We start from the raw sequence: 459,123 nt of genomic DNA, 5'->3' as shown, positions 1-459,123 counted from the left end.
CGATGCGATCACCAATCGTCGCGAAGTGGACTGGGTGGTGATTCTGACTGATCGTGAAGCGTCCGAGCTACCTGCGGGTGTGCTGGAGCATCTCACCGGAAACCGGCTGTCAAACTTCGATCCGTTTCCGATGCTGCGCGATGCATTCGCAGCCTCCCAGCATGAGTTCCGGTTGCTTGATCTCGACACCCGTGCTGCCCGGGCGGTGCTCCGCGAGCTCGGTGACTCGGCCCCGCCGGCACCAGGTGGTGTACTCACCAACGAGCATGTCTTTGCCACACTGGCAAAACTCAAGTTCGATCTAGATCCTGTGGAGTTCACACCGCATCATGTAGCACTGTGGTCCCTCGACACATCGCGGACCAACCGATTCAGTGTATGGACACAGACCACCGAATCTGCACTGCTGCAACAGTTTTACGCGTGGATCTCTGCCCGGTTGGGAACACTCGGCCCACTCTTCACCACCGTGTGGCGAGGAAACGGGCCTGGACATATCGTCCCGCTCGGTCTGGTCGCTGCATTGCTGTCCGATTCGGCGAAAGCCGCCGCCTCATTTCCCGCAGCCACCGACGTGGTTGTCGAAGTACGTACTCGGTTGAAGTTGGAACTCGGCGACAACGTGTACTCCGAGCAGCAACTCGCAACGTGGGGCAACGTCGCCACGCTCGCGGTTACGGCCGCGGAAGACCCCACGGCCGTGCTGACGCGCGCTGAGACGTTCGTGGCAAAATTGCATGCTTCGTCCCTGGTTGCCCGGTCCGATGTCCTGTCGTCCGCTCTTGCGCCGCGCATAGCGCACTTCGCCGACGCACTCGCTGCGGCGATGGACAGCAATGATCTCGCCCCGGCTGAAAATGCCTGGGTCGATGTTCTTGCCCATCGCGACGCGCGAGCCGACACCCCCGACGCCCCTCGAGACGTCCAGGTCGGTGCGGCTGCGCTTCGACTGCTGCGTCGGCTCCGAGCACCCTGGCAGGGGTCGACCACCCTGGCCGGCTGGCTGGAGGAGCATCGGACCGACCTCTCCTGGGTCGATAGTGCCGTTAACAGTGCATTCGTCGGTGCCACCAACTCACAACTTGCCACCGTGGCACATCGACTCGTCACGGCAATTCGGGAAAAGCGCGCAGCACTCGATCGCAGTTTCGCCCGGATGCTTGCCTCAGCAGGTGCCCATCGCGAAAATGGAACAGGCACACCGCTATACATCGAAGACGTGCTCGACCAGATCGTCAAACCTCTGACTGCTCCTGCGTCGGGGCCGACCGGACTGGGTACCGGTGAGGCGAAAGCGTCACCCGTGCTTATCGTCATCGCTGATGGCATGGATGCCGCGACATCCCACGATGTGGTCGCTGATGCAATGCGCCGCCATCGACCACAGTGGCAGGATTGCCGCTTCGTCGGCGCCGAAGGACCACACACTGCCCTCGCCGCGCTACCGACAGTTACCAAATTTTCCCGCTGCTCATTGTTGACCGGCGCGCTCGCCGCAGGCACGCAGGATCGTGAGCGAACGGGATTCTCGGATTGGCTGCAGCACAACGGCCTACGCGGCACAGGACAAGTACTCTTCCACAAGTCTGATCTCGAGGCGGTTGCGCAAGGACACGCGCTGGCAGTCGACGTGCGTACAGCTGTGGAAGACACCGACGATCGGACGGTGGTCGCATGCGTACTCAATGACATCGACGATGCGCTCGATCGTTCCGATCCGATCGGGACATCCTGGACCACGTCAAGATTCAAGCGACTCGACGCGTTACTCGCCACGGCCGCCACAGTTGGCCGCACAGTGGTGCTACTGAGCGACCACGGGCACGTGGTCGAACGTCGAGAACAGTCAGGTACGCAACGCGGGCAGCAGATTTCTGCGCGGTACCGATCCGCCGACAATGTTGACGCCGCGTCGCTGCCTGCTGACGAGGTTCTTGTGGAGGGTCAGCGGGTCCTCACCGACGATCACCGCGCAGTACTCGCTGTCGATGAGCAGCTGCGGTACACCGGACTCAAGGCCGGCTACCACGGTGGCGCCACCCTGGCGGAGGCTGTCATCCCGATTTCGATTCTCGTGAATGGTCCAGTCTCGGCCGATGGGCTTGTGTCCAGACATCTCGGACTGGAGGCGGCACCGATCCCCCAGCCGTCCTGGTGGACTCCGACCCGCATCACGCCCGCACCCGTCACGCAGGTACCCGTGTCTCCACCGTCCGCGACGAAGAAGAAGCCAACGATCAAGCCTGCGCCACAAGTTGATGCATTGTTTGACGTCAGCGAGCCTCAGTCCGAAGCCGCCTCCCCGGCAGCTTCGCTGGCTGACGTGCATGATCAGGTTGCCGAGCTCTTGACCAGCGCGTTGTTCAAGGAACAGTTCAAACTGTATGGAAGGCGTATGTCTGCAGAAGCTATTGGAACGTTGCTTCGCGAGACGATCGCCGGGGGTGGCGTCTTAGCACTGCCCCGTGCAGGAGAAATTCTCGGCGCCAAGGCTTCCCGCGCCAACAACTCCGTGCAGGTCGCAGCCCAGATTCTCAACACCGATGGCGTCATTGTGCTCACCGTCAACGGTGGTGAGCTCACGCTCGAGGCGCCGCTGATGTTCGAGCAGTTCCAGGTGAGGGCATGAGTACCCTTTCGCCGGTCCGGCGCCGAGAGATTCTCACCGCCCTCCGGCAAGGCACCGTCCCCGCCGGAAATCTTGATGTGTTGGCAGTCGGTATTGATCGCTTTGCGCCGACAGTCGACGAAGAAATCGAAGCAGTCGCTGCGGGTGGTTCTGCGTTCAAGGCTGTTCGCGGTGAATATGGTTCGGGCAAAACGTTCTTCGCACGCTGGGTGCAGCAGCGCGCGATGCGTCGCGGATTGGCTGTTGCCGAGGTGCAGATCAGTGAGCTCGAAACTCCGCTACACAAGCTCGAAACCGTGTATCGACGAACCACCGAGTCGTTGCACACGGCAGCTTTCCCGCCCTCTGCGTTTCGGAACGTGATCGACACGTGGCTGTTCGGAATCGAGGAAGACGCGGCGGCGGCGGCGGGTGTCGATGAAGCCAGCACTGAACAAATCGAGGCGCTTCTCGAGCAACGCCTGACAGCAGTTGCATCTGCGACACCGGTGTATCCGATGGTGTTGCGGGCCTATCGCGCCGCCCTCGAACGCGAGGACGCCGCCACAGCGGATGCGCTGATCGCCTGGCTGGGTGGACAACCGCACGTCGGCGCAGCAGCCAAACGCGCTGCCGGGGTGCGTCAAGACGTCGACCACTTCCTCGCGATGGGCTTCTTACAAGGTCTGCTCGCCGTCCTCAAGGGCGCCCGGCACCCCGGCCTATTGCTCGTGATCGACGAGGTCGAAACCCTGCAACGCATGCGATCGGACAGCCGAGCCAAGGCACTCAACGCGCTGCGCCAATGGATCGATGAGCTCGACTCCGGCCGCTACCCAGGCCTGTACTTGGTGATCACCGGGACACCAGCGTTCTTCGATGGCCGCATGGGAATCCAATCGCTTCCACCACTTGCGCAACGTCTCCACACCGACTTCACCACAGACGCACGTTTCGACAACCCACGTGCCCCGCAGGTCCGACTCGCCGGATTCGATCTGGATCGCCTGGTAGAGGTAGGCGTCCGGGTACGGGACCTGTTTGCAGACGGCTCGCGATCACCCGAACGAATCCGCACCGTCGTCGACGATGCGTACATTCGTGACCTCGCATCTGCGGTAGCAGGAAAACTGGGTGGGCAGGTCGGAATCTCGCCGCGACTGTTCCTGAAAAAGTTGGTACTCGACGTGCTCGACCGAGTGGACCTGCATGACGAATTCGATCCGCGCCAACACTATTCGCTGACCGTGGACAAAAAGGAACTCACCGACGTCGAACGTGCCGCCGTATCGGCTGACGACATCGAGTTGTGAAATGGCGGGATTCGATCTGCTCGATCCGGTACTCCAGCACCATGTTGTGAACTCGCTCGGCTGGCCGGGATTGCGGCCGTTGCAGGAAGATGCCGCCGGACCGATCGTGGGTGGATCAGACGCGATCCTGCTCGCGCCGACGGCCGGCGGTAAGACCGAGGCAGCGATGTTCCCGCTGCTCACTCGAATGCAATCGGAACGCTGGACCGGCATTTCGGTGCTGTACATATGCCCGCTCAAGGCACTGCTCAATAATCTGCAACCTCGGCTGGCGGAATACGCAGCGTGGCTTGGGCGTGACGCCATGACGTGGCACGGTGATGTCGCCCAGTCGTTGCGCGGAAGGATCAAACGCGACCGACCGGACATCCTGTTGACCACACCAGAATCACTTGAATCGATGCTTGTGTCCGAAAGTGTCGATGCCGCTGAACTTCTCGGCGGAGTTCAAGCGGTGGTCGTGGATGAAGTCCACGCATTCGCTGGCGACGACCGTGGCTGGCATCTGCTTGCAGTACTTGCACGGCTTGAGTCTCTGCTAGGCCGTAAGCTCCAGCGGGTCGGCATGTCGGCCACAGTTGGCAATCCAGACGAACTACTGGGGTGGTTGCAGGGTGGAGCCAAGCGACCTGGTCTCGTCGTGTCCCCCGCTGTTGACGGCGCCATGGTGGTTCCGGACATCACGGTCGATTCCGTCGGTAGCACAGAGAACGCAGCGAAGATTATCGCGTCCCTCCATCTTGGAGAAAAGCGCTTGGTATTCGTCGACTCTCGACGGTTGGCAGAGGAACTCGGATCTCAGCTGCGCCAGCGCGGGGTCACCACGTTCATCTCCCATTCTTCGTTGTCTGCGGCCGAGCGCCGCGAATCTGAAGAAGCGTTCGCGGAAGCACGCGACTGCGTCATCGTCGCGACATCAACACTCGAACTCGGCATCGATGTCGGCGACCTCGACCGGGTGATCCAGATCAACGCACCTCGCACAGTGTCGTCATTTCTGCAGCGCCTCGGACGCACCGGCCGCCGCGCTGGTTCGACGCGGAACTGCCTCTTTCTCTGCCTGAGCGATGCCTCGACTCTTGAGGTGCTGGGTATGCTCCACTGCTGGTCGACCGGATGGGTGGAGCCCGTGACTCCGACGCCCGAACCGCGACATATCGCTGCCCAACAAATCCTCGCGGCCGCCCTGCAAACCCGACGAGTTCCGCTCACCGACTGGGAATCCACGTGGGGCTCGCTCCCCCTTTTCGGCGATGACTCCCAGCAGATCATGGACTTCCTCCTCGACGAGGGCTTCCTTGAGCACGACGCAGGTAGTGCCTTTATCGGCGCGGAGGCCGAAAGGCATTTCGGTAGAAGGCACTTCATGAACCTCCTCGCGGTCTTCACCGCCGCGCCCGAGTTCACCGTGTACGCAGGACGCAACGAGATCGGAGCCGTCGAAACGAGTGTGCTCACCGACGACGTCGAAGGCCCACGTGTATTGCTTCTAGCCGGCCGATCGTGGAAAGTCACTCACATCGATTGGAATCGCCGACATGTTTACGTGGAGGCGACCACGATCGGCGGACGAGCGAAGTGGATGTCCGTGCCTGATGGGGCTTCCTTTGAAATAGCCCGCGGTATCCGGGAAGTCCTGCTTGGGTCGAACCCGGCTGGCGTCACTTTGACCCGGCGGGCGGTCGCTACCTTGGACGACCTACGAGCAAGTAGGTCAGGGCAAGTAACCGATGGCGCCTTCGTCATTGAACGAGATGACCGCGGCGACTGGCGCTGGTGGACCTGGGCTGGTGCAAAGGCCAATCGGACTCTTGCTGCCTGGGCTCCGAAACTCGTACCCGCGCGCCAACGAATCGGCGTAGAGTCCCTTCGTTTGCACACGGATCTGTCGGTGGTCGAGATCAAGGACGAGCTCTCTGCCATCCGGACCCTGGACACACGCCCACTTCCTTCGATCGACACCCGCGCGTTGCGTGGACTGAAGTTCTCAGCTGCATTGCCGGAGTCACTCGCACGCCAGACGCTCGCAGCCCGCATGGCGGATCAAACTGGGGCCGCGACTGTTCTGGGTGAACTTGTTTCTTACCAGCTGTAGTCGAGCGGATTCGCGAACGACCAGAATGCCCGATCTCCCCCACACGCAGCGCGCAATAGGCGATAGTCGAAGGATCGCAAGGATGACATCAGGCAGACCGCATCTGGTCGCATCTCTAAGGGGTCGAAGTTGGAGCTAGACGAGGCCATCACCCAAGGACTACACCACTGTTCGGAAATCGAACTTAAATCCGTTGCGGCCATGCGCGAATCAGTGGTCACGCGCTTTCCCCTTGCTGATTGGCCGACTCTCGACCTGAATCGGTATGCGCTGGGCACTGCGTCCTCGAAGCAGAGCTTCAGCTACGCGCTCGAAACCGCGACGAAGCAGATCGGGAGCATCTCAGGCGGCAGCGCTTACAAGTTCGGCATTTTCTACCACAATGACGGTGACTGGAAGTTCCCGAAGAACTTCGCCACGCTCGATGAGGCATGGTCCAGCATCAGGTCGGACTTCGCAGCACTGTTCGACCTTGCTGCGGCTGGCGAGTGGGCCGAGGCAGCGACACTAAGCGTCACAGGCGTATGGCCAATGGTCGTGCTGAAGGCTCTGCACATCTACTTCCCCGACGAGATTTTGCCGGTCTTTGCGGAGTCCCGGCTGAGGCACTACGCCCGTGCGCTCGGTATCGAGCCCGATCAGTCTCCGATAGCACTCAACAGAGCTCTGAACGCGGCGCTGCAGACCTACCCGGATCTTTCAAGCGTCGACGGATTCCAGCGAATGATCCTTCTCGAGAGCTGGCAGCCGCCTTCTGCTAGAGGTCGCGGCAACCAGACAGAGTCGAGCGTCTACCTCAAAGTCGCCCCCGGTGAGCAGGCGTCTGCCTGGCAAGACTGCTTGGAGGGCGAGTACATCTGCATCGGCTGGGATGAGTTGGGCGACCTGTCCCTGTATGACACGTTCGACGAGTTCTCGAAGGCGTTCGCCCGCACCTACCCACAGAACACTGACCGCCAGAACCTTCTGGCGGCCAAGAACATTTGGAAGTTTCGGAACTTGAAGCCGGGCAACCACGTCGTTGCTAATCGGGGAACTACCGAGATCCTTGGCGTCGGAACTGTGCGTACAGACGGCTACCAATTTCTACCTGACCGTGATCAGTATCGACACACAGTCGCGGTCGACTGGGATACCACCCATGCCCGGAAGCTCGACCCGGGTTTCGGGGGCTGGCGCAGCACCTTTCAAACGCTCAACGCCAAAGACGTAGCACGCATCCTGGAGAACGATGGATCAGATCAGGCAGCGAAGAACATAGCCGCCGAACTACCTGACTATACCGATGCTGAGGAGGTCCGGTACTCACAGTGGGCCAAGGCGATTGAACGTAAGAAGCAGCTCATCCTCTACGGCCCGCCTGGGACCGGGAAGACCTACAGCGCTGTGCGATTCGCCCGATGGTATGGCGAACAGAACAGCGACGGGTCGACGCCTGGAACCGTTACGCCAGTGACTTTCCACGCCTCCTACACCTACGAAGAGTTCGTCGAGGGGTACCGGCCAATCGAGGACTCAAGCGATGCCGACGGACTTCGGCTTGCGCGCATTGACGGCATCTTCAAGATTGTTTGCGCGAACGCTGCCAAGTCGCCGGAGAAGACGTTCTTTTTGATCATCGATGAGATCAACCGCGCAAACCTGCCAAGAGTTTTCGGCGAACTGATGACAGTGATCGAAGCAGACAAACGTGGCACTCAGGTCTTGCTGCCAACGAGCCAAGAGCCGTTCTCAGTCCCCGAAAATCTGTTCATCATCGGCACAATGAACACAGCAGATCGTTCCATTCGTACCCTCGATGCTGCGCTGCGTCGCAGGTTTGCGTTCGAGGAGATACTCCCCGACTCGTCAGTGCTCGAAGGTCAAGCCTCCTATGGCTCAACCATTTTGGCGCTCGACCTCTTTCTCGATGAGCTCAACAAGAGGATCACCGAGTACGCCGGGCGCGATCGCCAAATTGGTCATGCCTACTTCATGCACCGCGGCGAGCCAATCAGCGACCCCATCGATTTCGCACAGGTCGTGCGCCTGGAGGTGATCCCTCTGCTGCAGGAACTGGTCTACGACGACTACGCCCAGCTCGCACAGTTTCTCGGGCAAACGCTCGTCGACGCTCCCGGTCAGCGGCTGGTACCGGTTGACGACGAACAGTTGGTGGATCTGCTAGCGGCCGAGTACGGGGTCGTTAACCCTCTATGAGGACGCTAACTGAGTACGAGAGCGATATTTTCGAGGCTACGCCCTCGCGCCAGCACGAAATGTCCGCTGCAGCAGACCGCTTAAAAAGCAAGGTCAAGCTGCGCTGGTTGGCTGCTGGCCGTGTCGAAGTTACCGCCACGCAGTGGGTTGGCTCCGTTGACGTCCCCGGGGTTGGGCCCTTGAGGGTCGTCCCAAAGCTCGCCGGTAGCGAACTCGACGTGCTCGCGATGATTGCAGTCGCAGAGGGAAACTCGCACGATGTACTCGACTCGCTCGAGAATCATCACTCGCCGGGCAAAGCCGATTCCCTCCCTGAGCTACTGGCCCGCTTCCTGACGGATGCTGCAAACGATGTGCATCGGCAGGGACTACTCGCCGGCTACAGATCGGCCCAGGACGATCTCCCCTACATGCGAGGCCGCCTCAACGTCCGGGAACAAGCCCTGCGAAAGTTCGGCGTGCTCGACACGCTCGCGTGCAACTACGAAGAGTTTGACACGGACATCCTCGAAAATAGGGTCACGGCAGCCGCTCTCGGTGTGGCCCGACGCCTCACGTCCAACGCCGAGGGACGGACGGCGACCGGCCGGGTGTACGAAGACTTCTTCGGGTCTGCCCCAACGCCGCCACCGAGTCCTGAAGTCGTGCGGCGCACGCTGCAATACGATCGGCATAACGAACGCTATCGAACTGCGCTGACCTGGTCATTGGCCGTGTTGGAAAATAGCTTCCTAGACAACATGTTCGACGTTGGACATGCACGGGCACAGGCGTTTCTGGTCGACATGAACTTGTTGTTTGAGCGTTTCGTCACGACGTTGGTTCAGCAGACTTTGCCTGGAGGCTTGGTGGCCGAACCTCAGGCTAAGGATTTGAGCGTATTCAAATCCGACAGTGGGAGTTTCGCAATACGTCCTGACATACTAATCTCTGATGGCCTTCGCTCGTGCGCGATAGACGCCAAGTACAAACGCTACGATGGCAATTCGCTCTCGCCGAACGATCTGTACCAGCTCACGACCTATGCTCAGGCGTACCCCGGCTGGGGTCCGGTCCCGCGCTCAATGCTGATCTACCCCAGCATGGGATCGGAAGCACCACGAACCATTCGGTTTGAACCCGGCGGTCGACGTCTTGCAGAGGTGCACGTGCACCCGATACCCATACGAGCAATCATCGCCGCGCTTTCGGGCGGCGACCAGACTCCGATGGAAGCCTTCAGGCAATCACTCCGGACGTGGCTCGCGATCGCTCCTGACGACGGCGCCTAAAGAGGCTAGTAACCCTCATGGCCAAGAAAGTCGATGCCGCTCAGATTTACACGGTACAGCTCGGACCCACCCATACGGCTCGATGCGTCGACGTGGAGACTTGGACCCCGTTCAAGAGTGATACGAAATCCGCCGTACATTCCGGGTACCCCAACCCAGAGGGATAGTTCCGCAATCTCGGTGAGAACACCCACTTGCGGATAGTGCAGCGGGAACTTCCGCCAACGCAACAGCTCTGCATTCAGAACAAAGTCGAGGCCGCGCTGAAGTTGTTCGATCGCTTCGCCACCAGGACTGTAAATCGGCTGCGGCGTCAGGATGCGCTCCAACGCGACGTGCCCTCGCTCGACAGCAACGTCTATCGGCCGCTTTCCATCACTGCTTTGGACAGTCCGCCATGCTCCGCGCTCAATCAGAGCACTGCACGCCTCCGCGTTCCCTGCCCAAGCAGCCTGATGCAAAGGCGTGAAGTTCGACTTACTCCCGAGCCTGGTCGAATTCACCCCTGCGTGAACGTCATAGGGCTCGACTGAATCGATCGCAACAATGAGATCCTTCCACCGCCCTCGGTATGCAAGGTCTGCGATTCGGTCACGATCCTTCGACGTAATGCCTTCGGCAGGATCACATACCGCGTTCCAATTAACTACTTGCGGAACGACGTCCTCGAGATTATCGTCGCCGCGGTCTGATTCCATTCACATCTCCTATCAGTCCACTCTCGGAAGGCGTCAACGTTCCAGCACTTTAAGCGGAAATCTCGTCAGCACCGGTGATCGCCTTGCGGATTTCTTCGACCTCGTCACTAAGACTCGGGGCGAGCTCTGCTTCTGCTGTCACGTTTTCAATGGCTTCCTGTGCTTGATCGACGATTTGCTGCCACTCGCCCAGCGCGACCCCAGTGGCGTCGGACTCGAGCTGATCATTCAACGCTCGCGCCTGCTCGCGTGCATGATTAGCCGTTGCACGCTTGGAACGCAGGTCGTCAATCAACCTAGCTATCTCTATCGCGACAGGAAGAATCATCTTGCCAACCTTCTCGATGTCACTCTGCGACCAGCTACGGGCGTTTCGGGGAGAGGTGGTCTTAAGTGCTGAGCGCTTCTGAATCAGACGGTCGACCTCGATCAAGTTCGATATGAGTTTCGGTCCCATCTTGGAGAGAATCGGCCCTAAGCGAGTGACGTCCGGGGCCTCTTGAGCCGCCTGCTTTCCGACGGCGGACGCGACCAACGCGTCGAGCCGCTGCCACGACGGCTCCGTGCGTCGACGGTCAGCTGACTTCTCGACGTCCTGGAGAAGGAGATCAACTGCCTGGCCAACCCGCTGATACCATTCGTCGAGCGAAGACTCAATCGCCGACACGATTTGCTCCTGCGTACTTTCTGGGTTCACTGATGCGAACCGAATTGCTTCCTGGATAGCACCTTTCAGACCAGCTCTAGCAGCGGAATCTGCGTCGGCCAGCGCAGTCATCCATTGATCCCTACGGCTTTCGACGTCACGCGCTGCCGCCGCGGCCACTTCAAATTCGGGCAGCTGACCACTAAGCTCGTCAGCTACCGAAGCCACCGCTTGGGCCCAGAAACGCTGTTCCGCGGCCGGTCGCAGAGGGCCCGCACCGTCCTGACCGACTCGCTCAATTGCCCCGAACAGGTCGTTCATCCCGTCCCACTCGCGGGAGTCATCCCAGATGTCGCGCTCCACGTCCCGGTCCGCTCCTGCAAACTGAAAAGGATCCTGGGCGACAACAAATACCGGCGTGTCGTCTGGTAGACCAAGCGATTCACGCAGCTCAGTCGTCTTCCGCTGTGCGAGTTCGTGATACCCGTCGAGATCGCTGTCTGGATCACGACCGGCTTCATCAAAACGCGAAATTGCGAACCATAGCCCGTCGGTCGGCCATCCGCTGTTGATGAGTTTACGAATTTGCTCGTGTTCACCCGTGGCGAGCTGTGGAGTTACCGTCACGATCGCTATATCCGTCAGTCCGATAGCTTCTTGCGCAAGCCGAGTATTGGTCTCCCCGCGAACGTCTTGGGCTCCAACTGCGAGACCAGGTGTGTCCCGAATGACGCAGCCCGCTAGCTCGACGCCACGCACTTCGAAGGTCTCGTGCCGCGCGCTGATGGTCAACCATTCCGGCACGTCGGCCCCTGCATCGACCAGCAGCCGGCGGATCAGGCTGCTCTTGCCGGTGTCGTACGAACCAAAGACCGTGACCACTGGCCTCGGTTCGGCATTGAACTCAGCCCACTGCGCTTCGAACTCTTTCGACAGAGGGCCACCGGGCACCTCATCAAGCCATTTTTTCGCTGCCTCGACGACTAAGCTGTTCACCGTGCACTCCGTTCATTGGCAAATAATTCGCTAGCCGCTTCCAGCAGCTTGGTCATCTGGTCGATCTGCGTAGTCGCGGCGCCCACGAGCGCCAGTAGGTCATGATTCTCTTTCTCGAGTGTGCGTCGATGCTCTGCGAGGACTCCGGAGCGCTCATGAAGGGCCGCAACTGGTCCGTCGTTGTCGGTGCCGAACAGTAGTTTCGATTCGGCAGTCTGGACGGCGTCATCTACGAACTTAATCGCACCACGTCGGGATTCTTCTCGGCCTTTTCCAGCCTTGTGGCCTTGATACATCGCGTGCGCGTCAGCGGCGGTGCCGATCGCAGCAAGGATGGGGCCAGCCTTCGCGACCTGCCTACTCGCTTTGACTGCGCCCCATGGCTTGAACTTGACGCCCAGGCTCTTACCTATGCCGTAGATCGTGTCGCGTTTACCAATCGCCTTGGCGATCTTTGCCGAGTGATGTGCGGACCCCGCCACAACCTTCGCAGCATTGACGCCTTCTGTCACACCGACAAATGCACCTTCGACACCCAGCACCGCGCCTTCTGCCAGTGCAACCGTTTTGAGTTGCCTTTCAATCGAGGAAGAGTGCTTTGCAAACCAACTATCGATGTCCTGCGCGACCCCTCGGTTGAACCGATCCAGCTCAGATGTCAGTTGGGGGTCGGCCAGCCAACCGGCCGTAAGTTCGCCGAGCTTCGCCATGTCATCCTTCCCTGCAGCGCGAATACTGATGCGCGCCCTGTCTGCATGGGGTTCCAAGATTCTGGTGAGCCGGTTGCGCATCGAAGTTTCCAGCAGTTCTGCGTCGCGCTCGCCGTTCGCAATCGCCTGTATAGCTGCCCCGACCTCCGCCGATTCGGTCTCGAAACCAGCCACCTCGAGCAGTAGCTCTTTTCTGCGCCGCAACAACGCGTTGCACACCTCATCGACAGTTGCGCGCGTCCTGCCTGCTTGCGACTGCTTTCTCGAGAAGGTGTCTAGGGTTCGCACGACTGGATCGACACCGTCCCAATCGCGGTTGCTGTCGAAGTCGCTTCGCGAGACGTCCAATCGGCCGCCAACCTCACCGAACGGGTCCCCCGCCAGAGCGTGGACCTCAGATTGGTCAACGAAAATTCCTCGCGAACCGAGCGCTGCGATTAGTTCGTCCGCTTTTCTGCGCCTCAGGAGTAGATAGTCCTCGGGCGACGAGGTCGGATCCACTCCAAGCTCATCAGACCTATTAATTAGATAGAGAATCCGACCGTCCTTAGCGACAGTTTCGCCCGTGCCCTTCACGATTCGCTCGAGTAGATCCATGTCTCCGATCAGTAGGTTGACATGGACCACCACTAAGACCAGTGCAGCGCCCGCGGCCGCCTCGAGTGCTTGCTGATCGTGGTCCGCCTTACCGCTCTGGAACCCGGGGGTATCGACGAGCCGGATGTGGTCAAGCTCGTAGGTGCTGACTGTGCTCGTCGCGACACTGCCCCGGACGTGCAAGCCGTCGGGGATTGATCCGCTCATTTCGACCAGCAGACGCTTGACCAGGCTCGACTTCCCGGCGCTGTAGTCGCCCAGGATTACCACTGACGGTTTGGGGTGCTCGTTTTGCGTCACCCGCGCAATTGCCTCTCCCAATTCGAGATCGTTAGCGGTCAGCTGTTCCGTAACGCTATGTAGCCAGTCCTCCACCGCGCTTTGAGAGGAAACCTGCCACACCCCGGCGAGCCACTCTCGCAGTTGGTCTCGCTCGGTTTCGCGTTGTGCCGCGAAGGTCGCACGATGTGCCGCATCCACCTCAGACTGTTGCGACGAACGTTCGTCGTTATGCTCGAACCAGTCCTCTCCAAGCCAGACGTCGGCTTCGGCACCCGACTTGACGCCCCGCGAACCAAGAACGCGTCTCGCTGCGCGGTCCAGGACGTCTTGGCTCGCGAACGAGTGCGTGATGGCGTTCGATTGATTCTGCAGAGCATCAACGAGGGTCGCCAACTCGGTTCTGCTTCGCCGGAGCGCGAGATCCTGTTTCAACAGCTCAACGAGAACAGGTGCTGCGAGGCTCCAGGTTTCAACTTCATTCTGGCGCCGCAGGTCCTGTTCGATCGACTCGAAGGTCTTCTGTACGGCCGACCTCGAATCACGTTGGATTGCGGCGCGCGCCGCCGCTCTTCCGTCCTCTCCACGTTTGGACAGTCGCCCGCCTACAAATTTGCTCGCCTGGGCGAACACGCCCAACCCGATGGCCGTCGACGTTCCGACCCACCCGACTGGATTCCAGATTGCCGCCACAGAAGGGACGACAATCACACCCGCCGCCGCGCTAGCCGCCAGCCCTGCACCCTGCAGTGCCATGCCTGCGCGCGAGCTCGTGCCGGATATGGCGTCGAACGCGACGCCATCGGTCTGTGTCTCAGCGACGACCGGTACCACCTCCGAGACGGCGAGCTCGATCTCGCGCTGAAGGAAGGCCGTCTTTGCTGCCCATATCTTGTCGACGGCGGTTTGCAGGTCAGATGGCGAGTAAACGGACTGAAAGTCCTCGTCAGTGAACTGTGTGTTCTCGTCGATCGCCTTATCGACGAGCTCGTCGGCCCGGCGCAGCGTGGCCTCTCGAACACTCGACAAGTGCGACTGCAGCAAGTGGTCGAAGTGGCGGCTGAGCGTTCCCGCGGAGGCCGCGCTGAACGGCTTGCCACGTCCATGTTCAACGAAAGTTATTAATCTGGCATCCGCCTTTAGATACCGGTCTCGAGATTCGCCCCCTGGGTACCCCAGAGTATCGAAGAATTGATCGATTCGGTTCTCCGTGAATTGAATCCTAGGGTCGATTTTCTGTCGGATCGAGTCGAGTCGCGCCGCCCGCGAGTCCAGTATTCCGCGCAGCCCCTCCCGCAACGACGTCTGACGCAGTTCTGCACCACCCTCCGCAATGGACGCTGCAATAAGGTTTTCCAGCACAGAGAAGTTCGACCACTCCGCGAGATATTCGACTCCGAACTGTTCGCGGTCCGAGTTGAAATTGCTGACGGCTGGACCTTTGAATGGTTCCTTCGCGCGAGCAAAGAGCGCCCGCCGGCTCTGAATAGCTACCACCGGCGTGCCACCCAAGTCGATCTTTGCCAGCTCCGTCCGGATGTTGTTGGCGTGTTCACCGACCGCGCGCGACAGGGAGCGACGCGCAGACTGACTGCTCACCTTGGCCGGGTGGCGCCACCTAAGATTGCGGACGTTGAGCACAGCGATCGCCGGCTTGCCGTAGGCCTGCACCCACTGGGCGACCTTGCCGAACTCGGAGGTCTGCTGGCTCTGGCTGTCGAAGCACAGAAGAACGACGTCCGCGATTTCCACGGCCTGGCGTGCGGTCTCCTCCAGTTCGGCACGCTTTTGAGTCCGCCCCCAGCCGTTGATCCCGGGGGTATCCCACAGTGAGCACCCTTGCCACTCGATCTCGGTGACGTCGGTCGTCCAGTCGCTATCGCCGGGTGAGACATATCTACCGTCGAGCTCACCGAAAGCAGAAAGCAGGGTGCTCTTTCCCGCACCGGTGCGGCCGAAGAAGGCAATGTTGAAGGTGGCCAGGCGCTCGCGTTGAGCATCTAGGTGGCCACGAACATCGGTTTCGAACTCCGCGGTGAACTGCGACAGATCCACGATGAGTTGGTCGCCCTGGCCCCTGTCAGCCGCCACAGCTGCCTGGAACTTCGCGAGTACCGCCTCTACGGAGCGTTCGAGTTGGCTGAGCTCTCGCTCTCCACTCCGAACAGCGTGGGCGACCGCATCCTGCAGCCCCCGGACGTTCTCATCCACGTCGAACCTCCTACATCGCGACTCTGCCAAGCGACCAAGCCGAGGGAAGTCTATGAGAACGGACCGACAGATGACCGTTCTATCGAAGGCGCCGTTGCGCTTACCGGGCCGAGTTCGTGTTCAGCAAATCCGTTACTCGCGAAAGAGATTGGTCTCGACAAGGCGTTTAGCTCCGATTACAGAGGCGAGCTGCCATGTGATTCATCTGTTCGTATTACATGCCGACGGTGCATGAACACTCTGGAGCCGCTAGCCACGGTCACAAGCGGATCGGCCCGACACGCGGCCAGACCGGGTCAGCACTCCGACCAGAACCTCCCAGATACGATCGACCAGTAATCCGCTTCGGCCCGACAGCATGCGTCTCTACGACAAGGCTCCACCCGTGCGGGAAGACTTTCATGCCTTCCTGGAGCCGTCTTGCCGTTGTACCGCAACTCTGTCGCTGGTGTTCGATCTCAGATCGAGTCCGGGAGTCTCGTACCCGTCTTGACCGAACAGTTCCGTTTCCAGATCGGCTACAACCCATCCCCTGCTGAGGTTCGCTCCTGGGATCGGAGCCTTGCAGTGTTGGCCGGCGACCTCGTCGATGCCGGTCTCGAAAAGGCAGAGCTTCTCGTTGAGTACCAGCTGCCGCTCACCAGCAAGCGCGCAGACGCGGTGGTGTGTGGAGTCCATCCCAAGACCGGCCTGCCGTCCTACGTTGTGGTCGAGCTCAAGCAGTGGAGCAGCGCATCGATTCTCGCGGGTACAGACGACGTCGTCCTGCTTGATGGCGCCGGCGAACGCCTACACCCGGTCGAGCAGGTCCGCCGCTACTGCACTCATCTGAGCGATTTCATCGCGACGCTCGGCGGAAGCACCGACCAACTTGCGGGTGTCGCATACCTGCACAACGCCACTGACGCTGATGTCCAGGACCTCTGGACGCTCCCTCAGTCCGACACCGGACGCTTGTTCACCGGGCAACGACGCGGAGAACTGCTCAAGTACTTCCAAAGCAAGCTTTCGACTGAGCCCGGTGCCGACGCCGCGGATCAGTTGCTCTCGTCAGCCGTTCGACCCAGTAAGCAACTTATGGCCCTGGCCGCTGACGAAGTTCAACGCCGCGAGCAATTCGTTCTCCTCGACGAGCAGCAAACCGCGTACTCGTTGGTGTTGCGCGCAGTTGACGAGTCGTACCGCTCGAACACTAAGGAAGTCATCATCGTTACGGGTGGCCCGGGTTCAGGAAAGTCTGTCATCGCGCTTAGCCTGCTCGGTGAGTTGTCCCGACGCGGCCGCACCGCCCTGCACGCGACCGGGTCTTCAGCGTTCACCATGACTCTGCGGCGGGTCGCAGGTGCTCGCGCACCACGGGTCAAGCAGATGTTCAAGTATTACAACCAGTTCATCGACGCCGAACCCAACGAGATCGACGTGCTCATCAACGACGAGGCTCACCGGGTCAAAGAGACGTCAACGAACCGCTATACGAAAGCGGCGCTGCGCACTGGACGACCACAGGTCGAAGAACTGATCGATGCGGCACGGGTGCCGGTGTTCCTACTCGACGAGTTCCAAGTGGTGCGGCCATCCGAGCGCGGCACCGTCTCGGACATCAGTGGCGCCGCCGAGCGCATGGGTTGCAAAGTCCGCATGGTTTCGCTCGACGGACAGTTTCGTTGCGGCGGTAGCCGTGCCTACGAGAATTGGGTCCTGCGACTGCTGGGCCTCAAGCCCGGCGGCCCGATCAAGTGGACCGGCGATGAGGCATTCGCAGTACGCGTTTCGGAGTCTCCATCACTCGTCGAACACCAGCTGCGATCTCTTCTCGATGAGGGCTACTCGGCGCGCATTGCAGCCGGATACTGCTGGACCTGGAGCGATCCGGTGAAGGGCGGCGGTCTCGTGGACGACGTCGTGATAGGCGACTGGAAACGCCCGTGGAACAACAAGAAGGCAACGTCGCACGACGGTGCACCTGGAACGCCCTACTGGGCGTCAGACCCTGCCGGCTTCGATCAGGTCGGGTGCGTCTATACCGCCCAGGGTTTCGAGTATGACTACGGCGGTGTCATTTTCGGACCAGATCTGGTGTGGCGTACCGACCATTGGGAGGCGCGTCCCGAGTACAACCACGACAACCAGGTCAAGCGTGGCAACCCAGAAGGATTCGACCGGGCTATCCGCAACACCTACAAGGTGCTTCTTACTCGAGGAATGCGCGGAATGACGGTTTATTCAACAGATTCCGAGACTCAAGCATTGCTTCAGTCGCTCGTTCCGTAAGGCCAAGCCGGAGAGTTGCCAATGCCTGCAGTATTGACCACCTACAACGCTGTCACGAACGATGCCCAGGCCAACCTACGGTGGGGAATCAGGAAAGGTCGATGGGGTCTTCCACGTCTGCCCATCAACTCGGATACCGGCACGAACTTCTCGTGGCACATCCTGGGCACCAAAGCGAAAGGTCTTCCGCACGGGCCACGCGCTCAACGGGACATCTGGGTCACAGGCAATATCGACCTGCATCTGTTCAAAGTCACTACGCCCCTGCAGAAGTACGACGAGCCATTCTGGCCGGACGAGGTGGCTGCAGGCAAGGTGATCTATCCGTATCGATTCGACATCGAGCTGGTATCGCAGGCAGCGCAGATCCCGACCGCCTTCGACGATCCGATTCCGGAGAGGTTGTCGAATGGGATCCGGGTGGGAGCCACCGGTGGGCCAAGCATAGTCAGTGTTTCCGAGACCCAGCTTGAGGACCTTCTCGCCTTTATGAGGCGCAACAACCAATAGTCCAGCGCTAGGCGCCGACCTCCTACGCTGTGCAGATTGGCCGCCGGAGTCCTCGTGACAATCGTTATTTCTTCTTGCCATTCCGCGTGAGAGCCGTCCATACGGCTGAGACCGTGGCTACTACGAAACCAGTCAAGATGAGGAACACGATTCCGATCCCTGCACCGATGTCAACGCCTTTCGAGAGCCAGAGAATCCCCAAGACCAGGCAAGTGACCACGGCAGCGGCGAGCAGCAATCCGAGCGAAACTTGAGCTATTTTTGCTGCAAAGTGGAGAACCGGTGTGACAAGTACCGACGTCAAGTGACCATCCTGGTCGAACGTGTACAGGCAGATTCGATGCGTCGCCGCGTATCTAACCGCCGCGAGCGAGTAGGCGCCGTATGTGGCGTGCACCCGAACCTTGTCCTTCATCCGCCCCAGCGTGTACACCTCATCATGGATTCGCTGGAGGTCTTCGACGCCGACCGTGCTCTGCGAAACAGTTCCCCGCCCGATGATCCGCTCGCCGTCGATATGAAAGGTCTGATCCAATTTTCCACGGCGTGTGCTGACGTCAGCGAACCCACGGTCCACGAAGCCGCATTTCAACCTGTCTATCACGTCTCGCCTGGTGATTCTCGGCTTCATCATCTCTCCGGTGGCAGCTTGGGGTTGGTAGGTCGGTAGCGAAATTACGCGATCGTGGTGGCACGCAATCGCCAGCAATAGCGAAGTCGCGCAGCGGACTGGCAGACCTGACTCGCGCGAGTCATCCTACTCCCGGAGAAGCTGCGCCAACTGGGTCGCGAGGTCCTCCCGCCCCAATGCTCGGTACGCCTTCGTGTACTTCGTGATCAGCTTGCGTTGCGTCGCCTCATCCAACAACCCCAATCGGGCTGGGTCGGTGTTGTCAGCGAGGTCTGCCAGCTTCACCTGCAGTGCCACAGGGTCTTTCGCAATAGCTTCGTAGTAGTCACCGTCCGGAACGTTACGACGTCGAGTGAGCAGCTCGACAGCTGCGATCACATTCGCAGGAATGCCGCGTTCCGCCAGGTCCTCCGGCGTCACATCCGAATCCTCGACGACATCATGCAGGAGCGCCGCAGCTACGGCGACGTCATCGCTCTGGTCCACCCGCCGTGCAACGGATCTCGGATGGTGGATGTACTCATTACCAAGCTTGTCAGTTTGGCCTGCGTGCGCCTCGACCGCTATGGCGTCCGCGATGGCGACGATGCCGGAACTCATGTCCTCATTCATGGTCAAACCCATCTCTGTTTTCCTTTCGTGATTGATTGACGATCCACCGGTCACGCGCCAGAACTGCGGCCTCCACTCGGTCACACAGATCTCGCAGTGGCACGTCCCGGTTGTCTTTGATGAGTGCGCCGAGCGCGCGGTATTTCCTCACACTCGGACCGAACCGCCGGTTCAGATAGTCCCCCTCGTCGGCGTAGATCGAATAGCCCAGCGGCACAACACCTGCTTCGCCGAACGTCAACAGACGCTCGGTCGCCCACCGACGCGGCCAGGTGTACACCTGGTCGATGTATGCCCGAAGGATCGGACGCAGCACCGACAACGTCTCCCCCAACCCCTCGTCGCTGTGTTGGTACGTCGACGCACCGCGACCGAGAACCAGCAAATACTGCACCGTCACCCAGTCCGCGTCCTCCGGACGAGCCGCCACCGAGCCCCGACCGAACAAGCAGGCACGAAGCGCCTGCAGCTGGTCGGCCGGCTCCATCATGCGAGCTCTAGCAGCCCGTGCAATCAGTCCGTCCTCCCGCTCTATCTGTGCGACCGCCTGCCGAGTCTTGGCTTCGCGATCGACTACTGCTTCCCGCGCGGACGTCCGGTAGCGCTCGATCAGCGCGATTTCCCGCGGACCGACATGTTCCTCCCGTGTTGAACCCGGTGGCGGCTCGGCGACGATCTCTCGACAGACCAGGTCTCTGCCACCCAGCTGAGTCACCGCCCGCAGCAAGTCGATCCGACGAAGCTGATCCGCGTCGAGTCGAGTGCGCAGCAACGTGATCCGACCTGTAGGCACATCCGGCCGCGACAGATACAGTGCCACTGATCCAGCCAAGTCTTCCGACGTCGCGTTCGCCGTCCACTTGCCCGGGATCTTCATCGCCGACTTGATCAACGCGTCGTCACGCCACAGGCAGTCCCACGCTTGCTGGTCAGTGAGTTCACGCCGACGCACGAGGTCACACCATGGCTGAAGCAACGGGCTGGCTGTACCGACCATCCATTCGATCACCGGTTTGGGCAATGTGGTTGTCGCTCTGCACAGTGCGTGCATCAACTCTTCCACGGGCACTCCTCACAAACAGAGATCGAGCGGTGTAGAGCCGCCCACACACTGTCAACGACCCCAGACCGCCACCATTGAGGCGGCGGCAATCTCAGTCGGTGGGCGGGAGAAGCTCGTCCGGGTAGCGGTATTCCATACCGAGGTCGTCGGTGGAGCGGGCACCGCCGTTGTCGCGAAACCAGGTGACGCAGACGTCGGCCAGGAGCTGCACGTCGCGACTGAAGATGTATCCGTCGGTGCAGTCGTCGAAGTTGTCGTTGTACAGCCAGGTGTTCAGTGGCAGCTTGTCGGAGGAAAAGTCCGCAATGAGCAAGTGCCCCAGCATCGACCGTGATCGCCGCAGCATCATCACTCCGTCTGCGAGCATCTGAATCTGGACGCACACAACATCGTCTTCGTCGTCCTTGCCGTCATAGTTGACGTACCCACTCGGACCCATCTCGACGATGAAACCGACCGGCTTGTCGACCAGTGACTCCGCGAGCCATGCCGCCATGTCGGACCACTCATGGATGTCCGATGTCTGGTCTGGCTCATCCATGGTGGGCCCCCTCTCGATGTGCTGTCTGCTGACAACATAGCGCCGGGTACCGACAGAATCGGCGACAAACTAGCCGCTACCTGAGTCGTGCGGCACTCAATCGAATGTCGAGACGGCGTACTTACCGGTTCACGCACAGGTCCGAGTCGCAGAAAGATGTCCGACCCCGTTGGCACACTCAATCCATGAGCACTCCCCCAGTCACGATCACCGTTCGCGGACATGCCAGGCGCCAGTGCGCCCCGAATCGATGCACCGTTCGTGTGCGTGTGAGTGCCGACGGGTCGAGCCGCGCAGCAGCTGCCGACCGTGCAGATACGGCTGTCAGGGAGGTAACCGACATCGTCACAACCCTGCACGATCGGCCGGCCAGTCCTGTTTCTCGGTGGACATTCGACCAGGTCCAGCACAGCAGGCACCGACCGTATGATCGAGACGGCAAGAAGCGTGCTTGGCAGTACTACTCGTCCGCCACGATCACCGTGACCTTCGTCGAATTCAAGGCAGTCGCGCCCTTCGTTGCGCAGGTTGCGGACGTCGAGTCAGTTACCGTCGGGCACCTGGACTGGTGGCTGACGCGGAAGGCGACGCTCAAACGCACTGCCCGCGTCCGCGATCAAGCGGTACTCGACGCGCTGGCAAAGGCCAAGGGCTACACAGCAAGTTTGGGCTACAACACCTTCCATGCGGTAGCCATCGCTGATCCCGGAATGCTGGGTATCGTGGCGGCCGAGCCCCACCACGAGAGAATTATGGCAGCGACACCCGCAGCAATGGGACTACCGGCCGACATGGGCGGCGAGGATCAACCTTCCCCGTCCCTACGGCCTGAGCGCATCAGTATCTCGGCGTCGGTCGAGGCTAGGTTCGAAGCCCTGATGCCTGACTAAACGCTCGGACAGAAGCACGCACCTCTGTGTGTGTTGTGGCGGTTTCGCGGCCCAGGTAGCGCGAGCCAAGGAGGCCACGACACACGTTGTCTCCTCTGTCTCACAACTTCTTTCGCAGCGCATAGGTAAGGTCGTCAGCTAGTCGGCGATCGACCAGGCAATCTTGGTCTTGCCGTTGACGCAATCTGGGAAGGCAACCACACCGCGGTACTTTCCGTCGATGCGATCGGAAGCTTGGTAGCCGGAGTCACTGCCGGGTTGCGTGTTGTATGTCCGTTCACATTCGATCAGAGTGTTCCCGCACGAGGTAGCGACGTTAAACGTCGGTTCCAGCGTTGCAACATCGACGTACTCGCCGACATGCCCGCGCCATTCGGCCGTCGGCATCAAGAACTCCACACCTGAACACGCACCCTGCAGCGCAACAGCTAATTCGTCGGTGATGACGTCGGACGCGTTCGAAGGGATGTCGATGCCAAATTGCTTCGTGATGTCCGCTGCCTGATCATCGCCCGGACAGAGGAGCCACCACACTGTTGCAACGAATGCCAGCAGAATGCAGGTAAGTAGAATCCCGAACTTTATCGTGTACCAACGCCAAACCGCACGGATCGCACGCACAAGCTCGCCGCTCATCGTGGGCACCCGACGGCAAAGGTCTCCGATGGTCCCGCGACGAAAAGGTTCCGAGACCACCGCCCGCGGAGCGGATCGCCCCCGCTCGGGAACTGCTCTGATGGTGAGCGAGCCGTGGTACGCCCGATGCAGTAGTCGCAGACACTGCTCTGGAACTGGAGTTCGATGTTCGGGCCCCAGTGCGGTCCGACATCCGACGATGCGACACACGTCGACCAAGCTGCAACACCAACTCTGGATCTACCCACACCATGCCCCCCGGCAGACGAAACAACTGTTCCCAACAGCCGATCCTAGTCGCAGTCGACCAACTGCCCTACGCGGTTGTCGTCAGCCGAACAAACTGAGAAATCTTCAGGTGGCCTGACGATGCCGTCCCCAACCGGACCGCGGTATACCCATCAGACAGTCCCTGGAGGTTAGTTCGAGGACAATTGCCGATCCTCCGAAACAGAGCAGATGCGCGCAGACACTCGACCGAAGGCTTTCTTCGACAACCACTCTCGGATATACGCGAAATGCCAGGCCGTCCGTCCCTACCGCGGACTACGCGCCAACCGCCGCGAAGGACCGGGGGCAGGTCGACTGCTCGCACAGTGCCGCCGCCACGCGCAATGCGGTTGTGGTGGGGCCTGTAAAGTTCACCCAATGGGGGAACTACTAGTACATCCGGCTGACTTACTTCACGCAGCGAAACAAGTTCGCACCTGGCACGACGACTGTGCGGCGGTGTTCGCGGACTCGTTGCAAGTAATCGGCGCGGCGACCGAACAGGGCTGGACTGGGAGCTCGAAAGAGTCGATGACCAGCCTGTCGGCTCGCTGGCAAGGTAAGCACCGCGCGTTGCTCAGCCAAGTTCTCATGCACTCCCAAGGGTTTTCGTCAGCAGCGCTTGAGTACACCGACACCGACGACGCTTCCAGCCATGCGATAGAGCTGGCAGCCACCAACACGTCGTCGCTAAATCTCTAAGACGCACTGTGGTCACCGTTACAGACATAGACCGCTGGAACTCCGAGCAAGTCAGAGAAGTCTTCCACCGAACCAAAAAGCAGATCGCTGCATGCGACACCATGGTCGCTCAGTTCACCAACTTGTCCGTCTTTGGCCAGTGGTCTGGGCAGACGGCCGAGGCGGCCAAGACGTCGATCAACGGGACAATTCTAGACTTCACCGACCACAAACAGGAGGCCGCGGCCATCGCAAACGCCGCGAAAGAGGCGGCCGACGATATCGACGCCGTCAAGCAGAAGCTCGCTGCCATCCGAGCGGATGCCGCAGCGCAGTCGTTGACCGTTTCACCGGATGGCCGTGTCGACGGGCCGCTTCCGGCGGGCTTCGATTCGTGGGACAGTGCGGCCCAATCCAAGTACTACGCCATCAAAGCTCAGCTGCAGGAACAGCTCGACGGCCTGTTGTTGTCCGCTGAGAACGTGGACAAGAATCTCGCGGCTGCGATCGACGGAGCCGACGGTGACTTACCCGTCAAGGATGTAGACCCACTAGACGGCACAAGTAGCATCGCGCGGAAGGCAAATCAGACGCAGGCGTTCCATGATCAGTTCGGACGCAACCCGGAGTCCGCCAACGATTGGCGAATGGCAGAGATGCTCGACACGAACACTTACGATCCAAAATACAAAGGGCTCGACTCTGCCGTTGTCGTAAAGACGATCGACAAGGTGCCAGGCGGCGGGCTGCAGCGGATCAACGCCTTCATACCGCGCGATAATGTGCACAACATCCCCCACCAGAACCGTGGTGATAACCGCGGGTTCGACCCCACGGCCGATGCCGAAGACAGCAGGGTCTCGATCTACGTTGATTACGACAACGGCGTTGTCGTGATGCGACAGAATCCCTCTGTCGAAACCCATTCCGGTGCAGTCAAAGTCGACACGCCTACCTTCGGCGTTGCTCAAGATGATGAGCGCGTTCAGGTCACGTTCGAGGCCTTGGACCCGTTTGCCCCATTTCATGATCAGAAGGTGGGCGACTACGGCGCCAGTACCTTAGGGGTGACTGTCCGTGGGACCTTGATCACCTCGCCGCTCGACGGTGCTCCCGAAGTTGAGGGTCAACTATCGAATTATCCTGCGTGGGAGGTGTACAACGACAGTCCTTCAGGGATTACCACGCCAATGTACGAATATATGCCTGACAGAACCGACCCCTGGGGCCCGCTGAGGCACCTGCCCGGCCACCACGAGGTGCCATAAGTCATGAGAAGGTTGTTGCGGCCCTTTTCTTTTGGTCTGTTTGTGCTATCAGTTCCGATTAGTTACGTCGCGTTTGTGTTCAGCCTCATCGTCCTGCTCATGCTCGTGGAGCGCACGTTCTTCGATTTATCTGACGGTATATTTTACTTCAGCATCTTGTACGGACTGGGCTGCTACCTCTGGATACCAGGAACTTGGTTGCTTCTGTCGATAGGAGGCCGGTTCCTCCAAAAGCGCAGGGCAGAAAGATCCAAAACTGCAAGGTAGCTAATAAGCTTCTGCTCGCCGAAATGTAAGAGCGAAGTAGCGACACCCCCACCCTGTCACAGGTGCCGGGTATAACAATCACATGATTTCCCAGACAGATTTTGACCACATAGCACCATGGAACGACTTCGCCGCCTGGGTGTTTTTAATCGCAGCCGTACACTTCCTACTGACCGGGCTAGCTAAGGCGACGGCCGAGTCTTCTGGCGACTTCACCAAGCGATTCGGGAAGACCCTCGAACCCGTATCCCTGATAGTAACCGGACTTACGGGCCTCTTCTTCTTCCATGCGTGGGTCGTTCAGTATCAAAATGGAGTGCACTATTTCCTGAAAGTGGCATTGGTCGGGCTGCTTGCGATTGCGATTGGCTTAGTCGCAACTGCGATTCAATTTTTCTCATCAGAGATTAGAGGGGAGCGCCAGACCGAGGCTATTACGGAACAGCAGCCACCCAACCCCATTGCGCTGTACTGCACTTGGATCGAGGTGCCGAAAGCTGGCACACCCACGCATCCGAGGTCTCGGATACCAGGTCACGGAGAAATGGTCCAGCGGAGTTAGTGGGGTAAAGGATCCCTTTCCGTACCGGCACCGTTGACCAGCACCCACTTGCCAATTATCGACACCCCAACCTTGGCCCAGTCGCCGCCACCGCCACCGACAACTCCCGCCAAAACACCGGGCGACTACCGTGTTCAAACCGGGCAGTCTCACGCCCAGTCACGCCACTTGTACGCCGCACACCGGACATGTACAGGGATAGCCGCAGGAGCAACCCTAGCCGATTGGTAACTGTTCGGTTACCATTAGACGCGTGAGCGTATTCGAGGCATTAGCCGACCCCGTGCGACGCAGCATCCTGCGCACCCTGGTCAGCGGCCCTTCACGTGTGGTCGATCTCTGTTCGAACCTTGCTGACTTCCAACCAATCTCACGGCCAGCGGTTAGTCGCCACTTGCGAGTGCTGTCGGAAGCAGGACTCGTCGTCGCCGAAGACAGAGGCCGTGAACGGCACTACCGCTTAGAACCACAGCCCATCGACGAAGTCCGGCGGTTCATTGACGAACTGACGCCCACAGGGGAAATCAAGCCGGGGCCAAGTGCCAGCGAGCGTCGTTTGCCGGTCCCCGAATCAGCCCTCGACGCTCTCGACACCGAGGTACGCCGCACCGTCAAGCAACGTCGCAGCACACCGCGTCAAGCCCGATCCACCACGAACGACGAGGAGACCGCATGACCATCACACCGACTGGTTCATTCACCCCCCGCGAAGAGGGCGACGCAGTGGCGTTCGTTCGCACCTTCCGTGCCCCGATAGACGACGTGTGGGCGGCTGTTACCGAATCCGACCGTCTCGCACGGTGGATCGGGTTCTTCACAGGCGACCCAGAACAGGGCTACGTCGAATTCACAATGAACGCCGAGGGCGACGATGTCACGCCCGCGCGCTACAACATCGAACGCTGCGAGCCACCACGAGTGCTGCGGGTGCGCACCACTGACGACTTCGGGACGTGGGATCTCATCGTCGAACTCACAGAGGCCGACGGGGTCACGACCCTGACGCTGAGTCAAATCATCGACGACCCAACAACAATCGAGAACACCGGGCCAGGCTGGGAGTACTACCTCGATCGTTTGGTCGCCGCATTGACCGGCGCGGACCCAAGTGCCATCGACTTCGACGACTACTACCCCGCCCAGCAGGAGTACTACCGAGGGATCCAGCGACAGGTGGCCAGCGAGAAATAGCACTCACGCCCGTATCGCCTGGCGGGGCGGACGTCAGGGCTCAAACCGCTCCCCCAACCACCCACCAATCTGAGCGGCCGCCAGACTTGCCCCGGTCGGTGCCCCCTCACGAATCGGGCCACCAAAGTGGGTTCCTTCCACCCGCAGGTGCGTCACGTCATCCGACCCCATGGCACCAACCATCTCAAGGGCATCATCCGGGAAACATGCTTGGTCCCCGGTCAATTCGACGAACATCGTCGGCACCTGCACCCCCGGCGCACAACGCACAAAGGCAGCATTGCTCGACAGCCCCGACCACGTCGACAACCAAGCATCCGCAGTAGACAGTCGGCCGAACCCGACCAATCCGTAGTTCGTCAGGTCAGGCCGACGACCGAACAACGAACCATACGGCCGGTCATTCGGACTCAGTGACGGGTCCACGAATCGGAGATCGGCGTCCGTTCGATACACCGTCATCAGCCGCGGGGCCAACGCTGCACGTCGATCCACCGGATCACCCGAAACTTTGAATCGTGCTCGCGCATCGGCACTCTCCGCAACGTGCGCCCGAGCGACAGCATCCAACCGCTCCACTCGCGGACGCTGCGCCGCCCGATACCGCTCGACGAACTCCGGCGCATACGACGACGCACCGGGCGCCTCCACAAAACCATTGGCCGGATCAAACGGATTCAGCACCGGGTCCACACTGAGCGGATCGTTCTCGTCAACCACCGACGGATCGATCAACCGCAGGAGCAACTCCCCCTGTCCAGGATGCGGTGCCATGAACAGCGCACCGTCGGGAACCGGCATCTCCGCCGATGCAAGGGCAACTGGCCGGCCTGCGGGCGTGCGCGTCAGCCGCTCACCAGGAGCCAGTCCTGCCTGTTGGTGATAGAACGCAAACAGCGTTCCACCCCCGGAGTGACCCAGCGACACCACCGAGTCAAAGCCCCTGTCCCGCAGAAACACCTGACCCGCCGCGACATCCAGCAGCGCCTGCTCGTGGATCAAGTTCAGATCGTTGTTCACCGACCGCGTGCCCTGCGTCCACACCGCAAACCCGCGGGCCAGCAGTTCAGGAACCAGCACGTGATGGGTCAGATCCTGACGCGGATGCATCAGCGCGACCACGGTCCGCGCCGACGGGACAGTCCGCAGCACCCCAGACACCTTCGCACCGTCAGACGTGGTCAGCTCATGCACCGACGTCACCGCGTTCGACGGTTGCTCCGCGGACTCGATGTATCGGCCTGCGCCTAACCGCTCGCCGGCATCAGCAACACTCACAGCGGTTCCACCTTCAAAGCGTCTTTGTCCCACTGGGTGATTCGTGACGCTCCTAGTCCGGCGACGCAGCTGTACCAGACCGCGTGGCGGCACCCGGTGGCTCGCCGGTCGACCACGATGGCCGAATCAGCCGACACCCGGTAGTACGGCCCTACGTGATCCACGGTGACATCGGGGTCCTCGCCCGCCACCGCAGCGACTGCCTTGTTCTCGGGCACATCCAAGATGAAGAACGTGGTCATCGGCCGGCCTCCACCACATCTAGCGCCGATTGCGCGTCCTGCTCCTCTTGCCACTGCGCTGCACGCTGAACGATCAGTTCGGCCTTGCGGGTCAGCAGCCCAGCCATGCTCGGATTCGGCGCAGACACAACGTCGATCAACGCGTCAATGGTCAGGTTCGCATCAAGATCTTCCTGCGGCGTCACCGGACGCATCGCTCGGGTGATCTCGATCATGTAGCCGTTGGGGTCATGGGTGTAGATCGACTCGATGGTCTCGTGCTGGATCTGCATCTCCACCGGCCAGTCACTGCCGTCGAGGCGCCGACGGTATTCGAGCAGGTCGTCCTCGTTGTCGACGTGAATGGCCAGGTGCCGCGACCGGATGAAGAAGATCGGAACATCCTCGGCGAAGCGCGAATACGAGTCGCCCTGTGGTCCCCCGTCGAACGGTTCGAGGCCAAAGTAGTAGAAGAACGCGAGCCGGTCGTCGTTGCCGATGTCGAAAAAGAAGTGGATGAAGTCGGGATGCTTGTCCGGACCCCAGCCAGCGGCACAAATCGAATGCACCACAGGGAAACCGAGCACGTCGCGGTAGAAGCGGACGGTGCCCGCCGGGTCGAATGTTGGGTACGCGACGTGGTCAACACCGCGCACCTTGTGGTCGAGGTCGCTCATGAATAGGTCCTTCGGTTGAGCTTGGGATGTCAGGCGGGAACGGATGCGACGTCTGCGCGCAGCAGACTGCCGGCGCCGTCGATGGCCACGGGCAGGCCGAGACCCCGCAGCAGGCTGTACGCGCCAGCGGTCGCAGCCGACAGCACGGGAATACCGAACTCACGCTCGGCGTCGTCGATCAGTGCAAGTGACGGCATCTGCACACAGCACGAGAGCACCACAGCGTCCACGTCGGTGAGGTCAAGTGACCGGGCGGCTTCCATCACGCGGTCGCCGGGAATGCAGCCGACCTCGGCGTTGTCAGCCACTTCAAGTGCGCGCCAGTCGACCACCGCGAAGTCCTCGGCCTCGAGGTATTCGACAACCTTCTCGGCCAGCGGCCGCAGGTACGGCGTCACGATGGCGATGCGCTTGGCATCGAGGGCACGCAAGCCCTCGACCAACGCTCCGGCACTCGACCGGATGATCGCCTCCGAACCCCCCGTCGCCAACTGCTCGGCAACGGCACCTTCCACCCGCTGGTGCTCCCCCGGTCCACCGACCATCAGCGCCACCAGGCAGGCGTAGAGGATCGCTTCGGGCGCGGCGTCGGCAATCTCCATCACGCACCGCTCACGCTGGGCATTCATGGCAGCGAGCTCCTCCGGAGACACCCGGTGCATCCGCATACGCGTCGAGTGAAACGAGAACTCCGAGGTGGGATGCCGCCGCAACAGGGCGGGCATCTCGGTTTCGACGGTGACGTTGGAGCTTGGCACCACCAGGCCGATTCGGTGAACGCTCATCTGGCCGTCCTTTCGAGTTCAGGCGCCGAAGACGACGCCATCGAACGTCGCGTTGACGTCTACGACAATTATTCGACGCAGATGACAATTCGTCAACCCGCAATCTCCACGGTCCTGAGCTGCACAAACCTCGAAGCACGCGGCACAATCGGTGAGGCGGCTCACATTTCCTGCTTGACAGCCGAGCAGCGGCGTCGAATACTCAACGTCGACGTAAATGAACGAACTGCGCGGCAACTTAAGGAGAACCTGGCCATGGCATACGTGATCGGAGTGGACGTCGGAGGGACGTTTACCGATGCCGTCCTCGATGACGGGAACGGCCTGCTGATCGGCGGCAAGTCGCCGTCGACGCCCCCGGACTACTCACAGGGGGTCATGGACGTCCTCGATGTGCTGGCGGAGCAATTGGGTCAGCCGCTCGACGAGATGCTGGCGAACACTCACCACATCGCGCACGGCACCACGTCGTCGCTCAATGCCTTGGTGATGGGCAACGTGCCCGACGTCGGGTTCCTGACCACCAAAGGCCACCGCGACTCGATCTACATCATGAACGTGGAAGGCCGGTATCTCGGCCGCTCCCCCGAGCAGCTGCAGAACGTGATGGCGCAGAGCAAGTCTCACGGACTTGTACACAAGCGCCACGCGCTCGAGGTCACCGAGCGGGTCGACCGCGACGGCCGCGTGGTGGTAGAGCTCGACGAAAACGAGGTACGCACCACTGTCAGAACCCTTCTCGACGACGGCATCACAGCCATCGCTGTGTCGCTCCTGTGGTCGTTCCGCAATCCCGCCCACGAACAACGCATCCGCGACATCGTCCACGAAATCGACCCCACCGTCTTCGTGTCTCTCTCCAGCGAAGTGAGTCCCCGCATTCGCGAGTTCGCCCGCAACGCAACAACAATCATGAGCACCCAGATCGGGCCCGGCCTGCGCGACTACCTCGGTGAACTCGAAGGCAAGCTGCGCGACCACAAGCTCGCCGGTCCCCTGCTGGTGATGCAGAGCAATGGTGGTGCGGTCGCCGCATCGGAAGCTCCCGGCAACGCGATCTCCACCGTGGGTTCGGTACTGACAGGAGGTGTTGTCGGGTCGGTGTCCCTCGGACGCCAGCTGGGACACAGCAACATCATCGCCACCGATGCCGGCGGCACCACGTTCCTCGTCGGCATGATCGTCGACGGCGAACCGGTCCGATCGTCCAGCACCATCATCAACCACCACCCCATCAACGTGCCGACGCTCGAAGTCCACGCGATCGGCGCCGGCGGCGGAGCGATTGCCTGGCTCGACGCCGGCGGCAACCTGCAAATCGGCCCGCACAGCGCGCAGGCCGTCCCCGGTCCGGCGTGTTACGGCCAGGGCGGCACCGAGCCCACCAACACCGATGCCAACCTGGTCCTGGGCATCCTGCCCGAACGCGGCCTGCTCGGCGGCCGTAAAGCGCTGGACCTCAACCTCGCTCGCGAAGCCATCCGCACCCGCATCGCTGAGCCACTCGGACTCTCGGTCGAAGAAGCCGCCGCAGCGATCTACGCGGTACAGAACGCTCAAACCGGAGATCTGCTGCGCAAGACAGTGGTGGAGGCGGGCCACGATCCCCGCAACTTCATCGTCTACGCCTTCGGCGGTTCCGGCCCAGCACACTGCGGGCTATACGCCCAGGAGATCGGGGTGTCGCAGGTGGTGGTCCCCCTCGGCCAGGTGGCCTCCGCATTCTCGGCCTACGGCCTGGCCTCCTCCGACATCGTTCTCGCCAGGGAACTCTCGGACCCAGCTGCGCTACCGCTCGACCCTGCGCGCGTGGAGCAGAACTTCAAGGTCTTGGAAGAGCAAGTCCGCGAACAGCTCGACCGGCAGGGCCTGACGTTCAAGTCGGTGGAGATCGAACGCGAGATCGACATGCGGTACGCCATGCAGCTGGCCGAGGTGGCCACACCGATTCCGTCGGGCTCGGTGACCTCTGCGGAAGTCGCGACCGCAGCAGAGACTTTCGAGAACCGGTACGCCGAGCTCTACGGCAAAGACAGCGGTTTCCGCGAGGCCGGGATACAGGCCATCACCTACCGGGTGCGCGGCACGGGTGTCCTCCCCTTCACCCCGGAGCTCCCTGAACTGGAGGTCGCCGACTCACCGGACGCGAGCGCGGCCCATCTCGGTGTCCGGAAGGTGTGCCTCGACGGCCGCCAGGGATACGTCGACACCGACATCTACGACTACGCCGGCCTGCGTGCCGGCCACGTTCTGCGCGGCCCCGCGGTCATCGAGGTACCCACCACCACTGTTGTTGTGCCGCATAACACCACGGGCGAGATCGATCGCCTCGGCAACCTCATCATCACGGTCGACCAGACCTAAAGCCACAGGAGCCCATTCATGACCGCACCGATCCCCGGCTCAGAAGTCTTCTCCAGCCGGCCGATAGATGTCGACGCCCTCGCCAGGTCGTTGCCCCCGTCACTCCCCGTCCACACCGTCACCCAGGAACAGATCGACCAGCTCGATCCGCTCACCTACGAGGTGATCCGGCACCGTCTGTGGTCGGTCACCGACGAGATGGGCGACGCCCTCAAGCGCATGTCCGGGTCGCCGATCGTCACCGACGCCAACGACTTCGACTTCGCCGTCAGCGACGAACTCGGACAAGAAGTGCAGGTGGGCCTCTACAACACGATGTTGGTCGGCGCCGTCGACCTCGCCATCTACTGGACCCTGCAGCACCGCTCCACCAACCCCGGCATCACCGAGGGTGACATGTTCCTCTGCAACGACCCGTGGGTGGGCGGCGGACTGCACCAGAGCGACGTCATGGTGTACCAACCGGTCTTCTACGACGGCATGCTGTTCGGCTGGACCAGTGCCATCTGCCACGAGCCCGACCTCGGTGGCTCGGGGCTCGGCTCGTTTGACCCCGCGGCCAAAGACGTGTTCTCCGAATCACTTCCGACGCCGCCGATCAAGGTGGTCCGGGACTTCCAGCTGCAACGCGACGTCGCCGACGTGTGGGTACGACGCTCCCGCGTACCCATGCTGGTGGGGCTGGACCTGCGCGCGAAGATCGGCGCGAACAGCGTCGGCCGTGAGCGGCTGCTCGCAGTCATCGAACAGTACGGCGCCGACACCGTCAAAGCGGTCATGAAGCGCATGATGGCCGGTGCCGAGAGTCGGCTGCGTGCCAAGCTGAGCGACCTACCCGACGGCACCTGGCACGCCACCGGCTACCAAGACCAGTCGAGCGTCGGCGACCGGGAGGTCCACAAGATCACCCTCGCCATGACCAAGCAGGACAACCACCTCTCCTTCGACTTCACCGGCACCGACCCGCAAACCGGCGTCATCAACTGCACGTACGCCGGCATGCGCGGCGGGGTGATGCTGGCCCTACTGCCGATCCTTGCGGGTGACATTCCCTGGTCTGCGGGCGGTTTGATGCGATGCTTCGATCTGATCGCCGAGGAGGGCACCATCAACAACGCCACCTTCCCGGCCGCGGTCAGTCGCGGTCCGATCGGGCCGGCGTGGCTGACGGGCAACCTGGTTGCCGAGTGTCTGGCGCAGATGCTCGACCGCCACATCGAACTCGGCAAGAACGTCATGGCGTCGTGCTGCGGCACCTGGGATACCGCGGTGGTCGCGGGCCTCGATGAACGCGGGGAACAACCCGTGCCCTTCCTGAACATCCTGATGGAGCCGATGAGCGGCGGCTACGGCGGACGGCCTGTGGCCGACGGCATGGACACCGGCGGATTGTTCTGCATCCCCATGGGCCGCATCCCCGACACCGAGATGACCGAGTTCCTCTACCCGCTGCTCACGTTGTGGCGCAAAGAAGAACCCGACTCCGGCGGCCCCGGCCGTCATCGTGGCGGCGTGAGCGCATCGCTGGCCGTGACCCCGTACGGCACCAGCCTGCCGATGGGATTGATCTTCGCCTCCGCCGGTAGAGCCGTCGCACAGAACTCCGGGCTGGCCGGAGGTCTGCCCGGCAACACGGGACTGGAGATCCTGGCGCGGAATTCCGGAATCACCGAGTTGCTGGCGAGCGGCGCCATCCCGGGCTCGCTCGATGATCTGGGTGCCAACAAGGAGATCGGAGCCTGCTACGCCGAGAGTTACCTCGCGCCGGGTGAGGTGCTGTACATGCACTGGCAGGGCGGTGGTGGCTACGGCGACCCCCTGCGCCGTGATCCCGAGTCGGTGGCGCTGGATGTCCGCAATGGCAAGGTGACGGTGCACGGCGCTGCAGTGGGTTACGGCGTGGTGGTGAAAGACGGTGAGCTGGATATCGATGCCACTGAACAACACCGTGCTGCACTGAAAGACGAGCGTCGCGAGCGTTCGGATGTGCCCACCGGGCAGGAGTCGACTCTTGACCTGACCCGGGCCAGGCGGCTCGACGACAACCTCGTGGAAGTGACCATCGGGGACGCCCGAGTGGTCGGATGCGCGCACTGTGGGCGACTTCTCGGCGACACCAAGACAGGCAAGCTGTCGCTGGCGCTGTACGAGGGCCCCTCTCACACCGCCGGACCGCAGGTCACATCGGATCCTGCCGAATACGTCGATACTGCAGTGGTTTTCCGGCAGCAGTGCTGCCCAGGATGCTGGACTGCGGTGTACTCGGGCATCGTGCCCGCAGACCATCCCGATCACGTGGCCGAACTGACCCAGCTCCTGCCGGCGGTGGCAGGCAAATGACGGTCGCCACGCCGACCGGCCGCTCCCGCTGGGGAGCACGGCTGGTCGACTATCCCGACGAGCGTGCAGAACGGTATCGGCGGTCAGGGTCGTGGACCGACCGGACCGTCGCCGATCGACTGCACGACACGGTGCAACGCCATCGCGACCGGGTCGCGGTGGTCACCGAGTCCGGGTCGCTCACCTACGGCGATTTGTGCCGACGCACTGACCAGATTGCCGCGGGGCTGGCCGACTTGGGTCTCCAACCGGGTGACCCGGTGCTTTTCCAGGCCACCAACCGCATCGAGACCGTCCTCGCCTGGTACGGGTGCCTCAAGGCCGGATTGGTGCCGGTGGCAACACTTGCCGCGCACCGGGGGCACGAGATCGGGCACATCAGCCGAGCCGTGGGCGCGGTCGCCCATGTGGTGGAGGTGGGTCTCTCGTTCGATCTGGTGTCGTTCGCACAAGAGCAAGCCGACGGGCATCCGACGATGCGGACGGTTCTGACGGTCGGCGCAACGGATGCCGCGCCAGGCGTGCACCGCATCGAGACCCTTGGCCAAGACGTTGTCGCCGACACCGCCCGAGAGCACGTGGAACGCATTCAGGCAGCTATCGATCCGCTTGACGTCTGCGCGTTCCAATTGTCCGGCGGCACAACCGGCGTCCCCAAGGTGATCCCCCGCCGCCACGTCGAATACTGGGACAATGCACGGCTCTACGCCGAGCGACTCGGCTGGACCGAGCAGACCCGGGTTGCACATCTGATCCCTTTGATCCACAACGCGGGCATCACGTGCGCATTGCATGCCGCACATGCGGTGGGAGCGTGCCTCGTTCTGGCCACCCCCGATGCGCCGAGCGCATTCCGGTTGATGGCCCGTGAACGCGCGACCGATGTGCTCATCGGGCACGGGCACTACCAAGCGGTGACAAGCGCAGCATTCGACGAACCACGACCGCATCTGCGAACTGTTGTGCTCTCCGGCGCAAAGCCGAGCCCCGAGCTGTTCGCGCGCGCCGACGGTGACGTGGACCAGCGGGCGGGCCAACTGTTCGGGATGTCCGAGGGCCTGTTCCTGGTGACACCCCTCGATGCACCCGCATCGGCCAGATCAACCACCGTTGGCACTCCCGTCGCCGAAGACGATGAGGTGCTGATTCTCGAGCCAGGGTCAGAGACTGTTCTCGCTGACGGCGAGGTAGGTGAATTGTGTTGTCGCGGGCCGTACACCATTCCTGGGTACTTCGACGCGCCCGACCACAACCGCTCTGCATTTACGCCCGACGGTTTCTACCGGACCGGTGATCTGGCCCGCGTCACGGTGATCGACGGGGTCCGTTACGTGTCGATCGAGGGGCGGATCAAAGACTTGATCAACCGTGGTGGCGAGAAGATCAACGCCGAGGAGATCGAGCTGCTGCTCGTCAAGCATCCTGGCATCGCCAATGCCGCGGTGGTCGCCATGCCCGACCCCCGGCTCGGCGAGAGAACATGTGCCTACCTTGTTGCCGCAGAGGGCGATGAGCTGTCGATGGCTGATGTGCAAAAACATCTGAACGCGCTGGGAGTGGCGAAGTTCAAGTGGCCCGAACGGCTCGAATGGCTGACAACCTTGCCGCAAACCAACGTGGGAAAGATCGACAAGAAGCAGCTGCGCGCCGATGTGGCGACCAAGCTCGGCGTGTCGGTCCCCGTGAACCAGTGAGGACTAATCGATGAAATTGCAGCGCGTCGCCGTGCTCGGCGGTGGCCCCGGCGGGCTCTACGCCGCCCGGCTCTTCAAGCGCAGTCACCCCGACGCCGAGGTGACCGTGTACGAACAAGGCTCCCCCGATACAACATTCGGGTTCGGCGTAGGACTCGCGTCGAGAACCCAGCGCAATCTCCGGGAAGCCGACCCGGCTTCGCTCGATGCGATCGTCGACGTTTCCCACGCGCACGAGATGTCGATGCGAATCGGTGATTCCGTGGCCCGGCTCTCGCACGGCGAACTGCTGGCCATCGCCCGCACGTCGCTGCTGGATGTGCTGCAGCGGCATGCGACCGAGGCAGGGGTGCGCCTGGAGTTCGGACAGCGACGTACTGTCGCGGACCTCGGCGCCGACCTGATCATTGCCGCGGACGGCGTGGGTAGTGCCACGCGTACCGAGATGTCGGATCGGTTTCGCCCGAACATCACCACCGGCAAGGGCTTGTACCTCTGGTGCGGGACAGATTTCGCGCTGCCGAGCGCCATCTTCACTCCGGTCACCACCGAACACGGCACCTTTGTTGCTCACGCGTACCCCTACGCACCCGATCGGAGCACGTTCCTCATCGAGACCGACGAAACCACTTGGCGCAACGCCGGTTTCGATGTGTCCACAGAGAATACCGGCCCTGCCGACAGCGACACCCAATCGCTGAAGTATCTCCAGGATGCCTTTGCCGGCACCCTCGGAGGCCATACCCTCATCGGCAACCGCACACGGTGGCTGAAGTTCCGGACGGTGACGTGCGAACGCTGGCACGCGGGCAATGTGGTGTTACTGGGCGATGCTGCACATACAGCGCACTATTCGATCGGGTCGGGCACCAAGCTGGCCATGGAAGATGCCATCGCCCTGAATCTGTCTGTGCGCGAAGCAAAATCGCTGGATGAGGCTCTGACGGCGTACGAGGCGGCGCGCCGACCTGGTGTCGAGCACCTGCAGACCATCGCTACCCGTAGCGAACTGTGGTGGGAGTCGTTCCCCACCCGCACCGACATGCCCGTCGACCAATTGATGGTGGCGTACATGACCCGCGCGGGAAAAGTCAGCCTGGATCGATTCGCGGAATCGGCTCCAGACGTGGCTCGACGCGGGCTCGCCGACTACGCGGGCGTGCCGTCGGACGAAGTTCCGGACAGCGGTGTCAGCGAGTGGGCGCTGTTGCAGCCCTTCGAACGAGATGGGCGCTTCGCCGACAGCCGGTTGGCCGACGCGTCGCTGCGGTCGGATCCCGACACCGCTGTGGTCATTGTCGACCTCGAATCAGCGTGGGGCGATCCGGCCGACGAACTGCTCGCCGGCCTGCATGGACGAGTTGTGTGGCTGACGGGTTCGTCGCATCGCAATGCTGTGCTCACCCGTCTCGACCTGGGCGAACGCGTGCGCAACACAGGGCGGATTGTGGTCGTGGAGGCCCCCGAGGCGTATCGCAGCGATCTGGCCGCGGGGTTGGCGAGTCAGCGGACGGACCTGGTGCACATCGTCGATGAGGCCGCGATCGACGGCGCCGTTGAGGACGTTCACGCGGCAACGGTGTGACGCACACTATTGTTCGCTCATGACCAAGTCGACGCCGGACGGGACACCGTCGACCGCGACCGGGAAGCCGGGCGTGCGCAGTAACTCGCGCCGGGAACTGGTGGAGCGCGAGATCATGGAGCAGGCCACCCGGCTCTTCGCCGAGAAGGGACTGGCCAGCACCACGTTGCAGGACATCGCTGACGCCACCGGCCTGACCCGTCCGGCGATGTACCACTACGTCAAGAACAAGGACGAGTTGTTCGCCCGTCTAGTCAGTGAGATCGCCGAGGAACCGGCGGTACTACTGCACGACATCAACCAACGCACCGACCTCGACCCGGCCGCCAAGATCCGCGAGATGGCGATGTCGATTGCTCTGCACCAGATGCAGACTCAAGACCGCTTCCGGTTGCTGATCCGTTCCGAGGCCGAGCTGCCGCCGGCGTTGGCCGAAACATATCGCCAGAGCCGTCGTCGGGTGTTGCGGGAGATGACCACTGCGATGAACGAGGGAATCGCAGCCGGGGTGTTCCGCGCGGCCGATCCCCGCGTTGCGGCACTCGGCATCATCGGAATGCTGAACTGGATCGCCTGGTGGCATCACCCCGGAGACACCGACGACGACCGCAACACCGCCCAGCAACTCGCGGACATGGCCGTCAGCTCCGTTCTCGAACCCGACGCCGATGAAACAGAACCCGGGCCTGATCGCATCATTGCGAGGATGCGGCAGAACTTGGACTATTTGGAACAGTCGCTGCGGGTTGAGGAGTGAGTCGATGCCGTCACAGCCTGCCGACAGGTGACTTCCTGCCCAGTTGTGACGGCTGAAGCCCGCAACCGGTCGGGCCGTCTTCGCGTCTAAGACGCTGGGTACACTCGACCCGCGGTGGGGACCGCGATCAAGTTGGCCGCGAGGGCGGTTGTGTAAACGGGGGGAACGATGACACCAAAACCGACAGGTCCGGCTCCGGCCCGCTCGGCAGCTGCGGAGACAATCGGCGGGTTGGGCCCTTCTCCCGTTGCTGAAGTATTCAGAAACGGGAAGCGAATCCATGTCGGGTAAACACCGGCTGATTTACGGGGCGTGCACATCGCTGCTCTCGGCGATAACGATTGCGTCGACAGGTGGATGTTCGCTGAATGGTCAAGAGCAGGAAGCTCAGGGTGCCATCAAGTCGGAAGCTGAAGCTCGAAAGGTGGTCACCGACAACGTACGGTCAGTCTTCCCGGGGCATACCGTCATTGCGCCGCAGCACGCAACTCTTACACCGTGCACCAACTTCGACGAGAACGCGATCGGCCTTGGTCCACCGTGGATCGTCAGCGCAACTGAGTATCTTCCACGTCCGGAACAGATCGCCGAGGCAGTCCGACGGGTAGGCACCCTTGTCGAGCGTGGGTACCGATTGCAGCCGAGAGGCCCGCTGCCGAGTTATCCCGAACAGCGCGTCTACAAGGATGACCGTGGCTACACCATCGGCATTTCGGCCTCGAAGCTCCCCGATCGCGTCGATTTCACCGTGTACTCAAAAAGTTCCTGCACGATCGACAAGCCTTGACGAGGTATCGCGTGTCGCAACGAATGCATGACGCTGTGTTCTTGACCGGTGCGCTGGTGATGGTGGGGTGTTCTCCGAACGAAGCGCCTGAAGATGGTCAGGGGGCAATCCGATCGGAGGCGGAAGCTCGACTGGTCGTGACTGAGAACGTTCGCGCAATGACCCCGTACGACATCAACATCACCCCCCAAAACGCGACCATGACCCCCTGTGGCGACAACTTCGATGTGGCGATCGGCGAGGGTCCACCTTGGAGTGTCGGCGCCTCAGGAAACTCCGACGGGCCCCATGAGATTTCGGGGGCGATCCGGCAGGTAGACGCCCTTGCAGAGTCTGGCTATCGACTGCAACCGACGGGTCCCCTTCCGACCCTGCCAGAACAGCGCGTCTACAAAGACGACCGCGGCTACACCATCGGCATATCGGCGTCTGAACTCTCCGACGGAATAGCTTTCGAAGTGTTCTCGAAGAGTCCATGCACGATCGACCAGCCCTGAGAGGACCACGATCCCACAACACGATACCGACTGCGGCCACGGCCTCGTGAATACAGCTTCACGGGTATCAAACTGGCGGAATGGTTTTCGATCCTGGCGGCAACAGCGGTACTGAAATGACAGAGAGGCCAATATGTTTCGGACCGATTGGGCGCGGTCACTGGCGGTGACGTCACCATCTTTGTCAAACACAGCAGTGACAAAACCCGGTCTTGGGCCGACGATCAATGCTGAGTAAAGATCACGCTCCCACTGCCGGTTTGGTCGTGTCACTGGTCGCAACCGCAGTCATGTCGATCGCGGCAGGATGCGCGCCTCCCAAGTCCGTCGACGAAAACTCCGAAACGGTTCGATCCGAAGCCGAGGCACGGAAGGTTGTAACGGACAATGTACGACTGATGGCGCCGTACGACATCAAAATCGCCCCTGGCAGTGCGAGTCTCACACCGTGTGGCAACTTCGACGAGAATGCTATCGGTGAGGGCCCTCCCTGGAGCGTGAGCGCATCCCGTCTTCTCAGCGGGCCGGAAGAAGTTTCGGCCGCCGTCCGTCGCGTCGATACACTCGCCGAGTCCGGCTATAGGCTCCTCCCGTCAGGTCCACTTCCGACGTAACCCGAGGAACGTGTCTACGAGGATGATCGTGGCTACTCCATCGGTATCTCAGCGACGAAGCTACAGTCGCGAGTTGAGTTCGACCTCTTCTCTGCGAGTCCCTGCACGATCGACTTGCCGTAGTTGAGTGCCACCTTCGCTAGCCCTACCGCCGAACCGACGCGGTCTTATCCGAATCGAGTGCTGTCGCAGGCGTGCTCCGCATGGAACCGTCTGCGCTGCCAATGCGTCGAAGCTGACGTCAGCAACTGGCGCGGTTACTGCAACGAAGTCGATGAGGAAGTTGCCATGGACAGAAAGTTCGGACCCCTAATCGCCGCCGACGTGATGGCGATCGAACCGTTTCTCGGCTCCGTTACCACGAAACTCACACCACCATGAGTCCTCTGGGCGTTAGCCCCAGCAACAGTTCGTCGCGTTCGTTCACGCCCATAGTGGCCTTAGCGACCGGCCTGGCCTTGAGCGTCCTGGTACGGATCGCGAACGAATGGGGCGACGAAGTCGTACTAGTCCTTTCAGCGTCTGTTTTATGCCTATTATTCTTGATCGCTGGCGGACTGAAGGCGGTTCGCGTCGCAGCTTCCAACTCCCTCGTCATAGCATGCTGGGCGGTTGCCCTTCCTGCATTCATCGCCTTTTGTTTCGCCGGGATATTCACGATCAGAGCACATTCGTGACGTCAACTGATCTCGTTTCGTTTCGCCGCGACGACCCCCTCACCAAATCACTCGGCATTGTCATCGGTGTGTTGATTTTGTTGGTCGGTATAGTGACCTACGGCGTCCTACTAATCCTCTTCGCCTTCACGTCATTTCTCTTGTTATCACGCCGGTGGGCCTCGTTTGGGTGGGCCATACTCAGTGGGACACTAGTCGGCGTCGGATTCGCCGCCGGCAGCCTAGCGATGAATGCAGTGTGGTGAATAGACCGCCAGGTATTCGGTTCAAAGGTCCTCATTTCCACCCGCGGTGGTTCTCCATGGCTAGTGACCATGAACTTCAAACGGAGGACGGCCGAGATGCCCAGCACAACTTCGGCGCGTACCGGATGCAAACGACGACCTACGTCAGGCTCTTTTTCATTAGCTATCGCTGTCGCGGCGTTTTGGGTGTCGACGATAATTGGTTGGCGAGTCGTTCAGAATCCCGCTACCACGGCCGCTCTCATGGAGGGTTCGGATGCTGGCACCATGCTGGCCCTTGCCACCGTGGCTGCGATTTGCTGCGCCATCGGCGCTGCCTCTGCCACAACGGCGTTCATCTTAGGACCCACACGAGTTCGATTCTGGACCCGTTTGACGACAGCGCTCTTCGGCGTCCCCAGCGGCGTCGTAGCCACTACCGCCATCACTATCTTGATCTGACGACACAATCTCGAAATGGACGGACCTACCTCTGACAACCGAGCGCCGAAGGGCGAACGCGCCTAGTCACCAGTCGTGGTTTCGGTCACCGAGGTTTACAGTCATCGAGGGAAGGCCTGCAGGCCAAGGTGTTAATCAAGTACGCGCGGGTTTCAAGGGCGTCGGCTACGCGATGACTTCCTTTCGCCGCATCACTCGTATTGGTTGTCTCCGTCAAATCGAATGCACGGCGAGACTGAGATCAGTTCGTACAACCGGCTGCCATCAGATGCAGTGTCAAGTCGAAGTGAGACGAAGAAGCCAACGTCGTTCTCGGCCCTCTTGTTTGCTGAAGAACTTCCCGGGATTTTCTGGATCAGCGCATAGCCCCGGCCTTCTAGCGCAGCGAACCCGCGATGGATCCGGTCGGTCTCGAGCGCGTCCGGCTCGGTGAGCGTCGTCTCCACACGCATGCTCCATGGGGGCCCAGTCGCGAGACTGTTCTTGCCAGTTGCGCACCCAGTCATGTTCGGTGGCGGGGACAGAGGCTCTTCGGGGAATGGATAGTCGGGGTCCCATTCCGGAAGCACTTCGTGCATGTTGACGTTGACGGTTCGCCAGGCTAGCTCCCGGGGAATCTCGCGAACCTCCGGTTCCGCGCCGTTGTAGTCATAGCACCCGCTGACAAGGCCAGCCAGCAGCAAACCTGCCAGCGAGACGCGCGGACCTTTTCGCGCCACAGTCACCTCCACCGCATTCGGCGAATGGCATAACCCATGGCCAACGCCCATACCGTCCGGGCGTCGGCGCCCTTCACGGCGGCCCCTGCTGCCCCGGAACACCGAGCGCCTTGATCACTTGTCAACCGTTTTCATGCGACCCACGAGGCGACATGGCGTCGTCATTGAGATCAGCGCGGCCTCACGGCTACCGAAAGTGAGCTGAGCACCATCGGCACCACTGAAACGGACGTCTCGATTCGCTGACACGTTCTGATGAACTGTAATTTTCGAGAGCCCGACTTCACCGGCGAGATCCCGGACGACCTCGAGACTTGCCGACCACTTGTCGTCAGGAATCGGTATTGACGAGACGAGCATTGTTGTCGACATCACAAAGCCATCGCTCTCGGCGAGCTTCCCTGGGCAACTCATCTTGCCAACACTCTGCCCCTCCTCCCATGTGACTCCAGGGAAGACATGTTTGACCGCTTCGGCGATCTGCCTAGTGAGGATCTCGAACTCGGCCGCCACCTGCTCCAGGGTCGCCAGTTGCTGCAGCCGCGCGTTCATCTCGCCTACACGGGCCTCAGACACAGCCGGGTCATCGCTCAACTCGCCTGCCTTCTTCGTCGCCGCACATCCTGGTAGCGCAAGCAGCAGTGCACACCACACCGACAAAACCCGAACGGTCATTCCCCAGCGCTTCACCAGTCCCCCTACGACCTCAGCTCGGTTCACTCTCGTTACCACCCCCGCTCACAGAAACCACACCTGGTTAGTTTGAAGCTCGCGCAAAGCCGACAACAGTGAGCGAACCCGTTGCGTCAGCTGCAGTCAGGACACCAGATGCCGGTAAGCAACAGTGAGCGCGGCATCAAGGGCGGCCAGCGCTCGCGCGCCTCGCCGTCGTTCGCCGCGCATTAGTGCGCCTCGTGGATCCGGCCAGCGTCGCAAAAGGCAACAGTCCGTTCGACTTACAGACCGAAGGCCGTCTGGCATTGGTCAGTTGTACTGATCGTCTCCTTCAAACGTGATGCAGGATGAGGACGAGACCAGCTCATACGACCGGGCGCCGTCTTGTTCGACGTCAACCCAGAGCTGCACTGCATAACCAGCGTCATTCTCGATCCACTTGTTCTCGGGATGAAGTTTTGTCGGATTGTCGAAATATGAATAGTTGCGAGCTTCTAGCGCAGCAAAACCCTTGCTGATTTCTTCAATTTCGACAGGGGTGGGCTCCAGCAAACTCTGAGCGACCCGCAAACTCCAGGGAGGCCCTGACGCCAGACTGTTCTTCCCGGTCGTGCACCCGGTCATGTTAGGCGGAGGCGACAATGGGTTCTCGGGGAACGGGTAATTGGGATCCCACGAGGGAACGACTTGATGAAGGTTACTGTTTATGACCCGCCATGCTTCGTCGCGTGGAATGTCGCGAGTTTGACCCTCAGCGTCGTTATCGCCATAGCATCCGGCCAGAAGGAGAATCGCAGCAACAGCCATTGAAACCACCGGACGGATTTTCATGATCACCACGGTAGCTGCAGTGGAACGTCAGGCAATGGTCCCGGCAGGTCGATATCTCCATCGAGCGGATCCAGGAGCGGCCCTAATGGCGTTACCCCCACCACTTCCTCAGCGACATCCCACGCCGGATCAGTCGGCCGATCGGGTTGACGTTCTACGTAGGGAGTCGGGTCACCACCGGTAACGACTTCGACCATGTTCCGAAAGCCTCCAGATTCACGATCATCCCAGTAACCACCGTGCCCACGTCCACCCTCCACGGGCCCTGGTAGGTATTCCCTGTTGTAACCGCTGTAGTCACCGGTGTCGAGCCGGGTTACGCCCGGCATGCTGTCCGGGTCGCCCCCGTGAGGACTCCCTGGCATCGACTGAATGTACTGAATCGGGTCACCTGGGGCAGTCAACGAGAACCGTTCGACATTGGGGTTGGCGTTCTGCCATTCTCCGTCGAAGACTCCAGTTCCCGCCGATGACGCGTAGATGACCCGGTCTGCGTTGAGGCCGAGCTGTTCCGCACTCCCGACCGCCGACCCGCCGTACGAGTGCCCGATGAATGTGGTTTTCGCGTCCGGTGCGTGCACAGCAATCTCAGCGTCGAGCTCCCGTCCGAAGCTCACCAAGCGAGGTGCCATGTCTCGGGCAAACTGAGGATCTGCGGCCGAACCTTCGATCGAGTCTGAAATACCTGGGATGCCGCCGGCGATGAAGCCACCCACTGCGCCGGGAAGGCCGAGCGGGCCGCCGGCCACCAGTGAAGGGATTGCGCCTGTCAGGCCGCCCTTACCTGCATCGACAAGTCCTTCGTGGCCCATACTTTGCGGTAGGTCACCGTCCATATAGACGAACACCGGGCCGTTCGTCTTGTGGGCCAGATTCCAGGCAGCGGACGTATTGGTGTTGCTACCGTTCAGATTTGACCCCGTTCCGGGTACGTACACAGTGGCGTTCTTGGTATCCGATGTGAGGCCTCCGATCATCTCGACATACCGGCCGTTCTCCGTGTTCTCGAAAGAGATGAGCTGTCGCTCGACCTTACGATCCTCGGCGGTGCGATCTGTCTTTTCTTTTCTGTCCGTGGTCTGTGCTGGATCGTTTTGTTGGCGAAGCAGCTCGCGAAGCATTTCGACCCGATTATTCCTGCCTGGTACATCGTTGCCGGCCTGAACCTCGTTGCTTATGGCGTTGCGAATGTTGATCTCGTTTGCAACTCCCCGTACCGCGAACGGAACACCATTCGTATTGCCCATGAAGACTGGGTCGGCCTGTACAAGTCGCCGGACATCCTGTTCGCTCATGCCAGCGAGGAACGCACGCCGCTCAGCTTCAGACATGTCGCGAAGTCTGGCGATCACCGCGTCACCGTCCATCCTGGTGCCGTCCGGCAGAACCACGTCGGGTTGGCCATTGACCATCGCGGCGAGATCACCCTGTAGCGCCTCGATTCGGGTTCCGTAGTCTTCGTCGAGCGTGTCAATCGTAGTCAACCCGCGCTGGATATGGCTCTCATAGTTGTCCGCGACTTCCTTCTTGGCCTTGTCGGGATGTGTGACCTCACCGGCGTCAGAGACGGCACAACCGTCGTGCAACGCGCCGTCGACTTGTCCGAGAACGAATGTGCGGGAATGCGCCAAATCGTGCGCGGCGTCTTTCGTCTCATCCGCGATCTGCTGCAGCACATTACGCACTTCGTTGGCGTGGTCTTGCTCCTCCTTGACCTTGTCTTGGGCGGCGAACCTGGTCTTGCCTGACCACTGTGTGTTGGCGTACATGGCGCGAACAACCGCGTCCACGGCCCCGTCGAGCGCAGTTGCGTTGTCCTGGGCCGTGGTGCCGGCATCGGTCAGCTCACCAGGATTCCAGCCGCGTAGCTGGGAGATTGTCGGACGCATCAGCGCGGCGTCAACCTGGTGAAGGAATCGGCAGTGGTGCGATCGTTCTCACTGGACGACACCGTGAAGGTTCGCAGACTCTCACCAAGCGTCGTCAGTCTGCCGCCGATCGACTCGGTTGCGTTGGTCGCGGCAACACTGCTCGCCACAACCGCAGCGAAGGTTCGTGATCCCGAGCCACTGGCACACGCCATGCCAGAGAAATCGAGACCGTTTACAACGACGCCCTGTTGCTGCCACGTGCTTGCGGTCGCCATGACCTCCGCCGGACTGATACTGAACGTCTCGCTGACATCGTTCGGAGCCACCCCTACCCCCAGACTTATCCGCGCCGAGCGCGTTTACTTACGCTCGGTCTTCACGAAATGCGGATGACCGAACGACTCCCCCGGTCGGAAATGGTACATCGCAGGCCTGACGGTCGCTCGCGGTGCAGTACGCCACTCGACGGGCCGCGTCGGACCCTCGGCAGCGCATCACGCCCCCACTCGCAACGTCAGTCACACCTCGCTCACAAAACCCGAGTTTGCTCGGTCCGTAGACCGAGCAAACCCGAGAACAGTGAGCAAATGCGTCGCGTCAGCGGACGGTCAGGACACCACGTGCCGGTCGGCAACAGCGAGCGCGGCATCGAGGATGGCCAGGCCCTCGCGCACCTCGTCGTCGCTCACCGTGCACGGCGGCACCGCGTGGATCCGGTTGAAGTTCGCAAAAGGCAACAGCCCGTTCGACTTACAGGCAGCGATCACCTCGTTCATGGCAGTGCTGGTACCGCCATACGGCGCCATCGGCTCACGCGTGACCGGGTTGGCCACCAACTCGATGGCCCAGAACACTCCGAGCCCTCGTACTTCGCCGACCGACGGGTGACGGGCAGCCAAGTCCCGCAGTCCCGGTCCGAGAACGTCGGTACCGATACGGGCAGCATTCTGGACGATCTTCTCGTCTTCCATCGCGTTGATGGTGGCGACCGCTGCCGCCGTGGCGAGCGGATGGCCGGAGTACGTCAGGCCGCCCGGGTACGGTCGGTCGGCGAAGGTCGCGGCGATGGCGTCGCTGATGGCAACCCCGCCGAGCGGGACATACCCGGAGTTCACGCCTTTGGCGAAGGTGATGAGATCCGGGATGACGTTGAAGTTGTCGATGGCGAACCACTGACCGGTCCGTCCGAACCCGGCCATCACCTCGTCGGCGATGTACATGATCCCGTAGCGGTCGCAGATCTCACGGACGCCCGCCAGATATCCCGGTGGCGGCACCATGATTCCAGCGGTCCCGGGCACCGACTCGAGGATGATCGCCGCTATCGAAGCGGGACCTTCCATGGCGATCAATCGGTCCAGATGCTCGAGCGCGCGGTCACACTCCTCCTGCTCATCAGCGGAGTGAAATGTGGAGCGATACAGGAACGGCCCGTCGAAATGGACTGTGCCACTGGTGCCGTAGTCGTTGGGCCAACGCCGGGGATCGCCGGTCAGATTGATCGCGGTGTCGGTACCGCCGTGGTAGGAGCGGTAGCGCGAGAGCACCTTGTATCGCCCGGTGTGCAGTCGCGCCATGCGCACCGCATGCTCCACCGCATCGGCACCACCGTTGGTGAAGAACACGCGGTTGAGGTCGCCGGGTGTTCGCTCGGCGATCAGCCGTGCAGCCTCGGACCGTGCCGAGTTGACGTGCTGTGGCGCGACGGTGCACAGCTTCGCCGCCTGTTCGGCAATCGCGGCAACAACTTTCGGATGCTGGTGTCCGATGTTGGTGTTGACCAGCTGCGAGGAGAAGTCGAGCAACCGGTTGCCTTTGCCATCCCAGATGAACGAGCCCTGCGCGGCGACAATTGTCATCGGGTCGATCTTGGCTTGCGCCGACCACGAATGGAACACGTGTGCGCGATCGAGTTCGTACGCACGTCGACCCTCGGCCAGTGCCGAATCGGTGTCCTGGCCACTGGGAAGAGTGGAAGCTACTGCAGTCATGGGAAACTCCGTGCGTCAGTTGTTCTGCGGGAAGCCTAGATTGATGCCGCCGTGGCTCGGGTCGAGCCAGCGTGTGGTGACCACCTTGGCGCGGGTGTAGAAGTGCACGCCTTCGGTGCCGTGGGCGTGAGTGTCGCCGAACAGCGAGTTCTTCCAGCCGCCGAAGCTGTAGTACGCGGTGGGCACCGGGATCGGAACATTGATGCCCACCATGCCGACCTCGATCTCGTTCTGGAACCGACGTGCCGCGCCACCATCATTGGTGAAGATGGCGGTGCCGTTGCCGAACGGCCCGGAGTTCACCAGATCGATGGCCTCGTCGTAGGTGTCCACACGAACAACGGACAGGACGGGGCCGAAGATCTCGTCGGTGTACACGCTCATGTCGGTGGTCACGTGGTCGATGAGCGTTGGGCCGAGCCAGAATCCGCCCTCGCCGCCGTCGGCCTGCACCTGGCGTCCGTCGACCACGATGGTGGCGCCGTCGGATTCACCTGCATCGACGTAGGAGGCAACCTTGTCGCGATGGGCCTTGGTGACCAGCGGCCCCATGTCGGTGCCGCGTGTGCCGTCGCCGATCTTCAGGCCCACGGTGCGCTCGGCGATCTTCGCCACGAGCTCATCGGCAATACCGCCGACGGCGACGAGCGCGGAGATGGCCATACACCGCTCCCCCGCCGAGCCGAAGCCGGCATTCACCATGGCGTCGGCCGCCAGATCGAGATCTGCATCAGGAAGAACGATGGCGTGGTTCTTGGCGCCGCCTAGCGCCTGCACACGCTTGCCGTGCGCTGTTGCCGTCGAATACACGTACTGCGCAATGGGAGTGGAGCCGACGAACGAAATGGCTTTGACCGCAGGATTGGTCAGCAATTCGTCGACCGCGACCTTGTCGCCCTGCAGCACGTTGAACACGCCCGCCGGCAGACCTGCCTCGGCCCACAGTTCCGCGAGCCACAACGCAGCCGACGGGTCCTTCTCACTCGGCTTGAGCACCACGGTGTTTCCCGCGGCGATGGCGATCGGGAAGAACCACATCGGGACCATGGCCGGGAAATTGAACGGGGAGATGATGCCGACCGGTCCGAGCGGCTGACGAAGCGAGGCGACATCAACCTTGGTCGAGGCGTTCTCGGTGATACCGCCCTTGAGCAGATGGGCGATGCCACAAGCGAACTCGACGACTTCCTGACCACGGCTGATCTCGCCGAGCGCATCACTGACCACCTTGCCGTGTTCGGCAGTGATGATCTCGGCCAGCTCGCCCTTACGGGCGTTCAACAACTCGCGGAAGGCGAACAGCACCGACGTGCGCTTGGCCAATGAAGTGTCTCGCCACTGCGGAAATGCCGCTCGCGCAGAATCGATCACCGCACGGGCGTCGTCGACATCCGCCAGCGCCACGTTCCCGGTGACCTCACCGGTCGCGGGATTGGTGACCGGAGCAGAGCGGTCGGCCGCGCCGGCGAAGGCTTGGCCCCCACTCCAATGGCCAATGGTCGACGCGGTGGTGGCAGGTTTGTCGGCAACGGTCTGCGTCACGGGGGTCCTATCGTCAAAGGGACTTCTCTGGTTCCAGCATCCACGCTGACCAGCCCCGGTAGGGCCGACAGTATGTATGTTGTGACCGCGATTGCCTTACACTGTGTCAATGCAGCCGACGGTCGCGGACATCCTCGCACTTCCAGTGGTGCAGGCCGGGCAGCCCGAACTGGTCTCCGACGGCTCCCTTGATGTGCCGGTCCGCTGGGTGCACGTCAGCGACCTCGCCGACCTGTCCGATCTGCTCGAGGGCGGCGAGCTGGTACTCACCACCGGCCGCGCGCTGACCGACACGCCCACGCGGGACACCTACCTCCACGGCCTGGCCGCGGCCGGCGCGGTCGGACTGATCATCGAGCTGGGCGTCCATATCGATGAGGTGCCGAGATCGGTCATCGAGGCCGGCCGCTCACTCGCCTTCCCTGTCATCGCGCTGCATCGACAGATCCGGTTCGTGCAGCTCACCGAGCAGGTGCACCGCACCATCGTCGCCGATCAGTACGGTGAACTGGAGTTCGCCCGCAGCGCTCACGAGACCTTCACCGATCTCAGCATGCGTCGTGCGACTGTGGACGAAATCGTCACGGCCGCAGCGCACATGCTCGGGTCACCGGTGGTACTCGAAGATCTGAACCGGCAGGTTGTCGCCTTCTCCGGCACCGAGCCCGCAACACTGTTGGCCGACTGGGACCGGCGATCCCGCCTGACCCCCGAGGTCGGCGCCCAGCGCGACGCCGACCCCGACGCTTGGCTGGCCCGGCCCGTGGGCGCGCATCCCCAGACCTGGGGCCGGTTGGTCGTGCCGCAGACGCACGATGCCGACAACCGGTCGGTTGTCATCGTCGAACGAGCCGCTCAGGCGATCGCCCTCAACCGGATGACCGAGCAAGACCGCAGCTCACTCGAACTACGTGCACAGGGTGGCTTGATAGACGACCTGCGGCACAACCGCATTCGCACCGAGGCAGAAGCAACCGCCAGGGCCTTCGCGCTGGGGCTTCGACGCAGCCGCGCCTACATCGCGATGACCATCCGACTCCGTGATGCCGGTGGCGCCGACCAGGTGCTGGTGCAACAACACCGAGCCCGCATCCTCGACTCGGTCACGCACACGATCAAGGTCACACGGCACACCGCACTCACCACGGCATCCGAGGGCGGGCGACGTATCGATGTCCTGCTCGCCCAACGGCACACCGCTTCAGCCACCCAACGTCTCGAACACATGACCAACGTGTGCGTCTCGATCCGGCAGACCATCATGCGGGTCGAAGGCGTGATGAGATGCGTGATCGGTGTCGGCCCCGAATCGACCCAGATCACCGATGCAGCAATAGGTTTCGACGAATCCGGTCACGTTGCCGACGTCGCGCTCGCCCTCCCCGACGACCGCCCGTTCCACCGATCATCCGACACCCGCCTTCGTGGACTGGTCGCCTTGATCCGCGACGATCCGCGCGTGCAAGCTTTTGCTGAAACGGAACTGCGGGGACTGCTCGAACACCGCGCCAAACACGGTGACGAACTGTTCGCGCTACTGCGTCGCTACCTCGACCTCGGCGGCAACAAAGCCGAACTCGCCAAATCGCTGAAGCTTTCGCGGCCTACCCTCTATGCGCGCCTGGACACGCTGTCGCGCCTACTCGGCGTCGACATCAACGACGCCGAGTCGCGCACGTCGCTCCACGCAGCACTGATGATCATCGACCCGTCGTGAGTGGTTCACCCGAGGAGATCCGGCAGTCCGTCGGACACCTTCATCGGGAACTCCGGCGCGCGCTTCTCAAGGAATGAGTTCACGCCCTCGCGAACGTCGTCGGAGGTACCGCGAACGAAGATCGCCTTCGACTCGGCGCGATGAGCGACCTCCGGGCTCTCCGCACCGAGCATCGCCCACATCAACTGACGAGTCAGCGCCACCGAGACGGGAGCGGTACCCGTGACCAGATTCGTCGCGACCTCGATGGCCCGGTCCAAGACTTGATCCACTGGCACCACCTCACGGACCAGCCCTCGTTCCAGCGCCTCTGCGGCCGAGACCATCTTGCCGCCCATCGCCCACTCCAAAGCTGTTGAGATACCCACGATGCGGGGCAGGAACCAGTTCGAACAGGCTTCGGGCACCAACCCGCGACGCACGAACACAAAGCCGAATTTGGCTGTCTCCGAGGCGATTCGAATGTCCGCCGGCAAACTCATCGTCACTCCGACACCGGCCGCCGGGCCGTTGATGGCCGCGACCACAGGCTTGGTGGACCGATAGATCCTCAGACTCACCCGGCCGCCCTCATCGGGCGGGGCCTCGCCGCTGCCGCCGTCGTCGAGAACAAAGGTGTCGCCCCCACCGCCGAGGTCGGCTCCGGCGCAGAACGCCCGTCCCCTGCCGGTGATGACCACTGCGCGAATCGAATCGTCGGCATCACATTGGTCGAACACGTCGATCATCTGACGATGCATCTCGCTGGTGAAGGCGTTGAGCCGATCCGGGCGGTTCAGCCAGACGAGCGCGATCTCACCCCGGCGCTCCAATTCGACAACGGGTTCCGACTTCGCCTCTGCCACAGCAGCTCCTCAGATCGCCTCACGACACGTCCCACTGCGAACAGACAATCATCAGACGAGGTGTGCGAGCGGACCGACCCGCCGGTGGCGGTCAGTCGAGAACGGTCGCCAGGTCGGCGAGGGTCTCGGCTGCGGAGTACTTCGGCTCCCAGCCGAGTACGTCACGCGCCTTCGACGTGTCCATCACCACCGATGTCTTGAGGATGTTGACCCACTCGGCATCTGACGGCTTGACGGGTAGACGGTTGATCACCTCGGCGACCACGGTGATCGACGCAGACGGGACCTTCACGGGCCGGGCGCCGAGGACACGACCGATGTCCGACAACGACACCGTGCCGGAACCGGCGATGTTGTAGGCGCCGGCCGGCGCGTCGGCGGTCGCGCACAGAGCGATGGCCCGGGCGACGTCGTCGTGATGGACGAGCTGCACCGGCACCCCGGTGTCCGGAAACGGGACCTTGGAACCGGGAATCGAGCCCGCTACCTTGCGGACGGGCTCGGGGATGTAGTTCCACGGCATCGCGTCGGCGAGGGCGGTGGCCTTCGGACCGGAGACGATGCACGGGCGGAGCATGAAGAGCTCGATCGACGAATCCTTGGTGATCTCCGCGATGACCTTCTCGACCTCGGCCTTCTGCTCGGAGTAGTAGTGCTCACGCGAACCGCGTGTGGGTACGTCCTCGGTCAGCGGCACAGGGTTGTCGGAGTGATAGCCGTACGCCGCGACCGACGAGGTGTAGACAATCCGCTTGGGGCGCTCGGCCGCGATGGTCGCCTCGAACACGTTGCGGGTGCCTGCGAGGTTGATGCGCTGCCCTTCGCTGCGCGAACCCAAGACGAGGAACGCCAGGTGCACCACCACGTCGGCGTCGCCGACCAGCGCATCAACTGCGTCGCGGTCGAGGATGTCACCCTGGCGATACTCGGTTTTGGTCCAGCCGTGCGATGACGGGTCGAACTCCCGCCGCGCCATCCCGAGGATCCGATCCACCCCTGGATCGGCCTCGAGCGCCGTGACTGCCGAGATCCCGATTTCCCCTGTCGGCCCTGTGACCGCAACTGTGAGTCCCATGGCCGGGGAGGTACCCCAACACCCGGCGAGCTATTCGTAGTCCGGCTAACGTCAGCTGCCGAGCACCGCTTCCAACTTCTCGCCCATCTTGTCGGCGAACGCGTGCGTGGCCTTCATCGGGCGCAGCATCACCGTGAACTCGTCGATCTCGTGGTCGGGGTTCTCGTGGATGAAGTCGCAACCGTGGACGTCGAGGCCGTCGACCTTCGCCTTGAACACCAGGCCGGTGTAGCCATCGAGCGGCGAGTCCAGCTCACGGATGTATTCGAAGTCCTCGAACGTCTCGAACGCGGTGCGCAAGATGGCGGCCACCGTCTCGCGCCCTTCGTACGGATGAAACGCCACCGGACTGTGAAAGGTGACCGATTCGGACAGCAGTGACTCGATGTCGTCGATGTTCTTCGCCTCGACTGCAGCACGGAATGCGTGCACAGGGAACCTCCTCGTCGTCGCCGTGCAACCACGCTAACGGCAGGTGCAGCCAGACGGGCAGGATTCGGCAAACGGGACAGGTTCACACCACAAGCGCTACGCAGCGGTCACAACAGCAACTTCTTCTGCACCTTGCCCATCGCATTGCGCGGCAGCGACTCGAGCACCCGAATCTCTCTGGGTCGCTTGTGGTTCGACAGCTCTGTCGCAACCAGGTCGATGAGGTCTTGCTCCACGATGCCCTCACCCACCACGCAGGCGACGATCCGCTGACCGAGGTCATCGTCCGGAACGCCGATCACCGCGGCCTCACGCACGCTCGGGTGCCCCAGCAGCACGGTCTCGATCTCCCCCGCGCCCACCCGGTAGCCGCCGGTTTTGATCAGGTCTGTGGATGACCGGCCGACGATTCGGTGCATGCCATCCGCATCGATCACCGCGACGTCGCCGGTGGCAAACCACCCGTCTTCCAACCAGGATTCTGCGGTGGCGTCGGGCCGGTTGAGGTATCCGGCGGCCACCATCGGCCCGCGAAGCTGCAGCGCGCCAATGCTTTCCCCGTCGTGCGGGACGTCTGCTCCCTCGTCGTCGCGCAGCCGCGTCTCGACGCCGGCCACCGGGGTGCCCACCCAGCCGGGTCGCCGCTCGCCGTCGGCACGAGTGCTCACGGTGATCAGTGTTTCGGTCATGCCATAGCGTTCGACGATCTCGTGGCCGGTGAGGTCTTCGATGGTGGTGAACACCGGGACCGGAAGCGGGGCACTCCCGGACACCAGGAGCCGGGCCGTTGCGAGCGCGCGCGCCGAGTCCTCGTCCGCGGCGATCCGAGCCCACACCGTCGGGACCCCGAAATACATCGATCCGTGTGCGGCCGCGTAGGCCTCGGGGGTCGGCTTCACGGTGTGCACCAGCGAACCGCCGACGCGGAGCGGACCGAGGGCACCCAGCACCAGGCCATGCACGTGAAAGAGCGGAAGACCATGGACCAGAACATCATCCGCGGTCCACGCCCAGGCATCGATGAGGGCGTCGAGCCCAGCCGCGATCGCACGGCGGGTCACCGGCACACCTTTGGGCAAGCCCGTTGTCCCCGATGTGTAGATGATCAGGGCCGTGGAGTCCGGGTGCGGCTCCGGATGGCTGTGCCACGACCGCGCGTACATCCGCACCGGAACCACCGGCAGACCCGGTTCAGCGGGCGCGGCCCCCAGCCACGCCTGCGCATCGGAGTCGGCGAGGATGTGCTCACGCTCGGCCGTGCCTGAGTCGGGCGGTACCGGGACCACAGCGACACCCGCGATGAGCGCACCGACGATCGCGACCACCGTCTGGGCGGTGGGTTCGGCGAGTACCGCGATGCGCCGGGCACCACGGATCCGTTCGGCGACCGACGTCGCGGCGCCGACGAGGTCACTGCGGGACAACACCACATCCCCCACGGTCACCACCGCAGGTTTGTCGGCGCCGTTGGCGAGGGCAGACTGATTCAGCGTCGGGAGGAGAACCACGGGTTTCACCTTGTCACATCGCTGGGCCGGCCCCAGTGGTCAGCCGCCGCCCAGCATCGACTCCGGACGGAACAGCTCGGGCACCGAACCGGCCGTCACCGATTGCGCCAGGGTCTCGCCCAACACGGGCGCGTGTTTGAAGAGATTGTGACCGGCCAGGACAAAGATGTGGTCGGCCTGCCAGATGGCAACGCCGTCATCGCCCCAGGGCAGAGTCGTGATCCAGCAACTGATGGGTCGCAACGGCTCCGGGTCCAAGCCGGGGAGGGCTCGCGCCACGTAGGCCGCGGCGCGATCGACGAGCTCGGCCAAGGAGTTCGGATCGGCCACACCGCCGGGCTCGTTGGTCTCCAATTCGCGAGCGATGCCCAATCCAAAAGCTGACCGATAGGGGTGCGCGGCCCCATAGACGCCGGCCTCTTCGAACACACCACTGCCGTCCTGCAGGTTCGGAAGCGCGGCCAGGCTGCCATCGCGCACCCGGAACGACGCCCGGGCATGCGCCGTGACCGTCACCGGCAGCGACAGTCCGATGCCGGCTGCCAACTGGACGGTGCCGCGGCCCGCGCACACCACCACGTCGCCGTGGACACTTACGTTCGAGCCGGCCCGCACTTCGACCCCTGCATCACCCAGCGGACGCACTGTCAGAACGTGGTCTGTGACAACCGGTGTGGCCAAGCTGTTCGCCAGTGCACCGATGGCGGCCTGGGTGCGGATGGCACCTGCACGCTCGTCGAACACGGCGGGGCCGTCATACGGCGCGAGAATTGGCATCAGCGAACGCAATTCGTCTCCGGACAGGTGCCGCACCGGGATGCCCGGACGCGACCGCAGTGTGTCGACCCGGCCGGCCGCGACCTCTCCGAGCGCGATCGACCCGTCTGCCGAGATGAGCTCGGTGCCGAGATCAGCGGACCAGCGGTCCCAGAGCGTCCGCGCCTCGACCGCAAGATCCACCATGCGTGGATCGTCATGCGCGTGCCGGAAAAGTCGTGATGCGCCAACCGATTGGCCGCCACCCGGCGGGCCGCTGTCGTACACGGTGACGGACAGACCGCTGCGCTGAAGTGCGTACGCGGTGGACAGGCCCACGATGCCCGCTCCGATGACAGCTACGTCTGAGGTCGAATGCACCTCGCCCACGATAGTGCCGAAGGTCCGGAGGAGTCAGCGTGCGGGCGACGCCGCCGCGAGTTCGACCAGGGAGTCGAGACCCGCCAGATCTGTGCCACCGCCTCGCTCCGATGCCGTACCCAGCAGCGCCTGCAATCTGGTGTTCAGGCGCGCGTCCACGCCGTGCAATCGGGCGAGCAGTGCGATCTCGCCGTTGAGGTGGTCCACCTCGTGCGAACCTGCTCCCCGCGCGAAACTCTGCCAGGTGGACTGTTGTCCCGCGACCACGTCGATGTCGGGGTCGAAGCTGGTCTGCTCGGGGTTGATGATGAGGTCGCGGGTGGCTCCGTACTCGATTCCAGCCGCGGTGAGCACCCGTCGCGCCTCCGCTTCGAGCGCCGACCCGATCTGGACCCGATCGGACTGGTCACCGGCCAGTACTTCGAGGCCGTTCTTCACGCTGTGGAGGATCTTGGTTGCCTTGATCTTGGTGATGTCAGCGGTCTCCGAGACATCGATGTTCACCGCCCGCAGATCTGCGGCGAACTCGCGAACGGCGTCCGCACCGATGCCGGTGGAGCGATACGGCTGACCCAGGTGCACGCCGCCCAGGCTGGGTTTGCCGCCCACTCTCACTTCGCCGACCTCGGTGTAGCGCGCGGCGATCAGGACCGTTGCACCGATGCTGTGCGCAAACCATCGCGCCACGGCTCGCTCGGCGTCGAGACCGTTCTGCAAGGTCACCACCGGCAGCGTCTCCGCGGCAGATCCGACCACCTCACCGGCCGGCGAGTGAACGGGCTTCCACGCCAGGGTTTCCGCGACGTCGCCCACGTGCTGGGTCTTGACGGCAAGCACCAGCACATCACCGGCGCGCAACTGCAGTTCGTCGATCGCGACGGCGTCGAGTCGAACACTTCGGATGCCCGCAGAGGTGCGGAAGGTCAGCGGGTTGCCGCGCAGATGGTCGAGGTTCGTGCCTCGGGCCACCACCACGACATCGGTGCGGTCACTCAAGGCGGCAGCGAAGCTGGCTCCGACTGCCCCGGCTCCGACGATCACGTATCTCGACATGAGCTGAAGCTACCGCCGGCCCGGCAGAACCAACAGGTGACAAGCGCTTTCGGATCAATCCGGTTCCATGTGGCCGACCGATCAGACATTGCGATCATCCGGAATTGGTGATCACACCGCTCGGGTGGACATGATGAAGCGTGACCTCCTTTGCCCTGTGGGAACAATCGCTCACCGGTACCGTCCGCACCGGCGCACAGATCCCGGACGAGTACCGCATCGACCGTTCGGGATTCACCCCGGTCGGCGCACCAGAAGTACTGGTGCAGGCAAAGACCGTCGACGATGTTCAACACGCGGTGACCTACGCGTCGGACACCGATTTGTGGGTGGTGATCCGGGGCGCTGGAACAGGTTTGGCCGGCGGCGCCAGTGCCGGGTCAGGCTCACTCGTCCTCGACGTGAGTGGCCTGAACCGCATCACCGACATCGCGCCCGCCGACGAACTCGCAGTGGTGGAACCGGGTGTCATCACGGCGGCATTGGACGCCGAAGCGGGCCGGTACGGATTGCGTTACGCGCCCGACCCGGCCAGCGCCTCGATCTCCACCATCGGTGGCAACATCGCCACCAACGCAGGTGGTCTCCGATGCGTCAAATACGGCGTGACCGGCGATTCGGTCCTGGGTCTGAGCGTTGTGCTGGCCGATGGCCGGTTGATCCACACCGGTCGTCGCACTGCCAAAGGTGTTGCAGGTCTGGACCTCACCAGTTTGTTCACCGGCTCGGAAGGAACTCTTGGGGTGATCGTGTCGGCGACGGTCCGCCTGCAGCCGAAGCCCACCGACACGGTCACCATCGCTGCATACTTCGACGATGTCGAGCAGGCGGCCGCGGCCACCACTGCAGTTCTGGCCGCGCGTGTTCGTCCCTCGATCATGGAACTGCTCGACGAGGCGTCGCTGCGGCAGAGCCGCGACTTCCTCGGTCTTCCCTCGGATGCCGCGGGCGCTTTTGTGGTGGCGCAGACCGATGGGTTCGGAGCTCACACCGAGGCGCGAATCGTGCAAGAAGTGTTCGGGCAGTTCAGCTCTCGGGTCAGCGTGGGCGACGATCCGCAGGTCTCCGATGAGTTGCTGGCGATTCGCCGAGCAGCGTTACCTGCGTTGGAACGCCACGGCCGAGCGCTCATCGAAGACATTGCGGTACCTCGTACCCGTATTGCCGACGCGATTCGGGCGGTCGCCGAGATCGCCACCCGCCACCGCACCGCCATCTACACGTTCGGCCACGCCGGCGACGGTAACCTGCACCCCATCATCGTGGTGGACCGCGATGACCCGGATGCGTATGACCGTGCTGTCGCCGCCGCCGACGAAATCTTCGGCACCGCACTGGCTTTGGGTGGAACGATCACCGGCGAACACGGCGTCGGTGTACTCAAACGGCGATGGCTCGAACGCGAGCTGGGGCCCGACGGTGTGGAACTACAACGGACCATCCGCAGGGCACTCGACCCGGCGGGGCTGTTCAACCCCGGCAAAACGGTCTGATCGCGCCGCGGGCGGTCCTGGTCGAACGCTCAGGCAGGCCCGGTGGCCACCGGATTGGTGGTGTCAGAACTCCACTGCGACCACGAGCCCGGGAACAGCGCCGCGTCGACGCCGGCGACCTTCAGCGCGACCAGGTCGACGGCCGCTGTGACTCCTGAGCCGCAGTAGACACCGACCGGCGCGGAACCATCGGCACCGGCGGAGGCGAACAGCTCACGCAATTGGTCTGCGTCACGGATGGTTCCGTCTTCACCAAGGGTCGCGGTGCTCGGCGCGTTCCCGGCGCCGGGGATGTGACCGGCGACCGGATCGACGGGTTCGACCTCTCCGCGGAACCGTTCGGGTGCGCGGGCGTCCACCAGAACACCCGAATCGGTGAACGTGGCAACTTCATCGGCGGTCAGGGTGGCCAGGGCCCCGCTGTAGAGATCGGTGTGCGCCAGCGTGACGTCGCCGGCGGCCGGTGACTCAGCACCCTTCGACAGCTCCTCGCCCGCGGCCACCCACGCACTCAATCCGCCGTCGAGGATGCGTACGCCTGTGATGCCGGCAGCGCTCAGTACCCACCACGCTCGGGCCGACCCGGCACGATTCCAATCGTCGTAGACCACCACTGGAACGCCGTCACGCAGACCCCACCGGCGAGCAGCCTTCTGCAAGTCGTCACCGCTGGGCAAGGGGTGGCGACCGCGGCCGGTCACGGAATGATCGGACAGCTCCGTCTCGAGGTCGACGTACACCGCGCCGGGGATGTGGCCTGTCTCGTAGTCGCCGCGGCCGTCCGGACGGTCGAGTCGCCAGCGCACGTCGAGCACTGTCACCGGGGCGTCACCGGCAATCAGCGACGCCAATTCGGTTGTGGTGATCAGCACTTCGTCACGCGAGGTCATCAGGCAACTCCTTGTAGGTGTGTTCCGCCGTCGCCGGCCTTGTCGGCAACCGTCCGGTAGTGCGCGGTGACCGCTTCGACGGCAGCCTGCTCCACATCGGTGTCGATGCCGCGCCGGGCGACGAGCCGGACGTCGATGTCGCCCATGTCCGGCAACGCTTCAACCTCCACGAGGCCTTCGGGAACCGGGCCCGAAAACGGTAGCAGGGCGATTCCGAGACCGGCACGCGCCGCGGCGAGAACCCCGTCGAGATTGCCGGACTCGGCACTGACCGTCACCGCGTAACCGAGGTCGTCGAGCTGAGCGAGCGCGCGGCGCCGCAGTCCGCACGGTTCCTCGAAGGCCACCAACGGGATCGAGCCCTCGACCTCGGTGATGTCCCATCCCGTCGCCGCCACCCACCGGAGCGCGAGCGCTCCGACTTCGGTGCCGATCGGCTCGGCGTTGCCGCCCAGCACCACGGCGAGATCGATCGCGCCCTTGCTGACCGATTCGGCCAGCGAGGTGGACCGCTCGATACGGAACTGCAACCAGACGTCCGGGTACGCGCCACGTAGCGCAGTCAGCAGTTCAGGCAGCAGACCATCCGCAGCGTGTTCGGTGGAACCGATGGTGAGCTTGTCCGGTACAGCCATCGAGAACCGTTGGAGCACCTCGTCTTGCGCCGCAAGCAACTTTCGGGCCTCCAGGACCAGGCGCTCCCCGGCTGCGGTGAACCGGGACCCGCGGCCGTCCTTGACCACCAGGGACTGCTTCAGTCGCTTCTCGAGCAGGCGGACGTGCTGGCTCACCGTCGGCTGACTCAGATGGAGAGAATCTGCCGCGCGCCGAAAGCCCCCGGTTTCGGCTATCGCGACAAGGGTGCGCAAATGCACCAAGTCCAACGGATCCGCCATCACACACTCACCTGTTCCCGCAAAGTCCTGGCCTGAGATATCTGGGTATGGACTACAGAATCCTCTATCGGCGACGACGATGCGTAGTTTGATTCGCAGCGCGTAAAACCCTGGCGCAACGGCCGGACTTAGGGCTATCTGATGGCATCGGCGAATGCTCTGACCTGCACAGATGAGATCAGTACAACCAATTGATTCCGATCGGCAATACGAATCGGAATCGGTGATCTCAACCCTGGTTCAGGGGCCCGAACGCCCCTAGCATCCATTTCCGAACCAGGCCCGGTCTTTCGGTCCTGCTCGCCACAGACACGTCAGGAAGGACCCCCCACATGACCGCCGATCCGTCCCAGGAGTCGTTGCCGGTGCCGGCCAGTGCCGCATCGAAGGTCGAGTTCATCAGCCTCACGCACCTGAACCCGTCCACCGAGCTCAACCCGATCCCGTCACGTGGCATCGACCTTCCGTTCTTCCGTCGCTACGTCCGGTCCCTCGAGGACGGTGGCTTCGACATGACGCTGCTGCCGTACGGGTCCAACACCGCCGACTCGTTCGTGATGGCCTCTGCCGTAGGCCAGCTCAGCGACACGATCAAACCGATCGTCGCCCTGCGCCCCAACACGGTGTTCCCCACGGTGGCCGCGCAGCAGCTGGCTACCCTCGACCAGCTGACCGAAGGTCGCGCGCTGGTCCACCTGATCTCCGGCGGCAACGACGCCGAGCAGGCCCGGCAGGGTGACTACCTCACCAAGGAGCAGCGCTACACCCGCACCGATGAGTTCGTCGACATCCTGCGGGACTCGTGGACCAAGACAGAACCGTTCTCCCACAGTGGAACCCACTACAAGTTCGACAACTTCGGTCCCGGCTTCGCCCCCTACGGCGCCCAGGTCCCGATCTCGATCGGCGGACAGTCCGACGCCGCGTTCGAGATCGGTGGACGCAAGGCCGACATCTTCAGCTTCTGGGGAGAACCGTTGGCGGACATCAAGAGCCAGATCGAGCGCGTACACCGCATCGCCGCCGAGTCCGGCCGCACGGACCGGCCGCGCATCTGGGTCACGTTCCGTCCCATCATCGACCGCACCGACGATCTCGCCTGGGCCAAGGCTCACGACTACGTCGACCGTATCGAGGCCAATTTCTCGAAGAACCCTGTGTACAAGGCCATCGCCGGCAACACCCCGCAGAACGTCGGATCGCAGCGCGCACTGGACTTCGCGAACCGTAAAGACATCTACGACCGAGCGCTGTGGACCCGGACCGCAGCCGCCGTCAACGGTGCAGGCGCGTCCACCGCTCTGGTCGGCAGCGCCGAGACAGTCGCCGCGGCCATCCTCGACTACATCGACCTGGGCGCCGATCTGGTCTCCATCCGTGGATACGACACCCTCAACGACGCCATCGACTACGGCCGTTACGTGGTGCCGCTGGTTCGTCAAGAACTCGCCCACCGCGAGGCCACCGGCAAGCGCGGCACCCTGCAGTCCGATCACCTCGGCGCCTTCGCGACGGCCGGACAGGCATGACCATCGCATCGGTGAGTTCGGTGACGTTGCCGGCACCGGACCTCTCACCGTCCGGCCTCAAGGCGCTGACCGCCGAAGTCGCCCTCACCGCTGAGCAATACGACCGAAGTGGAGATATCCCGATGGCCGGCCTGGCTGCCGCCCATCGGGGCGGTTACCTCACGGCCACCGTGGCAGCACGGTTCGGCGGTCCCGAGGCCGGACCGTTCGAGGTTGTGCAGATCCTCTCCGCGCTCGGTGAAGGCGACCTGTGGCACTCATCGCCGCCAACAACCTGGCGATCCACCAGATGCAGGCGGCCACGAACTCCTGGCCCGCCGACCTCTACGACGACCTGCTCCGGCAGTCGGTGCAGGGACCGGCCCCGGTCAACGTGATCCGCGCCGAACCCGAACTCGGTGCACCGGCGCGCGGCGGTCTGCCGAAGACCATCGCGCGGCGGACCGCGAACGGTTGGACCCTCACCGGCCGCAAGACCTTTGCCACCGGAGGGACGGCACTGGCGTACCACCTGGTCTGGGCGATCACCGATGAAGAGGAGCCGAGGGTCGGGCACGTGATCGTTCCCGCCGACTCCGCCGGGATCACTTGGCACCAGACCTGGGATCACCTGGGACTGCGCGCCTCCAACACCCATGACGTCAGCTACGCAGGTGTCGAGGTCGGCGAGGAGAACTTCCTCGAGATCCCGAAGACCGATGGCGTCTACCGCGACCCCGCAGTGGCCACCGGCCCAACGGGTTTCGGCCATCCCGCGCTGTACGTCGGAGTTGCGCGGGCGGCCCGTACGGCATTCGTGACATACGCCCGTGAACGCGTACCGACCGCGTTGGGCCGTCCCATTGCCGAGACCGAACGGATCCAGGCCATCGCCGGTGAGATCGACGCCCAGATAGTGCAGGCCGAAACCCTGCTCTACGGAACACTTCTGCGCGTCGCCGCCGACGATCCCGCCGTGGCTGCAGGTCTGTCATTGGTCAAGGTCCAGATCGCCCGGTCGGTGATCGCCGCGGTCCAGACCGCGGTCGCCGCACTCGGCAACGCGGCGCTCACCCGCCACAACCCACTGGAGCGACATTTGCGCGATGTGCTCTGTGTTCGCGTGCATCCGCCCCAGGAAGACACCGCTCTGCTGGCCGCCGGTCGCGCGCTCCTGCGCGGCTGATCCCGTTCGACCGCTTCATCAACTCATCCGAAAGAAGAACCACGACAATGCGTCAACACACCCGCACGAGATCCGGCCGCTGGAAGGTCGCAGGCGCACTCGCCCTGATGTCGACCCTGGTCGCGACCGCGTGCAGCTCCGGCGGAAACGCCGAATCCGGCCCCAGCGGCGACGCCGCCAATCCCGTCCGCGGCGGCACCCTCGACATCGCCTACTTCCCGGACAACCCCACCTTCACCTGTGTTGACCCGTTCCAGACCTATTGGATCGAGCACCGCTCAGTAATCCGCAACATCGCGGATTCGCTGACCGACCAGAACCCGGACACCGGCGAGATCGTGCCCTGGCTGGCCAGCAAGTGGGAAATCAGCCCGGACGGCCTCGACTACACCTTCACCCTGCGCGACGGCGTGACCTTCTCCGACGGAGCACCGCTGAACGCCGAGGCCGTCAAGGCCAACTTCGACGCCTTTGTTGCACTGGCAAAGTCGAGCGGCGGCACCGCCTTCGGCGCCAGCTACATTCTGGGCCTCGAGTCCACCACTGTAGTCAACCCCTCGACGGTGAAGTTCCACTTCACCCAGCCGAACTCGTCCTTCTTGCAGGCGACGTCCACCACAAACCTCGCCTTGATCTCGCCGGCGTCGTTCCAGATGACCCCGGAAGAGCGGTGCCTCGGCCAGTTCAGCGGTTCCGGTCTGTTCAAGCTCGACAACTACACCCCCGGCCAGGGCATCTCGCTCAGCCGGCGGGCCGGGTACACCTGGGGATCGAGCCTCAACAAGAACACCGGCGAGGCGTACCTCGATTCGGTCAAGTACAGCTACGTCGCCGAAGACAGCGTCCGCACCGGCAATCTGGTCAGCGGCGCCGTCGACATCACCTGGCCCCGCAACCCGTTGACCGTCGAAGATCAAGAACTGATCAAGAACTCCGGTGGCTACATCGAGTCGCGGTCACTGCCCGGCGTCTCGAACACGTTGTTCCCGAACGTCAGTGCCGGCAAGCCGTTGTCCGACCCGCAGGTCCGCGAGGCGCTCTACAAGGCGACCGACCTCAAGACCAACGCGGCCACGGTCTACGGCCCCGACTACCCCGTCGTCGAAGGCGCATTCGACCTCACCACACCGTTCTTCGAGTCACAGGCCGGCAAGCTGGGCTTCGATCCCGACGGCGCCGGCAAGCTGCTCGACGCCGCCGGCTGGACCAAGCCCGCCGGCAGTGAGTACCGGTCCAAGAACGGTCAGCAGCTGACCCTCACCCTGCCCGTCGTCGGACAGTTCGCGGCCGGTAACGAGCTCCTGCAGGATCAGTGGCGTCAGGTGGGCATCGACCTGCAGCTGAAGGTGGTCACTCAGGCCGAGTCGATCGGTCTTCTCAAGAGTGGTGGCTACGATCTGATCGGAAACTACTTCACCCGCGCCGATCCCGGTGCGCTGCAGTTCATCCTGGTCGAAGCGCTCGCCAACCAGAAGGCACTCGCCAAGAACGCGGCCTCCCCCGAGGTGGCGGCGCAGATCCAGCAGCTGTTCACGAAGGCCGTGCAGACCACCGACGAGGCCCAGACCAAACAGGCCTACGCCGATCTGCAGAACCTGCTGATCGATCAGGGTGTCAGCTTCCCGCTGTTCGAACGCCAACAGCTGGCCGGCGTCAGCAACAAGGTCAACGGCTTCCGGTTCACGTCTGAGAGCTTCTTGGCACTCAACGACGTGTTCCTTCAGCCGTAATCGACCACGCATCAACCGAGCTCGACCGGTTGGCCCCGGGTGAAGACCACCGGGGCCAACCGCCACAGGAAGGAACCGCAGCCATGCGCAGGTACATAGCAGGCCGAATCGCCCAGGCGGTTGTGGTGTTGTGGGCAGCATTCACGTTGACGTTCGTGATCCTCTACCTCCTGCCCAGCGATGCCGTCGGCATCCAGCTGGGCGCGGCCGGACTCGACCCAGACACCATGTCCCCGGAAGAGTTGCTGGCGGTCAAGTCCAAGTACGGACTCGACAAATCCATGGTCGACCAATACTTCTCACTGCTGAGCGGCGCCGTTCGCGGAGAATGGGGCCTGTCGATCTCCAAGCAGGCACCGGTTTCCGACCTGATCGCCGAACGCCTCGGCGGCACGCTGACCCTCAGTGTGCTGGCCGGGCTACTCGCAGTCATCGCCGGGACCGTCCTCGCGTACCTCGCCGCGTTCGTCCAGTTCAAGCCCGTCCGGATCCTGCTGGACCGCTTGCCCGCGTTCGGCGTTGCGGTTCCGTCCTTCCTGATCGCCCTGATCCTCATCCAGGTCTTCGCATTCAACCTCGGCTGGTTACCCTCGCAGGGATCGGGTGGTGCCGAGTACCTCATCCTGCCGGTGATCACGATGGCCATCCCCACCACGGCGGCGTTGGCGCAGGTGCTGACCCGGAGTTTCAACGAAACGCTGAGCGAGCAGTACATCGTGACCGCCAGGGCCAAGGGCCTGTCCCGCGGTGCCGTGCAGCGCAAGCATGCGTTCCGCAACGCCGCCCTGCCGGCGCTGACCATCTTCGGTCTGCTCGTCGGGGTGACGGTGACGAGCGCCATCGTGACCGAGACCGTGTTCAACCGCAACGGAATCGGCAAGCTGGCACAGGAAGCGGTTCTCGCCCAGGACATTCCGGTGGTACTCGCCATCGTGACGCTGGCTGCAGCCGCGTTTGTCCTGGTCAACCTGATCGTCGATCTCCTCTATCCGCTGCTCGATCCTCGCATCGCCCACACGACGAAAGTCCGCACGAAGACGAAGGTGAGCTGACATGACCGAGACGCTGAAAGACCGCATCGAGAATGGTCGAGCTCCGCTTCGCTCCGTCTCCGACACATCCAGCTCGAGTGCCAGTGCACTGGGGATCGATCTGCCGGTGGAGCGGCCTGTCGCGAAGCCCGACCGTTCGCTGACTATGCCGGGCGCAACCGAACCCGGAGGACGCTGGGGTCCGTTGCGGGAAACCACCGCGAAAGCTGTTCGGCGGCCTCTGTTTGTCCTGACCGTGCTGTTCATCGCGTTTGTCGGGGTGTCGGCGTTCTTCCCGTCCTGGTTCACTTCCTACGACCCCTACCGCACCGCCCCGGCCGACCGACTGTTGGCGCCGAGCACAACTCACCTGTTCGGTACCGACGAGATGGGCCGCGACCTGTGGACGCGGACACTGTACGGATCAACCTTGACGATCGAGGCAGCTCTGATCGCCCTGGCCATCGCAGTCGTGGCCGGGCTCACGCTCGGCGTGATCTCGGGGTTCTTCAGTGGCGTCACCGATTCGGTGATCATGCGGTTCGTCGATGTTCTGCTGGCCATTCCCGGTCTGCTGCTGGCCTTGGCGATCGTCACCGCGCTCGGCTTCGGCACCGTCCCCGTCGCCATCGCCGTGGGTATCGGCATCGTCCCCGGTTTCGCCCGGACGACCCGCGCCGAGGTGCTGCGGGTCAAGACCCTCCCCTACGTGGAGGCGGCCCGTGCGGGTGGCGCCTCATGGACGCGGGTCCTGTTGCGGCACATCTTGCCCAACTCGTGGGGTCCGGTCGCGGTCCTCGCAGTCCTGGACTTCGGTGTCGCGATCATCGCGATCGCTGCACTGAGCTTCCTCGGCTTCGGTGCCGCACCACCGCAGGCCGAGTGGGGCACCCTCGTCTCCACCGGACGCAACTTCCTTGTCACCGCCCCGTGGGTCTCGCTGATGCCTGGTCTGTTCATCGCGATCACAGTGCTTTCGCTCAACCACATCTCCAAGACCCTTCAGGAACTCGAACGATGACCACCAACCTCAGCAAGTCGGCATCTGATGCTCGCGTCCCGATCGTCGACATCCGTGGCCTGAACATCGGCTACCGACGGAACCGGCAGGTGACGCCCGCCGTCCACGACCTGGATCTGCGGGTGAATCCCGGCGAGGTGGTTGCGGTCGTCGGTGAGTCGGGTTCCGGCAAGACCACCACCGCGAACGCGATCATCGGGTTGTTGCCCGCCAACGGGCGAGTGACCTCTGGATCGATCAAGGTCGGCGGCGTGGAGATCGCCGGCGTCAAGGAGAAAGTGGTTCGGCGACTGCGGGGTTCGGTGGTCGGACTCATCCCGCAGGACCCGATGGTGGGACTGAATCCCACTCAGCGCATCGGGGTACAGGTCGCCGAAGCCGTAAAACTCCGTGGTGTCCGCGGAGCCGAGATCGGTGACGAGGTGATCGACGCTCTCACCAAAGCCGGCCTCGACGACCCCGCCGAGCGCATCCGCCGCTACCCACACGAACTCTCCGGCGGTCAACGTCAGCGCGTTCTGATCGCGATCGCGCTGGCGGGCAAACCCGACCTGATCATCGCCGACGAACCGACCAGCGCGCTCGACGTCACCGTGCAGGCCCGCATCCTCGACCACCTCGAGTCACTCGTGCGCGACACCGGCACCGCCCTGTTGATCATCACCCACGATCTGGCGGTCGCCGCGGACCGTGCCGACCGGGTGATCGTCATGCAGCACGGGCACATCGTCGAAGAGGGTTCGCCGGCAAGCATTCTCGTCGAGCCCGACAACTCGTACACCCGCCGGCTGATCGCCGCGGCACCCGCGCTCGCCCAGGGCGGCGTCATCACACCCCGTTTTGTGGTCGCTCCCGACCAGGTCGAGGTCGACAATCCCATCATCGAACTCGACTCGGTGACAAAGAGATTCGACGTCAGCGGGGGCAAGCCGTTCACTGCCCTCGACGGCATCTCCGTTCGCGTAGCCGCCGGCCGGACCCACGCCCTCGTCGGAGAGTCCGGATCGGGCAAGACCACCACTCTGCGAGTGGCCATGGGCTTGGAGAAGCCGACGTCAGGCCGGGTTCGCTTCGACGGCACCGACATCACCGATCTCTCCTGGCGTGAACTCCGACCGCTGCGCCGGCGATTCCAGCTGGTGCATCAGGATCCGTTCGCCTCACTCGATCCACGCTTCACTGTGCGCGACAGCATCATCGAGCCGCTGGTGTCGTTCCGGATCGGTGATCGCCGCTCCCGCCATCACAAGGCCGCAGAACTGCTCGACCAGGTGGGTCTGCCCCGCGACCATCTCGATCGGTTGCCGGTCGAGTTGTCGGGTGGGCAACGTCAACGTGTGGCCATCGCCCGATCCCTGGTGCTCGAACCGGAAGTGGTACTCCTCGACGAACCCGTATCGGCGCTCGACGTCTCGGTGCAGGAACAGATCCTCGAACTGCTCGCCGAACTGCAGGAGCGTCTCGGCCTGACCTATCTGTTCATCTCTCATGACCTCGCCGTGGTCGCTCAGGTGGCACATACCGTGTCCGTGTTCAACAAGGGCAAGATCGTCGAATCCGGTTCCGTTGCAGACGTATTCCAGCACCCGTCGAACCCGTACACCCAGCGCCTGCTCGACGCCATCCCGGGCAAACGCGCAGCCGCGCGCACCGCTTCGCTGACCCACTGATCAACCGAACGTCCACTCTCGCTGTACCGACCCGAACCGAAAGGCATCACGGTGACCACTTCCGCCACCACAACAGACCATTGGCTCGACCAGTGGCATCTCTGGCGCGCCGACCGCGACGTCGCCGCGACCGCACCGCACGGTCTGGCTTCGGTCACCGGCACGTACTGGCTCGATGATCAACCGCAGACCATCAATCCGCTTCCCGGCTCGTGGACCGCCGTCGACGGCACGGCCGTTGTCAGCCGTCTCGGCGAGGCCGATGCCTCCCTCGAGCCCGGATCGAAGCAGGATTTTGATGACGTGACGGTGGCTGTCCTCGCCCGGGCAGGACGCGTGGCGGTCCGGGTCTTCGACCCGCAGGCACCCACTCGCCTGGCACTGTCAGGCATCGAAGCTTTTGACCCGGATCCGTCCTGGGTTCTGAAGGGGACCATCGAACTCGACGAGGACGAACTGCCGTTCGATCACGTCGACGGGTTCGTCGGGTCCAAGGCCACCGCGACCATACAGGTGACGGTGGACGGGGCGGCGCTTACGTTGTCGGGCATCGCGAGGCCGGACGGGGGCGCTCAACTCGTGTTCGCCGACTCGACAAACGGCAGCGAAACACAGCGGTTCCGATTTCTCGACGTCGAACCGGCGGATGCGGACGGCCGCGTGGTGGTGGACTTCAACCGGGCTTACCTGCCGCCCTGCACGTTCACCGATCACTACCTGTGTCCGCTGCCGCCGCAGAACAATCGGTTCGAGTTCCCGGTGAGGGCCGGCGAACGCCGCCTGATCACCAAGGGCTGACCAGGCGGCGGCCGGCGCTTTCGGGTCAGATGCGCTCGAGAACCACCACGGGGATGGGACGCGACGTCTTGGTCTGGTAGTCGTCGTAGTCCGGCCACACCTCGACCATGCGGGACCACATCGCCGGTTTCTCCTCGTCGTTGGCCACTCGCGCTCGAACGGCAATCCGCTCGTCTTTGACCTGGATCTCCGCTTCGGGGTTGTCCTGCAGATTGAGGAACCAAGCAGGCGGCGCGTCGGCCCCACCCTTCGATGCCACCACAAGATAGGCATTGTCTTCCCAGGTGCGGAAGATCAAGGCATGTCGTCGCTCGTCGCCAGACTTTCGACCCTTGGTGAACAGGATGAGGATCTCGGTCCCCTTCCAGTGGAAGCCTTCTTCCCCGTTCGTCTCGAGATAACGCTGGACGTGCGCTTCGCCGTGTAGTTCATCAACATTTGCCATCACTACAGCGTGCCAGCGAAGTTGTGATCAGTCGAGCATGTGCCTGATGTCGTCGGCACTGACTGTCGATGAGAACATGTTCCCGTCGTCGACCACGGCACTGAACAGCTCGCGTTTCCGGTTCTGTAGCGCAACGACTTTCGCCTCGATGGTGTCGGCCGACACCAGCCGGTACACGGTGACCGGCCGGGTCTGGCCGATTCGATGGGTACGGTCGACTGCCTGCGCCTCGGCTGCCGGATTCCACCAGGGGTCGCACACGAAGCAGTAGTCCGCCTCGGTCAGGTTGAGGCCGAAACCGCCCGCCTTGAGGCTGATCAGGAAGACCTGGGTGGTGCCCTCGGTGAACGCGCTGACCGCTTCGGCGCGTTCACGCGAGGACAGCGAGCCGTCGAGGTAGCTGTAGGTGATGCCGTCACCGTCGAGTCCGCGCCGCAGCACGTCCAGGAAGCCGGTGAACGAACTGAAGATCAGGGCACTGTGCCCCTCGGCGATGAGCTCGGGAAGCTGCTCTCGGATGAAGTCGACCTTCGCCGACGCAACCTCGGCGTCGGCCGGATCGACGAGCCCGGCGTGCAGACTCAACTGCCGGAGCATGGTCAACGAGCGGAAGATCTGGAAGCGGTTCTTCTCGAGGTCGCCCAGCAGCCCGAGGACGATTTCGCGTTCGCGCACCAGACGGGTGTCGTAGATCTTTCGGTGCCTCGCCGACAGTTCGACGTGCAGTATCTGCTCCTGCTTGGCAGGGAGATCGCGGGCCACCTGATCTTTGGTACGTCGCAACATCACCGGTTTGATCCGCTTGCGCAGCACCGGGAGACGTTCGGGGTCTTCGCCTTTCTCGATGGGTTTACGGAAGTAGTCTGCGAATGCCTTGGGGTCGGGGAACAGTCCCGGAACGGTGATGGAGAGCAGTGACCACAGTTCCATCAGGTTGTTCTCCATCGGCGTACCGGTGATGGCCAGTTTGAACGGTGTCTTCAGACGTCGCGCACACAGATGCGCTTTCGAGTTGCGGTTCTTGACGAACTGGGCCTCATCGAGCACCATTGCCGCCCAGTGCTGTTCGTCGTAGGCCGGGAAATCGATACGCAGCAATGCGTAGGTGGTGATCACAACATCGGCGTCGGCGATGATCTCGGCCAGGGGTGTACGCCCACGCGCTTGCGTCGCTGTGATGGTGACCGCTCGCAGATCCGTGAACCGGTGGCATTCCGACGCCCAGTTGTTCACCACACTCGTGGGTGCGACCACAAGGAACCTGCCGGTCTCGCCGTTCTCCCGGGCCCGGCCGAACAGGGCCAGCGTCTGAAGTGTCTTGCCCAGCCCCATGTCGTCGGCCAGCACGCCTCCGAAGCCGTTGTCCCACAGGAAGGACAGCCAGTTGAGCCCGTCGAGCTGGTAGTCACGCAGAGTGGCGTGAAGCATTACCGGTGGTTGGACCGGTTCCGGCGGCCGTGCCGCACTGAGCGTCGCGATGCGCTCCTGCCATGCCTGCAGCTGTTCATCGACCACGCCGAGTTCGAGCAGTTCCTCCCACAATGTGACGTTTGTGGGTACCGCGGGCACCTTCCCGGACTCGGCCTCGCCGAGGACCTCCGCCTCGTCCATCAGCTGACGCAGCTTCACGAGTTCGGGTGAGTCCAGCGGGAAGTAGACGCCCGATGGCAACAACATGTGCGTTGCGCCGGTGGACAATTCGGCGAGCACCTCCGCGATGGGTATCTGCTCACCGTCGACGTCCATGGTGATGTCGAGATCAAGCCAATCGGTGTCGGCGGATTGCGAGCCCGCGATGCGCAGCCGTGCCCGCTCGGTGACCTGCCGGTAACGCTGCGCCACCTCGGCGACCTCGACGATCAGGTCGTCGCGGCCCGCGAGTGCCGGTAGCACCTCGGCGCACAGCCGCGCCGTTTCAAGGGGGTTCAGGTGTACGTCGTGCCGCAAGAAATGCGTGGTGACACCGTTGACGGCCTCCTCGTAGTCAACAGGTCCCACCTCGTCTGCCTGCCGGACCCGGCCAGAGCCTCGCTGTGCGTCGAAGGCCGCGATCAATCGCCGGCCGGCCGCGTCCGAGGTGAGGGCGACCGCAGCCAGCGCCTCGCGGATCGACTCCCAGATCCGCTCCTCGATTGCGCGGTCTCGCCACGACGGCTGTGTGCCGATGGCGTCGTCGAGGTCGCGAGGCGTGCTGTTGACCAGATAGCGCATCGCCCAATGAGTATGCGCGACATCGCCGGTGAAACGGACGGTTACCACCGGCGTCGGGCCAGAGATGGTGGGCGCCACGAACACCGAGTCGTCGACCCGGATCGGTACCGACTCGCGAAGCCGAGGCAACACCACATCGGCGAATCTGGAGACGTCCGCGGCGGGGATGACAATCGGTTGGTCACCGTGCAGCAACGCCGCGGCGGGCGCGTCGGCCGAATCGAAGGGGGCGAGGGTGAGTACACCATCGGCATCGAGATAGCCGATCCCATGCGGATCGCCCTTTCCGAGAATGGTCACCTCAGACGTCGGCACCACGTTTCCGTCGATGGTCACCTCGACCGAGACGTGGGCATCGGCACCGACCTCTCCGCTGACCGAGACGGTGAGCCCAGCCCGTTTGGCAACCTGCACGGTATTGATCCCCGAGGCCGGGTCGCCGAGCAGAGGAATACCCGCTGCTGCCGCCGCGTCGAGTTGTTGCCAGATGGTGGCAGGCGCGTCCGCCAGGATCAGCCCGTGTGGAAGTCCGTACGGGGTGGTGCGCATGGAGTCGCGCGCCATCGACTGCAACACCGAGAGCTGCTGTGCCGCAAATGTTCCAGGCTTGAGATCGACGATGGCCGGCCAGTCGACACCTGACTTGATCCAGGCGCTGCGGGTGCCCGGTCGCATCGGCCGCAACGCGAGTTGGGCCCGGTGAGTGCGCGATGCGAACAGCGAAGGCGCGCTGAGGAACACCTGCAGCGCAAGCTTTTCGGGAGGTTCCGGGTGGTTTTCGGAGTAGAGCACCTGCAGCGTGCGCTCCCATTGCGGCGAACGCTGGATCGGCGGAGTGGCTGCGGTGGCGGCCTCATCGGCGAAGGTCAGTAGCAGCGCGACGGCATGCTTACAGAAATAGCCAACAGGACACGTGCATCCGGCATCAGCGAGCTTCCAATCGGGGCCGAGGTGGCTGAAGACGACGCGCACCGAATACGTGGCGACGCCCGTGCCCTGACAGCGACCGGTGAGTCTGCGTTTGTCGTCGTCCCATTGCACGGCGGCGACACGGCGTTGTCGCGCATACGCCGACCCACGCTGAATCGCCCCGGCATCGAAGTCGCCCTTCAACGCGTCCGGGGTGATGGTGTACGCCCACTCGGTGGTCATTGGTTGCAGGTTATCGCCGCACGCAGACACGACCAGGCCCGCCGGGGTCAGACCTGCAAATCGGCTTGACGCGGCGGGGCGCTCTTGGGACGTTGTGCGTGCACCGACGACAAAGGGACTCACCGTGGACCAACTCAATCGCCGCAAAGAACGCCAGGGCGATCGCGCACTGCTGGATCAGATTCTCGACGAAGCCAAGGTGGCCACCGTGACCACAGTGGTCGACGGCCTGCCGTGGTCTGTTCCCATGCTCTTCGCTCGGCACGGTGACGAGATCCTCTTGCACGGTTCGACAGGAGCAGGCGCTCTGCGACATATCGCGGCAGGTGCCCCGGTGGCGCTGTCAGCGTTCATCGCCGATGGACTCGTGGTGGCCGACACGCTCTTCGATCACTCGATGAACTACCGGTCGGCAGTTGTTCGCGGTGTCATCGAGAAGTCGTCGCTCGACCCGGCGCAGGCTCTGACCGCCCTCAGCGACAGCATTCTCCCGGGCCGCAGTGCCGAGGTGCCACCGCACACGAGCAAACAACTGGCCGCGACACTGGTGCTGTCACTTCCCATCATCGATGGGCAATGGATCACAAAGGCGCGCAAGGGCGGCCCCGGTGACGACGATGCTGCCGGCTGGACCGGCGAGGTGCCGATGCGAGTGGTCTACGGCGAGCCGGTCACCCATACCGCCGGTGACGTTCCCGAGTCGGTGCGGCGGTTGGGGTGATTGGACGACTGCCAAATTCGCTCCACTCGCCTGCGTTCGAGCCTGTTGCACCGGGCTCGAACGCAAATAGGTGGAGCGAATTCAGTCGGCGGGTCGAGCTCGGGTGATTGTCAGACGCCTCCTCTAAAATCGAACACATGAGCGAAACGGCCGATCTGATCGCCGCCATCCAGCAACTGGATGCCGGCGCGTTGGTGGCCGTCCGCGAGGCCGTCTCGCAACAACTGCTGGCGGTACCGTTGTCGTCGATGACCGACGACGAGGTGGTCGCGGCCACCGCCATGGTCGAGACTGGCGCGCGCCGAGATGATGCGGTGAAGATTCGATGGGCGGTGGAACTGCGTGAGCGTGGTGTCGCGGCAAAGCGCGGACTCAAACCGGCCAGGTTTCTGTCGACACTGCTGCGGCTCACCCCCTCCGAAGCCAGTGCGCGCACCAAAGCCGCTGAGCGAGTGGGATATTGGCACGAACTCAACGGAGAACTGCGGCCCGCCGCGTATCCCGCCGCAGCGGCGGCGATGGACGCCGGTGACATGGAGTTTGCGCACTACCGGGTGATTCATCGCGCACTGGCCAAGTTGCCCACTTCTCTACGGACGCCAGAACACTGGTCGACCATCGAATCGGACCTGGCAAACCAGGCCTGCGCGCTCTCGCCAGATCAGCTGGAAAGCGTTGCGCAGCGGTTGCTCGCCTACCTCAACCCCGATGGCGAGTACACCGACGACGCCGACCGGGCCCGCCGTCGCGACCTGACGCCGGGGCGCCAAGACATCGACCACATGAGTGGGATCTCCGGGACGCTGGATCCCGCGACCCGTGCACTCTGGGACGTTGTCGCAGCGAAATGGGCGCAGCCAGGCATGAACAACCCGGACGACCCCGAATCACCCGCGGGCGACGCCGATCTCGCTGACAGCACGGTTCTCGCTGCCGCCGCTGAACGAGACAACCGGACACAGGGTCAGCGCAACCATGACGCGTTCAAGAAGATGCTGGAGACGGTCGTCGGGTCGGGCACCCTCGGAAAGCACCGCGGACAGCCGGCCATCGTCGTGGCAACCATGACACTCGACGAGCTGGAGGCCGAGACCGGTATTGCCACCACCGCATCGGGAGGCACTCTCCCCGTCCGGGATGCACTCGCGCTGGCAGGTAGCAACCGGAAGTTCCTTGCACTGCTCGACAACGCACACCGGCCGCTGTTCCTCGGCCGTGAAAAACGTCTGGCATCGGCGATCCAGCGAATCGCTTTGATCGCGGCCGAACGCGGATGTTCGCGGCCCGGCTGCGATCAGCCTGCCACCCGCACCGCAGTGCATCACATGCACGAATGGAAAGACGGTGGACGCACCGACATCACCGTTCTGACCCTCGTATGCGACGGCGACCACGCTCAGGTCCACGACGGCGACGGTGGCTGGATCTCCGAGATCATCACCTCCGGAACGGGACCCCCAGAATGGGTTGGACGCGTCGGGTGGAGGCAACGCGGCACCGACGACGCGCTGACTCCGAACGACACGCATTTCCCCGATCGGCGATACCAGCGAATGGTGGACGAACGGCGCAAAAAAGAGGAAGCTCACGCCGCATGGTTTCGCCAGCGAGCGAAAGATGAACTCGCCGAGCAGCAATGGCGGATCGAGCACCCGATCTGGCATCAAGAAGAACAACGCTGGCTCGACGAGGTGGCACAGCTACCCGACCCCTGCCCACCTCCGGAGAGTTGGTATGAGGATGTCGCATAGACGGCTGGCCGGAACTGGGTCAGCCAGTTCAGATCTCGACACCACCGATGCGCCTGAGGCGTTCCGTCCGCCACCCGGCGCGGGCTTCAACCGTGCTGTCGTCCAACGCATCGAGCTCGGCTGCGAGCCGGTCACCCAGCTCCGGCAGAAAGCCGCCCAGCGCGGCCTCGGAGACCACCACATCCACGATGCCGGCGGCGTGCAGATCGGTCGCACGGATTCCCTGGCTCCGTGCCATGTCGGCTGCATGGTCGGTGTCCCGATAGACGATCAGGCTGGCGCCCTCCGGCGGCAGCGGAGACAGCCACGAGTTCTCCATGGCAATCACCCGATCCGCAGGGAACAGTGCCAGCGCGGCTCCCCCAGCTCCCTGACCCAGCAGCACCGCCACCGTCGGCACCGTCAACGCAGTCAGCTCCGCGATGCAATGAGCGATCTCGTTGGCCAGGCCCGACTCCTCGGCGTCAGCGGACAGATCGGCGCCCGGAGTGTCGATCACCGTCACCAGCGGCAGATGCAAACTCTGCGCCAGCCTCATACCCCGGCGGGCAAGCCGCAGGTCGGCAGGTCCCACCAGCGAGCCGGGCACCTGACGGTTGCGGTCCTGCCCGACCACCACCACCGAATGCCCACCAAAGCGCGCCAAAGCGAGAATGATGCCGCTGCGCGAATTCAATTCGCCCCCACCGGCCAGTTCCACCGCCTCGTCGGCCGACTCACGCAGCAACTGACTCACGCCTGGTCGGCCGGGAACCCTCGACTGCTCCACCACATCCCAGGCCGACGACTCAACCACAGTCCCCTCGGACAGTCCCGGCGCAGAAGACGGCCCAGAAGACGGCCCGGCCGGCTCACGTCGCGAGTGCTCGGCGTCCACCATCGGGTCGACCAGAAGCCTGATGATGCGTGATGCGGTTGATCCCAATTCATCCACCGCCACAACAAGATCCACCAGACCGTGTGAACGCAGGTTCTCCGACACCTGGACGCCCTCGGGAAATGCCTCGCCGTACAAGCCCTCGTACACTCGCGGGCCGAGAAAACCGACAAGGGCGCCCGGCTCGGCCAACGTCACATGTCCCAGCGAGCCCCACGACGCGAACACCCCACCGGTGGTCGGATGACGCAAATACACCACGTATGGAAGATGCGCGGCCTTGTGATCCACGACTGCCGCAGTGATGTTCACCATCTGCAGAAAAGCCGCAGTCCCCTCCTGCATCCGCGTCCCGCCCGACGCCGGGAGGGCGAGCAACGGCAGACCTTCAGCAGTCGCTCGGCGGATCGCCGTGACCACGCGACGTCCCGCGTCCCGGCCGATCGACCCGCCCAGAAAACCGAACTCACTGACAACAACGGCCACTCGCACCCCGTTGACGTCCGCTTCACCGCAGATGATCGACTCGTCGAGTCCGGTCTTCTCGCGGGCCCGTCCAATGTCCTCGGCGTACCCGGCATCGTCGGGAAGCGCGGTGATCTGCGAGTCCCACGGGTGCCAACTGCCCTCGTCAGCGAGCTTGGCCAGCAATTGCGTCGCCGAGATGCGCTCGGGTCGATCCGTCCGATCAGTCACCCATCAACCGTAGAACCCTTGCCCACGGTTGCCAGGGCAGATGGCAGATTCCCCCGACCCACGGTCAGAAGTACTGAGCACCACCATCGACCGAGATGTGTTCGGCAGTCATGAACGACGACTCGTCCGACGCCAAGAACGCGACCACGTTGGACACCTCATCCGGGTCTGCTGCGTACTGGTTGAGAAACGGTGTACCCATGGGCGCCAATCGCGGATTGGCTGCATTGGTCTCTTCGATGCGGGCCACCATGTCGCCCGACCCCATCGGAGTGGCGACGGCGCCGGGATGCACGCTGTTGACCCTCACATTGTGCGCACCCAATTCGGCAGCGAACGCCCGGGTCATGCCGGTGACGGCATGCTTGCTGGTGGTGTAGTGCACCATGAACGGCTGCACCTTCTTTCCGGCATACGAGCTGATCAGGATGATCGACCCGCGTCCGCGCTCGACGAGGTGAGGCGCCGCCGCCATCACGGTGTTCCACACGCCGGTGACGTTGATGTCCATGTGATCGCGGAACATCTCCGGGGTCGCCTCGTTCCAGGTCGCCGGAATACAGATGCCGGCGTTGGCCACCACGATGTCGAGCCCACCCAACTGGGTCACCGCATCCGCGGCGAGGGTCCGTAGCCCCTCGAGGTCGCGAACGTCGCCCTGACGAAGAAGTGCTTTGCGACCCTCGGCCTCGACCAAACCTGCGGTCTCGGCGAGTTCGGCCGGCGTCGCCGAGTCGTACGGCACACCCGGCAACGGCCCGGCAAGATCAACACCCACGATGTCGGCGCCTTCACGTGCCAGCCGCACCGCATGCGCGCGACCCTGTCCGCGGGCCACTCCCGTGATGAATGCGACCCTGTTCGCCAGCCGTGTCACTACGCCCACCAATCGTTGTTCCGCGGCACGTCGCGTCGCGAGTGCTCGACCCGACTGTAATTGGCCTGCATGAGCTGAGCCGCCGTGTTTGCTGAGATGCCGTGTTTGCTCAGATGCCGTGTTCGCTCAGATGCACTTAACTTCGGCCTGAGTCGAATCCTTCCGCGGTATCGCAAACCAGCGAATGCTCACCGGCATGAGATCCGACGGCATGACTATTTCCACCGAGGTCCCCTGGTGGGCCGGAACACGGCGATGTACCGGCACGACTGCCGGACAGTCATGACGTCGCCGCATCGTAATCACTCCGTATTCGATTCTCGAACAACATCATTCGCACAAACACAGGAGATCGTTGCATGAGCAACACCAACCGTTCCGTCGCCATCATCGGGGCAGGCCAGACAGGCGTCTCGGCGGCCGTCGGCTTCCTCAACGCAGGATTCGACGTGACCGTCTACAGCGAGCGTGATCAGCGGAGCCTGCTGCACGACGTATCCGCCACCGGCACCGCGGTGACGTTCGGCCTGTCGCAGCAATCCGAGACGGCCTTGGGTGTCGACAACTTCGCCGGCCGGGCGCCGCAGGTCACCGGGATCAGCGCTCGCACCATCACGGGCAGCGGGCACGACTACACCGAGCTTCTCGACTTCGACGCCGAGTTCCCCGGATTCGAGGCGATCGGTGTCGACACCAGGCTCAAGGTCGACGAGCGTCTCACCCTGTTCCTTGAAAAGGGTGGTCGGTTCGTGGTCGAGAACGTCGACCCGGGCCGCCTCGACTCGATCGCAGCGGAGAACGACCTGACCTTCGTCGCCACCGGCAAGGCCGGACTGTCCAGCCTGTTCACCGTCGACGAATCACGATCGCCCTACAAGAGCCCACAACGCAGCGTCCTCCTGCTCACCGTGGCCGGGCTGGGTCACGACCCAGATGTGTTCGCGCACCGCAGCCCCGCGGGCCCGAAGCACCAGGCGTTCAACTTTGCCGACCAGGGCGAGGGCTGGTGGGGCCCCTACCTGCACAAAGACGCCGGACCGTCATGGTCGTTCCTCGGGTGGGCGCAACCCGGCAGTGAATGGGAACGCCGGTTCCAGTCGGTCACCGACGCGCATTCTGCCCACAAAGTGGTGATCGACTTGCATCGCGAATACTTCGATTGGGACCTGCCCGAGGTGCTCAGCACCCAGGTCATCGAGGAGGACCCGCACTCCTGGCTCCAGGGAGCGGTCACGCCCACAGTGCGAAACGCGCTCGGGCACACAGCAAGCGGACACCGGGTTGTTGCTCTGGGCGACACGGCCGTGGCCTACGACCCCATCACGGGCCAGGGAGCGCAGAGCGGGTTCATCCAGGCCGCACAGTTCGTGGCCGCCGCCAAGGACCACGAGGGCGAGTTCGACGACGCCTGGATCACCGCCACCTACAACAACTTCCTCACCAGCCGTGTGGACGCCGCCAACCTCGCCACCCGGATCTTCCTGCGCGACCCGGTGTTCCAGGAATACGCTGCGGTGCTGTTCCCGGCCGCGGCAACCAATCCCAAGTTCGGCTCAGCGCTGTTCGGCCTGCTCTCGGATCCGTCGCCGGTGCTCTCCATCAACTCCGTGGACGACGCCAAGTCGCTGATCACCCAGGTGACCGGAGAGGACGCCGACTCCATCCTCGCGAAGTTCGAACCGGCAGGGAGGTTCTCACGGTCGACGTACCGTTCGCTGACCCCGGTCGGCTGAACACCTGAACCAACGGGCGATGGCGGCGATCCGTGATGGATCGCCGCCATCGCCCGTTATTGTCAGCATCATGACTGTCGAAGAGCGGCGAGCGGATCTGGTTGACGCCGCGCACCGACTGGCCGCACGCCGCCTGGTGATCGGCACGGGGGGCAACCTGTCGACGAGGGTCGACGATCGGGTGGTCGTCACAGCCAGTGGCGCTGTTCTCGAATCACTCACCGCCGACCAGTTGGTGGTGACAGACCTCGACGGGCACGTGGTCGAGGACACTGATCACGTCCCGACGTCCGAGCTGCTCCTGCACCTGGAGATCTACCGCTCCACTGACGCGGCCGCAGTCGCGCACGCCCATCCGGTGGCTTCCATCGCGGTGGCCAACCTCGTCGATGAACTGCCTGCGGTGCATTACACCGCGGCGTTGGTCGGTGGCGCCGTGCGCGTGGCGCCCCACGAGATCTTCGGCACCCAGGAACTCACCGACGCGGTGGCCGAGGCGTTGACCGAGCGGACTGCCGCCCTGATGCGCAACCACGGTTCCGTCGCCTACGGCCCTACAGTCGAAGCAGCTTGTGAGCGCATCGAATTGGTGGAATGGCTGGCCGAGATCTACCTACGAACAGCCGCCGTCGGCGATGGCGCCGTGCTCAGCCGAGACCAGCTGATCGCGGTGGCCGTCGCCGCGGCGAACCGCGGCTACTCGCCGCTACCCAGGAGATGATGCATGCAGGTCGTGACGTTCGGTGCCCATGTGCTCGATGTGGTTGTCCACCCGGTTGATTCGATACCCGACGGCCAGGGCGCGGCCCTTGTCCCCCACATCCGGTTGGTGCCCGCGGGTCCGGCCGGCGGCACCGCCATCACACTGGCCAAACTCGGAGCGGTGGTGTCGACGGTCGGCGCCGTGGGTCGCGACGACTCCGCCGACCTGCTCACCACCATGCTGCAGCGCCGCGGTGTGGTCACCGAACACCTTTTGCGAGTGGATGGTCAACCGACATCGATGAGCGTGTTGCCCATCCGCAGCAACGGCGATCGACCCGCACTGCACATGCCCGGCGCCAATCTGGCCTACCCGCTCGATCGTGTGCCGCTGGACCTTCTCACGTCCGCGGATCACGTGCACATCGGTGCGCCCGAGCTGCTCAACCCATCGGAACTGGCGGGCGTACTCGAACGGATCCGGGCTGCGGGCGTCCGCGTCTCGGCTGACATCCTGGCGCCCGGTGATCCTGGAGTGTTGTCGTGGATCGAACCCGTTCTGCCACACCTGGATTACCTGCTGCCGAACGACGAGCAGGTGCTGGGCTTCACAGGTGCCACCGACCTGGTGGACGGTTGTCGCGCCCTCATCGACCGGGGTGTTGCCTGCGTCGCAGCCACTGCCGGCGCAGACGGCGCCTGGGTTGTCACCGGCGACGGTGCCGAACACGCCGCAGCCACCGACGTCGAGGTTGTCGACACCAGTGGCTGCGGGGATGCGTTCTCGGCCGGGTTCATCGCGGGTCGTCTTCACGACTTCAGCCTGCTGCGGTCAGCGCAACTCGGTTGCGCGGTGGCCGGAGTGGTCGCCACCGGGCTCGGCAGCGATCATGGCGACTTCGACTGGGAATCGGCGACCGCCGGCCTACCGGCTGAGGTTGCTGCCGGCCTACCGGCCCGAGGTCACCCCGGCAGGTCCGTCAGACGCCTTTCACGGCTTCGGCGATGGGGGTCTGACCACCGGTGAACTCGACCGTGGTTCCGACGCTGGACTGCGTCTCGAGGACCGCAGCCAGCACCTCTGCCACATCGTCGCGGGACACGCTGGTTCCGGCTTCGGCACCGCGTTCCTTGGTGGCGATACGGCCCGTGCCGGGCTCATCGGTGAGGGCGCTTGGTCCCACGATCGTCCAGAGAAGTGTGGTCTCACGGAGATGCTCGTCGGCTGCCGCCTTGGCCTCGGCATAGGCGTGGAACGAATTGTCTTCGGGAACACCATGATCCGGCCCGGCACCGAAGTACGACACCTGGACGTAGCGGGTGATGCCGGCCTGCTGCGCCGCGTCGATGCTGCGGATGGCGGCATCACGGTCCACGGCGTACGTGCGGTCGGGGCTGCCACCCCCGGCGCCGGCAGAGAACACCACGGCGTCGTGGCCCTTGATGGCCTCGGCGATCTCGTCGGTCGAGAGGTTTTCCACATCTGCGATGACCGGAGTGGCCCCGGTCTGCGTGATGTCGTCCGACTGGTCGGGATTGCGGATCAGGGAGCTGACCTGATGTCCCTGACCGGTCAAGATCTTGGCCAGCTTGAGCGCGATCTTGCCGTGGCCTCCGATGATGGCGATTCGTGACATGCATCGTTCCCTTCGTCGTTGATGGGCCCTGCGTGTTGGAGCACTTAGGAGAACAACAAGAAGAGGAGCCGAGGCATTCCGGTGGTTGCGACGGGAAGACCGTCAGCTCCACCCGTCCTTGTCGCAGAACGGGTGGAGCTGACGAATCAGAGCAGGCGCGTTACTTCTGGGCAGGCAACACGTGCTCACCGGTCTTGTCGCAGGACAGTGCCAGCGAGCTGATGTACTGCTTCTCACCGTTCGGGCCCGGTTTGTTCGAGGCGAGCATGTCGGGTCGCTCGAACTCGATACCGGTCACCGAGCACAGCAACTTGGCGTCGGAAGGGTTGCCGTATTCGTCGAACATCGGCAGGTCGATTCCGTCGTCGGTGCGTCGCAGGTAGTACTTGCCCTTGGTGATCACCGCGATGATCGGCGGCAACACCAGCGCGAGGATGGTTGCGACGATCGGCGAGTACGGCTGGATGGCGTCACCGAAAGCGTGGAAGTACACCAGCACCGACAATCCGCCGGCGAGGATCACGCTGATGAACCCGACCGGGTTGAAGTTGTACAGCATGCCCCTGCGGAACTCGGGCACCTTGGGCGAGAGCTTCAGGACGTACTTGTTGAACACGATGTCCGAGGCCACCACGACGATCCATGCGATGGCGATGTTCGCGTAGAAGTTGAGGATGTTGTTCAAGAAGCTGAACATGTTGGCTTCCATCAACACCAGAGCGATCGCGACGTTGAAGAAGACGAAGAACAGTCGACCCGGGTAGGTCTTGGTGATGCGGGTGAAGCTGTTGGTCCAGGCCAGCGATCCCGAATACGCGTTGGTCACGTTGATCTTGATCTGCGAGATGACCACGAGGATGACGGCGAGGGTCATCGCCAGCCAGTGCGGCATGAACTCCTCGTAGACCGCGAGGAACTGCTCCACGGGTTCGTTGGCGACGCCGGCCTGATCGGCGAAGTTCATGATCAGGTAGACGGCCAGGAACAAGCCCACGATCTGCTTGATCGCGCCGAAGAACACCCAGCCCGGTCCTGCGGTGATCACGGCGATCCACCAGCGGCGCGAGTTCTCCGGTGTCTTGGGAGGCATGAACCGCAAGTAGTCGATCTGCTCGGCGATCTGGGCGATCAGCGACAGACACACACCGGCGGCGAGCATGATGCCGGCGAAGTTGACGCCGTGTCCGCCCTGGGCGTCGGTGCCACCACTGAATGCGAGGAAGTCTCCGATCGCGTCGGGGTGCTTGATCACGAGGTAGACAAACGGCAGCACCATCATCACCAGCCACAGCGGCGTGGTCCACACCTGCAGTTTTGCCAGTGTGTTCATGCCGTAGATGACCAGCGGGATCACCATGACCGATGAGATGAGGTAGCCCAGCCACAGCGGGATGTGGAGACCCAGTTTGAGGCCCTGCGCCATGATCGAGCCCTCGAGGGCAAAGAAGATGAACGTGAACGACGCGAAGATGACGTTGGTGACCACCGAGCCGTAGTAGCCGAAGCCGCTGCCACGGGTGATCAGGTCGAGGTCGATGTTGTACCGGGCGGCGTAGTACGCCAGCGGGTAGCCGGTGAGGACGATGACCACCGCGAAGATGAGGATGCCCCACAACGCGTTTCCCGTGCCGTTGGCGATGCCGATGTTGGCGCCGATGGCGAAGTCGGCCAGGTAGGCGATGCCACCCAGAGCCGAGGTGGCGACCACCGCGGGGCCCCACTTGCGATAACTGCGGGGCGCGAAACGAAGGGTGTAGTCCTCCAGCGTCTCGCTCATCGCGTTGATGTTGGTCGGCAATTCCCCCGCGGCTATCGGATCCACCGTTTTGTCTGCAGACATATCTCTCCCTCGCGTCATGCCCACGTTTCCTCTGAACCAGAGACTGCGAGGAACGTAAGGCCGCCGTGTATCTGGGAGGCTGCAGCCGTGTTACCACCACGAAAACCCACTTGAGCGCGGGTATCGTCGAGGGGTCGTGGCCAGGACCGGTTGGGGACGGGTTGGGGAAGGCCGGGGAAGGTTCTACTTCCCGATGAAGTTCGGCTGACGTCGCTCGGCCCGAGCCGCGCGCCCTTCGGCCATGTCCTGGCTCTGCCAGGCCCTGACCATCGCTGCGACGTGGTCAGGTGCGGCCTCGTCACGGGCACCGTCGTCGCCGAGAACGAGCTTGTAGTGCTGCAGGGTCAGTGGGGCCAGCGCGGCGATGCTCGCGGCCCACTGCTGCGCCTCGGCAAGATCGCCTATCCGGTTGGCGAACCCAACGGCTGCAGCTCGGTCGGCACTGAGTGAGTCACAACCGATCAGGATTCCCGCCGCATCACCCGCACCGACCAGCGAGACGAGACGCTTGATGGTCCATTCGTCAACTGTCACACCGATCTTTGCAGCAGGGATGCCGCACCACGCCGACGGCGACATCACCCGCAGATCAGCGGCCATCGCGAGCTGGAGGCCTGCCCCCAACGCGGCGCCGTTCAGCGCGGCGATCACCGGTACCGGGATGCTCTCGACAACTCGGAGCATCGCCAGGAGTTCGTCGAGGAAGGTCTGTTCGTAGACCGGGCCGGACAGGTCCGCGCCGGCACAGAAAACGGTTCCCTGACCGGTGAGCACGATGGCCCGCACACCTGCCCCTGCCGCGTCGGTCATCGCCACCGACAGCGCTTCCACCAGTTCGTAATTGAGTGCGTTCCGCTGCCGCTCTCGCTGCAGTTCGATGGTCAACACATCGCCATCCCGGCTGGTCCCAATCATGGGCGTCAGCGTACCGCTATTGTTCGACAGGTGAACTCCAACGCCTTCGGAGACCGGGCGCGTACCGATGTACTCGTCATCGGGGCGGGGCAGGCGGGCCTGTCGGCCGGGTATTACCTAGGCAAATACGGCCTCGGTGATCGAACCATGATCGTCGACCACTCCCCCGGGCCCGGAGGCGCGTGGCAGTTCCGTTGGCCGACATTGACTTTGGCCGGGGCCAACAACGTGCACGACCTTCCCGGCTTCGGGCTGTCGGAAGCGCTCGGCGTCGAATGCGACCAGTGGCCGGCGTCCACGGCGGTGCCCGATTACTTCGATCAATACGAACAGCGGTTCGGGCTCGACGTCCGTCGACCTGTCGACGTCCGGTCGGTGTCGTTCGACGGCGACGACTTCCTGGTCTCGGCCTCTGATGGCTCACAGCTGATGGCGCGCACCGTGATCAACGCAACCGGAACCTGGGATCGACCATTCATCCCGTATGTGCCGGGTATCGAGACGTTCACCGGGACACAACTGCACACCCATGACTACAACAGGCCGACCGATTTCGACGGTAAGCGTGTTCTCGTGGTGGGAGCCGGCATCTCGGCCATCCAGCTGCTGATCGAGATCGCACGCAATGCCGAAGGCGCACAGACCTTCTGGTGCAGTCGCACCGAACCGCATTTCAGCAGTGCCCCGTTCACCCCCGAACAGGGCCGGGCCGCAGTGGCGCGCGTCGAGGAACGCGTGCGCGCCGGGCTTCCGCCCGGGTCGGTGGTGTCGGTGACAGGGCTGCCCGAGAACGACGCGATACGCGCCGCACGCGCGGACGGCATCCTCGCGTGGCGACCGATGTTCACTCGCATCACACCCACGGGAGTGTACTGGGACTGTGGGACACCCGAGGGTGGAGGTGGCGGTGGAGGTGGCGATCATCTGGATGTCGACGTCATCCTGTGGTGCACCGGCTTTCGGAGCGCCCTGGACCATCTGGCGCCACTGAAGTTGCGGGCTCCGGGCGGCGGCATCGTGATGACCGGCCGGCTGGCGACCGTTGTGGCATCCACTCCTCGCCTGCAACTACTGGGTTACGGCCCGTCAGCGTCCACCATCGGCGCCAACCGCGCGGGCCGCGAAGCAGCCCGGGTGGTGCAGGACATCCTCGCCTGACGCGCCTGGCCGGCTGGTGCCGCAGCCGCGCCCGCAGCACAGTGGCAGTGCACTGCAACGTTCAGACCACATTCCGCCCGAAATCCGGCTACTCGTCAGCTGAGATGGTCAAATCGATCTACAGCGGGTCGGGCCGAGGTGAGGTGTGCGATGCGATACACGGACAGCAGACGTGGCCCGGGTCGACGCCGGAGTTTGTGCGCCGCGGCAACGATTTCCGTGCTTCTCGCCTTCATCTCGGTTTCCCCAGCGGCTGCCGACAGCAGCGAGGGATCAGACAGCGTTCAGGGACCAGGCAGCGTTCAGGGACCAGACAGCGCCCAAGGATCAACTGCGTCGCTGTGGGAAGTACCCACCCGTCCCGGCCCGGCTCAGAACACGCATCATGAGGCCTCCCGCCATGTCGGCGATCACCCGGGTTCGGCGCCGCCCGGCGTCAACGACTTCGCCTGCACCCCATCGCCGACGCACCCGCGGCCGGTTCTTCTTCTCCACGGCACGGATTCGAGCGCCTACTCCGACTTCGCGAAGATCGGGCCCCGGCTCGCTGCCGAAGGCTTCTGCGTGTTCGCGGTGAACTTCGGCGGGCGTGCGGGTGGCGACAACTTCGGCACCGAAGACATCGTGGAGAGCGCTCGGCAGGTCGCCGGCTTCGCGGCTGAGGTACTGCAAGAGACGGGAGCCACCAGGCTGGACATCGTCGGGTACTCGCAGGGCGCAACCGTCGGCCGGTATTTCGTCAACCGGCTGGGTGGGTCGACGATGGTCGGGCACTGGGTGGGTCTGGCATCCCCGTCGTACGGCAGCTCCCTGTACGGCTTGGTGCCGATTGCCGCCCGAATCCCCGGCGCCCTCGACGTCGCCGCCACAGTCATCCCACCTGAGCTGGTCTCCACCGCACTGTGGCAGCAAGTTCAGGGTTCACCGCTGCTCGCCGAACTCAACAACGGCGGCAACGACACGGTCCCCGGCGTCGAGTACACCACCATCGGCACGCAGGTGGACGAAGTGATCCAGCCGGCGGCGACCGTTGCACTCAAAGGTGCCGGCGCAACAAATCTGTTCATCCAGGATCGCTGCCCGGCCGATCTGAGCGGCCATTTCCGCCTGCCTTACGACGACTACGCCGTCGGGCTAGTACTCAATGCCCTCGATCCGGATTCGGCGGCACCCACCTGCAGACCGGTCGCGCTGGGCACGGACATCCTCGAGATGGTGATCGCGGAGAATTCGTGAGGCTGGCGATCACAAAGCGCCCTCCATGTACGGCAAACATTGACATTCTGTTGTGTTTTCCCAACACTTATCCCTGTGAGTCCGGTCAAGAAGGCAGGCCACCTGCCGATCTACAACCGCATCGGCGTACTACGCGCCGAGCGCCGGATGTCACGCGCACAACTTGCCGAGCTGGTGGGCGTGAACGTCCAGTCGATCGGCTCGCTCGAACGGGGTGACAACTATCCCAGCCTCGACCTGGCCTTTCGCATCTGCGATGTGTTCGGGCTCCCGGTGGAGGCCGTCTTCAGTCGCCGCGAGTTCGGCGCGATGTCGACGCAGTTGTATCGCACGAATGGAGGGCCGTCGTGAACGATCCGAACAGCGTGATCCCCGAGTCCGCGAAACCGGCGTGGTGGCGTGGATACGAAGAATGGCAGGTACGTAGGCACGAGAAGTTCCTGCGTCGTTATGGCCACCGGTTCCCGCGTCTGCGGAATCGGCGCAGTGCCCGCAAGCTCGTGGTCGCGCTTGTCATTTCGGTGATCCTCGTGATCGCCAGTGCAATCGTCATGTTCTTCACCATGTGGGCGGCCCCGGCGTTCATCGGCCTCATCTCGTTTGTCATGCTGCCGCTCATCTACGTGCTGCGGGCGGTGACGCGCAATGTCAGCGACGCACCGGCCTCGGCCCTCGACGAGTTCGAACTGGCCAGCCGCAACGCTGCCCGATCGATCGCGTACACCGCGCTGTGGGTCTCGATGTTCGTCCCGTACCTCGTGCTCATCATCTTGTCGGGCGGAGGCGACAACAGCGTCGGCGGCCAGGTGATCTACGGCAGCGCGGTGCTCCTCATCGTGTTGGTCGCCGGGGCCACCTGCATTCCCACCTGTCTGATCGGATGGTGGTTACCCGACCCCGATCCAGAAGACTTCGCCACCTACCCCCAGGTGGTGGCCAATGAAAACGTCAGCCAATCAGGAGGATTCGAACAGTGACCGCTCCCCTCATCGTCGACGGTCTGAGTAAGAGATACGGCTCCCTCAAGGCCCTCGACAACATGTCCTTCACCGTCGCCCCCGGCGAGATCTTCGGATTCGTCGGTTCCAACGGCGCCGGAAAATCCACCACCATGCGCATCATCCTCGGTGTGCTGTCGGCAGATTCGGGTCGAGTACTGCTGGGCGACTCGCCCATCGACCTCGACACCCGACGTCGCATCGGCTACATGCCCGAAGAACGCGGCCTGTATCCCAAGATGAAGGTGGGAAAACAGCTCTCGTTCCTCGCACAGTTGCACGGCCTGTCTCGCGCCGAAGCCGATGACCAGGTGGAGACCTGGGTACGGCGGCTGGGTGTGTACGAGCGGATCGACGCCGACGTGAACAGCCTGAGCCTGGGCAATCAGCAGCGTGTGCAGCTGGCGGCTGCCCTGGTTCACAGCCCCGATGTGCTGGTGCTCGACGAGCCGTTCTCGGGCCTGGACCCCGTTGCCGTCGACGTGATGAGCGACGTGCTGAAAGAAAAGGCCGCGCAAGGTGTCCCGGTCATCTTCTCCAGCCACCAACTCGAACTCGTGCAGCGACTGTGTGACCGGGTCGGCATCATCTCCTCCGGCACCATGCGGGCACTGGGAACTGTGGACGAACTCCGGTCGGCCGGCGAGATCCGGCTCGACGTCGGCGCGCCACAGGCCCCGGCCGGCTGGGCCGATCATCTGCCCGGGGTTGTCGGCACCATCCAGAACGGGTCGATCACCACGGTGAGCATGACGCCGGGGACCGACGAGCAGGCAATTCTGACCGCTGCACTCGCCACGGGGCCGGTCACACACTTCGCCCAGTCCCGACCCGACCTGACCGAACTCTTCCGAGAGGTTGTATCCGCATGAGTACGAACGCTTCCGATCCGAACAAGCACCCGAAGTCCGGCTCGGGCCGGATGAGCGCGTGGCGGGCCATCAACCTGGTTGCCCGGCGCGAGATCACCACCCGCGCGGCCACCAAGTCGTTCCTCATCACCAACGTGATCCTGCTGGTCGTCATCGTTGCGGGCATCATCGTTCTCTCGATTTTCACCGGCGACGACAAAGCCACGAAAGTCGGACTGGTGGGCGACAACTCGCAACTGTCGGAGACGATCGTCGCGGTCGGCGACGCATCCGGGGAGAACATCGAGATCGTGCCCATCGGCAACGCCGACGAGGCGCGCGCCCAGGCGAAGGAAGGCGACGTGAAGGTGGCGTTGGTCCCCGGTGCCGCCGGAACCAACAACTACGAAGCAGTCACCAAAGACGACCTCGACGGCAGCCTCGAAGGAGTGTTGCGAACGGCAGTGAGTCAAGACGGGTTGACCAAGGCCCTGGCCGCTGAGAACGTGGACCTTTCGGCCATCAGCGCCGACTCCACACTCACCGTCAGCGAGACAGACCCCGCCAAACCCAATGAAGGGCAACGCATCGCCGTGGCGCTCGTCGGCGTCTCACTGCTGATGTTCGCTGTGCTGCAAGGCGGTTCGATGGTCGCGGCCGGGGTCGTCGAAGAGAAGACATCTCGGGTGGTCGAGTTGCTGCTGGCAACGATCAAACCGCTACATCTGTTGTGGGGCAAGATCGTCGGCATCGGATTGATGGCCTTTGCGCAAGTGGTCCTGTTGGGCGGTACCGCGCTCGTAGCCGCCCTTGCTACCGGCATTCTCGACGTGCCCACGGCGGCAGGCTCGATGTTCGCCGCGGTTGTCGTCTGGTTCGTGCTGGGCTTCGTCTTCTTCGCAACCCTGTACGCCGCAACGGGCGCAGTGGTGTCGCGACAGGAGGAGCTCGGCTCGAGTTCGGCCCCGCTCACCATTCTTGCGATGGCGGTTGTGTATTCGGCCTACTTCGGCATCGGTTCCCTCGACAGCACGTTGATGCAGACACTGGCGTGGATACCGCCGTTCTCGGCGTCGATCATGCCGGTGCGGATAGCAACCGGGGACGCAACGGTGGTTCAGGTGATCGTCACCATCGTCCTGATGATGATCGCCTGCGCGGTGGCGGCGTGGCTCGCAGCCCGCATCTACCAGCGCAACATCCTGCGCACAGGGGCCCGGGTGAAGTGGAAGGAAGCCATCAAGGGCTGACCGAACGAATCGCCCCGAAACGGTCCTCGACGAGTTGGGCAGCATGCGTGGCGGCGGCGTCAGGTGCGATGAGTGCACCGGCGACCGCCGCCACTCGTGTACCGACAGCAGGGTCGAGGATCACCTCCAGGCCGGCCGTCAACCGCTCGGCGGTCAAGCCCTTCAATCGGCACGATGTCCCGAGGCCAAGAGTTTTCACCTGCCTGCCCCAGTACGCCTGGTCGGCGCCACCGTGGCAGATCATGGTGGGCAACCCGGCCCGCAGTCCTGCGGCGGTGGTCCCCGCCCCACCGTGATGCACCGCGGCGCGGCACCGTGGCAGCACGGCCGCGTGATCAAGCGACTCGGCGAAGAACACTCCGTCATCCGACCGGTCGGGTCCGGTGGCCCGCCCTTTCATCGTGATCAGCGCGCGGACACCGACCGCCGCACAGGCTTCGGTGATCACCCGGGTCAGTGCGTCCGGATCGAGAACCGGCACACTGCCCACCGTGACGAAGACCGGTGCATCACCTGCTGCCAGCCACTGATCCAGAACCCGGGTGGCCGCCTGGGTCGTCGCGGCATCCCCGGCTGCTCCACCTCCCGCGTCGGCGGGAAGATCGAGGTAACCGACGATCGGCTTGCGATCACCCCATTCCTCGACCAGACCGGGGAACAAGACCGGATCGTAGGCCTGGATCTGAAGAACCTCGCCTGTCATCAATCTCTGGTGGAGCGACTGTTGTACAGCAGGTAATCCGAGCCTGTCTCGGAACGAGTTCTCCGCACCTCGCCCGACCATGAACCCCAGCGTGTCGGTCAGCTTCCACGACGCACGGTTGATCGCAGCCGGACCTGGCAGCACGACTCCGGGAACCGCGCCGACCACCCCGTTCTCCGAGAACGGTCCGAAACGCAGCACCGAGAACGGCACGCCGAGCTTCTCGGCGATCGAGTACATCCGTTCCTGGCAGAGGGGTCCGCTCACCACACCGTCCACGCCGGTGAGTTCGGCTTCCGGTCCGGTGAGCAAATCCACCGCGTCAGCGTCGAACGCCGCGAAACCCTCCTTGATCGCCGCACCGGCCAGCCGCAACTTGGTGTACGGGTTCTTGGTCCGCAGGATCTCCTGTCCTCGCGGGCTGTCCCACACCGAGGCGGTGTCCGAACCCACCGCATACGCGATCAGGCCGAGACCCCGGGCAAGGGGGACGTAGTTCGGCGGCACGACCATCCTGACGTCGTGGCCACGACGTTGCAATTCGAGCCCGAAGGCCAGACCCGGCTGGATGTCGCCGCGGCTGCCGTAGAACATCAACACCAATCTCATGCCCGCACGATAGACAACGAAAAGCGTTGTCGCTGCGCGGAATGAGGCCACGGTCAGGTCCGGATGAGCGCGGTAACGCGGGTGTAACCGCGAAGAAACTCCAGACGCCTAGCGTCGCCCGATATGACCCACGCTGACTCTCCGTCGATGAGTGTTACGGACGAATCGCCCACCGCACCCAAGGCTGCCCGGCCGCTGGGCACCGGTATCAACATCTCCGGGCTGACCAAGGAGTTCAAGTCCGCGGGACTGCGGGGCGGGTCGTCGGTGACCGCACTCGACAACGTCGACCTGCAGACCTCCGAAGGCGCGTTCCTCTCGCTTCTCGGGCCATCGGGATGCGGGAAATCCACGGTCCTGCGCATCCTGGCGGGTCTCGAGGATGCCACCGCCGGCACGGCGCTGATGAACGGGAGATCACCAAAAGAACTCCAGTCGCAACACGGGCTGGGCATCGCCTTCCAGGACTCAGCGCTGCTGCCGTGGCGCAGTGTCGAATCGAACATCAAGCTGCCGCTGCAGGTCGCGGGAATCTCCGTCGACAAGGGTTTCATCGACGAGCTGATCGACCTGGTCGGCCTCAAGGGCTTCGAGAAGGCCAAACCGGCCACCCTGTCCGGAGGTATGCGACAGCGCGTATCCATCGCCCGCGCATTGGTCGTCAAGCCCACAGCGCTGTTGCTCGACGAACCGTTCGGTGCCCTCGACGACATGACCCGCCAGCGCCTGAACATCGAGCTGCTGCGGATCTGGACCGAGAAGCCGGCCACCACGCTCATGGTCACCCACGGCATCGCCGAGGCGGTGTTCCTCTCCGATGTCGTCGCTGTGATGAGTCCCCGGCCAGGACGGGTCCTGGAGACGGTCACCATCGACCTTCCCCGCCCGCGGGTACCCGACATGATGCGGACGCCCGAGTTCCACGCCCTGCACGACCACCTCAGCGGCCTGCTGTTCGGCAACAAGGGATCGGCGGGCGTCGCGTGACCACCCTGACCGCAGGCAAAGGGATGGGCGGCGCGCAGATCACCGGCCGGGCACAACTGGCCGGGAAGCGCTGGGGTGCAGGAGCAATCGGCATTGTCGCGGTCCTCATCATCTGGACGATGGCCGGGTACTTCGAGTGGTTCAAAGGCACCATCCCCACCCCGCTGGCCGTCGTCGACGCCATCGGGGACAAGGGTTGGGACCACTACATCAACAACTTCACACCCACGATCGAACTGTCTCTACGAGGGTTTCTGTGGGGCAACGTACTCGCCATCGTCTTGGCGCTGCTGGTGGTGATCATCCCGTTGATCGAGGGCGTGGCCACACAGCTGGCCATCATCAGCTACTGCACGCCGATCATCGCGGTGGCGCCCATCGTGCAGGTGGCGTTCGCCGAGGTACAGACCATGATCGTGTTCCTCGCGGCGATCTCGGTGTTCTTCACCACGATGATCGGAACGTTGTCGGGCCTGCGCTCGCCACATCAGGCCAGCCTCGACCTTGTCAAAGTCTATGGCGGAGGCACCTTTTCGCAGCTGGTGCGCGTACGCATCATCTCGGCTCTGCCGAGCACCTTCGGAGCGTTGAAGATCGCCGCACCGGCAGCGGTTCTCGGCGCCGTGCTCGGCGAGTTCCTGGCGATGCCGGAAAAGGGTGCGGGGCCGGCGCTCATCATCGCCCAGCAGAGCGGCGACATCCCGGCCGTGTGGGCGATCGCTCTCGTCGCGGGAGCAGTCGCCGGTATCGGCTACGGCATCGTGGCGTTCTTCTCGGTCTTCGTCACCCGCTACAGCACCGGAATGGCAGGCAGCAAATGACCGCCACCACCACGTCCCAAGCTCCACCGACCGCACCGGTTCCCGCGGCCGCAGCAGCCCGGGCGAACGCCGGCAACGGAAAGGCGATCGCCTGGGAGATCGCCAAGTTCATCGGCTCGCTCGTGATCTCGTTCTTCCTGATCCTGGCCATCTGGTGGTTGTTCCTGCTGGCGTACCCGGACATCGGCCCGATCATCGGCAAGACCCCGGTGGATGTGTTCCACTACCTGTTCACCGACCCGACAGCCTCGGCCGACCGCAGCGCGATCCTCGACAATCTGTGGATCACGCTGAAAGACGCCGGGATCGGGTTCGTGTGCGGCATGGGCGCAGCAGTGGTCGCCGCCGCGCTGTTCGTGATGTTCCGCCCGGTTGCCCAGACGTTCATGCCGATCGCCATGTTGCTGCGGTCGGTACCGCTGGTGGCGATGACCCCGCTGATCACGCTTGTGGTGGGACGCGGTGTGGCCGTCGTCGCGGTGATGGGCGGGATCGTGGTGTTCTTCCCCGCGTTGGTGATGATCATGACCGGCCTGGCGAATGCGCCGCGGCAGATCAACGATGTGATCGTGGCCTACGGCGGAACCCGCCTGACCGCGATGAGGATGGCGGCGTTGCCCTCGGCTGTTCCAGCACTGTTCGCCGCGGCCAAGGTTTCGGTGCCCGGCGCCATGATCGGAGCCACCGTTGCCGAATGGCTCGGCACCAACAAAGGTTTAGGCGCCACCCTCCAGCAGGCGTTGCCCGCGGCGGCTTACAACGAGCTGTGGGCGTCCGTGCTGGTCATCACGGTCGCGTCCATCGTGCTCTATGCGTTTGTCGGTGTCGCCGAGAAGCTCGTGCTGGCGCAGATGGGCACCACACCGACGTAGATCAGCTGCCGGTGGGGCAGATTCACAACTCGTTACAAACAAACGCACGTGCGCAATGTGGCCGAAACCGCGCCACCTTAAGTTCTGCCGAAGGCGGATCTCGATCTGAAGTACCGCCGACGTTCACTGAAAACAGGAGTCTGCACATGGCTTACACGTTCGACCGCCGATCCTTCCTTCGGTACTCTCTGATCGCCGGTGGCGCTGTCGGAAGCGCCAGTGTTCTCGCTGCGTGCAGCTCCGGCAGCAGCGACAGCGGTGGGAACAGCACCACCAATCCCAAGGTGCAGTTGTCGTGGCAGAAGAACATCGAGTTCGCCGGCGAGTACTTCGCCATCGAGAACGGCTACTACGAAGCCGCCGGACTCGGCACCCCCGAACTGATCACCGGCGGCGGACCGGGCACCGGCGTCGAGACGGGCCTGACGTCGAACAAGGTGTGGATCGGTATGACCGCCCCGCAGCTGACCGCCCCCGTGATCCTGCAGGGCGCCAAGCTCAAGACCGTCGCCGCGACGTTCCAGAAGAACCCTTTCTGCATCGTGTCGTCGGCGGGTAGCCCGATCCTGAGTCCCGAGGAGATGAAAGGGAAGAAGATCGGCGTCCAGGCGTCGAACGAGAACGTCTTCAAGGCACTGCTCACCGCAAATGGCATGACCGACTCGGACATTCAGAAGATCACCGTGCAGTACGACCCGACCCCACTGACCAAAGGTGAAGTCGACGGCTGGGTCTCGTATGTCACCAATGAGCCGATCACGTTGGCAGAGGGCGGTTTCCCCAACGCGAACTTCCTGTTCGCCGACTTCAATCTGCCCCTCGTCGCCGAGACCCTCGTAGTCCGGCAGGAGACCATCGACAACGAGCGCGACAAGCTCAAAGCCTTCATCAAGGCCGACATCCAGGGCTGGTACGACGCGGTGGCCGACCCCGCCAAGTCGGCCGAGCTGGCCGTCACCAAGTACGGCAAGGATCGCGGCCTCGAACTCGGCGAGCAGATCAAGGAAGCCGAAGCCCAGAACACCCTGGTGGTGTCGGACGAGACCAAAGCCAATGGCCTGCTGACGATGTCAGATGAGCTGATCGAGCTGAACATCGAAGCGCTTGCCAAGGCGGGCTACGACATCAAGCCGGCCGACATCTTCGACATGTCGATCGTCAACGAGATCTACGCGGAGAACCCGGAGCTGAAGAAACCGATCTGACACTCCCCCAGCGGAGGAATTTTCTGCCCGCACGGTGGGATTCAGTTGAGCTGGTTGTAGCGATCCAGGGCGACCCGGCGCTGTGCCGAGTGGTCCACGATCGGCTCGGGGTAGTCGTCGGGCCGCAGCGCGCCGGGTTCGTGGACAGCGCTACCGGGAATGGGGCGGAGCTCGGGAACCCAGCGGCGTACGTAATCCCCTGAGGGATCGAACTTCTTGCCCTGCGTGGTGGGGTTGAACACCCGGAAGTACGGTGCCGCATCGGTTCCCGACCCGGCGACCCATTGCCAACCGTGCTGGTTGCTCGCCATGTCGCCGTCGATGAGTTGATCGAGGAACCATGCGGCGCCGCGCTGCCACGGCACATGGAGGTCCTTCACCAGGAATGAGGCGACGATCATGCGCAGCCGATTGTGCATGAACCCACTCCCCGAGAGCTGACGCATCCCCGCGTCGACGATCGGGTATCCGGTCTTCCCGTCGCGCCACGCGTCGAAGTCCGCATCGGCGTCCGATCCCGAGTCGTGCTCCATCGCATCGAACTTCTTGTTCAGGTTCCACCACACCGAGTCCGGTCGCTGGTACAGCACATCGGCATAGAAGTCCCGGAACGCCAGTTCCCTGACGTAGGCGGCCTGTCCGGCCCCCTCGGACTTGTCGAGTTCGACAAGCATCGCCCGCGGATGGATGTTGCCGTACTTCAGATACGCCGACATCCGGCTCGACGCCTCGAGATCGGGCCGGTTGCGGTCCTGCTCGTACCCGAGCACGCCGTCGGCGATGAACTCGGCAAAACGCTCGTGCGCGGCGTGCTCGCCGGCAGGGATGTCGAGTGTGGCCGGCGGGTCGGGAATGTCGATGGAGTCGACACCTGCGACGTCACCGGGGTCGATCCAGTCCGCGGACTCCACTCCGGTGTCGGCCGGCTCCCGCCATCCGTGTGCCTTCCATGTACGGAAGTAGGGGGTGAACACCCGGTAGGGCTCACCGTCGTCTTTGCGAACGCGACCGGGCGTCACTGCGTAGGGCGATCCTTCGGCGCGCAGCGGCACGTCGCCGAGCGCTTCGGCCACCTTGCGGTCTCGACGACGTCCGTACGGGGCGAAGTCGGCGGTGATGTGCACCGCCTCGGCGTCGATCGCCCTCGCGATGGCGGGAATCTGTTGCTCGGGCGCACCGCGGACGACCAGGAGTCTGCCGTCGAGCTGGTTGTGCAGATCACGGAGCGACTCGAACAAGAACGCCAGTCGCCGATCGCCCGACGATGCCTCGAGTCTGGGGTCGAGGACAAAGCAGGCCAGGACGCGCCTGCCCTCCGCGGCCAGCAGCGGTGGCAGATCACCCAGCCGCAGGTCTCGACGAAACCAGAGCAGGATCGGTTGTTGGTCCATTCACCCATCCTGCCGAAAACAACGGCGAAGGGTGGTACATCAATGTCGCGAATGCTTCGGCGGATGCAACAGCAGGTCGATGACCAGCGCAGTCCATCCCGTTTGGTGACTCGCACCGAGACCGGCCCCGTTGTCTCCGTGGAAGTACTCGTTGAACAACAGGTTGTCTTTCCACGCGGGGTCGGTCTGGAAGATCTCTGTTCCCCCGTACACGGGACGGCGGCCGTCCGCGTCGGGCAACCAGATCGACACCAGCCGGTCCGCCAGGTCTTGGGCGATCTCGAAAAAGTCCGAGTCGGCGTCCGCGCCGGTGGGGTAAGCCATCGTCGCCTCGGTGCCGAAGAAGCGCCCATATTGCACCAGCGCCCGGATCGCCAGGTAGTTGATCGGGAACCACACCGGCCCCCGCCAATTAGAGTTGCCGCCGTACATGGCGGTCCGCGACTCCGCGGGCTCGTAATCGATGACCGCCCCGGTGGCACCGGGCAACGTGTACGGCTCGCGGTACTTCTTCGACAAAGAGCGCAGACCGTGGTCGGAGAGCATTGCGTCCTCGTCGAACACCGTGCGCATCAACGACCGCAACTGGTCGGCAGACAGCACCGACAGCAAGATGCGCGGTTTGTCGTCGTCGGTTCGGATCCGCCACGACTGCGCGCCCCCGATGCCGAGAGCCGTGAACCGCCGGGTGAATCGTTTCCGTAACCTGCTCATCCGCTGGGCATTGCGCGCAGGGATCTCGGCGGCGGCCAGTGCCGGGATCAACCCGACAAGACTCTGCACCTTGATCGACTCGCACGTGCCGTCAGGGTCAGTCAGCCGGTCGTAGTAGAAGCCGTCTTCCACGTTGTACAGACCGGATTCCTTGAGCGACTGCGCGATCAGGGTGAAGTGCTCGAGGAACTTGATCACCATGTCTTCGTAGACGGGGTCATGGTCGGCCAGTGCCAGCGCAATGCCCAGCATGGCCTCGGCATAGAACGCCATCCACCCCGTGCCGTCGGACTGCTCGAGCGTGGTGCCCGGCGGAAGGTGTGATCGGTCGACCGGACTGATGTTGTCGAGGCCGAGGAACCCGCCACCGAAAACGTTGTTGCCGTGCGGGTCCTGTCGATTCACCCACCAGGTGAAGTTGAGCAGCAGCTTCTGGAAGACCCGTTCGAGGAACTCGATGTCGGTGCCGCCGTCGATGTTGAAAACCCGCAGCGCCGCGAGGGCATGCACCGGCGGGTTGACGTCGTCGAAACTCCACTCATAGGCGGGCAGAGCACCATTGGGGTGCAGGAACCACTCCCGCAGGAGCACTATCAACTGATACTTCGCGAATGCCGGATCCAGATGCGCCCACGAGATGGAGTGAAAAGCCAGGTCCCAGGCAGCAAACCACGGGTACTCCCACGGGTCCGGCATCGCCAGGATGTCGAAGGCATCGAGGTGTCGCCAATCGGTGTTGCGCCCGTGTTGATGTCCCGCTGGGGGCGGCGGTTCCGCGGGATCACCGTCGAGCCATCGCGCGACCTGATAGGAGTACATCTGCTTACTCCAGATCAAACCCGCGGCGGCCTGGGTGAGGATCCGCATCTGCTCGGTGTCGAGATCGGGTCCGATGGCGGTATAGAACTCGTCCGCCTCGCTTTGCCTCAGCGCGGCGATTCTGCCGAAGTCGTCTCCCGCCCAGTCATTCTCACTGGAGCCGGCGGCGTCCGGTCCGGACAACCGCACCCGCGCCTGCACCGTATGTCCCGCGGGCACGTCCAGGTGGTACCACCAGGCTGCCTTGCTTCCGTGTTGCGCCGGATTGACCGTCGCGGCGCCCGCGACCACGTGGTCGTTGATCCCGTCTTTCGGGTACGGCGTGATCGGGTCACCGCCGAAGATCTTGGGAATGTTGGTCTCGTTGTCGCAGAACAGAACCCGCGGCTCGGTGCCATCACTTGCCGGCGCCGCCCGCAGTCGGTAGCCGTCGAGCCGGGCGTGCTGGAGTACCACCGCATCACCGTCGGCGGCCAAACCCGGGATGTTCTGCTCGCCGCCGGCGCGCCAGGTGTTCCTGAACCAGCCGGTGGGCAGCACGTCGATCGACGCGTCGTCCGCGCCGTTGTTGGTGACGCTGATGGTCATCAGGATGTCGGTCGGACCGGCTTTGGCATAGGTGACATCGACAACCCAGTAGCGGCCGTCGTCGAAGACCCCGGTGTCGAGCAGCTCGTACTCGAAGTCGTCGCGTCCGCGCCGGGCGTTCTCCACCACCAGTTGCTCGTAGGGAAACGCCGCCTGCGGGTAGTGGTAACGCCATTGCAGCAGAGCATGACTCGGCAAACCCTGCAGATACCACCAGTACTCTTTGACGTCTTCACCGTGATTGCCCTGCGGGCCGGTGAGTCCGAACATGCGCTCTTTGAGGATCGGGTCGACGCCGTTCCACAATGCCAACGACAGGCAGAACTCGTGCCCGATGTCGGAGATCCCGGCCATACCGTCTTCGTTCCAGCGGTAGGCACGGGAACGCGCATGGTCATGGGGGAAGTGGTCCCATGCGTTTCCGTCGTCGCTGTAATCTTCGCGCACCGTCCCCCATGCCCGCTCGGACAGATACGGACCCCATAGGTACCACGGGTTCGCATCGTGCAACCCGTCTTCGAGACGGCCAGTGGCTTCGGCGAGACGCTGATGCTCGGCTGTACCACCTGGCCGGCGGTGTTGCCCGTTCACTCAGATCGCCTCGCGTTCAGCATCATCGGCAGTGTTCTCCGCAGGGGCAGGCTCCACCCGGAACAGGTGCCACAGCCTGGGGCCCAGCTCGACGAACAGGCCGTCGGTCAGATCGGCGGTGCTCCGGCGATATCGCAAGTCGCGGGTGTCGTCGATGAGGTCGACCTCATCGACCTGCGTGACGTGCTGCGGATCCAGTGCCCCACGGCCGTCCCATCGTGCTCGAACCATGCCACTGGCGACCTTGTCGCCGAGGTTCACCACGACGAGCCAGCGGCTATCCCCATGCCAGGTCCATGCCAGCAGATCCGCTGTTGTGGAGTTGTCGGCCCATCCGGTGATCTCGGCCGTGGCCCACGATCCGGTACGGAATGTGGTGTCGCGCAGAATGTTCGTCAGCCGGCCGTAGAAGTCGAGCAGCTCGTTGTCGACCTCCTCCACCGGGCTGCGGCCCAGTTGCACAGGGAGATGCACGCGCCGGCCCTCGAACTGGCCGTCGTAGACCAACCTCGCGCCGGGCTGGGTGAACGACGTGACTGCCGCGATCTTGTGCCCCTCGAGCGCGAACACCGATGCAGCCCTGGGCTCGTCGTGATTTTCGAGGAATCGGACGAGCCGGCTGAGATGGCCCGGCTCGGCATCGAGTTGCCTTCTGACCGCGGCAGAGTCACCGCCTTCGACGAAGCGGTCGTACAGACCCTTGTCGTAGCAATAGTCGAATCCCTGCTCCTGCAGGGCGGCCTCGAGGTCCCAGTACGCCTCCGCGATGAATGTGAAGTCGGGGTGCACCGACCTCACAGCGCCGATTACGAGCGGCCAATACTCTTGTGACGGAACATCTCCCGCGCGTTCACCCCAGGTTCTGCCGAACACGTCGTTCATCATCAGCATCGCCATGTCGCACCGGACGCCATCACACTGTTCGGCGATCCGCGTGAGGGTGGTGATGACGGCCGCACGCAACTCGGTGGAGAAGGCATTGAGTTGCACGACGTCGGGCCACGCAGGGAAGTAGGGGTCGCGGCCGTTCGCGAGTACCTTATCGCCGACCTCGATGAAGGACGTCGGTTCCTCGCGCAGGTCATCGGCGGTGCCGCCGACGAAGAACTCCGGATGCGCGGTGGTCCACGACTGGTCGGGCGCAACATGGTTGGGCACGAAGTCCAAGATCAAGCGAATCCCGTGGTCGGCAAGGGCCTGCCGTGCCGACGCCAGCCCGTCGGGGCCGCCGAGCATCGGGTCCACCTCGTATCCACGGATGCAGTACGGCGAACCGACGATGTCATCGATGGTGAAGTCGGGCAGGATGTCCCGGCAATGCTGCACCAGCGCCTCGTCCGCTCTGGCGATCGCGACACCGGCCGGGCTGCGCTGCCACACCCCCATCAGCCACACCGCATCAGCACCGGACGCCGCGATCGCGTCCCACACCTCGCCGGGGACACCACCCAATTCGACGCGCCGGCCGCACCTCCTGCTGAGCTCGTCGAGCCACGGCCACGTGTTGATCTCGTAGATGAACGGGTGCGCGATCACCCCGTAAACCTATCGCGCACAAAGCCGTCAGTGGCTGTGAACGCCCAGGAGATCACCGCCCGTTCACCGGGGGCAACCAGCGTAGGTACTGGAGACAGCAAACAGCCCCGCACGGTGACCGTGCAGGGCTGCTGCGAAAATTGCGTACCGGGACCTAGGAAACGCCGAGCAGATCGATCACGAAGATCAGTGTCTTACCCGACAGCCGGTGTCCGGCACCCTCGGGCCCGTAAGCGAGCTCGGGCGGCACGGTGAGCTGGCGGCGGCCGCCGACCTTCATACCGGGGATACCCTCCTGCCAGCCGGGGATCAGCCGGTCGAGCGGGAAGTTGGCGGACTGGCCGCGGTTCCACGAGGAGTCGAACTCCTCGCCTGTCTCGTACTCGACGCCGACGTAGTGGACGTCGACCACTCCACCGGCAACAGCGACGTCGCCGTCACCGATCACCAGGTCGGTGCTCACCAGTTCGGTGGGTGCGGGGCCTTGGGGGAATTCGATCTCAGGTTTTGTCATGGTTCAGCGCTGATCCATATTCAGGTAGTCACGTTCGGTGTATCCGGTGTAGATCTGCCGGGGACGGCCGATCTTCCCGGTCGGGTCGGCGTTCATCTCACGCCAGTGCGCGATCCAGCCGGGCAACCGGCCGAGTGCGAACAACACGGTGAACATCCGGGTGGGGAACCCCATCGCGCGGTAGATCAAACCGGTGTAGAAATCCACGTTCGGGTACAGCTTGCGCGAGATGAAGTAGTCGTCGCTCAGGGCCACTTCTTCGAGCCCCTTGGCGATGTCGAGGAGATCGTCGTTGACGCCGAGGAGCTCCAAGATCTGGTCGGCGGTCTCCTTGACGATCGCGGCCCGCGGGTCGTAGTTCTTGTAGACCCGGTGCCCGAAGCCCATGAGCTTGACGCCGTCTTCTTTGTTCTTGACCTTGTTCATGAACTCCTTGGTGTCGCCACCGGAGGCCTTGATGTCGTCGAGCATCTCGAGCACGGCCTGATTGGCACCGCCGTGCAGCGGGCCCCAGAGTGCGTTGATGCCACCGGAGATCGAGGTGAACAAGTTGGCCTGCGACGACCCCACCAGGCGGACCGTGGAGGTGGAGCAGTTCTGCTCGTGGTCGGCGTGCAGGATGAAAAGCATGTCGAGGGCCTTGACCACGTCCGGGTTGACCTCGTAGGGCTCCGCCGGGAAACCGAACGTCATCCGCAGGAAGTTCTCGACCAGGTTCAGCGAGTTGTCCGGGTACAGGAACGGCTGTCCGGTGGACTTCTTGTAGGCGTACGCCGCGATGGTGGGCAGCTTCGCCAGCAGGCGGATGGTCGAAAGCTCGACCTGCTCGGGATCTTTCGGGTCCAGGGAATCCTGGTAGTACGCGCTCAGGGCATTCACTGCGCTGGACAGCACCGGCATGGGGTGCGCGTTGCGCGGGAAACCGTCGAAGAATCGCTTGAGGTCTTCGTGCAGCAGCGTGTGGCGACTGATCTTGTTGGTGAACTCGTCGAGTTCGGACGGGGTCGGGAGCTCGCCGTTGATCAGGAGGTAGCTGACCTCGAGGAAGCTCGATCCCTTCGCCAACTGCTCGATGGGGTATCCGCGGTAGCGCAGGATTCCGGCATCGCCGTCGATGTAGGTGATCGCCGACTTGGTGGACGCCGTGTTGACGAAACCGCCGTCGAACGTGGTGAGTCCGGTCTCGGCGAGGAACTTCCCGAGTCCGACGCCGTTGGCACCTTCTGTCGCTTCGACGATGGGAAGCTTGATCTCGCCGCCGGGATAGCTGAACGTGGCCTTGGCCTCCGCTGCCGATCCGTTGGCAGACACTGTTTCGGCGGACACTTGGTCCTCCCCTTTTCGACGGGCTGCACCGGTCTCGTGAACCGGTGCAGGTGTTTTACCTCCGGGGCCGTCGTAACGATCGTGCGACCCGGTTAACAACCTAGTCGGTTTCCAGCTCGCCCGCCCACGGAGGGTCCGCACCGGGCCGCGACACGGTGATCGCGGCCGCCCGGGAAGCGAACCGCAGGGCCTCTGACCAGTCGTTTTCGGTCATCGTGCGGAGCAGCGCGGGGTCGAGGAAGCGGCGGGTTCCCAGCCAATGCAGCAGGGCGCCACAAATCGTGTCACCTGCCCCTATGGTGTCGATCACATCGACTCTCCGGCCGGGTACATGCGCGGTGAGGTCGGGCGTGCGAACACTGAGTCCATCGCCGCCGTGCGTGATGACAACCGCGCCCACGCCGGCTTCGATCCAGCGGTCCGGATCTGTTCCCGCGGCGCCCTCGGCCAGCCATTCGGCGTCGTCGTCGGACACCTTGACGATGTCGAGCGACGGCAACCACGAGGCAAAGCGCTTGCGGTAAGCGTCGGGGTCATCGATCACACCGGCGCGGATGTTGGGGTCGAGCAGTGTGAGGCGGCCCTCGCCATGACTGCGGTGCAGGAGCTTCTCGTAGACGCTCGCGCCGGGCTCGAGCACCATCGACAAGGTTCCGAAAGCGAGAGCGGCGACCGTGCGCGGCAGCTCACCCGGATCGGCGACCAACCGGTCGGCGGTGCCCTGCAGATAGAAGTTGTACTGCGCCGATCCGTCGTCGCCGATACTGGTGAGAGCAAGCGTGGTCGGTTCCGAACCACGTTGCAGCAGAGAGAGATTCACGCCGGCGGAACGAAGTGCATCAGCGAGGGCATCGCCGAATGCGTCGGTGGACACCCGCGAGCACAACGACACCGCGGACCCGAGCCGGCCCAAGGTGATCGCGGCGTTGAACGGGCCGCCGCCCAAGGCAGGTGTGAGCGGACTCAGCGCACCGGGCGCAGACGGCACCAGGTCCACCAGCGCTTCTCCACACACGACGATTTCTCTCACGGCGCCACCCTCATTCCCGGAATCGCAGGCCCCAGCGGCCGGTCCAGATCTGGCCCGGTTCGAGCACGATCAGATCGGTCCCGGTGGCAAGGGCGTTGGGCGGCGCGGTCATCGGTTCGATGGCCACGGCCCTGCCGCGACCGGGGTACGGCTGGTCGTGGCCCGGGTCGGCGGTGAAGGCCTGGACCCACGAGAAGTTGAGGTCGGTCCACAGTTCGGTGGTCCCGTCCGAGCCGATCAGGCGATGGGTGATGATGCCGTCGTCACCAGCCATCGCGGTGAACGGGGTGTCGAGCCACACTCCCTCGACCGGTCGTGGTGTCCGGAAGTCGAACTCGGTGCCGGCGACGTCGACGGGGTCGCCGTCGGGGAGTTGGCGTTCGGGGTCTAGCGGCTGGTACTTCTTCGCAGCCAGCTGCAGTGAGCAGTCGTCGGCAGGGACGTCGCCCACGCGGACGAAGGTGTGCTGCCCCAATGCGTACGGCGCGCGGATGGTCCCGGTGTTGGTGGTGGTGTGGGTGACGGTGAGGCCATCGGGCCCCACGGCGTAGGTGGCGGTCAGCTGGAGGTCGAACGGCCAACCGGGATGCTGCCCGACGGCAACGCCGAGGGTCACCGACGTTGGGGTCTGGTCTAGGACATTCCAGTCCACCATCCGCACGAAGCCATGGTTGGCGTTGTTCCGCCCGGCTTCTGTGATGGGGAGCTCGTACGACGTGCCGTCGAAGGTGTATCGGCCGTCGCCGGTGCGATTCGGCCACGGCGAGAGCACCAATCCGCACGAGAGCGGAGGCTTGACCCCCGGTTCGATCTCCCAGGTCTCGGTGAGGAGCCGGCCGCGCCACCTGACGGCCCGGAGCCCCGCGCCGGTCGCGGCGATCTGTGCGCTGTATCCATCCGCTTCGATGCTGTGCCCGGCCACATCGGTCAGCTTAGCCGCCACTTGGGGTGGCGATGCGAAGTTGTCGCCCCGGCAAAAGCTTTCATCCATTCGGCTGTGGCGGTTGACACTCCCGTGAGACGGATCTACAGTTTCGTCTCATTGGTGTCCCACGGCACCGGCCGTCGACGAAGGATGTCTCCCGTGACCGACCTGCGCGATACCCGACCGATCACCACGCCCGTCCCGCCCGCATCAGAGCCCGTGCCACAACTGCTCGGCCCGGATTCGGTGACCTGGAAGTTCTTCGGCGGCTGGCACGGAATGCTCATCGGCCTGTGGTCGGGCTCGATGCAGAACATGCACCCCAAGCTCGGTGCGGCAGTGTGGGAGCACTCCGACTTCTTCGGCGAACGCTGGGAGCGGTTGATGCGGTCGCTGTATCCGATCATCGGGGTGGTGTTCGACGGCACCGAGGACACCGGCCGCGAGGTTCGGGACTACCACCGCGAGATCAAGGGTGCGATGCCCGACGGCAGCCGCTATCACGCGCTCGATCCGGAAGTCTTCTACTGGGCGCACGCCACCTTCTGGTACGGCAACATCCGGTGCGCGGAGGTCTTCGGACCACCGATCACCGAAGCGGAGAAACGTCAGCTGTTCGAGGAGTCACGCACCTGGTACGCGATGTACGGCGTGAGCACCCGGCCATGCCCGGATACGTACGAGGAGTTCGGAGAGTACTGGGATCACATGTGCCGCAACGTCCTTCAAGACCATCCCGCCGTCCGCACGGTACTGGACATCTCCGAACTGCCGCCGCCCCCGTGGATGTCGTGGATGCCCCGGCCGGTCTGGAAACAACTGGTCCGCCCCACCGAACGATTCTTCACCTGGCTGACGGTGGGCCTGTACGACCAGCCCGTTCGCGATCTGATGGGCTTCACGTGGTCAGAACGTGACGAGCGCCGTTTCCGCCGGTTCGGCAAGGCCGTCAACACCTTCATGCACCTGTTGCCCGAGCGCTACCGCAAACATCCTCGTTGCCGCGACGCCTGGGATCGGCTGGCCGGAGCGGTGCCCGCCGACGCACCACTACTGGACACCCCGATACGCAATCTGCCTCCCGAAGCCGTCCGTGGCGAGCCGATGCACTACTGCCCGGTGACGGCGGCGCGAAGGGCGAACCTGCCCTGGCAGTCCAACGAGACCGCACCCTGAGAGCTCGACCGGCCTCGGGGGCCCAGTGTCATCAAGACCACACCGGTCCACCGTAACGCGGCCACCTGGGGATTCGACTAGTCCTGCAGCACCGAAAGCGCCACGCCCACGCCGTCCCGCACCGGGGCGGCATGCCCGGGCAGCGCCCAAGACAAGCCGACTGGCGCTCACGGCCAGATGCCCTACCATGTCCGGCGGAGCATCGACCATCGGCCGTCCCCAAAACCGGGACGGCCTGCCCCGGCGACAAGTCGCATGCGGAGGACCATGACCATCACCACAGCCGAGCCACGACCGACACTGCAGAAGGTGCCGCTGACCACCGAGGCGGCGCGCATCGGCGCCACCGCCTGGCACGCCGTCTGCGGAGGCGCGCGCTTCGCCACCCGGGTACGCCACAAGCAGGACGCGGCTGCAATCGGAGCCGGCGAGACGCGCAACACGTTCGCCGCCCTGGGCCCGACCTACGTCAAGCTCGGGCAGCTCATCGCCTCGAGTCCTGGCGTGTTCCCCAAGGTGCTCTCCGATGAGTTCCGGTCGCTGCTCGACAGGGTGCCCCCTGCCGACCCCGAGCAGGTTCGTGCGCTGCTGACCAGTCAGCTCGGCCGCGACCCCGACGAGGTGTTCGACGACTTCGACGCCGAGCCGATCGCCTCCGCGTCCATCTCGCAGGTCCACACCGCGACGCTGAAGACCGGCGAGTCGGTGGTCGTCAAGATCCAGCGCCCGGGCATCAAGGCCCGGCTGGCCGCCGACCTGCAGATCCTGCAGCGCACCGCCGCGCTCGTGGAACTGTCGTCGTACGGACGCATGCTCAGCGCCAAAGCTGTGATCGAGGACTTCACCGCCAACCTCCATTCCGAGCTGGACTTCCGCACCGAAGCCGCCGCCATGGAGGAGTGGACCGCGGCCATCTCGGGGTCGAAGTACGCCGACAAGGTGCGCGTTCCGAAGGTGTACTGGGACCACACCACCGAGCGGGTACTCACCCTCGAGCGGGTGGACGCCATTCGCATCGACGACGTCAAGGCCATCCGCCGCGCGGGTCACGACGGCACCGAGATCGTCAAGACGCTGCTGATGTCGTTGCTCGAGTCGGCCTTCACCGACGGGATCTTCCACGGCGATCTGCATGCCGGGAACGTTCTCGTCGACGCCGACGGGCGCATCGTGTTCCTCGACTGGGGCATCGTCGGTCGCTTCGACGACACCACCCGCATGATCGTCCGCGAATTGCTCGGCAACCTGATGCGCAGCAACTACGAGGCCGCCGGTCAGGCCCTGGCTGCGCTGGGCACCTTCGGGAAACCGGGTTCGGTCCGCGAGACCGCCAAGGACCTGCGACGGGTCGCCGCCCCCATCGGCGGAACCGAACTGGGGAACATGGCGTACGCCGACCTGGGCCGCCAACTCGCAAACCTCGCCAAGAACTACGACGCTCGACTCCCCCGTGAACTGGTACTCGTCGGCAAGCAGTTGCTCTACGTCGAGCGCTACATGAAACTGCTCGCGCCGCGGTGGAAGGCGATGGCCGACCCCCAGGTTGTCGGGTACACCGCAGGCCTGCTCAAGGATTCGGCCCCCAGCCGCACCCGCGCCGCTGCCCGGTAATCGTCAGCGGGTGATCGTCAGCGCGTGATGCGGTAGCGGACAAAGGCGGGGACGGCGAGGGCAGCGAGGACTGTTCCGATCACGACGAGGACGCCGCCGCCGGCGGTGGCGACCGCGGTGCCGACCGATGCGGCCGCGGCGCCATGTGCGACGTCGGCAATGCGCGGCCCGCCCGCGACGACAACGATGAAGACGCCCTGAAGGCGTCCTCGCACATCGTCATTCGCGGCCGCCTGCAGCATCGACATGCGGAACGCTGCCGACGCCATGTCCGCGGCGCCGCCGATCATGAGCAACGCCACCGCGATCGGCAGCATCGGCAGCGCCGACCCCGAGGCGAAGCCGACACAGATTCCCACCCCGGTGATCGCCACACCCCAGATGAGGATGCAGATGATCACCGCGTACCCCTGACGCTGCACTCGCGAGACCCAGCCGGAGAACACTCCCCCGATCACCGCACCCGCGGCGATGGCCGAGAACAAGAGCGCAAAGGCCACACCACCACCGTCTGGTCCACCGAAACTCTCGTGCGCCATTTGAGGGAACAGTGCCCTGGGCATGCCGAAGATCATCGCGATCAGGTCCACCAGGAACGACATCATCAAGACCTTGTGACCGCCGAGATAACGGAATCCCTCGATCACCGACTTCAAGCCCGGCGTGCCCCGTTTGTCCGGTCCCTCCGGACGCAGCGACGGCAACCGGATCACCGCCCAGATCGTGGCGAACAGGAACAACGTGTCCACCAGGTACAGCACGGAATAACCCAGGATCGGGATGAGCGCCCCACCCACCAGCGGGCCGGCGATCCCGCCGGCCTGCATCACCGTCATGTTCAGCGAATTGGCAGCGGGCAGTTCGGTTTTCGACATCAACTTGGGCAGGATCGCCGACCGCGTCGGCTGGTTGACCGCAAAGAAGGCCTGCTGTACCGCGAACACCACGAGGATGAACCACACGTTGCCGAAGCCCAGTGCTGACTGCACAAAGAACAGGGCGCTGGTCGCGATCAGCCCGAATGTCGTGATGATCAACAGGATTCGCCGGTCCATCACGTCGGCGACCGCCCCGCCCCAGAGGCCGAAGATCACCAGCGGGACAAGGCCGAACAATCCGGTCAGCCCGACGTAGGCCGAACTGCCGGTGAGTTGGTAGATCTGTGCGGGAACCGCCACCACCGTCAGTTGCGCACCGATGACCGTGACGATGTTCGCCCACCACAGGCGTCGGAAATCAGGGTGTTGCAGCGGGGTGGTGTCGGCGAGGAACCGGCGCGTCACCTCGTCCGTGCCCCGGAACCCGAATCCGGCAGGACCTGCCGGGTGAGCGTGGTCGGTGTCACGGCTGCAATCTCACACTGCGCCAACGGCCGTCGACGAGCGTGCACCGAACCCGGTTGTGCAACCTGTTGGCCCGGCCCTGCCAGAACTCCACCTCGGTGGGCGTCAGGCGATAGCCACCCCAGCGCGGCGGCACCGGAACCGGTTGATCCCCGTCCGCGCCACCGAATTGGTCCGAGATCGCCGCCGCACGCTCCTCGAGCGCCTGGCGTGAATCGATGGGTGCCGACTGTTCGGACGCGTAGGCACTGAGCTGTGAACCACGTGGCCGCCTGACCCAGTAGTTCTCGGTGGCCTCGGCGGGCACCTTGCTGACGGGCCCCCGAAAGTGCACCTGCCGCTCCATCCCGATCCACGGGAAGGTGACCGAGGCATACGGAGTGGACGCCAGATGGTTCGCCTTGTCGGAGTCGTAGCCGGTGAAGAACACCACGCCGTCGGCATCGGCACCCTTGCACAGCACCGTCCGTGTGGACGGATGGCCGTCGGCATCAACCGTGCCGAGGACCATCGCATTGGGTTCGGCGATCGCGGCATCGATGGCTTCGCGCAGCCATTGGCCGAACAGGGCCAGCCACGGCGGATCCCCTGCGAGCCAGCTCGGGTCGAGGTTGCCGCGGACCCCGTCCGCACCTGCTGCGTCGTCACCGCCCGATGCCGAATAGGCCACCCGCATGCTCGACAGATCCACCGGTTCGTTCGTCACGACGAATAACGCTACTCCCGGGTAACCGCGGCTGGAACGGGCTACTACAGTCCTAGGCAAGTACGGCAGTCGGTGCCCCGAGACCGCGGGTGACAGCGCGGCCGCAGTGTGCAGCTCGAACCGCGAGGAGTGCGATCGATGGCAGTCAATGTGCAGGTACCGGAGGGATTCGTCGAAGGTCTCGAGGGCGTCACCGCCTTCACCACCGAGATCGCCGAGCCGGACAAGAACGGCGGAAACCTCCGATACCGCGGGGTCGACATCGAAGACCTGGTCGAGAACAACGTGACCTTCTCCGATGTCTGGGCGCTGCTGGTGGACGGGAAGTTCGGCGACGGCCTCCCCCCGGCCGAACCCTTCCCGCTGCCCATCCACACCGGCGACGTCCGCGTCGACGTGCAGGCCGGGCTGGCCATGCTTGCTCCGATCTGGGGCTACAAGCCGCTGCTCGACATCGACGAGTCCACCGCACGCAACAACCTCGCCCGCGCCTCGGTGATGGCACTGTCGTACGTCGCCCAATCGGCACGCGGCATCCATCGTCCCGCCGTGCCGCAGGACGTGATCGACGAATGCGACACCGTCACAGCACGTTTCATGACCCGATGGAAGGGTGAGCCGGACCCCGCGCACATCCGCGCCATCGATGCCTACTGGGTCAGCGCCGCCGAGCACGGCATGAACGCCTCCACGTTCACCGCCCGCGTCATCGCCTCCACGGGCGCCGATGTCGCAGCTTCACTGTCGGGTGCCATCGGCGCGATGTCCGGCCCGCTGCACGGCGGCGCACCGGCCCGCGTGCTGCCGATGATCGAAGAGGTCGAGCGCACCGACGACCCCCGCGGCCTGGTCAAGGGCATCCTCGACCGCAAAGAGAAGCTGATGGGTTTCGGTCATCGCGTCTACCGCGCCGAAGATCCCCGGGCCCGGGTGCTGCGCCGCACGGCCCAGGAGCTCAACGCCCCGCGCTATGAGGTTGCTGCCGCGCTCGAGCAGGCCGCCCTGACCGAACTACGCGAACGGCGCCCCGACCGCGCCATCGAGACCAACGTGGAGTTCTGGGCCGCGGTCATCCTCGACTTCGCCGAGGTGCCGCCGCACATGATGCCCGCCATGTTCACCTGCGGGCGCACCGCCGGTTGGTGCGCACACATCCTCGAACAGAAGCGTCTTGGCAAGCTCGTCCGTCCTGCCGCGCTGTATGTGGGCGCCGCACCTCGCCGGCCAGAAGACGTCGAAGGCTGGGCCACCATCGCCGGCTGACCCGGAAATGGTGGGTTCGGGCGAACAAACCCCCAGGTCGCGTTCGCCAAAACCCACCATCATCGGGTTCGGGGGCGGTCTCTAGACTGGTCGCATGAGCGAAACGATCACCATTCCGGCCGACCTCCTGCCCGCTGACGGCCGATTCGGTTGCGGCCCTTCCAAAGTCCGCCCCGAACAGCTGCAGTCGCTCGTCGACACCGGTGCATCGGTGTTCGGCACCAGCCACCGGCAGGCCCCGGTCAAGAACGTCGTCGGCTCCATCCGTAGCGGTCTCGCCGACCTGTTCAACCTGCCCGACGGTTACGAGGTGGTGCTGTCCAACGGTGGTACCACCGCCTTCTGGGACGCCGCGGCGTTCGGACTCATCTCCAAGCGGTCGCTGAACCTCACCTACGGCGAGTTCTCCAGCAAGTTCGCCACCGTCGCGAAGAAGGCCCCGTTCCTCGACGACCCGATTGTCGTCTCCACCGAGCCGGGTACCGCGCCGAGCATCGCTACCATCGGCGCCGAGCAGTACGAGGGCGTCGACCTGGTCGGCTGGGCCCACAACGAGACCTCCACCGGTGTCGCGGTCCCGGTGACGCGCCCCGACCTCGCCGGTGACGCCCTCATCGCCATCGACGCCACCTCCGGCGCCGGCGGCCTGCCGGTGAACGTCGCCGACGCAGACGTCTACTACTTCGCCCCGCAGAAATCGTTCGCCTCCGACGGCGGCCTCTGGATCGCCCTGATGAGCCCGGCGGCCCTCGACCGGATCGCCACCATCGGCGCCTCTGATCGCTGGTGCCCCGAGTTCCTGTCGTTGCCGACCGCGGTGGACAACAGCAGCAAGAACCAGACGTACAACACCCCTGCTGTCGGGTCTCTGCTCCTGCTGGCCAACCAGATCGAGTGGATGAACAACCAGGGCGGCCTCGACTGGTGCACCGCCCGGACCGCCGACAGCTCCGGCCGGCTCTACGACTGGGCCGAGGCCAGCGAGTTCGCCAGCCCGTTCGTCGCCGACAAGACCTACCGGAGTCAGGTGGTCGGCACCATCGACTTCAACGACGACGTCGACGCCGCCGCGGTCGCGAAGATCCTGCGCGCCAACGGCGTCGTGGACACCGAGCCATACCGCAAGCTCGGCCGAAATCAACTGCGCGTCGGCATGTTCCCGGCCGTCGAGCCCGATGACGTCAGCAAGCTCACGGCGTGCATCGACTACGTGGTCGGCGCTCTGTAAAGGCTGAACCACCGCTCAACACACCCCCGCTGAGCTGGGATTTTTCGGGCGTGTCACGGCATGCGATCTGTTGAATCTGCATTACGCTGTCGCTAATGCAGACCGACGCAAGTGTAAGGCTGGCTCCCTGACGTGAAGGAGGAGCAGATGCGTGAGCTTCGAGTCATCGGCCTGGAGCCGGACGGCAAAAAGGTGATCCTGCAGGACACCGAGTCGAGCGAGAAGTTCCGCATCCCCGCCGACGACACCTTGCGCGCCGCCGCTCGCGGCGATCTGACCCGGATGGGTCAGATCGAGATCGAGATGGAGAGCACGCTGCGTCCGCGAGAGATCCAGTCGCGCATCCGCTCCGGGGCGTCGGTCGCCCAGGTCGCCGCCGCTGCCGGCGTGCCGATCGACCGCGTCGAGCGTTTTGCGCATCCGGTTCTGCTCGAGCGTGCACGTGCCACCGAACTCGCCGCGCAGGCGCACCCGCTCCGCTACGACGGCCCGGCACTGTCCACGTTGGCAGAGGTGGTCGCGGCCGCACTCGGAGCACGCGGTCACAACCCGGACGACACCGAGTGGGACGCCTGGAAGGGCGACGACAACCGCTGGGTTGTCCAGGTGAGCTGGCGCGTCGGCCGGTCGGTGAACCGTGCACATTGGCGTTACGTTCCGGGTTCCAACTCGGGCACCGTCGAGGCCATCGACGAAGTGGCCGACGAGCTGACCGATCCGGACATGAGCCGGCCGCTGCGGAGCGTGATCGCCGTCGCGCCGGTCTCGGAGGACAACACCTACGACTACGACCACCCCGAGCTCGCGTTCGACTACACACCTCCCCCAGCGGCACAGGTGACACCCGTATCGCGGCCCGCACGTCTGACCGTGAAATCCGACGGAACCGAAGCCGTGACCGTGGACGCCGACTCCCTGACCGGCGCCCAGACGGCCCGGCGCATACCGGCGAGGCGGGCCGAACCCGTGCCCGCGCCGCAGGTCGACAGCGAGCCGGCGGTCACCGAGCCGGCGCCGACCACCACCGACGATCATGACGACCACCACGACCACGACGACGCCCCGGAAGCCCCCGCGGCCGAACAGCAGGCACCCGCGCCGCGTAAGCGTGCTCGCAACAGCCGCAAACCCGCCGTGCCGACCTGGGAAGATGTTCTGCTCGGTGTCCGGAGCAGTGGCAACACCTGACGCAGGCTAAGTTGTTTGATGCACCTAATGTCGGACAGCAATCACGGAAAGGCTTGAATTGGCAGCGAAGGCGTCCATGCTCTGGTTCGTCAATTCGAGCGATCCGGCGGCCGAGATCCGCGAGGGCGTGACCAACGACGAGAATGCGGCGCAGGCACTGGCCACGGATCTGTTCCCCGACATGACCCTGCTGCCGATCGGACAGTGCGATCTGGTGGAAGCCGCAACCCCGGCAGCCGACCAGCTCTTCGTCGGCGTCTACCGCTCCTTGGCCGTGGTGACCGGACCGATCCTGCGAACCAGCAGTCCGTCCACCCTGCCCGAGCAGTGGACCGCCGCACTGCCGGCGCAGGCAACGGTGTTCCTCAACACCGATCCGGAGTACTCGGTCGGTGCATTCGCGCGCTGGGAGGACGGGATACTGCGCCGGTCGTTCGCGGCCAACCCCGTCGACATCTACGAGAACATCGGTCTCCCGTTCATCTTCGAGGGTCCGTTCTGGGCCGGCGAACGCCCGCTCGTCTACGCCGAGGGCGCCATCCCAGACCCCCAGGCCCTTCCCTTCCATCCGCAGGAGTTCGCCGAGGAGGCCATGCGGAGCTGGCTGGGCTTCCGCATCACCACCCCACGCGACCCGTCGGACTCCGATCCGCACTCGATCCAGTTGTCGGGCTTTGCGATTCGGCCGAAGGGTTATCAACCCGACCAGCGTTCGGATGAACGGAACCTCGCCGAACAGCACCCGTCCGACGGCCAGTATCCGACCGAGCATCCGCAGCGACCCGTCGAGGAGTCGGCGCCCGCACCTGCGGTCAAGCGCGTGGCCCGGTGGTTCGGATTCGGGCCCAAGGCTTGATGCAGGCCTGACGCGCGAACTGGTCTGCAAGCCCGTTCGAAGAGCCCGTTCAGCGAGCCCGCTCGTAGAACGCGAGGGCGGCGGCAGTCGCGACATTGAGCGAATCCGTTCCGCGTGCCATCGGGATGCGGGCGCGCACATCGCCCGCACGCATCGCCGTCTCCGTCAGTCCCGGCCCTTCGGCCCCCACCATGAACGCCACACGCTGGGCATCCACCACCTGCGACAGGGTCGCCACCTCCGGGTCGGGGGTGAGTGAGATGATGCGAAAGTCGTTGCTGCGCAATACGTCCAGGTCTGCCGGCCAGCTGGCGGCATGGGCGAACGGAACCAGCAGTACGTGGCCCATCGACACCCGAACCGATCGCCGGTAGAGCGGATCGGCGCATGCCCCACCGAAGATCACGGCGTCCACACCCAAACCTGCCGCATTACGGAAGATGCTGCCGATGTTCTCGTGGTCGTTCACACCTTCGAGCACGGCGACGGTGCGCGCGTCGGCCAGGATGTCGGGCAGCGCAAGGGGTTCGGGGCGGCGCGCCACGGCGAGCACACCACGATTGAGGTGGAAGCCCACCACCTGGGCCATCACGTCTGCGTCAGCGCGAAAGAACGGCACCCCGCTGACCGTAGGATCGGTGAGGGTCTCACCGAGTTCACGCAACCTCTTGTCCACGCCGAAGAAGGCGTGCGGCGCGAACCGGGAAGCGACCATCCGCTGTGCCACGAGCACACCCTCCGCGATGACCAGCCCCCTGCCGGGGCGTCCTCCGGCGAGGACCGGGAGATCCGGCCGCCGGTCGACCGAGTTGAGGTCACGGAAGTCGTCCACGCGTGGGTCGTCGGGGTCGTCGATGTCGATGACCGTCACCGCGAGGTCCGACATAGGTCCTGCCTGGTGAGCGTGCGATCCGACCATCCGACTAGTTTGCCCGACGGCCGATATGGCAGGTTGAACGGGTGAGCAAAGGTAATCTGACGCTTCGTCGCGCAAATGAATCCGACTGGCCGGCCATCGCGACCGCAGACGCCCGGGCCTTCGCGTTCGTCAATCCCCTCGACGAAGAGGCGCTGGCCGACATCCGCTCGAAAGTTCGCGATGACGACGTCATCGTGGTGCACGACATGTCCGATCCCGAGCGGCCGACGCTGGTCGGTGTGTCGATGTTCTTCCGGATGACGATGTCGGTTCCCGGCGGACATCGGGTATCGCTGCCCGGGTTGTCCTGGGTGTCGGTGGCCTCCACGCACCGCCGCCGCGGCATCCTGCGGATGATGATCACCGAGTTGTTCGAGCAATGGGAGCGCGAGCAGTCCGTGTTCTCGATCCTCACCGCATCAGAGGGCACCATCTACGAGCGATTCGGTTACGGCCCTGCCGCTTTCGAGCAGCAGGTTCGGATCGACCTGCGCCGCGCACAACTGCGCGCACCGGCCCCCGAGGATTCGAGGGTTCGCTACGCCGACCCGGACCAGATCCGCGACCGCGTTCCCGAACTACACGACCGCTGGGTTTCCACCAGGCCCGGCGCTATCGTCCGGGCGCCGGTGTGGTGGAACATGATCTTCGCCGACCGTCCGATCCTGCGTGACGGACGAAGCGGTCTGCACTACCTGCTGCATCCCGACGGCTATGCCAGCTACCGGATCCACCACGAGTCGGAAAGCGTGTCGGTGGCGGAGGTCTCGGAGTTGTTCGCCGTCACCGACGAAGCGCATTCCGATCTCTGGAGGGTGCTGGTCGGCCTGGATCTGCTGCCCGCCATCACCGCGACAACGCCGGTCGACGACCCGCTGCCGCTGAAGCTGACCGATCTGCGTGCTCCGTCCGTGACCGGTATCCGCGACAGCATGTGGTTGCGGATCCTCGACGTGCCGGCGGCTCTGACGATGCGCGAGTACGGTCTCGACGCCGAGTTCGTGATCGAGGTATCGGACAAGTTCCGCCAGTCGGGGGGTCGCTTCAAGCTCGCCATCACCGACGGCCGGGCCGGGGTCACCGAGACCGATGCCGAACCGACGGTCACGATGGACATCTCCGTGCTGGGCAGCCTCTACCTCGGGGCGTACCGCGCGGTGGACTTCGCATCGGCAGAGCGACTCTGGGCCGTGGACGGGCCCACACTCCATGCGCTGGATCAGGCGCTGAGCACCGATCGCAAGCCGGTGGCGGGCACGTTCTTCTAGTCCCGCTCTGGGGCGCGGCGTTCAGTCGCTCTCTGCGACGATCGATTCGATGATGCCGACGGCGTCACGCAGCGTCGCCATCTGATCGTCGTCGAGGCGTTTGAGCTGGGCACGCAGCCATTCCTCGCGGGCATTCGCCTCATCGACCACAACGTCGGTTCCCGACGGCGACAGCGTCACGATCACCTGGCGTCCATCGGTGGGGTGCGGTTCGCGCTTGACCAGGCCGAGGTCGGCCAGGGATGCGATGACCCTGGTCATCGACGGAGGTTGCACACGTTCCCTCGCCGCGATGGCGCCCGGCGTCATCGGGCCTTCCCTGTTGAGGGTTGCCAACGCCGAAAGCTGTGTCAGCGACACCGGCGATGCCGACCGGCGACCGCGCAGATGCCTGGTCAACCGGACAACGGCGATCGCCAGATCGCTCGCGAGCTTTTCGTCATTGTGATCCACGCGATCAAGGATAGGTGAGCCCGCGCTGAATGCACCATGAACCGGCGATGTTCATGTGTTCGGTTCACGAGTGAATGCTCGTTAACTTTTTAAAAGACAGTTCGTCTCGTAGTGCTGCACAAGCCATCCCCACGTCTGAGATTACGCCTGGACGAGTGGCTAAACGAGTGAACTTTCGACTGCGTACGAGTTGGCCTGCCACGTTTCCGCCACTAGTGTCGACTGCATGCCCGAACCCATTCCATCGCTGCCGCGAGCACTGACGGCACCGGAGCCGGTGATCGCGGTGGGCATGATCGGTTTCCTCATCGCGACCGTGCTGGTTGCCGTCTGGGACCTGGGAACCGACAACACGCTCACCATTTGCCTGGTGGGCCTGGGCGTCGGTCTGTTCGGCTGCTTTGTGGTGTCCCTGCAACGGTGGGCGATCCGGCGAGGGAGCCGCGCCGCCCAAGACGGTCTGTCCTGAACATGACATAGGTCGCCGACGCCACGAAGACCACGCCCAGGAGCCAGCCTGTCACGACATCGGTCATCCAGTGGACCCCGAGGTACACGCGACTCCAGCCGATCGCCACGGCGAGCACAGGAGCCGCCACGAGCACCAGACGGTGCGCTCGCACCCACGAACTGCTGTGATAGCCGGCGACCGCGATCAGGCCGTAGACGATCGTCGCCATCATCGCGTGTCCGGACGGCATGGAAAACGTGTCGATGTCCAGCAATCGGGCCTCCGCAGGCGGCCGTTCCCGCCCGATCAGGTGCTTGAGCCCGACCATCAGGCCGTACCCGATCAGCGACCCGGCCCCGACCAGCACCGCCGACCGAACTCGTCGCAGCACGAGCAAAGTGGTGGTCGCCAGCACCGCCACCAGCGTCATGGTGGCGGTGTCGCCGAGGGTGGTGACGATCTTCATCGTCCGGGTCCACGCGTCGGTCCGGTTCGTCACCGACCATTCCCAGACAGAACGGTCCGGCCCGAAGGCGAGGGACTCGGTTCGGAGAATGCCCGTCGGGTCAGTCAGGGATGACGTGGAACTCGGCATCGATGTGGAGCGCCCCTTTCTGATCGCGCCAGAACGGAACCCGGCGTCGACTCGTGGTGCCGTCGTGGTGCACCTCGACTAGCAATTCATCGTGGACCCGGATGGGACCGGTGGGCAGCGGCCTGCTCTGCATCAACGCCGAACGCAACGCGCCGGGCTCGGCCTCCCATGTGGACGGCCTGCCCTCCTGCACCGGTACTGCAGTGAACTCCTCGGTCGCCAGCGGCATGTCGAGCAGGTCGGCGAGCGCCGATGCCAGCCCGATCTGCGACGGCACCACGGTGATGAGTCGACCGGGGTCGATGGCGGCGGCGAGCCAGGGAGCGTCGAGGACAACCGCGTCCTGCGCCACGTCTCCGGCGAGAGTTCTTGCAGCCGTTGGTGGTTCGATGTCGTCCAGCTCGATGCGGCCGGCCCGCAGCGCCTCGGCGAGGGCAGTGTGTGCTGTGGCCGCCACCAGCGGTGAGACCGCGCGGTCGGCCGTGGACAGCCGGTTCAGGATGAGCCGAGCCGCGTCGATGTCCTCGACATCGGCATTGCCGAGCGCGCCGGAGATCTCGTCACCATGCGGGTGATCGATGGGGTCGAGCAGGCCTGCGACGGTCAGGTCGCTCGGTGCACGCCAGCCCCCGAGCGGTACGCCGTCGACCACCGCATAGTGTCGCAGCCACCAGCAGGTGTACCCGGAACGATCGGCCAACAACGTTGCCGCGTCGGCAGATTCGACCAGCAAACTCAGCGCCTCCGGCCAGCGGTCGGGGTCGACCAGGTCGAGATCGCGGACGGCCGACAGCGTCTGGGGCGGATCGTCCAGTGTGTTCCACCACTGCTCTTCGTCGGGCAGGTCGTGGTCGGGGCCGGTCGGATACTCCTCACGCAGCACCGTGAAGTCCCAACCCACGCCCAGAGCGCGAAACGCCGCCTGGCCGAACTCCTCCACCAGATCGGCCGAGACGATCCCGAACGGCGAATCATCGATCAGCACAGCCGAAAGCGGACTGCCCGGCAACAGCAGCTCGTCCGCCGGTCGCACGTCGTCGTCATCGGTGGGGAGCTGCAACTGACCCAGCCAGGTCGGGACCACCACGTCCGGAGCCGCGCGGAGCAAACCGAGCACACTCCGCACCAGACGTTCATCGGCCGGATCCTCGTCGATCTCAGCGCGCAGGGCTGGGTCGGACAGCATCTCCCCCACCGTGATCCGCTGAGCACCGAGCCGTTCGAGCAGATCGTGGTTCGCCGCAGGATGGACGGTCGGGAGCCAGCTGGGGGCGACAACGTCGGCATCCTCGTCGCCGCGGTACGGCGGCAGCACGGTTCCGCGGGCACCGGGAAGTGTCCGTCCGTCGGTCAAGGGCACCGGGAGCGCCCCTAGTTCGTCGACCTGGCCCTGTGCCACCACCGACAACTCGGCGTAGAGGTCGCCCCACCACCCTGGTTCGCGTTCCAGACCGGTGAGCCGTTCGGCCACCTCCGCCAGACCGATCTCCGTCACACCCACCGACCTCAGCGTGCTGAGCGAGCCCCGGCCGGACAGGTCGGGATGCACCAGCGTCGTGATGACCTCGCCCAAGAGGCCGGCGAGCCCGGCGGTGAGGTCGGGCAGTACCTCGGCCCGGGAGGCGATCAGGTCGTCGCCCTCGGCACCCGGAACCCAGGCGTGCCCGGCCAACTCGGCGATCAGCGCTTCACGCAGTCGTTCGTCGTCGCGTCCGGCCGCGAACCCCGGCGCCGGGACGAGCCCCATTCGCTGATCGATGGGCAGCTCGGCCACGATCTGTGCGTAACCCTCTGCCAACACGGCTATGTCGGCGTCGGGGTGCAGCCCACGACGATCAGCCGTCAGCTGCACATCGCCGACACAGATGGCCGGCACGGTGAGCTCGACGTCGGTGCGGGTGGGCGCACGCAACACATCGCGACGCACGCGAACCGGCCTGCCGTCGCGCAGCGGGAGCAACCAGCGGGCGCGCGGCGCCACGAGCTCACGCCAGCTCGCACCGCCGACGGAGATGGTGTCGCCCTCGCGGACGCGTCGAAAGGTGTTGTCGGGCAGGGTTATCGTGTCGATCGATTCGAGCTCGAGCAGCAATTGCACACTTTCGGTGGCAAAACCGTCGAACATCGCGGCCATGTCGATCGAGTTGTCGATCTCCATCACCACCTCGGTGTCGAAGCCGTCGATCGGCGCGGTGTCGATCGGCCAGGCCAGGCGCAGCGTCGGCACCTGCTCCACAACCGCCCCGTTCGCGGCCAGTTCGGCACGCGTGCGTTCGGCTGAGAACTCGAATGATCCGGTCTTCGAACGGATCTCGACATGACGCGTCACCGCGGCAACAGCGGTGAACCCCACCCCGAACCGTCCGATCAAGCCGTCGCCGTGTTTGCTCGAGGAACGCAGCGCCGTCAGGGCAGCGGCACCGTCGGAGTCGACAGGTGCGCCGGTGTTCGCGATGTGCAGCCACCGACCGTCGTGCCACACACGAACCGAACCGATGATCCCGGCAGCCGTCGCGGCATCGGCGGCGTTGGCGACCAGCTCGGTCAGCAGGCGATCGCGATACCCGACGCCGACGAGATCTGTTTCGGCAGCAGTGTCTTCACGCAGACGGGTGGGCGAGGTGAGCCACGACCCGAGAATCGAGTCGCGCAGACGGCCGAGGCCGAACGGGTCGGACAGCTGCACGACGGGTCAGGAGTTGGCGTGGATCTCAACCGCGCCGTCGTCGTAGGCATCGTAGGCAGGGCTTCCGCCGCCGGTGGGCGCCTCGACGTCCGAGTGGGCGCCGCACCCGTACTCGGCGTGCACCACACGACCGTCCGCGGCGTATTCGTTGGCGCACACACCGAACGCGGCGCGCAGCGAACCGACAACGGGGAGGTAGAAACCGCAGGTGCCGCAGTTGTGCCGGGCGCTCCTCGCCATCTCGGAAGCGGGACCGTGCTCACCCTCGACCCACCGCGAAGCCGCCTCGAGCCGACCCTCGCGGCTCAGCAGTCGTTTGCGGCCCAGACCCAGTTCGGTCGCCACAGCGGACTCTTCGCTGAAGGGGTCGTTGTCGTCGTTGTCGACGTACCCCGGGACAAGGCGTGGGTCGTCGGCGGGCGTGGCCAGCAGATCTCCGGGGTTCAGGTCTCCCGGCCGCACCCGCTCGGCCCACGGAACCCATTCCGGCGCGGTCAGTGCGGTGGAACCCGGCAGCAAGGCCACCTCGTTGACCGTGACGTCGTCGCAGCCAGGGCATCCGGCCAGGACCACACACCACTGCCATCCGCGGTAGCCGGGCACCTGGGCGGCAAAGTAGTGGGTGACCGTGAAGGCGGCCTCGGTGACCGCTTCGAGGTGGTCACCGACCTCTTTGTCGTCGGCGTCGATCGCGGCCCTCGCCTGCGAGACGGCCGCAGTCAGCAGCGCTTCCACGCGTTTCTGCTCGGCGTCATCCCTCTCCTGGTCGACATGACTGCCGGGCCCGTCGTGATCAGTCACTGCGTCTGTCTGCTCGGTAACCGCGTTCACGTCCTCCAGTGTGCCGTATCGGGGCGCGCCGCAAGTGCCCGAGGGTTGGTAGGCCTGCGTCGGATAGGGAACAATCGGGAAAGTGAACCGAGGAAATCAACCACACGATCCTCGTACGACCTCCTCGGGCAGGGGCAGAGGCACTCAGCGCCCCGCCGACCCCGCCGGGCAAGACCCCCGCCAGCCGCCACGACCGGGGCCCGCAGCGCATCCGGGTTCGGCCAATTACCCGGTGGACGGCTCGACGCCGGGAACCCGCCAGCCACGTCCTGGGGGTCAGCCCTCCTATCCGCGCGGCGGCCAGCCCCCCATGCCACCGCGTGGCCCGCGACCGCCCAGTGGGCCTCCCAACGGTGGTCCTGCTCAAGGCGGTCCGCCGCCCGCGTCCACCGCGGCGTTCCCCCCTCACGACGACAGCCGCCGGAACGACACCCGCCAGCAGACATCGCGCAACCCGCATCTGCCGCCACTGGACGAGACCGACTACCACCGCGAGGAATCCGGCGGCCGGGCAATGCCCCGCAAACTCACCGTCACTCGCGTTGCCGCGCTTCGAGGCCGGGAGCTGACATCGAAGGGCCTGGGCAAGATTCATCAGGCCGCCACCGCCGACGGTGCCGACCGTTCCGGTCTGACCGCGTTGACCTATCCGACGGTGGTCAACTTCGCAGTCGACGCCGCGATGACGATCGCGTTGGCCAACACCTTGTTCTTCGCCGCCGCAAGCGCGGAATCGAAAGGCAAGGTCGGTCTCTACCTGTTGCTGACCATCGCGCCGTTCGCGATCATCGCCCCACTGATCGGGCCGATGCTCGACAAACTCCAGCGTGGCCGTCGGATCGCGATGGCCGGCACCTTCGCCGGGCGCACCGTGCTGGCCCTGCTGGTGATGGCGAACTGCGGTTGGGACGACGCCGCGAACCAGCTGACCTACGACCCCTGGGTGCTCTACCCATGCGCACTCGGAATGTTGGTGCTGTCCAAGTCATTCGGCGTGCTCAAGTCGGCCGTCACACCGCGTGTCCTACCGCCGACCATCGACCTGGTCCGGGTCAACTCCCGACTGACCACATTCGGGTTGGTGGGCGGAACGATCCTCGGCGGTGGTGTGGCAGCACTGTGTGAAGTGTTGCTGGCCAAGGTCCTTCCTCTGCACCTGCCCGGCGCCATGGTGTGGCTGGCCATCATCACCGTCGCCGGCGCCGTGCTGTGCATGCGCATCCCGTCCTGGGTGGAGGTCACCGCGGGCGAGGTCCCCACCACACTGACCTACCACGGTGAACCGGCACGCGATCCCTTGCGACGCCCCGATCCTGCCCAGTACCCCCCGCCTGGTGGCGCACAGCCACCGAGCGCAAAACAATCCGGCGAGAAGGCCTCTCCGGTCAAGGCCCTGGCGGCCACGATGCGTCAGCCCCTGGGCCGCAACGTACTCGTCGGTCTCTGGGGCAACGGCACCATCCGCATCCTGACCGGCTTCCTGACCCTGTTCATCGCCTTCTACGCGAAGTCGCAGCAGGGTGGCGGCAGCGGCTGGGCCCAGGTCGCCATGCTCGGCGCGGTCGGCGCGGCCGCCGGCATCGGGAACTTCATCGGGAACGCCACCGGCACACGACTGGAGCTGAAGAACCCCGAGCGCATCATCGTGATGGTGACCGGTGCCTGCGTCGCGGTCGCGGCATTGGCCGCAGCGTTCGGCAGCCTGCTGTTCGTGGCCATCGCGGCGCTCGTCGCCTCGGGAACCAGCGCCATCGGCAAGGTCTGCCTTGACTCGTCCATCCAGAACGACCTTCCGGACGAATCCCGGGCCTCGGCTTTCGGTCGCTCTGAGACCGTCCTGCAGATGAGCTGGGTGTTCGGCGCATCCCTCGGCGTGCTGCTCCCGCCGAACCTCACCATCGGCTTCGGAGTCGTCGCAGGATTGCTGGCCCTGGGCCTGGTGCAGACCTTCGTCACCAACCGGGGCTCTACGCTGGTCCCCGGATTCGGCGGCAAGCGGCCAGACATGACCATGCCCACCGGCGCAATCCATGTCGATCCGCACATCCGCGAGGCCTGGAACAAGGGCGGCGGAGACCGATGAGTTGGGATACATGAGCGCACGCTTGACCACAGGCGAGAAGAAGTTCTTCGCGATCGCCGTCATCACCGTTCTGTTGCTCGTCGCCGTCATCGGCGGCTCGGTGGCCGCGTTGGCCTCCGGACACGAGGACAACGACGTTCCGTATCTGCATGTCGCGAACGGCAACACACTGATCACCGTTGAGCCGCTGATCTATTGCTCCATCGAGGTGACGAACTGCGAAGGATCGCCGACCAACAAGCCGGCGCGGATCCCCGTGCCGGTCGGCGACGCGGTGATGGTGTCGCTGTCGAGTGACCTGTCCGTCGGGCCCTGGACGCTGGTGGTGCAGTACCTCACCAAAGACGGGTTCGACAACACCGCCGAGGTCTTCTACCGCAGCGACAGCAAACGCACATTCACCCTCGCCTCGACCCGCGACCGGATCCTGGCGACGATCGAGATCAAGCAGCCGTCACAGAAAGAAGACGCGGGCGGCTTCATCCCACGCGGGATCTGGGGCATCGACACCCTTCCCGACGGTGTTGATGTCCCAGCGTCCGACTAGTTCGAAATCCGGCTGGTCGAAGATCCGGCCGGTTGGAGAACCGGCAGCGGTGTCACACGAGTACTGCTAGGTCTCGAGCTCCCGGGCAACGGCCCGCACCACCTCGGAGATCCGGGCGGCGGTCTTGCGGTCGGGGTATCGGCCCTTGCGCAGATCCGGCTGAATCTTGCCTTCCAGCAACGTGATCAGGTCGGCCACCATGCCGTGCAGCTCATCAGGACTGTGCCGCTTGGGCTGTTCCTTGCGCGCTTCCCGCGTGTTCTTGGCAACGCTGGGAGCCGGATCGAGAACCTTGACCGTCAACGCCTGTGGGCCGCGACGGCCCGCTGCCATGCCGAACTCGACCCGCTGGCCGGGTTTGAGCGCCTCGGTCCCATCGGGGAGCGCGGACGAGCGCACATAGACGTCTTCGCCCTCATCTTGCGAGAGAAAGCCGAAGCCCTTCTCCGCGTCGTACCATTTCACCTTGCCGGTAGGCACTGTGCTCACCCTCATCTACTCGCATTGCCCAAAACGAAAGCGCCCGCTGCGGGCAACTGGCCCAGCCGGACGCGTTCGGTCAGTCTAGCGCCTCGGCCAACCCCCGAGCACACGGGTTTTCGGCCGCCTCGAACCTGCACTACCGTTGTCTACATGCGCAAAGCCGAAGGCAGCCTCTTGCTGCGGGCCGCTGTGGGACTGTTCGCCATCGGAGTCATCGCACTGCTCTGGCTGTTTCTGAGTACGCCGATCACCGGTGAGACCGCTCCCCTGTTCGTCTATCTGCTCACCATGTGTGCCCCGCTCGGCTTTTTGCTCGGGCTGATTTTTGCGTTGCGATCAGGGCGACGCCATCGGAACGCCGCTGCGCACCAGGGCCGCGGCTCGAGGTCGCCACTACAGTGACTGACGACATGACGCTCTCAATCGACGGAGCATTGACTCCCACCAGTGACGGCACGGCACTCCGCGCTGCATACAGCTGCTTTCCGACCGGTGTGGTCGCCGTATGCCACCAGGGCGACGGCGACCCCATCGGCATGGCCGCCAGCTCGTTCGCCACGGTGTCGCTCAACCCGCCACTGGTGTCACTCTGCGTTCAGAACGAATCGACGACGTGGCCCAAGTTGCGCAACGCTCCCGTCATCGGGCTGTCGGTGTTCGCCCGTGATCAGGACGCCGAGTGCAAGCAGCTCGCGGGCCGGGCCGATGCGCGATTCACCGGGCTGCGGGTGGAAACGACCGACGACGGGGCACTCTTCATCGGCGGAGCGGTGGCCCAGCTCTCGTGCACCATCTACAACGAGATACCGGCCGGCGATCACAGCCTGGTCCTGCTCAAGGTCGAGGCGTTGCGCGCCGACCCGTCGCAGGAGCCGCTCGTGTTCCACGCCAGTGCGTTCCGGGCGCTGGAAAGACGGGCGTAGCAACCACGACTTCGGCGCCCATCAGAAAACGACCGTAGTCAGTTTTCACCGGGGATCCGACCTCGATCGGGCGTTCACCGTAGGCTTGTACAGGTGACCGCCATCGCTCTGGGTATGCCAGCCGGCTTATCCGCCCGCCCGCCCGTCGGGACAGACGCCGTCATGCCCACCAGCGGTCCAATGGTGGACACCTTCGGGCGCGCTGTTCGCGACCTCCGCGTCTCGGTGACCGACCGCTGCAATCTGCGCTGTACCTACTGCATGCCCGCCGAAGGCCTCGACTGGCTCGATCGCGACGACGTTCTGACAGCTGCCGAGATCGTGCGGGCGGTCTCGGTGGGCGTGCGCGAACTCGGAGTACGAGCCGTCCGGTTCACCGGCGGCGAGCCACTGCTGCGCAAGGACCTCCCGGAGATCATCGAAGCGGTTGCCGCCCTTGACCCCCGACCCGAGATCGCGCTGACCACCAATGGACTGGGCCTGGCCCGGCAGGCGAAACGATTGGCAGCTGCCGGCCTGGACAGGGTGAACGTATCCCTGGACACCGTCGACGCCGCCAAGTTCGCTGCCATCACCCGTCGCGACCGCCTTCCCGACGTGTTGGCAGGCCTCGAGGCCGCGGCCGACGCCGGGTTGACCCCGGTGAAGGTCAATGCCGTGCTCGACACCGCCGGCGGCCTCGACGACGCCGCTGCGCTCCTGAAGATGTGCCTGGACAAGGGCTACCAACTGCGGATCATCGAGCAGATGCCGCTGGACGCCGAACACCACTGGTCACGCACCTCGATGATCACCGCCGACCAGATCCTCGCCCGCCTGCAGCAGGACTTCGACCTGCGGCCCGACGACGTGGCGCGTGGGTCGGCCCCGGCGGAACGCTGGATCGTGGAGGGTCATACCGGGCTCGACGGGAGGCCTGCCCGAGTCGGGGTCATCGCCTCCGTGACCCGCCCGTTCTGCGGCGATTGCGACCGGACCCGGCTCACCGCGGACGGACAGCTTCGCAATTGCCTGTTCGCCACCTCGGAGACGGACCTACGCAGTTTACTGAAGTCAACTGACGCTACAGATCAGGAAATCGCGCTGCGGTGGCGACAGTCCACGTGGGGCAAGCTCCCGGGCCATGGCGTCAACGAGCCAGGCTTCCTCCAGCCCGCACGGTCGATGTCGGCGATCGGGGGCTGACTATGCGTATCTGCGTCCGGTTCTTTGCTGCCGCCCAAGCAGCCGCGGGTGTCGAGCAAAGTGTGGTCGAACTCACTGACAAAGCCACTCTTGCGGATCTGGAAATCCAATTGGGTCAAAGCAATCCACAGTTGGCTGAAGTGCTCGAGAGATGCTCATATCTGCATGAGTCCGTCGCCGTTCGGGACCGCTCACGGGCGCTCTCGAGTGGCGACACCGTCGACGTCCTGCCGCCGTTCGCGGGCGGTTGAGCGCATCTCACCGTGCGCAGCAACGGGTCATTCGACCCACATCGGCGTCTCATTCCTTCGGATGAAGCTGTGACGTTCCTCACATAACGGTTGGGTTACGGTACGGACACAGGACGACAGTCATACCGATGAGCAGCAGTAATGCCGAAACCGCCGAAAACGGGCCCGCCGACACGTCGAAAAGGCCGTCGAAGAAGTTATGTGTAACCACTGATTAACCCGTACCGTCTGTCTCGGTCGACCTGATCGGCCAGACCGCAAGTGAATATTCCCGGCTCGCCGCGCCCAACCTCGTCCCGCGAACCGAGAAACTCCAAACGCATTTCAGGGACGAGGACGGGGGACCCAACATCTCCTGGAGATCACCGGGTTCCGAGAAATCGGAGCCCTTGGGGTGAAGCCCGCGCAAGCGGACCGAGCAACCTCTCGCTCGAACCCGACAGCTGACTTCGTAGGCGCGTGGAGAGAGGAAGTACAACTCATGTCCGGACGTCATCGTCAGCCGACCACCACTGGTCGCACCATCGCCAAGTTCGCCCTCACCTCTGCCGTCATCGGCGGCGGCGCCACCCTCGCCTTCGCAGGCGGCGGCAACGCCGGTGCAGCCACCGACGCCGAGTGGGACCAGGTCGCCTCGTGCGAGTCGGGTAACAACTGGGCCATCAACACCGGCAACGGCTACCAGGGTGGACTGCAGTTCAGCCCCAGCACCTGGACCGGCCACGGCGGCGGCGAGTTCGCCCCCTCCGCCGACCAGGCAACCCGTGAGCAGCAGATCGCTGTCGCCGAGCGCGTCCTCGCCAGCCAGGGACCCGGCGCATGGCCGACCTGCGGCACCGGCCTGAGTGGCGCGACCCCGCGCAACGCTCCCGCTGCAGCTCCCAGCCTCGAGATCCCCGCAGCACCGGCTGCGCCCCAGGCTTCGGACCTCTCGGCTCAGACCGACGAGATCGCGAACGACCTGAAGTCCGTGTTCAACGATCCCACCGTTCATGCGCTGATCGATCAGGCCAACGCGGCCGGTGACCTCGACGCCGGATCCATCGCGTTCTACAACCAGTACCGGGACATCCTGCCCCTCCCCTGATCTCGGGGAGCCCAGACGAAGGGCCTCGCACGCGACCATGAGTCCGTGCGGGGCCCTTTTCCATGTTCCGATGATGGTGGGTTCGGGCGAGCATTTGCCCAGGTCGACCCCGCCCGAACCCACCAATTCCGGGCGGGTGGGGCACTCTGGTCAGGCGCAGCCAACCCATTCGTCGGTGCCGTCGGCGAAGATCTGGTGTTTCCACACCGGGAGTTGGGCCTTGACCTCGTCGACCAGCAGCGCACAGGTCGCGAAGGCTGCCTGGCGATGATCGGCTGCCACGGCCACCACCAGCGCCGCATCACCGATGGCCAGTGGCCCCACCCGGTGCGACACAGCGACCGCACGTACGCCGTCGGCCCCGGCCGCGATCTCTGCCACGACCTTCTCGACGACCTCGCCGGCCGTCGGGTGCGCGCTGTAGTTCAGTGCGGTGACGTCGCGGCCGCCGTCGTGATTGCGCACCGCGCCGACAAAACTCACAATGGCCCCAGCTTTTCCGCCTGCCGCCTCGGAGGCGAGGGCCTCATGGTCGGCGGTGGATAGAGGCTCTTCGGTGACCACGGCACGGGCGACGATGGCAGCCATCAGTGGTCGCCTCCGTGGATCTGGTCCAGGGCGTGGGTGAGCACAGGTGCCAGAACTTCGAGGCCGTCACGGACACCACCCGTGGAACCGGGCAGATTGACGATGAGGGTGCGGCCCGCGACACCGGCCGTTCCCCGCGACAGGACGGCCGTGGGGACTTTGGGCAACCCGCTGTTGCGGATGGCGTCGGCCAGACCGGGTATTTCGCGTTCGATGACCGCGGCGGTCTGTTCGGGGGTCTGATCGGTCGGGTTCAGACCGGTGCCACCGGTGGTGAGGACCAGAGCCGCCTCATCTCCGACTGCTGTTCGGAGTGCTGCGCCGACCTGGTCACCGTCGGGAACCACCACCGGGTCGTTCACCACGAACCCGCGGTCGCGCAACCATTCGACGATGATCGGCCCCGAGCGGTCGGCGTACACACCACCTGCGGCGCGCGTCGAGGCCACGACCACCACTGCAGTGCGGGGGTCGGCGGCGTGGGGATCAGACATCAGACCCCTCCGTCCGCAGAGCCGGTCTCGTCAACCGGCCGGTTGTCCCGGGTCCAGTGACCCTTCTTGCCGCCGGTCTTCTCCTGGAGGCAGATATCGGTCATCTGCGCGCGCGGATCGACCGCCTTGACCATGTCGTGCAGGGTGAGTCCGGTCACCGCCACCGCAGTGAGGGCTTCCATCTCGACGCCGGTGCGGTCGGTGGTGACCGCGGTCGCGCGCACCTCGATGAAGTCTGTGCCGAGCTCGAAATCGACGCTCACGGTGCTGAGCGCGACCTGATGGCACAGCGGGATCAGCTCGGGGGTCTTCTTGGCGGCCATGATGCCGGCGATGCGGGCCGTTGCCAGCGCATCCCCTTTGGGCAACCCGCCCGTCGACAACAGCGAGATCACGTCGGCGGTGGTGCGAAAAACCCCGGTGGCCAGCGCTTTACGCGTGGTGGCGGCCTTGCCGCCGACATCGACCATCTGCGCCGCCCCCGCCTCGTCGAGATGGCTGAGACGTCCTGGGCCGGGCCGGTCGGTCGGCGCGCTCACCGATCAGCGATTGACGGTGGTTCGCGGGTGAAGGTAAGGCAGGTCGTCGACCGGGAGCGGGAAGGTGACCTCACCGAACGGTGACAGAGCGCCGGAGACGTGCGCGGCGAACTCACTGACGGCGTGCTCACCCTCGGGAACCTCGGGCCAACCATTATCGACGTACTTCTTCTTTTCAGCCACGGGCGTCATTCTGCCATGAGTGGCCCGCATATCATCTACTGGATGAGCCCCGACCAGCCAATCAGTCTGGCCGACGACCTCGCCCGCCGCGACGACGACCAACTGCTCGATCTCCTGCAGTCCCGGCCGGATCTGGCCAGCCCTCCCCCACCCGGGGTCGAGGTGCTTGCGCAGCGCGCGATGTCGGCGGCCTCGATCAACCGATGTGGCGAAGACCTGGACCTGCTGGCGGTGGCGGTGCTCGAGACCATCGCGGAACTGGGTTCGCGATCCGAACAGACCCGTGGGCTGTCGCCTGTGTCCACCGACGCCATCGTCGAGGCGCTGTCGGAGCGCGCCGCACCCGACGCGATCCGGGCGCGCATCGACAACCTCGTCGACCTCGCGCTGCTGTGGGGGACGCCCGACGCGCTGGTCACCGGACCACACATGGCAGCGGCGTGGCCGTGGCGTTCACGTCTTGCGACCGCCCCTGTCAACGCGTTGTCGCTCGCCGAGATCCGAGCGAAGATCGACGCCCTCGGCGACCGGGAGCGTGACCTGTTGTCCACGCTGGCGTCGGGACCCGGCCTGGGACGAACCCGTGACGCCGGGCTCGGACCCGAGTCGGATCGGCCGGTCCCGAGGTTGGTCCATCAGGGACTGCTGCTGGTGGTCGATGAGCAGACCGTCGAATTGCCGGTGGTGATCGGCCAGCTCATCCGCGGCGAGGATCCAGCCGAGCCATTCGAGTTGCGGCCGCCGGAGCTCTCCGGTGGCGGTGGACGCAAGGTCGGGCTGGCCGAGGTCGATGCCGCGGCCGGTGGCGAAGCGCTCGAGTTCCTGCGGCACAGCGCCGACGCCATCGAGACCCTCGGCGCCCACCCGGCAGCGGTTCTGCGGGCCGGCGGCATGGGCGTGCGGGAGATCCGTCGACTCGCCAAGGCCCTGGCCGTGGAAGAAAAGCGGGTGGGCCTGGTGATCGAGGTGCTCGCCGGACTCCGCCTCATCGATTCCGGATTCCCCGTGCCCGACCCGTCGGACGGTCTCGAACCGTCGTGGGCCCCGACAACGTCCGTGGACAGCTGGTCGCATCAGGCACCCGAGCGCCGATGGTTCTCCATCGCCTCGGGGTGGCTGGATCTGCACCGCAGGCCGTGGCAGATCGGCGGACGCACCCCGGACGGCACGTTGATCGGCGCGCTGGTCGGTGCGATGCCCGAAGGTGCTGCCCGCGCCGAGCGGCTTCTTGTGCTCCACGCGCTGGCCGAGGCCAAACCCGGCGCCGACGTCACGCCGGTCGCCCTCGGCAGGCACATCGCGTGGCGCCATCCCCGGTGGCTTCGCCGCATGCCGCAGTCGACGATCATCGAAACACTCGCCGAGGCCCAGTCGCTGGGCCTGGTGGCTCACGGTGCCCTGACGTCGGCGGGCCGCGAACTCATCGCAACCGGTACACCCGACGAGGTCGAGGCCGCCACGGTCGCGGCGATGGCAAAGTCCATCCCCGCTCCCATCGACTTCTTCTTGGCTCAAGCGGATCTGACGGTGACCGCCCCGGGACCACTGACCCCGGAACTCGCGGCCGACCTGGCCCTGGTCGCGGACCTGGAGTCCGGTGGGGCGGCCTCGGTGTACCGGGTGTCAGAGTCGTCGGTTCGCCGCGCGCTCGATGCGGGCCGTACCGGCACCGAGCTGATGACACTGTTCACGTCCCACTCGAAGACCCCTGTGCCGCAGTCACTCTCATACCTCATCGACGATGTCGCGCGTAAGCACGGACAGCTGCGCGTCGGCGTGGCCAGTACGTTCATCCGTTGCGAGGACCCGACCACGCTCGCGGCGGTGCTCAATTCACCGGTGGCCGAACAGTTGTCGCTGCGCGCACTGGCCCCGACCGTGGCAGTGTGTGACGACCCCATCATCGACGTCCTCGATATCCTGCGGGCGGGCGGATTCGTTCCGGCGGGCGAGGATTCGGCCGGTGAACTGGTGGACCTGCGCACGCGCGGGGCTCGGCTGCCGACCCCACGGGAACGACGCGCGTCGGCACGCAAGCCGTCGCTCAGCTCACCCGCTCGCGATCGGTTGGCTGCGGTGGTAAGCCACATGCGATCACAGGACGCGGCGAACGCAGCCACGCTCACCGCGGCCGGAGCCGGAGGGTCATCGGTGACCGGTGGCGGACTGCCTGCGACCGCATTGCTGCAGACCGCGTTGGCGAACAAGCAGTCGGTACGCCTGGGGTACGTCAACGCCGAGGGCTTCGCGTCCAAACACGTGGTCGTGCCCCGGATGATCGGCGCCGGCCAGGTGATCGCCCTGGACCCGGGCAGCAACGACGAACACCGGTTCTCACTTCACCGGATCACCAGCGTGGAGATCGTCGACTGATTCCGCGCGGCCACCTCGGGCCGAGGCCGTCGGGAAGTTCGGCGGCCTGTTGACTGTTGATCACGAAGCGAGTTGCCACATATAGCAGCTCTCGATCCCCCGGCCACCGCTCGTGGCACAAACTGCTGCTTCTGAGGAGAATGGTTCCTTGTGACTGACGGACCGTTGATCGTGCAATCGGACAAGACCCTTCTACTGGAGGTCGACCACCCCCAGGCTGCCGAGGCGAGGGCCGCGATTGCGCCGTTCGCCGAGCTCGAGAGGGCTCCCGAGCACGTGCACACCTACCGGGTGACACCGCTCGCCTTGTGGAACGCTCGTGCCGCCGGGCACGACGCCGAGCAGGTGGTCGATGCGCTGGTCACGTTCTCGCGTTACGCGGTGCCGCAGCCTCTGCTGATGGATGTCGTCGACACCATGGGCCGCTTCGGCCGGCTACAGCTGGTGAAGAGTCCGGTGCACGGATTGACCCTGGTCAGCTTCGACCGCGCGGTGCTGGTCGAGATCATGCGCAACAAGAAGGTGGCGCCGATGCTGGGTGCCCGGGTGGACGACGACACGGTCATCGTTCATCCCTCCGAGCGCGGCCGTCTCAAGCAGATCCTGCTGAAGGTGGGCTGGCCTGCCGAGGACCTCGCCGGGTACGTCGACGGCGAAGCCCACGAGATCAAGCTGGACGAGAACGGCTGGGAGCTGCGTGACTACCAGCAGCTGGCTGCCGAGTCGTTCTGGGCGGGTGGTTCCGGCGTGGTTGTGCTGCCCTGTGGTGCAGGGAAGACCATGGTCGGTGCGGCCGCGATGGCCACGGCGCAGGCCACCACGTTGATCCTCGTCACCAACACGGTCGCCGGCAGGCAGTGGAAGCGGGAGCTCATCGCACGGACGTCGCTGACCGAAGAAGAGATCGGCGAGTACTCGGGTGAGCGCAAGGAGATCCGCCCTGTCACCATCGCCACCTATCAGGTGATGACCCGCAAATCCAAGGGCGAGTACCGGAATCTTGATCTGTTCGACTCCCGCGACTGGGGGCTGATCATCTATGACGAGGTCCACCTGCTGCCCGCGCCGGTGTTCCGGATGACGGCGGATCTGCAGTCGCGGCGCCGCCTCGGTCTCACCGCCACCTTGGTGCGTGAGGACGGCCGGGAAGGCGACGTCTTCAGTTTGATCGGGCCCAAGCGCTACGACGCGCCGTGGAAGGACATCGAGGCGCAGGGCTGGATCGCTCCCGCCGAGTGCATCGAGGTTCGGGTGACACTCACCGACAACGAGCGCCTCGAATACGCGGTCGCCGAGCCGGAGGAGAAGTACAAACTCTGTTCGACGGCGCACACCAAGATCAATGTGGTGAAGTCGATCCTCGAGCAGCACAAGAACTCTCAGACACTGATCATCGGCGCCTACCTGGACCAGCTCGACGAACTCGGCGCTGCCCTCGACGCGCCCGTGATCAAGGGGTCGACGAAGAACAAAGAGCGCGAGGAGTTGTTCGCGAAGTTCCGCACCGGCGAGATCCAGACGCTGGTGGTCTCGAAGGTCGCCAACTTCTCGATCGATCTCCCCGAGGCGTCGGTCGCGGTCCAGGTGTCGGGCACATTCGGTTCTCGCCAGGAAGAGGCTCAGCGGCTCGGACGCTTGCTGCGCCCGAAGGCCGACGGTGGTCAGGCGCACTTCTATTCGGTGGTCTCGCGCGACACGGTCGACGCCGACTACGCGGCACACCGCCAGCGGTTCCTCGCCGAGCAGGGGTACGCGTACCGGATCACCGATGCCGACGATCTGCTCGGACCCGCCGTCGGCTGACGATCTTTGGCCGGCGATCTGAGGGGCGTGCGTCGGCCGACGACGCGGAGGTGGAACCACCGGCAATGGGGCATCTGACGATCGGCAAACTGTAAGCTGTCGGGGTGTCCACTGCGACGTTCGAGCGGAGTGACCCGCAGCTGTTGTCGGTCGGCTATCGGCTCACCGGCAGTGTTGTCGCTGCCCTCGGCATAGCCGCCGACGGCGGTTCCACCTCAGACCCGGAAGACCGCTTGGTCCGCACAGTGCGGGCCGCCCTCGCGGCACTGCAGGCGGTTGCAGTACGCAAACAGAGCTACACCGGGCCGTGGCTTCCCGAACCCATTGTCCTCGAACCCGATTCGTTCGAGGACCCGCTGGCGTCGGCCGTGGCAGGCGACGGCGCACGCCTGGCCACAATGGTGGCCCTCGAATCACTGTCCCCCACCACCCGCATCTCGTATGTGCTGCGGGATTGTTTCGGAACAGACGCCGGACAGATCGCCGGCGCACTGGCCATCTCGGCCGACAAGGTCAACCGGCTCGCCGACAAGGGTGCCGAGCTGATGGCCGACACGCTGCAGCCCGACAGCATCGAAGACCACAACGAGGTGGTCGCGCAAGGCGTGCTCGCGTTGACGCTGGGCGACATGGAATCGCTTGCCGCACTTGCTTACCCGGATCTGACGTACTTTGCCGACAGCAACGGGGTCACGAGGTCGGCGACCGGCCCGATCGTCGGCTCGGCCACCGTCCTCCGACTTCTCTCCACCGTGATGACCCGGTACGGCAGCGAGATGACCCGCCACACGCGTCCCGTGCTGATCAACGGCGAGATGGGCCTGCTCACCGACGCCGGGATCCGTGAACAGAGCCCCCTGCATCGGAGGGTGACGGCGCTGGCCGTCAGCGGCGGCAAGATCGTCGCGGTGTACGACCTGTCGAATCCGGACAAGCTCACGGGGACACCACTCTTCCGATGACCAGCGAAAAGAAGCCGGCAACCCGCATGCGGACGGTCAAGCGCCTACAGCCGTTCTCGTCCACCATCTTCGCCGAGATGTCGCAGCTGGCGGCCGAGCACGATGCCATCAATCTCGGTCAGGGATTCCCGGACACCGACGGCCCGGCGGCGATGCTCGCCGCGGCACAAGAGGCCATCGCGACCGGCCAGAACCAGTATCCGCCCGGTCCAGGCATCCCGGCCCTGCGGGAGGCGGTGGCCCAGCACCAACTCGATCACTATGGCCTGCAGTACGATCCGGCCACCGAGGTACTGATCACGGTCGGCGCCACCGAGGCGATCGCCGGAGCCATCATCGGGCTGGTCGAGCCCGGCGAACGGGTGGTGATGATCGAGCCGTACTACGACGCCTACGCCGCCGCGACAGCGATGGCCGGTGCCGAGCGGGTGACCATCCCTCTGATCGCCGATGGCGACGGTTTTGCACTCGGCCACGATGCCCTTCATGCGGCCGTCACCCCCGAGACGGCCATGGTGGTGATCAACAGTCCGCACAACCCCACCGGCACAGTGCTTTCCGATGAGGATCTGAGGGCCATCGCCCAGGTCTGCATCGACAACGATGTGCTGGTACTGACCGACGAGGTCTACGAGCACCTGGTGTTCGACGGGCGGGTACACACGCCTCTGGCGACGCTGCCCGGGATGCGCGAGCGCACGTTGCGGGTGTCATCGGCAGGCAAGACCTTCAACGTCACCGGCTGGAAGGTCGGGTGGATCAGCGGTCCGGCCGAGTTGATCGCAGCTGCCCGAGCCGCCAAGCAGTTCATGAGTTTTGTCGGCAGCGGTCCGTTCCAGCCGGCAATCGCCGTCGCCCTGGGCACGGAGATGGAATGGGTCCGGCGATCGTCGGCCGGGTTGCAGCGTAAGCGCGACCTCATCTCCGCCGCGCTGACGGAGGTGGGCTTCGGCGTCCACCGCAGCGAGGGCACTTATTTCGTCTGCGCCGACCCCCGGCCACTCGGCTACCACGACGGCGCCGAGTTCTGCCGCGATCTGCCCGCTCGCATCGGGGTCGCCGCGGTCCCGGTCAGCGCGTTCGTCGACCACCCCGAACAGTGGACCCATCTGGTGCGGTTCGCGTTCGCCAAGGAGGACACCGTGATCGAACAGGCAGCCGAGCGCCTTCGCGCCCTGTCCTGACGGTCGAATGCCTGGTCAGGCGCCGATTCACGATCAGACGTCGGCACCCACCGGCAGCAACCGCAGCAGCACATCGTTCACCGTGAGGATTCCCGGCTCACGGTTGTTGTCGTCGACGACCACCATCACGTGGTTGCTCTCGGCCTTGGCCCGCTGCAGCGCCTCGTAGACCGGGGTTGTCCCGGGCAGGGTCAGCACCGGGCGTATCAGCTCCAGAGCAGGACTGCTCTGCGGCACCCCGATGGTGTCGCGCACGTGGACCATTCCCTCCACCGTCTGGCGGCCCCTGACCAGGATCCGCAGATGTCCACTGCCGGTGGCGGCTTCACGAACCTGCGCCACGGTGGCATCGGCTCGCACACTCACCGGCTCGATGCCCGGCGTCAGCAGTTCCCCGATCGTCACGCTCTCCAACTCCAGGGCGGCCATCAACTGGCCGTGGTAGCGCTCGTCGAGCGTGCCGACCGTCGCCGAGTGCTCGACGAGGTGCCGTAGCGTTGCCGAGTCCTGCCCGGACTCGAGCTCGTCGACCGGTTCGACTCCCACCTTGGCCAAGAACCAGTTCGCCATGTGGTTGAGCGCCAACAAGATCGGCCGGGTGAGCACCATGAAACCCCTCATCGGCAAGGCGAGCAGCGTGGCCGATCGTTCGGGGTGCGCAATGGCCCATGACTTCGGTGCCATCTCACCCACAACCAGGTGCAGGAATGTGACGATGATGAGAGCCAGAACGAACCCGGCCACGTCGGCGAGCCACCGCGGGGCGCCCCAGTCATCGAACAGCGGGGTGAGCCAGTGGTGGACAGCGGGTTTGGTCACCGCACCGAGGGCCAGGGTGCAGACGGTGATGCCCAACTGCGAGCCCGCCAGCAACACCGACAGTTCGGAAGCACTGCGCAGGGCAGCGCGGGCCGAGCGGCTGTCGGGTGCGGCGTCTTCCAGCCGGTGCCGGCGCGCGGCGATCAGCGCGAACTCGACGGCGACGAAGAAGGCACTGGCAGCGATCAACGCCACGGTGATGGCCAGGACAATCCATGGACTACTCATGAGTGGATCTCCGAACCGCTGATCGTCACCAGAAGCGATGACGGGACCCGGTTGTCGATGGCCAGCACCTGTGCCTTCAGAAGTCGCGGAGCCGGAGTCGACTCATCGACCAGGTCGGCCGGGTCAGGCGAAAGTGGGATGGCGACAACGTCGTTGACGGCGGGAAAGTCGGCGAACCTGGAGACCACCAGACCCGAGAGCGTTTCGACATCGCCTTCCGGTATCCGGTGTCCCACCAGGCGTTCCAGCTCGTCGAGGTGCACATCCCCGGCGATCGTCCAGCCGCCTTCGCGAGACCCGCTGATCGCGACGTGACCGTCGTCGTGTTCGTCGGCGATGTCACCCACCAGTTCTTCGGCGATGTCCTCGATGGTGATCACTCCGGCAAATCCGCCGTACTCATCCACCACGAGTGCCATCTCTGCCGATGCGCCCACCAGTCGCGAGACCACCTGTGGCAGAGGGAGACTGGTGGGTACGATCACCGCTTCGCGCATGCAGGACGCAGCGTCGGCACCGTCCGGCTGCGCCGACAGCAGGTCATGCAGATCGATCACACCCAGCAGATCATCGGAGGTCGTGCCGACCACGGGATAACGCGTGTGGCCGCTCCCCATCGTTGTCAGCACCTGCGTCACCGGGGTGTCGGCACGCACGGTGTCCACCCGGGAGCGCGGCACCATCGCGTGTTCGGCGGTGCGATCGGGGAAGTCGAGGATCCGGTCGAGCAGCGCGGAGAGTTCCGTGGGCAGCTCGCCGGCATCGCGAGACCTGGCGACGATGTGCTCGAGATCGCGAGCGGTCGCCGAGTGCTCCACGTCGTGCACCGGTTCGATGCGCAGGGCTCGCAGCAACAGGTTCGACGACTGGTCGAACAACCAGATCAGCCAGCCGAAGAGCGAGAGGTAGATGGTGGTCGACAGGGCGAGCCGGCGAGCGACGGGTTCGGGGCGCGCAATCGCAAGGTTCTTCGGGAACAGCTCGCCGAAGAGCATCTGGACGAAGGTCGAGAACACCACCGCGAAGACAGCGCCTACGGCGATACCTACGCCGGTGGGGATGCCGACTCCGCCGAGCAATTCACCCAATCCCCGGCCGATGAGCGGTTCGGCGACATAGCCGACCAGCAGGCCGGTCACGGTGATCCCGAGCTGCGCCCCGGACAACATGAATGATGTGCGCCGGGTGACCTCGAGCGCGCGGGCGGCGCCCGCATCACCTGCCTCGGCCCGGGCCTTGAGACGGGATCGGTCAACCGACATGAAAGCGAACTCTTGGGCAACAAAATAGCCGGTCATCGCGGTGATGAGCAGGACGACGCCGACACCGAGAGCGATGGTCAGGACAATCAACGCCGGGTCAGCCCCGCTCGCGGTTGTTCGCTGGTGATGCTGGACGAAGATGGGCGCGATGCGCTCGACATGACTCTTTCTGGCAGATGGCGCGTTCGTCGGCGACGAACCGTCGTTGGTAAAGAGTTACTTTACCTAAGGTCTGACAGTCTCGCCAATCATTCTATTCGCACGCGTGTTCGATTCGAGTTATCCTGGGACCATGAATGCCGGTCGCCAAGCCTCGCTGTTCGAGGAAGTATCCACGGACCCGGCGCTGTCGGAGTTGGGAAGCGCAGTGGTCAGGCGCCCGCTCACCCACGGCGCCTGGGTGGACCTGCGGCCCGGCTGGATAGTCGGCGCGGACGAACTGTTCAACCGCCTGTCTGCCGACGTCCCCTGGCGCGACGAGCGGCGCACGATGTACGACCGAGTACTCGATGTGCCCCGTCTGCTGTGCCACTACGGGGAACATGCGCCACTGCCGCATCCCCTCTTGGACAGATGTCGCGACGCCCTCGGCCATCATTACCGCCGCGAGCTATCCGAGGGGTTCGCCACTGCCGGACTCTGCCTGTACCGCAACGGAAATGACAGTGTGGCCTGGCATGGAGACAAGATCGGCCGGGGTAAAACCGAGGACACGATGGTCGCCATCGTGTCCCTCGGCTCACCCCGGCCACTCCTGTTACGTCCGGTCGGCGGCGGCGCGTCGTTGAAGTTCACCGTCGGCCACGGCGACCTGCTCGTCATGGGCGGCAGCTGTCAGCGCACGTGGGAGCACGCGGTGCCCAAGACCACCGGTGTGGGGCCTCGTGTCAGCGTGCAGTTCCGGCCGCGTGGTGTGCTGTGAGGAGAACTAGCGCGATACCTGCTCGAAGGAGTACTCGACGCCGGTGAGCGATTCGGACAGGTCCCACAGCCCGGCTGCCATCAGCTCATCGTGTGATCGCTTGTTCGACTTGGCGGGGCCGGGTGCGCCGCGCATCCCGCCCATCTGGGTCGGACCGTAGAAGGCACCCGAACGCGCCTGCGGTGATGTTGCCGCATACAGCTGCGGAAGTGCGCCGTCGGCAGCGGACTGGGCGACGTACGAGCCACCCACTGCCATCACACGATCCCAGATCGACTCGGTGTGCGACTGCAACTCCGTCGACGCGTAACCCGGGTGCGCCACAACCGATTTCACGTGCGAGCCGACTGCGGTGAGGCGTTTGGCCAATTCGTACCCGAACAACAAGTTGGCCAGTTTGGACTGACCGTAGGCGGGCCACCGCAAGTACCGACGCTGACGGTAGTTGGGGTCTTCGAGATTCATCTTGCCGATCTGGTGCATCGACGACGACAACGTCACCACCCGGTCGGACACCTTGGGCAAGAGCAGACCGGTGAGCGCGAAGTGCCCGAGATGATTGGTGCCGAACTGCATTTCGAAACCATCTGCGGTGCGCCCCTGCGGGACTGCCATCACGCCGGCGTTGTTGATCAGCACGTCGACCGGGCCCGTCCGCTCGGCGCATGCGCGAACCGAGTCCAGGCTCGCCAGGTCGAGTTCGGTGATCGTCGCGTTGTCGCCGATCCGCGCGGCGACCGGCTCCGCCTTGGCGACGTTGCGGCAGGCGAGGATCACCTGCGCGCCCGCTGCGCCCAACGCGAGTGCGCTCTGCTCACCGAGCCCGCTGTTCGCTCCGGTGATGAAGAATGTTCGTCCGGTTTGGTCAGGAATATCCGATGTGTTCCAGCTCATGCTCACAACCTACCTTCGTTCTGGTCCCGCTCGGTTAGTTCGAAACATCTCATCGTCGGGGACGCAGCCCCAGCACCGTCGCCGGTATCTTCAGTGCACCCTCGACCAGTGTCCGGAGGTTCCACTCTTCCGAATCCTTCGCCAGGGCAACGGTGTACAGCTTGGTGGGCTCCGCGCGCCCACGCAGCACCAGCGACCCGATCGAGTGCCACTCTCCCTCCTCGACCTCGGACGCCGCAAGCGCCGAACCACTCGCCAGCACGTGTGAACGCACTGATTTGGCGGCTTCGGACAGTCGTGCCGATTCGTTGACGGCGTCTCCCACCACTGTGTACTCGTACCGCGTGGTCGCGCCGATGTTGCCGGCAAACACCACACCTGCCGAGACGCCGATCGAAAACCGCAGTGGCCGCAGTACTTCGAGCTCGGAATGCAGATCGCGCGCCGCGGCGAGCGCGGCTCCTGCCGGGTCGTCCACGGTGCTGGGGGCCCCGAAGATCGCCAACGCCGCATCACCCTCGAACTTGTTGATAAAGCCGCTGTGCCGATCGACGACATCGGCGACGATCGCGAAGAAGCTGTTCAAGATGGCCGCCACGGTGTCCGGGGCTTCGCGTTCAGCGAGTCGGGTGGATCCCTGGATGTCGACGAAAAGGACTCCGACAAAGGTGTTCTCGCCATGGAAGCCGTCGCCGCGTTCCATCGCGAGCTTGGCGACACCGTCGCCCACATGTCGCTCGAAGAGTTCGCGGATCTGCTCGCGCTCGGCGAGTCCGCTGACCATGTCGTTGAATCCCTGCTGCAGGATGCCGAGTTCGGAGGAGTCGTAGACGTCGAGGACGGGATACGTGTGCGCCACCTGCACCTCCTCCATACCCACGCGAATCTCACGCAGCGGGTCGGTGATGGACCGCGACACCAAGAACGTGGCGCGGATGCCGCCGAGGAGACAGAACGTCGCCAGCACAACGGTGGGGGCGTCCAGTACATAGCGATTCTCGGGCAACCAACCCGTCGCGCGGCCCACGTTGATGGCGATGATGCCCAGCAACGGCACCGCGGAGAACACGATCCACACGGCGAGAAGCCGTTCGCGGACGCCCAGCAGCGACCCGGCGAGAACTCCATCACGCATCGCGATGGCGACGATCGGTCGCGAAACACGTTCGACGAGAAGGTAGGTGAGACAACCGGCAGATGTTCCCGCCATCAGGAACGCAGAGCCGAACACCACGAACTCGACTGCGGTACCGCCCAGCCCGAAGGGTATGTAAATCGCCGCCCCGGTTGTCCAGGTGACCATTGCCGCACTTGCCTGTTGCAACGGCATCATCTGGATCGATCGTCGCCGGGCGGGTGAGGCCGCGACGGCCTTGGTGAACCACATCAATTGCGGATACACCAGGTAGGCGCTCAGGCTCCCACCGATGAGAAGAGCGCCGACCACGGAGGCGATGATGACCGGAACATTCGACGTGTCGACCATCCCCCACACACTCAACTCGCCGCCGGTCATCACCAGCCGCACCATCACGATCATCTCGATCGACGCGAAGGTGCTGCTGGCGACCAAACCGAGACCGGCGAGGATGAGGAAGCGATTGGCCACGTGCCGCCGACTGGCCGGGCCGTCCTGACTGGGGTCGGGTACCCCGATCAGGAACTCGTCGATCCGCCGAACCGCACGTGACGCGCCGACGAGCGGTGAAGAGGTGGCGTGAGCTCGGGCGATGCGGCTGCGACGCGACAACTTGGCCACTGCGGCACGCTTGCCGGAGACGCCACTGAGCAGCGATCGCCAGCCGATCGGGTGCGCCATCGTCGGGTTCCGCCTTCTCTCGCCGCTGATCATGCCCCCGGACGTGGCCAGATCGCGATCGAAGTCTTGGCTGAGTATACATAGCGCAACTCGAGTTGCGTTAGAGTCGATCAGTGACCCAGTCCAGTTCGCCGAAGCGGCCAGTGCGCTCTCATCGTCGCGGTGCGGCGGTGCGCGACGGGGTCATGTCGGCGGCGGTCCACGAGTTGCTTCACGTCGGGTTCGACGGGCTCACCATCGCGCAGGTGGCCGACCGCGCAGGCGTGCACGTCACATCGGTGTACCGACGGTGGAAGACCAAGGAGCAATTGGTCACCGACGCGCTGATCAACCACCTCGACCCATCGATACCGGCGCCCGACACCGGTTCGCTGCGGGGCGACCTGATCGCCATGTGTGCCGACCTCAACGTGTCGCTCACCAGCCCACAGATGAAGGCATTGCTGAGATTGTCTGCGATGCCCGTGGAGATCGATCCACTCGGCGACGCCCGGCGGCGCATCATCGACGCCAGGACCGAGGCACTCAAGACGGTCTTTGCGCGGGCCGTCGACCGCGGTGAACTCAGTGCGGACAATCAGCCCGACTACTCCATCGCTGTCGAGGTGATCCATGCGCCGATCTACGCGCGGGTGTTGCTCAACCGCGAGCCGGTGACCGGCGACTTCGTGGCCTCACTGGTCGACATGCTGCTGACCGGACTCGGCGGGACCCGCTCCCCCACATGAAATTCGCGCCGCCTGCCTGCGATCGCTCCTGTTGTAACGGGCGCGTACGTCGGCGCGCGGCGCGAATTTGACGAGGGCGGGGGTCTACAACGGCCCACTTAACGCCGAACGGCGGCCGCGTCACCGGGTTCATCCGGTCGCGGCCGCCGTGGCGGATGCCTGATCAGCGGGATCAGGCAGGCGAGGTGAGGTCAGGCTGCGGCTTTGCCGGCCTCGATCTCGAGGGTGATGGTGATCTTGTCGCCGACGACGGTGCCGCCGGTTTCCAGGGGCATGTCGATGTCGATGCCGAAGTCCTTGCGGTTGAGCACAACCGAGGCCTCGAAGCCTGCGACGGGGCCGTTGCCCATGCCGGGGTTCACGCCGTTGAACTCGAGCTTGAGGGTGACGGGCTTGGTCACGCCATGGAGGGTGAAGTCGCCGTCGAGCAGGTAGTCGCCGCCATCGGGCTTCACCGAGGTGGAGGTGAAGGTGGCGGTCGGGTACTTCTCGACCTCGAAGAAGTCAGCAGACTTGATGTGTCCGTCGCGCTGTTCGTTGCCGGTGTTGATCGAGTTGACGTCGATCTCGGCGGTGACGGCGGGGTTGCCGTTCTCGTCGACCGTGATGGCGCCGGAGAAATTCTCGAACTTGCCGCGAACCTTGCTCACCATGAGGTGACGTACGGAGAAGTTGACGGCCGAGTGAACCGGGTCGATGGTCCAGGTGCCGGTCTCGAGTGCGTTGTTTACTGCAGTGCTCATTGTGGTGGTCTCCCTTGTCGAGCTGTGGTTTCGCCTACGTGAAGTGTAAACGGACCTCGGTCCGAATAATTCCCGGGTCGTCGAACTCGTCCGACTGGGATTCACTGATCTGCGGTTATGGCCGGTAGATGTGACCGGAACCACACTTTTCGAGTTGAAGATTCACGCATAATTCGGTGCATTCAGGCGGCTCGAGAAACAGGTGGTTACCCATGGCCGACACGGACGTCCTCATCGCGGGCGCAGGACCGATCGGCCTCACCGCCGCGATCGAACTGCGACGGCGCGGCGTGCGATGCCGCATCGTCGATCCGCTGCTCCAGCCCCCGAAGTACGCGAAAGCGGTGGGTGTCCAGCCGCGCACCCTGGAGGTCTTCGAAGGGATGGGAGTACTGCGCCAGGTTCTCGACGCGGCCATCCAGATGCGTGGCCAGATCGTGTACGTCAACGGCGAACGCGTCAGTCAACTGGAACTGACACTGCCCGACGACATCCCTTTCGGATTCACCGCCATTCCCCAGTACGACACCGAGCGCATCCTGCGCGACCGGCTGGCGGCCCTCGACCTCCCCATCGAGCGAGGCCTTCGTCTGACCGGTTTCGAGCAGGACGCCGACGGTGTCCGGGCGACATTGGCCGGCGATGACGGCGAGCAGACGGTGCACGCGCGTTATCTCATCGGCTGCGACGGCGCGCACAGCATCACCCGTAAGACCCTGGGTCTGACGTTCCAGGGCGCGGCGTTTGATGAGCAGTACATGCTCGGTGATGTCGAGGTCGATTGGGATCAGCCGGCCGGATTCGGCATCCGCTCTATGCATCAAACCGACGGAGCCACCGACGACCTCCTCGTGTGCATCCCGCTACCCGGCCGCGGCCGCTACCGCATGTCGATGCTGGTGCCCGACGAACTCACGGCGAAGAACACGACCACCGGCTCCGGCGAGGTCGCGCACGGTTTCGAAGCGGGCCGGCAGCCCGAACTCCACCACATCCAGGACGTCCTGGACCGGCTTGCACCCGAGCCCACCCGCGCGACGAATTTGCGGTGGTCGTCGGTGTTCCGCATCAGTCATCGCATCGTCGATTCTTACGGCACACACCGGGTGTTCGTCGCGGGCGACGCCGCGCACGTTCATCCTCCAACCGGCGCGCAGGGCATGAACACCGGCATCCAGGACGCCCACAACCTGGCCTGGAAGATCGCCTTGGCGGTCGCCGGGCATGCGTCGCCCGACCTGCTCGCCAGTTACGACGCCGAGCGTCGTCCGGTCGGGGAAGAGGTGGTCGGCAGAACTGTTCGCAGCGCCCGCGAGGGCATCGGTGCCGACTCCGACGACGTGACCCACATCATCAAGCGTGAGGCCCAGCTCCTCATCGACTACGCCGGCAGTCCGATCCTCGGGGACGCCCCGACAGGCCGGGCGCTCGTCGCGGCAGGGCTGCGGGCTCCCGACGCCACCGGTCTCACCCGACCAGCCGTCAGCGGGACCTTCCGACTGTTCTCGCTGCTCGACCGGCTTCGGCACACCGCAATCCTTTACGTGGACAACATCTCCGGCATCGATGACCTCATAGGCCTGGAAGATGTCGCGACAACCGCGGCCGGTGCAGCCCACGACCTGCTCGACACGTACCTGGTGGTTGCCCCAGGAGTCGATCCCGGGCAGAGCCTGCTGCCCGTCATCACCGATTCCGATGGGCTGTTCGCCGCGGCGTACGGCGCGGGTGACAGGTCGCTGTACGTCATCCGCCCCGACGGGTACCTCGGATACGCCCAGCGCGGCATCGATGCCGGCGCGGTGGTGGACCACCTGAAAAAGACGTTCAGCTGACTCGTTCGCGTTGTCCCGCCCAGACGGCCTGTGTGGGCGATGATGAATCGGTGATCGCGCAATCCCCTGCTGACGGAACAGGACCCCGGTGGTGGGTCAGAGACGTGGTCGTGGCCGGGGTGGTCGCGGTTTTCGTCAGTGTCGCCACGATGATCGGCCAGAAGATCATCGACGACGTGCGCGCCGACCGTGACCACGAGATCTCGGACCGCCAAAGTCAGCGTGCCGAGCGCCTCGAGAATCTCCGCTTCATCCGCGGTCGCTCCAATGCCGACCCCTCTGTGGAACGGCCGTTCTACGGACTGGATCTCGCCGGATTGAGCCTGAGCGGACTGGACTTACCCGGCGCGAACTTCAGCGAGGCCGACCTGCACGGATGTGATCTGCTCTCGACCAATCTGCAGGGGGCCAATCTCTCCTACGCGAAGCTCGCCGACACCATCTTGCTGGGCGTCGATCTCCGTGATGCCAACCTCGTCGGCGCGGAGTTCACCGACGTCACCATCGACAACGAGGTTGCCGCCAACCCGGCGCCCGGGCAGGCAGGCGGGCTGACCAGCTTTGACGGTGCAGCACTTCAAGCGGTCGACTTCAGCGGGGCCGTACTGTGGGATGTCAGCTTTGCCGGCCACGACCTCAGCCGTGCCAAGTTCACCGGCGCAACACTTTTCGGGGTGGACTTCAGCGGCGCCAACCTCACCGATGTCGACTTCGACGAGGTGAAGTACAACGACGCCACCGTGTGGCCCGAAGGTTTCACCCCGCCACCGAGCACCGACTGACTCATTCGTGGTGGATACGGCCGGCGGTCTGCGACAGCGGCCGGCCCGCTCCGCCCCAGCGGCGGGCGATGATCTCGGCGGCGATCGAGACCGCCGTCTCTTCCGGGGTGCGGGCTCCCAGATCGAGCCCGATGGGGCTGGCGAGCCGACTCAGTTCGTCGTCGGTGAGTCCGGCAGCCCGCAAGCGCTCGACCCGGTCGTCGTGGGTGCGGCGCGACCCCATGGCACCGATGTACCCGACATCCGGTATCCGCAAGGCGACCTCGAGTAGCGGCACATCGAACTTCGGGTCGTGGGTGAGAACGCAGATGACACTGCGTGCATCGAGTGCATCGGCCTCCACCTGCGCGGCGAGATACCGATGCGGCCATTCGACGATCACCTCGTCAGCGGTAGGAAAGCGTGCTGACGTCGCGAACACCGGCCGCGCGTCGCAGACGGTGACGCGATAGCCGAGAAACGAACCCTGCTCCGCGACAGCCGCCGCGAAGTCGATGGCACCGAACACCAGCATCCTCGGCCGCGGCGCGTGGCTGGAGACGAACACCGACATACCTTCGCCGCGGCGCTGGCCGTCGGGGCCGTAGGTGAGGACCTCACTGCGTCCGGCAGCAAGCAGTCCGCGCGCGTCGTCGACGACAGCGCTGTCCATCCGATCCGATCCCAGTGTGCCGCTGACCTTCTCCGGCGCGATGACCAGCCGGCGGCCCACCTCGTCGATGTCGGAGTGGTCGATCACGGTCGCGACGGCCACGGGTCGATGGTGCTCGATGTGGTCGGCGACGTCGCCGAGTTCGGGAAACGTGTGCTGTGAGATGGCTTCGGCAAAGATGTCGATCACGCCGCCGCACGTCAGGCCGACCGCAAACGCGTCGTCGTCGGAGATCCCGTAGCGCTGCAGCACAGGAATGCCGGTGCGCGTCGAGTCGATTGCGAGTTCGTAGACGGCGCCTTCCACACATCCACCCGATACCGAACCGCTCACCGTTCCGTCCGATGCGACCACCATCGAGGCGCCTGGCGGTCGCGGGGCCGAACGGAAGGTCCGCACAACGGTTCCCACACCGGCGGTCCCGCCCGAACGCCAGATTTTCATCAGATCAGTCAGCACATCCTGCATGTTCACCTTCATCAGCACCGAGGTCGTGGACAATTCCACAGATCAGGTCGATGTGTTCTCTCGTGCCACGCCCAGCGCCATGACCGCGGTGTCGTCTTCCAGACCGGTTCCGAAGCTCGCAAGCAGTTCACGCAGATCATCGACGATCTGTTCGGCGGAGGTCGGGGCGTGTGCTGCCGCGAATTCGATCAGCGCACCGTCATCGTCGTATCGCTCTGTGCCAGGCCCGATTCGGGCCTCGGTCAGCCCGTCCGTGTAGAGAACGAGGGTGTCGCCGGCCGACAGATGCACCCGCTTGGAGACGAATTTGGGGTCACGGAGGATGCCGACGAACTGGCCCCCCGCGGTGCTGATGTACTCCGCCTCCCCGTCCGCGGAGAGTAACAGCGCCGGAGGATGTCCACCGCTGGCGAGGTGGACGTCGAACCCGTCGTCGCGACGGGTCAGAACACCGAAAACAACTGTGCAGAAACGTGGTTCATCACCGTGGTAGTTCGAGTGCAGTACCGCGTCGAGGTTGTGCAGCACGGCAACGGGGTCATCGTCGAACACCGCGGCCGACCGCAACGTGTACCGGGTCAACGATGTGACCGCCGCCGCGGTCGCCCCCTTGCCGCACACATCTCCGAGGAAGAATCCCCACTTGTGGTCGGGCAGGGCGAACAGGTCGTAGAAGTCGCCGCCGACATCGTCGGTGGACGCGGGGTGGTAGTAGGCCGCCGCATCCATGCCGGCGGGCGGGGTGAGCGATGGTGGCAGAAGCGAACGTTGCAGGGTCGAGGCGAGTACCTGCACACGGGCCCGTTCGTGCTCTGCCATACGCCGTTCTTCGAGCAGCTGTTTCTCGTACGTCCTGCGGTCGCGGGCATCCTGCAGGGTGATGCGTACCAGCACCACCGACCCCGAGGCGTCGGTCTTGACGTTGGCGGTGACGAAGACGGGAAGTCGTTCACCTTGCGCCGCAACAAGGTCGACAGTGATCCCGCTGAGCTCGCCTTCGAGCTGCAGCAAGGGCGCGAAGTGGGTTTCGTAGTGGATTCGACCGCCCGCGGTGAGCAGATCGGTGAACGGCTCATCCAGCAACGCGTCCCGCTCGAATCCGAGCCACGAAGCGAGCGTGGCGTTGATCCGAGCGATGCGGCCGTCGGGCCATGTCGACAGGTAACCACAGGGCGCGTTCTCGTACAGATCTTCGAGGTTCTCTTCGAGGATGTCCGCGTGCTCGATGGAACGGTCGCCTGGTTGCCGGAGTTCGCGTGGATCCCGCTGCATCAGCGGTGGCCGGCAAACGCGGTGATTGCCTCCGTGGTGGCCTCTGGCGCACTGAGTTGAGGACAATGTCCGCTCGCGTCGAGTGTCACCAGTTCACTCCCGTCGATGCGTTCGTGAACATACGCGCCGACGTGGCGCGGGGCCAGCGAATCCCTGGCGCACTCGATGACGAGGGTTGGGATGGTCACCCGCGCGAGGTCCTCACGGTTGTCGGACAGGAAGGTGGTGCGCGCGAACACAAGCGCCTTGGCCGGATCGGTGCGGCAGAAGCTCTCGGTCAGCTCGCCGCCGAGCTGGGGCCGATCGGGATTGCCCATGATGTTCGGGGCCATGGTCTGCGACCACCCCAGGTAGTTGGCCTCCAACGACTCGAGTAGTTCATCGATGTCGGCCCGCGTGAAACCGCCCCGGTAGCCGTCGGAGTCGTCGTCCACATACCGCGGCGAAGGAGTGAGCAGCACGAGTTTGGCGAACCTGCTCGGATCGGCCGCGACGGCGAGGACACCGATCATCGAAGCGACCGAGTGGCCGACGAACACGACGTCGTGCAGGTCGAGACCCTCGACCAGGGCGAGGACGTCCTCGGCGTAGGCATCGAGTGTGGAATAGCGCTCGGCGTCCCACGCCGAGGGGTCCGAGGCCCCGGCCCCGACATGGTCGAAGAGCACAACGCGGTAGTCCGCGATCAGTCGTTCGGTGACCAACCGCCACAGATTCTGGTCACATCCGAAACCGTGGGCCAACACGATCGTCGGGCCACCGTCCCGCCCGACGATCTTCACATTGTTCTTGGCACGCACATCCACGTCCCACATCTTCTCATCCGGCACACCGATCGTGGTGTCGCAAGTGCCGAAAACGTGCCGCCCACACCTGCGCGCCGGTCGTGTCGCCGACGTCGAGACCCGACGCCGACGACACCGACGCGACTCGGAGACGAGCTGGACGCGACTAAGCGGTCTCGGTGGAGTCCGCTGCCGCGGACGCCTGCGCAAGCGCCTTCTGACGTCGTGCCACCACATACCCCGCTCCGGCGCCCGCAGCCGCCAAGGCGCCGATGGCCACTCGGCTGGTGTTGAGGCGATGCCCGAGAGCGGCGTCGACGGAGTACTTGCCGGGTCCGGTCAGAGCCAGCGCTGCGGCGGCAAGGCCCAGCGTGGCCGGGTATTCGTAGCCGCCTGCGGTGGCGAAGAAGCCGGCCGGTTTGTGCACCGAGGCCGCGCCGATCATCGCGCCGACAGCACCGGCGGCGGCCACCGGGGTGGCAGCGCCGATTGCGATGAGCGCTCCCCCGGCTTCAGAGATACCCGCGACGGCGGCAGAGGGCTTGGCCGGCTTGAACCCCATCCCGTCGAACGCACCGGCCGTGGCGTCGAGGCCGTGACCGCCGAACCAGCCGAAGAGTTTCTGGGTGCCATGGGCGAACAAGGTGCCGCCCACGCCGACTCGCAGTGCCAACAGACCGATGTCCAAGGTGGACCGTTTTTGTGCAGATGCCATGGTTTTGTCTCCTAACGACACCGAAACGATACTCCGGTCCGTTTAGGGCGAGGCGCGACCACCCCCTGCCATCCGGGGGCGCCGGCGTCAGGCGATCTGAGCGTCGAGCGTCACCTTCACCGACACCTGGCCGCGATCGTTACGCCGACTGACTGCGTGTCCGGTTCGTTCTGCGCCGTGAAGCGTCACCGTCACAGGCCCGCCCTCGCCGGAGAAGTTCCGCCACCAGTTCTTCTTGTCGGGGAGCGCAACGCCGATGAGCAGCTCGTCACCCCGCTGCTTGTAGCTCACCGGCAGACTGAAGGTCTTTCCCGATTTGCGGCCCGTGTAGGTGAGCATCAGCATCGATCCGCCGGCGACTTTGTCGACCCCGGGCGCCTTCATCGCCGCGACGACAACTTTGTTGACCGCACCGGCGACCTTCTGAAATGTGTTCACGTCCGTACCTCTTCTCGATCGGTCATGGTGTCCGATCTCACCGTAATCACCCTGACCCGCGACGGCCCTGATTCACCACTGCCTCGATTGGGACCGCGATGCGCAGGTGATGCACAGTCGGGCTGCGGGGAGGGCTTCGAGCCGGGCTTCGCCGATCTCGTTCCCGCACTGTTCGCAGATGCCGTAGGTTCCGAGTCCGAGCCGCGCCATCGCGGCATCGATCTCCGTCAGCCGCGCCTTCGAGCGGGCCACCTGCGCAACCAGTTGTCCCCGTTCGAAGGCGAGGGTGGAACCTTCCGGATCGTGTTCGTCGTCGGAACTCGCGTCGGCGCCCGCCTCCACCACCGACCGCAGCCGTGCCGACATGGTCTCGATCAGCGCCAGCGTCGCCGCCCGTTCGTCGACCAGGGCCTTGCGATCGAGGTCGTGATTCATGCTGCGATGGTACGGATCTCCACTGACATCGGGTGGATATTGCCCGGTCGCGACGAGCACCCACACAAACGTCCGGCCCCGCACCGTCGGTACAGGGCCGGACGTTTCGCCGGGCGAACTCTACTTCTTGAGCAACGACGCCAGGTGGGTCGCCGACTTGAGACCCAGACGTGGCTCGGCCCTGCGGATTTCAGCGATCGCCTCGACCTGCTTGTCCGCCGGGATCCCAGCGGTGTTCAGCACACCCTGCGCCCATGTGGTCGCGCGAGCGATCGCTTGTGGGTCGTCGGCGCCTTGATGTTCGCCGAAGATCGCGACAATCTCTTCTCGGGGGTTGCGATGGTCACCGACGATCAAGTCCTTGAACGACATCGTGTTTCTCCTTTCGGTTCCCCGACATGCGATTTGCACGCCAGAACTACAACGGGTGCTCGGAGGTCAGTAGCCCCGCGCGGCACGACGCTGCGCGAGGGCTTCCAGGCGAGCACCTGACTGGCGGCGGGTCATCACCCGCAACGCCCGCGGCGCCAGGACAAGCCCCAGCACCGCCCACGCCACGGGAACCCCGATCGCCAGCACCACCTGTCCGACACCGTCGAACGTGGTACCGGGGACCAGCGTCACCCGTGACAACAATCCCAGCCAGTAGACCGGGAAGAACTTGATGGGAACCGTCAGCCAATCCGGGAGGTCCCCGATGGAGAAGAAGATGCCCGACACCGACATCAGGGCGTACGCCACCAACGAGATCGGGAAGATCGCGAGCGGCGACTTCACCAGGCTGCCGGCGACCGCACCGATGGGCACGGTCGCGAACAACGTCAACGCCGCGACACCAGCCAACGCGACCCATCCCGCGAACGTCCCGGGCAGGATCGGGGCGACGAAGATGTGGGCCGGGATGAGAATCAATAACGCTGTCACCACACCGGTCACCAACAGACTCAACGTCTTTCCGATCAGATGTCCGGCGAGCCCGTAGGGCAGCGTCCGGACCCTGAGCATGGTTCCGTCGTCCTGTTCGGAGACCAGCTCCCCGCAGATCCCGACGAATCCACCGACGAACAGCGACGCGGCAGCGATCCCGGCGAGCATCCCGACGGCACCTTGTCCACCCAGGACATCGCTGACGTCCACGTTGGTGAAGATCAGGACCAGGGCGATCGGAACGATCAGGTGCCCCAGCGCGCTCGGCCGGGTGAACCGGATGACCAATTCCACCTTGGCCTGCAACGCCCCGAACTTCACCACACCGAGACTGCCGGCGCCGGCTCGCGAAGCGATTGTTGTCATGGTCGGACCTCCTCAGCCGTGTTGTTCTCGCGCACGATCGACAGGTACACCTGCTCGAGGGTGCCGCGCTGAACCTCCAGATTCCAGGCACGCTCGGGGCCCGTGACCAGCTCGCGCACCAGCGAATCGGAGTCCGCGACCACACGACGCCGTGGACCCTGCTCTGACATCCACGACACGGTGCTGGTCGAGGCCAGCGTGGCGCGCAGTTCGGTCGGACTCCCGTCGGCCACCACCCGACCGTGATTCAGGATGATGATGCGCTCGCACATCTCTTCGGCTTCGTACAGATTGTGTGTGGCCCAGATGATCGTCGTCGAGTGCGCCAGACTTCGGACGAGTTCGTAGAACGATTGCCGGATCTCCGGATCGAAACCTGTTGTCGGCTCGTCGAGAAAGAGTAGTTCCGGCCGGCTGATCAGTGCGGCCGCAACGTCCACCCGACGGCGTTGACCTCCCGAGAGGGATCGAATCTGCTGATTCGCGCGGTCGCCCAGTTCGACTGCTTCGAGCAACTCGTCGACCGGCCAGAGGTTCGCCACACCCGCTGCCCGATGGGCCGCACTGATGTACCGCAGGAAGTCACCGATCTTCCACGTCCCGTGGTCCCGCCACGCCTGCAGCACCACGCCGAGGCGCGACCGCCACTGCTCGGGCGCATCGTCGGGGCGGTGACCCAGCACTGATACGTTGCCCCCGGACGGCTTTCGCAGACCCTCGAGGATCTCGATCAGCGTGCTCTTGCCGGCACCGTTGGGGCCCAGTACGGCGACCTTCTGGCCGGAAGGGATCTCGAATCCCACGTCTTTCAGCACATCGGTTGTGCCATAACGCATGGTGAGTCCGTCTACGCGAACGCTCGTCGATCCGGTTCGACTCGAATCGAGGACGTTCATGGACGTCTGGCTTGTCATGATCGTGTCCCATCGTCGGGTTCGGTGTTGTCGCGCATGTGTTGTCGTCGGGTCAACCACGTCACAAACGGGGCAAGGCCCGCAAGGTGGTCCGTACGGCCGGTGGTCCGCACGAAGTCGAACATGTGGAGTGCGATGCGAGCAGCCACCACATCGTCGAGGTGTCGTCGATCGACCTCTCGACCGGATTCAGCCGAGTAGCCGTCGAGCAGGGCCTGCGCTGCTCGTCCGAACGGCGGCGAGTGCGCGGCACCGAGAGACTTACCCGAGTTCGCGGCGGTGTATTCGAACTCGGTCAGTTCACCGATCATCCAGCCCAGATCGAGTTCAGGAGGCCCACTGCACATCTCCGGCCCGATCGCGACCTGCACGGTCTTGTGATCGTCGTCGGTGAACACCGACCCCAGGCTGAAACCGCCGTGGCAGGTCAGGTGCGGCCCATCGGTGATCGTCCGGGCGATCGACCGGAGCGCGCCCAGCGTCTCCCCTTGTAGCGCTGCGTGCACTGCCGACACAACCATCGGGGAATCGGTGGCCGACAGGTAGGAACGCAGTCGTCGCACGTGGGGACCACCGACATCCCCGGGCGGAGGCGGACCGCCGCCGTGCAGGCGAGCCACGAGTCGCCCGAGGTCGGCCATACTCTGCAAACCGTTGTCGGTCAGGAACGTCGGGCTCACCACAGGCCACAGCTGGTTGGCGAGTTGGTCGCCGACTGCCAGGTCGAACCGGAACTCGCTGTCATCCACCCGTACCCCGCGAACGAACGCGGCTCGTCCGACAGACGGGGCTACGGTCTGGCCCCATTGGTGCTCGGCCTCACACTGTTGCCGATAGCGGCGGGTCAGCGCGAACGACGAGCCGGTGTGCATGAGCCGCTGGTACCAGGCCGCGGTGTCGAACTCCCAGACCGTGGTGGCAGTGTTCAATTCAGCAGTGTTCAATCCGGCACTGTCCGTCCCTGTGCCGTTCATTCCGAGCTCTCCAGCTGGGATTGATCGGCCAGTGCGGACGACAACGCCTGCGCCGCAATCGGAAACAGCACCGGCGGCAGGCCTTCCAGATCCGGATCGCTCACGCTGAAGCCCTTCATCGGCGCCAGCAACTCGACGTTGGGACGGTCCTCCAGGGCTTGGCGGTGCCGATGCCATACCGGTGTCTGGGTGAAACCCGGTGGCGCCGAGGCGGCCACCACCACCGGGGCGGTACTGCCCTGAATGGCCAGCATCGCCGGCGAATCACAGAGTCCGGCAGAGAGTCTGGACACAAAGTTCATGGTGGCCGGGTGAACGAGATACCCCTGCGCCCACTGTGTGAGATCCACGTGAATCGGCCGGTGCTCGTTGTCCTGCCAGCTGTCGATCACCGGTTCGTACCCAAACCCTCGGATGGTGCCCAGCCCGACGAACTGCAGGGAGGCAGGGGTGAGGACCACTCGGACCTGCGTGGACGGGGATGTCGAGCGCAACCATCCCAACCACGAGTGCAGGAAGGCCGAGCCGAGCGCTCCCGTAGCCATCACCACGATCCGGCGTTCGGCGAGCCCGTCGATGCGGTACGACTGTGGGTCCGCGCCATCCATCAGGCAACCACCCCGGCGGATCGGGCAGACATCCGCGGGATCGCGTGCTCGGGGATCGTCAGGCGCGCAGATGATTTGGCGTGGAGCGCGGCCAGGATCTCCTCGAGATCCTCGACAGCCTGGCCGGCTCCATGGAGTTTGACGACACCGAAGACATTCAGGACAACCTCGTGCACGCCACGCCCGTGCAGGTCGGCGACCGAGTCGACGAGTTCGTCAGCAGACCCGTACAGGTAGGTCCCGGACGAGACCAGTTCACCGGCGCCCGCCCACGGATCGGATTGATCGACGGCGACACCGCCCTGTCGGAGCATGTCGGTGTAGTGCGGCGCGCTCAGATGAGCTCCGACCGCGGCATGCGCGAGCTTCTGCGGATCTCGTCCCGGACGGCGAATGGCCATGTGGACCACAGCGGCGACGCGGGGTGCGGGTCGGTCGTGTTGTGCTGCGCTCTCGCACATCTCGGGGATCAGGACATCCTCGAGGTACCCGGCTGGGGTGAGCCAGGTGATCGCCCATTCCGCGGCCCGCCCGGCACACCGGGCCATGCTCGGACGAAGAACCCCTAACCCGGTTTCGACCGAGCCGAACATCTTGTCGACTCGCTCCGGGCCGTCGGCCGGACCCGTCTGCAGAGGTCCGGGAATGATCTCTTTCACCTGATCGAGGAACTTCCGCGCCGAACTGACCGGCGCCTTCATCGGCGCGCCATAGAGGCTCTGCTGCAACTGCGCACTTCCGGGACCGATCCCGGCCACGTAGGTCTGGCCGGTCAGCCGCCCCACCGATTGGGATTGGACAGCAAATCCGTGAGGCTGGAACAGGGGATAAAGCGCTACGGCACTGCCGAATTGGAGCGGATATCCCCGGCCGGCCAGCGCAGCCATCGTGAGATGGGAATCGACTGTCGACGAGTGACCGAACCACAGACGATGGCCACCTCTGCGGGCCGCCTCCGCGTACGGCACCACCGGACCGATGGCAACAGGCATCTCCGGATACATGATTCCGATGTTCGAGTTCACAATTCAACCCACTTTCCATTGGAGCGGTCAGGTGAGAGCACCACAGCACCGAACCCGTCTGGCTCGTACATGGTTTCGACCGTGCGGGTCAGTGTGTCGACGCCGGCGCGAGCGAGCAGATCCTCTGGCGACCCGGTGGTGTCCAGCGCCGAATCCAGAGAACCCTCGTATATCGCCGCGCGTTCGTCCACCGCCGACTGCAAGGAATCACGGTCGACGATGGTGCGACCGATCAGATAGCGCGCCGCGTCCACCATGCTGGGCCGCGTGAGCTTTCGATGCGCGAACTGGTCGAGAGCGGTCCGGATGGCGTCGTCGCAGGCATCTTCATCGCCCGGCGTGGTCTGTACATCCACGACCAGCAGATGCCGTCCGTCGCGCTGCAACAACGTGGATTGAGGGCTGTAGCTCAAACCGCGCTGGCCCCGAACACAGTCGACGAGGTGTGAGCCGTACACGCCCCCGAAGGCCACATTCACCAGGCTCCGCGCGAGTCGCTCGCCGGGGTCTGTCGGTGGGTCGATGAACCGATACCACCGCACCCACGATGACCTGACCGGGACCTGGGCCCAGCGCCGTGTCGTCACGTCCGGCCGCCGAGGTGTTCGGCGCGCGGTTTCCCGCTTCGGCTTCACGCCGTTCTCCACTGCGGTGTTGACCACGTCGCAGATTCGGTCACGGGCTGAGCGGAGCGCGGATTCGCAGTCGCCACCCCCGACAACCACGTCGAAGGACAGCGTGGTCAGGATGGACGTCAGTTCACCTTCGGTGGGGTCGGTCTCGTCGTCGGCGTCGAAGGTCAGGGCGGTGATCAGTTCGGCCGGCGAGGTCGGCGGAGATGCGGGTGCGATCATGTTGTCTGCAAACGTCTCTCGCCAGCTATGGAGTCTGGCCACCAGCTCATCGACAGCGCGGGGATCCGATCGCCACGTCGCGGTGACAAAGATCCCTTCGGAGCCGGCGTGGGCGCGAGCCGAAACGATGCCGGCCCGCTGGAGCCCCTCGGTGAGGGTATGCGCCAGACGCGACCGCGCACCCCATCGCACCGCCGGTGTTGTCACGAGCGAGAGGTACATCAGGTCGGTGTTACCCCGCACCAATACGTCCTCGGTCAGCAGGCTCGTCATGATCGACCCACCCCTGTCGGCGCTGCCGAACTCAGTGTCCCGGCCGCACACGCGCGCGCATGCCCGAGGTACTGATCGATCTCTTCAGGTGTTGTCTGGGCGACAGCGCAGCGGCGTGCCCACGTCGGTATGCCGAATGCGCTGTCTCGAGCCAGCATCGCGGCGTGGGTCGCCGTGCTCGACAGTTCCTTGTCGATGTTGTCCAGCGCGCGCTGCTGTGCGTGCACAAAGAGTTCGGAGCGTCGATCCGAGGGCGTATCGGTCCACTGAGGAACCGCGATGTCGGCGCCGTGAGGCCGACTTCCGATGAGAACACGGTGGTCCGGCCCCATCGTTGCGCCGAACAGTCCTGCTTGCCAGTGTGTTCCGGGCGAAACGGCGTTGGCCCATTCGACCGCGATCATGGAGTGCGCTTGTGCTGATTCCAGGGCGGCCCCGTGTGCGTCGGGTACGTATCGAATCGACGAGTACATGGGAATCTGGGTCGCAACGGAACTCTGCCGGTGGTGCGGGCCATCGATCAGGTCGCCGAAAGCCGCGGTGTAGGCGTCTGTCGCGGCTGTTTCCGGTTCACTCTCTTCACAACCGAGGAGATCCAGCATCAGGTCGGGACTCCACGGCCCGGCAACACCCACGGCCACCGGTGCTGGCGAGTACGTGCGATGCAGGAAACGCTCGATTGCCTCCGGCGTGGCCGCTTCGATGTCGGCAAGATCCGAGAATCCGTTGTGGCGCAGCCCGAAGTCGGTCGACAACACGCCCAGTGCGTCGATCCAGGGAAATCCCGCCGTCGGCGAGGTCGACATACGGCGTGCCACCTCCTGCCGGATGATTCGGCCCTCGCATTCGATGTCGACCGACGTGATGCGCGGTGGTGCAACCCGTGCGATCGCCCGGTCGATCCAGTCCGGTATCTCGGCTTCGGCGGGCGCCGGGATGACAAAGCTGTATTCGGTGTGAAACGGGTAAGTCTGCGCGTTCGAGATGCCGCCGACACGGACTATCTGGTCTTCGACTCTCTCTCCCCATTGATCTCGAGCGTACTGATGCATCAGATGCTCGCTCAGATGGGCGAAGCCGGCCTCTCCGGGCCGCTCGTGGGCGGTCCCCACCGGGATCACCACACTCAGTCCCATCGTGCGCGCGGACTGCACCCGGCTCGCAGTGATGTGGCACCGACCCCGACGCCGGCAAGTCATCGTGAACTCGCCATGCCTCGGCATGGTCTGAACTCCACTGCTGTTCAACGCTTCTGCCCGTCCCTTCGCAATGCTCTACCGGACTGTGTTCGGCGCCGCCCGATCACCCGGCGCCGCCACGGAGACGGCAAAGCGCGTCTCCGTGGCAGGCCTGGAGTGCTACGTCAGCAACCTGCGCCGACGGTGATGCTGGTGCTGGTGACAACACCGGCGCTGGCACCGACCGAGAAGGCAGCGCATTCGGGGCTGGAGGCCGACACGAACGCCGAGACCGGGCTGATGCCGGGTGCCGATTCCGCGTTGACGTGAGCGAGCTCTTCGCTGCGGACGTAGTTGGCGTATCCGGAGATGAGTGACTGAGAATTGGTCATGATGCTCCTTCGAGAGTGGATGGTCTGATCTTTGGATTCTCGGATCGAGAGGGTCAGGCGTGTCGAGCGTGGTGGAGCGGTCAGCAACCCCAGGTGATGGTTGCTCCGACACCGCCGGAGCTGATGACGCTCACTGCGGTTCCACACGCGGTTGACGAGGTGCCGATGAAGCTCAGAATGCCGGGCGTCGCGGACGGAGCTGCTTCACTCATCTCGGTCAATTCCGGTGCTGCCGCGTAGCTGCGGTATCCAGCCACCAGGGACTTCGTAACTGCCTCTGACATGATGTCCTTCCTTTCGTTCGTTCGGTCATTTCCTGATGTCGAGGAGCAGATGCCCCTCGCCTGGCCGTGCGGCCAAGTCTTGGGTTGCCGACTCTTCTAGTGCGCCGGCGAGTCGAGGTTGCGGTACACCGCGGCAGGGTCGATGTTGGCCGTGATGAGCTGCCGTCGAACAGCTTTGGCCAGATCGGGTGCGGCGGTCAGCCCCTCGGCCACGATCGCTTTGGCAATGGTGTTGCTGCGGTGTTCTCCGAAGCTCGTCCCACCGCGTGGGGTCGAGATGTCGGCAGGCTCCCATGCCATCGATACGCCGTTGGTCACCTGACGGCAGAACAGTGAGCCCGGGGCGTGCGGCCGGTCGCTGCGGAGATGGTCCGCGATCTCGTCGACCGCGTGCCAGCTCTCGGACGGCAGGTACACCACCATCCCGTCGTTGCGCGGGAACCCCGAGCGCCGCGACACGATCTTGACACGCAACGGCAGGCGTCGCTCTTCGATCCATCTGGTGAACGATCCCCACACCTCGATGGCTTCTTCGGCGTCCCCGAGGTGGCGGTACAGGCGGAGCAGACGGGACGTGTGCCCGGCACCCGCCGTGGACGTGTAGAACATGAACCCCAACGACAGTCGACTCTCCACCGAGGGCACCGCGGCCACAACGGTGTGCTCGCCCTCTGAGAGAATGGTGTTCGATTCGAAGAAGACCCGAACACCGTTGATCGACAACACAACTCCAGAGTCGCCGGGAGCGCGTTCGACGAGGGTCATCGTGGAAGCTCGATGTTTGACCGGCGTCGCCTCGTACAATCGCGACTCGAGTTCGGGATCTTCGAGAAGCGCAGGGATGAACTCGCTGTCACCCGCGCCTGCGGACATGCCCGCATGCAGGTTGCGGTAGAGATGCCCACCGAGGTCGCGCTGCAGCTCGGCCGGGGACTCGGCACTGAGTTCGGTTCCGTCGAAAGTCACTTCGCAAGAACCGGATTCAGCAACCGTCAATGCACTTGTCCGCGCGATCAACCATCGGACCGCCTGATCGAGTTCGACGTGTGAGGTGCTGCCGTCCGGTTGTCCATGTCGTAGTTGTTCATGTTGTAGTTGTTCGTGTCGTTGCACTGTGGTCACGCCGCGACCCTCCCCTCGGTCATGCCGAGCGCCTCGGCGTAGTCGCCGCCGCCGAGAATGGCCTCGCGGCCGATGCCTGCCAGCGCGCGATCGAGTGCCGACAACCGCCCGAAGTACGTTCCGGCCGCAAGCGCCCGATCGAACAGTTGCCAGCCGAAGTACTGAACACTTCGCGCAACGAACTCAGGGTCGGCCGCGTCGGCCCGGACCGCGCGGTACGCGTCCCATACCGCACGGGCACCCGGCGTCGCCTCGGCCAATGCAGCCGTGCCCCGCTCGATGATCTCGGTGTCGGTGACCGATTCTTCGTCGCCACCTGCAAACGAGGCCAGGCTCTTTCGCATCCGATGGTAGAACACCTCGCCCATCAGAGCGCCGACGTCGCGGGCGCCGTCCTGGAGCCGGAAATCCTCCCAGTCGAGGATCCAGTTGGTCTCGCCGGCCAGCAGGATCTGGTCTCCGCGCAGATCTCCGTGGATGGGTACCTTCGGCGTCGGTGTGGTCGCGAGCTGGTCGAGCGCTGCCCGTAAACCTGTATCGGACTGGATGATTCGCCACATGTCGAGCTGGCCCATGGTGGACCCGTAGTACATCTGGGTGGAGATGGCGTTCGGTCCGTGTGGCGGGAAGAACGGTGTGGTGTGGTCGGTCACCGAGGCATCGCGCACCGGCAAGCAATGCAGTCCCGCGACGCATCGACCGACACGTTCGAGGGTTGCGAAGTCGATGTCGTCGTCTCGGAGCAGTTGACCCGCACTGACCGCGTCGTCGATGAACTCGTACACCACCGTGTGACTGTCGTTGTCACGAGCGAGAAGTGCGGGCGTCGCAGTGTGAGCGGGCGCGTCGGACACGTCGATCGCATCGTGGAACGACACACTTCGGGTGTACCGGTCCACCGCGCCCAGTCCGGTCATGCGTTTGATGAACACGGTGTGCGCGCCCTCGAAGGTGATCTGGCCGCTGATGTTGCGGCCGAGCAGGGGTTTGACCTCAGTGATCTCATCGACATCTCGGCCCAACTGCGGGATCACGTGCGCGATCGAGGAGAGGAGTTGCTTCTCTTGCCGCCGGAACACGGGTTTTGTCATGACGGCACGTCTTTGCGGTACAGCGACAGGCAGCGTGGGCTGTCGGGGCCGAAAGGTGTACTGCCCCAATCAGCCCAGCGCTCGGCCAATGTCAGACCCGCGTTGCGGGCAACGGCGTCCATCTCGTAGGGGAACAGGTATCTGAGGACGTGCGTGTAATTGAACTGTTCGCCATCTCGGAAGACGAGGTTCTGGGCGATGAGCAACTGCCGGCTCGGCTCGGCCACGTACTGCTCCAGCTGGGTGGTGGAGGCGTCGAGCTGGCGCATCTGCACGTCCGGTTGGCGAAGACCATGGTAGTGATTGGGATTGAAGGTCTCCACCAGGAAGAACCCGTCGTCAGTGAGATTGGCTGCGGCATTGCCGAATACCGCGACCTGCTCGTCCAGGGTCTTCGCGACGAACAGGGTGTTTATCATGAGCAGGACGGCATCGAATGTTCCTTCGACCCTCTCGGTAATGAAGTCTTGCTCCACCACCTTGACCCGCCCATCGACGTCTTTCTCCTTCAACTTCGCCAGCATTTCGCTGGAGACATCGAGGCCGGTCACCTCAAATCCTTTTTCTGCCAATGGCATTGCGATCCGGCCCGTGCCCACTCCGAATTCGAGAACTCGATTGCCCTTGGCCCGCGACCTGACGAACTCACAGAATGTTGCGGTGTCATTGAAAAAGTCCGGGTACAGCAGATCGTAGATCTGTGCGATCCGGGCGGGATAGAGATCTTCTCCAGACATGCGAAAAACCCTCTCTCACACCGATTGTTGGCGTCTGCACTCTGCGGTGACTCGTGACGGAAGTGCCGGTTCAACCTAGGCCTTGCTTCGTTCTCGCCGCGATCCACGTTATTGATGAACTACCCGGGCTTCAACGTAGATAACGCCCACACGGGCCTATTAAGGAGTTGTTCACATTGCATCCACGAGGGCTTTACCGTGAGCGGCGACAACCGGACCGGCGTCTCACATATTCTTTATGACTTCGAGTAAATGCGAAGTATTCTTTACAATTATGTGGCGCTGGTTCATCTCGAATTGATTTATCGAATCACTTTCTTGCTAATTCAAATTTCTGGGCTGATCGGCGTTTGAATCCCGGATCCATCGGCGCCTACTGGGCGCGTGGCCGCGGCTCGACGAGATCCAAAACCGCGGGCCGGGCAGAGGCTCCAGCCGGGCCGACGGCTCGTCGCTCGGGCCGGACGCCGACCGTGGCCACGTAGACTGGTTGCAAATGATTAATGTCGAGCGTCATCCCATTAATCCAGTCACCGACTGGAGCGATGCTCGACGCGTGGCACGCCTTCGATCGACCCGGCTCGGCAGCAATTGGCGACGGTTCGGCCGTGTGCGGCGCGGGGCTCTGCGTGTGGGGCTCTTGCTCATCGCGCTGTCGATCCTGTGTGCCCACTACTACGCGCTGGATGTGCAGCCCGAGCGCCAACGTCTGGCGATGACCCATCCTCGTCTCCATCACATCCACGACGCTCAGAACCCGCTCGACAGCGGTACAGCAGTGGTCGACCTGGTCGGACTGGGGAATGTCGACGCCAGTGACACGGCGCGGTCCCTCCCGGCTTTCACGGCCATCGGTCAGGTGTGGGCGGTGCAGTACGACAACGCCGGTCTGGACACGGCCGTCATCAGCCGGCTGGTCACACAGCACTCCCGTCGGGCCGGCGTCAGCAGGATCGTCGTCGCGGGCCACAGCATGGGCGGCATCATCGCTCTGGAAGTCGCCGAGCACCTGTACGAGGACGGGGACCTCGAAGTCCGGGCTGTGATACTCGACTGCACGCCGATCGACCTCCACGCCGTGCGTGCGGAGAGCCGAGACGCAGGCGAAGACATGCTGCGCTGGATGGGGTGGGTTCCGGGTGCCCGCGAGAGCCGAGCCCTGCGCCTTGTGGTGGAGACCGCCGCGCGCAGAGATCGATACCTCTTCCGCCCGTCCGACGGGCATCCGCTGGTGGATACAGGAGAGCTCACCGGCGTGGTGAAAGAAGTGCTCCGCAAGAAACTGTTGTCCGACGATACGGCCAGCAACGGGTTGATCGAATCCCAATTCAAGGCAATTGTCGCCTCGGGTGCACAGAATGATCTGCAGACCCTCACCACGGAGTCGGGCGACCGCACCCCCCCGGCGATCATCTTCATGCGTCCGGCATTCGGCGCAGACGACCCGGTGGTCGACGTCGACTACAGCCAGCAGGTGCTGCTCGACGACATCGCCGGCACCGACGCGCAGCTTCTCGTGGTGCGGATGGCCGGGACCGGCCACGCGAATCCCAAGCAGCAGCCGGGGATCTACAACGCTGCCATCGACACCAAGGTGGCGCCGTTCCTCGACCGGATGGACGAGCGTGCGGACACATCGGTGACGATCACGCGGGACACGGACGTCGCGGGGGCAGTCAGCTCGCCGTGAGGCAGTGCCCCACCGACGCAAGAAGACCACCGACGCACAAGAACCTCCGACTCCTGCTTCATCCTCCGGTTGCAACCGGAGGATGAGACAGATGTCGGAGGTTCTTTGCGGGTGGTGCCGGCCGATCTACTCGGCGACAGCATGCTCCGGCTTGACGTCGGCCTCGGCTGCCGCCGGTCGTTTCGCCGATCGGACCATCGTCGCCGCGAGGACGAGGACCACCGACATGATCCCGCCGACGAGGAACGCGAGGTGGATACCGTCGGCGTTCGCGACGACCGCATTGCTGCCGTCGTCGAAGGACGACTGCGTGCCCCGCGTCATCAAGGTGATGAACAAAGCGGTACCCGCGGCTCCGGCGACCTGTTGAACGGTGCTCACGGTTGCGCTGCCGTGCGAGTACAGCTCCGGCGGAAGCGATCCCAGCGCCGATGTCATCAACGGGGTGAGACCGAAAGCGATTCCCGCGCTCAGGATCACATGCGCGATGATGACGGTGTACAGCTCCGATTCGGAGTCGAGGGTGGCCAGCAGCCACGTGCCCGCACTCATCGCGATCGCGCCCGGGAGCACCAGTGGCCGGGCACCCCACTTGTCGTAGAGACCACCCACCAGTGGTCCGAGCAGACCCATCACCAGACCACCGGGCAGCAACACCAAACCGGTTGTCAGGACGTCTTTGTCGAGCACGTTCTGCAGGTACAGCGGCAACAGGATGAGGGCGCCGAACAACGTCAACATGAATCCGCCCATCAGGCCCACGGCCAGACGGAACGACCCGACCGCGAAGGTGCGCAGATCGAGCAGCGCGCGGCCCTTCTGGACGAGCTTGAGCTGGCGGGCGACGAACAGTGCCAGCGACACGACGCCGATGGTCAGCGGCAGCCACGGTGGCACCGGTGCGTGCCCGGACGCAGACTCACCGATGCTGCTCAGCCCGTAGACGATTCCACCGAAACCGAGAGCGGACAACGGAACAGAGATCACGTCGAGGTGAGCGGCCCGCGGTTCGGTGACATTGCGGACAAAGATCCCGCCCATGATGGTGACCGCCACGGCGATCGGCAGGACGATCCAGAACATCGCCCGCCAGCTCAGTGACTGGAGGATCAAACCGGACACGGTGGGTCCGATCGCCGGTGCCACCGAGATCACGATGGTCACCAAGCCCATCACCCGCCCGCGGGAGTGCTCGGGTACGACGGTCAGAATCGTGGTCATCAGCAGCGGGATCATGAGCGCCGTGCCCGAGGCCTGGATGACGCGGGCGACCATCAACAGCTCGAAACCGGGCGCCAACGCGGCGACCAGCGTTCCGACGGTGAACGCGGCCATCGCCGCTATGTAGACGGACCTGAGCGCGAAGCGCTGCAGGATGAACCCGGTGGTCGGGATCAGGATCGCCATGGTCAACAAGAAGCCGCTGGTCAACCACTGCGCCGTGGGCGCACTGATGTCCAGATCCACCATCAGGGTCGGTAGTGCAACGCTGAGGATCGTCTCGTTCAGGATCACCACGAAAGTCGCCACGAGCAGCAGGCTGATCAACAGCACACTGCCCGACGGACTTCCGCCATCCTTGGGTGACGCCTCGGCGCCCACGGTCACGTTTTCGGTCACAGGTTTCATCCCCCACTAGTCCTTTACAACTCGTGCAGCATATACCAACTGTCAGTGACTGCCACATTGGCAGAGGGTGACGAAAAACCATTTGACAGCTAAGCTCCGCACCATGACAGCCCAGCCGCTCGCCGCGCCCGATCTGCGTACGCGGCGTCGCACGGAGACTCGCCTGCAGATTCAGCAGGCCGCGCTGGACCTGTTCGAGCAGCAGGGCTTCGAGTTGACGACGGTCGACGAGATCGCGGCTTCCGCGGGTGTGTCGGCGCGGACCTTCTTCCGGTACTTCGCCACCAAAGAGGACTCGGTCCTGTTCGACATGTACGGCTTCGACGAGGCCTTGCGAGCCTGCGTCGCAGGCGCCGAACCCAGCCGATTTGAACTCGCGGATGTCGAACGGGCCTTCGAGGGCGTCATCGCGAGCATTCGCGAAGAGCAGGGTGAGCTGGCGACCACGATCCTGCGCATCCAGAAGCTGGTGTCGGCCAATCCGTCATTGAGCAAAGCGGCCATGGGGCGGTGCGCGGACTCGTCACATCACCTGCTCACCTTGATCGACGACGACGGAACGCCCGGGCGGCGTTCCCACATCCGGATGATCCTCGAGATCGCGCAGTTGGCCTTGCAATGCGCTTTCGATGAGTGGGTCAACTCGTGCGCTCCGAGCCTGACTGATGCCGACTTGCTGACCATCTATCGCCAGGTGTGCGCGCGGGTTCGCCAGCTCTGAGGACCCGGCCTCCTTACCCACCCCACGTTTCTGCCCACCCTCGACCTGATGAGCACACGGCCCCTTGACTCGGACACATTGTGTCTGAGTATACTCGGACTATAAGTATCCGAGTAAAGGAGAGCGCCATGAAGATCGTTATTTTCGGCAAGGGACTCATCGGGAGCCAGGTCGCGACAAAGCTGGAGGAATCCGGACACGACGTCGTCGCGCTGGGACGTGAATCCGGCATCGACACCACAACCGGCGCCGGACTACCCCACGCCATGGAAGGCGCCGATGTGGTCATCGATCTCACGAACTCGCCGTCATGGGCCGACGACGACGTGATGGCATTCTTTCGCGACTCCACGGCGCATCTGCTCGCCGCCGAAGAGGCGGCCGGCGTCGGACATCACGTGATCCTGTCGATCGTGGGCGCTGACCGCGTACCCGACTCCGGCTATATGCGGGCGAAGGTTGCTCAAGAAGAGCTGGTCAAGGCCGGCCGAGTTCCATACTCGATCGTCCGATCCACCCAGTTCTTCGAGTTCATCGCCGGTATCGCCGATGCCGGCGCAGACGGCGGAACCGTGCATGCCACTCCGGCGCATCTGCAGCCCATTGCCTCGCACGACGTGGTGAACCGAGTTGCGCAGGTCGCCACCGGCGCTGCGCTGTGCGCCACTGTTGAGATCGCGGGACCGCAGCCACTGGGCATCGATGAATTGGTTCGACGACTGTTCGCCGCCACCGGGGATACCCGAACCGTCCTATCCGACCCCGATGCCGGCTACTTCGGCGCCAAGCTCGACAACTCGTCCATCACCCCGACTCCCGGCGCGGACGCGTGGATAGCGCCGACCACCCTGGACGAATGGCTCAAGACAAAGTTCTGAGGCGAGGACGGGGACGATCCACTGATCCCCCCGCCGCACGGGCTCAGGGTGCCTGGGCGTGGTTAGAGTCGGTGACATGAAGCTATCCGCCGGCGTGGAGTGGTCCCTTCACTGCTGCGTGGTGCTGGGACAGGCAAATGGTCCCGTACCCGCTGCTCGCTTGGCCGAGCTTCACGGCATTTCCAAGACCTACCTTGCAAAACACCTGCAGTCACTGGCCCGCGCCGGAATCGTTCACCCATCCGAAGGACGCGATGGAGGGTACGTCCTGACTCGCGGACCTCAGCACACCACCGTTCTCGATGTGGTGCAGGCGATCGACGGCAAAGAACCGGCCTTCCGATGTACCGAGATCCGGCAGCAGGGCATCTTGGCAGCTCCGCCGGAGGAGTGTCTGTCGGCTTGCGGGATCGCGAAGGTCATGGCACAGGCCGAACAGGCTTGGCGGTCAACACTTTCCGCTGTCAGTATTGCCGATCTCGCGGCGACGCTCGATGTCGATGCACTCAAAAGGGTGCTCGCGATGCCGGGCAGCTGATCCACGATCTCGCAGAACCCGCACCTGGCCGGGGCGCTGTGATGGGTCACGGAGTCTTCGCCGGGTTGGTCCTGAGCTGACGACGGTTGACGCGGCGGCCCCTCGAACGAAGGGATGCCGCATATGCCACGGTGGTCACATGCTCTACGAATACCGCTTCGACGTGGTGTCGTTTCTCGTCTCGCCCGCCCACGCGTACTTCGGTCGAGCGAAAGACGGACCTGCGGCGCACGTTGCCACCCAGACACCCGATTCCGTCGAAATCGTGGCAGACAAGGGAATTCGCGGTGACCGCTTCTTCGGCGTCCGTGCCCATACCGAAGCAGCGGTGACCTTTCTGGCGCTCGAAGCGTGGGAGGCCGCGGCTGGTGGTGTCGACCCCTCCGTGGCCCGGCGCAACGTGATGGTGCGCGGACTCGAACTCGACCCCCTGCGCGCTGAGGAGTTCGAGATCGACTCCGGTGACGGGCCGGTTCGGTTCCGTGGCGGCCGACCCGCACATCCGTGTAGCTGGATGGATTCGATGGCCGGCGAGGGCACCAGAAAAGCGCTCATCGGCCGGGGTGGGTTGCGAGCGCAGCCACTGACCTCCGGGATCCTCACCACGGGCCCCGCGATCATTCGATGCAACACGGAACTGGATCCTTCTCGGGCCGCCGAACAGGTGCGCCGGGCGCAACCGACCTGAGTGCGCTGCCATCTGGTCGGTGCCGTCCCGAAAACCACCGGAGACGTGCCAGACTTCGCGCATGACCGAGAGCAAACCCGACCTGGTCCTACTCCACGGCGTGACGATGTCCGGATCGGCGTGGTCCGACGTGATCCCACTGTTGTCGCAGGCTCACCGAGTACATACGCCCACCGCACTCGGTCACCGCGGCGGTGCGCCGGCACCGACCCGCCGACCGGTCACCCTCGGCGACATGGTCGATGACGCCGAGCGCATCCTCGACGATCTCGGTCTCGACCGACCACATCTGGCAGGCAACTCGATGGGTGGCTGGATGTCCATCGAACTGGCACGCCGCGGTCGCGCTGCAAGTGTTTGTGCGCTGTCTCCGGCAGGCATGTGGTCGATCGGGAGTGCAAGCCAGGATCACGCGGTTGCGCGGCTACGTCGCGAGGTCGCTCTGACAAGGGTTAGCAGGCCCATCGCCCCACTCGCACTGAAACTCGCAGCCGTGCGGCGAATTGCCATGCGCGACATCGCCTGGCGCGCGGATCGACTCACACCTGCCGCGGCTCTCACTGCGGCAGATGACCTTCTGGGTTGCGCGGTGACCGTCGATCTCCTCGGTACCCGTGAGCACCTCGAACCGCTCGACCCCCTGCCGTGTCCGATCACTGTCGCATGGGGGCAGCACGACCGGATCTTCCCTGTCGACGTCAACGGCGCCATCGCGCGCGATCGCATTCCGCAGGCCACGTTCACGGTGCTGACCGGCGTCGGTCACGTTCCGATGATCGACGATCCGGCTCTGGTGGCCGACACCATCATCGGCACCATCGGTGCGGCCCGTTCGGATTGAAGGACCCGGCCCTGCAGAAGCGCGCTACAGCGTTGTCGCCATCCCGCCGTCCACCGGAATCACTGTGCCGGTCAGATAGGAGCCCGCCCGGCTCGCCAGGTAGATGACGGCGCCGACCATGTCGTCCGGACGGCCGATCCGCCCCAACGGAGACGCGGCCTCGATCTCGGCGCGAAGGTCTTTGAGGATGGGCGCCATCATCCGCGACTCGAATGGTCCTGGCGCTATGGCGTTGACGGTCACGTGACGCTCGCTGAGATCGCGGGCCAGGTGGCGCGTGAGCTGATGTACGGCAGCCTTGCTCGCCGAATAAGAGTAGGAAGCTGTGCGCGGCACGCGGATTCCGTCGATGCTGCCGATCATGACGACCCGCGAAGGATCGTCTGCGGTGGCCGTTCGCTCCAGCATCGGAAGCAGGGCCTGCGTCAGGACAAACGGCGCCCGAACATTCAGATCCAGGACCCGAGACCATGCCGAGTCGGGGAACTCGTCCAGCGGGGCACCCCACGTGGCGCCGGCGTTGTTGACCAGGATGTCCAGACCGTCCACCCGGTCGGCAACCTTCTCGGCCAGTTCACGACAGCCGTCTGTGGTCGAGAGATCGGCCTGGATCGCCGTCAAGCCGTCGGCCTCGGCCGCTTCGAGAGCCGGCCGCTTTCGTCCTGCGATGACAACGCGTGCGCCGTGTTCGTGCAGTCCGTGGGCGATCATCGCCCCTATACCGCTGGTACCGCCGGTGACCAGCGCAGTCTTGCCGGCGACGTCAAATAGGTTGCGGCTCATACCCTGAGTCACTTCAGTCATATCTTCAGGTTCTATCATCCGGGCGGGGCTTCGCGGGCCGCTTCGAGAGCCGCGGTGTCAGCAACGGCTCAGGGTAGGACTGTCAGTCCCTGACTAGGTCCCACGATCGCGGATACCGTGGCGACCATGGAACTCGGATTGCATATCGCGGACTTCACCTACCCTGCCGGGCCGTCCGGACTGGCGGACGATCTGGTCACCATCGCGCAAACAGCTGAGGCGCAGGGATTCGCCAAGCTCAGCGTGATGGATCACCTCTGGCAGATCGGCCCCGTCGGCCCTGTCGACACCGACATGCTCGAGGCCTACACGGCGCTCGGCTACCTGGCCGCGGTGACCGAGAAGGTCGACCTCCTCGCCTGGGTGACGGCCACCGTCTACCGCGAGCCCGGACTGCTCGCAAAAGCGGTCACGACTCTTGATGTGCTGTCCAAGGGCCGGGCCTACCTGGGCATCGGTGCGGCTTGGAACGAAGAAGAATGCGTGGGCCTGGGTCTGCCGTTCCCGAGCACGGCCGAGCGGTTCGAGCGCCTCGAAGAGACCTTGCAGATCTGCCTGCAGATGTGGAGCGATGACAACGGGGCTTACGACGGCAAGCACTACCGTCTCGGAAGCACACTCAATGTGCCACAAGCGTTGCGCCGGCCTCACCCGCCGATCCTGATCGGCGGCAGCGGAGAGAAGAAGACCCTGCGGATGGTCGCCCAGTACGCGCAGGCGTGCAACCTGTTCGGCGGACCCGATGTGGAACACAAGCTCAATGTGCTTCGCTCGCACTGTGAGTCACTCGGCACCGACTATGATGCGATCGAGAAAACCGTCATGTTCCCTCTCGACCCGGGGGCAGATGGCGCGAACGTCGACGAGCTGCTCGGGCAACTCAAACCACTGGCAGATCTGGGTGTCACCCATGTTCACGGCTGGGTTCCGGGGGTTGCCGAGATCACCCCGCTGGAGATCCTCGGCGACCGCGTCATTCCCGTGATCGCGGATTGGTAAAGAGGTAGGGCGAGTGCCCGATCCCGGTCGTGGGCGTGCGAAAGCTCAACGCAGACAAGCGCTTTTCTAGACCACCCGCAGTGACCCACCCGCCAAGCATGCGAACTTCCCGTCCGCATTGTTCGAACACGTGTTCGACAATGACCGATTCTGTTGGTATACTTGGTGAAAGGGGTTCGAGGGCTGGGGGGCTTGTCGATGAGTGATTCGGTGACGGTGGATCCACCGCCAATGCCGCTGTTGGTGGGGTTGTATCGCGATCTTGATGCGGTGCTGCAGCGGATTGCTGCCACGTCAGCAGCTGATGTTGATTGATGTGCAGGTGGCCGAGTTGGTGCGGATGAACGAGAGAGTTGTTCGGGCACTGACGTTTCAAGGCCTCAAGCGGTTGCAGGAGGTGAATGATCGGGGCCTGTTCCGTAAGGCTGGTCATTCGACGTTGCATCGGTTTGTGATGAGTGAACTGCGGGTCTCTCGTGGTGATGCCTCCTCGCGGTTGAAAGCACTGGATGCTGCTGGTGTGTTGTTGTCGATGCAGGGCGAGGCGCTGCCCCCGAAATGCCCGGCCGCCGCCCAAGCCCTCGCCGACGGAACAATTGGGTTGGCGCACATGGATGTGATGCTCAAAGTCCGCGACCGCATTCCGCACAAATCAGCGCCGGAAGTGTATGACGTGGTCGATGCCTGGATGACCGACAACGCCCGCACACTGGGCCCCACCGAACTCGAAGTCTGCGGGCGGGAAGTCCTGGCGCGGGTTGATCCGGACGGGACACTGACCGATGACGCTGACCGCAAACGCAATCGTGGTTTGTCCGACGGTCCCCAAGGGTTGGACATGATGGCCAAAATCAGTGGCAACCTGGACCCGGCAACGTTGGCGCTGTTTCGAACCGTGATGGATGTGTGGGCAGCACCGGGAATGAACAACCCCGACGACCCCAACTCGCCCACCGGTGCCGTCGACGACCCGACCATGGACCCAGCGATCATCGAAGCCGCAGCCGGCCGCGACACCCGTTCCCGCGCCCAACGGCAGCACGATGCATTCAAAGCAATCCTCAAGACCATTCTGGAGTACAAACTGTTGGGGACTTCGCACCGTGGCCTGCCGGTGCAGGTCATCATCACGATGACCAAACAGCAACTTGATGAGGCCGCGGGTATCGCCCACACCGCCTCCGGTGTTGACCTGCCGGTCAAGGACGCTCTCGAACTCGCCGCCCGGGCGGAGTGGTCGTTGGCGGTGTTCGCCAACCACTCCGCCGACGTCCTCTACTTCGCGCGGACCAAACGCACCGCCCAACAAGGCCAACGGATGGCGTTGTTCGCCAAAGACCGAGGCTGCACCAGCCCAGGCTGCCGTAACCCCATCTCCTGGACCGAAATCCACCACACCACCGCCTGGGCAGACGGCGGACACACCGACATCGACGAACTCGCACCGGCGTGCATTCCACACCACGCCATGATCGGACCCGGCGAAGACCAATGGCAGACAGTGATGGTCACCGACGGACCCGACGCCGGCCGAGTCGCGTGGATCCCACCCACATACATCGACCCCGACCAACAACCACGCATCAATCGAGCCCACCACACCGACCACACCATCGAAGCGGCATGGCAAAACATCATCGCCGAACGCCAACAAGCACTCAACGACCGCGAGCAACGCATGCAGCTACAGCAACACAACCCGGCCGAGTTGACCGCGAACCTGGATGACACCGCCGAAGACTCGGCAGAACAGGTCGAGGAATAGCGGCCACCAGAAACCCTACTATCCTTGATCACGGGCGCGCTTCGCGCTGGATTTGAACACCGCTGTCGTGCAAAGACTTAGACGTCAGCCGCCACTGCGACCGCGATCAACAAACGCTCCCGACTATACGGGCAGACCGTTCTCGTCGACGTCGCTCGCTGGTCGGCGGCGAGACAAGAAAGCAAGTGCAATTCCGCACGCAGCAACGGTGACCGCGGCCAAGATCACTTCAGTGGTGGTGGGCTGGTAGCCGTCGAAGCCCGATGAGCCCGATGAGCTCGAGAAGCTGTAGGCGACCGTTATTCCGGCGACGGGGAACAGAGTGGCTGGTCCGGCGACCGCGATAGTGCTGACAGGCGCGGTCGTAGGTAAGCAAGCTGCGACCGCGTGCGCGCCCGCTACCGGAACGATGAATGCGGCGACGATTCCCGCGGCATCCCAGGGCGATCCATCTATTGCGGTCATGAGTGTGCAGGCGAGGAGCACGCCCATGGCGATCATGGGGTGTGCCCAGCGGCGTCCGGTCACGAGACCACCGACGATCAGGACCACGAAGACCAGGAGCATCGGCCATGATTCTTGCCATCCGGGCGAGCCAGGTGCAGCGGTCACCGTTGCGAGCATCGCAAGTAACACCAGACCGTTGCGGTGCGGCAACCACCACACGCCGACGATGATAACCGGCAGCAAAACTATGCCGTATGCCCACGTACCGCCCTCGATGTCGTCGCCGGATCCTACGGTGGCAATGAACCACCACCATGACAACAACGCGACGACTGGCACGCCGATCCCGAGCGTCAAAGTGGGCCCCAGAGCAGAACGCTGCGTAGCTGATCGGCCGTTATCGTCGGGGAATCGGGCGTGTGGAGGTCCGGTGAACCTTGCGGCAGCGAACAGCACGAGTGCGGCAACTACACCGACAACCAGCGGCCAGTCGGGGGGCGTGCCGGTTGGCGTGTAGGCGCCGGAGTACGTGACCGATGAGCGGTACTGCTCGAGTGGCCGGGCCAACCAAGCGCCGACCAGGGCACCAGCGAAGAGCCAAGTCTGCAACAACTCTCGGCTGTCTTCTTGCCCTGCCAACGATCCCGTCGCAGCGATCAACAGTCCTGCGGCCACGGCGCTGACGTAGCTTGCCCAATTCGCAGACGTGCCAGCGGCAGCCACGACACCAAGGGCCACCAAGCCGGCGACGCCGACGAAGAAAACAAGAGAGCGACCCATCAACACACTGACGACAACCGCGACCACTGCGCACAACGCAACACACGCGACGTCACCCTGATATAGCACTCGCCACGGATCGGACTCGAACACCAACTGTCCGCCACCGAGGCGGGTCAGGAGCACCACGACGGAGATGAACGCACCTACTGCCACCGCGGCCGAGACCAGCACCCTATTCACCATGCTGAATCCTCGATGTGTGCGCAGCAGTGTTGGTCTCGCGCCTGCAGCTCATATGCCGCAGTGTGTCAGAGGGAGCCTCAGCACGGCGGGTACCTGGGCTGAAGCCCCTCGCAACCGGCCCGTTTGTGAACCGTCGAGGGTGGGTAAAGGCTCTTCGCCTCTGACAGCACCGGAAAGGACGCCATGAGCAACCCCAATTACGATGCAGCCCCACCCGCGACGACCACCACCACTGCCCCCGCGTCCGGCAGCGGCCGAAAGATCTCCACGATCCTCGGGCTCATCCTCGCTGCGCTCCTGGTGATCGCACTAATCGTCTTCGTGGTCCAGAACACCGAGCAAGTACATATCGAGTTCTTCGGGCTCAACCTCGACATGGCGCAAGGTGTCGCCCTGCTCCTCGCCGCCGTGGTCGGATTCCTGATTGCGCTGCTCGGTAGCGGCATCCTTCGGCTGCGGCGCAAGGTGCGGGACCGTCACCGCTGATGTTGCTGGCGTCTGCGTACGCGTGACCGTTGTTGGACGAGGGTGACCAGACACCGACAGCACCCGCCACTAAGCTCGGCAAGATGACAGTGCGGGCAGGAATCGTGGTGACCGGTACCGAAGTCCTCACCGGCCGGGTCACCGACCAGAACGGCCCGTGGGTCGCTCAGCATCTCCTCGACCTCGGTGTCGACGTCGCGCACATCACCGTGTGCGGTGACCGCCCGGATGACCTCACGGCACAGCTCCAATTCCTGGCCGACCAGCGCGTGGACCTCATCGTCACCACCGGTGGCCTCGGCCCGACAGCTGACGACCTCACCGTTGCAACGGTCGCAGCGTTCTGCGGACGCGAACTGCACCTCGACGTCGAGCTCGAAAAGCACATCGATTCCATCGTGCAACGGTGGCGCGGACGGATGACTTCTGCGCCCGACGCTGCGCCACTGCGTGAGGGCATCCGCAAGCAGGCGATGGTTCCCGAAGGCGCAGAATCTATTCCGCCCACCGGCACCGCCCCCGGAGTGGCCATCGCCGCCGAGGTGGTCGATTCCGTTCCGGTTCGGCCTGCCATCCTGGTGTTGCCGGGGCCACCCCGAGAATTACAGACGATGTGGCCGACGGCGCTCCAGACGGCCCCAGTGGTCGAGGCTCTGGCAGGACGGTCGGAGTTCAATCAGTCGACGATCTTCGCGTATGGATTGTCCGAAGCAGATCTGGCAGCAACGCTGCGGACCATCGAGCACGAAATCAGCGGCTTCGATGATCTGGAGATCACCACCTGCCTGCGGGTCGGCGAGCTCGAGATGGTGACTCGCTACCCAGAGTCGGCTGCGGGGGCGTACTCCCAATTGGCAGAGCAGATCACCGCCCGTCATGGCGACCGGATCTTCTCGACCGACGGGTCGACCATCGACGATCTGGTGGCGGCAGCGCTCGCCGGCCGTCGTATCGCGACCGCAGAATCATGCACTGGCGGCCTCGTCGCGGCACGACTCACCGAACGACCCGGATCATCGGCATATGTGATGGGCGGCGTCGTCTCGTACGCGAATGAGGTGAAGTCCGGCCTTCTCGACGTCCCCGCGGAAATGATCGCCGAGCACGGCGCCGTCAGTGAACAGGTCGCCGCGCGAATGGCCGAGGGTGCGCTGAGCCGGGTCGGCGCTGACGTGGCGGTGTCCACAACCGGGGTCGCCGGGCCCGGCGGTGGATCCGACCTCAAACCGGTGGGCACGGTTTGCTTCGGGGTCGCGGTGACGGGTCAGCCGACCGTCACGAAGACTCGACGCCTACCCGGCGACCGGACGAGTGTGCGGGCACTGTCGACGACAGTAGCCATGCACCTGCTTGCGGAGGTCTTGGACGCAGCCGAACGGCTGTGACTCGACTGTGCTCTGACCCGTTTGCATCACGCAACCAGAAACCGAACTCTGAGCGGACCAGGCGATATCGCCGTCCTCGCCGACAAATCGCATTTTGCTGCCTGCACACAACCACTTCGTTTACGGTCGCGACAGTAGATGGCCGCGATACGTCAAGAAGGTGATTGTGCAATGGGATTCACCACGCCGACTCTGCCCAGTCTCGAGATGGACGAGTGGAGCCGCGGGACCCGTGCGGAGAAGATCCGCCCGTTGGCCCGGCATTGGGCGGAGGTCGGCTTCGGCACACCCGTTGTGCTGCACCTCTTCTACGTGGTGAAGATCCTCCTGTACATCGTGGTGGGTGGGCTGATCGCCGGGTCGACGTCGGGTCTCGGCGGCGTCACGCAGATCAGCAGTTGGTGGGACGAGCCCATCGTCTTCCAGAAGATCGTGATCTACACCCTGCTCTTCGAGGTACTCGGGCTCGGCTGCGGATTCGGTCCACTCAACAACCGGTACTCGCCCCCGATGGGGTCGGCCCTCTATTGGCTGCGACCGAACACCATTCGACTGCCGCCATGGCCTCGGGTGATCCCATTCACCGCGGGCAGCAACCGAACTCCCGTCGATGTATTGCTCTACGCTGCGCTCCTCGTGACGTGCGTGCTCGCTTTGTTCTGGGGCGGTGATGGACCGGCGCCCGATCTCGGCAGCGATGTCGGCCCGCTTCCCATCTGGATCCCGAGTGCCGTGCTGATCGCGCTCGCGCTGATCGGGCTGAGGGACAAGACGGTTTTCCTGGCAGCTCGCGGTGAGGTCTACGGCGCACTCGTGGTGACTTTCTTGCTCGCAGGCGCCGACATGATCCTTGCCGCGAAGATCGTCTTTGTCATCATCTGGATGGGTGCCGCCACCTCCAAACTGAACAAGCACTTCCCGTTTGTGGTGTCCACGATGATGTCGAACAACCCGATCGTGCGACCACAGCGGATCAAGCGAAAGTTCTTCGAGCACTTCCCCGATGACCTGCGCCCAGGCCGCCTCTCACGTGTGGTGGCGCACGGTGCCACGGTGATCGAGATGGGTGTGCCCCTGATCCTCTTCTTCTCGCACGGTGGCTGGCCCACCGCCATCGCGGCCACCGTGATGGTGGTCTTCCATCTGGGCATTCTCAGTGCCATCCCGATGGGCGTGCCGCTGGAGTGGAACGTCTTCATGATCTTCGGGCTGCTGTTCCTGTTTGTCGGCCACGCGGACGTCGCGCCCTCCGACGCCGATCATCTCTGGCTTGTTCTCTCGCACTCACCGGTGTGAGCGCGGCGGTCGTGGTGGCGGGCAACCTGTTTCCCGGCAAGATCTCGTTCCTGCCGGGAATGCGTTACTACGCAGGCAATTGGGACACCACCCTGTGGTGCATCACGCCGTCCGGCTCGGCCAAGATCGAGGCAGGCATCGTCTCGATCGCCAGCATGCCTGCCGCCCAACTCGAGCGCGTCTACGGCAAGGAACGCCTGGAGATCCCGTTGTATCTCGGCTACGCCTTCCGCGCGATGAACACGCACGGCCGGGCCCTGTTCACCCTGGCGCATCGAGCGATGACCGGACGCAACGAGTCGGACTATCTGCTCACTGACGGGGAACGCATCTGCAGCACGGCGCTCGGATGGAACTTCGGTGACGGCCACCTCCACAGCGAACAGCTCATCGCAGCGCTACAGGAGAGGTGTCATTTCGAACCCGGCGAGGTACGGATCGTGCTGCTCGAAGCCCAGCCGATCCACCGCGGAACCCAGCAGTACCGGCTCGTCGACGCAGCCACAGGAGAGTTCGAGCGCGGCGAGGTGCGGGTGGCCGACATGGTGACCCGTCAGCCGTGGGACGACGACGTACCGGTGCACGTTCATTCGGCAGTCGAACCCTGAATGCCGTGCGCGCTCAGCGGTATCCGTTGCCCAGATCGGCACTGAACTCCTGCGCCACCGATACCAGGAAGCCGGCGGTGTCGGCAGCAAACGACTCCGCCGTGGCACGCGCCGACGATGTCGAGCAGGCCAGTGCTCCGACCACCGATCCGCCGGCGTCGCGAACGGGTGCGGCCAGTGAGATCAGGCCCACCTCCAGCTCCTGCTCGGTCAGTGCGTAGCCCTGCTCGCGCACCTTGGCCAGCTCGCGTTGGAGCTCGTCACCTGACGTCACCGTCGCCGGCGTCAGGGCATGCGCAAAGTCCGAGTTCTCGATCACCGAGCGGACCACACCGGCCGGAGCCCAGGCAAGCAAAACCCGACCCATCGATGTGGCGTATGCAGGGATCCGGGTACCCACCGACACGTTGATGCTCATGATCCGGCGCACCGGAACGCGCGCTGCGTACACCACTTCGGCTCCGTCGAGCACGCCGAGCGACGCCGACTCGTGAACGGTCTCGACGATCTTGAGCAGATGCGGCATTGCGGTATCGGCAAGCGAATGCGACGCGGTGTAGTGCTGGCCGATGCTCAGGACGCGCGGGGTAAGCGACCAGCGGCCATCGCCACCGGATACGTAACCGAGCCGCTGCAGTGTCAGCAGTATGCGACGTACCGCGGGCCGAGAAAACGATGTGGCTGCGGCCAATTCCGCCAACGTCGGGTTGGGACGATCAGCGTTGAAGGCCAAAAGGACCGCAAAGCCGCGTTCGATGCTCTGGATGTGGTCCCGATCCCGCTCGGCCCCGACTTCGGTCACCATTGCCCCCTCGATAGTCGCGGTTCAACCGTACGCAATGCGGACAGTTGGTGGCCGATCAGGTTGTGCGTTCGAAGACCGCGGCAAGACCCTGCCCACCACCGATACACATGGTCTCCAGGGCATACCGGCCCTCTCGACGGTCCAGTTCGCGCAGCAGGGTCGCCAGGATCCGCGCACCCGTGGCCCCGACCGGATGACCCAGTGAGATGCCTGACCCGTGCGGATTGAGTCGCTCATCGTCGGCGTCGATCCCCCATGCCCGCAGAACGGCCAGCACCTGCGCCGCAAAGGCCTCGTTCAGCTCGATCACGTCCATGTCCCCGAGCGTGAGATCCATTCGACCCAGCACCTTCTCGACGGCGCCCACCGGTCCGAAACCCATCCGCCCCGGCTCCACCCCGGTTGTCGCCCACCCGGCCAACCGGGCGAGTGGACGCAGTCCGAGCTCCGCTGCCTTCGCCGGGGTCGTCACCACACACGCTGCGGCACCGTCGTTCTGACCACTGGCGTTTCCCGCAGTCACCGTCGAGTCGGGATCGACTGCACTCCGGATCGGCCGCAAAGCCGCCAGCGACTCGATCGTGGTGTCTGCACGTGGATGCTCATCTCGATCGACCACCACGGCCGCGCCCCGCCGTTGCGGCACCTCGACGCCGACGATCTCTTCTGCGAACACACCGTTGTTCTGCGCGGCAACGGCCCGGCGGTGCGATTGGACAGCCAACGCATCTTGGTCGGCGCGGCTGATGCCGAACTCGGCCCGCAGGTTCTCCGCGGTCTCGATCATCCCGCCCGGGACGGGGAAGTTGGCGCCACCGGCGGTGACGCGGGCCCGTGCGAGGCGATCGGCGAGTTCCACCCCGGCGCCCTTGACACCCCATCGGATCGAATCGGTATAGAACTCTGCCTGGCTCATCGATTCGGTACCACCGGCGATCACCACGTCACCGGCCCCGGTCATCACCTGCATGCACGCCAACAGCACTGCCTGCAGGCCTGATCCGCACCGGCGATCCACCTGCATGCCGGGCACCGAGATTCCCATGCCGGCGTCGAGGGCCGCGACCCGGCCGATCACCGGAGCCTCACCACCCGGCGTCGCCTGACCCAGGATCACGTCGTCGATCTGATCACCGGATAACCCGATACGCTGCAGCAACTCCCGGATGAGTGTCCCCGCCAACGTCTGCGGTGGAACATCTTTCAGCGATCCACCAAAACGTCCGACGGGTGTGCGCAGCGGTTCACAGATGACGGCATCTGGCATGGGTGGGCTCCTGAATCGGTTTGTGTGAGTTGGGTTTGCGGGAGTTCGGTCCCGGGCGCTCAATTCACCGGGAGTTCGGGGTTCGGGCGAGGTCGGCCGTGATCTCCGCGGCCGTCGTCTGTAACTGCGGGAGCAGATCAGCGTGGACGGCGTCGACGCTGTATCGAGCCGACTGGGTCGATATGTTGATCGCTGCGATCACCGCCCCGTCGCGTCCGTGCACCGGCGCGGCGAGCGAGCGCAATCCCAGTTCGAGTTCCTCGTCGACGATGCAATAACCGTCGCGGCGGACCCGGTCGATCCCCTCTCGGAGCTCGCGCACAGTGGTTTTGGTGTGTTCGGTGAGTGCCACGGGCGACACCCTGGCGAGGTGATCGTCCAACTCGTGGTCGTTCAGACCCGCCAGCAGCACGCGCCCCATCGATGTCGCGTATGCCGGAAACCGGGTGCCGATGGTGATGGAGACCGCCATGATGCGGCTCACCGGAACACGTGCGACGTAGACGATGTCGTCGCCGTCGAGAATCGACACCGACGCCGACTCATGCACTTTCGCGGTGAGCGCCTCCAGGTGCGGGCCCGCCAGTTCCGGAAGGGACAGACTCGACAGATAGCTGTACCCCAGGTCGAGAACGCGTGGTGTGAGCCAGAAGGCGTTACCGTTCGAGCGCACATAGCCGAGGTCGACGAGGGTGAGGAGAAACCTCCGCGCCGCCGGCCGGGACAGTCCGGTTGCTGCCGCGACCTCGCTGACCGTCTGCCTCGGGTGGTCGGCATCGAATGCCCGGATCACCGCCAGCCCTCGGGCCAGTGACTGGACATGATCGCCGGGAGTGGGTGTCATGCGTCCACGATATGAGCCCGGAGCAGAGCCGAGACCTCTGTTGCCCGTTCCAGGTTCACCAGGTGGGCGCCGGGGTCGAGCACCTCGAACCGGGCCCCGGTGATGCCATCGGCCAGGATCTGCACCGTGTCCGGTGGGGTGGAAGGGTCTTGCGCTCCCGCGATGGCCAGAGTGCGCGCCGAGATCGCAGTCAGATCGGCACGCGAATCCCAGTCCGCGAGAGCCTCGCAGCATGCGGCGTATCCCTCGTCGTCGGTGCCTCGCACCATGGCGACCGCCTTGTCGACAACGTCTGGATGCGACTCGGCAAAATCGGCCGTGAACCACCGTCCGACAACAGCATCGGTGATCGCGCCTGTCCCCTGTGCCCGCACGGTTGCCGCCCGTTCGACCCAACCCGCTGCGTCCCCGAATTTTGCAGCGGTACACAGCAGCGACAATGTAGCGACCTGGTCTGCCGCCGATATCGAGATGTGCTGCGCCACAGCGCCGCCGAGCGACAATCCGACCAGGTGAAACCGCTCGACGCCGAGGGCACCGAGGGTCGACAGCACGTCGGTGGCAAGGTCGTCCACCGAATACGGCCCCGGCGGAGTCGGTGAATCCCCGTGTCCACGAAGATCAAAGGCGATCACGTGCAGCCCGCCATCGGCAAGCGCTTCGATCTGCGGGTTCCACATGGAGCGGTTCGAGCCCAGCGACCCCAGGAGCACAACCGTGTCCCGACCGTCCTGCGCCCCGGCCACCGTGCGCGCGAGATCAACTGACATGCACAACCCTCCTCGTTGATGTGCACGCATAACTGTACGTACTGCGTACGACTGTACTTGTAGCGTACACCACGCTATTCTTGCGCCATGCTCGACAAAGTCATCAGCACAGCAGCGGCCGCGGTCGCCGACATACCCGACGGCGCGTCCGTCGCCGTAGGCGGGTTCGGCCTGGTCGGCGTACCCGAGGTACTCATCCGCGCCGTCCTCGATCAAGGTGCGACCAACCTGGAAACGGTCAGCAACAATTGCGGCACAAACGGATTCGGCTTGGGAATGCTGCTCGCCGAACATCGGATCCGCAGGACCATCTCCTCATACGTCGGGTCGAACGAAGAGTTCGCCCGGCAATATCTGTCCGGTGAGCTGGAAGTCGAATTGACCCCACAGGGCACACTGGCCGAGCGGATGCGCGCCGGCGGCGCAGGGATACCGGCGTTCTTCACCCCCGCGGGAGTCGGGACACCGGTCGCCGACGGTGGTCTGCCCTTGCGATACGACGGAACCGGCGGCGTCCTCACGGCCAGTCCGCCAAAGGAGACCCGCGAGTTCGACGGCACCACATACGTTCTCGAACACGGCATCGTCACCGACTTCGCCCTCGTGCACGCATGGAAGGGCGACCGCCACGGCAACCTGGTCTACCGCCGCAGTGCCCGCAACTTCAATCCCCCGGCCGCAACCGCAGGACGGATCACCATCGCCCAGGTCGAGGAACTCGTCGAACCAGGCGAGATCGACCCCGACGCAGTGCACACCCCCGGCATCCACGTGCAACGCGTGGTGCACGTCGGCAAGGTCGAGGTAGGCATCGAGAAGAGGACGGTACGCCCATGAGCTGGACACGCGAAGAGATGGCCGCACGCGTCGCCGACGAACTCGAGAACGGGCAATACGTCAACCTCGGTATCGGCATGCCCACGTTGGTCCCCAACTACATCTCATCCGGCATCTCGGTCGAATTGCATTCGGAGAACGGAGTTCTCGGAGTCGGGCCCTACCCCACCGAGCACGAACTCGACCCCGAACTCATCAACGCCGGCAAAGAGACGATCACCGTCAACCCCGGCGCCTCGTACTTCGACTCCGCCGCCTCGTTCGCCATGATCCGCGGCGGCCATGTCGACGTCGCAGTACTCGGCGCAATGCAGGTCAGCGCCACCGGCGATCTGGCCAACTGGATGGTCCCGGGCCAGATGGTCAAGGGAATGGGAGGCGCCATGGACTTGGTCCACGGCGCCCGCAAGGTCATCGTCATGATGGAGCACGTCACCCGCAAAGGCGCGCCCAAAATCCTCGAGCACTGCACGTTGCCCCTCACCGGAAAGGCGTGTGTGCAGCGCATCATCACCGACCTCGCCGTCCTCGACATCACCGACAACGGACTCCGTTTGGTGCAACTGGCACCCGGCGTCGGTATCGACGAACTCCACGACAAGACCGGGGCAACAATCCTCGTCGACAGCGTCGTGTGAGCATGTGGGTGTGGTTGCAGACCACGCCCAGCACAACGCATCCAGCCACATCAGCCGGCGGTGAACCGGCCGATGTGGCTGAATGTCTTTGTGCTGACTACTTGATCGAAGAACCGTGTTTGGCCAACGGGGTGACCACGATGTCCATGTACGGGAACAAGGGCAACCCCCAGAGCAGGTCGTTGAGCTCGTCGGGATCGGCGACATCAAAGATGCTGATATTGCTGTATTGACCGGCGATGCGCCACAGGTGAACCCACTTGCCCTGCCGCTGCAGGTCCTGCGAGTAGGCCTTTTCTCGCGCGATGGTCTCGCCCCGCTCATCGGGGTCGAGGTCACGCGGAATGTTCACATCCATACGAACATGGAAGAGTGCCAAAGGTTTTGTCCTTTCGGTTCGAGTGTTGTCACTCGCGGGTCAGCGAGTTGACGACGTCCATGTCGAGCTCGACGCTCAGCCCGGGACCTTCGGGCAGCGCGACCGCACCGTTCGAATACCGCAATGGCTCTTGTAGCAACTCGACCGAGAACAGCAGCGGACCGAACAGTTCGCTTCCGTAGTTGATCGCAGGCTCCGAACACGCGAAGTGGATCGACGCGGCGGTACCGATCGGGCCTTCGATGGAGGTGGCACCATGGCACGCAACACCGGCCGCCTTGGCGATCGCGGCGATCTCCTTGCTGCGTTGCAGACCACCACATTTGGTGGTCTTGACTGCGATCACGTCGGCCGCACCCTGGCGCACCACATCGAGTGCGTCGTGTGGGGTCTGCACACTCTCGTCGGCCATCACAGGGATCGGCAGCAGGTGATTCAACTCGGCGAGCACCTCGATCTGTTCACCTGGCGTGGGTTGTTCGATCAGCTCGACGCCACCATCGGCCAGAGCCGGTAGATACCGCAACGCGGTGAACCGGTCCCACCGGGCATTGATGTCCACCCGTACCCCCGCCCTGCCTTTGAGACCTTCTGCGATGGCAAGGACTCGCGCCGTGTCGTCGGCCGGCTCGATGGCGCCCATCTTCAGTTTGAAGCTGAAGTGCTCTCTGCGGTCGAGCTTCTCGGCAGCCTCGGCGAGGATCTCCTCGACCGGCGCGGCCCCCAGCGCCCACGTGACATCGATGCTGCTTCGAAATGCACCACCCAGCAACGTGTGTACCGGCACATCCAGACACCGCGCCCACGCATCGTGCAGCGCTATCTCGATAGCGGCCTTCGCGAAACGAGCACCTGCGACCACACGCTCGATGTCGAGCATGATCCCGGTGATGTCGTCTACGGTGCGGCCCACCAGCACCGGGGCGATGTAGCGGTCGACGAGGACTTTCATCGTCTCGACCGACTCACCGCCCCACCACGGCCCACCTGGGACAACACCCTCGCCCACCCCGGTGACCCCACCGTCGACACGAACCGACACCAACAGGATCGGTTGGGCGTCCATCGATGTGGTGGCGAACTTGTGTGGGCGAACAAGCGGGACGTCGATGATGCGAGTGTCGACGCCGACGATCTTCAGATCCGGCACAGCCCGCTTACCCGGCTGCCGGGTCGAGTACGAAGTCGTAGGTGACCCGGTTGATCCCGTCGTCACCCGAGGTCGGTCGCAAGACGAGTTCGGGCTTGGTGGCCGAGGCGACATCACTGTCGAGCCACTCCCCACCGTCGAAGTACAGCTGCGTGGTCACCGATTCGTGCTCCGGTGCCGACACGATCAGGTGCAGATGCGCCGGTCGCCAGGGGTGGCCATTCTGGGCCGCGATGAACGCACCGGTCGGGCCGTCGGTCGGGATCTGGTACGGCGCAGGCTGAATGGTCGTCACCTGGTAACGGCCTTCACCGTCGGTGATGATCTTTCCGCGCAGGTTCCACTCCGGCAGATGATCGGCGAACTGCGAGTAGTAGCCATCGGCATCGGCATGCCACAACTCGACGATCGCCCCGCCGATACCTTTGCCGTCCAGATCGGTGACCTGACCGGAGAAGACGAGAGGGGTCTCCTTCGTGTCGACCTCACGCATCGGCAGCGTGCACACCGACGGCAACTCGGGAGCATCGGCCACGTAGTACGGCCCCTCGATGCTGCCCTTGGTGCCCTTACGGCTGCGCGCAAGGACTTCTTCCACTGCGTGCTCGATGAACACGTCGAGGAACAGCGGCCACTCGCCGCCCTCGCCCACATCGATGAGCCACTGCTTGAGCACACGATATTCCGGATACGTGACGTTGTGATCGAGGATCACCTTGTGCAGCGCGCTCAACGCGTCTTTCGCGATGGCAGCAACTCGTTCCGGCGAGGTGTCGGCACTGACCCGCTCGTTCTTGAACTTGTCGGTGGCGGCAGTGCCAGATCCCACCGCGGTGGGGCTCTCGTGTTCGGTGGTCGTCATGTCGTGTCTCCTGCTCAGCAGATAGTTAAGAGGTGTGACCGCTATGCGTACAGGGCTGTCGCAGTGCGTACGTACACTGTGCGTCCAGTCACAGGTGATGTCAAGCACCTGAATGCTCATCCACCGCGGTAGAGCCGACGAGCCGCGACATCGTTCGTCGACTTGCCCTTATCGAGTGGCACTGCAACACAATGTTATTCGACGTCGATCGGCATCGTCCTAGCCTCACGGTCATCGGCAGACCCGATACTCCCTGCGTCTCCCTAAGGGAATTCCCAATTGCCTCGCATCTGTGACAGCAGTCACGATCACGTACGCAGAAGGTCAGCCATGTACGCATCGCGTACCCCCACCTTGGAGTTTCGATGAACTATCTCAAAGGGCATGCCAGCCCCCTGGATCACCGGAGTCGTGGCCTGTCCGCGCCGACGGCAGAGGTACCCCATGACCGTGCATGAACACCCCCGCGCCGATCGCGCGGACTACTACGCGCTGAGCAAAGAGCGCACTCGACTCACACTCACCCTGAGCGCAGCAGTGTTGGCTTTCTTCCTGCCCCTGCCCGTTCTCGGTGGATTCACCTCTGTACTCGACGGGGTGCTCTTCCAGGGACTCACCGTCGCGTGGGTCTATGCGTTCGCCCAGTTCGTCGTCGCAATCGTCGTCGCCCGCTGGTATTCGCATTGGTCGGCTCGGTTCGACCAACGACTCGCGGCCCTGACCACCGGAGAGACCAGCTCATGACACTTTCTTCAGCACTGCTCTTCGGCGCCCTTGTGGTGGTCACCCTGATCATCACGTGGTGGGCGTCCAAGCGGAACAAGACAGCGGCCGACCATTATGTCGCCGGCGGTCGACTCTCCGGCAGACAGAACGGCGTCGCGATCGCAGGTGACTTCATCTCGGCCGCATCATTTCTCGGTGTGACCGGAGCCATCGCGCTCACCGGATTCAACGGGTTCTATCTGGCTGTCTTCGTCCCGATCGCTTTCCTGCTCGCGATGTTGATCGTCGCCGAACCCTTGCGCAACCTCGGACGTTTCACCCTCGCCGACGTACTCGCGACGCGCTTTCAGGGGTCGGCCGTCCGCTCGGCCATGGCCACCAGCACCGTTGTGATCAGCGTGGTCTACCTGGTTGCGCAGCTTGTCGGAGCCGCGCTCATCGTGTCGCTGCTGTTCGACATCAAGTACTACGTGGCCGTGCTCATCATCGGCGTTCTGACCACGGCGTACACCATGATCGGTGGCATGCTGGCGACCAGCTGGATCCAGATCATCAAGACGGGACTTCTGATCTGCTGTGCGGTCGCGATGTTCCTGCTGGTGCTCTTTCGGTTCGACTTCAACCCCCTGGGCCCGTTCTCGTCGGCGCTCAGTGAGTTCGGCAAGTCGTTTGTCGGCCCGGCCCGGTCGTCGGACATGGCCTCGTTCGATCAGCTGTCGCAGATCGTCGGGCTGGTCTTGGGTGTGCTCGGCCTGCCGCACGTGATGATCCGCTTCCTCACCGTCCCGGATTCGAAGCAAGCCAGATCATCGGCCTACACGGCGATCTGGGTCTTCTTCGCGTTCTATCTCATGATTCCGATCCTCGGTTACGGAGCCGCCAACATCGTCGGACGTGAGGACATCGCCAAGGAGAACAAGGGCGGAAACCTGGCCGTGGCGCAGCTGGCCGAATCACTGGGTGGCTCACTGCTTCTCGCGTTCGTGGCCGCAGTCGCCTTCGTCACCATCCTCGCCGCACTCTCCGGTCTGGTCATCGCCACGTCGGGCGCGATCGCCCACGATCTGTATGCGCAGGTGTTCCGGCGCGGCAAGGTGTCCGAGGTGGGCCAGCATCGCGCCGCCCGCATCGCCACTGTGGCCACATGCGCCATCGGCGTCCTCATCGCACTCGCGGCAGAGAAGCAGAACGTGGCGTTTCTGGCCTCCCTCGGAATGTCGATCGCGGCATGCGCCAACCTGCCGGCGCTGCTGTTGACGATGTACTGGCGCCGGATGACCGCATCTGCGGTGATCAGCGGAATCGTTGTGGGACTGACGTTGTCGATCGCGATCATCCTCGCGAGCCCGGCCATCCACGGCCCCGATGCGCCTCTCGGCTTCTCCAACCCGGCTCTTGTCGTCGCGCCGATCGCGCTCATCGTGTCCATCGTGATCGCGTTGATGACGGCACCACGCGGAGACCGGGCCAAAGACGCCACCGAGACGTTCGACGACATGCGGATCACCGCGCTCACCGGCAAACCGCCCGTGGTGCGGACACCGGATTCCGCCCAGGTCAGCTGATCCGGGCGGCAGCCGCCGACCTCTCGACACCAGGCACCTCCCGCCCGGGCACCCAGCCCGCGGGAGGTGTCTTGTGTTGTGGGCGGCCCAGACCCTCCGACTTCATGCAGTCCCTCCGGCTGCAACCGGAGGAAGTCGCCACAGTCGGAGGTTCTGGCCGGCGGACCGCGAGCCTCAAACCCGCTGACGCACAGTTCCCTCCGACTCCATGCAGTCCCTCCGACTGCACCCGGAGGAAGTCGCCCAAGTCGGAGGGTCTGGCCGACACACCGCGAGCCCCACACCCGCTGACGCACACTCCCTCCGACTTCACGCAGACCCTCCGACTGCAACCGGAGGAAATGGCCCAAGTCGGAGGTTCTGGCCGGCGGACCCAGTTCCTCCGACTTCGTGCAGACCCTCCGACTGCAACCGGAGGAAGTCGCCGGAGTCGGAGGGTCTGGCCACCGCACTCAGTCCCACAACAAAAACGGGCACCACATCGTCGCTACGATGTGGTGCCCGTATCGGGTGGTTGTTCGCTCAGTAGAGCTCGATCACCAATTTCTCCGACAACGCTCGTGACACGCAGAGCGCCATCTGATTCCCCGCGGCCTTGTCTGCCGCAGACAGGCAGTTGTCGCGGTGGTCCGGCGTCCCTTCGAGCACACCGGATACACACGAACCACAGATGCCTTCCTCACAGGACTTGAATACCTCGATGCCGTTGTCCTCGAGGACCTCGAGGATGGACCGGTCGGCCGGGATCTCGAACTCCTCGCCAGTGTCCAGCTCCACGGCAAAGGCCTTGTCGTCACTCGAGTCGATCACCGTCGCGACGAAGTGCTCGGTGTGAACATGATCCTCTCCGACCACCGGTGCGAACACCGCCGCGACCTGCTCCATGAATCCGTCCGGACCGCAGGTGTAGACGTGGGTCGCGCTTGTCGCGGTTGACGCCACGTCGGCAAGCACACCGGGCTGCTCCGACCGCGGTGTCCCGAAATGCAGGTGCACGCGCTCAGAGAAGTCGACCCGGTTCTCCAGCAGGTCCACGAATGCCGCCTGATCACGCGATCGGGCGAAGTAGTGGAGCTCGAATTCCTCTCCCCACGAATAGATCTCGTAGGCCATGCTCAGCAACGGCGTCACACCGATGCCTCCGGCAATCAAGATGTGCCGGTCAGCGCCCTTCGCGATCGTGAGCAGATTTCGCGGCTCGCTGATCTTGATGTGGTCGCCGGTGCTCACCTCGTGCAACGCCACCGAACCGCCACGGGACTTCGCTTCCCGCTTCACGGCGATCAGCAACGACGACGGGTCGCTCGGTGGGCTGCACAGCGAGTACTGCCGCAGCACACCCGTGGGGCCCACCACGTCGATGTGGGCGCCCGCCTCATACCGGACGAACGGGGCGCCGTCCTCGCGAGTCAACCGAAGAGTGCGAATGTCCGGCGTCTCTTCGACGACCTCCGCCACCCGCACGAGCACGCTCATAGCAGGAATCCGGCCGCCGGGACCTCGTCCCTGCCGTCGATGAGGCGAATCACCTTACGGACGATCTTGTCTTCCTGCGCAGTTGCCGCCACCCGAATCGTGTAGTCGACGTTCGCAGCCCAGATGTCATGCCTGCCACGCTTGTACGCGATCAAAACCTGCGCGGCGCGAACCTCGACGGTGGAGCCGTCCTCGGTGTCGACAACGCCGGCCGGGACGAAGCGCGAGACGGTGCGCGCTGTCGTCGCGGAATCGACCGCCGCGATCGCGTAGCCCTCGGTCATCCGTGTCACGCGCAACTGACGCATTCGGGCGTCGTCGTAGACCATGTTCAGGCTGTTGGCGAAGTCTTCTTCGTCCGGGTCGATCGGGATGACGTAGAGGGCATCATCGGAGTAGAGCTGCTGCCAGGGCTCGTACGATTTCTGGTCCAGTAGTTCGGCCTCGCGCGCGATGAGGTCGGTGGCCCGCACGATGCGGGGATCCGTTGTCGGCACGAAGGAGACAGGAAGATCGCGCCCCTCGGTGGCGGCTGCCCACGCCCCCGGCTTCGGTTTCGGCTTGGGCTTCGGGGTGGTGACCGTGTCAGTCATCGCTCATCATCTCCTTCCATTTGCCGTATGCAGCGCGCATACCGGTTTCGTCTGTGACGTGTGAGGTGGGCCAGCCCTCGGGTGAGAGCTGTTCCCGGCCGAGACCACGATTGACCATGATCGGCAGTTCGGGTCCGCCGATTGCGCCCCGCTGCACGCGGTCCCAGCCCTCCGCGTCGTCAGGGGTTCCGAAACCAAAGGGGCCCTGGAAGTGCTCGTGCACCCTGAGCCGCTCACGGTTGACCGGGCCGACGATGTCAGCCGGGCCGTCCGATCCGAGCGCGACGTGTTCGATCCATGTCTCGTCCACCGAGATCGGCCGGATGACCCGGAAGAACGAGATCGACATCGACACATTCGGGAACAGGTTGAGGTTGAACCCTGTTCCGTGCATGGCCCGCACCAGCTTTCGGACCGCCGAGTCGTCGAGACCGGCCGACTTCAGCTCGGAGACCAGGCCGTCGAAACGCGCCTGCAGGGGCTCGCTGCCGTCGTCGATGTCGAGATCGGAGTGCTCGGGCACCATCTGCATGACCGAGTGACCGTTGCCGAGGTCGTGAGTGATGGCCGCGGGGTCGGTCATGAAGCTCATCATGTCCGACGTCTCGGAGTCGACCGAGGCCATCCACGAACGGTGGACGATCGGGAAATGATAACCGTCGGTGGTGTTCTCGAGCTGGATCTTCCAGTTGCCCCGGAACTTGAACCGGTGCGTGCCGAGAACCTTGACGGGGTAACCGCCACCCTGCTTGAAGAATCTGTCCATCCAGAGTTTGGCATCGCCCAGGAATTCCTCGAGAGGCGAAGCATCGTGGTCGAGCGTGGCGAACACCATGCCCGCGTACGACTCGGTCCGCAGCTTCTTCAGGCCCATGCCTTCTTTGCCCATGACGTCTTCGTAACCGTCGGGGTAGGGAATGCCGCGTAGCGTTCCGTCCAGTCCGTATGACCATGCGTGGTAGGGACAGGTGAAGCCATTGGTGGTGCCCGAACGCTTTTCGCACACGCTGGCCCCGCGGTGACGGCACCTGTTGAGCAGAGTGTGGATGTTGCCCTTGCGGTCTCGGCTGACGATGACAGGCTGGCGTCCGACGTGCGTCGACTTGAAGCTGCCGGCCTTGGGGAGCTCACTCTCGTGTGCAACCCACACCCATGTCTTCTCGAAGATCTTTGTCATCTCGAGCTCGAAGATCTCGGGGTCGGTGTACATGCGGCCCGCTACGCGATCTTCGCGCACCAGGTCGGCGGGAGGGAGGTCAAAGACCTTCTCCGCGGAGAAGTCGATGGTCATCGGTGATCGCTCCAGTGGATAGACTATGTGCATCGCAAGACGAAACAGGTTGTGACACTGCGGCACCGGATGCGCACACCTACCGCGATCTTGCGACTTCTCGCACCTTCCCCGCCCACGGTACGGGGGCACGGCCTGGTGCGAAATCAGAAAAGACACAACCTCGGGTAGGTGATTTCCTTACCCCGCAGTGGGCCCGGACGAGCCTCTTCCGCCGTAGACTCGGGCAGTGGCCGGCCGCATGCTCAGCCAGCGACAGAGCCGAACTCGTAGATGCCACAACCCATGCGAGGAAAGATCCACGGAATCGAAATGACCTCAACAGCCCGCACCGCCACAGCCGGCGAGCACCGGATGACCCTCACCTGTTACAACGACACTTTCGGGTACGGATGGCGGCACGTCGATCTCTTCACCCGCGACGCTTCCGGCCGGGAGCTGAACTGGGTCCACTGGACGGTGCCGGCCGACGGGCCTGACGCCGCCGACGCGGTGACCGCCCGTGTCGAGCCGACCCTGCGGCGCACTTCTGACTGGCGGCACAAGATCAGCGCCGGCGGTATGGACTACTGGGAAGCCGATGCAGTCTGGGCGGACGACGACGTATAGGCGCCCCTCACGAACAACGCCCCCGGATCCGCTCGAGATCTCGGGGGCGTTTGTTCTTCGGACCGAAGATTCTGCGTGAGAACGGCCCTCAGGGGTTCATGACCACGGAGGTGGACGGGTAGCTCTCGGCGAACTCCTCGGGCAGCGGCGCGATGAAGACGTTCTCTGTGCGGGTCCTCGATATCTTCCAGGCCCCGGACTCTTTCCGGAACGCGTTGTTCAACCGACTCGACCGCAGCAGACTCCTGCCGTCGGAGAACAACCACGGCTGCATGTGGATCCAGTGACCCTCTGCTGTGTCACCGTCGACGTGGATCTGCTCCGAGGTGAGGTAGTGCGCGTTCAACAGCAGGGCGGGATCTTGCTTCTCACCCCAGAAGTTCTGGAAGTGGGCCCGTATTGCATCGCGGCCCACCGCGCGACCGAACTGACCGTTGTAGTACTCGCCAACTCCTTCCCACACGGCGTCGGCGGTGTAGAGATCGACGATCGCGTCGATGCGCTGGGCGTCATCGACTATGCCGGGGTCAGGGCAGGGCGTGTCGCACAAGAGCATGTAACGTGCCTGCAGTCTTCGTATCTCGGCCTCTGCTTCGAGTACCTCGACGCGTGCGGCGAGGGCCGCCAACGCTTCGTCACCACCGGCGTCGGTCGTGTTCGTCGTCATCGTCAGCTCCTCCTCATCCGGCTTCCAGCACGCGGACGACTGCCCGCGCCTCGTCCAGCCAGTTGTTGATCGTGGACCCCGTGCTCTGGGGCGGAAGCTGGCCCAGGCGCAGCGTCAATGAGTACTCGCCGGCAGGGTCTCGCACCGGTAACACGATCGAGCCGACGTCGTAGACCTGCTGCTCGTCTACCTCGCGTACCCGATAGTCGACCGATGCCCGGCCGATCGATTCGCGTATGTTGCGCTCCTGCGATGGGGTCAACCGACCCTTCTCGTAACGTTTTGTCGCGTCCCGCATCTCGTCGTACGCCGCGCTCCCCTCCACGGGCAGGAACGACAGCAGGTAGCCATGCTCGCGCACGAACTCGAGCCGCATCCGATGCATGTCCTTGACGTCTGCACTTGCTTCGCGCAGTTTGTCGACCCAGCGCTCCTGCTCCTCGATGGGCCGGGAGAAGACGTAGCTGTCCCCGATCGGCGGGACCATCGGCACCCGGTGGGCAAGCCCTTCTTCTCGGTCGACTCCTACGCCGGTGGCAGACAACACGGTGGCCATCTCGTCGCAGCTGACCGCGGTGAACACCGACACCTCGCATCCGATCGAGTTGGCCAACGCCTCGACCTCGGCACGAGCACCGTGAGCGGCGTGGATGGCAGGCAGGATCTCGTGATCCATGCGTGCCATCAACGACGTGGAGACGAAACTGCCGTAGCCGCCCTGAAAGAAGATCAGAGGCGACACCGGATTCGCCACCGCCATGTCGTTGACCCGACACAGGACGATCCAATGATCGCCCGCCTCAACGGTGTTCCAGATCGTCGTGTCGATCCATGCGATCGATTCCGACAGCACGGGATCGCCAGACGGCGAGGGGAACCATTCGATGCCATCGAGCTTGTTCTCCCAACGCTGCGCGATGGTCAGCACGATGTCTTCCTGCTCTCCACCCAGGATGTTGATGCACAGCGACGAGCACTCACGCATCTTCGCAAACGTGCGCGAGGTCATCATCGGCATGAACGACACCAGAGGCGGATCGAGAGACACCGAGTTGAACGTGCCGACGACCATCGCGAGGATGTCGCCTTCACTGTCGCGGCCGGTCACCACCACGACGCCGGTCGGGTAGTGCCCCATCACTTCTCGGAACACGTGCGGGTCCACCGGAGCCGTAGCGGGATGGGACATGATTGCCTTCCTGTGGGCAGGATGCGAGTTTGAAACTGTGCTGGCAGCAACGTATTGCTCACCTCCCCTACACCGGTAGGAGAGAAATCTTTACTGTTCCCCGTCGCCGCGGGCGGGCACACTGGCGGCACCGGATATGAAGGAGACAATGGTGATCGCTGAGCACCTGACACGGTCGATCGAGGATCAGGCCGCCGCCGTCGGCAACGGTGACGTGACCGCCGAGGAACTCGCCTCGGCAGTCCGCGGACAGATCGAAGGCGCCGAATCACGTATCGCGGCTTGGGTTCACCTGTCGACCGAGACGATGAACGAAGCACGCGAACGAGACCAGGACCGGGACCGGGACCGGGACAACGGCGCCCTGCCGCTGCGCGGGATCTCCGTGGGGGTCAAAGACCTCATCGACGTCGCCGGAATCCCTACGCGCGCCGGATCGTCGACCACGTCGGCCGACCCTGTCCTCGCCGATGCGCCGTGCGTCGCCCGGCTACGCGAGCTCGGTGCCGTGGTCCAGGGCAAAACCGTCACAACCGAATTCGGGTACTTCGCACCCGGTCCGACACGAAATCCCTTCGCGATCGATCACACGCCCGGCGGTTCTTCCAGCGGTTCCGCCGCTGCTGTGGGAGCCGGCACCCTGCCGCTTGCCTTGGGTACCCAAACCGCAGGGTCACTCACCCGGCCGGCGTCGTTCTGCGGCGCGGCAGGAATGGTTTTCGCGCACGGCACAACCGACCTGGCGGGTGTGTGCGGATTGAGCGAATCGCTCGATTCGCTGGGGATGCTCACCCGTACGGTGTCCGACCTGGCGTACGTGTACTCGTCGTTCACCGGCCGGGAACTGCAGCCGAGCAGCACAGACAGCATCAACACCGTATTCGTCTGGGATGGAACGGCACTCGGGGACATCGAACCGCCGATGGCGCGATTGATCGAGCAGGTGCCCACGCTCCTCCGTGAAGCAGGCCGTGCGACTGAACGTTTGGAGTGGGACGATCAGGTGCGTGAGCTCGCCCGAGATCACCTCACCGTGATGGCCCATGAAGCGGCCATCACGCTCGACGCCGTGTACAACCAGCACTCCCGAACTCTGAGCGATCCCCTTCGACAGCTGATCGACGACGGCCGGAACACATCAGAGGGTGACCGTGATGCGGCCCTCGACCGACGCGAGCGTGCGCGAGCGCAACTCGTGGACCGCATGGGGCGATCGATCATCGTCGGGCCGGCAGCACTCGGACCGGCACCCGCCGGCCTCGCTGCCACCGGATCGCCTGTGTTGAGTCGGCCGTGGCAGTTACTCGGGGCCCCGGTAGTGACCGTCCCCGGTGCACGTACTGTGGCCGGTCTTCCACTCGGACTGCAACTCATCGGCCATCCTGGCCACGAGGGCGAGCTCTTCGACGTCGCGATCGCCCTCGAAGCCGTACTGAGGGCTCTGCCCCCGGTTCAGGACTGACGCGCAGCAGAGAGGGTAGAGTCGACTCGTCTCCATTGCCAGGTTCGAGATGCGGAGATCCGAGGAGAAATGTCCGATCAGCCAACCGATGACCCACGACCGGCAACGGTCTACGTTGTCGATGACGATCCCGAACTCTGCGAGTCGGTGGCTTGGTTACTCGACAGCATCGGCATCACGCCGCGGATCTTCCACAGCGCCGACGAGTTCCTCTCGGCGTACAACGGCGACCACGCGGCGTGCATCGTGCTCGATGTCCGGATGCCGCAGATCAGCGGAACCCGCCTGCAGGAGAAGCTGACTGCGTTTGCGCCCCACGTGGCGATCATTTTTGTCTCCGCCCACGGCGACATCCGGATGTCGGTGAGTACCCTGCAGGCCGGGGCACTCGACTTCCTCGAGAAACCATACGAACCGCAGCGCCTGCTCGACGCGGTACAGGCCGGCGTCGAGAAGGCCGACAGCAGGTTCCGGCAGTTCCGTCTGCAGCAGGCGGTGCAGGTCAAGGTGGCGTCGCTGACACCTCGCGAACGCCAGATCCTCGCGCTGGTTGTCGAGGGGCTACCCAGCCAGAACATCGCCCGCCGCCTCGGGATGAGTGTCAAGACGGTCGACGTGCACCGCGCGCGGATCAAGAGCAAGACCGACGCGGACAGTATCAGCACGCTGGTGCGTGACGTCCTGCGCTTCGACGTCGACATCGCCGTCGACCACGACTAGAGGCTCCTAAGTCGCTGTCGTTCCCTCGGCAGGTCAACGAAGGTAGAGACCGCCGTTGACGTCCCAGCACGCGCCCGTGACAAAACTCGCGCCGGCAGAGGTCAGCAAACTGACCACGTCACCGATGAACGCCGGGTCGCCGAGCCTGCCGACCGGGATACCCGCGATCACCGCATCCAGCTTCTCGGGCGGTACGGTTGCGTGAACCACCGGAAGATCATGTGGGCCAGGCGCTATGGCGTTCACCGTCACCCCCTGCGCTGCGAGCTCTCGGGCAAAGATCTTGGTGGCCGTGAGGATCGCGCCTTTCGACGACGCATAGTGCCCACCTGTCGCGGTCCCACCGTTCTGACCGGCCAGCGAGGCCATGTTGACGATTCGGCCGTACCCCTGCGCGGCCATCGCCGCACCGAATATCTGGCAACCGAAGAAGATGCTGTTGACGTTGGTCGTCAGCACCCGCGTGAAGTCCTCCTCGCCGAGGGTCATCAGGTCGGCCGCCTGGGTGACTGCGGCGTTGTTCACCAGAATGGTTGGTACACCCCAGAGTTCGCGGCACTCGTCGAGCACGCGGGCGAACTCTGCTCGATGGGCCACATCCAGTGCCACCGCACGTGCGGTGGTGCGGTCGGGTGACAGTTCGGCCGCAAACGACTCGGCCGCATCGACCGCGATGTCGGTGAGGAGAACTCGATGACCGTCCGCGTGCAGTCGGCTGGCAATGTGGCGGCCCATTCCCCCTGCCGCCCCGGTCACCACCGCGATACCGGTCTGGGTGGCGTGCTCGTCTCGCATCATCGGTTCACCTCGTGGTCGGCGCTCGTGTGGTCAGTCAAGTGCGACGTCGTCGCGAATCGTCAACTCGCGGCCCATCCGGGCCTCGATCTTGAAGTACTTCCACAGGGCGTACTCGCCGATCATGGTGGTGCGAAGCAGGTTGCAGGCTTCCTTGACCGTCGGCTGATCACGCACATCGGCCAGCACGTAACACGTCCACGGCCAACCGTCCGACGGTCCCACCATGTGCGAATCGTCGTCGAACGTGCCGATGATGTCGACGCCGTCCATGTTCTTGAGGTTCGACAGCATCGTCGAGATGGCAACCCAGACGGGGCCGATCTCGGACTTCGGCAGGTCGAAGAAGTTCTGGTTGTTGCCGATGCAGAAGAGTGTGCGTAGCGGCTCGGTGGCCATGATGTCCTACTCCTTGGTCGAGGTGAATGTTGCTGCTGCACAATGCCTGGGGAAGGCAGGGTTCAGGGGAAGCTGGGAATCCCGGCGTCCAGTCCGAGGATCAGCGCGCCGGCTGCCTCGTACGTATGGGTCTGCAGCATGGCGTGCTGTGCGGGGACAAGTGCGTCCTGCACATATCTCTGCAGTGGGTGGGTCTCGTAGATCGCGCCGGTGCCCGCAAGGTCGAACGCCTGCAGCACCACAGCACGCCCGACATGCGCGGCGTGTGTTGCACACAGCCGCAACATCGCCCGGTCCGTGTCCGAGATGGGCTCATCGGCAACAGCTTTGCGCCATACCTGCTCGCTGGTCTCGTAGAAGAAGGCGCGCGCCGACCGCAACTCCGCCTCTGCCTTGGCAACTCCCGACTTGTAGGCGGGCCGATTGCCCTTGGCCTCACCGCCGGTGATGGACGACTTGGCCGCCCCCACCTCGATGACGTGATCGAGAGCTCCCCTGGCCGCGCCCAGCGCCACCACCGCAAGCACCTGCGCGGCGTAGGCCAGCGACGGATACCGGGTGAGGGGTTCGTCGACCTGCGGAGCCCCGCCCCGGACGAAGGTCATCTCGTCGGGGACGAACAGCCTCTCAGCGCGGATCGAGTGGCTTCCGGTGGCCTTCATCCCGGCCACCGACCAGTTGTCGACGATCTCCACATCGTCGGGGTGGACGAGGGCGGTCAGTGGCTTGCCTCCGGTGTCCGGCCCACCGACGAGTCCGATGCCCAGGATGTCCGCGCCACGGCATCCGCTGGCGAACTGCCATACGCCCGAGCAGACGAAGCCACCGTCGACCTTCTCGGCCTTCTGCATCGGGAAAAGACCACCGGCATAGGCGACATCGGGCCCTTCGGCATAGATCTTCTCCTGGGTCTCGACGGGCAGAGCCGCGAAGTAGACCAGTGCTGAACCGAAGCTCGAGACCCATCCCGTGGCCGGATCGACAGCGGAGATACGCTCGATCAGTCGCATGAAGTCGGCGGGCGGCACTGGCTCACCGCCGAACGCCGCTGGCGTGGAGGCCCGATAGATCCCGGCGCGCTTGAGGAGTTCGATGTAGTCCTTCGGCACAAATCGCTGCTCGTTGAACTCGTCGCGACGTGCTCGGAGCACCTCGAGTGCGTGATCAAAAGCCGCGTCTCGTGCCGGACCCGCCGGTTCCGCGGACACCTTCTGCGTCACGCTCTCGGTCGTCATCGCTGTCTCCCATTCGTTCGAAATCGCTCTGCCGCAAACGCTATGGACGCGGCCGATTCCGCGGTATCGGGACTTCCCGCGTGGCGACTAAGCAATTCCTTACTTGCACCCCGGCCCCGGGCACCCGATGCTGAAGGCCTGCAAAGGAGGCGGATGTGCCCGAATTGACGGCAAGCGACTACGAGCGCCTGGTCAGGTCACTGCGGTACTGCGTCCTCGTTCACGACGCGGTGACGAAAGACATCCTGTGGGCCAACCCGGCGGCCGCCGAACTCCTCGAGTTCAGTGTGGAAGAACTGCGTCCCCTCAAGGCACCGGACATGAGTGCCCGCGAACGCCGGTACCGGCGGTCGGTCGGCCGCCAATGGCTGCAGGATGCCGCGGACAACGGTGTGGCGGTGACCGAATGGGCGTACCGGGCCAAGAGCGGCCGGGTCATCCTCACCGAGGCGATCGCCATTCGCGTCGAGCTGTCCGCCCGACCGGTGGTGATGGTCCAGTTCCGCGACATCGAACACGAAGCGCTGATGCGTAGCAACCTGGTGCGCACAGAGGCCGACCTCACCAGAACCGAGGCACGTCTGGCGGCCTTTTTACGGAGTATGAGCGAAGGCATTCTTGTCCTCGACGACGACGGCCTGATCACGTACGCCAGTGAGGCAGCGGCTGCGTTGCTCGACTCGTCGGTCGACGACCTGGTCGGCGCACAGTTCATCAACTTCTGCCGTCCAGGAGAATCCCGGCAGAGCGTGCAGGCTGCGCTCGGGCGCACAGCGCGCCACGGTGAGCCAGAGAGCATCCGCTACGAGCTGGCTCTGCCGAGTGGACGTGTGCGTTGGCATTCGGGTAGTTGCCAGCACATCGAGATCGAGAACGACCTGAGCGGTTCGCTGCTGCTGTGTCATGACGTGACCGAGCACGTCCTCACCGAGCAAGCGCATCGCCGTGACGCCCAGTACCTCAATCATCTGGCCCGGTACAACGCCATGGGCGACATGGCCATGGCCATCGCTCATGAACTCGCCCAGCCGCTCGCTGCCGCCACCAACTACCTGGCGGGTACACAGAGCCGCCTCGGCGACAGCCAGTCGGGGCAGGAAGACATCCACCGCGGGCTCGAACATGCACGCAGACAACTCGATCGGGCCAACAACATCGTGCGGAGCCTCCGGGAGTACGTCACCACTCTCGAGGAGTCACAGCAGCACACAGACCTCAACGACATCGTCGCGGAGTGTGCCTATTTCATCGACCTGCGCGCCCGGGAACGGGGGGTCATCGTGCAGTACGCACCTGCCGAAGACCCGGTCGAAGTGGTGTGCGAGCGGGTGCTGACCGGGCAGGTGGTGCTCAACCTGTGTTTCAACGCCATCGAGGAGATGGCGGAGTGGCCGGCGGAGCAACGATTGGTGTCGGTGGCGGTACGGCGGGAGCGAGACTTCGGCGTCTTCACCGTCACCGATCAAGGGAAAGGCTTGTCACACATGCCTTCCGGCCGCATTTTCGACGGCGCGTTCACCGACAAGTCGACCGGCCACGGCATCGGGCTGGCTCTGAGCCACCGGATCATCACCCGCCAGGGTGGAACCCTGTCGGCGCGCGAGAACTTCCCTCGCGGCGCCGTGTTCGAGTTCCATCTCCCCCTCGGCGACGATCCGGATCCGACTGGTCAGAACGCATAGCGGACAGTCAGCCACGGGGCGTGCGTCGCGATCAGCTCGACCATTGTGTGCACGGCGTAGGCTTTGACTGCGTTGCGATACCGCACGTTGATACCGCCCGACTGCGACCGCTTGGTCTGCTGGATGCCCGGAGTCTTGGCCGTCGACGGCGCGATCCAGTCAGCCGACCTCCCGTTGGGTCGCGCCGTCAGCGACTTCTTCATACCGAGGACAAGATCTTCGGTCTTGACCCTCACCCATCGATCGACGTTGCCCTCACTGCCGTGCAACGACGGGATCTGCCAGTGCGACTCGACGTCGATGATGTCGGCGTCGGGGAATCGCGCGAGCACCTGCTGGCCGCGCAGATCGGCTTGAGCCTCCGGCTCGGCCCAGATCCGGCGCACCTGCAGCAATGGCGAACGGGGGCGCGCCGACGACGAAGAGGTCACGGCCGACATCTATCCCGGGCCTCGGACAACCGGCCGCCGGACGACAGTCCCGTCGAGCGGACGCCACGGTCACTCGCCGAGGCCGTCACCCCAATCCATGTCCCCGGAGATGGCCGCCATGGTGCTCTGACCGTCGAGCGCCTCGCGGATGATGTCTGCATGGCCGCAGTGGTGAGCGGTCTCACGGAGCAGATGCAGCGCCATCTTGCGGACCGACCACCACTCCCGCTCGGGCTGCCAGGGTGCGGTCGGCTGAGGAATCAGGTCGTCGAGACTCTCCACCTCCGCGATCACACGGTCGTAGTCCGCGGCGGCCCGGTCGTACTCGTCCAGCCAATCCGAGAGTGTCTCGCCCTCATTGAGGGCGTACGCGTCCACAGCCGCGTCCATGTCGAACTCGGCGTTCTCGTCGCGCTCGCGGATGGTCGCGGCATGTTCGCGTTCGCCGCGGGCGAGGTGCTTGATCAAGCCGCCGATGGTGAGTCCACTGACCGTTGACCGCGTGCGGGACTGAGCGTCGGTGAGGCCGCGTGCGGTGACCTTCAGCAGCGCTCGCTGATCGGCGAGAAGCGTCAGGATGTCGGCTTTCTCGCCGGTGACGGGGACGCTGAGGGTGACGGAGGTGTATGTGCCGGCCATGGTGTGGTCCTTTCGGGGAGGAACTGAACGCCCATGACGTTATGACCGATTGCGGTCAGAAACGGTCCGCGATTGCCCGCAGTTCACCCACCGGTTTGCGGGCGGTCAGCACCCACCCACCCCTTTGCTCGCACGATGTCCCATTCGCCGTGATACTGGTAACTAGGGGCAAAACCCCTCTTGAAAACGCTACGGAAACCGGAGACGAAGCAAATTATGAACGCTAAGCAGCCCACCATCATCTACACACTGACGGACGAGGCGCCGATGCTTGCGACCCACGCATTCCTGCCGGTGGTCCGTGCTTTCGCCGGTGCGGCTGACATCAACGTCGAATCAACCGACATCTCCGTGGCGAGCCGCATCCTCGCCGAGTTCCCCGATTACCTGCCCGAAGATCAGCACATCCCGGACAACCTGGGCGAGCTGGGCCGGCTCACCCAACTGCCCGACACCAACATCATCAAGCTGCCCAACATCAGTGCCTCTGTGCCGCAGTTGCTCGCCGCGATCAAGGAGCTCAAGTCCAAGGGGTACAAACTCCCCGACTACCCGGGCAACCCGAAGACGGACGAAGAAAAAGAGATCTACGACCGCTACGTCAAGTGCCTCGGTAGTGCGGTCAATCCCGTCCTGCGCGAAGGCAATTCGGACCGGCGCGCACCCAAGGCAGTGAAAGAGTACGCGCGCAAGCACCCCCACAGCATGGGCGAGTGGTCGATGGCGTCACGCACCCACGTGGCACACATGCGCGAGGGCGATTTCTACCACGGCGAGAAGTCGATGACCGTCGACAGTGACCGCGAAGTCAAGATGGAACTGCTGACCGAGAGCGGCCAGACGCTTGTTCTCAAGCCCAAGGTGACGCTCAATGCCGGCGACGTGATCGACAGCATGTTCATGAGCAAGAAGGCCCTGATCCAGTTCTACGAAGAGCAGATGGAAGACGCCTACAAGACCGGCGTCATGTTCTCGCTCCACGTCAAGGCCACCATGATGCGGGTGTCACATCCCATCGTCTTCGGGCACGCGGTGCGGGTTTTCTACAAGGACGCGTTCGCCAAGCACGGCGAGCTGTTCGATGAGCTGGGTGTCAATGTCAACAACGGCTTGTCCGATCTGTACGACAAGATCGAGTCACTCCCGGCGTCGAAAAAAGAAGAGATCATCGACGACCTGCACAAGTGCCACGAGCACCGTCCCGAGCTGGCCATGGTCGATTCCGCCCGCGGCATCTCGAACTTCCATTCGCCGAGCGACGTGATCGTCGATGCCTCCATGCCTGCGATGATCCGGGCCGGCGGCAAGATGTACGGCGCCGATGGCCGCCCCAAGGACACCAAGGCCGTGAACCCCGAGTCCACCTTCTCCCGCATCTACCAGGAGATGGTGAACTTCTGTAAGACCAACGGCGCCTTCGACCCGGCGACGATGGGCACCGTCCCCAATGTCGGCCTGATGGCACAGAAGGCCGAGGAATACGGTTCACACGACAAGACCTTCGAGGTTCCCGAAGGCGGCGTCGCCAACATCACCGACCTCGCCACGGGCGAGGTGCTCTTGACCCAGAACGTGGAAGAAGGCGACATCTGGCGCCTCTGCATCGTCAAGGACGCGCCGATCCGCGACTGGGTGGCGCTGGCCGTTCGGCGTGCACGTGAGTCGGGGATGCCCGTGGTGTTCTGGCTCGATCCCTACCGTCCCCACGAGAACGAACTGATCACGAAGGTGAGGACGTACCTCGCCGACCACGACACCGAGGGACTCGACATCCAGATCATGTCGCAGGTGCGGGCCATCCGGTACACGATGGAACGGCTCGTCCGCGGTCTCGACACCATCTCCGCGACCGGCAACATCCTGCGCGACTACCTCACCGACCTGTTCCCGATTCTCGAGCTGGGTACGAGCGCAAAGATGCTCTCGATCGTGCCGCTGATGGCCGGAGGCGGACTGTACGAAACGGGCGCCGGTGGTTCGGCACCCAAGCACGTCAAGCAGCTGCTCGAAGAGAACCATCTGCGGTGGGATTCGCTCGGCGAGTACTTGGCGCTCGCCGTCAGCCTGGAGGACCTCGGCACCAAGACCGGCGACAAGCGGGCGACCATCCTGGCGAAAACACTCGATGCCGCAACCGGAAAGCTGCTGGAGAACAGCAAGGGGCCCTCGCGCAACACCGGCGAACTCGACAACCGGGGCAGCCAGTTCTATCTCGCGATGTACTGGGCGCAGGAGCTGGCCGACCAGACCGAGGACGAGGAACTGCGCAAGCACTTCGCACCGCTGGCCAAGTCGCTGGCCGAGAACGAAGACACCATCGTCAAGGAGTTCAACGAGGCCCAGGGGCAACCCGCTGACATCGGCGGGTACTACGCGCCCGACCCCGAACTCGCGACAGCCGTCATGCGGCCGAGCAAGACCTTCAACGAGGCCCTGGAGTCTGCCCAGAAGTGATGTGCCCGCAGCGCTGACGGACGAAAGCGTCTGAACAGCAACCTTTGTGACATGGACGGATCGTGGGAGACCTGAGGTTTCCCGTGATCCGTCCTTGTCGTTTCCGGGTGCCATCGATCCGCACCGGGTCTCGAACCGACACCCGTTATCGGACGCGCGCATTCCATGAATGGAAAATCGGCGCGTTCTATGGCAAAGTGACTGCCGTCACACCGGCTCCAAGAACGCGGGTCGCCGCCAGACACCGGAATCTGTCTGCGCCGATGTTCGTGCCCCGCGCTGGTGAATCGAAACCAAACCAAACCCGTGTGGGCGGCATCCGCCGCAGGCATGGAAGGAATGCCTTCGATGACCGAATTGACGCCGTTCTACGATGACGTGCAGTCCCACTACGATTTGTCCGACGAGTTCTTCGCGTTGTTCCTCGACCCCACCCGCACATACAGCTGCGCGTATTTCGAGCGCGACGACATGACACTCGAGGAAGCAGAGATCGCCAAAATCGATCTGGCACTGGGCAAATGCGACCTGGAGCCGGGTATGACTCTGCTCGACGTCGGCTGTGGGTGGGGATCGACCCTGCTCCACGCAGTAGAGAAGTACGACGTGAACGTCATCGGACTCACCCTGAGCCGCAATCAGCACCGGTATGCCAGCGAATTGCTGGAGAACCGGTCTGCCACCAATCGCAGTGCAGAGGTGCGATTGCAGGGCTGGGAGGATTTCGACCAACCGGTCGACCGGATCGTGTCGATCGGCGCATTCGAGCACTTCCGGCGTGAACGCTATGACGCATTCTTCGACCGTTGCACCACGCTCCTGCCCGACGACGGCCGGATGTTGCTGCACACCATCGTCGGCTTCAACCGTCACCAGATCCGGGACAAGGGCCTGCCGATCAACCGGGAGATCATGGAGTTCGGGAAGTTCATCCAGTTCGAGATCTTCCCCGGTGGCCAACTGCCCGAACCGCAGTGGGTGGTGGACGGCGCGAATCGTGCCGGCTTCAACGTCGAGCGCGTCCATCCGCTGCAGTTGCATTACGCGCGCACGCTCGATTGCTGGGCGGAGGCGTTGCAGAAGCGGCGCGACGAGGCGATCGAGGTCGCCTCGGAGGACACCTACAACACCTACGTGAAGTACTTGACCGGTTGTGCCGATTACTTCCGTAAGGGGTACATCGACATCATGCAGTTCAGTCTGGCCAAGCCGACCGCCCGGCCACTTCCGGCGAAGTTCTCACAGGGCTGAGGAACAGTGCCCTACTTGGACAAAGACGGCGAGGTGTCGGTTCTCCATTTCGGCGGGCACGACTCCCCCGATCCTCAGAACCGTTTCAATCCGGACTGGCTCAAGACCGCTCATGCTCTGCTCGACGAGGTGGAAGCCGAGGCCGGGCCGCGCGCTCTGGTGACAACCGGCCACGGCAAGTACTACTCCACCGGCGCGGATTTGAGCTGGGGCGCGCAAAATCCGCACCAGATCGACTGGTGTCTGAGTGAGATCCAGGCTCTGCTCGCGCGCCTCCTGGCGTTTCCGATGCCGACGGTGGCAGCGATGCAAGGTCACGCTTTCGGCGCAGGTGCGTTCCTCGCCATCGCCCACGACCACTCGGTGATGCGGGCCGACCGCGGTTATCTCTGTTTCCCCGGCATCACCCTGGGTGCAGCCTATGCACCCGGGGTGCTGGCGCTGACCGCTGCGCGTCTGCCTGCACGTGCCGGACATGAAGCACTGATGACAGGCCGGCGATACGGCGGAGAAGAGGCACTTCGGTTGGGGCTTGTCGACGAGGTCGCGGAAGAGGCCGACGTGCTGACCGCCGCGGTCGAGTGGGCTCGCTCCAACGCCAACACCCGGTCTGAGGTACTCGGTGACATCAAACGTGGTCTGCATCCAGAGGTGTTCGAAGCACTGAAGCAGCCGGTCAGCGGGTACAACCAGTAGCGCGACAAGCGGCGGTCGCTGCCGATTACGTTCTTGTGCAGGACAACCCGGGTTCACCGTGACGTTGTAGGGTGCCCCCGTCTGGGTAGCCGAGTACAGGGGCGGGCGGTGGCGAGAGCCGATGACAGCGACTGATCAGGACGGCCGCCCGACAACGGTGCAGCAGTACATCGACGAGGTGCCGGCCTGGCGCGACGGCACGCCGGCCACCGCCGGGGCGATGACCTCGATGCAGAAGCGCATCTGGCTGTTGGCGTCGGCAGGCAAGTTCTTCGAGGGAATGATCGTCTTCATGGTCGGGGTGGCGCTGCCGCTGATCACCGCCGAGTTCGACCTCACCTCCGCCCAGGCCGGATTGACAACGGCCGCACCACTGCTCGGCATCATGATCGGCGCGAGCGCCCTCGGCGGCCTGTCCGACCGATGGGGACGCCGCCAGATGTTCCTCGCCGAGATGGCGTTGTTCACGGTTTTCCTCGTGGGCGTCACCGTCAGCCCGGGGTACGGCAGCCTCGTCGTGTGCCTTATCGGTATGGGTCTGGCGCTGGGCTGCGATTACCCCACCGCGCACACCATGATCTCGGAGACGATGCCGACCAGCGTGCGCGGCCGAGGGGTGTTGGCGGCGTTCGGTTTCCAAGCCGTCGGAGCGCTGGCGGGCACTCTGGTCGGCGTGCTCATTCTCGGCAATCGAGACGAGCTCTCCGACTGGCGCTGGATGTTCGCCGTCGTGGTCATCCCATCGCTGCTGGTGATGGTCGGGCGTGTGTTCATCGTGCAGAGCCCGCACTGGCTGCTCCACATCGGTCGAGTCGAGGAGGCCGAAGCCGAGCTCCAGCGCCTACTTGCGCGGGAGCCGGTGTATCCGGCCACGGTGACGTTGGACCGACGCGATCCAGCCACCGCAGCACCCTCCGGCGCCGGCGTCGGAATGCTGCTGCGCGCACCGTGGCGCCGGTCGACCATTCTCGCGAGTGTTCCCTGGTTTCTCCAAGACCTCGGCACCTACGGCATCGGTATCTTCACACCTACCGTCATCGCCGCGACTGTGGGCACGGCCACCGCGAACGAGTCAACCGTCACCGCCGTCGTCGACAACGACCTCCAGGGCACCGAAGGTGCCGTGATGATCGACGCCTTCTTGCTGATCGGCATCGTCCTCGCTGTCATCCTGGTGGACAGGTTCGGCCGAATCCGACTGCAGGTCTTCGGCTTCCTCGGCTGCGCAGTCGGTCTCGTCATCGCGGCCCTGTCAACGGTCATGACGGGAACCCTGCAGATCGTCCTGGTCTTCGCCGGCTTCATGTTGTTCAACTTGATGACCAATCTCGGCCCGAACTCGATGACATACCTGTTGGCAGGCGAGGTGTTCCCCACCCACCTGCGGGGTACCGGTGCAGGAATGGCGGCCTCGGTGGCAAAGGTGGGCGCCGTCCTCACCGCTTTCCTCTTCCCGATCCTTCTCGAAGAATGGGGCACGGCCGTCATCGTCCTGATCCTGGCGGGCACCTCACTGCTCGGCGCCCTGATCACCTGGAGATTCCGGGTCGAGACGACGGGGATCAGTCTGGAGCAGGTCGACCGGATGCACGACCCCTCGCCGCCTTCCGGGTCGCCCAGCCTTCCGCTGACCAGCAATCGCAGCTAGCGCCGCCTGGGTTCGAAGGCATTCGGGAATCGATCTCGCAAGGCTTTGATCTGGCGCTGAACGTCGTACAACTCGCGGCGCTTGGCGTGCTGCACGGCCACCGGCACCGCCGCCCGGCCCGACAGCTCGGCCTCGAGTTGGTCCGCCCACTGCTCGAGCTGGTCTGCGAAGTACCGCGCTTGCTCTTCGCTGGGACTGACGCTATCGGACACTGACGGCATGGTCGTAGATCCTAAGCGCTATGCAGTCGCTGATTACAAATCCTTTGAAGAGCCTCGTGCACCTCGGGGGCCAAACCACCGAGACCGGCGCCGAGCGCATCGGACAACCGTTCGAAGTAAGCATCCACGGTGAGCCCGAACTCGACAAAGATGTCCTCGGCCGAGCCTCCCCCGAACGGGTACCACCGCTCTGCGAACTCGAGCAAACGCGCATGATCGGCTGGCGCGATACGTGATGTCATTTCTCAAGTCTGTACCGCAAGCGGGGAATTCGCGGCATGGAGCGGAGATTCCGGTGCGCCGGAGAGCGTCAGACGAACAGTGCGTGAATGTTCGGCGAACTGCCAACGTGAGCGATTGATTCGTTGAGTGCCGGCAGCCACGAGCGGTCGCCGTGAAGCCACTGATCCACTCAGCGGCGTGCGGCGGCGTTCACAGTCGTCAGAACCGAATGAAGCCGCTCGAGTGTGTCCAGGTCGACGCCGAGAGCCTCGACGACCGCATCGGGAATGAGAAGTGCTTTCTCGCGGACTCGGAGACCTTGTGCGGTGAGGTCGATGACGGCCAATCGCTCGTCTGCCGGATCGCGGCGGCGGGTCAGGTACCCGGTTGTCTCCAGCCTCTTCAGGAGCGGCGAGAGCGTGGCCGAGTCGAGTTGCAGGGCAGTGCCGATCTCTTTGACCGAGCGCGGCGATTGCTCCCACAGCGCGAGCATCACGAGATATTGCGGGTGGGTCAGGTTGAGCGGTTCGAGCAATGGCCGGTAGACAGCCAGCACCGAGCGGTTGGCGACGGCCAGCGCAAAGCAGACCTGCCGTTCGAGAGCCAGGGGATCAACATGGCCTTCTTCTTGCTTCGAAATTGTGCTCACGGAACTCTTCCTCGATCGAACAGGCAGTACCGCTTCCAGCGGCTGGTGACCCGGATTGACACCCAATCTACTGCATAGCACGCGATTCAATCGCGTCTTATTCACTGGCCACTCAACGTTGTGACCTCTGTCATCATGACTGGCCCCTGCCCCACCACCGGCGTAGCGTCCTATTAGATAGTGCACGATGTATTTCTGTGCGCACCAGTGGCGAGTCCGGTTCAGCGCGATCGAACTCACAGCCCGGCGCCGTCCCACCTGGGGACGCCGGAGACCTTAGAAGTGGAGCGAGCGTGACATCCGAGGCAGATCGACCGGCCTTCTTCGAGTACGTGAAGTACTGCTACGGAGCCAAATTGCCCGACAGCATGAGTGCGTGGGTCGCCAACGACCAGGCGGGCCCCGGCGCCACCCGGCGGATGATCATTCGCTGGGCGATACCCTGCATCCTCCTGCTCGCGCCAATGCTCTTCGTGCACGCGTCGATCTACGTCCGATTGAACATGACGGTCCCCATCTTCTTGCCGTACGTCATGTTCTCGATCGCCCTGAACCGCGTATACCGCCGTCACCGGCTGGCCCAGCACGGGTTGGATCCCGACCTGGTCAACGCGATCGCCCGAAAGCGCGACGCCCATCTCTACGAAGCGTACGAACAGAAATACCGGGGCAAGTAGAGCACTCGAGTCCCGGACCGCTTCACCCCACTGGTTCACAATCGTCGATTCGGGTACTCGGCACCCATGCCTGCTGACGCTCCTGACAACTCCGAGTACGAACCACAGAACCCCGAACCGAACAACACCGCGGGACTCGAAGCCGGGGGCAGCGTCACCCCCGGTGACACCCCGCCCGCCGAAACGGGTGTTGGTGGCCCGAATCATGAACCGCCTCAGCGTGGCCGCACCGGGCCGATCATCGCCATCGGCGTGATCTCGTTCATCGTGCTCCTCATCGCCATCGGTCTTATCGCTCGTGTCGTAGGCCTGTTCTGATGTCGGCGTCCGACAAGAAGCAAACAGCGCCCCACCACTGTCGATCGCTACCCTCGAGTGATGGCTGAAACACCGCATCCCCCAGTGGACACGAAAGCCGCGATCGCCGGCCTCGAGAGCACTTTCGCCGACCAGCTGACCGCACTCACCGTTCCATGGCAGGGCGCTCCCGCACCCGACCCCAACCTGCTCGTGCTGAACGAGCAACTCGCCGAGTCACTGCATCTCGACGCCGAAACGCTGCGCACCGCCGAAGGAGTCGCCGTCCTGTCCGGGACGTCAGCGCCACCCGGGGCAAAGCCCGTCGCGATGGCGTACGCCGGCCACCAGTTCGGGGGATACACGCCGCTGCTCGGCGACGGTCGGGCACTGCTCCTCGGCGAACTGAAGACCGATGACGGTCGCCGTATCGACCTGCACCTCAAGGGTTCAGGACGCACCCCGTTCTCCCGCGGCGGAGACGGCTTCGCGGTGGTCGGGCCAATGCTGCGCGAATACCTCGTCAGCGAGGCCATGCACGCCCTCGGAATCCCCACGACCCGCTCGCTGTCGGTGGTCGCCACCGGACAAGCCGTTCGCCGAAACGGTCTCGAGCCGGGAGCCGTGCTCGCGCGCATTGCGTCCAGCCACCTGCGAGTGGGCACCTTCGAGTTCGCGGTTCGACAGGGCCAGATCCTGCAGCCACTCGCCGACTACGCGATCGCCCGCCATTACCCGGCAGTGGCCGATCTGCCCGCGCAAGGTCCAGACAGTCGATATCTGGCATTCTTCGATGCGGTGGTGGATGCGCAGGCCTCACTGGTTGCGCAGTGGATGCTCGCAGGCTTTGTGCACGGCGTGATGAACACGGACAACACGACGATCTCGGGCGAGACCATCGACTACGGCCCCTGCGCCTTCCTCGACGCATTCGACCCGAATGCGGTTTTCAGTTCCATCGACCGCGGTGGCCGGTACGCGTTCGGCAACCAACCCGCCGTTTTGAAGTGGAACCTGGCTCGCCTCGCAGAAACCCTGCTGACACTGATCGACTCTGAACCCGACACCGCCATTGCCGCGGTGACCGAAGTGCTGAACACTTTTGATGCGCGCTACGCGAGTCACTACTCGGCGGGCATGGCGGCAAAACTCGGCTTGGCCGGCGCGGTCGTCGAACAAGAGTTGACCGACGACCTACTCGCGCTGTTAACCGATCACGGCGTCGATTGGACGAGCACCTTCCGCGCCCTCGCCGACGAACTCCGCGGCGACTCTGCCGCTCTGGACGATCTGTTGTCTCGTGAGCGCACCGCCTCGTGGTTGCAACGATGGCGCGGCGCTCTGGCGGATGCGGGAGTGGCGCTGCCGGAAGCCGCAGATGCGATGGACCGCGTGAACCCGATCTACATTCCGCGTAATCACCACCTCGACGCCGCGTTGCGCGCCGCCACGGAGGGCGATCTCGGTCCCTTCGAGACGTTGCTGGAAGTGGTCACGCATCCGTTCGAGCGTCGCGACGAGTGGTCTGAATACAGCGGGCCCGCCCCGCTGGTGTTCAGCGAGAACTTTCAGACGTTCTGCGGCACTTGAAGACAGGTGCCATTCACGCTTCCCTGCCCTCACGCACCACGGCTTTGAGGATCTCCTCGGTACGGCCGCGCGACGTATCCGCCGGACTGACGGTGTCGGGCCATGAATCGGTCTCGGACAATGCCCACTCCGACCACTCGATGATGTGGGCGTAGTGCCCGACCATGTAGCGGTTGGCCAAGGTCAGCAGATGGCGGCGTTCAGGATGTGAACCCCGATCCGGTTCCAGCATCCGTTCGGCGTTGGAGATGAACAGCTTTCGGGCCGCCTCGGCCTGATCACGCATGTTGCGCAGGTTCGCCCGCAGATCCTCGATCGAACCCTGTTCTGCGAAGCACACGCGGATCATTCCCTCGAACACCAACGCGGGCGGCTGCGACTGGGTGGCCAGCCATTCGGTGAGCGCAGCACGACCCTGCGGCGTGATCGAGTAGATCGTCCGGTTGCGGCGCTTGCCCGCCGGTTCGGTTCGCGCTGTGACCAGGCCGCGTTCGAGGAGTCGCTTCGGTGCGTTGTAGCGCTGCCTGTCTGCTCGCGGCCACAGTGCGGAGACCCCTCGTCCGACCTGCTCGGCGATTTCGTAGGCCGATCTGTCCTTGGCCGTCAGTAGACCCAAGATCACATACGACGTCGTGTTGAGGTCGCCCTGGGCCACTGATCTCCTTCCCGCGGAGCGTCGTGTTTCGATACGGCCGCGAGAGCCAATCCTACCGAGACGCTGCTGCGAGCCGCCGCGACCGCCGGCTGCTAGCCGCCGCTTGTGTCCTCCGCCGCATCGTCGATGTCTTCGCCGGTGTCGGTGGCTGGGCCCGCGTAGATCAGGGGAACCAGGGACTTGGCAACCATCGCCGCAGGCGGGAACCCTTCTGCGGTCGGAGCGAGATTGCCCCACACCACGATGGTGACGTCGTTCACCGGGTCGTAGCCCATGAAGGAGTTGTAGCCGGGCATCTCGCCGATGTGTCCGTACATCGGTCCCATCTTGGCGATCCCGTAGCCATAGCTACTCCCCGATGGGTCCTCGGGATCAGACGGTTGCACGCTGTCCATCCGCAGCTTCTGGGTCTTCTCGTCGAGCAGATCACCCTTGCCGATCGCCTTGACCCAGGTGGCCAGGTCGTTGGCGGTTGAAATGCCCTGCCCCGCAGCCCAAGTCCACGACGGGTTGTCATTGGTTGTGGTCCGTGGGGTGACGGTGCCGGATTCGATGGCCGCCAGTTTCTCTGGCGAGAGCGACTCCTTGCCCTCACCCAGCGTCTCGACGTTCCCGCTGTACGAATAGCCGTTCACGTAAGTCGCCGGGATGGAGGTATCCGTGCTGGCAGGGAATGAGGTACCCGTCATCCCCAGCTCGGTGAAGAAGCGGTCCTGGAAGATCTGTCCGAGGGGTTTCCCGTCGAGTTGCTCGGCGATGAGACCCAGGAGCACCGTGTTGGTGTTGCTGTAGTTGTACTCGGCACCGGGCGGCGCCAAGGGCGGGTTGGCGAACGCCAGAGCCAGCAATTGTTCTGGAGTCCAAACCTTTTCGGGCTCTGTGTCCAGCGCCGTGTTCAACTCCAGCGTGGCCGTGTAGTTGTAGAGCCCGCTGCGCATGTCGAGTAGCTGCCCGATCGTGATGTTCTGCCCATTGGGGACATCGGGACGGTATTTGCTGACCGGGTCGTCCACGGAGATCTTGCCCTCTTGGACCATCTGCATGATGGCCGTGCCGGTCCACGTCTTGGTGTTGGAACCTATGCGCACCTTGGTATCTGGGGTCGGAGCTTCGGTGGAGCCGATTCCGAGGGTGCCCCACGACTTCGTGTAGTCGCCCTCGGGCGTCCGGACCAGCACCATCATGCCGATCTCGCGGAACTCGGTCGCCATCTCGTCGACCACCTTGTCCATCGCGGCAGGGTCGAGAGGCACCAGCGCACCACCCGGCGCAGCACTGTTCGATGACGACGTCGACGAACTACTCGAGTCCGACGAGCACGCGGTGGCGACAAGAGCCGCTGTGAGCATCACGGCGACGGCCGCTGCCTTACGGTTCCGGTGCCGCCGACCTACGCGGATTGATGTTGACGGTGATGACATGTGCTCTCCCCTGGTGTCGCGGCCGCGGCGACCCGTCGAAACCCGATACGGCACGTGCCGATCCACCCCGAGGTGGACGCTTCGCGCCAATGTATCGACCATACTTCCATCAAATGCAACTTGCACGGTGTAATTTGCAGTAATTACCACCCATGTCGGGAGTGGGTGTCGAGTCGGACCCAGGAAGTGGTGCGCCACCATGCCATCAGTCGAATCACAAACCAAGACGTATCGCGCAAGGACGACGCTGGCTGCATTCACCGTCGGTGGACTGCTCTTCGCCGCCGCGTGCTCAGGCGACTCGTCGGGATCCGACGAGAAGTCGCCCGGTGGGCAAGGTCAGGCGCTGCCCGCCGCCGCGACGGCGATCATGGAGACCGAACCGTACAAGGCTGCGCGGTGGTCATATCTGGTGGTGGACCCGGAGACCGACGAGGTCATCTACAGCAATCTGGCCGACGAGTTCATGTTCATGGCCTCGCAGACAAAGCACTTCACCGTCGGGACGGTCTACCAGGATCTCGGCGTCGACCGGCGACTGACCACTCCTGTCTACGCAACGGCAGCTCCTGTGGGCGGAACGCTCAGTGGGAATCTCGTCCTGGTGGGCTCCGGCGATCTGGCGCTCGGCGGGCGCAATGCACCCGACGGCAGGTTCGACTTCGCCACCGACGGCATCGACCACGTGTACGCCGATGCCATCCCGGGTGCCGTACTGGCACCCGGCGATCCGCTCGCCGGACTCGATGACCTCGCCGCCCAGGTTGTCGCATCCGGGGTCACCCGCATCGACGGAGACGTACTCGTCGACCCACGGTTGTGGGAGCGATACACAACGGTCGAAGGGGTGGTTCCGTCGATCTACGTCAACGACAACCTGGTCGACATCCAAGCCACACCAGGGCAGCCCGGACAGCCGGCGACCATCCAGATGCTGCCTGGCAACGGGCTTTTCAGACTCGACTCGCAAGTCACCACGGGCGCGGCCGACAGTGACTCCACCATGACGGTCAGCGCGGACGAGCTCGATCCCACCCTCATGCGGGTGACCGGTTCGGTACCCGCGGGCAAGTCGACTCTCACGGTCTTCCGCATCACCGACGCTCCGACCTGGGCGCGTCAGCTGTTCGTCGAAGCCCTGCAGCGCAAGGGCGTAACGGTCTCATCGACTGCCAAGGTGAACGATCAGGCCGCACTCCCGGCCGAGAACAGCTATCGAGACGATTTGCGCCTCGCGAAACTCGAATCCGTACCGCTCCAAGAGATGGGCTCGATGATCCTGGCCACCAGTTACAACACGGGCGCAAACGATTTCCTCTGTCTGCTGGCGGTCGAGGCGGGGTCCCAGGATTGTTCGGACGGCCTGCCCGCGATCCGGGAGCTCGCCACCGAGGCCGGCATCTCGCCGTCCGACTTCGTCATCGTCGACGGGCAGGGCAGCGACCCGTCGTCGGCCACGCCCACCGCGATCACACAGTGGTTCCAGTGGGTGGACGGACGACCTTGGGCCGACACCTTCTGGGCGGGACAGCCCATCCTTGGTGAGCGCGGGTCGCTCAGCGGGGTGGGGGTCGACAGTCCCGCCAAGGGAATGGTCGTCGGCAAGACGGGAACCTCCGCCGACGCCGAGCCCGTCACGGGACGCTTGGTGATGACGGTCCAGGGGCTGTCGGGCTATCTCGAAGTCGCTGACGGCCGTCGATTGCTCTTCGTCGTGGGGGTCAGCAACGCGGTGTTCCCCGATCTGCCCCGCGGGATCTTCCAGGTGGGTGACGACGTGGGTATGGTCGCGGCTGCATTCCAGCAGGCCCAGAGCAAGTGATGCGCACGACCGCCCCTCACCGCTTCCTGGCACACGCACGCCCCACTGCACGCGAGATCGTCAACTAGGCTTCTCACAACAGTTCGGCAGGCCTGCTGACAGCGGAGAAACGTGCCCCATGATGGACCGGAGTGAAGATTCGACGTCAGGCATTGCCGCAGTTCCCATCGTCTGCCTCTACCAGCCGATCATCGACCTGCGCACTGGCGAGACAACGGGGTACGAGGCACTCGCACGGTGGCCGAGCCGACCAGACCTGAGCCCGGGCGAAGTGTTCGGTTCAGCACGAGACGACGGCACACTCGCCGCCCTGGATCGTGGCGCGCAGCAAGCCGCGTTGCATGGCGCGTGTGAGGCGGGACTACCCGGCGCGTACACCCTTTTCATCAACGTCGAAGCCGACACATCGTCGAGTCTGTCGATGACCGCCGACGTGCTCGCTCCAGAAGGTGATGCGGGGCCCGGCCGCGTGGTCATCGAGATCACCGAGCGCGCGTTGCTTGTCGACCCCGGTCGTGTTCTGGAAATCGCCGAGGAAGCCAGGGCGCTGGGGTGGGGGGTGGCCCTCGACGACGTCGGCTCCAATCCGGACTGCCTCACCATGCTGAATTTCGTGGCACCGGAGATCATCAAGATCGATGGCCCACTCACCCGGACTCGCCGCCCGACCCCGGTCCACACCGCAACCCTGGCCGCCATTGCCGCGTACATCGAAGCCACCCCCGCCACGGAGCTGATCGCGGAGGGAATCGAAACCGAGGCCGACCTCGAACAAGCTCTGGCGCTCGGCGCGACCCATGGCCAAGGTTGGCTGTTCGGACGCCCCGCACCCCTGCCCGACGTCTTTTCAGCTGTGTCGAACAGGATGCTCCCGCTCACCGATGTGCGCAACGCGCCGCTGAGCCCGCCGTCGGAGGCGCTGAAGACGATGAGTCCGCGCATCGGCCGCAAGAGCCTGCTCATCACGCTGTCCCGCCACCTCGAGGACATGGCCTCGACACTGCGGGCCCCGGTCACGGTCCTGGCCACTTTCCAAGACGCTGAAAGTTTCGGACCCGTTGTCGCAGAACGATTTTCCGCCCTGGCGGCCACACACCCCCATGCTTTTGTGGCGGCCTTCGGTGTCGACATGCCGACTCACCCGGTAGCAGGGGTGGTCGGAGTCCCCCTCAGCGCGGACGACAATCTGGTCAGCGAGTGGACGATCACGGTCACGGGCGCGCACTACTTCGGAGCGCTCATCGCCCGCGACCTCGGCGACCCTCCCGACGACCCGGACCGCCGGTACGAGTACACGCTCACCCACGACCGTTCCATTGTGACCACCGCTGCCCGAGCACTCATGCGACGGATACACCATCGCAATGATCCTGCTTCACAACATGATTCCTGAAATCGATCGTGCGGCGGCGATGCTCCGTCAGTCGACGTAGGCCTTCGGAACCCGCCACGTTCGACCGAATTCCCGGTCGAACGACGCCGGGTGAAAAGGACTCTCCCCACCGGCGGGGTAGTTAGTCATCTCGCCGAACACCACTCGCCCGCCGACGACGTACAGGTCGACCCGGACGAAATCGGTGGAGGTGGCCAGTTTCTCGGCCACGATGATCATCTCGTCCAAACACTCCGGTGCCGCCTGGGGATGCTCAGCGGGCGGAGGACCACCACTCAGCGGCAAGAGGGTCCAAGGCCTTCGGTAGAAGTTCTGGGTTCTCCTGCCGAAGCGGCATGTGTCTACCTGAATGAACTCGCATCTGCCGTGGAAGACGAAGAACTTGTAGTCGTGCGGTATGTCGCCGAGGTCATTCGTCAGAAGTTCTTCGACGATGATCCGCCGAGGGACGTGGCCGTACGCCCACTCCCGGTTCGGGCCCTGCCCGTACAACTGCTGTAGCCAGTAGCGTGCGATCGCCGTCAATTGGCGCCGGTCCGCGTGCTCGGGGCGGACATGACTGTAGGACCAGCACGCCTCTACGCCGGGCAGGCGGGCGCCTGGATCGGCAGTGTCGGAGACCACCACGACAGCCCCGCTCCCGTGGGACGGCTTCACGACATACTGTCGCGGCAAGGCTTCGGTGAGAAGCCGCTCCGGATCGTCGATGATCGCGTACACCGCAGGGAGATAGCCCGTGCCCACGGTGGTCCCGACAAGGTCTCGCACAGCGACCTTGTCAGCAAACGTCACCACGAGACTGCGATGGTCCCGCAACATCTTGTATCGAACTTTCTCGGTGAACGTTTCGGGTTTCCGCGTCTGCTTGAGTCGCCACCACCGCACCAGCCTGCTGCGTTCGCGCCACCGCGCGTGTCTCATACCCGGTCCTCAGCCGGCCACGGAACACAGCCGTGCCGGTGGGTGCACATACTTCCTCATCGGGGTAGAAGCTACACACGTCGTCCGGCCGGGTCAGCGGCGGCGGAACACACCGCGAAGCCCGCGGTGGTGTTCGTTTCGCCGCAGGGTTTCGGATTCGTCTTCGAGGTCGGCATGGCTGATCACGCGCGCAACAACGATTGCAACACCGATCGATACGACCACCCAGACGACGGCTCCGACGCCGATCCACCACCACACCCGGGGAAGTATGTCGTACCGAGAATTTGCCCGGACAGACAATGGTCATAGTGATCTTTACGGTCAGCACGCGACGGTCAGCCCATCGTGGTTCGCCTTCTGCGCAGCCAGAAGCGCACAATGGGGTTCTACGGCAGACATCCCCTTCGGTGTCGCAGTGAACAAGGGAACCCCACATGGGCACCAGCAGTGAGCTCAATGGCGTACTCAGCGAGCGACACGTCATCGCAATCGCCGTCGGGATGCTGATGCAACGATGCAAGCTCAGACGCATCGATGCCACGCGGCGACTGACGCAGGTCGCAACCGTGTCCAAGGTGTCGTTGTTCGATGCCGCGTCGGTATTGATCGACACCCACCCGAGACCACTGCGGCCCGAATACAACTGACACGAGAGTTTCGACTGTCGAAACCACGGCGGCGATCGCCCTACAGATGCGAGACAAGTTGTCCGGCATCTGAGTCCAGGCAGGTTGCCCGCGCAAGAATCCGGCGGGGGTGGTTGAGTTGGCATCCGACCCGAGGGAGTGTGGCCATGGCCGAAGACGACCGGCGCGCGCAGTCGGCGTCGCACTACACGCGGATCACACCTTCTCTCGGCCTGACTTCCGTGCTTGCCCTCGCCGCGCAGGTGACCAGGTGTCCGATCGCTTTGATCAACGTGGTCGACGGAACGCATCAGCACACCGTCGCTGCTCACGGATTCGACACCGGAATCGTTGTTCCACTGAGCACGTCCGCGTGCGCCGGGGTGATAAGGCGGGGTGCGCCGGTGACCATTCTCGACTCCGCCAGTCCGGACGCAGATGAAGAAGTCGCAGATCCGTTGCGCCGCGCCGGTTTTCGTGCGTACGCAGGCATCCCCCTGCTCGGTCGCGAAGACCTGCCGGTGGCCACACTGTGCGTCCTCGACACCGAGCCGCACACGGCACAAGGATTCGATCTGGTGGCGCTGCAACATTGCGCGGTCCTGGCAGGTGAACTCCTCGACGCGGCACGCTCGCAGAACAGTCGCATAGCGATCGGCGCCGGGGCGCCCCGCAGCCACGGTGATGCCGAACTCGGCATCGGCGAGGTGTCCGCGGCGATCGACAACGGCCAGATCGTGCCGTGGTACATGCCGATCGTCGACCTGCAGACCGGCGAGCTCACGGCCGTCGAAGCACTGGCGCGGTGGATGCACCCCGCGCGCGGGGTGCTGGCCGCCGACTCCTTCATACCGCTGGTCGAGAACACCGATCTCATCATCGAATTCGACCTGACCATGTTGGCCCGGGCGGTTGCCGACCTGCAGCGGTGGCGCAGCGAACGCATCGATGCCGACCACATCGGGGTCGCGGTCAACTTCTCCGCCCACCACTTCTATCGTCCCGACTGCGCCGACCGGATCGACAAGGTGACCACAGCGGCCGGCGTGGCCCCTTCGTCAGTCACCCTCGAGATCACCGAATCGGTTGCCGTACCCACCACCGCGCTCATCGATGCCCACGTCATAGACGATCTCCGGGAGCGCGGCTACATCGTCGTGTTCGACGACATCGGCGGTCCCTGGCTGCCCGCCGAACACTTGCTCGCGATCGGCGTCAACGGCCTCAAGGCCGACCGTAGCGTCGGGTCGTCGCTGCACACACCGACCGGACGCGCGATCGCCCGCGCCTTGACCGCACTCACCGCCGAGCTGGGCCAATTCCTGGTCATCGAAGGCATCGAGACCGCTGAACAGGCACACCAGGCACGCATCGTCGGGGCCCGCTACGGGCAGGGCTATCACTGGTCCGCCGCGCAGCCCGCCGACGCATTCCCGATGCTCTCGAGTGCGCGGCCATAGGCGGCAGAACAGTCAAGGTCAGGGAATCAGCTCGACTCAGAATGCAAAAAGTCCGACCCTCGGAGAGGATCGGACTTCGTGGACTGCGATAACGGTGGCCAGAGTCGGGATCGAACCGACGACCTTCCGCTTTTCAGGCGGACGCTCGTACCAACTGAGCTACCTGGCCGGACGGCACCCGAACCGAATGCCAATCGAACTTGGTGTTGCGATCTCCGGCGAACCGGAGATGTAAAGCGACCCTGACGGGACTCGAACCCGCGACCTCCGCCGTGACAGGGCGGCGCGCTAACCAACTGCGCCACAGGGCCTTGCATGCTTGCCAGTGTCATCTGGCTCGCGTACCCCCTACGGGATTCGAACCCGCGCTACCGCCTTGAAAGGGCGGCGTCCTAGGCCGCTAGACGAAGGGGGCCGGTGTTCTCCGTAAGGGAGCTGAATCAGCTTAGGACACGGGCGCAGAAAATCCCAAATCAGCAGGTCAGCCCGCATTATTTGAACAGTTTGCCACTCCCGGTCGACGACGCACCGCATCGATCACCACGCCCGTGTTCAAACACGTGCTCGGCGACCGAACGCGTGCGGCAGCACACCGACCGACCGCGTGCCCCGACTACACGACCCCACGCCGCCGTCTTGTAAACTTCGTTGCGCCCTGAAATGGGCACGCCCCTTTAGCTCAGTTGGTAGAGCTACGGACTTTTAATCCGCAGGTCCTCGGTTCGAGCCCGAGAGGGGGCACCACGAACACCCAGGTCGAAGCGCTACGGCGTTTCCGGCCTAGTCGCTTCAGCCCCGTCACCCCGGTTTCGCCCCGGTCCACCGCGCGCCGGGGCGGGGTTGTCGGGGCCAAATGGCATGATCCATTGGTGGTCGAATCAGGAGATGCTGGCGAGGGCGCGACAGAGCCGCCGAAGCCAAACCCGCCAGCGTCGCCGAAGCCAACACCAAAGTCGCCAGCGTCACCTCCAGCGCCGGTGGCTGAGAGGTCAGCGGCTAAAACTCCCCACCACCTTTACCGCTGGTGGCCTGCCTACGCGCTTGCAGGGCTAGTAACCCTTCTGGTTTCAAGCCTCTCAGGGGCGCTAATCGATGGCGATGGCGCCTTTGGCACGTTTTGCGTGGTGGCGGCAGTACCGTTGCTTGCGATCGCAATCGGTGGCGTCACGACTCACCTGTACCACCGATTGAGCGCGGAAAAAACGCTAGAGCTACGGGTCCGGAGCGCCACCTACACGACTCTCAACCTCAGCAATGGGGTGCAATACGCCGACGAGAAGATTCAGGAAGCCGCCCTCGCCCTGGGTTCAGAAAACATCGGCGATGCGATCGTTCGAATGGGTCAGGCCAAGACCGCTACGGAACTAACTCTGATGACCGCTCAGCAGGCCACCCGCGAGTGGGAACTTCTATCCATTGACGGCTTCACAACGGCTCAAACGAACTTTTCCGATGACGAACGGGCGTTCGCGGACCGGCCGAAGATCGTTCTCGGTACCAACCCGCAGACGGTCACGCGTGACGGGGAAACAAAGCCTTCTACTGACAGCGGCCAAGAACGAGGGAAAAATGGCGAACTTTCTAACTAACCCTGAGCAGATAGCCGGACAGGTGGCCGCCGTCGAGGACGAGCACACCATCGTCATCAATCGCGGTTCTAACTCGGGCGTGCGGCCTGGAATGATATTTGCGCTATACAACGAGGCAGGCGAGGAAAACTCCATCGAGGACCCGGAGACGGGCGCATCACTAGGTCCGATTCCTCAGGAGAAGCTTCGTGTGAAGGTGTTCGATGTGTTCCCGAGGTTCTCCCGGGCCCAGACTTTCAGAACCAACTCACCTTTCAGCTCGCTCAGTTTCACCATCTTCGCCAGAGACCGCATCGAGACCGAGCGCGGTTCAGCGGGCGAGAAGCGTGGTCGCCAGGAGGCCATAACTGTGAACATCGGCGACCTTGCGAAGCATGTCGATACAGACAGGGACTTCTAGTGGATAGGCGCTATCAGGTCTTTGTCAGCTCGACGTACGTCGATCTGATCGAGGAACGTCGCCAGGTGACCCAAGCGATACTTGAACTCGACTGCATCCCGGCCGGCATGGAACTATTCGTCGCAGCCGACGAGACCCAATGGGAGCTGATTCGAGATGTCATTGACCTCTCCGACTACTACGTCCTGATAGTCGGAGGCCGGTACGGCAGCCGAACGAAGGATGGCATCAGCTTTACCGAACAAGAGTTCAACTACGCTCTCCAACAGGGCAAACATGTGCTCGCGTTCGTCCACGGGAATACTGATGACATTGCGCAGGGGAAGACGGACAAAGATGATGAGTCCCGGGAGCTGCTGGCGAAGTTTCGTTCTCGCGTGATGCAAGACCGAGTCGTCGCAGACTTCCTCACCGCGGACGAGCTGGGTTCGAAAGTATCTCGCGCTCTCAATCGAGCTATACGCACGAGACCCGGCATCGGCTGGATACGTGGCGACTCCGCTGCGGGCGACGAAGCTGAACGCGAGATACTCAGATTGCGAGCAGAGCTGGCCGAAGCGCGGGAGCAGTCACAAAGCCTCCGCATCGAAAACTCGACCGGCTTAGATGAAGCGTCGCTGGCTCACGGCTCTGACGAGATCGAGCTCCAAATCGCAGTACGTTCACGCCTCACGGGTCAGTCGAGCGCAGACCCGATAACCACCGTCACCTGGGACGACATTATCCAGGCGATCGGCCCCGCTCTAATTGATGAGGCAACAGAGGACGAGGTGAAGGAGAAGCTCAAACTCTGCGCGTACCACGGCAGAATGAGCGAGAGTGACATAGAAGCTGTCAACAAAGTGCCAAATAAGCGGCTGTATGCATCCGAGGATGAGTTTGAAAAGGTCGTGGTCCATCTTCGGTTCTTGGGAATGATTGAGAGTGGAACTAAAAGACGCGCAGTGAGCGACGCCAACAAGTATCTGCGCTTGACGCCCACCGGTCAGGCCTACTTAGCCGACCTCATGACTGTCAAGAAGCCCAGCCCTGTTGCTGGGGGTTCAGGAAAGGTCGGTGATCCCGAGGACTCACCGCCTATCGCCCAAACAGACTCACCACATTCGACGGAGCCGACTGATCCCGCTGCGCCGGAAGCGCCAGCTCAGGACGCGTAAGCGGCGCTTTCTTCCCGCCTTCCACCTCCGAAATGTAGTCGGCGTACACGTTCAGCGTGGTCACGAATGACGCATGTCCCAGCCACTTCGAGACCTGCATGTAGTGCTCGCCCGCACTCAGGCTTAGGACCGCGAACGTATGCCGCAGGTCGTGCCAGCGGGCTTGAGGAACGCCCACGGCCGCCAGGGCGGGTGTGTAGTAATGGTCCGAGACGTTGTCGGTATTGATCGGCTCCGACCACTTCACGGTCGCTGTCGGGTCATTCGCGTTCACCCCTGCCGCCTTCGCCTCGGCGCGTGACATCCTGCCTGGAAACAACGGCGCAGCCGGGTCGAGTCGGCGGGGATGGCTTGCACGGTACGCGCGCAGATCATCGGCCAGCCAGCCATCTATCGGCACCACCCGCGTAGAACGGGCCGACTTAGGCGTGCCCACTTCCCAGCCGCCCCTACGCCGCGTCTTGGTACGCGTCACCGATACCGAGCCGGGAGCGCCCGACCGCTCCGGCAAGTCGAGGTCGCCTAGTTCCAAGCCTCGTAGCTCCCCTGCTCGGACGCCGGTATAAGCACTGAAAGTGACGGCTAGGGCGTCGATAGGACGGCCCATCTTCTCGGCCATGTGGCCCGCGACTGCGGCAACCTGCGCGCCGGTCAACGGCGACGCCTTGAACACGCGGGGCTCGCCTGTCGTCGGGTCCGTCGTCCGAACAGTCGCGGCCTGCCGGGGCAATGGCACGGAGTGAACCGGGTTCGCGTGAAGTGCCCCATCCACCACCGCGACATCCAGGATTCGCCGCAGAACGTCGTAGGCGTGCTTGGCCGTCGAACGGGACAGCGTCACCAACTCAGTCGCCTTACTCGGGTCAACCTCCGCCCGGTTCACTGAACGCGTGTCATAGCTGCGGCGCGGTCTCGGCGACAACAGGTCGGCGCGGAAGTGTCGAACGTCCGCCGCCGTCAAGCTAGCAACCGCTCTGCCGCCGAACGGTTCTGCGATGTAGCGCAGGTACACCGACTCCGTCTCTCGGACTGTTCTCGGTTTGACTGTCCCTCGTATGGACTCGATGAACTCTCGCGCATAGTGGCCGACTGGTAGGTCACCTGCCTTGCGCTGATCCGCGAGCGTGGCCGTGCCTGTGGACGTACGCCTTGCCGCGTTCAGCTGGTCGCGCCGTTCTTCTGCCGCTTCGCGAGTGCTGTAACTCTCTTGCCGTGAGCGCTGGCGCTTCTTGCCGCTGGCGTTTGACGGATCGACGGGCACTGGTAGCCCCATCGCATCCCGCACTGGCTCCGTCCACACAACCTCATATCGCTTGACCGCTTTGCCTTTTCGGCGCTGGGTTGTGTCATAAGCGCGTATGTATGCCATCTCAGGCCACACCCTCTCGTTGGAGCACTCGCCGCACGGTCGCGTAGTGCCACCGCTCTCCGCCGCCTGGTGTTGGCACGCCTGCTTCGTCCAGGCACGTTGCAATTGCCTTCGGCCCCATCCCTTCGTCGCGTCGCATCAGCACGATTTCTTCCACAATGAAAGGTGCGATCCGACTCGGCCGGCCAAGCTTCTTACCCTCACGCCTTGCACGCGCCAACCCTTCGCGCGTCCGCAAGCTGATTCGTCTGCGTTCTTCCGCTGCCACGGCGAGGCGTATGTCTGCCGTCAGCCGCTGGCTCGGGTCGCTGCTGTCTGCGTTGTCGCAATCCATCAGCCGCCATCCGCGCTTCTCTGCTCGCTTGTACAGTTCTGCTGCGTCGAGCTGGTCGCGGGTTGCACGGTCAAGCGCACGCACCAGCAACCCGTCCGCCAGACCGGCTTCGACCGCAGCGATGGCGACTGCTCGCCCGTGCATCTGCTCCGCCTTGCTACCGCTGATGACGTCGTTCGTCACTGTCAGCAGCTCGTGGCCCCTCGATGCGCAATATTGTTGCAGCACTTCGCCTTGCGATCGGAGTCCGTAGCCCTTGACACTCTGCTCTGCAGTTGACACCCGCGCGTACCCAATCAACCGCAGCGGCAATACCTGTTGTACTGCGGCATCTTTCGTGCCGTCGGCTGGTACCACCTCTCGCGGGATGGGCGCGCTGCCTGATGCCAGGGCGCGCCGTAGTGCTTCGGCGCGGTTGGACGATGTGCTCATCGTTCTTCCCTTCACTCTGTTCTGCCAGGTCGCCCGGCGTCGGAATCGTTTAACGACCGTTTTCAGGTTTTCGACGCCGCTTACGTTACGCCAGCGATCTGCAATCAGTATCCGAATGATGTTCAGCCACTTCATATCTAGGCTTGCCGAGCCGTAGTCGCCGTAGCTATCGGCGATCGACCGTGCGCAGCAGCGTCGCCTACCCACCTAGCTCCAACGCTCCCCATGCTGAAGGGCATCTAGCAGTCGTTCGGCGGGTCGCTCCTTTCATCTCGTTACGATGGCGGCTGGCGTTTCTCCAGCACAGCCGAGTCAGGCATCGCACTTACAGCCAAGGCGCCGGTTCGGTGAGGCGAAATAGACGTCGCGAGAGAGGTATTCGGCAAGTGGCTAAATTGAGTTAGCGGCTATTAACTGACCCTCCCTCGTCCTCCGGTTGCATGCCCGGCCGACGATGCCCGGCCCTATAGGACGAGCCGGAGGGCCGGAAACGGCCCTCTCCGGCGCCCTTTCGATCCTCGACGGACGATATGCGGCCGATGCCCGGCTATCCGGGCCGGACATCGTTTCCGCACGTAAATGCAGCTCCAAGCAGGTATCTCCGGCTGCTCCGCGCAGTCGCGGCCGGGCATCGTTTTTCGGGCCGGGGATACCCGGCCGATGCCCGGCCGGAGGCCTTCCCGAACCGACCGGCGGTTGTGCGTAGGCTCGTCTGGCTACTTGGCTGCAGCTGCATCATCGAACACTCCCGTTGTCCGAACCGAACAGAAAACCGTTGTCGCGAACCTTCCAAACCTGCTTGTTACGAGTGCGACCGTCGCTGCCAAAGGGCAGCTTGTCGCTGGTTTGATAGATGCGCTTGTCGCCTTCCAGAACAGACCACGCCTCGCGGAAGTTTTTCTGGTGCATCGCGTACTGTTTGGCGAGCGCTTCGGTAGAACTGGTCTTCGACATCTCCGGATGCGTCGAAATCCAATCGGCAACTATCTCTTTGCGCCCCTCAAGCGTCCGCGCCCCGCTGTCTTGAGGACTTGAGCCGTCGTCTCCCACGTGTACGGTCCACGATATTTCGCCGTCGTGCGTTCCGGTGTCAGGATCGAACGCCCCCAGATGCCAATCGATGTCGCACTCGCGCCCGCCCCACTGGCGAGAGTTGAAGCTCACGCGTAACGAGAAGTCTCCTTTGTCGACCTCGGGTGGGTGCCGGTGGTACCTGGTAATCCAACTGTCTGCGTTTTCCGCCTGGCCGGCCATCGAAATCATGTCCAGGTCATTGCCTTTGCCCGCAGTCGAGCGATAGTGGTCAGTCATCAGCGACGTCGCGCCTTCGCACTGGCGTCGCACGAACCTGTGGAACCCGTCGATTGCCTGCCCTCGCTGGTACAGGTTGGACGCTTCGACGTCTGCGGGGTGGAAGTTGTAGAACGACTCGATCAACACCAGGTCTGGCTGCGCGGTGTCCAACATGCCCTTCAGCTCGTCACTGAACCGCTTCTCGCTCATCGGAGCGGCACCGAAAGCAACCTGCAGCGGGAATGCGGGGTCGCGAGCTACATCAGCTGGGTCCACGCCATATGCGCGGCACATCCGTCGCAGCTTTCGACGCACATCGGACTCGCCGCCCTCGCCAACGATGTACAGCACTCGGCGTGAGCTGGCCACCTCAAATTGGTTGTGGTTGTACAGGTTTTGTCCGGTGGCGACTGCTAACGCGATCGCTTGGTTTTCGTGAGTCTTAAGAGACTTTTTCGGGCCAGCAACGACTCCAAACGTATCTCCGACTAGCACCCCTCGAATCAAGAACGCCGGTTTCGGCACGGGCTTTGCCCATTCGTCAGCCGACATTAGTTTGAAGATGGACCCCCGCTCACCGTTGGTAACCGTTGTGTGTGCTGTTCGTTTTGACGCCTGGGCCATTCGGTTCGCGAGGGTGCCAGGCGTGTCAGGGTTCCACCGTCCGCCAGGGCCGAAGGCTTCGTGGGCTAGCGCCCAGTCAGCGAGGTCTGCGTCTGACGTTGGGTCGCCTGCGATCAATCGGCTACCGGAGCGGAGCATGGAGTCGAACTCCTCGCCCGCAGCGTTCGGACCGGCACGATTCGCGACCTCACGCACAAACGCGGCTCGAAGCTCACCGATCGCATCTCGCACGCCGGAAGACCCTTGCTCCCCCATGCGCAGTAGGCGGTTGAGTGTTGTGCGAGCCGCCTCGTGGCGAGACGAAGGCAGTTCCTGCAGCCCTCTGGCCAGAACTTCGAGTACGTCCGCGCCCGCAGGTCCTGCGGGGAGTGCGTCGAGAAGCGCGATTCCTGCCGTCTCGTCTGCCTTCTCCGTCGGGTTCGCTGCGCGCGCGGTAAGAACCTGCACGATCGCAGGGTTCAAGTCCGCTAGGTCTTCCGGGCGGGGTGGCACGCTCGCCTCTTCCCCCTCCGGGCTCTGCCAGCGGTACTGACGGCCGTCCGGATGTACTGAGGGCCAGACGACCGAGTAGCGATGGGAGGCGTGAATTAACTCGACACCTGGTCCGACGTTGCTGGGCCATTCCAACCCGTCGGGTACCCGATAGAACATCTGCCGACTGCCATCCTGCCGCGATGTCGAAGACCACGTCGCCGCAAGTGAGGCTGCGGCCTCCTGCTCCAATTCCGCGATCGTTCCCATCCCCGGCTTCTCGTCATAGCAATCGACGTCAATCGCGATGACGTTGTCAGGCAGGCGAAGTAGCAGATTGCCGCCGGGGTGGGTCTTGGCCAGTTCTTTGAGCCTGTTAGCGGTAGGTCTGGCGCTACCACGCCCAGTCAGCCCTTTCGGCGGCGGCTTCTTCTTGCCTCTCGGGAGAGGTAGAGGCGAGTCCCAACCCCTGGACAGATACACAGGATAGGCGTCTGCGTAAGTGGCACCAGAAGGCACTGGGTGTCGCGAAACGGGGTGCTGTAGCGTCGCGGTTTCAGCGGGAGGTAGCGGCGGTTCATGCGATAGACTCATAGTTGCGGTTCTTTCTGCAGCACAGGGGAATTCGTTACGTCGATCGCGTCGACGTCAACTGGTGGGCCAGGTTGCTTCCTACATAAGCTCCTGGCCCACCAGGTTGTGATGGAGGTCAGTACCACTTTTGTTCTGGGTGGCCGACTTGTGCGAGGAAGTCGTCGTTGCCCATGAACGTCAAGACGTTTGGATCAAGGTCATCGTCGTCGTAGTACGGCCGTTCGATCTTTCGCATGCACCACACGCATACCGGGAAGACATGGACACGTTGGCCCCGCCCGACTACCAAAGCTTGGTCCGGATGCGAACCCCGATCATGACGTAGCTGGTTGTCGAGCAAGGGGCAGAAGAGACACTCAGACGCAAACAGGCTCATCAGCCGAATGACTATGCGAGATAACGGCCAAGCAAATGCTGGCTCACATTCTTCGCCCGCCAACGGGATCCCGACGTCCGCGATGGTCGACGGAATCTCGATCACGGGATTCGGAATGATTGGAAACGCAACCGATGCCGCGGTTCGGTTCTCACCACCCGTCACTCTCGGCGCTCCCTTGCCGTGCAGCACGACCTCCACCTGCCCCGCACGCCCGAGTCCAACAGACTCCAGCAGCTCGGCATATCGGTCGACTCGGTCCTGGGCGAGCCAGCGGGTTTCGGTCCGGTCGACTATCTGCTCGTCTGAGTAACCATCGGCCCGCCACGGCGCAGGGCCCCGACGGGTGAGATTCGAATGGATGTAGGAGAGCACGGCAACCAATAGTGAATAGTCGGCCAGGGTGAAGGGCCCCTTGACATAGTTCTCCACGATTGGGCCGACAATCGGGTTGCTTCCCGCCCCCGACGACAACCGCGCCGTTAGTCGCAGGCTCGCCTCATCTGCCTCAATCTCAGGATTGGCCAGGCTTCGCCGTTCGCGACGTCGATCCAACTCGAATCTTCTGGTGAGTTCAGCTCTACGTCCAGGGGTCAGATTAGCGCTCATGCGGCACCACCAGAAGCAACCGACTTGCGCTTCGACGCGAACCAGGCGTCCAAATCGGCTTCGGAATACCACCTTTGATGAGCAAAAATCACGACCGGGAGCCGCCCGGCTTCCGTTTCACTCTTGATGTAGCGACCACTGCATTGCACCCCGTATTTCTCGGCGATGCGGCCAGCGGCTGACTGCTCTCCACGGTAGTGCTGATTCTGAGTTTCCACGATGCCCTCCTGGGTAGGGCAGGAGAACGCAAGCACGCTCCCCTGACCAGCTTGTCAGTTGATGCGTGCCTGTTTTCGCTAGTTGCCTCAGTGCGTGCCCAGAAGTCTGGGGCCGCTCATGCACCTCTAACGGCGTTCACGGAGGGGGGTCCACCTCCCTCGCGGTCTTACCAAGCAACTGCGGTTTCGTGTCTCTTCAGTAACGTCGTTGCGTATCGCAGCGGGCCCGCCTGCGCGACCCGGTACTCCCGAGCGTACTCGTTCCGACGCGCGGCGTCTACTATCGACCTGTCGGGAGTGACTGCTACACAGTCGTTTTGGCATTTCTGAGGCTTTTCTCGCGGTAGGTAGGTACGCGGCAGTCCGTCGAAACTCGCGAGGCGGCGTCTCAGGGACGTAAGTTGTTCCGCTGCGGCGCAAACTCGCGTTTTATTGACTCGCGCGGCGAGTGCGTTTGGGCAGTGGAACGGTGGCCGGGCTGCCGGGGTGCGTGGCCTGCTTGACGATGGCGTCTTCTATGGTCTCCGAAGCGATCTGCCCGAGGTATCGATCACCCCCGATAGTCGCCGAAGCAACAGCGGTCACGCGACCGCGCCGACGCGAACTACGACCGGTGGGCGGCAACGAGAACTCGGCGTCGTCGTCATCACGACTCATGTGCGCACTCTTTCAAGGGAGGCCGAGCCGGCCAGCGGTAGGTGGGAGCACACCTATCGCTGACCGGCTGCGGCGTGCTGCTAGACAGGGAAGCTTGGGGCAACGTAGGTCGAACCCGTCGTCACCTGAATCGCAGCGGCAGCGCCACGGCGACGGGTACCCACACCAAACGAACGCTGCAAGAAGCTGTTCTGCAGTGGGTATTGGTCCGCGCCGCCGATCGCACGAAGGCCCTGGTAAGCAGTGTTCGGGTGCTGCCGGATGGCGATCGGGTTGAGTTCCGAGTTCGGGCCACCGGTAGCGACCACGGCCACATAGCCATTTGGCACGAAGTTCGTCTTGATAACAAATGCCTCGCCGTACGAACCGTAAACGGGTAACCCCTTGTAGCTGCCCGGCGCTTGCTGGCCGACGATGACTTCTTCGGTGAGGTAGGCCGGTGCAGACGCGCTTAGAACAAAGTCGAACTTGGCGACCGGGCCTTTGGCCTCGGGGTCTACCGCCAACTCTTCGGCAGTGGCGTCGCGGGAAGGCTCGCCGCGACGCCAGGTGCTGATCACGTCGGCTTCGAACTCATTGCACAAGATCACCAGCTGAGCTCCTGCTGAAGGACCGTAGCCTTTGCTGGTGATGGCTTTGATCGCATCCTCGATGTCCTTGCTATCCAGAACCGTTGTGCCGGTGGTGAAGTAGTGCGTCGTATCCACCGGGAACTCTCGGCCCATGTACGGCGGAGGTGCGATGCCGTCGTCGCCGGTGTACAGCCCGTAGACGGTTGTGGCGTCTTCGTTGGCAGAAGGGGCAGGGTCGAAGAGCCGACTCAGAACGGAGCCGGTCAGCAGGCGGTTGTCGGCCTCGATCGCTTCGGTGAAGTTCGCGGCTAGTTGCCGGGAGTCTGCGTCTCGCAGGTAGCGCCAGGTCGTGGCCAGTCGCAGGTCGTAGTCGTCGAAGGTGTAGCCAAGGCGGAGCGGTGTTGCATCGGCGCGACCCGATTGAGGAACGCCGAACTCAGATGCCTGCTCGAACTTCATCTGACCGAGGGTCTGCGGTACCGCTTCCCCCTTTCGGGTTGTGTAGTAGCTGAGCAGGGAAGCGATGGTCGTTCGTTCGCTGTTCCACAGCTCGAGGACATCGGCCCACTCGTCCCAGATTTCGTTAAGGTCGATGCCATCGACAGTTTGGTTGACGAGAACGTCGCCTTGCGAGCTGATGCCTCGACGCACTGGACGTTCGGAGCCGAAGATCGGCTTGAGGTAGGCATCGACGTTGGGATAGATCAAGTTGTGAGACATGAGGGCTCCAAGGGTGAATGACTGAAATGAGGGTGTGTTCTCACTCCGGGCCACCAGCCTCGGGAGCTGCGCGCTCTGCGCCGCACTAACACGAACTGCTGCCGTCCGTCTCCGACGAATCGACTAGGCCGATTATAGCGACCGTGAGTCCGTACCGGGCCGAGGGTCGTTCCGTATCAGTCCTCGACGTCGAGGCCGTCGAGCAACTGCCCCGGCGTGGTCTGCAAACCCGCTGAAAGCTTGAGAATGTTCTCAATACGGGCGCTGCGTTGACCGCGTTCCACCTGGCCCAAGTAGGTCCAGTGCACCCCGATCTCCTGCGCGGCGTCTTCCTGGCTCCAACCGAGTTCCACCCTTCGGGCACGCACCCGAGCGCCAAACGCGGCGAGCGTGGCGTTCAGGGGCGGCTTCGGCGTGGCAGACATGTCCAGGCAAGCTCATACGTCTAGCGCACATCGGCCCAGAGTAGAAACGTCGTATCTCCAGCTCAGGCGCCATTTCTTACCGTATGCTTCCCTGCGGCGGCCAGGAGCCCCGCCAAGGAGACGACGGAAGGCCTTAGCAAATGAGTGAAGAAGCAGTCGTTATTGTCATCGCAGTAGTCCAGTTCGCGTGCGGCTGGATCGCTGCCGAGCTCGCCGCGCGCAAAGACCGGAGCTTCGCGGCGTTTTTCTTTGTCGGTGCCCTACTCGGACTCATCGGAATCGTCATCGCTGCCGCCGTCACAGGCACACCCGCTGCGCCACCTGGAATGAAAGCCGTCACCTGCCCTCGCTGCAACGCCCGCCAGAACATTGAGCGGAACCGATCTACCTTCGATTGCTGGCAATGCAAGACCCACATCACGGTCAACAGCGCCAAAGCGAAGCCCACAACAGGAAAGCGCGAGGACTGGCGCGAGTGGCTCGGGAAGGACTAACCGTCAGCAGGTTCCGGGGCCGCGCAGGATGCCTGTGGCCAGTGCGATGATCGCGATATGAGTGGTTCAGGCTGGCGCGTAGTTATCGAAGACGACGGACAGCTGCGGGCGCTGTGCAAGATCCAATCACTCGCAGACGGCGGATACTCGGTGCTCTGTCCATATCACGAAGCCCGCGAAGGATGGCTCTTCAAGCTCCCCGTAGGACTTGGCTACGGCCCTCGCAAGGGGAAATGGATATCGGCCGACGACGCCGTTCACTACACGGCTTCTGACCGCGCCAAGCTGTCGCATCATCGGGACGGTCTTGTGCAGTTCAGTAGCGAGGTCAAGGGGAAGATTCGGTCGGGAATCAATCCACTCGGAATCCCGAAGGGGATTGGCGTATTTTCGGTACCAATCGATGTGGGAGTACCGACCGGCCCCGCGTTTGGAATATCCGCCTGGGGCCTGCACGACTACAAGAGGGTCGAGGTACCGCGAACGTCCGACTTGGTGTTCCGTCAGGAAGATATGGGCGACTTTCTATGCACACCAAGTACGTCAAATGGCTACTCGTTGGAGGGGTGGCTACTCCACGGACGGTGGCGGCCAGGCATCTACGGGGAGTCCGGGGACAAGCGAATTCGACAGGGTGGGACGTCGCCCTCTGGTGAGCCAACATCGAGGGAGCTACGCGTTGTGGAACTACGAGGAACTAAGTCGTTCCTCGGGGTGCACGTCAGCAGGATGTTTCATAGTTTTCCAGGACCTTCTGGATTTCTGTTCGGTGGGTCACGGAACCGTAGCGGAGATCAAATTGTCGCTACGTACCCCAGGCCGGACGGGACCTATTCCGACGCCGAGAGCCTCGACTACACCCCAGAAACTTAACGCCGTAAAGCAACCTAGGTTAGGGCCTGAGCATCCTTTGCTGTCCGCGCTCTTCCGAGCACGATCACACCGTCGGTGTGGTCGACTTCGAAAGTTGCGCGCTGATCGAAGAGCGTCGCGGTGACCTTGTCGCCCTGAGAGCCGCCGCCCAGGACGAGACGCCTGCCAATCACCCCGGCATCACCCCGGCGACCGGGGGCAATACCGGACCGACCTCAGCAGATCGCGAACCGGCCGGAAGCGACCTCTTCCGACCCCATTTGCGCTGTTCAAGACGCTCTGCCGCCCCTTGAGACGAGCATTTACGCAGGTTGTGCGCCTGCGCGTTTCTGCCTGTACTACGGACTTTTAATCCGCAGGTCCTCGGTTCGAGCCCGAGAGGGGGCACCACCCTTTTGAACCCGACATTTGCTGCACGAAAGACAGTTTGTTTCGCAGACAAAACGGCGGCCTGGATGCGATTGTCATCCCGGTCGCCGAGCAGAGTGCGCATCGGCGATCAGATCAGTTCGAACATCGCCGAAAGGAACTTCATGTCGTCTTCTGAACTCGCCCTCACCGCACTGCTGGCATTCATCGGCCCCATCCTGGCGCTCTACGCCAACGGCAGCTGACACCGAGGCGCGTGCCTGGGTGTCGACGCGCCACCCGGGCATGGCTCGCCGCTGCCTCACTGGCCACACCACGGACGGCCGTCAGACCGCGTCGTCAGACAAAGCTCGCTTCGATGGCCTCGCGATCGCGGACCTCATCAGTCCCCAACTGATACGTCGGGAGCGTGTGTGCCGACGTCGTGCCGCCCGCAACCCTCGCCTTGGCTTCCTCGAACTCGGGTGCGGTTCCCATCGCCAGATGTAGACCATTGAGCGAACTCCAGACCGCGGTTCGGCGCGCAGCGCGCTCGAGGGAATTGGGCGGGCGATACATCACCAGCTGGGCCGCCCACGTCGGCATCGTGTCGCGGATGGCCCAATCGACCGCCGCGGGAACAGGGTCGACGAGGTTGACGCCGGTGGCCACCGCATTCCCGTGTGTCATCGCCAATCGGGGCAGGTACGACTTCAGGCAGTCGAGCGTCTCGGCCTTGGTGGTCGGCAGATCCGTACCGCCCAGGGCGTGCCCCACCCGGACGAACTCGCGGTAGTACTCGTCGAGGTCTGCCCCGCGCAGCGGCTTCGGATGGTAGATCTCGTGTGCGGTGGCAATCCCCCACACCACCGTCGCATAGTTCCACCGCAACCACTCCGGGTCGTCGGCATCGTACGAGAGACCATCCGGCCGAACACCTTTGATGGTGTGGTGCATCGACCGCACGGTCTTGGCCAGACGTTCGGCGGTCTCGGTGGATCCGTAGGCGGTGCCGATGAAGAAGGCAACCGAATGCCCGAGGCGCACCGCGAGCCCGGCGGGGTCCAGTTGTCCGGTGGGTTCACCGCGAGCATCCTTCTGGACCAGCCGTGAATGGTGCATGCCCATCCAGAAGATGCTGGGATCAAGCCGTTCGAGGTACGAGGCGCACTGCAGGCCGAAGATCAACACCGGCGTGTGCGAGTGCACGTGCCACGTTGCACTGTCTGGGCCGAACCAGCCCGGATCACCTTCTGGACCGGCGAACTCCATGCCCCGGAAGTACTTGCTGCGGATGTCCTTGTCGAAGCGCTGATTGAGCCATTGGCCGGCTACTTGGTGCGGCAGTAGAGCAAGCATGGATCGATTCACTCTCGGTTTGGCGACGTGTGTCTCCACAATAGGGTCTGGTTACGGTCGTGACCAGACTTCTCTTTGATTCGACTGGGGCTGGAAGTACGCTTTGCCCATGTCGACCCCCACCCGATGGGCCGGCGTTCCGCTGACCGATCGTCGCGCCGAACGCCGCACACTGCTCGTCGACGCCGGGTTCGCGCTGTTCGGGTCGGGCGGCGAGGCCGCACTCTCGGTCCGTTCGGTCTGCCGCGAGTGCGAGTTGAACACCCGCTACTTCTACGAGAGCTTCGCCGACACCGACGAATTGCTCGGCGCTGTGTACGACCGGGTCGCCGTTGCACTGGCGACAACCGTCGAACAGGCGATGGCCGACGCCGGCGATTCGGTCCCGGACCGCACGCGTGCCGGCATCCGGGCGGTCCTCGGCTTCAGCTCTGAAGACCCACGCCGCGGCCGGGTGCTGTTCACCGACGCCCGAGCAAATCCCGTCCTGGCGGCGAGACGCGCTGTGGCACAAGATGTTCTGCGTGAACTGGTGCTGACCGAAAGTGGTCAGGTGTTCCCTGATTCAGATCCCGTGGCCACCAGGGTCGGCGCGGCGATGTACACCGGCGCGATGGCCGAACTCGCGCAGGACTGGCTCGCAGGACACCTCGGAGACGACCTCGACGCGGTGGTGAAACACGCGTTTCGTCTGGTGATGCGCTCGGCGCCGGCAGAAAAGTAGACCTCTCGTCGGTCACACCGATGAATTCGGGGAGATCTCAGGGTCATTCCTGATGGATCCGTCCCGGCCCCTGGGCAAGGATGGGATTCGTCCCGCTCGCCATCTCGCCCCGGAGGCCGACCGCTATGGACCGTTACACGTCATTCATCATCCGTCGCCGATGGCTTGTGATCGGCACCTGGATTGCGGTGCTGATCGCCGCGATCGCCGCAGCGGCCATGTGGGCCGGCCCCACCACCACAGCGTTCACCAACGACACCCGGACGGAGTCGGGTAAGGCCGGTGAACTCCTCGAACGCGCCGGCCAAGGTGACCAGGCGACCGCTGGTCAGATCGTCATAGCCGCGTCTAACGACATCCCCGGCGGTGTCCGCAACGCAGAGGTGACCCAGGCCGTGGAAGGCCTTGCCGGCGAAATCCGTTCGAGTTCCTCGGACGTGACCGTCGGCGACCCCTATGGACAGGGTGCACAGATCTCACCGGACGGACGCATCTCCATCACCTCCCTCGACCTCGGCACCGGGACCGACTCGGTGGTGCAAGACCGCGTCGACACCATCAAGGAGATCGCAGACAGCGCCGACATCCCCGGCGTGGCAGTGGAATTCAGTGATCCGCGCTTCGACGAGGTGCCGCCGAGTGGGACATCCGAAGGCATCGGCGTACTGCTGGCTCTCATAATCCTGCTGATCGCATTCGGCTCGGTGATCGCCGCCGGCCTGCCGATCCTCTCGGCACTGTTCGGCGTGGGGGTGGGCGCGTCCGTGCTGTTCCTCTTCCAGAACGTCATGAATGTCCCCAACTTCGCGATCTCGGTGACGATGATCCTGGGCATCGGCGTCGGCATCGACTACGCACTGCTCATCGTCACCCGCTTCCGCTCGGGGCTTCACGAAGGTCTCGACACCGACGCGGCGGTCCGGACGGCGATGCTACGAGCCGGACGGTCGGTTGTGTTCGCAGGCTGCACGGTGATCATCGCCATGTGCGGCATCCTGATCTCCGGCGGCGACCTCGGACCGTCACTGACGTTCGCGGCCATCGCAGGCATTCTCGGCACGCTGATCGCGTCGGTGTCGCTACTGCCCGCGCTGCTGTCGGTGATCGGTACCCGGGTGAACAGCCTGTCTCTGCACTGGTTGCGCAAACGCCGCGGCAAAGACCCCGACAAGGCCCTGGAAGGCGTGTGGGCGAGTAAGTGGAGCCGGCGCATCCAACAGCGACCGTGGGTCGGCGTGGCCACCGCGGTGCTCATCCTGGTGATCCTGTCGATCCCGGCGTTCTCCCTCCGCCTCGGTTTCTCCGACGCGGGGAACCGGTCGACCGACGCGACCACCCGCGTCGCCTACGACTACGTCACCGAAGGCTTTGGTGTCGGTGCCAACGGCCCGCTCGTGCTGGTCGCCGAATACCCCGACGGAACCGACCCGCAGGCGGCCCTCGGAACGTTGCAGGAGCGGATCCAGGCGGATCCCGATGTCGCGCAAGGTGGGGTCACTCCCCCCATCCCCGTCGGCCAGGTCGACGGCAGCCAGATCGCCGTGATGTCGGTGAACCCGGCCACCGGGCCGCAGGACGAGGCGACCACCGAACTCATCGAACGCCTGCGCAGCGAGGTGATCCCGGACAGCCTGGGACCCGACTCCGACATCTCGGTCAGTGTCACCGGCATCACCGCCGGCGCGATCGACTATGCCGACATCACACTCGAGTTGCTCCCGTGGACGATCGCAGCTGTGCTGGCGGCCGCATTCGTGCTGCTGGTGCTGGCCTTCCGGTCGATCGTGGTCCCGGTCAAGGCCGTGATCGTCAACGTGCTGTCGCTCGGCGCCGCCTACGGAGTGATCGTCGCGATCTTCCAATGGGGTTGGGCCGGTTCACTGTTCGGGGTCGGCCGGGCGGGTCCCATCGATGCCTGGGTACCGATCATGTTGTTCGTCACGGCAATCGGGCTCTCGATGGACTACGAGGTGTTCCTCGTCTCGCGCATCAAAGAGCGCTTCGAGCGGACCGGGGACGCCACCACGTCGGTGGCCGAAGGGCTTGCCAGCACGGCCCGCGTGATCACCTGCGCCGCTCTCATCATGGTCTGCGTGTTCCTGTCGCTGGCCTTCATGCCCGATCGGAGCCTGAAGATCCTCGGGGTCGGACTCGCTGTCGCGGTGTTCATCGACGCCAGCATCGTCCGATTGCTGCTGGTGCCCTCCACAATGGAGATCCTCGGCAAGGCCAACTGGTGGTTCCCGTCCTGGTTGAGCTGGCTGCCCCGCGTCGACGGTTCGCACGATGACGACATCCCCGATGTCCGGTCGAGCGACGACGGCTCTCGCGACACCGCCCCGCGCGCCCCCGCGGACGCGGAGGGCAAACTGGTGAAGTGAGATCCATAGATCCGTTGACCGCACCGGTGGCGCCCGCGGAGGCTCTGCGCCGAATCGCCCTGCTCCTCGAACGGGCTCGCGAACGCACCTACCGCGTCGAAGCATTTCGCAAAGCGCTCAAGGTGGTGGCAGGCCTCAGCGACGACGAGTTGGCCGACAAGGTCAGGCGGCGCACACTCACCGACCTGCCCGGCATCGGCAAGACCACCGCCGCCGTCATCACTCAGGCCGTCTCGGGCGAGGTACCGGACTATCTGAAAGCGTTGCAGGACGAGCAATCCGCACCTCTCGCCACCGGTGGCACCGACCTCTACGCGATGACCAAGGGCGACCTGCACAGCCATTCGGACTGGAGCGACGGCGGATCCCCGATCGACGAGATGGTGCTCACCGCGATCGACCTGGGTCAGGACTGGATGGCCCTGACCGATCATTCGCCACGGCTCACCGTCGCCAATGGCCTGTCGGTGGAACGTTTACGCAAGCAACTGCACGTGGTCGACGGCATCAACGACACACTCGGAGAACGTTTTCGCCTGTTCCGCGGCATCGAGGTCGACATCCTCGACGACGGGTCGCTCGACCAGACCGAAGAGATGCTGGGTGAACTCGACATCGTCACCGCGTCGGTGCATTCCAAGTTGAAGATGGATGCCGGACCGATGACCCGGCGCATGGTCGCCGCAGTGCGCAACCCCTACGTGAACGTGCTCGGCCACTGCACCGGGCAACTCGTCACCGGGGGGCGGGGCAAACGCGCCAGGTCGGTGTTCGACGCCCGGGCGGTGTTCGAGGCATGCGCCGAATCCAACACCGCGGTGGAGATCAACTCGCGCCCTGAACGAGTCGATCCCCCAGACGAACTCATCGAATTGGCGATGGAGGCCGGCTGTCTGTTCGCGATCGACTCCGACGCGCACGCACCAGGCCAACTCGACTTCAAGGCCCTCGGATGCGAACGGGCAGAGCAACACGGCATCCCCCCCGAGCGCATCGTCACGACCTGGCCGGCCGACGAGGTGCTGCAGTGGGCCGCCGGCTCGCGCAACTGAGCCCGAGCCGCGTCACGAGATGATGTCGTCGAGCCAATCGAACATGCGCTGATCGGTCAACGCGCGGGCGAGCGGCTGACAATGAAAGTTGGCTCCCTCGTCCGCCGTGAAGTGGGACAACACGACCTTGCCGTTCAGCTTGTCGGCCAAGGCCTTTGACTGTCCTGGCCAGAACTGTTCGTCGTCGGGGTCGGTGATGAACAGCGGCGTGGTGATGGCTGCCGCCTCGTCATCGGAGATCCGGTACTTGAGCACCTCTGCGAGCGTGTCGAAGTAGGTGTCCTTCTGGTAGGGACGCGCCCGGAAGTTCCACATCCGAGAGTTCTTCTTGGAGAACTTCATCCCGGTGGCCATGTTGCGGTCGAACTTCTCGCGATTGCCCTGCTCGATGAGCTTGATCATGCTCTTGGGCATGTGCGCCAACCACGACGCCGACACGTCCACAACGCCCGGGTCGGCGATCGCCGCGACCAGCCGGTGCTCGAATGCAAGTGCGCGCGGAACCCAGTATCCGGCCTGACTGATGCCGTAGAGGGCGATCTTCGATTCGTCGACGTCGGCACGGGCGCCCAGGAAGTCGACGATCGGCGTGATCACGGCCTCCCAGTCATGACGAAAGGGCACCGACCGTTCGAACAACATCGACTGCTGGCCCGGCCCATCGAAGAACAGCACGTTGTATCCACGCTCGAGGGCACCTGCCCCGCCGCAAGTCCACAGACTGCTGATCGGGCCATCGCTTCCGTTGTTCAGGATCAGTGTCGGGCGAGGGCCGTCGCCGGAATGCCGTGGCTGGAAGAAGTATCCGGGAAGAGTGGTGTCTTCGTACGGTATGTCCACCCGTTCGGTCTTGTGCGGGGTGGCGTCGACAAAAGCGTCCCAGGAGTCGCGGTGCTTGCGGAACGTCGGCAGCAGCGCATCCTCGGAGTCGAGTTCATCAACCGAGTTGACCGCCGTGGCGTAGTACGTCGCGGCGCGCAGATACGCACGGGCAGCGCTCAGATCGTGGCCGGCAGCCCGCCCCGCCTCGGCCAGCGCCGTGATCCGGTCGCCGAGCCCGACCCACGCATCGAACCACTCCTGATGGGCACTCTCCCCCACCGTCGCGATGGCCGAGAGCACCTCACCGATGTCGGCGGCACCGTAGACGGACTGACCCAAGACGAGCCTGACCTCGAAATCGCGGTCCGGACTGCGGTAGAAACCTGCGTTGAAAGCCTCGTACGGGTGAGCGGAAAACGGCAGGGACGGCATCGCTGACAAGCCTTTCGACGACAACTGGCACTACGACGGTAACCCGTCGGCCGCCGAAAAGGAGTACAGCGGAAAAAGATTGGGTGTCTGTTCCTATCCGATGTCAGAGGGTTCGGTTGCGGACCAGCGTCCAGTGATTCCGGTGATCTGCCCGCCGATAGGACAGTTCGTCGAGAACGGTGAGAGCGATGGCCAGTCCCCGGCCACGCTCGGAGAACTCATCGGGAAGCTCGACCGTCTTGAGATCGACACGGGCCTGCTTCCCGTCGTCGGAAAACCTCGCCTGAATGCTGTCCGGCCGGAGCTCCAATTCGAGGCGGATCGACACCTGCCCACCATCGGTCTTCTCTGCGTGCTCGATGATGTTGGCCGCGATCTCGGCCAGCGCCAACTCGAATTGCATCGCGTCCATGTCGTCTACCGGCTCGGCTGTCAGCAGTTCGGACCACAGCTGGTGCACCCGTTCCACCGTGTCCGGTTGAGCGAACTCCTCGAGCACCCGCACGCCGGGCGGGTTGTCAGTCGGCATCGAATGCACTGTCCGCCGAGGGGTGTGAGCGCAGCACCCGATTGAGATTGGTCAACGACAACACCGACTCCACCTGCGTGGACGGGGCTGCGATCCGCAGATCACCGCCTGCCTGCCGCGCCACCTTCAAACCCGAGATGAGCGCACCGAGACCGGACGAGTCGATGAAATCGGTGGCCGACAAGTCGATGACGATCTTGGTCGACCCAGACTCCACGAGCTTGTGCAACTGCTCGCGCATCGCGGGGGCGGCGACCATGTTGAGCCTGCCCTCCGGCCGGAGTACCACGGCACCCCCAGAGGTGGTGCGCGTTTCGTAGCTGGTCATCATTCTCCTTCTGTGGTCGACCCGCGATAGCGGACCGCTTGGATCACGACACTGAGTACCACGAGGTCGAACAGCACCCAGAACAGATTCACACCGACACCGAGTACCGAGATCGAACCACGATAGAGCTGCACGATCCCGATCAGGGACGCCACCACCAACACGGTCATGGCGACGAGCTGGGGCCGGATGAGGTGCCACGGCACCGCCTCCTGGTCTTGCCGGGTCTTCGGCGTCACCGCGAAGCCCAGTGGGCGTTTGAAGTAGACATTGCGAAATGCCGTGGTGCAGGACTTGATCCACACCGGGAACAACGCCAGGCTGTATTGCTGCCCCCGCCAGGTGGACCTACCTCGCCCGATGATGAAGAACAGCAGCTGATTGAACAAGAGGAACGGGATCAACCGGACGAAGAAGTCGAAGCTCAACGCCTGCACGGGAAGTATGCCGAGGATCAGATAGATCGCCGGCGCAGCAATGTATGCGATGGCCGCGAACCCGGCGAGATAGCTCCACATGGTGGCCCAGTACATGAGCCTCTGCGGGATGCTCAAACCTTTTTGTATCAGCGGATTCTCCCGCAGCATCACCTGAATCGTGCCCTGCGCCCAACGAAGTCGCTGGGTGATCATCGTCTTGGCGTCCTCGGGTGCGAGTCCGAGCGCGAGCACCTCGTCGTGATAGGCCGACCGCCAGCCCATTCCGTGCAGTCGCATGCAGGTCGCCATGTCCTCGGTGACCGAGATCGTCGCCAGCGGCAGCATCGGCTGCGCTTCGTCGTCGCGCCCGACATCCACCGCGCGGATCATCGCCCGAATGGACTCGAGAGCGCCCAGTGGTGACCAATCACGACCGGCCAAGGCCGCGAACGCATCTTCGTCGAGAGGCGCTGCGCCCGACTCCTGCTCGGCCAGTTCGTTGAGTGCGGCGATCGCCTCGAGGTCGGCCCGCATCATCTCCATGTCGGATTCGACCAGCCCTCTCGCGGCCGCGTCGACCCGCTGCTGGAAGTCGTATGTCACGTCGGCCAGGGGCTTCTTCGCCTTCAGATCGGCCCGGGCGATCCGAACGGCCTCGTCCACCGCATCCAGCGCGACGATTGCCTCGGGGTTGTCGTCTTTCACCTGTTTGCGGGTCTTCTTCAGGACCGCTTTCGCTGCGCGCAGCGATTCCTCGATGCCCTCTTCGATGGCACGCACATATCCGGTGATGCCGAGTTGCATCAGGGCCTCACGCCGCAACACCGCGTTGGAGCCACAGAAGAACGCAGCATTCCAACCGTCCTTGCCCTGCTGGATCGGTCCGTAGAACAAAGGTGCCTGGCTGCCGAGTGGATCGTTCGGCGGCACGTTGACGAAGTACTGCGGCGTCTGCACCAACGCCATCTTCTCGTCCTTGAAGTAGCCAAGGGTTCGGTCGAGGATCTGCGGCTCGGGGATCTGGTCGGCGTCGAGGATGAGGATGAACTCCCCGTCGGTCTGCAGCAGCGCGTTGTTGAGGTTGCCGGCCTTCGCGTGCCGTGGCTTGTCGACCCAGCTCTCGGTGCGGGTCAGATAGCCGATGCCGTTCTCCTTGGCCATCTGCGCGAGCTCCGGGCGGTCGCCGTCGTCGAGAATCCATGTGGTGTGCGGGTATTCGACCCGCACAGCGGCATTGGCCGTCTCCATCACCATCTCCAAGGGCTCGTTGTAGGTGGTGATGAAGATGTCGACCGTTGCCCCCTCGGGTGGGTCGCCCGGATCGCCGCGCCTGCGCAGCCGCCACATCGTCAGACCGAACAGCAACGAGTCGATCAGGCTGTACGTCTCGGCGATCACCAACGGGACGGCGATCCACCACGCCTCCCAGTTGATCGAGGCCAGCCACCGCCACACCACGTAGTTGATGCCGAGGATGGCGGTCACCACGATCAGCAGGCGCAACCAGGGTGATGGAGTGGTACCGAGGTCGGGTTCGGTCGCGACGCGGCGATGCGTCATCCGGCGTCGTCCCGGCGCACCGCCACCATCGTGACGTCGTCGAGCGGCGCGCTTGCGTTGGCCAAGGCCGTCACCGCGGCACACAGCGACCTGGAGTCGGGGTGTTGCCGAACGAACTCCTGCACCGTCTCGGTCTCACTGTCTTCGGACAGGAGATCGAGAAGCCCGTCAGAGACGATCACAAGGGTGTCCCCCGGTAGCAGAGTCGTGGTGTCGGATTTCCACGAATCCCGGGGCAGCACACCGAGGGGCAGACCACATCCGGGTAACGACTCCACGCTGCCATCAGCCCGGGCAACCAGCGCAAGGCCGTGCCCGGCATCGATGTACTCGACCCGGCCGGTCGATGCGGTCAACCGGCCGTGGAACAGTGTCACAAAGCTCTCGGTCTCGGCGAGGTCGCGGTCGAGATGACCCGCGACCATCGTCACGGCCTCGGCGGGACTGATCCCAGGGTTCACGTCGTCGAGGGCCTGTGACGCTCCCCGCAAGGCAGCCCGCACACTTGCTGTGAGGATCGCCGCGCCCAGTCCTTTACCCATCACATCGGCGACCGTGAACATGGCACCGCCGTCGAGCAGGTAGTGGTCGTAAAAGTCGCCGCCGACCGCATAGGCCGGCTTGCACATCGAGACAACCGAGTAACCATCGACGCCTTCGAGTGGCGGTGGCAGCAACTGACGTTGTACCTCGGCCGCTCGATCCAGGTCGTCGGCGCGCTCGAGCTCCCGCTGGGCCCACGCAGCGAGCTCACGGAATGTCGCCTGCTGGGATTCGTCGAAAGTTCGCGGCTTCGTGTCATAGACGCAGAACGTCCCGACCGGCTGATCACCCGGGCCGTACAGGGGGTAGCCGGCGTAGAACCTCACGCCGCCATCACCACCGACGCCGGGAAGCGCGGCGAACTCCGGTACCCGTTCGAGGTCATCGACGATGAGCGCCGGGTCGGCCGGCTGGGTATACATACGTGCCACCGTGGTCTGACACACAGTCTCGGCCCTCGGCACCTGAGTCAGCGGCAATCCTTCGACCATCTTGAACCACAACCGGTCTCGATCGAGCAGCGCGACCGAAGCCATCGGTACCCCGAAGATGAGCCGGGCCATCCGGGTGACCCGCTCGAATCGATCCTCTGGCGGTGAATCGAGGATCTGGAGCTGGTCGAGAGAGCGCAGACGCTTCTCCTCGACTTCGGGCGGGAGGACGAGCTGGATCTCGGCGATCTCGGTGTCGATACTCATCGGTTCAACGCTTTCTGCAGTGCTTCGGTCATCGCCGCTGCTGATCCGGGAGAACTCTCGATCCTCCAGTCGGCCTCTTTGTTGTAGTCGAACCACACAAATCCTGAGACGTTTGCTGCTCCTCCCAGATAAGCGACGAGGTCTTTGATCCAGTCGGGTTTGGAACCACCTTGCTCCGCGCTGCCGACCTCGGTGACAAGAATGGGTTTGTCGGCGGCGACGTCTCGGATCTGGTCCAGAGATTCCCCGAACAAGTCCTCCGGCGCGGTCCACTTTCCATCGGGGATCGAGGTGCCCCAGTTGTATCCATCCACCCCGATGACGTCGACCACATCGTCACCTGGATACCAGTCCGCCAATTGTTCGCCGGCGAGAACAACATTGGGCGCCCATATCCATCGGACGTTCTGCACGTTCTTCGTCGCGAAGATGTTCCGTACATGCCGCCACGCCTGTACATAGGTTTGCGGAGAGGTGCCGCCGGCCGGGCTCCACGGATACCAGGTGCCATTCGGTTCGTGGGCGAAGCGCAGGTAGACCGGCTGGCCCCAGGCCGCCAATTCGTCGGCCCATCGATACAGGTAGTCGTCGTGGGCTCCCGAGATGATGGAAGCCATCGTGAAAGCAGACCGGTCGTAGCTGTCGCCGCCGAGATACTTCCAGGGTTCCCAGGTCACGATCGGGTCGGCGCCCGCGCCGCGCACCACATCGAGACCACCGATCGGAGGAGCCGCCGTGAAGTCGGAGAAAGCCAGCACGATGCTGGGCTGTTCACCGACCAGGCCGGCCACCGCGGCCACCTCTTCACCGGCCGACAAGCCGCCCGGAGTACCGACGCCGAACCGCAGACAGGTGTCCGCGGAATTGTCGAAAGATGTGGTGTCGACCGTGCATTGCGAATCGCTCGAACATGCGAACAGGCCGGTGGATGCCACCAGCACACTGCAGATCATCGCAGTCAACTGAATCGTCGGCGACGAACGCATGCACCACCCCTGTCGATGAGTACCGCCCACCGCGCTCGGCTACACGATTCGCGGGCGGCGTCCCTTTCCCCGACGAGACGCACGTGCCATTGTTCCTGATTTATCCCGATTAGGTATGGGCAACCCCCGGTCTACGGCGTGGCCGGCACGACCGCAATTTCGGCACCGAGTGCATAACCGGGGGCCAGCGGCAGCGAGTCGCCGCTCCAGAACCGGCCGGGGTCGAACCAATTCGGTTCTTTCTCGGTGGCGAGCAAACCCATTTCCTCGTAGGTCATCGCGACCACCTCGGCGCAGTATGCCGATTCCAGCCCGACCTTCGATTGTTTTGTCCCACGCCTCGCGGCACGTCGTCGGTCCGCCGAACTCCGCACCTTGTCGTCGAGTACCGGTACGCCGCGGGTGACGTCACTCATCGTCGGAACGCGCCCCTTGAACCATCGGCCGGCAAGCCGGGCAGTCGTCGGGAACGCGGTGCCGTCCATTCGAGCGATCACCTTGAGCAGCAGATCTTCTTGTTCCCGGGCCGCATACGGCGTCAGCTGCCGGATCCAGCATCGCTGACCGTACTTCTGCATCCACTGCTCGGCGGCCTCACGGGCGTCGTTAAGTTGCACGCCTCGATGGTTGGTGCCGGTCCACATGTCGGTGAGTTTGTTGCCCAACTCGGCGTGCCACATCAACGGCGGCAGGTCGTCGAGCGCGACCGCCATCGCCACATGGTTCACCGGACTGTTGGTGAGGGTCTGGATGGCGCGGTCGGGACCCGACCGCCCCCGGAACAGCCACACATCTCCGGTCCGGGTGGAGTCGAGCGCCTCGTCGAGCGAGATGGCCGCAGGCCGCTGGGAATGCACACGCAGAGCCTAAACGCGCCACGTCGACCCCCGCAGCATCACGGCGCCGGTACGCTCTACCGGTGCGCAACGCCTGGAAGTGGATCGGTTTGGCCGGTGTCGTAGGTGTCGCCGCAAGCGGAGTCCTGGTGCGGCGGGACGTCCGCCAGCGCAACGCCTATACGGCCGACGACATCCGGGCCCGCCTGCACCAGCGGTACGAGGAAGCCGAGGGCACCGCCCCGAACCGGTGACGTCAGTTGCTGTGCCGTCAGGCGAAACGGGCAGCGAGAGCTTCGAGTGTGCCGGTGATGCCGGAGCCGTTCTTCTTCTCGAAACCGAAGACCTCGAGCATCTTGGGCGACTTCGCACTGCTGTAGTCGAACGTCTCGGTGACCTGCGTGGTGTCGGGGCCGAGCGACGAGAACTCCCACCGCCACTTGTGACCCAGCGGATGCTGCCACTCCACCAGCTTGTCGTCCTCGAAGCCGGTCACGGTCGAGGTGATCTTGTACGGGAGTCCGTACTGCTTCATGCCGACGCTGAACTTCGCGCCCCGGCTCAGCCGGTCGGGTCCTTTGACCGGGGTGTCGCGGACTGTGCCCGATCCGTCGAGTTCGGGGTGCCGGTGAGGGTTGGCGACCAGCGCGAAGACCTCGGATACGGGTGCCTTCACCACCACCTGCCGGGCGATCTTGCGGGGGCCGGAGTCAATTGTTGTCACAGTTGTATCTGCCATGGCGCCAACGTACGCCGCGACCACTGGTCGATGCGCGTCGAACGCATTCTCAGAGCGGGTATTTCGTCCCGGTCTCACGTTCGGCGGCACGCCACAAATCGCCGGCCAGGTCGTAGTCGCAGGCGGTGGACGATCGACCGGACAGCACCGGCGACCCTTTCAGCGCCCAGAGCCCGTCCATCCCCACGTAGCTGCCTGGTGGAATCGGTTCGGTCAGGCAGTAGAGCGTGGACGCTGCGCCGGCATCGATGTCGTTGGCGACGAGGGTCGCTGCGGCCTTCACCACCTTGTGTACCGGACCCAGCCGGGGCTTGTTCGAGATGTTGGACGCCACCCAACCAGGCTGACTGAGCATCGCCGTGGTGGGAGAACCACTGTGGCGCAACCTCTTGTCGAGTTCGAGGCCCCACAACATCACGGCCAGCTTGGACCGGGCGTAGGCGCGGGGCGGCGACCACCGTGCGCTGCGCAGATGCAGGTCGTCGGGGTCGATGGTCGCCGATCGGTGTGCGTCTGAGGCCACCAGGACGATCCGTTCACGAATCTGCGGCAGCAGCAGGTTGGTCAGGGCGAACGGTCCGAGGAAGTTGGTGCCGATGGCGGTCTCGAATCCGTCGCCGGTGTCAGCGCGTGTCGTCGGGACCATCCCGGCGTTGTTGATCAGGACGTCGATCGGCCCGTCGAGGTTCGCCGCGGCATCGCGCACCGACGAGAGGTCGGCGAGGTCGAGTCGGACCACCTCGGTGTCGCCGCCGATCTCCACCGCGCGCCGGGCACCGAGTTCGGCATCACGGACCGCCAGGACCACACGCGCCCCGGCACCTGCGAGTGCTCGGGCGGTGGCGAATCCGACCCCGTTCGTGGCCCCGGTGACCACCACCCGTTTGCCCTTCACGACACCGAGCCGGTCGGGTAGCCACTGTGTTGCCATGGCGTCGACCGTATCCCGCAACACCACCGGTGGGCTCGGTTTGGTCCCTGCGCCGACACACCGGGGCGGCCGATACGGCACAGTGAATCCATGAGCGTGAACAACACGAGGGGCGACGGCGACCTCGGATTGAGCCCGGACGCGGTCCGCCAGACCATCGTCGACCGTCTCGACGGTTTCGACCACGCCACCGCCGACCTCACCGAAGGCGTCCGGGCCGCCGCTGTGGCGATCGCGGTGACCAGTCGCGACGGCGAGTACGGCATCTGGCTGACCAAACGTCCTTCGCGGATGCGCGAACACCCCAGCCAGTTCGCGCTCCCCGGCGGACGTCTCGAGGCCGGCGAAACCCACGCCGATGCAGCGTTACGCGAAATGCACGAAGAGCTCGGCGTCCACGTCGATCAGACGCAGGTACTGGGCCGCCTGGACGACTACGCCACCCGATCGGGGTACGTGATGACCCCGATCGTGTGCTGGGCAGGCCCCGACCGCGAGACCAATCCGAACCCCGGCGAAGTGGCCCAACTGTTCTTCATCCCGATGTCCGACCTGATGGTGACGCCGCGGTTCATCAGCATCCCGGAGTCGGACAAGCCGGTCATCCAGCTCCCGCTGGTGGGATCGCTGGTGCACGCACCCACGGCCGCAGTGATCTACCAGTTCGCCGAAGTCGTGTTGGCAGGACGCCACACCCGGGTCGACGGGTTCGAGCAGCCGGTGTTCGCATGGCGTTGATCCGGGTGCCCAGAACCGGCTGTACCCCTCGTCACCATGAGGTTTCCGCACAGCACCGAAAGGGTAGGCGAACATCGTGACCGCACCGCTGAAGACTTCATCGTCCAGTTCGATCATCCGGGACCTGCCGAAGCCTGCCGGTCCTCTCTCGGCGGCGGTCGTCTCGGCGTTGTCCCGCGATCCCGAGACATCCACGTCGCTGCTCTCACTCGACGACTCCGCCTATGACACCGAACCGTACGGTCGTGATCTCCAGCTGGCACTGTACGTCTGCTACGAACTGCATTACCGCGGGTTCATCGGAGTCGACGACGCCTGGGAATGGAACCCCGAACTCCTCCGGCTGCGCGGCCGCCTGGAGAAGAAGTTCATGAATGCATTGCGCGCCGACGTGGAGCCGGGCGACAACGCCACCGCAGAGATCGAGGCGCTCTCTATCGAGACCCCGGACGGCAGCGGACCTTCGTACTACTTGTGCGACGTCGGGACGTGGCATCAGCTGCAGGAGTACTTCGTGCACCGCTCGGTGTACCACCTGAAAGAAGCCGATCCCCATGCGTGGGCGATCCCCCGCCTCACGGGCCAGGCCAAAGCGTCGTTTGTCGCCGTCGAATTCGACGAGTTCGGTGGCGGTCGCGGCGAGAACGTCCACCAGCAGCTGTACGCCGACCTACTCGATGCCGCCGGCCTCGACTCCGACTACCTCGCTTACCTGGAGATCGTCCCCGGCGAGTCCCTGGCGCTGGTCAACCTGATGTCGATGCTCGGGCTACACCGATCGTTGCGGGGCGCGGTGGTCGGGCATTTCGCGGCCACCGAGATCACGTCCTCGCCTGGTTCACGCCGGCTGGCGCAGGCTCTCGAGCGTCTCGACGCGCCAGACGAGTGCATTCGGTTCTACCGCGAACACGTGGAGGCCGACGCCGTTCACGAGCAGGTGCTGCGCCACGAGGTGGTCGGTGACCTGCTGGCACGGGAGCCCGAACTCGAATCCGACGTGGTCTTCGGGATTCGCGCATTCGACTTCCTCGAGGAGAAACTCGCAGCGCTACTGATGAAGAGCTGGACCGAAGGAAAGTGCTCGCTGCTCGAACCGATCAGCTGATCAGATCCGGTCTTCGCGACGCACGATCTTCTTGCGGCCGCGATGACTGGTGTCGCAGAGCGGGTATGTCTTGCTGCGCTTACACGCGCACAGAGCGACCATGAACCGATCAGAATTGACGGTGCTGCCGTCGGGCATCTCGATACTCACCGGTCCTTGAACCATGATGGGGCCACCCTGCACCACCCGGATCACCCGGCGATCGCCGCCTCTTCCCCTGTCAGGAACGGTTCCCTTGTCAGGAACTGTCATCGCCCACCGGCGGCCTTGTGCGCCCGGACGACCACGAGTTCTTCTTCGCGGCAACCGGGTTCGAGCATGCCCAGGGACTCGAGCCAGCGCGCATTCTGCATCAGGACCGGCCCGAACGGAATGCGTTCGCGGGCAACGACGTCGGCGTTGAGGCCACCTGCACGCAGTTCGACCAGCGAACTCTCGGTGTCGGCGAACTCCGACTGGACGATCATGATCGTGCCGTCGTCGGCAAGCAAGTCCGGGGCCGCGACGCACAGCGGGTCGAGCAACGTGCGGCCATCGCGGCCACCGTGCCATGAATGTGTCAGTCCCACAGTCGCTGTCGAGAGACGGTCTGCGGGTACGTAGGGCGGGTTCGAGACCACGAGGTCGAACGGGCCGGCTTCGAGCGCCTCCTCCAGCGAACCGAGCCGTGCGTCCACGACAAGTCCCTGTGCCTCCGCGTTGTCGAGAGTGCACTGCACTGCCTTGGGCGAGATGTCGTACGCGACGACTTCGGCGGCACCGATCCGTGCGGCCGCGACGGCGAGCACACCACTTCCCGTGCACAGATCGAGCACCCGTCGCCCCTGCACCATTCCGAGACCGGCCATGGCCGCGAGCAGCAGTCGCGAGTCCTCCTGCGGCTTGTACACGCCGTTCGGCACCTCGATGGCCTCCAAGGCCGCCACGGCCTCGTCGACAGGGTCCGACACGTAGTTGGCAAGCATCGGGACACCCCGAACTGGCAGCATTGTCATGTTGTGGGCCTTTGCGGTCTCGAGGCCGCCGACGCTGATCGCCGTGGCCGCCATGGGTCTCTTATGCCCCCTACCTGTGGGCGGTAAACACACCGTGCGCTTTGCCGTCCGAGCATATTGCCCCGAACGGCTCGACATTCCCGTTCCGGGGTGACCGGCAGCCACCGAGTCATCCGGGCGTTTGCCCACATCGGCCGTCGGGTAACTGCCCTGGGACAGCGCCACCTCCCCCAAGTGATGAAGGAGCGCGATGAAGGTTTCCGACATAGCCGGCCTTCCCATTCAGGCAGGCGCCGCTCTCCGGGGCGCTCGCCTTTTCCATCCCGACGGCGTGCTCGCAAAAGGCACCCTCACCAGGATGGCCGCCGACGGTGTCGGGTTGCCGATCGCCGATTCCGACGTGGTGGCCCGGGTGTCCAAAGGTGTCGGGATGCCCGGAACGGTTCCCGATGTGCTGGGCCTTGCCATCCGGATGCCGCCGCATCCAGGCGACCATGCGCCGTGGGACGTGCTGCTCGCCAGCGCGGCCGGCACCAATCCGATCGCCAGGACCATCCCCTTCCCCGCTCGCGCCCTCGGAAGCGCCGTCCTCTCCTCCCTGCAGCCGCTGCATCACGACGGTGGGAGCTGGTGGCTCCGGGCACGGGTTGCGCCGGAGACACCGCAGGCCAGCGTCTCCCTGGAGAACTTCCACAAACAGATCAACGGTGCCGGCCTGGTCTTCGACATCGAGCAGGCCCACGGCACGGGGCCTTTCAAGCCGCTCGCCCGGTTGACGCTCTCCGAACCTGCCGATGAGGCCGACTACCCGAACATCGGTTTCGATCCCACGGTGAACACCACCAGAGACGTTGATCCCGAACCCAACTGGCTATCAGGTACCCGTAAGCTCGCCTATCGTTACAGCCGCAAGGGGCGTGCCGCCGAAGGGTGAGGTGAGCACGGCAATCTGGTCGAGTCGCGAAGGGGCCGAAGAACATGTCGTTGGACCAGGAGAAAACCGGCACCTCGGAACATCGCCTCCCTGCACTCGACCGCTTCTTCAAGATCACCGAGCGCAACTCGACACTCTCGCGGGAGATTCGCGGCGGTCTCGTCACCTTCTTCACGATGGCCTACATCGTGGTCCTCAACCCGATCATCATCGGCGGGGTACCGGGCAACTCCAAGAACACCGACGTCCTCGGAGACGTTCTCCCCCTTGCACAGGTTGCGGCCGTCACCGCTCTGGTCGCCGGCATCATGTCCATCATCTTCGGACTGGTCGCGAACTATCCGTTCGCGATCGCAGCCGGCCTGGGAATCAACAGCCTGCTCGCGGTGTCGATCGCGCCGCAGGTCACCTGGGCCGAGGCGATGGGGCTTGTCGTCATCGACGGCATCATCATCGTGGCGCTGGCCGTCACCGGATTCCGGACCGCGGTGTTCCGGGCCGTCCCTGCAGAACTGAAGGCCGCGATCGCGGCCGGCATCGGATGTTTTATCGCCTTCATCGGCCTGGTGGATGCCGGCTTCGTCAAACGCATCCCCGACGCGGCGGGCACAACCGTGCCGGTGAGCCTGGGTATCGACAACTCCGTGGCCACCTGGCCGACCCTGATCTTCGTCTTCGGCGTGCTGCTCATGGGTGTCCTGGTGGTGCGCAAGGTGCGGGGCGGTCTGCTCATAGGCATCGTGATCACCACTGCGGTCGCCATGATCGTGCAGACCTTCACCGACCTGGGGCCCTCGGTCACCGACACCAAGGGCTGGAATCTCAACGTGCCCGACTGGCCGTCATCCGTCGGAGGAATGCCCGACCTCGACCTCGTGGGCGACGTCGACCTCTTCGGGGCGTTCACCCGCATCGGCGTGCTCTCGGCGTCGGTTCTCGTGTTCGCACTGGTGCTCTCCAACTTCTTCGACGCCATGGGCACGATGACCGGCCTCGGCAAAGAGGCCGAGCTCGCGGACAAAGACGGCAATCTGCCGAACATCGGCAAGGCCCTTGTGGTCGAGGGCGCCGGGGCCATCGCCGGTGGCGCCGGGTCGGCATCGTCGAACACCGTGTTCGTCGAATCGGCGTCGGGCATCGCCGAAGGCGCCAGGACCGGTTTGGCGAACGTCGTGACCGGGGTCCTGTTCCTGGTCGCCATGTTCTTCACGCCGCTGTACTCGGTGGTGCCGCTCGAGGCCGCCGCACCCGCCCTGGTGGTGGTGGGCGCGTTGATGATCGCGCAGATCCGTACCGTCGACCTCACCCGGTTCGACTACGCGCTGCCCTGCTTCCTCACCATCGTGGTGATGCCCTTCACCTACTCGATCGCCAACGGCATCGGCGTCGGTTTCATCACCTGGGTGGTGCTCGCGTCCGCACGGGGCAAGATCCGGTCGATCCACCCCTTGCTCTGGCTGGTGGCCGCGCTGTTCGCCCTGTACTTCGCCAAGGAACCCATCGAAGCGCTCATCGGGTAGCTCGCTGCCGGGCCGCATGGCCAATTAGTTGGCAGCGGTAAACTATTCCCGATGCAACTCCCGGTGATGTTCTCGTCTCTCGGGGTACGCAACTACCGTCTCTGGGCCGGCGGGCAGGTGGTCTCGCTGGTCGGAACCTGGATGCAGCGCATCGCCCAGGACTGGCTGGTACTGGAACTGTCCGGTGGCAGCGGCGTTGCGGTCGGCATCGTCATGGCCTTGCAATTCGGCCCCACGGCCATCGTGTCGCTACCCGCCGGAGCGCTGGCCGACCGGTTCGACAAACGCAAACTCCTCATCGCCACCCAGACCACCATCGCGTTGTGTGCCCTGATCCTCGGGGTGCTCGATGTGGCGGGGATGGCAACTCTGGCCTGGGTGTACATCCTCTCGTTCGCCTTGGGGTGCGTCTCGGCGATCGATGCGCCGATCCGGCAGTCGTTCACCATCGAGATGGTGGGCGCAGAGCAGTTGCCCAACGCCGTGGCACTCAATTCGCTGACGTTCAATCTCGCCCGGATCATCGGACCTGCCGTGGCCGGGCTCCTGATCACCTTGGTGGACACCGGCCCGGTCTTCCTCATCAATGCGGTCACCTCACTGGCGGTGTTGGCCGGATTGTTCGCGATGCGCACCTCGGAGCTGATCCGCTCCGCCCGCGCCACCACGGACCGCTCGATCCGCAGTGGGGTGCGCTACGTGCGCCGCAACCGCCACCTCGTCGTGGTCCTCGCGACGGTGTTCGTCGTCTCCACCTTCGGCCTGAACTTCCCACTCTCGCTTGCGCTCTTGACCGCGAACACCTTCGAGGGAACTGCAGGCGGATACGGTCTGCTGTCCACGATGCTGGCCGTGGGCACACTCAGCGGAGCACTGGTGGCAGCCCGCCGGACGAAACCGGCACGGCTACGGCACTTTCTGGCCGGCGCCCTCGCGTTCGGTGTCTTCGAGGTCGTCGTCGGTGTGATGCCGACCTTCTGGCTGGTGGCAGTGGTCCTCATCCCGGTCGGTGTCGCCAACATCATGTTCACCACCTCGGCGATGAACATCATGCAGCTGTCGGTCGATTCGCAGATGCGCGGCCGGGTGATGGGCATCTACATGCTCTGTTTCCTCGGCGGCACGCCGATCGGCAGCCCCTTGCTGGGCTGGCTCGCCCAGGTGACCGATCCGCGCGCACCACTGATCGTCGGTGGTGCGATCAGCGCGATCGCCGTGGCGGGGTGCGGACTGCTGCTGATGCGCGCCGGTCACATGCGGCCTTCGCTCGACCACGGCCGGGTGGTGTTGTCCTCCCACGAGTGAGGCAGGCGTTCCACCAGCAAATTGCACACACGGCCGGCGTTCGGTGCCATTCTGGATGGATGATCGACATCGAACGACCCAAGATCGAAGGCTCCGTGGCGGTCGGTGAGGGACGCCGGATCGGGTTCGCCGAGTTCGGTTCCGCGACCGGCCGAGCTGTGTTCTGGCTCCACGGCACGCCTGGCGCCAGGCGGCAGATCCCAATCGAGGTCCGCGATCTCGGCGAAGCGGAGAACATCCGGATCATCGGTCTCGACCGGCCCGGCGTCGGGTCTTCGACCCCGTACAGCTACCCCAACGTGCTCGCCTTCGCCGACGATCTCGCCACCGTCGCCGACACCCTCGGCGTCGACAAGTTTGCGGTCATCGGCCTCTCCGGCGGAGGCCCCTACGCGCTGGGCGTGGCCCATGCGATGCCCGACCGAGTGGTCGTCGCCGGCGTACTCGGCGGCGTGGCACCCGCCGTCGGGCCCGACGCGATCGGTGGGGGCGCCATGGAACTGGGCAAGTTCCTCGCACCCCTGCTGCAGACGGCCGGGGCTCCGATCGGTCGGGTTGTCAGTTCGGTCGTGCGAGTGGCACGACCGGTTGCCGGGCCGGCCATCGGTCTCTACGGACGACTGTCCCCCGCTGCCGACCGCGAACTGCTCCAGCGCCCCGAGTTCAAAGCGATGTTCCTCGACGATCTCCTCAACGGCGGACGCCGCCAGATGGAGGCCCCGTTCGCCGATGTTGTTGTCTTCGCCCGCGATTGGGGATTCACGGTCGGCGACGTGACCGTCCCGGTGCGCTGGTGGCACGGCGACCACGACCACATCATTCCGCACAAGCACGGCGAACACGTGGTGCATCTGCTGCCCGACGCCAAGATGTTCACCATGCCCGGTGAGAGTCATCTGGGCGGACTGGGCCTGGCGGTCGACATCCTCGGGGAGCTGATGGCGGTCTGGGATTCGGAGACCGCGCTCGACAAAAGGTGAACGACGTAGGGTGGTCTCTGGCGCCGACCGGGCGTCCGCGAGCGGAACAGGAGTGCCGAATGTCCGACTGGGTGCACAAGATCAAACAAGAAGCCAAGGAGTTCGTGGCGTCCGCGGAGCAGGAGTTCACCGTCCTCGAGGGCGTTGACGGAGTGGACCCGATGGATCGTCGCGCCGGTGACCCCGAAGCCCACGCAGCGGAGAACGCGGCGGCCTCGGACGAGCCCGAAGGCGCACCGAAGGCGGAGTGATCGGGCACCCGCCGAGCTCACACCGGGTACGGCAGGGTGTCACCACCTCTCTGGTCGAGCATCACCGTCATCACCGATATCTCGTCCGACTGCGACTTCACCATCCCGACCGCCGCGCGCCGGATGGCGGGTTCTCCAGCGGTCCGGGCCGCTTCTGCGGCCATGTCGATCGCCCCTTGGTGGTGCCGAATCATCAACTGCAGGAACAAGATCTCGCTCTGCACATCGTCGGCCGACGACATCCGGGTCAGTTCGTCGCCATTGGCCATCCCCGGCATCGTCGCCACACCCGCGGCGTGCTGATGGCCACCCGCTTCCATCCAGCTCATCGGACGCGTCGACTGCAGCGGTGCGTCGAGCATCTGTAACCAGCCCTGCATCTGCCCGATCTCGCGCCACTGCGCCTGCTCGATCTGGGCCGCGAGCGCCCGGACATCCGGCTGCGCCGTCGGCGCCAGTAGGTCGCACATCATGAGGGCCTGCTGGTGATGTGCGGACATGTCTTGTGCAAAGCCCACGTCCACGGCGGTCGCCGAATCACCGGCCGCCTGCGACTCCGGACCTCCGCGGTCGACCATCAACCCGATACCCAGCCCGACGACCAAGGCCACGACAACCGCGGTGATCAGCCACAACCGTTGGCCGACAATGACTTTCATCGGACCGGATACACCGCCGGATCGAGCGCCAGCGCCATGAACCCGTTGTCCATGCAGGTCACCCAGAGCTGATCGCCGTGGAACTCCGGTGGTGACAGACACCAGTCGGCCGAGAGATCGCCTCCGACGAGACGACTCTGATCGTTGATTATCCCGTCTACGGGGCTGTCACCCTGCAGCACTGCCCGGGCGACCGCCAGCGTGCCGATGATCGGCGGAGCCGCGATGGATCCGAGCAAGGCGTGCAGAGAGTTGCTCAACTCCCAGTTCTTGCCCGTCTGCGCGGGCGGGTTGAAGTACGCGATCTCCGCGATGTTGTCGGGGTCGCTGATGTCGAACACTCGGACGCCCGACTGGATCCACCCGCATGCCATCGCGGTCGGATCGACCGGACGATCCACCGAGCAGTAGTGGGCGTCGTAACCGAACGCGCCGTTGGCCGTGGTGCTCTGGGCCCACCTGTTGGCGTTCTTCGGCAGATTGATCGCCAACTTGATGGCGTTGCGCTGCTGAAGATCCGACGAGCGCGCGGCGTCGAACAACTTGACGCCACCCGAACCGCCCTCGTCGACGCTGAAGACGTGCGGCTGCCCGTCGTATGTGACGTAGATGCTGTGTTGAGTGATCTGACCATCGGCCCAGAGCTTTTCACCGACGTGCGGCATGAGTTCGGGCACAATCGTTCTCGGCGTGCGGTTCTGCACCGCCGAGACGTCGATCATCGTCAGTCCCAGAAGATTCGACAGATACATGGTGTTGCCGTCCGGCGAGAACCCGAGACCGTGAGCCTCGACACCCGTCACACCGGACCAGACCACCATAGGATCACGCGGATCGGTGATGTCGATGGCGCTGACGTAGCCGGGGGCAATGCCGGTGGCCCAGTAGGTGTTCCCGTCAGGCGAGAAGTCGCCCTCGTGGGTGGTGATCGGAATCGGCATCGACAGCTGGGACCCGGCGCCGGTGTTGAGCAACCGCGGGTGCGCGCAGTCGGTGGCGATGTCGTACACCGAGATGTAGCCGGCACCCTCGAGGATGCCCACCCCCGTGCCCACCAGGAGTCCACGTTCCTTGTTGACCTTCAACGACTCCCAGGTGCCGCCCACCATCGCCGGTTCGCTCAGCACATCCGTCATCCGTGGATTGGCCGGGTCGCTGACGTCGATCACCTGCACCCCGGGATTGGGTCCCAAGAAGTTGGTGGGGAAAGAAGAACCCGTGTACGAACAGTGACCGTAGGTGGCACTGACGATGCCGGCACCCTGCCCCTGATACTGACCGATCAGATCGATGTTGCAGTTGTATCCCTTGGTGCTGCGCCCGGACTTGCGGTCCGCCAAGGGCACCTCGCCCTGGATACCGGTCTCGACCTGATCCCCCGGTCGACAGTCCGCGACGTCCACCGCGGTCGGCCAGACGTCGATCAGGTCGTTGTACCCGGGCGGAGCGGCCGCCGAAGCCGGACCGACCGTAGCCGTTGCCATCGCCAGGACCGCACCGAAGATCACCGCGATCCGGACCGCGCCTTTGTTTCCCGCCCATGCGCCCACAACAAGCCCCCTCCGGCTTCATTGCCGTGCTTCGCGGGAGCGTAACGCCGCTCGGCTGCGACGAGGTGCGCTTTCGGGATTTTTCTGCGGTGTGGTGGTCAGCCCACGGGCAGGCTGTTCACCGCATCTACGAGCTGGTCGGACGTGGTGGCCTTGTCCACGGCGGAGAGCTCGATGTAGACGTCGGGCATACCGTCGACCGTCAGCGCCATCCATCGCGGCTCGTCCCCGCCGCCACCGCTGACCGCCCGCCCGTTCTGCCACGTTGTGCTGGTCACCCCGTCGAAGCCGCGGATGTCGTCCATCCGGCTCTCGAGTGCCTCGGGTGTGACATAGAAGTCGGTCCACAGGTCGTACTGCTCACCACCGGAGTCCAGGACACAGCGGAATCCCGCCTTGATGAACTGCTCGCCCGATCCGTCGGGCCCGTCACCTTCTTCCGGCGGCACGGCATCCATCCGCGTCTCGCATCGCATGCCGTTGTATCCCTGCTCGTCGGGTCCCGCCGGTAACAGCTCGGGCAACCGCTGGGCCGACTCCGCATACAGCCCCCACCCGGAGCCCACCTCGACCGACGCCGAAGCGCTCGGTTCGGACACGCGGCCCTTGTCGTCCACGGCCCGCACCCGGTACTCCACCCGGTCGCCGCCTGAAGGAGCCACCGCCGAGATGTCGGTGAACTCGGTGGCCGGGCCCGAGTACACCACCGCCTCACCGCGACTGAGCAGATAGGAATCGGCTCCTGACGCCGACTTCCAGCTGACTTTCACCACCGGCCCCTCGGCACTGGCCGTCACCGTCCCCGGACTCGACACCGAGTTGCCGGAACCCCGCACGAAGTAGGTGATGGTGAACGCGAGAACCAGCGCCACCACCCCGGCGACCACCAGCAGCGGCCATCCCCAGCGCTTCACAGCGGCAGCCTGTCCAGCAGGGCCACGGCGTCGGCGTCTTTGCCGCTCTCCATGGTGACGCTCAAGTCGTACACCTCACGATCGGAGTCGTCGAAGGCCAGGATCGCGGTACCCGCCCAGTCACTGGTCGGGCCGTTGCCCTGATAGAGGGTGCCGTCGGCGCCCTGATCGGTGGTCACCGATGACGTCTTCAGGTTGAGACTGTCCAGATACTCGTCGCGGACCTGACGAGACGGGAACTGCCGCAGCTGCACTGTGTAGGTGGCAGCGGCGTCGCGACAGAAGATGACGCCCGTCTTCGGGATCTCCGGGTCGACACTCCCCGTGCCGCCCCAGCACGCTTCTTGCCCGAAGGTGTCGGTGGACAACGGGCTCGGGCCGACGATCTCCCCGAAGGTGGACGCCATCTGTTCCAGACCGTGCCACCGTTGCGCCACCGCAACCTCGTCACTCGCCGGGCTATAGGACGATTCATCCCGGTCGCCCGATCGCGCCGACACCGTGTACGAGTACGTACCCGGCAACGGCATGGGTTGTGCATACTCGGTCTTGTCCCCGACATAGATGACCGAATCACCCTGCCGCAGAACGTACTCGGACGCGCCGTCCACCGCGGACCAACTGATGTCCACGGACTCTGCGGCCAGTTCGACGGCAGGCTTCTGCGGCGCGGCCAGCGCACTGCCGCCGCCGGTGATCAGCATGCCGGCAATCAGACCGAGCACCACCGCGAGCACCACCACCGGCCCGGCGAGCATCGCAGGGCGGGTGAACCACGGGCTGTTCGGCGTCGGGGCCGCGCCAGGTCCGGCGCCCGCGTAGGCCGGACGTTGTCCACTTGACGCCATCCCCGGGTATCCCTGGCCCGCCCCCTGATACGGGTTCGACTGATAGGGAGACGACTGATACGGGGACGAGTTCGGGTGTGACGACTGGCCCGGCGACGAATGACCGGGCGACGACTGACCCGGCGACGAATGCTGGGGAGTGAAGTGCTGCGGTGACGAATGCTGTCCCGGTTGATAGGGATTCGACGGCACGTGCCCGGGCGTCGCGGCCGGAGGGAAGGTGGTGGCAGCTGCCGACCGCGGGGCATTCGTCTGCGGCGTACCGGGTTTGACCGGGATGGGCACAAAAGCGTTCTGCGCACGCGTGCTCTGCGGCGCCCCACCGCCCTGCAGCGCCTCCAGTGCGGCATCGGCCAGCTCGCGGGCGCTGTCGAAACGGTCAGCGGGTTTCTTGGCCATCGCCCTTGCGATCACCGAAGCCATCGCCGCCGGGACCGCGGGATTGACGGCGGCCGGGTTCGGCGGGGCGTTGAACATGTGCGCCGCCATCAGGCCTTGACTGGTGGGAGCATCGAAAGGTGCTGTAGCGGTGAGTAACTCGTAGAGCGTGCAGCCCAGCGCGTACACGTCGGCACGGTGGTCGATCTCCTCGCCGCCGATTTGTTCAGGGGCGCTGTACCGCAGCGTGCCCACCGTCATCCCCACCGACGTGAGACTGCTGTCTGTCTCCTGCGCCATCCGCGCGATGCCGAAGTCGGTGAGCTTCACCGCATCCGGGTTCATCGGATCGGCACCTGGCGTGATCAGGATGTTCCCGGGCTTGACGTCACGGTGCAGCAGCCCCTTGCGGTGCGCGTAGTCCAGCCCGTCGGCGACCTCGGAGATGATCTGCACCGCAAGTCGCGGATGCAGCGGGCCGTCGATCAACATGTGCGCCGCGTCGGTACCCGACACGAACTCCATCGCAATCCACAGCTGACCCTCGTGAGTACCCCGGTCCAGCACATTCACCAGGTTCGGATGACTGAGTGGGGCGACCAGATCGGCTTCCCGCTCGAACCGAGCCCGGGTGTCGGGGTCACCGCCGTAGGTGTTGTTCAGCAACTTGATGGCATCGGCTCTGGGCAACCGGGGGTGCTGAGCCTTGTACACCTCACCCATCCCGCCGCGGCCGAGCAGCTCCAGAATTTGATAGCCACCGATGTAGGAACCGATCGCCACGCTCATCTCATGCCCTTCCAGCTCTCACCCACGGTCGGTGAGCTGAGCAGATAGTAGCCACCACCGGCTGGGGCGGACCAGATCTCGGAGCCGATTACACCGTCTGACCGATCACGCCAAAACAGCCCGCGTGGCACTGTTCGGCAAATACGCTCAGCGCCATGAAATCTGACGTTGTCCGGGTACTGGTCTGTGTCGCGGCGGTGGGCGCCGCGGTGTCTGCGGGCGCGGGTGCCGCTTCCGCCGCCCCCACCGAGACATGCACTGCGGCCGATCGGGTGGCCGGCGCCCAGACCTACCTCGATGCGCTCGTCGACCCCTCGTACGCCTACGACGTCCCCCTTGCCGACGACGTGGTCCGATTCGAGAACGGGCTGCAGACCGGGTTCTCCGGCGATGTGATGAAGGCCGAACTCGCTCTGCATCTGCAGTACAGCGGCATCACCTCGCTGGACAACGAACAGTGGTCGGGCAGCGGCGACTCGGTCCGGGTGATCTACGACCTCGAATACGGAGTCGGCGACCTCAATCTGGCCGATGCCACCGTGGACGAGACCTTCCGGTTCAACGCCGATTGCCTGATCCAGCGCATCGACGCGACCATCACCATCGCCCCCGGTGACGGATTCTGATGGGGCGCTTCAGTCGCGCCGAACTCGAGAGCGAGTTCGCCAGGTTCGAGAAGATGGTCGAGCAGGTTGCCGAAACCCACGACTGGAACCCCTGGGCCGAGCAGTTCACCGACGATGCCGACTACGTCGAACACGCCATGGGCACCTTCAAGGGGCGCGAAGAGATCCGGACCTGGGTGATCAAGACCATGGGCCGATTCCCGGGCAGTCACATGGTCGCCTTCCCGGCACTGTGGCATGTGATCGACGAGGAGACCGATCGAGTGATCTGTGAGATCGACAATCCCCTGCGCGACCCCGGCGACGGTTCGTTGTTCACGGCCACCAACATCACGATCCTCACGTATGCAGGCGACGGGCTGTGGTCCAAGGAAGAAGACGTCTACAACCCCCTGGAGTTTGCTCAGGCAGCCAAAGCCTGGTGTCATAAGGCGCAGGAGCTGGGGAACCTGACCGACGAGGCCGGGCGATGGCTCGACACGGTGGGCAAGTACTTCTGAAGGATCGCTCGCCACCAATAATGGATTGGTAGTTCAGTTTTTCTGGGCGGATCCGCATCACGTCAGTAAGATGCACCACACACGGGGATCATCGGCGCACCCAGTTCGAGCAGTAACCAGGCCACCACTGACCAGCATCGATTCAGTGGCGCGAGGGTTTCGACACACCTTTGCGCCGGCGCGAAGAACTTGGGTGGCGGTAGTGCGTTCCCGTAGCCTGGACCCTTATCACGCCTAGCCGTTCTTGGAGGAATAACTAATGGCCCGCGAGTTGACTCAACTGGAGCTCTTGAAAGAACTGGAGCCGGTGGCCGAGGAAAACGTCAATCGCCATCTGCGCCTTGCCAAGGACTGGAACCCGCATGACTACGTCCCCTGGGACGAAGGTCAGAACTTCGCGGCTCTCGGTGGTGTCGACTGGGATCCGGAGCAGTCGAGGCTCGACGACGTGGCCAAGGCCGCGATGGTCACCAACCTCCTGACCGAGGACAACCTGCCGTCCTATCACCGCGAGATCGCGGAGAATTTCTCGATGGACGACGCGTGGGGCCATTGGGTCGGACGCTGGACCGCCGAAGAGAACCGCCACGGCATCGCGATGCGCGACTACCTCGTGGTCACCCGCGGCGTCGACCCCGTCGCACTCGAAGAAGCCCGCATGATCCACATGACCAACGGCTTCTCCTCACTCGCCACCGCGGGTGCACGCGCCGAGGAGCTCGGAGAGACCAGCGCAGGACTGCTGCGCTCGGTGGCGTACGTGACCTTCCAGGAACTCGCGACACGTGTGTCGCACCGCAACACCGGCAAGGCGTGCAACGACCCGATCGCCGACCGCATGCTCCAGCGCATCGCCGCCGACGAGAACCTGCACATGGTGTTCTACCGCAACATCTGCGGCGCCGGCCTCGACATCTCGCCCGACCAGACCATCCGAGCTATCTACGAAGTGGTCTCCAACTTCCAGATGCCCGGTCTCGGCATGCCGAACTTCCGTCGCAACGGCGTCCTCATGGCCAAGCACGGCATCTACGACCTGCGTCAGCACCTCGAAGAGGTCATCCAGCCCGTTCTGCGCAAGTGGAACATCTTCGAGCGCGAGGACTTCAGCGCCGAGGGCGAGAAGACCCGTGAAGAGCTGGCCGCATTCCTCGACAAGCTGGCCGCAGACACCATCAAGTTCGAAGAGATGCGTGACCGCGCGCTCGCTCGCGAAGCGGCCAAGCGCGAAAAGGCCCGCGCCGCCTCCTAGCGGCGACTTCTCGGAAAGGCCACATCCTGACCGCCCTGCTGCCAGACACGCGCACCACCCCGGCACTGTCCATCGGATCCATCGAGCTCTCCAGCCCGGTGGTCCTGGCTCCGATGGCCGGGGTGACCAACGTTGCCTTCCGCACGTTGTGCCGCGAACTCGAGCTCGCCCGGACCGGGACCGTTGCCGGTCTCTACGTCTGTGAGATGGTCACCGCCCGCGCTCTTGTGGAGCGCCACCCGGTGACCATGCACATGACCACGTTCGCCCCGGAAGAGAACCCGCGGTCGATGCAGCTCTACACGGTCGATCCCGAGTACACCTATGCCGCGGCCAAGATGATCGTCGACGAGAACCTCGCCGACCACATCGACATGAACTTCGGCTGCCCGGTGCCGAAGGTGACACGCAAGGGCGGCGGCTCGGCCATCCCCTACAAGCGCCGCCTGTTCGCCAACATCGTCGCCGCTGCTGTCCGCGCCACCGAGGGCACCGACATCCCCGTCACCGTCAAGTTCCGCATCGGAATCGACGACGAGCACCACACCCACCTCGACGCCGGTCGGATCGCCGCTGCTGAGGGCGCGAAAGCTGTTGCGCTGCATGCTCGTACGGCCTCGCAACGCTATTCCGGGAGCGCCGACTGGGACGAGATCGCACGACTCAAGGAGCACGTCACCGACGTGCCCGTCCTCGGCAACGGCGACATCTTCGAGCCCGCCGACGCCACCCGGATGATGAATCAGACCGGCTGCGACGGCGTGGTCATCGGTCGCGGATGCCTCGGTCGGCCATGGCTGTTCTCCGAACTGAGCGCCGAACTGAACGGACTGCCCACCCCGGCGGCCCCCACGCTCGGCGAAGTGGCGCAGATCATCGTCCGGCACGGACAGCTGCTCGCCGACCACCACGGCGAGTTCAAGGGCATGCGGGAAATCCGCAAGCACGTTGCCTGGTATCTGCGCGGTTTCCCCGTCGGCTCGGAGTTGCGCCGCGACATGGCCTTGGTCGAGACCGTCGATCAACTTGCCGACATGGTGGGCCAATTGCCCGCTGACGTGCCCTTTCCTCGCGACGGCCACGGTCCTCGCGGACGGCAGGGGTCGCCGTCGGCCGTGGCCCTCCCCCACGGCTGGCTCGACGACCCGGACGACGACTGCGTTCCCGACGGCGCCGAGGTCATGCATTCCGGCGGATAGCACGCCCAGTAGAAATACCGGATCCGGAAACCTCGGTTTCACGCTGCCGAACTCGAACACAAGAGCAACGGCCGACGAACGGTCGGCAACAAGGCACATACAGGTTCGGCCAGTATCATCGTGAACGCGCCTGCCCGGCCGACATGTTTTTCGACGGGCCTGAGATACAGCCCGGTGCCCAGAAGTCCGAAGGAACATGAGTGAGCAGCGACGACGAGCTCCGGGGACGCACACCCGAGGAACGCCGCGATCTGATCCGCCGCCAGCTCGGCGCGCCGTCGGATGAGGTACTCCGTGAACCCCCCGCTCGAGAACTGCCCCGCGACGCCGCGGGCCGATTGACGGTCCAGGAACTCCTCAACCGGATGAATGCCGCCGGCTCGTCCGGACGCGCCGCACCACCCCCTTCGTCTCGAGCCGCATCCGACGGGCCGTCGCAGCCCCCGGCCGGCGAACCCCGATCCTCGCCGGACCGTTCCTCATCACCTCCGTCCGACGGACCGTCGGTTCCGCCGCCGCGCCCACGCCGCGTCCGCCCTGCCGATGCCCCCACCGAGACCATCAGCCGTGCGGTGGATCCGGGCCCGCCGTCCGATCCCAACCCACGCGGTAGCCGCACTCCGGCCGGTGGGCCGCCCTCGCCGCCTGTGAACCTGCCGGGCACGCCGAGCCATCCCTTCGCGCGCACCGATCCTCCGCAACGGGGCGACGACGACTCCCAGACCGAGGTCATCCCGGCCGCCAAGGACGACCCACCCGTCTACCTGTCCGCCGATCCCGAGCCGGAGCCGGACCCGTCGCACGACAGCGTGGCCGACCGCGTTCAGCCGGCGGTGGTTCCCGAATCCGGTGCGGGTACGGCCCGCGGCCGCAGACATGCCGCGGCGCCCAAAGGACGCGACCGAGCCGCGCTGACCAGGAATGCCCAGATGGGTGGGCGCGTCCTCCTCGCCCTCGCCTGCGTCATGACACTCCTGGGCACGGGCGCGGTGTGGGGCTACCAGAAGGTCAAAGACGGCAACTGGAACATCGTCGATGCCGTCAACCCGGACAACAGCGAGATCCGCGGCAAAGAACTGCAGACCGGCGACGAAACCTACCTGATCGTCGGCACCGACACCCGGTCGGGAAAGAACGGGCAGATCGGCGCCGGTACCACCGAAGACGCCGGCGGTGCCAGGTCGGACACGGTGATCCTCGTGAACATCCCGGCCGACCGCAGCCGCGTGGTCGCGGTGAGTTTCCCGCGGGACCTGCAGATCAACCGCCCCGAGTGCACAACCTGGGACAACGACAAAGGCGAATACACCGGCCAGATCGTGCCCGCCGAGACGGGCGCCAAGCTCAACACCGCCTATGGCGACGGCGGCCCCAAGTGCATCGTCGACACACTCACCGCGATCAGCGGCCTGAACATCAACCACTTCATCGCGATGGACTTCTCGGGTTTCGAGAAGGTCGTGAACAAGATCGGTGGTGTCGAGGTCTGCTCGCCGGTGCCGCTCAACGACTTCGAGCTGGGCCCCATCCTCACCAAGCCCGGTAAGCAGAAGATCCGCGGTAAAGCTGCCCTCAACTACGTACGCGCCCGCACCATCGACACCGAGGGCAACGGTGACTACGGGCGCATCAAACGCCAACAGCTGTTCCTCTCATCGCTGCTGCGCGGAGCGCTCTCCAGCAAGGTCTTGTCCAATCCCGCAACGCTCAACGGCATCGTCGACACCTTCATCCAGAACAGCTTCGTCGACCAGGTGAACACCGACGACCTGCTCCAATTGGCCCAGTCGATGCAGGGGCTCGACGCCGGCCGCGTCACCTTCCTCACCGTCCCCACCTCGGGCACGGCCGAAGACGGCTCGGGTAACGAGATCCCCCGCGATGCCGACATCCGCGCGATCTTCGACGCGATCATCAACGACGAACCGCTGCCCGGGGAGAAAGAAGAGAAACCGGCCGGAACAACAACCAGCACAACAACTTCTCCGACACCCTCGCGGCCGGCAGACGTCACCGTCAGCGCGCTCGATCCGTATTCGGTGAGCATGCGGGTGCTCAACGGCACCGGTACCGCCGGAGTCGCCACCGGCATCGCCGAGAGTCTGGCCAATCAGGGCTTCGGCGTCCAGGGTGTTGCCGACGCCTCCGAGAACCGCACCGACACCGTCGTCCGGTACGGCGAGGGGCAACAGGCTGCGGCGGCCACGGTTGCACAGTTGTTCCCCGGGGCGAGCATCCAGGCGGACAACACCGTGCAGTCGGGCATCGAGGTCATCGTCGGCAGCGACTACAGCGGCAACCTGGGGTCGCCGGCTCTCGCCGGGGGCCAGATCACCGTCGCCGAACTGCCTCGCGAGTCGGGAACAGACGAGTTGCCCAACGACCTCACGGTCACGAACGCTGCGGATACGACCTGCGCATGAGTCGGGCCGGCGGGGCCGACATCGAGCCTGTGCCACTCGTTCATTCGTAGTTCACCACCTGACCACCATTCCCACCGATCGTGGCAGTACCGTTGGCTCATGCGTAGTGCCTACATTGAGCAGATGGCCGAACTCAACGGAGTTCTGGGACAAATGTGTGCGTTGGCCGGGATTGCGATGGAGCGATCCACCCAAGCCCTGCTCCAAGCCGATCTCGCGGTCGCCGAGTCGGTGATCAGTGACCACGAGCAATTGACCCAGCTGTCGACGCAAGCCGAAGAACGGGCGTTCGCCCTCCTCGCGTTGCAGGCGCCGGTCGCCGGCGATCTCCGTTCGATCGTGAGTGGATTCCAGATCGTCGCCGACATCGACCGCATGGGTGCGCTTGCGCTGCACGTCGCCAAGGTCGCTCGCCGTCGCCACCCCGCCAAAGCGCTGCCCGAAGAGGTCAACGGCTACTTCGCCGAAATGGGCCGGCTCGCCATCACCATGGCGACCAACGCGCGTGAGGTCCTCAACAGCCAGAACCCCGAGGACGCGCTGAAGCTGCAGGACGACGACGACGCGATGGACGACCTCCACCGCCACCTGTTCACGGTGCTGATGGACCGCGAGTGGCGTCACGGCGTCGCTGCCGCAGTGGACGTCACCTTGCTCGGCCGGTACTACGAGCGCTTCTCCGACCACGCTGTGCTGATCGGACGTCGCGTGGTGTTCCAGGCGACGGGGCAGACCCCGGAGCAGTTCAGCGAGGTCTAGCGGCTCCTACCGGGGTGCGGTGCGCCGCACCTCGGAGATCCGGTCGGCCAGTTCTGCAGCCGTCCTGAACCGATCACTGTGCGGGGCAAGGCATTCCGACACCAGGTCACGTTCCGCCGGTGAAAGTGCCGGACTGATCCTGGGTTTGGTGGACTGAACCGTCCTGATCGCCACCAGCGGCTGCATGTCGGGCAGTTCACCGTAGAGGCCTTCACCGGTCAGCGTGCGGTGGATCGTTGCTCCCAGAGCCCAGATATCCGTTGCCCGCGAAGGTGTTTGGCCGACAAGGGTGTCGGGGTCGGCGTACTCGAGGGACGCGGACGACCCGATGCCGCTGACCGCGGTCGCCGCGGTGATCACCCGGGCCAGACCGAGATCGGACAGTACTCCGGCCGGTGATGCCGTGGTACCGGCGCGATCACCTCCGGCGATCAACACGTTCGCCGGTTTGATGTCGGAGTGGACCAACCCGGCCTCGTGCATGTCGTGTGCCCCCCTGGCCGCACACTCGAGCACGGCGAGCGCCTGGTCACGCTGCAGCGGCATCGATGGGGCAGCCATCGACCCACCCGGGAAGTAGTCCATCGCGTACATGAACAGGTCACCCAGTGCCGCTTCGTACAGATGCACCAGGTGCGGGGACCGTACGGCGGCGAAGCTGCGGAGTTCGCGCACACCGCGATGGAAGGCGTCCTCACCGCAGGGGTTCGAAAAGACTTTCAGCGCAACGTGTTCGACATCCAGCTGCAGTCGGGCCGGGGGCACCGCCAGATAACACGTACCGTGGCTGCCCGCACCGAGCGCCCGGACTGTCCGGTAATCGGCGATCGCCGGGGGCAGCCGACGTGCGTCGGTTCCCGATGTCGGGTCAACGAACATCGCTGATCCTCCCGTGCGGTGCCTCGAACAGCAACGAGCGACTTCCCACCCGCAGTTCGGATCCCGGATACAACACCGCTTCCTGGCCGCGGCGCAACGTGATCCAGCCAGGTGCGCGCGGCAACCGGACATACGTCCCGTTCACCGAGCCGGCATCCACCACCCGGACATCCCAATCCACCAGTCGCAGTTCACAATGCGCGCGCGACATCGACCCCGAGGTGTCGTTGATGCGAATGGGGTCCAGTGGTCCGATGCCCGCACTCGCGACACCACCCCTGGCTGCGACCATCGGCTCGGGGTCACGTCCGATCATCAGATCGCCGGCCACCACGTAGGTGGTGCCGTCGTCGATGACGAGTAGCCCCAGCGGCGGTCGCGGACCCTGCACCATCGCCCCCGTCATCCGGTTGATCCGAATACCGCATCGGGTACAGACCGGCGACCGCGGATCGTTGATGTGACCGTTCTGGCACAGCAGCCCCTGGATCTGCACCTGCTGTTCACGCGCCGATACCTTCGGATCAGATGCGCGCACAGGACGATTCGCGACATCGGTCGGCGCAGATGCCAGCGCGGCATCGGCCGGTCCGACAACGTCACGCGGCGGGACCAGTGTCGGCTCGGCGATTCCACGCCGAACCGAGGCAGCTCTGCGCCGGCCACCGACGATCGGCAACGGTGCCCGCCCGGCGGCGGTGTGGTTGTCGAAATCGTCCAGCCTCACCGAGAGTGCCGGTGGTAGCAAAGGCGTTTCGATTACCGCCATCGCGGTGTCGACGAGTTCGGGACTCACCACCACCGGGACACCCGTGGGCTCGTCGGCAGCCGACGGCATCGGCGTCGCTGCCGGTACGGCATATACGGCACTGTCGGTGGAAGGCGAGGCCGATGGCCACAACACCACGCCGGCACCGGGTGCCGCACCTTTTTCGAGCGAGAAGATCTCCGACGGGGCCAGACCGCCCGACCCGATCGGTCCACCGCCCAGCGGATCGTCCTCGTCGATGGTCAGGGCCACCGCGAACACACTGCTCGGATAGCTGCGCTGTACCAGGAAACCGGCGTCTGCTCCCCTGATGACCTCCGGGGTGGCGAACTCGGTGACGTAGACCCTCGCACTCGCGGCACCGTAGACGAAGACCTCCAGACCCCCGTGCCGGTCGGTGGAGACCACCGCGAAGTCCGGGCTGCTGTCCTCGTTGGCCAGCAACCACTTGGTCAGCGAGCGAAGCCGCGACCCGTCGACGCGGCCGGCCTGTTCGAGCGGTTCGGTGGCGAGATGCGCCAGATCTGTGAGCGTTGCGCTGCTCCGGATCGGATCGGCGTCGATGAGCAGGAGCGACGGTCCGCGGCGGAGCACGATGCCACGGCCAGGCAGCACACTCACCGGATGTTTTGCCGTCACGGGGACCATTCTGACAAGGAAACGGCCCCATGCGGAAACATGGGGCCGTTTTCTTCGGGTACCTGCGAGGATCAGCCGAAACGGCCGGAGATGTAGTCTTCCGTCGCCTTCTGCGTCGGGTTGGAGAACATCGTCTCGGTGTCACTGAGCTCGACCAGCTGTCCGGGCTGGCCGACGGCCGCCAGGTTGAAGAACGCGGTCTGGTCACTGACGCGGGCAGCCTGCTGCATGTTGTGCGTCACGATCACCACCGTGTAGTCCTTCTTGAGTTCGGTGATCAGGTCCTCGATGGCGAGCGTCGAGATGGGGTCGAGTGCCGAACACGGCTCGTCCATCAGGAGTACGTCAGGCGAGACCGCGATCGCACGCGCGATGCACAGACGCTGCTGCTGACCACCGGAGAGGCCACCGCCGGGCTTGTTCAGCCGGTCCTTGACCTCTTCCCAGAGGTTCGCTCCGCGCAGGCTGCGCTCGGCGGTCTCGTCGAGCACCTTCTTGTCGCGCACACCCTGCAGTCGCAGACCGGCCACCACGTTGTCCTTGATCGACATCGTCGGGAACGGGTTGGGGCGCTGGAACACCATGCCGATCGTGGAGCGGACCGACACCGGGTCGATGCCCTTGCCGTAGATGTCGTCGCCGTCGAGCAGCACCTTGCCCTCGACACGAGCACCGGGGGTCACCTCGTGCATGCGGTTGAGCGTGCGCAGCACGGTGGACTTACCGCAGCCGGAAGGGCCGATGAACGCCGTGACGCAGCGGGGCGGCACTTCCAGGCTCACGTCCTTGACGGCGTGAAAGGCGCTGTAGTAGATGTTCAGATCTTTGAGGTCGAGTCTTTTTGCCATTGCCTTATCTCATTTCGTCTTCGGCGCGAGCAGTTTAGAAGCCAGCGCCGCGAGTGCATTCGCCAGCGCGATCACGATGACCAGGGTCAGCGCTGCACCCCAGACGCGGTATTCCCCGGCGGGATTGGGGTTTGCCAATTGGTTGTAGATGAACAACGGCAGCGACGTCATGTTGTTCTGGAACGGGTCGTAGTTCACCGAAGCGGTGTAACCCACCAGGATCAGCACCGGGGCGGTCTCACCCATGATTCGCGCGGTGGCGAGGAACACTCCGGAGATGATTCCCGACATCGCCGTCGGGACAACAATTTTCACGATGGTCTTGGACTTGCTGATGCCCAGCGCGTACGAGGCCTCACGCAACTCGTCGGGGACGAGCTTGAGCATCTCCTCGGTGGAGCGAACAACCACCGGGAGCATCAGCAGCACAAGTGCCAGGCTGACCGCGAAGCCGCTCTGCGGCAGACCGAACGTGGTCACCCACACGGTGAAGATGAACAGCGCCGCGACGATCGACGGGACGCCGGCGAGGATGTCCACCATGAACGAGGTGGGCTTGACCAGCTTGCTGTTCGGATACTCCACCAACATGATCGCGGCCATGATGCCGATCGGGACGGCGATCACGGCGGCGATCAATGCCGTGAGGATCGTGCCCAGGATCGCGTGTCCGACACCGCCGGAGAAGCTCGTCGGCCCGATCAGGAACTGGTCACCCGACCACCACTCCGGCTTGATGATCGCTTCGAAACCCTTGCTGATGACGGTGAAGAGCACCATCACCAGGGGAATCATCGCGATCAGGAAGCACAGGGTGAAAACAATTGTGGCCGACTGGTTCTTGAGGCGCCGGGCGGGCGAGACCGGCTTGTACAGATTGCCGGCCTTGACCGGGCTGCTGCCATCGATGGTTGAGGTGCTCATCCGTTTACCTTTCCGCCGGAGAGAACCCGGGCGATGGCATTGACCACGAAGGTCAGCAAGAACAGCACCAAACCTGCGGCGATGTACGCGCCGGTCGGCAGGGGCTGGTTGAACTCGCCTGCGCCAGAGGCGATCTTGGAGGCGAATGTGTATCCACCATCGAAGAGGCTGAACCCGGACGTCGATGTCGCGGCCCGCAGGATGATGAGGACGGCAACCGTCTCACCGAGTGCGCGACCGAGCGCGAGCATCGACGCCGCGATCATTCCACTACGTGCGTAGGGGAATGAGGTCATCCGCAGCATCTCCCACTTCGTCGCGCCCAGTGCCAGGGCCGCTTCCTTGTGCAGCACAGGTGTCTGCTGCAGCACCTCACGCGAGATCGACGTGATGATCGGAAGGATCATGATCGCCAGCACGATTCCCGCGGTGAAGATCGTTCCACTCGAGACGTTGCCGTCGGCGAAGAGGAAGAACCATCCGAGGTTGCTGTTGAGGAAGTCGGCGACCGGCTGGAGCTTGGGTCCGAGAACCGCCATGCCCCACAGGCCGAAGATGATCGACGGCACTGCGGCAAGCAGGTCGACGACGGCGCCGAGCGGCCGGGACAACGGCGCCGGTGAATACGACACGAGGAATGTCGCGATACCGATCGCGATGGGCACCGCCAACGCCAGCGCGAACACCGAGCTCAGAACCGTGACCTTGAGCAGGTCGAGGATTCCGAACCGGAGGTTCAGGGCGTTGGTGGTGTCCCACACCGAACTCGTCAAGAAGTTGACGTTGTCCACTCTCAATGAGGGGATGGCCTCGAAGAGTAGGTTCAGTGCGATCAACAGGATCACCAGGCAGACAAAGCCACCGGCCGTCAAAGCCAGCACCTTGAACGCCTGATCGTAGAAACGACTCCGATTTTGTCGGGAGTTCGACTTCAGATCCGATTGACTGTCCGAAGGCTCGGGAGCTGATGCGCTTGGGCTCACCGCGCCTACTTTGTCAGATTGCCCGACCGCGTCATGCACCGTCATCGCTTTCCTGCCCTAACTTATGAGAGAGATCAGTCACTGAATGGAATCGATGGCTGTGTTCAGTTGAGTGCTGAAGCCCTCGGGGATCGGGATGTATCCCTCGGCCTCGAGTGAGCTCTGCACGTCGGTGCTCGCAGCGACCTTGAGGAACGACTTGACGGCCTGGCCGGTGGCATCGTCCGAGTAGTTGCTGCAGACGATTTCGTAGGTGGCCAGCACGATCGGGTAGGCACCTGCAACGGACGGCTTGTAGAAGCTCGAGGTGTCGAGGACCAGGTTGTTCGAGCCCGGGTTCTTCAGCGTTGCACCGTCGATGGTCTTGCCCACGGTCTCGACCGAGAGCGGCACGGCCTCAGGACCGGCCGAGGTGATGATGTTGGCGATGCTCAGGCCCTGGTTGGTGGCGTAGGACCACTCGTTGTAGGTGATCGATCCGGGCGAGTTCTTGATAGCGGCCGAGGTGCCCTCGTTGCCCTTCGCGCCCTCACCGACACCGCCGGCGAACGACTTGCCCGCACCCTGGGTCCAGGTGCCATCCGATGCGGCTTCCAGGTACTTCTGGAAGTTGTCGGTGGTGCCGGACTCATCCGAGCGGAAGATCACGATGATGTCCTGGTCGGGCAGGGACACGCCGGAGTTCTCGGCGGCGATGGCCGGATCGTTCCACTTCTTGATGGTGCCGTTGAAGATCTTGCCGAGGGTGGGGCCCGACAGGTTGACCGCGTCGACGCCGTCGAGGTTGTAGGTGACGGCGATGGGGCCGAAGACCAGGGGAAGGTTCCATGCCTCGGACCCGCAGGTGGTCGCCGCGGCGGTGACTTCGTCTTCCTTCAGCGGCGAGTCGCTGCCACCGAAGTTGGTGAGGCCGCCGGTGAACTCTTTGACGCCGGCGCCGGAGCCGTTGGAGTTGTAGTCGATGGTCTTGCCCTCGCACGTGGTGGCGTAGGAGTTGGCGAACAGGGTCATGGCGTTGGCCTGTGCACTCGATCCACTGGCCTTCAGATTCGCCTGGCCTTCACATGTGACGCCTTCGACCTTCTTGGCCGTGTCGGAGTCTGACGCGGAGTTTCCACACGCCGAGATCAGCAGCGTTGAGGCAGCAAACACGCCCAGGATTGCTCCACTGTTTTTCAAGTTCACCTGAAGAAGTCCTTCGATTCGTGCATCGGCAGTCTGCTCGACACAGGTCGCAATGATTCACAGGCAGCCACGACGCCGTAGCGCATCGCGTCCTGCTGCGGTTTGGAAGCTACAGAGCGAGAGTGAAGCGATACCCCTGGAGAGGTGAACGAGAGGTGAACAGCCATGGTGACGAATCGGACATTGCCCCGGGCCGACGCCCAGGTCGGCACTCAGCCGTATGCGACGTCGATCGCGAACTGGGTGAACCCCAGTTTGGCGTAGGTGTTGAGCGCAGCCTTGTTGTCGCCCTCGACGTAGAGTTCGACCTCCGCGAGTCCGCGCTGCTGGAGATGGTGCAGGCCGGCCAGGGTGAGCAATCGTCCCAGACCTCGTCCCTGGGCGGTGGCGTCGACGCCGACGATGTACACCTCTCCCAGTGCGGGGGTGTCACCCTCGGCAGGGTGCACCTTTGTCCAGTGGAAGCCCAGCAAGGTGTGAGGATCGGACGCATCGAACACGAGGAACAACCCCGCGGGGTCAAACCAGTCGGCGCCCGTTCGCGCGGTGATCTCGTCGGTGCTCCAACCGCCCTGCTCCGGATGCCACTCGAAGGCCACGTTGTTGACCCTCAAGATCTCCGCGTCGTCCGAGGGCCCCGCGTACGTTCGCAGAACAAGGTCGTCGGGCACGGTGAGCGACGGGAGTTCGGCCCCGGCCAGAGGCCGTCGCAACTGCAGCAGCTCGCGCCGGGCAGTGAGTCCCAGTGAAGCCGCGAGCGCCTGCGCGGCGGGCAGATTCCCATGCGCCCACACCCGACGGTTGTCGGGCACGTGCTCGAGAGTTGTTGTCAGCAGCCGTTTCCCGTGACCGCGGCGGCGGTGTTCGGGGTGCACCGCCAGCTCGATCATCGCCGGTTCGCCCTCTCGGGCAGGGGTGACGTTCGCATACCCGACGACGGTGTCGCCGGATGAGACGGTGAACTCCTTGACACCCTCGCGGCCGATGACGGCCACCGCCTGCTCGCCCAACGGCGCGACACCGTCAGCGCGGGCGGCGGCAGTCAAGAGGTCGTGGACAGGCCCGACGTCAGCCACCATTGGCGCTCGAACTCAGTTCCGGGTCCGGGAACTCGACCTCGTCCGATCCACCCAGATCGTCGAGATCTCCGTTGTCGGTGGAGGTCTCGCCGCCACCGCGACCGCCCCGGCTGGGACGCACCGCCTTGTAGCCCACGTTTCGGACGGTACCGATCAACGACTCGTACTCGCTGCCGAGTTTGGCGCGGAGACGACGGACGTGCACGTCGACCGTGCGGGTGCCGCCGAAGAAGTCGTATCCCCACACCTCTTGAAGCAGCTGAGCTCGGGTGAATACGCGACCGGCGTTCTGCGCGAGGTACTTCAGGAGTTCGAACTCCTTGTAGGTCAGGTCGAGCGGGCGCCCACGTAGCCGTGCCGTGTAGGTGCCCTCGTCGATCACCAGGTCACCGAGGGTGACCTTTCCACTGGCCTCCTCGGCGGTGACGCCTCGGGTGCGCACGACCAGAAGGCGCAGGCGCGCATCGAGTTCGGCCGGACCGGTATCGGGCAGCAGGAAGTCGTCGAGGCCCCATTCGGAGTTGACGGCCACCAGGCCGCCCTCGGTCAGCACCGCGACCACAGGGACCGATGAACCCGTACTCCCCAGCAGTCGGCACAGGCCGCGCGCGGCGGCAAGGTCAGAACGCGCATCAACGATGGCTACATCTGCGTTTCCGGCTTCCATCAATGAGGACACCTCGGTGGGCGCCACTCGAACGGTATGAGCCAGCAGTGACAACGACGGCAATACAGACTCAGGGGTGGGATCGGCTGTCAGTAACAAGAGATCCACAAACCACTCCGATCTCGATTATTCGTATATGTACGCTGCCTTACCAACGTGTGCGAGATAGATGACAGAATAGCGTCATATCGGTCGTTACCCGTTAACAAGTCCCCAGCGGGAGTCTCCACCGGCGGTCGCCGGCCGCGTCGCCGGATGGACTGAGTCCATTACAGAGGGGAATCGTTGCGCAAGCTGGCAGTCGGTGTGCTCATCACCCTCTTGGTCGCCACGATCGCCGATTTCGCATCCGCGGCCTACGCAGAGTACCGCTATTCCACCGCGTTGCGGGAGGCTTCCGACCTCGAGTTCGACCCCGAGATCACCATCTCCGGTTTTCCCTTCGTCGACCAGGCCGCCGGCGACTCGTACGACCAGATCGGTATCACTGCGCGGGGCGCTGACCTGGGCGATGGGCGCCGGGGCGACCTGCGGTCGAAGCTGTCCGACGTGCGCCGAGCAGACGGCGAATGGGTCATCGGACAGAACACCGAACTGACTGCGGACAAGGCCACCGCGTCCCTCAAGATCGACTCGGTCAACCTCGGCCGGTTCCTCGGCATCATCGACCTCACCGTCACCACGCCGGCGCCCGAAGACAAGGCCGGCGGTGGTGGTCCGGGCGACGGGATCCTCTCGACCAGCACCGGCGTCATCTTGACCGGGACGGTCAATGTGAGCGATCCGCGTAATTCCGGTCACAGTTCCGCGCAACGCCGCGAAAAGGTGAGCGTCGCGGTTGATCTGTCCGTACGTGGAGGTGCTCTTCACATCGATGCCCGCAACCTCTACTCCGGTCCCGCCGAGCACGTGGAGTCCGACGTTCCGTCCGGGGCCGAGCCGATGGTGCTCGCCCAGTTCACCAAGACGCTTCCGGTACTGCCGCTTCCGTGGTCGATGCCGGCGGTGAAGGCGGCCTCACAGGGCAGCGATGTGGTGCTCGAGGCCGAGCCCGCGCCGTTGGCCGCAACCGCCCAGGACTTCTGGCAAGGGCCATCTCGGAGTGGTCGCACGCTGCGGTAAGCTGTCGGCCATGCAACTGGGCTGTGAGTTGATGCTCACCCGCCGTCGGGCGATCGACTTCTGTCGTATCGCCAATTGTTGCTGTCTGAGCCGGTAACCGGCGGGCCGTTCCGAGATCTTCCGCGTCCCGCACGTCCGGCGTGCCCCTGGTTCGCGTTCTTCGCTCCAGCGATTCATCACGCCCCCAGCACCACCCCCAAGCTTCATCCTCTGAGCACCACCACAGTTGTATCTACTGCGGATCGCTTCTCGATGCCGCATCCACCACGAAAGGAAAACCATGGCTCGCTCCGACGTCCTGGTCAGCGCCGACTGGGCTGAGCAGAACCTGAAAGCAGACAAGACCGTCTTCATCGAGGTCGACGAGGACACCACCGCTTACGAAGGCGGACACATCGAAGGCGCCATCCGCCTCGACTGGCGCAAAGACCTGCAGGACGGCGTTCGCCGCGACTTCCTGAACCAGGAGCAGTTCTCGGAGTTGTTGTCGGCCAAGGGCGTCTCCAACGACGACACCGTTGTTCTCTACGGCGGCAACAACAACTGGTTCGCTGCCTACGCCTACTGGTACTTCAAGCTCTACGGCCACAAGGACGTCAAGCTCATCGACGGCGGCCGCAAGAAGTGGGAGCTCGACGGCCGTCCGCTGTCGACCGACGAGGTGACCCGCCCGGCCACCACGTACACCGCATCCGCGCCGGACACGAGCATCCGCGCATTCCGCGACGAGGTCATCAACGCCATCGGCAGCAAGAACCTGGTCGACGTGCGCAGCCCCGACGAGTTCTCGGGCAAGATCCTCGCTCCCGCTCACCTGCCGCAGGAGCAGGCCCAGCAGCGTGGCCATGTCCCGGGCGCGATCAACATCCCGTGGAGCACCACCGCCAACGAGGACGGCACCTTCAAGGCGGACGATGACCTCGAAAAGCTGTACGCCGAAAAGGGTTTCGACGACAGCAAAGAGACCATCGCCTACTGCCGCATCGGTGAGCGCTCGAGCCACACCTGGTTCGTGCTCGATCAGCTCCTCGGCAAGAAGAACGTCAAGAACTACGACGGCAGCTGGGTCGAATACGGCTCACTCGTCGGCGCCCCGATCGAACTGGGAGAGAGCAAGTAATCATGTGTGCTGCGCCTAAACAGGGACAGAAGATGCCCGCCGGTGTCGATACCGAAAAAGAAACAGTGTTGACAGGTCAGGTCGTCGACACCGACGGCAACCCCGTTGCCGGCGCGTTCGTCCGCCTCCTCGACAACACCGGCGAGTTCACCGCAGAGGTGGTCGCCAGCGGTACCGGTGACTTCCGGTTCTTCGCCGCTCCCGGCACGTGGTCGTTGCGTGCGCTCTCGTCCATCGGCAACGGTGATGCCACCGTGAGCCCGGAGGGCCCCGGCGTGCACGAGCAGAACGTGACCGTCAGCAAGTAGAAGGTCGGATCCGACGAGCCCGGCCCGCCTCTCGAGGCGGGCCGGGCTTCTTTCTCGACTGCCGTGTGCCTCCGTGCACACAACTCGCGCGACCGTGGCCGGATGTGACCGTACTGACCGATCTGTGTGCACTCACGCACGCGGCCAGATTGAGGGAATCCCCACACGCACCCGCCCATCATCGCGAGCTAGAATGCTCTGGTGGTCATATTCTTCGAAGCGTTGCTGGTGCTGGCAACCATCCTGATTTCCTGGTTTGGCCTGTACGTCCTCTACCGGCTGGTCACTGACGAATCGTGACCCGTTCGGGCGACGAAGCGATCAATCAGGCGGCGATCCGCGCGCAGGAAACCGCAGCGCGTAACGTCCCGTCACTGCCCGATCTGCCGCTGCCGGACGACACGGCCAACCTGCGTCAGGGCCCTGACCTGCATCCCGGGCTGTTGGCGCTCCTACCCATGGTCGGTGTGTGGCGCGGCGAAGGGGAAGGCTACGACCCCGAGAACGGTGACCACCACTTCGGCCAGCAGGTCGTCATCAGCCACGACGGCGGCAACTACCTTGTCTGGCAATCGCGCACCTGGGTCATCGACGCGGACGCCAACTACGTCGGCCCTGGCGAGCGCGAGGCCGGGTTCTGGCGAATCGGCGAAGACGACGTCATCGAACTCCTCCTCACCCATGCCGAGGGCTGGGTGGAACTGTTCTACGGCAAGCCGCTCAATCAGACATCGTGGGAATTGGCCACCGACGTCGTGATCAAAGCTGCGTCGGGCCCTCGTGCCGGAGGCGCCAAACGTCTGTACGGCCTCGTCGAGGACGGCGATCTCGCCTACGTCGAGGAACGGGTCGACGCGGACGGCGACCTCGTTCCCCGCGCATCGGCCAAACTGCGCCGCTACGCCGGCTAGATGCCGACGTTCGCCGCCCGATAGCCGTTCGCCAGCTCATCCGACAGCGACGCACGCTGAGGACGCCAGCCGAGATCTCTCGCGCGCAGGCCCGAGCCCACCCGCTGATCGAGCAACAGGGCATCGGCGAAGTCCCCACCGAGCCGTGCCCGGGTCTCGTCGACCGTTGCCGCAACAAGTCGAGCATGTGGGTGCGCCGCAGCAGCCAGGTCACCAACTGTGGCCGTGTGACTCACACCGATCACTCGGCCACCCGGATTGGTCTGTAACGCAAGCACATAGAGCGCGGCAAGGTCGCGCACGTGCACCAGACCCCAGTGTTGCGTGCCATCACCGATCAGGCTCAGACCATCTGTTCCAGCGGCGGCCGGCGCATCGACGAGCAGGTTGGCGATGCCACCACCCTCACCATGGACGACGCCGGGGGCAATGACCGTCGCGGCGACGGACGAGTCGAGAAGACGGTCTTCCCGCTCCACCCGCCAGGCCACGATCGCCGGCGGATCCAACGGTGAATCCTCTGTGATGTCGGGGTGCGACCCCCACAGCCAGATACCGCTGGTGTGGACATACGGTTTGGCTGTTCCCGAGAACTCCTCGATCACGGCGTCGACGACAGCGGAGTCCACGTCGGCACTGGTCGCATCACCCGGGCTCGCCGCGTGAACGGCTCCATCCGCCTGGGCCAACACACGGCGCAACGCTCCCCTGTCGGTCAGGTCCATCACGACGGGCTCGGCACCTTTGGCCCGTACGGTGTCAGCGGCTGCGTCCGATCGCACCACAGCAGCCACCGTCGTGCCACCCTCGATGAGCGCGTCGAGGACAGCGCCTCCGATATAGCCGGTCGCTCCGGTCAAGGCGATGTTCATGGTCGTCCTTTCATCAGTTTATGACTGTGAGCAGGACGGTATCTGCTGGAAACTGATGACTTCAACGTGCTTAACTTACCCCGTGGAAAGCATCCAGCAAGAGGGCGACAAGACCGCGCGCACCTCACCCCCGCCCGATGTACTCAAGCCGAACTGCCCGAGCAGAACCGTCGTGGAACGACTCAGTGACCGGTGGACTCTGCTCGTGCTGATGGGGCTGCGACCGGGGCCGGTTCGCTTCACGGTTCTGCGGGACATGATCGGTGTGGTGACACCCAAGGTGCTCACCCAGACGCTCCGCGCCCTCGAGCGTGACGGCCTCGTGACCCGCACGGTCTATGCGGAGATCCCGCCGCGGGTGGAGTACCAGCTGACCGACCTCGGCCTGTCTCTGATGGGTCCCGTCGACGCGATCCGCGAGTGGTCCGAGACCAACTGCCATCGGATCATCGAGGCGCGCTCGGCTGCCGATTCGAAGCAAACCGCCTGAACCTCCGACAAGGAACGCCGGAGAAATGGATAGACCCCCGCACCACCCACTTCTCAGCGGGCTCTCTCGGCCTGGACAAGGCCGAGGTGCGGGGGTCCGGTGACCATTGTGGATTCAGCTGACGACCGCTGGGACGCAACCGATGTGCGATCCCGATCGGGCCAATCCACCGAAACGGCCGTTAGCTGATGGTCACCTCACGTGTCCAAGAATTCAACTTCAGACCACCTCCTTCCTCGTGTACGGACGAAGTTACCCCCGGTTCGATAGGTCGGCAACCGCTTTTTCTCGTAGCGAATTCGCCCCCAGATCGATGACCCTGTCGGCACGATGAGAGGCCGGTAGTCGGTGCGAGACAACAACGACCGCGCGTTCACGGTCGACGAGCCCGCCACCGACATCGAGGAGTCCGGCCTGCACTCTGTCCGCATCGGCACGGTCGAGATTTTCGCCGGGTTCGTCGATGAGCAGCACCGGCGAGGGGTTGATCAGGGCGCGCGCCACGAGCAGCCGTCTCCGCTGTCCCCCGCTGATGGCGTCCGCACCTCCTTCGAGGATCGTGTCGAGCCCATCCGGCAATCCACCGACCCAGGTGTCGAGGCCGACGGATGCCAACGCCGACATCAGCACCTCGTCGGTCGCGTCCCCGCGTGAGACGAGCAGGTTCTCGCGGACACTGGTGGTGAAAACGTGACCGTTCTCCGCGAAATATCTTGGGTCCGAATCATTCTTACTCGAAACGGTGACGGTTCCCGACACCGGCTCCAACAAACCGGCCAACGTCAGCAAGAGTGTGGACTTCCCACAGCCACTCGGACCCACGAGGGCGATCCTGGACCCCGGTTCCACGTCCAGGTCCAGGCCGGCAGACCCGCCGAACACCGCCCCGCCGGGCCACCCCCATCGCAAGCCACGGACCGTCAGGTGCCCGGGCGGCAGCGCAGTCGACCGGTTCGGGCGCGCGTTTCGGTAGTCGTGCGCGCGGTCGACGAGGGTCATGATCCGCCGCGCCGCAAGGCGGCTGCGCGACAGTGTCATCGCAGCGTCGGTCATGGTGCTGGTGGAGTCGAAAGCACTCAGGGGCAAGAGGATCAGAACGCCCAGCGTCATCGGGGACACCGAATCAGCCATGCCGATGCCGATCAGCGCCGCCACGATCACCGCGACCCCGACGGCAAGTGGTGTGGCGGCCGCCGCCCATGCGCTCTGCCGGGCTCCACGGTCGGTTGCGCTGCGGGCATCGGCCTCGGCAGATGCCAAGTCGGTCAACACCTCTGCGCGACGACGTGTCACAGCCAGCTCGGATCCGTGATCGAGCAGATTCATCATCGCCTCGGCGCTGCGCGCCTGCGCCACGGCAGCATCCACTGCGGCACGGCGAGCACCGCGTGCGGCACCCCACGGCGCAACTGCGCCACTGATCAGCAGGCAACCGGCCAAGGCGACCGCCGCCCACAACGAGACACACGCCATGATCACGACCGCGGCGCCGGACACCACCATCGACACCCCGATGGGTATGAGGGCCCGGATCAAGGCATTGCCCACCTCGTCGACATCGGCACCTGTGCGCGACAACAACTCTCCGCGGCGCAATCCCACCGAGTAACCAGACGGTCCACCCGCGAGGGCGACGTACAGTCGGCGGCGCGCAGTCGACATCGCATCGAGGGCCACATCGTGTGTGGCCAGCCGCTCGAGGTAGCGGAACAGCCCCCGCGAGATGCCGAGCGCTCGCACAGCTGTCACGGCGAGCGACAGATAGAGAACCGGCGGCATCTGCCAGGCGCGAGTGATCAACCATGCCGACAGCGCGGCAAGCGCCAGCGCGCTACCGGCACCGAGCATTCCCAGCAGCAGCGACTTCGCCACCAACTGTCTCCGCAGGCCGAGTAGACCCATGGCACGCCAGAGTGGATCCTCACGCACCGCCGACCACTTCTCAACGACGGACATGGACATGCGCTCCGATCTCGACCACGTCGTCGGCTGCCGCGAGCAACGCCGGACGGTGAGCGACAACAACAACGGTGTCACCGGCGTGGGCGCGTGCCTGCAGCACCCGGCACACCTCGGTCTCGGCCACCGCATCGAGGTGAGTGGTCGGTTCATCGAGCAACAGCAGCGGCGCGGGCGATGCCAGCACACGGGCAAGCGCCAGGCGTTGCCGCTGACCCGCCGACAGCCCCACTCCCCCGTGCCCGAGCTGGGTGTCCCACCCCTGCGGCAAGCCGGCGACCACTTCGTCGAAACCGCTTGCTCGGCATGCCGTTTCGCGATCCGCATCGGAGATCGGCCCACCGAGGAGAAAGTTGTCCCTCACGGTGCCCGGTACCAGCACCGGGTGCTGTGGTAGCCAAGAGACCTGCTCCCACAACGCTTCCCGGTCGAAGTCGGCCACCGGCACGTCGCCGATCAGGATGGAGCCGGCGTCCAGGTCTTGCAGTCTCAGGATCGCTGAGAGGACAGTCGATTTCCCTGCCCCGTTGGGCCCGACGACCACGGTCAGGCGGCCCGGCCGGATGGTCGCCGTCACATCGTCCGGGGCCCAGCCGTCGCGATCTTCGACGCCGACGCCGGACAAGGTGATGGCGGCTCCGGCGACCGGTACCGACCGGCCGACTGTTGTCGGCGCGGCAGATTCCGCCTCGATGATGTCGAATATCTCATCAGCGCTGGCCGTCCCGGCCTCCGAGTTGTGGAACTGAGCCCCCGCGGCCCGTAGCGGCAGGTAGATCTCCGGTGCGAGCACCAGGGCCAGGACACCCCCGTACAGCCCCATGTCGCCGAAGACCAGGCGCAGTCCGATGCTCACGGCGACCAATGCCACGCAGAGGGTGGCGAGGAATTCCAGCACCGCACCCGACAGGAAGGCGATCCGAAGTGCCTTCATGGTGCTGCGCCGATGAGCCTGCCCCAACTCACCGATACGACCGGCCGGCTCCAGCTCGCGCCCCAGTGCGCGCAGTGTGGGTATCCCGGCGATGAGGTCGAGCAATTGGGACGAGAGCCGACTCATCGCCGCCAGCCGGTCAGCCGTGCGATCGCGGGTCATCACCCCGATGAGGATCATGAAGATCGGTATCAGCGGCAGTGTGATGACCACGATGATCGCCGACGTCATGTCGGCCATCGCCATCACCACGATCAGCACCGGGATCACCACCACCGAAAGGACAAGGGCGGGGACATATCCGGTCAGATACGGCCCCAGCGCCTCGATGCCGCGGGTGAGGATGGTGGCAAGACGCTCACGACGGGTGAGCAGATCACGCGGTGCGGTGCGAGCTGGGTCTGACACCACGGCCAGGGCCGCCTCGCGCAATTCGGCGATCACCTGGGCGCCCGCGCGATGGGCGTAGCGGTCGTGGAGGTAGGTCGCGGCCACCCGCACCACTACCGACGCCGCCAGCCAGATCAGATGGGACGCTTGCGCATCGAGGCTGCGCAGCCCCGGAGAGACGATCAGTTCCGACAAAATCGAGGCCACCATCGCCGCGGTGACGATGACGGTCGCGACCGACACCACGGCCATGAGCACCGTGATCACCAGGTACCGGCGCGAGGTCCGTGAGTATCTCCACAGGCGCGGATCGATCGGCGGTCTAGTCCGTCGCCGTCGCCCCGACGCGGTCATCTCGGTGCCTCGGCGGCTTTTCGTTCGCGTAGTGCCAATCCGATGGACGGGGGGATCTGTGATGTCGAGATGCGCTGCCGGAACACCCAATACGTCCAGCCCTGATAGGCGAGCACCACGGGGGTGATGAACGCTGCCGCCCACGTGATCACCACCAATGTGTGATGACTCGAGGCACTCCCCTCAACGGTCATGTGGAATGCCGGGTCGGTGGTGGACGGGATGACGTTGGGGAACATCGACCCGAGGATCAGGACCACCACACCGAAGATGGCGAAGCAGGTGGCGACGAATGCCCATCCCTCCCTTCGCATCCAGGCCAGCGCCGTGGCGGCGACAACGGCCACCGCGGCAACCGCCAGTGCCGCCCACGTCCATCCCTTGCCGTAGGCCAGCTGGGTCCACACACCCCACACCGCGGCGACGATGGTGGTCGGAACGGCGAGCCAGGCTGCGGTCCTCATGGACTCACGCTGCATGTCGCCACCGGTCTTGAGCGCCAGGAACACCGCGCCGTGGGTGATGAACAACAAGGCGGTGGCAGCGCCGCCGAGCAGTGCGTACGGAGACAGCAGGTCGAGGATATTGCCGGTGAACTGCTCCTCACCGTCGATGGGAAGTCCGCGCACCAGGTTGGCGAACGCGACGCCCCACAGAACGGCCGGCAGCCACGAGCCGAGCCCGATCCCGACGTCGGCCCACCGACGCCACCGCGGGTCGTCGATCTTCCCACGCCACTCGATGGAGACGACCCGGGTGATCAGCCCGACGAGGATGAGCAGCAACGGGAGATAGAAGGTACTGAACATCGTTGCGTACCAGGCAGGAAAGGCCGCGAACAAGGCGCCACCGCCGGTGATCAACCACACCTCGTTGCCGTCCCACACCGGGCCGATGGTGTTGAGCATGACCCGTCGCCTGGTGTCCCCGGACACCCCGTCCTTCGCCCGGCCCAGAAAAGGCATGAGCATCCCGACCCCGAAGTCGAAACCCTCGAGTACGAAGTAGCCGAGGAACAGCACTCCGACGAGTGCGAACCAGAACTCAGCAAGGCTCATCACGTCACCTCGGCCTTTCAGTAAGCGAACGAGAGTTGTTTGACGTCATCGGCGTCGTCGTCGTCGCGACCACTGCCGTCGCCGTCGTCACCCGACCCACCGACCGGGGGCCCGGAGTCGGACGGTTGTGGACCTTCGCGGGTGTACTTGCGCAACAACGTGAACCAGATCAGGCCGAGCACTCCATAGAGGAGGGTGAAGATGATCAACGACGTGAGGACGAGGTAGCCCGAGTGTCGGCTGACGCCCTCTTGCACGGTCAGGTGCACCTGCGACAGACCCGTCGGATTGGGTGCCACCATCCAGGGCTGACGCCCCATCTCGGTGAAGATCCAGCCAGAACTGTTGGCCAAGAACGGGGTCGGGATCATCCAGATGGCAAATGTCCCGAAGCGCTTCGAATCGGGGATACGACCACCGCGCGTGAACCAGAGTGCGAGAAGAGCCAGCGCCGCCGAGCCGAGGGCCCATCCGATCATGGCACGGAACGCCCAGTACGTGACAAAGAGATTCGGCTTGTAGTTGCCGGGACCGAAGTTCGCCTCGTGCTGCGCCTGCAGGTCTTCGACACCCTGCAGGGTGGAGTTGAAGTCGTAGTCGGCCAGGAACGACAACGCCTTGGGCACCTCGATCAGATGCGTGACGGACTCGCAGTTGTTCTGGGTGCCGATGGCAAGGATGGAAAAGCTTGCACCGCTTTCGGTCTCGCACAACGACTCGGCCGACGCCATCTTCATCGGTTGCTGTTCGAACATGAGCTTGGCCTGCGCGTCACCGGTGATGGCGAGGGCCACGCCGCTGACGATCATCACCCACAGGGCCAAGCGGGTCACCGGGCGGTACAGCGTCCGCGCATCGGCCTCCAGTCGGTCCGCCTCGGCACCTTTGGAGCGCTTGGCCTGCCGCATGTTTCGCACCATCCACCAGCAGCCGATCCCCGCGACGAAGGTGCCGGCGGTGAGGAACGCGCCGGCGATGGTGTGAGGGAAAGCCGCCAACGTGGTGCTGTTGGTCATCACGTCCCACAGGCTCTTGAGCTCTGGACGTTGCTTTTCCTCGTTCCACTGCGCCCCGACGGGGTGCTGCATCCACGAGTTCGCAGCGACGATGAACCACGCGGACGCGTTGACGCCGATGGCAACCATCCAGATCGTCAGCAGATGGATCTTCTTCGGCAGGCGATCCCAGCCGAAGATCCACAGACCCAAGAATGTCGATTCCATGAAGAAGGCGACGAGGCCTTCGAGCGCCAGCGGACCGCCGAACACGTCCCCGACAAATCTGCTGTACTCGCTCCAGTTCATCCCGAATTGGAACTCCTGGACGATGCCGGTGGCGACGCCGAGGGCGAAGTTGATCAGCAGCAACTTCCCGAAGAACTTGGTGGCGCGATACCACTGCTCGCGGCCGGTGACGACCCACACCGTCTGCATCACCGCAACCATCGGAGCGAGTCCGATCGTCAGCGGTACCAGGATGAAGTGGTAGACGGTGGTGATCCCGAACTGCCACCGCGAGACGTCAAGAGCGTCCATTTTTGCCTCATTCGCCGAGTCGCTACTACGAGAGGTAGTAGATGCAGCGTACGCCCGGGCGCAGATGACGAACAAGCAAAATCGGTGTGGCGCCGGGCACCTTCACCGATGCCGAACGGCGGGTCGAATCAGCCGATTGCGCGGTCTACCAGAGCCGAAAAGTCCTGTGGGCGAGCAGGAGTCGTCATCGAATAACCATTGAGCTCGATGACGCGGGTGGCCAACGTGATGCTGGACACCAACCACACCGATTCGGCACAGATGAGGTCTGCCGGACGCAGGGCGTGAACCTCGGTCTCCCAGCCGTCCTTGTTGGCCTGGGCGAACAGGGCCTGCTGGGTGGTGCCACTGAGGATGCCGATCTCGGGTGGCGGTGTGATCAACCGTTTTCCTTCGACCACGATGACCGTCGACCGCGGGCTCTCGAGCACATAGCCCTCGCTGCTGGTGTAGATGACGTCGTCGGCGCCTTGCTCGGCGGCGTACCGCAGCGCAGCCATGTTCGTGGCATAGCTGAGGGTTTTGGCACCGAGCAACTGCCACGGGGCCACCGCGGCGAGATCGACCGAGTATCCACGGGGAGCGGTGATGACCTTCACCCCGTTCTCGCGGACCTTGGCGGCCCGTTCGGCAACGGGTCCGACGGTCAGATATTCGGTGGCCGCGTTCGCCTCACGGGTGAGCCCGGTCTCGTCGCGGTCCCGCGGCGGCGCGGCGTCGACGGGTGCCGACTCCCGTCCGCGTGAGTAGACCAGCCGCATGAGCCCTTCGGCGTTGCCGTTGGCCTCCGCCCAGACCCTGGCACCAGTCGCAATCGCGTCGGCCCATTTCTCCTCGTCGGGAGCAGGCAGATCGAGCGCCTTGGCGCTGCGCGAGAGCCGCTGCAGATGCAGATCGACCACGCGAGCCCGCCCATCGCGGACGAGCAGGGTTTCGAAGATGCCGTCGCCTCGGACCGCAGCAAGGTCGTCCGCATGCAGGATCGGCACGTCAGGGTCGAGTACCGCGCCGTCGACAGTCACCAAGATCGGTTGAGCCATGACGGCAAGAGTAGCGAGCACGCTCGTACGATGATGACGTGACTGTTTTGTTGGATTCATTACGCGCCTCAGGCGCAGTCGGTGGCCCGGAAAATTCCCCAGACGAAGCAGTGGCGTGGCACTTCGGTGACCCGTTCGGCGAGCAACGTGCCGCGACCACCTCTGCGGTGGTGATCGACCGTTCGCATCGCAGCGTCATCGCCCTCACCGGCGACGAACGGCTCAGTTGGCTCAACACCATCTCCAGTCAGTTCGTCACCGATATCGCGGACGGACGCAGCGCGGAGAACCTCAGCCTCGACGGCAACGGCCGGATCGAGGATCACTTCATCCAGACCGACATCGACGGCACCACGTGGATCGACACCGAGGCGCATCGCGGCGAGCCGTTGGCCGCGTTCCTGACGAAGATGGTCTTCTGGGCGAAGGTCGAGGTTGTCAGGCGCCCGGACATGGCGGTGCTTAGCCTGCTGGGGCCGCAAACCCGTGGAGGTGCCGTCGCACAATTGCTCGGCGTACCCCCGACGGCATCGGTCTACGACGCCGGGCCGTTGGCCGACGGCGGGTTCTGGCGGGTGATGCCTGCTCTCGGTGAGCATGCCTCCGTCGAGGCCATCGACCTGGTCATCCCGGTCGATCAGCTGATCACGTGGTGGTCGAGCCTGACCGCGGTCGGTGTGCGCCCTGCAGGTTCGTGGGCTCACGAAGCTCTTCGGGTCGCGGCTCTGCGACCCCGGCTGGGCATCGACACCGACGAGCGCGCGATCCCTCATGAGGTGAACTGGATCGGGTCGCCGGACGAGATGGGTGCGGTGCACCTGAACAAGGGGTGTTACCGGGGTCAGGAGACCGTCGCCCGGGTGCACAATCTCGGCAAACCTCCCCGGCAACTGCTCCTGCTCCACCTCGACGGCAGTGCCGACAGCCGTCCCGTCACCGGTGATCCCGTCACCGCGGGTGGACGCGCAGTCGGTCGGATCGGCACCGTTGTCGAACACTTCGAGTACGGGCCGATCGCGCTCGCTTTGGTCAAGCGGGGTGTGCCTGCCGACACAGTCCTCGAGACCGGCGGCACCACCGCAGCCATTGATCCCACTTCGGTGCCGGCTGATGACCGGGTGCAGGCCGGACGGGCAGCGATCGAGAAATTGAGGGGCAGATGATGACGGTGAGTACCTGCCTGGTCGGCCGGCACAGCGAGAAATTGAGGGGCAGGTGAGCTTGGCCGAGGGCGCGGTGCTCGCCGTGTGCGCGGTGCACGAGGAGCATCGCCTGGCGGGTGGTGTCGGGATCAGCGCCATCGACAAGCGGGCGATCAACGGTCCGGTGGACGTGAACGAGAACGGCCTCGACATCGATCATGTCTGCGACGTCAAACACCACGGCGGACTGGATCAGGCTGTTTACGCCTACAGCGAAGACGAGGCCCAGCGATGGGCAACGGAACTGGATCGAGAGCTGCCGTACGGATGGTTCGGCGAGAACCTCAGGATCGCAGGCGTGGCCACAACCGATGCAGTGATCGGCGAGCGCTGGAAGGTCGGTGACACTCTCGAACTGGAGGTCACGATTGCGCGTACCCCATGTCGCACCTTCGCCGACTGGGCGCAGGAGGAGAACTGGATCAAGCGCTTCAACGCCCAGGCCGACGTGGGCTGTTATCTCCGTGTGGTCCAGCCGGGTGCCGTGACAGCGGGTGATGTGGTCAGGGTCATTTCCCGGCCGGATCACGGCGTTCTGGTTCGGCATCTGATCACCGGCCCCGACCGTGATGCTTTGGTAGAACTGCTGGCCGCCGACAGTCTTCCGCCAAAGGTCGTGCGGGACGCAGAGCGGTGGCTTCGCAAGAAGAGCAGGTAAATTCAGCGGGCCCCCGACGAGCCGGTCCGCATCACGCTTGCGAGCACGCTAGACTGTGTTTCACGACCATATTTGTAAACACAGAATGGGGCCGCCACGTGTTTGGCCGCCCCTTCATTGCGCGAGGGGGTCCCCTATGGGCCGCGGCCGGGCGAAGGCGAAGCAAACTAAAGTTGCTCGTGAACTTAAGTACAGCTCACCGAACACCGACTTCGACAGCTTGCAGCGAGAGCTGTCGGGTGGCGATTCCGCTGAACCGAACGATGGGTTCACGGACGATCGGTGGTCCGATGAGGAGAGTTGGCGGCGAGCCTGACAGGCGAGCCGGGGGTTCGGGCCATCTGGTTCGAACCACCACTCTTGACAACCCCCTGAGGCGACTCCCGGTCAGGGCGGGCCACTCGGCATATCCGTGATCGGGTCGCAATCCTGATCGGGCACATCCCCGATCAGGCCGCCGCTCCCTTCCGGGTCTAGAACCGCGGGTGCTCGCCCATCAGCTCGGCAACCCCGGTCTTCTTCTTGTGATCCCCTGGGCTTGTCGTGTGGGACTTCTTGATCGATCCCAGCACCCAGCAATCCAGGTGGCGAGCGGTCAGGACGGCCAGTGCGCGGTCGGTGTCTTCGGGCGCCACGACGGCGACCATCCCGACGCCCATGTTGAAGGTCCGTTCCATCTCGATACGCTCCACGCGTCCGCGCTGGGCGATCATCTGGAAGATCGGCGCCGGCGACCAGGTGCCGCGGTCGAGTTCTGCGACCAGGCCGCTGGGGATGACGCGGGCCAGGTTGTCGGCCAACCCGCCACCGGTGACGTGTGAGAACGTCCGGACGTCGGTCTCCGCAGCCAGGGCGAGGCAGTCCTTGGCGTAGATACGGGTGGGCTCCAGCAACTCTTCGCCGAGTGTGCGCTCGAACTCTTCGACGTGCCCGCCGAGGTCCATGTGACCCCACTCGAGCAACACCTTGCGCGCCAGCGAGTATCCGTTCGAGTGCAGGCCGCTGCTGCCCATCGCGATCACGACGTCACCGGGCCGCACGCGGTCCGGCGAGAGCACTGCGTCGGCCTCGACGATGCCCACGCCGGTGGCAGACAGGTCGTAGTCGCCCTCTGCCATCAGACCCGGGTGTTCGGCCGTCTCGCCGCCGAGCAGCGCACACCCGGCCTCGACGCAACCATCGGCGATTCCCTTGACCAACTCTGCGACGACCTCGGGCACAACCTTGCCGACGGCGATGTAGTCCTGGAGGAACAGCGGTTCGGCACCGCAGACGACGAGGTCGTCGACCACCATCGCCACGAGATCGCGACCGAGGGTGTCGTGCTTGCCCATGGCCTGTGCCACCGCGATCTTTGTTCCCACACCGTCGGTGGACGACGCGAGAACCGGCTCGCGGTAGCCGCCCTTGAGCTTGAACAGGCCGGCAAAGCCTCCGAGTCCACCCATGACCTCGGGACGCAGCGTGCGCTTTGCGTGCGGGGCGAACAGCTCCACTGCTCGCTCACCGGCATCGATGTCCACTCCCGCCGCAGCATATGAGGCGTTGCTGGGCTCGTTGTCGGTCATCGGCGTGTGGTTCCCGTTCTCGAAGTCCGGCAGCCGGGGCTGCCGTGGTGGCGAATAATCCGGTCTCACGCTACCCGAGGTGCACCCGATGAGTTCTGGCGACGTGCATTGCCTACATCGGCGGACAACGGGGAACTGCGCAAGGCGGACACTCGACGGGGTACCGAGTCATCCTCACGCCAGGGATGACTCGCGACCGGGAACGGTGACGGCGGCCTAGGGCCGGCGGATCGCGCTCACGTTGTCGTTGTCGGCGAGCACGTCGGAGCCCGTCGCGGCATTCTTGAGCATCGTCTCGAGAACCGCCTTGCCCATGGATGTCTCCTTGGGCAGCTCGATCGGGTACTCACCGGTGAAGCATGCGGCGCAGAGGTTGTCGGCGGGCTGCTCGGTGGCGGCGATCATCTCGTCGGTACTGATGTAGCCGAGGGAGTCTGCGCCGATGGCGTGCCGGACACCTTCCACCAGATGCTCTTCGGAGTCCGTGCCGTTGGCGATCAGTTCGGCGGGCGATGCGAAGTCGATGCCGTAGAAGCACGGCCAGCGCACGGGGCTCGATGCGATACGCACGTGCACCTCGGCCGCGCCTGCCTCGCGGAGCATTCGGATCAACGCGCGCTGCGTGTTACCGCGGACGATCGAATCGTCCACGACCACAAGCCGTTTCCCGCGGATGACCTCTTTGAGAGGGTTGAGTTTGAGCCGGATGCCCAGCTGACGGATGGTCTGCGACGGCTGGATGAAGGTGCGTCCCACGTAGGCGTTCTTCATCAGCCCCTGGCCGTAGGGGATGCCTGATTCCTGGGCGTATCCGACCGCGGCAGGTGTGCCCGATTCGGGTACGGGGATGACGAGGTCGCCCTCGGCCGGGAACTCGCGCGCCAGCCGGCGACCGATCTCCACCCGGGTGGTGTGCACCGAGCGTCCGTTGATGACGCTGTCGGGCCGGGCGAGGTAGACGTATTCGAAGACGCAACCCTTGGGCGTGGCCTCGGCGAAGCGCGAGCTGCGGACGCCGTCGGCGTCGATGGCGAGCAGTTCGCCCGGCTCGATCTCACGGACGTAGGACGCGCCGACGATGTCGAGGGCCGCGGTCTCGGACGCCACCACCCACCCACGGTCGAGACGACCGAGGCACAGTGGCCGGACGCCGTGCGGATCGCGCGCCGCGTACAGCGTGTGCTCGTCCATGAAGGTCAAGCAGAACGCACCCCGAAGGGTCGGGAGCAACTCCATCGCGGCCTGCTCGATGGTCGAATCCGCCGCGCCATGGGCCAGTAGCGCCCCGACGACGTCGGAATCCGAGGTGGCGCCGCCGGCGCGACGCGAATCCATCAACCCGAAATCACGGGCCTTGCTGGCCAGGTCGGAGGTGTTGACGAGGTTTCCGTTGTGACCGAGCGCCACGCCTGTGCCCGCGGCGGTGGTACGGAAGATGGGCTGGGAGTTCTCCCAGGTGGTGGATCCGGTGGTGCTGTAGCGACAGTGGCCGATGGCCACGTGGCCCTGCATGGCGCCGAGGGTCTGCTCGTCGAACACCTGCGAGACGAGCCCCAGGTCTTTGAACACCAAGACCTGCGAGCCGTCGGCCACGGCGATGCCCGCAGCCTCCTGGCCTCTGTGTTGCAAGGCATACAGGCCGTAATAGGTGAGCTTTGCAACATCCTCACCGGGTGCCCAGACACCGAACACGCCACATTCTTCGCGTGGCTCGTTCTCAGGCTCGTCGGCGTCTAACAGGTTCTTGCTGTTGATCGACAGCTCGGTCACTGGCACTCCCATGAGGTGGGCTGGTGGAGGGCGTGGGCTCAAGTCTACGGGCAGCCGAAACGCGTTAGCGAATCGCCGGAGTGTGTGTCTGTCACAACTATCTCACCAGCACCGGAATCTAGACGAGCGGTAGCCAGTGATCGATCTCCCTGGCGCGACTCCCCGATGCGGTGACCATCCCCGAGTCGATTGCGTCGACGAGTTCGAGCTGTCCCGTCACCAACAACAGCCACGTGCGCGAATTTGTTTCCACCACATTCGGCGGCGTGCCCCGGGTGTGCCGAGGTCCCTCGATGCACTGCACCGCGACGAACGGGGGAACCCGCACCTCGACCGACGAACCAGGTGCGACCTGAGCGAGGGTGCGGGCAGAGGTTCGCACGGCATCGGCCAGTTCGGCTCGTGTCGGCTCGGCGGCGGCGGGATCGTTCAGCCACGGTTCGACCAGCGCCACCGCGGCACGCATGGCTGCCGGGTCGACCGGCTTACGAGAAGGCACACCCAATCGTGGCACGCCCACCGATGCACCGATGGGCGCGTGGTCGTCGGGTCGTGTGCTGCGGGCAGCTCCAAGACTCCCGAGTGATCTGACTCGGGCGAGTCGACGTGTGCGAGGCGCCGGCGTGACGGTTCCAGAACGAAGTTTCCGACGTGAAGGTTTTGGGCGAGGTGAGAGGGTACGTGTCCTTGCCCCTTCTAATTTATAGCGCACCCAGGGGCTTGCGGCAAGACCCGGTTGAGGGCGCAAACTCACTGTCCACGGCCAACATTCGGCCCTTCCGTGCGGTGGCAGCAAGCCGTCGCGATGCGAAGCCGTCAGAGGAGATGAGCGCTTGAACCCGTTGTCCACCAGTGTTTTCGACCTGCCCCACCACCTGGCACGCAAAGCCGACCCCGCACTGATCGCGCACGATGAGCATTATTTCACCGAGGTCGCGAGGAGTTTGAAAGAGTCGATATCGAACCTGCGAGATCGCATCGACGCGGAACGGAAGGCGCCGGGAGGCGAGGGTCGGGCGGCCATGGATCGGGACATGGAGGTCCACCGGCTGACTGCACGTCTGCGCACACTGCGGCGGTTCGGCGTCGACCTGTGTCTCGGGCACATGGTGGGCGCGGACGGTTCCGAACCGGTGTATATCGGGCGACTGGGACTGACGGACAGCTCTGGGCGGCAACTGATGGTCGACTGGCGCTCCCCCGTCGCCGAGCCGTTTTTCGGTGCCACCCATGCCGATCCGATGGGCCTGACCCGACGCCGTCGCTACCGATGGTCCGGCGAGAAGATCACCGACTACTGGGATGAGGTCTTCATCATGGAAGGTCAGGTGGTCGCAGACTCGGAACGCAGCGCAGCGCTCGATGACCAGTCGGCGTTCATCGCAAGTCTGGGACAGAACCGATCGGCCAAGATGCGCGACGTCCTGGGCACGATCGCGGCGGATCAAGACGCCATCATCCGCGGCGGATCGCGCGGCGCACTCGTCGTCGACGGTGGACCGGGCACCGGCAAAACCGTTGTCGCACTGCACCGAACCGCCTACCTTCTCTACTCTGACCCGCGCCTGGGCCATCAACGGGGCGGCGTGCTGTTCGTCGGCCCACACGAGCCCTACCTGGCTTACGTCGCCGATGTCCTGCCCAGTCTCGGAGAAGAAGGAGTGCGGACATGCACCTTGAGAGACCTTGTGCCGGAGGGTGCGAAGGCGAAGGTCGAAGCCGACCCCGCGGTGGCGCGACTCAAGGCTTCGGCGGACCTGGTGAACGCCGTCGAGGTGGCCGTCCGATTCTATGAGAAACCGCCGGCGAAGGGCATGACCGTCGAGACCGACTGGAGCGAGATCTGGCTGAGCGCCGAGGACTGGGCGGCGGCTTTCCGGTCACCGGACCGCGGCACACCCCACAACGAGGCACGCGAGGCGATCATGGAGGAACTGATCGAGATCCTGATCGACAGGTACCGGGGTGACGTCGGAACCGATCAGGTTCGAAAGTCGCTGCGGGAGAATGACGATCTGCGCGCCGCGCTGAATCGGGCCTGGCCGATGGTGGACGCCACCGACCTCGTCGGGGATCTGTGGTCTGTTCCCGCCTACCTCCGCATGTGCGCGTCCTGGCTCGACGCCGAGGAGGTCGCCGCATTGCAACGGCCCGATCCCCGGGCGTGGACTGTCTCCGACCTGCCTCTTCTCGACGCCGCCCGACACCGACTGGGCGACCCGGAGGCCGCCTCACGCATCCGCCGCCGACGTGCAGCCCTGCGGGCCGAACACGAACGCCGATCCGGGGTGGTCGACGACCTCATCGCATCCGACGACTCCGAACTGCGCGTGATGTCGATGTTGCGCGGCCACGACCTGAGCCGGGCTCTGGTCGACGACACCGACCGGCAGGACGACTCGAGCGATCCCCACGCGGGCCCGTTTGCCCACATCGTCGTCGACGAAGCACAGGAGTTGACCGACGCCGAATGGCAGATGTTGTTGCTACGGTGCCCTTCTCGTAGTTTCACCATCGTCGGCGACCGCGCGCAGGCACGGCACGGCTTCACGGTGACCGACCCTGGATCGTCCGAGGTTCGGATGGAGTCCTGGCGGGAAAGACTCGAACGCGTCGGACTCGACCGCATCGACGTCGCGACGCTCGGCATCAACTACCGCACGCCCGGGGAGGTCATGACCGAGGCCGAACCTGTGATCCGGGCCGCAGTGCCCGATGCCAACGTGCCGACGTCGGTCCGTCGCAGCGGCTTCCCGGTGGAACACCGATCCGTCACCGACCTCGGTCCCATCATCGAGCCCTGGCTGGCGGAGAACCCGGACGGCACGGTCTGTGTCATCGATGACGACGAGGTGGACACAAGCAGATTCGGCGAGCCTGCGCGCGTCCGATGGTTGACGCCACAGCTGTCGAAGGGGCTCGAGTTCGATCTGGTCATCCTGATCGACCCGGAGTCGTTCGGTGTCGGTGTCGAGGGCGCGGTGGATCGCTACGTCGCGATGACCCGCGCGACGCAGCGACTGGTGGTGCTCACCGGTTCGTGACGGCACGACCGGCAGAACCGGGCCGCCGCGTCGAGGCGATATCCTGCGGACAGCCCAGAACCCGAGAAGGAGCGTCACCACCATCAGCGCCACCCTGCATGCCGCCGGACTGTCCGCAGGTCACGGTGAGCGGACGTTGTTCTCCGATCTGGACCTGACCGTTGCGGAGGGCGACGTGTTCGGGCTGGTCGGCGCCAACGGTGCCGGCAAGTCGACGCTGCTGACGCTGCTCGCCGGCCAGGGCACAGCCGACTTCGACGGCACGATCACGCTCAGTCCCCCGGATGCCGAGGTCGGCTACCTGGCCCAGGAGGCCGAGTTCGTCTCCGGGGAGTCGGTCCGGCACTTCCTGTGCCGCCGGGTGGGGGTGGCGCAGGCGCAATCGGCGATGGACGAGGCCGCCGCCGCACTGGCGGACGGCGGCGACGACCTGTATTCGCCGGCACTCGAACGCTGGCTGCACCTGGGTGGGGCGGACTTCGACGAGCGCGCCGACCAGGTCACCTCGGAACTGGGCCTGACGATCGACCTGGACGCACCGATGACCACCCTGTCGGGTGGACAGGTGGCCAGGGTCGGCCTGGCGGCGTTGTTGTTGTCCCGCTACGACATCCTCCTTCTCGACGAACCGACCAACGACCTCGACCTCGACGGGCTCGATCAACTCGAGAACTTCGTCCGCGGCGCTCGCACACCGCTGGTGATCGTCAGCCACGACAGGGAGTTCCTGGCCCGGACCGTCACGGGCATCATCGAACTGGACCTCGCCCAGCAGCAGGTATCGGTGTATTCCGGCGGTTACGAAGCGTTCCTCGTCGAACGCGAGGTGGCCCGTCAGCATGCGCGCGACGCGTACGACCAATACGCCGACACCAAGAACGCGTTGACCGAACGTGCACAGATGCAGCGCGGCTGGATGGAGCACGGTGTGCGCAACGCGCGCCGTAAGTCCAAGGACAACGACAAGATGGGTCGCGCGGTCCGGTTGGAGTCCACCGAGAAGCAGGCGGCCAAGGCCAGGCAGACACAGCGCCGCATCGAACGCCTCGACGAGGTGGCCGAACCCCGGAAAGAGTGGGAGCTGCGGATGGAGATCGCCACTGCTCCACGGTCAGGCACCGTGGTGGCCACCCTCAACGACGCGGCTGTCATCCGCGACGGCTTCACCCTCGGACCCATCAGCACGCAGGTCAACGTCGGCGACCGCATCGTGATCACCGGAGCCAACGGTTCCGGCAAATCAACGCTTCTCGGCCTACTCCTGGGCGCCGTCACCCCTGACCAGGGCACGGCTGCATTGGGCGCGGGAGTCCTCGTGGGTGAGGTGGATCAGGCGCGTGCATTGTTCACCGGCGAGACCCCACTGGCCGATGCTTTCGCCGTGCAGGTCCCCGATCTCACCGAGGCCGACGTGCGCACCCTGCTCGCCAAGTTCGGTCTGCGCGGTCACCACGTGACGCGGCCGGCCGATTCGCTGTCGCCCGGTGAACGCACCCGCGCCGCCCTGGCGCTGTTGCAGGCCCGCGGGGTGAATCTGCTGGTACTCGACGAACCGACCAACCACCTGGACCTGCCGGCCATCGAGCAGTTGGAGCAGGCAGTCGAGTCGTTCTCCGGGACAGTCCTGTTGGTCACGCACGACAGACGGATGCTTGCCACGGTGCGCTCGACACGCAAATGGCGCCTGGACGCAGGCCGGTTGTCGGAGACTCTGGCCTGACGGCAGTTCTGCACAGGCCCCGTCGGCGAGAACATCACGGGAAGTCCGTGACACCATGAATCAATGGGCACGGATGTGAACACCCAAGAGTTCAGCCGCGAGGACCGCCGACTGTTCCGCGAACAGGTCGGGCGATGCACCGAGGCTGTGGCCCGAATGCTGGCGAACGGACTCTTCACCGATCAGGGCAATCCACCCCAGCCGTTACTCGGCATGGAGGTCGAACTCAATCTGGTCGATCGGGCGATGAACCCGGCGATGTCGAATGCCACTGTGCTCGAGGCGATCGCCGACCCCGACTACCAAACCGAGTTGGGCCAGTTCAACATCGAGATCAACGTGTCGCCCCGCCCATTCGTCGGCGGCGACACCGTGTCGCTCGAGCAGGCTCTGCGTGATTCACTCAACCGCGCCGAGGAACGCGCGGCCGGCACCGACAACCACCTGGTGATGATCGGCATGCTGCCGACGCTGCGCCAGGAACACTTTGCGCATCAGTGGATTTCGGCCAACCCCCGGTACGATCTGCTGAACCAGCAGATCTTCGCCGCCCGCGGCGAAGACATCGAACTCGACATCACCGGAGTCCCGCTGACCCCGGGTGGCGAATCCGAACGGCTGCGCACCTCGATCGACTCGATCTTGCCCGAGGCGGCGTGTACGTCACTGCAGCTGCATCTGCGGGTGGCACCTGAGGATTTCGCAGATCACTGGAACGCGGCACAGGCCATCGCAGGTGTCCAGGTGGCCCTGGCAGGCAATTCGCCTTTCCTGGCGGGCCGGGCACTCTGGCATGAAAGCCGCATCCCGGTGTTCCAGCAGGCCACCGACACCAGGCCACAAGAACTCATCAATCAGGGCGTCCGTCCGCGCGTGTGGTTCGGAGAGCGTTGGATCACAACAATTTTCGACCTCTTCGAGGAGAACACCCGATACTTCCCGTCGCTGCTGCCGGTGGTCTCCGACGAGGATCCACTCGAACAGCTCGAGGCGGGGACCATCCCGGAACTCACGGAGCTGCGTATGCACAACGGCACCGTCTACCGCTGGAACCGTCCGGTGTACGACGTGGTCGACGGCCACGCGCATCTGCGCATCGAAAACCGGGTGTTGCCTGCAGGACCGACCGTTGTCGACATCATGGCCAACGCCTCGTTCTACTACGGCGTGCTGCGTGGCCTGGTCGACGCCGAACGGCCACTGTGGTCGCAGATGTCGTTTGATGCCGCGGCCGAGAATCTGCAGGCGGCGTCACGTGACGGGATCGACTCGCAACTGTATTGGCCGACACTCGGCTGGGTACGACCAGACGAGCTCGTGCTGCGAAAGTTGTTGCCGCTGGCCGATGAAGGGCTACAGGCGTTCGGCGTGGGCGCCGACGCCCGCGACCGCTACCTCTCGGTCATCGAGGGACGTGCCCTCAACCGGCAGACCGGCTCGGTGTGGCAACGCGCCTCGGTGCAGGCACGCGAGCAGGCCGGCGACAGCCGTGAGGAGGCGCTGGCTGGGATGCTGCGCGAGTACATAGAACGCATGCATGACGGCGCGCCCGTGCACACCTGGGATCTGTAACGGTCGCGAGTCTCGGCCGCGTTGTCTACCGCGCCGCGTTCTTGATGAATTCCTCCACGCCCGCAGCAGGTTTCACGCCGCCGAAGTAACCGCCGCGCACGTGCCTGCGCAGCGCGGCATCGTCGGTGGCCCGGGCTGCGGAATGCCAGAGGTAGGCGTCGTGCAAGATGATGTCGCCGCGTTCGGCGTAGACGCCCACCTCACCGCGGATCTTCTCGAATCCGAGCGGCATCTCGAACGGTGGTGTGCGGTCGGTGCGGCCGCCCGAGGGTCGCGCCGTCGACGGCACCGACACCCCGTTGGCGTTGCGATACGGCGCAGGGGTCGCCCACAGGTGACTTCCCGGCACCACCCGCAGGAATCCGTTAGCCGGGCTGGTGCCGTCGATGTGCACGGTGAAGGCAGTGCTCGGCCAGACATCGAGGCTGGGGCTCGCCTGCCAGTCGGAGTGCCAGCCGATACGCGTGTAACCGGATTCCTTACCCGGCCGGGCATCTTGGTACACCACGCCGTTCTGTTCGTGAGCCCGGATCCAACATGATTCGCCGACAAGCTGTTTCATGATGTCGATCAGCACGGGGTGGGTGATCGCGGCGTCGACCGCCGGCGACAGTTCGCTGATGTACTCCACGTAGTTGGCGAACTTGTCGGCCTTGGCCACCTCATCGAGGAACACCGTCGAGCCGTAGCGGTCGTCGAGTTCCCCGGACACCACCTTCTGCTGGGCGTCGACGCACTCCGCTTCGATGGCCGCGGTGTCGGCTTCGGCGAGCATCCCCCGCAACACGACGTAGCCGTGCATGTCGTAGAACCAGAGGAGACCCTCGATGTCGTCGGGTCCGTATACGCCGGGGCCTGCGGTCACAATTGTCATTCACCAGACGTTAGCCCTGGTCAGGAGTTCTCTCAGGGCGAGCGCGTGCTGTCGTCGAAGTTGTCACGTGGTCTTAATACGAGCCCGTGACCAGTCCCCTCACCCAGGCGACGTAACTGGACGGTTCATCAAAACTAGAACATGTTCTAGTGTGGTGCCGAACCGCCGGGGAGTGGCCTGAAGCCGAGCCTCGCCACAACGAAAGTGATCGTCATGAAAGCAGCAGTCACCGGAGCCGCAGGATTTGTGGGTCGCAATCTCGTCGACCGTCTGGTCGCCGACGGTCATTCCGTCGTCGCCATCGACAGGCACCACCCCGTCGATGTCGCCGACCACGGTGCGGTCAGTTGGGTGAGCGCCGACATCCTCGATCCCGAATCGATCACCGAGGCACTGACCGGAGTGGACGTGGTGTTCCACCTGGTCGCGGTGATCACGCTGCGCCACACCGACGACAACGCCTGGCGGATCAACACCGAAGGTGTCCGCAACGTCGCAGAAGCAGCCCTGGCCGTGGGCGCCCGGCGCATGGTGCACTGCAGTTCGATCCACTCGTACGACCAGTACACCTGCGGTGGTGTCATCGACGAGACATCGAGCCGGTCGGACAACGCCGAGCTGCCGGTCTACGACAGGTCGAAATGGGCAGGTGAACAAGAGCTGCGCAAGGTCATCGACCGCGGACTGGACGGGGTGATCTGCAACCCGACCGCCGTGATCGGCCCGGTGGACCACACCCCGTTCTCACGCATCAACGGGATGCTGCTGGATTCGGCGCGTGGCCGCGTGCCCGCACTGGTCACCGGAGGATTCGATCTCATCGACGTGCGTGATGTCGCGGCCGGCCTGATCGCCGCGGCCGAGCACGGCCGGACCGGTGAGAACTATCTGCTCACCGGGCAGATGGTCACCATGCTCGAGGCATTCCAGATGGTCGCCCGAGAAGCAGGGCGTCGCGGGCCGGCATTCGCGTTCCCGATGAGCATGGTGAAGGCCATCCTGCCGGTCGCCGAGCCCCTCTGCCGACTCTTCAAATCCGATCTGATGTCGAAGGCGGCGCTCGGGTCCCTCGAGGCCTCCCCGGTGGTCGATGGCACCAAGGCCCGCACCGAGCTCGGCCACTCGCCGAGGCCGGTCACCGAGACGATGCGTGACTTCGTGACCTTCATGGTGGCCGAGGGGCAGCTCAAGGTCGCCGGGAGCAAGGCTTCGGCCGACACCGGCGCCACACCGGCGGCCATCTGATGGTCGCCGGTGGTCACCTCAGTCCTTGGTGACCAATCCCCGACCGGTGATCTGTGGGAGGTCCAACGCGGTCAGCAGACCGGGCTGGGCCTCCACCACGGCCTGGACGGCGTTCACCAAACGCATTGCGGTGACCAGCATTCCGGAATCGTTGTGATCGCCGTTCTCGCCGTGGTGCACGAAGTCGACCGTCATCACCGGATCGCCGGTGATCTCGATGCGGTAGCAGCCGTCGCCGTGACTGGGGATCGGCCACTCGGGTTGGGCATCGGCCTTCGTGCGGGTGACGTGTTCGAGAATGATGCGCTCAGATCCGTTGACGGTGCCGATCACCTCGAACCGCACCGCAGCCATCGTCCCCTTGGCGATGTGGCACGACGCGATGTCGTAGTCCTCTTCGGCAGGTCGGCGGTCGATCCGCTCCACGAGGGGCTCATCGAGGGTCAGGTCGAGACCGGCAGCCAGTTGCCGCACGACGGGACCCCACGCCAACGACAACACCCCCGGCATCCAGAGCATCGACTGATGGTCCATGGGTTTACCGAAACCGAACAGCTCGGTCATCGTCATGGGCTGGTAGTACGTGGAGTAGTCGGCGATCTCGGCCACTCGCAGCTCGTCGATCCGCTTGGACAACGACGTCATCGCCAGCGGCAGGACATCGTTGGCGAAACCCGGATCGATGCCGTTGACGTGGAGACTCGCGTTGCCCGCTCGTGCTGCCGCGCGTATGCGCTCGTTGAAGTCGTCGGGGAACACACCGTCCGGATAGACCAGCGCAACCGGTCCGGACGAGACCACGTTGACCCCTGCTTCGAGGAAGCTGATCAGGTCCTCGACCGATTCCATGATGCGGTCGTCGGTCATGGCGCCGTGAACGATGCAGTCGGGGCGCAGCGCCAGCAGTTCTTCTTTGTCTCCGCTGGCAGCGATTCCCAGCTCGCGGCCCAGGCCGGCGAGCTCGCCGACGTCCTTGCCGACCTTGTCGGGATTCGACACCCAGACCCCGACGAGTTCGAGTTCGGGGCGGGCGAGCACACCCGCTATCGCCAGCTTCCCGATCGTGCCGGTTGACCAGACCACTACACGTAACGCCACTTCATGACCTCCAGGACAGAAACTAGAACACGTTTCACCCTAGACCCCGCCCACCCCGAAAGTGGTGGGTTTCGGTGAGCAAACCTGCTGGTCGGCGTCCCCGAAACCCACCACTTTCGGAGGGTGGAAGACGACTACATCTCTTCGGCACCCACCAGCGCGGCTTCTTCGAGACGGCGTTCGGTGGCGGCAGCGGGCTCGGGCTCCGATTGCGTCCCCACCACTGCGATGGCGGCGACCGCGATCACGCTGTAGCCCACGGCAAACCAGTAGGGGGCTGCGTTGGTGCCGAACCACTCCGCGAGATGGGCCACCAACAGCGCCGACACCGCCGCACCCATCCAGCGCAAGAAGTTGTATCCGGCACTCGACACCGACCGCGGACCGGTTCCTGCCGCCATCGCCATGCCGGTCAGCGCAGTGTTCAGCACACCGGACGGGATCCCCGAGACGATGATCGCGGCCATCACCAACGGCTTGAGGTCACCGGCCGTGCCGATGGCCGCAACAGCCATCACGATGCCGAAGACACCGACAGCAGTGATCACGCCGAGCCGCTCGCCGAGGGCCTCGACCACCCGGGGTGCGAGTGTCACGCCGCTGAGCGCGACGCAGAGGCCCCACCCGACGAACACCAGCCCCAGGAAGATCGGTCGCATGTCCAGAACGATCGGCGCCCACGCGATCACGGTGAAGAATCCGGCCGTATAGAACGCCGAGCCGATACCTGTCACCAGGAGCCTACGATTTCGCAACGCACGCAACGGGTCTGCGATACCCACCTTGGGGCGCGCTGTCGCCGGACCATCCTTCGACAGCTTCATCGCGCAGAGCAAGGCGCCGATCGCCATGAGGACCGCCGTACCGGCAAAGGGGGCGCGCCACGTCCATTCACCGAGAATCGCACCGAGCAGCGGCCCGACAGCAAGCCCGACCCCGAGGGCTGCCTCGTAGAGCAGGATCGCACCGTGTTGTCCGCCGCGGGCCGATCCCACGATGAAGGCGAGTGCTGTCGCCATGAACAGGGCGTTGCCCAACCCCCACGCCACCCGCAGGGCGATCAGCTCGCCGATTCCGTTGGCGGTTGCCGAAACACCCGCTGCGACAACGATGAAGGCGAGCCCGGCGATGAGTGTGCGTTTCGGCCCGAAGCGGTAAGAGCTGTATCCGGTGATCAGCATCGCGAACACCTGCACGCCCATGTACACCGCGAACAGCAGAGTGACCTGGTCGGCGCCTGCATCGAGTTGCTTGGCGATCTCCGGCAGGATCGGGTCTACGAGACCGATACCCATGAATGCGATGACGGCGGCGAATGCCGTGGCCCACACCGCAACCGGCTGCCCGCGAACTGCGTCCAGAAATCCGTGGTGTTCAGCAACCTGTGACGAATCAGCTTGCCTTGTTGTCATGTTCACTCCTCTTCTTCAAATCGTGAGGGCACTCGACTCATCGAGACTCTCGAGTTGTGCGCGCAGCGATCGCAATGCGGGGACGGCGGCTCGGAGGGCTCGCAACTCGTCGTCGGTCATGCCCGCCATCGCGCGGGCGAGCACCTCGTTGCGCGCCGACTGCAGCTGCGCCATCTCACGCCGCCCGTCGTCGGTGATGCTCACCTGCACGGCCCGTCGATCATCGGGATCGGGGTCGCGACGCAGCAGCCCGTGACCGACCAGCACATCCACGGCCGCTGTCACGGTCGGCATCCGCACGCCCTCGCGGCGGGCCAGTTCTCCCATCCGCATCGGGCCGTGCTCTGCCAGGGTCGCCAGGGTGGAGCCCTGCGCCGCGGTGTATTCGCCGAACGGTGACCGTCGGCGAATCGTCAGATACACCCGGGCCATCGTCGGGCGGATGGCGTCGGCCAGGTTGGTCAGCTCATTGTCGAACACTTAGCAAGGGTAATACTTAGGACCTCGAACTATCAAGGAGAGCCGCGTCCCCAGTACCCCATTTTGGTGGGTTAGGGCGACCGAAACCGCAGGTCGCGGACGCCAGAACCCACCAAAATCGGGCTAGCCGAAGAGGGCTGGGAGCGTTACTTCGAAGGTCTCGCGCAATTCGGTCAGCGGGATCGAGAACTGATCCTGGATCTCGACCGAATCGCTGCCCTGATCCACCACGCCGATGCGGGTCCACGGCATCTGCCGCGCGTCGAGCATGCCGGTGAACCGGGTCTCCTCGGTACGCGGCACCGCGACCAGAACTCGGCCCGACGACTCGGAGAACAGCCACACGAACGGGTCAGCGCCTTCGGGAAGCAAGATCCGGCAACCGGTCTCGCCCGCGAGTGCGCCCTCGACGACGGCCTGCGCGAGGCCACCCTCGGACAGGTCGTGCGCAGCGGACACCAGGCCATCGCGCGACGCTGCGGTGAGGATGGCGGCCAGCAAACGCTCACGCTCGAGGTCGACAGCAGGCGGCGTGCCACCGAGGTGGTCGTGCACCACCTGCGACCAGATCGATCCATCGAACTCGTCATGGGTATCACCGAGCAGGATCAGGGTCTCCCCCGGCTCGGTACCGAAACCGGTCGGGATGCGACGACGCACGTCGTCGATGACACCGAGAACACCGACAACCGGCGTCGGCAGGATGGGCGTGGCGCCGGTCTGGTTGTAGAAACTCACGTTTCCGCCGGTGACCGGGATGCCCAATTGTGCACAGCCGTCAGCCAATCCGCGCACGGCCTGCTGGAACTGCCACATGACGGCCGGGTCCTCGGGCGACCCGAAGTTCAGGCAGTTGGTGACGGCCTTCGGGGTCGCGCCGCTGACGGCGACGTTGCGGTATGCCTCGGCCAACGCGAGCTGCGCGCCGCGATAGGGATCGAGGTAGGTGTAGCGACCCGACGCGTCGGTGGACAGCGCGATACCGCGGCCCGACGACTCGTCGATCCGGATCATTCCCGAGTCCGCATGTTCGGCCAGCACCGTGTTGCCCCGCACGTAGCGGTCGTACTGCTCGGTGATGAACCGCCGACTGCACAGCGCGGGCGAGGAGATCATCTGCAGCAGCGTGTCACGCAGCTCGTCGCCGGAGGCCGGCCGCTTCAGATCCTTTGTCGTGGAGGCGATCACGCCGTCCTGCCACTCCGGACGCGCGACGGGACGCTCGTAGACCGGCCCTTCGTGGGCGACGGTCCGCGGCGGAACATCGACCACGGTTTCGCCGTGCCAGGTGATCTCGAGGTGCTCACCATCGGTGACCTCGCCGATGTCGGTGGCCAGCACGTCCCACTTGCGGCAGACCTCCATGAACGCCTCGACGTTCTCCGGCGCCACCACGGCACACATGCGTTCCTGCGACTCGCTCGAGAGCACCTCGGCCGGGGTCATCCCGGTGGCCCTCATCGGGACCTTCTCCAGTTCGATGCGCATCCCGCCATCACCGGCAGCAGCCAATTCGGAGGTGGCACACGACAATCCGGCACCGCCGAGATCCTGGATGCCGATGACGATGCCCGCCTTGTACAGATCTAGGCAGCACTCGATGAGCACCTTCTCGGTGAACGGATCGCCGACCTGCACCGCGGGCAGCTTCTTCGGGCGGCCACCGGCGCTGTCGTCGAAGGTCTCCGACGCGAGCACCGACACACCGCCGATCCCGTCGAGACCGGTCCGGGCACCGAACAGGATGATCCGGTTACCGGTCCCCGACGCGAACGCCAGGTGCAGGTCCTCGACCCGCATGACGCCGGCGCAGAGCGCATTCACCAACGGGTTCCCTGCGTACGACGCGTCGAACACCGTCTCACCGCCGATGTTCGGCAGACCCAGGGAGTTGCCGTACCCGCCGACACCGCGCACCACACCGTCGACCACCCGGCGGGTGTCCGGCGCGTCCGCGGCACCGAAACGCAGTTGGTCCATCACGGCGATCGGGCGTGCACCCATGGCCATGATGTCGCGGACGATGCCGCCCACACCGGTCGCGGCGCCCTGGTAGGGCTCGACATACGACGGGTGGTTGTGCGATTCGACCTTGAAGGTGACAGCCCAGCCGTCGCCGATGTCGACCACACCGGCGTTCTCACCGATGCCCGCGAGCATCGAGGAGCGCATCTCGTCGGTGGTGGTCTCGCCGAAATACCTCAGATGCACCTTGGATGACTTGTACGAGCAATGCTCGGACCACATCACCGAATACATGGCCAGTTCGGCGGCGGTCGGCCTGCGGCCCAAGATCTCACGGATCCGCTGATACTCGTCGTCCTTGAGGCCCAGCTCGCGAAACGGCTGGGGCTGGTCGGGGGTATCGGCGGCGACGGAAACGGTATCTACGTCTGCACTCACGGTGACAGTCTAGGCGGAGGCCGGCAGGCGGGGTGATCTCGTCCTCCTCGCGGTAGTGTCTCGGGCAGCGCAGCGGGAGTGGGAACTGTGCGCGGGGGGCCAGACCAGCTGATTCGTCGTTCGGCTGGTCGGTACACAGGGGGAAACGACCATGATCGACACAGGGCAGTCGCGCTCGTCTGCCGCCAAGGCACGCCAGTTGTTCGACTTCGCGGTCCGGTCGTCGGGGATACCGATCGACGGCGAGCAGTATCCGGCCGATCCGGCCAAGGCCGCGCTCGCATTCACCCGGGCCACCGAGTGGGCGCCCATGATGGCCGACGCCTGGCTGGGGCGGGTGGCGTCCGGGGACAACTCTGCCTCCGTGTTGCTCCAGCTGTACCGCTGCCGTGCGACGATCGGCGCCGAGCAGCGTCGGCTGGGGCTTCCGCCGCGAACGTTGTCCGGCCGCTTCTCCACCGGCCTGTACATCGACTATCCGTTGGCCGACCGGACCGAGGCCATCGTGGCGTACGCGGCCACGCTGATCGCCGGCGCCGACTACCAGGGAGCCGAGGACGCCCTCGACGAGGCGGCCGCCGAATGTGCCGACCGGGGCCTGCCACCGATCGTGGACTACCTACGGGCCAGCCTGCACTTCCGCACCCAGCGCTGGACAGACGTGCTCACCGCACTGGCTCCGTCGACCACGTGGACGGACGAGTACATGAACGCCGGCGCCGACCTGATGGCCGGATCGGCGTGCGTGCAGATGGGCCTGTTCACCGAAGGTGTACGGCGACTCGAAGCCGCGGCGAATGGGCCGATCCCCGCCGCGGCGACGGCGGCGATGTTCACCCACGGGCTGGCCTTGCGCGAACAGGGCATGGAGGCGCCGGCTCGTGAACGGTTCGAGGCCGTGTATTCCCGTGACCCCTCGTTCTCGGCCAACTCCAAGGCCCTCTCGGATCAGCGTTTCCGGTTGGTGATCACCACCGCCGAGACGATCGCCTCTCGTAGCGACCGCTGGGACCCGGCCACTGCAGCAGAGACGGTCGCGGCCTCGGCGTCTGCTCCTGACGACTCCGAGGGAAGTCTGCTCGCGGCGGCACAGGCCGAACTCGCCGAGCAGATCGGCCTCGAATCGGTCAAGAGCCAGGTGACCAAGCTGCAGTCGGCAGCCACCCTGGCGAAGATCCGATCGGACAAGGGTCTCGCGACCGGCCCACGCAGTCTGCACCTGGCATTCACCGGTCCACCCGGCACCGGCAAAACCACCATCTCGCGCATCGTCGCCAAGATCTATTGCGGGCTCGGTCTCATCAAAACCGATGCGGTGGTGCAGGTGTCACGTCGTGATCTGGTGGGCGAACACCTCGGTAGCACGGCCATCAAGACATCGGAGGTGATCGACCGTGCGATGGACGGCGTGCTGTTCATCGATGAGGCCTACACGCTGGTGCAGAGTGGCCTCTCCGGCGGCGACGCGTTCGGTCGCGAAGCCGTCGACACCTTGCTCGCGCGGATGGAAGACGACCGCGACCGGCTGGTGGTGATCATCGCAGGCTATGACGCAGAGATCGACCGGCTGCTCGCCGCGAACGAGGGAATGTCGTCACGATTCTCCAAGCGCATCAGATTCGACTCCTACAGTCCCACCGAACTCACCCAGATCGCCGATCTTCTTGCCCGCAAACGTGATTCGTTACTGTCGACGGAAGCGCTCCGGGAACTCGAGATGGCGTGCGCTCCCCTGTGTCATCAGGTCGAGCTCGACGAGTTCGGCCGGGAGCGTCGCATGATCGACCTCGCGGGCAACGGGCGCTTCGTCCGCAACGTGGTCGAGAGCGCCGAAGAAGAACGCGAACACCGTCTGACAAGCGGCACCATCGAACTCGCCGACCTCGACGACGACGCACTCATGCGCATCGAGGCCTCCGACATGCAGGCCGCATTGGCCGGTGTGCTCGGCGGATTGCGGAGCGGACAAGGTCGGGTCCGGTAGACCGGCCCCGCGAATCCTCAGCCGGCAGCTCGGGTCACTTCCAAGATCGACTCGGCGAGTTCAGGCCTGCAGATGACAAGATCGGGTAGATAGACGTCGCGCTGGTTGTACTCCAGCGACAGTCCGTCGATCCGACTGCACCACAACCCATGTGACTTCGCCACAGCCACCGGCGCGGCCGAGTCCCACTCGTACTGTCCACCGGCGTGCACATACGCGTCGGCCTCACCCCGAACCACTGCCATCGCCTTGGCGCCTGCCGATCCCATCGGAAGCAGCTCACCACCGATGGCCGTGGCGACCGACTCGGCGAAAGCGGGAGGCCGCGAGCCGCTGATGACCACGCGCGGCTTGTCGCCCCGCGGTGTTCTCGCCAGACCGGTGGTGGGTGGCACCGGCGCCCCATCGTTGACGTAGGTGACACCGAGCCCCGGCAGCGAGACCGCGCCGACCGTGAGCCCCAACCCCTTTTCCCACAGTGCAACGTGCACAGCCCAGTCGGTGTGGTCGTCCAGACCGTATTCCTTTGTGCCGTCCACAGGGTCGACGATCCACACGCGGTCGGCGTCCAGTCGGGACAGATCGTCGGCCGATTCCTCGGACAGTACGGAATCGCCCGGCCGTTCACGCGCGAGCGCGTCGAGCAGGAACTCGTTGGAGCGCAGGTCCCCGGCCTTGCCCAGTTCTTTGCCGTTCAGCGATGGGTCTGATCGGAGTTCGACCAGCAGATTCCCGGCCTCGGTGGCAAGACGACCGGCGAGCTCTGCATCGGATGAGGTCACAGTCACACGCCCAGGTTACGGCGGATGGCCTCCGCGACGTCGGCAGGCGCACCGTCACCGGGGGTGATGACGACGTCCGCCGCTTCCGGTCGCTCGTAGGGCGAACTGATGCCGGTGAAATGTGCGACCTCACCACGACGCGCCTTCGCGTACAGCCCCTTCGGGTCGCGTTCCTCGCAGACCTCGAGCGGCGTGTCGACGAACACCTCGAAGAACGGCAGGCCGCGCTCGGCATGGACCTCGCGCGCCCGCTCGCGTTCGGCGGCGAAGGGGCTGATCAGCGAAACGATCGCAACCGCACCCGAGTCCGCGAAGAGTGCCGCGACCTCGGCGGTGCGCCGGATGTTCTCCCGGCGATCGTCGTCTCCGAACCCGAGATCGGAGTTCAGCCCATGGCGGAGATTGTCACCGTCCATCAGGTAGGCCGGACGGCCTTCGGCCACCATCGATCGTTCCAGTTCCGATGCGATCGACGACTTCCCGGAACCGGACAGTCCGGTCAACCAGATGGTCGCCCCACGATGGGAGCGCTGCTCCCTGGTCACCGACGAGCTGTGCCAGACCACGTGGGAGTCGTTGCTGACCGGACCGTTGATCATCCCGGCGCCGACGGTCTTGTTCGTCGCCTCGTCCATCAAGATGAAGCTACCCGTGAAGCGATGCTGGCGGTACGAGTCGAACATCATGGGTTGCTGGGTGCGCAGACGGACGCGCCCGATCTCGTTGAGCCGCAACTCCTGTGGCCCCTCCTCACGATGGAGGGAGTTGACGTCGAGTCGATAGGTGAGGTCGCCGATCACGGCCTTCGACTCGCGGGTCGAGCTCTGGATGGTGTAGCGGTTACCCGGCTTCAACTCGGTGTCCTCGGAGAACCAGCACACCATCGCATCGATGTCGCGACCTACGTACGGTCGATTGTTCGGACGGGCGAGCATCTCTCCGCGGGTGATGTCGATCTCGTCGGCGAGCGAGACGGACACGGCCATCGGCGCGAATGCCTCGTCGAGCTTGCTGCCGCCGGGGCCCCAGATCTCGGCCACGGTGGTGCTGAATCCGCTGGGCAGCACCACCACTTCGTCGCCGGGCTTGAACGTTCCGCTGGCAATGGTTCCGGCGTAGCTGCGATGGTCCGAGCCGTCGCTGACCTGAGGACGGATCACGTATTGCACCGGCAGCCGGGCGTCGATGAAATTGCGGTCCGAGGCGATGTGGACGTCCTCGAGGTGTCCGAGCAGCGAGGTACCCCGATACCAGGGCATGTGGACCGACGCATCGACCACGTTGTCCCCGAGCAGCGCCGACACCGGGATGAAGCTGAGGTCGGTCACGTTGAGTTTGCTGGCGAATGCGCTGAACTCGTCCTTGATCTCGGTGAATCGTTCTTCCGACCAATCCACCAGGTCCATTTTGTTCACACACAAGACGATGTGCGCGATGCCGAGCAACGACGACAGGAAGGCGTGCCTGCGGGTCTGCTCGAGCACTCCCTTGCGGGCGTCGATGAGAACGAGTGCCACGTCGGCGGTGGATGCCCCGGTCACCATGTTGCGGGTGTACTGCACATGCCCGGGGGTGTCGGCGATGATGAACTTGCGCTTGGGTGTTGCGAAGTACCGGTACGCCACGTCGATGGTGATGCCCTGCTCGCGCTCTGCACGAAGGCCATCGGTCAGCAGCGCGAGGTTGGCGTATTCGTCGCCGCGTTCGGAGCTGGTGCGCTCGATCGACTCCATCTGGTCGGTGAAGATGCTCTTCGAGTCGTACAGCAGCCGGCCGATCAGTGTGGACTTGCCGTCGTCGACGCTTCCGGCAGTTGCCAACCGCAGCAACTCTTTCCGTCCGCGCCGTACGGGCTCGCCGATGATCAGTTCCTGGTCGACGGTCATCAGAAGTATCCTTCTTTCTTGCGATCTTCCATGCCGGACTCCGAGATTCGGTCGTCGGCTCGGGTTGCACCGCGTTCGGTGAGTCTGGTGGCGGCCACTTCATCGATGACCTGCTCGACCGTGACGGCGTCACTGAGCACACATCCGGTGCACGTCGCGTCGCCGACCGTCCGGAACCGCACCTGCTCGGTGTGCACCGCCTCGCCGGGTGCGAGTTCCACGTACGGCGTCTTGGCCAGCAGCATCCCGTCCCTGGGCACCACTTCGCGCCGATGGGCGTAGTAGATGCTCGGTAGTTCTATCTCTTCGGCGGCGATGTACTGCCAGATGTCGAGTTCGGTCCAGTTGCTCAGGGGGAATACCCGGATGTGCTCACCTTTGTTGTGGCGGCCGTTGTAGAGGTTCCACAGTTCGGGCCGTTGCGCTCGTGGATCCCAGGCGCCGAACTCGTCTCGGAAGCTGAAGACCCGCTCCTTGGCGCGCGCCTTCTCCTCATCGCGTCGCGCGCCACCGAAGACGGCGTCGAAATTGTTCTCCCGGATCCCGCGCAGCAGCGATGTGGTCTGCAGCCGGTTACGACTGGCACCCGGACCGGTCTGTTCCACCACCCGGCCGGCGTCGATGTCGTCCTGCACACTCGAAACCACCAGTCGAACACCGGTCTTCTCGACAACCCGATCCCGGTAGTCGATGACCTCGTCGAAATTGTGCCCGGTGTCCACATGCATGAGCGGAAAGGGAACCGGCGCAGGCCAGAACGCCTTGCGCGCCACGTGGAACATCACCACCGAGTCCTTGCCGCCGGAGAACAGCAGCACCGGCCGCTGCGCCGTCGCGGCGACCTCTCGGAAGATGTAGACCGATTCCGCCTCGAGCGCGGCCAGATGGGTGAGCTCGTACCCCGTTGTCAGCACCGTGAGAATCCTCTCGCGTCGTTCGCCTCGCCAGGACTTGACCTGTCGAATATCCGACACTAGTGTTTGAAAATATGACAGTGACGGTAAGCGACAGCATGCCTGCGGGTCAACCCTCGCCACCCACGCAGCGTGTGGTCCGGGTGATCGAACTGCTGGCCGAACAGACCGGCGGCCGCCTGACACTGGCGGAGATAGTCCGTCGCACAGGGTTTTCCAGAGCCACCGCCCACGCGGTGCTGACGCAACTCACCATCGACGGCTGGGTATCGCGAGAAGACGGCCAGTTCGCGATCGGTGCCGGCTTCGTCGCCCTGGCGCGGCAGGCCGAACGTGGCTATCCGTTGCGGCGTTTGGCAGCTCCGATGATCCACGAACTCGCTGCGGACCTCGACATGCCGGCGTTCCTCGCCGAACGCGTGGCCGAACAGATCACTGTCACAGAACTCGTCGGGGTGCCGGACATGCAGTGGATCAGACCCGGCCGGCGCATCGCGCTACGCCCACCCGTGTGCCGAGAGTTCGTCGCGTGGGCGCCTGAAGCCGAACGGCAGCGGTGGATCGACTCGGCACCGCCGGGTGCCCGCGACCGACTGCACGACGTACTGGAAGTGATCTGCGACCGCGGGTACGCGGTGGAGCGCCTCACCGGTGACCATGCCGAGATGATCGACGCGCTTGCGTCACTGCGAGATTCACCGGTCTCGGACACGGTGCGCTCACGGGTGGCGGGGCTGCTGGCCGAACTGACCACCATCGACTATCTGCCGGAGGAGTCCGTCGGAGTTGTCGCTGTGGTCACGATCGGCGCACCGATCATCGACTCCGAGGGCACTGTCATCGCGTCGATCGTGGTGTGCCCCAACCGCGAGATGAGTGCGGACGAGATGGCGCACCTGGGCACGTCGGTTGCGGCTACCGCCGATCGCGTCGCCCACGCGCTCGCACGCTGAATGCATGTGCCGCGGCGCTCGACGCTCAGGACGGGCCCGTTCGGCCGGCGAGTATCCGCTTCTTCGCCAACGCCACCTCACGCTCGCCGACCGTAGGCTCCGACAGCTCCTCACCCCCTGGCCGCAGCCCGGCGACCACCACTGCCAGATGTCGACGCCACGCCGTGTCACTGACACCCCGCGTGGTCTCGACGACGCCCCTGACCGCCCAGAAGACAAGATCGAGGTCGGTGACGGTGACATCAGGACGAATCCGTCCGGCATCTTGAGCAACGGCCAGCAATTCGGCCAGGATCGTGCGGAACTCGTCCCTGAGCAACACCGTGTGCTCGTCGTCGTTCCACATCCGCGACACACAGCCTCGATGCGACGCCTGAACGGCACCGGTGTCGAACAGCAATCGTTCCAGACCAGAACCGTCGGTCACGTCACGCGCGGCCCTGGCCATCGCCACCAGATCGATGAGCAACTGCCGTACGAGTTCGCTGATCAAGGCGTCCTTGGTGGGGAATCTCCGGTACAGCGTGCCCATGCCGACGCCGGCCACCCGGGCGATCTCCTCGACCCCGGCATCGAGCCCGCGGTCACTGAACACCTTTGCCGCCGCGTCCAGTAGTCGTCGCCGGTTCTCCGCAGCGTCACGCCGCAGCACTTTCCCACCGTCTGCGGTGGCCTGCACACCCATGGCCGACCTCATTCCGACTTGTCACCGGAGAGGGTACCGCCGGCAACCATCGCGAGTTCGGCGTGTGCGAGGTCCGCGGTCGCGTCCAACGCCGCCCCTCCACGTTTGACCGACGGGATGAAAAGTGTGGCAACAGCTCCCAGGCACACGGCGACCCCCAGCATGATGAAGCCGTGGGTGTAGCCCGATTCCTTGGGCAGTCCCGTCGGTGTGGCGCCCGCGGTGACCACAGTTCCCATGAATGCTGCGCCCAGCGAACCGCCGATGGTTCTGATGTTGGCGTTCATGCCGCTGGCGACTCCGGTCTGATGGGGTGGCACCGCCGCGACGACAACGTTTGCCATGGCGGAGAACGCAAGTCCCATACCGATACCCGACAGGCACATCGCGGCGAAGATGTCCGCTTCGCTGGAGTGACGAAACGCGACGAGGAAGTACCCGGCAGCGCTGACGAGTGTCCCTGCCGTCAACAGGTTCTTCGAGCCGAAGCGAGCAGACAGGCGCCCGGCACCGAGCCCGAGGATGAACATGAAGACCGAGCTGGGCAACATCATCAAGCCCGACTCACTGACCGATGCCCCGAATCCGTATCCCGCCGATGTCGGGGTCTGCACGAACTGCGGCAGGAATCCGAACCCGGCATACATCCCGATACCCATCATCAGCGCAACCAGGTTCGCGGCCCACACGGTGCGCATCCGCATCATCTTCATGTCGATTAGCGGGTTCGCCGATCGTGCTTCGGCAACGATCCACACCACCAGGAAGATCGCAGCAGTCACGAGCAATCCGACGACCTCGGGTGATGTCCAGCCCCACTTGGGTGCCTGGCTGACACCGAGCAACAGCGCCACCAGCCATGCTGACAGCAACAGAGCGGTGACCCAGTTGACCCTGCCCGGGGCCCGGCCCTTCGACTCCGGGATGAAGGCGTAGGCCGCCACACCCGCGATGGTCGTCATGATCAGCGGAATCCAGAACAGCCAGTGATAGGTGAGTACATCGACGATCGGCCCGGCCAGCACAACACCCAGGCCGGCGCCCAGCGACGTCAGGGCCGCGACCATCCCGACGGCGCCGGGCACCCTCTTCTCGGGGAATTCGTCACGGATGATCCCGAAGGCCAAGGGCAGGACGCCGCCACCGACACCCTGGATCACACGCGCGACCACCATCACCGACAGCGACGCCGCCAGCGCAGCCAGCAACGAGCCGATTCCCAGCGCGGCCAGCGCAACCACGAACAGCAGCTTCTTGCCGTACATGTCCCCGAGGCGACCCATGATGGGCGTGAACACCGACGCGGAGAGGAGGTAGGCGGTGAGCACCCAGGTCACGTCGGTCTGCGTTGTCCCGAGGGACACCTGGATAGTCGGCAGTACCGGTATCACCAGGGACTGCAGCAACGCGAACGCGGCCACGCCCACGGTGATCACGGTGAACGTGACCCGGTAGTGCGTCCGCTTGGGTGCGATGTCCATACAGCTCCTGAGCTCGAACCGGAGAGACCACTCCGCATGCTGCTCTGAAGCTAGCACCACAAGCGGAGTCAAGACTCCGGATATCCACTCAGCGAGACACCGTCACCCGTCCACGACGGGCGGCTGCCCGGTCAGTCGAAGGCCGCGTTCACCTCGGCCTCGGTGAGGCCGTAATCCTCCAAGGAGTACTTGTGGACGGGTTTGCGGTCGCCCGACTTGCTCTCCTCGTCGAGTGCTCGCATCGCCGACGCCGCTTCGTCGGTGAGGTCGAGTCCGAACGTGCGATAGATGGTTTCGATCGTGCCCATGGGGTCGGTGCGGAAGTCGCGGAAGTCGATGTCGATGAACTGATCCGGGTTGTACTTCGACCGGGCCGCATTGAAAGCGTGCAGCCCTCGCGACCACAACTCGAGTTGCGTCTTGCCGATCAGTTCACCCGTGAACACGGTCGACCATCCCTCGCCCGCATGCTCGGCAAGACTGCACATCGACGGGATGATCGTCGCGGGTGGCCGGTGGGTCTGGATGATCAACGCGTCCGGATAGACGGCCATCAATTCATCGAGCGCGAACAGATGACTGGGGTTCTTCAGCACCCAGCGACGCTCCGGCTGATTCAGCCCGATCAACTGGAGGTTCTTCTTGTGCCGCGTGTAGGCGTTCGTCCAGTCCTGCTTCTGCAACCACTGGGAGTAGGTCGGCAGATACGACAGGGATTCATAGGAAATCGACTTCATGGTCTGACGCAGCAACTGCCAGCACTCTTCGACGTCGGAGGCACTCATGTAGTGCAGCCCCATGAATTCCGGGTTCTCCACATGGTGCTGTTCGAGTCCGGCCTGGATCTGCTGGAAGACCGGATTCGCCTCCCAGGTGTCGCGCGGAGGCCGGGGCTGCGGGAACTCGGCAAGCCACATCTCCAGACCCTGATGGCCCGGATCTGCGGTGAGCAGCCGGTGCAGGGCGGTGGTCCCGGTACGGGGCAACCCGGTGACGAAGATGGGGCGTTCCACCGGCGCGGAGACATACTCGGGATTGGCTTTCCACGATGCCTCGCTGAGCAATCGGGCGACCAGCGCACCCCGAAGGAAGAAGCGGTTCATCTTGCTGCCGAGCTCGGTGAGTCCCGCATCGCGCTCGTACGACTCCAGCAGGACACCAAGAGCCTCGGTGTAGTCATCCTGACCGAAGTCGTCGAGTCCACACGCCTTCGTCGCCGACGCATGCAGATCCTCGACCGTGCCCACATTCGTTCTCGGAATGGTCATCTCGCTCCTCAGGTGTGGTACTCGCCGCAATTGACGTCCAGCGTCTGGCCGGTGATGGCGCTGGCCCAATCCGAGGCGAGGAACACCACCGCCCGAGCGATCTCATCGGGTTCGGGCAGACGTTTGAGGTCGGATTTGGAGGCGGTCTGTTCGTAGACGGCCTCCGGCGTGATGTCGTACTTCTTGGCGACCTCACCGAAGTACCACTTCAGCTGGTCGTCCCAGATGTAACCGGGTAGCACGCTGTTGACACGAACACCCTTGTCGCCCAACTCCGTGGCGAGTGTCTGCGACATGGCGAGCAGGGCCGCCTTGGCGAGTTTGTAGCTGCCGTAACGCGGCTCCGAGTGCCGCAGGACCATGGAATTGATCATCACCACAGAACCGGACACCTTGGCCAATTCGTCGGTGAAGGCCTTGGTCATGCGCAGGCCGCCGAGGACCGTGAGGTCCAGGCTCGACCGGATGTGGTCGAAGTCGGTGCGTGCCAACGACTTCATCGAAGGCAGCGAGAAGGCGTTGTTCACCAGTACGTCGACACGGCCGTACTCGGCAACCGTTGCCGCGACGAGGGAATCGACAGCCGCGTCATCGGTGATGTCGGTGGGGACCTGCAACGCGACGCCGCCGGCGGCATCGATCTCCTTGGCCACCTCGGCGAGCCGGCTCTCGGTCCGGGCCGCGAGCACCACCTTGGCGCCGGCAGCAGCGGCTTGCACGCTGATCGAACGGCCGAGACCCGGCCCCACTCCCCCGACCACGACGACCTTGCCCTCGAGCAGGCCGGTGGACACGGTGGCGGTCATCCCAGCATCCTCTGCGCGAATCCGCGCTGGCGTGCGGCTATCCGGTCACGCCAGCCTGCCTCGTCGATGGTGTTGGACTCGAAGTGCGGCAGGTGGTCGGGCACGTCGGCCACGTTGACGATCGCGACGGTGGGGCCATCGGACTCGGTCAGCTCGCGGTCGACCCGCTGCCACCGGAACTGCGCGATACCCCGCTGTTTTCCGGTTGTCTCGATCCAGTTGGCGATGCCCGGATTCTGCCTGCTGACCACCAGGCGGATCTTCCCATCCGGATCCACCTGCGCCTGAGCAGAATTGAGGCTGGTCTGATGATTGACGTAGTCCAGCGAGATGTACCACATACTGCCCAGCTGGAAACCCTGGTACGGCGCATCGGATTTCGGCACCGTGATCACCATCGCCTCGTCGTCGGCGAGGTCGTAGTGGCCCACCGATGAGTACTGGGTGCTCAGCCCACCCGGCGTCAGACGGGGCGCGGTCAAGGTGTTCACCGGCAGGTGCAGGTAGAACCACTTCGGAAAGTTGAACCAGGTGTTGATCCGCGACAGCAACATCTTGCCGGCCACCTGATAGCGGCGGGTGATCTGCGCGAGGTCGGGCTCCACCGGCGCGCTGCCCACTGTGTCGACCCGCTCGATCCGGATCTGTCCCTTTTCCTGCATCCAGTCGCTGTACACCTCGCGCACCGCGAGCATTGACGACCCCTCGCCGAGAACGAAGTAGTTGGGTCCCGGGTCGGCCTTGGGCGGTCCGAAGCGGAGCGTGTAGGTCCCGTCCGCTTCGATCGTCAGTCGACGGTCGTCGAAGGCGTCGTCGCCACCGGGAACGTCGGTGGCGGTGTAGTCACCCTTGAGAACCTGAAAGCTGAGATCTGCTGTGTTGCCGCGCTTTCCGGTGATCAGATACTCCGCGTCGGCCTGCACGTTGGCGTGATAGTACAGCGTATCGGGGTTGTCCAACCCCATCTTTGTGTAGGGGCCCGTGGACGTGACGAAGAACGGGTGGGTCTTGCCATACGCCCATGCCATCTGCAGGCTCGCGCGGATGCTGCCGCCGAGGTAGTCGTATCCCTCGGCCAGATCCTGCTCGTTGCGGATGAAATCAGCTGAGGTGATCAGCTTCTCGGCGTCGGCGATGGCCGCGGCGAAAGGGGCGGTCACATCTTTCGTGACGGTTGTTGTCATCTCACTCCCTTGTGATGGCCGGAACTACAGCCAGGTGTCCCCGCCGGTCCAGGTGAGGAAGTTCTCGAGCTCCGCCTGGGCCGGAGTGACCCGCGGATGTTCGGTGGACAGATAACCACCACGGTAGAACAGCAAAGGCTTGTCTTGCAGCACTTCTCCCAAAGTCTGCACCCGGCCTATCGCGATGAAATGGTCGCCGCCGTCATCGACGCGCTCCAGCGTGCAATCCACCCATGACAACGAGTGCCGGATGACGGGCAGGCCGAGAGGCGAGGGATCCCAGTCGATCCCGGCGAACTTGTCATCACCCGGTGCGCCGAATGCGGCACTGACGTCCTGTTGGTTGGTCGACAACACATTGACGCAGAACTTTCCGCTCTGCTCGATGACCTTCCAGCTGCGGGAGGTCTTCATCGGGCAGAACAGCACCAGTGGTGGATCGAGCGACAGGGCTGCAAACGACTGGCAGGCGAACCCCACTGGGGCGTCATCGGTGGTCATCGTGGTGATCACGGTGACCCCGGTGCAGAACTGACCCATGGCCGTCCGGAACTGCCGCGGGTCGAAATCATCTGAACCGCGTGGATGAGGGGACATGTCAGGCGTTCTTGAATCCGATGGAGAAGTCGTGCCCCCAGAGACTGACCGCCGTGCTCTCGCGAGCCACCCAGTCGGTGTCGTCGACTTGCCTGCCCTCGCAGCCGAATTCGACGTCGAATCCGCCGGGCGTCTTCATGTAGAACGAGTACATCAGGTCGTTGACGTGACGGCCCAGCGTGGCCGACATCGGGACCTTCTTGCGCAACGCCCGGTCGTGGGCCAGGCCCACGTCATCGGTGTTCTCCACCTCGATCATCAGGTGGACGATGCCGGTGTCGTTCGGGATCGGCAGGAACGCCAGGCTGTGGTGGCGTGGGTTGCAGCCGAAGAACCGAAGCCATGGCGGCTCGTCGCCCTGTTCCCGCCCGACCAGTTCCGGCGGCAGCCGCATCGAGTCGCGCAGACGGAAACCGAGCACGTCGCGGTAGAAGTGCAGCGAGGCCGCGTCGTCGTCGGTGGTGAGCACAACGTGCCCCAAACCCTGCTCGCCAGTGACGAACTTGTGGCCATAGGGGCTCACCACCCTGCGATGTTGCAGTGCCACACCATGGAACGCCTCGAGAACGTTGCCGCTCGGGTCCTCGAAGACCACCATCTCCACGACCTGACGGTCGGCCAGTTCCTCGTCCTTGCCTTCGCGGAAGACCACGCCGGCTGCCGACAATCGATCTCGGACTTCCTGCAGTGCAGCGGCGTTGGCACATTCCCAGCCGGACGACACCAGACGGTCGTGCTCTCCTGGCGTGATCACCAGACGTGCGGGAAAGTCGTCCATGCGCAGGTACAGGGCGCCCTCCGTGGGGCCACTGCCCTCGGGCATACCCAGCACCTTGAGACCGTAGTCACGCCAGGCCGGCATGTCGGTGGCCTCGATACGCATGTAGCCGAGTGAACGGATCGGGCCAAGGGTTTCGGTCATCGTCGATCTGCTCCTTTGCGAGATGTCGGTGGTGAACTCAGACCATCGTGTCACCGATGGGGATCCCGAATTCGCCGTTGCCGTAGGCGACGTAGGCCCGTTCGGCATCGTTGGCCGCGTGGACGCGGCCGGCATGTGCGTCGCGCCAGAAACGCTGGATGGGTGTGTCGTTGTCGAGGGCGTGGGCTCCGGAATTCTCGAAGAGCCGGTCGATCGACGCGATGGCCCGGCCGGTTGCGCGGACCTGATCGCGACGGGCCTTCAACCGGAGTTCCATCGGCACTTCCTGTCCCGCGAGCAGCAGGTCGTACTCGGCCTGCAGGTTGCCCGAGAGCTGGGTCCACGCCGCGTCGATGTCACTGGCGGCCTCGGCGATGCGAACCTTGGCGAATGGGTCGTCCTTCGCCTTCTCACCGGCGTAGGCCGCGCGGACGCGCTTACCCTGGTGTTCGACGTGTGCGGCATAGGCGCCGTAGGCCATTCCCACGATCGGCGCCGAGATGGTGCTCGGATGGATTGTGCCCCAGGGCATCTTGTAGACCGGCGCGGTGTTCTTCTCCAGGCCCGGAGCCTCGCCGGTGCTCATCGCCCGGAAGCTGAGCATCCGGTGGCTCGGTACGAACACGTCCTTGACGTCGATGGTGTTGGACCCGGTGCCCTTGAGCCCGACCACGTTCCACACGTCACGAATGGCGTAGTCCTCGCGTGGGATCAGGAAGCTCACGAAGTCGACAGGCTTTCCGTTCTTGATCACCGGTCCGCCGAGGACAACCCAGCTCGCGTGGCCCGAACCCGAGGACCATGCCCACGAACCGTTGACCTTGTAGCCGCCTTCGACCACTTCACCCATACCCATCGGGGCGTAGGACGAGGAGATACGGACCGAGGTGTCCTTGCCCCATACGTCCTCCTGCGCCTGCTGCGGGAAGAGAGCCAGGTGCCAGTTGTGGATGCCGATGATGCCCGAGACCCATCCGGTGGAGCCACACGCCGAGCCGAGCCGACGCACTGCCTCGTAGAACGTCACCGGGTCGACCTGGTAACCGCCCCACTGCTCGGGCTGCATGAGCTTGAAGAACCCGATGTCCTCGAGCGACGCGATCGTCTCGTCGGGAATCTGCCGCAGATCCTCTGCTTCCTGTGCCCGCTGTTCGATCTCGGGCAGCAGTGCGCTGATCTTGTCCAGTACCTGCGCGCCCTCTTGGCTGCGGTCGCTCATCGCGCGATTCCTAACTCTCGTTCCACAAAGTCTTCTCCGGCAAGACTAGAACACGTTCTCATTTATGTCGAGTACTGCAGGTTTACCCCGATTCATGCCGTTTTGATCACTTCCCTGGCGAGTACCTGACAAGTTTTGTAACATGTTCTAGTAAGCGGGAACGCTTAAACCACGCGGCCCGGCACATGCCGACCCACAGCCGGCATCGATGAACTAGGGAGCAGACATGACGAGTACGGAGTCGGAGTTGGAGCAGGGGGCCCGCCTGACAGCGGTTGACACCAGCGCAGACGGTGGCGCGGTACGCGAGATCGACACCGGCACGCCGCCGACCCGATTCGCACGCGGTTGGCATTGCCTCGGCCTTCTTGCCGACTTCGATGACGGCAAGCCCCATCCGGTCACCGTGTTCGGCACCAAACTGGTCGTCTGGGTCGCCGACGGCGAACTCAAGATCCTCGACGCGTACTGCCGGCACATGGGCGGCGACCTGTCACAGGGCTCGATCAAGGACGGCAACGTCGCCTGCCCGTTCCACGACTGGCGATGGAAGGCCAACGGGCGTTGCGCCGGCGTCCCGTATGCCAAACGGGCACCAAAATTGGCCAAGACCCGTTCGTGGCCGGGCATGATCCGCAACGCGCAGATCTTCGTCTACAACGACCCCGAGGGCAACCCGCCCCCCGACGACGTGATCATCCCCGAGCTCGACGAATTGAACAGCGACCAGTGGACCGGCTGGACGTGGAACAAGATCGTGATCGAGGGTTCGAACTGCCGCGAGATCATCGACAACGTCGTCGACATGGCGCACTTCTTCTACGTGCACTACTCGTTGCCCGACTACTTCAAGAACGTTTTCGAAGGCGAGACCGCTGCGCAGTACATGAATTCGCATGGGCGTCCGGACGTCGACATCATGACGGCTTACGGCGACACCAAACTCGAGTCCATCGCCGCCTACTACGGTCCTGCCTACATGCTCAACCCGATGGTGCAGTACTACGGCGGCTATGCGATCGAGACGATCCTGACCAACTGCCACTACCCGATCGACAACAATTCGTTTGTCCTCATGTACGGCGTCATCGCGAAGATCCCCGAGGGACTCACCGCCGACCAGGCCGACAAGATGGCGACGAAGATCACCGCCGGTATCGAGGTGGGGTTCTTGCAAGATGTCGAGATCTGGAAGCACAAGAGTCGCATCGACAATCCGCTGCTGGTGGAAGAGGACGGTCCGGTCTACCAGCTGCGCCGCTGGTACGAACAGTTCTATGTCGACGTCGCCGACGTGACCGAGGAGATGACACAGCGCTACGAATACGAGATCGACACCACCAAGGCCGTCGAGAACTGGAACATCGAGGTCCAGGAGAACATTCGACTCAAGGCCGAGCGCGAAGCCGCGAATGCCTCGACGCCCGAGACGGCTTCGGCCACGTGATCGCCGCCCCGTCATGAGCATCAGTTGGTCGAAGGCTCCGGATCTCAGCAAGGATCCGGAGCGCGGCCCAGCGGTTCGGGAAGCGACGTCGAGAGACAAAGAGCACTACCTACGCGGTGGGCTGCGGGAGATCGAGTGCCGCACCTGCCACGCCCACGTGATGGTGAAGAAGTACAGCCCCCACCACACGAGTGTCCAGTGGACAGCACAGGCACGAGAGCAATGTCCTGAACTCACCCGGATCCGGGCGGAAGGGGGAAACCCCGCAATGTTGCCGACATGCCCCCGGCTCTCGGCCAGCATCGATCACGGTGTGAGCGAAGGGATCATCCCCAAGGAATCACCCGATGTCGACCCGGACGGCTACTACTGACCCGGGCAACTCGTAGAGACAAGAACACCACTCGCGATCGATCGCGAGTGGTGTTCTTTTGTCGTAACCCTCACTGTCCGTACGGACCGGGCCTCTGATTGCCCGAACCGGGCGGGCCGTAGTACGGCCCGGGCGCTTGTCCGTAGCCCCCGGCCTGTCCGCCGGGAGTACCGAACTGTTGCGGCGGTGGACCGTAACCTTGCGGCTGACCGTAAGCCGGTGGCTGACCGTAGCCTTGTGGCTGACCGCCGCCCTGTGGCTGGTGCGGACCGGACACTCCGGGCCCGGGCCGACTGCCCTTACCTGCCGCCAAGGCCAAATAAGTGGCGACGCCGGCAGCGATCAAGGTGATGAACGCGCCGAGGACCACAAGCCACAGTGCCCACCCCGCGTCCGCCTCCGAGGTGTCGCCGGCATCGCCGTCGATGACAACACTGCCCGGGTCGGCGATGAACACAAGGGACACGATCACCGCGACCAGTCCCAGAACCGTCCCCGCGATGGCCGCGATCGCGGGATACCTGTTGATGATCAACGGAACAGCAGCACCGGCCAGCAGGAGCCCGATGATGATGGTGGCGATGCCCGGCGCACTGGTTTCGGCCTCTGCCTCGCTCTCGGCGTCGGCCACCTCGCTCGAGTCGGCCGTGTCGTCGCCTGCGTCGATGGTCACCGAACCGAGGCCGCTGATCGACACGCTTCCCACACCGAAGTCCTGGGACGCCCAGGTGAAAAAGCTGAACAGCACGATCAGCAGGCCGCCGACGGCGAGAGCGATGCCCGGGAACCTCACCGCGGAGTTGGACGACCTGGGAGCGAGCAGTCGACCCTTGGCGGACGGCTGGCTCGGACCGGCGGCACCGAAGGCCGACTGATAACCGGATTGCTGCGGCGGATAGCCGGGTCCCGGTTGATGGCCAGGTTGATAACCCCCGGGCTGGTACCCACCGGGCTGATGGCCACCGGGACCCCCAGGCGGCGGGAACCCACCGCTGTTTCCGGATGGCGGACCGTAGGTCATGTTCTCCCCCTGATCAGTGCGTCACCGACGCGCGGACGCACGCTCGGACCCCGATCGTAGCGTCCGGTGTTCCCGGAGACCGGGGTCCGCGAGTCGGCGGCAACGTCAGCGGCGAACTCTCACACGCCGGCGTTCGCGTCCTGCTTCTTCTTGAGTTCCAAGGCGATGTCGATCAGTTGGTCTTCCTGGCCGCCGACGAGCTTTCGACTGCCCGCCTCGATCAAGATCGCTGCGGCGGACACACCGTACTTCTCGGCGTGGCCCTCGGCGTGCTTGAGGAACGAGCTGTAACACCCGGCGTAGCCCATCATCATCGCGGGCCGGTCGACCAGGCATTCGGTGGGCATGACCGGCCGCACCACGTCCTGCGCGGCGTCGGCGATCTTCATGAAGTCGATGCCGGTGATGATGCCCAGCTTGTCGCAGACACCGACAAACGCCTCCACGGGCGTGTTGCCGGCGCCGGCACCGAAGCGGCGGACCGACCCATCGATCTGTTGAGCGCCCGCCCGAACGGCCGCAATGGAATTGGCGACCGCGATGTCGAGGTTCTCGTGCCCGTGGAAACCGATCTGAGCGTCATCCCCCAACTCGGCACGCAATGCCGACACGCGATCCGACACCTGCTCGAGCACCAGTGCGCCGGCTGAATCCACCACGTACACACACTGACAACCCGCATCGGCCATGATCCGCGCCTGCTTCGCGAGCACCTCCGGAGGCTGACTGTGCGACATCATCAAGAACCCCACGGTCTCGAGCCCCAACTCACGCGCCAACCCGAAATGCTGAATCGACACATCGGCCTCGGTGCAATGCGTCGCGATACGACAGATCTGCGCACCATTGTCCTGCGCCGCCCGGATATCGTCCTTGATCCCCAGACCAGGCAACATCAAGAACGCGATCTTCGCCGACGTCGCCGTCTCGACCGCCGCCCGGATCAACTGCTGCTCAGGAGTCTTCGAGAACCCATAATTGAACGACGACCCACCCAGACCATCACCATGGGTCACCTCGATCACCGGAACACCCGCACCATCGAGGGCGGCGACGATGTCACGCACCTCTTGCTCGGTGAACTGGTGACGCTTGTGATGGCTGCCGTCGCGCAACGACGAATCCGTGATGCGGATGTCCAACGTATCGCTGTATTTCCGGGCATCTGCCATCAGATCTGCTGAGTTCGCGAACATGTCAGACACCCACCTTTTCTGCCTTCTCGGCAAGCTTCTTTTTCGCTATCTCTTCGCCGACCTTCGTGGCGGCGGCGGTCATGATGTCGAGGTTGCCCGCGTACGGCGGCAGGAAGTCGCCGGCGCCTTCGACCTCCACGAAGATCGACACCCGGGCCATCCCGCCGTTGCCCACACTCGGCGGGTCGAACTGCGGTTCCTGCAACAGCCGATACCCGGGTACGTACTCCTGGATCTCTTTCTCCCGCTTCAGAATTGCCTGAGCAATCGCATCGGTGTCCGCATCCTCGGGAATCGCGCAGAAGATCGTGTCGCGCATGATCATCGGCGGATCGGCCGGGTTGAGGATGATGATCGCCTTACCCCGGTCGGCGCCGCCGATCGTCTCGATTCCCCGCGATGTGGCACGCGTGAACTCATCGATGTTCGCGCGCGTTCCCGGTCCGGCGGACTCGGACGACACAGACGCCACGATCTCGGCGTACACCACCGGCACCACGGACGAGACGGCGTGGACCATCGGAATGGTCGCCTGGCCACCGCAGGTGATCATGTTGGTGTTCGGTGCGTCGAGATGCTCCCGCAGGTTCGCCGGGGGAACCACGGCAGGGCCGATGGCAGCCGGGGTGAGGTCCACCGCGGTGATGCCGGCCGCCTCGTACTTCGGGGCGTACTCACGGTGTACGTAGGCCGAGGTGGCCTCGAAGATGATGTCGGGCTTCTCTTCTGACGCCAGGAGTTCGTCAGCCCCGCCCGCCATCGTGATGAGCCCGTGGTCGGCCGCACGCTTCATGCCCTCGGAGTCTGCGTCGATACCCACCATCCAGCGTGGTTCGATCACCTCCGAACGCGCCAACTTGTACATCAGGTCGGTCCCGATGTTGCCCGAACCGATGATTGCTGCAGTGACCTTCTGTGCCACGGGTGGTGCTCCTAACCTCAGGTCTTGCCAAAGTTTGTGGTGATGTGTGCGGTGCTACGTGAAATCCAGGGTGACGCTGCCGAGTCCGGCGAACTGTGCGACAAAGTGGTCGCCCGACCGGATGTCGATCGCCCGGGTGGCGGTGCCCGGAAGGATGACGTCACCCTTTCGCAGGCGAACACCGAAGCTCTCGACCTTGCGTGCCAGCCAGGACACCGCGTTGAGCGGATGACCGAGCACCGCGCTCGAGTTTCCCTCGGCGATCAACTCGTCGTTGCGGTGCAAGGTGGCGTCGATGTTGCCGGTGTCGATGTCGGAGATGCGGACGCGCTGTTCGCCCAGCACCCAGCCGCACGACGACGCGTTGTCGGCAATGGTGTCGGGCAGAGAGATCTTCCAGTCGCGGATGCGGCTGTCGATCAGTTCGATCGAGGGAACCACCCACTCGACCGCCGCGATCACGTCGTCGTTGGTGCAGCCCGCACCGGGCAGATCAGCGCCGAGGATGAAGCCGACCTCGACCTCGACCCGGGGATAGCAGAACTTGGTGGCATCGATCGGGGTGTGCTCGTGATACTGCATCACGTCGAGCAGGTGACCGTAGTCCGGCTCGTCGACACCCATCATCTTCTGCATCGCCTCAGACGCCAGGCCCACCTTGTGGCCGGCGACCGACGCACCCGCCTCGAGCCGCCTCCGGATGTTGATCAGCTGGATCTCGTAGGCATCTGTGACGTCGAGATCCGGGTGGCTCACCACCGGTGGATCGATGGCGACCGCGGTCGCCTCGGCCCGGGCCAGATCGTCGGCGATACGCTGGCGTTCCTGGTCGGAAACGGTCACTGGTGGCTCCTCCTGCAGTACGAGCTGGGCACTGGAACGTGTTTCTGTTTTGGGGCTGTCAGGCACTCGCCAATGCCTTCCAGGCTGGTATAGCCTGCCATGGACGTGAGTTTATAACGTGTTCTACCTAGAGGGTAGAGCTCGGCAATGCGCGAAGGGGCAATGATGAGCCGTTCGGAAGAGATTCCTGGGGACGAGATCTTCGATGTGATCGTCGTCGGCGCCGGTGGCGCCGGTATGAGTTCGGCCATCACGGCCGCCGCTCATGGCCTCGACACAGTGATCATCGAGAAGTCGCCGTACTGGGGTGGATCCACCTCCCGGTCGGGTGGAGGTGTCTGGATCCCGAACAACCAGGTGCTCAAGCGTGACGGCGTCAAGGACGATCCCGAGGCCGCACGCACCTATGTGCGCGCCATCGTGGGCGACGGTGTGGCACCGGAGCGCATCGATGCCTACATCGACCGCGGCCCCGAGGCGCTCGACTTCCTGAGCGAGCACGCGCCCCTCGAACTGGAGTGGGTCAAGAACTACTCCGACTACTACCCGGAGGCACCGGGCGGCCGAGTGGGCGGGCGCTCCTGTGAGCCCAAGCCGTTCGACTCCCGCAAACTGGGTGACGACATCAAGACCCTGCACCCCCCGTACAGCAAATCCCCCTTGAACGTGGTGGTGATGCAGTCGGACTACCGCTGGCTGAGCACAGGACTGCGTCACTGGCGCGGGCCCCTGCGCGCGATCAAGGTCGCCACGCGGTTCGCCGTGGCCAAGCTGACCGGCAAACGACTGATCGCGATGGGCGCCGCCCTCACCGCGGAACTGCTTCTCGGAGTCCGTCAGGCCGGTATCCCGTTGCGCCTGAACACCGGACTCGTCGATCTGGTCACCGAAAACGGTCGCGTCGTCGGCGTGGTGGTGGAGACCGACGGCAAGCAGAGAACCATCCGCGCCCGGCACGGCGTGGTGCTCGCATGTGGCGGCTTCGAGAACAACGAGGAGATGCGCCACAAATACCAGCGCGAACCCATCGGATCGCAGTGGACCACCGGCGCCGAGTCCAACACCGGCGACGGCATCAACGCCGGCCTGAAAATCGGTGCGGGCGTGAGCTTCATGGAAGACGCCTGGTGGGGTCCGACGATCCCGCTCCCCCGCGGGCCGTGGTTCGCTCTCTCCGAGCGCGCACTCCCGGGCAGCTTCATGGTCAACGACCGCGGCGAACGCTTCATGAACGAGTCACTGCCCTACGTGGAAGCAGTGCACCGGATGTACGGCGGCGAGTTCGGCCAGGGCGAGGGGCCAGGAGAGAACCTGCCGTGCTGGCTGGTGTTCGACCAGACCTACCGCAACAGGTACATGTTCGCATCGGTGTCGGGCCGTCAGCCGTTGCCCGGCAAGTGGTTCAAGTCCGGCGTGATCACCAAGGCCGGGACTCTGGCCGAACTCGCGGAGAAGATCGGCGTGCCCGCCGACCGTCTGTCCCGAACCACCGAGCGGTTCAACGAGTTCGCGAAGAAGGGCGAGGACGAGGACTTCGGGCGCGGGGTGAGCCAGTACGACCACTACTACGGCGACATCACCAACAAGCCCAACCCCAGCCTGGGCCCCCTGAAGAAGGCACCGTTCTACGCGGTGAAGATGGTGCCGGGCGACCTCGGGACCAAGGGCGGGATCAACACCGACGCGGCAGGCCGCGCCCTGCGCGCCGACGGGTCGATCATCGAGGGGCTCTACGCCGCGGGCAACACGAGTTCGCCGGTCATGGGCCACACCTATGCCGGACCAGGCGCAACCATCGGGCCCGCAATGGTCTTCGGATACCTTGCCGCACTGGACATCGCCGACAACGCTCAGCGGTCGCGTGCCGCCGGAGAGAGGGCCAGCTGATGCCCATCGATCCGTCGGTCGCACTCGGTGCCGAGGTCGGCCAGACCACATTCAGCTGGAACGCTTCCGACATCGCGCTCTATCACCTGGGCGTCGGCGCAGGAGCAGACCCGCTGGACGCGAACAGCCTTCGGTATCTGCACGACGCCGAACCGAAGGTGCTGCCCACATTCGCCACCGTCGCCGCGAGCTTCCACGAGACCGAGCCACCGAAGGTCTCGATGCCCGGCATCGAGATCGACCTTGCTGCAGTGGTTCACGGTTCGCAGGAGGTGACCGTGCACCGCCCCATCCCGCCTTCGGGTTCGGCCACCACACGTACCACCATCGCCGAACTCCAGGACAAGGGCTCGGCCGCGGTCATCGTTCAGGAGTCGACGACGATCGACGACGCCGGTGAGCCGCTGTGGACTGCGCGTTCGGCCATCTTCGCCAAGGGCGAAGGCGGATTCGGCGGCGAGCGTGGGAGCTCGGACAAGGTGGCCTACCCCGACCGCGAACCGGACCGGACGATCGAAGAGAAGACGCTCCCGCAACAAGCGCTTCTCTACCGTCTCTGCGGCGACCGCAACCCGTTGCACTCGAGTCCGGAGTTCGCGGAGATGGCGGGCTTCCCCCGGCCGATCCTCCACGGGCTCTGCACGTACGGAACAGTGTGCCGCGCTGTCACGGACACGATGCTCGGCGGAGACGTGGACCAGATCGAGCGATATGCGGCGAAGTTCGCCGGTATCGTCTTTCCGGGTGAGACGTTACGAATCAAGGTGTGGGAAGACGGATCTCGCCTTCTCATCTCCGCATCCGTGGCCGACCGCGACGATGCACCGGCCCTCGGGAACGTGGTGCTGACGAGGCGCTGACGGCCCATCTGCTGATCGCGGGCGGGACTGCCCGACAGGTCCGCATCGCGATCGGTGGCCGGCACCGGCAGCTCGGCGATACCGGCGGTAAGAGTTGTAAAGCGTTGTCAGGCAGCGCTCATGAAGATGGCAACAAGCCCGACGATGACGGCGACGAGTGACGCCAGCATCGTGAGCACACGCCATGCGCGCAGCTTGACCGCCGAGACGTCGTTGACCTGAGTTGAGGCCATCGGATTCCCTCTCATGTGGGTGTGGCCGGACCCGGCTGGGTCGGTCTGTACCAGCAAGCTCACTGTCGAGTTACCAGTGTTGTTAATGTGACATAAGAGACAGTCGATGCGTGTGTGCCACACCGTGGGATCGTGATAACGATTACACAACACGAAGGTGTGTTTAGAACACGTTCCACTCGACTACTTTGAGTGGATGAAGACATCTGTGGGGGCGTCGCCGAGCGATTCGGGAACAGACGAGAAGTTCGGACTCCGAACCGTCTGGCTCATCTTCGTGGTGTGCACCGCCGTCTCGATGGTCGTGGCTGCGATGGCTGCGTTGAACACCGCGATTCCCGAGATCGCTCCGGACATCGAGGCGACGTCGAACCAACTGACCTGGCTCATCGACGGATACACGCTGACCCTGGCCGCCCTGCTGTTGCCTGCCGGCGCTCTGGGCGACCGATACGGTCGCCGCCTGGCTCTGGTCGGTGGTCTCATCATCTTCGCCATCGGCTCCCTCCTGCCGGTGTGGATCAATGATCCGAACCTGTTCATCGCCTCGCGCTGTTTCACCGGTGTGGGTGCCGCCTTTGCGATGCCGGCGACCCTGTCGCTGATCACCTCTGGGGTACCGGAGTCCAAACGACCACTGGCTGTGAGCATCTGGGCCGGCGTGGCCGGGATCGGGGCAATCGGCGGCTTCTTCGTCACCGGGATATTGCTCGAGTTCTTCGATTGGCATTCGATCTTCATCGCGTTCGCCGTCGCAGCAGGAACCACCGCTGTTCTCTCGTGCACCATCCCGACATCTCGCGACTCCACCTCGAAACGCTTCGATCTGATTGGCTCGATCAGCTCTGCGGCAGCCATCGCGCTTGTCGTGTTCGGTCTCATCGAGGCTCCACACCGCGGCTGGGTCAACCCGCTTGTCATCGCCGCGCTGATCGGCGGTGTCGCCCTGATCGGGGTCTTCTGGATGCTTCAGACGAGGCGCGCCCAGCCCCTGCTCGACGTCACGCTGTTCCGCAACCGGGCGTTCTCAGCGGGCGCCTTCAGCATCATGCTCCAATTCTTGGTCGCCTTCGGCGTGTTCTTTGTCCTGCTGCAGCGGTTGCAGCTGGTGTTCGGCTACTCCCCGTTGAAGTCGGCCGTCGCGATGTTCCCCCTCGTGGTGGTCGTGATGATCTTCTCGTTGCTGGGCAACTGGGTTGCGGTGAAGATCAATCTGCGTGCCATCCTGGCCGTCGGCACCTTTTTCATGGGCGTGGGCGTCGTCATGCTGGGCGTCATCGATCACACCGAGTACTGGACGATCGCGGTGTCGCTGATCGTCATGGCGGCGGGTCTGGGAATCGCCACCGCACCGTCCACCACCGGGATCATGGTGAACACCCCTGCCGACAATCAGGGAGTCGGCTCGGCGGTCAACGACACCGCTCGAGAGCTGGGCTCGGCGCTCGGAATCGCCATCGCCGGCAGCCTACTGGCCGCCGGCTACACGAGAGATGTTCAGCCGACCGCTGATTCGGCCCAGAACCAGCTGACCCAGGCCGCGAGTCAATTGCAGGCGGCCGGCCAGCCCGAACAGGCGCAACAGGCCACCTCCGCTGCCGGCTCCATCGGCGAACACATCACGCGCACCCTCGCCGAAGCACTGCAGGTTGCTCAGGGCATCGCGCCGCGCCAACCCGAACTCGCGGCGCAGATCTCCGAGGGTGCAAAAGAAGCCTTTGTCGGACCCATGAACACCGCCTGCATCGTTCTCGGCTCGATCGGGATCGCCGGTGCGGTGCTGTTGGCCATCTTCACCCCGAAGGCGATGGGCGGGCAGGACGCCACGGTGGGCGTATTGCCCACCGAGCACCCTGCTGCCGCGACTGCGGCCAAGTCGTCGACCGACTGACGGGGCCCGGTTTACCGGGCCACCCGTTGCCGCTGAGGACTAGACCGGCGTGCCCGTCGCGTCCAACGCAGCCTGCTTGGCCCATCGGTAGTCCGCCTTGCCGGCCGGCGTGCGCTTGATCTCGTCCACCACCACCAGCAGTCGCGGGATCTTGTACCCGGCGAGCATCGTTCGGCAGTGGGCCTGGATCTCGTCGAGATCGGGCTCTGGAGCGTCGGGACGAATCGCGACGACCGCGGACACCTTCTGACCCATCCGCTCATCGGGTGCGGGAACAACCAGCGCGTCCGCAACAGAGGGGTGCGCGTGGAGACACGCCTCCACCTCCTCGGCGAAGACCTTCTCGCCTCCGGTGTTGATGCACTGCGACCCGCGGCCCAGGAACACGATCGTCCCGTCGGCCTCCACCTGTCCCATGTCGCCGAGCACCGCCAGACGCGTCCCGTCGGGCAGTGTCGGGAACGTACGTGCCGACTTCTCCTCATCCCGGTAGTAGCCGAGCGGGACCCTGCCGATGCGGGCGATCATGCCCACGTCTCCGGTACCGGGTTCGATCACGTTGAGCTTCTCGTCGACCACGGTCATCTTCGAGGTGGGTGGCATCGCCAGCGTGCCGTCCTCGCGGACTTCGAAGGCACCGTCGTTGCCGGTTTCCGATGCTCCGAAGTTGTCGCGCAGCAACAGGTCCGGCTTGGCGGCCAGCATCTTCTCCCGCACACCCACCGACCAGATCGCACCGCCGGAGGTAATGGAGAACAGTGTCGACATGTCGACCTCGTCCTTGAGCTTCTGCATCGCGTCGGCCAAGGGAGAACCCATGCCGTCTCCGACGATCAGCACCACATTGACCTTGTCGGCCTCGATCGACCGCACGACCTTCTCCGGATCGAAAGCACGCATCAGCACCAGTCTGGCGCCCAAGGTGAGGAAGGTGAACAGCGAGTACAGGGCTGCGCCGTGCATGAGTGGCGCCGCTATCAAGAAGGACAGACCGGGGAATTCCTTGGCTGCAGCGCCGATCTCGGCAAGGTCCTTGCGGGGTTTGTCCTCGTAGGGATTGCCGCCGGACAGAGGTTTGTGAAAGAAGTCGTCATGTCGCCACATGACGCCTTTGGGGTATCCCGTTGTTCCGCCCGTGTAGAGGACCCACAGCTCGTCGCCGGTCCTGGGCTCGAAATCACGCTCGTCCGACTGACCCGACGGGTCGAACAACCGAACGTCGACGCCCGCGTCCGCGGCGGCCACCGACAGCTGTTCGGTGATCTCACCGATCACGAAGATCGTTCGCAACGTGGGGATCTGGCCGACGATTGTGGCGAGATTGTCCTGGTGCTCGGCTTCCTCGACCACGATCGCAACCGAATCGGAGTTCTCGAAGATGTAGAGCAATTCCGCCGGTGTGTATCGGTAGTTGATGTTGATCGGTACGGCGCGGATCTTGATGACCCCGAGGATGGTGGTCACGTGCTCCACGCTGTTCTTGAGGAACAACGAGACATGCTCGGCCGCACCGATACCGGCGGCGGTCAGCATGTGGGCCACCTTGTTCGATTCGACCTCGAGCTGCCGGTAGCTGTGGTCGACGCCCTCGTAGGTGAGCGCCACCGTGTCCGGAACCGCGTCCGCCACGGTCTCGAAGACATCCGCCAGATTGAACCCCATCGCGCAACTCCTAAGCTGTGAGTACCAAACCACTTGTGGGAACGCCAGTTCCGGCGGTGACGACGACCTTACTGGCACCGGGAACCTGATTGACCGACTTTCCGCGAAGCTGCCGTACGGCCTCGACGATGCCGTTCATCCCGTGGATGTACGCCTCGCCGAGCTGGCCGCCGTGGGTGTTGAGAGGCAACCGTCCGCCGACCTCGAGCGCGCCGGGTTCGCGGACGAAGTCCTTCGCGTCTCCCCTGCCGCAGAAGCCCAGTTCTTCGAGCTGCATCAACGTGTACGGCGTGAAGTGGTCGTACAGGATCGCCAGATCCATGTCGTCCGGACCGAGTCCGGACTGCTCCCACAGCTGCCTGCCGACCAGACCCATCTCTGGAAGACCCGCGAGCTCGTCACGGTAGTAGCTGGTCATGATGTATTGGTCGTTGCCACTGCCCGATGCCGCACCGGCGATGACGGCCGGCGGATGAGGCAAGTCTTTGGCCCGCTCGGCCGAGACCACGACAAACGCCACGCCACCGTCGGATTCCTGACAGCAGTCGAGCAGATGCAGCGGCTCGGCGATGTACCGCGAGTTCTGGTGGTCCTCGAGGGTGATCGGCTTGCCATAGAAGAACGCGTTCGGGTTGACCGCGGCATGCTTACGGTCCACCACCGAGATCCGTCCGAAATCCTCACTCGTGGCGCCGTACTCGTGCATGTATCGCTGAGCGACCATGGCGACGAACGCGGCAGGGGTGCTCAACCCGTGTGGGTAGCTGAACGCGTTGTCGGTACCCGAGGAGTTGTCCTGGGCCACCAGCGAGGTGTTCACCTGACCGAACCGCATCCCCGACCGTTCGTTGAACGCCCGGTACGCGACAACGACATCGGCGACACCGGTGGCCACGGCCATGGCTGCCTGCTGCACCGTGGAGCAAGCCGCACCACCGCCGTAGTGGATACGCGAGAAATACTTCAGCTCGCCGATCCCGGCGGAACGCGCGACCGCGATCTCGGTGTTGGTGTCCATGGTGAACGAGACCAGGCCATCGACATCGGAGGGTGCCAGACCCGCGTCGGCGATGGCCGCGGTGACCGCCTCGGCTGCCAGCCGCAACTCGCTGCGACCGGAGTTCTTCGAGAAGTCGGTGGCGCCGATTCCGGCAATCGCTGCGGCGCCGGACAATTGGCCGCTCATCCGGCAACCCCCGCTCGGCTCGTTTCCGGCAGTGCACCGGCGACGGTGCGATCCATGACCAGTGACACCTGCGAGGTGACGTGCTTACCCAGGCTGTCCGTCCCGACCACCTCGACGTCCACCAGACCGTCGGCGACCGAGGTGACGGTCCCGGTCAGCGTGAGGGTGTCGTAGGCGTACCAGGGCACGCCGAGGCGCAGTTTGATCGACCTGATCTGCGCTCGCTGACCGGCCCAATCGGTGATGTATCGCTGCACCAGACCGGTGTCGGTGAGGATGTTGACGAAGATGTCCTTGGACCCCTTCTGATGCGCGAGGTCGCGATCGTGGTGCACGTCCTGAAAGTCCCTGGTGGCCAATGCGGTCGAGACCACGAAGGTCGGAGTGGCCTCGATCGTCAGTTCGGGGAGCGTGTCCCCCTCCTTGACGTCGGGAGGCGTGGCGGGCGGTACCGCTTGTGTACTCACGACTGTTCTCCTGCTTTCGCGGGCTGCCAGGCATAGAGCGTCCATGCCTGGGTGTCTCCGTCCTCACCTGCCGGGAAGTCGATGAACTCCACCTGTACCGGGTAGCCCACCTCGACCTGCGCCGGGTCGACTCCACGGAGTTCTCCGAGCATCCGCACCCCCTCGTCGAGTTCGACGAGAGCGATCACAAACGGCACACGTCGTCCGGGCACCTGCGGTGCATGGTGGACCACGTAGCTGTAGACGGTGCCCCGGCCCGACGACACCACGTAGTCGGTGGTCTCGCCCGTCGGCTTCCACAATGCGGGCACCGGTGGGTGCTGCAGCGATCCGTCGGCGCGCTGCTGGATTCGGAGTTCGTGCGCACGCACGCCGTCCCAGAAGAACAGCGTGTCGAGGGATGGCGTGGGTCGCATCATCTTCGCCGGCTCGAAGTCGTCCGTGTTCGACCCGAGAGACGAGATGACCTCGCCCGCAGCCTGTTCGGGCGCCGGCGGCTCTGCTGACGGCGCCTTCGCTGCGGGGCGGAACTTGAGGATCCGGAAATCCATCTCGGCCACCACCTCGTCGCCGACCTTCCAGATGTTCTTGGTGGTGAAGAACCAACCTTCGCCCAGCGCGGTCTGCTTGGGGCCGACGACGTCGGTCAGCGCGGCCTCGATGGTGACGTGCTCACCCGGACTGGTGTAGCGATGGTAGGTCGAGTCACAGTTGGTCGCGACCACCGACGAGTAGCCCGCCTGGTCGAGTATCTCGGTGACCTGGCCGAGTGGATCGTCCTCGGCGCGCACGCCTCCGAGGCCCCGCATCGTCCACACCTGGGCCATTGCCGGAGGCGCGACAACGCCGTCGTGGCCTGCCGCACGGGCCGCTGCGTCGTCGGAGTAGATGGGGTTGGTGTCGCCGAGCGCCTCGGTCCAGTTGTTGATCATCGGGGTGTTGATCGGATCGCGACCTGAGATAGGTGCACTGGTACCGGCAGCGCGGACCGCGTCGGTGGCCGCGATGATCGCGGCTGCATCAGATGCCATCGTGCTCAGCGCTTTCCACGCGGCAGTCCGAGACCCGCGGTCGCGATCATCTCCCGCATCACCTCGTTCACGCCGCCACCGAAGGTGATGACGACGTTGCGCTTGGACTGCACGTCGAACCACTCGGCGAGCTCGGCGGTCGCGGGATCCGAGAAGTCGCCATGCCGGCCGAGCACTTCGTCGATCAAGCGGTGGACCCGTTGGAGTCGTTCGGTGGCAAAGACTTTGGTGGCTGCGGCGTCGGCCATGGAGATCGACTCACCGCCGGAGGCGACCTGCCAGTTGAGCAGTTCGTTGATCCGGTAGTAGGCGTGGAGCTCGGCCAGCGCCCGCTTGACGTCGGTGTGTTTGCCGGGAACCGTGCCATCGGGCCCTGGCCGGGCGGCCCAGTCGGTGATGCGGGCCAGCAGACCGTCGAGTCGTCCGGCCGGCCCCAACATGACCCGTTCGTGGTTCAGCTGGGTGGTGATCAGTCGCCAGCCGCCGTTCACCTCACCGACCACCATGCTCGCGGGCGCGCGCACATCGGAGTAGTACGTTGCGTTGACGTGGTGGGCGTGGTCGGCCGTGATGATCGGGGTCCAGCTGTAGCCGGGATCCTTGGTGTCGACGATGATCATCGAGATGCCCTTGTGTTTGGGAGCATCTTTGTCGGTGCGGCATGCCAGCCACACGTAGTCGGCGTCGTGCCCGCCGGTGGTGAAGATCTTCTGGCCGTTGATGACGTACTCGTCACCCTCCAGCACCGCTGTGGTCTTGAGCGACGCCAGGTCGGTACCGGCGTCTGGTTCGGTGTAACCGATGGCGAAGTGCACCTCACCGGCCAGGATGTCAGGAAGGAAACGTTGCTTCTGCTCGTCGGTCCCGTACACCTGCAGCGTCGGACCGACGGTCTGCAAGGTGACCGCAGGCAACGGCACGTCCGCCCGAGCGGCCTCGTTGACGAAGATCTGTTGTTCTATCTGTCCGAAGCCCCTGCCGCCGTACTCCTTTGGCCATCCGACGCCGAGCCACCCGTCCTTGCCCATCTGGCGGATCACCTTGCGGTACGTGGGCCCGTGCCGTTCGGTGAGCATGGTGACCGCATCCTCGGGCGAGATGAGGTTCGAGAAATACTCGCGCAATTCCATCTTCAGCGCGCGCTGCTCGTGGGTGAGATCGATGAACATTGTCACGCTCCTGCCTCGACCTGCTCGGCGAGTGCGTCGAGTCGGTCAGTGGGCCCACCGACCAGGCGGGCAAGGTCTTTGGCCAGAGAAAAGTAGCGGTGCAACGGGTAGGTCAGGTCGACACCGACACCGCCGTGCAGATGGATCATGGTGCGCATGGCTGCCGGGATCTCCTGCGCCAGCCAATATCCGGACAAGGCCAGGTCCGTCCCGGCGTCGAGACCTTCACTCAGACGCCATCCCGCCGACGTGGTGGCCAGGGTCATCGATCGGGCCACCACGTAGATGTCCGCGAGTTGCTGCTGAACGGCCTGGAACGTCCCGATCGGCTTGTCGAACTGGATGCGCTCGGACACGTGGGTGGCGGTCAGCTTCATCGCGCCGGCGATCAGCCCGTCCGCATAGGCCGCGATTCCCAGGGCGTGGTGCTGCGTGAGCCACACCGGGTCGCCACCGATCACGATGTCGGCCGGTACATCCGAGAACTCGACCGTGTACTCACCCCAGCCCGATGAGGACGTGGTGCGGGTGATTTTCACGCCGTCATCCCCGGGGGACACGACCACAACACCCGCGTCTGCGGCGACGAGGAGTGCGGTGGCGCCTTCGGCGTGCAGCACACCGGTCTTGACGCCCGAGAGCTTGCCACCAGAAACGGCGGTGTGCGGGGTGGAGGTCATCGGGGCGCCGGGTTCGTTGATCGCGGCTGCGAGCCAGCCACCCGCCTGCACCTTGGCACCCAGGTCCGCCGCGATGTCGGGCGCACGCTGCACTAGCGGCGCCAGCCCGGACAGCAACGTTCCGACCGCGGGGGTAATCGCGGCAGCGCGACCGAGCGCGGTCGGTACCGGGGTCAGTCCCCCGACTGCGACATCGTCACCGCCCTGCGCCTCGGGTAGCGGCAGGGCCAGCAGTCCGGAGTCGGCGAGGGCCGACCACAGGGAACCCTCGAAGCCGCCGGTGTCGGACAGCGAGGCGTCCCACACCGACTCGTGCCTTTCCAGCACGGAGGCGATGACATCGCTCACAGTCTGGGCTGTCGAATCGAGCGTGAAGTCCACCGTTTTGCACCTCTTCAGTGAATTAGAACCTGTTCTAGTTGTATCAGAGTCGGGCGCGCGTCAGCTACGTGTTGTCGACACCCGGTCAGCACTCAGCGCGGCAGTCCCAGCAGCCGTTCGGCGGCCGCGGTCGCAAGAATCTGCGTGGTGCCGCCGGCGATCGACAGGCACCGGTTCAGCAGGAACTCGTCAGCCATCTCCGAGTACTCCAGACCGTCCAGCCCACGCAGTCGCTGGCCGAACTCCGGCACCGCCTGCCGGTGCCGGACACCGATCAGTTTGCGCACGCTCGAGGCGGCTCCGGGGTCGGTGCCGTTGATCGACCCGAGCACCGCGCGCAGATCGAGAACCTGACCGAGCTGGGCCTGCACGATCAGCTCGCCCAGTTCGGCACACTCGACCGCGTCGAGCCGGCGCCCCTCGATCTGTGCGAGCAGTGCCTCCATCTCCTTGCCGAGGGCCGAACCTCCCATCGCAACCCGTTCGTTGGCGAGTGTGGTGCGGGCCAGCCGCCAGCCGTTGTTCAGTTCCCCCACCACGCAGTCGTCGGGCACGAACACGTCGTCGAGGAACACCTCGTTGAACAGCGCTCGCCCGGTGATCTCTCGGAGCGGCCGGGTTTCGATGCCCTCGGACTTCATGTCGACGAGGAAGTACGTGATGCCCTTGTGCTTCGGCGCTTCCGGGTCGGTACGCGCCAAACAGATCGCCCAGTCGGCCGTATGTGCGTGAGAGGTCCAGACCTTCTGCCCCTGCAGCTTCCAACCGCCGTCGACCTTGGTGGCCTTCGTGCGCAGGGCCGCGAGGTCAGAGCCCGCGCCGGGCTCCGAGAACAGCTGGCACCAGATGATCTCGCCGTCGAGGGTGGCGCGGACGAATCGCTCACGCTGCTCGTCGGTGCCGTACTGGAGGATGGTCGGGATCGCCCATCCCGCGATCACGAGATCTGGGCGGCGAACACCGGCGCGGTCGAGTTCTTGATCGATCAGCACCTGCTGCGCCGGTTCTGCCGCCAGTCCATACGGCTCCGGCCAATGCGGAGTGAGGTACCCCGATTCGGCGAGCGCATGCCGCTGGTCGTCGGCGGCAGCGATGGAGTCGACGTCGGCGCGGACCTGCGCCCGGCGTTTCTCGGCATCACCGAGGTCCAGCCGGTGCACCCGGCGGACACCTTGCCGATTCAACTCGGCCACCCGCGCGCGCCAGGTGGCCGCGCTGCCCAGCTGCGCCTGCCACGCCAGAGCCCTGCGCAGGTACAGATGCGCGTCGTGCTCGAAGGTGAATCCGATACCACCGAGGATCTGGATGCAGTCCTTGGCGTTGTCGACGGTGAGATCGGAGACCGTCGCCGCAGCCACGGCCGCACTGATCTCCACCTGCTGCGCGGCGCTCGTCCGCTCGTCACCCTCGGCTTCGGTGAGGTCGTCGATCGCGCCGGCCAGATCCCAGGCGGCCGCACTGACCTGCTCGCTGCGACAGAGCATCTCAGCACAGATGTGCTTGACCGCCTGAAAGCTGCCGATCGGCGCACCGAACTGCTCGCGCACCTTGGCGTACTCGACCGCGGTGTCGAGAGTCCAGCGTGCGACGCCTGAAGCCTGGGCGGCGATGGCTGCGATGAGGGTGGCTCGCACGTAGGTGTCCGACAGGTGCAGCACGTCGCGCGTGGGGATCACCACCTCGTCCAATCGCACCTTCGCCAGCTCCATCGAGAAGTCCAGAGCGTCAACCGAATCGGCGATGATGCCGTCGGTTCCCGGTTCGAGCAGCACCCAGCGGTGGCTTCCGGCGATGTCGATCGGGGCGAGCAACGCCGCCCCGGGTACGTATCCGGCGACCAACCCGAGCTCGCCGCTCGCCGACAGGACGCCCCGGCGCGGTTCGTGGGCGGTGGGCGCCTGACCGCCGGACAGCACCGAGGTGGCCACCGCGGCGCCCACCTCACCGGCGATCAGCTGCGCGAGTAACGCGTTCTCGTTCGGGGCCCCGGACACGGCCGACAACAGGGCGCTGACCGCGGTCGCCGCGACAGGTCCGGGTACCAGGTCGTAGCCCGTCTGCTCGAGCATGACGGCGAGGTCGGCGAACTGGGCATCCATGCCGCCGCAGTGCTCCGGGACAGCAGCGCCGAACACACCGAGCTCGGCCAAGTCCGGGAACAGCGCAGGCCAGGCTTCGCCGGTGCCGTTCGCCTCGGCGTCACCGCGCCGGACCGAGGTGATGACCGACACCTTTTTGGACCATTGACCAATTGCGTCGGCGACGGCGGTATGTTCTGGGGTGGAAGCAATGGTCACGGAGATCGGATCCTGCCTGCTCGGGATTGTCGGTGCGTAGTAGAACCTGTTCTAATATTGCACGTCCCAGGGGGCAGAATGAAGGGGCCCGTGTCGCAAAGTCGGAGAAGTCGCTTTTCCGGCATGAGCGATTACCGTGTACTTGGTCGGTTTCGACATCGCAAAGGTGTCGTTGCCAGATGACCTACATGACCGACCGACGCGAGAAGTCGACCTGAACGAAAGTGGGACCTCGATGGCAAGCCCGATCCCGACCGGAACCCCGGCGAGTAATGCCGCCGTCGGCTCGGAGGTCGACCTCGGGTCGAATGCGCAACGTGAACGACGCCGACGCATCCTCGACGCCACGCTGGCCCTGGCCTCCAAGGGCGGCTACGACGCCGTACAGATGCGAGCTGTCGCCGACCGTGCCGACGTGGCCGTGGGAACCCTCTACCGCTACTTCCCCTCCAAGGTGCACCTACTGGTGACCGCACTCGCCCGCGAGTTCGAGGCAGTCGAGAGTCGCGCCGACAAGTCACGCCTTCGTGGCACCACGTCACTCGAACGCCTGCGCCACGTGCTCGACATGATCACCATGGCGATGCAGCGCGATCCGCTGCTGACCGAGGCGATGACCCGCGCGTTCATGTTCGCCGACGCCTCAGCGGCCGCCGAAGTCGACAAGGTGGCGACCATCATCGACCGCCTCCTGGCCAATGCGATGGTGGAGGGCGAACCCACCGATCTCGATCTCAAGATCGCCCGTGTGGTCTCCGACGTGTGGATGTCGAACCTGGTGCAGTGGCTGACCCGCCGTGCGTCCGCGACCGACGTCACCAACCGTCTGGAACTCACCATCACCCTGCTGCTCGCCGGCCGCGATCAGGACCCCGAGATCAGGGACTGACCCGCACCCTCTGCACAAGCACACAAAAAGGGGCGCAACCACTTTCGTGGTTGCGCCCCTTTTGGCTGTCGTGACTAGCTGTCGGTGGACTCACCGGTCTTGGCCAGCTCGACCGGGGTGTCCGGCAGAGCGATCGGCTTCTTCGACCCGACGAACGTGAACTTGGCGTCTTCGCCTTCGCCTTCGCCGTCCCAGTTCTCCACGTCGACCAGGATGATCTCGCCGGCACCGATCTCGTTGAAGAGGATCTTCTCCGAGAGCTGGTCCTCGATCTCGCGCTGGATCGTGCGACGCAGCGGACGGGCGCCGAGCACGGGATCGAATCCACGCTTGGCGAGCAGGCTCTTGGCCTTCTCGGTCAGCTCCAGTGCCATGTCCTTGTTCCGCAGCTGGGTTTCCACGCGGGCGATCATCAGGTCGACCATCTTGATGATCTCGTCGCGGGTGAGCTGGTGGAACACGATGACGTCGTCGATACGGTTGAGGAACTCAGGCCGGAAGTGCTTCTTGAGCTCGTCGTTGACCTTCTGCTTCATCCGCTCGTAGTTCGAGCCTTCCGCATTCGACTGCGAGAAGCCCAGACCCACGGCCTTGGAGATGTCGCCGGTACCGAGGTTCGAGGTGAAGATCAGCACGGTGTTCTTGAAGTCGACCGTACGACCCTGACCGTCGGTGAGACGGCCATCCTCGAGGACCTGCAGCAGCGTGTTGTAGATCTCCTGGTGGGCCTTCTCGATCTCGTCGAACAGCACCACCGAGAACGGCTTGCGGCGCACCTTCTCGGTGAGCTGACCGCCCTCTTCGTAGCCGACGTAACCGGGAGGAGCGCCGAAGAGCCGCGACGCGGTGAAGCGGTCGTGGAACTCGCCCATGTCGATCTGGATGAGCGCGTCGTCCTCGCCGAACAGGAAGTTCGCCAGCGCCTTGGACAGCTCGGTCTTACCGACACCGGACGGGCCGGCGAAGATGAACGAACCGGACGGACGCTTGGGGTCTTTCAGACCGGCGCGGGTACGGCGGATCGCCTTGGACACCGCCTTGACCGCCTCGGTCTGGCCGATGATCCGCTTGTGCAGCTCATCTTCCATCCGCAGCAGACGGGTGGTCTCTTCCTCGGTCAGCTTGAACACGGGGATGCCGGTCCAGTTGCCGAGAACCTCGGCGATCTCGTTGTCGTCGACCTCGGCGACGATGTCCATGTCGCCACTGCGCCACTGCTTTTCACGTTCGGCGCGCTCGGTGACGAGCTGCTTCTCCTTGTCGCGCAGACTTGCCGCCTTCTCGAAGTCCTGCGCATCGATCGCAGATTCCTTCTCCTTGCGGGCGTCGGCGATCCTGTCGTCGAAGTCGCGCAGGTCTGGCGGCGCGGTCATCCGGCGGATGCGCATCCGGGCGCCGGCCTCGTCGATCAGGTCGATCGCCTTGTCCGGCAGGAAGCGGTCGTTGATGTACCGGTCGGCCAGCGTGGCGGCGGCGACCAACGCACCGTCGGTGATCGAGACGCGGTGGTGCGACTCGTAGCGGTCACGCAGACCCTTGAGGATCTGGATGGTGTGCTCCACGCTGGGCTCGCCGACCTGCACCGGCTGGAAGCGGCGTTCGAGGGCGGCATCCTTCTCGATATACTTGCGGTACTCGTCGAGGGTGGTGGCACCGATCGTCTGCAGCTCACCGCGGGCCAGCTTCGGCTTGAGGATGCTGGCCGCGTCGATGGCACCTTCGGCGGCGCCCGCGCCGACGAGGGTGTGCAGCTCGTCGATGAACAGGATGATGTCGCCGCGGGTGTTGATCTCCTTGAGGACCTTCTTCAGTCGCTCTTCGAAGTCACCGCGGTACCGGCTACCGGCAACCAGCGACCCGAGGTCGAGGGTGTAGAGCTGCTTGTCCTTGAGGGTCTCGGGGACGTTGCCGTTGACGATGGCCTGTGCCAGGCCCTCGACGACGGCGGTCTTACCGACACCGGGCTCGCCGATGAGCACCGGGTTGTTCTTGGTGCGGCGGCTGAGCACCTGCATCACGCGCTCGATTTCCTTCTCGCGCCCGATCACCGGGTCGAGTTTGGCCTCGGCGGCAGCGGCGGTCAGGTTGCGGCCGAACTGGTCGAGCACCAAGGAGGTGGACGGTGTGCCCGCCTCGGTGCTGCGGCCACCGGTGCCCGCTTCCTGCGGCTCCTTGCCCTGGTAGCCCGACAGCAGCTGGATGACCTGCTGACGGACCCTGTTGAGGTCGGCGCCGAGCTTGACCAGAACCTGGGCGGCAACGCCTTCACCCTCGCGGATGAGGCCGAGCAGGATGTGCTCGGTGCCGATGTAGTTGTGGCCGAGCTGCAGTGCTTCGCGCAGCGAGAGCTCGAGGACCTTCTTGGCGCGCGGGGTGAAGGGGATGTGGCCCGAGGGAGCCTGCTGGCCCTGGCCGATGATCTCCTCGACCTGGCTGCGGACGCCTTCGAGGGAGATACCCAGCGACTCGAGCGACTTCGCGGCGACGCCTTCACCCTCGTGGATCAGACCCAGCAGGATGTGCTCGGTGCCGATGTAGTTGTGATTGAGCATCCGCGCTTCTTCTTGGGCCAGGACGACAACCCGGCGAGCGCGGTCGGTGAACCGTTCGAACATTGTTCTCCCTTACGTTTCTATGGGTCGAGCTCGGCCTTCGGCTTCGTCTCCCAGTGTGTCTGGTCGACAGGCTCCGGTCTTCCCAGGGTTGGCAGTGTCGACGATGAACCGATAGCTCACCTGCAACAGCCTTGCTCCCACTGTAATGGCCGCAGGTCACCGGCACCGCAGATGTGTCGCCGAGGCCTCGGATGGCACCCCTTGATCGAGGGTCACAAATGGTCAACGTCGCAGCTTGCAAGGGTGTTTGCGCTGGGGATACGCCGTCAGCGAACGCGTTCGCTCATTCGATCGTGATGGCGCGAATCAGTCTACGGGCGACATCGAGCATCTCGACTCGGGCCTTCTCGGGCTCGGCAGACCTCGCCACATACATCGCCGCCTCGTCCACTGCGCCGATCATCGCATGTGCGAGAGGCCGTACCGGTTGCGCCGGCGCAGTTCCATCGGCGATCGCCTGTTCGATCAGCGACTCGATCAGTCCCATCGCGTAGCGGGCGCCTGCCTCACGCCACGCTTCCCAGCCGAGCACCACCGGGGCCTCGAGCAGGATGATCCGGTGCACCTCGGGGTCGGCGCACAATTCCAACCATTCCCGGACGCCCACCTCCATCGCCTCGAGTGGGCCATCGACCCCAGCCGCGACGACGGCCTCGGTGACCTTGCCCATCACCTCTTCCTCCACCTGCTCGAAGACCGCGACGAACAATTCGTCCTTGTCTGCGAACTGGTGATAGAGCGCACCTCGGGTGACGCCGGCCTGGGCGACGATCGCCTGCGTGCCGACTCCGCTGAATCCGTGCTCGGCGAACAGGGTGCGCCCGGCGGCGATCAGCGCAGCCCGCGTCGCGGCGGTGCGCTCGGCTTGAGTACGACGATTGACTTCCATGCAGCTTGTATGTAACTTCCATGCTAGGTGTACGTAAATAGCAACAGAAGGGTACCGCCATGGAGACCATCGAGCTGAATCACGGCACACTCGAATACCGGGCCGTCGGTCCAGTGGATTCATCCCACCCGCCGGTGCTGTTCGTTCATGGGGCGCTGGTCGACGGGCGCCTCTGGGATTCGGCCGCCGATTCGCTCGCGGCGCGGGGATACCGCTGCATCTTGCCGACACTGCCGCTGGGCTCCCAACGGATACCTGCAGGCCCCACCGCCGATCTGTCCCCGCGCGGACTCGCAACGATGATCCGGGACTTCGCTGCCGCCCTCCATCTCGACGACGTCACCCTCGTCGGCAACGACACCGGTGGAGCGCTGTGCCAGTTCGCGATCGACGCACATCCGGAGTTCCTCGGCAGGCTCGTACTGACCAATTGCGATGCCTTCGACACGTTCCCGCCGTTCCCGTTCAATGCCCTTTTTGCCCTCGGCAGGTTCAAACCGATCCTCAAACCTTTCGCCGTTGCACTCTCGGCGACTGCGATACGGCACTCCGCCATCGGATTCGGGCTCCTTGCGACCCGACCCGACCCGGAATTGACCAGGTCATGGCTGACGCCGGCGCGTGAATCCGACGCGGTGCGCGCCGATCTGGCTGCGTTGGCGCGCACGATCAAGCCTGCCGAACTCGACCAGGTGACGCGCCGCCTCGGCACCTTCGACAAGCCGGTGTCCGTTGTGTGGGGGATGAAGGACAAGTGCTTCAAACCAGCGCTCGGGCGGCGGCTCGCCGCGCAGTTCCCCAACGCGACGTTCACCGAGGTGCCGGACGCCAGAACGTTCGTATCCCTTGATGAACCCGATGCAGTGGTGCGTGCCGTGGAGAAGATCTCGGCATCGGCACCATCGTCCAGCTGAGGCAACGTGTCGACGGACTCAATCGGCACGGATGTGCATGGCCAGTCCCTCCGACTCCCACACATGCTCGGGTGCCAGCGTCCTGTCAGGGCAGTAGTCGCCAGACTCCAACGCCCGGTAGCGAATCGGCTCCTCGTCGAAGACGGTGTCGAGTCGGCCGAGCAACCGCCGGCACTCGTCGTCGGCGCCAGCCCAGCCGGGTACGTCCGTTCCGGCGATGAGGTGCGGCCTCAACGCGGATATGCCTGAGTACCAAAGGGTTCCGTGAAGCAACGGAAACAGCAGTAATTCGATATCGCCGTTGATCCCTCGAGGGTCGAACGACGATTGCCGATCACCGGCCGTGACGATCGTGAGCGCTCTGCGCCCGGCCAGGCCTCCGTCGCCGTACTTCAACGTTCGACCGGTCTCGGGGTGTTTGATCCCGTACGCGAACCCGTGGGAGAAGACACGGTCGAACCAGCCCTTGACGATGGCGGGCATCCCATGCCACCAGAGCGGGAATTGGATGATGAGCAGATCGGCCTCGCACAGGAGGTGCTGCTGCGCAACCACTTCGGGCGCTGGGCCACCGGTCCCGGAGAGCTCTGCCGAATCCAGGACCGGATTCCAGCCGAGCTCGTACAGGTCGACCACGGTGACCTCCGCACGGCAGCGCAGGTTCCGGGACGCGGTTTCCATCAGCTGGTGATTCAGCGAGTCGGACTCGGGATGTCCGTGGACCCACAGGACTTTGGTTGCGTTGTTCTCTGCCACGGACTTAGTGTGCAGCCAAAGGTGCGCAGCGAACAGTACGCACAATCTTGTCCATAGGGACTGAATGGATAGTGTCATGCGTGAAGCGATCCGGAAGGCAGCGGAGGTCTGCCCCGTCGAAGTGGCTGTGGCTGTTCTGGGCGGGTCCTGGAAGATGACCATCGTCAAGCACCTGACCGAGGGCACCCTGCGGTTCGGCGAATTGGGAAGGGCCGTCGGCGCAGTCACCCCTCGCGTACTCGCCCGGCAACTTCGCGAGTTGGAAGCCGACGGCATCGTGCTCCGCACCGTGTACTCCCAGGTACCCCCCAAGGTCGAATACTCACTGACTCCACTCGGCGAGACCCTGGCACCGATGGTCCGAGCACTCAACGATTGGGGGGCGAGCTACCTGGATCAGGTCAGTGCACCTTCCGAGTCCGAGGCCCCCACCTGATCGACGGCCTCGAGGCGTGGATCCGGAACGGCACGACGACAAGCGGGCCAAACCTCACCTGGTCACCAGGCCTGCGAGGAGGACGGCGAACGCCACCGTGTGCACCACCGCGCGAACGAGATTCCAGCGCACCCAGGCGTTTTCGAAGGCTGCTCTGGCTGCTGCCGGATCGGTGATGCCCGAAGGTCCACCGATGGCGGCCAAGTCGTTGTTCAGGGGGATGTTGAACACCATCGTGATCAGCAACCCGATCGCGTAGGTCACCGCCCCGGCGACGATCCACCAGAAGATCGGCTCACCGCGGTAGAACACTGCCGCCGCGGTGGTGAACACCAGACCGCCGAAGAAGAGGAGCAGGAACAGTGGATTGACGATCACCACGTTGATGCGTTGCATCGAGGAGACGAAGACCCGATCGTCTGTCTGAGCAAGTCCTGGCATCACCGCATAAGCGAAGGCGCAGAACAGTCCTGCGATCAGACCGACGGCCAGGACCGCTGCGATGAGGAGCGACTCGCGTAACGCAGTCATGCCGAAGCTCCGTCGAACCAGGCGCCCTCGGCAACCGACTTCTCGATGAAGTCGGCAAAATCCTTGGGCGCACGGCCCAGCAGTTCACGCACCCCGTCAGTGGTGGTTGCATTCCTCCCATCGAAGAGGGTCCCGAACAACGAGATGACCATGTCGGCGTAGTCGTCGGGCACACCAGCTTCTGCCATTCCCGCCCGGTAGTCTTCCAGAGACACTGTCACATAATCGATCTCACGATTTGCAGCCGCCGCGATCTGGGCAGTGGCCTCGGCGAATGTCAGGAGCCTGGGGCCGGTCAACTCGTACACTCTCCCGTCGTGACCTGACTTCGTCAGCACCGTCACCGCAGCGTCGGCAATGTCGTCGGCATCGATGAACGGCTCCCCCACTGCGTCCACAGGCAGCACCACCGCTCCTTCACGCACCCCGTCCGCCAGGAATGATTCGGAGAAGTTCTGTGCGAACCAACTGCAGCGCAACACCGTTGACACCAGGCCCGAGTTCAGCACGATCTCTTCGCATGCGCGTGCCTCGGGCTCTCCACGGCCCGACAGCAGGACCAGCTTGTCGACGTTCGCATCTCGTGCGACCTCGACGAACACCCTGAGATCATCGGCAGAACGTTCGACGATGAGGTCCGGCTGGTAGGTGATGTACACGGCACCGGCGCCATCGAGTGCCCGCCTCCAGGTCGTGCGATCGGTCCAGTCGAATCTGGTCGCACCGGAGCGGCTCGCCAGTCGGGTCGGTACTCCGAGGCCGGCGAGGCGGCCGGCCACCCGCCGACCGGTCTTGCCGGTGGCGCCGATGATGAGAACTGGACGTTGGGTGTGCGTTGTGGTTGTCATACATCCGAGTACAGCCCTCGACGTTGAGCCTTTCCATAGCCTGAACGCTCACTTTCATGTGTAATCGTCCAATGGATGCGCTCGGAAGTGTGCTCAACGGTCCTCGCGCCGCCAATGCCTTTCTGTTGCGGGTGGTGATGACACCGCCGTGGTCGGTGCGAATCGAAGACGAAGCGCCTCTGACCGTGGTGGTGGCGGTCAGCGGTACCGCCGCGGTGCGCTTCGACGACGGCGAGACCATGTCGATGTACCCGGGCGATGTCGCGGTCCTCCGCGGCCCCGACCCGTACGTCTACGGTGACGTGGAGGCGCCGCCGGCCGCGTTCATCCAACCGGGCCAGCGATGCGTCCGCGCCGACGGTACCGATCTGGTCGACGAGATGAATCTCGGTGTGCGCACATGGGGCAATGACGCCGCCGGCGATTCGGTGTCACTCGTGGGGACTTACGGCGCGACGGGCGAGGTCTCGGCTCGACTACTTGCCGCACTCCCCCGGCTGATCACGGTGCAGGGCAACGCCGCGCTGACGGCGCTCCTCGCAGCCGAGATGACGCGGCGAGCACCGGGCCAGGAAGTGATGCTGGACCGCCTCCTCGACCTCCTGCTCATCGACACCCTGCGAGCATGGTTCTCGAGGCCTGAATCGGCGGGACCGACGTGGATCGCGGCGGAGTCGGATCCGGTGGTGGGCCAGGCGCTCTCCTTGATCCACCACAATCCGGAGCATCCCTGGACGGTGTCCGACCTGGCCCGCCGATGCGCTGTATCCCGCGCAGCACTCGCACGGCGGTTCAACGACCTCGTCGGGGAACCACCGATGACCTATCTGACGACGTGGCGGCTGTCCATGGCGGCCGATCTACTCGCATCGGGCGATCACACTCTCGAGGCGGTTGCCCGAGAGGTCGGATACGGCAGCGCTTTTGCGCTGAGCGCCGCGTTCAAACGCGTTCGTGGAATGAGCCCGCGCGACTACCGCAGATCGCTTGCCGGGTGATCAGCTCCGGTGACTGTCATGATCCGAAGAAGGGCGGCACGAACATACACGGAACGTCTCGTGCGTCCCTTTGATCGTCGAGCGAATTGAGAACGTACAGCGCCGCCCGCTGCGAGCCGCAGATCGCAAGGTGATCGCTGTAATCATGTGAACAATTCTCTTGCACAACGATGTTCGTGACCGATCTGTCTTCACCGCCGGGAAGCTGGCCGCTGCTGTACGGCACCACGAACTCGTCGTACTTCGTGGAGATGTTGATGTAGTCGATACCGGGTAGATAGGGTCCGCCGTCAGCGCTGATCTTCGAGATGAAATCCGACCCTGCCATCATCTGCGGCGCCGAATAGCAGGGCAGGACCTTTGTCGGATCCAGACCGAGCGGCAGATTGATTCGTTGCAGCACACCCTGGAAGGCGGACGTCCCCTGCCACAACGGAGCGATGGACACATACTTGCGAATCTTGTCGTGTCCGCCGAGGAACTTCGCCCAGTAGCTGGGCATCAGCGTCCCCTGTGAATGTCCGACGACATCGACCTTGTCGGCGCCGGTGGCATCGAGGATCTTGTCCACGAACTCCCCGAACTCGGCTGCACTGTCCTCCATCCTCGCCATTCCGCCGATTGCCGACAGCGGCCACGGCACACCCTTGATCGCGCCGTAGGTCAGCGAAAAAACGGAGAAACCCTCGTTGAGCAACAGCGGCACATACGTGCCCCAATTGGTCTGCGCCCCACCGCCGGTGCCGTGGACCAGGACCACCGGATTCGGATGGTCGCGGCTCAGCGGCCTGTCCCAGTCGTTCGCACCGGGAAGGTGACCGCCCGGATTACGGAGTTCGTACGGGATACCGGAGAAGAAGTTGTAGGCGACCTTGCGTTCCTGCGCAGTGGCGGCCGCGGCGGGATTCGACACGCCTGCGAGCCCGTTCAAAGCGCCGGCCTTGGGTTGCGCACGGCCCCGCAGCATCCCACCCACGCGTAGCGGCACCGTCATCGCGTCGCCCAGGAGGCGACCGATCGCATTGTTGGGCATGTGTCCAGGTTAAAGGGTGTGTCGTGGGCCGATGTTCACCCTGGTCGGTATGGGTGTCGTGATTGGATGGACGACATGCCCAAACGCCGATCCATGCCCGGAATCGGATCCGTAGTGTTCCTGCTGTCCGTCGCGATGGTTGTGTCCGTCGGTCTGGTGTTCTCGGTCAACCCGACCGCTGACGCCACGGCGTACGGCAACGGTCAGCTCCGTTCGTACCCGAACTCACCAGAAGAGCGGTGGAGCCTGGACCTCACCAGCATGCAGACCTACGGGGAGGGCGACACCCCGGAAGTGGTGGGCACATTCGGTGACGTCTGGTTGGTGGCCTATCCGTCGGGGCTCGGCAACACCTATTCGGCAATCGACCACCGCACCGGTGAACAGTTGTGGGATACGCCGATCGACGCCGGGCTGGGTTCTTGCGCGATCAACGGCAGCGGCGAGGTGGGATGCGCCCTGAATCTGGCGGACCAGCCAGACGGGTTCTATCTCGCAGACCTGACAACCGGCCAACTGCGAGATTTCTCGCCCGACAACGACACTCAGTCGGTGGCGGGTGTGGGGCCGGACTTCCTCCGGGTCAACGGGTCCGGCTATCAGGTCACCCGTAACAAGCCCGACGGCACACAGCTCTGGGCCCGCTCATTTGCGGCGGCGGCGAAGACAGAGGTCGACGGCGAACTCGTGGTGATCAGCGCGTCGGACGGTTCCAAGCACGTCATCGATCCGGCGACAGGGGCCGACAAGTTCGGTTGCGCGTCGTGCGATCTGCGCATCTATCCCACCGGTGTGGCCCTGCAGTTCACCGATGCCGGATCCCCTCGCGTCGAGTTCTATACGCGTGGCGGAACCCGGACCTCCGTGAACGAGGGGCAACAGTTGGTGTCGGGACCGGCAGTCCTCGCTGTGACCACCGGGTCCGGCCCGGGGCAGGTCATGCAGACCCAGGGCGCCTACTCGGTCTTCGACCCCGCTCAGAAGGACAAACTGTGGCAGGTCACCGATCCCGAGCTGTCGAAGGTGGCCTCGCGCCCGTGCGGCTCCGTGGTCGCTTTCGCCCGCAAGGACGGAAGTCGGTCGATCCTCGACCTGCGGACCGGGGAGAAGGTGGGCGAGGTCCCGCGCCCCGAACCGGGACAGCCCGGTACCAACATCGACTACCTCACGTGCGTCGGCCAGGGCGAGGACACCGCAGTGTTCGGCAACGCGGGTGAGCTCACGGCCTTCAACATCGGTGACGGATCCGTTGCCTGGCAGCGGTCGGTAGTCGGTGGGCAAGCCGCCATCGTCGACGGATATCTCGTGCTCGAGGAGGGCACCACCCTCTCGCTCCTGGCGCCGTCGTAAAAAAGTTTCGCCAGAGGCCGTCGGAAAACGCCCCGCCGGGACGACTATGAGGATGTGAGCGGCACAGCGGGGAGCACATCGAATCGGCCGGACGGTGGACCACCGTCGGCCGGGCGAACTCTGCTCGACCTGTACGACGAGGCGCTGCCGGCCGTGTACGGGTACCTGCTGCGGCGAACACGTGACACCAGCGTGGCCGAAGATCTCACCTCGGAGACGTTTCTGGCCGCGATGGACAACGCACGTGGCGTGGACGCTTCCGAACCGTCCATCCCATGGCTCATCGGCGTCGCCAGACACAAACTGGCAGATCACTGGCGTCGCATGCAACGCACCCCGACACCCGTCGACGAGGTGCGCGACGACCCGGCCGACGACGAATGGGACGTTCATCTGGACCGTTTGGTGGCCGAGTACACCCTCGCCCAGCTGTCGACCACGCACCGGGCAGTGCTGACCCTGCGGTACGTCGACGACTGCACGGTCGGTCAATGCGCGGAGCTGTTGGGCCGCACCGTCGCGGCCACAGAGGCGCTGCTCACCCGGGCCAAGCGGGCCTTCCGCACGGCCTATCCCGACACCAACGATCCCAGTCCCACGTCGCTGCGACCGAGAGGAGGCCGGTCATGAACCCAGACCTCGACCCGTTCACCGCACTGGCCGCAGACGATGTTCCGGTCGCGCCCGACCCCGCCTTCGCCCGCCGATTGCGAACGCGGCTCGAACGGGGACTGGACCTACCCGAAGGAGTGACCATGTCCACAGATGTCTTGCCCGAACCCCTCGATGCCGCCGAGTCAGTCGGTGTCACCGAATCTCGCAGTCCTGCAACGCCTTCGATTGTCGAGCGCCCCGGCGCGTTGCCCTACCTCACCGTCGCCGACCCCGGCGCAGCCATCGAGTGGTACACCGAGCATCTCGGTGCGCAATTGCGTGGTGAGCTGATCGTGATGGACGACGGGAAGATCGGCCACGCCGAACTCCTGATCGGCGGCGGGGTCATCTACCTTGCCGGCGAGTTCGCCGAGCTCGGCCTCAAGGCCCCTGCGCCACAATCTGTCTCGGTCTCGCTGATGTTGCCGGTGCCCGACACCGATGTCGCGGTGCGCAGGGCTGCCGACGGTGGTGCAACCGTGCAGCGCGAACCGTACGAAGGCTACGGATCACGGACCGGATCGATCATCGACCCGTTCGGCCACCGCTGGATGCTGACGGGCCCTTCCACGTCCCCTGTCCCGGAACGGAACCCGGTGGAGGGGATCCGACGCGGCGATCTCGGTTACTGCTCGCTGTGGACCACCGACGTCGATCGGGCCGCCCGCTTCTACAATTCGGTCCTTGGCTGGGAGTTCGACTCGGAGACGGGTCAGGTCACCAACCTCGCGCAACGGTTGGGCATCTTCTCTGTTCCCGGGAATCCGACGATGCTGTGCGCGTACGCCGTTGACGACCTGGACAGGGCCCGGGCAGACATCGCCGCCGCCGGCGGTTCCACCGGCGAGGTGCAACAGCTCCCCTTCGGCGAATTGCTCGACGCCGTCGACAACCAGGGAGTCGCCTTTGCCGTGTACCGACCGAACGGCGACGATCCGCGTCCTCCGGTGAACGGCACAGGTCATGGCGAACTGACGTACATGACCCACTACACCTCGGACAGTTCTCGGTGGCGCGACTTCTACGGTCGGGTGCTGGGCTGGAGTTTCACCGGTGGCACGATCGACGACGGCTGGGAAGTGGTGGACGGCCACCCGATGACGGGCATCGCCGGCGGACAGGACCATTCGCTGTCGGTGCCGATGTGGGTGGTCGATGACATCGAAACTGCCGTCGAACGAGTTCGCGCGGCCGGCGGCATGGTCATCGAAGGCCCCGCACGGCAGTCCTACGCCATCTCCGCCGAATGCCTCGACGATCAGGGCAGCCCGTTCTGGTTGGCGCAGTACTGACCTCGCCGGTCACACACCCTCCGACTTCGACCTCATCCTCCGGCTGCAACCGGAGGATCTGGCCGAAGTCGGAGGGATCTGGGCCGTCAGGGGTTCAGGAAGGCCGCCAGTGCGGCCGAGTACATTCCCACGTCGGCCGTTCCCATCAGCTCGCGGGCGCTGTGCATCGCGAGCTGCGGGGCACCGACATCAACGGTGGTCAAACCGGTTCGGGTGGCGGTGATCGGGCCGATGGTGGACCCGCATGGCAGGTCCGCGCGGTGCACGTAGCGCTGCAGTGGTACGCCGGCCTGCTCCGCGGCCACCGCGAACAGCGCTTCGCCTTCGGCATCGCTGGCGTAACGCAGGTTCTGGTTGACCTTCAGCACCGGCCCTCCGTTGATGGAGATCTGATGTGCCGGTTCGTGGCGCTCGGGGTAATTGGGATGGGTGGCATGGGCCATGTCACCGGAGGCGCACGCACTCATCGACATCGACCGCAGATAGTCCTCACGAGAACCACCGCCCGCCAACACGATTCGCTCGAGCACCGTGGGCAGCAATTCCGACGCGGCGCCCCGATCCGAACCACTGCCGACCTCTTCGTGGTCGAACAGGGCGAGCACCGGAATGTACTGTCCGACGCTACCTTCGACAACATCGACGAGCGCGCGGGTACCGGCGTAGCAGGTTCCCTGGTTGTCCAGGCGGGGTGCGCTCAGCAGGTCGTCATTGACCCCGACCACTCGGCTCGGCGCCAGGTCGTGGGTCATCAACTCCCAACCGAGGAGCTGGTCCACGCTCGCCTCTGCCTGTGCGGCAATCCATTCCATGAAGCCGGGGCCGCTCTCACCCACCGACCAGATGGCGTTGACGTGCCGCTGCGGATCGAGCGTCACACCGGCCCGGTCCTCGGAGAGATGTATCGCGAGCTGTGGGACCCGCAGAACAGGTTCGTCGATCTTGATCAGCCGGCGGCGGAGCCCTTTCGAGTCACGGATCGCCAGCCGACCGGATATGCCCAGATCGCGGTCGAGCCACGAATTGAGCAGTGCGCCACCGTACTTCTCCAAACCCACCATCGACAGGCCGGCCGAACGGAGACCGGGGTTCTGCTTCACCCGGAGGTTGGGGCTATCGGTATGACCCCCGACGATCCGGAAACTGCGTCCCGGTCCACTGCTGTCCCAGGCGACGATCGAGCCCCCGCGCATCACGTAGTGCCGCCCGGGTTTGCTCGGCCACTGATGCTCTTCGCTCAGCTCGCGAAAACCTGCCGCCTCGAGCGCCTTGGCCACCGATTCACACACGTGGAACGGCGATGGCGATGCGTCGACGAACCTACCCAGTCCGGCCGCGTCGGCCGAGGTGGTCACCATGGTTGTGCTCAGGCCGTGGTGAGTACTGCGTCGAGAGCGGAGTAGAACAACCCGAGGCCGTCGTCACTCGGTCCGGTCAGCGCTTCGGTGGCGTGTTCGGGATGCGGCATCAGGCCCACCACGCGCCCGTTGGCGCTGGCGATTCCGGCGATGTCGCGCATCGAGCCGTTCGGGTTGTCGCCGGCGTAACGGAACACCACGCGGCCTTCACCTTCGAGTTCGTCGAGCACTGCCTCGGAGGCGACGAAACGGCCTTCACCCGATTTGAGCGGGATGAGGATCTCTGCGCCCGGCTCGAAACGGCTGCTCCACGACGAAGCGGTCGATTCGACCTTCAGCCATTGGTCGCGACACAGGAAGTGCAGTCCGTTGTTGCGGGTGAGTGCCCCCGGCAACAGCCCGGCTTCGCACAGCACCTGAAAGCCGTTGCAGATTCCGAGAATCGGCATTCCCTTGCCTGCAGCCTCGACCAGAGCACCCATCACGGGGGCAAACCTGGCGATCGCGCCGGCGCGCAGGTAGTCGCCGTAGGAGAAGCCACCGGGAACCACAACGGCGTCCACGCCTTGCAGGTCGCCGTCGCCGTGCCACAGTTCCACCGGCTCGCCACCGGCCAGGCGCACCGCGCGCGCGGCATCGATGTCGTCGAGCGACCCGGGGAACGTGATGACCCCGACGCGGGCCGTCACGATGCGGCCTCTTGCACCCGGGTCACCGAGTAGTCCTCGATGACGGTGTTGGCCAGCAACTCTGCCGCGATGCGGTCGAGCGCTTCGTCATCCACCGAATCGTCCACTTCCAGTTCGAAACGCTTGCCCTGGCGCACGTCGGCGATGCCGTCGAACCCCAATCGGCCCAGCGCGCCGCTGATCGCCTGACCCTGCGGATCCAGGATCTCGGCTTTGGGCATCACGTCAACTACCACTCGAGCCACTTGGGCGCTCCTCTTCAGCTGCGGTTTTCAGCCGTCACTCTACCGGCAATCGCTTGATGGACCGGCCCCGGAGGTTCCCGGCTCGAACTGGCCCTGGAGTCTCGGCGTCGACTTCCTGTCTCAGGCAGCCCGTCGCAGCGCGGTCGACGTCAGGTTGCGGTACGTCACCGGCTGCGCGCCGTGGAGCAAGGCGAGGTCGATGCAGTCGAAAACGGCTTTGCCCGTCACCGGCTCGCCGAGGTGTTTGGCCGCCACCGAGAGCCGGACCACTCCGCCGCGGCGCGCCACCCGGACGGTGTTGCGGACGAGGAGCCGGCACCACCATGACTCGGCCGAGAAGCCGTCGCCGATACCGAGGACTCGCGCCTTGGTGGACGTCCCGGTCATCACGTCTTCGATGCTGGTGAAGCCCAGGTTGGTACGGAATCCGCGACCGGCCAGGGCGGAACGAGCCCCCGGCGACGCATTCCACCGGGGTGCGGCGAAGATCCGGGTGCGCAGTCCGATCTGCTCGAGCATCCTGTCGGCGGCCAGCAATCGCAGACCGGCCTCATGCGCTCCGAGTTCGGCGAATTCGGCTCGCCGGCGGCGGCTGGGTACCTGGTTGTACCCGTGCAGGACGATCGCGTCGTCGCCGCTGCGTCGTTCGCGTAGCCATGCGCAGGTATCGGCATCCTCGGCCAGGCGGTAGCCGCCCTTGAGACGAGGCGCGGCGAGGAACGACAGCGGCACATCCCGCGTGGCCACCTCATCGGCGAAGGCCTGGACCTGCGCAAGGGTGGTGTCACGGATACCGGAAACCGACACGATCAGTTGTCCTGCCACGGCGCCCAGTATTGCGGGCACAGGTGGTCAGCCGGTTGCCCTCAGGTGGACAACACGCAAAATCAGCGCCGGCGACCGTCCCGGCACACGCCGGATCCCGCTATCCGAGCGTGCGCTCGATGGCCTCGACAACTTCGGTCGCCTCCGGCTCGGTACGCGGGCGGAACCGTCCGACAACCTCACCGTCCGCGCTGAGCAGGAACTTCTCGAAGTTCCACTGGATGTCACCGGCTTCGCCCTCAGCATCTGACGCCTTGGTGAGTTCGGAGTACAGCGGGTGGCGGTCGTCGCCGTTGACGTCGGTCTTCTCCAGCAGCGGAAACGTCACTCCGTAGGTCGTCGAGCAGAACGTGGCGATCTCCTCGGGGGTACCGGGCTCCTGCCCCATGAACTGGTTGCAGGGCACACCCACCACGGTCAGGCCACGATCGCGGTAGTTCTCGGCCAACTTCTCCAGGCCGGCGTACTGCGGCGTCAGACCACACTTGCTGGCAACGTTCACCACGAGGACGGGGCCGCCGAACTCTCCGAGAGTGGTCGAGTCGCCGGACAGTGTGCGCAGGGGAATGTTCTTGATGTCGGTGGTCATTCACACAGGCTACGACGATGACGGCTTCCGGTGGCGGCAGTCGGGCGCAGCCCATGTAACCGAAAACACAGTTGGTTGCGCTGGTGTCAATAGTTGCGTCGGCGTTACCGTTAGCCAGTGTCACAATCAGGCGGGGTCGAAGAGACCTTTCGAACAGTGCACGAGTTCCTGACCCGGTTGTCCTGCGCACTCGACGCCGACGCGATGGATGACCTCATCGAGACAGACTTGGGCTTCACCCATTACAAGGCTCTGCTGATCCTCAGCCGGCACGGTAATGCGCTGTCGGTCAACGAGTTGGCAGACGAGCTCCACCTGTCCCTTGCTGCCGCCGGACGCGCCGTCGACAAGCTGGTCGGTCTTTCCATGGTGTCGAGACGCGAAGACGAGCACGACCGCCGGATCAAGAGGGTCTCGCTTGCCGAAGGTGGCGAAAAAGCAGTTGCGTTGAGCATCCGGCGTCGAGAAAACTCGGTGCGTGATGTGATCGCGAAACTCCCGAGCGACTTGCGCGCTGATCTCAACAGTGCCCTGCTCCCCATCCTCGCCGGCGACTATCTGAGCACGCCGATGTGCCCGGACGATGTCCGCACTGGTTCTGCCACACAGGGTTTGGCGGCCGCCATCTCGGCCGCCGCCCGATAGACATTCGAACACGATCGAGAAAGTGACCCCATGACCTCACCGTCAACTACGTCGAGTGCGAGCGACAAGCTCGATCCGGCAGTGATCAAGATCGCTGCCGTGGTCGTGCTCGGCGCAATCATGTCGATTCTCGACACCACGGTTGTGTCCGTGGCGCAGAACACATTCCAAGATGAGTTCAGCACCGACCAGGCCGGTTCGGCGTGGACGATGACCGGTTACACGCTGGCCCTGGCCGCGGTCATCCCGCTGTCGAGCTGGGCCGCCGCACGTTTCGGCACCAAGAAGGTCTATCTGACGTCGCTGGTGCTGTTCGTCCTGGGCTCGGTGCTGTGTGCGCTGGCCTGGAGTATCGGCACCCTGGTCATCTTCCGGGTGCTCCAAGGTTTCGGCGGCGGCATGCTGATGCCGGTCGGCATGATGATCCTGACCAAGGCGGCAGGCCCGGCTCGGGTCGGGTCGGTGATGGCAGTGCTCGGCATCCCGATGCTCCTCGGCCCCATCCTCGGGCCGATCATCGGCGGCGCCCTGATCGAGTACGCCAGCTGGCACTGGATCTTCCTGATCAACGTCCCGATCGGTGCACTCGCCTTCGCGTACTCCTACTGGATCCTGCCCAAGGACAACGAGACGTCGCGCCCGACGTTCGACTTCGTCGGACTGCTCCTGCTGTCTCCCGGTCTGGCGCTGTTCCTCTACGGCATCTCCTCGAGTACCGAAGAGGGCACCTTCATGACCGCAAAGGTGCTGATACCGGCCGTGATCGGAGCAATCCTGGTTGCCGGGTTCATCGTGCATGCCCTGCGTGCACGCAACCCTCTGCTGGACCTGCGACTGTTCACCAACAGCAAGTTGTCGTGGTCGGTGGTGACCATGTCGCTGTTCATGATCGCGTTCTTCGGTGCGATGTTGCTGTTCCCGCAGTACTACATCGGCGTCCGCGGCGAGACCACGCTCTTGACCGGGCTGCTCATCGCACCTCAGGGCATCGGAGCCATGCTCACCATGCCGATTGCAGGTCGGCTGACCGACAAGCACGGCCCCGGGAAGATGGTGGTCCCCGGCATCGTCCTGATCGCAATCGGACTCGGCGTCTTCATCTTCATCGGCGCCGACACCTCGTACTGGCTCCTCGGCGCGGCTCTGTTCGTCCAGGGCCTCGGCATGGGTATGACGATGATGCCCATCATGTCCGCCGCGCTGGCAACACTCAATCCGGCTCAGGTTCCCGACGGTTCGACTCTCATGAACGTTGTGCAGCAGGCCGCAGGGTCGGTGGGTACCGCGGTCATCTCGGTGATCTTGGCCAACAACGTCAAGGGCGCGGTCGAGAGCGGCGGCGACATCGCCGGAGCCTTCGGTGACACGTTCATCGTGTCGGTCGGGCTGATCGTGCTGACGCTGATCCCAGCGTTCTTCCTGCCGCGCAAGCGGATAGTGCACGACGCGGTCGATGCCGACACCGAGGCGAAGACCCCGGTGATCATGCACTGACCGCCTGGACGCACAGTTCAGGTATCGCAAGCAGTTCAGATCAAACAAACGGCGCGACCCGGCACCAGCCGGGTCGCGCCGTTTGTTGCAGTCCAGTTCTCAGACGGCGCCCGTCTGACGCAGCACCCACGCGTACTCGAAGGCGACTTCTTCCCACTGCTTGTAACGGCCACTGACACCACCGTGTCCGGCCTTCATCTCGGTCTTCAACAGGATCGGCGCATCTCCGGTTGTGCTGTCCTGCAGCCGGGCAACCCATTTCGCCGCCTCGGTGTAGAGGACGCGGGTGTCGTTGAGCGAGGTGACCGCCAGGATCTGCGGGTACGGCTTGGCGTCGACGTTCTCATATGGAGAGTACGACTTCATGTACTCGTAGACCGTCTTGTCTGCCAACGGGTTTCCCCACTCGTCCCACTCGATGACGGTGAGTGGCAACGACGGATCGAGGATGGACGTCAGCGGGTCCACGAACGGGACCACCGCGAGTATGCCGTTGAACAGCTCGGGCGCCAGGTTCGCGACCGCTCCGATCAGCAGGCCACCGGCGCTGCCGCCCTCACCGACCAACTGCTCGGGGGTGGTGACACCGGTCTCGATCAGATGTTGTGCAGCGGCAACAAAATCGGTGAAGGTGTTCTTCTTGGTGAGGGTCTTACCTGTCTCGTACCAATGCCGGCCCATCTCGCCGCCACCGCGGATATGGGCGATGACAAACACGACGCCGCGGTCGAGCAACGACAACCGTGAAATCGAGAATCCTGGATCGTTGCTCGATTCATAGGAGCCGTATCCGTACAGCAACGTGGGCGCGGGCCCGTCGGCGTGTTCACGGCGCCGGATCACCGACAGTGGGATCTTGGTGCCGTCACTTGCCGTGGCCCAATCACGGTACTGCTCATAATCGGCCGGGTCGAAGTCGCCGAGCACCTGCTGACGTTTCAGCAGTGTCCGTTCGCCGGTCGCGACGTCGAGATCGAACACCTCTGTGGGGTTGATGAAGCTCGTGTACCCGATGCGCAGCCGCGGGGCCGCCCATTCGGGGTTGCCGCCGAGTCCGGCCGAGTAGAGCTCCTCATCGAACGAGACCTCGACGAATTCCGGGGTACCGCTGCCGTCGAGTTGCGCGATGGACAACCGCGGCAACGCTTCTCGCCGATAGCTCAGGACCAGCTGGCCGGCGAAGGCGTCGACATCCTCGATCCGGACCTCCGGGTCGTGCGGGACCAGCACCCGGGTGTCGGTGGGATCGGTGACGGGCGCGTCGAGCAGCTCGAAGTTCTCGGCGTTCTTGTTGTGCAGGATCAGGAAGCGATCCCGTCCGTCGATCACGGCGTGCTCCACTCCGTACTCGACTCCCTCTTCACGGGGCCACACCACGGTGAACTCGCCGGTCGGGTCGGCAGCGTCGAGAATCCGGACTTCGGTGGTGATCTTCGAACCGAGCGTGATCATCAGGTACTTGTCGCTGCGGGTTCCACCAATCCCCACCCAGTACTGCTCGTCGGGCTCGTGAAACACCTTGACGTCGGGCGTACCTGCACCGAGGTCGTGACGCCAGACGGTGTCGGGCCGCCATGCCTCGTCGACGGTCTGATAGAAGACGTGGTTGCCATCGAGCGACCACAGTGCGCCCGGCGCGGTGTCACGGATCTCGTCGGCGAGCAGTTCACCGGTGCGAAGGTCCTTGAACCGCATGGTGTATCGCTCGTCACCAGCTGTGTCGACGCTGTACGCCAGCAGATTGCCGTCTTCGCTCACCGAGAGCGCACCGAGACTGAAGAAGTCGGTGCCCTCGGCCTCGACGTTGGAGTCGAGGAGGATCTCCTCCCCCGGCACACTCTGACCGGGCTCGACCGTCGGCGGCGTCCAGTCGTCGGGGCCGGCGATCGGGCACCGCGCCCTGAGTGCGTACTGCTTGCCCTCTTCGGTACGTGCGTAATACCAGTACTGACCGCGTCGCGTCGGCACCGACATGTCGGTTTCCTGAGTGCGGCCCTTGATCTCGTTGTAGATGTCCGCGCGGAGATCAGCGAGGTCGGCGGTGTGCGCGGTGGTGTACTCGTTCTGTTGTTCGAGGAATGCGATGACCTCTGGATCCTCTTTGTCGCGCAACCACTCGTAGTGGTCGATCACGGTGTCTCCGTGGTGTTTGCGCTCGAACGGGATCTTCTTCGCGACGGGCGGCGCGCCTGCTGCTGCGTCCTGCGAGGTGTCGGTCACTGCTCTCCCTTCGGCCAGTCATCGAATGACAGACCTGAAATACGTTCGTAGGCTTCGATGTAGCGGTCACGGGTACGTTGCGCGACGTCGTCCGGCAACGGAGGCGGGGGATTGTCTGCATCGCGGTCCCACCCGGAGTCGGGGCCGGTGAGCCAGTTGCGGACGATTTGTTTGTCGAAACTGGGCTGCACCATGCCGGCTCGATAGTTCGCCGCGTCCCAGTACCGCGAACTGTCCGGTGTCAAGACCTCGTCGGCGAGGACAACAGTGCCCTCTTCATCGAGGCCGAACTCGAACTTGGTGTCGGCTAGAATGATTCCACGCTCTGCCGCCAGCTCAGATCCCCGCGAGTAGATGTCGAGGGTGAGGTCTCTGAGCTTTTGCGCGAGCGTTTCGCCGACAGTGGCAACCACCGCGTCGAAGCTGACGTTCTCGTCGTGCTGGCCGATGTCTGCCTTGGTCGCGGGGGTGAAGATCGGTTCGGGGAGTCTGCTCGACTCCTCGAGCCCCTCCGGGAGGGCGATTCCGCAGACCGAGCCGGTGGCGATGTAGTCGAGGAGGCCGGACCCGGTCAGGTACCCGCGCGCGACACACTCGACGGGGAGCATGTCGAGCTTCTTGACCACGAGCGCTCGGCCCACCAGTTCGGCGGGGATACGACTGTCGGTCGGATCGCCCGCCAGGTGGTTGGGAACGCCCAGCGCACCGAAGTAGTAGACGCTCATCGCGGTGAGAACCCGGCCCTTGTCAGGGATGGGCGTGGGCAAGATGTGGTCGAAGGCAGAGATCCGGTCGGACGCCACCATCAGCATCGTCTGCTCGTCGATCGAATAGAGGTCACGTACCTTTCCGGCCGCGAGATGTTCGTAGGACTCCAGGCTCGGACGCATGGTTTTCAGGCTAGTCGGGCGGGCACGCCATTCGACGTCCAGGGCAGGTGGCGCTAGAACACCAGGCCGGCAGCAAGAGCCGCGACGCCGATTGCCGGCGGCGTCAGCTGGATCAGCGCCGAACGCCCCTTCTCGGGCGACGAGATCAACAGAACGAGACCCGCGGCAACCATCGACCCAGCGCCGGCGAACACCAGCGCAGCTCCGGCATCGGCGTGATCGACAAGGGTCAACACGATCCCGACAGCGGTGACGATCGCCAGGAACAGGTTGTAGAACCCTTGATTGAAGGCCATCTCCTTGGTCGCTTCGGCTTCCTCGGCCGTGGTTCCGAAGGTCTTGCGGGTTGCCGGCGCCGTCCAACGCAGCGATTCGAGCACAAAGATGTACACGTGGATGAGTGCCGCAATCGCGGTGAATACAAGGCCTACTACCGTCACGTCGTCGTCCCGTCCGAAGTCATCTGGTCTTCGCTACCGCTGTCGGCACGAATATCCGCCGACTGCGAAGACTGCCACAATGAACCGGTGAGCACATCGGCTGCATCGGTCACCATCACTTACTGCACTCAGTGCAACTGGGTACTTCGGGCGTCGTGGATGGCAACTGAGTTGCTGAACACCTTCGGAACCGAACTGGGGTCGGTGACCCTGGTGCCAGGTACCGGCGGCGTGTTCACCATCGAGGTCGACGGACGGTTGATATGGGAGCGCAAGCGCGACAACGGCTTTCCGGACATCGCCACTCTGAAGAAACTCGTGCGCGACATCGCGGTGCCGGATTGGAACCTCGGACACGCCGATACCGCGGCCGACTAGTACTCCACATCGCCTGAGCCCGCCTTCGAAAGCGCGTTCCCAATCATTCCGGGAGCCTTCGACGACCTCAACTCGGAGCGCTCATCGCGGCCGGGGCCGCTCCTGGAAAACGCGTCTGGAAGTCGAGTACGCCCACCCAGGTCGGAATCACCCCGATGCGATGCATGGTCGCGCCATCGGCACGCAACCCGTCGAAGTAGGCATCGGCCTGTGCCGGTGGCATATCCCGGCGCATGACGAGCTCGTATTCGGGCACGATGCCGTCGACGTCGGTGACCACCGCATCGCCTCGCAACAGCAGGACGTGGGGTGTGGCTGACACCGTGTCGATCGTGATCGCCACTGCCGGTCGCCTACGAAGCGCTGCAACTTTTGCGGCACCGGTGAACGTGGCCATGACCAATTCGGTACCTGTCCACCAGTGATTCATGGGGAAGACCCGCGGGCTGCCGTCGGCCGCCACATAAGCGAGCCGAGCAGGCGAGGCGAGGCTGAGGAGTTCGCGGGCCACGTCCGTCTCGAGCAGTCCGATGTCGCCCTGTGGGAGCGCATTCGGGTCGTTGTGCGCCGCGCTTGTCACCGGACTTCCACCAGTCGGCGCAAGTTGTCGAAGCAGCTGTTCCATCCACCGCGGGCACCGTCTTCCGGACTCAGCGGTCCCGGCGCGAGGAGGTGGAAGGTCATGGTTGTGGTGCCCGGCGTTGTTTCTTCGAAGGTCACCGTGCAGACGGACACGCTGTCGGTGTTCGTCGGGTCGCCCCAGGTGAATACGAGGCGGTCTGGTGCCGAGACCTCCTGATACACACCACCTGTGGCGAACTCCTCACCGTCAGGGCTGATCATCACTCCGCCATAGCTGCCGCCTGGTCGTGCATCGCCATGCATGCGATCACGTGGCATGGTGAAACCCTCGGGGCCCATCCATTGCGCAGCCTGGTCGTTGTCGACCCAGGCGTTGAATACCACCTCCGGAGTGGCAGCGAACTCTCTGACGATCGTGAACTCGCGAGTTGCCGTGTCTGTCATGGTGTTTCCTTTCCCTGGCCGGACCCGGTGATCCGGTTGATGTGTTGTTCGAGACGGTCGAAACTGCCGTCCCAGAAACGGCGATAGCCGGCGAGCCAGTCGCTGGCCGCCGCCAACGGCTCGGCTTCGAGGGAACACGGTCGCCACTGCGCGTCGCGGCCCCGCGAGATGAGTCCGGCACGTTCCAGAACCTTGAGGTGTTTGGACACCGCCGCCAAACTCATGTCGAACGGCTCGGCCAGCGCCGACACCGTCGCCTCACCTTCCGCGAGCCGAGCCAGCAGAGCCCGTCGCGTGGGGTCGGCGAGCGCCGCGAACACGGCACTGAGTTGATCGTCCGACACGTCGTTCTCCCTTATTCAACCAACTGGTTATGAACCAGTGGGTTGAATACTACGGACTCGGGAGTGACTGTCAACCCGTTCAGGCTTCTATAGGCGCGCACGAACTCCGACTTCGGCTAGGACCTCCGGTTGCAACCGGAGGAACTCCACGAAGTCGGAGGGTCTGCGTGAACCGCAACCCAGGCCCGCCAAAGCCTCCGACTTCGGCCAGAAACTCCGGTTGCAACCGGAGGTAGTCGACGAAGTCGGAGGGTCTACGCAACCCGCAGCCCGGGCCCACAGCAGAACCTCCGACTCCAGCCAAACGCGCCGGTTGCAACCGGAGGAAGTCGACGGAGTCGGAGGGTCTGCACAGCCGGCCGACCAAGGCCACAGCAGGCGAAACGGTCAGAGAATAGGGGCCGGCGCATAGCCGGCGGCGTCGGGATATTGATCGACGAGTTTGCCCACCTGAGCGACGACGTCGGCCACCTGGTGCTCTGCAGCGCCGATGAATGCCGATTTGTCGGCCAGCGCAGCGTCGAGCCCGGCGCGGTCGAGAGGGATCCTGTCGTCGGCGGCCAGTCGGTCCAGCAGGTCGGGATCGCGACCGTCTTCGCGCATGGCGAGGGCCACGGCGACGGCATTCTCCTTGATCGCCTCGTGCGCGACCTCGCGACCGACGCCTGCACGAACCGAGGCGATGAGGACCTTTGTGGTCGCCAGGAACGGCAGGTACCGGTCGAGTTCCTTGGCGATCACAGCCGGGTAGGCACCGAACTCGGCGAGCACCGTCAGGAACGTCTCGAGCAGTCCGTCGATGGCGAAGAAGGCGTCGGGCAATGCCACGCGGCGCACCACCGAACAGAACACGTCGCCCTCGTTCCACTGCGCACCGGCCAGTTCCGCAGCCATCGATCCGTAGCCGCGGAGCACCACGGCGAGCCCGTTCACCCGCTCGCAGCTGCGGGTGTTCATCTTGTGCGGCATCGCCGAACTGCCGACCTGCCCTGCCTGGAAACCTTCGGTGACCAGCTCATGGCCTGCCATCAGGCGAATCGTGTGAGCCAACGACGAAGGGCCGGCAGCCACCTGTACCAGCGCCGAGACCACGTCGTGGTCGAGCGATCGCGGGTAGACCTGACCCACCGACGTCAGCGACTTCGAGAACCCGAGGTGGTCGGCCACCTTCGACTCCAGCTGGGACAGTTTGTCGACGTCTCCGTCGAGCAGGTCGAGCATGTCCTGACTGGTGCCCATCGGGCCCTTGATGCCGCGGAGCGGATAGCGGTCGATCAGCTCGCGCAAGCGGGTGAGCGCGATGAGCAGTTCGTCGGCCGCCGATGCGAATCGCTTGCCGAGGGTGGTGGCCTGCGCCGCGACGTTGTGGCTGCGACCGGCCATCACCAGCGTGGAGTACTGGGCGGCCCGGTCGGCCAAGCGTGCCGCGGTGGCGACACCGTGTGCGTGTACGTGCTCGAGCGACCGCAGGATCTGCAATTGCTCGACGTTCTCGGTGAGGTCGCGGCTGGTCATCCCCTTGTGGATGTGCTCGTGGCCGGCGAGGGCGTTGAACTCCTCGATGCGCGCCTTCACGTCGTGGCGGGTGACCCGTTCACGGTCGGCGATGGAGGCAAGGTCGATCTGATCGAGCACACGTTCGTAGTCGGCGATCGCCTCATCGGGCACATCGACGCCCAGTTCCTGCTGCGCTTTGAGGACGGCGACCCACAGTTGCCGCTCCAGGACGATCTTGTGATCGGCAGACCACAAGCGCACCAGATCTGCCGACGCATAGCGACCGGCCAGGACGTTCGAGACCCGCGGCTTCTCGGTCGGCGATTTTGTTTCAGACACGCCTCATTATGCGACATGTCCGCCACGGCCCCCTCACATGGCGGTCACGACCGGCGCATTACACCGCGGCGACGGGTGCGAGTTGGTCGATGACCTCGCTCAGGGCGGTGCGGGTCACCTTGACCACGTCCTCCACCGAGTCAGCAAGGGCCCCGATCACCACACCGTCCTCGACAGCCATCAACTGCTCGATCCCACTGGGATCGGTGCTGCGGCCCGACTTCTCGAGAACCTCGAAATGGGTGTTACGCAACGTGTTTCGGTGGTCGATGAGAACCTGTTGCAGTCGCGGCACCCGCGCACTGAGAACAACTGACTCGAACCGGCAGGTCAGACGCTCTCGCGACGTGTCCTCCCCGATGAAGACATCGGCAAGCACTTCGGCCGTCGCCTCGGCCCCGCGGCGACGCCGGGTCAGCCCCCGGCCCCTCTCGATGATCGCATCGCAATCATTCGCACAGGCGGACGCCACTGCCTCGGCAACCAAATCCTCAAGTGAGGCAAAGTAATACGTCGTGGAGGCAAGCGGAAGCTGCGCTCGGTCGGCCACCGCCCGATGTCGGACGGCGTCAAAACCGCCCTCCAGAAACAATTCCCCGGCGGCGGCGATCAATCGCGCCCTTCGGCGCGTCCCCTTGGGGGTCGCTGCTGCTCTCACCCCGCCATGGTGGCAAAGGGCACGCGGCGGCGGGATCGTTTCGGCAAAAAACTGACCTCCGGCAAGGATTTCAGTGATGCTCGATCAGCTGAGAACCGGACGGAGGAGTTGCAGCGCCCGCTCGATCTCGTCGGTCGCGCCGGCGAAACTCATCCGCACGGTTCGGTGTCCCTTGCGGGTGTCGAAGTCCAGGCCCGGCGCCATGGCGACCCCCGTCTGCTCGAGCACGCCTTCACACCAGCCCAGCGAATCGTCGGTGATCGCACCGACATCGGCGTACACATAGAACGCCCCGTCGGGAGGTGCCACGTCGGTGATGCCGAGCGCGGCGAGGCCGCCCACCAACAACTCACGATTTCGCGCGTAACGCCGCACGTGCCCGTCCAGTTCGGCACGTGACTCGGGGGTGAACGCTGCGACCGCGGCGTGCTGGCTGATGGTCGGTGGACAGATCGTCATGTTCGCCGTGAGTCGCTCGACGGGCCGACGCAGAGGTTCAGGCACCAACATCCAGCCCAGTCGCCAGCCGGTCATACAGAAGTATTTCGACACCGAACCCATCACCACCGACTGGCGCGACGTCTCCCATGCGCATGAGGTGGGCCGCCCGTAACTGATGCCGTGATAGATCTCGTCCGAGATGAGCAACGTGCCGTGGGCGTCGCACCAGGCGGCGAGATCGGCGAGTTCCTCGGGCGCGAGGATTGTCCCGGTGGGGTTCGCGGGGCTGGCGACGATCAATCCGGCCGGCGGCCGGTCGAGTTGTTCGAGCATGTCGACCGTCGGCTGAAACCGCGTTTCGGGACCACAATCGAGTTCGAGTACCTGGCAACCCAGCGCCGAAAGCGTGTTGCGGTATGCCGGATAACCCGGCCGGGCCATAGCGACCGTGTCGCCTGCATCAAAAGCAGCGAGGAAGATCAGGGTGAATGCACCGGATGAGCCCGTGGTGATCACGACGTCGTCCGCACTCACCTCCACTGCATAGGTGTCGCGGTGATGCGCCGCGATCGCCTCGCGCAGCGGCGCGATACCGAGCGACTCGGTGTAGCCCAGCGGAGAGGCATGCAAGGCGGCCGCGGTGGCCTCGAGGACCGGCGCCGGAGCCGGGGTCGAGGGCTGACCGGCGGCCAACGACACGACGTCGAGGCCGCGGGCCCGTCGTTTGGCGATCGCTGCCAGCACGTCCATCACATGGAACATCTCGACCTGGGATCTGTCCGATTGCGACCGCATCTGTCGAAGTTAGCGCCTGCCGTAAACGACATCGCGTCAGAGGGTCGAACGGTCGTTCGGCGCCGGGCCGCAGGTACCGTGTATCTCGCAATGACTACCACAGGCAACCGCTTCCAGCGACCCGGAAGCAACGACGACGGCGCTTCCGGACTCGCCGATCTGGTGATACCCCGTCGTTCCCTGCTCACGGCCGGTGCCGGCCTGGGCGCCATGGGGCTGCTGGCAGCGTGCGCGTCGGGTGACGGTTCGAAGCGCGTGGCACCTCAGCCGGCCCGCGCGGACGAACCCAAGACCACCTCCACTGCGCCGACTGTTCCGCAGAGTGGGACGGCCGAGATGTTCAGTGGCAGCTTCGTCTCCGCCAAAATGCTTGGACGTCAAACAAATTGGATTGTCGCACGGCCGGCCGGTGTCACCGGCGAGTTGCCGGTGGTGGTGGTGCTGCACGCGCTGAACACCGACCAGAGGGCGGCTTTCGGCGGGGGTCTGGAGATGCAGAACCTGATGCAGGACTGGGTGAACCAGGGCAATGCGCCGTTTGCCCTCGCCGCCGTGGATGCCGCGCGCAGTTACTATCACCCCCGCGCCGATGGCACCGACGGCGGCGCGATGGTGCTCGACGAGTTCCTGCCACTGCTCGACGGCACCCCCGAACTCCAGCTGCGCACCGATCGCATCGGATTCTTCGGCTGGTCCATGGGCGGCTACGGCGCACTGCGCCTGGGTGCACTGCTGGGCGCACCACGGGTATCGGCCATCGCAGTCAGCTCCCCCGCGCTATGGGGCGACCCCTCGACCTACCCACCGCGAGCCTTCGACAGTCTCGCCGACTACCAGGCCAATTCGCTTTTCGGGCAACAAGATTCGTTCATGAAGATCCCACTGCTGATCGAGTGTGGATCCAGCGACCAGTTCTTCACCTACACCCGGCAATGGATGGCGGGCCTGCGGCCACCACCGGCCTTCGGCACCTCACCCGGCGGACACACCAACCGATACTGGCGCGGCGTCCTGCCCGGGCAGGTCGCGTTTCTAGGCCGAAACCTCGCGGCCTGACCTGCGTGCCGGCGGCAGTCAAACAGAGATACGGCCTTCTTCGGCTGCCAGGCCGATGTCGCGGCGGTAGTGCGCACCCGCCAGCTTGACTCCCGACAGTCGCTCGTAAGCCTGGGCCCGTGCGGCTGCCAGGTCTTCTCCGACACCGACAACGCTGAGCACGCGCCCGCCACTGGAGACCACGGATCCGTCGACCGATGCGGTACCGGCGTGCAGCACGCCCTCCGCGTCGGCACCGGTGATCGGATCGCCCGTACGGGGTCGACCCGGGTAGTTCTCGGCTGCCAGCACCACGGTGACGGCGGCCCCGGGCTCCCACTCCAGGGGCGGCAGCTGGTCCAGGTGCCCTGTCGCGGTGGCGTTGAGGGCAACGCCCAGCGGTGACTTGAGTAGAGCCAGAACCGCCTGGGTCTCGGGATCGCCGAAGCGACAATTGAATTCGACCACTGCCGGTCCGTCTGCGCCGATGGCCAGACCGGCATAGAGCAGTCCCGAGAACGGGATCCCGCGACGGGCCAACTCCGCCGCGACCGGCGCGACGACCTCGTCGACGATGCGCGTGGTCATCTCCTCGGGCAGCCACGGCAACGGCGTATAGGCGCCCATGCCACCGGTGTTCGGCCCCGCGTCGCCATCGCCGACCCGCTTGTGGTCCTGGGCGGGCAACAGTGGAACCACCGTCTCACCGTCGACCAGGCAGAAGAGCGACACCTCGGGGCCGTCGAGGAACGACTCCAGCAGTACCGGGTGGCCGCTCTCGAGAAGATCGGCCGCGTGGGCGCGGGCGGCAACGCGGTCGGCGGTGACCACCACGCCCTTACCTGCGGCAAGGCCGTCGTCTTTGACAACCCAGGTGGGACCGAACCGGTCGAGGGCGGCATCGAGCCGGGCCGGACTGTCGACGATCTCGCTGTGCGCCGTACGCACGCCGGCAGCGGCCATCACATCTTTGGCAAAGGCCTTGGAGCCCTCGATCTTTGCTGCCTGCTCACCCGGCCCGAAGGTTGCGAATCCGGCTGCCCGCAGAGCGTCCGCAACACCGACCACCAAGGGGACCTCGGGGCCGATGACCACCAGGTCTGCCTCGATCTCCCGGGCCAGCGACACCACGGCGTCCGACGAGACGATGTCGACCGCATGATTGGTGGCCACAGCTGCGGTGCCGGGATTGCCGGGGGCAACATGCAGATCGGTGACCGAGGGGTCGCGGTCCAGGCCCAATACGAGGGCGTGTTCGCGGCCGCCCGATCCGATGACGAGTACTCGCACGTGCCAGACCTTACCGTCCGCCGCGATCAGCGCGAACCGGCCACCAAAGCCTCGAGTGCCTTCTTGCGTCCTTCACTGCCGAGTCGCTCGTCGACCACGATGCAGAGTGCCGGCGCCAGGGCGATCACCACAAGACACGTCACCACGGACACCCCGTTTGCTGCCAGCACCACCGCGACCGCCAGGATGGCGCCCGACCCGACGGCCAACGCCACATTGGTTCGATCGAAGCCCAGCAGGAATCCGTACAGCAGGAAGACCGACCCGATGAAGACCCCGACGGGCAGCACCACGGACGCCACCGCGGCCAATTCGCTGATCGTCGCCTTGTGTTCGATGAACAGTGCCGCAACGTGAAGTCCCGCGCCCATCATCGCGATCGACATGAAGACGATGATGTGGAAGTACCCGAAGACAAACGCTTTGCCGCGCTGAAGGTGCAGGGCGTGGCCGGCCGGAACGATGAAGTAGACCCACCACATGCCGAACGTGATGCCGACTCCCGCGAGGCCGAGGATCGCCGTCTCCAGAGTCCATCCGGCCGAGTGGACCACCGCCTGCAGCGCCACGGTGGTGCCGACGATGCCTTCGCCCAAGGTGATGATCGCGAGCAGACCGTACCGCTCCGCGATGTGATGGGCGTGCCACGGCGTTGTGCCCTCATCGCCGATGTTCTCGGCGATCGCCGGCACCGCCATCTCGCAGACGACCAGCACCCCGATCACCAGCAGGGTCTGCAGAAGGGTGGTGTCGAGGAAGATGGCCCCAATCCAGGCAATCTGCACAACACTGATGCCGACTGCGTACGTGAGGCAGGTTCGACGGTAGTCCGGGCTGCTCAGGGCGGCGCGGACCCATTGGAGCACCATGGCCAGGCGCATCACCACATACCCGAGGACGAGCACGCGGTTGTCGACGACACCGCCCTCGTCCACCGACGCGAACAGCGGCTCGATGCCCAGGGCGAGGATGAGGACACCAACCATCTGCAGCATCGTCGTCAGGCGATACACCCAATCGTCGGTGTCGAATGCCGAAGCGAACCAGGTGAAGTTGATCCATGCCCACACCGCCGCGAACGTGCAGAACACGAACCCGATCACGGCGGTCTTGTAATGCCCTTCGGCGACGAAGTGCGCAACCTCGCTTCCGGCGAACGCGAAGGCCACCACAAATGTGAGATCGAAGAACAACTCGAGGCTGGTGGCCGCGCGACCGTCCTCATGCGGATCGCGACCGCGCATGCGGGTCACCCGGTGCCTGAGTTGGGCGACACCCGCGGTGGCCGGTCGGACGTTGCTCTCGGGCTCGCTCATGTCGGAGACACCTTCTCTGTCAGGCTGTCCTTTTCGCCGAACAGCACTGCGAGCTTAGAAGAAGGTGCCTCCGATCGTTGATCAGGCGGGCGCGGTGAGGTCGTAGAGCGTCACGCCGTCCACTGTTGTACTGGCGAAGTTGGCCTTCACCCACTCGGTGATGTCCGATCCGGTGCCGCTGCCCATCATGCCCCCGCCGCTCATGCCGCCCATCATGCCGCCGCCTGTGGCGATGAAGTAGTGGATCTCGCCGTCCTGCACGTACTTCTGGAACTCCGCGAGCGTCGGAGACGGGTCGCTGCCGTTGAAGCCACCGATCGGCATCACCGCATGCTCGGTCGCGAGCTGGTAGCCCGAGGCACTGTTCGAGCCGATGGCGGCCGCGACCCACGTGTAGTCGCCGGCATCGGTGTTCAGCAACGCCACCAGCTCATCGCTCGGTCGCGAGCCCTGCAGTAGACCGCCGCCGGTACCGCCCATACCTCCTGGCCCGCCGAACAGCTCGAACGTACCGTCCTGCGGCGCTTGGGTGCCCGCTTGCCCGGGGGTCATGGTGCGGCCCTGACCGTTGGGCATCCCCGGCGCGGTTCCCTGATTGTTCGACATGCCGGGAGGCATGCCACCGCCTGCCGCACCCCGGCCCATTCGCATACCGCCACCTGGACCGAACCCTCCTTGCGAGGAGGGGCCGGCGCTCGGGATCGATCCCGAGCGTGCGCTGCTCACCGTGTCGATGGCGTATGCGGCCGGCCCCGCGAGCGCCAGGACAACCGCGACCAGAGCCGCGACCAGCGCGCTGCGCCGCGCCGCGGTGTTCCGCAGATTCGATAGGAGCAGACCCAGCGCAGCGATGATCGAGCCGACGAGGACGACATATCTCAGCCACGGCATGAAGTCGGCGGATCGATCGAGCAACACGAAAGACATGATGCCGGTCACCAACGCCGCCGCAGCGAGAACTACCGGAACCCAGCGCTTCTCGCGTCGGCGCCAGCACTCCACCGCACCGGCGCCCACCAGAGCGGCAACGGCCGGCGCAAGCGCCACCGTGTAGTACGCGTGGAAGATCCCCGCCATGAAACTGAAGACCGCCATCGTCGTGATCAGCCACAGGCCCCAGACGACCAGCAGTGCGCGGCGACCGTCGGTTCGGGACCCTCTGCCGCGCAACGCGATCGCAGCCATTCCCAGGATGAGCGCGGCCGGGATCAGCCACGCGATCTGACCACCCTGGCCTGATTCGAACATACGGGTGACACCGGTTTCGCCCCACATCCCGCCACCTCCGCCGGGGCCGGTGAACGTCGCGCCACCGGGCGCGGCGAGTTCATTGACGCCTCCTGCGGCCGGGGCACCGAACCGTTCGGCCATTCCGCCTCCGCCCGGGCTCACGCTACCGGTCTCATTCCCGTTGAGACGTCCGAAACCGTTGTAGCCCAACGTGAGTTCCAGAATGGAGTTGTTCTGCGATCCACCGATGTAGGGCCGCGAGTCCTTGGGCCACAATTCCACGGCCAACACCCACCATCCGGCCGACACGATCATGGCGCCGAGGGCAGCGAAGAGATGGCCGAGTCTCTTGAGCCAGGTCTTCTGCCCGAACGCGATGTAGGTCAACGCGAGCGGCGGTATCACCAGGAACACCTGCATCTGTTTGGTGAGGAACCCGAAGCCGACGAACACTCCCGTCAGGATCATCCAGCGTATCCGCCCGTCGTCGATCGCTTTCAGTGTCGCCCACACCGCGGCGATCATCAGCAGCACCAGCAACGCGTCGGGATTGTTGAATCGAAACATCAACGCCGCCACAGGGGTCAGCGCAAGCGCCCCACCGGCTATCAGCCCACCCACCGGGCCGAATCGCTTACGCACGATCCAGTACAGCAGCGCCACCGATGCGACACCCATGAGTGCCTGCGGAGCGATGATCGACCACGAGTTCAACCCGAAAACGCGGACGGAGATCCCCGGGATCCACAACGACATCGGTGGCTTGTCCACCGTGATCGAGTTGGCGGCATCCGATGACCCGAAGAACCAGGCCTTCCATGACTGGGACCCCGCTTGGATGGCCGCCGAATAGAACGAGTTGGCCCAGCCATTGATACTCAGGTTCCACAGGTAGAGCAGGCCGGTGGCGACAACAAGGATCGCGAAGGCGGGCCATTCCCACCGTGGGTGGGTCGACACCCCGGATGTCGAATCGGGGGCATCGGGAGCCGGATCGGCCGGCGGTCGATCAATGAGCACAGTCATGCCGAGACCTCTTTCACAGTGCGGTGCGATGCGCGGAACACCCAGCGGAAGCCGAGAAACCGCAGGATCGTGGCAGCGAGGTTGGCCGCCACGAGCACGGACAACTCGACGTTCTTGGACGCGTCCGGAACCCAGATGTGCAGCACCAGAAGCGATCCGGCCGTGAAACCCCAACCGAACACGAAGATCGCGATCCCCTGGAGATGGTGCTTGGCGGCATTGTCCCGTCCGCGCACCCGAAAGGTGAACGCGCGGTTGGCGGCGGTGTTGAACACGGCCGTGATCAGCAACGACAAGAAGTTGGCCGGCTGTGCCCCGACGAACGAATGCAGGGCCAGGTAGAGCATGGCGTATGCGATGGTGGAGGCCACCCCGACCACACAGAACCTGGCCAGTTGACCCACCATCCCACGCGGCACCCCGGTCACCTGGGGGCCGGGATCGTTGCGGCCGAAGCTGTCCCGGAGATCTGACACCGGCAGCCGTCCACTCGCGAGAGCTCGTCCGACACGCCAACAACCCTTCACGTCCTCGGTGGCCGTCTTCACTATGTCGACCTTGCTGGCCGGGTCGTCCACCCAGTCCACCGGCACCTCGGCGATCCGGAGCCCGGCCCGCTGTGCGATGACAAGCATCTCGGTGTCGAAGAACCAGCCTGTGTCATCGACCATCGGCAGCAGACGCCGAGCCACGTCGGAGCGAATCGCCTTGAATCCGCACTGTGCGTCCGAGAAACTCGCCCCCATCGTGGTGCGGAGCAGCAGGTTGTAGCCACGAGAGATGAACTCTCGCTTCGGCCCTCGAACCACCCGCGACGAGCGGGTCAGCCGAGAGCCGATCGCCAGATCCGAATGTCCCGACACCAGCGGCGCAATCAACGGCAGCAGCGCATTGAGGTCGGTCGACAGGTCGACGTCCATATACGCGACCACACGTGCGTCGCTGTCCTGCCACATCGCTTTGAGTGCCCGGCCCCGACCCTTCGCGTCGAGATGCGCCACGCGCACCCGCCGCCCGTCATCGATCACCGCAGCCAGGCGGCAGGCAATCTGCAACGTGGCATCGGTGCTGGCGTTGTCCGCGATGGTGATCCTGGCCGAGTAGGGCATCTGGGTGTTCAGGTACTCGGCGAGCTGTTGCACACACCTGCCCAGGTCGAGCTCCTCATTGAAGACCGGCAAAACTATGTCGAGAACGGGTCCTGGCGGCGTGTGGTCGAACACGATTGCGGCGGTCTCGATCGGCGCATCGTCGAGGGTGTCTGCTGTCATGGCACACACTCTGGAATCCGGACCTGCCGCAAACCTCGGGCGTAGCTGTCAAAAAGCTGTGTTCATCTGGCTCGCTCCGCTCGCTTTGTCGGCGTGGCCATCGGGCGGTTACTCTTCCCTTCTCCTCACATCGCTGCGCTCGTTCGTCGGCAGTCCAGATCAACCGCGGCCACACCTCCGGCTTCGCTTCGGCTGCGTAGCGAGTCGCGATATCGCACGTACCAATATGCTCATCCCATGGCATCGGTCTTCAGCATGATCATCAACGGCGACATCCCCGGACGGTTCGTGTGGAAGGACGACGACGTGGTGTCGTTCTTGACCATCAACCCCGTCACCGACGGTCACCTGCTGGTGGTGCCGCGCCAAGAGGTCGACCACTGGGAAAGCGTTGATCCTGAGCTGTTCGGAAAGATCAACACAGTGGCGCAGACCGTCGGCCAGGCCGTGAAGGAAGCGTTCGACGCGCCGCGGATGGGTTTGCTCATCGCCGGACTGGAGGTTCCGCACCTGCACGTCCACGTGTTCCCGGCCTGGCAGCTCGAGACCTTCGACCTCGCCACCGCCGACAAGGACCCCGACCCCGCGGCCCTGGATGCGGTTGCCGACAAGATCCGGGCAAAGCTACGCGAACTCGGTCATACCGATCACGTGGCCGACTGACCCTCCGGGTTCGTCAGCGCTCGCGCGGCAAACGGACCCAGAACGTGGCACCGCCACCCGGGGTGTCGGCGACCCCGACGGTTCCGCCATGCGCGGCAACCAGGGCTGCGACGATCGACAGGCCGAGACCGCTACCCGAGGAGTGCTCGGTGCGGTGGCGCGAGGCATCGGCCCGATAGAAGCGCTCGAACACCTGGGCTTTGTCCAGCTCACGCAGGCCTGGTCCGGTGTCGGCAACCTCCAGAATGGCGTCATCACCGCTGGTGCCGACCCGCACGGTGATGGTGGCCTGCGGCGGGGTGTGCCGGATGGCGTTGCCGATGAGATTGCTCAGCACCTGGGCCAGGCGGTCGGCGTCCCCCTGCACTTCCGGAAGGCCGGGGCCATCGAGCACGTGCACCGAGATGCCCCGATCGGGTGCGGTGGCCCGCGCGCTGTGCACCACGTCGGAGGCGAGCGCGAGCAGGTCCACGGACGCATGCTCGATCGGGCGATGCGCGTCGAGACGCGCGAGCATCAACAGGTCCTCGACAAGCAGTCCCATGCGTCCGGCTTCGGTTTCGATCCGCGACATCAACTGCGCCGTGTCGGTCATCGCGCCCTGCCGATAGAGCTCGGAAAACCCTTTGATCGACGTCAGAGGTGTGCGGAGTTCGTGGCTGGCGTCGGCGACGAATCTGCGCATCTTGTCCTCGGAGCGACGAGCCTGTTCCTCTGACGCAGCGGTAGCGGCAAAGGCGTTCTGGATCTGGTGGAGCATGGTGTTCAGCGATGCACCGAGTCTGCCGACCTCGGTGTTGGGTGCAGCCGGCGGCACGCGCTGATCGAGATCGCCGGCAGCGATCGCCATCGCCGTGTTCTCGACCCGCTGCAGCGGCCGTAAACTGCTGCGCACCAACAGATATCCCAGTGCTCCGACCAGCAGCACCACCCCGACGCCGATCCCGAACTGCAGCCAGATGAGCCGCGTGACCGTGTCGTCGACGTCGGTCAGTTTGATGGCGACGATGGCGGTCCCGGTCGGTGAGGATGTCATGATCACCCGCCAGTGGGGGTCGCCGCCGCCAGCCGACGTGACAGTCACGGGATCTGGCCCCAACTTGCCCAGATCGGCGATGTCGGGCTGACCGCCGAAGTCGTTGATCTTCAGCACGGTTCCGTCGGCCCGCTGCACGTAGACAAAGTAGGGCGTCGGAGGCCGGCCGATCTGAACGTCCTCGGGTTTGGGGAGTTGCGGGGGAAACTCTTTCGGCCTCGCCCAGGTCTGCGAGGCCTCCCGCAACGACTTGTCCGTGCGGTCCATCAGGTTGTTCTTCATGGCCGACGTCACGGCGATACCGGACACCAACAGTCCGAGCATGACCAGCACCAGTGTGAGCGCCACCAGCGACACCCGCAGGGGTACCCCACGGCGTGGGACTGTGGCCGCCGCGGTCACCGTGGCTCGCGCATCACGTAACCCACGCCCCGCAGTGTGTGGATGAGCCGCCGGTCGCCGGTGTCGACTTTGCGGCGGAGGTAGGAGACATACGATTCGACGACGTTGACCTCGCCACCGAAGTCGTAATTCCAGACATGGTCGAGGATTCGCGGCTTCGACAGGACGGTTCCGGCATTGATCATGAAGTAGCGCAACAGGGTGAACTCGGTCGGCGACAAGGAGACCAGCTCCCCGTTCTTCCACACCTCGTGGGTGTCGTCGTCGAGCTCTATGTCGGCAAAGGTGATACGCGGATTCTGCGCCGGCTTCTCACCGAAACCTCCGCGCCGCAACAAAACTCGCAGACGCGCCACCACCTCTTCGAGACTGAACGGCTTGGTGACGTAGTCGTCTCCCCCGATGGTCAGCCCGGTGACCTTGTCTTCCAGGGAATCGCGGGCCGTCAAGAACAACGCGGGCGCTTCCACTCCGTCGGCCCGGAGGCGACGCAGCAGGCCGAACCCGTCCATCCCCGGCATCATCACGTCCAGGATGAGGGCATCCGGGCGAAAGGTCCGGGCACGGTCGATGGCACGAGGGCCGTCCGGCGCTGTCCGGACATCGAACCCCTGGAACTTCAGAGACACCGACAACAGTTCGAGAATATTCGGTTCGTCGTCCACCACCAGCACTCGTGCACCCTGATCACTCATGGCACCTACTCTGCCGACCCATACTTTTGAGAAACTGCCAGCAAGCTGGGAGCTTCCTGTGAACCGGCAACCACCGCACCGAGGGCCTCGTCATTCACCGAGTGTTTTGTGAAAAGGCGCTGGATACCCAGGCTTCGGGCGGGCCTCCCCCAGGAACAGCTCGAGGTCGCGTGCCCTCGCCCTTGCCGCGTCGACGGCGGCCCGACCGACCTTCTCGAGCAGATGCAAGCCGATCGACCCGTCTGGCCGCTGATGCCAGCCGCCGATGATGCGGCCATCCCACCACACCGTCTGCCCACCGTTGCCGTTGCTGTCGAAGAGGTGCCCCGCATGCGGGCCGAGATACCAGTCGCGCTGCTTCCAACCCATCAGGGTGGGGTCGAGTTCGGGTAGCAGCACCGCAGTCGGTGGCGCGGGTTCCACCTCGTCGAGGTCGTCGGCCAACACGAACCCGGTCGAGCCGTCATCAAGCTCCACCTCCACCACGTCGAGCTCCGACAGCGCTTTGCGGACAGCAGTTTTCGTCGATCCCAGCCACCACACGATGTCGGTTTCGGTACCAGGGCCGAATTGCCGCAACCATCGCCGGATCAGGTTGCGGTGCCCGGTCGCGGCGTCTTCGATCGGCAGGGTTTCACCGAGCCAGTCCTGCATCGAGATCCATCGAGGCTTGGAGCGTAACCAGTTGCCGTCATTGGGACCGCGCACGATGTCGCCTGCCGCACTCAGATGACTGAGAACGCGGGGCCCCATCTGGGATACCCCGCCCCACGACTTGCCTTCACCGTGCCGGATGGCGCCGGCGAGTGCGGGCAACTCGTTGCGCAGTTCAGTCGACGAGGCCGACCGTCCGTCGGTGAGGGCACCCAGTACCGCCCCGCGGGCCTCGGCTATCCACCCCTCGGGGTCGGGGAAGTTGTTGTCGCGGCGCAGGTCTCGAAGCATGTTGGTGCGTTCGCGTGCCGCGACCCTCGTGCCCATCGCACTCACCGCGTCGGCCAGTGTCGGCCGCGGGAACACAAAAAGGGTCCGGCGCATCGCCAGTTGCTTGACCAGCGTGCGCTCGACGTAGAGCGCACGTTCCATGTCGGTGATGTCGAAGTGCGCCATCCGCGCCCACGTCGAGATGTAGACGGTCGACGGTGTGGTCGCGTGCAGACCCACCACCGCTTCGGCGACCTCCTCGGGCGAGCCGGCGTGGACAGCCGGGAGAAGCCGATGTCGGCGCATCAGCCGTGCGCGACGCTGCTCGGTGCCGATCGCGAACCGGGTCATGAGCCCGGGCGAACCGCCACGGCCTCGATCTCGACGAGCTGGTCGTCGTAGGCCAGAACAGTCACCCCGAGGAGGGTGCCTGCCGGCTTGTGGTCGCCGAACTCCTCGGTGACCGCGTCCCACGCAACCACCAGATCGGCCTGCAGCTTCTCCGCGACGTACACCGTGACCTTCACGACGTCGGTCAGGTCGGCGCCCGCATCGGCAAGGGCGTCGCGCAGGTTCGCCATGCACTGATGCGCCTGCCGGGTGACGTCACCCGGCGCGACCGTCGCCCCCTCGGCATCGATGGGTGCGGCACCGGCGGTGAAGATCAACGCCCCCGGCGAGACGGTTGCACTGCTGGTGTGTCCACCCGAGGACCCATTGATCTGCACTGATGACATGGCGTCATCGTAACTGTCCGCTCCGACGCCCAGATTCGCTCCACGTGCTCGCAGACGAGCCGGTTGCACGCGGAGCGGGCGGCGGCATGTGGAGCGAATGGTGCGTGGCCATTCACCCTCGCGCCTGCGGGCGCAGCGGCCACAGCACTGACACAATGCGTCCATGGGAGATGAGGTGACACCGCAGAGCGCCTACTTTGTCCTGGGGATGCCCGACCATGCTCGAGTCGGAGCCGGCCGCGACATCAGTCAGGCCCAGGTGTTCTTCGACGAAGACCATGCGGTTGCCTCGGTCGACGAACACTACGAGCTGGCTCGGTCGAACACTTCCGAGCACGTCTTGGCCGCCACCGAGTGGTTTGTGCTCACGGCCCTGATCGGTGACGGGCTCGGCCCTGCCTACGGCGAACACTTCCTCACCTACCGCACCGATGACGTGCTGTGGGCCATCGCAGGCGGGTTCACCCGCCCCGAGGAGATGACCGACTGGCTGCCGTTCATCTTTGCTGCCGAGGATCTGCACGACCACTGGTCACCCGGCGGGGTCGAGCACGGCCTCGTGCCCAGCAGCGCCAAGCGGACCGACACCATGGATCTGTCCCGATTGTGGTTCGCACCCGTCATGTCACAGCGTGTCTTTCCCGTGCGGGCTCGCTGACACTTCCCGGCGACGCACCGGAACTCGGCGACAAGGGTGCCTATGCGAAAAATATGCACCTTGCCGGTGAAGTATCCCCATGTGCGCGAAACACGCCAGAACTCTGCCGGCAACGGCACCGAAGTCATGAGCGGTACCTCGTGGCGGTTGCCCCCCCGGACCGGTGTGACGGGCGCGCTGGTGACAACTGCAGCATTGCTGCTGGTGCTCGGCGGATGCAATGACGACGATTCGTCTTCGTCGGACAGCCGCGACGGGCTGGCGCCGATCCCGACACGGACCACGCCACCGACGGCGTCCGTGGTGCCGGCAACAGATCCGGGCGGCGCACTACAGGTGGACGACTTCACCGTCCTCCCCACGTTCACGTGTCTGAAAGACACTCCCCCGCGGTCCGTGGTGACCGTCGGGTGGCGCGCACCATCGGCCACCGGGGTGGAACTGCGCCTCGACGGCCAACTGCTCCCCGTGGGCATCAAGGACCAGGTGCCTTTCCAGGTGCCTGCCGGAGGACCGACCGGAATCGGGGCATCGGTGGTCTTCGCGTGCGACGGACCGGCGCAACACACGATCGACGTCACCTGGACCGCGAACGGGATCGGCTCCACCTCACGCACCGTCACCATCACCAAGGAGCCCACCGATGGCTGAGCCGAGATTGCCTGTCCCAGCGGTCAACCGCCGACGTTTCCTCACCGGAGCCGCAGCGCTCGTCGGCCTTCCCCTGCTCGGCGGGTCAGTCCTCACCGCATGCGCCTCGGGCAAAGACAACGCGGGCGGGGTCACCTGGTTCGAGCCGAGTGTCCGGGCGAGCGAGAACGGTTCGCTGAAAACACAATTGAAGGTCGCTCGCAGCGATGTGGCCATGGGCGGCGGGAAGGTCTCGGCGGTCACCTACGAGAGCAGCTACCCCGGGCCGACGCTGGACGTGCGACCGGGTGACCGCATCGAGGTGTCGTTGATCAACGACATCGACGAGCCCACCAACCTGCACACACACGGATGGCACGTCTCGCCGGAACAGCCGAGCGACGACGTCCTCATGGCCATTGAGCCCGGCGAGACCTTCGACTACTCGTACGACCTTCCCGCTGACCATTCCGCGGGCACGTTCTGGTACCACTCGCATCAGCACACCATCAGTGACACACAGGTTTTCGGCGGTCTGTTCGGGGCCCTCATCGTGCGCGGCGAGCTCGATGAACTGCCCGGCGTGAAGGGGCGCCCCGAACGCCTCCTGGTCCTGAGTCAGACCGAGATGCAAGACGGCAAGATGGTTCCGGGCGACAAGAGCTCGAACAGCTTGCAGCAGACACTGGTCAACGGCACCTTCCAACCCACCACCGAGATCGCGCCGGGTGAAGTGCAACGGTGGCGCATCATCAACGCGAGTTCCTTGTTCCTGCGTCTGCAGCTCGATGAACATCCGATGCATGTGATCGGAATCGATGGCTCTGCCCGCACCTCGGTGTCCACCGTCGACGTTCTCGAGGTGGTGCCGGGTGGACGCGCCGATGTACTCATCGAAGGCGCCAACATCGGCACCTATCAGATGCGGTCACTGAGCTGGGATGAGTTCGGCCCCTTCTACTCGTCGATGGTGCCCGCACCGATGCCACTGCTGAACCTGGTGTCGCAGGGAGACACGCAGACACCCGAGCCCATACCGGGCGCACTGCTCCCCTTCGACGACCTGCGTGACGCTGCCATCGACCGCCGACGGGAGTTCGTCTTCGAGGAGATGGAACCGCGCGGAACCGGCGACACCGAGCACTTCATGTACTACATCAACGGCGCGATGTTCGACCACCATGTGGTCAACGAAACGATGACACTCGGCGACACCGAGGAGTGGCATTTCATCAACCGCACCTACGAGCCTCACCCAGTTCACATCCACGTCAACGACTTTCAAGTGGTGGCGATCAACGACCAACCGGTCGATCAGCAGCACTACCGGGACACGGCCATGCTGCCGCCGTTCGGAACACTCACCATCCGCCACCGGTTCGAGGACTTCACGGGCCAGTTCGTCATGCACTGCCACATCCTCTTCCACGAGGACCACGGCATGATGCAGCTGCTGGAAGTGGTTGACAAACAAGCATGACCGACACCGCCGGAAACCGCCGAGGTCAGCGCGCGGTCGGCATCACACTCCAGGTTGTCGCCGGACTGATCCTCGGCCCGATCGCCGTCACGGCGCTGCTGCAAGGTCTTCCGATCGAATCCGGCGCAGTTGCACTCGCGGTGTCCGTGGTCGCCACGCTCGCGGTGGCCGGCGCCGTCGCGGCACGATTCCGCCCGGCCAGGCCCGGGGCGATCGCATTCGCAGTGTCGGCAACCCTGGTCAACGTCCTGGTGGCGCTGGTCGTCCTCGACTTTTGAGGCCGGTCCCGGCTGGACGATTGGTCTGGTCGGACACTCGACCGCAGAGCCGACGCCCCGGGCCGCGCTCAGCTGCTACCGAATGCGCCGCTGACGCCTTCCAGGAAGTCATCGAAAAGACCCTCGAGATAACCGCCGCCCACCGGGGTGTTGATCACGAGGTCGCCATGAAGATAGAAGTCGTACCAACGGTCACCGGTGGTCTGGCCGTGGTCAGTGGTTCTCACATCCAGATACAACTTCTGGCCGGTGCGGGCCAAGACGCCGAACGCCGGAGATCTGAAACTCGAGATCGTGAAGTCGGCGGAACCGCGGGACGGGATGGTTCCCTCGATCACTTCGCCGGCCCTGGTATAGAACTTGAGGTACGTGTTGCCGTGGCCGTCGGGGCTGTAGACCACTCCTCCAGGGGAGTTCACGAAACCCGCAGCCTGGCTGTCATCGTAATATCCGGTCGCATCACATCGGGTGTCTTCGCGTCCGAAGGGTTGAGTCCTGACGCAGTGCGCGTCACCTGCGCCTCCGTCAGGTGAGCGCATATGGATATTGAAGTATTTGAACTGAGCTCCCGGCGCAACAGGCTGCGCCGACGCTGACCCGGATGGCACGAGCACCCCGGCCGAAAGTGCTGCGCCCACCACAAGGATGGCGGCGAATCGTCCGAAGCGAGAGAGCATGGAGCAAGTCCTTACGGTTGCGACACGATGTACTACCTCGGCCCAGAGACCGACACACTTACTCTTCACCTGCGCCGCATGGTTTTTGCAATCGTTCCCCGTCGTCGTCCATACGGTTCGGGGTTCTTTGCGTTGCAAAAAATATGCATTCGACCCCTAGGTTGCGATGCGGGTGTGGCCGCAGCCATTCCTGCCTGTGTAAAAGGAGCCACCGAATTGTTTCCACGCCGCAGCAGCACAGCCCGGTTCAGAGCGGGCACGGTGTTGCTCGTCTCGGCCGTCACTGTCGCAACCCTCCTCAACGCAGGGGTGGCGGGCGCGGAACCCACATTTCCCTTCGACCTCCCCGGAGCCGGATCATCGGATGGCGCACCGGCGGACACCGGGTCGTCGGGATCGACCGGACCAGACGACCCCACACCTGAGCCGAACACACCTGGGACAGGCGGGTTGCAACTGTTGTCCCCGAACGCCGGTGAACCAGTGCTCGGGGTCCCGATCGAAACGCTTTCGGACAATCCGGCGGCCTCCATCATCGTCAACGGCGAGGGCATGCCCGCCGCCTCCGATCGCCAGAACCTCCTCCTGGCCGTCCTGGATGCCCGCACCCACGCCCGGCTCAATTCGGGGACAGCACCCAACAACGCCGACGGCGTCCGAGTGCTCACGTCGATCACCGAGAGCTACCGGAACCGCAATGACACGATTGTTGTCGTCAGCGGCCACCGCGGGATTAACAATGCCGGTCGCGAACCGGCCGTCGCCGATCTCCTACGAGCTCTGGGGGCCTCGTCCATCAGCCGCGGCGACCTGAATCGGATGGAAACCGGTGCGCCTTTCTCCATTCTCGGCAAGACCGGAGCTCCCGACGGCACAGCCTTCACACGCGTCGGCGCAGACGTGGGCGACCGTGCGGGTGCCAACATCACCGGACTGCTCCGATGGAGTGCCTTGGGACAGCGTTACGACTTCACGCCACCGGCGCCGATACCCTTCACCACCCGGCAGGAAGCCGACGGTGGATCCACCGTGACCATGACGGTCGGCGCAGCCACCTACACGTCGACACCGAGCGGCCCAGACGGTTTCGTCATCCGCGGCTTCGACAGCCAAACCCTCAAATCCTCATACGATGCCACCGTGGTCACCACCAGCGAGGCGGGCAATCGGGAACTGAGTACCAAACTCGTTGCGGCGGCTGCCGAAGTCGATGCCGGTGGACGTCCGCTTCTTGTGATCGTCCAGAGTTTCGGCCGCCCCAAGCCGACCGGAGCGTGGCAGGACGGCGCCGAGGCCATCGTTCGGCTGGGCGGATCGCGACTGTCATTCCTCGGCCTGGGCGGTACGAGCGACTACACCCTCGTCGGTGGAGCAGCCGTCGGATCATCCGCGGTGGAGATGGGCACGATTCTCGGGAAGCCGGGTCCCGCAACAGGTTTGATCTCCCGCGGCCATGACTCTTCGTTTCTGCCTCTGCAGTCGGGCCCGCTCGGCGGCGTGGACCTCAAACAGAACGCCATCATGTACCAACCGGCCTACCAGGGCGGCTCGGACAGATCCCCGAATTTCCCGTCCATCAACGCTGCTGCGGAGACGTACATCGGGTGGAAAGCGAATGTCCCCGGATGCACATCACCGACTGCCAGCACCTGCAACATCCGGGAGAAGTACCGCACCAACTACAACGCGGCCTGGACATCGATCAAACAGGAGCTCGCGACCTCGGTCACCATGCCCACCGACCCGGCAGGCTTCACTGCCGCAGAATTCAACGCAGCTCTCACGCAGCTACGCAAAGAAGTCACGTCATTTGTTGCAGTCAAAACCTATTACGACAATCTGCAGTCGTCGATGGGACTTGTCCGCGGTGACGCGAAACTGAACGTCACCAAAATCGGCAATGACATCATCCGAGAGGTGTCACCGCCTCCCGCGAGTACAGCTTTGGCGGACGGCCTGAAACTGATCAACGTCATCATGAACGTGGTCACGCTGGTCGCACCGGAATTGAAGGCCGTCTGGGGACCGATTTCGACTCTCCTCGGACTCGGCGCCTACGTGAGCGGTGAAGGCGAGGCGAATGCGAACGCCAATTCACTGGCCAACAAGACACGGGTCCGTGCCGACCAATTGGGACTCCAGGTCGAGGATTCTCTGTCCGCGGCAACCTACGCATTCAGCACTGTTGCCCTCATCATGGCTTCCGATTACGGCAAACTCCAAGCCGCCAACACAGAGATCATCGAAGAACGCTGGGTTGCGCCGACCCAGCCGGGGCAGTTGCTGAGCGACTTGACCCGCGGCCTGCGCACCTGGTTTGCGACCACACTCCTGGCAACCACTTATCCGTGGCTGATCCGTGGCACACCCCCACCGGTCGGTCCCGGTGACGTGAACGGCCTGAGCTGTGGCAACTACACGGACTGGGGTGTGACCATGGAGCAACACCGCCCATGGAGTTCGATGCCGCGCATCGCACAGATGCAGGCCACGTGGAGTTTCGACGGCAACGGGCCGATGCGATGGAATATGTTCTTCACCCGGGAGCGACCGACCACCGACAGAAGCAACTGGACCCCGGACTTCATCGGACCCGACACTGCCAACACCATGTTCGGTACCGGTCGAGACCAGCTGGGCATCAATCTCTACGACTTCATGAGCCCCCGCTACTTCGGACCGACCATGCACCAGGCAAACGACGCCGCGGAGAAGTGCAACCTGTACTGAGGCGAGAGTCCCGGCGACGATTCAGTAGGGTCGACCCTGCCGGACTGTGTCGTCTCGAAGGAGGGCTCGATGCCTGAGCAGCCAGTGGTCCTGTACGACGGGGTCTGCGGATTCTGTAACCACGCAGTGCAATTCCTCCTCCGCGTCGACCGTCGAGGGGAATTACGTTTCGCTGCCCTGGAAGGTGACTTCGCGCGCGGTGTCATCGAACGGCATCCGGAACTGGCAGGGGTGGATTCGGTTGTCTACGTGGAAAACCCGGGCACGGAGGACGAGCGCGTGTCGGTGCGGTCCGACGCCGCACTGCGTGTGATCACCCATGCCGATCGGCCCTGGCGGTGGCTGAAGGTCGCCCGGGCGATCCCCCGCCCCGTGCGCGACCGGCTCTATGACGGCTTCGCGGCCATCCGGTACCGAGTGTTCGGAAAGCTTGACACCTGTCCGCTCCCCTCACCGGAAGTACGCGCGAGATTCCTGGACTAGGACCGGTCGGTTCGTCACCGACCGGTCGCAGGTCGGAGGAATTCGCCGGCAACCGCCACGGCCGGGGCAGAGCTGTTCCCACCGACAACAAGTGACGCAAAGGCGATGTCGCCGACGATCCCGGCGAACCACCCGTGAGAACGGGTGTTGTCGCCGTACTCCGCGGTACCGGTCTTGCCCCCCAACCCGTCGATGTCGCTGAGCTCGGAGGCAGTACCCGTCGCCACGGTCTGGCGCATCATCGCCCGTAAGGCTTCGACAACCTCGGGATCCAGTGGCTCCGGCTTCACGCTGGCCGTTGTCGATCGACCGGAGATGAGGGTCGGAAGAACCATCGATCCATGTCCGAGACTCGCTTCGGCGACCGCCATGCCGAACGGCGAGGCGGTGACCTTGCCCTGACCGATACCGTTCTCCACCCGCAGAGCAGCGCTGTCGGCACGTGGCACCGTGCCGGTGACCGTGGTGATCCCAGGGACCACGAAGTCCACGCCGATGCCGAACCGGGTGGCGGTTGCCGGGAGCGCGTCGGCCCCGAGGCGATTCGAGAGCCCCGCCATGGTGGTGTTGCAGGACCGGGCGAATGCAGTGGTCAAGGGCACCGTCCCGAGATCGAAGTCGTCCTCGTTCGGAATGGTCCGGCCTTCGATGGTGGCCCGTCCCGGGCACGGCAGCGGTGTCTGCGGTGTCGCGATTCCCTCGGACAACGCTGCCGCCGTGGTCACCGTCTTGAACGTCGAACCCGGTGGATACAGTCCGCTGAGCGCGATCGCGCCTTCCCGATCCGCCGCGGCGTTCTGTGCGACCGCGAGAATTCCTCCGGCGTTTGTCGAAATGGCCACCAGCGCAGTCGGTTCGGATCGGGTGGCCACAGCCCGTTGCGCGAGCAGCTGCAGACGTCGATCGATGGACAGCTGTAGCGGCTCGGACGCTCGGGGTGGCACCGCCGTGAGCTGATCGATGGCGTTGCCCTCGGCATCCACCAACGACACCGACCATCCGGCGCGGTCGGTGATCACGTCGTTCCAGGTGCGTTCGATGTCGCCCAGAACCGGTGACCGCAAGGCGCGGTCGGTGGTCAACAACTTTCCCTGGACCACGATCGTGACGCCCTCGATCGGTTCGAGCTGCGCACGAACGGCCTCGACGTCATCTTCCCGGAGCGTGATGACGGTGACGGCATCGCCCTGCTGCTGCTCCGCAGCCGTTCGGATCGACATCTCAGTGATGGACGCATCGAACCGGCGCAGCGCCCTGGCCAACGCGGTCGATGCTGCATCAACGGCATCGCGCCGCACCGTGATCACTCCGACCGTCTGCCACTCGAGGAGCGCCGCTCCACTGCGGTCCACCACCGGTGTCATCAGATCTTTGTCGTCCGAATACCGGAATGTCGAACCGGGAAGCAGGTTGTCGTGCAGCAGCGTCGGATCCCAGACCAGCTTCCGGTCGCCATCGGATTCGACTGTCCTGCCGCTTGTCTCGTACCGAAGATCCTTCCCCGGACCGAAGTTCCATGCCATGGTCAGGCGCCCGTCGCCCCCATCGGACTCCACGTCGTCCGCGCTGACCACCACCTCCGCCCCATCGCCGAGCCCCTCGAACATGTCGTTGATCGCCGTGGCTGCCGCGGCAGGATCGGTGGTCAGTTCGGCGGCGTCGTCGACGTGCCGCCCACTGAGGGCTGAGGCGAAATCGCCAAAGGTGTCTTCGGGGTCGTCACTCAGCCATGAACAGCTCGAACCGACAAGAGCACACAGGATCAACGGAATGATTCGACGCAAGTAGGGCGACCGGTGTTTTTCGTCCACGCCCCGACTCAAGCAGGCGGGCCGCGGCCCGGCAATGTCGCATCGCCTCCGCAGCCGATAGCGAATCGCTATCGGGCGTGGCAGAAGCCGTGACGATCACCGTGTCAGAGCGGGCTCCGCACTGCTGTGACCGCGATTCGCGCAGCTCGCCCGACGGCTGCCTCCACCGTCGGCAGCGACAGTTCGGCTCTGGCTGCCAGCGTGAAGACGGCAACCGCGATCGGGTGTTCGCCGGGATATTCGACAACAGCGATCTCGTTGCGGATGGCGCCGAGTGTGCCGGTCTTACCCGCGATGGTTGCCACGCCCAACGGGAACCCCGACGAAAGACGTTGTTGCCAGGCCTGTTTACGCATCGTTGACCGAACGAATTCGCTCATCTGTGCCGACACCGCCTGATCGGTCCAGATGAGTTGCAACAGACGTGTGGCGTCGCGGGGCGTCGTCGCGCTGGCAAGCGCCGGGTCGTAGGCCGTGACGGTCATCGTCCGGTCTGCGTCGGCGAGCACCGAGAACGCCTCCACCACAGTGTCGGTGCCCGTTTCCCGGACCAATTGTTGTTGCAGTTCTGCCATGCCACCGACCACTCTGGTCTCGGTCAGGCCGAGCGCATCGAGTTTGTCCTGCACCCGCGGTAGTCCCACCCGGTCGAGGATCACGTCGGCTGCCGCATTGTCGGAGATCACCATCATCTGTACGGCCAGATCACGCCAGCTCAATGTCACCGGGTCGTGCAACGTCGCGATACCCGTGGGCCCCACCGCCCAATCCGCCGGGTCGACAATCACCGTGGCAGTCAGGTCGATCTGCCCGATCTCAGCCAGGTCACACATCGCAAGCAGGAGCGGCAGCTTGTAGACCGATGCCATCACGACGGGATCATCTGCCGCCCAGCCGAATTCCCGTTCGACCCCCCGGCCGATCGTCCTGGCATGTACCCATCCGGCGCATCCGGCATCAGCGAAGACCTCGGTCATCTGCCTCGACGCGTCCGCATCCTGAGCCGGTCCGCTCACCGCGCGAGCTTCCAGAGAGCCGATTCGATTGCGTCGACCGCGGGCTGGGCCGTGCCCGGCCGGCGAACTGTACGCAGGCGCAACGCCACGTCGTCCGGGATCATCGCCACGCGCTTGACGCCGCGGACCTGTGCGGTACCCGTTGCCAGAGCGAAGGCCTCCCCACAGGCAACTGCTGCCACCAGTTCACCTGCCGAATGCGTGGGCAGCACAACCGGATCGAGACCGCGCACGTGCAGCGTGTCGATCAGCAGGTCGAAGGCCGGTGGGTTGGTGGCCCGCGGCGCATGGGCACAGGCCAGCCCGTCGAGCATCCGCACCGTCGGTTTCTTTGCCTTGGCCACCGGGTGATCCGCGGGCACCAGAAAGGAGCGGGGTATCCGGGCGGCCGGTCCCGCATCAAGACCTTCGACCACGGACGGGTGTTCCACCACTGCGCAATCGAGGAGACCGGCGCGGACATCCTTGACGAGGTCGATGATGGACGCGGTGGTCATCCGGAAGTGATGGTCGGGGCGCAGGCGGCTGAGGGAGACAGCGCACGCGGCCGCGATCGCAGGGTCGAGGTCGCTCGGCAACCCGCATCTCAGGACATCGTGGTGCCCCCGAAGTCGACGGGCCTCGCCGACGAACCGTTCGGCGTCATCAACCAGGACACGCGCCCGCGGCAGCAGATCCCGGCCCGCGCTGGTCAGCTCGGCGCCCTGGGTGCTCCGGCGGATCAGCTCCACCCCGAGTTCCTTCTCCAGGCGACGCAGGCCCTGCGACACGGGAGGCTGGGTCATCTGCAGGCGCGCGGCAGCGTGCCCGAAATGACCCTCCTCGGCGACGGCGACAAAGAACCTGAGATGCCTGACAAGATCCACGTCACCACTGTGACACGTTGATCAGTCCGGGCGACGCGGTGAATCGTCGGTGAGTTCTCGGAGCAAGGCGAACCCGTGCTTGTCTACCGACGCCGCAGTTGCGGACAAGATCACCAGGCCTGTCCCGGCGGCACGGTCCACCCCGATCCAGCTGGCGAATCCGCCCGTTGCTCCGTTGTGCCAGGTGATCTTTCGGCCCTTCACGTCAAGGGTCATCCAGCCGGCACCGATGCGCGCAGGACCCATCAGCTTGGCAACCGGGTCGAGAGCTGCCATGCCGGGGGAAGATTCGTCGAGCAGAGCGCAGACGAGGCGACCCATGTCCGCGATGGACGCACGGACGCCGCCCGCGGGTGCGATGGCCTCCCCCGTCCAGGGCTGCTGAACCCGGCCGAACCGGCTTCGGCCGACCACGGCGTCCGAGGTCAATTCAGCCGGTGTGTATGGGGCGTAGGTGTTCTCGAGTCCGAGCGGCCGCGTAAGACGATCACCCAACAACGTCTGAAAACTCTGGCCGGCGGCCTGTGCCACCGCATGCCCGAGTAGCTGAAACCCGAGATTGGAGTATCTCACCTTCGGCGACCTCAGCTTCGTGCTGCGTACCTGCGCGAGGAGTTCCTCGAGGGTCTCACCGTACGGCGAGGCACCGTGCGTCCACATCTGCACGGTACGACGGAGCGGGTTCATGCCCGCGGGCAGCCGCGGCAGTCCAGATCGGTGTGTACTCAGCGATCCGAGTGTGATCGCACCGATCTCCTTGTCCGGCAACGGAAGCAGCGTTCCCAACGTTGTCTCGGGTGTCACTTCTCCGCGCGAGCATGCATCTGCGTACAGCAGTCCGGTGAGCGCTTTGGAGATCGAGCCGATCTCCAGGTCGGCTGTGGTGGTGGTCCCCGTGGTCGCCAGTGACAGCCCGTCGAGACCAACCGAAGCCACCGCCACGATCGGATGACGCCCACCCAGACGCCGGCGAATGTTCGAACCCAGCGCGGCGTCGCCATCCATCGCGGTCATGTGCGCCTTCCCAGGAGACTCCGAGCGCTGTACTTCTTGTGAACCGCCTGTTTGGACACGCCCAAGAGCGTCGCGATCTGCGCCCAGGTGACGCCGTTGACACGCGCCCTGCGCACCAGGACACTCTCGGTTCGTTCGAGTTCTGCTCGCAGGCGGACCGTTGCCGCCAATCCCGAGACAGGATCGTCGGTGTCGATTGCGTTGGCCAACTCCACGATTCGATTCCCTGCCACAAGGTCAACCTTAGTTGACCTCGCTCCGAGGAGTCAACACAGGTTGACGCGCGGCACCACCCGGCTCGACGTCGGGATCACAGCGCCCACACGGGCTGTTCACGCCCGGTCGGGTTCCTGGCGTCTGGGCGCAGCACGCACGTGCGCACGTTCCCCCTGTTTGCCGACCAGGCTGAGGAACTCCACCGGGCCGGAGCTCGTCGCACCGAACCAATGCGGGGTGCGGGTGTCGAACTCGGCAGCCTCTCCGGGTTCGAGGATGAGGTCGTGCTCGCCGAGTATCAGCCGGAGACGTCCGTTGAGAACAAAGGCCCAGTCGTAACCCTCGTGGCTCCGCAGATCCGGTTCGACGTCGTCGCGTCCGGCGGGCAAGACGAACTTGTACGCCTGGATGCCCCCTGGCCGGCGGGTCAGAGGAACCACGGTGGAACCGTCGCCTGTAGGGATCGGGCGCATGTTGACTCGCGGGTCTCCGGTCGGTGGCGCGTCGACGAGCTCATCCAACGTGACCCCGTACGCCCGGGCCAGCGGCAACAGCTGCTCCAGTGTCGGTCGCCGCAGGCCGGCCTCGAGTCTGGACAGAGTGCTCGTCGAAATTCCCGTCTCCTCTGCGAGATCGATCAGGGTGAGGTCGCGGTGCTGCCGAAGCTGCTTGAGCCGCGGCCCCACGGCGTCGAGAGTGCGATCGGTTGAAGCGTCCATGCATGCACTTTGCCATTTGGCAACGAACCTTGCGATTCCAACGTCTCCATCGCACCATCAAGCAATCCGGTGCCACCGAGCAGCCGGAGCCGGCAACCCGAGAAAAGAGCACAATGACGCACTCGTTCGACAAGAAGTACTGGGATGAGATCTGGCACGGCGACCGCGCCACGGCGATGGCGGCCGGCGCGCCCAACCCACACCTGACCCACGAGGTCGCGGGCCTGACGCCCGGGACCGCCCTCGACGCGGGATGCGGCGGCGGCACCGAAGCAGTGTGGCTGGCAACACGTGGCTGGCAGGTGACGGGCGCCGACATCGCCGCCGAGGCCCTGGCCCGCGCTGCCGACAGGGCGGCGCAGGCGGGAGTTGCCGATCAGGTGCGATGGGTCGAGGCCGACCTGTCCACGTGGGAACCCGAAGCCCGCTACGACCTGGTCACCACGCACTACGCACACCCCGCGATACCGCAGCTCGACTTCTATCGCCGCATCGCCGACTGGGTGGCTCCCGGCGGCATGCTGTTCATAGTCGGGCACCTCCACCACGACCACCACGGCGGGGCCGCCTCGCACGATGCCGGCCACGGCCATCACGACACAGATGGTCAGCCGCCAGAGTCGGCCTCCGTGCGCGCCGCCGACATCACTGCCCAGCTGGACCCGACCGAATGGGAGATCTCGACCGCCCGCGAAACCCACCGGTCGATGACCGGGCCCGACGGGCGAGATGTTCAGCTCCACGACGTGGTGGTCGCAGCGGTTCGTCGCAGATGAGGCCAGAACCGCGGCGCCTTCATATGTGACGCAAGCTCAGCCCACGACGCGGAAGACATGGTCCATGGGAAACCTCTTCGTACAAGCCATATTTCGGGTGACCCGGACCACTCTCACCTACATCGTCGGACCGGGAGATCTGGCGACTTTGGTGGTCCTCAGGTGGTCGCCCTACCCTGTCTCCGGGAGGTCGATGCGCCCCCGTCGGGGCAACCGCATCGGTGGAGCCCCCTGTCAGGATTGAACTGACGACCGCTCGCTTACAAGGCGAGTGCTCTACCACTGAGCTAAGGAGGCAAACTGCGTGCGCGAGTATATCGCGACTCTTGCGGGCCGCCTCGTCGGGAACCACCGAGCGACGATCGACACCATCGAACCGTTCGAACCGGCGGTGTCCCCACGTCGGCCGATCGACCTCACCGACGATGCCGCGGTCACCGAAGTCCTGGATCTGGCGATCAAGGTCGGTGCGGTGCTACTCGACTCCGGAACCGGCGCGATCGACACCCAGACCCAGGTGCGATTTGTGGCGAGCATGTACGGCGTCGAGAACTGCGAAGTGGACGTCACGTACAACACCATCTGGGTCAGTGCCCGTCGCGGCGCATCGATGCCGCCCGTGACCGCGATGAGGACGGTGCACTACCGCTCACTCGACTTCACCCGGCTGGCCGCGGTCGACCGCCTGGTCCGCAAGATCCGCAGTCGCGCCATCGACCCCGGCGAAGCGCACGAGGTCATCGACTCGATCATCGCCGCGCCGCACCCGTACCGTCGCTGGATAGCCACACTGGCCTGGTCATCGATGGCGGCGTCGCTGTCGGTGCTCCTGGGAGGTGGCTGGCTCGTTGCCGTGGTCGCCTTCATCACCACGGCCGTGATCGACCGAACCAATCGGCTGCTCAACAAGATCGGCACGCCGCTGTTCTTCCAGCAGGTCACCGGCGGATTCATCGCGGTGATCCCCGCCGCGCTGGTGTTCCAGTATCAGGACACCCTCGGCGTCGACATCGCTCCGTCACAGGTCATCGCTGCGGGCGTCATCGTGCTGCTGTCCGGTCTGTCGTTGGTCGGTTCGGTGCAGGACGCCATCACGGGCGCACCCATCACCGGCGCCGCCCGGTTCTTCGAACTGATGATCATGACCGGCGGCATCATCAGCGGTGTCGGTATCGCGATCCGCGCCCTCGAAGGGACGGGCATCTATCTGCCGACCATCACCACCTCGACGTCGTTCGACCTGGCCACCACTCCGACGCGGGTCGTCGCGGGCGGTCTGGCCGCGGCCGCATTCGCGCTCGCCAGTTACGCCGAGCGCCGCGCACTCTCCACCGCCTTCTTCGGTGGTGCCCTCGGCGCCGCGGTGGTCGCTGCCGCCGAACACTTCAGCATCGGCTCGGTGATCTCCGCCGGATTCGCCGCGGCCCTGGTCGGGCTGGTCGGTGGTCTGCTGGCCCGCCGGGCGGTGACGCCGCCGCTTGTGGTCGCGGTCGCGGGCATCACGCCGCTGCTCCCGGGTCTGGCGATCTACCGCGGCCTCTACGGAATCCTGGGCGACCAGACCGTGGACGGCTTCACGGCCTTGGCTGCCGCGGTGGGTACGGGCGTGAGTCTGGCGGCCGGTGTGACGCTCGGCGAGTTCATCGCACGCACCCTGCGACGGCCTCGTATCCCCACCAAACCGACACGGGTTCTGTTGACCGCCCGCTCGGCCATTCGGCCCGGTCGTCTGACCGAAGAACCCGAGTCCGATCCCGACGCGGCCACCGAGCCGATGCATCAGATCCAGGCGCGCCCCGGCGTGACCGAAGGACAAAACTGAACAGGTATTATGGCGCCATGCCTGCCAAGACCAGCGATAAGACTGACCTCGCGGACGAGGATCTGGAACCCGTGGCCGACGAGACCGCCAATTCTGCCCGCCGAGTGGTTGCCGCTTACGCCACCGATGCCGATGAATGCCGAATGCTGTTCGGGATGCTCGGAATCGCGCCGGGCGAAGCCTGATTCGTGACTCCGCAGCGATCGAATGAGTCCGATACCCGCGCCGATTTCGTCGTAGTCGCGAATCGCCTGCCGGTAGACAAAGAGACGCTCGCGGATGGCACCGTGCGCTGGAAGCGCAGTCCGGGTGGTCTGGTCACCGCCCTGGAACCGATCCTGCGGTCGCAGACGGGTGCGTGGGTCGGTTGGTCGGGTGTCCCCGACGCCGCAGAACACCCTGAGGTCGAAGGACTCCAGCTCTACGCCGTATCAATGAGCGCGCAGGAGATCGCCGACTACTACGAGGGCTTCTCCAACGCCACCCTCTGGCCGCTGTACCACGACGTCATCGTCAAACCCGAGTACAACCGCACGTGGTGGAACAGCTATGTGGCCATCAACCGCAGGTTCGCCGAGGCAGCGTCCGAGGCGGCCGCCGAAGGTGCGTTGGTCTGGATCCAGGACTACCAGTTGCAACTGGTGCCGAAGATGCTGCGCATGCTGCGTCCCGATCTCCGGATCGGGTTCTTCCTGCACATCCCGTTCCCGCCGGTGGAACTGTTCATGCAGATGCCGTGGCGCACCGAGATCATCGAGGGTCTGCTCGGCGCCGACCTGATCGGCTTCCACCTTCCCGGCGGCGCACAGAACTTCCTGTACCTCGCCCGGCGGCTGGCCGGACAGGCGACATCCAAGGGCCAGGTCGGCGTCCGCTCCAAGTTCGGCGTGGTCCAAGTCGGATTCCGCACGGTCCGGGTGGGTGCATTCCCCATCTCGATCGACTCCGGCGAACTCGACACCCAGGCCAAGACCAAAGAGATCCGCAAACGCGCCGTCGAGATCCGGGAGGAGCTGGGCAGCCCGAAGAAGGTGCTGCTCGGTGTCGACCGCCTCGACTACACCAAGGGCATCGACGTCCGGCTGCAGGCGCTGTCCGAACTGTTCGAAGAAGGCCGGGTCGACCCCAACGAGGTCACCATGTTGCAGCTGGCGACGCCCAGCCGCGAGCGGGTCGACAGCTACATCAAGATGCGCGGCGAGATCGAACAGTTGGTGGGCAACATCAACGGCACCTACGGACGTGTGGGGCACCCGGTCATCCAGTATCTGCACCAGCCCGTTCCCCGCGAAGACCTGATCGCCTTCTTCGTGGCCGCCGACGTCATGTTGATCACGCCGCTGCGCGACGGCATGAACCTGGTCGCCAAGGAGTACGTCGCCTGCCGCAGCGACCTCGGCGGGGCGCTGGTGCTCAGTGAGTTCACCGGCGCGGCAGCCGAATTGCGTCAGGCGTTCCAGGCCAACCCGTACGACACCGAAGGTGTCAAGAACGCGATCGTCGCAGCCCTCGAGCAAGACCCCGACGAGGGTCGGCGTCGGATGCGGGCGCTGCGCAGGCAGGTGCTCGCACATGACGTGCAGCGGTGGGCCGAGAGTTTCCTCGGAGCACTCGGTGCCGACCCCGAGACCATGTCGAGCGGCGACCGCCGCATCGATCTGGTCGAAGAAGTGTGACGAACGCAGCATTTATCGGTCCAGGGCAGGACGGATTGGACGCCACAGGGGTCGACGGTCTTAGACTCGCTGAGTGAGTGCACAAGACCTCGACCCGGAACTGCGTCGCGCCCTCAAAACCATCGCACGTATGCCCCGGCTGCTGGTCGCCTCGGACTACGACGGCTGCATGGCCCCGATCGTCTCCAGGCCTGAGGACGCCCGCCCCAACACCGACTCGGTGCGCGCCATGCGTGCGCTGGCCGAGCTCGACAGCACCACCGCAGCCGTGATCTCCGGCCGTGCCCTCCGCGATCTGGCGACCCTGTCGCGGTTGCCTGCCGAGGTGCACCTGGTCGGTAGTCACGGCAGCGAGTTCGACATCGGCTTCGTACACGAGATCACCCCGGCCGCCCACGAACTGCTCGACACCCTCGTCGTCGAGTTCCGTGCGATCGCGGCCGACTACGAGGGCGTCACGGTGGAGGCCAAGCCCGCCAGCACCGCTCTGCATGTGCGCAACGCCTCCAAGACCGACGCCGACGCCGCGCTGCATCGTGCCCGCACCGGACCGGCCACCTGGGACGGGGTACAGGTCACCGAGGGCAAGTCGGTCATCGAACTGGCCGTGATCATCACCGACAAAGGCCAGGCGCTCGACATCTTGCGTCACGAGGCCGGGGCCAGTGCCGCGGTCTTCTTCGGCGACGACGTCACCGACGAGAAGGCGTTCCTGCGACTGCACGGACCAGATCTGGGGGTCAAGGTCGGTGAGGGCGACTCGCTGGCCGCGTACCGCGTGGACGACACCGAACAGGTCGCCACAGCCCTGGCCTTCCTCGTCGAGGAGCGACGCACCTGGCTTCGCGGTGGCAATGCGGTCCCCATCGAGCGACTCACCATGCTCGCGTCACCGCGCACCGTCGCGCTCGTCACGCCCGACGCCAAGGTCTGCTGGATGTGCCACCCCGAACCCGACTCCGCCGCACTGTTCGGCAGTCTCCTGGGCACCGACGAGGCCGGCGAGTTCGCGGTCGGGCCGCCCATCGAGCCCGGCAAGGCAGCACCCTTGCCACTGAGCCAGCGCTACATCGACAGCACCATGACCGTCCGCACCCGATGGGCCGGGCTCGAGGTCACCGACTATCTGCCCCACGACGTGCCGGTCGGCCGCACCGATCTGACCCGGGTCATCCGCGGTGACGTTCCCGTCCATGTGCGGTTCGCGCCCCGGCCCGAGTTCGGGCAGGCGGCCGTGCGGATCGAGACGTCCGACGAGGGTCTGCGTGTGCTCGGCTCCAACGAGCCACTGGTCCTCCGGTCCCCCGGGGTCACCTGGGAGATCGAGAGCGAGAAGAACCACCAGACGGCCACTGCGGTGATCGATCCGTCCGGCGGTGAGATCGTCCTCGAATTGCGCTGCGGCACCGAAGATCTCGACGCCCATCCGCTGCCAGAAGCCGAGCGTCGCGCCGCGGCCGAGAGTTACTGGAGCGACTGGGCAAAGACCCTGGACCTGCCCAACGTCAAACGCGACCTGATGAAGCGTTCGGCGCTCACCCTGCGTGGGCTGGTGCACGCCGACACCGGCTCGATCATGGCGGCGGCCACCACGTCATTGCCCGAGGAGATCGGTGGAGTCCGCAACTGGGACTACCGCTACTGCTGGCTTCGTGATGCCGCATTGACCGCGTCCGCGCTGGTCTCGGTCGGTTCGTACACCGAGGCCGAGGACTACCTCGGCTGGCTGCACCAGGTGCTCGGGACGGTCACCGGCCCCGAGTGGCTCCACCCGCTCTACACACTGGCCGGCACCGGCCTTCCCCCCGAGGCCGTGATCGACTCCCTGCCCGGATACGCCGGGTCGCGTCCCGTCCGCGTCGGCAACGCTGCCAACCAGCAGGTGCAGCTCGATGTGTTCGGCCCGATCGTCGATTTGATCTCCACCCTCTCGCACGCACGCAAGGCAGCCGGTGATCCGAAACCCCTCAGGGACGAGGACTGGGATCTGGTGCGCGACATGGTCTATGCCGTCGAACGCCGGTGGACCGAACCAGACCACGGCATCTGGGAGATCCGCGGCAATCCGCGACATCACGTCTATTCCAAGGTGATGTGCTGGATGACCGTGGACCGGGCTCTCAAGCTCGGCGACGAGTTCGGCCGTCAGGTGCAACTCGGATGGCCCGTCCTGCGTGACACCATTGCACGCCAGGTACTGCGCGAAGGCTGGAACGACACCGCGCGCTCGTACACCGCGGCCTATGACGGCATCGATCTCGACGCCGCGACACTGCACATCGGGCTGTCGGGTCTGATCGATCCGTCCGATCCGCGATTCACCGCAACGGTGAACGCGACGGAGGCCGAACTGCGCAGCGGCTCAACGGTGTACCGCTACCACCACGACGACGGCCTGCCCGGCGGCGAGGGCGGCTTCCACCTGTGTGCCGCCTGGCTGATCGAGTCCTACCTGCTGATCGACCGTCGCAACGATGCCGAGGCGCTGTTCGATCAGATGGTCAAGGCCGCCGGTCCGACGGGATTGCTGTCCGAAGAGTACGACCCGGTCGCGGAACGGTCCCTCGGTAATCATCCGCAGGCCTACAGCCACATCGGGTTACTTCGTTGCGCGAGGCTGCTCGGGGTCTGACAAGCGCCGACCTCCGGCGTCGGCGGCGCCAAGTCGGTTCCAAGTGATCACCAAGCACCGCCGCGCACTGTTGTCGCATGAGCTACGCACCGCGGCACACCAGACGATTCCCACTGGCTTGTCCGGCATCGTCGCCGGCACCGGAGAACCCGGGGTCGGCGACGCCGCCCATGGGCCACCTCACCCGATGCACCTCACCGTCGTGGCGGTCGTACGTCAGACCACGCTCCCGGTGATCGACGGCATAGGCAGCGATCAGCGCAACTGAACCTGCTCGGCATGGTCGTCGAGGGGCAGATCGCCCGAGACGACCGCGCTGACCTGGTAGCTGTTCAGCACGACGTCTCCCCCGTGATTGTCGAGGAACGCCGTGTCGGCGGCGTCGCGACCGGTCGCGATGCGCACCAGCGACTGCCGGGGCGCCAGTCCGGTGGCGTCCACCACCACCCAGCGGTCGTCGATGAGCGCCTCGGCGACCGCGTGAAAGTCCATCGGCGACAGGCCCGGTGCGTACACCGCGACCAGCCGGGCCGGAATTCCCAAGGCGCGCAACAGTGCGACCACGAGATGCGCGAAGTCGCGACACACACCCGCCCCCGACATCAGGGTGTCGGCAGCGCCGTCGATCGGGTCGCTGGCGCCGAAGATGTACGAAATGCGTTGTCGCACGAAGTCGGTCACCGCGACCAGCTGATCAGCCGGCGAGGCGGTGGTGTCGAACTGCCCGGCCGCGAAGCCGAAGAACTTGTCCGCCTCCGCATAGCGACTGGGCCGCAGGTACAGCGACGGATCGAAGCGGCCGACCCCAGCAGGATCAGCCTGCCCGTGCACGCGGGCGCGGTACTGGACGTAGAGATTGCCCGGCTCGGCATGGATCCAGTGAATCCGGTTCCCGCTGTCGCTGATGATCTCGTCGGGAACAATGGTGTTGCCGTTCAGCGTGATCGACAACTCGTCGGAGAAATCCAGCCCGGGCATCCGGGCGACCGCGACTTGTAGCTCTATCTCGGTGGCGGCGTTCACGGCGACGTCGAGGTACATCGATACATCGCGCTGGGCTTGGGGATCAAGGTCGGCCATGTGCGGTGGAGGGTCCTTCCGGGAGTCGCGTCATACCCTCGCGTCCTGCAAGGCTCCGATGGGATCAGCGTAGATCGCACCGAGCGACACCACCATCGCGGCACCCTCCTGCACGCGCGCACCGAACCGCGGCGGCGACAACTCCATCGGCGGCAACGTGCTCGCAGCGTCGAAAGCGGCCTGCACCGGGGCCAGCCCGTGCGGGTGTTCGGCGAACACCTGGCCCGCGAGAACCACCCGGTCGGGATTGATCAGGTCTCGCACCAGTGCGACCGCTTCGCCCAACACCCGTGCGCGCTCATCGAGGACGTCGTTCACGTTTGCCCCCGCCGCGACAGCCTGGTCGAAGACCTTGCGACCCACCACATCCTGCAACTTCGCGTCCGCAGAACCCGACAGCAGCGGCGCCACCACCGGAAGGTGGCCGATATTGCCAGGCCGCCGCTGCACCCGGCCGTCGATCGTGGTGGCCAGTCCCACCGTCTCACGCACGTAGAACAGCAGGTCCACGCCCGAACTGTCGCCTGACCCGGCCAGGAGCAACTCGGCCGCGGCCATGGCCTGCACGTGGGGGCTGACCGACACCGGGAGACCCAGCTCGTCGGAGAGCACCTGCCCCACCGGGGCCCGTCTCCATCCGAGCTGCGCGTGGTCGACGCTGCCGTCGTCATAGACCTCACCGCCGACGGCAGCACCGGCCCAGAGCGGAACCCGGTGGGTGAACGACGCCGCCTCCAGCGCAGCCCGGCGGGCGATCAACGCGAGGGCCGGCCCGACGGGCCCGGTGGGTGTCGACATCGCGGCGGTCTGCAGCAGTCGGCCACCGAGATCGGCGACCACCAGGAGCGTGGACCGGGCACCGATGTGAATGGCGATCACACAGAACCGATCTCGGTCGATGGTCAGCGGGATCTTCGGTCGGCCGATGGCCCCGGCCGCGATCAGATCCGGTCGTTCGCGTACCAGTCCGAGCCGCTCGAGCGCCTGCAGCTGCCGGTTGACGGTGGCTGCCGAAAGCCCCGTCGCCGAAGGCAGACGGTCACGCGTCACCGGGCCTTGGGTGCGCACCGCACGCAGGACCACCGCCGCCGCGCCGTCGCCGCGCTCGAACGACACGGTCCGCGTGGTTCGGGATCGGGTGTTCACAGTCGACTACCGCGTCCTGGTCCCATGCTGGAGAAATCTACCGGGCACCACAGCTTTAGACTGGCGGCCATGACAATTGCAGGCAGCCCAGAGTCCAAACCTGGCGAACGCAAGGTCGCCGTAGTAACCGGCGCCAGTTCAGGCATCGGGGAGGCAACGGCCAGAGTTCTTGCCGCTCAGGGCTATCACGTGGTCGTCGGCGCCCGCAGGGTGGACCGCATCGATGCCCTCGCCGCCGAGATCGGCGGAACCGCCATCGCCCTCGACGTCACCGACGACACATCCGTCCAGGAGTTCTGTGACCAGGTGCCCGCGGTCGAGATTCTGGTGAACAACGCCGGTGGGGCCAAGGGGCTCGCCACCGTCGCCGACGCAGACCTCGACGACTGGCGCTGGATGTGGGAGACCAACGTGCTGGGCACCCTGCGGATCACCAAGGCGCTGCTGCCCAAACTGATCGAATCGGGCGACGGACTCATCGTCACCATCACGTCCATCGCAGCGATCGAGGCCTACGACAACGGTGCCGGATACACCTCGGCCAAGCACGCCCAGGCCCTCCTGCATCGAACGCTTCGCCCGGAGCTGCTGGGTAAGCCGGTTCGTCTGACCGAGATCCAGCCCGGCATGGTCGAGACCGAGTTCTCACTGGTCCGATTCGACGGCGACCAGGCCAAGGCCGACTCCGTTTACGAGGGGCTCACACCGCTGACCGCCGACGACGTCGCCGAGGTGGTCGGTTTCGTGGCGAGCCGTCCCCCGCACGTCAACCTCGACACGATCCTGCTCAAACCGCGGGATCAGGCATCCGCACGCCGGAACATCAAGACCGGCTAGATCTTTGTCCGTTCAGCCGGCGGGAGGTGTGCCGGTGTTCTGCGGGGTCGGCGGGATGCCGGAGACGTCGGGGGCGTCGGTGGGTGTGGCCGGGGCGTTCTTGACCTCGGGATCCCCGCCGAGAGCCGACATCGACTTCCAGGTCTGCCAGTCGTAGATCCAGTCGTAGATGTCACCGTCGGCCTCGGACAACGGGATTCGGGTGTTGGTGACCTCCACCGGGTCTCCGTACATCGCGGTGTTGAAGTACTGCTCCGCGTTCGCCAGCGACAGATTGATGCACCCGTTGGTGACGTTGGACGAGCCCTGCACTCCGACGGTGTCGGGGTTGGCGTGGATGAACTCACCGTTGTTCGAGATTCGTACGGCAAATCGTTCGCGGACGTTGAAGTACCCGGCCGCCGGGTTGCTCATGTAGAAGTCTTCGTGCTTCTCGCTGACCACGTGGATGCCCGATCGGGTCACGTTGCGGTCGAGGTCGCCCTCGCCGTAGCTGCAGGGCAACGTCATCAACGTGTTGCCGTCGTTCTGGACGACGATCTGATGCGAGTCGGCGTCCGCGAGCACCACCTGGTTGCGCCCGATCACGAAGTCACTGGTGACGTCGGCCTCGCCGTAGTAGCCGTCACCGTGGTCGAGGCCGTAGAGCTTTCCGACCATCGAGACCTTGGTGCCGGGCTGGTAGTAGTCCTTGGTACGCCAATGCACCCGCGACCCACCGTCTTCGCCGAGCCAGCCCCAGCTGCCCTCGGTCTCTGGTGTGGTGGTGACCTTCAGCGCCTGCTCGACCGCCTTCTTGTCGGTCACCACCTCATCGAACTTGATGATGAGAGGCGCGGCGACACCCACTTCCTGGCCGTCGGCGATATTGATGACCACGCCGATCTGGTTCTGCGGCGTGACGGTGGTGAAGGTGCCGGCCACGGGAACCGTCTGGCGGTCGTTGCCGGTTGCCGAGCCCGCCCACGTGTACTGGCCGCCGTAGCCCAGGGGCTCGGAGATGGAGAACGTCTTGCGGTCCTCGGACATGGTGCCCGCCACCACACGCCCGTTTGCGTTGGTGAGCTGGACGTCGGGGTTCAGCACGCCGTCTTTCACGGTCACCGCGATCTCGCCGACCGGGGAGGCGTCCGTGGAGTCGAGCGCAGGGCTGTACGACACCTCGGCGACAGGCTCTGCAGGGCCCTTCTCGCCGGAGGCAGAGCTGCCCGATTTGTCGTCGGACGAGCAGGCTGCGGCGGTCACGCCGGCGACGCCGACGGCAAGTGCGGTGAGAGCCGAGCGCCTGGTGAGCAGCATGCGGTCACGGGGTTCGGTCATGCGTCAGACATTACCTGCAGGCAACGATCCCAAACGACGACCAGGCCTGGTCAGCGTCCCGGGCCAGGGCAGATGTCATTCAAAGGCTGCAACCAACCAGGACAGGCTCGGGTTCGAGCCAGAGGCCGAACCTGGCGTGAACTCCGTCACGTACCTGGCGTGCGAGGTCGATGATGTCCGACGTCCGCGCGTTTCCCCGGTTCGTCACCGCCAGCGAATGCTTTGTCGACAGTCGGGCCGGCGCGTCCGTCCCGGGGAAACCCCGTCCGAAACCGGCCCGTTCGATGAGCCATCCGGCCGACATCTTGACGCCACCCTCAGCCGGGAACTGAGGCACCCTCGCATCGTCGCCGAGTTCGTCGACGATCCTCGTCAGAACTGTCGGGAGGTGCTCCTGCGGAACGATGGGATTGGTGAAGAACGACCCGACGCTCCAGGTGTCGTGGTCGTCTGGATCGAGAACCATCCCCTTGCTCGCCCGTAGCGCGAGCACCGCCGCCCGCACATCGGCGGCGGGTGCCCGCTCGCCTTCCTCGACTCCCAACGTCCGGGCCAGTTCGCCGTACCGGATCGGCTGACTGAGTCCATCTGCGTTCAGCCGGAATGACACCCGGATCACCACCTCGTCGCTTCGACGCTTGAGGCGGCTGCTGCGGTACGCCAGTTCGAGGTCGCCGGGGTCCACCCAGTTCACCGCACCCGTATGGCGGTCGAGAAGCTGCACCGAACGCATCAGCGACCCCACCTCCACCCCGTACGCGCCGACATTCTGCACCGGGGTCGCACCGACGGACCCTGGAATCCCCGACAAACACTCGAGGCCACCGAACCCCCGCTCGACGCTCTGTGCCACCAGCGCATCCCAGTCGACCCCGGCATCGGCGGTCACCTGATCGTCACCCCAGTCCAGATCGGTACCGGCGATGCGCACCACCGTGCCGTCGAACCCGTCGTCGCCGACCACCAGGTTGGATCCGCCGCCCACCAGCAGCACCGGGATGCCGGCCTCGTCGAGGTCGCGGACGGTGTCGATCAGCGAGTCGGCGTCGGGGCAGGTGATCACCTCACTGGCCGGCCCGCCCACACGCAGTGTGGTCATCTTTGCCAGAGGGACACGGTTGTCGGTTTGTGTGGCCACCCAGCAACGGTAGCCTGCACTCATGGCGACCAAGTTGCACCATTCCATCGACTTCCCCTGTCCCCCGGCTCAGTTCGCTGCGGCAGTGGCCGATGAGCAGTACTGGAAAGATCTGGTGGCCAATGTCGCCGCCGACCTCTCCGACCTCGATTCGTTCACCGACGAGGGCGACAAGGTCACCGTCGTGCTGCGACAGCGGGTCCCCGAGAAGAACCTCCCGTCGATGGTGACCAAGATCCGGCCGGGCGATCTGGAGATCACCCGCACCGTGGTGTGGTCCAAAGGCGAGGCCGCCGAAGGAGCTTTCAGCGCAGTCGTCTCGTGCGCGCCGGCCAAGGTCAAGGGGTCGCAGAGGCTGATCGCGACGTCGACCGGGTGCGAGATCTCGTTCGATGGTTCGGTCGAGGTGTCCATTCCGTTTGTCGGCGGAAAGGTAGAGAAGGCCATCGCCGAGAACGTGGTGCAGCTCATCGAGGCCGAGCACGAATACACCACCGAATGGATCAACACTCACTGACCGGCGTTACGCTCTCCCTCATGGCACGACGTCTCTCCTACTCCGCCCGGTACCACCACCCTGCAAAAACGGTGTACGAGGCGCTCTCCTCCCGGGAGTTCTGGGACGCGCAGATGGAAGAGTTCCGCAAGCTGACGCCACAATCCGACATCGAGTCCCTCACGGTGGACGACAACGGTGTGGATCTGGTCCTCAAGCAGGTCCTTCCCCGCAGCGAACTCCCGGCGATCGCCCAGACCGTGATGAAAAAAGACATGATCATCACCCGCAAGGAGTTCCTCGGTCCGTTCGACCCGGAGAACACCAAGGGCACCTACGACGCCTCGATCCCCGCCGGGCCCGGCAGCCTGACGGGCTGGCAGGAACTGTTCCCCACCGACACCGGCAGCACCATCCGCAAGACCACCGAGGTCAAGGTCTACATCCCGTTCATCAACGGCAAACTCGAGCAGCTCATGCTGGTGAACCTGGTGGACCTCTTCCGCGGCGAAGCGGAATTCACGTCGGGATGGATCGACGCCAACCTCTAGCCCCAAACCCGACGGCGCCATCACCAGGGGCACCACCGGGATCAACCGGCTGCGGCGGGTGGACCGCTGGATTGTCCATCACGACCTGATCATCGAGGCCCTGGCCTCGGCCGACAGTCCCCTGGCAGTCGATCTCGGCTACGGCGCACGTCCCGACACCGCTCTCGAACTCGCAGCCCGACTGCGCACCGTCGTCGCGGGCACCCAACTCGTCGGTCTCGAGATCGACCCCGGACGGGTGGTCCCGGCCCGGGACGGCGTTCGATTCGCGGTCGGCGGATTCGAACTCGCCGGGCTGCGACCCCATCTCGTGCGGGTCTTCAACGTATTGCGGCAATACGACGAATCAGAGGTCGCTGCGGCCTGGTCGAGGATGCAGCGGGGGCTCGCACCCGGCGGATACATCGTCGAGGGAACGTGCGACGAACTCGGCAGGCGGTGTTGCTGGATTCTGCTGGACAACACGAGGCCGTTGACGTTCACCCTGTCCTGGGACCCGGCGCACAGCGACCGGCCGTCCGATCTCGCCGAGCGCCTGCCCAAGGCTCTGATCCATCGCAACGTCCCCGGCGAGCGGATCCATCATCTGCTCACCGTTCTCGACCGATGCTGGGATGTTGCCGCTCCGATGGCCCCGTTCGGTCCTCGCCAGCGCTGGCGTCGCACCCTGGAGTTGCTGTCCGACAACGGGATCGACCCCCTGCCCGATCGCCGTCGTCATCGCGACAATGTCGTCACGGTCCCCTGGGATGTCGTCGCCCCCGCCACCTAGCCCACCCGCCTACCGTGCCCTCACCCCGTCGTCCGCGACCGGCATCGGGCGGTCGTAGGGTAGGTCGCATGCGTATCGCCCTGGCCCAGATCACCAGCGGCACCGACCCGTCCGCGAATCTGGCCCTGGTGGCCGAGCAGAGCGCCGCGGCCGCGGACGCCGGCGCCGAACTGGTGATCTTCCCCGAGGCCACCATGTGCCGTTTCGGAGTTCCGCTGGGTCCGGTGGCCGAACCACTGGACGGCCCGTGGGGGCGCGGGGTCGGCGATGTCGCACGGGACCACGGGATCACCGTGGTGGCCGGCATGTTCACCCCCGGTGACGAGGGCCGGGTGCGGAACACGCTGGTGATCGCCGACCCGGACGGCGACCTCATCGGCTACGAGAAGATCCACCTCTACGACGCGTTCGGTTTCAAGGAATCGCGGACGGTACAGGCCGGTGACGATGTGGTCACCTTCGACATCGACGAGACAGCGGTCGGTGTCGCGACCTGTTACGACATCCGCTTCCCCGCGTTGTTCACCGCGCTCGCCGATCGTGGTGCCCAACTGATCGTGGTGCCGGCGTCCTGGGGTGCGGGTGACGGCAAGCTCGAACAGTGGCGCACCCTGGCCGCTGCCCGCGCCCTCGACAGCGGTTGTTTTGTGGTCGCGCTGGGGCAGGCCGTACCCGACGACCCCGATGTCGCGGGGTCGTCGGCGCCGACCGGAATCGGACACTCCGTTGTGGTGGGCCCCTTCGGGAACGTGCACACCGAACTGGGCGACGACCCCGAGTTGGCCGTCATCGACCTCGACTTCACCGAAGTCGACCGTGCGCGTGCCTCGATCGCGGTGCTGGCGAACCGCCGTCCCATCGAATGATCACCGTGCCATTTCCATGCCATGACCTGCGGCATTGCGATACTTAGCGAACTCTTACCCCGTTTGGCCCTCTGACCATGCATTATCGACGTGATGAATCAACGCGACGACGCCGAATCGACCCAGGCCGGGCAGCCCTCCCCCAATGCCGCCGACCGAGCCGAGGGAAACGATCTCGCCGACACACCCCAGACGCCCCGACCCGATTCCGGCCATAACCCACAGGCCGATCCAGGTCACGGAACCGGTACTGATGCTGCAGGCACGCACGGCGTGCCCGACAATGCACAGGATGATCCGAACCCGCCCACCGACAAGTTCGCGCCGGTCGCGGCCGGCCAGCAGCCCGACACGGCGTGGTCGCAAGGTCGCCACGACACCACTCAGCTCGAGGTGCCGCCGGACGGTTTCGCGCCGTATGACGGACCCGGAGAGCCCCCGATCCCACCGGCCGGACCTCCCTACGGTCCAGGCGGGCCCGATGACGGCGGCGTCACGCCCCAGCGACCAAAGCGCAGGCGTGGCTTGATCGTCGGAATGGTGTCGCTCAGCCTGGTGCTGCTGCTGGTGATCCTCGGGGTCGGCAGCGAGCTGTACCTGCGAAGCAAGTCCAAGGACTGCCTCGAACAGTCCTTCGGCGAACTCACCGGCGCACCGACCTCGGTGTCGCTCAGCAAAAAGCCGATGTTGATGCAGTGGATGTCGGGAGAGATCCCGTACGTCCAGGTCGACACCAGCGACGAGGGCGACTCGGCCATGAAGCTGCATGCTCGCGCAGACGACATCAGCAGCGGCGACAAAGACGCCACCGTCGGCGAACTACAGGGCAACGGCTACGTCCCCTTCAGCCGGATCATGGAGCTCAGCCAGCAGACCCAGGACCCGGCGACCACCACGGACCCGAACACGTCCGACCCGGGCTCCGGCGGTCTCGGTGGTCTCCTGTCGGCCATGGGCGGCGGGCTGAAGGTGGACAAGGTCACCGGAAACGAAGCTGCGGGCACCATCACGATCGGCGGCAACTTCCAGCTGCTGATGTTCTCGCTGCCCGCCGAGGCGGAGCTCAAGCCGATCACCAAGGACGGCAAGCTGACGTTCGAGGTCGTCGACGCCAGCGCGGCATCGTTCGGCATCCCGACCTCCTGGGCGCAGCTTCTGGTCGACCAGGTCAGTGCCGGCCTGTTCCCGCCGATGTTCGATCAGGTGAGCTTCGACCAGCTCAAGGTCACCGATCGTGGAGTCGAGTTCGCGTTCTCCGGAACCGACGTCGCCCTCCCGCAGAGCAGCGAGTCGAGCAACAACAGCGAGAGCGACACCTGCAGCGTCGTCTGAGTGCCGGTCGGCTGAACCGGGCCCGGCTGAACCCGCGAGGGATCAGCTGAAGACCACGGTCTTTCGTCCGTGCACCAGCACGCGGTCCTCGAGATGCCAGCGGAGCCCGCGTGCGAGCACCAGCTTCTCGATGTCGCGGCCCTGGCGCACCATGTCGGCCACCGAGTCGGAGTGGTCGATGCGGATCACGTCCTGTTCGATGATGGGACCCGCGTCCAGCTCGCTGGTGACGTAGTGGCAGGTGGCCCCGATCAGCTTCACCCCGCGGGTGAACGCCTGGTGGTAGGGCCGCGCCCCGACAAAGGACGGGAGGAAGCTGTGGTGGATGTTGAGTGCTTTGCGCGCCCAGTGATCACACAACTCCTCGGGCAGGATCTGCATGAACCGCGCCAGCACCACCGCGTCGGGGTTGTGGACGTCGACGAGTTCGCGTAGTTCCTCGAAGGCCGCGGCCTTGTCCTCGCCGAACGGAACGTGGTGGAACGGCACGCCCATACGCGCGGTGAAGTCCTCGAGCGTCCGGTGGTTGCCGATGACCGCGTTGATCTCGGCGGGCAGCTCGCCTCGGTAGGAGCGGCCCAGGAGATCGCCGAGGCAGTGGCCTTCTTTGCTCACCAGCAGCACGGTCTTCTTCGGCACGGCCGAATCGCTAACGCGCCATTCGGTTTCCGGGCCCAGCCCGGCGACCACCTCGGACTCGAACCGTGCCCGCAGCTCGTCGACATCCATCTGCACCGAGTCGGCGCGCACAGCCTGGCGGGTGAAGAACCAGCCGTTGTCGGGATCGGAGTGGTAGGCCGCCTCCACGATCCAGCCGCCGATCTCGGCCAAGAATCCCGAGATCCGGGCAACGATGCCCGTGGTGTCGGGGCAGCCGAGAGTCAGCACATAGCGGTGGCCGGCGGATTCGACCGGCGAGAGTGTGGTCACAACCAACCAGTGTGCCAAGCTCGGTTCATGTCCGATACCTTGCCTGCCCCGACCGGTTCGAGTCTCACCCGGCGTGTGGTCGCCGCGATGGTGGATCACACACTTCTCAAACCCGAGGCCACCCGTGCCGATGCCGAGGCAACGGTCGCCGAAGCCGCCGATCTGGGTGTGCTCGCCGTCTGCCTCTCACCGTCGATGCTGCCCATCGACACCGGCGCCCAGCGGAGCTGTGTGGTCGCCGGATTCCCCTCCGGCAAGCATCATTCGTTGGTCAAAGCGGCCGAAGCGCGGCTCGCGGTTGACTCCGGCGCGCAGGAGATCGACATGGTGATCGACGTCGGCGCTGCCGTGGACGGCAGGTTCGACGAGATCTTCGCCGATGTCCTCACCGTCCGCGAGGGAATCGGTGCGTCGATCACACTGAAGGTCATCATCGAGTCCGCAGCACTGTTGTCGCTCGCCGGCCCCGACACCGTCACGGCGGTGTGCCAGGCCGCGGTCCGGGGTGGGGCGTCAATGGTGAAGACCTCCACCGGTTTTCATCCTGCCGGAGGTGCGAGTGTCGAGGCGGTACGCCTCATGGCCGCTGCCGTCGGCCCCGGGGTGGGTGTCAAGGCCAGCGGAGGCATCCGTACCGCCGAGTTCGCTGCCGAGCTGATCGCAGCCGGCGCCACCCGGCTCGGCCTGTCCGGGTCCCGGGCAGTGCTCGACGGGTTCCCCGACTAACGTGGTCGTGGCGTGGCGGAGAAGAGCTCCTCGATCGTCCGATTGAATCGCTCCGGCTGCTCCCAATTGAGTAGATGCGTTGCGCCGCGCCAGGTTTCGAATCGTTCGAGCGAGCCCGTGTAGCGCAGGGCATTGGCCACCGGATCGGCCAGCCTGGGCGGGGTCAGCCTGTCCCGGTCCCCCACCACCACGGCGACGGGCACCGGCATGTTCGCCAACCCGCGCTCGACGTGCAGATCTTCCAGCGATCTGCCGACCTTTGCCCTTGTGCGCCAGTCAGTCTCACGTAAGAGTGAGTCGAGGAACTTGAGCTGCGGGCGACTGATCCCGGGAAACAACGCTCCGGCGGCCGTCATACCGGATCGCATCATCAGGTCACCTCCAGGCCAGTGGATCGCCCGAAATGCGAGCCAGGCGAACTCGTATTCGGCCCGGCGTGCGAGGGTGGCCGGATCCCCGAAGCGCATGGCGGCTTTGGTGACCGGCGCCGTGGCCGCGGTCCCGGCGAGCATGATCGCCCGCGCGTACGTTCGGACGCTCGCGGGGAACTGGGCAGCCCAGCTCATGACCGACATGCCGCCCATGCTGTGCCCGACGATCACCGCTCTCTCACCGTCGGGTACCACCGCGCGCAGGACAGCGTCCAGGTCTTGGCCGAGATGGTCGTTCACGGTGGGGTCGGACCCGAGGGCCGAACGCCCGTGGCCACGCTGGTCGTAGATGACCACCCGGTAGCGGTCTGCGAGCCCGTTCACCTGCGGATACCAATATTTGGAGTTGACGGCGAAGCCGTGGACGAGCACCACCACCGGAGCGTTGGCGGGACCGTAACTGCTGATCGCGATCGAGGCGCCTGCCGGCCTGTCGACGGTCCGGTGTTCCACCGGTTGTCGGGGCTCGTGCAGGACCGCCTGACCGCGGGTGGCCATCAGGCGGTGCGTTGCAGCAGATCGGTGAGCAGTTTGTTGTACCCGTCGGAGTTCTCGATACTGCTCATGTGCCCGATGCCCGGCCACATCACCAGCTCTTCGAGGTGGCCGTGGCTCTGTAGCACCTTGGCCATCTGCTCCGAATGCACCGGCGGAGTGAGCTTGTCGTCGCAGCCGACCACAACGACCGTGGGCACCACCAGGGCGTCGAGTCCGGCGGACACGTTCAGGTCCACCATCGCGTTTCCCCATTTCCCGCGGGAGCGGCCTGGGCACGAGGCCACCATGTCGTCACAGAAGTCGACATGGGATTTGCGCGACGTGGTGTTCAGCGCGATGTACTGGGTCACCTTGCGCGACATCTGCGTCCGCGGCAGATGGATCGTGGCACCGGCGACGAGCCGACCCGTCAGGTACTCCATCGGCGAGAGCGCTTTCGGGAGATCGAGCGGGATCAGGCCGAGGTTGGGCAGCAGATGGTTGGAACACGTCGAGGTGAGTACCACCGCACGCGCCACGTCCGAGACGGTGTCGGGGAACTGCTGCGCCCAGGACAGGATGGTCATCCCGCCCATGCTGTGTCCGGCGATCAATGCCTTGCGCCCCGCGGGCACCACGGAGGTGAGGACGGACTGGAGATCCTGACCGAGTAGATCGGTACTGAGCTTTGTCTTGCCACGAGGCGATTCGCCGTGCCCGCGCTGGTCGTACGCGATCACGCGGAATCGGTCGGAGAAGGTGTTGATCTGGGGATACCAGTACTTGGTGTTGCAGGTCCAGCCATGGACCAGCACCATCAGCTCTCCGTCGGGTGGACCGTACGCGACGACGTTGATCGGGGTGCCGTCAGCGGCGATCACCTCGGTGTGCTCGGGGTCCTGCGCCGGCGTGGCGAGCAGCGGGTCGGGCTCGTCTTCGATCGGGTCAGGTGCCTTCAGGGCCTCTCGCACGATCGATCCGAGGAAAGTGCCGGTGATCGCCGCACCGGCCGCGATCACTCCTGCTCCTACCGCGGCACCGCCGACAGCCACTGATCGTGTGTTCATCTGTCCGATCTACCCATCTCTATGTGGAGCCGGACTCCGCCTGGACGCCGGCCTTCTCATCATCTGTTGCCATCATCAGTTCGGCACCGCGATCGAGCGCCTTGGAGATCTCGGTGTCCATCGCCTTGCTGAACGCGACCTCGACGATCTCGTGCGCCATGGGCCGCACGGTGTGCACGAGCTCGGCCAGCCGGATCACTTCGCTCTCCTCGAGCTCGAGCGGCGACCCGTCCTCGAAGTACTTGTCGGTGACGATCGAGACGAAGCTTGCCGCGATGTCCTGCAGATCCTGCTGGACCCGCTCCCATCGCGTGAGCAAAACGTCCAGATCGATGCCCGCCTTCACCAGGACCTCGGCGCCGGCCAGCACCTCGGGGTTGGTCACGGCGTAACCCGCACCCTCTTTGACCAGCAGTCCGAGACGCTGGCCGAGCGCAATGTTGCTGTCGGTGGCCCCGAGCCCTTTGCGGAGTTCGGAGATCGTGATGGTGGCCATCCGACGGAAGTTCTTCCACCGGCTACCGCGTTTGGGCTCCCCCTCGAGGACGTGTTCCACCTTCAGCCCATACCGGGCAGCCATCAACAATTCGCTGATCGTGGCAAAGGTGTACCCGCGCTCGAGCATCTGCGAGATCACCTTGAGCCGGCTCAGATGTTCGGCCGAGTACCAGCCCGTGCGCCCCTTTATCTTTGGCGGCGGCAACAACCCACGGTCCTGATAGACCCTGATGTTGCGAACGCTGACGCCGGAGACATCCGCGAGTTCGTTGATCCGGTATTCAGCCATCCGCTCATTCTAGGTCGGGTCGTGGTGCTTGACGGCGGAGGCGGGCCGGTATCGCCGGTTGTCGTCAGATGATTGCGGCCCGCTTGAGCAGCAGTTTGCCGGGGCCACCGATCAAACCGCACTCGTCGAGGAAGCGGATGGTCTTGGCAAAGCCGTCCCTGGTGCGGTCGCGGTAGTGCACATTGTTGCGCGCAGCCCGCTTGGCCTCGCGCTTGTCGAGGCCCGCGGCCTCGTAGACCTTCGGGTTCACCAGGCTGTACATCACCAGGTACACGGTGACGGCCAGCGAGAGCTGGGTCATGCGACGACGCATGGGGGTCATCTCGGCCGCGATGCGCACCGTTTCTTCGCGGGCGAAGCGGATGTGACGGGCTTCCTCGAGCACGTGGATCTTGCTCACCGTGCGTGTGACCGGTTGTACGCGATCGTCTTTCATGAAATCGCGTTGCATCATGTCGAGGATCTCCTCGGCGGCAAGGGTGCCACCGAAGGCCAGGGATCCCGACGCCAGCGCCTTGAAGGGCCGCGAGAGGAAGTTGACCCACCGGGGCCGCTCGTAGTTGGGGATACCGAAGACCTCTGCCGCCTTGGCGAACATGGTCGAGTGGCGGCACTCATCGGCGATCTCGGTGAGCGCGAACTGGAAGTGCGGGCTCGCCGGGTCCTGGCGGTAGGCGTCGCGGATGAGCATCTGCATGAGGATGAGCTCGAACCAGATACCCGTGGCGCTGATGCTGGCGGCCTCGTGGTTGGTGAGGGTGATGCGCTGATCTTCGGTCATCCGGTCCCACAGGTCCGTGCCGTAGAGGCTGCACCACTCCGGGGTCATGCCGTAGAGACCGGGGACCACTTCGGCATCCCAATCGACCTCGATGAGCGGGTCATAGGACTTGCGTGCGGCCGACTTCAACAACCTCTTGGCGATGTCCTGCCGGTCGTGCACGCGGTCGAGTCTGGACGCGGGTTCGACAGTCATTGTCATCGCGGACTCCCTTCCAAAGGACGATGTGTGCTTAGGACCACAGTCCTATACGACACCGCCCATTGTCAAGGTTATTCGTCAATCAATGTTGTCATCGTTTGCGGAACCAGGACTGGTTCTGAATGGAGTCGACCCGGGGCCGCACGTCGACGATGTAGACGATGACCGCGACGATGCCCAGGATGCTGATGAAGAAGATCGCGCCGAACAGCCAGATGAACGCCGTGGCGGCCGCCAAGATGCTCACCCAGATGACTTTCGACTGCCGGTCGACCGCCGGAAAGGCATCTGGCCGCTGGAGGGCGGCATGCACCAACGACACCGCCGCCGCAACTCCGGCGACCACTGTCAGCAGCAACAAGACGAGGCTCTGCGCGTAACCCATGAAGGAAAGTACGTTCACGGTGGCAGCCTACTGTCCGGTTCGCCGTGATGGCGGCCGCGCCGGAGAAACGGCGGCGGGAAACTCGGGACCGAGTCTTTAGGAGGTGGCCTTCTTGGCCGGAGCCTTCTTGGCCGGAGCAGCCTTCTTGGCGGGCGCCTTCGCTGCGGTGGCAGGGGTGGCGGCGGCCTTCGCCGGGGCCTTCTTGGCGGGAGCCTTGGCCTCGGCCAGCTTCTTGGCCGGCGAGTTCTTCGAGGCGCGAGCCTTGATCTCGACCTTGCCTGCGGTGCCGTTGATCTTGTCGGTCGCCTCGTCGGTGGCTTCCTCGATGGCCTCTTCGATGTTGGCCGAGGCGCGACCCGCGAGCTTGGCGGCGCGCTGGCCGACGGCCCGAGTCTGCGAGGAGATGGTGCCGAGGGTGTCCTCGGTCAGGTCGACCGCGTCGTTGTAGACCTTCTCGGCGCGCGAGATCTGTTCTCCCACAGCAGGAGTGGTGCGCAGGCGCTCGACGGTCTCTTCGCCGCGCTCGGCGAGCGAGTTGTAGATGCCGGTCGCGACCTCGATGTAGGCCTCGGCGACCTTGCGCAGCTCTTCAGGGGTGAACTTGGTGCGCAGCTCTTCCACGGTCGAGGGAACCTCTTCCGGCAGCGCCGTGATGCGCTCGCGGGTTTCCTCGATGCGGCTCTGCGCGGTGGTGCGGGTCTCTTCGAAACGCGCCTGTGCCTGCTCGGTGGCGGTTTCGGTGCGCTCGCGCAGCTGGGCGATCACTTCGTTGACCTGCTTGAGGGCGAGGTCTCCGGCGCCGACAGCGGCGTAGATCGGGTTGGCGAGATTGCGGTCTGACTTGGTCATGTGTTGTCTCCGGTATCTGAGGTTGGTGCTGATTGTGTTGTGTCCGTGTCGCTTTCGCTCGCAGCCCGGTTCTCTTTACAGAAGGACTCGTAGATCTCGAGCAACACTTGTTTCTGGCGTTCACTGATGGCGGTGTCGGCCATCAGCGCGTCGCGCATCGGACTCGCGGGCCGCTCTTCCAAGATTCCGGCCCGCACGTACAGCACTTCGGCAGACACACGCAGCCCCTTTGCGATCTGGGCCAGTACGTCTGCAGAAGGTTTGCGCAACCCTCGTTCGATTTGACTGAGGTACGGATTGCTCACCCCCGCGCGCTCGGCGAGCTGACGCAATGACACCTCGGCGGCGATCCGTTGAGACCTGATGAAACTGCCTATGTCCTGGGCAGCGGTGGCAACGTTGGCACCGATGTCCTGGGCAATGTCCTGTGCCGCGTTCGCGACAACCGCCGTCACCGGTTCGTCCTCGGATTCAGCTGGTGTGGGAACCATTCGGCTACTCCTTCAGGCTTCGATTCCCCATACTGCCACGTCTGCTAGCAATTGCAAGCAATCTGCTAATTCGTGATGAAAGCCACAGCGGTTGGCTGGTCAGAGGTGCGCTGGCCTGCTGTCCCGTCTCACCCGCCTAGTGGAAGAGCAGCACGGACACGGTGTAGATGGTGAGGCCGGCCAGCGATCCCACCACGGTGCCGTTGATCCTGATGAACTGCAGATCGCGACCCACCTGCAACTCGATCTTCTTGCTCGTGTCGTCGGCGTCCCAACCACGGACCGTCTCGGTGATCACCGAGATGATCTCCTGCGAGTAGTTCTGCGAGACGTGCCGTGCCACGCGCACCATCCACTGGTTCATCTTGTTCTGCAGAACCTCGTCGTCGCGGATGCGGACGGCCACCTGGATGATCGAATCGGTCAGCGTGGCCCGCAGTGTCCCGTTGGGGTCGGCCAGCAACTGCTCGATGAGTGCCTTGCCCGCATTCCAGGCGGTCGACGCCGCACCGGTGACCTCGTCGCGTTCGAGCATCTCGGTCTTGATCGCCTCGAGTCTCGCGATGGTCGCCGGATCGTTCTGCAGGTCGGTCGCGAGTTGGACGAGCATCGCGGTCATCGCCTGGCGCACCTGATGATCCGGATCCGACCTCACCTTGAAGGTGAACTCGACCAGCTCACGGTAGAGACGATCACCGACCAGGGAGTTCACGAACTTCGGGGCCCACGCGGGCCCGTCCTTGTCGATCACCCGGTCGATCAGATCCTGGCTGCCCAGAGCGAAGTCGTGGGCCCGGTCGCAGACCATCTGGATCACCGGCTCCAACCGGTTCTCCGCGATCAATTGTTCGAGCACCCGCCCGGCCGGCGGTCCCCATTCAGGTTCGGCGGCCCAGCGCATTCCCGCCATGATCAGCTGCTCGATGTCCTCGTCGTCGAGCATCTCGGCAGCGAAAGCGATACCCCGCGCCGCTTCGGCACCCACCCGGGGTGCGTTCTTCGGATCGGCGAGCCACGACGAGACCCGGGTGGGCAATGCCAGTTGCGACACCTTGTCTTCGATGACCTCAGGGGTCATGAAGTTGTCCTCGATGAAGTCGCCGAGCTGTTCGCCGATCTGGTCCTTCTTCTTCCGGATCAACGCTGTGTGCGGAATCGGAATCCCCAGTGGGTGTTTGAACAGCGCCGTCACCGCGAACCAGTCGGCGAGCGCGCCCACCATTCCGGCCTCGGACGCCGCGCGCACGTAACCCACCCAGGCAGCGACGTTGTCGCCGTCCCGATCCTCGATCCAGCGACAGAAGAAGTAGACGGCAGCGGCGAACAGCAGGAACCCGGTGGCCACCATCTTCATCCGGCGAAGCGCGACCTTGCGTTCGGCGTCGGCTCCGCTGAGCCCGGCGATGGTCCGTTTCGGGGCCTCACCGGACGGCGAGGACGAAGGCCGACCGGACGGCAGCTCACCGGGCAGCCGGTGGCGTCCACCCGAGTCGATGGCCGGCGGCGTCGCTTGAGTCGGATTCATTCATCCAGTGTTACCCAAAGTCGGGGCACAGAATCGCGCCGGCGAAGGTGACTCGGCTCTCTTTGGGTGTTGCGCAGTGCCAGGGAACATAAGCTGGACGCGACCGCCCACGACCAGAAACGACTCCGCACCGATGTCACCACGTCCCAACCCGGCCGCCGCCGCCCGCGCGGCCGTGGCTGCCGCCGCTGTCGCGGCCAGCAAAGGTGTTGCGTTGCCTCAGGCGATCCGCCACCAGGTGGGCGCCGACGACGCCAAACCCGACGGCCGCAAACGCCGGTGGGAAAGTCACAAAGAAGCCCGGCGCAGTGAACTGGTAGACGGCACCCTGGCTGCGGTACGCACCCTCGGCGCCGATGCCGGGATGGACGAGATCGCCCAGGAGATAGGCGTTTCCAAGACCGTTCTCTACCGGTACTTCACCGACAAGAGCGACCTCACCACTGCCGCGATGATGCGTTTCATCGAGACCGTCCTGGTGCCACGCCTTGGCAGTGCGATCAACGAGGACGTCGGCGAGTTCGAACTGACGCGGATGGTCATCTCGGTCTATGTGCAGACCGTTGCCGACGAACCGCAGATCTACTCGTTTGTGATGTCGGGCGGATCGGGCTCGGAGGTGGTGGCGGACTCCCAGAAGCTGATCGCCCAGATGCTCACGTTTGTCATGATCAACCGACTCGTGGAGCAGGGCTCGCAAACCGGTGGTGTCGAGACCTGGGCCTACAGCCTCGTCGGGGCCATCCAGCTCGCAGTGCATTGGTGGATGGTCGAGCACCGGCTCGGCAAAGAACAGCTGATCGACTACCTCACGATGATGGTGTGGTCCTCGATTGCCGGCATCACCGCAGCCGGAGGCTCGGCCGAGTACTTCAACTCCCTGGACCATCCCCTCCCGAAGGCTCCTGGCGCTCCGGAGTGACCGCTGTCGGCGATCGTTGTCGGGCGCCGACGGCCGCGGGATAGGTTTGTCGGCATGGCTGAGCACGAGGACGACGGGGCCGGGTCCTACTCAGGTCCGGCGACGGTGACGATCGACGGGCACGAGCCCGCGCAGGTTCAGGTGGAGTTGTCGGGGCATTTCGACCCGCTGGCAGGTCGTTACGTCTGGGCCGGACGCATCCGCGGGCTCGCGCCGGCACTGCCCGCCGACGTGGTGATAGCCGCCGGAACCCGGGCCATCGTCGAGACTCCGGAAGGGGCGGGCGAGGGTGAGCTGTCCGCGGTGGACCTGTTCGGCGGTTTCACCATCGAAGGCGTCACCGCTCCCCCGTTCGCGCAGCTACCCGACGACGTCGATCGCGACGACATCCACATCCCGGGGACGTCGACCGGAGAGGACATCCGGTGACCGAACGCGTGGCGTTGGTGACCGGCGCCAGCCGTGGCGTCGGCAAGGGTGTGGCAACGGCATTGGGGGCCTGCGGCTGGACCGTCTACGTGACCGCCCGCGGTGGTGTGACGCCGGATGAGCCACTGGGACAGACGGCGTCGGAGATCAACGCGTCTGGTGGCGCCGCGGTCGGCGTGAGCTGTGACCACTCCGACGACGCCTCGGTGTCCGCCTTGTTCGACCAGATCTCGGCCGAGCATGGTCGACTCGACCTGCTGGTCAACAATGTCTGGGCGGCCCCGAAGGGGTTCGGCGGATTCAGCGACAAGTTCTGGGAGCGGCCGGTCGGTGATTGGGACACCCTGATCACGGTCGGTTTGCGGGCACACTACGTCGCCTGCGTGGAGGCCGCGAAGATCATGGTTCCGCAGGGCAGCGGCCTGATGGTCAACATCTCGTCGTTCGGGACCCGCGGCCACCTGCATTCGGTGCTGTACGGCATGAGCAAAGCCGCCCTCGACAAGATGGCCTTCGACATGGGCCACGAACTCTCCGGCACCGGCGTGGCCGCGATCTCGTTGTGGCTGGGCCTGATTCAGACCGAGCTGCTGATGTCGCTGGGCATCGAGGAGTTCGCCGGTTTCCGGCTCGACGAGGCGGAACATCCGCAGTTCGTCGGCCGCGTCATCGACCGTCTGTGGCAGGACCCCTCGTTGCCCGAGCGCAACGGCCACACCCTGGTGACCGCGGAACTCGGCGCGCAGTACGGGTTGGTGAACAACGACGGGACGCCACCGAAATCACACCGCGAACCGTTCGGTGGCGGACCACTGTTCCCACCCGCCTGACCCACGCCTGCATTCGTGCACGACGCACCGGTTCGAATCGGTGCGCTACGCACGTGCGCGTGCGCCGATGCAGTCAGTTGGCTCTCGTCCAGTCCGTCAGTTCTTGACGCCGGCTTTCGCGGACTCGTACTTGTAGAACCCGTGCCCGGACTTCTTGCCGAGCCGGCCGGCCTCCACCATGCGCAGCAACACAGGGGGCGGGGCGTACAACGGTTCCTTGAACTCTTCGTACATCTTGTCGGCGATCGCCTTGACCGTGTCGAGACCGACGAGGTCACTCAGTTTGAGCGGGCCCATCGGGTGGGCACAGCCGAGCACCATGGCCTTGTCGATGTCTTCCACCGTGGCAAATCCACTCTCCACCATGCGAATCGCGGAGAGAAGGTAGGGAACCAGGAGTGCGTTGACAACAAACCCGGAGCGATCTGCCGATCGGACCACTTCTTTGCCCAGGATGTCACGGGCGAATTGCTCTGCGCGCGTGGTCACCTCGGGCGAGGTCATCAACGTGGTCACCAGCTCGACGAGTGGGAGTACCGGAACCGGGTTGAAGAAGTGCATGCCGATCACACGGTCCGCATTGGCTGTGGCCATGCCTAGCTTCATGATCGGGATCGAGGAGGTGTTGGAAGCGAGCACGGCATTCGGGTCGGTGACCACTTTGTCGAGCTGCTCGAAGATCTCGGTCTTGATCGATTCGTCTTCGATCACTGCCTCACACACCATCTGCCGGTCAGCGAAGTCGCCCAGATCGGTGGTGAACCGCAGCCGCGCGGAGGCCTGCTCCCGTTCGCGTTCGGTGAGCTTTCCGCTGCTCACACCGCGATCAAGGGATCGCAGGATGCGGGATCTTCCGGCGGCTGCGAGCTCGCGGGTCGTCTCGTACACCAACACGTCGGCGTGCGCCCGGGCACAGACCTCGGCAATGCCTGCGCCCATCTGACCGGCACCGATCACGCCGACCCGCGAAATCTTCTCGCTCACAACAAGCTCCTAAAAAACAACGAGCACAACATCTTTGAACCGAAAATCGGAACCGAGATCTTCGAACCAAAACAACCGACATCAAAAGGCGAGAGGAGGGTAACCCTTGTGGGGCACGCCCAGAACTCACCCGGAAAACCAGCAGGCGGCCCGCAACGTGAAGCTGCGGACCGCCTGACTAGTTCGCTAGAGTCCCGGGGTGGCGGCTCAGTGGAATTGGCCTTCTTCGGTGCTTCCTGCCAGCGCGGTGGTGCTGCTGGTGGGATCGACGGTGGTGGCGATGTTGTCGAAGTAGCCGGCGCCGACCTCACGCTGGTGCTTGACGGCGGTGAAGCCGCGCTCGTCGGCGGCCTTGAACTCGCGGTTCTGCAGGTCGACGAACGCCGTCATCTGCTCGCGGGCGTAACCGTAGGCGAGATCGAACATGCCGTAGTTGAGCGAGTGGAAGCCGGCCAGGGTGATGAACTGGAACGTGAATCCCATGGCGCCGAGCTCGTTCTGGAACTTCGCGATCGTGGAATCGTCGAGGTGCTTGCTCCAGTTGAACGACGGGCTGCAGTTGTAGGACAGCAGCTGGTCCGGGAACTCGCTCTTGACGGACTCGGCGAACTTGCGAGCGAGCTCGAGATCGGGGGTGCCGGTCTCCATCCAGATCATGTCGGCGTACGGCGCGTAGGACTTGGCGCGCTCGATGCACGGCTCGATGCCGTTCTTGACGTGGTAGTAGCCCTCGGCGGTGCGCTCACCGGTGACGAACTTCTTGTCCCGATCGTCGACGTCGGAGGTGATCAGCGTGGCGGCCTCGGCGTCGGTGCGGGCGATGACCACGGTCGGGACGTTTGCGACGTCTGCAGCCAGGCGCGCCGCGCTCAGGGTGCGGATGTGCTGCTGGGTCGGGATGAGCACCTTGCCACCGAGGTGGCCGCACTTCTTCTCCGAAGCCAGCTGGTCTTCCCAGTGGGTGCCGGCGGCTCCTGCTGCGATCATGGCCTTCTGCAGCTCGTAGACGTTCAGCGCGCCACCGAAGCCGGCTTCACCGTCGGCGACGATGGGGACAACCCAGTTGTCGACGGTGTTGTCACCCTCGACGCGGGCGATCTCGTCGGCGCGCAGCAGAGCGTTGTTGATGCGACGGACGACCGAGGGAACCGAGTTCGCGGGGTACAGCGACTGGTCCGGGTAGGTGTGGCCCGAGAGGTTGGCGTCGCCGGCGACCTGCCAGCCGGAGAGGTACACGGCCTTGAGGCCGGCGCGAACCTGCTGCACAGCCTGGTTACCGGTCAGGGCACCGAGTGCGTTGATGTAGCTGCCGTCACCCTGGGTGACACCCTCCCAGAGGATCTCGGCGCCACGGCGCGCGAGGGTCTGCTCTTCGACCACAGAACCCTGGAGGTTCGCGACCGACTCTGCGCTGTAGTCGCGGGTGATGCCCTTCCAACGAGGATTGGTGTCCCAGTCCTGCTGGATCTCTTCGGCAGTCCTTGGTTTTCCGACGGTGCTCATATCTCGCACTCCATTTTCGTTAGCTTGCTGGTGTAGTGGCCCGCTCCGGTGGGTCCGGAGCCCAGCCGAACCTGATCGGGGCAAATTAACAACTTCTTCACCCTGGCGAGGCGGTGCCTTAACCGAGAGTGCCACACACAAATCCGCAGGTCCACAGGTTGTGTTGTGTGAATTCGGGCCAGCTTTTCCCTCCGTTTTGCAAACTTTGCGAAGATCAGGCTGTGAACCGGCCTGAATTAACTACTCTCCAGTACGCAAAAAGTACGCGCGTACTGGGATTTTGCAGCGGGGCCTCTCGCTCGGTTCCTGTGACCGTGAGCAACACTCAACCCGCGTCGGCCACCGGCAGCAACGGACTTGCGGTGACCACAATCACATCCAGAATCGGACACGAGCTGTGTCCAGCCGATGCCGAAGGGTCAGGCCGCAGCGCGAAGGACCGCGCGCTTGAACAGGTCCGAGAAGCCGAGGTCGCTCATCCCACCCTCGGACGAGATGGCCACCACCTGCACCGTGGTCCCGTCGACGACCGCATAGCCGGCCAAGGTCTGCTGGACGTCGGTACGGCCACCGGGATACGTCGTCGTCGCGGTCGACTTCACCAGCAACGACACTGACGTCGGCAACGGCGGCGGGCTCAGCCGCTGGTTGTCGGTCGCCACCGTGGTGCCCGCAGTGCTCCCCTGCGTGATCGTGACGGTGACCCTGGCGCACGCGCCGGTGCTTGTCCGGACATCGGCGTCGATGTCTCGGACCGCAGTGGTCACGAGCTCGGTGATCGTGTTCCCGACCGGGGACTGGCGTGCCGACACGGCAGCGTTGCCCGCATCGAGTTGTCCGTTGAGATCGGCGTCGGCGGTGGGCCGGCACTGCGCCGGTTCGAACACGGCGGTCTGCGCCGCGGCCAGGGCGGCCGCATTCTGGTCGCGGAGATCGACGATCCCCAACTCAGTCGGTTGGTATCCGTCCGGGAACTCACGGGCGGGCAGCAACTTCTCCGCGAGACTCGTCGGTTCCTCTGACGACGACGATGCGGGCCCATCGTCTGTCGAATCGTCGCCGCATCCGGCGCTGATCAGGCCCAGCACCGTCAGGACGATGACGCCTGCACCCGCTCGTCTGCGCAACACCCCCACAGATTAGACAGGTCAGGCAGTGCCACCGGCGACCACGTCAGCGCCGCCGCCGCAGCGCATCCATCCGGACAACTCGCTGGTCGACCTCGTTCCGGCACACCTGGCGTCGGTCGCGAGCCGCCTACGCTAGAAGGATGCCCAAGACCTACGTCGGCGCCCGACTGCGACAGCTGCGCTCCGAGCGCGGCATCTCCCAGGTTGCCCTGGCGCAGTCACTGGACATCTCCCCGTCGTATCTCAACCAGATCGAGCACGACGCACGACCTCTGACCGCTCCCGTATTGCTCAAGATCAGCGAGGTGTTCGGCGTCGACACCTCGTTCTTCGATTCTCAGGACAATGCGCGGCTGATCGCCGAGGTGCGTGAGGTGGTGATGGACGAGGACGTGGGCGCGCGCGCCGACGCTCAGGAGATCACCGATCTGGTTGCCAGCCATCCCGAACTCGCCAAGGCCATGGTGAACCTGCACCGCAGATATCGGATCGCCACCGATCAACTCGCAGCCGCAACCGACGACCGGGGCGACGGCAGCATGCGCGGTTCGATCAGCGCACCGCACGAAGAGGTGCGCGACTACTTCTATCAGCGTCACAACTACCTCCACGAGCTCGACACCGCCGCCGAGGAGCTCACCACCCGCATGCGGATGCACTCCGGCGACGTTCGGCACGAGATCACCGACAGACTGCAGACGGTGCACGGGGTACAGATCGTGCGACGCGTCGACCTGGGCGACACCGTGCTGCACCGATTCGACCCGGTCACACGACGTCTGGAGATCTCGGGGCACCTCTCCCAGGGACAGCGGGTGTTCAAGCTGGCAGCCGAACTCGGGCACCTCGAGTGCGGCGACCTCATGCGTCAGATGGTCGACGAGGGCAACTTCACCTCGGACGAAGCCCGGCGGCTGGCCCTGCTCGGGATGGCGAACTACTACGCCGCCGCCGCGGTGCTGCCCTATTCCCAATTCCACGGTGCCGCAGAGGATTATCGCTACGACATCGAGCGGCTCTCGGCGTTCTTCTCGGTGTCGTACGAGACGATCTGCCATCGGCTGTCCACTCTGCAGCGCCCCAACCTTCGCGGTGTGCCGTTCACGTTCGTGCGCGTCGACCGCGCCGGCAACATGTCGAAACGGCAGTCCGCCACCGGTTTTCACTTCTCGAACAGCGGCGGCACGTGCCCGCTGTGGAACGTGTACGAGACGTTCGGCTCGCCCGGCAAGATCCAGATCCAGATCGCCCAGATGCCCGACGGTCGCAACTACCTCTGGGTGGCGCGCACCGTCGAGCGGCGGGCGGCGCGGTTCGGCCAGCCCGGCAAGACTTTTGCCATCGGGCTGGGTTGCGAGCAACGTCATGCGGCGCGGCTCGTGTACTCCGACGGTCTCGAGATCGGTCCGCAGGCCAACGTGACCCCGATCGGTGCCGGGTGCCGGGTCTGTGAACGGGTCAATTGCCCGCAGCGAGCCTTCCCTGCGCTCGGCGTCAAGCTCGACATCGACGAACACCGCAGCACCGTATCGCCGTACCTGGTGCGCTGAACCCGAGCCGCCAGGACCTAGACCGGATCGAGGATACGCCGCAGGAACTGCTTGGTCCGTTGGTGTTTCGGTGCGCCGATCACCTCGGCAGGTGGCCCCTTCTCCAACACCACCCCGCCGTCGGCGAACAGCACCTGGTCGGCGACCTTCTGCGCGAAGTGGATCTCATGGGTCACCACGATCATCGTCCAACCTTGTGCGGCAAGGTCTTTCATCACCCCGAGCACCTCCCCCACCAGCTCGGGGTCCAAAGCTGACGTGGGCTCGTCGAACAGCATCAGTTTGGGCTTGAGTGCGAGCGCTCGGGCGATTCCCACGCGCTGCTGCTGACCACCGGACAGCTGATGCGGGTACTGGTCGCGCTTGTCGGTCAGGCCGACTTGCTCGAGCAATGCGTTGGCCTCGGTGATGACCTCGTCGCGCGGGCGCTTCTGCACGATCGTCGGGCCTTCGATGATGTTCTCCAGCACCGTCTTGTGCGGAAACAGATTGTGTCCCTGGAACACCATGCCCGACTGCGCCCGGTACCGGGCCAGCAGCGGCTTTGCGACCGGTGCGTCGAAGTCGACGGCGACGTCGGCGATGGAGACCTGGCCGCCGTCGGGGATGTCGAGTGCGTTGAGCGAGCGCAGGATGGTCGTCTTGCCTGATCCGGAAGGGCCGATCAGCGTGGTGACCGATCCGGTTGCAACGGTGAAGTCGATGCCCCGGAGCACGTGGTTGTCGCCGAATGATTTGGAGAGACCGGTGACGGTGACCAGGTCGCCGGTGGGCTGGGATTTACGGAGATCGGTCATTTGGCCACAAACCTGTCCAGTCGGAACTCGAGGCGTCCCTGCGCAAAGGACAGCGCAAGGCACACAATCCAGTAATACAGGGCGGCGGTGCCGTAGAGGGCGAAGTACTCGAAGGCGGGGGCTGCCGCGATCTGTGCGGTCCGTAGAAGCTCGGTCACCAGGATCGTGGAGGCCAGCGATGTGTCTTTCACCAATGAGATCAGGGTGTTCGACAGCGGCGGAACAGCCGTGCGCAGAGCCTGAGGCAGGATGATGCGCCGAAGGGCGGTGGTGTAGCCCATCCCGATCGTCTCCGCGGCCTCCCACTGACCCTTGGGAATGCTGCCGATGGCCGCCCTGATGATCTCGGCAGCGTAGCCACCGACGTTGAGGCTGAACGCGATTGCTGCGGCGGGGAACGGATTGATGAGGATGTTCAATTCGGGCAGTGCGTAGAAGATGATGAAGAGCTGCACCAGCAACGGGGTGCCTCGGATCAGGGATATGTAGATCCGGGCCACCGAGGAGATGGCCCGGTTCCTCGACATCCTCGCCAGTGCCACGCCGAGCGCGATGACCAGTCCGAAGAAGAAGCTGATCGCCGTCAGCGGGATGGTGACGGTGATGGTGGCCTTGGCCATCGGCCAGAGGTTGTCGGCGATGAGTCCCCACGTGCTCGGTGCTGTCTTCTCCTCGGCCGTGCCGGCTGCGTTGGCGTCGAGGTAGGTCTGCGAGATCTCTTCCAGGGTTCCGTCCGCCCGGAGCTCGTCCAGCGCGCCGTTGATGTTGTCGAGCAGTCCGCTGTCCTTGCGGGCGGCAAACGCCTGCTCAGAGCGCTCCCCGATGTTCGCGGCGATCTTGATGCTGGTGTCGCCGGTGGTGGCCTGATAGGCGAGCACCGAGAGACTGTCGTTGACCGTGGCCTGCACACGGCCCTGGTTGAGCAGTTTGATCGCGGGGGTGAAACCGTCCACCGACTCGACGGTTGCCCCGGCGTCTCGTGCCACCCCGGCCCAGTTGCTGGTCTCCGTCTGCGCGGTGGTCTTGCCCCGGAGGTCGGCCAGCGACGTGATGGACGTGTCGTCGGCCTGGGTGACGATCACGCCCTCTCCGATCGCGTAGGGCTCCGACAGGTCGTATTTCGCCTTGCGCTCGTCGGTGATGGTGACCTGATTGGCCACCACATCGAAGCGGTCGGCCTCGAGGGCGGCGAAGATCGAGTCGAAGGGCACCTCGACGAACTCCACCCGCAGACCGAGCTTGTCGCCCACGGCCTTTGCGACGTCGACGTCGTAGCCGACCAGTTCGCCGGTCTGGGAGTCGTGGTAGCTGAAGGGCGGATACGTGCCCTCTGTCCCCACCCGCAGCACACCTGATTTCTCGAGTTCGGCAAAACCACCGACATCGCTACCGCCGCACCCGGCAAGAACGGCCATGGCCGCAAGCGCGGCCCCGACCACGATCAGTATCCGACGCACGAGTCGCTCCACTCCTCGATCATCAAGCCGCCCCGATCAACTCTGCCCGAATGCCCCGCTCGGCGACCACTCAGGCGCACCGAATGCCGACGGCGCTTTTTCAGGATCTCAAATGATTGTGTGCGACTCCGGGTCGGCGCCACTCCGATAGGTTGGCTTGGTGAGTTCACAACGGATCGACCCCGGAAACCTTCGTCAACTCGGACCGTTCAACTGGGTGATCAGCAAGGGTGCCGCGCGCACCCTCGGCCTGTCGGACATGCACCTGTTCTCCACGCTGGGCCGCGGCAAGGGCCTCTTTCGTGGATGGCTGCACTATTCGGCGAAGATGATGCCGTTCGGCTCACTCGCTCGGCACGACACCGAACTGGTGATCATCAGAACCGCCCATCTACGCACCTGCGAGTACGAACTCGACCATCACAAGCGTCTCGGCAAGCGAGCAGGCATCGACGAGGCGGAGTTCTCGCGGATCCTCCAGGGGCCGGACGCGGGATGGTCGGGCAAAGAACTGGCGCTGCTGCGCGCGGTCGACGAGCTGGTGGGTACCAAGGATCTGAGCGACGTGACGTGGAAAGAGCTGTCGGCGCATCTCGACGACCGCCGACTCATCGAGTTCGTCCTGCTCGTCGGTCAATACGATTCGCTGGCCACCACGATCGGAACGTTGCGCATCGAGCGTGACCATTGAGCGCCGCCACCGACAAGGTTCGCGACATGCTCGACCCGGAGCGGGTGCCCGGGCCCATCGACGACAGCCGCGGTTACCTCGACCTCCTGGGACCACCCGAGCCCGCTGCGAGCACCAGCTTGTCGATCATGCAGAACCCGGTGTTCGCCACCATCTATGAGCGGGCATGGCGGCCGGTGTTCACCCGACTGTTCAGCCTGGGCGGCACGTCCACAAAAGAGTTCGACCGGCAACTGGTTGCGCGTCTGGGCCGCGCCGGCGACCGCACCATCCTCGATGTGGCATGCGGCCCCGGCAATTACACCCGCACACTGTCCGATCAGCTGACCGGGAAGGGAGTGTGCGTGGGTCTGGACTTCTCGGTTCCGATGATCGAACGGGCGGTGCGCACCAACAGCGGTCCGCGAGTGGCATACATACGCGCCGACGCGCACGAGATACCTTTTCCCGACGGCACTTTCGACACCGTCTGCTGCCTGGCCGCTCTTTACCTCGTTCCCGACCCCGGCGTGGTGCTCGATGAGCTCGCCAGGGTGACGGCGCCGCAGGGCGAGGTCGCGGTCTTCACCTCCCTGCGCACCCCACTCACATCGCTTCCGGGTGTGTCGTTGGTCGCCGGCCGGAGCGGCTACCACCTCTTCGAGGGGAACGAGGTGACCGACCGACTGCGGGCAGCCGGTCTTGTCGACATCGAACAGACCGTCACCGGCCAGGCCCAGTACGTCACTGCCCGCAAACCCGGCTGAACACCTCGAGCGCCGGGACAACGGGGTCAACTCAGGGCGTGAAGGTTTTTCGCCGTCGGTGACTTCTCGACCGACTCGGGATCAGGGTCCGTCCCCAGCAGCCGATCGGCCGTACCGGAGGTGGTCACGGTGAACCAATAGTGCTCGCTCTTGTAGTGATGAAACCGGTGGTTGCGCCACGTCGCCTTGTACAGACGGCTTTTCGGCTTGTAGTCGGTATGGATCAGATAGTGCGTCCACTCGTAGACCAGCCCCAGCGCACCCAGAGTGGTCAGGAATGTCAGTCCCAGCCCGAGCGGTCCGAACGCGAAGACGCCGATCAGGACTGCGACCGGGATCACGACGCAGAGCACCTGCCACGGGATGAAGATCAGCGGTATGTTCCGCGGATCCCGGTGGTGTTCACGATGTTTGCGCGAGAGCAGTGAATCGACCTTCAGCGAACCGACAGATCTCGGGCGCCAGTGGAGAACACCGACGTGAATGATCCACTCCGCCAGCGGGAACGACGCGATCATCACCGCCGGTACCACCGCGTCGGTCCAGTGCCAATCGGCCACCACGACGCGAGCTGTACCGGCCCCGGCCAGCAGCACCGCGATCATCCACGGTGTGGGATGTCGCACGAACTCGCCGAACGCGGCCCCGAGGGTCAGTCCACGGCGAGTGCTCGATCGCCCCTGCTCGTCTTTACGAACCCGGTCATGGGCTCGACGGTCAGATGTCATCGGTGTCCTCCGTATCGACTGTCCCCTCGCGCAGCAAGGTCTCCATGTCTCCGAACGCCGACATCAAGATCGATGTGGCGGGTTCGAGCAGGCTGGCGGCCGCCTTGGTGGCCGCCGCAGGATCGCGATCGGCGATCGCCTCGACGATCGCGCGGTAACCGTCGGCGTTGCCGACTTCGTCAGCCAGCGCCACCGCGAACGCTGACAACGCCGGCTCGTAAGCGGCCCGCATGGTGTTGTACAAGAGCCGGAAAGTGATCGAGTCGGCACCATCGACCACCGCGTCCCAGAAATCGAGCGCGGCAACCTGTTGCGCCACAGGCTCTGCAGTGTCGGCGAGCTTCTGCGCCGCCGACCGCGCCGCGGCTATCTGAGTAGCGTTTGCACGCTGCGCAGCCAGTTCGGCCACCTTGGGTCCGATGTGCGCCCTGGCCTCCACCACCGAGCGGGCCACGGACACATCGAGTTCGCCTCCTCGAAACAGCAGTCGAGGAAGCAGATCGAGCCCGCCGAACCTTCTGACGTCCTGGACTGTGGTGCCCCCACCCTGCTTGATGCTGACCAAACCTGCCGCGGCCACACGCTTCATGGCCTCACGAATGGCCGGTCTCGACACACCCAGCACTCGGGCCAACTCCCGCTCGCTGGGCAGGTTCTGGCCTGCGGGCAGGTCCCCGCTGAGCACTCCGTCGACGATCTGCTCGAACACGTCTTCGGGCACGCTGCGATGTCTGATCGGTTCGAACGGCATGACCCGACGATAGAAGCGACCCTGGCCATAGGTCAAGTGGTCTTACCAATATCGGAGGGCTAGCGTGAGTCCATGACCGACCGAACCCACGTCCACGCGTTCACCGACGACGCGCTCGGCGAACACGACGCCACGTCACTGGCCGCAGCGATCGCCGCAGGTGAGATCAGCGCGCGCGAGGCAGCCGACTCCGCCATCGCCCGCGCGGAGAAGGTGAATCCCGAACTCAACGCGATCGTGGTGACGGACTACGACCGCGCCCGCACTGCCTCCGAGCGGCCGGCCGACGGGGTGTTCGCTGGGGTCCCGACCTTCATCAAGGACAACACCGATATCGCCGGCCTGCCCACGGGCCACGGCTCCGAAGCCGTTCACCCGAAGGTCAAGGCCACCACGGAGCCGTACGCCGAGCAGTACCTCGCCTCAGGCATGACGATGCTGGGCAAGACCACCCTGCCCGAGTTCGGCTTCAACGCGACCACCGAATTCCAGCACCTGCCGCCCACCCGAAATCCGTGGAACACCGCGTATTCCGCCGGTGCCTCATCCGGCGGGTCGGCCGCGCTGGTCGCTGCAGGGGTGGTGCCGATCGCTCACGCCAACGACGGCGGCGGGTCGATCCGTATCCCGGCTGCCGCATGCGGATTGGTCGGCCTCAAGTTGACGCGAGGCCGCGAGGTGCAGTCGTTGCAGGGCAAGCAGATGCCGGTCGACATCGTGTCGAACAACGCGGTGACCCGTACCGTGCGCGACACCGCTGCGTTCGTCGCAGCAATCGAACAGTTCCGGCCCGCCGCGAAGTTGCCCCGCGTGGGCAAGGTGGAAGGCCCATCCGAGCGACGTCTGCGGATCGGATTGATCACCGATTCCATCGCAGGCGAACCCACCGACGCAGAGACCAAGTCGGCCGTCGACGACACGGCAGCGCTGCTGGCATCTCTGGGTCACGACGTCCGCGACATCACGATTCCCACCGATCAGACCTTTGTCCGCGACTTCATCCACTACTGGGCTCTGATGGCCTTCTCCACCCAGCATTTCGGCGGTCGGGTGACGGGTTCTCCGTTCGACAAGTCGAAGACGGACTCGCTGACCAAAGGCCTGGCGCGGCAATTCGTTCGCCGGCCATGGCTGACGCCGTTGTCGATCCGTGGCCTCAAGAGAAGCGAGCGCCAGTACCGCGAGACATTCACCGACCTCGACATCGTGCTGTCGCCGGTTCTCGGGCACACCACCCCGGAGCTCGGATACCTCTCCCCCGCAGCCGGATTCGACGTAATGTTCCCGCGCTTGGTCAACTACGTGAGTTTCACCCCGTTGAACAACGCCGCCGGTGGACCGGCCATGTCACTACCGCTGGGTCGCACCACCGGCGGCCTGCCCATCGGCGTGCACTTCTCGGCGGCACATGGTGACGAACGAACCCTGCTGGAGTTGGCGTTCGAGCTCGAGGCAGCGCGTCCCTTTGCCCGTATCCAGGACCAGGTGCAGGCAACCGGCTGAGCCACCTCAGCAACCCGAGGGCGACTAGCTCACACTTGCCAGCGCGAACGGCAGCACCTCGCTCGCACCGGCCCTGCGTACCTGGCGTGCGGCCATCGTCAAGGTCCATCCGGTGTCGGCGATGTCGTCGACCAGCAGCACCGGCCCCGCCACTTCGGAGAGTACTGCCGGGTCTGGATCGACCCACGACTCGGCAAGTGCGGCAACGCGATATGCGGAGTTGGCGGCAGTCACCGGCCGACGGTCGGGCGCGTACCGCAGCGTGCCGAGATTGGTCAGTCGGCCCAGTTCCGACAAGCGGTCGGTGACCGAACCGATCAGGATCGGGTGGGTGTCAGAGTCGAGCCCCATGATGGCCGTGGGCCGGTTCTGCCACGGCCAGGCTGCCAGAACTGCGACAGCTGCCTTGATCACCTCGTCCGGGGCCGGGGCGTCCGGCTCGTCGAGCAGCCGGCGCAGGCGCGCGCCCCAGCCCAGGTCGGTGAGACGGCCGATGACCCGGCCCATCTCGGGACCGTCTTTGATCTTGCCGGACAGCTCCACACCGAGCTTCTTCATTCCCGACGGCCACTGCTTGCGTGGGGCCAGTTCGACGCCCGGCCGTTGCAACTGGTCGCGGGCCGCATCCAGTGCTGCCCGGTCGACGTCGGCCGAATAGCGTTGTCCGGCACAGTTGTCACACCGTCCGCACCTGCTGCCCGACTCCAGTTCGGGGTCGTCCAATTGTTCCCGCAGGAACGCCATCCGGCACCCGTCGGTGTCCTGGTAGTCGAGCATCGCCTGCTGTTCGCGGCGACGTGCCTGCTCGAGCTTCTCGTACCGCGCCTCGTCGTACGTCCAGGGCTGGCCCGTACCCAGCCAGCCGCCCTTGACCCGCCGAACCGCCCCGTCGACGTCGAGCACCTTGAGCACCATCTCCAGCCGCGACCGCCCGAGGTCGACCAGCGGCTCCAACGCCGGTGTCGATTGTGGTCGCTCGGTGTCGAGCGCCTCGATGACCCTGCGCACCAACGCTTCCGGGGGAAAGGCCACCGACGCGAAGTAGCGCCAGATCTCCTGGTCTTCGCTGCCCGGCAGCAGGATCACCTCGGCGCTCGCCGTGGAGCGGCCCGCGCGGCCGACCTGCTGGTAGTAGGCGATCGGCGACGACGGCGCGCCGAGGTGGACGACAAAGCCGAGGTCCGGCTTGTCGAATCCCATGCCGAGGGCCGAGGTGGCCACCAAGGCCTTCACCCGATTGGCGAGGAGGTCGGCCTCGAGCTGTTCGCGCTCGGCCGCGTCGGTGGATCCCGTGTAGGCCGCGACCTGATGGCCCATGTCGGTGAGCAGTGTTGCCACATCGCGGGCCGCCGAGACGGTGAGCGTGTAGATGATGCCCGATCCTTCGATCGAACCGATGTGTGCGGCAAGCCAAGCCACCCGCTCGGCCGAGGTCGCGACCTTCACCACCGACAGGTGCAGCGACTCGCGGTCGAGGCCACCACGCAGCACCAGCGTGTCACCGCCACCCACCCCGAGCTGGGCGGCCACGTCGTCGACCACCCGGTCGTTGGCGGTCGCGGTGGTGGCGAGCACCGGCACGTCCGTACCCAGTTCGGCAACCAGTGTGCGGATCCGCCGGTAGTCAGGCCGGAAGTCGTGGCCCCAGTCCGACACACAATGCGCCTCGTCCACCACCACGAGCCCGGCGTCGGCGGCGAGAGACGGGAGGACGTTGTCGCGGAAGTCCGGGTTGTTCAAGCGCTCCGGACTGACGAGGAGGACGTCGAGGTCACCTTCGGCCACCCGCTGGTGGATGTCGTCCCATTCGGTGACATTGCCCGAGTTGATGGTCGCGGCCTTGACGCCGGCCCGCTCGGCCGAGGCAACCTGGTTGCGCATCAGGGCCAGCAGCGGCGAGACGATGACCGTGGCGCCGCGGCCCTCGGCACGCAGGAGTTTGGCCGCGATGAAGTAGACGGCAGACTTTCCCCAGCCCGTGCGTTGCACCACCAGCGCGCGTCGCCGCTGCACGACCAGCGCCTCGATCGCCGTCCACTGATCGTCGCGCAACGTGGCGGCCGGGCCTGCCAGTTGCTCGAGGATCTCCTGGGCCTGCGCACGCGTGGCTGTGGTTCCGGTTCCCGTGGTCATTGCCCCATCGTGCCCTGCTTCTACGACAACGTCTCCATCGGTGGAACGCTCGCCGCGGAACTGCGGTGGTGCCGTGCCGCACCAGAGCTCCGCGGCCGCTCACCCAGCTCGCCCGCGCTCGCACTACAGACCGAGCAAACCCCAGAACCCCGAGCGCCGGATCACATGTTGCGATAGTCGCGTGTGTACATCCGTGGACCGCGGCGGGCGGGCATCGGCATGTACAGCTCGATGAGCCGGATCACCCGATAGCGATGTCCCGCATAAGGTTCGAGTAGTTCCAGCATGCGGTCGTCGTCGATCGCATCACCGATCAGCGTATGGCCCACCTGGGAGGGGATGTGATAGTCCCCGACCGGTACCGCGTCTGCGTCACCGACCGCGCGAACCCTCGTTTCGGCGGCCGTCCACGGCCCGACCCCTCGGAGCAGGTGGAGTTTGTCGGCCTTGCGTTCGACGTCGTAACCCGCGGCCCGGACGATGGTCTTGCGCCGGGCCGGTTCGGCACCGCTGGCGTGCCACTCCCACTGCGGGATCTCGCGCCACACCTGCTGCGGCGGCGGTACCTTCATGCTCGGCGAGCCGGGCGCGGGTTCGCCGTACTTGCGCACGATGTACCGCCAGGCCCGCCAGGCTTCGCGGCCGGTCACCTTCTGCTCCAGGACGGCTGCCGCAAGCGCCTCCCACACCCGGTCGGTGCGGCCGATGCGCAGCCCCTGACCCTGATGTGCCAGCCCGGCGATCACATCGTGATGCGCGACGAACTCGTCGGCGTTGTCGTCGCTGCCCAGCATGCGGGGCATCTGGTCGAGCAACCACCCTGCGCCGGGCCCCCACGCCCTGCCGACCACCGTCTCACCCGGCCGCGACACGGCCAGTGTGCCGGGCCCGTCGGGGGTGTGAATCGCCCGCCAGATCGACCCGTTCGGCGCGTACTTGAACGACGGATCACCGCTGCCACGACGATGCAGACTCAAGGTCGCACGAATGTTCAACGGCCCCTGCGGAATCCACTCGCGGGACAAATGCGTGGGGCCCGGCGAGATCTCGCCGGGCCCAACGATCGACATGAGAGGTCTAGAGGTTGATCATGTGCCCGATGGCACCGTGGAAGGTTTCCTGCATCGCCTCGGACATCGTCGGGTGGGTGTGCACGTTGCGCGCCAGCTCGGTCGCCGTCAGATCCCACTTCTGGGCCAGTGTGAGCTCCGGCAGCATCTCCGAGACGTTGTCGCCCACGAGGTGCCCGCCGATCAGCTCACCGTGGGTGTTGTCGGTGATGAGCTTGACGAAGCCGGTCGGCTCGCCGAGCCCCTGCGCCTTGCCGTTCGCGGTGAACGGGAAGGTGGACACCTTGACGTCGTAGCCTTCTTCTTTCGCCTGGTCCTCGGTCAGTCCAAACGAGGCGACCTGCGGTTGGCAGAAGGTGGCGCGCGGCATCATCCGGTAGTCGTCGATGATCATGGTCTCGGCACCGCCGATGGTCTCTGCAGCCACCACACCCTGCGCTTCGGCGACGTGGGCCAGCATCAGCTTCCCGGTCACGTCACCGATGGCGAAGATGCCGTCGACGTTGGTGCGCATGTAATCGTCGATCGCGATCGCTCCGCGGTCGGTCACCTCGACACCGGTCTTGTCCAGGCCGTAGCCGTCGACGCGCGGCGCGAAGCCCACCGACATCAGCACCTTGTCGACGGTGAGCTCCCCGTCTTTGTCCTTGGAGTCGGTGTACTTGACGACCACCTGCGATCCCTGGTCGTCGATCGACTGCACCCGGGTGGAGGTCAGGATCTTGACACCGAGCTTCTTGTACGCCTTCGCGAGTTCCTTCGACGAGTCCTTGTCCTCGTTCGGCAGGACACGGTCGAGGAACTCGACGATGGTGACGTCGACCCCGTAGTTCGCCAGAACGTAGCCGAACTCCATGCCGATGGCGCCGGCGCCGACGATGACGATCGAGTCGGGCAGCTCACGGGTGAGGATCTGGTCTTCGTAGGTGACCACGTTCTCCGACAGCTCGACGCCGGGAAGGAGTTTCACGGTGGCGCCCACCGAGATGATCACATTGTCGAACGTGATCTCACGGTCGCCGACCTTGATTGTCTTAGCGTCGGTGAACTCGCCGAAGCCGTCGATCTCGGTGATCTTGTTCTTCTTCATCAAGAAGTGAACGCCCTTGACCATCTTGTCCGCGACCTGGCGGCTGCGGTCGAACGCAGCACCGAAATCGAAGGTGACGTCGCCGGAGATCCCGAAGGTCTTGGCCTGATGATTGAAGACGTGCGCGAGTTCTGCGTTACGCAGCAACGCCTTGGATGGGATGCATCCGACGTTGAGGCACACCCCGCCCCAATATTTCTCTTCGATTACTGCGGTTTTCTGTCCGAGTTGCGCCAGCCGGATCGCGGCGACGTAACCTCCCGGACCTCCGCCGAGGACAACTGTGTCAAAGTGTTCAGCCACGACGTCCACCCTACGTCGCCGCACCTGCGGGCGCTGACGGATACCCCTAGTGGGAGCAGTCTTCGTTCAGAGCGAACAAGTCCGGCCACAGCGGGCGTTCAGCACGTCGGGATCCACAGCCAACGGTCAGGACGCTTGGGCATGTCGGCGTCGTCGGTGTCCGCGACCGCGTCGTCGATACCGGGGTCGAACGGGAGATCGGTCACCGACCGGCGTGGCTCGTCGTCCCGACCGTCCTGCCCGTGCTGCCCTCGATCTCGCTGTGAACTCATCTGCATGCTCCTGCTGGGTGCGCGTGCGGCACATCGCCCTGTGTTCACGGCCATTCGCCGACACCACGAAATCGTCTCACCATAAGGTTCGGTGCGCGGCCGCACACGGATTGATTCAGCGGGCAAACCAACTAGAACGTGTTCTTGTTTGCGATCCCAAACCGCGCTACGGTCCCAGGGGTGCAGCCCACACCGTTCGAACCAGCCTCGCTAGGTCCACTGCGATTGAAGAATCGCCTGATCAAATGCGCCACCTTCGAGGGCGCCACGCCCGAGGCGCTGGTCACGCCCGAGTTGATCGAGTTCCACCGGGAAGTGGCAGCCGGCGGGGTGGCGATGACAACGGTCGCCTATTGCGCCGTGTCGCCCGAGGGCCGAACCGACCGCCACCAGATCTGGATGCGACCGGAGGCGATACCCGGGCTACAGAAACTGACCGACGCGATCCACGCCGAAGGTGCCCTCGCCGCAGCTCAATTGGGTCACGCGGGACCAGTTGCCAACCCCATCTCCAATCAGGCCAAGGCCCTGGCACCGTCGCGGATTCCCGCGCCGATGGGCATGACCCTGTGCCGCAAGGTCACCACCGACGACATCGCATCGATGCTCGTGAAGTTCCGCCGCGCGGCCCGTATCGCCGTGGACAGCGGTTTCGACGGCCTCGAGATCCACTTCGGCCACAACTACCTGGCCAGCAGTTTTCTCAGCCCACTTCTCAACCGCCGCCACGACGAATACGGCGGATCCCTGGTGAACCGCGCCAGATTCTGCCGCGAGATCGCCGAGGCGGTACGCGATGAGGTCGGCGATGAGGCCGCGGTGTGGGCGAAACTCAGCATGTACGACGGCTTTCCCGGGAGTCTGCAGGTCGATGAGGCCTGCCAGGTCGGCAGACTCCTCGAAAGCGACGGGCACCTCGACGCCCTCGAACCGACCGCGGGCAGTTCACTTCTCAATCCGATGTATCTGTTCCACGGCGATGCTCCCCGCAAGGAGTTCGCTGCTTCGTTCAAGGGCGTGATGCGGTGGGGGCTCAAGGCCGTCGGCCCCTTCTTCCTCAAGGAGTACGACTACCACCCCGGCTATCTCCTGCCGCTCTCCCGACAGCTGCGTGAGGCCGTCTCCATGCCGCTGATCCTGCTCGGCGGCATCACCGACCGCGCTTCGATGGACACGGCCATGGCGGAAGGCTTCGAGTTCGTGGCGATGGGGCGCGCGCTGCTCCGCGAACCCGATCTGCCACTGCGCATCGAAGCCGACCCGTCGACGGTGTCGCAGTGCATCCACTGCAATCTGTGTATGCCGACCATCTACTCCCACACCCGATGCCCCATCCGCACCGGTGAGCGGGTTGCGCACGGCAATGTCGTGGCACCGGCCTGATCGTCATGTGAGCCGGGCGAGCCGGGCGAGCCGGGTCTGCAGATATGCGCGTTCAGCCGGGTCGGTTGTCAGAGAGATCGCCTTGTCGTAGGCGGCCACCGACTCTCTTGAGCGCCCGAGTTCTTCGAGCAGGTGGGCCCGGGTGGACCAGGCCGGCTGAAAGTGTCCGGTCTTGTCGCCGAGGTCGTCGAGCATGGTCAGGGCGGCCTGCGCGCCATCGACCTCGGCCGTGACCGCGGCCAACGCGACGGCACCCCCGAGGGTCGGCGCCACGGCACCCAAGACGAGGTACAGATCCCGGATGGCCGCCCAATCCGTCGCCCCGGTGACCCTGCGCGCGCAGTGCAGTGAGCTGATCGCCGCTTCCAGCTGGAAACGTCCGAGCTCTCCGATGCGGTGCGCCGCGTGGAGATGCGACATCCCGCGATCGATCAGGTGCTGGTCCCACCGGGTCGTGTCCTGCTCGGCCAGCGGGACCAGCCGACCGACGTCGAACCTGGCCGGCGACCGGGCATTCGACAGGGTGATCAGCGCCGCGAGGCCGTGGGCCTCGGCATCGTCGGGCGCCAGTGCGCTGAGGGTCTCGGCGAGGTGGAGCGCTTCGGCGGTCAGCGAGTCGCGTGTGGCCGTGCCCCCGCTGTGCCAGTCGATGGCGAACGCGCCGTAGACGGCTTCGAGGACCGCCGCCATCCGTGACGGCAGTGCTGCCGCATCAGGTACGGCAAAAGGAATCCGCGCCGCTTTGATTCGCCGTTTGGCACGTACCAGTCGGGCCGCCATCGCGGTGGTCGGCACGGAGAACGCGCGACCGATCTGATCGGCGGTGAAGCCGAGCACCGTGTTGAGCATGAGTGGTGTGTGCATGGCGGTGTTGATCGCCGGATGGGCGCACACCATCATCAGGGCCAGCCTGCGGTCTTCGATCTCGTCGGGATCGATGTGGTCGATGTGGACCGGGGCGTCGCGAATCGGATCGAGGGTGGTGGTGGACCGTTCGGCGGCCGACCTCCACCGGTCCCTTCTGCGGTTGCGGGCGACGGTGAGCAGCCACGCATCGGGATTGGCCGGCACGCCATCGACGGGCCAGCGCGTCAGGGCTCGCTCGAATGCGTCGGCGAGCGCGTCTTCGGCAGCGGGAACATCCCCATCGGCAGCGGCCAGTAGCGCGACCAGGCGACCGTATGAGGTGCGGGCGGCCTCTGCCGCTCGCACCTTCGCCGGTTCAGTGCTCAGGTCCACGAACCGTCGACGAAAGATGTGGCGGCAGGGCGGATCTCGATCACCCCGAACTGTGCGCCCGGGCATTTCTCCGCCCAGGCAAGCGCAGCGTCGAGGTCGGGGACGTCGATGACGAACACACCGGCAAGAGCTTCCTTGGTGTCGGCGAACGGTCCGTCCTGGATCTGCAGACCGCCGTCTCTGAGAGTGAGCGTTGTCGTCGCGGCCGTGGAGGCGAGCACTTCGGCGGCGATCAGCACCCCTGCGGATTCGAGGGCACGGGCGTACACCCCGAAGGCCCGCTGGGCGTCGGCGATGTTCTCCTCCGACACCTCCCCCGGGTTCGGCTCGGCGTAGTTCATCAGTAGCGAGTAACGCATGGGATCTCCTTGTGTTCTGCAGTCTCAGTGTGGTGGATCGGGCGGTCGTGCACAGCGATGACGATCGAGATGGGGCTGAATCGACAGATCAGTTGCGGGGCACGGACCGCATGTGCGGCAGACTGGGTCCGGTGAGCGACACCGATCCCTATCTATGGCTCGAAGACGTAACCGGCGAGAACGCTCTGACGTGGGTGCGCGAGCACAATCAGCCCACGATCGAGGCCCTCACCACCAGCAGTCGGTTCGCCGACCTGGAGGCCGCCGCGCTGGAGGTGCTCGACACCGACGACCGCATCGCCTACGTACGCCGCCGCGGCGAGCACCTCTACAACTTTTGGCGTGATGCGACGAATCCGAGGGGGCTGTGGCGCCGGACGACCCTCGAGGAATACCGCACCGACTCACCCGAGTGGGACGTGCTCATCGACCTCGACACGGTCGCCGCCGACGAGGGCGAGAACTGGGTGTGGAAGGGCGCTCTCGTCCTACGGCCGGACCATCGCCGGGCCTTGATCCTGCTGTCCAGAGGGGGCGCCGACGCGTCGGTCGTCCGCGAGTTCGATCTGCGAACGCGCACCTGGATCACCGCCGATCACGGTGGTTTCGAGCTCCCGGAGAACAAATCCGACATCAGCTGGATCGACGACGACACCGTCTATGTCGGCACGGACTTCGGCGATCAGCCCGACGGCGAGTCGTCCCTGACCAACTCGGGATATCCGCGGGTGGTGAAGCGCTGGTCACGCGGCACCTCACTCGAGGAAGCCGAGACGGTGTACACGGGCGCAACGAGTGATGTTGCGGTACAAGCGATGTACGACGACACGATCGGGTTCGAACGACATTTCCTGATCAGGTCCACCGACTTCTTCAATCAGGAGTTCTACGAGCTCGCCGACGGAGAGCCCACCCTGATCGACGTCCCGACCGATGCGCACACCAGTGTGCACCGCAACTGGTTGCTCGTGTTCACCCGATCACCGTGGAACCTCGCGGAATCCGGGAACGACACCCAGGACCAGCGCGAATCGACCTACGCCACCGGCACCTTGGTGGTGTTCGACTACCCGTCGTACCTTGCGGGCGACCGCACAGGGACAGTGCTCTTTGCACCCGACGACCACACCAGCCTGCAGAACTTCTCCTTCACCTCCGCGCATCTGGTCCTGGTGACCCTGCGCGATGTGCAGACCGAACTCCGTTTGCTGAGCGTTACCGATTGGTCGGTGTCCGAGCTGTCCGGGCTGCCTGAACTGGCCACCATCTCCGTACTCGACACCGACCCCGACCACAGCGACGAATTGTTCTTGTCGGCAAGCAGTTTCACCACCCCACCGAGCCTGCTGCACGGGTCGAGCACCGACGGAGTGGCCCCCATCAAGCAATCGCCCGAGTTGTTCGACGCGTCCACGGTGTCCGCATCGCAACACTTCGCGACGTCGGACGACGGCACGCGGATCCCCTATTTCGTGATCAAACGGGACGATGTGTCGCAGGGCCCCACCCTGCTGTACGGATACGGCGGTTTCGAGAACTCGATGACACCCGCGTACGGCGCGATTTCGGGTCGGAACTGGATCGCCCGCGGCGGTGTCTACGTGATCGCGAACATTCGCGGCGGCGGCGAATACGGTCCCACGTGGCACACTCAGGCCCAGCTCGCAGGCAGGCATCTGGTGTACGAGGATTTCGCTTCTGTGGCAAGGGATCTCGTCGACCGGGGACTCACCACCGCGGACAAGCTCGCGGCACAGGGCGGTTCCAACGGCGGGCTGCTGATGGGCGTGATGCTCACCAGTTACCCAGAACTGTTCGGCGCCTTGGTCTGCCAGGTTCCGCTGCTCGACATGCGGCGCTACCACCTACTGTTGGCAGGAGCGTCGTGGGTGGCCGAGTACGGAGACCCCGACGACCCCGAGCAGTGGGAGTTCATCTCCAAGTACTCGCCCTACCAGTTGTTGCGGGCCGATGCGACGTACCCGGCGCTTCTGATGACCACCTCCACCCGTGACGACCGAGTGCATCCGGGCCACGCACGTAAGTTCGTCGCACGCATGGAGGAGCTCGGCCATTCGGTGAGCTACTACGAGAACATCGAAGGCGGGCACGGCGGCGCCGCCGACAACAAGCAGGCCGCGTTCAAGTCAGCCCTCGCCTACGAGTTCCTGTGGGAGAAACTGGGCGGATGAGTCAGGCCGGCCGGTCAGCGGAGTCTGAGCAACACCACACCGTCGTCGGCCGCCACGCGCACGTACTGCCCGCTGTCCTCGATCTTCTCGAGCGCCTTGTTGGTGTCGGCCTTGTTGGCCGGGAAAAGGCCGGAGATGTTGGTGTCCACCATGATCCACTGCGCAGTGGAACGATCACGCTTCTGCTTCGGGAACAGGGTCACCTCGTGATCGGCGACGAGATGCGGAGCCAGGTTGTTGGTGGTGGCCACGGATTGGCCGTCGGGGATCATCGCGCCGAACTCGTCGACGGCCTGCGCCTGGTCGCCGCGTGAATAGAAGTCGCGTTCGGTCAGCCGGTCCAAGGGCCCGGCCCAGGCCAACACCACCGCGATCGCCGCAGCCGCTGCAGCGAAGCCGACAACAGTGCGTTGCGACATCGACCGCCCCCGCAATCTGATCAAGGCGTCGAGCATCGCGACGATCATGATGGGCATCAACGTCGCGTTGTAGTGGAAACCGAAGCCCCAGTACAGATGGTTCACGCTCAGGAAACGCCAGGTCAGGGTCGGCACTGCCACCAGGATGATCGGTGAGCGAACGGCCAAGAACAGCGTGATCACCAGCAGGAGAAATGCGGTGGAGGCACGCGTGTCACCCTGCGACACCCCGATGATGAATCCGCGCACACCCTCGGCGGGCGAGTCGGCGAACTTCGATTCGTAGGCGTAGTCGCCGCTCCCCATCGCCGGGATGATCACCTTGGCCGCGATCAGCGTCCAGGCGGCGCCCCAGATCGCGGTGCCGATGGCCCATCGATAGGACACGCGGCCGAATCGCAGCGCGACGACGGCAGCGATCACCACAACCGTGACGCCGAGATCCTCTTTGCAGAAGACGAGTGGCAGGGCGTACAGCAGGGCAGCCCGCCAACGCTCCTCCACCACGGCGACGAGGCTGAACGCCAGCAGGGGCACCGCGAGCGCGATCTCGTGGAAGTCGAACGCCAGTGCCTGGGCGATCCCCCATGCCAGCCCGTAGGCGATCGCGATGAAGACCCCGACCACCATGCCGAGTCGTGTGGCGGCCAGCCGCACGATCGGTATCGCCGCGAGCGCGAACAGCAGCCCCTGCACGACCAGCAAGGTGACCGGCGTCGGGAACAGCCGATACAGCGGTCCGATCACAGCGATCCATGGCTGGAAATGATCACCGAGGAGGTTGACGTCGGTGCCTTCGAGCGGCACGACGGGGGCGCGGAAGTGCCCGTAGGCCTTCACTGCCTGCGTGAAGATTCCCAGGTCCCACCCGGTGGAGCCGAAACGCTCGTGGCGCTGGATCGAATACAGGCAGTAGATCGTCGCCAACACGGCGAACGTGGCGAGCGCCAAGATCCACGGCGGGGTGCGGACCGCGATCAGTATGTCGGCGACTCGCGTCCGCGCCGAACCACTCGCCACGGTGGAGGTCGACGAATCGGGAGCCGGTCCGTCCGGCTGCCGCGACGACACGTCTGTCGCAGTGCCGGTTGCGCGGACCTCGGTCACCTCATCCATGGGTCGCCTGCCAAGACATTCAGCAACCGTAACCCGAGATTCTGTGTTTGCGCTGACGGTCCCGACCCCGATTCGAGCTCTCCCGCCTTGCGGGTGTCAGTCGGGGAGCATCGGCGCGGCCATGCCCTGATCGCGTCCGATGAGAACTGCCCGCGTCACTGCCCCGGCACCGAAACGGTCTCTGAGCCCGTCGATGGTGATGTCCAGTTTCTCCTGGTGATGCTCGTCGAACGGCAGCGCGAGCTGGATGGAGTCGTTGCTGTCGAGGTTCGTCAACGACAACCCGATCAGCGTGCAGCCCTTGTCCCGGATCATCGGCATGGCTTCGTCGAGCAGGGCACGCGCGGCCGTCATGAGTACCTGCGTGCCGTCGGTGGGTTCGTACAGAGTTCGTGAACGCGTCACCCGGGTGAAGTCGTCGAACCGCAATCGGAGGATCACAGTGCGACACACGCGTTCTGCTTTACGTAGGCGTTTACCGAGCCGATCGACGATGCCCACCATGGATGCCTCGAGATCCTCCTGGGTTTTGGGTCGCCGCCCCATCGCCCGTTGTGACCCGATCGACCGGCGACGACGCCCGACCTCCACCCGGCGTGGATCGCGCGCCATCGCCAGCGCATACAGGTGCGAACCGGCGCCGCGCCCGAGCAGCGACGCGAGAGTCGGCTGACCAACGGCCGCCAGGTCGCCCACGGTGGACAGGCCCGCATCGCGCAGCTTGCGTGACGTCACCGCCCCGACACCCCAGAGCCGTTCCACCGGCAACGGGTGAAGGAACTCGAGTTCACCACCCGGCGGCACCTCGAGCAGCCCGTCCGGCTTTCCCACCGCACTGGCGACCTTCGCAAGGAACTTGGTGCGCGCGATGCCGACAGTGATCGGCAGCCCGACCTCGATCCTCACCCGCTCGCGCAATCGGGCGCCGATCTCGGCCGGTGACCCACTCACCCGGTAGAGACCGCCGACATCGAGGAACGCCTCGTCGATCGAGATGCCCTCCACCAGAGGCGTGGTGTCCCGGAAGATGTCGAATACTGCCTGGCTTGCCTCGACGTAGCTGTCGAAACGAGGCCGCATCACCACGGCGTCCGGGCACAGGGCGACCGCCTCGCGGCCGTTCATCGGAGTGCGCACCCCGCGGGCCTTGGCCTCGTAGCTTGCCGCGAGGACCACGCCCCCACCGCCCACGATGACCGGACGGCCGCGCAGCTCGGGGTGGTCGCGCTGCTCGACCGCGGCATAGAAGGAGTCGAGGTCGGCGTGCAGGATGCTGGCCAGCTCCCGCGGCTCTTCGGACACGAACACATGTTCGCATGCCGGTCTGACACCACTGGTGGAGTGCGTGCCGGGACGCGAGGGTCAGTAGCGGCGACGCTCCAGCGCAACCGAGATCAGCAGGCCCACCGCACCGAGGGCGACGCCGGCGCCGACGGCGATCAGACCCACCTCCTGCATGTCACCGACGACCTTGTCGACGATGATGTCGCCGACCTCCCGGGCCGAGTCATCGGCGCCGGAGACCTCGTCGAGGGCCCGTCGTTGCACGCCCTCCCCGAGGAGCCACGTCGCGATTCCGCCGAGGATCACCCCGAAGCCCACGGCCAAGAGCACAAAGCCCCGCCGTCGTGCGACCACGAGGGCGAGCACCGTGGCGACCACCGCGATGACCAACGAGCTGATCGCGAGCAGACCGATCTGGTTGCCCAGATTGTGGTACCGACCCGCCTCGAGTCCCGACTGGGCAGAATCGCTCAGCGGCACCAGGATCGGCCCCTTGATCTCGATGCCACCGAAACCCACGTCCGCGATGACACGGTTGACCATCGCCGTCAGGTCGAGGGACATCACCTCGCCCTCGCTTTCGGGCGTGGCCTCCTTGAACAGCCAATCGTGCTGCTGGATCATCGCGTCGGCGAAGTCCTGCTCGAAGTTGTCGCTCTTGGTATAGGTGTCGGCGAGCGGGGCGATCAGGCCATCGGGTACCAGGGGCGCCTGCGACGACACCTGGGCGGTGATCTCGTCGGCGATGTACTGCTGCACGGTCGTGTTGTCGGCCAGCGGCGCCACGGTCTCCCGGAATCCGTCACGATCGACAACCCGCTCGTTCACGAAGTAGGCGGGCACGGCGACGGCGGCCGCGACGATGGCGACCAGGCACAGCACTGCGGCAAGGAAGGAACGCACCGGCTCAGGTTACAGATCGGGCGGCGTGAACCGCGGTAGGCAGGCCATGACCGTCATACGACCACTCGCGAGTGCCATCGGCGTCTACTCCCCCAGCAGATCGCGTGCCCGGCCGACGATGAGCGGATCCGGCTCCCCGACGATGTTGGCGTCCTTGTCGTCGTAGTCGAACAGGTTGAGCACGTACCGCATCGCGTTGATGCGGGCCCGCTTCTTGTCATTGCTCTTGACCACGATCCACGGCGCTTCTTCGGTGTCGGTCTCAGCGAACATCTCTTCTTTGGCCGCGGTGTACTTGTCCCACTTGTCCAGCGACGCGATGTCCATCGGCGACAACTTCCACTGACGCACCGGGTCCACCTGACGAATCGCGAAGCGAGTGCGCTGTTCCAGCGGGGACACCGAGAACCAGAACTTCACCAGATCCATACCGTCGTCGATCAGCATGGCCTCGAAGAGCGGTGCCTGCCGCAGGAACTGGGCGTGTTGTTCGTCGGTGCAGAACCCCATCACCCGCTCCACACCGGTGCGGTTGTACCAGGAGCGGTCGAACATGACGATCTCCCCGGCGGCGGGCAGATGCTGCACGTATCGCTGGAAGTACCACTGGGTCGATTCACGCTCGGACGGCTTCTCCAGCGCGACCACCCGGGCACCGCGCGGGTTCAGATGCTCCATGAAACGTTTGATGGTGCCGCCCTTGCCCGCCGCGTCGCGCCCTTCGAAGACGAACACGTGCCGGCTGCTCGTGCGCTTGCTCCACTTCTGGAACTTCAGCAACTCGATCTGCAGCAGCCGCTTCTCCAGCTCGTACTCGTCGCGACTCATGCGCTCGTCGTACGGGTAATCCTCACGCCAGGTGTCGATGACGTTGCGCCCGGGAAGGGTCAGGAGGCGGGGATCGTCATCATCGCGGTCGTCGACGAGGAACTGGGTGGTGTCGGCGAGGTCGACGATCTTTTGGAGGGCCTCGCGGCCGGCGACGACGCTGAAGTCGGGACCGACGTCGGGGTGGTCGGGCCCGAAATCCGAGAGGCGCAGAATTTCATTCACCTCTCCAAACTAAACCGGACGCACCGCTGTTACATGGCCGAAGGGTGAACTGGCGGTGATCCAGCGGTCACGGTCGTCACGGGCCGGACGCGGCATCCAGACAGGGCAAAGGGCGACACCGTGATCGGCGCCGCCCTTCGCATGGAGGTGCGGGGGTTGATTTCTGCCCCCGCAGTGTGGGTTCTAAGAGGCCGGCCGCGGGGTGGAGAGCCAGATGCCGCCGGATCCGATGCAGGCCTGCCCGGTCGAGGTGTCGACCGCTGCGGCGAAGCTGCCCGAACACGTGGTGCCGTAGGGGCCCGAGTAGGCCGTACCACCCCAGCCGGCAACCGCTATCGACGTACCGCCCGCACGAGCCTGGCTGACGGCCATCCCGCCGGGCCCGGTGGTGATCGAGTATCCCGTGCCACCCGTCACCGCACCGGACAGTGCCGACGTATTCGGTTGCAGGTTGTACGCATTGGCGTTTCCGCCGGTGTTCGACGATGCGACGGCGGTGCCGTTGCGGCTGTGGTCCTCAGCGTGCGCAAAGCTGCCGGGGCCGGCCTTCGCTCCACACGCGCCGTACCCGTCTGTCCGAATCACGTTGTGCCCGTTGGCCGCAGTGCACGTCAACGGGTCGGCCGATGCGCCACCCGCCCCTGCAAGACCGGCCAGCGCGAGCGCCGCGGTACCGATCAGCCCGGCCACCCCCGCCCGCACCAAGCCACGAGAACGAACACGAAAAACATTACTACTGAACAACATTGATCCCATCACGAACGAAAAACACGTATCCAGTGCCCCCCGTCAAGGCATTGGCCGGCCGGTGCAGTGGTACCACGTCGGCCTTACCGAACAGACCATACTCCGGCCGGACCGGACACAGCCCCCGTTCTTGTGCATCGGTCTGATCACGAAAACTCCGTCGCCGACAATGCCCACGTCGCCGCGACTCCCCCGCGCAAAAGCGACGGGGCGTCCCGCCGGCAGGTGTACTTTTTGGTCCATGCCTGTCAACGCGAAGACCGAATTCGACATCGACGCCCCTCCCGCCGTCGTCATGGAGATCTTGATGGACGTGGAGTCGCTGCCGCAGTGGTCCGGCCCCCACAAAAAGGTCGAGATCCTGGAAGAACACGAGGACGGCGCACCCAAGAAGGTGAAGCTCGAACTGCAGGCGGTCGGCCTGACCGACCACCAACTCCTCGACTACAGCTGGACCGAGAACACCTGCACCTGGGACCTCATCGAAGCCGACCAGCTGAGCTACCAGCACGGCCAGTACACGCTCACCCCCAAAGGCGACAAAACCCATGTCGAGTTCGTGCTCGACGTGGAACTGAAGGTGAAGCTGCCAGGGCTGATCGTGAAGCAGGCCCAGAAGACGGCGCTCAACACCGCGCAGAAGGGACTCAAGGAGGAGGCCAAGCGCCGCCAGCGCTGACAGCCCGGGCCGTCAGCCGATACGGCCGTACAGGTGCTCGGCGTAGAGCCGGATGACCAGTCGCTTGTCGTCCACCATGGCGCGGGCGAAGTCGTCCCAGTCGGGATGTTCGCCGAGTACGTCGCGGTAGAGGTCGATCAACTCCGACACGGTGTCGTCCTCGGTGGTCGCCGCTGCCACCGGGCTCAGTTCCACCCGACCCTCGGCCACCGCGTAGTTCCAGCCGTCAGCGCTGCTCACGTGAATACTGGCGCGCGGGTCACGACGCAGGTTGGCGACCTTTGCCCGATCCGCGGTGACCGAGATGCGTACGCACTGCTCTCGTGGATCGAAGGAGTAGCTGACGGTGGAGAGTTGCGGGACCCCGCTGCGCCGGATGGTCGCCAGGGTCCCACGGGTGTGTTCGGTGATGAACTCGGACAGAGCAGCTCGGTCGGTGGGCATACCTCGACTATCGCCCCACGCGTTCGGTGCCGCAAGTACGCCGATCTCTGCACCCGGTCCGTGATCAGGCCGGGGCCAGAATCACCCTGACCGCAACGGTTCTGCCGTACCCCGTGCCGCCATAACCTCCGATGTACACCCGCGTCGCCGTACGCCAGTCACATCAGGAGCCCGATGTCAGCACCACTGGAATTGTCCACCGACGTGCTCGTGATCGGCGGCGGCCCTGCTGCGGCGTGGGCGGCGCTGCACGCCCGGCAGGGTGGCGCCGAGGTGATCCTCGTGGACAAGGGATACTGCGGAACAAGCGGCGCCACAGCGCCTTCGGGCACCGGCGTCTGGTACGTGGCCCCCGATCCGGAGTTGCGCGGCGCAGCCAAGGCCAGCCGCGAAGCTCTGGGGGGATACCTCGCGGACCATTCCTGGATGGACCGCGTCCTCGACCAGACCTACCTGAACATGAACCGCCTGGCGACCGAGGGCCGTTATCCCTTCCCCATCGATCCCGAGACCGGCCGGGAGAACCGCACGGGTGTGCAAGGTCCCGAATACATGCGGCGGATGCGAGCCTGGATCACGCGAGCAGGCGTCACGATCCTCGACCACTCCCCAGCCCTTGAACTACTGGTGGAACCCGACGGCTCGGTGCGCGGTGCGGCCGGGTACCAACGACATCACCATCGCGACTACTCGATCACCTCCGGCGCGGTGGTGCTGGCCAGCGGCGGTTGCGCATTCCTGTCCCGGGCGCTGGGCACCAACGTCGACACCGGCGACGGAACGCTGATGGCCGCAGAGGTGGGAGCCCAGCTCTCCGGGATGGAGTTCTCCAACGCTTACGGCATCGCGGCAGCCGGGTCCACCGTGACCAAGACCGCCTACTACGGGTACGCCACCTTCTTCCATGACGACGGGCGCGTACTCGAGGGCGCCGGGTCGTCCGGTGGACGCTCGGTGATCGCGCGAACGTTGCTCAGCGAGAAAGTGTTCGCCCAGCTGGACCGCGCCGACGAAGAGGTACAGCGCAGGATGCGTCTCGGTCAGCCCAACTTCTTCCTGCAGTTCGATCGCCGTGGCATCAATCCGTTCACCGACCGTTTCGAGGTGGACCTGATCGCCGAGGGCACGGTCCGCGGAACCGGAGGTGTCGACCTCGTCGACGACACCTGCGCCACCTCGGTGCGAGGGCTCTACGCGGCGGGTGACGCGGCAACGAGGGAACGGATCTGCGGAGGCTTCACCGGTGGCGGCAGCCACAATTCGGCATGGGCCATGTCGTCCGGCACATGGGCGGGTTCCGCTGCGGCGCAACACGCCTTGGCCCAGTCCCCGGTCGGCCAGCACGATCTGATCGGGGCGGGTCAGGCCGGCCTGCGTCCCACGTCCCGCCCGTCGCTGCAGCCCGACGAGGTGATGGCGGCGGCACGACAACAGTTGCTCCCGCTGCGCAAGAACTACCTGCGGCATGGAGATCGAATGGTGGAAGCGGTCAACGAACTCGACACCCTGTGGGCAGGCCTGTCTGCCGACCTGGGTCCTCTCGCCGGCCCCGACCGCGTGCGGGCCAGACAGGCAGCCGCGGTCACCGCCGTGGGCCGGTGGATGTACCGGTCTGCGTTGAGTCGCACCGAAACTCGTGGCATGAGCAAGCGTGAGGACCATCCCGACCAGGATCCGCGCCAGCACCACCACATCCTGTCCGGAGGTCTGGACAAGGTGTGGACAGCGCCGCGGGCCACCGCTCCGACACTGGCCCACGCGTCATGATCGAACTCGTCCTGGCGGACAAGTGCATCGGGTGCGACAAGTGCATCGACGCGTGCCCCACCGACGTGTTCGACCGCGGCAATGACGGGATCCCGCACATCGCAAGGCAATCGGACTGCCAGACCTGCTTCATGTGCGAGGCGTATTGCCCCACCGACGCACTTTATGTGGCACCGTCGTCCGAACCGGTCGCCGACCGGACGACGCTGGCGGACGCACCGGTCGGATCCTATCGAGCCGAGCTCGGCTGGGGTCACGGACGGACGCCGGGAAGCCGGGTGGCCATCGGCCCGGCCATCCCGCACGGAGCGCTGCCACCCAGGATCATCGCCGTCGGCGACTGACCATCACCGCACCGCTCAGTGCTGCGTCAGACGATCATTCGGGAGCACCGACGTTGAACTCGTTCGGGTCCGCGCCCACGCGTACCCCATCGTTCAGCGTGGCGATGTCGCCGAGATCGGCGTCGGTGAGTTCGAAGTCGAACACGTCGATGTTCTGAGCGATCCGGTCGGGATTGACCGACTTGGGGATGACAACGAGACCGTTCTGCAGATGCCATCGGATCAGGACCTGCGCCGGGGACTTGCCGTGCTGCTCACCGATCCGGGAGATCAGCGGATCGGTCAACAGGGTGTTCGGTTTGGAGTCCTTGCCCCAGCCCGAGTTGCTGGTGCCTCCCAGTGGGCTCCACGATTCGACGACGATGCCATGCCGGTCCGCGACGTCGCGGATCTCCTGCTGCGGCAGATGCGGATGCAGTTCCACCTGATCGACGGCAGGCAGCGTTCCGCCCCGATTCACCAGTAGTTCGAGGTGGCGGGGTTCAAAATTGCACACGCCGATCGCCTTTGCGCGACCGCTCTGTGCAATCTCCTCGAGCGCGTCCCACGTCCTGAGCAATCGGTCGTCGTCCAGCAGGGGCCAATGGATCAGGTATAGGTCCACGTAGTCCAGCCCGAGCCGCGACAAGCTCTGGTCGAACGCCTGCTTCGCCGGCTCGAATCCCTGGTCGGCGTTCCACAGTTTTGTGGTGACGAACAGTTCGGAACGATCCACGGACGCGGCCGCAAGAGCACGGCCGACACCCTCTTCGTTCCCATACGCGGCCGCGGTGTCGATGTGGCGGTAACCGGCGTCGTCGATCGCAGACCGCACGGCCTGCTCGGTCTCCTCGTTGGACGCCTGCCACACCCCCAGGCCCAGCTGCGGAATGGACGTCCCCGAGTTGAGGTCGATGGTCGGAACATTTGTGGTCATGGAACCAGCGTAACGAGAAGCAACGGTACGGCCGTTCCACATCGTGGCCGGCTCACGCCGAACGGGCGTCACGAGCGACGGCCGCGATCTCGTCGACCGTCATCCCTCCCCAGATGCCGTGTTTCTCGTCGAACTCCACGGCATGGTCGCGGCACTGCCGCACCACGGGGCAGCCGTTGCACAGGGCTTTGGCCTCGGCCTCGCGGCGCCTTCGGACTGCGGCGGGCTCACGTCCTGACGGTGCGAAGAAGATCTCCCAGTCGATCCCCTGGTCGCGGCAACGCCCGCGCACCCGCCAATCCCAGCCGCCCACACCGGATTCGGCGCCGAACGCAAACACTTCCACCACCCACTCCCCTTGGTTGATCGCTCTCTGCCGCCAAGCATTCATGACGACATGCGCCGAGCGGAGTGTTGTCGCCGACCGAGTCCGAACCATTGACATCGGTACGGCGAGCAGTCAAGCAGACTTACCGTGAGCGCTCAGGTCGCGACGGGAGTCGAGTTCTTCACGCAGACGGGCGAACCACCCGCACGACGTTCCCCCGTAACGCCTGCTGTATTCGATTGCCCGCGCCGCGAGAGCCGAACGGGTGTGCCGATCATCGGGCCGACCTTCGGCAGGCGCGCACAGGTGCATCGTCGGTATCGCCTGTGGCGCTTCGGGATGCGCGGCCGCAGCCGCCATCATGAGGTGATCGGCGGACATCAGACTGCTCATGGGCATGGCACGCTCCAATAGACGGTTTGTACCCATTGAGCCGGTGATCGTCGCAGTTGGCGAGGGTTAGAGTCACGCTGATCGAGACTCCGCCCACAGGAATCTCTCTCGTGACAGGTCCGTTGGCAGGACAACACGCCAACAGCGAGTCCCGCCCGCCGACCTTCACCGGAGAGTTCTGAATGCCGATCACCGACAAACTGCATCTCGCGATCGCCCTCGAGGGCGCGGGATGGCATCCGGCCGCCTGGCGGGAGCCCACGGCGAGGCCCGCTGAACTGCTGGCCGCGCGATACTGGGCTGACCTGGTGGGCGTCGCTGAAGCCGGGCTGGTGGACTTCGTGACGATCGAGGACACGTTCGGTATCCGGCCGGCCGGACTCGAAGCGCCCTCACCACGCACCGACCGAGTCAGCGGCAGGCTCGACGCGGTTCTGATCGCGTCACGGGTGTCACCGCTGTCGCGGCATGTCGGGTTGATTCCTGCCGCCACCGTCACCCATACCGAGCCGTTCCATCTGTCAAAAGCGATCGCGACCCTCGACTACGTCAGCAACGGCAGGGCCGGCGTCCGGGTGCAGGTATCGGCGCGACCACACGAGGCTGCCCTGTTCGGCAGGCGCACGTTCCCGGAGCTTGCGGTCGCCGATACCGGCGACCCGGTGGCCGGCGACCCGGCGACCGCTGAGCTGGTGGCCGACCTCTTCGAGGAGGCCGGCGATTACGCCGAGGTGCTTCGAAGACTCTGGGACAGTTGGGAAGACGACGCCGAGATCCGCGACAAGGCCACCGGACGCTTCGTCGACCGCGACAAATTGCACTACATCGACTTCGAAGGCCGGTTCTTCTCGGTACGAGGACCGTCCATCACGCCTCGACCACCGCAAGGTCAGCCCATCATCACCGCCCTTGCGCACCAGAACATCCCGTATCAGTTCGTCGGAACGTCCGCGGACATCGGTTTCATCACCCCGGCCGACGTCGCCGACGCCAAGGCGAGCATCGCCGTCATCCGTACGGCGCAGGACCAGGCCGGCCGCGCCGACGAGATCGTCCACGTGTTCGCCGACCTCGTGGTCTTCCTCGGTGACACGACAACCGCAGCTGAAGCACACAGAGCGCGGCTCGACGATCGAGCGGGCATCCAATACACAAGTGACGCAAAGGTGTTCACCGGAACCGCCGAGGCCCTCGCCGATCGACTCGCCGAACTGTCCGATGCCGGTATCACCGGCTTCCGGCTGCGGCCCGGTGCGATACCTGCCGATCTGGAAGCCATCACCCGCGAACTCGTCCCCGAATTGCAACGTCGCGGACTGTTCCGTACCCACTACGAATCGAGCACTCTGCGAGGCCATCTCGGTCTCTCCCGTCCGGTGAACCGATTCCAGACCACAGCGGAGTTGATCAACCGATGACCAAGCAGGTACATCTGGCCGCGCACTTCCCGGGCGTGAACAACACGACGGTATGGAGCGACCCCGATGCGGGCAGTCACATCGAGTTCGAGTCGTTTGTGCACTTCGCACGCACCGCCGAGCGCGCGAAGTTCGACTTCCTGTTCCTCGCCGAGGGGCTTCGCCTGCGTGAGCAGAACGGGCTGATCTACGACCTCGATGTGGTCGGGCGGCCGGACACGTTCACCGTGCTCGCCGCTCTTGCCGCCGTCACCGAACACCTCGGCCTGACCGGCACCATCAACTCCACGTTCAACGAGCCGTATGAGGTGGCCCGCCAGTTCGCGAGCCTGGATCACCTCACCGCCGGCCGGGCCGCATGGAATGTGGTGACCTCCTGGGACGAGTTCACCGGAGAGAACTTCCGACGAGGCGGTTACCTTCCGAAAGAGCAGCGCTATCACCGGGCCAGGCAGTTCCTACAAGTCGCCACCGAGCTCTGGGATTCGTGGCAGGACGACGACATCGTGGCCGACAAGGAGTCGGGGACGTACCTGCGGCGCCCTGAAGCCGGCTCGTTTACACACCGCGACGACCAGTTCGACATCTCGGGGCAGTTCAACGTCCCCCGCAGTCCCCAGGGCCGCCCGGCCATCTTTCAGGCCGGCGACTCCGACGAGGGTCGTGAGTTCGCTGCAGCGGAGGCCGACGCAATCTTCTCCAGGCACTCCACACTCGACGACGGTCAGGCGTTCTACAAGGACGTCAAAGGCCGGCTGGCCACCTACGGTCGACGCAGCGAGGACCTGCTGATCCTGCCGGCAGCGACGTTTGTTCTCGGTGACACCGACGCCGACGCCGCCGACCGCGCACACGAGATCCGGTTGCAACAGGTCAGTGGCCAGACCGCGATCAAGTTCCTCGAGCAGCTGTGGAATCGCGACCTGTCCGACCACGACCCCGACGGTCCGCTGCCGTCGATCGATCCCCTGCCGGGCGAGAACACGGTCGCCAAGGGGCGGGCCAGCGTTCGAATCCACCGCGATCCGCGCGACGTGGCGAACGAATGGCGTGCACGGGCCGAGGCGGACAACCTCAGCACACGTGAGCTGATCATCGAGGTGACCGGCCGGCAGTCGTTCATCGGGTCACCGGACACGGTCGCCCGGACCATCAATGAGTTCGTTCAGGAAGATGCAAGCGACGGCTTCATCCTCGTTCCGCACATCACCCCGGGCGGGCTCGACGAGTTCGCCGACAAGGTGGTCCCGCTGCTGCAGGAACGCGGCGTCTACCGGACCGACTACGAAGGTTCCACCCTGCGCGACCACTTGGGACTCACGCGTCCGGAGAGCTGAACAAGCGCCGGTCAGTGTTCGCGTTCTTCGAGGCGCAGTGGCCAGGCCTCGTCCGGGATGTCACGCAGGTGGCAGGACTCGTCGCGCGCGGTGAACCAACCGCGGTAATGGATGAGCTCACCGAGGACCGGGTTGCGCACCGAGGCATCCACCCGGAACCGGTTGTGCCGTTCGTCCCAGCCCTCGATGTACCTCATCCGTGCAGCAAGCAGACCGCGCATACCCACCTTCGGGCCGGCGAGCAGCCGCATCGGGCCACTCTCGAAGACCAGAGAACCGCGGGCGTCGGCGTGTGCCTCGAGCGGCCACAGCAGTTCCGGGCCGTCGCCGAAGTAGTCGACCAGTCCCTCCCGGCCGTCGACGAGCAGCGAGTTCAGCCCATGTGAGCCGGTTGTGTAGTCGAACGACCGAAGGACCGCGAGGCATTCGCGCCCGAGCTCGTCCTGATAGCAGTAGTTGTGCATCGTGAACGGGACGAGCCTGCTGGTCTTGGTGGGCATCGCGTTGCGTTTACGCATGTGGAACAACATCGCGGGCAGCATCGCCGAGCAGTAGACCGACTCGAGCATCCCACCGGCCACCTGCGACAGTTGCGAGGTGGAATCGATCCCATACCGCCATTGCATGTTGGGATGCAGGTTCTCGAATTCCCGACCGAGAACATTCTGGATGACCGAACTCACCTATACCGACCGTCCCCCGTACCAGACATGAGGTCTGAATGTACTACGAGCGGCCTGCCTAAAATGTTTGGTCGGACCCCGCGACCGAATACTGCCAGCAACACCCTGTAACAACCGACATCTGCGATAACCGAAGGAGCATCACGTGAGCGCTCAAGTCGAAGAGATGGAGTTCGCCACCGAGACGCGGCAACTCCTGGATCTGATGATCCACTCGATCTACTCGAACAAGGATTCATTTCTCCGCGAGCTGGTGTCCAACGCCAGCGATGCCCTCGACAAGCTGCGCCTGGAGTCATACCGGAACAAGGATCTCGAGGTCGACACCTCCGACCTCCACATCGAGATCTCGTTGGATCCCGACGCCCGGACCTTCACCATCACCGACAACGGGATCGGCATGTCTCGCGACGAGGTCGTCGACCTCATCGGCACGCTCGCGAAGTCGGGTACGGCCGATGTCCGTCGCAAGCTGAAAGAGGCAAAAGAGGCCGAGGCTGCGGGCTCGGGCGCCGCCGAGGAGCTCATCGGCCAGTTCGGCATCGGCTTCTACTCGACGTTCATGGTGGCCGACAAGGTCACCCTGCTGACCCGCAAGGCCGGCGAGACCTCCGCGACGCGGTGGGAATCGGCAGGCGCGGGCACGTACACGATCGAGGACGTCGCCGAGGCACCGCAGGGCACCTCGGTGACGCTGCACCTCAAGCCCGAGGACGCCGAGGACGATCTGCACGACTACACCTCGGTGCCCCAGATCCGTCAGCTGGTCAAGAAGTACTCCGACTTCATCTCGTGGCCCATCCGCATGGACGTCACCACTCCCGTGCCGCCGAAGGCCCCCGGCGACGACGACGCGAATGACGCAGCCGCCGACGCCGACGAGCCGACCGAGACCACCACCACAGAGGTGCTCAACTCACAGAAGGCGCTGTGGACCCGACTCCGGTCGGAGGTGACCGACGAGGAGTACGCGGACTTCTACCGGCACATCAGCCACGCGTGGGACGAGCCTCTCGAGATCATCCCGATGAAGGCCGAGGGCACCTTCGAGTACCAGGCCCTGCTCTTCATCCCGTCCACGGCACCGTTCGACCTGTTCATGCGCGAACGCCACACCGGCGTGCAGCTCTACGTCAAGCGTGTGTTCATCATGGACGACTGTGAAGAGCTGATGCCCGAGTACCTGCGTTTCGTCAAGGGGCTAGTCGACGCACAAGACTTGTCGCTCAACGTCTCTCGCGAGATCCTGCAGCAGGACCGGCAGATCAAGGCCATCCGGCGGCGACTGACCAAGAAGGTCCTCTCGACGATCAAGGACATGCGGGCCAATGACCGCGAGAAGTACGACACCGTGTGGTCGCAGTTCGGCCGGGTCCTCAAAGAGGGCTTGCTCCAGGACGCAGACAACCGGGACGCGCTCCTGGCGATCTGTTCGTTCAGCTCCACCCATTCGGTCGACACCGCCACAACGCTGGCCGAGTACGTCGAACGGATGAAGGACGACCAGAGCCAGATCTTCTACGCCACAGGCGAATCACGCGAGCAGCTGGAGAACTCGCCGCATCTCGAGGCGTTCAAGAAGAAGGGCATCGAGGTGCTGCTGCTCACCGACCCGATCGACGAGATGTGGGTCGGCCAGATCTTCGATTTCGAGGGTAAGCCGTTGCAGTCGGTGGCCAAGGGTGAGGTCGACCTGTCCGACACAGCGGACAAGGAAGAAGACGACAAAGACAACAAGCAATTCGACGAATTGCTCACCTGGTTGACCGGCGTCCTCATCGACGACGTCAGTCAGGTGCGGTTGTCGAGCCGGCTCACCGATTCGGCGGCCTGCATCGTCGGTGAGGCGCAGAGTCTTTCGCCTGCCCTCGAACGCATGTACCGGGAATCGGGTTACCCGATGCCCGACAGCAAGCGCATCCTCGAACTCAACCCCGACCACGCCCTCACCAAGGGACTCCAGGAGGCCTTCGCGGCTCGCGGCGACGACGAGTCGCTTCGGCAGACGGCCGAATTGCTCTACGGCGCAGCGTTGCTGGCCGAAGGTGGCACCCCGAAGCAGCCGGCTGCCTTCAGCAAGACGTTGGCCAACCTGCTCACCAAGACGGTGTCAGCCGCCGAATAAGGCATCGATGATCCCGCCGAGCGTGCGGCTCCGGCACGCTCGGCGGGGTCACCTCGAGTTCTACCAACGGCCCGAATGTGCTGTCGTACAACCGAAATGATTGTTCCGCCAGGTTAATGTCCCGCGAGATTGTAAGTCGTCTCGCGGTGAGGACACCGGTATCGTCGTCAGTGGCTCGACCACCGGATAAGGAGTTGCTCGGCCGATCTGTGAGCAGCCATCGACCTCAGGAGCATCTCATGGGCACTGCCGTTCCACTGTCCGTCCTGGACCTCCTGCCGCGTTCGAGCGGATCCGACAACACCACCGCGCTGCGGAACACGATCGACCTGGCTCAGCAGGCCGAGAGATTCGGCTATGCCCGCTACTGGTTCGCCGAACACCACCTGAACCCCGGTGTCCTGGGGTCATCACCGGCAGTCGAGATCGCGCTTGTCGCCGGATCGACATCGACGATCCGATTGGGCTCGGCCGGTGTGCAATTCGGACACCGCTCCCCTCTGGCAACCGTGGAAGAGTTCGGGCTCATCGACGCCCTCCACCCCGGCCGACTCGATCTGGGGATCGGACGCTCGCCCTCGCGGCCGGCCCCCACTTCCGGAACTGAGAACGAGAGTGCGGCCAAGGCCTATCTGGCCGGACGTGGCGGCGCCGAACACAACCAGGACAGCCACACACCGAACGGCCTGCTGCTGCCCAAGCAGTACGACGTGTCCTTCGGTTATTCGAAGAAGGCTCTTGGGCATGTGCTGAACCTGCTCCAACAACCGGGCGCATACGCCCCCGACTACGACGAGCAGGTCTCAACCGTGCTCGCGTTGCTCAACGGCACCTACGTGAGCTCGGATGGGCTACCCGCCCACGCATCTCCCGGCGAGGGTGCCGATGTGCAGGTTTGGATCCTCGGTGCGTCCGGCGGCTCGAGCGCCACGGTCGCCGGGACGAAAGGGCTGCGATTTGTTGCCAGCTACCACCACAGCCCGAGCACGGTGATCGACGCTGTCGAGGCCTACCGTGCAGCCTTTCAACCGTCGGTTGATGTACCCGAGCCGTATGTCGCCGTCTCTGTAGACGCTGTTGTCGCCGAAACGGACGATGAAGCGGTCGAGCTCGCCTGCGGTTACGCACCGTGGGTTCGCAGCATTCGACGCGGCGAAGGTGCCATCGCCTACCCCACCCCGGACGAGGCCGCGGCAATCGAGTGGACCGAAGACGATCGCGATCTCGTGCGGGATCGTGTGCTGACCCAATTCGTGGGATCTCCGGCCACTGTCGCGGACAAACTCGAACAACTCCGCGACGCCACCGGCGCCTCCGAGCTGTCGATCACCACCATCACGCACGATCACGCCGCGCGGGTGCGCTCTTACGAGCTGTTGTCCAAGGAGTGGTTCGGACGGTGATCGCTCGTGCCGTTCCCGCTGTCGCTCAACAGATCTCGCGGGACCGCGCAGTAGCCGTCAACACAGACTCCGGCATCGACCTCACCGACGAGTTCGAAAGGCTGGGCCATGTGATCAGGCATCGGCGGTCACGTCTTTCGCTTCGTCCCGTGCACGCTCGAGAACCGAGGTGAAGGTTTCGGGAGCCTGGGCCCCGGACACGCCGTAGCGGCCGTCGATCACGAAGAACGGGACCCCGTTGATGCCGTATTCACGCGCCTGCGCGATGTCGGCGTCCACCGCTGAGACGTAATCGCCTGCCGCCAGGGCATTCTCGATGGCGCCGCGGTCGAGACCCACATCGGCGCCCAGCTCGGCGAGTTCCTCGTCGCGCCCCAGGTGCCGCCCCTCGCTGAAGTAGGCGGCGAACAGTCGCTCGGCCATCTCCAGCTGTTTGCCCTGCTGCTTGGCGTAGTGCAGCAGCTCGTGCGCCTTGCGGGTGTTGGTGTGCAGCAGTGCATCGAAGTTGTACC

At 64.6% G+C, this 459,123-nt stretch carries 431 protein-coding genes, 5 tRNA genes, 1 pseudogene and 1 riboswitch (2 of these 438 running past the window's edge); of the genes and pseudogenes, 186 read left to right on the top strand and 251 right to left on the bottom strand.

What is annotated here, in order from left to right; genetic code table 11:
- The 5 genes from pglZ to WIMU1_RS06310 form a co-directional block, all read left to right on the top strand.
- Positions 1 to 2,629 carry the 3' portion of a BREX-2 system phosphatase PglZ gene (pglZ, locus tag WIMU1_RS06330; protein WP_062795546.1) on the top strand. Its footprint begins 194 nt before the window's first position, so the window shows 2,629 of its 2,823 coding nt (coding positions 195–2,823); the start codon falls outside the window, past its left edge; it ends in the stop codon at positions 2,627 to 2,629.
- On the top strand, positions 2,626 to 3,921 hold the full coding sequence (gene brxD, locus WIMU1_RS06325; protein ID WP_062795545.1) for a BREX system ATP-binding protein BrxD: 1,296 nt from the start codon (positions 2,626 to 2,628) through the stop codon (positions 3,919 to 3,921). The genes pglZ and brxD overlap by 4 nt, the downstream gene beginning before the upstream one ends.
- A 1-nt stretch (position 3,922) precedes the next feature.
- Positions 3,923 to 6,016: a DEAD/DEAH box helicase gene (locus WIMU1_RS06320; protein WP_062795544.1), complete on the top strand. Its 2,094-nt coding sequence runs from the start codon at positions 3,923 to 3,925 to the stop codon at positions 6,014 to 6,016.
- A gap of 129 nt (positions 6,017 to 6,145) precedes the next feature.
- A complete protein-coding gene (locus WIMU1_RS06315; protein WP_062795543.1) occupies positions 6,146 to 8,215 on the top strand; it encodes a DUF8426 domain-containing protein in 2,070 nt (689 codons plus the stop codon).
- A gap of 59 nt (positions 8,216 to 8,274) precedes the next feature.
- Complete coding sequence (locus tag WIMU1_RS06310) at positions 8,275 to 9,486, top strand: McrC family protein (RefSeq protein ID WP_169805131.1); 1,212 nt, start codon at positions 8,275 to 8,277, stop codon at positions 9,484 to 9,486.
- Positions 9,487 to 9,491: 5 nt separating this feature from the next.
- Here WIMU1_RS06310 and WIMU1_RS06305 read toward each other — a convergent pair whose 3' ends face one another.
- From WIMU1_RS06305 to WIMU1_RS06295, 3 genes are read right to left on the bottom strand one after another with little or no spacing between them, the layout of a single operon-like run.
- Positions 9,492 to 10,184 (bottom strand): ankyrin repeat domain-containing protein, encoded by a 693-nt coding sequence (locus WIMU1_RS06305; RefSeq protein WP_062795541.1) that lies wholly within the window; start codon positions 10,182 to 10,184, stop codon positions 9,492 to 9,494.
- A 49-nt stretch (positions 10,185 to 10,233) separates the two neighbouring features.
- Positions 10,234 to 11,826 (bottom strand): GTPase domain-containing protein, encoded by a 1,593-nt coding sequence (locus WIMU1_RS06300; protein ID WP_062795540.1) that lies wholly within the window; start codon positions 11,824 to 11,826, stop codon positions 10,234 to 10,236.
- Positions 11,823 to 15,623, bottom strand: a complete 3,801-nt coding sequence (locus WIMU1_RS06295) for a GTPase (protein WP_062795539.1) — start codon at positions 15,621 to 15,623, stop codon at positions 11,823 to 11,825. The genes WIMU1_RS06300 and WIMU1_RS06295 overlap by 4 nt, the downstream gene beginning before the upstream one ends.
- A gap of 420 nt (positions 15,624 to 16,043) precedes the next feature.
- Here WIMU1_RS06295 and WIMU1_RS06290 point away from each other — a divergent pair, with 420 nt between their 5' ends.
- Both WIMU1_RS06290 and WIMU1_RS06285 read left to right on the top strand, forming a co-directional pair.
- Positions 16,044 to 17,894, top strand: coding sequence for a DUF2075 domain-containing protein (locus WIMU1_RS06290; protein WP_062795538.1), 1,851 nt, complete (start codon positions 16,044 to 16,046; stop codon positions 17,892 to 17,894).
- A gap of 21 nt (positions 17,895 to 17,915) precedes the next feature.
- Complete coding sequence (locus WIMU1_RS06285; protein WP_062795537.1) at positions 17,916 to 18,404, top strand: hypothetical protein; 489 nt, start codon at positions 17,916 to 17,918, stop codon at positions 18,402 to 18,404.
- A 64-nt stretch (positions 18,405 to 18,468) separates the two neighbouring features.
- On the opposite strand, the gene WIMU1_RS06280 is transcribed toward WIMU1_RS06285, so the two are convergent.
- From WIMU1_RS06280 to WIMU1_RS06265, 4 genes are all read right to left on the bottom strand, one after another.
- Positions 18,469 to 19,035, bottom strand: coding sequence for a hypothetical protein (locus WIMU1_RS06280; RefSeq protein WP_147431412.1), 567 nt, complete (start codon positions 19,033 to 19,035; stop codon positions 18,469 to 18,471).
- A gap of 126 nt (positions 19,036 to 19,161) precedes the next feature.
- Positions 19,162 to 19,659, bottom strand: coding sequence for an HD domain-containing protein (locus WIMU1_RS06275; RefSeq protein ID WP_245969107.1), 498 nt, complete (start codon positions 19,657 to 19,659; stop codon positions 19,162 to 19,164).
- Positions 19,640 to 20,710: a hypothetical protein gene (locus WIMU1_RS06270; protein WP_062795535.1), complete on the bottom strand. Its 1,071-nt coding sequence runs from the start codon at positions 20,708 to 20,710 to the stop codon at positions 19,640 to 19,642. The genes WIMU1_RS06275 and WIMU1_RS06270 overlap by 20 nt, the downstream gene beginning before the upstream one ends.
- A 91-nt stretch (positions 20,711 to 20,801) precedes the next feature.
- Positions 20,802 to 21,251, bottom strand: coding sequence for a hypothetical protein (locus tag WIMU1_RS06265; protein WP_062795534.1), 450 nt, complete (start codon positions 21,249 to 21,251; stop codon positions 20,802 to 20,804).
- A gap of 185 nt (positions 21,252 to 21,436) precedes the next feature.
- Here WIMU1_RS06265 and WIMU1_RS06260 point away from each other — a divergent pair, with 185 nt between their 5' ends.
- The gene (locus tag WIMU1_RS06260) at positions 21,437 to 22,141 is read left to right on the top strand and encodes an SIMPL domain-containing protein (protein ID WP_062795533.1); all 705 of its coding nucleotides are present in this window, start codon (positions 21,437 to 21,439) and stop codon (positions 22,139 to 22,141) included.
- A gap of 138 nt (positions 22,142 to 22,279) precedes the next feature.
- Here WIMU1_RS06260 and WIMU1_RS06255 read toward each other — a convergent pair whose 3' ends face one another.
- Positions 22,280 to 22,777 (bottom strand): hypothetical protein, encoded by a 498-nt coding sequence (locus tag WIMU1_RS06255; protein WP_062795532.1) that lies wholly within the window; start codon positions 22,775 to 22,777, stop codon positions 22,280 to 22,282.
- A gap of 648 nt (positions 22,778 to 23,425) precedes the next feature.
- Here WIMU1_RS06255 and WIMU1_RS06250 point away from each other — a divergent pair.
- The 5 genes from WIMU1_RS06250 (at position 23,426) to WIMU1_RS06225 (ending at position 27,016) form a co-directional block, all read left to right on the top strand.
- Complete coding sequence (locus WIMU1_RS06250) at positions 23,426 to 23,749, top strand: WXG100 family type VII secretion target (protein WP_062795531.1); 324 nt, start codon at positions 23,426 to 23,428, stop codon at positions 23,747 to 23,749.
- Between the two features lie 8 nt (positions 23,750 to 23,757).
- Entirely contained in the window at positions 23,758 to 24,996 is a 1,239-nt protein-coding gene (locus tag WIMU1_RS06245; RefSeq protein WP_062795530.1) for an Rv0964c family protein, read from the top strand.
- 349 nt (positions 24,997 to 25,345) lie between these two features.
- Positions 25,346 to 25,825 (top strand): hypothetical protein, encoded by a 480-nt coding sequence (locus tag WIMU1_RS06235; protein ID WP_062795528.1) that lies wholly within the window; start codon positions 25,346 to 25,348, stop codon positions 25,823 to 25,825.
- Between the two features lie 253 nt (positions 25,826 to 26,078).
- On the top strand, positions 26,079 to 26,501 hold the full coding sequence (locus WIMU1_RS06230; RefSeq protein ID WP_062795527.1) for an ArsR/SmtB family transcription factor: 423 nt from the start codon (positions 26,079 to 26,081) through the stop codon (positions 26,499 to 26,501).
- A complete protein-coding gene (locus tag WIMU1_RS06225; RefSeq protein WP_062795526.1) occupies positions 26,498 to 27,016 on the top strand; it encodes an SRPBCC family protein in 519 nt (172 codons plus the stop codon). The genes WIMU1_RS06230 and WIMU1_RS06225 overlap by 4 nt, the downstream gene beginning before the upstream one ends.
- Positions 27,017 to 27,049: 33 nt before the next feature.
- Here the strand turns inward: WIMU1_RS06225 and WIMU1_RS06220 are convergent, their stop codons facing one another.
- From WIMU1_RS06220 to WIMU1_RS06205, 4 genes are read right to left on the bottom strand one after another with little or no spacing between them, the layout of a single operon-like run.
- Positions 27,050 to 28,294 carry an alpha/beta fold hydrolase gene (locus WIMU1_RS06220; protein ID WP_062795525.1) on the bottom strand — a complete coding sequence of 415 codons (1,245 nt, stop codon included), beginning with the start codon at positions 28,292 to 28,294 and terminating at the stop codon, positions 27,050 to 27,052.
- Positions 28,291 to 28,536, bottom strand: coding sequence for a hypothetical protein (locus WIMU1_RS06215; RefSeq protein WP_062795524.1), 246 nt, complete (start codon positions 28,534 to 28,536; stop codon positions 28,291 to 28,293). The genes WIMU1_RS06220 and WIMU1_RS06215 overlap by 4 nt, the downstream gene beginning before the upstream one ends.
- Complete coding sequence (locus WIMU1_RS06210; protein ID WP_062795523.1) at positions 28,533 to 29,192, bottom strand: VOC family protein; 660 nt, start codon at positions 29,190 to 29,192, stop codon at positions 28,533 to 28,535. The genes WIMU1_RS06215 and WIMU1_RS06210 overlap by 4 nt, the downstream gene beginning before the upstream one ends.
- 29 nt (positions 29,193 to 29,221) lie before the next feature.
- The gene (locus WIMU1_RS06205; RefSeq protein WP_062795522.1) at positions 29,222 to 29,977 is read right to left on the bottom strand and encodes a maleate cis-trans isomerase family protein; all 756 of its coding nucleotides are present in this window, start codon (positions 29,975 to 29,977) and stop codon (positions 29,222 to 29,224) included.
- Positions 29,978 to 30,232: 255 nt separating this feature from the next.
- Between WIMU1_RS06205 and WIMU1_RS06200 the strand changes: the two genes are divergently transcribed.
- The 7 genes from WIMU1_RS06200 (at position 30,233) to WIMU1_RS06170 (ending at position 40,001) form a co-directional block, all read left to right on the top strand.
- Entirely contained in the window at positions 30,233 to 32,341 is a 2,109-nt protein-coding gene (locus WIMU1_RS06200) for a hydantoinase/oxoprolinase family protein (RefSeq protein ID WP_062795521.1), read from the top strand.
- An 18-nt stretch (positions 32,342 to 32,359) separates the two neighbouring features.
- Entirely contained in the window at positions 32,360 to 34,681 is a 2,322-nt protein-coding gene (locus WIMU1_RS06195) for a hydantoinase B/oxoprolinase family protein (protein WP_062795520.1), read from the top strand.
- On the top strand, positions 34,678 to 36,375 hold the full coding sequence (locus tag WIMU1_RS06190; RefSeq protein WP_062795519.1) for a (2,3-dihydroxybenzoyl)adenylate synthase: 1,698 nt from the start codon (positions 34,678 to 34,680) through the stop codon (positions 36,373 to 36,375). The genes WIMU1_RS06195 and WIMU1_RS06190 overlap by 4 nt, the downstream gene beginning before the upstream one ends.
- 10 nt (positions 36,376 to 36,385) lie before the next feature.
- A complete protein-coding gene (locus WIMU1_RS06185) occupies positions 36,386 to 37,960 on the top strand; it encodes an FAD-dependent monooxygenase (protein WP_062795518.1) in 1,575 nt (524 codons plus the stop codon).
- 19 nt (positions 37,961 to 37,979) lie between these two features.
- Complete coding sequence (locus WIMU1_RS06180; RefSeq protein WP_062795517.1) at positions 37,980 to 38,717, top strand: TetR/AcrR family transcriptional regulator; 738 nt, start codon at positions 37,980 to 37,982, stop codon at positions 38,715 to 38,717.
- A gap of 280 nt (positions 38,718 to 38,997) precedes the next feature.
- Entirely contained in the window at positions 38,998 to 39,504 is a 507-nt protein-coding gene (locus WIMU1_RS06175) for a hypothetical protein (protein ID WP_062795516.1), read from the top strand.
- 41 nt (positions 39,505 to 39,545) lie between these two features.
- Positions 39,546 to 40,001, top strand: a complete 456-nt coding sequence (locus tag WIMU1_RS06170; protein ID WP_147431414.1) for a hypothetical protein — start codon at positions 39,546 to 39,548, stop codon at positions 39,999 to 40,001.
- A 2,168-nt stretch (positions 40,002 to 42,169) separates the two neighbouring features.
- On the opposite strand, the gene WIMU1_RS06150 is transcribed toward WIMU1_RS06170, so the two are convergent.
- The 7 genes from WIMU1_RS06150 to WIMU1_RS06120 form a co-directional block, all read right to left on the bottom strand.
- A complete protein-coding gene (locus tag WIMU1_RS06150; RefSeq protein ID WP_157366787.1) occupies positions 42,170 to 42,703 on the bottom strand; it encodes a hypothetical protein in 534 nt (177 codons plus the stop codon).
- Between the two features lie 108 nt (positions 42,704 to 42,811).
- Complete coding sequence (locus WIMU1_RS06145; RefSeq protein ID WP_147431416.1) at positions 42,812 to 43,387, bottom strand: LppA family lipoprotein; 576 nt, start codon at positions 43,385 to 43,387, stop codon at positions 42,812 to 42,814.
- Positions 43,388 to 43,681: 294 nt separating this feature from the next.
- Complete coding sequence (locus WIMU1_RS26120) at positions 43,682 to 44,203, bottom strand: hypothetical protein (RefSeq protein ID WP_147431417.1); 522 nt, start codon at positions 44,201 to 44,203, stop codon at positions 43,682 to 43,684.
- A 2-nt stretch (positions 44,204 to 44,205) separates the two neighbouring features.
- Positions 44,206 to 45,972, bottom strand: a complete 1,767-nt coding sequence (locus WIMU1_RS06135; protein ID WP_255283865.1) for an alpha/beta hydrolase — start codon at positions 45,970 to 45,972, stop codon at positions 44,206 to 44,208.
- Between the two features lie 119 nt (positions 45,973 to 46,091).
- Positions 46,092 to 46,349 (bottom strand): hypothetical protein, encoded by a 258-nt coding sequence (locus WIMU1_RS06130; protein WP_147431418.1) that lies wholly within the window; start codon positions 46,347 to 46,349, stop codon positions 46,092 to 46,094.
- A gap of 333 nt (positions 46,350 to 46,682) precedes the next feature.
- Positions 46,683 to 48,065 carry an aspartate aminotransferase family protein gene (locus WIMU1_RS06125; protein WP_062795506.1) on the bottom strand — a complete coding sequence of 461 codons (1,383 nt, stop codon included), beginning with the start codon at positions 48,063 to 48,065 and terminating at the stop codon, positions 46,683 to 46,685.
- A gap of 15 nt (positions 48,066 to 48,080) precedes the next feature.
- The gene (locus WIMU1_RS06120; RefSeq protein ID WP_174548699.1) at positions 48,081 to 49,607 is read right to left on the bottom strand and encodes a CoA-acylating methylmalonate-semialdehyde dehydrogenase; all 1,527 of its coding nucleotides are present in this window, start codon (positions 49,605 to 49,607) and stop codon (positions 48,081 to 48,083) included.
- 109 nt (positions 49,608 to 49,716) lie between these two features.
- On the opposite strand from WIMU1_RS06120, the gene WIMU1_RS06115 reads away from it, so the two are divergent.
- Positions 49,717 to 51,324, top strand: a complete 1,608-nt coding sequence (locus WIMU1_RS06115) for a PucR family transcriptional regulator (RefSeq protein ID WP_062795505.1) — start codon at positions 49,717 to 49,719, stop codon at positions 51,322 to 51,324.
- Positions 51,325 to 51,329: 5 nt separating this feature from the next.
- Here the strand turns inward: WIMU1_RS06115 and WIMU1_RS06110 are convergent, their stop codons facing one another.
- From WIMU1_RS06110 to WIMU1_RS06085, 6 genes are all read right to left on the bottom strand, one after another.
- Positions 51,330 to 52,169, bottom strand: a complete 840-nt coding sequence (locus WIMU1_RS06110; RefSeq protein WP_062795504.1) for an enoyl-CoA hydratase-related protein — start codon at positions 52,167 to 52,169, stop codon at positions 51,330 to 51,332.
- A gap of 91 nt (positions 52,170 to 52,260) precedes the next feature.
- A complete protein-coding gene (locus tag WIMU1_RS06105) occupies positions 52,261 to 53,244 on the bottom strand; it encodes an SDR family oxidoreductase (protein ID WP_062795503.1) in 984 nt (327 codons plus the stop codon).
- Positions 53,245 to 53,295: 51 nt separating this feature from the next.
- Entirely contained in the window at positions 53,296 to 53,676 is a 381-nt protein-coding gene (locus tag WIMU1_RS06100; RefSeq protein ID WP_062795502.1) for a nuclear transport factor 2 family protein, read from the bottom strand.
- Positions 53,677 to 53,783: 107 nt separating this feature from the next.
- Positions 53,784 to 55,184, bottom strand: a complete 1,401-nt coding sequence (locus WIMU1_RS06095) for an acyl-CoA synthetase (RefSeq protein WP_062795940.1) — start codon at positions 55,182 to 55,184, stop codon at positions 53,784 to 53,786.
- A 39-nt stretch (positions 55,185 to 55,223) separates the two neighbouring features.
- Entirely contained in the window at positions 55,224 to 56,321 is a 1,098-nt protein-coding gene (locus tag WIMU1_RS06090) for an NAD(P)/FAD-dependent oxidoreductase (RefSeq protein WP_062795938.1), read from the bottom strand.
- Between the two features lie 33 nt (positions 56,322 to 56,354).
- Positions 56,355 to 57,374 (bottom strand): ketopantoate reductase family protein, encoded by a 1,020-nt coding sequence (locus WIMU1_RS06085; RefSeq protein WP_062795501.1) that lies wholly within the window; start codon positions 57,372 to 57,374, stop codon positions 56,355 to 56,357.
- Between the two features lie 140 nt (positions 57,375 to 57,514).
- Between WIMU1_RS06085 and WIMU1_RS06080 the strand changes: the two genes are divergently transcribed.
- Positions 57,515 to 58,867, top strand: a complete 1,353-nt coding sequence (locus WIMU1_RS06080; RefSeq protein WP_062795500.1) for an FAD-binding oxidoreductase — start codon at positions 57,515 to 57,517, stop codon at positions 58,865 to 58,867.
- Positions 58,868 to 58,896: 29 nt separating this feature from the next.
- On the opposite strand, the gene WIMU1_RS06075 is transcribed toward WIMU1_RS06080, so the two are convergent.
- Positions 58,897 to 59,757 carry a sulfurtransferase gene (locus WIMU1_RS06075; RefSeq protein WP_062795499.1) on the bottom strand — a complete coding sequence of 287 codons (861 nt, stop codon included), beginning with the start codon at positions 59,755 to 59,757 and terminating at the stop codon, positions 58,897 to 58,899.
- Positions 59,757 to 60,653 carry a LysR family transcriptional regulator gene (locus tag WIMU1_RS06070; protein ID WP_062795498.1) on the bottom strand — a complete coding sequence of 299 codons (897 nt, stop codon included), beginning with the start codon at positions 60,651 to 60,653 and terminating at the stop codon, positions 59,757 to 59,759. Before WIMU1_RS06070 ends, WIMU1_RS06075 begins: the two co-directional genes overlap by 1 nt.
- Positions 60,654 to 60,985: 332 nt before the next feature.
- Between WIMU1_RS06070 and WIMU1_RS06065 the strand changes: the two genes are divergently transcribed.
- The gene (locus WIMU1_RS06065; RefSeq protein ID WP_062795497.1) at positions 60,986 to 62,182 is read left to right on the top strand and encodes an LLM class flavin-dependent oxidoreductase; all 1,197 of its coding nucleotides are present in this window, start codon (positions 60,986 to 60,988) and stop codon (positions 62,180 to 62,182) included.
- A 44-nt stretch (positions 62,183 to 62,226) separates the two neighbouring features.
- Here WIMU1_RS06065 and WIMU1_RS26630 read toward each other — a convergent pair whose 3' ends face one another.
- Positions 62,227 to 62,439, bottom strand: coding sequence for a hypothetical protein (locus tag WIMU1_RS26630; RefSeq protein WP_245969108.1), 213 nt, complete (start codon positions 62,437 to 62,439; stop codon positions 62,227 to 62,229).
- Here WIMU1_RS26630 and WIMU1_RS06060 point away from each other — a divergent pair.
- The 6 genes from WIMU1_RS06060 (at position 62,433) to WIMU1_RS06035 (ending at position 69,597) form a co-directional block, all read left to right on the top strand.
- Positions 62,433 to 63,347 (top strand): acyl-CoA dehydrogenase family protein, encoded by a 915-nt coding sequence (locus tag WIMU1_RS06060; RefSeq protein ID WP_245969109.1) that lies wholly within the window; start codon positions 62,433 to 62,435, stop codon positions 63,345 to 63,347. The genes WIMU1_RS26630 and WIMU1_RS06060 overlap by 7 nt on opposite strands.
- A 47-nt stretch (positions 63,348 to 63,394) precedes the next feature.
- Positions 63,395 to 65,077 carry an ABC transporter substrate-binding protein gene (locus WIMU1_RS06055; protein WP_062795496.1) on the top strand — a complete coding sequence of 561 codons (1,683 nt, stop codon included), beginning with the start codon at positions 63,395 to 63,397 and terminating at the stop codon, positions 65,075 to 65,077.
- An 83-nt stretch (positions 65,078 to 65,160) separates the two neighbouring features.
- The gene (locus WIMU1_RS06050; protein ID WP_062795495.1) at positions 65,161 to 66,129 is read left to right on the top strand and encodes an ABC transporter permease; all 969 of its coding nucleotides are present in this window, start codon (positions 65,161 to 65,163) and stop codon (positions 66,127 to 66,129) included.
- Position 66,130: 1 nt separating this feature from the next.
- The gene (locus WIMU1_RS06045) at positions 66,131 to 67,129 is read left to right on the top strand and encodes an ABC transporter permease (protein WP_062795494.1); all 999 of its coding nucleotides are present in this window, start codon (positions 66,131 to 66,133) and stop codon (positions 67,127 to 67,129) included.
- A complete protein-coding gene (locus WIMU1_RS06040; RefSeq protein ID WP_062795493.1) occupies positions 67,126 to 68,799 on the top strand; it encodes a dipeptide ABC transporter ATP-binding protein in 1,674 nt (557 codons plus the stop codon). Before WIMU1_RS06045 ends, WIMU1_RS06040 begins: the two co-directional genes overlap by 4 nt.
- A gap of 51 nt (positions 68,800 to 68,850) precedes the next feature.
- Positions 68,851 to 69,597, top strand: coding sequence for a DUF1684 domain-containing protein (locus WIMU1_RS06035; RefSeq protein ID WP_062795492.1), 747 nt, complete (start codon positions 68,851 to 68,853; stop codon positions 69,595 to 69,597).
- A 25-nt stretch (positions 69,598 to 69,622) separates the two neighbouring features.
- On the opposite strand, the gene WIMU1_RS06030 is transcribed toward WIMU1_RS06035, so the two are convergent.
- Both WIMU1_RS06030 and WIMU1_RS06025 read right to left on the bottom strand, forming a co-directional pair.
- Positions 69,623 to 70,042: a nitroreductase family deazaflavin-dependent oxidoreductase gene (locus WIMU1_RS06030; RefSeq protein WP_062795491.1), complete on the bottom strand. Its 420-nt coding sequence runs from the start codon at positions 70,040 to 70,042 to the stop codon at positions 69,623 to 69,625.
- A 27-nt stretch (positions 70,043 to 70,069) separates the two neighbouring features.
- A complete protein-coding gene (locus WIMU1_RS06025; protein WP_062795490.1) occupies positions 70,070 to 73,405 on the bottom strand; it encodes a DEAD/DEAH box helicase in 3,336 nt (1,111 codons plus the stop codon).
- Positions 73,406 to 73,529: 124 nt separating this feature from the next.
- On the opposite strand from WIMU1_RS06025, the gene WIMU1_RS06020 reads away from it, so the two are divergent.
- Complete coding sequence (locus tag WIMU1_RS06020) at positions 73,530 to 74,126, top strand: pyridoxamine 5'-phosphate oxidase family protein (RefSeq protein ID WP_023959827.1); 597 nt, start codon at positions 73,530 to 73,532, stop codon at positions 74,124 to 74,126.
- 137 nt (positions 74,127 to 74,263) lie between these two features.
- Positions 74,264 to 75,877 carry an HNH endonuclease signature motif containing protein gene (locus WIMU1_RS06015; RefSeq protein WP_062795489.1) on the top strand — a complete coding sequence of 538 codons (1,614 nt, stop codon included), beginning with the start codon at positions 74,264 to 74,266 and terminating at the stop codon, positions 75,875 to 75,877.
- 28 nt (positions 75,878 to 75,905) lie between these two features.
- Here the strand turns inward: WIMU1_RS06015 and WIMU1_RS06010 are convergent, their stop codons facing one another.
- Positions 75,906 to 77,450 (bottom strand): carboxyl transferase domain-containing protein, encoded by a 1,545-nt coding sequence (locus tag WIMU1_RS06010; RefSeq protein ID WP_062795488.1) that lies wholly within the window; start codon positions 77,448 to 77,450, stop codon positions 75,906 to 75,908.
- Positions 77,451 to 77,514: 64 nt separating this feature from the next.
- On the bottom strand, positions 77,515 to 78,327 hold the full coding sequence (locus WIMU1_RS06005) for a mycofactocin-coupled SDR family oxidoreductase (protein WP_062795487.1): 813 nt from the start codon (positions 78,325 to 78,327) through the stop codon (positions 77,515 to 77,517).
- 359 nt (positions 78,328 to 78,686) lie between these two features.
- Here WIMU1_RS06005 and WIMU1_RS06000 point away from each other — a divergent pair, with 359 nt between their 5' ends.
- The 3 genes from WIMU1_RS06000 (at position 78,687) to WIMU1_RS05990 (ending at position 81,789) form a co-directional block, all read left to right on the top strand.
- Entirely contained in the window at positions 78,687 to 80,060 is a 1,374-nt protein-coding gene (locus WIMU1_RS06000; RefSeq protein WP_062795486.1) for a styrene monooxygenase/indole monooxygenase family protein, read from the top strand.
- A gap of 70 nt (positions 80,061 to 80,130) precedes the next feature.
- Positions 80,131 to 80,781: a class II aldolase/adducin family protein gene (locus WIMU1_RS05995; protein ID WP_062795485.1), complete on the top strand. Its 651-nt coding sequence runs from the start codon at positions 80,131 to 80,133 to the stop codon at positions 80,779 to 80,781.
- 3 nt (positions 80,782 to 80,784) lie between these two features.
- Positions 80,785 to 81,789, top strand: coding sequence for a carbohydrate kinase family protein (locus WIMU1_RS05990; RefSeq protein ID WP_084248015.1), 1,005 nt, complete (start codon positions 80,785 to 80,787; stop codon positions 81,787 to 81,789).
- On the opposite strand, the gene WIMU1_RS05985 is transcribed toward WIMU1_RS05990, so the two are convergent.
- From WIMU1_RS05985 to WIMU1_RS05975, 3 genes are all read right to left on the bottom strand, one after another.
- Positions 81,743 to 82,399 (bottom strand): SDR family oxidoreductase, encoded by a 657-nt coding sequence (locus tag WIMU1_RS05985; RefSeq protein ID WP_062795484.1) that lies wholly within the window; start codon positions 82,397 to 82,399, stop codon positions 81,743 to 81,745. The two genes, WIMU1_RS05990 and WIMU1_RS05985, sit on opposite strands and share 47 nt — an antisense overlap.
- A 160-nt stretch (positions 82,400 to 82,559) precedes the next feature.
- Entirely contained in the window at positions 82,560 to 84,239 is a 1,680-nt protein-coding gene (locus tag WIMU1_RS05980; protein WP_023959812.1) for a purine-cytosine permease family protein, read from the bottom strand.
- A gap of 183 nt (positions 84,240 to 84,422) precedes the next feature.
- A complete protein-coding gene (locus WIMU1_RS05975; RefSeq protein WP_062795483.1) occupies positions 84,423 to 85,154 on the bottom strand; it encodes an enoyl-CoA hydratase in 732 nt (243 codons plus the stop codon).
- Between the two features lie 30 nt (positions 85,155 to 85,184).
- Here WIMU1_RS05975 and WIMU1_RS05970 point away from each other — a divergent pair, with 30 nt between their 5' ends.
- The 6 genes from WIMU1_RS05970 to WIMU1_RS05945 all read left to right on the top strand — a co-directional run bounded on the left by WIMU1_RS05970 (position 85,185) and on the right by WIMU1_RS05945 (position 90,647).
- Positions 85,185 to 86,312: an NAD(P)-binding domain-containing protein gene (locus WIMU1_RS05970; RefSeq protein WP_062795482.1), complete on the top strand. Its 1,128-nt coding sequence runs from the start codon at positions 85,185 to 85,187 to the stop codon at positions 86,310 to 86,312.
- A 150-nt stretch (positions 86,313 to 86,462) separates the two neighbouring features.
- A complete protein-coding gene (locus WIMU1_RS05965) occupies positions 86,463 to 87,548 on the top strand; it encodes an esterase/lipase family protein (protein ID WP_084248014.1) in 1,086 nt (361 codons plus the stop codon).
- Positions 87,549 to 87,623: 75 nt separating this feature from the next.
- Entirely contained in the window at positions 87,624 to 87,899 is a 276-nt protein-coding gene (locus tag WIMU1_RS05960; protein WP_023959804.1) for a helix-turn-helix transcriptional regulator, read from the top strand.
- The gene (locus tag WIMU1_RS05955) at positions 87,896 to 88,525 is read left to right on the top strand and encodes a hypothetical protein (protein ID WP_174548698.1); all 630 of its coding nucleotides are present in this window, start codon (positions 87,896 to 87,898) and stop codon (positions 88,523 to 88,525) included. The genes WIMU1_RS05960 and WIMU1_RS05955 overlap by 4 nt, the downstream gene beginning before the upstream one ends.
- On the top strand, positions 88,522 to 89,418 hold the full coding sequence (locus WIMU1_RS05950) for an ABC transporter ATP-binding protein (RefSeq protein WP_062795481.1): 897 nt from the start codon (positions 88,522 to 88,524) through the stop codon (positions 89,416 to 89,418). Before WIMU1_RS05955 ends, WIMU1_RS05950 begins: the two co-directional genes overlap by 4 nt.
- Entirely contained in the window at positions 89,415 to 90,647 is a 1,233-nt protein-coding gene (locus WIMU1_RS05945; RefSeq protein WP_062795480.1) for an ABC transporter permease, read from the top strand. The genes WIMU1_RS05950 and WIMU1_RS05945 overlap by 4 nt, the downstream gene beginning before the upstream one ends.
- Here WIMU1_RS05945 and WIMU1_RS05940 read toward each other — a convergent pair.
- Positions 90,637 to 91,959, bottom strand: coding sequence for a glycosyltransferase (locus tag WIMU1_RS05940; protein WP_062795479.1), 1,323 nt, complete (start codon positions 91,957 to 91,959; stop codon positions 90,637 to 90,639). The two genes, WIMU1_RS05945 and WIMU1_RS05940, sit on opposite strands and share 11 nt — an antisense overlap.
- Before the next feature lie 147 nt (positions 91,960 to 92,106).
- On the opposite strand from WIMU1_RS05940, the gene WIMU1_RS05935 reads away from it, so the two are divergent.
- The 4 genes from WIMU1_RS05935 to WIMU1_RS05920 all read left to right on the top strand — a co-directional run bounded on the left by WIMU1_RS05935 (position 92,107) and on the right by WIMU1_RS05920 (position 95,844).
- The gene (locus WIMU1_RS05935; protein ID WP_062795931.1) at positions 92,107 to 92,946 is read left to right on the top strand and encodes an ABC transporter ATP-binding protein; all 840 of its coding nucleotides are present in this window, start codon (positions 92,107 to 92,109) and stop codon (positions 92,944 to 92,946) included.
- A gap of 23 nt (positions 92,947 to 92,969) precedes the next feature.
- Positions 92,970 to 93,767, top strand: coding sequence for an ABC transporter permease (locus tag WIMU1_RS05930; RefSeq protein WP_062795933.1), 798 nt, complete (start codon positions 92,970 to 92,972; stop codon positions 93,765 to 93,767).
- Positions 93,764 to 94,639, top strand: coding sequence for an ABC transporter permease (locus WIMU1_RS05925; RefSeq protein ID WP_245969110.1), 876 nt, complete (start codon positions 93,764 to 93,766; stop codon positions 94,637 to 94,639). Before WIMU1_RS05930 ends, WIMU1_RS05925 begins: the two co-directional genes overlap by 4 nt.
- 146 nt (positions 94,640 to 94,785) lie before the next feature.
- Positions 94,786 to 95,844, top strand: coding sequence for an ABC transporter substrate-binding protein (locus tag WIMU1_RS05920; protein WP_062795478.1), 1,059 nt, complete (start codon positions 94,786 to 94,788; stop codon positions 95,842 to 95,844).
- 41 nt (positions 95,845 to 95,885) lie between these two features.
- On the opposite strand, the gene WIMU1_RS05915 is transcribed toward WIMU1_RS05920, so the two are convergent.
- The 7 genes from WIMU1_RS05915 to WIMU1_RS05885 all read right to left on the bottom strand — a co-directional run bounded on the left by WIMU1_RS05915 (position 95,886) and on the right by WIMU1_RS05885 (position 105,296).
- The gene (locus WIMU1_RS05915) at positions 95,886 to 97,235 is read right to left on the bottom strand and encodes a cryptochrome/photolyase family protein (protein WP_062795477.1); all 1,350 of its coding nucleotides are present in this window, start codon (positions 97,233 to 97,235) and stop codon (positions 95,886 to 95,888) included.
- Positions 97,236 to 97,274: 39 nt separating this feature from the next.
- On the bottom strand, positions 97,275 to 99,947 hold the full coding sequence (locus WIMU1_RS05910) for an MGH1-like glycoside hydrolase domain-containing protein (protein ID WP_062795476.1): 2,673 nt from the start codon (positions 99,945 to 99,947) through the stop codon (positions 97,275 to 97,277).
- Positions 99,948 to 101,483, bottom strand: coding sequence for an alpha-amylase family protein (locus WIMU1_RS05905; RefSeq protein ID WP_062795475.1), 1,536 nt, complete (start codon positions 101,481 to 101,483; stop codon positions 99,948 to 99,950).
- A 154-nt stretch (positions 101,484 to 101,637) separates the two neighbouring features.
- The gene (locus WIMU1_RS05900; RefSeq protein WP_023960055.1) at positions 101,638 to 101,997 is read right to left on the bottom strand and encodes an FKBP-type peptidyl-prolyl cis-trans isomerase; all 360 of its coding nucleotides are present in this window, start codon (positions 101,995 to 101,997) and stop codon (positions 101,638 to 101,640) included.
- A gap of 3 nt (positions 101,998 to 102,000) precedes the next feature.
- Entirely contained in the window at positions 102,001 to 103,323 is a 1,323-nt protein-coding gene (locus WIMU1_RS05895; protein ID WP_023960053.1) for a citrate synthase, read from the bottom strand.
- A 100-nt stretch (positions 103,324 to 103,423) separates the two neighbouring features.
- The gene (locus WIMU1_RS05890; RefSeq protein ID WP_062795474.1) at positions 103,424 to 104,353 is read right to left on the bottom strand and encodes a carbohydrate kinase family protein; all 930 of its coding nucleotides are present in this window, start codon (positions 104,351 to 104,353) and stop codon (positions 103,424 to 103,426) included.
- Between the two features lie 10 nt (positions 104,354 to 104,363).
- Complete coding sequence (locus WIMU1_RS05885) at positions 104,364 to 105,296, bottom strand: aldose 1-epimerase family protein (RefSeq protein ID WP_255283864.1); 933 nt, start codon at positions 105,294 to 105,296, stop codon at positions 104,364 to 104,366.
- A 132-nt stretch (positions 105,297 to 105,428) separates the two neighbouring features.
- Here WIMU1_RS05885 and WIMU1_RS05880 point away from each other — a divergent pair, with 132 nt between their 5' ends.
- Entirely contained in the window at positions 105,429 to 106,454 is a 1,026-nt protein-coding gene (locus WIMU1_RS05880) for an oxygenase MpaB family protein (RefSeq protein ID WP_084248012.1), read from the top strand.
- A gap of 267 nt (positions 106,455 to 106,721) precedes the next feature.
- Entirely contained in the window at positions 106,722 to 108,065 is a 1,344-nt protein-coding gene (locus tag WIMU1_RS05875; RefSeq protein ID WP_062795473.1) for an ABC1 kinase family protein, read from the top strand.
- Positions 108,066 to 108,082: 17 nt separating this feature from the next.
- Here WIMU1_RS05875 and WIMU1_RS05870 read toward each other — a convergent pair whose 3' ends face one another.
- Together WIMU1_RS05870 and pdxH are read right to left on the bottom strand one after the other, a co-directional pair.
- Complete coding sequence (locus tag WIMU1_RS05870; RefSeq protein ID WP_062795472.1) at positions 108,083 to 109,348, bottom strand: MFS transporter; 1,266 nt, start codon at positions 109,346 to 109,348, stop codon at positions 108,083 to 108,085.
- 58 nt (positions 109,349 to 109,406) lie between these two features.
- On the bottom strand, positions 109,407 to 110,084 hold the full coding sequence (pdxH, locus tag WIMU1_RS05865) for a pyridoxamine 5'-phosphate oxidase (protein ID WP_062795925.1): 678 nt from the start codon (positions 110,082 to 110,084) through the stop codon (positions 109,407 to 109,409).
- Between the two features lie 168 nt (positions 110,085 to 110,252).
- Between pdxH and WIMU1_RS05860 the strand changes: the two genes are divergently transcribed.
- The 4 genes from WIMU1_RS05860 to WIMU1_RS05845 all read left to right on the top strand — a co-directional run bounded on the left by WIMU1_RS05860 (position 110,253) and on the right by WIMU1_RS05845 (position 114,649).
- The gene (locus tag WIMU1_RS05860; protein ID WP_062795471.1) at positions 110,253 to 111,377 is read left to right on the top strand and encodes a citrate synthase 2; all 1,125 of its coding nucleotides are present in this window, start codon (positions 110,253 to 110,255) and stop codon (positions 111,375 to 111,377) included.
- Between the two features lie 94 nt (positions 111,378 to 111,471).
- Positions 111,472 to 112,605: a phosphoserine transaminase gene (serC, locus tag WIMU1_RS05855; protein ID WP_062795470.1), complete on the top strand. Its 1,134-nt coding sequence runs from the start codon at positions 111,472 to 111,474 to the stop codon at positions 112,603 to 112,605.
- Positions 112,606 to 112,752: 147 nt separating this feature from the next.
- Entirely contained in the window at positions 112,753 to 113,793 is a 1,041-nt protein-coding gene (gene sepH, locus WIMU1_RS05850) for a septation protein SepH (RefSeq protein WP_062795469.1), read from the top strand.
- Positions 113,794 to 113,869: 76 nt separating this feature from the next.
- The gene (locus tag WIMU1_RS05845) at positions 113,870 to 114,649 is read left to right on the top strand and encodes a DUF6928 family protein (protein WP_062795468.1); all 780 of its coding nucleotides are present in this window, start codon (positions 113,870 to 113,872) and stop codon (positions 114,647 to 114,649) included.
- 49 nt (positions 114,650 to 114,698) lie between these two features.
- Here WIMU1_RS05845 and WIMU1_RS05840 read toward each other — a convergent pair whose 3' ends face one another.
- A complete protein-coding gene (locus tag WIMU1_RS05840; RefSeq protein WP_062795467.1) occupies positions 114,699 to 115,535 on the bottom strand; it encodes a TrmH family RNA methyltransferase in 837 nt (278 codons plus the stop codon).
- A gap of 74 nt (positions 115,536 to 115,609) precedes the next feature.
- On the opposite strand from WIMU1_RS05840, the gene WIMU1_RS05835 reads away from it, so the two are divergent.
- On the top strand, positions 115,610 to 116,836 hold the full coding sequence (locus WIMU1_RS05835; protein ID WP_062795466.1) for a GNAT family N-acetyltransferase: 1,227 nt from the start codon (positions 115,610 to 115,612) through the stop codon (positions 116,834 to 116,836).
- Between the two features lie 21 nt (positions 116,837 to 116,857).
- Here WIMU1_RS05835 and WIMU1_RS05830 read toward each other — a convergent pair whose 3' ends face one another.
- Positions 116,858 to 117,289: an Rv0880 family HTH-type transcriptional regulator gene (locus WIMU1_RS05830; RefSeq protein WP_030169615.1), complete on the bottom strand. Its 432-nt coding sequence runs from the start codon at positions 117,287 to 117,289 to the stop codon at positions 116,858 to 116,860.
- A 226-nt stretch (positions 117,290 to 117,515) separates the two neighbouring features.
- Between WIMU1_RS05830 and WIMU1_RS25750 the strand changes: the two genes are divergently transcribed.
- Complete coding sequence (locus tag WIMU1_RS25750) at positions 117,516 to 117,758, top strand: DUF2530 domain-containing protein (RefSeq protein ID WP_023955327.1); 243 nt, start codon at positions 117,516 to 117,518, stop codon at positions 117,756 to 117,758.
- Here the strand turns inward: WIMU1_RS25750 and WIMU1_RS05820 are convergent.
- The 3 genes from WIMU1_RS05820 to WIMU1_RS05810 all read right to left on the bottom strand — a co-directional run bounded on the left by WIMU1_RS05820 (position 117,646) and on the right by WIMU1_RS05810 (position 121,852).
- Positions 117,646 to 118,239 carry a phosphatase PAP2 family protein gene (locus WIMU1_RS05820; protein ID WP_245969112.1) on the bottom strand — a complete coding sequence of 198 codons (594 nt, stop codon included), beginning with the start codon at positions 118,237 to 118,239 and terminating at the stop codon, positions 117,646 to 117,648. The two genes, WIMU1_RS25750 and WIMU1_RS05820, sit on opposite strands and share 113 nt — an antisense overlap.
- Before the next feature lie 67 nt (positions 118,240 to 118,306).
- On the bottom strand, positions 118,307 to 121,021 hold the full coding sequence (locus WIMU1_RS05815; RefSeq protein ID WP_062795463.1) for a sacsin N-terminal ATP-binding-like domain-containing protein: 2,715 nt from the start codon (positions 121,019 to 121,021) through the stop codon (positions 118,307 to 118,309).
- Between the two features lie 6 nt (positions 121,022 to 121,027).
- A complete protein-coding gene (locus WIMU1_RS05810) occupies positions 121,028 to 121,852 on the bottom strand; it encodes a DUF3027 domain-containing protein (protein WP_084248011.1) in 825 nt (274 codons plus the stop codon).
- A gap of 310 nt (positions 121,853 to 122,162) precedes the next feature.
- Here WIMU1_RS05810 and WIMU1_RS05805 point away from each other — a divergent pair, with 310 nt between their 5' ends.
- Complete coding sequence (locus tag WIMU1_RS05805) at positions 122,163 to 123,935, top strand: MFS transporter (protein WP_030169605.1); 1,773 nt, start codon at positions 122,163 to 122,165, stop codon at positions 123,933 to 123,935.
- Between the two features lie 10 nt (positions 123,936 to 123,945).
- On the top strand, positions 123,946 to 124,482 hold the full coding sequence (locus WIMU1_RS05800) for a DUF2771 family protein (RefSeq protein ID WP_023955335.1): 537 nt from the start codon (positions 123,946 to 123,948) through the stop codon (positions 124,480 to 124,482).
- A 66-nt stretch (positions 124,483 to 124,548) separates the two neighbouring features.
- Here WIMU1_RS05800 and WIMU1_RS26815 read toward each other — a convergent pair whose 3' ends face one another.
- A complete protein-coding gene (locus tag WIMU1_RS26815; protein WP_023955337.1) occupies positions 124,549 to 124,962 on the bottom strand; it encodes a cold-shock protein in 414 nt (137 codons plus the stop codon).
- Between the two features lie 153 nt (positions 124,963 to 125,115).
- Here WIMU1_RS26815 and WIMU1_RS05790 point away from each other — a divergent pair, with 153 nt between their 5' ends.
- From WIMU1_RS05790 to WIMU1_RS05770, 5 genes are all read left to right on the top strand, one after another.
- The gene (locus tag WIMU1_RS05790; RefSeq protein WP_062795462.1) at positions 125,116 to 125,367 is read left to right on the top strand and encodes a hypothetical protein; all 252 of its coding nucleotides are present in this window, start codon (positions 125,116 to 125,118) and stop codon (positions 125,365 to 125,367) included.
- Between the two features lie 8 nt (positions 125,368 to 125,375).
- Complete coding sequence (locus WIMU1_RS05785) at positions 125,376 to 125,888, top strand: flavin reductase family protein (protein WP_062795921.1); 513 nt, start codon at positions 125,376 to 125,378, stop codon at positions 125,886 to 125,888.
- Between the two features lie 93 nt (positions 125,889 to 125,981).
- Positions 125,982 to 127,073 carry a GTP 3',8-cyclase MoaA gene (gene moaA, locus WIMU1_RS05780; RefSeq protein ID WP_371850279.1) on the top strand — a complete coding sequence of 364 codons (1,092 nt, stop codon included), beginning with the start codon at positions 125,982 to 125,984 and terminating at the stop codon, positions 127,071 to 127,073.
- Between the two features lie 2 nt (positions 127,074 to 127,075).
- Positions 127,076 to 127,324 carry a MoaD/ThiS family protein gene (locus WIMU1_RS05775; protein WP_062795461.1) on the top strand — a complete coding sequence of 83 codons (249 nt, stop codon included), beginning with the start codon at positions 127,076 to 127,078 and terminating at the stop codon, positions 127,322 to 127,324.
- Between the two features lie 301 nt (positions 127,325 to 127,625).
- A riboswitch (cyclic di-AMP (ydaO/yuaA leader) is annotated at positions 127,626 to 127,798 on the top strand.
- Positions 127,799 to 127,805: 7 nt separating this feature from the next.
- Positions 127,806 to 128,411, top strand: coding sequence for a transglycosylase family protein (locus tag WIMU1_RS05770; protein ID WP_062795460.1), 606 nt, complete (start codon positions 127,806 to 127,808; stop codon positions 128,409 to 128,411).
- 150 nt (positions 128,412 to 128,561) lie between these two features.
- Here WIMU1_RS05770 and WIMU1_RS05765 read toward each other — a convergent pair whose 3' ends face one another.
- Genes WIMU1_RS05765 through WIMU1_RS05750 form a run of 4 tightly spaced genes read right to left on the bottom strand, consistent with a single transcriptional unit; the run spans position 128,562 to position 130,224 of the window.
- Positions 128,562 to 128,999, bottom strand: coding sequence for a molybdenum cofactor biosynthesis protein MoaE (locus tag WIMU1_RS05765; RefSeq protein WP_062795459.1), 438 nt, complete (start codon positions 128,997 to 128,999; stop codon positions 128,562 to 128,564).
- Positions 128,999 to 129,493, bottom strand: coding sequence for a MogA/MoaB family molybdenum cofactor biosynthesis protein (locus tag WIMU1_RS05760; RefSeq protein ID WP_062795458.1), 495 nt, complete (start codon positions 129,491 to 129,493; stop codon positions 128,999 to 129,001). The genes WIMU1_RS05765 and WIMU1_RS05760 overlap by 1 nt, the downstream gene beginning before the upstream one ends.
- Positions 129,493 to 130,032, bottom strand: a complete 540-nt coding sequence (gene moaC / locus WIMU1_RS05755; RefSeq protein ID WP_062795457.1) for a cyclic pyranopterin monophosphate synthase MoaC — start codon at positions 130,030 to 130,032, stop codon at positions 129,493 to 129,495. Before moaC ends, WIMU1_RS05760 begins: the two co-directional genes overlap by 1 nt.
- A gap of 3 nt (positions 130,033 to 130,035) precedes the next feature.
- Positions 130,036 to 130,224: a hypothetical protein gene (locus WIMU1_RS05750; protein WP_023955355.1), complete on the bottom strand. Its 189-nt coding sequence runs from the start codon at positions 130,222 to 130,224 to the stop codon at positions 130,036 to 130,038.
- Between the two features lie 6 nt (positions 130,225 to 130,230).
- Between WIMU1_RS05750 and WIMU1_RS05745 the strand changes: the two genes are divergently transcribed.
- From WIMU1_RS05745 to WIMU1_RS05730, 4 genes are all read left to right on the top strand, one after another.
- Positions 130,231 to 132,588, top strand: a complete 2,358-nt coding sequence (locus WIMU1_RS05745) for a helicase-associated domain-containing protein (RefSeq protein ID WP_084248010.1) — start codon at positions 130,231 to 130,233, stop codon at positions 132,586 to 132,588.
- 150 nt (positions 132,589 to 132,738) lie between these two features.
- A complete protein-coding gene (locus tag WIMU1_RS05740; protein WP_062795455.1) occupies positions 132,739 to 134,391 on the top strand; it encodes a DNA repair helicase XPB in 1,653 nt (550 codons plus the stop codon).
- Between the two features lie 104 nt (positions 134,392 to 134,495).
- Positions 134,496 to 135,353: a sigma-70 family RNA polymerase sigma factor family protein gene (locus tag WIMU1_RS05735; RefSeq protein ID WP_062795454.1), complete on the top strand. Its 858-nt coding sequence runs from the start codon at positions 134,496 to 134,498 to the stop codon at positions 135,351 to 135,353.
- A gap of 26 nt (positions 135,354 to 135,379) precedes the next feature.
- Positions 135,380 to 136,537 carry a pyridoxal phosphate-dependent aminotransferase gene (locus WIMU1_RS05730; protein WP_062795917.1) on the top strand — a complete coding sequence of 386 codons (1,158 nt, stop codon included), beginning with the start codon at positions 135,380 to 135,382 and terminating at the stop codon, positions 136,535 to 136,537.
- 33 nt (positions 136,538 to 136,570) lie between these two features.
- On the opposite strand, the gene WIMU1_RS05725 is transcribed toward WIMU1_RS05730, so the two are convergent.
- Both WIMU1_RS05725 and WIMU1_RS05720 read right to left on the bottom strand, forming a co-directional pair.
- On the bottom strand, positions 136,571 to 137,584 hold the full coding sequence (locus tag WIMU1_RS05725) for a hemolysin family protein (RefSeq protein WP_062795453.1): 1,014 nt from the start codon (positions 137,582 to 137,584) through the stop codon (positions 136,571 to 136,573).
- A complete protein-coding gene (locus WIMU1_RS05720; RefSeq protein WP_084248009.1) occupies positions 137,581 to 138,936 on the bottom strand; it encodes a hemolysin family protein in 1,356 nt (451 codons plus the stop codon). The genes WIMU1_RS05725 and WIMU1_RS05720 overlap by 4 nt, the downstream gene beginning before the upstream one ends.
- Before the next feature lie 202 nt (positions 138,937 to 139,138).
- Between WIMU1_RS05720 and WIMU1_RS05715 the strand changes: the two genes are divergently transcribed.
- Positions 139,139 to 139,768 (top strand): alpha-ketoglutarate-dependent dioxygenase AlkB, encoded by a 630-nt coding sequence (locus WIMU1_RS05715; protein ID WP_062795452.1) that lies wholly within the window; start codon positions 139,139 to 139,141, stop codon positions 139,766 to 139,768.
- 6 nt (positions 139,769 to 139,774) lie between these two features.
- Here WIMU1_RS05715 and WIMU1_RS05710 read toward each other — a convergent pair whose 3' ends face one another.
- Positions 139,775 to 140,662 (bottom strand): oxidoreductase, encoded by an 888-nt coding sequence (locus WIMU1_RS05710; RefSeq protein ID WP_062795451.1) that lies wholly within the window; start codon positions 140,660 to 140,662, stop codon positions 139,775 to 139,777.
- Positions 140,663 to 140,711: 49 nt separating this feature from the next.
- On the bottom strand, positions 140,712 to 142,481 hold the full coding sequence (locus tag WIMU1_RS05705; RefSeq protein WP_084248008.1) for an adenylate/guanylate cyclase domain-containing protein: 1,770 nt from the start codon (positions 142,479 to 142,481) through the stop codon (positions 140,712 to 140,714).
- A 113-nt stretch (positions 142,482 to 142,594) separates the two neighbouring features.
- Here WIMU1_RS05705 and WIMU1_RS05700 point away from each other — a divergent pair, with 113 nt between their 5' ends.
- Positions 142,595 to 143,209 carry a TetR/AcrR family transcriptional regulator gene (locus WIMU1_RS05700; protein WP_147431419.1) on the top strand — a complete coding sequence of 205 codons (615 nt, stop codon included), beginning with the start codon at positions 142,595 to 142,597 and terminating at the stop codon, positions 143,207 to 143,209.
- Positions 143,210 to 143,400: 191 nt separating this feature from the next.
- On the opposite strand, the gene WIMU1_RS05695 is transcribed toward WIMU1_RS05700, so the two are convergent.
- Positions 143,401 to 143,952 carry a YceI family protein gene (locus WIMU1_RS05695; RefSeq protein ID WP_062795449.1) on the bottom strand — a complete coding sequence of 184 codons (552 nt, stop codon included), beginning with the start codon at positions 143,950 to 143,952 and terminating at the stop codon, positions 143,401 to 143,403.
- Positions 143,953 to 144,164: 212 nt separating this feature from the next.
- Between WIMU1_RS05695 and WIMU1_RS05690 the strand changes: the two genes are divergently transcribed.
- Both WIMU1_RS05690 and WIMU1_RS05685 read left to right on the top strand, forming a co-directional pair.
- A complete protein-coding gene (locus WIMU1_RS05690; protein ID WP_062795448.1) occupies positions 144,165 to 145,787 on the top strand; it encodes an FAD-dependent monooxygenase in 1,623 nt (540 codons plus the stop codon).
- Between the two features lie 50 nt (positions 145,788 to 145,837).
- A complete protein-coding gene (locus WIMU1_RS05685) occupies positions 145,838 to 146,569 on the top strand; it encodes a pentapeptide repeat-containing protein (RefSeq protein WP_147431420.1) in 732 nt (243 codons plus the stop codon).
- Between the two features lies 1 nt (position 146,570).
- Here WIMU1_RS05685 and WIMU1_RS05680 read toward each other — a convergent pair whose 3' ends face one another.
- The 19 genes from WIMU1_RS05680 to WIMU1_RS05590 form a co-directional block, all read right to left on the bottom strand.
- The gene (locus WIMU1_RS05680) at positions 146,571 to 147,689 is read right to left on the bottom strand and encodes an XdhC family protein (protein ID WP_169805136.1); all 1,119 of its coding nucleotides are present in this window, start codon (positions 147,687 to 147,689) and stop codon (positions 146,571 to 146,573) included.
- A gap of 42 nt (positions 147,690 to 147,731) precedes the next feature.
- Positions 147,732 to 148,961 (bottom strand): PP2C family protein-serine/threonine phosphatase, encoded by a 1,230-nt coding sequence (locus WIMU1_RS05675; RefSeq protein ID WP_062795446.1) that lies wholly within the window; start codon positions 148,959 to 148,961, stop codon positions 147,732 to 147,734.
- The gene (locus tag WIMU1_RS05670; protein ID WP_371850284.1) at positions 148,961 to 149,776 is read right to left on the bottom strand and encodes an alpha/beta fold hydrolase; all 816 of its coding nucleotides are present in this window, start codon (positions 149,774 to 149,776) and stop codon (positions 148,961 to 148,963) included. The genes WIMU1_RS05675 and WIMU1_RS05670 overlap by 1 nt, the downstream gene beginning before the upstream one ends.
- Positions 149,777 to 149,912: 136 nt before the next feature.
- Positions 149,913 to 150,461: a DoxX family protein gene (locus WIMU1_RS05665; RefSeq protein WP_062795445.1), complete on the bottom strand. Its 549-nt coding sequence runs from the start codon at positions 150,459 to 150,461 to the stop codon at positions 149,913 to 149,915.
- A gap of 87 nt (positions 150,462 to 150,548) precedes the next feature.
- Positions 150,549 to 150,899, bottom strand: a complete 351-nt coding sequence (locus WIMU1_RS05660; RefSeq protein ID WP_023955387.1) for a nitroreductase/quinone reductase family protein — start codon at positions 150,897 to 150,899, stop codon at positions 150,549 to 150,551.
- Between the two features lie 72 nt (positions 150,900 to 150,971).
- The gene (locus WIMU1_RS05655) at positions 150,972 to 151,334 is read right to left on the bottom strand and encodes a TraR/DksA family transcriptional regulator (protein ID WP_023955389.1); all 363 of its coding nucleotides are present in this window, start codon (positions 151,332 to 151,334) and stop codon (positions 150,972 to 150,974) included.
- A gap of 120 nt (positions 151,335 to 151,454) precedes the next feature.
- Positions 151,455 to 151,706 carry a hypothetical protein gene (locus WIMU1_RS05650; RefSeq protein ID WP_062795444.1) on the bottom strand — a complete coding sequence of 84 codons (252 nt, stop codon included), beginning with the start codon at positions 151,704 to 151,706 and terminating at the stop codon, positions 151,455 to 151,457.
- Positions 151,707 to 151,772: 66 nt separating this feature from the next.
- Positions 151,773 to 152,627 carry an ABC transporter permease gene (locus WIMU1_RS05645; RefSeq protein WP_051721453.1) on the bottom strand — a complete coding sequence of 285 codons (855 nt, stop codon included), beginning with the start codon at positions 152,625 to 152,627 and terminating at the stop codon, positions 151,773 to 151,775.
- Positions 152,624 to 153,541, bottom strand: a complete 918-nt coding sequence (locus WIMU1_RS05640) for an ABC transporter ATP-binding protein (protein WP_207779707.1) — start codon at positions 153,539 to 153,541, stop codon at positions 152,624 to 152,626. Before WIMU1_RS05640 ends, WIMU1_RS05645 begins: the two co-directional genes overlap by 4 nt.
- Positions 153,538 to 154,515, bottom strand: coding sequence for a phosphotransferase family protein (locus WIMU1_RS05635; protein WP_062795442.1), 978 nt, complete (start codon positions 154,513 to 154,515; stop codon positions 153,538 to 153,540). Before WIMU1_RS05635 ends, WIMU1_RS05640 begins: the two co-directional genes overlap by 4 nt.
- The gene (locus tag WIMU1_RS05630; protein ID WP_062795441.1) at positions 154,512 to 155,123 is read right to left on the bottom strand and encodes a flavoprotein; all 612 of its coding nucleotides are present in this window, start codon (positions 155,121 to 155,123) and stop codon (positions 154,512 to 154,514) included. The genes WIMU1_RS05635 and WIMU1_RS05630 overlap by 4 nt, the downstream gene beginning before the upstream one ends.
- Positions 155,123 to 156,148 (bottom strand): LLM class flavin-dependent oxidoreductase, encoded by a 1,026-nt coding sequence (locus tag WIMU1_RS05625; protein WP_062795440.1) that lies wholly within the window; start codon positions 156,146 to 156,148, stop codon positions 155,123 to 155,125. The genes WIMU1_RS05630 and WIMU1_RS05625 overlap by 1 nt, the downstream gene beginning before the upstream one ends.
- Positions 156,145 to 157,275: an insulinase family protein gene (locus WIMU1_RS05620; protein WP_062795439.1), complete on the bottom strand. Its 1,131-nt coding sequence runs from the start codon at positions 157,273 to 157,275 to the stop codon at positions 156,145 to 156,147. The genes WIMU1_RS05625 and WIMU1_RS05620 overlap by 4 nt, the downstream gene beginning before the upstream one ends.
- Complete coding sequence (locus tag WIMU1_RS05615; RefSeq protein ID WP_062795438.1) at positions 157,272 to 158,429, bottom strand: insulinase family protein; 1,158 nt, start codon at positions 158,427 to 158,429, stop codon at positions 157,272 to 157,274. The genes WIMU1_RS05620 and WIMU1_RS05615 overlap by 4 nt, the downstream gene beginning before the upstream one ends.
- Before the next feature lie 209 nt (positions 158,430 to 158,638).
- Positions 158,639 to 158,845, bottom strand: a complete 207-nt coding sequence (locus WIMU1_RS05610; RefSeq protein ID WP_023955406.1) for a hypothetical protein — start codon at positions 158,843 to 158,845, stop codon at positions 158,639 to 158,641.
- Between the two features lie 80 nt (positions 158,846 to 158,925).
- A complete protein-coding gene (locus WIMU1_RS26115) occupies positions 158,926 to 159,129 on the bottom strand; it encodes a hypothetical protein (RefSeq protein ID WP_133248684.1) in 204 nt (67 codons plus the stop codon).
- A gap of 96 nt (positions 159,130 to 159,225) precedes the next feature.
- A complete protein-coding gene (locus tag WIMU1_RS05600; protein ID WP_157366786.1) occupies positions 159,226 to 160,095 on the bottom strand; it encodes a T3SS effector HopA1 family protein in 870 nt (289 codons plus the stop codon).
- A gap of 152 nt (positions 160,096 to 160,247) precedes the next feature.
- A complete protein-coding gene (locus WIMU1_RS05595) occupies positions 160,248 to 161,342 on the bottom strand; it encodes a phosphotransferase (protein ID WP_084248006.1) in 1,095 nt (364 codons plus the stop codon).
- Positions 161,339 to 162,079, bottom strand: a complete 741-nt coding sequence (locus WIMU1_RS05590; protein WP_062795434.1) for a class I SAM-dependent methyltransferase — start codon at positions 162,077 to 162,079, stop codon at positions 161,339 to 161,341. Before WIMU1_RS05590 ends, WIMU1_RS05595 begins: the two co-directional genes overlap by 4 nt.
- 496 nt (positions 162,080 to 162,575) lie before the next feature.
- On the opposite strand from WIMU1_RS05590, the gene WIMU1_RS05585 reads away from it, so the two are divergent.
- The gene (locus WIMU1_RS05585) at positions 162,576 to 163,769 is read left to right on the top strand and encodes an alpha/beta fold hydrolase (RefSeq protein ID WP_062795433.1); all 1,194 of its coding nucleotides are present in this window, start codon (positions 162,576 to 162,578) and stop codon (positions 163,767 to 163,769) included.
- Between the two features lie 126 nt (positions 163,770 to 163,895).
- Here WIMU1_RS05585 and WIMU1_RS05580 read toward each other — a convergent pair whose 3' ends face one another.
- Positions 163,896 to 165,398 carry an MDR family MFS transporter gene (locus WIMU1_RS05580; RefSeq protein WP_084248005.1) on the bottom strand — a complete coding sequence of 501 codons (1,503 nt, stop codon included), beginning with the start codon at positions 165,396 to 165,398 and terminating at the stop codon, positions 163,896 to 163,898.
- Positions 165,399 to 165,501: 103 nt separating this feature from the next.
- Between WIMU1_RS05580 and WIMU1_RS05575 the strand changes: the two genes are divergently transcribed.
- The 5 genes from WIMU1_RS05575 (at position 165,502) to WIMU1_RS05555 (ending at position 169,064) form a co-directional block, all read left to right on the top strand.
- Complete coding sequence (locus tag WIMU1_RS05575) at positions 165,502 to 166,119, top strand: TetR family transcriptional regulator (RefSeq protein ID WP_062795432.1); 618 nt, start codon at positions 165,502 to 165,504, stop codon at positions 166,117 to 166,119.
- A gap of 128 nt (positions 166,120 to 166,247) precedes the next feature.
- Positions 166,248 to 166,997 carry an SDR family oxidoreductase gene (locus WIMU1_RS05570; RefSeq protein ID WP_062795431.1) on the top strand — a complete coding sequence of 250 codons (750 nt, stop codon included), beginning with the start codon at positions 166,248 to 166,250 and terminating at the stop codon, positions 166,995 to 166,997.
- A gap of 76 nt (positions 166,998 to 167,073) precedes the next feature.
- On the top strand, positions 167,074 to 167,535 hold the full coding sequence (locus WIMU1_RS05565) for an RrF2 family transcriptional regulator (RefSeq protein ID WP_062795430.1): 462 nt from the start codon (positions 167,074 to 167,076) through the stop codon (positions 167,533 to 167,535).
- A gap of 139 nt (positions 167,536 to 167,674) precedes the next feature.
- Positions 167,675 to 168,223, top strand: a complete 549-nt coding sequence (locus WIMU1_RS05560; protein WP_062795429.1) for a hypothetical protein — start codon at positions 167,675 to 167,677, stop codon at positions 168,221 to 168,223.
- Positions 168,224 to 168,284: 61 nt separating this feature from the next.
- A complete protein-coding gene (locus WIMU1_RS05555) occupies positions 168,285 to 169,064 on the top strand; it encodes an alpha/beta fold hydrolase (protein WP_062795428.1) in 780 nt (259 codons plus the stop codon).
- 24 nt (positions 169,065 to 169,088) lie between these two features.
- On the opposite strand, the gene WIMU1_RS05550 is transcribed toward WIMU1_RS05555, so the two are convergent.
- Complete coding sequence (locus WIMU1_RS05550; protein WP_062795427.1) at positions 169,089 to 169,868, bottom strand: SDR family oxidoreductase; 780 nt, start codon at positions 169,866 to 169,868, stop codon at positions 169,089 to 169,091.
- A gap of 126 nt (positions 169,869 to 169,994) precedes the next feature.
- On the opposite strand from WIMU1_RS05550, the gene WIMU1_RS05545 reads away from it, so the two are divergent.
- Together WIMU1_RS05545 and WIMU1_RS05540 are read left to right on the top strand one after the other, a co-directional pair.
- Complete coding sequence (locus WIMU1_RS05545) at positions 169,995 to 170,867, top strand: LLM class F420-dependent oxidoreductase (protein WP_030169478.1); 873 nt, start codon at positions 169,995 to 169,997, stop codon at positions 170,865 to 170,867.
- Between the two features lie 304 nt (positions 170,868 to 171,171).
- Positions 171,172 to 172,632 carry an HNH endonuclease signature motif containing protein gene (locus WIMU1_RS05540; RefSeq protein WP_158599281.1) on the top strand — a complete coding sequence of 487 codons (1,461 nt, stop codon included), beginning with the start codon at positions 171,172 to 171,174 and terminating at the stop codon, positions 172,630 to 172,632.
- Positions 172,633 to 172,755: 123 nt separating this feature from the next.
- Here the strand turns inward: WIMU1_RS05540 and WIMU1_RS05535 are convergent, their stop codons facing one another.
- Positions 172,756 to 174,045, bottom strand: a complete 1,290-nt coding sequence (locus WIMU1_RS05535) for a hypothetical protein (RefSeq protein ID WP_147431422.1) — start codon at positions 174,043 to 174,045, stop codon at positions 172,756 to 172,758.
- Positions 174,046 to 174,228: 183 nt separating this feature from the next.
- Between WIMU1_RS05535 and WIMU1_RS05530 the strand changes: the two genes are divergently transcribed.
- From WIMU1_RS05530 to WIMU1_RS05520, 3 genes and pseudogenes are all read left to right on the top strand, one after another.
- Positions 174,229 to 174,531 carry a lipopolysaccharide assembly protein LapA domain-containing protein gene (locus WIMU1_RS05530; protein ID WP_084248004.1) on the top strand — a complete coding sequence of 101 codons (303 nt, stop codon included), beginning with the start codon at positions 174,229 to 174,231 and terminating at the stop codon, positions 174,529 to 174,531.
- A gap of 83 nt (positions 174,532 to 174,614) precedes the next feature.
- Positions 174,615 to 175,916: a competence/damage-inducible protein A gene (locus tag WIMU1_RS05525; RefSeq protein WP_062795903.1), complete on the top strand. Its 1,302-nt coding sequence runs from the start codon at positions 174,615 to 174,617 to the stop codon at positions 175,914 to 175,916.
- A gap of 171 nt (positions 175,917 to 176,087) precedes the next feature.
- A pseudogene (locus WIMU1_RS05520) lies at positions 176,088 to 177,820 on the top strand (DUF3556 domain-containing protein).
- Between the two features lie 13 nt (positions 177,821 to 177,833).
- Here the strand turns inward: WIMU1_RS05520 and WIMU1_RS05515 are convergent.
- The 4 genes from WIMU1_RS05515 to pcaD form a co-directional block, all read right to left on the bottom strand.
- Entirely contained in the window at positions 177,834 to 178,625 is a 792-nt protein-coding gene (locus WIMU1_RS05515; protein ID WP_062795424.1) for an IclR family transcriptional regulator domain-containing protein, read from the bottom strand.
- Positions 178,626 to 178,680: 55 nt separating this feature from the next.
- Complete coding sequence (locus tag WIMU1_RS05510) at positions 178,681 to 179,892, bottom strand: acetyl-CoA C-acetyltransferase (protein WP_062795423.1); 1,212 nt, start codon at positions 179,890 to 179,892, stop codon at positions 178,681 to 178,683.
- Positions 179,893 to 179,956: 64 nt separating this feature from the next.
- Positions 179,957 to 180,736, bottom strand: coding sequence for an IclR family transcriptional regulator (locus WIMU1_RS05505; RefSeq protein ID WP_062795422.1), 780 nt, complete (start codon positions 180,734 to 180,736; stop codon positions 179,957 to 179,959).
- On the bottom strand, positions 180,733 to 181,506 hold the full coding sequence (gene pcaD / locus WIMU1_RS05500; RefSeq protein WP_062795421.1) for a 3-oxoadipate enol-lactonase: 774 nt from the start codon (positions 181,504 to 181,506) through the stop codon (positions 180,733 to 180,735). The genes WIMU1_RS05505 and pcaD overlap by 4 nt, the downstream gene beginning before the upstream one ends.
- Before the next feature lie 87 nt (positions 181,507 to 181,593).
- On the opposite strand from pcaD, the gene WIMU1_RS05495 reads away from it, so the two are divergent.
- Positions 181,594 to 182,343, top strand: a complete 750-nt coding sequence (locus WIMU1_RS05495) for a CoA transferase subunit A (protein WP_062795420.1) — start codon at positions 181,594 to 181,596, stop codon at positions 182,341 to 182,343.
- Positions 182,340 to 182,981: a CoA transferase subunit B gene (locus WIMU1_RS05490; RefSeq protein WP_062795419.1), complete on the top strand. Its 642-nt coding sequence runs from the start codon at positions 182,340 to 182,342 to the stop codon at positions 182,979 to 182,981. Before WIMU1_RS05495 ends, WIMU1_RS05490 begins: the two co-directional genes overlap by 4 nt.
- A 97-nt stretch (positions 182,982 to 183,078) precedes the next feature.
- Here WIMU1_RS05490 and catC read toward each other — a convergent pair whose 3' ends face one another.
- From catC to catA, 3 genes are read right to left on the bottom strand one after another with little or no spacing between them, the layout of a single operon-like run.
- A complete protein-coding gene (gene catC / locus WIMU1_RS05485; protein ID WP_023957138.1) occupies positions 183,079 to 183,360 on the bottom strand; it encodes a muconolactone Delta-isomerase in 282 nt (93 codons plus the stop codon).
- Between the two features lie 28 nt (positions 183,361 to 183,388).
- Positions 183,389 to 184,510, bottom strand: coding sequence for a muconate/chloromuconate family cycloisomerase (locus WIMU1_RS05480; RefSeq protein WP_062795418.1), 1,122 nt, complete (start codon positions 184,508 to 184,510; stop codon positions 183,389 to 183,391).
- A gap of 7 nt (positions 184,511 to 184,517) precedes the next feature.
- Positions 184,518 to 185,372 carry a catechol 1,2-dioxygenase gene (gene catA / locus WIMU1_RS05475; protein ID WP_023957143.1) on the bottom strand — a complete coding sequence of 285 codons (855 nt, stop codon included), beginning with the start codon at positions 185,370 to 185,372 and terminating at the stop codon, positions 184,518 to 184,520.
- A 444-nt stretch (positions 185,373 to 185,816) separates the two neighbouring features.
- On the opposite strand from catA, the gene WIMU1_RS05470 reads away from it, so the two are divergent.
- Both WIMU1_RS05470 and WIMU1_RS05465 read left to right on the top strand, forming a co-directional pair.
- A complete protein-coding gene (locus WIMU1_RS05470; RefSeq protein ID WP_062795417.1) occupies positions 185,817 to 186,116 on the top strand; it encodes a DUF485 domain-containing protein in 300 nt (99 codons plus the stop codon).
- Positions 186,113 to 187,663 (top strand): solute symporter family protein, encoded by a 1,551-nt coding sequence (locus WIMU1_RS05465; protein ID WP_062795416.1) that lies wholly within the window; start codon positions 186,113 to 186,115, stop codon positions 187,661 to 187,663. Before WIMU1_RS05470 ends, WIMU1_RS05465 begins: the two co-directional genes overlap by 4 nt.
- A gap of 522 nt (positions 187,664 to 188,185) precedes the next feature.
- Here WIMU1_RS05465 and WIMU1_RS05460 read toward each other — a convergent pair.
- From WIMU1_RS05460 to WIMU1_RS05450, 3 genes are read right to left on the bottom strand one after another with little or no spacing between them, the layout of a single operon-like run.
- Positions 188,186 to 189,139 (bottom strand): PDR/VanB family oxidoreductase, encoded by a 954-nt coding sequence (locus WIMU1_RS05460; RefSeq protein ID WP_062795415.1) that lies wholly within the window; start codon positions 189,137 to 189,139, stop codon positions 188,186 to 188,188.
- Positions 189,136 to 189,732: an aromatic-ring-hydroxylating dioxygenase subunit beta gene (locus WIMU1_RS05455; RefSeq protein WP_084248003.1), complete on the bottom strand. Its 597-nt coding sequence runs from the start codon at positions 189,730 to 189,732 to the stop codon at positions 189,136 to 189,138. Before WIMU1_RS05455 ends, WIMU1_RS05460 begins: the two co-directional genes overlap by 4 nt.
- Positions 189,725 to 191,023, bottom strand: coding sequence for an aromatic ring-hydroxylating oxygenase subunit alpha (locus WIMU1_RS05450; protein WP_062795414.1), 1,299 nt, complete (start codon positions 191,021 to 191,023; stop codon positions 189,725 to 189,727). Before WIMU1_RS05450 ends, WIMU1_RS05455 begins: the two co-directional genes overlap by 8 nt.
- Positions 191,024 to 191,335: 312 nt before the next feature.
- On the opposite strand from WIMU1_RS05450, the gene WIMU1_RS05445 reads away from it, so the two are divergent.
- Complete coding sequence (locus WIMU1_RS05445; protein ID WP_062795899.1) at positions 191,336 to 191,632, top strand: hypothetical protein; 297 nt, start codon at positions 191,336 to 191,338, stop codon at positions 191,630 to 191,632.
- An 88-nt stretch (positions 191,633 to 191,720) separates the two neighbouring features.
- Here the strand turns inward: WIMU1_RS05445 and WIMU1_RS05440 are convergent, their stop codons facing one another.
- Positions 191,721 to 192,299, bottom strand: a complete 579-nt coding sequence (locus WIMU1_RS05440; protein ID WP_062795413.1) for a nuclear transport factor 2 family protein — start codon at positions 192,297 to 192,299, stop codon at positions 191,721 to 191,723.
- 13 nt (positions 192,300 to 192,312) lie between these two features.
- The gene (locus WIMU1_RS05435; protein WP_062795412.1) at positions 192,313 to 193,488 is read right to left on the bottom strand and encodes a flavin reductase family protein; all 1,176 of its coding nucleotides are present in this window, start codon (positions 193,486 to 193,488) and stop codon (positions 192,313 to 192,315) included.
- A 148-nt stretch (positions 193,489 to 193,636) separates the two neighbouring features.
- Here WIMU1_RS05435 and WIMU1_RS05430 point away from each other — a divergent pair, with 148 nt between their 5' ends.
- Positions 193,637 to 194,950, top strand: coding sequence for an amidase (locus tag WIMU1_RS05430; RefSeq protein ID WP_062795411.1), 1,314 nt, complete (start codon positions 193,637 to 193,639; stop codon positions 194,948 to 194,950).
- A 69-nt stretch (positions 194,951 to 195,019) separates the two neighbouring features.
- Positions 195,020 to 195,670 (top strand): response regulator transcription factor, encoded by a 651-nt coding sequence (locus WIMU1_RS05425; protein ID WP_062795410.1) that lies wholly within the window; start codon positions 195,020 to 195,022, stop codon positions 195,668 to 195,670.
- A gap of 33 nt (positions 195,671 to 195,703) precedes the next feature.
- Here the strand turns inward: WIMU1_RS05425 and WIMU1_RS05420 are convergent, their stop codons facing one another.
- The 3 genes from WIMU1_RS05420 to WIMU1_RS05410 all read right to left on the bottom strand — a co-directional run bounded on the left by WIMU1_RS05420 (position 195,704) and on the right by WIMU1_RS05410 (position 198,099).
- Positions 195,704 to 196,468: an SDR family NAD(P)-dependent oxidoreductase gene (locus WIMU1_RS05420; RefSeq protein WP_245969113.1), complete on the bottom strand. Its 765-nt coding sequence runs from the start codon at positions 196,466 to 196,468 to the stop codon at positions 195,704 to 195,706.
- Between the two features lie 30 nt (positions 196,469 to 196,498).
- Entirely contained in the window at positions 196,499 to 196,864 is a 366-nt protein-coding gene (locus WIMU1_RS05415) for a hypothetical protein (RefSeq protein WP_023957167.1), read from the bottom strand.
- 62 nt (positions 196,865 to 196,926) lie between these two features.
- Positions 196,927 to 198,099 (bottom strand): acyl-CoA dehydrogenase family protein, encoded by a 1,173-nt coding sequence (locus WIMU1_RS05410; RefSeq protein ID WP_062795409.1) that lies wholly within the window; start codon positions 198,097 to 198,099, stop codon positions 196,927 to 196,929.
- A gap of 155 nt (positions 198,100 to 198,254) precedes the next feature.
- On the opposite strand from WIMU1_RS05410, the gene WIMU1_RS05405 reads away from it, so the two are divergent.
- Positions 198,255 to 199,781 carry a PAS domain-containing sensor histidine kinase gene (locus tag WIMU1_RS05405; RefSeq protein ID WP_062795408.1) on the top strand — a complete coding sequence of 509 codons (1,527 nt, stop codon included), beginning with the start codon at positions 198,255 to 198,257 and terminating at the stop codon, positions 199,779 to 199,781.
- On the opposite strand, the gene WIMU1_RS05400 is transcribed toward WIMU1_RS05405, so the two are convergent.
- Both WIMU1_RS05400 and WIMU1_RS05395 read right to left on the bottom strand, forming a co-directional pair.
- Positions 199,769 to 200,212 (bottom strand): hypothetical protein, encoded by a 444-nt coding sequence (locus tag WIMU1_RS05400; protein ID WP_211339029.1) that lies wholly within the window; start codon positions 200,210 to 200,212, stop codon positions 199,769 to 199,771. The genes WIMU1_RS05405 and WIMU1_RS05400 overlap by 13 nt on opposite strands.
- A 69-nt stretch (positions 200,213 to 200,281) precedes the next feature.
- Positions 200,282 to 200,851 (bottom strand): DinB family protein, encoded by a 570-nt coding sequence (locus tag WIMU1_RS05395; RefSeq protein WP_062795406.1) that lies wholly within the window; start codon positions 200,849 to 200,851, stop codon positions 200,282 to 200,284.
- A gap of 216 nt (positions 200,852 to 201,067) precedes the next feature.
- On the opposite strand from WIMU1_RS05395, the gene WIMU1_RS05390 reads away from it, so the two are divergent.
- The 4 genes from WIMU1_RS05390 to WIMU1_RS05375 all read left to right on the top strand — a co-directional run bounded on the left by WIMU1_RS05390 (position 201,068) and on the right by WIMU1_RS05375 (position 206,900).
- Entirely contained in the window at positions 201,068 to 203,305 is a 2,238-nt protein-coding gene (locus WIMU1_RS05390; protein ID WP_062795405.1) for an NADP-dependent isocitrate dehydrogenase, read from the top strand.
- 348 nt (positions 203,306 to 203,653) lie between these two features.
- Positions 203,654 to 204,556 carry a cyclopropane mycolic acid synthase family methyltransferase gene (locus tag WIMU1_RS05385; protein WP_120803031.1) on the top strand — a complete coding sequence of 301 codons (903 nt, stop codon included), beginning with the start codon at positions 203,654 to 203,656 and terminating at the stop codon, positions 204,554 to 204,556.
- Between the two features lie 6 nt (positions 204,557 to 204,562).
- Positions 204,563 to 205,252 carry an enoyl-CoA hydratase/isomerase family protein gene (locus WIMU1_RS05380; RefSeq protein ID WP_062795404.1) on the top strand — a complete coding sequence of 230 codons (690 nt, stop codon included), beginning with the start codon at positions 204,563 to 204,565 and terminating at the stop codon, positions 205,250 to 205,252.
- A gap of 121 nt (positions 205,253 to 205,373) precedes the next feature.
- A complete protein-coding gene (locus tag WIMU1_RS05375) occupies positions 205,374 to 206,900 on the top strand; it encodes an MFS transporter (RefSeq protein WP_062795403.1) in 1,527 nt (508 codons plus the stop codon).
- Here WIMU1_RS05375 and WIMU1_RS05370 read toward each other — a convergent pair.
- The 3 genes from WIMU1_RS05370 to WIMU1_RS05360 all read right to left on the bottom strand — a co-directional run bounded on the left by WIMU1_RS05370 (position 206,897) and on the right by WIMU1_RS05360 (position 207,992).
- On the bottom strand, positions 206,897 to 207,112 hold the full coding sequence (locus WIMU1_RS05370) for a hypothetical protein (protein ID WP_062795402.1): 216 nt from the start codon (positions 207,110 to 207,112) through the stop codon (positions 206,897 to 206,899). The genes WIMU1_RS05375 and WIMU1_RS05370 overlap by 4 nt on opposite strands.
- A 20-nt stretch (positions 207,113 to 207,132) precedes the next feature.
- A complete protein-coding gene (locus WIMU1_RS25745; protein ID WP_084248002.1) occupies positions 207,133 to 207,363 on the bottom strand; it encodes a hypothetical protein in 231 nt (76 codons plus the stop codon).
- A 170-nt stretch (positions 207,364 to 207,533) separates the two neighbouring features.
- Complete coding sequence (locus WIMU1_RS05360) at positions 207,534 to 207,992, bottom strand: MarR family winged helix-turn-helix transcriptional regulator (protein WP_062795400.1); 459 nt, start codon at positions 207,990 to 207,992, stop codon at positions 207,534 to 207,536.
- Positions 207,993 to 208,285: 293 nt separating this feature from the next.
- On the opposite strand from WIMU1_RS05360, the gene WIMU1_RS05355 reads away from it, so the two are divergent.
- The 3 genes from WIMU1_RS05355 (at position 208,286) to WIMU1_RS05345 (ending at position 210,556) form a co-directional block, all read left to right on the top strand.
- Positions 208,286 to 208,669, top strand: a complete 384-nt coding sequence (locus WIMU1_RS05355) for a DUF5313 domain-containing protein (RefSeq protein ID WP_062795399.1) — start codon at positions 208,286 to 208,288, stop codon at positions 208,667 to 208,669.
- Between the two features lie 66 nt (positions 208,670 to 208,735).
- The gene (locus tag WIMU1_RS05350) at positions 208,736 to 208,987 is read left to right on the top strand and encodes a DUF6480 family protein (protein WP_062795398.1); all 252 of its coding nucleotides are present in this window, start codon (positions 208,736 to 208,738) and stop codon (positions 208,985 to 208,987) included.
- Positions 208,988 to 209,047: 60 nt separating this feature from the next.
- A complete protein-coding gene (locus WIMU1_RS05345; protein ID WP_062795397.1) occupies positions 209,048 to 210,556 on the top strand; it encodes a protein adenylyltransferase SelO in 1,509 nt (502 codons plus the stop codon).
- A 13-nt stretch (positions 210,557 to 210,569) separates the two neighbouring features.
- Here the strand turns inward: WIMU1_RS05345 and WIMU1_RS05340 are convergent, their stop codons facing one another.
- Both WIMU1_RS05340 and WIMU1_RS05335 read right to left on the bottom strand, forming a co-directional pair.
- Positions 210,570 to 211,211, bottom strand: a complete 642-nt coding sequence (locus WIMU1_RS05340; RefSeq protein ID WP_062795396.1) for a PadR family transcriptional regulator — start codon at positions 211,209 to 211,211, stop codon at positions 210,570 to 210,572.
- A gap of 92 nt (positions 211,212 to 211,303) precedes the next feature.
- The gene (locus WIMU1_RS05335) at positions 211,304 to 212,632 is read right to left on the bottom strand and encodes a serine hydrolase domain-containing protein (protein ID WP_062795395.1); all 1,329 of its coding nucleotides are present in this window, start codon (positions 212,630 to 212,632) and stop codon (positions 211,304 to 211,306) included.
- A 199-nt stretch (positions 212,633 to 212,831) separates the two neighbouring features.
- Here WIMU1_RS05335 and dacB point away from each other — a divergent pair, with 199 nt between their 5' ends.
- Together dacB and WIMU1_RS05325 are read left to right on the top strand one after the other, a co-directional pair.
- Positions 212,832 to 214,454 (top strand): D-alanyl-D-alanine carboxypeptidase/D-alanyl-D-alanine endopeptidase, encoded by a 1,623-nt coding sequence (dacB, locus tag WIMU1_RS05330; RefSeq protein WP_062795394.1) that lies wholly within the window; start codon positions 212,832 to 212,834, stop codon positions 214,452 to 214,454.
- A gap of 118 nt (positions 214,455 to 214,572) precedes the next feature.
- Positions 214,573 to 215,847 (top strand): sensor domain-containing phosphodiesterase, encoded by a 1,275-nt coding sequence (locus tag WIMU1_RS05325; protein ID WP_084248001.1) that lies wholly within the window; start codon positions 214,573 to 214,575, stop codon positions 215,845 to 215,847.
- A gap of 27 nt (positions 215,848 to 215,874) precedes the next feature.
- Here the strand turns inward: WIMU1_RS05325 and WIMU1_RS05320 are convergent, their stop codons facing one another.
- Complete coding sequence (locus WIMU1_RS05320) at positions 215,875 to 216,768, bottom strand: ATP-grasp fold amidoligase family protein (protein WP_084248000.1); 894 nt, start codon at positions 216,766 to 216,768, stop codon at positions 215,875 to 215,877.
- A gap of 93 nt (positions 216,769 to 216,861) precedes the next feature.
- Positions 216,862 to 217,029, bottom strand: a complete 168-nt coding sequence (locus WIMU1_RS26110; RefSeq protein ID WP_157366785.1) for a hypothetical protein — start codon at positions 217,027 to 217,029, stop codon at positions 216,862 to 216,864.
- A 176-nt stretch (positions 217,030 to 217,205) separates the two neighbouring features.
- Between WIMU1_RS26110 and WIMU1_RS26105 the strand changes: the two genes are divergently transcribed.
- On the top strand, positions 217,206 to 217,418 hold the full coding sequence (locus tag WIMU1_RS26105) for an ANTAR domain-containing protein (protein ID WP_062795392.1): 213 nt from the start codon (positions 217,206 to 217,208) through the stop codon (positions 217,416 to 217,418).
- A 146-nt stretch (positions 217,419 to 217,564) separates the two neighbouring features.
- Entirely contained in the window at positions 217,565 to 218,857 is a 1,293-nt protein-coding gene (locus WIMU1_RS05310) for a sensor domain-containing phosphodiesterase (RefSeq protein ID WP_062795391.1), read from the top strand.
- A gap of 95 nt (positions 218,858 to 218,952) precedes the next feature.
- On the opposite strand, the gene WIMU1_RS05305 is transcribed toward WIMU1_RS05310, so the two are convergent.
- From WIMU1_RS05305 to WIMU1_RS05295, 3 genes are all read right to left on the bottom strand, one after another.
- A tRNA-Phe gene (locus tag WIMU1_RS05305) sits at positions 218,953 to 219,026 on the bottom strand.
- Positions 219,027 to 219,094: 68 nt separating this feature from the next.
- Positions 219,095 to 219,168: transfer RNA gene (locus WIMU1_RS05300), tRNA-Asp, on the bottom strand.
- Positions 219,169 to 219,199: 31 nt separating this feature from the next.
- A tRNA-Glu gene (locus tag WIMU1_RS05295) sits at positions 219,200 to 219,272 on the bottom strand.
- A gap of 253 nt (positions 219,273 to 219,525) precedes the next feature.
- Here WIMU1_RS05295 and WIMU1_RS05290 point away from each other — a divergent pair.
- The 4 genes from WIMU1_RS05290 (at position 219,526) to WIMU1_RS05275 (ending at position 222,003) form a co-directional block, all read left to right on the top strand.
- Positions 219,526 to 219,601, top strand: a tRNA-Lys gene (locus tag WIMU1_RS05290).
- A gap of 380 nt (positions 219,602 to 219,981) precedes the next feature.
- Positions 219,982 to 220,446 carry a hypothetical protein gene (locus WIMU1_RS05285; RefSeq protein ID WP_120802823.1) on the top strand — a complete coding sequence of 155 codons (465 nt, stop codon included), beginning with the start codon at positions 219,982 to 219,984 and terminating at the stop codon, positions 220,444 to 220,446.
- Positions 220,427 to 220,846, top strand: coding sequence for a hypothetical protein (locus tag WIMU1_RS26360; protein ID WP_158599282.1), 420 nt, complete (start codon positions 220,427 to 220,429; stop codon positions 220,844 to 220,846). Before WIMU1_RS05285 ends, WIMU1_RS26360 begins: the two co-directional genes overlap by 20 nt.
- Positions 220,846 to 222,003 carry a DUF4062 domain-containing protein gene (locus WIMU1_RS05275; protein WP_062795388.1) on the top strand — a complete coding sequence of 386 codons (1,158 nt, stop codon included), beginning with the start codon at positions 220,846 to 220,848 and terminating at the stop codon, positions 222,001 to 222,003. Before WIMU1_RS26360 ends, WIMU1_RS05275 begins: the two co-directional genes overlap by 1 nt.
- Here the strand turns inward: WIMU1_RS05275 and WIMU1_RS26355 are convergent.
- The 8 genes from WIMU1_RS26355 to WIMU1_RS05235 all read right to left on the bottom strand — a co-directional run bounded on the left by WIMU1_RS26355 (position 221,924) and on the right by WIMU1_RS05235 (position 230,697).
- On the bottom strand, positions 221,924 to 222,844 hold the full coding sequence (locus WIMU1_RS26355) for a tyrosine-type recombinase/integrase (protein WP_158599283.1): 921 nt from the start codon (positions 222,842 to 222,844) through the stop codon (positions 221,924 to 221,926). The two genes, WIMU1_RS05275 and WIMU1_RS26355, sit on opposite strands and share 80 nt — an antisense overlap.
- Positions 222,845 to 223,373: 529 nt before the next feature.
- Entirely contained in the window at positions 223,374 to 224,273 is a 900-nt protein-coding gene (locus tag WIMU1_RS05265; RefSeq protein ID WP_245969114.1) for a recombinase family protein, read from the bottom strand.
- 600 nt (positions 224,274 to 224,873) lie between these two features.
- Positions 224,874 to 227,120 carry a bifunctional DNA primase/polymerase gene (locus WIMU1_RS26985; RefSeq protein WP_084247998.1) on the bottom strand — a complete coding sequence of 749 codons (2,247 nt, stop codon included), beginning with the start codon at positions 227,118 to 227,120 and terminating at the stop codon, positions 224,874 to 224,876.
- A 115-nt stretch (positions 227,121 to 227,235) separates the two neighbouring features.
- Complete coding sequence (locus WIMU1_RS05255; RefSeq protein ID WP_147431423.1) at positions 227,236 to 228,105, bottom strand: hypothetical protein; 870 nt, start codon at positions 228,103 to 228,105, stop codon at positions 227,236 to 227,238.
- Positions 228,102 to 228,323, bottom strand: a complete 222-nt coding sequence (locus WIMU1_RS05250; protein WP_147431424.1) for a hypothetical protein — start codon at positions 228,321 to 228,323, stop codon at positions 228,102 to 228,104. The genes WIMU1_RS05255 and WIMU1_RS05250 overlap by 4 nt, the downstream gene beginning before the upstream one ends.
- A 429-nt stretch (positions 228,324 to 228,752) precedes the next feature.
- Positions 228,753 to 228,980 (bottom strand): hypothetical protein, encoded by a 228-nt coding sequence (locus WIMU1_RS05245; RefSeq protein ID WP_062795382.1) that lies wholly within the window; start codon positions 228,978 to 228,980, stop codon positions 228,753 to 228,755.
- 80 nt (positions 228,981 to 229,060) lie between these two features.
- Positions 229,061 to 230,272, bottom strand: coding sequence for a hypothetical protein (locus WIMU1_RS05240; protein WP_062795381.1), 1,212 nt, complete (start codon positions 230,270 to 230,272; stop codon positions 229,061 to 229,063).
- Positions 230,273 to 230,448: 176 nt separating this feature from the next.
- Positions 230,449 to 230,697, bottom strand: coding sequence for a helix-turn-helix domain-containing protein (locus WIMU1_RS05235; RefSeq protein ID WP_062795380.1), 249 nt, complete (start codon positions 230,695 to 230,697; stop codon positions 230,449 to 230,451).
- A gap of 140 nt (positions 230,698 to 230,837) precedes the next feature.
- Between WIMU1_RS05235 and WIMU1_RS05230 the strand changes: the two genes are divergently transcribed.
- Complete coding sequence (locus tag WIMU1_RS05230) at positions 230,838 to 231,191, top strand: hypothetical protein (protein WP_062795379.1); 354 nt, start codon at positions 230,838 to 230,840, stop codon at positions 231,189 to 231,191.
- Between the two features lie 1,328 nt (positions 231,192 to 232,519).
- Positions 232,520 to 232,678, top strand: coding sequence for a hypothetical protein (locus WIMU1_RS26100; RefSeq protein WP_157366784.1), 159 nt, complete (start codon positions 232,520 to 232,522; stop codon positions 232,676 to 232,678).
- 94 nt (positions 232,679 to 232,772) lie between these two features.
- Here WIMU1_RS26100 and WIMU1_RS05220 read toward each other — a convergent pair whose 3' ends face one another.
- Positions 232,773 to 233,771 (bottom strand): oxygenase MpaB family protein, encoded by a 999-nt coding sequence (locus WIMU1_RS05220; protein WP_062795378.1) that lies wholly within the window; start codon positions 233,769 to 233,771, stop codon positions 232,773 to 232,775.
- A gap of 109 nt (positions 233,772 to 233,880) precedes the next feature.
- Between WIMU1_RS05220 and WIMU1_RS05215 the strand changes: the two genes are divergently transcribed.
- The 3 genes from WIMU1_RS05215 to WIMU1_RS05205 all read left to right on the top strand — a co-directional run bounded on the left by WIMU1_RS05215 (position 233,881) and on the right by WIMU1_RS05205 (position 237,928).
- Positions 233,881 to 234,495 (top strand): TetR/AcrR family transcriptional regulator, encoded by a 615-nt coding sequence (locus WIMU1_RS05215; RefSeq protein WP_062795377.1) that lies wholly within the window; start codon positions 233,881 to 233,883, stop codon positions 234,493 to 234,495.
- A 125-nt stretch (positions 234,496 to 234,620) separates the two neighbouring features.
- On the top strand, positions 234,621 to 236,876 hold the full coding sequence (locus WIMU1_RS05210; protein ID WP_062795376.1) for an MMPL family transporter: 2,256 nt from the start codon (positions 234,621 to 234,623) through the stop codon (positions 236,874 to 236,876).
- Complete coding sequence (locus WIMU1_RS05205) at positions 236,873 to 237,928, top strand: PHP domain-containing protein (RefSeq protein WP_062795375.1); 1,056 nt, start codon at positions 236,873 to 236,875, stop codon at positions 237,926 to 237,928. The genes WIMU1_RS05210 and WIMU1_RS05205 overlap by 4 nt, the downstream gene beginning before the upstream one ends.
- Before the next feature lie 12 nt (positions 237,929 to 237,940).
- Here WIMU1_RS05205 and WIMU1_RS05200 read toward each other — a convergent pair whose 3' ends face one another.
- From WIMU1_RS05200 to WIMU1_RS05170, 7 genes are all read right to left on the bottom strand, one after another.
- Entirely contained in the window at positions 237,941 to 239,182 is a 1,242-nt protein-coding gene (locus WIMU1_RS05200; RefSeq protein WP_062795374.1) for an alpha/beta hydrolase family protein, read from the bottom strand.
- Between the two features lie 103 nt (positions 239,183 to 239,285).
- Entirely contained in the window at positions 239,286 to 239,711 is a 426-nt protein-coding gene (locus WIMU1_RS05195) for an ATP-binding protein (protein WP_062795373.1), read from the bottom strand.
- Positions 239,701 to 240,039 (bottom strand): STAS domain-containing protein, encoded by a 339-nt coding sequence (locus tag WIMU1_RS05190; protein WP_062795372.1) that lies wholly within the window; start codon positions 240,037 to 240,039, stop codon positions 239,701 to 239,703. Before WIMU1_RS05190 ends, WIMU1_RS05195 begins: the two co-directional genes overlap by 11 nt.
- Complete coding sequence (locus WIMU1_RS05185) at positions 240,039 to 242,018, bottom strand: glycosyltransferase (RefSeq protein WP_062795371.1); 1,980 nt, start codon at positions 242,016 to 242,018, stop codon at positions 240,039 to 240,041. The genes WIMU1_RS05190 and WIMU1_RS05185 overlap by 1 nt, the downstream gene beginning before the upstream one ends.
- Positions 242,015 to 243,259 (bottom strand): PP2C family protein-serine/threonine phosphatase, encoded by a 1,245-nt coding sequence (locus WIMU1_RS05180; protein WP_062795370.1) that lies wholly within the window; start codon positions 243,257 to 243,259, stop codon positions 242,015 to 242,017. The genes WIMU1_RS05185 and WIMU1_RS05180 overlap by 4 nt, the downstream gene beginning before the upstream one ends.
- Positions 243,256 to 244,245, bottom strand: coding sequence for a glycoside hydrolase family 26 protein (locus WIMU1_RS05175; RefSeq protein ID WP_062795369.1), 990 nt, complete (start codon positions 244,243 to 244,245; stop codon positions 243,256 to 243,258). Before WIMU1_RS05175 ends, WIMU1_RS05180 begins: the two co-directional genes overlap by 4 nt.
- Before the next feature lie 131 nt (positions 244,246 to 244,376).
- The gene (locus WIMU1_RS05170; protein WP_062795891.1) at positions 244,377 to 245,078 is read right to left on the bottom strand and encodes a hypothetical protein; all 702 of its coding nucleotides are present in this window, start codon (positions 245,076 to 245,078) and stop codon (positions 244,377 to 244,379) included.
- 86 nt (positions 245,079 to 245,164) lie between these two features.
- Between WIMU1_RS05170 and WIMU1_RS26350 the strand changes: the two genes are divergently transcribed.
- Positions 245,165 to 245,335, top strand: coding sequence for a hypothetical protein (locus WIMU1_RS26350; protein WP_165842540.1), 171 nt, complete (start codon positions 245,165 to 245,167; stop codon positions 245,333 to 245,335).
- Between the two features lie 17 nt (positions 245,336 to 245,352).
- On the opposite strand, the gene WIMU1_RS05165 is transcribed toward WIMU1_RS26350, so the two are convergent.
- Together WIMU1_RS05165 and WIMU1_RS05160 are read right to left on the bottom strand one after the other, a co-directional pair.
- Positions 245,353 to 245,820 carry an SRPBCC family protein gene (locus WIMU1_RS05165; protein ID WP_062795368.1) on the bottom strand — a complete coding sequence of 156 codons (468 nt, stop codon included), beginning with the start codon at positions 245,818 to 245,820 and terminating at the stop codon, positions 245,353 to 245,355.
- 49 nt (positions 245,821 to 245,869) lie between these two features.
- Positions 245,870 to 246,751 (bottom strand): SDR family NAD(P)-dependent oxidoreductase, encoded by an 882-nt coding sequence (locus tag WIMU1_RS05160; RefSeq protein ID WP_062795367.1) that lies wholly within the window; start codon positions 246,749 to 246,751, stop codon positions 245,870 to 245,872.
- A gap of 90 nt (positions 246,752 to 246,841) precedes the next feature.
- Here WIMU1_RS05160 and WIMU1_RS05155 point away from each other — a divergent pair, with 90 nt between their 5' ends.
- Together WIMU1_RS05155 and WIMU1_RS05150 are read left to right on the top strand one after the other, a co-directional pair.
- Positions 246,842 to 247,489 (top strand): NUDIX hydrolase, encoded by a 648-nt coding sequence (locus WIMU1_RS05155; protein WP_084247997.1) that lies wholly within the window; start codon positions 246,842 to 246,844, stop codon positions 247,487 to 247,489.
- Between the two features lie 76 nt (positions 247,490 to 247,565).
- Entirely contained in the window at positions 247,566 to 248,594 is a 1,029-nt protein-coding gene (locus tag WIMU1_RS05150; protein ID WP_084247996.1) for an iron-containing redox enzyme family protein, read from the top strand.
- Here WIMU1_RS05150 and WIMU1_RS05145 read toward each other — a convergent pair whose 3' ends face one another.
- On the bottom strand, positions 248,595 to 248,846 hold the full coding sequence (locus WIMU1_RS05145) for a CDGSH iron-sulfur domain-containing protein (protein WP_062795366.1): 252 nt from the start codon (positions 248,844 to 248,846) through the stop codon (positions 248,595 to 248,597).
- Entirely contained in the window at positions 248,843 to 249,559 is a 717-nt protein-coding gene (locus tag WIMU1_RS05140; protein ID WP_116917435.1) for a HemK2/MTQ2 family protein methyltransferase, read from the bottom strand. Before WIMU1_RS05140 ends, WIMU1_RS05145 begins: the two co-directional genes overlap by 4 nt.
- Before the next feature lie 280 nt (positions 249,560 to 249,839).
- On the opposite strand from WIMU1_RS05140, the gene WIMU1_RS05135 reads away from it, so the two are divergent.
- The 5 genes from WIMU1_RS05135 to WIMU1_RS05115 all read left to right on the top strand — a co-directional run bounded on the left by WIMU1_RS05135 (position 249,840) and on the right by WIMU1_RS05115 (position 254,579).
- The gene (locus WIMU1_RS05135) at positions 249,840 to 250,523 is read left to right on the top strand and encodes a hypothetical protein (RefSeq protein WP_062795365.1); all 684 of its coding nucleotides are present in this window, start codon (positions 249,840 to 249,842) and stop codon (positions 250,521 to 250,523) included.
- A 44-nt stretch (positions 250,524 to 250,567) separates the two neighbouring features.
- The gene (locus WIMU1_RS05130; RefSeq protein WP_062795364.1) at positions 250,568 to 252,043 is read left to right on the top strand and encodes an NCS2 family permease; all 1,476 of its coding nucleotides are present in this window, start codon (positions 250,568 to 250,570) and stop codon (positions 252,041 to 252,043) included.
- Positions 252,044 to 252,109: 66 nt separating this feature from the next.
- Positions 252,110 to 253,348, top strand: coding sequence for an MFS transporter (locus WIMU1_RS05125; RefSeq protein WP_051406473.1), 1,239 nt, complete (start codon positions 252,110 to 252,112; stop codon positions 253,346 to 253,348).
- A 59-nt stretch (positions 253,349 to 253,407) separates the two neighbouring features.
- Positions 253,408 to 254,328, top strand: a complete 921-nt coding sequence (locus WIMU1_RS05120; RefSeq protein ID WP_062795363.1) for an alpha/beta fold hydrolase — start codon at positions 253,408 to 253,410, stop codon at positions 254,326 to 254,328.
- Positions 254,329 to 254,387: 59 nt separating this feature from the next.
- Positions 254,388 to 254,579 carry a hypothetical protein gene (locus tag WIMU1_RS05115; RefSeq protein ID WP_062795362.1) on the top strand — a complete coding sequence of 64 codons (192 nt, stop codon included), beginning with the start codon at positions 254,388 to 254,390 and terminating at the stop codon, positions 254,577 to 254,579.
- 17 nt (positions 254,580 to 254,596) lie between these two features.
- On the opposite strand, the gene WIMU1_RS05110 is transcribed toward WIMU1_RS05115, so the two are convergent.
- The 4 genes from WIMU1_RS05110 to WIMU1_RS05095 form a co-directional block, all read right to left on the bottom strand.
- Positions 254,597 to 255,238, bottom strand: coding sequence for a DUF305 domain-containing protein (locus tag WIMU1_RS05110; RefSeq protein WP_062795361.1), 642 nt, complete (start codon positions 255,236 to 255,238; stop codon positions 254,597 to 254,599).
- Positions 255,235 to 256,722: an LVIVD repeat-containing protein gene (locus WIMU1_RS05105; protein WP_243404663.1), complete on the bottom strand. Its 1,488-nt coding sequence runs from the start codon at positions 256,720 to 256,722 to the stop codon at positions 255,235 to 255,237. Before WIMU1_RS05105 ends, WIMU1_RS05110 begins: the two co-directional genes overlap by 4 nt.
- 164 nt (positions 256,723 to 256,886) lie before the next feature.
- Positions 256,887 to 257,702: a hypothetical protein gene (locus WIMU1_RS05100; RefSeq protein WP_062795359.1), complete on the bottom strand. Its 816-nt coding sequence runs from the start codon at positions 257,700 to 257,702 to the stop codon at positions 256,887 to 256,889.
- Positions 257,699 to 259,717, bottom strand: a complete 2,019-nt coding sequence (locus tag WIMU1_RS05095; protein WP_062795358.1) for a serine/threonine-protein kinase — start codon at positions 259,715 to 259,717, stop codon at positions 257,699 to 257,701. Before WIMU1_RS05095 ends, WIMU1_RS05100 begins: the two co-directional genes overlap by 4 nt.
- A 155-nt stretch (positions 259,718 to 259,872) precedes the next feature.
- On the opposite strand from WIMU1_RS05095, the gene WIMU1_RS05090 reads away from it, so the two are divergent.
- The 6 genes from WIMU1_RS05090 (at position 259,873) to phoU (ending at position 266,476) form a co-directional block, all read left to right on the top strand.
- Entirely contained in the window at positions 259,873 to 260,343 is a 471-nt protein-coding gene (locus WIMU1_RS05090; RefSeq protein WP_062795357.1) for a DUF8021 domain-containing protein, read from the top strand.
- A complete protein-coding gene (locus WIMU1_RS05085) occupies positions 260,343 to 260,843 on the top strand; it encodes a nuclear transport factor 2 family protein (RefSeq protein ID WP_062795356.1) in 501 nt (166 codons plus the stop codon). Before WIMU1_RS05090 ends, WIMU1_RS05085 begins: the two co-directional genes overlap by 1 nt.
- Before the next feature lie 259 nt (positions 260,844 to 261,102).
- Positions 261,103 to 262,095, top strand: coding sequence for an acyl-ACP desaturase (locus WIMU1_RS05080; RefSeq protein ID WP_023957269.1), 993 nt, complete (start codon positions 261,103 to 261,105; stop codon positions 262,093 to 262,095).
- Positions 262,096 to 262,133: 38 nt separating this feature from the next.
- On the top strand, positions 262,134 to 263,294 hold the full coding sequence (gene dusB / locus WIMU1_RS05075) for a tRNA dihydrouridine synthase DusB (protein WP_255283870.1): 1,161 nt from the start codon (positions 262,134 to 262,136) through the stop codon (positions 263,292 to 263,294).
- Positions 263,295 to 263,494: 200 nt separating this feature from the next.
- Positions 263,495 to 265,717, top strand: coding sequence for an LCP family glycopolymer transferase (locus WIMU1_RS05070; protein WP_062795355.1), 2,223 nt, complete (start codon positions 263,495 to 263,497; stop codon positions 265,715 to 265,717).
- Between the two features lie 99 nt (positions 265,718 to 265,816).
- Positions 265,817 to 266,476 carry a phosphate signaling complex protein PhoU gene (phoU, locus tag WIMU1_RS05065; RefSeq protein ID WP_062795354.1) on the top strand — a complete coding sequence of 220 codons (660 nt, stop codon included), beginning with the start codon at positions 265,817 to 265,819 and terminating at the stop codon, positions 266,474 to 266,476.
- 6 nt (positions 266,477 to 266,482) lie between these two features.
- Here phoU and WIMU1_RS05060 read toward each other — a convergent pair whose 3' ends face one another.
- The 8 genes from WIMU1_RS05060 to WIMU1_RS05025 all read right to left on the bottom strand — a co-directional run bounded on the left by WIMU1_RS05060 (position 266,483) and on the right by WIMU1_RS05025 (position 274,557).
- Entirely contained in the window at positions 266,483 to 267,355 is an 873-nt protein-coding gene (locus WIMU1_RS05060; protein WP_062795353.1) for a protein kinase domain-containing protein, read from the bottom strand.
- Positions 267,345 to 268,763 (bottom strand): FHA domain-containing protein, encoded by a 1,419-nt coding sequence (locus WIMU1_RS05055; protein ID WP_158599285.1) that lies wholly within the window; start codon positions 268,761 to 268,763, stop codon positions 267,345 to 267,347. Before WIMU1_RS05055 ends, WIMU1_RS05060 begins: the two co-directional genes overlap by 11 nt.
- A gap of 71 nt (positions 268,764 to 268,834) precedes the next feature.
- Positions 268,835 to 269,611, bottom strand: a complete 777-nt coding sequence (gene pstB / locus WIMU1_RS05050; RefSeq protein ID WP_023957280.1) for a phosphate ABC transporter ATP-binding protein PstB — start codon at positions 269,609 to 269,611, stop codon at positions 268,835 to 268,837.
- Between the two features lie 9 nt (positions 269,612 to 269,620).
- A complete protein-coding gene (gene pstA, locus WIMU1_RS05045; protein ID WP_062795351.1) occupies positions 269,621 to 270,535 on the bottom strand; it encodes a phosphate ABC transporter permease PstA in 915 nt (304 codons plus the stop codon).
- On the bottom strand, positions 270,532 to 271,563 hold the full coding sequence (pstC, locus tag WIMU1_RS05040; protein WP_084247995.1) for a phosphate ABC transporter permease subunit PstC: 1,032 nt from the start codon (positions 271,561 to 271,563) through the stop codon (positions 270,532 to 270,534). The genes pstA and pstC overlap by 4 nt, the downstream gene beginning before the upstream one ends.
- A 33-nt stretch (positions 271,564 to 271,596) precedes the next feature.
- Positions 271,597 to 272,703, bottom strand: a complete 1,107-nt coding sequence (gene pstS / locus WIMU1_RS05035; RefSeq protein WP_062795350.1) for a phosphate ABC transporter substrate-binding protein PstS — start codon at positions 272,701 to 272,703, stop codon at positions 271,597 to 271,599.
- A 212-nt stretch (positions 272,704 to 272,915) separates the two neighbouring features.
- Positions 272,916 to 273,782: a mycothiol synthase gene (mshD, locus tag WIMU1_RS05030; RefSeq protein ID WP_062795349.1), complete on the bottom strand. Its 867-nt coding sequence runs from the start codon at positions 273,780 to 273,782 to the stop codon at positions 272,916 to 272,918.
- Complete coding sequence (locus WIMU1_RS05025; RefSeq protein ID WP_023957288.1) at positions 273,772 to 274,557, bottom strand: winged helix-turn-helix transcriptional regulator; 786 nt, start codon at positions 274,555 to 274,557, stop codon at positions 273,772 to 273,774. The genes mshD and WIMU1_RS05025 overlap by 11 nt, the downstream gene beginning before the upstream one ends.
- Before the next feature lie 177 nt (positions 274,558 to 274,734).
- Between WIMU1_RS05025 and WIMU1_RS05020 the strand changes: the two genes are divergently transcribed.
- The 4 genes from WIMU1_RS05020 to WIMU1_RS05005 all read left to right on the top strand — a co-directional run bounded on the left by WIMU1_RS05020 (position 274,735) and on the right by WIMU1_RS05005 (position 277,910).
- Positions 274,735 to 275,571, top strand: coding sequence for an LmeA family phospholipid-binding protein (locus tag WIMU1_RS05020; protein ID WP_062795348.1), 837 nt, complete (start codon positions 274,735 to 274,737; stop codon positions 275,569 to 275,571).
- Positions 275,572 to 275,851: 280 nt separating this feature from the next.
- Positions 275,852 to 276,691 (top strand): sulfurtransferase, encoded by an 840-nt coding sequence (locus WIMU1_RS05015; protein ID WP_023957290.1) that lies wholly within the window; start codon positions 275,852 to 275,854, stop codon positions 276,689 to 276,691.
- Between the two features lie 2 nt (positions 276,692 to 276,693).
- Positions 276,694 to 276,999 (top strand): DUF1416 domain-containing protein, encoded by a 306-nt coding sequence (locus tag WIMU1_RS05010; RefSeq protein ID WP_023957291.1) that lies wholly within the window; start codon positions 276,694 to 276,696, stop codon positions 276,997 to 276,999.
- Positions 277,000 to 277,295: 296 nt separating this feature from the next.
- Positions 277,296 to 277,910 carry a heme-binding beta-barrel domain-containing protein gene (locus WIMU1_RS05005; protein ID WP_062795347.1) on the top strand — a complete coding sequence of 205 codons (615 nt, stop codon included), beginning with the start codon at positions 277,296 to 277,298 and terminating at the stop codon, positions 277,908 to 277,910.
- Here the strand turns inward: WIMU1_RS05005 and WIMU1_RS05000 are convergent.
- Positions 277,907 to 278,782, bottom strand: a complete 876-nt coding sequence (locus WIMU1_RS05000; protein ID WP_062795346.1) for an NAD-dependent epimerase/dehydratase family protein — start codon at positions 278,780 to 278,782, stop codon at positions 277,907 to 277,909. The genes WIMU1_RS05005 and WIMU1_RS05000 overlap by 4 nt on opposite strands.
- Before the next feature lie 172 nt (positions 278,783 to 278,954).
- On the opposite strand from WIMU1_RS05000, the gene WIMU1_RS04995 reads away from it, so the two are divergent.
- The gene (locus WIMU1_RS04995) at positions 278,955 to 279,272 is read left to right on the top strand and encodes a winged helix-turn-helix transcriptional regulator (protein ID WP_245969283.1); all 318 of its coding nucleotides are present in this window, start codon (positions 278,955 to 278,957) and stop codon (positions 279,270 to 279,272) included.
- 252 nt (positions 279,273 to 279,524) lie between these two features.
- Here WIMU1_RS04995 and cydC read toward each other — a convergent pair whose 3' ends face one another.
- The 5 genes from cydC to WIMU1_RS04970 all read right to left on the bottom strand — a co-directional run bounded on the left by cydC (position 279,525) and on the right by WIMU1_RS04970 (position 286,542).
- Entirely contained in the window at positions 279,525 to 281,228 is a 1,704-nt protein-coding gene (cydC, locus tag WIMU1_RS04990) for a thiol reductant ABC exporter subunit CydC (protein WP_062795345.1), read from the bottom strand.
- Positions 281,215 to 282,909, bottom strand: coding sequence for a thiol reductant ABC exporter subunit CydD (gene cydD / locus WIMU1_RS04985; protein WP_084247994.1), 1,695 nt, complete (start codon positions 282,907 to 282,909; stop codon positions 281,215 to 281,217). Before cydD ends, cydC begins: the two co-directional genes overlap by 14 nt.
- Positions 282,906 to 283,967: a cytochrome d ubiquinol oxidase subunit II gene (gene cydB, locus WIMU1_RS04980; protein ID WP_062795344.1), complete on the bottom strand. Its 1,062-nt coding sequence runs from the start codon at positions 283,965 to 283,967 to the stop codon at positions 282,906 to 282,908. Before cydB ends, cydD begins: the two co-directional genes overlap by 4 nt.
- A 17-nt stretch (positions 283,968 to 283,984) precedes the next feature.
- Complete coding sequence (locus tag WIMU1_RS04975; RefSeq protein WP_062795343.1) at positions 283,985 to 285,502, bottom strand: cytochrome ubiquinol oxidase subunit I; 1,518 nt, start codon at positions 285,500 to 285,502, stop codon at positions 283,985 to 283,987.
- A gap of 128 nt (positions 285,503 to 285,630) precedes the next feature.
- The gene (locus tag WIMU1_RS04970) at positions 285,631 to 286,542 is read right to left on the bottom strand and encodes an aminodeoxychorismate lyase (protein ID WP_062795342.1); all 912 of its coding nucleotides are present in this window, start codon (positions 286,540 to 286,542) and stop codon (positions 285,631 to 285,633) included.
- Positions 286,543 to 286,580: 38 nt separating this feature from the next.
- Between WIMU1_RS04970 and ygfZ the strand changes: the two genes are divergently transcribed.
- The 3 genes from ygfZ to WIMU1_RS25740 all read left to right on the top strand — a co-directional run bounded on the left by ygfZ (position 286,581) and on the right by WIMU1_RS25740 (position 288,718).
- Positions 286,581 to 287,705, top strand: coding sequence for a CAF17-like 4Fe-4S cluster assembly/insertion protein YgfZ (gene ygfZ / locus WIMU1_RS04965; protein ID WP_084247993.1), 1,125 nt, complete (start codon positions 286,581 to 286,583; stop codon positions 287,703 to 287,705).
- Between the two features lie 58 nt (positions 287,706 to 287,763).
- Complete coding sequence (locus WIMU1_RS04960) at positions 287,764 to 288,402, top strand: MOSC domain-containing protein (RefSeq protein WP_120803037.1); 639 nt, start codon at positions 287,764 to 287,766, stop codon at positions 288,400 to 288,402.
- A 136-nt stretch (positions 288,403 to 288,538) separates the two neighbouring features.
- A complete protein-coding gene (locus WIMU1_RS25740; RefSeq protein WP_081729715.1) occupies positions 288,539 to 288,718 on the top strand; it encodes a DUF3073 domain-containing protein in 180 nt (59 codons plus the stop codon).
- A gap of 157 nt (positions 288,719 to 288,875) precedes the next feature.
- On the opposite strand, the gene purM is transcribed toward WIMU1_RS25740, so the two are convergent.
- From purM to WIMU1_RS04945, 3 genes are all read right to left on the bottom strand, one after another.
- Positions 288,876 to 289,970 carry a phosphoribosylformylglycinamidine cyclo-ligase gene (gene purM, locus WIMU1_RS04955; protein ID WP_023957310.1) on the bottom strand — a complete coding sequence of 365 codons (1,095 nt, stop codon included), beginning with the start codon at positions 289,968 to 289,970 and terminating at the stop codon, positions 288,876 to 288,878.
- 216 nt (positions 289,971 to 290,186) lie between these two features.
- Complete coding sequence (gene purF, locus WIMU1_RS04950) at positions 290,187 to 291,740, bottom strand: amidophosphoribosyltransferase (protein WP_030173945.1); 1,554 nt, start codon at positions 291,738 to 291,740, stop codon at positions 290,187 to 290,189.
- A gap of 118 nt (positions 291,741 to 291,858) precedes the next feature.
- Entirely contained in the window at positions 291,859 to 292,239 is a 381-nt protein-coding gene (locus WIMU1_RS04945) for a sterol carrier family protein (RefSeq protein WP_031332026.1), read from the bottom strand.
- A 334-nt stretch (positions 292,240 to 292,573) separates the two neighbouring features.
- On the opposite strand from WIMU1_RS04945, the gene helR reads away from it, so the two are divergent.
- The 3 genes from helR to WIMU1_RS04930 all read left to right on the top strand — a co-directional run bounded on the left by helR (position 292,574) and on the right by WIMU1_RS04930 (position 298,076).
- Positions 292,574 to 294,784 (top strand): RNA polymerase recycling motor ATPase HelR, encoded by a 2,211-nt coding sequence (helR, locus tag WIMU1_RS04940; protein WP_062795340.1) that lies wholly within the window; start codon positions 292,574 to 292,576, stop codon positions 294,782 to 294,784.
- Positions 294,785 to 294,866: 82 nt separating this feature from the next.
- Positions 294,867 to 296,504 carry an ABC-F family ATP-binding cassette domain-containing protein gene (locus WIMU1_RS04935; RefSeq protein WP_062795339.1) on the top strand — a complete coding sequence of 546 codons (1,638 nt, stop codon included), beginning with the start codon at positions 294,867 to 294,869 and terminating at the stop codon, positions 296,502 to 296,504.
- A gap of 63 nt (positions 296,505 to 296,567) precedes the next feature.
- Positions 296,568 to 298,076, top strand: coding sequence for a glutamate-cysteine ligase family protein (locus WIMU1_RS04930; protein ID WP_062795338.1), 1,509 nt, complete (start codon positions 296,568 to 296,570; stop codon positions 298,074 to 298,076).
- 25 nt (positions 298,077 to 298,101) lie between these two features.
- Here WIMU1_RS04930 and WIMU1_RS04925 read toward each other — a convergent pair whose 3' ends face one another.
- Positions 298,102 to 298,950, bottom strand: a complete 849-nt coding sequence (locus WIMU1_RS04925) for a phytanoyl-CoA dioxygenase family protein (RefSeq protein WP_062795337.1) — start codon at positions 298,948 to 298,950, stop codon at positions 298,102 to 298,104.
- A gap of 213 nt (positions 298,951 to 299,163) precedes the next feature.
- Between WIMU1_RS04925 and WIMU1_RS04920 the strand changes: the two genes are divergently transcribed.
- A complete protein-coding gene (locus WIMU1_RS04920; protein ID WP_062795336.1) occupies positions 299,164 to 300,195 on the top strand; it encodes an NAD-dependent epimerase/dehydratase family protein in 1,032 nt (343 codons plus the stop codon).
- Between the two features lie 18 nt (positions 300,196 to 300,213).
- Here WIMU1_RS04920 and WIMU1_RS04915 read toward each other — a convergent pair whose 3' ends face one another.
- The 4 genes from WIMU1_RS04915 to purL form a co-directional block, all read right to left on the bottom strand.
- On the bottom strand, positions 300,214 to 301,293 hold the full coding sequence (locus WIMU1_RS04915; protein WP_023957328.1) for an NAD(P)H-dependent amine dehydrogenase family protein: 1,080 nt from the start codon (positions 301,291 to 301,293) through the stop codon (positions 300,214 to 300,216).
- Between the two features lie 134 nt (positions 301,294 to 301,427).
- On the bottom strand, positions 301,428 to 302,705 hold the full coding sequence (locus WIMU1_RS04910) for an MFS transporter (protein ID WP_062795879.1): 1,278 nt from the start codon (positions 302,703 to 302,705) through the stop codon (positions 301,428 to 301,430).
- A 15-nt stretch (positions 302,706 to 302,720) separates the two neighbouring features.
- Positions 302,721 to 303,185 (bottom strand): MarR family winged helix-turn-helix transcriptional regulator, encoded by a 465-nt coding sequence (locus tag WIMU1_RS04905; protein ID WP_245969115.1) that lies wholly within the window; start codon positions 303,183 to 303,185, stop codon positions 302,721 to 302,723.
- Between the two features lie 123 nt (positions 303,186 to 303,308).
- A complete protein-coding gene (purL, locus tag WIMU1_RS04900) occupies positions 303,309 to 305,588 on the bottom strand; it encodes a phosphoribosylformylglycinamidine synthase subunit PurL (RefSeq protein ID WP_062795335.1) in 2,280 nt (759 codons plus the stop codon).
- A 151-nt stretch (positions 305,589 to 305,739) separates the two neighbouring features.
- On the opposite strand from purL, the gene eccA reads away from it, so the two are divergent.
- The gene (gene eccA, locus WIMU1_RS04895) at positions 305,740 to 307,572 is read left to right on the top strand and encodes a type VII secretion AAA-ATPase EccA (RefSeq protein ID WP_062795334.1); all 1,833 of its coding nucleotides are present in this window, start codon (positions 305,740 to 305,742) and stop codon (positions 307,570 to 307,572) included.
- A 17-nt stretch (positions 307,573 to 307,589) separates the two neighbouring features.
- On the opposite strand, the gene WIMU1_RS04890 is transcribed toward eccA, so the two are convergent.
- The 3 genes from WIMU1_RS04890 to cysD are packed head-to-tail and all read right to left on the bottom strand — an operon-like array spanning position 307,590 to position 311,154.
- Positions 307,590 to 308,360 carry a 3'(2'),5'-bisphosphate nucleotidase CysQ gene (locus WIMU1_RS04890; RefSeq protein ID WP_084247992.1) on the bottom strand — a complete coding sequence of 257 codons (771 nt, stop codon included), beginning with the start codon at positions 308,358 to 308,360 and terminating at the stop codon, positions 307,590 to 307,592.
- Entirely contained in the window at positions 308,357 to 310,240 is a 1,884-nt protein-coding gene (gene cysC, locus WIMU1_RS04885; RefSeq protein ID WP_062795332.1) for an adenylyl-sulfate kinase, read from the bottom strand. The genes WIMU1_RS04890 and cysC overlap by 4 nt, the downstream gene beginning before the upstream one ends.
- Positions 310,240 to 311,154 (bottom strand): sulfate adenylyltransferase subunit CysD, encoded by a 915-nt coding sequence (gene cysD / locus WIMU1_RS04880; protein WP_120803039.1) that lies wholly within the window; start codon positions 311,152 to 311,154, stop codon positions 310,240 to 310,242. Before cysD ends, cysC begins: the two co-directional genes overlap by 1 nt.
- 74 nt (positions 311,155 to 311,228) lie before the next feature.
- Here cysD and WIMU1_RS04875 point away from each other — a divergent pair, with 74 nt between their 5' ends.
- Positions 311,229 to 312,107 (top strand): IclR family transcriptional regulator, encoded by an 879-nt coding sequence (locus tag WIMU1_RS04875; RefSeq protein WP_062795331.1) that lies wholly within the window; start codon positions 311,229 to 311,231, stop codon positions 312,105 to 312,107.
- Positions 312,108 to 312,132: 25 nt separating this feature from the next.
- Here WIMU1_RS04875 and WIMU1_RS04870 read toward each other — a convergent pair whose 3' ends face one another.
- The 8 genes from WIMU1_RS04870 to hsaA all read right to left on the bottom strand — a co-directional run bounded on the left by WIMU1_RS04870 (position 312,133) and on the right by hsaA (position 320,269).
- Positions 312,133 to 312,792: a TetR/AcrR family transcriptional regulator gene (locus WIMU1_RS04870; protein WP_120802829.1), complete on the bottom strand. Its 660-nt coding sequence runs from the start codon at positions 312,790 to 312,792 to the stop codon at positions 312,133 to 312,135.
- A gap of 8 nt (positions 312,793 to 312,800) precedes the next feature.
- Positions 312,801 to 314,273, bottom strand: coding sequence for an MFS transporter (locus tag WIMU1_RS04865; protein ID WP_062795329.1), 1,473 nt, complete (start codon positions 314,271 to 314,273; stop codon positions 312,801 to 312,803).
- 131 nt (positions 314,274 to 314,404) lie between these two features.
- Entirely contained in the window at positions 314,405 to 315,541 is a 1,137-nt protein-coding gene (locus WIMU1_RS04860) for a sulfotransferase family protein (protein ID WP_062795328.1), read from the bottom strand.
- 8 nt (positions 315,542 to 315,549) lie between these two features.
- Positions 315,550 to 316,347, bottom strand: coding sequence for an SDR family oxidoreductase (locus tag WIMU1_RS04855; protein ID WP_023957350.1), 798 nt, complete (start codon positions 316,345 to 316,347; stop codon positions 315,550 to 315,552).
- On the bottom strand, positions 316,344 to 317,531 hold the full coding sequence (locus WIMU1_RS04850) for a hypothetical protein (RefSeq protein ID WP_062795327.1): 1,188 nt from the start codon (positions 317,529 to 317,531) through the stop codon (positions 316,344 to 316,346). The genes WIMU1_RS04855 and WIMU1_RS04850 overlap by 4 nt, the downstream gene beginning before the upstream one ends.
- Positions 317,532 to 317,555: 24 nt before the next feature.
- Positions 317,556 to 318,128, bottom strand: a complete 573-nt coding sequence (gene hsaB / locus WIMU1_RS04845; protein WP_062795326.1) for a 3-hydroxy-9,10-secoandrosta-1,3,5(10)-triene-9,17-dione monooxygenase reductase subunit — start codon at positions 318,126 to 318,128, stop codon at positions 317,556 to 317,558.
- Between the two features lies 1 nt (position 318,129).
- The gene (gene hsaC, locus WIMU1_RS04840; RefSeq protein WP_023957356.1) at positions 318,130 to 319,050 is read right to left on the bottom strand and encodes an iron-dependent extradiol dioxygenase HsaC; all 921 of its coding nucleotides are present in this window, start codon (positions 319,048 to 319,050) and stop codon (positions 318,130 to 318,132) included.
- A 37-nt stretch (positions 319,051 to 319,087) separates the two neighbouring features.
- A complete protein-coding gene (gene hsaA / locus WIMU1_RS04835; RefSeq protein WP_062795325.1) occupies positions 319,088 to 320,269 on the bottom strand; it encodes a 3-hydroxy-9,10-secoandrosta-1,3,5(10)-triene-9,17-dione monooxygenase oxygenase subunit in 1,182 nt (393 codons plus the stop codon).
- A gap of 226 nt (positions 320,270 to 320,495) precedes the next feature.
- Between hsaA and WIMU1_RS04830 the strand changes: the two genes are divergently transcribed.
- Together WIMU1_RS04830 and WIMU1_RS04825 are read left to right on the top strand one after the other, a co-directional pair.
- Positions 320,496 to 321,716, top strand: coding sequence for a 3-ketosteroid-9-alpha-monooxygenase, oxygenase component (locus WIMU1_RS04830; protein WP_099381396.1), 1,221 nt, complete (start codon positions 320,496 to 320,498; stop codon positions 321,714 to 321,716).
- A 13-nt stretch (positions 321,717 to 321,729) separates the two neighbouring features.
- Positions 321,730 to 322,089, top strand: a complete 360-nt coding sequence (locus WIMU1_RS04825; RefSeq protein WP_023957360.1) for a hypothetical protein — start codon at positions 321,730 to 321,732, stop codon at positions 322,087 to 322,089.
- A 70-nt stretch (positions 322,090 to 322,159) separates the two neighbouring features.
- On the opposite strand, the gene WIMU1_RS04820 is transcribed toward WIMU1_RS04825, so the two are convergent.
- From WIMU1_RS04820 to WIMU1_RS04805, 4 genes are all read right to left on the bottom strand, one after another.
- The gene (locus WIMU1_RS04820; protein ID WP_062795323.1) at positions 322,160 to 323,110 is read right to left on the bottom strand and encodes a hypothetical protein; all 951 of its coding nucleotides are present in this window, start codon (positions 323,108 to 323,110) and stop codon (positions 322,160 to 322,162) included.
- Between the two features lie 119 nt (positions 323,111 to 323,229).
- Positions 323,230 to 324,306 (bottom strand): 4-hydroxy-2-oxovalerate aldolase, encoded by a 1,077-nt coding sequence (dmpG, locus tag WIMU1_RS04815; RefSeq protein ID WP_062795322.1) that lies wholly within the window; start codon positions 324,304 to 324,306, stop codon positions 323,230 to 323,232.
- Position 324,307: 1 nt separating this feature from the next.
- The gene (locus WIMU1_RS04810) at positions 324,308 to 325,228 is read right to left on the bottom strand and encodes an acetaldehyde dehydrogenase (acetylating) (protein ID WP_062795321.1); all 921 of its coding nucleotides are present in this window, start codon (positions 325,226 to 325,228) and stop codon (positions 324,308 to 324,310) included.
- A gap of 54 nt (positions 325,229 to 325,282) precedes the next feature.
- Entirely contained in the window at positions 325,283 to 326,071 is a 789-nt protein-coding gene (locus WIMU1_RS04805) for a 2-keto-4-pentenoate hydratase (protein ID WP_062795320.1), read from the bottom strand.
- Between the two features lie 165 nt (positions 326,072 to 326,236).
- Between WIMU1_RS04805 and kstD the strand changes: the two genes are divergently transcribed.
- Both kstD and chsH3 read left to right on the top strand, forming a co-directional pair.
- Entirely contained in the window at positions 326,237 to 327,958 is a 1,722-nt protein-coding gene (gene kstD / locus WIMU1_RS04800; RefSeq protein ID WP_174548697.1) for a 3-oxosteroid 1-dehydrogenase, read from the top strand.
- Positions 327,958 to 328,818: an enoyl-CoA hydratase ChsH3 gene (gene chsH3, locus WIMU1_RS04795; RefSeq protein WP_062795318.1), complete on the top strand. Its 861-nt coding sequence runs from the start codon at positions 327,958 to 327,960 to the stop codon at positions 328,816 to 328,818. The genes kstD and chsH3 overlap by 1 nt, the downstream gene beginning before the upstream one ends.
- 107 nt (positions 328,819 to 328,925) lie before the next feature.
- Here chsH3 and WIMU1_RS26615 read toward each other — a convergent pair whose 3' ends face one another.
- Entirely contained in the window at positions 328,926 to 329,051 is a 126-nt protein-coding gene (locus tag WIMU1_RS26615) for a hypothetical protein (protein WP_255283862.1), read from the bottom strand.
- 196 nt (positions 329,052 to 329,247) lie between these two features.
- Here WIMU1_RS26615 and WIMU1_RS04790 point away from each other — a divergent pair, with 196 nt between their 5' ends.
- Positions 329,248 to 330,942 (top strand): MFS transporter, encoded by a 1,695-nt coding sequence (locus WIMU1_RS04790; protein WP_062795317.1) that lies wholly within the window; start codon positions 329,248 to 329,250, stop codon positions 330,940 to 330,942.
- 39 nt (positions 330,943 to 330,981) lie between these two features.
- Here WIMU1_RS04790 and WIMU1_RS04785 read toward each other — a convergent pair whose 3' ends face one another.
- The 7 genes from WIMU1_RS04785 to WIMU1_RS04755 form a co-directional block, all read right to left on the bottom strand.
- A complete protein-coding gene (locus WIMU1_RS04785) occupies positions 330,982 to 332,604 on the bottom strand; it encodes an AMP-binding protein (RefSeq protein WP_023957384.1) in 1,623 nt (540 codons plus the stop codon).
- 10 nt (positions 332,605 to 332,614) lie between these two features.
- A complete protein-coding gene (locus tag WIMU1_RS04780; protein ID WP_062795316.1) occupies positions 332,615 to 333,790 on the bottom strand; it encodes a lipid-transfer protein in 1,176 nt (391 codons plus the stop codon).
- Positions 333,787 to 334,257, bottom strand: coding sequence for a MaoC family dehydratase (locus tag WIMU1_RS04775; RefSeq protein WP_062795315.1), 471 nt, complete (start codon positions 334,255 to 334,257; stop codon positions 333,787 to 333,789). Before WIMU1_RS04775 ends, WIMU1_RS04780 begins: the two co-directional genes overlap by 4 nt.
- Entirely contained in the window at positions 334,254 to 335,288 is a 1,035-nt protein-coding gene (locus tag WIMU1_RS04770; protein WP_062795314.1) for a bifunctional MaoC family dehydratase N-terminal/OB-fold nucleic acid binding domain-containing protein, read from the bottom strand. The genes WIMU1_RS04775 and WIMU1_RS04770 overlap by 4 nt, the downstream gene beginning before the upstream one ends.
- A gap of 5 nt (positions 335,289 to 335,293) precedes the next feature.
- Positions 335,294 to 336,457: an acyl-CoA dehydrogenase family protein gene (locus WIMU1_RS04765; protein WP_062795313.1), complete on the bottom strand. Its 1,164-nt coding sequence runs from the start codon at positions 336,455 to 336,457 to the stop codon at positions 335,294 to 335,296.
- A 2-nt stretch (positions 336,458 to 336,459) separates the two neighbouring features.
- Positions 336,460 to 337,518 (bottom strand): acyl-CoA dehydrogenase family protein, encoded by a 1,059-nt coding sequence (locus tag WIMU1_RS04760; RefSeq protein ID WP_062795312.1) that lies wholly within the window; start codon positions 337,516 to 337,518, stop codon positions 336,460 to 336,462.
- Positions 337,519 to 337,610: 92 nt separating this feature from the next.
- On the bottom strand, positions 337,611 to 339,815 hold the full coding sequence (locus WIMU1_RS04755; RefSeq protein ID WP_062795311.1) for an acyl-CoA dehydrogenase family protein: 2,205 nt from the start codon (positions 339,813 to 339,815) through the stop codon (positions 337,611 to 337,613).
- A 235-nt stretch (positions 339,816 to 340,050) separates the two neighbouring features.
- Here WIMU1_RS04755 and kstR point away from each other — a divergent pair, with 235 nt between their 5' ends.
- Positions 340,051 to 340,704 (top strand): cholesterol catabolism transcriptional regulator KstR, encoded by a 654-nt coding sequence (kstR, locus tag WIMU1_RS04750; RefSeq protein WP_062795870.1) that lies wholly within the window; start codon positions 340,051 to 340,053, stop codon positions 340,702 to 340,704.
- A gap of 74 nt (positions 340,705 to 340,778) precedes the next feature.
- On the opposite strand, the gene WIMU1_RS04745 is transcribed toward kstR, so the two are convergent.
- Together WIMU1_RS04745 and WIMU1_RS04740 are read right to left on the bottom strand one after the other, a co-directional pair.
- On the bottom strand, positions 340,779 to 343,319 hold the full coding sequence (locus WIMU1_RS04745) for an ATP-dependent Clp protease ATP-binding subunit (RefSeq protein WP_062795310.1): 2,541 nt from the start codon (positions 343,317 to 343,319) through the stop codon (positions 340,779 to 340,781).
- Between the two features lie 283 nt (positions 343,320 to 343,602).
- Positions 343,603 to 344,208, bottom strand: a complete 606-nt coding sequence (locus WIMU1_RS04740) for a TetR/AcrR family transcriptional regulator (RefSeq protein ID WP_023957392.1) — start codon at positions 344,206 to 344,208, stop codon at positions 343,603 to 343,605.
- Positions 344,209 to 344,267: 59 nt separating this feature from the next.
- Here WIMU1_RS04740 and WIMU1_RS04735 point away from each other — a divergent pair, with 59 nt between their 5' ends.
- Positions 344,268 to 345,122 (top strand): alpha/beta fold hydrolase, encoded by an 855-nt coding sequence (locus WIMU1_RS04735; protein WP_062795309.1) that lies wholly within the window; start codon positions 344,268 to 344,270, stop codon positions 345,120 to 345,122.
- 18 nt (positions 345,123 to 345,140) lie between these two features.
- On the opposite strand, the gene WIMU1_RS04730 is transcribed toward WIMU1_RS04735, so the two are convergent.
- The gene (locus WIMU1_RS04730; protein WP_062795308.1) at positions 345,141 to 345,878 is read right to left on the bottom strand and encodes an NAD(P)H-dependent oxidoreductase; all 738 of its coding nucleotides are present in this window, start codon (positions 345,876 to 345,878) and stop codon (positions 345,141 to 345,143) included.
- 76 nt (positions 345,879 to 345,954) lie between these two features.
- Between WIMU1_RS04730 and WIMU1_RS04725 the strand changes: the two genes are divergently transcribed.
- On the top strand, positions 345,955 to 346,314 hold the full coding sequence (locus tag WIMU1_RS04725) for a winged helix-turn-helix transcriptional regulator (protein ID WP_116917755.1): 360 nt from the start codon (positions 345,955 to 345,957) through the stop codon (positions 346,312 to 346,314).
- Between the two features lie 54 nt (positions 346,315 to 346,368).
- Here the strand turns inward: WIMU1_RS04725 and WIMU1_RS04720 are convergent, their stop codons facing one another.
- Together WIMU1_RS04720 and WIMU1_RS04715 are read right to left on the bottom strand one after the other, a co-directional pair.
- On the bottom strand, positions 346,369 to 346,845 hold the full coding sequence (locus WIMU1_RS04720; protein ID WP_062795306.1) for an anthrone oxygenase family protein: 477 nt from the start codon (positions 346,843 to 346,845) through the stop codon (positions 346,369 to 346,371).
- A complete protein-coding gene (locus WIMU1_RS04715; protein WP_062795305.1) occupies positions 346,842 to 347,693 on the bottom strand; it encodes a Rossmann-fold NAD(P)-binding domain-containing protein in 852 nt (283 codons plus the stop codon). The genes WIMU1_RS04720 and WIMU1_RS04715 overlap by 4 nt, the downstream gene beginning before the upstream one ends.
- A 71-nt stretch (positions 347,694 to 347,764) precedes the next feature.
- On the opposite strand from WIMU1_RS04715, the gene WIMU1_RS04710 reads away from it, so the two are divergent.
- Complete coding sequence (locus tag WIMU1_RS04710; protein WP_062795304.1) at positions 347,765 to 348,691, top strand: AraC family transcriptional regulator; 927 nt, start codon at positions 347,765 to 347,767, stop codon at positions 348,689 to 348,691.
- Positions 348,692 to 348,707: 16 nt separating this feature from the next.
- On the opposite strand, the gene WIMU1_RS04705 is transcribed toward WIMU1_RS04710, so the two are convergent.
- Positions 348,708 to 349,724: an esterase/lipase family protein gene (locus tag WIMU1_RS04705; protein ID WP_243404717.1), complete on the bottom strand. Its 1,017-nt coding sequence runs from the start codon at positions 349,722 to 349,724 to the stop codon at positions 348,708 to 348,710.
- Positions 349,725 to 349,799: 75 nt separating this feature from the next.
- Here WIMU1_RS04705 and WIMU1_RS04700 point away from each other — a divergent pair, with 75 nt between their 5' ends.
- The 3 genes from WIMU1_RS04700 (at position 349,800) to WIMU1_RS04690 (ending at position 353,020) form a co-directional block, all read left to right on the top strand.
- Positions 349,800 to 351,074 (top strand): outer membrane protein assembly factor BamB family protein, encoded by a 1,275-nt coding sequence (locus WIMU1_RS04700; RefSeq protein WP_158599286.1) that lies wholly within the window; start codon positions 349,800 to 349,802, stop codon positions 351,072 to 351,074.
- Positions 351,075 to 351,194: 120 nt separating this feature from the next.
- Positions 351,195 to 351,704 (top strand): RNA polymerase sigma factor, encoded by a 510-nt coding sequence (locus WIMU1_RS04695; RefSeq protein ID WP_062795866.1) that lies wholly within the window; start codon positions 351,195 to 351,197, stop codon positions 351,702 to 351,704.
- Complete coding sequence (locus WIMU1_RS04690) at positions 351,701 to 353,020, top strand: VOC family protein (RefSeq protein ID WP_062795302.1); 1,320 nt, start codon at positions 351,701 to 351,703, stop codon at positions 353,018 to 353,020. Before WIMU1_RS04695 ends, WIMU1_RS04690 begins: the two co-directional genes overlap by 4 nt.
- 86 nt (positions 353,021 to 353,106) lie before the next feature.
- Here WIMU1_RS04690 and WIMU1_RS04685 read toward each other — a convergent pair whose 3' ends face one another.
- The 5 genes from WIMU1_RS04685 to WIMU1_RS04665 form a co-directional block, all read right to left on the bottom strand.
- A complete protein-coding gene (locus tag WIMU1_RS04685) occupies positions 353,107 to 354,378 on the bottom strand; it encodes a M18 family aminopeptidase (RefSeq protein ID WP_062795301.1) in 1,272 nt (423 codons plus the stop codon).
- An 8-nt stretch (positions 354,379 to 354,386) separates the two neighbouring features.
- A complete protein-coding gene (purQ, locus tag WIMU1_RS04680; protein WP_030173355.1) occupies positions 354,387 to 355,067 on the bottom strand; it encodes a phosphoribosylformylglycinamidine synthase subunit PurQ in 681 nt (226 codons plus the stop codon).
- On the bottom strand, positions 355,064 to 355,312 hold the full coding sequence (gene purS, locus WIMU1_RS04675; RefSeq protein ID WP_030173357.1) for a phosphoribosylformylglycinamidine synthase subunit PurS: 249 nt from the start codon (positions 355,310 to 355,312) through the stop codon (positions 355,064 to 355,066). The genes purQ and purS overlap by 4 nt, the downstream gene beginning before the upstream one ends.
- Before the next feature lie 120 nt (positions 355,313 to 355,432).
- Positions 355,433 to 356,137: a DUF2334 domain-containing protein gene (locus tag WIMU1_RS04670; RefSeq protein WP_062795300.1), complete on the bottom strand. Its 705-nt coding sequence runs from the start codon at positions 356,135 to 356,137 to the stop codon at positions 355,433 to 355,435.
- Between the two features lie 100 nt (positions 356,138 to 356,237).
- A complete protein-coding gene (locus WIMU1_RS04665) occupies positions 356,238 to 356,726 on the bottom strand; it encodes a glutathione peroxidase (protein ID WP_062795299.1) in 489 nt (162 codons plus the stop codon).
- A gap of 117 nt (positions 356,727 to 356,843) precedes the next feature.
- On the opposite strand from WIMU1_RS04665, the gene WIMU1_RS04660 reads away from it, so the two are divergent.
- Positions 356,844 to 357,371: a MarR family winged helix-turn-helix transcriptional regulator gene (locus WIMU1_RS04660; RefSeq protein WP_245969116.1), complete on the top strand. Its 528-nt coding sequence runs from the start codon at positions 356,844 to 356,846 to the stop codon at positions 357,369 to 357,371.
- Positions 357,372 to 357,401: 30 nt separating this feature from the next.
- Positions 357,402 to 358,865, top strand: coding sequence for a DHA2 family efflux MFS transporter permease subunit (locus WIMU1_RS04655; protein WP_062795298.1), 1,464 nt, complete (start codon positions 357,402 to 357,404; stop codon positions 358,863 to 358,865).
- Positions 358,866 to 358,964: 99 nt separating this feature from the next.
- Here the strand turns inward: WIMU1_RS04655 and WIMU1_RS04650 are convergent, their stop codons facing one another.
- Genes WIMU1_RS04650 through WIMU1_RS04640 form a run of 3 tightly spaced genes read right to left on the bottom strand, consistent with a single transcriptional unit; the run spans position 358,965 to position 362,415 of the window.
- Positions 358,965 to 361,085: a S9 family peptidase gene (locus WIMU1_RS04650; RefSeq protein ID WP_062795297.1), complete on the bottom strand. Its 2,121-nt coding sequence runs from the start codon at positions 361,083 to 361,085 to the stop codon at positions 358,965 to 358,967.
- A complete protein-coding gene (locus WIMU1_RS04645) occupies positions 361,082 to 361,975 on the bottom strand; it encodes a phosphoribosylaminoimidazolesuccinocarboxamide synthase (RefSeq protein WP_062795296.1) in 894 nt (297 codons plus the stop codon). Before WIMU1_RS04645 ends, WIMU1_RS04650 begins: the two co-directional genes overlap by 4 nt.
- 53 nt (positions 361,976 to 362,028) lie before the next feature.
- On the bottom strand, positions 362,029 to 362,415 hold the full coding sequence (locus WIMU1_RS04640) for a DUF1304 domain-containing protein (protein WP_062795295.1): 387 nt from the start codon (positions 362,413 to 362,415) through the stop codon (positions 362,029 to 362,031).
- A gap of 87 nt (positions 362,416 to 362,502) precedes the next feature.
- Here WIMU1_RS04640 and WIMU1_RS04635 point away from each other — a divergent pair, with 87 nt between their 5' ends.
- Positions 362,503 to 362,793 carry an Rdx family protein gene (locus WIMU1_RS04635; protein ID WP_062795294.1) on the top strand — a complete coding sequence of 97 codons (291 nt, stop codon included), beginning with the start codon at positions 362,503 to 362,505 and terminating at the stop codon, positions 362,791 to 362,793.
- 67 nt (positions 362,794 to 362,860) lie between these two features.
- Here WIMU1_RS04635 and WIMU1_RS04630 read toward each other — a convergent pair whose 3' ends face one another.
- From WIMU1_RS04630 to WIMU1_RS04605, 6 genes are all read right to left on the bottom strand, one after another.
- Positions 362,861 to 363,373: a pyridoxamine 5'-phosphate oxidase family protein gene (locus WIMU1_RS04630; protein ID WP_245969117.1), complete on the bottom strand. Its 513-nt coding sequence runs from the start codon at positions 363,371 to 363,373 to the stop codon at positions 362,861 to 362,863.
- Positions 363,370 to 363,819 (bottom strand): SRPBCC family protein, encoded by a 450-nt coding sequence (locus tag WIMU1_RS04625; RefSeq protein ID WP_062795293.1) that lies wholly within the window; start codon positions 363,817 to 363,819, stop codon positions 363,370 to 363,372. Before WIMU1_RS04625 ends, WIMU1_RS04630 begins: the two co-directional genes overlap by 4 nt.
- On the bottom strand, positions 363,816 to 364,163 hold the full coding sequence (locus WIMU1_RS04620) for an ArsR/SmtB family transcription factor (protein ID WP_023957415.1): 348 nt from the start codon (positions 364,161 to 364,163) through the stop codon (positions 363,816 to 363,818). Before WIMU1_RS04620 ends, WIMU1_RS04625 begins: the two co-directional genes overlap by 4 nt.
- Positions 364,164 to 364,550: 387 nt before the next feature.
- Entirely contained in the window at positions 364,551 to 365,999 is a 1,449-nt protein-coding gene (purB, locus tag WIMU1_RS04615) for an adenylosuccinate lyase (protein WP_062795292.1), read from the bottom strand.
- Between the two features lie 58 nt (positions 366,000 to 366,057).
- Positions 366,058 to 366,657 carry a TetR/AcrR family transcriptional regulator gene (locus WIMU1_RS04610; protein WP_084247990.1) on the bottom strand — a complete coding sequence of 200 codons (600 nt, stop codon included), beginning with the start codon at positions 366,655 to 366,657 and terminating at the stop codon, positions 366,058 to 366,060.
- A gap of 84 nt (positions 366,658 to 366,741) precedes the next feature.
- Complete coding sequence (locus WIMU1_RS04605; RefSeq protein ID WP_062795290.1) at positions 366,742 to 367,893, bottom strand: pyridoxal phosphate-dependent aminotransferase; 1,152 nt, start codon at positions 367,891 to 367,893, stop codon at positions 366,742 to 366,744.
- A gap of 90 nt (positions 367,894 to 367,983) precedes the next feature.
- On the opposite strand from WIMU1_RS04605, the gene WIMU1_RS04600 reads away from it, so the two are divergent.
- A complete protein-coding gene (locus WIMU1_RS04600; RefSeq protein ID WP_062795863.1) occupies positions 367,984 to 368,949 on the top strand; it encodes an alpha/beta hydrolase in 966 nt (321 codons plus the stop codon).
- Between the two features lie 18 nt (positions 368,950 to 368,967).
- Here WIMU1_RS04600 and purD read toward each other — a convergent pair whose 3' ends face one another.
- The 4 genes from purD to WIMU1_RS04580 all read right to left on the bottom strand — a co-directional run bounded on the left by purD (position 368,968) and on the right by WIMU1_RS04580 (position 375,061).
- Positions 368,968 to 370,218 (bottom strand): phosphoribosylamine--glycine ligase, encoded by a 1,251-nt coding sequence (purD, locus tag WIMU1_RS04595; protein ID WP_062795289.1) that lies wholly within the window; start codon positions 370,216 to 370,218, stop codon positions 368,968 to 368,970.
- Between the two features lie 26 nt (positions 370,219 to 370,244).
- Positions 370,245 to 371,534: a low temperature requirement protein A gene (locus WIMU1_RS04590; RefSeq protein WP_245969118.1), complete on the bottom strand. Its 1,290-nt coding sequence runs from the start codon at positions 371,532 to 371,534 to the stop codon at positions 370,245 to 370,247.
- Between the two features lie 81 nt (positions 371,535 to 371,615).
- Positions 371,616 to 373,790, bottom strand: a complete 2,175-nt coding sequence (locus tag WIMU1_RS04585) for an ArnT family glycosyltransferase (RefSeq protein WP_062795288.1) — start codon at positions 373,788 to 373,790, stop codon at positions 371,616 to 371,618.
- Positions 373,787 to 375,061 carry a bifunctional glycosyltransferase family 2/GtrA family protein gene (locus WIMU1_RS04580; RefSeq protein ID WP_062795287.1) on the bottom strand — a complete coding sequence of 425 codons (1,275 nt, stop codon included), beginning with the start codon at positions 375,059 to 375,061 and terminating at the stop codon, positions 373,787 to 373,789. The genes WIMU1_RS04585 and WIMU1_RS04580 overlap by 4 nt, the downstream gene beginning before the upstream one ends.
- 237 nt (positions 375,062 to 375,298) lie before the next feature.
- On the opposite strand from WIMU1_RS04580, the gene WIMU1_RS04575 reads away from it, so the two are divergent.
- Complete coding sequence (locus tag WIMU1_RS04575; RefSeq protein WP_023957423.1) at positions 375,299 to 375,724, top strand: HIT family protein; 426 nt, start codon at positions 375,299 to 375,301, stop codon at positions 375,722 to 375,724.
- Positions 375,725 to 375,737: 13 nt separating this feature from the next.
- Here WIMU1_RS04575 and WIMU1_RS04570 read toward each other — a convergent pair whose 3' ends face one another.
- The 4 genes from WIMU1_RS04570 to WIMU1_RS04555 all read right to left on the bottom strand — a co-directional run bounded on the left by WIMU1_RS04570 (position 375,738) and on the right by WIMU1_RS04555 (position 379,518).
- Positions 375,738 to 377,084: a sensor histidine kinase gene (locus WIMU1_RS04570; protein WP_062795859.1), complete on the bottom strand. Its 1,347-nt coding sequence runs from the start codon at positions 377,082 to 377,084 to the stop codon at positions 375,738 to 375,740.
- A 74-nt stretch (positions 377,085 to 377,158) separates the two neighbouring features.
- On the bottom strand, positions 377,159 to 377,857 hold the full coding sequence (locus WIMU1_RS04565) for a response regulator transcription factor (RefSeq protein WP_084247989.1): 699 nt from the start codon (positions 377,855 to 377,857) through the stop codon (positions 377,159 to 377,161).
- A 90-nt stretch (positions 377,858 to 377,947) separates the two neighbouring features.
- Positions 377,948 to 379,132, bottom strand: coding sequence for a winged helix DNA-binding domain-containing protein (locus tag WIMU1_RS04560; RefSeq protein WP_062795285.1), 1,185 nt, complete (start codon positions 379,130 to 379,132; stop codon positions 377,948 to 377,950).
- Positions 379,129 to 379,518: a RidA family protein gene (locus WIMU1_RS04555; RefSeq protein ID WP_062795284.1), complete on the bottom strand. Its 390-nt coding sequence runs from the start codon at positions 379,516 to 379,518 to the stop codon at positions 379,129 to 379,131. Before WIMU1_RS04555 ends, WIMU1_RS04560 begins: the two co-directional genes overlap by 4 nt.
- 163 nt (positions 379,519 to 379,681) lie before the next feature.
- On the opposite strand from WIMU1_RS04555, the gene WIMU1_RS04550 reads away from it, so the two are divergent.
- The 4 genes from WIMU1_RS04550 (at position 379,682) to WIMU1_RS04535 (ending at position 382,564) form a co-directional block, all read left to right on the top strand.
- Positions 379,682 to 380,176, top strand: coding sequence for a hypothetical protein (locus tag WIMU1_RS04550; RefSeq protein WP_062795283.1), 495 nt, complete (start codon positions 379,682 to 379,684; stop codon positions 380,174 to 380,176).
- Between the two features lie 81 nt (positions 380,177 to 380,257).
- Positions 380,258 to 380,827, top strand: coding sequence for a hypothetical protein (locus tag WIMU1_RS04545; protein ID WP_062795282.1), 570 nt, complete (start codon positions 380,258 to 380,260; stop codon positions 380,825 to 380,827).
- Positions 380,820 to 382,286 (top strand): multicopper oxidase family protein, encoded by a 1,467-nt coding sequence (locus WIMU1_RS04540; RefSeq protein ID WP_062795281.1) that lies wholly within the window; start codon positions 380,820 to 380,822, stop codon positions 382,284 to 382,286. The genes WIMU1_RS04545 and WIMU1_RS04540 overlap by 8 nt, the downstream gene beginning before the upstream one ends.
- Positions 382,283 to 382,564, top strand: a complete 282-nt coding sequence (locus tag WIMU1_RS04535; protein WP_062795280.1) for a hypothetical protein — start codon at positions 382,283 to 382,285, stop codon at positions 382,562 to 382,564. The genes WIMU1_RS04540 and WIMU1_RS04535 overlap by 4 nt, the downstream gene beginning before the upstream one ends.
- Positions 382,565 to 382,632: 68 nt before the next feature.
- Here WIMU1_RS04535 and WIMU1_RS04530 read toward each other — a convergent pair whose 3' ends face one another.
- Complete coding sequence (locus WIMU1_RS04530) at positions 382,633 to 383,241, bottom strand: hypothetical protein (protein ID WP_062795279.1); 609 nt, start codon at positions 383,239 to 383,241, stop codon at positions 382,633 to 382,635.
- A 216-nt stretch (positions 383,242 to 383,457) separates the two neighbouring features.
- Here WIMU1_RS04530 and WIMU1_RS04525 point away from each other — a divergent pair, with 216 nt between their 5' ends.
- Complete coding sequence (locus WIMU1_RS04525; protein WP_147431425.1) at positions 383,458 to 385,971, top strand: hypothetical protein; 2,514 nt, start codon at positions 383,458 to 383,460, stop codon at positions 385,969 to 385,971.
- 69 nt (positions 385,972 to 386,040) lie between these two features.
- A complete protein-coding gene (locus WIMU1_RS04520; RefSeq protein WP_062795277.1) occupies positions 386,041 to 386,454 on the top strand; it encodes a thiol-disulfide oxidoreductase DCC family protein in 414 nt (137 codons plus the stop codon).
- Between the two features lie 14 nt (positions 386,455 to 386,468).
- Here the strand turns inward: WIMU1_RS04520 and WIMU1_RS04515 are convergent, their stop codons facing one another.
- The 6 genes from WIMU1_RS04515 to WIMU1_RS04490 form a co-directional block, all read right to left on the bottom strand.
- Complete coding sequence (locus WIMU1_RS04515; protein ID WP_245969119.1) at positions 386,469 to 388,265, bottom strand: penicillin-binding transpeptidase domain-containing protein; 1,797 nt, start codon at positions 388,263 to 388,265, stop codon at positions 386,469 to 386,471.
- A 104-nt stretch (positions 388,266 to 388,369) separates the two neighbouring features.
- Positions 388,370 to 389,242: a serine hydrolase gene (locus WIMU1_RS04510; protein ID WP_062795855.1), complete on the bottom strand. Its 873-nt coding sequence runs from the start codon at positions 389,240 to 389,242 to the stop codon at positions 388,370 to 388,372.
- Between the two features lie 35 nt (positions 389,243 to 389,277).
- Positions 389,278 to 390,147: a LysR family transcriptional regulator gene (locus tag WIMU1_RS04505; RefSeq protein WP_062795276.1), complete on the bottom strand. Its 870-nt coding sequence runs from the start codon at positions 390,145 to 390,147 to the stop codon at positions 389,278 to 389,280.
- A 21-nt stretch (positions 390,148 to 390,168) separates the two neighbouring features.
- The gene (locus tag WIMU1_RS04500) at positions 390,169 to 391,161 is read right to left on the bottom strand and encodes a serine hydrolase domain-containing protein (RefSeq protein ID WP_062795275.1); all 993 of its coding nucleotides are present in this window, start codon (positions 391,159 to 391,161) and stop codon (positions 390,169 to 390,171) included.
- Positions 391,158 to 391,394, bottom strand: coding sequence for a hypothetical protein (locus tag WIMU1_RS04495; RefSeq protein WP_062795274.1), 237 nt, complete (start codon positions 391,392 to 391,394; stop codon positions 391,158 to 391,160). Before WIMU1_RS04495 ends, WIMU1_RS04500 begins: the two co-directional genes overlap by 4 nt.
- A gap of 99 nt (positions 391,395 to 391,493) precedes the next feature.
- Positions 391,494 to 392,096, bottom strand: a complete 603-nt coding sequence (locus tag WIMU1_RS04490) for a helix-turn-helix domain-containing protein (protein ID WP_062795273.1) — start codon at positions 392,094 to 392,096, stop codon at positions 391,494 to 391,496.
- A 113-nt stretch (positions 392,097 to 392,209) separates the two neighbouring features.
- Between WIMU1_RS04490 and WIMU1_RS04485 the strand changes: the two genes are divergently transcribed.
- Positions 392,210 to 392,872, top strand: a complete 663-nt coding sequence (locus WIMU1_RS04485; protein ID WP_062795853.1) for a class I SAM-dependent methyltransferase — start codon at positions 392,210 to 392,212, stop codon at positions 392,870 to 392,872.
- 222 nt (positions 392,873 to 393,094) lie between these two features.
- Here the strand turns inward: WIMU1_RS04485 and WIMU1_RS04480 are convergent.
- Positions 393,095 to 393,169: transfer RNA gene (locus WIMU1_RS04480), tRNA-Thr, on the bottom strand.
- A gap of 7 nt (positions 393,170 to 393,176) precedes the next feature.
- On the opposite strand from WIMU1_RS04480, the gene WIMU1_RS04475 reads away from it, so the two are divergent.
- The 5 genes from WIMU1_RS04475 to WIMU1_RS04460 all read left to right on the top strand — a co-directional run bounded on the left by WIMU1_RS04475 (position 393,177) and on the right by WIMU1_RS04460 (position 399,270).
- The gene (locus WIMU1_RS04475; protein WP_084247988.1) at positions 393,177 to 394,694 is read left to right on the top strand and encodes a threonine/serine exporter family protein; all 1,518 of its coding nucleotides are present in this window, start codon (positions 393,177 to 393,179) and stop codon (positions 394,692 to 394,694) included.
- A gap of 17 nt (positions 394,695 to 394,711) precedes the next feature.
- The gene (locus WIMU1_RS26345) at positions 394,712 to 394,879 is read left to right on the top strand and encodes a hypothetical protein (RefSeq protein ID WP_165842579.1); all 168 of its coding nucleotides are present in this window, start codon (positions 394,712 to 394,714) and stop codon (positions 394,877 to 394,879) included.
- Between the two features lie 3 nt (positions 394,880 to 394,882).
- Entirely contained in the window at positions 394,883 to 396,370 is a 1,488-nt protein-coding gene (locus tag WIMU1_RS04470) for an alpha,alpha-trehalose-phosphate synthase (UDP-forming) (protein ID WP_062795272.1), read from the top strand.
- Positions 396,371 to 396,443: 73 nt separating this feature from the next.
- Positions 396,444 to 399,002, top strand: a complete 2,559-nt coding sequence (otsB, locus tag WIMU1_RS04465; protein WP_031332067.1) for a trehalose-phosphatase — start codon at positions 396,444 to 396,446, stop codon at positions 399,000 to 399,002.
- Between the two features lie 43 nt (positions 399,003 to 399,045).
- Positions 399,046 to 399,270: a hypothetical protein gene (locus tag WIMU1_RS04460; RefSeq protein ID WP_062795271.1), complete on the top strand. Its 225-nt coding sequence runs from the start codon at positions 399,046 to 399,048 to the stop codon at positions 399,268 to 399,270.
- Here WIMU1_RS04460 and WIMU1_RS04455 read toward each other — a convergent pair.
- Positions 399,258 to 400,082 (bottom strand): transglutaminase-like domain-containing protein, encoded by an 825-nt coding sequence (locus WIMU1_RS04455; RefSeq protein ID WP_062795270.1) that lies wholly within the window; start codon positions 400,080 to 400,082, stop codon positions 399,258 to 399,260. The genes WIMU1_RS04460 and WIMU1_RS04455 overlap by 13 nt on opposite strands.
- A gap of 30 nt (positions 400,083 to 400,112) precedes the next feature.
- Complete coding sequence (locus WIMU1_RS04450; RefSeq protein WP_062795269.1) at positions 400,113 to 401,198, bottom strand: ROK family transcriptional regulator; 1,086 nt, start codon at positions 401,196 to 401,198, stop codon at positions 400,113 to 400,115.
- Positions 401,199 to 401,297: 99 nt separating this feature from the next.
- On the opposite strand from WIMU1_RS04450, the gene WIMU1_RS04445 reads away from it, so the two are divergent.
- Entirely contained in the window at positions 401,298 to 402,065 is a 768-nt protein-coding gene (locus WIMU1_RS04445; RefSeq protein ID WP_062795268.1) for an SDR family NAD(P)-dependent oxidoreductase, read from the top strand.
- Positions 402,066 to 402,077: 12 nt separating this feature from the next.
- Here WIMU1_RS04445 and WIMU1_RS04440 read toward each other — a convergent pair whose 3' ends face one another.
- Both WIMU1_RS04440 and WIMU1_RS04435 read right to left on the bottom strand, forming a co-directional pair.
- Positions 402,078 to 403,385, bottom strand: a complete 1,308-nt coding sequence (locus tag WIMU1_RS04440) for a L,D-transpeptidase (protein ID WP_084247987.1) — start codon at positions 403,383 to 403,385, stop codon at positions 402,078 to 402,080.
- Between the two features lie 79 nt (positions 403,386 to 403,464).
- Positions 403,465 to 404,547, bottom strand: coding sequence for a UDP-N-acetylmuramate dehydrogenase (locus WIMU1_RS04435; RefSeq protein ID WP_062795267.1), 1,083 nt, complete (start codon positions 404,545 to 404,547; stop codon positions 403,465 to 403,467).
- On the opposite strand from WIMU1_RS04435, the gene WIMU1_RS04430 reads away from it, so the two are divergent.
- The 5 genes from WIMU1_RS04430 (at position 404,546) to WIMU1_RS04410 (ending at position 408,540) form a co-directional block, all read left to right on the top strand.
- The gene (locus tag WIMU1_RS04430; protein ID WP_062795266.1) at positions 404,546 to 405,040 is read left to right on the top strand and encodes a DUF2505 domain-containing protein; all 495 of its coding nucleotides are present in this window, start codon (positions 404,546 to 404,548) and stop codon (positions 405,038 to 405,040) included. The genes WIMU1_RS04435 and WIMU1_RS04430 overlap by 2 nt on opposite strands.
- A gap of 20 nt (positions 405,041 to 405,060) precedes the next feature.
- The gene (locus tag WIMU1_RS04425; protein WP_062795265.1) at positions 405,061 to 405,570 is read left to right on the top strand and encodes a DUF2505 domain-containing protein; all 510 of its coding nucleotides are present in this window, start codon (positions 405,061 to 405,063) and stop codon (positions 405,568 to 405,570) included.
- A gap of 49 nt (positions 405,571 to 405,619) precedes the next feature.
- Entirely contained in the window at positions 405,620 to 406,342 is a 723-nt protein-coding gene (locus WIMU1_RS04420) for a class I SAM-dependent methyltransferase (RefSeq protein ID WP_235189510.1), read from the top strand.
- Positions 406,343 to 406,410: 68 nt separating this feature from the next.
- Positions 406,411 to 407,208: a carbon-nitrogen hydrolase family protein gene (locus tag WIMU1_RS04415; RefSeq protein WP_062795264.1), complete on the top strand. Its 798-nt coding sequence runs from the start codon at positions 406,411 to 406,413 to the stop codon at positions 407,206 to 407,208.
- A 93-nt stretch (positions 407,209 to 407,301) separates the two neighbouring features.
- Positions 407,302 to 408,540, top strand: a complete 1,239-nt coding sequence (locus tag WIMU1_RS04410; RefSeq protein ID WP_062795263.1) for an LmeA family phospholipid-binding protein — start codon at positions 407,302 to 407,304, stop codon at positions 408,538 to 408,540.
- Between the two features lie 42 nt (positions 408,541 to 408,582).
- Here WIMU1_RS04410 and purU read toward each other — a convergent pair whose 3' ends face one another.
- Positions 408,583 to 409,470 (bottom strand): formyltetrahydrofolate deformylase, encoded by an 888-nt coding sequence (gene purU, locus WIMU1_RS04405; protein ID WP_062795262.1) that lies wholly within the window; start codon positions 409,468 to 409,470, stop codon positions 408,583 to 408,585.
- A gap of 27 nt (positions 409,471 to 409,497) precedes the next feature.
- Here purU and deoC point away from each other — a divergent pair, with 27 nt between their 5' ends.
- Entirely contained in the window at positions 409,498 to 410,196 is a 699-nt protein-coding gene (gene deoC, locus WIMU1_RS04400; RefSeq protein ID WP_030173474.1) for a deoxyribose-phosphate aldolase, read from the top strand.
- On the opposite strand, the gene WIMU1_RS04395 is transcribed toward deoC, so the two are convergent.
- From WIMU1_RS04395 to WIMU1_RS04360, 8 genes are all read right to left on the bottom strand, one after another.
- On the bottom strand, positions 410,193 to 411,125 hold the full coding sequence (locus tag WIMU1_RS04395; protein ID WP_062795261.1) for an alpha/beta fold hydrolase: 933 nt from the start codon (positions 411,123 to 411,125) through the stop codon (positions 410,193 to 410,195). The two genes, deoC and WIMU1_RS04395, sit on opposite strands and share 4 nt — an antisense overlap.
- Positions 411,125 to 412,171, bottom strand: coding sequence for an alpha/beta fold hydrolase (locus WIMU1_RS04390; RefSeq protein ID WP_062795260.1), 1,047 nt, complete (start codon positions 412,169 to 412,171; stop codon positions 411,125 to 411,127). Before WIMU1_RS04390 ends, WIMU1_RS04395 begins: the two co-directional genes overlap by 1 nt.
- 19 nt (positions 412,172 to 412,190) lie before the next feature.
- Entirely contained in the window at positions 412,191 to 412,958 is a 768-nt protein-coding gene (locus tag WIMU1_RS04385) for a MerR family transcriptional regulator (protein WP_062795259.1), read from the bottom strand.
- A 64-nt stretch (positions 412,959 to 413,022) separates the two neighbouring features.
- Complete coding sequence (locus WIMU1_RS04380; RefSeq protein WP_062795258.1) at positions 413,023 to 413,940, bottom strand: AurF N-oxygenase family protein; 918 nt, start codon at positions 413,938 to 413,940, stop codon at positions 413,023 to 413,025.
- A 91-nt stretch (positions 413,941 to 414,031) separates the two neighbouring features.
- Complete coding sequence (locus WIMU1_RS04375; RefSeq protein ID WP_062795257.1) at positions 414,032 to 414,325, bottom strand: DUF2516 family protein; 294 nt, start codon at positions 414,323 to 414,325, stop codon at positions 414,032 to 414,034.
- 96 nt (positions 414,326 to 414,421) lie between these two features.
- Complete coding sequence (locus WIMU1_RS04370; protein ID WP_062795256.1) at positions 414,422 to 415,174, bottom strand: hypothetical protein; 753 nt, start codon at positions 415,172 to 415,174, stop codon at positions 414,422 to 414,424.
- On the bottom strand, positions 415,171 to 415,665 hold the full coding sequence (locus WIMU1_RS04365) for a helix-turn-helix domain-containing protein (RefSeq protein WP_023957498.1): 495 nt from the start codon (positions 415,663 to 415,665) through the stop codon (positions 415,171 to 415,173). The genes WIMU1_RS04370 and WIMU1_RS04365 overlap by 4 nt, the downstream gene beginning before the upstream one ends.
- A gap of 136 nt (positions 415,666 to 415,801) precedes the next feature.
- Positions 415,802 to 417,019, bottom strand: coding sequence for a DUF445 domain-containing protein (locus WIMU1_RS04360; RefSeq protein WP_062795849.1), 1,218 nt, complete (start codon positions 417,017 to 417,019; stop codon positions 415,802 to 415,804).
- A 304-nt stretch (positions 417,020 to 417,323) separates the two neighbouring features.
- Between WIMU1_RS04360 and WIMU1_RS04355 the strand changes: the two genes are divergently transcribed.
- The 3 genes from WIMU1_RS04355 to WIMU1_RS04345 are packed head-to-tail and all read left to right on the top strand — an operon-like array spanning position 417,324 to position 419,371.
- Entirely contained in the window at positions 417,324 to 418,112 is a 789-nt protein-coding gene (locus WIMU1_RS04355; protein WP_081907030.1) for a TetR/AcrR family transcriptional regulator, read from the top strand.
- A 54-nt stretch (positions 418,113 to 418,166) separates the two neighbouring features.
- Positions 418,167 to 418,541, top strand: a complete 375-nt coding sequence (locus WIMU1_RS04350) for a DUF4873 domain-containing protein (RefSeq protein ID WP_062795255.1) — start codon at positions 418,167 to 418,169, stop codon at positions 418,539 to 418,541.
- Positions 418,538 to 419,371: an SDR family NAD(P)-dependent oxidoreductase gene (locus WIMU1_RS04345; protein WP_062795254.1), complete on the top strand. Its 834-nt coding sequence runs from the start codon at positions 418,538 to 418,540 to the stop codon at positions 419,369 to 419,371. The genes WIMU1_RS04350 and WIMU1_RS04345 overlap by 4 nt, the downstream gene beginning before the upstream one ends.
- A gap of 96 nt (positions 419,372 to 419,467) precedes the next feature.
- Here WIMU1_RS04345 and WIMU1_RS04340 read toward each other — a convergent pair whose 3' ends face one another.
- The 3 genes from WIMU1_RS04340 to WIMU1_RS04330 form a co-directional block, all read right to left on the bottom strand.
- Complete coding sequence (locus tag WIMU1_RS04340) at positions 419,468 to 420,355, bottom strand: 3-hydroxybutyryl-CoA dehydrogenase (RefSeq protein ID WP_084247985.1); 888 nt, start codon at positions 420,353 to 420,355, stop codon at positions 419,468 to 419,470.
- Between the two features lie 207 nt (positions 420,356 to 420,562).
- Entirely contained in the window at positions 420,563 to 421,858 is a 1,296-nt protein-coding gene (gene aceA, locus WIMU1_RS04335) for an isocitrate lyase (protein ID WP_062795253.1), read from the bottom strand.
- A 419-nt stretch (positions 421,859 to 422,277) separates the two neighbouring features.
- Positions 422,278 to 422,988: a hypothetical protein gene (locus WIMU1_RS04330; RefSeq protein ID WP_147431426.1), complete on the bottom strand. Its 711-nt coding sequence runs from the start codon at positions 422,986 to 422,988 to the stop codon at positions 422,278 to 422,280.
- 140 nt (positions 422,989 to 423,128) lie between these two features.
- Between WIMU1_RS04330 and ramB the strand changes: the two genes are divergently transcribed.
- Positions 423,129 to 424,538, top strand: a complete 1,410-nt coding sequence (gene ramB, locus WIMU1_RS04325) for an acetate metabolism transcriptional regulator RamB (protein WP_062795251.1) — start codon at positions 423,129 to 423,131, stop codon at positions 424,536 to 424,538.
- Positions 424,539 to 424,555: 17 nt separating this feature from the next.
- Here the strand turns inward: ramB and WIMU1_RS04320 are convergent, their stop codons facing one another.
- Positions 424,556 to 425,335 carry an amino acid ABC transporter ATP-binding protein gene (locus WIMU1_RS04320; protein WP_062795250.1) on the bottom strand — a complete coding sequence of 260 codons (780 nt, stop codon included), beginning with the start codon at positions 425,333 to 425,335 and terminating at the stop codon, positions 424,556 to 424,558.
- Complete coding sequence (locus WIMU1_RS25735; protein ID WP_084248062.1) at positions 425,332 to 426,750, bottom strand: ABC transporter permease subunit; 1,419 nt, start codon at positions 426,748 to 426,750, stop codon at positions 425,332 to 425,334. The genes WIMU1_RS04320 and WIMU1_RS25735 overlap by 4 nt, the downstream gene beginning before the upstream one ends.
- A gap of 202 nt (positions 426,751 to 426,952) precedes the next feature.
- Between WIMU1_RS25735 and WIMU1_RS04305 the strand changes: the two genes are divergently transcribed.
- Both WIMU1_RS04305 and WIMU1_RS04300 read left to right on the top strand, forming a co-directional pair.
- Entirely contained in the window at positions 426,953 to 427,483 is a 531-nt protein-coding gene (locus tag WIMU1_RS04305) for a carboxymuconolactone decarboxylase family protein (RefSeq protein WP_023957520.1), read from the top strand.
- A gap of 26 nt (positions 427,484 to 427,509) precedes the next feature.
- Positions 427,510 to 428,229, top strand: coding sequence for a class I SAM-dependent methyltransferase (locus WIMU1_RS04300; RefSeq protein ID WP_084248061.1), 720 nt, complete (start codon positions 427,510 to 427,512; stop codon positions 428,227 to 428,229).
- Positions 428,230 to 428,255: 26 nt separating this feature from the next.
- Here WIMU1_RS04300 and WIMU1_RS04295 read toward each other — a convergent pair whose 3' ends face one another.
- Both WIMU1_RS04295 and WIMU1_RS04290 read right to left on the bottom strand, forming a co-directional pair.
- On the bottom strand, positions 428,256 to 428,957 hold the full coding sequence (locus WIMU1_RS04295; protein WP_062795249.1) for a sterol desaturase family protein: 702 nt from the start codon (positions 428,955 to 428,957) through the stop codon (positions 428,256 to 428,258).
- On the bottom strand, positions 428,947 to 429,708 hold the full coding sequence (locus tag WIMU1_RS04290) for a FadR/GntR family transcriptional regulator (protein ID WP_062795248.1): 762 nt from the start codon (positions 429,706 to 429,708) through the stop codon (positions 428,947 to 428,949). Before WIMU1_RS04290 ends, WIMU1_RS04295 begins: the two co-directional genes overlap by 11 nt.
- Positions 429,709 to 429,780: 72 nt before the next feature.
- Between WIMU1_RS04290 and WIMU1_RS04285 the strand changes: the two genes are divergently transcribed.
- Entirely contained in the window at positions 429,781 to 431,211 is a 1,431-nt protein-coding gene (locus WIMU1_RS04285) for an amidase (protein WP_062795247.1), read from the top strand.
- Between the two features lie 24 nt (positions 431,212 to 431,235).
- On the opposite strand, the gene WIMU1_RS04280 is transcribed toward WIMU1_RS04285, so the two are convergent.
- The 4 genes from WIMU1_RS04280 to WIMU1_RS04265 form a co-directional block, all read right to left on the bottom strand.
- Entirely contained in the window at positions 431,236 to 433,344 is a 2,109-nt protein-coding gene (locus tag WIMU1_RS04280) for a RecQ family ATP-dependent DNA helicase (RefSeq protein WP_062795246.1), read from the bottom strand.
- 161 nt (positions 433,345 to 433,505) lie between these two features.
- Positions 433,506 to 434,414 carry a DNA-3-methyladenine glycosylase family protein gene (locus tag WIMU1_RS04275; protein WP_062795245.1) on the bottom strand — a complete coding sequence of 303 codons (909 nt, stop codon included), beginning with the start codon at positions 434,412 to 434,414 and terminating at the stop codon, positions 433,506 to 433,508.
- Positions 434,415 to 434,421: 7 nt separating this feature from the next.
- Complete coding sequence (gene lpdA / locus WIMU1_RS04270; protein WP_062795841.1) at positions 434,422 to 435,807, bottom strand: dihydrolipoyl dehydrogenase; 1,386 nt, start codon at positions 435,805 to 435,807, stop codon at positions 434,422 to 434,424.
- A 98-nt stretch (positions 435,808 to 435,905) separates the two neighbouring features.
- Positions 435,906 to 436,079, bottom strand: a complete 174-nt coding sequence (locus WIMU1_RS04265) for a hypothetical protein (protein WP_157366783.1) — start codon at positions 436,077 to 436,079, stop codon at positions 435,906 to 435,908.
- Between the two features lie 180 nt (positions 436,080 to 436,259).
- Between WIMU1_RS04265 and WIMU1_RS04260 the strand changes: the two genes are divergently transcribed.
- Complete coding sequence (locus WIMU1_RS04260) at positions 436,260 to 437,462, top strand: NADH:flavin oxidoreductase (protein WP_062795243.1); 1,203 nt, start codon at positions 436,260 to 436,262, stop codon at positions 437,460 to 437,462.
- Between the two features lie 3 nt (positions 437,463 to 437,465).
- On the opposite strand, the gene WIMU1_RS04255 is transcribed toward WIMU1_RS04260, so the two are convergent.
- Both WIMU1_RS04255 and WIMU1_RS04250 read right to left on the bottom strand, forming a co-directional pair.
- A complete protein-coding gene (locus tag WIMU1_RS04255; protein WP_245969120.1) occupies positions 437,466 to 438,701 on the bottom strand; it encodes an RNA polymerase sigma factor in 1,236 nt (411 codons plus the stop codon).
- Positions 438,692 to 439,060 (bottom strand): YciI family protein, encoded by a 369-nt coding sequence (locus tag WIMU1_RS04250; protein ID WP_062795242.1) that lies wholly within the window; start codon positions 439,058 to 439,060, stop codon positions 438,692 to 438,694. Before WIMU1_RS04250 ends, WIMU1_RS04255 begins: the two co-directional genes overlap by 10 nt.
- Before the next feature lie 110 nt (positions 439,061 to 439,170).
- Between WIMU1_RS04250 and WIMU1_RS04245 the strand changes: the two genes are divergently transcribed.
- Positions 439,171 to 441,252, top strand: coding sequence for a prolyl oligopeptidase family serine peptidase (locus WIMU1_RS04245; RefSeq protein WP_062795837.1), 2,082 nt, complete (start codon positions 439,171 to 439,173; stop codon positions 441,250 to 441,252).
- Between the two features lie 14 nt (positions 441,253 to 441,266).
- Here the strand turns inward: WIMU1_RS04245 and WIMU1_RS04240 are convergent, their stop codons facing one another.
- From WIMU1_RS04240 to WIMU1_RS04220, 5 genes are all read right to left on the bottom strand, one after another.
- Positions 441,267 to 442,787 (bottom strand): DUF2079 domain-containing protein, encoded by a 1,521-nt coding sequence (locus WIMU1_RS04240; protein ID WP_062795241.1) that lies wholly within the window; start codon positions 442,785 to 442,787, stop codon positions 441,267 to 441,269.
- Positions 442,788 to 442,883: 96 nt separating this feature from the next.
- Entirely contained in the window at positions 442,884 to 444,095 is a 1,212-nt protein-coding gene (gene dinB / locus WIMU1_RS04235; protein WP_062795240.1) for a DNA polymerase IV, read from the bottom strand.
- A 54-nt stretch (positions 444,096 to 444,149) separates the two neighbouring features.
- A complete protein-coding gene (locus tag WIMU1_RS04230) occupies positions 444,150 to 444,974 on the bottom strand; it encodes a hypothetical protein (RefSeq protein ID WP_062795239.1) in 825 nt (274 codons plus the stop codon).
- 84 nt (positions 444,975 to 445,058) lie between these two features.
- Positions 445,059 to 446,027, bottom strand: a complete 969-nt coding sequence (gene ppk2, locus WIMU1_RS04225) for a polyphosphate kinase 2 (RefSeq protein WP_174548696.1) — start codon at positions 446,025 to 446,027, stop codon at positions 445,059 to 445,061.
- A gap of 183 nt (positions 446,028 to 446,210) precedes the next feature.
- Positions 446,211 to 446,729, bottom strand: a complete 519-nt coding sequence (locus WIMU1_RS04220) for a DUF6764 family protein (protein WP_243404745.1) — start codon at positions 446,727 to 446,729, stop codon at positions 446,211 to 446,213.
- A gap of 286 nt (positions 446,730 to 447,015) precedes the next feature.
- Between WIMU1_RS04220 and WIMU1_RS04215 the strand changes: the two genes are divergently transcribed.
- Positions 447,016 to 447,453, top strand: a complete 438-nt coding sequence (locus tag WIMU1_RS04215) for an SRPBCC family protein (protein ID WP_023957558.1) — start codon at positions 447,016 to 447,018, stop codon at positions 447,451 to 447,453.
- Between the two features lie 12 nt (positions 447,454 to 447,465).
- Here WIMU1_RS04215 and WIMU1_RS04210 read toward each other — a convergent pair whose 3' ends face one another.
- Positions 447,466 to 447,897, bottom strand: a complete 432-nt coding sequence (locus tag WIMU1_RS04210; RefSeq protein WP_062795237.1) for a PPOX class F420-dependent oxidoreductase — start codon at positions 447,895 to 447,897, stop codon at positions 447,466 to 447,468.
- Positions 447,898 to 448,071: 174 nt separating this feature from the next.
- Between WIMU1_RS04210 and WIMU1_RS04205 the strand changes: the two genes are divergently transcribed.
- Both WIMU1_RS04205 and WIMU1_RS04200 read left to right on the top strand, forming a co-directional pair.
- A complete protein-coding gene (locus tag WIMU1_RS04205) occupies positions 448,072 to 449,664 on the top strand; it encodes an FAD-dependent oxidoreductase (protein ID WP_062795236.1) in 1,593 nt (530 codons plus the stop codon).
- The gene (locus WIMU1_RS04200; RefSeq protein WP_062795235.1) at positions 449,661 to 450,008 is read left to right on the top strand and encodes a 4Fe-4S dicluster domain-containing protein; all 348 of its coding nucleotides are present in this window, start codon (positions 449,661 to 449,663) and stop codon (positions 450,006 to 450,008) included. Before WIMU1_RS04205 ends, WIMU1_RS04200 begins: the two co-directional genes overlap by 4 nt.
- 34 nt (positions 450,009 to 450,042) lie before the next feature.
- On the opposite strand, the gene WIMU1_RS04195 is transcribed toward WIMU1_RS04200, so the two are convergent.
- From WIMU1_RS04195 to WIMU1_RS04185, 3 genes are all read right to left on the bottom strand, one after another.
- Entirely contained in the window at positions 450,043 to 450,924 is an 882-nt protein-coding gene (locus WIMU1_RS04195) for an aldo/keto reductase (protein WP_062795835.1), read from the bottom strand.
- A 52-nt stretch (positions 450,925 to 450,976) separates the two neighbouring features.
- Complete coding sequence (locus tag WIMU1_RS04190) at positions 450,977 to 451,273, bottom strand: WhiB family transcriptional regulator (RefSeq protein WP_023957568.1); 297 nt, start codon at positions 451,271 to 451,273, stop codon at positions 450,977 to 450,979.
- A 111-nt stretch (positions 451,274 to 451,384) separates the two neighbouring features.
- Positions 451,385 to 451,645 (bottom strand): hypothetical protein, encoded by a 261-nt coding sequence (locus tag WIMU1_RS04185; protein ID WP_120802843.1) that lies wholly within the window; start codon positions 451,643 to 451,645, stop codon positions 451,385 to 451,387.
- A gap of 182 nt (positions 451,646 to 451,827) precedes the next feature.
- Between WIMU1_RS04185 and WIMU1_RS04180 the strand changes: the two genes are divergently transcribed.
- Positions 451,828 to 453,063, top strand: a complete 1,236-nt coding sequence (locus WIMU1_RS04180; protein ID WP_062795233.1) for an LLM class flavin-dependent oxidoreductase — start codon at positions 451,828 to 451,830, stop codon at positions 453,061 to 453,063.
- Positions 453,060 to 454,400 (top strand): NtaA/DmoA family FMN-dependent monooxygenase, encoded by a 1,341-nt coding sequence (locus tag WIMU1_RS04175; RefSeq protein WP_062795232.1) that lies wholly within the window; start codon positions 453,060 to 453,062, stop codon positions 454,398 to 454,400. Before WIMU1_RS04180 ends, WIMU1_RS04175 begins: the two co-directional genes overlap by 4 nt.
- 11 nt (positions 454,401 to 454,411) lie before the next feature.
- On the opposite strand, the gene WIMU1_RS04170 is transcribed toward WIMU1_RS04175, so the two are convergent.
- Positions 454,412 to 455,083 carry a DUF4166 domain-containing protein gene (locus WIMU1_RS04170; protein WP_062795231.1) on the bottom strand — a complete coding sequence of 224 codons (672 nt, stop codon included), beginning with the start codon at positions 455,081 to 455,083 and terminating at the stop codon, positions 454,412 to 454,414.
- Positions 455,084 to 455,228: 145 nt separating this feature from the next.
- Between WIMU1_RS04170 and htpG the strand changes: the two genes are divergently transcribed.
- Positions 455,229 to 457,208 (top strand): molecular chaperone HtpG, encoded by a 1,980-nt coding sequence (gene htpG / locus WIMU1_RS04165; protein ID WP_062795230.1) that lies wholly within the window; start codon positions 455,229 to 455,231, stop codon positions 457,206 to 457,208.
- 239 nt (positions 457,209 to 457,447) lie between these two features.
- A complete protein-coding gene (locus WIMU1_RS04160; RefSeq protein ID WP_062795229.1) occupies positions 457,448 to 458,611 on the top strand; it encodes an LLM class flavin-dependent oxidoreductase in 1,164 nt (387 codons plus the stop codon).
- Positions 458,612 to 458,725: 114 nt separating this feature from the next.
- On the opposite strand, the gene WIMU1_RS04155 is transcribed toward WIMU1_RS04160, so the two are convergent.
- Positions 458,726 to 459,123, bottom strand: partial view of a DsbA family oxidoreductase gene (locus tag WIMU1_RS04155; RefSeq protein ID WP_062795228.1) — the 3' portion only. The gene runs 268 nt beyond the window's last position; only the last 398 of its 666 coding nucleotides appear in the window; the start codon falls outside the window, past its right edge; its stop codon occupies positions 458,726 to 458,728.

This window comes from Williamsia muralis NBRC 105860 (genome assembly GCF_001598915.1).
GTDB lineage: Bacteria > Actinomycetota > Actinomycetes > Mycobacteriales > Mycobacteriaceae > Williamsia > Williamsia muralis.
The sequence above is the reverse complement of the archived record's forward strand: the minus strand, read 5'-3'. Positions and strand labels throughout refer to the sequence as shown.

Bases quoted from the DNA above. Each gene is read 5' to 3' on its own strand.
- brxD (WP_062795545.1), top strand. From the start codon at position 2,626: ATGAGTACCCTTTCGCCGGTCCGGCGCCGAGAGATTCTCACCGCCCTC.
- WIMU1_RS06320 (WP_062795544.1), top strand. From the start codon at position 3,923: ATGGCGGGATTCGATCTGCTCGATCCGGTACTCCAGCACCATGTTGTG.
- WIMU1_RS06310 (WP_169805131.1), top strand. From the start codon at position 8,275: ATGTCCGCTGCAGCAGACCGCTTAAAAAGCAAGGTCAAGCTGCGCTGG.
- WIMU1_RS06305 (WP_062795541.1), bottom strand. From the start codon at position 10,184: ATGGAATCAGACCGCGGCGACGATAATCTCGAGGACGTCGTTCCGCAA.
- WIMU1_RS06285 (WP_062795537.1), top strand. From the start codon at position 17,916: ATGCCTGCAGTATTGACCACCTACAACGCTGTCACGAACGATGCCCAG.
- WIMU1_RS06280 (WP_147431412.1), bottom strand. From the start codon at position 19,035: ATGAAGCCGAGAATCACCAGGCGAGACGTGATAGACAGGTTGAAATGC.
- WIMU1_RS06275 (WP_245969107.1), bottom strand. From the start codon at position 19,659: ATGGGTTTGACCATGAATGAGGACATGAGTTCCGGCATCGTCGCCATC.
- WIMU1_RS06265 (WP_062795534.1), bottom strand. From the start codon at position 21,251: ATGGATGAGCCAGACCAGACATCGGACATCCATGAGTGGTCCGACATG.
- WIMU1_RS06260 (WP_062795533.1), top strand. From the start codon at position 21,437: ATGAGCACTCCCCCAGTCACGATCACCGTTCGCGGACATGCCAGGCGC.
- WIMU1_RS06255 (WP_062795532.1), bottom strand. From the start codon at position 22,777: ATGAGCGGCGAGCTTGTGCGTGCGATCCGTGCGGTTTGGCGTTGGTAC.
- WIMU1_RS06250 (WP_062795531.1), top strand. From the start codon at position 23,426: ATGGGGGAACTACTAGTACATCCGGCTGACTTACTTCACGCAGCGAAA.
- WIMU1_RS06235 (WP_062795528.1), top strand. From the start codon at position 25,346: ATGATTTCCCAGACAGATTTTGACCACATAGCACCATGGAACGACTTC.
- WIMU1_RS06225 (WP_062795526.1), top strand. From the start codon at position 26,498: ATGACCATCACACCGACTGGTTCATTCACCCCCCGCGAAGAGGGCGAC.
- WIMU1_RS06215 (WP_062795524.1), bottom strand. From the start codon at position 28,536: ATGACCACGTTCTTCATCTTGGATGTGCCCGAGAACAAGGCAGTCGCT.
- WIMU1_RS06210 (WP_062795523.1), bottom strand. From the start codon at position 29,192: ATGAGCGACCTCGACCACAAGGTGCGCGGTGTTGACCACGTCGCGTAC.
- WIMU1_RS06205 (WP_062795522.1), bottom strand. From the start codon at position 29,977: ATGAGCGTTCACCGAATCGGCCTGGTGGTGCCAAGCTCCAACGTCACC.
- WIMU1_RS06200 (WP_062795521.1), top strand. From the start codon at position 30,233: ATGGCATACGTGATCGGAGTGGACGTCGGAGGGACGTTTACCGATGCC.
- WIMU1_RS06195 (WP_062795520.1), top strand. From the start codon at position 32,360: ATGACCGCACCGATCCCCGGCTCAGAAGTCTTCTCCAGCCGGCCGATA.
- WIMU1_RS06190 (WP_062795519.1), top strand. From the start codon at position 34,678: ATGACGGTCGCCACGCCGACCGGCCGCTCCCGCTGGGGAGCACGGCTG.
- WIMU1_RS06185 (WP_062795518.1), top strand. From the start codon at position 36,386: ATGAAATTGCAGCGCGTCGCCGTGCTCGGCGGTGGCCCCGGCGGGCTC.
- WIMU1_RS06180 (WP_062795517.1), top strand. From the start codon at position 37,980: ATGACCAAGTCGACGCCGGACGGGACACCGTCGACCGCGACCGGGAAG.
- WIMU1_RS06175 (WP_062795516.1), top strand. From the start codon at position 38,998: ATGTCGGGTAAACACCGGCTGATTTACGGGGCGTGCACATCGCTGCTC.
- WIMU1_RS26120 (WP_147431417.1), bottom strand. From the start codon at position 44,203: ATGAAAATCCGTCCGGTGGTTTCAATGGCTGTTGCTGCGATTCTCCTT.
- WIMU1_RS06135 (WP_255283865.1), bottom strand. From the start codon at position 45,972: ATGTACGCCAACACACAGTGGTCAGGCAAGACCAGGTTCGCCGCCCAA.
- WIMU1_RS06130 (WP_147431418.1), bottom strand. From the start codon at position 46,349: ATGGCGACCGCAAGCACGTGGCAGCAACAGGGCGTCGTTGTAAACGGT.
- WIMU1_RS06125 (WP_062795506.1), bottom strand. From the start codon at position 48,065: ATGACTGCAGTAGCTTCCACTCTTCCCAGTGGCCAGGACACCGATTCG.
- WIMU1_RS06115 (WP_062795505.1), top strand. From the start codon at position 49,717: ATGCAGCCGACGGTCGCGGACATCCTCGCACTTCCAGTGGTGCAGGCC.
- WIMU1_RS06105 (WP_062795503.1), bottom strand. From the start codon at position 53,244: ATGGGACTCACAGTTGCGGTCACAGGGCCGACAGGGGAAATCGGGATC.
- WIMU1_RS06085 (WP_062795501.1), bottom strand. From the start codon at position 57,374: ATGTCGAGATACGTGATCGTCGGAGCCGGGGCAGTCGGAGCCAGCTTC.
- WIMU1_RS06075 (WP_062795499.1), bottom strand. From the start codon at position 59,757: ATGACCTCGCGTGACGAAGTGCTGATCACCACAACCGAATTGGCGTCG.
- WIMU1_RS06070 (WP_062795498.1), bottom strand. From the start codon at position 60,653: ATGGCGGATCCGTTGGACTTGGTGCATTTGCGCACCCTTGTCGCGATA.
- WIMU1_RS06065 (WP_062795497.1), top strand. From the start codon at position 60,986: ATGACCGCCGATCCGTCCCAGGAGTCGTTGCCGGTGCCGGCCAGTGCC.
- WIMU1_RS06055 (WP_062795496.1), top strand. From the start codon at position 63,395: ATGCGTCAACACACCCGCACGAGATCCGGCCGCTGGAAGGTCGCAGGC.
- WIMU1_RS06050 (WP_062795495.1), top strand. From the start codon at position 65,161: ATGCGCAGGTACATAGCAGGCCGAATCGCCCAGGCGGTTGTGGTGTTG.
- WIMU1_RS06045 (WP_062795494.1), top strand. From the start codon at position 66,131: ATGACCGAGACGCTGAAAGACCGCATCGAGAATGGTCGAGCTCCGCTT.
- WIMU1_RS06040 (WP_062795493.1), top strand. From the start codon at position 67,126: ATGACCACCAACCTCAGCAAGTCGGCATCTGATGCTCGCGTCCCGATC.
- WIMU1_RS06030 (WP_062795491.1), bottom strand. From the start codon at position 70,042: ATGGCAAATGTTGATGAACTACACGGCGAAGCGCACGTCCAGCGTTAT.
- WIMU1_RS06025 (WP_062795490.1), bottom strand. From the start codon at position 73,405: ATGACCACCGAGTGGGCGTACACCATCACCCCGGACGCGTTGAAGGGC.
- WIMU1_RS06015 (WP_062795489.1), top strand. From the start codon at position 74,264: ATGAGCGAAACGGCCGATCTGATCGCCGCCATCCAGCAACTGGATGCC.
- WIMU1_RS06000 (WP_062795486.1), top strand. From the start codon at position 78,687: ATGAGCAACACCAACCGTTCCGTCGCCATCATCGGGGCAGGCCAGACA.
- WIMU1_RS05995 (WP_062795485.1), top strand. From the start codon at position 80,131: ATGACTGTCGAAGAGCGGCGAGCGGATCTGGTTGACGCCGCGCACCGA.
- WIMU1_RS05990 (WP_084248015.1), top strand. From the start codon at position 80,785: ATGCAGGTCGTGACGTTCGGTGCCCATGTGCTCGATGTGGTTGTCCAC.
- WIMU1_RS05985 (WP_062795484.1), bottom strand. From the start codon at position 82,399: ATGTCACGAATCGCCATCATCGGAGGCCACGGCAAGATCGCGCTCAAG.
- WIMU1_RS05980 (WP_023959812.1), bottom strand. From the start codon at position 84,239: ATGTCTGCAGACAAAACGGTGGATCCGATAGCCGCGGGGGAATTGCCG.
- WIMU1_RS05975 (WP_062795483.1), bottom strand. From the start codon at position 85,154: ATGATTGGGACCAGCCGGGATGGCGATGTGTTGACCATCGAACTGCAG.
- WIMU1_RS05965 (WP_084248014.1), top strand. From the start codon at position 86,463: ATGCGATACACGGACAGCAGACGTGGCCCGGGTCGACGCCGGAGTTTG.
- WIMU1_RS05945 (WP_062795480.1), top strand. From the start codon at position 89,415: ATGAGTACGAACGCTTCCGATCCGAACAAGCACCCGAAGTCCGGCTCG.
- WIMU1_RS05940 (WP_062795479.1), bottom strand. From the start codon at position 91,959: ATGAGATTGGTGTTGATGTTCTACGGCAGCCGCGGCGACATCCAGCCG.
- WIMU1_RS05935 (WP_062795931.1), top strand. From the start codon at position 92,107: ATGAGTGTTACGGACGAATCGCCCACCGCACCCAAGGCTGCCCGGCCG.
- WIMU1_RS05930 (WP_062795933.1), top strand. From the start codon at position 92,970: ATGGGCGGCGCGCAGATCACCGGCCGGGCACAACTGGCCGGGAAGCGC.
- WIMU1_RS05925 (WP_245969110.1), top strand. From the start codon at position 93,764: ATGACCGCCACCACCACGTCCCAAGCTCCACCGACCGCACCGGTTCCC.
- WIMU1_RS05920 (WP_062795478.1), top strand. From the start codon at position 94,786: ATGGCTTACACGTTCGACCGCCGATCCTTCCTTCGGTACTCTCTGATC.
- WIMU1_RS05915 (WP_062795477.1), bottom strand. From the start codon at position 97,235: ATGGACCAACAACCGATCCTGCTCTGGTTTCGTCGAGACCTGCGGCTG.
- WIMU1_RS05900 (WP_023960055.1), bottom strand. From the start codon at position 101,997: ATGACAAAACCTGAGATCGAATTCCCCCAAGGCCCCGCACCCACCGAA.
- WIMU1_RS05880 (WP_084248012.1), top strand. From the start codon at position 105,429: ATGTCTCCCGTGACCGACCTGCGCGATACCCGACCGATCACCACGCCC.
- WIMU1_RS05875 (WP_062795473.1), top strand. From the start codon at position 106,722: ATGACCATCACCACAGCCGAGCCACGACCGACACTGCAGAAGGTGCCG.
- pdxH (WP_062795925.1), bottom strand. From the start codon at position 110,084: ATGCGGGTGGCCTATTCGGCATCGGGCGGTGACGACGCAGCAGGTGCG.
- WIMU1_RS05860 (WP_062795471.1), top strand. From the start codon at position 110,253: ATGGCAGTCAATGTGCAGGTACCGGAGGGATTCGTCGAAGGTCTCGAG.
- serC (WP_062795470.1), top strand. From the start codon at position 111,472: ATGAGCGAAACGATCACCATTCCGGCCGACCTCCTGCCCGCTGACGGC.
- sepH (WP_062795469.1), top strand. From the start codon at position 112,753: ATGCGTGAGCTTCGAGTCATCGGCCTGGAGCCGGACGGCAAAAAGGTG.
- WIMU1_RS05845 (WP_062795468.1), top strand. From the start codon at position 113,870: ATGCTCTGGTTCGTCAATTCGAGCGATCCGGCGGCCGAGATCCGCGAG.
- WIMU1_RS05840 (WP_062795467.1), bottom strand. From the start codon at position 115,535: ATGTCGGACCTCGCGGTGACGGTCATCGACATCGACGACCCCGACGAC.
- WIMU1_RS25750 (WP_023955327.1), top strand. From the start codon at position 117,516: ATGCCCGAACCCATTCCATCGCTGCCGCGAGCACTGACGGCACCGGAG.
- WIMU1_RS05805 (WP_030169605.1), top strand. From the start codon at position 122,163: ATGCCACCGCGTGGCCCGCGACCGCCCAGTGGGCCTCCCAACGGTGGT.
- WIMU1_RS05800 (WP_023955335.1), top strand. From the start codon at position 123,946: ATGAGCGCACGCTTGACCACAGGCGAGAAGAAGTTCTTCGCGATCGCC.
- WIMU1_RS05790 (WP_062795462.1), top strand. From the start codon at position 125,116: ATGCGCAAAGCCGAAGGCAGCCTCTTGCTGCGGGCCGCTGTGGGACTG.
- WIMU1_RS05785 (WP_062795921.1), top strand. From the start codon at position 125,376: ATGACGCTCTCAATCGACGGAGCATTGACTCCCACCAGTGACGGCACG.
- WIMU1_RS05775 (WP_062795461.1), top strand. From the start codon at position 127,076: ATGCGTATCTGCGTCCGGTTCTTTGCTGCCGCCCAAGCAGCCGCGGGT.
- WIMU1_RS05770 (WP_062795460.1), top strand. From the start codon at position 127,806: ATGTCCGGACGTCATCGTCAGCCGACCACCACTGGTCGCACCATCGCC.
- WIMU1_RS05765 (WP_062795459.1), bottom strand. From the start codon at position 128,999: ATGGCTGCCATCGTCGCCCGTGCCGTGGTCACCGAAGAGCCTCTATCC.
- WIMU1_RS05760 (WP_062795458.1), bottom strand. From the start codon at position 129,493: ATGTCTGATCCCCACGCCGCCGACCCCCGCACTGCAGTGGTGGTCGTG.
- WIMU1_RS05750 (WP_023955355.1), bottom strand. From the start codon at position 130,224: ATGACGCCCGTGGCTGAAAAGAAGAAGTACGTCGATAATGGTTGGCCC.
- WIMU1_RS05745 (WP_084248010.1), top strand. From the start codon at position 130,231: ATGAGTGGCCCGCATATCATCTACTGGATGAGCCCCGACCAGCCAATC.
- WIMU1_RS05730 (WP_062795917.1), top strand. From the start codon at position 135,380: ATGCGGACGGTCAAGCGCCTACAGCCGTTCTCGTCCACCATCTTCGCC.
- WIMU1_RS05725 (WP_062795453.1), bottom strand. From the start codon at position 137,584: ATGAGTAGTCCATGGATTGTCCTGGCCATCACCGTGGCGTTGATCGCT.
- WIMU1_RS05715 (WP_062795452.1), top strand. From the start codon at position 139,139: ATGAATGCCGGTCGCCAAGCCTCGCTGTTCGAGGAAGTATCCACGGAC.
- WIMU1_RS05710 (WP_062795451.1), bottom strand. From the start codon at position 140,662: ATGAGCTGGAACACATCGGATATTCCTGACCAAACCGGACGAACATTC.
- WIMU1_RS05705 (WP_084248008.1), bottom strand. From the start codon at position 142,481: ATGGCGCACCCGATCGGCTGGCGATCGCTGCTCAGTGGCGTCTCCGGC.
- WIMU1_RS05695 (WP_062795449.1), bottom strand. From the start codon at position 143,952: ATGAGCACTGCAGTAAACAACGCACTCGAGACCGGCACCTGGACCATC.
- WIMU1_RS05690 (WP_062795448.1), top strand. From the start codon at position 144,165: ATGGCCGACACGGACGTCCTCATCGCGGGCGCAGGACCGATCGGCCTC.
- WIMU1_RS05680 (WP_169805136.1), bottom strand. From the start codon at position 147,689: ATGCAGGATGTGCTGACTGATCTGATGAAAATCTGGCGTTCGGGCGGG.
- WIMU1_RS05675 (WP_062795446.1), bottom strand. From the start codon at position 148,961: ATGCAGCGGGATCCACGCGAACTCCGGCAACCAGGCGACCGTTCCATC.
- WIMU1_RS05670 (WP_371850284.1), bottom strand. From the start codon at position 149,776: ATGTGGGACGTGGATGTGCGTGCCAAGAACAATGTGAAGATCGTCGGG.
- WIMU1_RS05665 (WP_062795445.1), bottom strand. From the start codon at position 150,461: ATGGCATCTGCACAAAAACGGTCCACCTTGGACATCGGTCTGTTGGCA.
- WIMU1_RS05655 (WP_023955389.1), bottom strand. From the start codon at position 151,334: ATGAATCACGACCTCGATCGCAAGGCCCTGGTCGACGAACGGGCGGCG.
- WIMU1_RS05650 (WP_062795444.1), bottom strand. From the start codon at position 151,706: ATGTCGTTCAAGGACTTGATCGTCGGTGACCATCGCAACCCCCGAGAA.
- WIMU1_RS05645 (WP_051721453.1), bottom strand. From the start codon at position 152,627: ATGACAACAATCGCTTCGCGAGCCGGCGCCGGCAGTCTCGGTGTGGTG.
- WIMU1_RS05640 (WP_207779707.1), bottom strand. From the start codon at position 153,541: ATGACAAGCCAGACGTCCATGAACGTCCTCGATTCGAGTCGAACCGGA.
- WIMU1_RS05635 (WP_062795442.1), bottom strand. From the start codon at position 154,515: ATGAACGGCACAGGGACGGACAGTGCCGGATTGAACACTGCTGAATTG.
- WIMU1_RS05630 (WP_062795441.1), bottom strand. From the start codon at position 155,123: ATGGATGGCGCGGACCCACAGTCGTACCGCATCGACGGGCTCGCCGAA.
- WIMU1_RS05620 (WP_062795439.1), bottom strand. From the start codon at position 157,275: ATGACGAGCCTGCTGACCGAGGACGTATTGGTGCGGGGTAACACCGAC.
- WIMU1_RS05610 (WP_023955406.1), bottom strand. From the start codon at position 158,845: ATGACCAATTCTCAGTCACTCATCTCCGGATACGCCAACTACGTCCGC.
- WIMU1_RS26115 (WP_133248684.1), bottom strand. From the start codon at position 159,129: ATGTCAGAGGCAGTTACGAAGTCCCTGGTGGCTGGATACCGCAGCTAC.
- WIMU1_RS05595 (WP_084248006.1), bottom strand. From the start codon at position 161,342: ATGACAAAACCCGTGTTCCGGCGGCAAGAGAAGCAACTCCTCTCCTCG.
- WIMU1_RS05590 (WP_062795434.1), bottom strand. From the start codon at position 162,079: ATGTCTGGAGAAGATCTCTATCCCGCCCGGATCGCACAGATCTACGAT.
- WIMU1_RS05585 (WP_062795433.1), top strand. From the start codon at position 162,576: ATGATTAATGTCGAGCGTCATCCCATTAATCCAGTCACCGACTGGAGC.
- WIMU1_RS05580 (WP_084248005.1), bottom strand. From the start codon at position 165,398: ATGAAACCTGTGACCGAAAACGTGACCGTGGGCGCCGAGGCGTCACCC.
- WIMU1_RS05575 (WP_062795432.1), top strand. From the start codon at position 165,502: ATGACAGCCCAGCCGCTCGCCGCGCCCGATCTGCGTACGCGGCGTCGC.
- WIMU1_RS05570 (WP_062795431.1), top strand. From the start codon at position 166,248: ATGAAGATCGTTATTTTCGGCAAGGGACTCATCGGGAGCCAGGTCGCG.
- WIMU1_RS05565 (WP_062795430.1), top strand. From the start codon at position 167,074: ATGAAGCTATCCGCCGGCGTGGAGTGGTCCCTTCACTGCTGCGTGGTG.
- WIMU1_RS05560 (WP_062795429.1), top strand. From the start codon at position 167,675: ATGCTCTACGAATACCGCTTCGACGTGGTGTCGTTTCTCGTCTCGCCC.
- WIMU1_RS05555 (WP_062795428.1), top strand. From the start codon at position 168,285: ATGACCGAGAGCAAACCCGACCTGGTCCTACTCCACGGCGTGACGATG.
- WIMU1_RS05550 (WP_062795427.1), bottom strand. From the start codon at position 169,868: ATGACTGAAGTGACTCAGGGTATGAGCCGCAACCTATTTGACGTCGCC.
- WIMU1_RS05545 (WP_030169478.1), top strand. From the start codon at position 169,995: ATGGAACTCGGATTGCATATCGCGGACTTCACCTACCCTGCCGGGCCG.
- WIMU1_RS05540 (WP_158599281.1), top strand. From the start codon at position 171,172: ATGTTGATTGATGTGCAGGTGGCCGAGTTGGTGCGGATGAACGAGAGA.
- WIMU1_RS05535 (WP_147431422.1), bottom strand. From the start codon at position 174,045: ATGGTGAATAGGGTGCTGGTCTCGGCCGCGGTGGCAGTAGGTGCGTTC.
- WIMU1_RS05530 (WP_084248004.1), top strand. From the start codon at position 174,229: ATGAGCAACCCCAATTACGATGCAGCCCCACCCGCGACGACCACCACC.
- WIMU1_RS05525 (WP_062795903.1), top strand. From the start codon at position 174,615: ATGACAGTGCGGGCAGGAATCGTGGTGACCGGTACCGAAGTCCTCACC.
- WIMU1_RS05515 (WP_062795424.1), bottom strand. From the start codon at position 178,625: ATGGTGACCGAAGTCGGGGCCGAGCGGGATCGGGACCACATCCAGAGC.
- WIMU1_RS05510 (WP_062795423.1), bottom strand. From the start codon at position 179,892: ATGCCAGATGCCGTCATCTGTGAACCGCTGCGCACACCCGTCGGACGT.
- WIMU1_RS05505 (WP_062795422.1), bottom strand. From the start codon at position 180,736: ATGACACCCACTCCCGGCGATCATGTCCAGTCACTGGCCCGAGGGCTG.
- pcaD (WP_062795421.1), bottom strand. From the start codon at position 181,506: ATGTCAGTTGATCTCGCGCGCACGGTGGCCGGGGCGCAGGACGGTCGG.
- WIMU1_RS05495 (WP_062795420.1), top strand. From the start codon at position 181,594: ATGCTCGACAAAGTCATCAGCACAGCAGCGGCCGCGGTCGCCGACATA.
- WIMU1_RS05490 (WP_062795419.1), top strand. From the start codon at position 182,340: ATGAGCTGGACACGCGAAGAGATGGCCGCACGCGTCGCCGACGAACTC.
- catA (WP_023957143.1), bottom strand. From the start codon at position 185,372: ATGACGACCACCGAACACGAGAGCCCCACCGCGGTGGGATCTGGCACT.
- WIMU1_RS05470 (WP_062795417.1), top strand. From the start codon at position 185,817: ATGACCGTGCATGAACACCCCCGCGCCGATCGCGCGGACTACTACGCG.
- WIMU1_RS05465 (WP_062795416.1), top strand. From the start codon at position 186,113: ATGACACTTTCTTCAGCACTGCTCTTCGGCGCCCTTGTGGTGGTCACC.
- WIMU1_RS05460 (WP_062795415.1), bottom strand. From the start codon at position 189,139: ATGAGCGTGCTCGTGCGGGTGGCGGAGGTCGTCGAAGAGACGCCGGAC.
- WIMU1_RS05455 (WP_084248003.1), bottom strand. From the start codon at position 189,732: ATGACTGACACGGTCACCACCCCGAAGCCCAAGCCGAAACCGAAGCCG.
- WIMU1_RS05450 (WP_062795414.1), bottom strand. From the start codon at position 191,023: ATGACCATCGACTTCTCCGCGGAGAAGGTCTTTGACCTCCCTCCCGCC.
- WIMU1_RS05445 (WP_062795899.1), top strand. From the start codon at position 191,336: ATGACCTCAACAGCCCGCACCGCCACAGCCGGCGAGCACCGGATGACC.
- WIMU1_RS05440 (WP_062795413.1), bottom strand. From the start codon at position 192,299: ATGACGACGAACACGACCGACGCCGGTGGTGACGAAGCGTTGGCGGCC.
- WIMU1_RS05435 (WP_062795412.1), bottom strand. From the start codon at position 193,488: ATGTCCCATCCCGCTACGGCTCCGGTGGACCCGCACGTGTTCCGAGAA.
- WIMU1_RS05430 (WP_062795411.1), top strand. From the start codon at position 193,637: ATGGTGATCGCTGAGCACCTGACACGGTCGATCGAGGATCAGGCCGCC.
- WIMU1_RS05425 (WP_062795410.1), top strand. From the start codon at position 195,020: ATGTCCGATCAGCCAACCGATGACCCACGACCGGCAACGGTCTACGTT.
- WIMU1_RS05420 (WP_245969113.1), bottom strand. From the start codon at position 196,468: ATGATGCGAGACGAGCACGCCACCCAGACCGGTATCGCGGTGGTGACC.
- WIMU1_RS05415 (WP_023957167.1), bottom strand. From the start codon at position 196,864: ATGGCCACCGAGCCGCTACGCACACTCTTCTGCATCGGCAACAACCAG.
- WIMU1_RS05410 (WP_062795409.1), bottom strand. From the start codon at position 198,099: ATGACGACCGAGAGCGTGACGCAGAAGGTGTCCGCGGAACCGGCGGGT.
- WIMU1_RS05395 (WP_062795406.1), bottom strand. From the start codon at position 200,851: ATGGCCGGCACATACACCTCCGTCACCCTCAGCGTCCCCGTCACCGGC.
- WIMU1_RS05390 (WP_062795405.1), top strand. From the start codon at position 201,068: ATGAACGCTAAGCAGCCCACCATCATCTACACACTGACGGACGAGGCG.
- WIMU1_RS05385 (WP_120803031.1), top strand. From the start codon at position 203,654: ATGACCGAATTGACGCCGTTCTACGATGACGTGCAGTCCCACTACGAT.
- WIMU1_RS05375 (WP_062795403.1), top strand. From the start codon at position 205,374: ATGACAGCGACTGATCAGGACGGCCGCCCGACAACGGTGCAGCAGTAC.
- WIMU1_RS25745 (WP_084248002.1), bottom strand. From the start codon at position 207,363: ATGACATCACGTATCGCGCCAGCCGATCATGCGCGTTTGCTCGAGTTC.
- WIMU1_RS05350 (WP_062795398.1), top strand. From the start codon at position 208,736: ATGCCTGCTGACGCTCCTGACAACTCCGAGTACGAACCACAGAACCCC.
- WIMU1_RS05345 (WP_062795397.1), top strand. From the start codon at position 209,048: ATGGCTGAAACACCGCATCCCCCAGTGGACACGAAAGCCGCGATCGCC.
- WIMU1_RS05335 (WP_062795395.1), bottom strand. From the start codon at position 212,632: ATGTCATCACCGTCAACATCAATCCGCGTAGGTCGGCGGCACCGGAAC.
- dacB (WP_062795394.1), top strand. From the start codon at position 212,832: ATGCCATCAGTCGAATCACAAACCAAGACGTATCGCGCAAGGACGACG.
- WIMU1_RS05325 (WP_084248001.1), top strand. From the start codon at position 214,573: ATGATGGACCGGAGTGAAGATTCGACGTCAGGCATTGCCGCAGTTCCC.
- WIMU1_RS05320 (WP_084248000.1), bottom strand. From the start codon at position 216,768: ATGAGACACGCGCGGTGGCGCGAACGCAGCAGGCTGGTGCGGTGGTGG.
- WIMU1_RS26105 (WP_062795392.1), top strand. From the start codon at position 217,206: ATGGGCACCAGCAGTGAGCTCAATGGCGTACTCAGCGAGCGACACGTC.
- WIMU1_RS05310 (WP_062795391.1), top strand. From the start codon at position 217,565: ATGGCCGAAGACGACCGGCGCGCGCAGTCGGCGTCGCACTACACGCGG.
- WIMU1_RS26360 (WP_158599282.1), top strand. From the start codon at position 220,427: ATGGCGAACTTTCTAACTAACCCTGAGCAGATAGCCGGACAGGTGGCC.
- WIMU1_RS05265 (WP_245969114.1), bottom strand. From the start codon at position 224,273: ATGAAGTGGCTGAACATCATTCGGATACTGATTGCAGATCGCTGGCGT.
- WIMU1_RS26985 (WP_084247998.1), bottom strand. From the start codon at position 227,120: ATGAGTCTATCGCATGAACCGCCGCTACCTCCCGCTGAAACCGCGACG.
- WIMU1_RS05255 (WP_147431423.1), bottom strand. From the start codon at position 228,105: ATGAGCGCTAATCTGACCCCTGGACGTAGAGCTGAACTCACCAGAAGA.
- WIMU1_RS05245 (WP_062795382.1), bottom strand. From the start codon at position 228,980: ATGAGTCGTGATGACGACGACGCCGAGTTCTCGTTGCCGCCCACCGGT.
- WIMU1_RS05240 (WP_062795381.1), bottom strand. From the start codon at position 230,272: ATGTCTCACAACTTGATCTATCCCAACGTCGATGCCTACCTCAAGCCG.
- WIMU1_RS05235 (WP_062795380.1), bottom strand. From the start codon at position 230,697: ATGTCTGCCACGCCGAAGCCGCCCCTGAACGCCACGCTCGCCGCGTTT.
- WIMU1_RS05230 (WP_062795379.1), top strand. From the start codon at position 230,838: ATGAGTGAAGAAGCAGTCGTTATTGTCATCGCAGTAGTCCAGTTCGCG.
- WIMU1_RS26100 (WP_157366784.1), top strand. From the start codon at position 232,520: ATGCGATTGTCATCCCGGTCGCCGAGCAGAGTGCGCATCGGCGATCAG.
- WIMU1_RS05220 (WP_062795378.1), bottom strand. From the start codon at position 233,771: ATGCTTGCTCTACTGCCGCACCAAGTAGCCGGCCAATGGCTCAATCAG.
- WIMU1_RS05215 (WP_062795377.1), top strand. From the start codon at position 233,881: ATGTCGACCCCCACCCGATGGGCCGGCGTTCCGCTGACCGATCGTCGC.
- WIMU1_RS05210 (WP_062795376.1), top strand. From the start codon at position 234,621: ATGGACCGTTACACGTCATTCATCATCCGTCGCCGATGGCTTGTGATC.
- WIMU1_RS05200 (WP_062795374.1), bottom strand. From the start codon at position 239,182: ATGCCGTCCCTGCCGTTTTCCGCTCACCCGTACGAGGCTTTCAACGCA.
- WIMU1_RS05195 (WP_062795373.1), bottom strand. From the start codon at position 239,711: ATGCCGACTGACAACCCGCCCGGCGTGCGGGTGCTCGAGGAGTTCGCT.
- WIMU1_RS05190 (WP_062795372.1), bottom strand. From the start codon at position 240,039: ATGACCAGCTACGAAACGCGCACCACCTCTGGGGGTGCCGTGGTACTC.
- WIMU1_RS05185 (WP_062795371.1), bottom strand. From the start codon at position 242,018: ATGACGCATCGCCGCGTCGCGACCGAACCCGACCTCGGTACCACTCCA.
- WIMU1_RS05180 (WP_062795370.1), bottom strand. From the start codon at position 243,259: ATGAGTATCGACACCGAGATCGCCGAGATCCAGCTCGTCCTCCCGCCC.
- WIMU1_RS05175 (WP_062795369.1), bottom strand. From the start codon at position 244,245: ATGCGTTCGTCGCCGACGATTCAGTTGACTGCGATGATCTGCAGTGTG.
- WIMU1_RS05165 (WP_062795368.1), bottom strand. From the start codon at position 245,820: ATGGCAGATACAACTGTGACAACAATTGACTCCGGCCCCCGCAAGATC.
- WIMU1_RS05160 (WP_062795367.1), bottom strand. From the start codon at position 246,751: ATGGCAACACAGTGGCTACCCGACCGGCTCGGTGTCGTGAAGGGCAAA.
- WIMU1_RS05155 (WP_084247997.1), top strand. From the start codon at position 246,842: ATGAGCGTGAACAACACGAGGGGCGACGGCGACCTCGGATTGAGCCCG.
- WIMU1_RS05145 (WP_062795366.1), bottom strand. From the start codon at position 248,846: ATGACAGTTCCTGACAAGGGAACCGTTCCTGACAGGGGAAGAGGCGGC.
- WIMU1_RS05140 (WP_116917435.1), bottom strand. From the start codon at position 249,559: ATGCTTGCCAACTACGTGTCGGACCCTGTCGACGAGGCCGTGGCGGCC.
- WIMU1_RS05135 (WP_062795365.1), top strand. From the start codon at position 249,840: ATGAAGGTTTCCGACATAGCCGGCCTTCCCATTCAGGCAGGCGCCGCT.
- WIMU1_RS05130 (WP_062795364.1), top strand. From the start codon at position 250,568: ATGTCGTTGGACCAGGAGAAAACCGGCACCTCGGAACATCGCCTCCCT.
- WIMU1_RS05125 (WP_051406473.1), top strand. From the start codon at position 252,110: ATGTTCTCGTCTCTCGGGGTACGCAACTACCGTCTCTGGGCCGGCGGG.
- WIMU1_RS05120 (WP_062795363.1), top strand. From the start codon at position 253,408: ATGATCGACATCGAACGACCCAAGATCGAAGGCTCCGTGGCGGTCGGT.
- WIMU1_RS05115 (WP_062795362.1), top strand. From the start codon at position 254,388: ATGTCCGACTGGGTGCACAAGATCAAACAAGAAGCCAAGGAGTTCGTG.
- WIMU1_RS05110 (WP_062795361.1), bottom strand. From the start codon at position 255,238: ATGAAAGTCATTGTCGGCCAACGGTTGTGGCTGATCACCGCGGTTGTC.
- WIMU1_RS05105 (WP_243404663.1), bottom strand. From the start codon at position 256,722: ATGGCAACGGCTACGGTCGGTCCGGCTTCGGCGGCCGCTCCGCCCGGG.
- WIMU1_RS05095 (WP_062795358.1), bottom strand. From the start codon at position 259,717: ATGAGCGTGGCGATCGGTTCCTACATCGGTGGCTATCAAATTCTGGAG.
- WIMU1_RS05090 (WP_062795357.1), top strand. From the start codon at position 259,873: ATGAAATCTGACGTTGTCCGGGTACTGGTCTGTGTCGCGGCGGTGGGC.
- WIMU1_RS05085 (WP_062795356.1), top strand. From the start codon at position 260,343: ATGGGGCGCTTCAGTCGCGCCGAACTCGAGAGCGAGTTCGCCAGGTTC.
- WIMU1_RS05080 (WP_023957269.1), top strand. From the start codon at position 261,103: ATGGCCCGCGAGTTGACTCAACTGGAGCTCTTGAAAGAACTGGAGCCG.
- phoU (WP_062795354.1), top strand. From the start codon at position 265,817: ATGCGTAGTGCCTACATTGAGCAGATGGCCGAACTCAACGGAGTTCTG.
- WIMU1_RS05060 (WP_062795353.1), bottom strand. From the start codon at position 267,355: ATGTTCGTTGACCCGACATCGGGAACCGACGCACGTCGGCTGCCCCCG.
- pstB (WP_023957280.1), bottom strand. From the start codon at position 269,611: ATGGCAAAAAGACTCGACCTCAAAGATCTGAACATCTACTACAGCGCC.
- pstA (WP_062795351.1), bottom strand. From the start codon at position 270,535: ATGAGCACCTCAACCATCGATGGCAGCAGCCCGGTCAAGGCCGGCAAT.
- pstC (WP_084247995.1), bottom strand. From the start codon at position 271,563: ATGACGGTGCATGACGCGGTCGGGCAATCTGACAAAGTAGGCGCGGTG.
- mshD (WP_062795349.1), bottom strand. From the start codon at position 273,782: ATGGTGGCTGACGTCGGGCCTGTCCACGACCTCTTGACTGCCGCCGCC.
- WIMU1_RS05015 (WP_023957290.1), top strand. From the start codon at position 275,852: ATGGCTCGCTCCGACGTCCTGGTCAGCGCCGACTGGGCTGAGCAGAAC.
- WIMU1_RS05010 (WP_023957291.1), top strand. From the start codon at position 276,694: ATGTGTGCTGCGCCTAAACAGGGACAGAAGATGCCCGCCGGTGTCGAT.
- WIMU1_RS05000 (WP_062795346.1), bottom strand. From the start codon at position 278,782: ATGAACATCGCCTTGACCGGAGCGACCGGCTATATCGGAGGCGCTGTC.
- cydC (WP_062795345.1), bottom strand. From the start codon at position 281,228: ATGTCCGTCGTTGAGAAGTGGTCGGCGGTGCGTGAGGATCCACTCTGG.
- cydD (WP_084247994.1), bottom strand. From the start codon at position 282,909: ATGACCGCGTCGGGGCGACGGCGACGGACTAGACCGCCGATCGATCCG.
- cydB (WP_062795344.1), bottom strand. From the start codon at position 283,967: ATGAGCCTTGCTGAGTTCTGGTTCGCACTCGTCGGAGTGCTGTTCCTC.
- WIMU1_RS04975 (WP_062795343.1), bottom strand. From the start codon at position 285,502: ATGGACGCTCTTGACGTCTCGCGGTGGCAGTTCGGGATCACCACCGTC.
- WIMU1_RS04970 (WP_062795342.1), bottom strand. From the start codon at position 286,542: ATGGCTCAACCGATCTTGGTGACTGTCGACGGCGCGGTACTCGACCCT.
- WIMU1_RS25740 (WP_081729715.1), top strand. From the start codon at position 288,539: ATGGGCCGCGGCCGGGCGAAGGCGAAGCAAACTAAAGTTGCTCGTGAA.
- purM (WP_023957310.1), bottom strand. From the start codon at position 289,970: ATGACCGACAACGAGCCCAGCAACGCCTCATATGCTGCGGCGGGAGTG.
- WIMU1_RS04930 (WP_062795338.1), top strand. From the start codon at position 296,568: ATGGGCACGGATGTGAACACCCAAGAGTTCAGCCGCGAGGACCGCCGA.
- WIMU1_RS04925 (WP_062795337.1), bottom strand. From the start codon at position 298,950: ATGACAATTGTGACCGCAGGCCCCGGCGTATACGGACCCGACGACATC.
- WIMU1_RS04920 (WP_062795336.1), top strand. From the start codon at position 299,164: ATGAAAGCAGCAGTCACCGGAGCCGCAGGATTTGTGGGTCGCAATCTC.
- WIMU1_RS04910 (WP_062795879.1), bottom strand. From the start codon at position 302,705: ATGACAACAAGGCAAGCTGATTCGTCACAGGTTGCTGAACACCACGGA.
- eccA (WP_062795334.1), top strand. From the start codon at position 305,740: ATGATCGACACAGGGCAGTCGCGCTCGTCTGCCGCCAAGGCACGCCAG.
- cysC (WP_062795332.1), bottom strand. From the start codon at position 310,240: ATGACCGTCGACCAGGAACTGATCATCGGCGAGCCCGTACGGCGCGGA.
- WIMU1_RS04875 (WP_062795331.1), top strand. From the start codon at position 311,229: ATGACAGTGACGGTAAGCGACAGCATGCCTGCGGGTCAACCCTCGCCA.
- WIMU1_RS04870 (WP_120802829.1), bottom strand. From the start codon at position 312,792: ATGGGTGTGCAGGCCACCGCAGACGGTGGGAAAGTGCTGCGGCGTGAC.
- WIMU1_RS04865 (WP_062795329.1), bottom strand. From the start codon at position 314,273: ATGGACATCGCACCCAAGCGGACGCACTACCGGGTCACGTTCACCGTG.
- WIMU1_RS04860 (WP_062795328.1), bottom strand. From the start codon at position 315,541: ATGACCATTCCGAGAACGAATGTGGGCACGGTCGAGGATCTGCATGCG.
- WIMU1_RS04855 (WP_023957350.1), bottom strand. From the start codon at position 316,347: ATGACCGCCACCGTGTCCACCGGCCTGCTCGAGGGCAAGGTCGTCGTG.
- WIMU1_RS04850 (WP_062795327.1), bottom strand. From the start codon at position 317,531: ATGACAACAACCGTCACGAAAGATGTGACCGCCCCTTTCGCCGCGGCC.
- hsaB (WP_062795326.1), bottom strand. From the start codon at position 318,128: ATGTCCCCTCATCCACGCGGTTCAGATGATTTCGACCCGCGGCAGTTC.
- hsaC (WP_023957356.1), bottom strand. From the start codon at position 319,050: ATGACCGAAACCCTTGGCCCGATCCGTTCACTCGGCTACATGCGTATC.
- hsaA (WP_062795325.1), bottom strand. From the start codon at position 320,269: ATGAGCGACCGCAGCCAAGAGGGCGCGCAGGTACTGGACAAGATCAGC.
- WIMU1_RS04830 (WP_099381396.1), top strand. From the start codon at position 320,496: ATGACGAGTACGGAGTCGGAGTTGGAGCAGGGGGCCCGCCTGACAGCG.
- WIMU1_RS04825 (WP_023957360.1), top strand. From the start codon at position 321,730: ATGAGCATCAGTTGGTCGAAGGCTCCGGATCTCAGCAAGGATCCGGAG.
- WIMU1_RS04820 (WP_062795323.1), bottom strand. From the start codon at position 323,110: ATGACCTACGGTCCGCCATCCGGAAACAGCGGTGGGTTCCCGCCGCCT.
- dmpG (WP_062795322.1), bottom strand. From the start codon at position 324,306: ATGTTCGCGAACTCAGCAGATCTGATGGCAGATGCCCGGAAATACAGC.
- kstD (WP_174548697.1), top strand. From the start codon at position 326,237: ATGAGCCGTTCGGAAGAGATTCCTGGGGACGAGATCTTCGATGTGATC.
- chsH3 (WP_062795318.1), top strand. From the start codon at position 327,958: ATGCCCATCGATCCGTCGGTCGCACTCGGTGCCGAGGTCGGCCAGACC.
- WIMU1_RS26615 (WP_255283862.1), bottom strand. From the start codon at position 329,051: ATGGCCTCAACTCAGGTCAACGACGTCTCGGCGGTCAAGCTGCGCGCA.
- WIMU1_RS04790 (WP_062795317.1), top strand. From the start codon at position 329,248: ATGAAGACATCTGTGGGGGCGTCGCCGAGCGATTCGGGAACAGACGAG.
- WIMU1_RS04785 (WP_023957384.1), bottom strand. From the start codon at position 332,604: ATGGGGTTCAATCTGGCGGATGTCTTCGAGACCGTGGCGGACGCGGTT.
- WIMU1_RS04780 (WP_062795316.1), bottom strand. From the start codon at position 333,790: ATGAGCGGCCAATTGTCCGGCGCCGCAGCGATTGCCGGAATCGGCGCC.
- WIMU1_RS04770 (WP_062795314.1), bottom strand. From the start codon at position 335,288: ATGGCATCTGATGCAGCCGCGATCATCGCGGCCACCGACGCGGTCCGC.
- WIMU1_RS04765 (WP_062795313.1), bottom strand. From the start codon at position 336,457: ATGTTCATCGATCTCACCCACGAGCAGCGCGCGCTGAAGATGGAATTG.
- kstR (WP_062795870.1), top strand. From the start codon at position 340,051: ATGGCAAGCCCGATCCCGACCGGAACCCCGGCGAGTAATGCCGCCGTC.
- WIMU1_RS04745 (WP_062795310.1), bottom strand. From the start codon at position 343,319: ATGTTCGAACGGTTCACCGACCGCGCTCGCCGGGTTGTCGTCCTGGCC.
- WIMU1_RS04740 (WP_023957392.1), bottom strand. From the start codon at position 344,208: ATGGAAGTCAATCGTCGTACTCAAGCCGAGCGCACCGCCGCGACGCGG.
- WIMU1_RS04735 (WP_062795309.1), top strand. From the start codon at position 344,268: ATGGAGACCATCGAGCTGAATCACGGCACACTCGAATACCGGGCCGTC.
- WIMU1_RS04725 (WP_116917755.1), top strand. From the start codon at position 345,955: ATGCGTGAAGCGATCCGGAAGGCAGCGGAGGTCTGCCCCGTCGAAGTG.
- WIMU1_RS04720 (WP_062795306.1), bottom strand. From the start codon at position 346,845: ATGACTGCGTTACGCGAGTCGCTCCTCATCGCAGCGGTCCTGGCCGTC.
- WIMU1_RS04715 (WP_062795305.1), bottom strand. From the start codon at position 347,693: ATGACAACCACAACGCACACCCAACGTCCAGTTCTCATCATCGGCGCC.
- WIMU1_RS04710 (WP_062795304.1), top strand. From the start codon at position 347,765: ATGGATGCGCTCGGAAGTGTGCTCAACGGTCCTCGCGCCGCCAATGCC.
- WIMU1_RS04705 (WP_243404717.1), bottom strand. From the start codon at position 349,724: ATGCCCAACAATGCGATCGGTCGCCTCCTGGGCGACGCGATGACGGTG.
- WIMU1_RS04700 (WP_158599286.1), top strand. From the start codon at position 349,800: ATGCCCAAACGCCGATCCATGCCCGGAATCGGATCCGTAGTGTTCCTG.
- WIMU1_RS04690 (WP_062795302.1), top strand. From the start codon at position 351,701: ATGAACCCAGACCTCGACCCGTTCACCGCACTGGCCGCAGACGATGTT.
- WIMU1_RS04685 (WP_062795301.1), bottom strand. From the start codon at position 354,378: ATGGTGACCACCTCGGCCGACGCGGCCGGACTGGGTAGGTTCGTCGAC.
- WIMU1_RS04665 (WP_062795299.1), bottom strand. From the start codon at position 356,726: ATGACCACCGACATCAAGAACATTCCCCTGCGCACACTGTCCGGCGAC.
- WIMU1_RS04655 (WP_062795298.1), top strand. From the start codon at position 357,402: ATGACCTCACCGTCAACTACGTCGAGTGCGAGCGACAAGCTCGATCCG.
- WIMU1_RS04645 (WP_062795296.1), bottom strand. From the start codon at position 361,975: ATGCGTCCGAGCCTGGAGTCCTACGAACATCTCGCGGCCGGAAAGGTA.
- WIMU1_RS04625 (WP_062795293.1), bottom strand. From the start codon at position 363,819: ATGACAGACACGGCAACTCGCGAGTTCACGATCGTCAGAGAGTTCGCT.
- WIMU1_RS04605 (WP_062795290.1), bottom strand. From the start codon at position 367,893: ATGCGGTCGCAATCGGACAGATCCCAGGTCGAGATGTTCCATGTGATG.
- WIMU1_RS04600 (WP_062795863.1), top strand. From the start codon at position 367,984: ATGACTACCACAGGCAACCGCTTCCAGCGACCCGGAAGCAACGACGAC.
- WIMU1_RS04590 (WP_245969118.1), bottom strand. From the start codon at position 371,534: ATGAGCGAGCCCGAGAGCAACGTCCGACCGGCCACCGCGGGTGTCGCC.
- WIMU1_RS04585 (WP_062795288.1), bottom strand. From the start codon at position 373,790: ATGACTGTGCTCATTGATCGACCGCCGGCCGATCCGGCTCCCGATGCC.
- WIMU1_RS04580 (WP_062795287.1), bottom strand. From the start codon at position 375,061: ATGACAGCAGACACCCTCGACGATGCGCCGATCGAGACCGCCGCAATC.
- WIMU1_RS04575 (WP_023957423.1), top strand. From the start codon at position 375,299: ATGGCATCGGTCTTCAGCATGATCATCAACGGCGACATCCCCGGACGG.
- WIMU1_RS04570 (WP_062795859.1), bottom strand. From the start codon at position 377,084: ATGCTCGGACTGTTGGTGTCCGGTATCGCCGTGACGTCGGCCATGAAG.
- WIMU1_RS04565 (WP_084247989.1), bottom strand. From the start codon at position 377,857: ATGAGTGATCAGGGTGCACGAGTGCTGGTGGTGGACGACGAACCGAAT.
- WIMU1_RS04560 (WP_062795285.1), bottom strand. From the start codon at position 379,132: ATGACCCGGTTCGCGATCGGCACCGAGCAGCGTCGCGCACGGCTGATG.
- WIMU1_RS04555 (WP_062795284.1), bottom strand. From the start codon at position 379,518: ATGTCATCAGTGCAGATCAATGGGTCCTCGGGTGGACACACCAGCAGT.
- WIMU1_RS04550 (WP_062795283.1), top strand. From the start codon at position 379,682: ATGGGAGATGAGGTGACACCGCAGAGCGCCTACTTTGTCCTGGGGATG.
- WIMU1_RS04540 (WP_062795281.1), top strand. From the start codon at position 380,820: ATGGCTGAGCCGAGATTGCCTGTCCCAGCGGTCAACCGCCGACGTTTC.
- WIMU1_RS04535 (WP_062795280.1), top strand. From the start codon at position 382,283: ATGACCGACACCGCCGGAAACCGCCGAGGTCAGCGCGCGGTCGGCATC.
- WIMU1_RS04530 (WP_062795279.1), bottom strand. From the start codon at position 383,241: ATGCTCTCTCGCTTCGGACGATTCGCCGCCATCCTTGTGGTGGGCGCA.
- WIMU1_RS04520 (WP_062795277.1), top strand. From the start codon at position 386,041: ATGCCTGAGCAGCCAGTGGTCCTGTACGACGGGGTCTGCGGATTCTGT.
- WIMU1_RS04510 (WP_062795855.1), bottom strand. From the start codon at position 389,242: ATGACCGAGGTCTTCGCTGATGCCGGATGCGCCGGATGGGTACATGCC.
- WIMU1_RS04500 (WP_062795275.1), bottom strand. From the start codon at position 391,161: ATGACCGCGATGGATGGCGACGCCGCGCTGGGTTCGAACATTCGCCGG.
- WIMU1_RS04490 (WP_062795273.1), bottom strand. From the start codon at position 392,096: ATGGACGCTTCAACCGATCGCACTCTCGACGCCGTGGGGCCGCGGCTC.
- WIMU1_RS04485 (WP_062795853.1), top strand. From the start codon at position 392,210: ATGACGCACTCGTTCGACAAGAAGTACTGGGATGAGATCTGGCACGGC.
- WIMU1_RS26345 (WP_165842579.1), top strand. From the start codon at position 394,712: ATGCCTGCCAAGACCAGCGATAAGACTGACCTCGCGGACGAGGATCTG.
- WIMU1_RS04455 (WP_062795270.1), bottom strand. From the start codon at position 400,082: ATGGCCGACCTTGATCCCCAAGCCCAGCGCGATGTATCGATGTACCTC.
- WIMU1_RS04445 (WP_062795268.1), top strand. From the start codon at position 401,298: ATGACAATTGCAGGCAGCCCAGAGTCCAAACCTGGCGAACGCAAGGTC.
- WIMU1_RS04440 (WP_084247987.1), bottom strand. From the start codon at position 403,385: ATGACCGAACCCCGTGACCGCATGCTGCTCACCAGGCGCTCGGCTCTC.
- WIMU1_RS04430 (WP_062795266.1), top strand. From the start codon at position 404,546: ATGGCGACCAAGTTGCACCATTCCATCGACTTCCCCTGTCCCCCGGCT.
- WIMU1_RS04435 (WP_062795267.1), bottom strand. From the start codon at position 404,547: ATGAGTGCAGGCTACCGTTGCTGGGTGGCCACACAAACCGACAACCGT.
- WIMU1_RS04425 (WP_062795265.1), top strand. From the start codon at position 405,061: ATGGCACGACGTCTCTCCTACTCCGCCCGGTACCACCACCCTGCAAAA.
- WIMU1_RS04415 (WP_062795264.1), top strand. From the start codon at position 406,411: ATGCGTATCGCCCTGGCCCAGATCACCAGCGGCACCGACCCGTCCGCG.
- WIMU1_RS04410 (WP_062795263.1), top strand. From the start codon at position 407,302: ATGAATCAACGCGACGACGCCGAATCGACCCAGGCCGGGCAGCCCTCC.
- deoC (WP_030173474.1), top strand. From the start codon at position 409,498: ATGTCCGATACCTTGCCTGCCCCGACCGGTTCGAGTCTCACCCGGCGT.
- WIMU1_RS04395 (WP_062795261.1), bottom strand. From the start codon at position 411,125: ATGGCCACCCGCGGTCAGGCGGTCCTGCACGAGCCCCGACAACCGGTG.
- WIMU1_RS04390 (WP_062795260.1), bottom strand. From the start codon at position 412,171: ATGAACACACGATCAGTGGCTGTCGGCGGTGCCGCGGTAGGAGCAGGA.
- WIMU1_RS04385 (WP_062795259.1), bottom strand. From the start codon at position 412,958: ATGGCTGAATACCGGATCAACGAACTCGCGGATGTCTCCGGCGTCAGC.
- WIMU1_RS04380 (WP_062795258.1), bottom strand. From the start codon at position 413,940: ATGACAATGACTGTCGAACCCGCGTCCAGACTCGACCGCGTGCACGAC.
- WIMU1_RS04375 (WP_062795257.1), bottom strand. From the start codon at position 414,325: ATGGGTTACGCGCAGAGCCTCGTCTTGTTGCTGCTGACAGTGGTCGCC.
- WIMU1_RS04370 (WP_062795256.1), bottom strand. From the start codon at position 415,174: ATGACCAAGTCAGACCGCAATCTCGCCAACCCGATCTACGCCGCTGTC.
- WIMU1_RS04365 (WP_023957498.1), bottom strand. From the start codon at position 415,665: ATGGTTCCCACACCAGCTGAATCCGAGGACGAACCGGTGACGGCGGTT.
- WIMU1_RS04360 (WP_062795849.1), bottom strand. From the start codon at position 417,019: ATGAAGATGGTGGCCACCGGGTTCCTGCTGTTCGCCGCTGCCGTCTAC.
- WIMU1_RS04355 (WP_081907030.1), top strand. From the start codon at position 417,324: ATGTCACCACGTCCCAACCCGGCCGCCGCCGCCCGCGCGGCCGTGGCT.
- WIMU1_RS04350 (WP_062795255.1), top strand. From the start codon at position 418,167: ATGGCTGAGCACGAGGACGACGGGGCCGGGTCCTACTCAGGTCCGGCG.
- aceA (WP_062795253.1), bottom strand. From the start codon at position 421,858: ATGAGCACCGTCGGAAAACCAAGGACTGCCGAAGAGATCCAGCAGGAC.
- ramB (WP_062795251.1), top strand. From the start codon at position 423,129: ATGCCCAAGACCTACGTCGGCGCCCGACTGCGACAGCTGCGCTCCGAG.
- WIMU1_RS04320 (WP_062795250.1), bottom strand. From the start codon at position 425,335: ATGACCGATCTCCGTAAATCCCAGCCCACCGGCGACCTGGTCACCGTC.
- WIMU1_RS25735 (WP_084248062.1), bottom strand. From the start codon at position 426,750: ATGGCCGTTCTTGCCGGGTGCGGCGGTAGCGATGTCGGTGGTTTTGCC.
- WIMU1_RS04300 (WP_084248061.1), top strand. From the start codon at position 427,510: ATGCTCGACCCGGAGCGGGTGCCCGGGCCCATCGACGACAGCCGCGGT.
- WIMU1_RS04295 (WP_062795249.1), bottom strand. From the start codon at position 428,957: ATGACATCTGACCGTCGAGCCCATGACCGGGTTCGTAAAGACGAGCAG.
- WIMU1_RS04290 (WP_062795248.1), bottom strand. From the start codon at position 429,708: ATGCCGTTCGAACCGATCAGACATCGCAGCGTGCCCGAAGACGTGTTC.
- WIMU1_RS04285 (WP_062795247.1), top strand. From the start codon at position 429,781: ATGACCGACCGAACCCACGTCCACGCGTTCACCGACGACGCGCTCGGC.
- WIMU1_RS04280 (WP_062795246.1), bottom strand. From the start codon at position 433,344: ATGACCACGGGAACCGGAACCACAGCCACGCGTGCGCAGGCCCAGGAG.
- WIMU1_RS04275 (WP_062795245.1), bottom strand. From the start codon at position 434,414: ATGTCGATCGTTGGGCCCGGCGAGATCTCGCCGGGCCCCACGCATTTG.
- WIMU1_RS04265 (WP_157366783.1), bottom strand. From the start codon at position 436,079: ATGAGTTCACAGCGAGATCGAGGGCAGCACGGGCAGGACGGTCGGGAC.
- WIMU1_RS04250 (WP_062795242.1), bottom strand. From the start codon at position 439,060: ATGCGTTACTCGCTACTGATGAACTACGCCGAGCCGAACCCGGGGGAG.
- WIMU1_RS04245 (WP_062795837.1), top strand. From the start codon at position 439,171: ATGTGCGGCAGACTGGGTCCGGTGAGCGACACCGATCCCTATCTATGG.
- WIMU1_RS04240 (WP_062795241.1), bottom strand. From the start codon at position 442,787: ATGGATGAGGTGACCGAGGTCCGCGCAACCGGCACTGCGACAGACGTG.
- WIMU1_RS04215 (WP_023957558.1), top strand. From the start codon at position 447,016: ATGCCTGTCAACGCGAAGACCGAATTCGACATCGACGCCCCTCCCGCC.
- WIMU1_RS04210 (WP_062795237.1), bottom strand. From the start codon at position 447,897: ATGCCCACCGACCGAGCTGCTCTGTCCGAGTTCATCACCGAACACACC.
- WIMU1_RS04205 (WP_062795236.1), top strand. From the start codon at position 448,072: ATGTCAGCACCACTGGAATTGTCCACCGACGTGCTCGTGATCGGCGGC.
- WIMU1_RS04200 (WP_062795235.1), top strand. From the start codon at position 449,661: ATGATCGAACTCGTCCTGGCGGACAAGTGCATCGGGTGCGACAAGTGC.
- WIMU1_RS04195 (WP_062795835.1), bottom strand. From the start codon at position 450,924: ATGACCACAAATGTTCCGACCATCGACCTCAACTCGGGGACGTCCATT.
- WIMU1_RS04185 (WP_120802843.1), bottom strand. From the start codon at position 451,645: ATGAGCAGTCTGATGTCCGCCGATCACCTCATGATGGCGGCTGCGGCC.
- WIMU1_RS04180 (WP_062795233.1), top strand. From the start codon at position 451,828: ATGCCGATCACCGACAAACTGCATCTCGCGATCGCCCTCGAGGGCGCG.
- WIMU1_RS04175 (WP_062795232.1), top strand. From the start codon at position 453,060: ATGACCAAGCAGGTACATCTGGCCGCGCACTTCCCGGGCGTGAACAAC.
- WIMU1_RS04160 (WP_062795229.1), top strand. From the start codon at position 457,448: ATGGGCACTGCCGTTCCACTGTCCGTCCTGGACCTCCTGCCGCGTTCG.